Below are 461373 nucleotides of genomic sequence, written 5' to 3'. Positions count from 1 at the left end.
GCTACAGCGGCTAGTTCAGCGAGAGGATATAAGCCACCGGCAATACAAACGAAGTCTGCTTCATATATTTGTTCCGATCCGGTTACGATATTTCCTTTCGTATCAATATTAGCAATGCGTACACCTTCAACTTGATTTGTTCCGATAATTTCAAGAGCTGCTTTTCGAAGGTGAAGAGGTGTACCGTTTATTTTCATTCCGCTGTTTGGATAGAAGGTTAATCCGGCTTTTCGAATCCAGTCATATTTCATAAAATGGCTACCTATACGTAGAAAAGCAGAAGGAGCGAGATGAGCCGCATTTAAAAGAGAGTTAAAAACTTCTTCTGGTTCTCCAGCCTGTTGACTTAATTCACTTTTTTCAGGAAGTACGATATGTTCAACTTTGATGCCTGCTAATTGTAATTCATTCAAAATAGCGAATGACAAAATGTTAGCACCAATAATGATTCCTTTTTCCCCAACTTGAACGCGATGAACATTTGTCATTACTTGGGCTGCTCCGATTGACATGACTCCTGGAAGTGTCCAACCGGGAAGGGGAATGGAGTACTCAGCAGCGCCAGTAGCAAGTAAAACGAACGGTGCTTCTAACGTACCGATATTCGTATGTACGTACCAAGAACTTTCATCTTTATCTAAATTATAGACGGAAATGCCACATTGAATATTAACTGAAAGAGATTGTGCTTCTTCGTGAAGGCGTTTTGATTCTTTTATCCCGTTCCACCATTCTCCAGTAGGTTCTTGATGTAATTGTCCTAACAATCTTCCGCCAGGCTTCATAAATTCATCAATAACAAGTACATTCAGTCCAAATCGAGCGCAAGAGATAGAGGCTGATAAACCCGCTGGGCCAGCTCCGATAATTATGACATCATTCATCGCTTTTTCACCATCTCTCTCACGATATTTGGATGCTGTTTACCACTAGCAACAACCATATCTTTTTCAACGACAGTTAAGCATGCTCGTACGTTTGCTTGATTGTTTACTGTGACGCGGCATTCAGAACAATGTCCGATATTACAGTAAATACCTCGCGGCGTTCCGTTATCTTCGTGCACTCTTAATGTTCTTATTCCGTTTGCAAGTAAAGCGGCCGCAATCGTTTCATGTTCATATGCTTCATATTGTTGACCGTTAAATTGAAAAGTAATGCGATTACTATTATGTAAACTTCCTAAAATAGGGTGATGTGTAATTCTACTCATTTACTTTCACCTACCGATCCAAAAGTAACTGCTCGTACCGGTGGTTGATATTTCAATGGAATATCATTTGTAGTTACGCCTGGATTTGCATGTTCAATCATTCGATCTATCATCATTCTACATGTGCGGCCACCGCAAAATCCCATGCCAGCACGTGTTCTTAGTTTTAATTCTCTTGCCGAGCATTTATATTCAGCAATTGTCGATTGAAGTTGACCGTATGTAACTTCTTCACATCGACAAACAATTAAGTGGTCTTTATTCGTCATATGTATTCCTCCTCTAGTTCGGTTTGCACAAATTATATAATGCAAAAACTATGCCAATATAGAGGAGGTAAGGTTTATTGTAACCCGAGCTTTTTTAAACGGTTATATAAAGTGGCTCTCGTAACACCAAGTTGTTTCGCACATTCTAATTTATTTCCATTCAAAATGCGTAAAGCCCTCTCAATGACCTTTTTCTCATGTTCCTCCATCTCTTCTTGTAAAGAGAGGATTGTATTATTGTTGCTGAGTAATAAGGAATGAGCCGCATGATTATCTAAAGTTTCGGTTGTATGAAATGGTAAATATTCTTGCTTTATAATACCGTCAGTCGCAAATACGACAAGTCTTTCAATAACGTTACGGAGCTCGCGAATATTACCTGGCCAATTGTAATGAAGCAGTTCATGCATAATGCTTGAAGGTAAGTCGCGAATGGGTCTGTTATAGTTTATTGAAAAATCGTTTAGGAAAGAATAGGTTAATTCAATAATATCTTCGCGTCTTTCGCGCAGCGGTGGAATATGCAAACTAACTACATTTAGGCGATAGTATAAATCTTCTCGGAACGTGCCTTTTCTCATTTCTTCTTGTAAATCACGATTGGTAGCAGCGATAATACGGAAATCAATATGAATCTCTTTTTCTCCACCAACTCGGTAATATTTTCTTTCTTGTAGTACACGTAAAAGTTTTACTTGCATATCGAGCGGCATTTCGCCTATTTCATCAAGGAATAATGTGCCGCCTTGCGCGAGCTCTATTTTACCCTTTTTCCCTTTGCTATTTGCACCAGAAAACGCCCCGCGCTCATAGCCGAATAATTCACTTTCAAATAATGCTTCTGGAATTGCGCCGCAGTTAATTGAAATGAACGGAGCTTTAGCTGCTTCACTTGCATCATGAATTGCTTTCGCAAATACTTCTTTTCCAACACCACTTTCGCCGAGTATTAAAACAGTTGATTTCACCGAACAAACTTTTCTAGCTAATTGTATTGTTCTTTGTATAACGGGGCTCTTTCCATTCATCGCAAGAAAAGGGTCTGATTCATCTTTATACTTTGCTACTTCTTGTTCTAAACGGTGCATTTCATGTGACATATTGAATAGTTTTTCATTTAATGCGACTTGATTTGTAACGTCAGTTTCTGAAACGACTGCTCCTATAATTTCATCGTTACAATAAACTGGATTTGAGTTAATTAATACGAACAAATCTGGACGAGGTTGATGGAACTGAGCGATTATACTTTTTCCGTCATGTAATGATTGCAAAATTTCCAAATCTTTATAGTCAAAAAAACGAGTGATAGGTTGCCCAATAATCTCATTATGCTTGACTGAAAAGATCTTCTCGGCGCCATCTGTCCAGGTGCAAACGCGTTCTTTATCATCGATGACTGTAACGGAAGAATCCGTTGTTTGTATTACGGTGTTATAAAAAGAATGGAGTTCATTGTATGACTTAACAAGAAACGGGATGATTTGCTGAGCTGTTATACAGCATATAGGCTCTTTATTTTCGTTCATTATGATAACGACTATTTCATTGGAAAACGCGTCAATTAAAGCGGTGAATGATTCATCTTCATATATTACTGCGCAGTTATATTTTTCTGTAGTAGAAGGGCGGTAATAATACTTTCCGTTAATTTGCTCAATATGTTGCAAGCAGTATGTATGATTAATGGATAAAATTTTTAGAAATTCTTTTATTGTGGGAAATGAGAATGCCATATTGTCCTCCTATTATGTATAAAAATTTTGACAGTGATAAAAAAATAATACACTTATTTGCGATAAATTTAAAATATTTTTACAAATAAAAATATTATTTATAAAAATTGTATATATGTACAGTTGGCACGTCAATTGCATAAAAGAAAGTGAGAGCTTTAGGGGAAGGAGGAGTATTTTGTGAGGCACTGCGACGTTTTAATAATTGGCGGCGGTATTATTGGCTGCTCGATCGCTTATTACACTTCAAAATACGGAAGAGACGTAACAATCATTGAAAAAGGAGAATTTGTCAGCGGGACGTCTTCACGGTGTGACGGAAATATTTTGGCTATTGATAAAGACCCAGGATTTGATAGTCAAATGTCGTTAGTAAGTCAAAAATTAGTAACGGATTTAAGTGAAGAGTTAGAGCACTCATTTGAATATAGGGCACCAGGAAGTATTCTTGTATGTGAGTCGGATGAAGAGATGGAAGCAGCGCAGCAATGGGTGAATCGTCAAAAAGAAGCGGGTTTACCGTTTCGAATGCTTGATAGGCAAGATATAAGAGCAGAATCGCCATTTTTTGCAGATGATTTATTAGGCGGGTTAGAATGCGCAACAGATTCGACTGTAAATCCATATCTTCTTGCTTTTTCACTTCTTGCAGAATCGAAGAAATATGGTACGAAGGCTTTTAATCATACGGAAGTAAAAGAAATGAAAAGAGATAAAGAAGGTTCCTTTATTGTAGAAACGACAAATGGGACGTTTACTGCGAAGCAAGTGGTGAACGCAGCGGGTGTGTGGGCTCCGAAAATCGGACAAATGTTGGATATAAATATCCCAATTGAACCGAGAAAAGGGCATATTATTGTAGCTTCAAGGCAACAACACGTTGGTTGCCGTAAAGTAATGGAATTTGGTTATTTAATTTCTAAATTTGGCGGACAACGAAAAGTGGATGCTTTAACTGAAAAATATGGGGTAGCTCTTGTGTTTGAGCCGACAGAAAGCCAAAATTTTTTAATTGGTAGTAGTAGAGAGTTTGTAGGGTTTCATACGAGGATAAATAACGAGGTTATTAAATGTATTGCGAACAGAGCAATACGTTTTTATCCGAAAATGGCGGATATGATGGTGATTCGTTCCTATGCTGGATTACGCCCGTGGACAGAAGATCATTTGCCGATTATTTCACGTGTGGAACATATCCCAAATTACTTTATAGCAGCAGGGCATGAGGGGGATGGCATTAGTCTTGCCGCAGTTACAGGAAAAGTGATTGAAGAGTTATTAAATGAAAAAGAAACAATCATTCCTATTGAACCACTTCGTTTGAGTCGTTTTACAGAAAGGGTGTTAAACGGATGAGGTCACAAAGAGTCTTTACGACGATTGATACACATACGGGCGGGAATCCAACGAGAACATTGATTAGCGGCCTGCCTAAGTTAATAGGCGAGACGATGGCAGAGAAGATGTTACATATGAAAAAGGAGTATGACTGGATTCGCAAATTGTTAATGAATGAACCGCGTGGTCATGATGTAATGTCAGGAGCACTATTAACAGATCCGTGTCATCCTGAAGCAGATATTGGTGTTATTTACATAGAGACAGGTGGATATTTACCGATGTGTGGTCACGATACAATTGGTGTATGTACAGCTTTAATTGAATCAGGTTTAATTCCGGTAGTTGAACCGATTACCTCGTTAAAGTTAGACACGCCAGCCGGCTTAGTTGAAGTGGATATCTTTGTTCAAGATGGAAAAGCGAAAGAAGTCTCCTTTTGTAACATACCAGCTTTTTTACTGAAACACATTACTGTAGACGTCGAAGACATTGGAACTGTAGAGGCGGATATTACGTATGGAGGGAATTTTTATGCCATTATCGATGCGAAATCAGTAGGGTTAGAGTTAGTACCAGAAAACGCATCTACAATCATAGATAAGGCAATTCATATAAGAAATATCATTAATGAGAAATTTGAAATCATTCATCCAGAGCATTCGTTTATTAGAGGATTAACCCATGTGGAGTTTTATACAGATCCTACACATGAAAGTGCGCATGTGAAAAATACAGTTGTCGTTCCGCCTGGAGGAATTGATCGTTCTCCATGTGGTACAGGAACATCAGCAAAGTTAGCGGTATTATATGCGAACCAAAAAATTGAGATTGATGAAGAGTTTGTTCACGAGAGTATCGTTGGTTCTTTATTTAAAGGGTGCGTTATAAATACGACAAATGTTGAAAATATTGAAGCTGTCGTAACGAAAATTACAGGTTCAGCTTGGCTTATGGGGATGCATAGATTTTTTTACAATGAAAAGGATCCACTGAAAGAAGGTTTTTTGCTAATTCCGCCGATGGAACATGAAACGGAGGATGTAAAATGAACATTCAAAAAATGTATACAGCAGTAGACGTACACGTAAATGGCGAGGCATTCCGTGTAATAAAAGATGTACCATGCAAGTACTACTACAATTTAGAGCAATTAAACGAACAATTTTCAAGTGAATTAGCAGAAGAAATGCAGCTTTTATTAAATGAACCGCGTGGTTTTATCGGTTTAAATGGATGTATCGTCGTTCCTTCTATTCATCCTGAAATCGATGCAGCTGTATTATTTTTTAATCACGAAGGGTCAATACCTCTTCATTACGGAGGTATTGTCGCAGTCATAACGATGTTACTAGAAAGCGGATATTTAAAAAAGAGAGAGACGAATCAATACAAAATCGAAACGTTATCTGGCATATTTTTAGTCCATGCGTATGTAGAGAATGATGAAGTTGTATCTGTTTCGCTTGAAAGTAAACTATGTTATATGATTGAGAAAAATTTACAAGTTGGTAATATAAGTTACTCTCTCATACAGGCAGATAAAGTATACGCAGTTGTAGAAAAAGGTGCGTATTCGCCAGAAATTCGTATTGAAAACATTTCAGAATTGAAAAAATGGGGAGAAGCCACACTTCAAGCTATACAAAAACAGTCACTTATAAAAAGACTTATTTTAGTAGATTCCACGCAAAAAGAAAAGAACCATATAAAGTCAATTACATTTCATGAAGATAACTTTATCGTACGTTCGCCGGGGTTTGTCTCTACTATTGTGTCTTATGTTCACGCGTTATTTAAAAACGATAATATAGCGGATAAACTTTTTATAAATGAAAGTATATGTAATAGTTTTATAACAGTTGAAAAAGTGAAGAAGGAGGAAACGGGTTACATTTTCCGTTTTGAAAGTAGAGGTTTTATTACAGGGATGCAGACGTTTCTATTAGATTCTACAGATCCGTTTCCGACAGGATTTTTATTAAAATAACATGGTAAAGGGAGAGGTAAATATGAAAAAAATTAAAGGTGCATTTCCAGTATTAATCACACCTATGGATGAGTTTCAAGAGATTAATTGGAACGGTGTAAAACAAAACGTAAACTACTTTATTGAGCAAAAAGTGGCTGGCATTATTATTAATGGAAGCACAGGAGAGTTTGTTAGTTTATCAAAAGAAGAACGATTTAAAATGGTAGAAACAGTATTAAAAGAAGTTGATGGTCGTATACCAGTTATTGTTGGAACTGCTGCGGAGACGACGAAAGAGACGATTGAATATACGAAACATGCAGAAGCGCATGGAGCGGATTGTGCATTAATTATAAATTCGTATTATTGTAAACCGAAAGAAGAGGAAATATATTTTCATTTTAAAGAAATCTCAAACGCTGTAAATATTCCAATTATGTTATACAATAACCCGTTTACATCTGGTGTTGATATGAGTACAGAACTCATGTTACGTATTGGAAAAGAATGTGAAAATGTTACACATATTAAAGAATCTAGCGGAGATATTCGAAAAGCGAGAGATTTAGTAAGACAAGGCGAAGGTGCTTTTCAAGTGTTCTGTGGATCTGAAGATTTAGTTATGGAATCTTATTTAGTTGGTGCGACGGGCTGGGTTTCAGTAGCAGGTAATATCGTACCGGGACTTGTTACAAAAATGTATGAGCATTTCCAAAATGGTGAATTAGAAAAAGCTTGGGAAATAAACGACGCTATTTTACCTCTTTGTGAGTTTCTTGAAGGGTCAGGAAAATATGTACAAATCGTGAAACGATCAATGGAATTATACGGGCAAGCTGGAGGACCTTCACGTTATCCGAGACTCGGATTAACTGAAGAAGAAGAGCAAAAACTTCAAACGATTATTTCAAAAATTGCAGCTCATGCAGCTGTTTAAATAAGGGGGAGAGCATATATGTTAACGAAAAACATTGAACTAAAACCAAAAGTGAAAGCGTTTTTAAATGAAGAAATTAAAATGTTTATTAATGGTGAATTTGTTCCTTCAATTAGCGGGAAGACGTTTGAAACATACAATCCAGCAACAGAAGATGTTTTAGCGGTCGTATACGAAGCACAAGAAGAGGATATCGATGTCGCAGTAAAAGCGGCACGATCTGCATTTGAATCAGGACCTTGGGCAGAAATGACTACTGCTGAAAGAGCACATCTTATTTATAAATTAGCAGACTTAATAGAAGAGCATGGAGAAGAATTAGCACAGTTAGAAGCTTTAGATAATGGGAAGCCATATCAAGTAGCACTGGATGATGATATTGCAGCGACTGTAGAAAATTATCGCTATTATGCGGGATGGGCTACGAAAATTATCGGGCAAACCATTCCGATTTCAAAAGATTATTTAAATTACACACGCCATGAACCTGTTGGCGTTGTAGGTCAAATTATTCCTTGGAATTTTCCGCTCGTTATGTCTTCTTGGAAAATGGGAGCTGCACTAGCAACAGGTTGTACGATCGTATTAAAACCAGCAGAGCAAACTCCTTTATCGTTATTATATACAGCGAAACTTTTTAAAGAAGCAGGTTTTCCAGATGGTGTTGTAAACTTTGTGCCAGGTTTCGGCCCTGAAGCGGGAGCTGCAATTGTAAACCATCATGATATTGATAAAGTAGCCTTCACAGGTTCAACAGTTACAGGAAAATATATTATGCGTCAATCTGCAGAAACAATTAAACATGTAACGTTAGAACTTGGTGGGAAATCACCAAATATCATTTTAGAAGATGCTGATTTAGAAGAAGCGATTAACGGTGCATTCCAAGGTATTATGTATAATCACGGCCAAAATTGTAGTGCTGGATCTCGCGTGTTCGTTCACCGAAAACATTACGAAACAGTCGTAAATGAACTAGTAAAAATGGCGAATAACGTGAAACTTGGAGCAGGTATGGAGAAGGAAACGGAAATGGGTCCTCTCGTATCTAAAAAGCAACAAGAGCGTGTACTACATTACATTGAACAAGGAAAAGCTGAAGGCGCGACTGTTGCTGCTGGTGGTGAACGTGCATTTGAAAAAGGTTATTTTGTACAGCCAACAGTATTCATAGATGTTACTGACGATATGACGATAGTTAAGGAAGAAATCTTCGGTCCAGTTGTCGTTGTACTTCCATTTGATTCAACGGAAGAAGTAATCGAAAGAGCAAATCGCTCTTCTTACGGACTCGCTGCAGGCGTATGGACACAAAATATTAAAACAGGACATCAAGTTGCCAATAAATTAAAGGCAGGAACGGTATGGATTAATGATTATAACTTAGAAAATGCAGCGGCACCATTTGGTGGGTTTAAACAATCTGGTATCGGCCGTGAGTTAGGTTCATATGCGCTTGATAATTACACAGAAGTGAAAAGTGTTTGGGTAAATATAAAGTAATAGAGAGATGAAATAATGAGATAGACGGACAACTGGAAGTTTTAATAATAGTTGTCCGTTTTCTTATATATAAAATAGTGTTCTAAAGAATGATAAGGGGGATTTGGATGGAGCAATTAGTAGAGTGGTTAGTAGGGCAAGTGTGGAGTATTGGTTTAGTTGTTTTCGCGTTAGGAGCAGGTGTGTATTTTACAATTGCAACTCGTTTTCTTCAAATTCGTTATTTTAAAGAGATGATTAAACTATTATTTGAAGGGAAGAGCTCAGAAACGGGAATATCATCCTTTCAAGCATTTTGTTTAGCTTTATCAGGTAGGGTCGGAATAGGTAATATTGCAGGGGTCGCGACAGCTATCGCTTTTGGCGGGCCGGGAGCTGTATTTTGGATGTGGGTAATGGCTCTATTAGGAGCAGCTAGTGCATTTGTTGAATCAACATTATCTCAAGTATATAAAAGTAAAGTTGGAAATGAATATCGCGGTGGTACACCGTATTTCATTGAAAAAGGCTTAAACATGAAATGGTTTGCAATCATTGTAGCAGTCGTTGTAACACTTTCATATGGTGTGTTATTACCAGGTATTCAATCTAGTAGTATCGCAGTTGGATTCGAAAACTCTAATGGGATTAGCAAATATATAACTGGTATATTGTTAGTCATATTATTAGCGGCAATCATTTTTGGTGGCGTAAAGAGAATTGCAGGCGTTTCACAAATGCTCGTTCCATTTATGGCAATTGGATATGTAATTGTTACATGTATCGTATTAATTGCGAATATAACGGAAATTCCAAGTATGTTCGCTTTAATTTTCTCTAGTGCTTTCGGTATAAATGAAATGTTTGGTGGAATCGTCGGTGCAGCAATTGCATGGGGCGTAAAGCGCGCTGTATTTTCAAATGTAGCTGGCGTTGGAGAAGCGACGTATAGCTCTGCTGCGGCTGAAGTATCTCACCCAGCAAAACAAGGGTTAGTTCAAGCCTTTTCTGTATACATTGATACAATTATCGTATGTACAGCGACAGCTCTTATGATTTTAATAACAGGTATGTATAATGTTATACCGGAAGGGAAAAGCGCTATTGTAAAAAATATAGGGAATGTTGATGCTGGTCCAATCTATACACAACAAGCAGTTGAAACTGTTATGACTGGGTTTGGTCCATTATTCATTTCAATCGCAATCTTCTTCTTCGCATTTACAACTTTACTCGCATACTACTATATCGCTGAAACGACACTTACTTATTTAGATCGTGAGCTTAAATATAGCTGGTTAAAACCAGTTTTGAAAATTGGATTTTTAATTATGGTTTACATCGGTAGCATAGAATCAGCGTCGCTTTTATGGAATCTTGGGGATTTAGGAATTGGTAGTATGGCATGGTTAAACTTAATTGCGATTCTACTATTAAGTAAAATCGCATTAAAAGTGTTAAAAGATTATGAAGCGCAGAAAAAAGAAGGGAAAGATCCAGTATTTGATCCTAAAAATGTAGGAATTGAAGGTTTAACATTTTGGGAAGAAAGAAGTAAAGAGGTTCAAAGAAAAAATGTTAAAGAACAAGAGGTAGTGGATGATAGTCTGAAACTGTAGTTTAAATAAACTGAACATTCACTCTATTGAACGAGGTATATTGCCTTCTTTTCATCACATACTACAGTAGGTACAGATAATTTGAATGGGGGTAATAATAAGATGGAACACGAACAACATCATAGTTCAGTAAATGACGTTCTACATCATTATAAAGAAGGAATCGGTAGTTTTACAAACCAAATTCCTGAAATTGCTGAAACATATAATGCATTCACGCAAGCTTGTTTTCAAGAGGGTTCTTTAACAAAAAGAGAAAAACAACTTATTGCATTAGGAATTAGTCTAGCAACGCAAGATGAATATTGTACCGTTTATCATACAAAAGGGTGTCTTGATCAAGGGTGTTCAGATAAAGAAATTCTGGAAGCGTGTGGTGTATCAGCAGCATTTGCTGGTGGAGCTGCAATGAGTCAAGCGGTAACTTTAGTGCAAGAGTGTTTAACAGAACTGAAAAATCATAAGCATTGAATAGAAAAAAACGTTTTAAACTTTATGTTTAAAACGTTTTTTATGTGAAATTACATTTGTATTCACTTTAATATTTTATATCTTCATAAATCGAATTCTCTACATCAGGAAGAACTGTGTATATGCTTTTACCGATTAAAGCTTCTAATTCTTTCTTAATTGCATAAAACCCTTTCCAATGTAATGATGTATGAGACGTTGTACCGTGACGTAAACCAACGGAAATCAATCTTCTTTCCAGCGTAGTAAAACCATCCGCGTCAGCAAGAGCATCACAAAGAGTAATTACTTTATTGTATAAATCGTAGTTACAATGTTCATTCAATATTTCAACTAACTGGATTCTCATATGATCAGGAAGGAGACTCCACTCCGCTGCGATATCTATATGTTCATTTTTGCATGGGAATGAGTGTGTAACACAAATAACAGCGTTTCCTGTATACCCTAAATCATTCATATACATATAACCATCGTAGGAATGAATGACCGATTTGGTAAAACCTTTGTATCTTCCGATATCATGCAAAAGGGCAGCATTATATGCTATATCAGCATCTAGGTTATACCCATTTTTAATAAGTTCTATAATTATGTTTTCAGTTGCCTGAGCAACATTTATTGAATGTTCAAACCAAGGACCGGGGTTTTGTTCATATGCCCATTCGAGTAATTCTTTTGCATATGTTCTATCTACTATATATTTCATATCGTTATCCTTTCCCTAAAAAATCATGTTTTAAAGAATTTCATCTTAGTATATCATTATTCCTCCTTTAAAAATTGGTACAATGAAACAAAAGGGGGATTAGTAATGCAAAATTTAGTAATTGAAGAGATTAAGAAAATAAATGATGATATGGAAGAGCTTTCTGAACTTTTGAAAACGGTTGTAAATGATGGGGCGTCAATTGGTTTTTTACCTCCACTGGATCAAAAAGAATCAGCGAAGTATTGGGAAACTGTTTTAGCACCAGAAGTGATTTTATATGTTGCTAAAATAAATAATGAAGTGGCAGGGAGTATTCAATTACATTTCGTTACAAAGCCTAATGGGATTCATAGAGCTGAAATTTGTAAGTTAATGACTCATCCAAACTTTAGACGTAATGGCATTGGACGTTCACTTATGCGCAAAGCAGAGGAACGAGCGAAGCAAGAAAACAGGACTCTTTTAGTGCTAGATACTAGAGAAGGAGATCCTTCGAATAAATTGTATAAATCATTAGATTATCAAGAAGCTGGAAAAATACCAGAATACGCAATTTCTCCAAATGGTAATTTAGATGCAACAGTTATTTATTATAAATTTTTATAAGTGATGATTAAAATGCTGTCATGCTTAAAATAATAAAGTTTGATTTTTAACACCGTCTATATTTCTCTAGCGGTGTTATTTGAATTTAATTAATGTGCTAATTGAATTTGAGAAAGTTTTTAGAGGGTTCTTTTCGTAATGTTCCTCGACTTATAATGGATGTAGAGAAGATGACTAGGCAACTATAGTTATTTTCGCTTTATTATGGGAAAGGGGATGACGAGATGAAAACGAAAGGTTTACAGAAGGTGAAGAAAGTTATATTAAGTGGTGGGATATTACTTACAGGATTGTTAACTTTCGGTTTTTCAGAAAAAGCTTCAGCTCATGGATACGTAGAATCACCAGCGAGCCGTTCTTATTTATGTAAGCAAGGGGTAAATGTAAACTGCGGTCCGATTCAATATGAGCCGCAAAGTGTAGAAGGAATAGGTGGATTCCCGCAATTAGGACCTTCGGATGGTCAAATCGCAGGAGCTGGCCATTTCCCTGCTTTAGATGTACAGACTGTAGATAGGTGGAAGAAAGTTACGTTAAACGGTGGGACGAATACATTCAAGTGGAAACTAACGGCTCCTCATAGTACGAAAGAGTGGAAATATTATATTACGAAGAAAGATTGGAATCCGAATAAGCCTTTAACGAGGTCTGATTTAGATTTAGTGCCTTTCTATGTAAAAAATGATGGAGGAGCTAGACCTGGAACTTCCGTAACACATGAAGCAAATGTGCCAACTGATAGAAATGGATATCACCTTATTTTAGCTGTGTGGGAAATCGCAGATACTGGAAATGCATTTTATCAAGTTATAGATGTTAACCTTGTAAATAACGGTTTAGCATCAAATAACGTGCTAAATCATGTAGTGCAAGTTCCTACTTTATTTTAAATAAAGTATACATTTCGATCATCTAATTCATTTTAGATGATCTTTTTTACGAAAAACGATGAAAAATATAGAAGAAAGTGCAATTATTTATAAAAAATTATGCTTTAAATATTGTCATATTTGCTTCTTTAAGATATCCTTTTCATGAAGAGGTGGAAAACATGGAAAAAGTACTAGTTTTCGGGCATAAAAACCCAGATACAGATGCAATTTGTTCTGCAATTGCTTATGCAGAATTGAAAAAAGAATTAGGAATGAATGCTGAGCCTGTACGTTTAGGCGAAATCAGCGGTGAAACTCAATTTGCGTTAGACTATTTTAAAGTAGAAGGACCGCGTTTTGTTGAGACAGTAGCAAACGAAGTGGACAACGTTATTTTAGTTGACCATAACGAGCGTCAACAAAGTGCTAACGATATCGAATCTGTTCGTGTGTTAGAAGTTATTGACCATCACCGTATTGCTAACTTTGAAACAAGCGATCCTATTTACTACCGTTGTGAGCCAGTTGGTTGTACAGCTACAATTTTAAACAAGATGTACAAAGAAAACGGCATTACAATTCGTAAAGAAGTTGCAGGTTTAATGTTATCTGCAATCATTTCAGATTCTTTACTATTCAAATCTCCAACTTGCACAGAGCAAGACGTAGCAGCAGCTCGTGAATTAGCGGAAATCGCTGGTGTAGATGCTGACAAATACGGCTTAGAAATGTTAAAAGCTGGTGCTGACTTAAGCGGAAAAACAATGGAGCAATTAATCTCTCTTGACGCTAAAGAATTCCAAATGGGTAATGCGAAAGTTGAAATCGCACAAGTAAACGCTGTTGATACAAATGACGTTCTTGTACACCAAGCTGAACTTGAAAAAGTTATCTCTGCAGTAGTAGAAGAAAAAGGTTTAGACCTATTCTTATTCGTTGTAACTGATATCTTAACTAACGATTCTGTCGGTCTTGCGATCGGTAAAGCAGCAAACGTTGTTGAGAAAGCATACAACGTATCCCTAGAAAACAATACTGCTACATTAAAAGGTGTAGTATCTCGTAAAAAACAAATCGTACCAGTATTAACAGAAGCATTCCAAGCGTAATATTATTGAGTATGATTTAACAAAAAGACAAGTAGTCAGATTGGCTACTTGTCTTTTTCTTTCTCTAAAAAACAGAAAATTAGATTTTTAAAAGGAGAGTTGTGTATGTTTAATGATTTGGAGAGTAAATTACAGTCACTTTTAGAGCGAAATATTACTTCTGTTTTAGAATTAGAAAATTGGCTTTTCGATGAATTGCGTGTAAACGCTGAAATAGAAGAGAAGATAACAAGTAGTTTAATCGCCACGTATAGAGATACAGGTAACAGAAATATGCATGATTTACATATGTATAATCAAAATACAATTCAACCACTTTTAAAAAGATACAATGCAAAGTTTGACCAAAAATTTATAGAGTGTCCGTTTTCTAACTTATTAGACGAGCGAAAATATGCATTTATGAAAAAAGCAAGATTTGTAAAGAGTAAAATGTTTAATGAAAAAAACATTGCTCTTTCTATTAAAGAGCAAGAGTGCATTACGAAGTATAGAGAAATAATGTCTAACATAACAATTAATTGGGAAGGCGAGCAAAAGACGTATGCACACGTTAAAGCAAAGCTAGATAACCCAAATAGAGCTATTCGCGAAAAAGCTTGGTACGCTTTATGTGAAGCAAGGAGTGCAGTGAAACCAGAAGTGGATCGTATTATGAATGCACTTATACAATTGCGGAATGAGATAGCTTTAAATGCAGGGTTTAATAATTATAGTGAATATGCTTTTAAACAAAAAAACAGAGATTACAGTATTGATGATTGCTATAAGCTCCATGAATCTATAGAAAAGTATGTTGTACCAATTTGGAAACAGTTGGGAAGTATTTCTAAAAAGAATCTCGGTGTAAAAACGTATCGCCCTTGGGATCTTTCTCCATGTAATTTACCAAAAGTCCCATTCCAAAATGTGATTGATTTATTAAATGGTGTGGAAGAAATATTTCGAAAGACAGATTTATATTTTTATGAGAAATTTATTCATATAAGGAAAGCTGGATGCATTGACGTAGAAGAACGTGAAAATAAAGCACCAGGAGCTATTTGTTTTACCTTGCCTCATAGTAAAGAGGTTTTTGTGTATTCTAATTTTAGTCCTTCATTTTATGCAATTAATGCACTTATACATGAAGTGGGGCATGCATTTCATTTTTATAAACAATTTAAAAACGATAGTAGTATGCAGGAAAGATATCTGCGCGAAGAGGTGGCTGAACTTTATTCCCTCAGTCTTGAGTTATTAGTAATGGATAAGCTGAATGTTTTTTATAAGCAAGAGGATGAATATAAAGAAGTGCAACGCCTACAAATATATCGTGCTTTGTCTTTATTAATGTCGTCAATTGCAGGAGATGTATTCCAGCACTGGATCTATGCGAATCCAAACCATACACCAGAAGAACGTGATAAGAAACACGCCGAACTATGCAAAAGATATCAATATTCAACAGTCGACCTTGCAGGATTAGAGGATGAAATCGGTGCAAACTGGATAGAGTCATTTCACTATGTTCAGTTTCCTTTTTATAAAATTGAATATGCAATTGCACAAATAGGAGCAATGCAATTGTTTCAAATTTACTGGGAAGACCCAGAAAAAGCGATTGCTTTCTTTAAAGAAGGTGCGAGTGCAGATTGGAATTTATCTATACAAGAAATATATGAAAAAACAGGTGTCACGTTTGATTTTTCGGAAGAAAGGATAGAAAGTACTGCAAGTGTTATTTTGGATGTGATCAATGAATTAAAATAAGAATAGCATTCGCTATCCTTATAACTGTTTATTCGTAGATTTTTTCTTGTTTATATAAAATGTAATAATAGCTGTAATGAGAAAAATAGGTATAGCATACGCTTGCCCAACAAACAACTTCCAGCCCGCATGATTATAACTTTGAGATGCTGGAGCAATCATAGCGATTACGCAAACAATAATATAGAGTACTAGTGCAGGGAGTATATTTTTCATTTGTTCACCTCCTTCTAAAGATATCCTATTTGGTTATTTATATACTTTAATTATTATTAAGGGCTTTGAAAAGTAAATATACTATTGTTTATAGTATTATAATATTTACAAGGGGTACTATGTTTAAATAGGGTAATGGGGGTTCAAATCTTAAAAAAGTGAATTATTAGTAAAAAAGATGGCTATATGGTAAAAGATGTAATTTTTATATTTAATATCATTATATAGCATGTTGAGGGCAAAATGTATAAAATAATTAACTTTACTTATGCAGGAGAAGAGGTAAGAAATATATGAGAAGGTTATGCATAATTCCATGCGGAAAGAAGAAAATTTGGGATAAGTATCCTGATTACGGACCGATGGAGGCAAAAGATGTATATATTAGCCCGTTCGGAAAAGCATGTCAATCGTATGCAACTATGTTTTTCGAGAATTGGGTTATATTATCAGCGAAGCATGGATTTTTAAGGCCAAATGATATTGTACTAGAAAACTATGATCTTGCGTTTGATTCAAAGAGCGATAAGGTAATAAGTATAGAGCAATTACAAAAACAGATGGTAGATAAAAGTTTACTACAGTTTGACGAAATCGTCTTACTTGCAGGGAAAAAGCATAAAAAAGTAGTAACAAAGCTATATCCAGAAGAAATGATTACATATCCGTTAGAAGGATGTAAAGGAATTGGATATATGTTGCAGAAGTTGAAAGAGGCAGTGAAGGAAGAGGAGGAAATATAAGTATAGTTTCGGTCACTATGAGCTTAAACTGTTTTTAGGGAATTAAAACGTAAAATAGAGTTTTTAAGCATCGCCAAAAAGGTGATGCTTTTTGTTCGTGTCACCACTTTTTATAACGAAAACGAATTGCCTTCACTTTTAGAAAATGTAGGATGTATGGGTACAGTTAAGATTGTAAGTGGGAATAGCAATAAGACAAGTTTTGAATATGATATTAAGAAAGGAGATGTTGATAAATAATGGCCAGATATAGTTTGCACGGAGGACACAATAGTATTGTTCAAGGTGCTAATTTCGGGAATCGGAAAGAACATGTTCTAGATAGGCAAGTTAAAGATGCTGTGGCGACTAAGTTAAGGTCCCTAGGACACACGGTTTATGACGATACGGACGAGGTAGGGACAACTCAATCACAAAATTTAAATAATATCATTCGGAATAGCAATTCCCATGCTGTGGATTTAGTTATTTCTTTTCATCTTAATGCAAGTGATGGAAATGGACAGGGTGTTGAGGTTTTGTATTATGATCAGAAAGATTTGGCGGCTAAAATCTCAGCTCAACTAGCAAAAGATATTGGATGGCGTGATCGAGGTGCGAAACAACGTACAGATTTAGCAGTATTAAATGGAACGAAAGCACCGGCTATTCTTATTGAATTAGGATTTATTGATAATGAATCCGACATGGCAAAATGGAATGTTGATAAAATCGCTAATTCTATTGTATTTGCTCTTACAGGACAAACTGGAGGAGGTGCAACGGACTTGCTCAAAGTAAAAACTGGCGGTGTAGCATTTAGTAATTTACAAGATTTGGCTCAAGCTATGGTAGATGCGGGTATTGATGGACAAATTGTCGTTCAGAAAGATGGCATTGGTTATGCTATAACGAATGGCTATCCGTCCGGAAATATCGATAAATTTACAGCTTGGTTAGATGCACGTAAATGGTACTATGAGTACGTGAGATAAAACGAAAAATTGTCTTATTTTTAGTTAACAAGTATATTAAGTAACTAATAATTATGTAACTATAAAAATATGAACAATGTATATGTAAATTAGTACACAAAACCACCTGTTAGAAAGGTGGTTTTGTGTATCACGCTTTAATGGCAGTAAAATTCATACCTCAAAATTCGGATGAAGCTAAGAAATTAGCTGGGAATTGCACTGCTTGTGGCCTCCTACTGATTATAGTTTAGAGCTTTGTAAGTCTTTACTTATTAAACCTGTAATAATATTTTATTTTCTCAATACATAAGCCGAATTTTAAAATATTACGCAATAATACACTACCTTTCATACTATTTATTAGTTGATAATAGCAAAAAAACAAGCTTTGAATATAATAATGAAAAAGGAGATGTGAAATAATGGGTTATATTGTAGATATTTCGAAATGGAATGGCGACATTAACTGGGATATCGCAGCACCACAATTAGATTTTGTAATTGCACGTGTGCAAGATGGTTCAAATTATGTAGATCCTTTATATAAAAATTATGTGCAAGCAATGAAAGCAAGAAATATTCCGTTTGGTAATTATGCGTTCTGTCGTTTCGTTTCAGTAGAGGATGCACGGATAGAGGCGAGAGACTTTTGGAACCGTGGTGATAAAAATGCAACAGTTTGGGTAGCTGACGTAGAAGTAAAAACAATGAACGATATGAGAGCGGGTGCACAAGCTTTTATTGATGAATTACGCAGATTAGGAGCTAAGAAGGTTGGTTTATATATTGCTCATCATATGTATGATCCATTTGGAATGGCAAATGTCAATTGTGATTTTGTATGGATTCCTCGTTATGGTGGTAACAAACCAGCCTACCCATGTGATATTTGGCAATACACAGAAACAGGGAATGTAGCTGGCATAGGAAAATGTGATTTAAATAAGTTAATGGGAAATAAGCCGTTAGTTTGGTTTACTAATCAAACTGTTGAACAATCGACAAAACAAGAAGGAGTTGGAATTATAGTGAATAAATTTAGTAAAGTTGTTACGTATGAATTTGGTACAGCGTTAGTAGTAGAAATGTTAGGAATGATGGATGCTCTGGGGTATGAATCTCGTATTATCTCATATGGAGATAAACAAGGATTAGTTAGATTTGAAACAGCATATCGCCAAGGGAATGAATTAGATCGAGCGACAGCGTGGTTAGATGCTAAAGGACTTAAATATTTTTATACAAAAGAGTAGTTTGCTAAATAAAAAGCCGTCATGTGACGGTTTTTTATTTTTATGTAATCTTTTAACTCTATGTAAAACAAAAGCGAAATGCCATTGTAGGCATGAAGAGGAAAGGTATTAATAATAAAAAGGAGTACGATACGTACTCTTTTTTGGGGTGATTATATTCCATCTTGAACAGATTTCTTTACAATTAACCATGTGTCTTTCTTTTTAATCGTTATAGCTACATTAGTTCCATTAGATTCCTTATAAAAGATATATCCATTGTTTGAGTTTACATATGTGACTGGTTCGCCTATGCAATCTCGCGAGCAGGATTTGTTGACTAGTTCAATTAGGGATAGTTCGCTTGGATCTGTTTTACTGGCTTCTATAACAGCATCAAGGCTTGTTTTTCGATAACCTTGCAAGTTTATATGAAAAAGCTGCTCTATTTCTCCTGTAATGCTAGTATTCATTACTTCTATTGAATTCTTTTTTTCTTGAAGAAATCCGTTTTCATAAAGTAATTTTGTATATCCAATCCATGCGATTAAAACTAGCATGATAAACATACTACATATTTTAAGTGTTCGAAGGCGTTTACTAACTATCGTTTCTGAGTATTTCATTCACTTTAATCCTCCAATGTTTTTAATTTAAAGTATGCCTCAATACATATTTTTAGAAGAAGGATAGAATTTAAAGAGTTCTAGATAAAAAAGAAAGCATCTGAAGTGGGATGCTTTCTTTTTAGTATTTTCACTATCTGTTCGTTACTTGTTTCATAAGTGGTCTAATTTCTTTAACGGGTGGTTTTTTATCATAGGCATCAACGTAAGAAAAGTAATAATTTAAGTTTCTGAGAAGCCCTTTTCCTATTTTAGCACTTAAAAAGGGAAAGACTTGTCCAGTATAATCATCAAGAGATTTACAGTAGTATTTTTCATCTAAATATATACTGTATTTACATGTTAGTTCTACTAGTGAGTTCCCTTCATCATCAATTACTTCCTTAGAATCAATAATGTCTATTAATGCGAATTTTTCATTTAGATAAACTTTCTTCTTTTTCTCATGTTTATTTGTAAGTATAAATACGAGACCAATGGCGTTAATCAAACTGTTTCCTCCTATAAAAAACGGATATTAATAAAATATATCGATATAAGCTAAATGTAAAGAGCGGGGACGAAATATCATTGATAGAAAGCTCAATAAGCCGATTTGTTTTTTCAAATCGGCTTATTGTTATTGAAATACTTGCGGGAATTGCTTTACGATTGCATTTGTTATCATGTCGGACATTTCTAAAGCTTCTTTTTCAACTTTATCGTACAATTTTACTCCTGCTTCATAATCTTTATTTAGAAATGCCAGTGCTTCTGCTTTTGTTAATGCTAGATGTTCATAAAACATTTGTGTAAATTCTTCTTTTTGTATATATGGGTTGATGCTAGTAAGAAACGCTACAATTTCATCACCGTTAGCGTACCATTTTTTCTCTATAGCGACAGCTGCGTTTTGGTCACCAGCTTTTGCAGCTTTAACAAGATCTGCTGCAATTACTAAGTGGTCTTTAATTAATGCACTATATTTTTTTACTGCATCTTCACCATAGAATGGTTCAAGAGATAGTCCCATATGTGTTGCATTTTGAAGAAGCCGTTTAACTGTAACGTTTACGTCTGGTAAATGAAAGACAATACTTATAATAGCTAATCTCGTCCAAGCGACATGTTGTTCCCAAAAGGAACGCATATAACCTTTTAAAAAGTTCTCATTTTTACTAATTCTGTAATTACGTACAGATGTATCAAAGTGTAGATAATGGTTATGATAGGGGGAGTAATACGATTGCCAATAAGAATACATAAACGGTAACACTCCTTTGAACATGTATAACTCAAAGTATGATGGGAATTTATAATTAGTTACGTGTCCTCGTTTATTTTCAGAAATTGCTATGGAAAAAGATGAGTAATTTTATTGTGTTATATATAAATAAATTGAATATAAAGTAAAAGAGGCTCTGCAAGGGAAGTTGCAGAGCCTCAAAAGGGTATTGCCGAGATGTCGGACTCGACTACGTAATATTATCATAAAATTCTATTAAAAAAACATGGTAAATGTGTCCAATTGAAAGTGAGTCTTTAATAAAGTGAAAGGGACCTGCTTCCCGCGGCAGATCCCTTTCACTAGATAATGTCGATGAGCAAAAACTCATCTGGAGTACCTTTATAGTAACAAGTGAATTTCGTTTTGTGTATTGAGAAAAAAGAATTAGATATTTAAATGTTAAGCATTTATATTTTACCTTTTGTGATTATCACCATTTGTAGTGAGTGGATTAAGATTATAAAATGGCGATAAGATTTATAATTACATCTAATATTATGAAATATATAATAATAATAAAAGAACCACTTATATAAGCAGGTCAACTTAGGGGGTTATCAAACAGAATATTTCATATGTTAACAACTGTATTGTATTAAGTCTATAAGGTTCATATTGAGAAAATGATTATGAACGATTTATTTCGCACGTGTATTAACGTTTAAAAAGTTGAGAAAGAAAATGAAAAAGCTTTCTATAAGAAAATAATGGTAGATACTTATAGTATGATTCATATTTCCACGCTTCATTATTTGAGAATTGGGGTTGGTTCGATACGCTTTTCTGTTTGATGAAACTAATATTATGGTGCTTCATATAGTAACCTCCTGAATTCATATGTATAAGATTAGTAGTATTCAAGGAGAATTAATAAAATGTGTATTTATTTTGAAATTCGTTATAATTGTTAATCATTCTCAAAAACGTAAAGAAGCATAAAATAATGAAAAAGCAGGCTGATAGTCATGTATTCATCACTTTCATGATGCATAAGAGATGATATAATAGGAGTAGATGAAAGATAAAGAAAAGCAGGTGACTCTTTTTTGTTTACAAAAGCACAAGAACTTTTAGCGTCTTATTTCGGTTATTCGTCATTCCGAAGAGGACAAGATGAAACAATTAAAAATGTATTAGATGGGAAAGATACTGTCTGTATTATGCCTACAGGTGGTGGTAAGTCAATTTGTTATCAAATTCCCGCATTAGTATTTGAAGGAACAACGTTAGTTATATCGCCTTTAATATCACTTATGAAAGACCAAGTAGATACATTAGTACAAAATGGTATTTCAGCTACATATATTAATAGTTCTATTTCGATTACAGAAGCGAATCAACGGATTCAATTAGCGAAACAGGGCCATTATAAGTTACTTTATGTAGCGCCAGAGCGACTTGATTCAATGGAGTTTGTTGACCAACTGATCGATATGAAAATCCCGATGATTGCCATTGATGAGGCGCACTGTATTTCGCAGTGGGGACATGATTTCCGTCCGAGCTATTTACATATACACCGTATATTAGATTATCTTCCAGAAAAACCGCTCGTATTAGCATTAACTGCTACGGCAACACCACAAGTTCGTGATGATATTTGCAACACGCTTGGAATTAATCAAGAAAACACGATTATGACAACGTTTGAGCGCGAGAACTTATCATTTTCTGTTATTAAAGGACAAGATCGTAATGCATATTTAGCGGATTATATTCGTCAAAATCAAAAGGAATCTGGGATTATATATGCAGCTACTAGAAAAGTAGTTGATCAGTTGTATGAGGATTTAATGAAAGCGGGAGTTTCTGTATCAAAATATCATGCCGGTATGAGTGATAACGATCGAAATGAGCAACAAGAACTCTTTTTACGTGATGAAGTGAGTGTAATGGTAGCCACATCTGCGTTTGGGATGGGTATTGATAAATCGAATATTCGTTACGTTATCCATTATCAACTTCCAAAAAATATGGAAAGTTATTACCAAGAAGCAGGACGTGCTGGCCGTGACGGATTAGATAGTGCATGTATATTGCTTTATTCTTCTCAAGATGTACAAGTACAACGCTTTTTAATTGATCAATCGACAGGAGAGTCTCGTTTTTCAAACGAACTTGAAAAACTGCAAAATATGACTGACTACTGTCATACAGAACAATGTTTACAATCATTTATTTTGCAATACTTTGGAGAAGAACCAAAAGAAGATTGTGGCCGCTGCGGTAATTGTACAGACGACCGAGAAAGTATCGATGTGACGAGAGAATCGCAAATGGTTTTATCTTGTATGATTAGGACGAACCAACGATTTGGTAAACAAATGATTGCACAAGTACTAACTGGATCTAAAAATAAGAAAGTCATTGAATTTAATTTTCATACTTTGCCAACTTACGGACTTTTATCAAATCGTAGTGTAAAAGAAGTGAGTGAATTTATTGAGTTTTTAATTTCAGACGAGCTAATTGCAGTTGAACATGGTACTTACCCGACACTAAAAGTAACGGAAAAAGGGAAAGAAGTGTTACTTGGTAAAGAGAATGTTTTACGTAAAGAACGAGTAGAGACAAGACAAATCGTTCAAGATCATCCTTTATTTGAAGTACTTCGCGAAGTACGTAAAGAAATTGCGCAAGGAGAAGGGGTACCTCCATTCGTTATTTTCTCTGACCAAACGTTGAAAGATATGTGCGCAAAAATGCCGCAAAGCAATTCTGAACTTTTAACTGTGAAAGGGATTGGTGAACACAAACTTGTGAAGTATGGTTCGCACTTCTTACAAGCAGTTCAGCACTTTATTGAGGAAAACCCAAACTATGCTGAAACTATTAAAACAGAAGTGGTGACAGAACGGAAGAAATCAGGGAAAGCTTCAGCAAATTCTCATTTGGAAACGTATGAAATGTATAAACAAGGTATTAATCTAGATGAAATTGCGAAAGAACGTGGATTATCAAGACAAACGATTGAAAATCATTTAATTCGTTGTTTTGAAGATGGAATGGAAGTAGACTGGAACAGTTTTGTTCCTGCAGAATACGAACAACTGATTGAAACGGCTGTGCAAAATGCTGATGGTGGTCTGAAATCGATTAAGGAACAACTTCCGAATGAAGTGAGTTACTTTATGATTCGTGCTTATTTACAAATTAGAAAGTAGTGACATGTAAAGGGGATAGGGATTAATGCATCACGTTTTTGTGTATGGCACGTTAAGAAAAAAGCAAACGAATGCTCATTATATGCAAGGTGCAATATGCATTGCAGACGAAGCATGGACGTATGGGGAATTATTTGATACAAACGAAGGGTATCCGGCGATGACTTATTCGCATGAAGAAAAGGTGTATGGAGAAGTTTATGAAGTAAATGATGACATATTGCATAAGTTAGACGAACTAGAAGAATATACAGGTAATGCAGAGACGGATTTATATGAACGAATCACACAAATAGTATTTGATGGTGATAGGGAAATAGAGGCATATGTGTATCTCGCTCAAGATAAAAATATGCTAAAGAAAGTTATCATTTCTGGTGATTGGTTGAAGTATCAACAAGGGAAATAATAGCAACCAAAGAGCAGATATTGGAATTTTCCATTATCTGCTCTTTTATTTTTGGTACTTTAAAAATTCTTATTATTTAGATAAAATGTAAATGTAGGGAAATCAAAAGGAGGATTTTTCATGGGTATCAGAAATTTAGTTTCTCACCTGTAGTAGAAAAATAACGTACAGGAGGAGAATAATAATGAACGAATTAAATGTAAAAGAATTTTATAAAAAACAATTTGAATTACTAAGCTATAATATAAAAAATGAAAATTGGTTGCAGGAAGTTGCGAAAAAAGTACAAGAACAAATTGGATATTCATTTCAAACGATGTTAGAACTAGGAGCTGGAAATGGTGGTTTTGCAAGAGCGATGTCTAATTTGGATGTAAAAATGACTACTGTTGAGCTTGTACCAGAGTTAGTTATGTTTGCTAAAGAACATTCTACTAGTGATATTGAGATTCATTGCGCTGATTTTTATAAAATTAACTTTGAAGAAAAGTTTGATGTTGTTAGTTATTTAGATGGATTTGGTGTAGGGACAGATGAAGAACAATTGGTTTTATTAAAACGAATCCATAATTGGTTGAAAGATGATGGGTGTGCACTTATTGATATTTATCAACCATTATATTGGGAAAAAGCAAATGGACAAGAAATGCCGATTTATTCTGCAATGCGAAAATATGAATATGATAGTGAGAATGCTAGGATGCTGGACCACTGGTGGGAAAAGGATTCTTCAAATGATATCGTGACACAATCTTTACGTTGCTATACGATAGGTGAGATTAGTAATTTATGTGCAGAGGCTGGTTTCAGTATAGTTGGGATTTTCCCAGGAGGAGCGTATGACTTTGAAGAGAGGAAATATAAAGAGCAAGCGTCTTTAAATGAATGTTTATCATATCGAATAAAAATAAAAAAAGAGTAGGGATTAATTCCTTACTCTTTTGTGCCTTTATAGTGTGAAGCATTGACTGTTTTTCGTATTTAATTGTCGTTCTTTTTTAATTCTTATAGATCTTAGTACAATCCCAATTCCAAGAAATACAATAGTAGCAACGACTCCGCTAATAGGGTTTAACCAAAAATCACTGCCTTTGGTAAGTGTAATAATCCCTGTTATTGTAACTAAAACGGTAGGAACAGCATCTTCAATTGCATGCATGATAACGCATGGCCATACTGACTTTGTAAGTCTATATATTTCAACATACATAATAGACCAAGAAACCATAAGTATGCAACCGGATAAAAGCATATTTAACCTTGAAATAGATTCGAAATATTCATTTGGTAAAAAAACTAAATAATAAGCGGCATGCCAAAGAGACCAAACTAAACCAGAAATAATATAAATAAACCAATCGTTTAACTTTAGTTCAATGAGCTTAGGGGTTAAATAACCGCGCCATGAAAACTCTTCAAAAATATTTTTAATAAAGTTACCAATAGTAGACATGAATATGAGTGACAATAACGAATATATTTCAAAACTAGTTATGTTTGCTACTCCAAAAATAAGTGCTAAACTTATCGTTATTACTGTAACGAACGGGTAAATTAGTATCGTAACGAAGTACCATTTAAAGTTTGCCTTCAAATTTAGTTTTATACCAAAATCATTCCAATCTCGGCTAATAACTCTAAGGAAAATACATGAGAGGAAAGGTAATATTAACCACAGTCCCATGCTTAAAGAGTTTTCTTCAGGCTGATCTGTTAGAAAAGAATCTAGAATTACGCCAATCCAGCCACTTGCCAATACAATGAACACAAAAATAAGTAAATGTAACTTAAGGGTTTTTCTTTTGGTAGCAGTCATTTTCAATAGACTCCTTTACTCTTATTTTTGACTTTTGTGACCTTGGGTATTTTATCAATGAAATAATAGATAACTAGAAAAGAAGCTGGAGAGTATGTAAGGGAAACTTAGTTAGATAGTATAAAGTCCTTTTAATCAATAGAAAATAGCGGCTTTTGTATAAATCACTTTATTATATGTGTAGTTGTATGATTTAGATGTTATATATTCTTATCATGTAAAAATCTCATTGGAATTTCAATATTAGAAAGGTGAAAAGTAAGTTTTTTCAGAAAAAACAAATTAAGTCCTTGACTTTATAATTGGATTTTTAATACAATTATATTTCGACTGAAAAATTAGAACGGACAGGAGGGAATCATCAAATGAACAACATTTTTGAAGAAGAGTTACAAAAAATGAAAGATACATTACGTACGATGGATGATCAATTAGAACAGCTTGAAAAAATTCCAGTTTATTACGGCGATGATTTTAAAGAGCAAATTCTTGAAAGTATGAGGGAGTCTAATAGACAAAACTTACGTATTGGGGTACAAGAACCGTACTTTGGTAGATTAGATTTTCAAGAGGATGGCAAGGAAGAAGTTATGCCGATTTACATCGGTAAAGTTGGTGTTTCAGATAAAGATACGATGAAGCCAATTGTAATTGATTGGCGGGCACCTGTCGCAAGTATGTTTTATTCATTTACCGGCGGTGATGAACTAGCATTTTATCAATCGCCAGATGGATTAGTAGAAGGTGATGTTTATTTAAAGCGAAATATCTCTATTCGAAAAAGAGAATTAGAACGTGTTGTTGATACATATGTAAAAGGAAATGAAGATGTCTCGCATGCCGATGATTTTCTTCTATATCGATTAGGTGAGAATAAAGATAATAAACTAAAGGATATTGTTTCGACGATACAATCGGAGCAAAATGATATTATTCGTGCGGAAAGAAACTTGCCATTATTAATTCAAGGGGTTGCAGGGAGCGGTAAAACAACGATCGCTTTACATCGCCTTGCTTTTTTAATTTATGAATATCGTGAGCAACTAGAAGCTGAAAGAATGATTGTATTCGCTCCGAATAGTCTGTTTTTAGACTATATTTCGAGTGTGCTTCCTGAATTAGGTGTTGGGAATATTAGTCAAACAACATTTCCGGACTGGGCATTACGTACGTTAGATGATTCGGTGAAACTGAAGCAGACAGAAGAAAAGTTGAAAGAAGCATTTTCTATTAATCGTGATGAAAAAAAGGTTATGCTTGGTAAATTGAAAGGTACGCTAGAATTTAAGTCCTTTATTGAAGAGCAAATGGTTCAATTTGAAAAAGAACTAGTGCCAACAAGTAATTTTGAGGCATGGGATAAAGCTGTTATTCCAGTGGAAGATATAAAAAAATGGATGCAAGTTGAGTATAAACATTATCCATTAAAGAAAAGAAGAGAACGTTTAGTTGGCCGAATGAAGCGCTGGATTGAAATTGAACTAAAAAAGTATGGCGAAACAAACGAGAAGAAATTATTAAAAAAAGAAGCGACAAAGAGATTGAACAGTTATATGAAGTTTTGGCCGAAAATGAGCTCGCTTTCAATATATAGTTCAATATTGAAAAGCAAAGAAATACTCGAAGTATTACCCGAGGAACTTGTGAAAGAAACTGAGAAGAGTTGTCGTAAAAAAGAAGTGTATGTAGAAGATTTACCCGCTTTAATTTACATACATCATCGCATAACAGGTATTGAAATCGGGCAGAAATTTCATCACGTCGTTATTGATGAAGCGCAAGATTTCTCACCATTCCAAGTTTATGTATTAAAAGAAATTACATTAGGTAATTCTTTCACTATATTAGGTGATTTATCTCAAGCGATTTATGATTACCAAGGGATTGAAGATTGGAGTGCGTTTAAGGAAGTATTCCAAGAAACAGGCTATTATGAACTGACGAGGAGCTATCGTTCTACAAAAGAAATTATTGAATTTGCGAACGAAATAATTAAAAACGCCGAGATTCCAGTAGGGCTTGCGACACCAGTTTTTCGTAGTGGTGAAGAGGTCAAAGTAATTCAAGCAGAAGATCAATTTAATGAGATTATGAAGACGTTAAAACATTTACAAAATGATGATGTGAAAACAATTGCGGTAATAGGAAGAACAGACGATGAATGTCGCGATATATATGAGAAATTAACAAAGGCAGGAGTAGCTGTAAACGCCATTGAAGCAGATCAAAGTAAATATGAAGGTGGTATTTCAGTAGTACCTGTATACTTGGCAAAAGGGCTAGAATTTGACGCTGTGCTACTCATTGATGTTGATGAAGAACATTACAAAAATACAAAACACGATGCGAAGTTACTATATGTCGGATGTACGAGATCACTTCATGATTTATGGATTTTCCATAGTGGGGAAGCATCACCTTTAATTAACGGATTAAAATAAAAATGAAACGCAAGAGGCTTTTCTAGTAACAAAAAGAAGGACCTCTTGTTTTTCCATATAAAGGTTCGGGGAGAGAATAACAATGATTACAAAAGTAATAACGAAAAGAAATTGGGAAATCGCAAAGATAAAGGGAGAAATTAATGAAGCCTCATTAAAAGAAGAGGGATTTATTCATTGTTCGTTTTTTGAACAAGCTTTAAAAGTCGCAGAAAAACATTTTAGTCATGAAGAAGAAGTTTTATTACTAACAATTGATCTAACTCTGTTAAAAGCAGAAATAAAATATGAACTTGCTTCTAACGGCCAAGAATATCCGCATGTTTACGGAGCAATTAATATAGATGCAATTATAGATGTTGTTCCATTGCTTAAGGAAAACGGGGAATTTATATTACCAGAGTTACAAAGGTAAGCGTGTTACAAGTAAATAATTTAGTTAGAAAAGCACAAATCATATAGTTTGTGCTTTTCATTATCCGTTTTTTGGTAAAATATTGTTGTTTTTGTCACACTAATACTGTACGATACATAGTATAAAACATATACTGTATGACATATAGTAATGAAAATGAGGTGAACACATGGATGCTTTATTAAATTCATTAATTACTGAACTAAGAAGAGGTACATTAACATTAGCGGTTTTAAGCCAATTAAGAACGCCGCAGTATGGATATTCACTTGTCCAATTATTAGAGAAATCAGGAATCGTAATCGATCAAAGTACTTTATATCCACTACTTCGCCGGTTAGAAAAGCAAGAGCTAGTGACGAGTAGTTGGGATAAAACAGAGAGTAGACCTCGTAAATATTATGTTTTAACTGAATACGGATTAGAAATATTCCAGCAGTTGAGAAAGGAATGGATAAAGGATTCAAAAAAACTTTATAACTTATTAAAGGAGGAGGACAAGAATGAATTTGATTGATATTTATGTCGAGGAAGTAGCGAAGAGATTACCTGAAAAAAATCGTGAAGATATTATTCTTGAGCTACGGTCAACAATTGAGGATATGTTGCCTGATGATTATAATGAAGATGATGAAAAAAGGGTTCTTGAAAAATTGGGGAGTCCGGTTTCATTAGCTAATGGATATTTGGATAGACCGATGCATTTAATTGGACCGCGTTATTTTGATGTATATACGACATTATTAAAAATGATCATTCCAATTGCAGTTGTTATTGCACTCATTGCAATGGTTGCAGAAAATTTTTTAAGTTATACTGGTGATCAAGCAGTATTAAATGTTATTTTACAAGTAATAGGTAAAGGCATTGGAGAAATTTTTGAAGTAGCCCTCCATGTATTTTTCTGGTTAACACTCGTATTTGCTATTTTAGAAAGAACGGATAAAAACAAAGATACCGAGCCGTTGACGACAAGTTTAAAAAAGTGGACGCCAGATGATTTGAAAAACATTTCGTACATTCCGAAGAAAAAAGCAATCTCCAAGTTTGAAGTTTTTGGAGGGTTAATGTGGACGGCAATATGGGGTACACTTTATTTTTATGCGAATCATCTCGTTGGCGTATACAGTGGTACGGGAAGTGGATTGAAGTTTGTCGCGCCAACGTTTAATCAAGATGTGTTACTTCAGTATTGGCCAATCGTTGTGATGATAATTGTTTTTGAAATAGCGATATCTCTTTATAAATTAGTACAGGGACAATGGACAAAAAGATTGGCAATCGGGAATGCTATTCTCCAAATAGCTGGAACGATAGTATTCATTATAATTGTAGTAAATCCGCACATATTTACCGATGGATTTATTACGTTTGTGGCAAATGTGTTCACTATTTCTCCGGAAGAACTTAAAAAGTGGCTAATTAGTGGGGGTATTCTCATTTACGTTTTATCTGCTGCATTAAACATTTATGATGGCTTTCGAAAAGCTAGTGTTCGTGTAACAAATAGGTAGTTAAAAAGAGAACGTATATGAAAGGAAGAAAACGATGATAAGGGAAGCAACGGAAAAAGATGTAATATACATTTTAGATATTTATAATGATGCGATACTGAATACAACTGCTGTATATACGTATAAACCCGTAACCCTTGAAAATAGAATAGATTGGTATGAACAAAAAAAGGCTGATGGTTATCCGATTTTTGTATACGAACTAGATAATAAAGTAGTAGGATTTGCGACATTCGGTCCGTTTAGAGCTTGGCCTGCCTACAAATATTCAATTGAGCATTCTGTGTATGTTGATAAGGAATATAGAAAATGTGGGATTGGAACTTCTTTGATGAGAGCATTGATCACAATTGCAAAAGAAAGAGAATATATGACTTTAATTGCTGGAATTGATGCGGAAAACGAGAAAAGTATTGCCTTACATGAAAACTATGGATTTGTTCATGCAGGGACGATTAAAAAGGCTGGGTATAAGTTTAATAAATGGCTAGATTTAGCTTTTTATCAATTGGAGCTTAATGGTCCTAAAAATCCTTTAGAAGAATAGAAAATTAGTATCTTAGGTAGCATGGAGTTATTCATGCTACCTTTTTCTTATTGTAATCATAAGAATGCTTATCTAAAAAAGGGATTTCATATTATATATTGAATTATTAAAAAATAATATAACGTTTGGAAAAGAGGCTGGGAAATGGAAACTGTCATTCAAAAAATGAAAGAGATACAATCTGATCATGTTGGAATAGCTATTTATTCTACAAAAAATAATCGCATAGTTGCTTCATATAATAGTGAATTAAATATTCCGTTAGCATCGGCAGCAAAAGTAACAATAGGATTTGTAGTAGCGCAGATGGTGAAGGAAAATAAATGTAATTGGCATGATATACTTCATCATGTTAAATTTAATCCAAATGAAGATAGTGCGCAGTTGTATCCACATTTACAAGGAAGAAGGACTTTAACACTTGGTAAAGCAGTAGAAGTGATGATAGCATGTCATGATAGTTACGTTGCACAGTCAGTTGTAATGTACTGTGGTGGATGGGATGCTGTGAAAATGTATGCCCAAACGTACTTTTCAAAAATTTATATACAAGAGGACGCTAGAGATGAGAAAAATGTTGGAGAATTAAATGAAGTTCTTTCACTTTTAGTACATATTTTTCAGGGTTATAAGTCAGAAGCAGAATTATGGGAACCAATTATTAGCGGCATGGTAAGACAGCAAGGTGAATATGAAGGAATACATTCATATCACTTAGCTCATATGACAGGTGGGCTATCTTCAGCTGCAATAAATATTGGTATAATAGGAATATTTAACGAATTCCCGTTTCTTTATGTTATTGGGGGAAAAGATTTACCTAATCGACTTGAAAATAAAGAGGTAGATGAAGCTTTTGTGGTAGCTTTGAAGTACATATACAAAGAATATAGTCAAAGTATGCTAGGAGTGAGTAATTGAAAAGAAACTTAAAGACATCAACAATCATTATGTTAATTGTAACGATTATTGCTCTTGAAGTGGGTATCGCACTATACGATCACAATTTGTCATTAGATACTATTTATTTTGCAGCGATCCTCATTTGTATTGTATTACTTTTTGGTACACGTGTTTCTGAGAAGAAAGAGAGACGAAAAAAAACAGCTCTTTTATTTTGGCCATCTATTTTACTATCTATTGCTTCTTTTGCAGTTATAAGTTATATAAGAATAGGCTATGTCTCTGTACCAGGGATAATTGGTTTTTCATGCTTTGTTACATATGGTGGATTCTTATTTATTAGTATTTTAAAGAGGAAAAGTAAAAATTAAAGATAACTTACTAAGTTGAAAGGAAGGAATATATGAAACACATAGAGAATGGTACTCGCGCTGAAGGAGAATACATAAAAAATAAAGTCATTCAATATAACATGTCTATTTTAACTGATGAAGCAAAACAGCCGATGGAACAAGTAAGTTTTGTTGTGAAAGATGAGGCTGGGAAAATCTTTGGCGGCGTAACAGGTACGATGTATTTTTATCATCTTCATATAGATTTTTTATGGGTTGATGATTCAGTTCGTCATGATGGTTATGGTAGTCAACTATTACATAAAATTGAAGATATTGCGAAGGAAAAAGGTTGTAGATTAATATTATTAGATTCATTTAGTTTTCAAGCACCAGAATTTTATAAAAAGCATGGCTACCGAGAATATGGTGTTGTTGAAGATCATCCGAAAGGGCATAGTCAACACTTTTTAGAGAAGAGGTTATAGTATTCGTGTTTTGCGAGAAAAGTGTTTTTTAAAAGCATCGCCAATAAGGCGATGCTTTTTTTAGTTTATAGAAACTAATCCATCTGATGCAATTATGCGAAGAAATAGTTCGATTCGTATTACAAGGATTTTCTTTTTTTACTATTCAAATAGCTTATTCATTAAATCTTGTATTTCACGTCTTCTTTTATCTGTTTCATCCTTATCAATTGTATACGTATCATCCTCTATTATAAGAACATCACCCTCTTTTGCAGTGGAAGGGAGTTTGGATTTAGGTACATCAATTGTTACGTTATTCACTTCAATAACTGCTAGTTCGCCTTCAAAACGGTCAATAATACCTCTCTTCATAATTATCTCTCCGTTCTTACAGAAATGTTAGAACCATCACTAGTAATAATTACAGTTCCATTTAAATCAGTTCTATATACTTTAACAGACATTGCATTTAACTTTGCTAAAGTTTCCTGAGTAGGATGGCCATATCGGTTACCTGCACCTGCACTGATTACAGCGATACTTGGTTTCACTGCATCTAAAAATGGCTGAGAAGAAGATGTCTTACTTCCGTGATGGCCAGGTTTTAATACATCGGATTTTAGGCCGGAACCATACGTTGCAACCATATCTTTTTCACCTTTAGATTCAGCATCACCAGTAAATAAGAAAGATTTGCTGCCATGTGTTACTTTTAATACAGCACTCCACTCATTTAGATCGTTACCGTATTCTTTAACAGGAGCTAAAAATTGTGAGTTTAAACCATTGATTGGTAAAGTTACTCCAGACTTCGCTTCTTTAATAGTTAACCTTTTGTTAGCTACTGCAGTTAAAAAGTCTTGAAACGTTTGTGTCGTATGGCTTACTTTAGGTGCGTAAACGTTTTTTACATTCATAGCATAAAGTACTTCATCCAATCCACCTACATGATCGGCATCAGGATGAGTAGCAATCATATAATCGATAGTTTGGAATCCTAATCCTTTTAAATAATTTGCTACTACTTTACCTTTTCCGTTGTTACCACCGTCAATAAGGATTGTTTCGCCACTTGGAGATTTAATAAAAGTAGCATCACCTTGTCCTACATCAATATAATGAACTTCTAACTCTCCTTTAGGCTTAGGAAGAGCCGGACGGAAACTAGGCTCTAATACACGAGCTAAAAATGCGGCGAACTGTTCACGAGTTACTTTTACGTCTGGACCAAATGTACCATCAGGAAACCCAGCTGTAATATTATTTTGAGCTAAAATTTTGACAAAATTGTAACCCCAATGAGTAGATGGAACATCAGGGAAATTGACGTCTGCACCTGTAGGTTGCAAATTAAAAGTTTTAACTAAAACTACTGCCATTTCTGCACGAGTTAATGAACGGTCAGGGAAATAGTTTGTTTCACGTTGTACAATGTTATTATGTGCTAACTTATGTACAGAATCATAGTAATAGATACTTTTGGCTACATCGGAAAAAATATGATTATAGCTAGATGGTTTTTCTAATTTTAATGATAAATCTAGCATTAAGGCCATTTGTCCACGAGTTACATCATCACCCGGTTTAAAAGTTCCTTCTGGCGTACCATTAATGATACCTTTATCTGATAAATAGTTAATTTCCTTAATTGCCCAATGATTAGATTGGACATCTGGGAAAGCTTTAGCACTTGTAAGATTTGGAATGAACAATGTTAAAATCATGACAAATGCTGTTAATAATAAACTAAACTTTTTCAAAAAATCGCCTCACTTAATGTATTTTTTACCTTATTAACTTTACCATTTATTACAAGTAATTCAAAGTTTAATAAGTAAATATTTTATTAGTTGTTTTGTATTTCCATAAATTCGTTAATTTGAAATAATCTAACTTAATAGAGGGGATAGGAAAGGTATTAGAGAATTGTTTATATTGCAATTGTAAAATCCATATTATAAATTTATAAAATCATTTATAATAATTTATATCATGTTAAATGGGAGAAAGAAAATGTATACATATAAATTACAAGATGAGAAACCAATCTGTTCAGAAAAATTAAAGAGGCTTTACGATTCTGTCGGTTGGTGGCCAGAAAGAAAAGAAATCGATATTCAAAAAATGTTAAAAAATAGTATAGCAATTGGGGTATGGAAAGAAAATGAGTTAATTGGTTTTGCTAGAGTTGTTTCAGATGGTGTTTTTCGAGCGTGCTTAGAAGATGTTGTTGTGCATGAGAGTGTAAGGAATAAAGGTATTGGAGAGAAGATGCTTACAATGTTACTTGAAGAAATATCTCATATCGATATTGTGAGCTTATTTTGTGGAGAGAAGCTTATAAAGTTTTATGGTCAAAAACAATTTCAAGCGACGAAACAAATTGTGATGCATCGTAATCAAATAGTGAAAGAATAAGGGGAGAATTAGAATGAATGCAACAAGGGAATATTGTTTATCGAAAAGAAAAGCGACAGAAGATTCACCAGATGGTTGGAATGCAACGTGTATGAGGCTTAATAATAAAATATTTGCGATATTGAACCATGAAGAAGGCGAAAAAGCGGCAATAACATTAAAATGTGATCCAGAACTTGCGCTAAGATTAAGAGAAGAGTATCCAGAAACAATCATTCCGGGTTATCATATGAATAAAAAACATTGGAATACGGTGTATATACATAAAGATGTGGAACAGGTGCAAATTAATAAGATGATTGATTGGTCGTATGATTTAGTTCTACAATCATTTTCAAAGAGAAAGCAGCAAGAGTTATTAGATTAATATGTATAAGGGGTGGATGTATTGAAAGACACGATCAAAGATACATATGATAAATTAGCGAGTACATATAAAGAAAATCTAGATGTGGCAAATCCATATAACAGCTATTATGAAAGACCAGCGATGATGGAGATGGTTCCAAAGAAATTAGAAGGGAAGAGTATACTAGATGCTGGATGTGCAGCTGGATGGTATACTTCTCAACTTGTAGAAAGAGGAGCAAATGTTACTGCAATTGACGTAAGTTATGAAATGGTAAAAGCTGCAAAGGAAAGTATGGGGGATAAAGCAACGTTTCTTTGTCATGACTTGCAAGATATATTGCCATTTGAAGACAATACTTTTGATGTAATTGTAAGTTCGTTAACTCTTCATTACTTACAAAATTGGAATCAAGTATTTCAGGAGTTTCGTCGAGTACTGAAGCCAGGTGGAGAATTTATATACTCCATTCATCATCCTTTTATGGACTTTACAAAGTTTACTTGTAAAAATTATTTCGAAAAACAATTATTAGTAGATACTTGGGTTAAACCAAACATTACAATTGAAGTTGAATTTTTTAGAAGGTCACTTCAAGATATTATTAATGAAACAACAAATTATTTTATGTTAGAAAAAATGGTTGAACCGAGGCCAGTTGAAAAGATGAAAGAAGTAAATGAAAACTCTTATTACTATTTAAATACAAATCCACATTTTCTTATTGTTAAAGCAGTTAATAAATAGCTAGTAAAATGATTATATTTTACTAGCTATTTTGCAGTTATAAATGATGAATTAGGGGTTTTGAAATGAATACGAAACGAAATAGATTACTATACGCAATGTTTACAATCCTTGTTATTATTTTAGGGCTTAGTTCAAGAAAATTTGCTTTTGCGCTGCCGGCTCTATTAAATGATTATTTAGGTGATGCTTTATGGGCGTTAATGATTTTCATTGGATTTGGATTTTTATTTCCTAAAATAGAAATGAAGAAATTGGCTTTTATTAGTTTAATGTTTTGCTACGGGATTGAAGTGAGCCAATTGTATCATGCTGAATGGATAGATAGTATTCGTGCAACGACTTTAGGTGGACTCGTATTAGGTTATGGATTTTTGTGGAGTGATTTAGTTGCTTATACAATTGGTGTTGGGGTAGGATTTCTTTTTGAGTTTATATTAAGGACGAATAAGCGATTTTAAATGGAGGTATTTATTATGGAGGATATATTAGAAATTGTGAATTTTTGGTTTGAAGATAAAGATGTCACAGCTACTGAAATAAAAGCAAACGTAACAAAGATTCATTGTAATAATAAATCCTATATTTTGAAGGAAAAGGGATCGATAAATGAAAAAAGTTATATTAATAGGTTCTGGTGGTTCAGGGAAGTCTACATTAGCAAGGCAGTTAGGCAATAAATTAAATATTAAAGTACATCATCTTGATGCACTATTTTGGAAACCGAATTGGGAAGGAGTACCGAAAGAAGAGCAAAGAACGGTTCAGAATGAATTAGTGAAAGAAGATGAGTGGATTATTGATGGGAATTATGGCGGGACAATGGACATAAGAATGAACGCAGCTGATACAATTATTTTTCTTGATATTCATAGAACAATATGTGTTTATCGTGCTTTTAAAAGAGTTATACAATATCGGAATAAAACAAGACCAGATATGGGCGCGGGATGTAAGGAAAGATTTGATTTACAATTTTTTAAATGGATATGGGAATATCCTAAGACGAAGCGACCTACAATTTTAAAGAAGTTAAATCAATTGAGTAAGGATAAAGATGTTATTATTTTAAAATCTACAAATGAAGTAAGACTATTTTTAGAGAAGTACAGTGCTATAAATGGTTAGATTATAAAAAGAAATAACCTGGGGGTATAGAATTGGATAGATTTATTAGGCTAGTTGATTCTAATATGGTGAAAATTCCAGCAGGAAAAGTAGAATTAAGAGATGATCGAATAAAGAAAGAATGGAAAGCCCAAGTTAATTCGTTTCTTCTTGCAAAGTATGTTGTAACGATGGAATTATATGATGCGATTACGAATCATACATCAAATTTATCCAAAGATAAAAACAAACCAGTTGTAATTTACATAGATGACCTTGGATTTAGGCTCGCTAAGTCCATTTAGAAAAATTATAAGAGCAAAATAATATAGATAAGATTTAAAGTAAGGAGTGTTTTAAGTGGCACGTGTTTTATTCATTAATGCTGGATCAGAAGGACATATAAATCCAACGTTGCAAGTTGTAGAAGAATTAGTTTCGCGTGGGGAAGAGGTAGTTTATTTTTCGATAGAAGCTTTCAGAGAACGTATTGAAAAAACAGGGGCTATTGTAAGAACAATTGACGACCAAAGGTTTATAAAAGCATTTCTTTCCGGTGGCCGAAATTATTTGCAGGAAAGAATAAATGGCCTTCTACATACAGCAGATGTTATTATACCAAGTGTTCTTGAACAAATTGAAGGAGAACATTTTGATTATATGATTCATGATTCGATGTTTGGCTGTGGCCGTATAATTGCTCAAATTTTAAAGCTTCCGGCAATAAATTCCTGTACATCTTTTGCACAAGATGAAAAATCATTTCAACAAATGTTAGATCACTTGTCTAAAAGTATCCCAGTGAAAGTTCAGGAGAGGATACATAATGATTTTGAAAGATTAACTAAGGAGGTTGCGGAAAAGTATAGTGTTGAAATAAACTCACCATATGAAGTTTTCTGTAATCCAGCGTCACTTACTATTGTATATACAATAAAAGAGTTCCAGCCTTTTGGAGATATGTTTAATGAAACATTTAAATTTGTAGGTCCATCCGTCCCTGCACAAGTAAAAAATGAAGACTTTGATTTTACTTCAATTGAAGAAAAAAGCCCGATTTACATTTCGCTAGGCACTGTTTTTAATGAAGCGCTTGATTTTTATAAACTTTGTATGAAGGCGTTCGAGAATAGCGAGCATACTATTGTAATGTCTATTGGTAATAAAACGAACATAAGTGATTTAGGTGAAATTCCTAAAAACTTCATTGTGAAAAACTATGTACCACAAACGAAACTACTTGCATATACAAAGTTGTTTATTACACATGGTGGAATGAACAGTACACATGAAGGGCTATATAACGGGATTCCACTCATTGTAATTCCGCAAAGTGCAGATCAGCCAGTAATCGCAAAGCAAGTGGAGAATCTAGGAGCTGGGATTAAGTTATCTATGAAAGAATTAACTGTAGAACAACTACGTGAAAGTGTAGAACTTGTATTAAATAATCCATCATATAAAGAAGTTGCATGGAATTTGAAGGAATCTTTCCTGAAATCTGGTGGCTATCAGGAAGCTGCTGATGAGATTTTTACATTTATAGGTCAATAATAAATAGAAAATTATACATGAGAAGAGTGTCTATATGAAATGATATAGACACTCTTTTTTTATATGAAGCGGAGAATTCGTTGTTTTGAAATGTTAAATATTCTGTTTTGCAAATTCGGACCATAGTTTTACGTGTTACTAATGCTTTCATCATTTCTGCACAACTTCTGCACATACTTTGATGATTTCTATGTCATGATATATTCATCAAGTGAAATATTTCACAAGAAATGAAATATATTTTCACTGCGGTGTATGCATAACACACACATACATCGTTACAAGATTGTCTCTTGTTATTCTTTTACATCGAAGCCCACATTACACTACGAATTATAACAAGAAGGGGACAGGAACATGAAGAATCAATTTTTAAAACAACTACAAAACATGAAAATGAACAAAAAAAGTCTAGGAGCTGTTGCATTAACAGCTGGAATTATTGGCACGACACTTATTCCTCAAAACGCATACGCGCACGGTTTTGTTGAAAAGCCGAGCAGCCGATCTGCTTTATGTAGTCCAACTTATGGTGCACTAAATGTAAACTGCGGAAGTGTTATGTATGAACCACAAAGTTTGGAAGCTCCAAAAGGGTTCCCGCAAACTGGCCCAGTTGATGGTCAAATCGCTTCTGCAGGTGGTAAGTTTGGTGGTATTTTAGATCAACAAACTGCCGATCGTTGGTTTAAAAATACAATTACAGGCGGGGAAAATACATTTACGTGGAAATATACAGCGCCTCACTTAACGAGCAAATGGCATTACTATATTACAAAAAAAGGATGGAATCCAAATAAAGCGCTCACAAGAGCAGATTTTGAACCAATTGGAACTGTGCAACATGATGGTTCTGCAGCCTCAAATCATTTAACTCACAAAATCAATGTACCTACTGATAGAAGTGGGTATCATGTAATTTTAGCAGTATGGGATGTAGCTGATACAGCAAATGCATTTTATAATGTAATTGATGTTAATCTCATCAATGACGTAAAACCAGACACAGAAGCTCCAAGCATTCCAAATAGAATTCAGGCACAAAAAGTAACAGCGAATAGTATAGAACTAGCATGGACCGCTTCTACGGATAATGTAGGGGTAAAAGGGTATCAAATCTTCCGTAACGGAGAGATGATTGATACAGTACCAGGAACTCATTTTATTGATAAAAAATTACAACCAAGTACAGAATACTCTTATACTATAAAAGCAATTGACGCAGCTGGAAATGTATCGAAAGAAAGTGCAACGCTTACAGTGAAAACAACAGTTGAGGCTCCTGATACAGAAGCACCAACACAACCAAAAGGATTACATAGTATGGGAACGACAGCGTCAAGTGTGGATCTAATGTGGAGTCCTTCTGACGATAATATTGGTGTAGACCATTACGATATTTATAGAGAAACAAAAGGATCAATGGAAAAAATTGCAACATCCAATACGACTTCTTATATGGATAAATATTTACTCTCTAATACTACTTATAAATATGTAGTGAAAGCTGTTGATGTAGCTGGAAATGAATCTGTACAGAGTGATATATTCATAATTACTACAAAAACTGAAAGCGTTTCATATGAAGAATGGGATGCAAAGAAAGCATATGAAAAGGGAGATAAAGTTCTACACGAGGGAAAAGTATATGAAGCAGTCCAAAGTTATAAAGGAAATGGGGATCCAAACTGGATTTATGCCTTATCATTATGGAAAACAGTGTAAGCTTTACCTTGGTATGAACTAAGAGATAATGGGCTTTGATGCAAAAGGACATTTTGAGAATTCATTTTTCTATAAATAAAAAAGGGCAGTATATGAATACGTAAAGTAGTTTCATATACTGCCTTTTTTATTATGATAACATTTTCGTCATAAGTATATGCGGAATGCCATCTTCCATAAATACATCAGAAGAGGTTTGATAACCTAGTTTTTTATAAAATCCTTCAGCCTGTGTTTGACCGTGTAGTTTTACTTTTGTAGATTCTTTTTCACGAGCAATTTCTTCTAACGTTTGAATAATTACTTTTCCTAAACCGTATTTACGATAGTCTTTTAAAATACAAATACGTTCTAATTTTCCAGTTCCATCAACAAATCGTATGCGACCTGTACCAACAGGAAGCTCGTTATAATAAACTAAAATATGTTTACATTTCTCTCCGATTTCATCGAATGTATCGAATTCATCTTCAAGAGGGACATTTTGTTCTTTTACAAATACTTCTCTTCTAATATGAAAGGCAGTTTCTAAATCTGTAAGTTCTGTTATGAGTTTGGAGTGCAAATTGTTCAATCCTTTCTAGTGTGATGTGCTTTTGTTTTCATAGTATATCATAATGTTACGTAATAACGAGAAAATATAAAAAAGCTGACTGTAAGAGTCAGCGTTCATTATAATTCCTGTATCCCGTTTTTTGTTCCAATAATCGCCTTACTAGTCATATTAACAAACAATCCGGTTTCAACTACACCAGTAATCATTTTTAATCTTTTGTGTAAATCGGAAGGAGTAGGTATATGATTAGGGAATATACAATCGATAATCATGTTATTATTATCGGTTATAAACGTTTCATTATTTTTTAAGCGTAACGTTGTTTGACATCCTAAAGATTGAATTTTACTTTCGGTTTGTTTCCATGCAAAAGGTATGATTTCAATAGGTAATGGAAAAGTCCCTAAACGTGTCACAACTTTTGATTCATCAACGATAATGATAAGTTCTTTCGAGGAGGAGGCTACAATTTTCTCGCGAAGTAATGCACCACCGCCTCCTTTAATAAGCTGTAAATTAGAATCAATTTCATCAGCACCATCAATTGTAAGATCAAGACTTTGTACGTCGTTTAACGAAATCAACGGAATATTTAGCTGCTGTGCCAATGCTTCCGTTTCCTTTGATGTCGGGACAGATTGAATTGATAATCCCTCTTTTACACGTTGACCTAATTTTTGTATCGTCCAGTATGCGGTTGATCCTGTACCAAGACCAATCTTCATACCATCTTTTACGAAGGTTGCAGCATATTCACCAGCTATCTGTTTTAAATCCATCGCTTTACTCCGCCGGACGTGGTCCAGCATCAAGACCTGAACTTTCAACTGTAAGTACTGGACGAACGACTATATCCTTATGTACACGCATTTGACAAGATAATCGTAAATGATCTTCAATTCCTTTTTCTGTCATCGCATTTTTTTCATTCGCACTCGCTTCACAAAAATCACCGGCTATAATTTCTACTCTACAAGTTGTGCAACGTGCTTTTCCGCCGCAACGATGGAGTATGTTTACACCGTTATCTTCAATTGCTAATACTAATTTTGTTCCTTCTTTTACATCAAAAGTTCCCGCACCTTCAATTGTTAATTTTGGCAAATTTGTTCCTCCTCACGTAAAATTGTACATAACATATTTATGACCGCGAATTATTGAACATAAACATAATTTTTTTATATGCCCCGTAACTTTTTTATTTGTTGAATCGTTAATTAAGTAAGCGCTGAAAAGGAGTGGTTATTTTGTGCACAAAAGTAACTCATATTTTGAAAAATCATATCGATATGAATCATTCAAATATAACTTTTTTAATTGAGCAATACGGAGAGTTGAAAAGATACTGTACATTTTTAACGAAAAATAAATGGGATGGCGAAGATCTTGCCCAAGAAACAGTTTGTAAAGTACTTCAAAAATATAGTAATAAAGATATTTGTATGACGCTCGTATATAAAATAGCTAGAAATCGTTGGTTAGATCAAATAAAGTCAAAATCAGTTCATGAAAAAATAAGAGACCAAATTACTTTTGAAGAACCACATGAAAAAATTGCAGATTTGCATGAAATGGTAGGGAAAGTGTTATCTTCATTAACTGTACAGCAATCCGCAATTTTATTATTAAAAGATGTTTTTCAATATAGTATCGCTGATATTGCTAAAGTATGTTCCGTATCGGAAGGGGCAGTAAAAGCTTCTTTGTTTCGGAGTAGAAATAGGTTGAAAACTGTAAGTGAAGAAGGGATAGAGATAGTTGAATTCACAGACGATATGGAAGTTGTAGTAACGTCTATTCGAGAAGAGAGACCGGAATTATTAACGAAACTGCTTCCGACAATAGATTTTACTAAGTTACCATCTAAACAGCCAGTCTTATTATTTAATGTGAAACAACCTTCTTCCTACAGTTGTATGCTTTTAGCAGCATAACAATTATTGGAGGGATTTAAAATGAATGCAATTCCATATGTTGTAGAACAAACGAAATTAGGAGAACGTTCCTATGATATATACTCAAGGTTATTAAAAGACCGTATTGTTATTATCGGTTCAGAAATAAATGATCAAGTAGCGAGTAGTGTCGTAGCTCAATTATTATTTTTAGAAGCAGAAGATGCAGAGAAAGATATATTTTTATACATTAATAGCCCAGGCGGATCAACGACAGCAGGTTTTGCCATATTGGATACGATGAATTTAATCAAACCAGACGTGCAAACGCTATGCATGGGCTTTGCAGCATCATTTGGTGCATTGCTATTATTATCAGGTGCAAAAGGAAAACGGTTTGCACTCCCAAATAGTGAAATTATGATTCATCAGCCGCTTGGTGGTGCAAAAGGGCAAGCAACGGAAATTGAAATCACAGCAAAAAGAATTTTAAAGTTAAAACATGATATTAATAAAATGATTGCAGAAAAAACAGGGCAACCGATTGAAAGAGTAGCACATGATACAGAAAGAGATTATTTTATGACTGCAGAAGAAGCGAAGGCATATGGGATTGTAGATGATGTTGTTACGAAAAAATAGCAGAAAGCAGGCTAGAGAGTAAAGTATATTCTCTAGCCTGTTTTATTAATCTTTTATCCATTCATCGACTAACGCTTGATTCTTTTTAATCCATTTTCGCGCCGCTTCTTCGGAATCTTTCGTTTTATTTAACTCAACCATTAATGTACCAAGCTGTTCATCGTTCATTTTCCATTTATCAAAGTATTTTATGATATCCGGATGATCTTTTTCGAAACCTTTACGAACGGAGTAATAAATGTCATCTTTTTCACCATATACTTTCTTAGGGTCTTTTAAATATTTTAAGTCAAATTCTGAAAAACCCCAATGTGGATTCCAAAGCGTAACAGCGATTGGTTTCTTTTTCGTATATGCTTTTTTTAGTTCACTCATCAAAGCAGCTTCAGAAGACTGGACAAGTTTTAGCTTTATATCATATTCCTTCATCGCTTTATTCGTTAAATTCATAAGACTGCTGCCAGGTTCAATTCCGACAATTTTATTATCTAGTTCATCTTTATGTGCATTTAGATCTTCAATGCTGTTTATGTTTTTCACATAAGAAGGGACAACTAAACCTAGTCCGGTTCCTTCATACCATTTTGATTTTAAGACAATATCATCTTTATAACGATCATTTAGTGGTTTATCCGTAACGGGTAGCCATACTTCTAAATTAGCATCAACATCACCGCGAGCAACACCAGTCCAAATTGCCGCTTTTTCTAAATACATGAGTTCAACTTTGTAGCCTTTTTGTTCTAGTAGTACCTTCCACATATTTGCAGTTGCAATGTTTTCTTTCCAACTTGTTACACCTAGTTTAATTTTTCCTTTCGAATTTGCATTTGTTGCATTACATGAAGAGAAAATCATAGTAATAAATAATGCAAGGCATATGAGCCATATTTTCTTTCTCATTAAAAACCTCCTAAGAAACGTTTGCTTTTTAAATAAATGTATAAGTAAGCATTCTTATTATGAACGGAAAAAAGAATTTTAAAGAAATCTTATAAATGTTATTTTTATGTAATATTTCTTTGCAAAATCGCAACACTATGTGAATAGATGGGTAGAAAAGGAGTAGTGACATGGATAATACAAAGGTACGTGTTGAAAACGTAACAAAAGTATTTGGGAAACACCCGCAAAGAGCGCTTACCTTATTAAAAGAGGGAAAAAGTAAATCGGAAATTTTGAAAGAGACAGGAATGAACGTTGGCGTAAAAAAGGCGACGTTCGAAGTATATACGGGAGAAATTTTCGTTATTATGGGATTGTCTGGTAGCGGGAAATCGACATTAGTTCGTATGTTAAACCAACTGATTAGACCAACAGCGGGGCATATATACATAGATGGAGAGGATATCGCAACGATGGGAAAAGAAGAGTTGCGAAGAGTGAGAAGAACGAAGATGAGCATGGTGTTTCAGAAATTCGCTCTATTCCCTCATCGTACCGTTTTGCAAAATGTTGCATATGGGTTGGAAATACAAGGAGTTCCAGTAGAGGAACGAGAGAGAAAAGCGTTAGAGTCCTTGAAGTTAGTTGGACTTGATCATCATAAAGATAATTATCCAAGTCAACTGAGTGGTGGTATGCAACAGCGTGTCGGCATTGCGAGAGCGCTTACGAATAATCCGGATGTTTTACTTATGGATGAGTCATTTAGTGCATTAGATCCACTGATTCGAAAAGAAATGCAAGATGAACTGTTAGAATTACAAGATAAAATGGAAAAAACAATTATTTTTATTACGCATGATTTAGATGAAGCCCTTCGAATTGGTGATCGAATTGCGTTAATGAAAGATGGAGAAGTTGTCCAAATTGGAACGCCAGAAGAAATTATGATGAGTCCTGCGAATGAATTTGTAGAGAAATTCGTGGCGGATGTGAATTTAGGAAAAGTAATAACGGCGGAATCTATATTAAAACGACCAGAGACGTTATTAATTGACCGTGGACCACGTGTAGCACTTCAAATTATGAGAAATGCCGGCGTTTCTACAGTGTATGTTGTTAACAAAAAATATGAGTTTTTAGGAATATTAACGGCAGATGATGCGAGTAAAGCAGTACAAAAGCAATGGCCGATTGCTGATTTATTACTTACCGATATTCCGCACGTGTATTTAGATACTTTACTGGAAGAAACTTATGCGAAAATGGCGGAGATGAAATATCCGTTACCAGTAATTGATGAGAAGAAAAGGCTAAGAGGAATTATTAAACGTGAAAGTGTCATTCAAGCTCTTGCAGGTAATATTGAAGAAGAGGTGAAAGACGATGAATAGTATACCACGTATTCCTTTAGGGGAATGGGTCGACTCATTTGTTGCAAGTTTATATGAGCACTTTGAAGGCTTATTCCGAGGATTCTCTTATATTATCGGCGGATTCGTTGATTTACTCACTAATTTTTTAACAATAATACCGGCTATATTGATGATTATTATTTTGTGTTTCCTCATTTGGTACACAACGAGAAAAGTATCTTTAGTTATTTTTACACTCATCGGATTATTATTTATTTTGAATATTAACTACTGGGCACAAACGATGCAAACATTATCACTCGTACTTACTTCCGTTATTATTTCAATTATTGTCGGAATTCCAATTGGGATATTAGCATCTCAAAATGAGCGTTTCTCAAAATTTTTAAAACCAACGTTAGATTTTATGCAAACAATGCCGGCTTTCGTATATCTTATTCCCGCGATTACATTTTTCGGAGTAGGTGTAGTACCCGGGATTATTGCATCAGTAATCTTTGCAATGCCACCGACAATTCGTTTTACTGATTTAGGAATTAGACAAGTTCCAGAAGATTTAATTGAAGCAGCGAATGCATTTGGCTCAACCGCATCACAAAAATTATTTAAAGTACAATTACCACTCGCAACTGGAACGATCATGGCTGGTGTGAACCAAAGTATTATGCTCTCTTTATCAATGGTAGTAACAGCATCGCTTGTAGGAGCTCCAGGTCTTGGAGTTGATGTATACCGCTCTGTGACACAAGTTAATATCGGGATGGGATTTGAAGCGGGACTAGCCATTGTTGTCATTGCGATTATATTAGATCGTATTACACAAGGATTTCACCAAAAAAGAAGATAACAAGAAAACACACTTTATTATACAAAGTGTGTTTTTTGTTTGAATAGATTATATTCGAACGATAACAGAACCGTCAGCTGACGCAAAAACTTGTTTTTTTATTTCATTGATTTAATTCTTCGATGAATAACGATATGTTTGTTTAACAGCGACTTGAAAATCTCTTCTTAAGAAGAGGATTATGTGGTGGAAAAGTATAAGTAATAAAGTACATTTTTTGGAAATTATTAAGTGGAATAGCGAATATATTAGGAGACAGTGACTTCATGTAAATAGATAGTATTTTGGAAGAAATTATGAGAGGAGATGCTATTTTGTCTAAAAAGAAAAAAAGCAATGATGCCTTGGCGATAGGCGTCGGTATAGGGGTTGTAATCGGTGTAGTCCAAGGTTATTTTACAAATAATTTAGTAATCGGAATTGTGATTGGGATTGTAATTGGAGTTGTGGTTTTGAAGAAAAAATGAGGTGTAAATTCAATTCAAAATTGTCGTGTTAAAAGAATGAATTTTCGGAATATAAATCCTATTTTTCCTTTTTTTATGATATTATATATAAAAAGGATGGTAATGGATATGCCAACAAATAATCAAGAAGAACAAAACTGCTTCATTTGTGAAAACCATAAAGGAAATATTGCAGTTCCAGGTGGAGCTATTTACGAAGATGAACTCGTTTACGTTGGACATGTCCACTGGGATAGCGAAGAAACGTATCTTGGTTATGTAATGATAGATATAAAAAGATATGTACCTGGTCTTGCTGAGCTAACAGATGAAGGAGCGAAAGCGTTCGGACTTATAACAAGTAGAGTAAGTAAAGCGCTAAAAGCAAGTGAAGGTGCGGAACATATTTACACTTTTGTTTCAGGAAATGGTGTACCACATATGCATATGCACATCATACCGCGTTATGAAAATACACCAAAAGAGTTTTGGTCACCGACTGAAGTAGCGAAATGGAACGGTGCGCCTTATGGTGACGCAGGAAAAATCAAAAAACTATGCGAAAGATTACGAAAGTATATGGTGAGTGAATATGCATACAACAAATAATAGACAACATTCATGGGTTGGAAGTAGTGAAATGTGTTTAGACGAAGTTTCAGTAAAACAATATGGTGACATCGTGCTCGGTACATATGGTGGGAATATAAGTGCTGGAGCAAAAAAGAACGAAGATGGTGCGTTAGTTTGGTCAAATGGTGATTGGGAATTTGCAGCTATATTAGATGGACATAATAGTGCAGAAAGTGTTGATTTAGTAGTAAATACAATTCAAAAAGAATATGAAAATATAAAAGAAATGATGAATGAATCGATTGATACAGTATTTCGATCTATTGAAAATCATATTCTTACAATCTTACAATCTTCTTCATTTAAGGAAAAGTGCAAAAGAATTAAAGGTGAAACAGCTTGCTTACTATGTGTAAGAAAAGAAAACTATATATGGTGGTTATCTATCGGAGACTGTTTAGTGTATGTATTTCATGATGAATTACACAAATTAGGACAATACGCACTAAATCAACGTCATTTTTACGAATGGATTGGTAACGTAAATACTTTTGATTTACCTGTTCCTTGTTATTCAACAGGCATTCGTGAATTACGTAATGGAAAGAATCGAATTGTAATGGTGACAGATGGAGTATTAGAATGCGGGGAACGTCGGTATGAAACTCCTGTAAATCTGTATAGTGATATGAATAGAAATAATATAAAACTTGAAGAAAGTGTTCATCATGTATTAGAGCACGTTCATCATCAATTCGGACGCGATAGTGCGACAATTATTAGTTGGGACATTGATAATAAAGGAAAAGCTACTTATCCGAGTGATCAGCCAGAGAAAATAAAAGTAAGAAAATAAAAGGAGAGGGTTTTCTGTCAATTACCAAAATAACGCTATTAATTTTATGGGTACTATGTATATTCGTTTTTGAAAAAATAGCAAGAAGAAGATTAAACATCCCGAAACAAAAGGGATGGGATAATCAATATGTGAATAAAACACATAAATGGGGGAATAGAATTATTATTTTCTCTTATATAGTTGTTATTGCGATAAGTGCTTTGTTTCCAAACCGTATATTTATGGGGTATGTACCTCTTTTGTTTTTTATCACGTTATATGGATTTCAATCATATATGGAGTGGAAATATGATAAGGAATCGCGCGAGTTCTTGATTTCATTATTTGCAGTTACAGCGCTAATAATAACTGGATTAATTATATACTTCTTTCTTTAATAAATTTTCAATTAAAGAATTAAAGGAGGAAAATAATGAATAGATCTGTATTACGTGTAGAAGTTATTATTTATAATGGAGATAACTCAAAAGTGCTCGTTCAATGCGATGAAAATGAATCATTTTATCGTTTTCCAGGAGGCTCTATTGAATTTGGTGAACCAGCAAAAGAAGCGATAATACGAGAATTAATGGAAGAATACGATTTGAAAATTGATGTCCAAGAGCTAGCTGTTGTAAATGAGCATATTTTCGAGTGGAACAACGAAAAAGGACATCATTGTACATTGATATATTGGGGAACTGTTCAAGAGATGGTTACAAATGAAATAAGGCATAAAGAACATGAGAATATTATATTAATATGGAAGAGCATAGAGGAATTAAAGGAGAAGCCAACATATCCTGAAGGAATTGTAAGTTATTTAGAAGAGAATAACCATAATATAGTCCACTTTGTTTCTAAAAATATATAAAGTAATTGGAGGGATAACAATGGATACCTCTACAATTTTAATTATTATTATTGGACTGGGTATAGGTGGTTACTTTTTAGAACAGTTTTTAAGAAGAAAATTAAATATGGAGAAAAGAGGCTTCTTTGGATATAAGCATGTGAATAGTTTACATGTAAAATTAGAAATAGGTCTTATTATTATTTATGTAATAAGTAGTTGTTATTATATGTTTAAATTTGAAAACGCTAAAATGGCTTATGTCATGTTCACTTATTTAGGGATATCATGGACTTTAAGAGCATGGATGGAATGGAAATATGATAGAAAATCAAAAGAATATATACTTTCGATAACGGGAAGGGTTTCTTTTATATTGATGCTCTCGATACTATTTTATTTCGTTCCACCTGCTGTATAATTAAAAATTTGATTATAAATAATGAGATAACTAATAAATAAGAAACCATTTACTGCTAAATGGTTTCTTATTCAATTTAACCATTTAATTTCGCTAATACGGATTTAATGAAATTTGTTTTATCCTCTGCATATTGATGTTTATCATTAGGATTAGCTTGTGAAAGTTGAATCTTCAACTGTTCATACTGTATACGAGCAGTCTTATTGTCTATTAAGTAATCTCGAAATTGTAATTGTTCTATTAAATGTTTATTCCTTTGTTCATACATATGAATTTGATGAGTTCTTGGTTCACCTTTATTAAAATAATATCTTTCGGGTAATACATCCTTTCTATATTTATAATTTAATAGTTCTAACTTTTGAATACATTTTAAAGCGTCTTTATAATCTTCTAGTTCGATTGCAATATCAATAATTGGCTTTGCACTTAAATGCGTAATAGCAGTACTGCCAATATGGTGTATCGCTAAAATATGTTCGCCAATTTGTTCCTCAATGAATTGTTTCTCCTTTATAAATTCAATTGCCCACTCTTCAGTCCACGGAACTAAAAACACTTTACCACAGGGTAAACCTAACATTTAATTAGCACCTCTTTCAAAATGTTTTTCAATAAAGGTAATTACATTTTCTTAAAGCTTCTCAAAACAAGATATTCCCACAATCTCCAAGGAAGAATTTTCTTTGCAAAGATCATAAATTTTACACCTTTACCGATTGGATAACGTAAATTCGTACGCTTAGACTCAGCAATTTCTACAATTTTATTAGCAACATCTATCGGATTACCAAATGTATCACTGCCGCTATTAATATGTTTTTGTATTTTATCCATATATTCTTTGTAAGGAGAAGTAGTATCAGATTGGTTTGTAGCTAGTTGTTTACCAACTTCCCATATATTCGTGTTATAAGAACCAGGTTCCACTAAAACAACATCTATTCCAAAAGGTTTTACTTCTAAACGAAGGGATTCACTCCATCCTTCTAATGCATGTTTTGAAGAAACGTAAGGAGATAGACCAGGGAATCCAACTTGACCACTAATGCTACTTATATTAATAATTTTCCCACTTTGTTGTTCTCTCATATATGGTAAAACAAGCTGAGTAATCGATATAGCACCAAAAAGATTCGTTTCAAATTGTTTGCGATATTCCTCTACTGGAATTTCTTCTACAAAGCCACCATTAGCATATCCTGCATTATTAATAAGGAGGTCTACTCTGTTTATTTCTTTTAAAAATAATTGAAAGGTATGTATAGAGTTTTGATCGGTTATATCTAATTGTTGGACTGTTATGTTGTGCAGCAAGTTTAGTTGAGTAGCTTGAGATAGTAAGTTCGCTTGTTTTTCAAGGTTTCTCATTGTAGCGATAACTAAATAATCTTTTTTTGCGAGTTCGAGTGTAGTTAATAGTCCAAATCCACTTGAGGATCCTGTAATAATTGCGACTTTTTTGTTCATTTTCTGCCAGCTTTCTTTTTCTTTTATCATAACGAGTTATGATAAGAAAATCTATTATTCTTACATTCGTTTTGAGAGCATTACCCGTTAATTCTATATTCTATGAGATTTTTAAAAGAGGAAATTATACGGACTCAGCGTATATAGAGAAGTGAGTATGAATACGTTTATGAAATGAGGGAAGAATAATGGCCCATGTGAAGGATGTATTAGCAGATCAGTTATTAGCGAATGCGAACGATCCTAGTTGGTATATTCCGTTTTCAGATGCAGTTAAGGGTTTATCTGAGAGGGAAGCTTTCTGGAAACCGAATGAAGAGAGTAACAGTATAGCTGAAATTGTACAACATTTATTGTATTGGAATTCTACGTGGCAAACTAGATATAAAGAATCGAATGTGAATGCTGTGCCCGCTATTGGAGATAATAACAAAAGTTTTATGCTTTCAAATAATCAAACTTTCGATGAATTACGAGAAAAACTACTAGAGAAACTGTTACTATGGCAAAATCTCATAAATGAAGAAAGGGTTGAAAGCGATGTAGTAGGATTTCCTGTTTCTGCAAAGTGGTGGGAAGTGCTAGCCAATGTAACTACTCATAATGCATATCATATCGGTCAAATTATTTACATCCGAAAATTACAGAAGAGTTTTGATGGTGAATAAGATAATAATTTTCAAATTAGGTGAACAAAAGTAGACAAAACGAGACTAATGTCTCATTTTGTCCACTTTTTTATTTTCAACATAGAGAGAAAACCTATTAAATCAAGGATTTGAAATTGGCACGGTACTTGCAATATAAAAGATGAACAAGAAAATAGGAGGGCTGAACATGTTAAAAACAACTGAAAGTAAAGGGAATGGAATTACGAAAGAACAAGCTCGCTGGATGTACGAAAAAATGTTAGAGATTCGTAAGTTTGAAGATAAGGTGCATGAATTATTCGCGCAAGGCGTTCTGCCAGGTTTCGTCCATTTATACGCTGGGGAAGAAGCGGTAGCAGTTGGTGTATGTGCCCACTTAACGGATAGTGACAGTATTACAAGTACGCATAGAGGACATGGACACTGTATCGCAAAAGGTTGTGATTTAAACGGTATGATGGCTGAACTTTTCGGGAAAGCGACAGGATTATGTAAAGGTAAAGGCGGATCCATGCATATTGCTGATTTAGATAAAGGAATGCTTGGTGCAAATGGCATTGTAGGTGGTGGTTTCCCGCTTGCTTGCGGTTCGGCATTAACAGCTAAATATAAAGGAACGAAAGATGTAAGTGTTTGTTTCTTCGGTGATGGAGCAAATAATGAAGGTACGTTTCATGAAGGGGTTAACTTAGCGGCGATTTGGAAGTTACCAGTTATTTTTATCGCTGAAAATAACGGTTACGGTGAAGCAACGACATTTGAATATGCTTCAAGTTGTGATTCTATTGCGGATCGTGCAAAAGCTTACAATATTCCAGGTGTTCAAGTAGATGGAAAAGATCTGCTAGCTGTATATAAAGCTGCTGAGGAAGCAGTAGAACGTGCGCGTAATGGCGGTGGTCCAACAATAATTGAATGTATGACATATCGTAATTACGGTCATTTCGAAGGTGAAGCACAAACGTATAAAACTTCAGAAGAAAAAGAAGAACATTTAAATGAAAAAGATGCGATTGTGAATTTCCGTAAGCATTTAATTCATGAAGCTTTATTAACTGAATCTGAGCTTGTAGATATGGAAAAGGCAGTAGATGAAGCGGTTCAAAAATCAATTGAATTTAGTGAAAATAGTCCATATCCAGAGGATGAAGAGTTATTAAAAGATGTATACGTTTCTTACAAATAAGAGGAGGGTGAAAAATAATGACTAGAACAGTAAGTATGTCAACCGCAATTAATGAAGCGATGAAAATATCGATGCGCCGTGATGAAAATGTAATTTTAATAGGAGAAGACGTTGCAGGTGGTGCACAAGTTGATCACTTGCAAGATGATGAAGCATGGGGCGGTGTTCTTGGTGTTACGAAAGGCCTTGTACAAGAATTTGGCCGAAATCGTATTTTAGATACACCAATTTCAGAAGCGGGTTACATGGGAGCAGCAATGGCAGCTGCGGCAACAGGACTACGTCCGATTGCTGAATTAATGTTTAATGATTTTATCGGTAGTTGTCTTGATCAAGTATTAAACCAAGGTGCAAAGTTCCGCTATATGTTCGGGGGTAAAGCGAAAGTGCCAGTTACAGTACGTACGATGCATGGTGCAGGTTTTAGCGCAGCTGCACAACATTCACAAAGTTTGTATGCGTTATTTACGAGCATTCCAGGTATAAAAGTTGTCGTTCCTTCTACTCCATATGACGCAAAAGGCTTACTATTAGCGGCAATTGAAGATGATGATCCGGTAATCTTCTTTGAAGATAAAACACTCTACAATATGAAGGGTGAAGTGCCAGAAGGTTATTACACAATTCCATTAGGAAAAGCGGATATTAAACGGGAAGGTTCTGACGTAACAATCGTCGCAATTGGAAAACAAGTTCATACAGCACTTGCGGCTGCTGAGCAATTATCGAAAAAAGGACTTGAAGTAGAAGTAATTGATCCACGTTCTTTATCACCACTGGATGAAGATACGATTTTAGCATCAGTTGAAAAAACAAATCGCCTTATTGTTATTGATGAAGCAAATCCAAGATGTAGTATCGCAACGGATATTGCGGCAATTGTAGCAGATAAAGGATTCGATTTGTTAGATGCGCCTATTAAACGAATTACAGCACCACATACACCAGTTCCGTTCTCGCCACCACTTGAAAAGTTATATTTACCAACGCCGGAAAAAGTAATTGAAACTGTATCAGAAATGATCGGAGACCAAACTTTATTACATGTGTAATAAAATGATGAGAAGGGAGAGAGAAGCATGGCTGTAGAAGTTGTAATGCCGAAGTTAGGTATGGCGATGAAAGAAGGTATTATTACAAGCTGGAATATTAAAGCAGGCGATCATGTCTCAAAAGGTGAACTAATTGCTAGTATTAATTCGGAAAAAATCGAAACTGAAATAGAAGCACCAGCTGATGGAACTGTTCTTGATATAGCTGTAAGTGAAGATGAGGGAGTTCCACCTGGCACTGTCATTTGCTATATCGGTAAGCTGAACGAAAAAGTAGAAATCAATGAAAGTATAAATGTTGTAGAAGAAAAAGCACCTAATCTAGAGCCTAAAAAGGTCCAACATCCAGAACCATATGCGAAAGAAGTGGCGAAGAAAAGAATCAAAATTTCACCTGTAGCGAAGAAAATTGCAAAGTCTGAAAATCTAGATATCAAAGCATTAGTTGGTACAGGCCCTGGCGGAAGGATTACAAAAGTAGACGTATTAAAAGCGATTGAAGAAAGAGTAACAATTCCAGAAGTACTTGAACAAGAAGAAAGTAAAGTAATTCCTGTTACTGGTATGCGGAAAGCAATCGCAAACCGTATGCATGCAAGTTTACAAAATAGTGCACAATTAACATTAACGATGAAAGTAGATGTTACAGATTTAGTTGCTTTACATAAAGAAATAGCTTCAGTTGTACAAAAACGATACGATAACAAACTAACTATTACGGATTTCGTTTCTCGTGCTGTTGTATTAGCGCTTGGAGAGCATAAAGAAATGAACAGCGCTTATATGGATGATACAATTCATCAATTCGAACATGTTCATTTAGGCATGGCAGTCGCATTAGAAAAAGGATTAGTCGTTCCAGCTATTCGCTTTGCTAATAATCTATCTTTAGTAGAGTTATCTAAACAAATTAAAAACGTTGCACAAAAAGCAAGAGAAGGTAGTTTAAGTAGTGATGATATGCAAGGGACAACCTTTACAATTAGTAATTTAGGTAGCTTCGGTATTGAATATTTTACGCCAGTATTAAATACACCTGAAACTGGTATTTTAGGTGTAGGTGCAATTGAACATGTTCCAGTATATAAAGGGAAGAAAATAAAAAAAGGCAGTATGTTACCTTTAAGTTTAACATTCGATCATCGTGTATTAGATGGTGTACCAGCAGCTGCATTTTTACGCACAATTAAACGTTATTTAGAAGAACCTGTAACAATTCTTTTATAAAGAGAAGGTGAGAGAATGAGTAAACTAGTCGTTATTGGTGGCGGACCTGCTGGCTATGTAGCGGCAATTACCGCAGCTCAAAATGGAAAAGATGTCACTCTTATTGATGAAGCTGATCTTGGCGGGACTTGTTTAAATGTTGGGTGCATGCCTACAAAATCATTGTTAGAAAGTGCAGAAGTGCATGACATTGTAAGAAAAGCGAATCATTATGGAGTTACACTCAATAATGGAAGTATATCAATTGATTGGAAGCAAATGCAGGCGAGGAAATCACAAATTGTAACGCAGCTCGTTCAAGGAATTCAATATTTAATGAAGAAAAATAAAATAAAAGTTATACAAGGTAAAGCGAACTTTGAAACGGATCATCGTGTGCGGGTTATATACGGTGATAAAGAAGATGTAGTAGATGGAGAACAGTTCATTATAGCGGCAGGTTCAGAACCGACTGCATTACCCTTTGCTCCATTTGACGGAAAGTGGATTTTAAATAGTAGCCATGTAATGTCCATAGATTATATACCAAAATCATTATTAATCGTTGGCGGTGGGGTAATAGGATGCGAGTTTGCAAGTATTTATAGTCGTCTTGGAACAAAAGTTACGATTGTTGAAATGGCACCGCAATTATTACCAGGTGAAGATGAAGATATCGCACACATTTTAAGAGGGAAACTAGAAAATGATGGTGTAGAAATATTTACAGGAGCAGCTTTAAAAGGATTAAATAATTATAAGAAGAAGGCTTCATTTGAATATGAAGGAAGTATCCAAGAAGTTAATCCAGAATTTGTTCTCGTTTCTGTCGGCCGAAAACCACGTGTACAACAATTAGATTTAGAAAAAGCAGGCATTCAATATTCAAATAAAGGAATTTCTGTGAATGAACATATGCAAACCAATGTATCACATATTTATGCAGCAGGAGATGTGATTGGTGGAATCCAGCTTGCTCACGTTGCATTCCATGAAGGAACGACGGCAGCATTACACGCGAGTGGAGAAGATGTAAAAGTAAACTACCATGCTGTACCTCGCTGTATTTATACCGCTCCAGAAATTGCTAGTGTCGGTTTAACAGAAAAAGATGCAAGAGAGCAGTACGGTGACATACAAATTGGAGAATTTCCTTTTACAGCAAATGGAAAAGCGCTTATTATTGGAGAACAAACGGGGAAAGTAAAAGTTATTGTGGAACCTAAATATCAAGAAATTGTTGGAATTTCTATTATTGGTCCTCGTGCAACAGAACTAATTGGTCAAGGAACTGTAATGATTCATACGGAAGTTACTGCCGATATTATGAGAGATTATATTGCAGCGCATCCAACTTTATCTGAAGCGATTCATGAAGCTTTATTGCAAGCGGTAGGACATGCTGTACACGCTTAAATGGAATTATAATAAACCACTATTCTCTAAATGAATAAGAGAATAGTGGTTTGAATTTTTACGGGAGAAATTGAATATCCTATTATTTTTTTACGTCAATCGCTGAAGTAATATCGTTCCAATCAGCAGCTAAATTAGCAGTTTTACCGTACCAATCCGCATGTTTGAATACAACACCTTTTCCATAGCCTTGTGTTGAAGTATGCTCCCAAAGTGTCGTTGAATAACTTGCTGAAGGTGATGCTGTACTTACAGAGGAAATTCTGTCGTTCCAGCTAGATGGTAAGTTTTTAAAGCCGCTGCTCCAGTAAATATATTGGCCACCTTTATCTTTATGTTCATAAAAATCAGTACTACCAGCACCGCTACCTAAAGGATTAATTTTATTTTTAAGTACTTTTTTATCCTTTTCAATATAAGCATCTAATGTTTCACGGCTAGTAAAACCATAAGCTAGCCAATCTCCATTTTCATTTTGCTCTGGTAATACCATAGTAATTTGGATGTCTTTCTTATCTTGATCACTTAATTTTGTAAGAGAATTAACATTCTGTTCATCCACTTTTAAATAATCAAAAGACTTAATTGTGTTACCTTTTTCTTCAGCACTTGCTACTCCTAGTCCTCCAGTTAATGCAAATCCCGCTACTAATGTACCTGCTACTAATTTCTTCAACATATAACCATCCCTTTTAGTTTAGATTTTTGTACAGGTGAATCTTTGTACTAGTAAAATGTATTCTAATTATCAACTATTGTAAATATTCTGAAGTTTTAGAAATAAAAGATGGAATATTTACAGTTTTGCATTTTTTCTTTAGAAAAAATAGTTATTAGAATGATATAATAAATAGATATATCACTTTTGTTGGATGTTAAAATGTTTTAGGAGGGAAGCTGAAGAAGTAACGATTTGTGCAAAAGATGTATTGCTGGAGATAGATTACTAGTAAACTTGATTACTTTACAAACAAAAAAACAGTCGTATTTGACTGTTTTTTATTTAATTGCTAAATTTTCAAGTTTCCAATATGTATCTGTTAATGGCGCAGCTTTGCTATCTATGTATAAATACATATTATTTAAATCTTTTGGAGAATCTTTCATATTAAATACAATGTCGGTAGTTAAAGAAAACTCAGATGGAACCTTTTTAGCATTTTCATTTTGTATAACTTCACCTTTGTATTTTTTACCCGTTTTTTCATCTTTTATGAAATATTTTATTTCTGAAAGATCTATCGTTTGTCCGTCAACACGAGCATTATTTATAGTAACGCGAGCTGTGAGACGCCACTCTTTGTCTATTTTTTCAAATTTAGCATTTTCAACAGTTGCTCTATAGTATTCGTTTTTAAAGATTTCCCCATAGTGCATTGCATTTTTTGCTAGAGCGCTTTTTTCTTGTTTTGGTGTAGCATTTCCACTACATCCTGCCATTATCCCTGTAAATAATAATGCTGTACAAGTTACTTTCATTATAGATTTCATAATAATTCCTTTCTGTGTTAAAAAGTAAAACATAGGCATAATTTTACATGAATAGGAAAGGAAATGGAAGTATATTTGCGGAATATGCAAATGTACATTTATTTTGTTGTCAAGTTAATGGAATAGAAAGAGGGAAAAAGCTGAATAAAACGGAGTGAATAAGAAGTGAAAATATTGTAAAGCGGAAGAGACATGCATATAATTAAAATAAGGATAAGATTTCAGAATCTTCAATAACAGAGGTGGACACATGTTTACTGAAGAGCGTAGAGAGAAAATTTTAGAGTTACTTAAGAAAAATGGAAGGGTAATTGCAAAGGATCTTGCGGAAAGTTTCGATATGTCTATCGATTCTATAAGAAGAGATTTGTCTATTATGGAGAAGGATGGCTTGTTAAAAAGAACACATGGAGGAGCAATTGAACTTGCTAGAGTACGGAATTTAGCTACCAAGCCATTGAAACGTTATAGTAATGGTTCTGTATATGAAGACGCAATTGCAAAAATCGCAGCTTCTTATATACAAGAAGGAGATTCCGTTTTTATTGGTGGAGCTTCTATTCATTATGCCATGTTAAAATATTTACCTGAAACATCATTTACAGTTGTTACGAATGCTTTAGAAATTGCTAGTACGTTACGGGAATATAAGAACATTGATACGTACTTAATTGGTGGAAAGGTGAAACCATCAGGAAATATGACAGATACACTTGCCTCAGAATTGATAAGTAGACTCTCTATTGATCTGTATTTCTCTACAGGTGGTGGCATTTCATTGAATGGTATAAGTACTGCAACGCCTGAAGTTGCTTTTTTTAGTAAAACAGTAAGTAAGATTGCTAGAAGAAATATTTGTTTAGCTCCTCACAATAAACTTGGAATAGACTACTTTATAAAAGGAGAGTCACTGATTGAAATTGACATTATAATAACAGATTCGGAGGCTAGTAAAGAAACAATTCAAGAATTTGAGAAACAAGGTAAAGAAATTGTAATAGCATCAATAGACTGCATTTAAAAGGAGTTTGAAATGATTATAAAAGGGCAAGAGTTTCACATAAATGGATTAGTTTATACAGTTCGTTCTGCAGCTGAAACAGATGCGGAACAGTTGTCGGAAATTAGAGTTCAGATCGATAGAGAAACTGAAAATATGGATAGAGAAGCTGGAGAGGGATTTATAGATAAGATAGGGTTTCAAAACATAATAAAAACAGATAGTGAAGAGAGTAAGAATCTGTTTTTAGTTGCAGAAGTGCACAACCGAATCGTTGGATTTTCAAGGTGCGAAGGTTCAAATCTGAAGAGGTTATCTCATAAAGTAGAATTTGGCGTTTGTATTTTAAAAGAGTTTTGGGGATATGGAATGGGTAAGAGTCTATTGCAACAATCTATTCATTGGGCTGATGAAAATGAGATTAAAAAGATATTATTACAAGTATTAGAAACAAATGAAAAAGCCATTCAGCTATATAAAAAATTAGGTTTTGAAGTAGAAGGTATTTTAAAAAATGATAAAAGGCTGTCGGATGGGAAGTATTATAATACGGTTGTAATGGGAAGGTGTATTTGAGTCTGTTCATTAAAGAGGTGAAAATGTATGTTTTATAGAAGAAAGTACTATATAGTAAAAAATGAATTTATTAAAATTTTTAATGATCATTTCAATCATACGAACTTACCTAATCAGTTAAAGCATGGCTCTAGGCTAATAGGACGCTGGATGAAAGATAATAAGAATGGTACGACCGAAGTGTTTGCCATATGGGAATATGATAGTTATGAACAGTATAAAGAAATAGAATCAAAGATTAGAAATGACGAGAAACATGCTAGAAGAATACATGAATGGTATGAAAAACATGGCGGAAGAGAATATGTTTTACAGGAGTACATAGTAGAGATGAAAAATGAAGAGTTAGTGTGTACTGTAAAGTGATAGAGAGGTGAGGGATAATGGGAATGAAAACAAAATTATATTTTAGTGTAGCATCCACAATTTTATTTGCAATAGCCGTGAGTGTTTTCTTTATAAATGGAAATCCACAAAAGTGGTTTTGGTTATGTATTTTCTTTGCTTCCATTATACAAAATATAGTGCTACTAAAAAAGAATAAAGAAGTGCATTAAGATATTCAAATTATTAACATATTTGTGTCGTCTTTCTAGTTTTGTTGAAAACGCTTTTATTCAGTTTTATAATAAAAGTATGTTTTTACAAATCTCCAAAATAATGAATAGGGAGATGATACAATGCTAGCTTCACCGTTTTACTTACATACATGGAAAAAGTTTGTTGATGAAGGTGTCCTTGATTCGAACCGTATAAACGAAAGAATTTCAGAGTCATGGTATCGATGTAAACAAGCAAATGTGAATCCTCATATGAATAAAGGTCAGAAAATTTTGTCTTCTAATATTTTTCAAGACCAAAAGAAAAAGAGTGAAATCTTCCTAGATATCGCAATACCTCAAATACAAAATATGAGAAAAACCATTGATGAACTGCAAATGATGGCATTATTAATCGATCCAGACGGTTACGTTCTATCGTTAAGTGGAAATAAACAAACGTTGCAACGAGCGAAACAGATTAATTTCATTGAAGGTGTGAAATGGACGGAAGCGGCTGTTGGTACAAATGCGATAGGAACAGCGCTTGAGATTGAAGAGGCTATTATGATAAGTGGTACAGAGCATTATTCTGTCGCATCTCATAGCTGGAGCTGTGCGGCCGCTCCTATTCATAATGATGATGGGAAATTAATAGGCGTTCTAGATTTCTCTTGTCCGATTGAGTTTTCGCATCCATATATGCTCGGTATGGTAACTTCGATTGCACATGCGATTGAACGTGAATGTAGTATTCGAGTACATCAAAATGAACTGCAGTTAATCCATCGTTTTTTAGATGTAATTGATAGTGATGAACAAGTTGTAATTTGTAATCATCGTGATGTTATCGTTTCTGCAAGCAAGAGGGTTCGGGAACGAGTATGTAATTGGTCACGGATGAAACTTGAAGATTTAATGCACTATGGATTGAAAACTAAATTAGAAGTTCCAGTATACAGTAATAATAGAATGATTGGGAAATGTATTTATGTAAAGGGAAATAAACAAGTAAAATCATTTTCAACGTCCCCATTTATAAATGGCATCACTTTTCCTGGAGTAATTGGGACAAGCAGTGCATTTCAACATACTTTAGAAGAAATTAAGCTTGTATCACCAACTGACGCAAGTGTATATGTTTGTGGTGAAACAGGTGTAGGAAAAGAATATGTAGCGAGAGCGATTCATGAAAATAGTCCAAGAAAAAATGGTCCTTTTATAGCTGTTAACTGCGGTTCATTACCGAAAGAATTAATGGAAAGTGAATTGTTCGGTTATGCTGAAGGAGCGTTTACAGGTGCACGGCGCCAAGGATATAAAGGGAAATTCGAACAAGCAGACGGAGGAACAATATTTTTAGATGAAATTGGTGAAGTGCCACCAGAGATGCAAGTAGCATTATTGCGTGTTTTACAAGAACGAACAGTAAACCCAATTGGCAGTTCAAAAGAGATACCAGTAAATATTCGTATTATTACTGCGACACATAAAGATCTATTGCGATTAGTAGAAGAAGGGAAATTCCGTCAAGATTTATATTATCGCTTACATGTTTATCCACTATATGTCCCATCGTTAATAGAAAGAAAAGAGGATATTCCATACTTCATAAAACATTTTTGCAAACGAAAGAATTGGAATGTTGTATTTCCAAAAAGTATTTGTAATCAATTTTATCAGCATACATGGCCCGGAAATATTCGAGAATTATTAAATGTATTAGAACGCATCTACATTTTGTCGCAAGGACGAGAAATATGTGAAAAACAAATCTCTTTTTTATTACAAACAATGATGGGAAATCAACATCAACTTGCATTGCAAGAAGAAAATAAAACAGAGAACACATTAAATTTCCGTGAAAAAATACAGCGTGATAGCATGATTGAAGCGTTAGAAAAGACAAATGGAAATGTTTCATTAGCTGCAAAACTTTTAGATGTACCTCGAAGTACATTTTATAAACGAATGCAAAAATATAAGTTATAAAGTAGATTTTTGTAATCTACTTTTTCTTTGTGGGCTCATGTTCTGTCGGAATGTGCGCTTACCGGGGAAATAATAGAATAGTTAGAAATTAATTTCCGGAAGGAGGACTTAGGTGAAATATATTGAAATTGGTATTGGGAATACGTGGTTCGTTCGAACAGAAACTGAAAATAAAGATGGAACTGAATTTGAAGAACGAGGAATTATAAAACCTATTTATTTTGAGTCTTTATATGTACGAGTGTGGTTTCGAAAAACGTGTTTAATTTTTGATACGAAAGAAGGGTTTAAAAAGGTAAAGAAGAGGAGGATTGAATATAAATTTATTTTTGGAATTGTGAGTAGACTGGATAAAGAAAAAGTGGGCTAACGTGCGAAGTTATATTGATCAGGAAATTCTTTTCACTTATATCAAATTCATAAAAAGCACTTTTTATAAATATAAATTGTTAATAAAACCGCTAAGGAAACTTAGCGGTTTCTTTTTTAATAGGAGGGATTTTCGTATGAATAGGATCGTAACGGTTTTACTTGCAATTATTATAATGGGGTATTCCATTTATAGTTGGAATAATATTTCGGAACTGAGTATGCTAATTTTACAAACGCTTTTAGGTTTTATGTTAGTTAGCTTAGGGGTGCAAAATTTAAAAAATAACGAAAAAGAAAATAGAAGTATAGGGATAGCTTTATTACTTGTGGCTTTGTTTTTAATTGTTGTATCTTTAATAAAATATTTTGTATGAATAAGTTTTTAAATTAATAAAAAATGATTATTTATTGAACCCCCCTCACAATAAAAAGTTAAAATTCTACTTGTATTTCACTATATAAAATATGGCATAATGATTGAGTTAAAATAGAAATGGATAGGGTATTTGAGAGGGGCAGTATAATGAGTTTTGCAATAGAAATAGTAATAAAAGCACCAATGGATGTTGTATGTGACTACATAATAGAAGATGAAAAAATAAAAGAATGGAATACGTTTATAATAGAAAATCGCTATCCTTCAAATATGGATAAAGAAAATCCACGTGTAGGAGATAAATATATTACTGTTCAAAAAGTCGGTAAGAAAATATTGGAGGCAGAAGTAGAAATTCTTGAATACGATGCACCCTATATTATTTCACTTGGCAGTGAAATGAAGCAAGGTTATTCGGCAATGACTTATATGTTAGAAGAAGATGAGGAGGGTACAGCACTAACATTAATTTCAGAATATGAACCTAGTAATTTTTACCATAAAATTATGTATAAGTTAACAGGCTGGATTTCACGAGGTTTAACTATGGAACAAATGGAACGTCTAGCAGAATGTGTAGAAGCTGCTTATCAGAAAGAAGATTAAGATTAAGATTAAAAATATATTAAGGTAAAAGCGTTACTCAATCTCGTGAGTAACGCTTTTACTGTTTGAAGATTTTTTATTGAAAATCTCAATAGCTCTTTCATATATTTCTTTATCAACACAAAATCTTTCTGTTATCCAATAATTAAGTTCAGAAGATGTAATGATTTGTTCTCTTTTCTTACCTTGGAAATATCGTTTTAAAACATTATCATTAATAGAAGTTGGAATACCATCGATATAACCGAAAATCTGAATTTTCTTTAATACAGGGGATGTATACCAATCGTTAGACTTTGTAATGAGTTCTTTCATACTTGATAAATGTATTGGATCTGTATGTAAGATTTTTGTTGGACCTGGATCTCTAGTAATTTTAATCCTATTATTTGAGACTTCATAAGTGAAAGTTTCTCTTACATTACTTACTTGAAATGATTCATAAAGTGGGTAAGCTTGGAATAAAGGTGCACAATAACCAACATCAACATAATAAGGTTGGTCTAAGTTAACCCGTAAGCATAAATGTCCGGGATCCATATACATATAATGAACATTAAAACCAAGATTTGATAATAACCAATGGAATCCAATTGAGTGCGTCCAACAAGTACCCCCGAGACCTTTTGTTGTAATACGGTTTATGTATGTCTCAATGGAAGGGAAATAATTACCTGTTTCATTACCCTTTTCCCAGTCAATTATTTTAGTGAGGGTTTCCCATTTTATTTTTTTTGATGAGCTTTAATAAGCTCATTTAAAAATTTTAAGCTAGTAGGCTGTTTTGTCGTATCTAAAAATGATAGAAAGCTATTTACTAGTTGTACTTGGTTCATTTTCTTATCCTTTCTATATAGAAATTGTTATTGGTATTATTATACAATAGGTGTCAGAAAATACAGTTATTTATTAATAGAGTGGGAGAGAATTATATGTCGATGTCGCTATATTATAAACAAATCCGTGAGCAATTAGGTCATGAACTAATTTTTATACCGAGTGTAGCTGCTGTTATTAAAAATGAGCAAGGGGAAATCTTATTTCAATATCCTGGCGGAGAATACTGGAGCTTGCCAGCTGGAGCAATTGAGCCTGGAGAAACTCCAGAAGAAGCGGTAGTTCGTGAAGTGTGGGAAGAAACAGGATTGAAAGTGCAAGTAAAAAAACAAAAAGGGGTGTTTGGAGGAAAAGAGTATCGCCATACATATCCGAATGGCGATCAAGTAGAATATATTGTTGTTGTGTTTGAATGTGAAATTACTAGTGGAAAACTAAAATCAATAGATGGTGAATCTTTAAAACTACAATATTTCTCATTATCTGAAAAGCCTTCTTTAGCGCTACCATACCCAAATAATATATTTTTATAGATGTAAAATAGCACACCTTATGTATTGAAGGTGTGCTATTTATATAAACCAGTCGTATACATTTTCGTCAATGTATGCACAATTTCTTCTAGGTCGATCTTTTTATCATTTTGCACAATCGTCCAAAGAAACATCTCATTCATCGCAAACCAAGCACGTGCTACAATTTCTTTATTCAATTCAGAATGTGCTAACCCACCTTCTTGAGAGTATGTAATATCTTGCGTAATACTGTTTATAAAGCGTTCCCGTATCTCGTCCCATTTTTGACGTATCTCTTTTGATAACCCAATTGCTTCTTCTACAACTTGTAAAATTGCTCGTTCTTTCTCTGCTAATTGTAGAAATGCTTTAACTTGATTTTGAATCATTATACGTGCTTCTTCTGTCGTTTGAGGCGAAAAAGAGCGCTCAGCAATATCATAAAATTGATTCATAACATCTTCCATTAAAACGATGAGGAGATCATCTTTGTTTTTAAAGTATACATATGCCGTGCCATAACCAGTTTCTGCATGTTTAATAATTTGTGTAATTGTCGTTTTTTGAAATCCGTTACGAATAAAAATAGTGTAACCAGAGTGTAATAGTTTCTTCTTTGTTTCTAAGGAGCGGTGTTTTCTTGATGAAAGAGTAGTGTTTTTCAAAGAATCACCTCTTTATACTGAAATATCTGAAAATATAACTGTATTGTAAAAGAAATTCATATATAAAGTCAACTGACATAATATCGTTGACGTTATATCAACTAAGGTGATATATTTCAATTAGTTAGAATAAAAAGAAAATTAAGAGAAGGTGACACCATGTATAAAGAACCATTTCAACCAACTTATGAGTATGCGCTTGAATGTGATAAACATGATGAACTGAAAGATTTTCAAACTGAATTTTATAAAAAAGAAGGAACAATATATTTAGATGGAAACTCATTAGGGCTACTTTCAAAAAGAGCAGAGAAATCATTACTTACTTTGCTAGATTCATGGAAAGAGTATGGCATTGACGGCTGGACCGAGGGTGAGCATCCGTGGTTTTTCCTTTCGGAGAAATTAGGTGAATTGACTGCACCTCTTATTGGAGCTTTACCAGAAGAAACTATTGTAACCGGTTCCACGACAACGAATATTCATCAAGTAATCGCAACTTTCTATGAGCCGAAAGGAATTCGCACAAAAATTCTTGCGGATGAGTTAACCTTCCCATCCGATATATATGCACTTCAAAGTCAAATTCGTTTAAAAGGATTAGATCCAGATGAGCATTTAGTACGAGTAAAGAGCCGAGATGGTAGAACACTTTCTGAAGATGATATTATTCATGCAATGACAGATGATATCGCGTTAATTTTATTACCTTCTGTACTGTATAGAAGCGGCCAAATTCTTGATATGAAACGTTTAACAGCGGAAGCGCATAAGCGTGGTATTCATATCGGGTTCGATTTATGTCACTCAATCGGTTCTATTCCGCATCATTTCAAAGAGTGGGATGTTGATTTCGCGATTTGGTGTAATTATAAATACTTAAATGCGGGACCTGGTGGCGTTGCAGGGCTTTATGTGAATAAAAAGCATTTTAATAGACTTCCTGGATTATCAGGTTGGTTTAGTTCTAGAAAAGATAAGCAGTTTGATATGGAACATACATTAACAGCTGCTGATCATGCAGGTGCTTATCAAATTGGTACACCACACGTATTAAGTACTGCACCTTTAATCGGTTCTCTTGAAATATTTAAAGATGCTGGTATAGAACGTTTACGCGAAAAATCATTACATATTACAAGATACATGCTTAATTTGATTGATCATGAATTAAAAAATTTCGGATTTACAATTGGAAATCCATTTGAGGATGAAAAACGAGGCGGGCATATTTATTTAGAGCATGCAGAAGCAGCACGTATATGTAAAGCGTTAAAAGCAAATGGAGTAATTCCAGATTTTAGAGCGCCAAATGGAGTGAGACTTGCGCCAGTTGCTTTATATAATACGTACGAAGAAGTATGGCAGTCTGTTATGATTTTAAAGAAAATCATGAAAGATGAAGAGTATAAGCAATTTGAAAATAAGCGAGAGGTAGTGGCATAAGTATGAAAACATCAGAGTGGATTGATATTTCACAACCGCTAAATAATGATATTGCTACTTGGCCAGGGGATACACCGTTCTCGTATGAAGTATCATGGTCAAAAGAAGAGAGTGGCTCAGTAAATGTCGGAAAGTTAACGATGAGTATTCATACAGGTACTCATATTGATGCACCGTTTCATTTTGATAATGATGGAAAGAAAGTGTTAGATTTAGATATCCAAGTTTATGTCGGACCTACGCGAATCATTGACGTTTCTAATCTTGAAAGCATTGGGAAAAAGGAATTAGAGAAATTTCATTTAGAAGGCGTAGAACGCTTGTTGTTACGCACATCTTCACATGGTAAAGCGAATGAATTCCCAGATATAATCCCGCATTTACGTGCGGATATAGCACCGTTTCTTTCAGAAAAAGGTATACGTTTAATCGGGGTGGATGTACCATCAGTTGATCCGTTAGATGATAAAGAATTAGCAGCGCATCATCAATTGTTTAAACATGGTATACACATTTTAGAAAATGTCGTACTAGATCATGTAGCAGATGGCGATTACGAACTAATCGCATTACCACTTGCCTTATCAGATGCAGATGGAAGTCCAGTTCGAGCAGTTATTAGACCAATATAAGTAGAAATATATATAAAGGGGCGTTTTGCTAATATGAAAGAAAATGAAAAGGTAATTATGGAAAAAGGGATTCATACGGACTTTAAAGAGAATATGACGTACGGGGAATATTTACAATTAGATAGTTTACTATCTTCTCAAAAGAGATTATCAGACCACCATGATGAAATGTTGTTCATCGTTATTCACCAAGCAAGCGAACTTTGGATGAAGCTTATTTTACATGAGTTAAACGCAGCAATTGAATCTATTAAACAAGACAAATTACAACCAGCTTTTAAAATGTTAGCACGTGTATCAAAAATTCAATCACAAATCATTCAATCTTGGGATATTCTTGCGACATTAACGCCGTCAGAGTACATTGAGTTTCGTGACTCGCTCGGTCAAGCTTCAGGTTTTCAATCGTATCAATATCGTATGATTGAGTATGCGCTTGGTTATAAAACGCCGCATGCCTTAAAAATTTATGAAAAAGATCCAGAATTACACGCTCGACTTCATACGGCGCTACATGCACCAAGTTTATATGATGTCGCAATTCAAGCACTTGTAAAAGAAGGATTTCCTATTCATAAAGATGTGTTGAATCGTGATATTACGCAGCCTTATGAAGAAGACGCAACAGTAGAAGCGGCATGGCTTGAAGTGTATGCGGATGTAAAAAAATATTGGGATTTATACCAACTTGCTGAAAAATTAATTGATATTGAAGATTGGCTACAACAATGGCGTTTCCGTCATATGAAAACAGTAGAACGCATTATCGGACATAAAATGGGAACAGGTGGCTCTTCAGGTGTATCTTATTTAAAACGAGTACTTGATCAACGATTCTTCCCAGAGCTTTGGAATGTTCGCACAAAATTATAAAAAACAAACCTGTCAGTTCATTACTGGCAGGTTTGTTTTTTATTTGAACACAAGTATGTTTTAATTAAAGCTACAAGATATAATAAATTAGGTAATGATTTAATTGGAGGTAAAGTATTGGATTTCAGGCAGCTAGAAAATAAATTTGAAAAGAAAAAAGTAAATACATTTATTGTTTATCAAAAAGGGGAATTAACAACTGAGTATTATAAAACACCTGAATGTGCAAGTAATTTATATAAAATAAATTCGATTACAAAAAGCATTGTATCTATATTAATAGGTATTGCAATTGATAAAGGCTATATAAATGATATACATACACCCATTACAGAGTGGATTGAAAATGTATCTGCGGAAAAGCAGGATTTGACTCTGTATCATTTATTAACGATGACTACAGGAGAAGATTGGAAGGAGTTTGGGAATGGGGTCGTTTTCCCAAATGATTTTGTAGAATCGGATAACTGGGTGCAGTACATATTAGAAAAACCAATAATTGAAGAACCGGCTACAAAAATGAATTATAACTCAGGGTCTTCACATTTACTTAGTTACATTATCCAAAAAGCTACTGGAATGCCGACAGAACAGTTTGCGAAAAAATATGTATTTGATCCATTAGATATTACCGAATATGAGTGGCAGCAAGATCCGCAAGGAATACATGTCGGCGGCTTCGGAATGAAAATGAAGTCTAAAGATTTATTAAAATTAGGAATATTATGTTTACAGAATGGGTATTGGCAGGGGAATGAAATTGTATCATCGAAATGGTTAGAAGAATCAAGTACGGCTCTATTTGAAACGTATGAACATGTCGGGGCATATGGATATCACTGGTGGGTATTGAATAACGAAAGATTTCACATACCGTATTGTTTATACTTCGCTATGGGATATGGCGGGCAATACATCGTCATCATTCCGCAGTTAGAGGTCATTGCTGTAATAAGTAGTCATATGCCTAAACGTGGGCTCGTTCCATTAAAGTTATTTATCGAGCATGTACAGGAGAATTATAAGTTTGTATGAGAAGAGGAGGGATTGTATGGGGGATGTAAAAACATTATCTCTATTTAGACTATGTTTAAGCCTTCTAGCATTTAGTGCAATCATTACGCAATTTATAATACGGGCACAAGTGAAACCGTTCAATCCAGTTAACTTTTTTAGTTTCTTCACTATCGAAAGTAATATTTTAGTTGCATGTATTCTCCTTTTAAGTAGTATCGGAACAGCTACATTTGGTCGATCAGAACAGTTTGGTATACTTCGTGGTGCAGCAACTGTATACATACTTACGACTGGACTCATTTATTTTTTATTATTAAGAGGGTTAGAAGAATCACTTCAAACCGCAATACCATGGGTAAATACGGTGTTACATTATATCATGCCCATCGCAATGCTTTTAGATTGGATTTTAAATCCGCCTAGTAAGAAAATCACTTGGAAACAAGCCGCAAGTTGGCTCTTATTCCCGTTTTTTTACGTTTTATATAGCTTAATACGTGGTCCAATCGTGAATTGGTATCCTTATCCGTTTTTAGATCCGAGAATAGGTGGATATGGTAGAGTACTTTTATACAGTATAGGGATAGCAGTTGTAATTGGCGTTATTTGTATATTGGTAAGATTTTTAGGGAATCGAAATTTTAGAAACGAAAGAAACCCGGCTGTTTAAATTCATAACAGCCGGGTTTCTTTCATTTTATCTACTCGTTTTCTGAAACGACATTTTAATAAATTTCTCCGTCTTCGTTTCAAATTCTACATCAACAAAAACGCCATATTCTTTTCCGTCCTCACGTAGCCATAATTTAAATTTTTCAACTGTTATTTGAACGGTTTTTGGTTTTCTACCTATATGAAGGTAATCAATAATCTCTGCTTTGGGGTATTGTTCTTTCGTTTTTTCTACAGCAAGCTTACCCCATTTCGCATACGGCGGCTGTGCATGAACAATTGCTGAGCCTGTATATACATTTGAACATATTGTTAGGAACAGAATAACGAGTGCGATACGTTTTAACAATTTTTTCATGATGAACTCCTTTTACCTTTTTTATATTGTTTACATATTTTTTCAACGATATGAGTTTGGATTTTTTTGTCTTCTTTACATAAAAGCGAGGCTTTTACAAAACATAACCAAGAAATCATTTACATAATTAAGGAGGGAAAATTATGCGCCAAAAAGCTATTTTTAAAATAGCGGTTTTACTTGCGTTCATAGGACTATCTTTCATGGTCAGTAGTATACAACTAAAGAATGTAGAAGCCTTTTCTAATCAAGTCATTCAAAGGGGAGCATCTGGTGAAGATGTCATTGAACTGCAATCTCGTTTGAAATATAACGGATTTTATACGGGAAAAGTAGATGGTGTTTTCGGCTGGGGTACATACTGGGCACTTCGAAATTTTCAAGAGAAATTCGGTTTACCTGTTGATGGTTTAGCCGGAGCTAAAACGAAGCAAATGCTCGTGAAGGCAACGAAGTATGATAAGTCAACTGCTAATAAAGGAACGACAACGAATAAAGGAAATAGTGGAGGTACTGCACAAGAAAATAAACCACCTCAAAATAAAGGGACAAATGTTCCAAATGGTTATTCTCAAAATGATATACAGCTCATGGCAAACGCAGTATATGGAGAGTCTCGTGGGGAGCCGTACTTAGGACAAGTTGCAGTCGCTGCAGTTATTTTAAATCGTGTTACAAGTGCATCATTTCCAAATACTGTTTCGGGTGTGATTTTTGAGCCAAGAGCATTTACAGCGGTAGCAGACGGACAAATATATTTAACACCAAATGAAACAGCGAAAAAAGCTGTATTAGATGCAATTAATGGATGGGATCCAACAGGAAACGCATTGTATTATTTCAATCCAGATACTGCAACAAGTAAATGGATTTGGACTCGTCCACAAATTAAAAAGATCGGGAAACATATTTTCTGTAAATAGAGCGGAGGTGGAACTATGTTACGAGGTATTATAATCGTATTATTAACAGTTGGTGTAGTTGGGACAGGATACTGGGGCTATAAAGAGCATCAAGAGAAAAATGCAGTATTAATTCGGGCAGAAAACAGTTATCAACGTGCGTTTCATGATTTAGCATATGAGGTTGATTTATTGCACGACAAAATTGGAACAACGCTTGCGATGAATTCACGCGCATCTTTATCGCCTGCTTTAGCAGATGTATGGAGATTAACATCGGAAGCTCGTTCGGATGTAGGACAACTTCCTTTAACATTAATGCCTTTTAATAAAACGGAAGAATTTTTAGCGAATATCGGTGATTTTAGTTACCGTGCAGCGATTCGTGATTTAGAAAAAGAGCCATTAAATGATCAAGAATACAAAACGTTGCAAACTTTATACTCAAATGCAGGAAATATACAAGATGAACTAAGAAAAGTGCAACATCTTGTTTTGAAAAATAATTTACGCTGGATGGATGTTGAGATGGCACTCGCATCAAATCGTGATCCTGCAGACAATACAATTATTGACGGGTTAAAAACAGTAGAAAAAAATGTAACATCGTATTCATCTACAAACTTCGGACCTACCTTTACAAGTGCACAAAAAAATAAAAAAGGTGGATTTGAAGCAGAAGGAAAAGCAATTTCAAAAGATGAAGCGGCGAAAATCGCAAAATCGTTTTTGAATTTAAAAGGAAATGAAAAAGTAGAAGTTGAGAAAAGTGGAAAAGGTGCGAAAGAATCTTTCTATAGTGTGAAAATTAAAGATGAAGCAACCAATAATGAGTTTTATATGGATATTACCGGAAAAGGCGGATATCCAATTTGGGTTATGAATAATCGAGAAATTAAAGAACAGAAAATTAGTTTAAACGATGCAGGAAGTAAAGGTTTGACATTTTTAAAGGATCATAAGTTTAATAATATGGAGCTTTATGATAGCTCACAATATGATAATGTTGGAGTATTTACGTATGTAGTAAATGAGAATGGCGTACGAATTTATCCAGAAGCAATCCAAATGAAAATCGCCTTAGATGACGGTTCTATCGTTGGATTCTCCGCAAAAGAATATTTAGCGTCACATCAAAAACGAACAGTTCCATCAGCAAAACTAACTACAGCAGAAGCAAGAAAGAAAATAAACCCTGATGTAAAGGTAATGGAAGAGCGAAAAGCAATGGTAGTAAACGATTTGCATAACGAAGTACTTTGCTATGAATTTGTAGGTACTTTAGGGAAAGATACGTACCAAATTTTCATCAATGCAAATAGCGGAGCAGAAGAAAAAGTGAAGAAAATGCAAGCTGTTGAAAAAATTTATGATTAAACTTTAATGGTAAAGTGGTGAGAATAATGAAGATTTTAATATATATGTTGATGGTTTGTTTTTTAATAACTGGATGCAGTATTGGAAAAAAGGATAATCCAAACGAAAAGCCCGAGCAAAAAAATGTTTCAATGAAAAATGTTAATTATACAAATAAGTCAAATAAGCCAAATGAAAAAGCAGCGGACCATTTAGCGTCTTTAGCGGCAAGTGTGCCAGGTGTGAATGATGCGACAGCGGTAGTAGTTGGGAAATATGCTATCGTAGGAATTGATGTAAAAGCGAAACTAGATCGAACACGTGTTGAATCCATTAAATACTCTGTTGCAGAAAGTTTGAAAAACGATCCTGATGGTGCTAATGCAGTTGTTGTAGCAGATGTTGATACGTATGAACGACTGAAACAAATTGGAAAGCAAATTAAAAAAGGAAAAACAGGCGAAGGTATACTGGATGAGTTAGCAGCAATTGTTGGCCGAGTAATGCCACAAGTTCCAAATGATATGATTGAAAATAAAGAAACGAATCCAATTAAAGATAATGATAAACAAATACCAAAAGATGAAGAACAAGAACTGAGAAAAGAACAGGATGACCAATCTAATAATCATTTGAATAAATAAAGTTAATCTTAACCCTGTACAAAATTGTGCAGGGTTTTTCAGTATAATATTAAATATTCAGTTTATTTTTAAGGGAATATATGGTTTAATTATTATGGGAGGGACAACTGTTATGATGAAAAAAAGCACAATAATATTATGTAGTTTATGCTTAGGTTTCAGTATGACAGCGTGTGAACAGAAGAAAGAAGTAAAAAAGCAAACAGCGACTTCTTCTACTGTGATGGAAAATCAGAAGAAAGAATCTATCAATATAAATCATTTTTCAAATATAAATGAAGGAATGACTTATAAAGAAGTGAAAGATTTAATTGGTTTTGAAGGGGATTTACTTATAGAAGAAGGCGTAGAACATTCTACACAAATTAAACAAATTTTTGCTTGGAAGGGAAGCAATCCAACTGCATTAGTTGAAATTACCTTTTTAGATGGAAAAGTACATTCTAAAGTGCAGCAAGGTTTAAGTTAATAAGTTGAAAATGGGAGAGTTTAGCATGGACATACATACAGGGGAGATTCAATTAGTTCCGTATAAAGAGGAATATAAAGAAGTTATACAAACATTTACTTTACCAAGTGAACAAGTTCAATTTACATCGGACCCAACCGAATTATTGAAAAAAGCAAAAAATGATTGTACAAAAAATGTGATTGTTATTTTAGATTACAATGGGGTACCTGTTGGTCTTTTTGCATTGCAAACAGGAGATAGAGTGCAGGAATTCACAGAAAATGAGAGCGCTTTACTTTTAACTTCATTTTCTATAAATCACGATAGACAAGGAAAAGGATATGCTAAAAAGTCACTGACACTATTACAAGCGTTTGTACAACGTTATTTTCCGATGAAAAATGAAGTTGTACTTGCTGTGAATGAAAAAAATATTCCAGCACAAAATTTATACGAAAAAGTTGGCTTCCAAGATAAAGGTTTTAGAAGAATGGGACCAATTGGTCAACAAATCGTAATGCATTTACCTATCATACAATAATGAGAAGAAAAACTTACTCTTGCATAACAAAGTAGTAAGTTTTTTTATTTAATACGATATATGATGTAGAATATATAAATAAACGAAATAGAAATGAAGGAAATACAAAATGAATCAAGTTAAAAAGTGGAATATTATTGGTGGAAGGGTGATAAAAACAGGAATTGCAGTTTTTCTTACAGTTCTAGTTTGTGAATTTTTCAATATCCCAACTATTTTTGCTGTTATTACAGCAATTGTAACAATTGAGCCAACCGCAACGGATTCTATAAAAAAAGGACTAGTTCGTTTTCCAGCTTCAACAATTGGATCGGCGTATGCAATGACTTTCACATTTTTCCTAGGTCATCAGGCGCTTTCTTATGCGTTAGCGGCAATGTTTACAATCGTTACATGTCAAAAACTAAGGCTACACGCAGGAACGTTAGTCGCAACTTTAACTGCTGTTGCAATGATTCCCATTACGGCAGATCATTATTTTACTGCATTTTTAATTCGATTAGCTACTACATCTACTGGTATTATAGTGTCTACTGTAGTGAATTTTTTTATTTTGCCACCACACTATGTTAAAACAATTTCGGGATGTACAGAAGAGCTATTTGTTAAAACGGCAAATGTTATGGAGGAATGGCTTACTGCGTTAATGGATGGGAAAGTTATAAAAAAGGAGACAACCTATACTCTTTCTAAATTAACTATATTATTACATAAAGCAGTACAATTTGTTCAATATGAGCAAAAAGATTGGAAATACCATCGACATACAAAAAAAGAAATGAGAAGCTTTTTACTTGTACAAAAGCAACTTCATTTATTACAGCAAATTATTTATCATATAGATAATTTAGCTCGAGCACCAATTGAAACATGTGATTGGTCACAAAATGAAAAAGAAATTTTACGACGAACAATTCATTCTATAATTTCTATATTAAGAAATCATTGTGAAAAAATAGATGAGGAACATTTTAAACTGATTGATGAATTAGATAAGCAATTTTGGACTAATAAAAATGATTTAGCACATTGTAAACCGAATCAATATCATCATCATTTTTCAAGTGAATCTATCATTTTATTTGAGATATTATCTATACATGATATGTTAGAGGAATTAAAACAAATATTCGAGAAATATGAGAGTGAAAATCAACTTAATTGCTCAGTTCATTAAAATGCGGAGGATTGATATGACAATTTATATTGCATTACTAAGAGGAATCAATGTAGGCGGGCATAAGATAATCAAAATGGCTGATTTAAAACAAGCGTTTGAATCAATAGGGTTGAAACAAGTGAAAACATATATTCAAAGTGGGAATATCGTATTCAAATCTGAGGAAGATATAACATTTCTAAAGGAACGAATACAGTCTGAAATTAAAAATGTTTTTGGTTTTGATGTTCCGGTTATGTTAAGAACACATGAGGAATTTATAAACATTACAAAAAGATGCCCCTATGAAGTCAATTCATTGCGAGAAGGCGAAAGTATACATATTGCCTTCTTAGCACATGAACTTTCTAAAACAGAAAAAGATCAGCTACTTATGCAAAAAAATGAGACTGAAGATTGTTATATACATGAAAAAGTTGTGTATTTATTTTTCAAAAATAGCATTCGAAACTCTAAATTAATGAACCAGTTTCAGAAGTTGCATACACCAGCTACAGTAAGAAATTGGCGGACTGTGAATAAATTAAAAGTGATAGTTGAGGGGATGTAAATATAAAAAGATGAGATTTTCTGTATAAAGAAAATCTCATCTTTTTATTTATATTGTTTTGCGACTATAAGCTCGACAATAGGGTGAATAAAGAATGAAGAGCACAGTGCAATAAAAAGAGGGAAGTTTTTAACCCCATTTAAATTAGCTCCCATAGAAAACCCTTCAGAGAAGAGTAATATAAGGAACATTACAACTACGAGCGTAAAATATGCAATTTTAGAGCTTTTATATGTAATTTGTTGTCCCATTTCATCTTGACTTTCTTCTGATACACCGTGAGGATCTCCCCATGTAATATGATTGATAAGGTAGCTAAGTATTAAAGCGCTTGTGAAAATTGTTCCACCTAAAATCGCACCTTCAGCGATGTATTTATAAGCCCCGTGTATAAGCACTCCAAGTAATGATAAAACGATTGTTATTAAAATGAATTTTTTGCGATTCATATGAAAAATGGCACCTCCACTGTTGTAAAAAACTCTTTACAATTATAGTATAAAATTGGAAAAGTTTCATGTCAAATACTTTTTACATATAGAGCCGAGAATATGATATTTTGTTTTTATGATTAATAAAAAATTACATTACATTTGAATGTAAAAGAATGGGCTCGCATATATTTGGAAGGGATGTCAGATTAATTTAGGGGGTAGTTATGTCTATTCTTTTAAAAGCTGGTGCTGATGCAGGAAATAACGGTTTGAAGTTAATGGTGAAAGGGCAAGATCCTATTTTTATTCCGAGTATATATGCTTTATATATAGGAGAGCCTACAGGATTGTTAGATGAGGGAGATGTTTCATTATCTGAATTAGAAAATCACATTGACGTGACCATTAGTTCTCCATCGTTAATGTTAAATAATGTGCGGTATATCGTTGGAGAAAAAGTCATTCAAGATCAATTAAAAGGTACTGAGGTTGAGAAGAAATCGAATAAGTCAACTGATGAGTTAATGGTTATTACGATTCTATCTGGTTTAGCGGTAAGTGCTATGCGTCAAAGTCCAACTTCTAGCCACATTAACATTCGATATGATTTATCTGTTGCTCTCCCTATGCAGCTTATTACACAAGAAATAGCGGCGGAAAATGCGAAACGTTATATGGGGAATCATAAGGTTGTGTTCCATTATCCAAACGGACGTGATGTTACAATTAATATTTCCATCGAATATTGCAAATGCCTACCTGAGGGTGCTTCTGGGACGTGGGGCATTGTATATGATGAAGAAGGAAATGTTGTAAAACATAAAATAGAATGTGAACAAAATAAAGTGTCAGAAATTGATTTTGTTGATAAAACATTATTATCTTTTGATATTGGTGCAGGAACGACAGAAGAAGTCGTTTCACTAGGTGTAAACTTTAGACCACAACTAAGTAAGGGTTTATCGTACGGTGTGAAAGAAACGTTACTACAAATTATTACGAGATGGAACCGGAAGTATCCAACAAAGACAATTGATAGTATTACAGAATTCAATCAAATTTATTTAAATGATAAACACCCTAGAAATGCATTATTAGTTGAGGAATCACAACCAGCACTATTAGGTTTAGCAGCGCGCGTTGCAACGGATATTATTAACAAAATTGATGATATGAAAGACGATCCATATGTTTTTATTTATGGCGGGGGCGCAGTTATCATAAAAAATAGCCTGAAAATGATTTTAAAACAAAAAGGGCGTTTAACAAATGTAATCTTTGTAGATAATCCATTATTTACAAATGCACGTGGATTATTAGTCTACACTTGTTCGCCAAAATATAGAGAGCATAAGCAAAAAGAGTTAGGATTTACAAACTTAACAATAAGTTAGTTGGTGGAAGTATGCGATCTAGGCGATATAAACGTGGTGACCGAGTAAAAATTAATATTCATAAGTCAGTATCACCTGAAATGCTTGCATGGCTGAATAAACAATCAAATCCAACCAACTTCTTTTTCTTTGCAGCGCAGCAACTTTTTAAACAAGTAGGAGATATTGATGTGTCAAAAGCTATACCAAGTAGCCATGTTTTCTCGTTATACGTTGAGCCATCATCTTTATTAAAAGTAGAAGTTAATCCTTTTAAAAGCTTACCACTAGAAGCAAATAAATCCACCGATAATATAAAAAAAAAAACATGGGAAGCTGTTGATCAATTAGATTGTCCGTTTTTTTAAACATAGAAAAATATAAATATTGCCCATCACTATACATACGGATACAGTGATGGGCGTTTTTACATGTAAAGATAGGGGGGACACAAATTGCGGCGTGCCCCTCCTATTCATTATTTTTCTATTATTTTGGCTGTATGTTCAGTAACAGTATGAATGATGTCTTCCCAGTCATCAGGATGAATCTCATGTCCAGCGCCTTCAAGAGTTAATAGAGCTGAGTTAGGAATCTCATCGATAAGTGCTAGACCATGTTCAAAAGGGAGTGCGGTATCGTCTGTTCCGTGAATGACTAATGTAGGTGCTTGTATGGAGTGAAGCACCCCTTCATATGCATCATCGCCTTGAAGTAAAGCGTGATTAAACATGCTTAATAAATTGTTAGCTCGTTCAATTTCTTGTTTTACTTGATTATAGACTCTTTTTTCATCAAATGTGCGTTTGGACCCGCATAATAGACGGGACCCTGAAACTAAATATTCTGCTACAATATTTTCATTTGTCCAATCTAAATGCGTGCCATTTGCGTGATGTGTTAAAATTCTTTCATCCATCGGGGGTAAGTCACGTGTGTTATTGTCAGAGCCTATCACACTTGTAGCTAGTAATGTTAATGTTAATATTCTTTCGGGATGTTTTACAGCAGCAATTTGAGCGATCATACCGCCTAAAGACATACCAAATAGATGCGCTTTGTCAATATGATAAGCATCTAGTACCCCAATTGCATCTTCAGCCATATCCGTAACGGAATAATTAGAAGTTCCAGGTTCATATGCGACAGAGCGTCCCACATCACGGTTATCAAAACGAATAACAAATTTCCCCGTGTTAGCCAACTGTTCACAAAATTCTTCATCCCAATAAACCATTGAACACGTAGCACCCATAATTAATAAAATAGCTGGATTTTTAGGGTTTCCAAAGCTTTCTGTACATATATCAATCTCGTTTATTTTAAATATCTTTTCAGTCATAGAGTTCTCTCCATTTCTTTTGAATGTAATTAAACATAAAATTTTGAATGACTCTAAGTTGTGTGTTAGATTTGCTTTGTTTTTTGCGTAATTACCCCCAAAAATAAGTTTATGATAATTTAAGGGGAAAAATTTTGAGAAATAATTGTATGTTATTAAAATAAACAGCAAGGGAGAGGACATGAAAGCAATTGTTATAGATCAATATAGTAGTGTTGAAGAATGAAAAGACAGACCAGTTTTAAAACCAGTTGTTAAGAATAACGAGGTATTAAAATGAAGAAGGCGTTAGAGAAGCTTATATTTTGAGTGAATATAAACATGTTTCATTTTATTCATGATACGGATTGACTTTATTTATTGGAAAGGCGTAATATTATTAAGCTATATGAAAGAGATCTGTAAGAAGAGGGGAGTTATTATGAAAATAAATTGGACTGAAGTAAAGGAAAAAATTCGACCGCAAATTTCAAAACCATCATATGAAACTTGGTTTACGAATACTACTGTTTATTTAGAGGATGATATATTAACAATTTATTGTCCAAATGAATTTGCACGTGACTGGTTAGAATCTCATTATAAAGAATTAGTATTTAATACATTAAGAGAAATGTTTAATACGACTTTTGAAATTCAGTTTGATCTATGTAATGGCGAACCATCTAACTTGAAAGATGTCCAAAAAGAAAAGCTTAGTAGCTGGGATGAAGTAAAGAAAGCATTAAGACCTAAAATAGCAGAGAAAACATTTATGACATGGATTAGAAATACAAACGCTACGATAAAAGATAATAAAGTAATAATCTTTTGTGAAGATGCGTTTCATCGTGATTTGCTTGAAGGTGAGTATAAAAATATAATTTCAAGTACCGTACAGAAACTTTCTAATGAAGAATATCAAATTTGGTTTGAAATAAAATCAAATGCTACTTCAATAGCTCAGATTCATCATGTGCAAAAGAATCAACTTACTTCGGAACAAGAGGAATCCAGTACAATTTGGAATAAAATAAAAGAAAAAATGCAATTAACAATTTCGAGACCATCATATGAAACATGGGTCAAAGAAACGACAGCTAGAATAAATGAAGATTCATTAATCATTTATTTTGAAAACGAATTCCAACAAGAGTGGGTTAAAAAGTCTTATAAAGATTTAATTTCGCAAATAGCAAAAGAGTTAACTGGAAATACATATAAGCTTCAATTTGAATTAAAATCAAATACAAATGCACTAGGTAATGCTGAAAAATCAACTATTAAAGATATCACTTCCGAATTAGGGGAGCAGTTCAAAGTATCCAATAACAGTTTAAAATATAACGATGTAGACGAGAGCAATAAACGCATTCGAGCCCTAGAAGAAAAAATAATGAACTTGGAAAAGATCATTGGTACATTAGTAGAAAAATTAGATGCAGTAGAATTAAAAACACAGTTGGAAAAATAACCAACTGTGTTTTTTTTACTTAATTCGCTTTTTTTATAAACCCTTTATAATGACGTTTTACAAGCTGACTTTCTAACGTTTTCATTGTTTCAAGTGCCACACCGACAATGATCAGTAAGCTTGTACCACCAATTTGTGCAGAAGGTGGTAATGTAGCAATCTTTGTGAATACAAGCGGTAAAATTGAAATTGCACCTAAGAAAATTGCACCGATAAATGTTAAACGGTATAAAATTTTCGTTACATATTGTTCTGTTGATTTACCAGGACGAATACCAGGTACATATCCATTTTGTTTTTTCAAATTCTCTGCCATTTGTTCAGGATTTACTTGAATAAATGCATAGAAGTATGTGAAAGCAACGATAAGACCTACATATAGGGTCATTCCAATTGGATGTGCGAAATCAAGGTTTGCAACTAACCATTTTGATACGCTTGAATCAGGGAAGAGCTGCGCAATTGTACGCGGCGTCATTAAAAATGCGGAAGCAAAGATTACTGGAATTACACCAGCACTATTTACTTTAAGAGGTAAATGAGTGTTTTTTGCTCCTTGATATTGATTGTTTCCTGAAACAGCTTTTGCATATTGAATCGGTATTTTACGCACAGCTTGTTGAATGTAAATAACCCCAACAACTATCGCTAAAATTATAAGACCAATTAAGACCATTTTTATGATGTGCATGAATAATTGATCGCCTGCATTTTGAAATTGTTGTAAATAAATTTGATTCGCAACATTTGGAATCGCTGCTACAAGTCCTGCGAAGATAATCATCGAAATACCATTACCTACTCCGTTAGCGGTAATTTGTTCACCTAACCAAAGTAAAAATGCAGTACCTGCAGTTAAAACTGTTGCAATAAATAAGTATGTAGTCCAGCTTTGATCTGTTATTAATTGTCCACCTGCTATATTATTAAAGCCATAAGACATCCCAATGGCTTGTATGAATGCGAGAATGATTGTAAAGTATCGAGTAAATTGAGCTGATTTCTTACGGCCCATTTCTCCTTGCTTTGCCCATTCCGAAAATTTTGGTATGACGTCCATTTGTAGTAATTGTACTATAATGGAAGCTGTAATATATGGTGTAATACCTACAGCAAAGATTGAGAAGTGTTGCAATGCTCCTCCGCCAAATACGTTTAGCATACCTAAAACGTTAGCTTGATCTTGTACTTTTAATACCTCTGCGTTAGTATGAGGAACTGGAATAAACGTGCCAATTCGAAAAACGATTAACATCGCTAATGTAAAAAGGATTTTCCTTCTTATCTCAGCTACTCTCATGAAATTTGAAATCGTACGAAACATTATATCGCCTCCTATATTTTTATCAGTTTAAAACTGATTATTATATCCCGATGAAGTAACCACAAACCTCCTTCCGCATTAAATTCATTTGACAAATGGAATTTTATACATTTTGTAGTTTTCACGGATATAAAAATATAAGGTATTTTTAGCGAGCTATAAGTTTTTCGTAATCATTCAATACACATAATATATCGAATAAATTAACAAATGTACATACATACGCATGAAAAATGAATGAATAGGGACATTTTTTACATTTATTTAATGATAATCGAAAGAAGGATGCTTTTAATTATTGTATTTCAAGAAATTTGCTAGGACGATGAAAGGAATTCTATTATGTTATTTAGTATAAAAGTGGCAGGGTATTTTTTATTTATGAAGGAATATATGAAAATAAAGGCTAAATAATTTGAGTAGAGATTTGTTAAGGGGAGTGATGTATATGAAAGTGATTATAAAAAATTTACCATCATTAGAAGTGGCATTCATAAGAAGAACTGGTAGTTACTTTGAACCACAAGATCATTGGGGGAAGTTATTGAACTGGTCTATTGAAAATAAGCTTTATCCACCTGAGCAATCATTTATCGGAATTTCATTAGATAACCCTGAACTTGTTGCAAGTCATATGTGCCGACATGATGCTTGCGTTACCATACCTAAAAACTTTGAAAAAGAACAACATGAGGATGTGCAATTTAAAAGTGTAGATGGAGGTCTATACGCTCTATACGAATTCTATGATAAACCTCATAAATTAAGTGAAGTGTATCGATATATGTACGCAGTGTGGTTACCAAATAGTGAATATAGTGCAGATTATGATAGGGATAATTTAGAGTTTTGTATGAACAATGTTGCAGAAGACCTAGAAGGAAAATTAAAGGTTGATTTATTTGTGTCAATAAAAAAGAACAAATAATAAGTAGTATAAATTATAAGCGGTATTAAAAAATTGTTTTTTAATAGTATAAAACCCACTCTTAAAAATAGTTGAGAGTGGGTTTTATGTTGTTATTGAGAAAAAAGTTTACTTTAATTAATATGAATATTTGTTTATATGATGAATGTACGTAATAGTACATAATAAAAATATTATTTTTTTGTCACAAAAATGAGCATTCTGGTTTCTCTATAATGCAGGCATCAAAAGAGAGAGAGGTTTTATTCACATGCAAACAATAAAAAGTGAAGAGAGGAATGTTTCACATATAACATTTGAAGCGTTGTTTAAACAAAACTATGCGTATGTTGTTAAACAAATAATATGGATCATTAAAGAACAGACGGTTGCTGAGGAATTAGCGCAAGAGGTGTTTTTGCAACTGTATCATTCAGATTGGAAAGCAATAGAAAATTTACGTGCTTGGCTTATAAAGTCTTCTACTTATGTCGCCTATAACTACATTCGCTCTGAAAAGAGACATCGGGCAAGAATCGATAAAGAAACCCAGTATCAAGAAGTTCAAATTGATTCGTCACTAGATGATGAATGGATCAGAAAAGAAGAAATTACAAAAGTACAAAGGGTTTTGCGAAAAATGAAAGAACAAGATCGAACAATATTATTAATGAAATTTTCAGGGTTTCGATATAAAGAAATCGCGCAAGTACTTCAGATTGAAGATTCGTCTGTTGGAACATTGTTGGCACGAGCTAAACTTAAGTTCCGAAAAACTTTTGAACAAATGGAGGGGAAATAAATGACTTGTTATGAAATGGGATCCATTCAATCATATATTGATGGCGAACTTTCGCGTGAGGAAAGAAAACAATTTATAAAGCATTTAGACAAATGTAAGAAGTGTCAAAATTTATTAATTGAGCTAACAGAATTAAATCAATGGGAACATTCAACACTAGCCGAGGAGAAGCTTCATGAGGCTCCAGAAATAAATATTGATGTCGAAAAAGCATGGCAAACATTTAATGGTTATAACCAGACTAATAATGTACTTAGTACAAATCAAACGATAGAAAGAAAGCAGGGAGTATTTTCAAATATGAATAAAAAATCAAAACGGTTCATGTATACGTCGGTTGCTGCGGTAGGCATTTTTACTATAGCTATGATCCCGCAAGTTCAAGTTGCAGCAACTAATATTGCTTCTTACTTTGCTAATGAAGTATTAAATGATACGGTTGTGAATGAAGGAAGTAAAGATGAAAACGGTGTACAACAAGAAGGTATGTTGAACGGGCAGTTTATACCTATTGATGAAAAGATAACAGATCAAGGGATAACTGTACATTTTAAAGAATTATATGTGGCAGATGCACGTATATCTGTTCATTATAGAGTGGAGAAAGCCGATGGAACTCTAATGCCATTTGAATTTGATACAAATGGATTAGATATAAAAAGCGATGGAAAAGTAAATGGACAACAAGAAGAAAATCCTGAATATAACACAGGAAATGGTATGTTTTCACAATTATCATTTATTCAAGGTGAAGACAATTCACCATTTGAATTATTGTCAGAAGGAAAACAGTTAGAGCATGTAGGCATTCGTGATAAAGACAGACCAGAAGGCGTCATTACATTTGTTGAAGGTCTTGAAGGAAAAGGTTCCTTTAAACAGCCTTTAACATTAGATGTAAACATAAATAAAATAGGAAAAATAGCTGGATCTTGGAAAGGTCAATTTCAAATTAATCCTGAAAAAGTAAATAAGTAAAACAAATTTATATGAAAAAAAGAATAACACAATACATGTCGAGTGATATCTTTATCTATTGGTTTGCTTTTATAATGCTTATTTCTTACATTATTTTAACTATCTCTTTTATCTACTAATCAAATAGTAACGAAGAATTTCAATGTATGAGATAACTAATTTTTATAAGTTATTGTGCAGCGAAATCACCAAATAAACAATTGAATGAGACGAGCATATACTAATAAATGACACAATGCATAATTTATAATCGTATTTGAAGAGCACCTTAAAGTGCTCTTTTTTTTTGAAATTCATGCACATATATAAGTTGTTCTTTATTCGTATTATCGCCCTTACATTATGTAATTTTGCATAATGTTACATAAATTGTGTATTTTCCCTTTTTTTCGACAGGAACAGCAAGTATACTTTGTACAAGCTTTCTATTTCAAAATTATACGAGGTGAAAAAATGAAAAACAAAAAGACGTTAACTAAGGTAGCATTAACAACAGGTTTAGCTTTAACAGCAGTAGCACCATACGGAGTAGGTCATGCAGAGGAAACAGATCAACTACAAGTTCAAATTCAGGAGGAATCATTCCGTTCAGGTGAACTTACACAACCGTCACAAAAGGCACCAGAGAATGTAGTAAAAGATGCTCTGAAGGAGAAAACAGAACAAGCTCTTTCTCCAAAGCAAGTCAATGGAGAAACTGGAGTAGATTATAAAGTTCTTCAAAAACGTGGTTCATATGATGGGACTACACTTGTACGTATACAGCAAACATATGAAGGAAAAGAAGTATATGGCCATCAATTAACTGCACACGTAGATCATAACGGTGTTATTAAAAGTGTTTCAGGCGATAGCGCGCAAAATTTAAAACAAGAAGAATTGAAAAAGCCTATCAATCTATCAAAAGATGAAGCGAAACAATATATTTATACGAAGTACGGGAACGATATCAATTTTATTTCGGAGCCAGAAGTTAAGGAAGTTATTTTTGTTGATGAAAATAATGGACAGGCTAGCAATGCATACCAGGTTACATTTGAAGCGGCAACACCAAAATATGTTTCCGGAACATATTTAGTAAATGCACAAAATGGTGATATGTTAAAAAATATGGTACAAGAGTCTAACTTGAAAGCAAGTGAAAAACTAGTTGGAGCCTTAAAGAAAAGTAAAAAAAGCAGTCTTACATCATTAACGGGCACTGGAAAAGATGATTTAGGGATCTCTCGTTCATTTGGTATTTCTAAACAAAGTAATGGCAAATATGCTCTGGCTGATTATACAAGAGGGCAAGGAATTGAAACATATGATGTGAATTACAGAGATATTACGAAAGAAGAGAGCTATTATCCTGGTACATTAGCAACTAGTACTTCGACAACATTTAACGATCCAAAAGCAGTAAGTGCTCATTACTTAGCAACAAAAGTTTTTGATTTTTATAAAGATAAATACAACCGTAATAGCTTTGATAATAAGGGACAAAAGGTAGTTTCAGTTGTACACGCTTGGGATTCTGAAGAGACGAATGATCCGAAAAATTGGCAGAATGCATTGAGTGCTAATAATGGAAGTATGCTTGTATATGGTGATCCTATCGTCAAAGCATATGACGTAGCTGGCCATGAATTTACACATGCTGTTACTTCTAGTGAATCTAATCTTGAATATTACGGTGAATCTGGTGCGATTAATGAGGCACTATCTGATATTATGGGAACATCTATTGAGAAATACGTAAATAATGGAAGCTTTAACTGGACGATGGGAGAACAAACTGGATCTGTCTTCCGTGATATGGAAAACCCAGCTTCTGTTCCATCTTCACTTGGAGTACCTTATCCAGATGATTACAGCGAATTTAATGATTTTAATGGATGGGATCAAGGTGGCGTTCATTTTAATTCAAGCATTATTAATAAAGTTGCGTATCTCATCGCAAAAGGCGGAACTCATAACGGTGTAACTGTTAAAGGAATTGGTGAAGATAAAATGTTTGATATTTTCTATTACGCAAATACAGATGAGTTAAACATGACTTCTAATTTCAAAGAATTAAGATCAGCATGTATTCGAGTGGCAACTAACAAATATGGTGCAAATTCAGCTGAAGTTCAAGCAGTACAAAAGGCATTTGATGCAGCAAAAATTAAGTAAGTTAGAAATATAGTTCTTATTCATATATTATTACATTATGAAAAACAGCTAATGTCGTTTTAAGGATATTAGCTGTTTTTTTCATACCAATGTATTTGAAAAATAAACTTACTAAGCAATAATTAAGTACTCTACCTTTAAGAAGTTGCGACAAAGATTTTAGGTTTATAGTATATAAAAACAGAAAATTAATAATATATTGACCCCTTAATGGGAAGTGCTATAAAATGAAAGCGATAACAAACGATTGCTTTAAAATAATTTCCCTGATCTTTTCGTATTTACAGATATATGAAGACATAAATAAACTATTTTTTTAACAATAAATGCAAACGTTTTCGTATTGGAAAGATCATTGAAATACATATGTGAAAATAACCAATACGGGGGGAAGCAAAAGAGATTTCTAGATTAATTTAAATTGTGTAATGCAGTACGGGCATAATAAATCGTCCGTACTATTTAAAGAAAGGGTGTATGTAGTGCAAATGACAAAAAGATTAATTAACAAATCAGTTTTATTGCTTACTATAATCGTTATGTTATCATCTGTTTTCTCGTTTCAAAGTGTAAAGGCAGTTTCAAATTCGAAAATAACTGAAGTTATCGTTCATTACAAAGAGCAGCTTGGAAATACAAAAGACTGGAATCTTTGGTTATGGGGAGAAAATGCAAATGGTACATCTTATGAATTTACTGGTGAAGATGAATTTGGAAAGTACGCTAAGATTAATATAGATGGTGACTATAATCGTGTAGGATTCATCATTCGTACAAATGAGTGGGAAAAAGATGGTGGGGATCGTTGGATTGAAAATATAAAGGACGGTCGTGCTGAAGTATGGATTCTTTCTGGTGATGAAAAGGTATATAATGCTAAGCCTTCTTCGGATCTATCAATTCAAAAAGCAACTATTGATAGTTTCAATGAAATCACTGTAACGACGAATGTTCCATTTCATATTAAGGAACAGAAAATCGAAATTGAAGGTATTAAAATTAAGAATATTACTCCTTATGATATAAACAGTGGAGATATTACGAATAAGGTGAAAATAATTACGGAACAGAAAATTGATTTAAAACAAACATACAAAGTTAAAATAGAAAACTTAGCTGATACGAATACTGAAATTGGTAAAGTCATTCGTAGTGAGGAATTTGATCATTTATTTTATTATGGTGGTAACGATTTAGGAAATACATATACCGTGCAACATACAAAGTTCCGTGTATGGGCTCCTACTGCGAGTGAAGCGAAGTTAGTTACATATGAAAAATGGAACGATAAAATAGGTACTGAAATAAATATGCAACAAGGTGAAAAGGGCACCTGGAAAGCAGAACTTAAAGGGAATCAAAAAGGTCTCTATTATACGTATAAGGTAAAAATTGGTGATAAGTGGACAGAAGCAGTTGATCCGTATGCACGTGCTGCTTCTGTAAATGGAGATAAAGGTGCGGTTATTGATTTAGAAGAAACAAATCCGAAAAAATGGAACACTAACAAAAAGCCTAAATTAAAAAATCCGGAAGATGCTATTATTTATGAATTGCATGTACGTGATCTTTCCATTCAGCCCGAAAGTGGCATTAAACAGAAAGGAAAATATTTAGGTGTAACAGAAAAAGGAACAAGAGGGCCTGAAGATGTGAAAACAGGACTTGATCATATAAAAGATCTTGGTGTTACACACGTTCAGCTTTTGCCGATATTTGATTATGCTTCAGTAAATGAAGAGAATGTAAACGAACCACAATATAACTGGGGATATGATCCAAAAAACTTTAACGTACCAGAGGGGTCCTATTCTACAAATCCATACGAGCCAACTGTTCGAATAACTGAATTAAAACAAATGATTCAAACACTACATGATAATAATCTTCGTGTTGTTATGGATGTAGTTTATAACCATATGTATAATGCTACTGAATCTAATTTTCATAAGTTAGTTCCCGGTTATTATTATCGTTACAATGAAGATGGAACATTTGCAAATGGAACCGGTGTAGGAAATGATACGGCTTCAGAAAGAAAAATGATGAGGAAATTTATGATAGATTCCGTCACATATTGGGCAAAAGAATACAATTTAGACGGATTCCGTTTTGATTTAATGGGTATTCATGATTATGAAACGATGAATGAAATACGTAAAGCTGTTAATCAAATTGACCCTTCTATTATACTGCATGGAGAAGGTTGGGATTTAAATACACCTCTTGCAGCAGAGTTGAAAGCAAATCAAAAAAATGCAGAGAAAATGAAAGGAATTGCCCATTTTAACGATAATATACGTGATGGATTGAAAGGTAGTGTGTTTGAGGAGAAAGAAAATGGCTTTGTAAATGGAAAGGAAAACATGGAAGACCGTATTAAAAAAGGCATTACGGCAGGCATTGACTATGATAGAAATACGTCGACTTATCAAGATCCAGAGCAGGTACTAACGTATGTGGAAGCGCATGATAATCATACATTATGGGATAAACTTGAGTTGACTAATCCAGGTGACAGTGAAGAAGTGCGAAAACAAATGCATAAATTATCTTCTTCGATTTTATTAACATCACAAGGTATTCCGTTTTTACATGCAGGGCAAGAGTTTATGCGGACGAAATACGGTGATCATAATAGTTACAAATCTCCAGATTCGATTAACCAGATGGATTGGCTGCGCCGTGCAACGTTTAATAATGAAGTAGATTATATGAAGGGTTTAATAGAATTACGCAAAAAGTACCCAGCTTTTCGAATGACATCTGCAGAGCAAATAAAAACACATGTATCATTTATTGATGCTCCGAAAAATACTGTAGCTTATACAATAGAGGGGAATAAAAATGAATACTTTATGGTGGCTCACAATGCAAATAGAGAAGCTGTTGAAATAACACTTCCATCGAAAGGTCCTTGGAAAGTACTAGTAGACGGTAAACAGGCAGGTAGTAAAACACTTTACGTTGTCCATGAAAATAAAATTAAAGTTCCTGCATTAAGTTCATTTGTTTTAAAAACAGAGAAAACGATTAAATAAATGCCAAAAGCGGACGGAAGATTGTTTTCACTTTGCTTTTAAAGTTAAAATAGTATAATTTCACATACTGTAATTATATTACAATTTAATAAATAAAAAGAGAAGAACTTACCAAGGTTCTTCTCTTTTTTATATGTAATTATCTTTTCCGTGGTTGTGAATATAGCAAAAGGCAAGACGATGAATCTATTTTCAAAGTGACGAGAAAATGACAAAACTGTAAGAATGCATGAATGATTGTAAGAAAGTTCGATGTTTTCCTTTTTCTTTTTTTATTAAAGTGAAAAAGAAGAAAGCGGTGTCATAAGAGGTTGGTATTTTTAGGTGGGTACAATAACCAACACTATCCATGTAATAAAAGTATATGGCAATCAGTAAGACACCTTACTAATAAGGAGGGATTTGAAATGTCTTTTTCTCAATTCAATATCCATATTTTTCGAGCCATTAATGATTTAGGTAAACAATATTCATTCCTAAACCCGGCCATAGTATTTTTGGCAGAATATATGGTATATATTTTAGCTTTAATTATTTTAACTTATTGGTTTATTGGATCTAGAAAAAGTAGGATGATGGTTATTCAAGCGATGGTTGCTTTTGTAATTGCTGAGGTGATTGGAAAAATAGCAGGGAAATTTCATTTGAATTATCAACCGTTTGCAGTATTGCCTCATGTTAATAAACTTGTCGACCATGCTGTAGATAATTCATTTCCTAGTGACCATACGATTCTCTTTTTTTCAATTTGTTTTTCATTTTCGCTTGTGCGTAAAAAAGCTGGATGGCTATGGCTTATACTTGCATTTTGTGTAGCGATTTCTCGTATTTGGGTAGGGGTTCATTATCCTTTTGATATTGCAGTAGGGGCTTTAATAGGGTGTATTTCAGCGATAATTTCGTATTGGTTAGTACCGAAATTATCTTTTATTAGGCAATTACTTACTCAATATGAAAGAGTAGAGAAACATGTTTTACCATCCAAAAACAAATCAAAAGGATTGTGAGTATAGACCTTTATCACCCTCATTACTATTCTTCACAAGTTGAATGTTCAATGCACTTATTTACATTCATGAAGATGAAAAGGAATGGGTAGTACATCTAGGTAATAAAATAGCTTGTTACCTAGATGTATAATCTAAATGCTGTTCCGTTAACATTTTGAATGTATCGTTATTGCAGAATTAAACCTACAATCATAATGAAACTAAATAGTATCATCCAACCAAACGCACAATAGCCGAAGATTCTAATCCATTTTGGCAATTGATTCATGTTAACTCTATTTGTGGGAACTCCTTGCATAAAAAACATCATTTTTTGATCTCTATCCCTATTATTTTGTTGTTCACACATAATATTATCACCTTTCTAGAACTATTGTGTTTATAGTATATCAGTCTGAAGAAAATTATGTATAAGGGCTCGTTTGCATCTTGAGTGGTGAATTTTATAAATAGCGAAAAAGAGTCCTATATAAATGGGACTCTTTTTCTTCAAGTATTAACTTACTGGATATGCATTAGAACCAAGATAACGTTCTTTTATAATTTGTAGATGATGAAGCTCATGTCCAGCTATGATGTATGCTAATGCACGAACTGTAACTTCAGATTTGTTCGCATATCCTTTTTGTAACCAAGTGTCTTGATCTAAGCTTTTCAGTAAATGCAAGGTAGATTGGCGAACAACTATTAAATTCTCAAGAAGATCTTGCATAGATTGCTTATCAAAAGCAGCTTTAAGAACATACATATCATCGTTATAGCCTGGAAGTTCTGCTGTCTCGCCTCGAGCGATAGATAACAAGCGATACGCCATAACACGTTCTGTATCCGCAATATGGCCGATTACTTCTTTTATACTCCATTTAGTAGGAGCATATCGAAAAAGTCCCTCACTATCAGAAATCTCTTTTAATAAAAGATTTGTTTCCTCTATTTGTTGCGCTAAAATTTGTATGATATTTCCTTCTGATACTAAGTTAACATACGTTGCATAATAGGAGTTATATTCACTTGCCTTTGGTTTAATTTGCATACGAATCATCCTTTATATTTAATCTTTACGTACAGCTTATCACAAAATAATTTCAAATTAATCTGAAAGTTCGAAATTACGATTAAAAAATTCACCTACTACCTTAGTTGAAATTGTTTATTTTCACATCAATTAACAAATAGAAAAAGGATTTTTGATTTAACTCTTAGAATATCGTTCTATTACGAGCTCTTTCATATGAATTGTTTTTTTGATTACTTTTGATGATATCTAGGAAATATAGAAAGGTTGTGAAGTTATTTGATGGGTTATAAAGCTATGCTGTTTGATTTAGATGATACGTTACTTAATAGGGATAAGGCAGTAGATACATTGTTTTTATTTGTTTTAGAAAAATGTTATGAAGATGTTAGTGATACAGTTAAAAACAATATGCTACGGAAATTTAAAGAATATGATAAAAGGGAATACGGCATGAGTGATAAAGCAATAGTTTTAGAATCGTTGTTTGATGAATTCCCGCCGAAGTATAGGTTGCCACGCAATTATATCCAAGATTTTTGGAATAATAATTTCCCTAAATGTTTTTCAATAGACAAAAATACTATTCATTTCTTACATCATATAAAGAAGCACTTTGAAGTTGGAATTATAACAAATGGCTCAACTCAAAGGCAAAGGGCTAAAATAATTAACACGAATTTAAACAATTACTTTGATACGATCATTATTTCTGAAGAAGTAGGATTGAGTAAACCGGATAAACGTATATTTGAACTAGCATTAAATAAACTTGATGTGCAACCAGAAGATGTATTATTTGTTGGAGATGACTTAGAAAAGGATATTGCTGGTCCTCAAAATGCAAATATAAAAGGGATATGGTTTAATCCTCATAGAATCACAAATAAGACTGAAATAAAACCGTATTCTGAGATTGACACTTTTGATAGTTTATTAACTTATATTACTCCGCAATGTTTTTATAATAAGTAAAAGTATTGCGGAGTAATGAATTTTTATATTCTAAACAAATAATTAAGAGAGATTTCATTTACCGTATTGTAAGTAAAAACAAAGAAACACTTAAATCTCTACTTAAGGGAAGTAACTTTATAGAAACGTTCATTACTGGTAACTGTTTCAGAAATAAACAAACTAAAAATACAAGTAAGGAATGTATTCTTAATCTCGCATTGCCCCAGCCTCTCGGGAAGTCATTGCTCCTTGTCCTGCTCTTACATCATTTTGAATTTCTTGTTTTACTTTTTGCGCATCAGTTGTAGCAAAATCCGATTTCATATTAGAATCAGATTTTATAGCTTTTTTAAGATGTTGCATACAAACCCTCCTTAATTTAATATTTAACAAACTTATTACTTACAAAAATACATTCTTCATCCCACGAATAGTTGAACGCATTTTACTTAAATTAAAGTGGAAATTATAAAAAGAAGAGTAAGGACGAGTGACAAGGATTTTGAATATAATTACACAAAGCAGAAGAACCTATTCAATATAGACGCTTTGTACAGAAGATTGTCCCAAAGTCATTTATATGAGGCAAGAGGCAAGAAATAAGAATTAGAAACACTAATGATGTATTGGTGGCTACATGATATGGATGGAGACACTGGTCATAGGAAAGAGTATTTAGCGACAACATATCCTGAAGTGTTCGCATAAAAAAAGCCTCCAAACGGAGGCTTTTTTTATGCAGATAAATGACTCGATGAAGACATCGCTTTTACATTCATTATTATCTCGCGTTCTAAGATATCATTTTTCTTACCAATACGGCTTCCGATAAAGAATACATCGATTAAAGCCCAAAAACCAAGTCCACCTAGAGTAAGTGTCATAGCGATAGCCATACCAAAGTCACGTGCGTAGTAACGATGCCCACCAAGTCCACCTAGGAAAAACCATATTAAGTAAGCAATCCCTTTTGACTTTTTCTTTTTTTCAAACTCCGAAGTAACAAGAACCATTTGGTCCGCTGTTAAATCTTTTTTCAATAGTAGATTATCCATTGGAATTCTCCCTTTAAATGTAAGATATAATAATTTCGAATATAAATATATCATAATTCGATTGTGAAAAGTAATATTTTTAAAATATATAGTGCACACCAACAAATAAAAGTATATTCGAATTATTACGGTTTTTACCTTCCACTTTTTTGTTTAAGTAAAAAGTAAATTAAAGTAATAATTATATCCTGTTATATGCCTTTTCACGTCACTCATGATTATATACATTCTATACAATGTAGAAGAACTGATGTTTGTGGTAAACTAAGAAATGAATAAAGGGGGAGTTTTCTTGAATAATTTTAATGATACGATCCGACATTTAAACAATATAGTTTACAAACCTAACAATTTAATAATTACGAATCTAAAAGAAGAAAAGCAAAACGCAGAATATGCAGGATGTATATTTCACTTAAATAACAAAACCATCCGTTTTAGAAAATCCAAAATTACTCCTAATAAAATTGGTCAATTTGTTTCTTTTTGGGAGAAAGATGACGATATGCAAAATCAAGCATTCTCTTATGACGCTGCTCCTGACTTATTAATTATTACTTGTATAGATGATAATAAACTAGGACAATTTATCTTCCCTAAAGAAATTCTTCTTAAGGAAAAAATCTTGAGAACACAAAATCAAAAAGGCAAGATGGCTATGCGGATTTATCCTATATGGGATAATCCTGTCAGTAATCAAGCTAAAAAGAGCCAAATGTGGCAGCTTCAGTATTTTGTTGATTTAAGCGATCATAATAATTTACCTATAGACAAACTATTACATTTGTATTCGTAGCTTCTTATCTTAAGTAATCTTGTTGGTTAGACTTTTTGTACCGGTACAGTTAAACGAAATGTACATTGTTTCAGTACCCCATCAAAATTACAATCAGCATATACTAGTTTAACTTATACATTTTAAGGGGTGCTGACTATGACAAGTCTACAACATAAGCTTTTTACAAGATTGAATCTTGCAAAGCGTACTAAAGTGAAGTTTGAAGAATTAAATACAATTCTTTTTGCATTTGCACACACTATACCATTTGAGAATTTAGATGTTATAGCAAGTAACACGAATACAATTACTATGGAAAATTTACAGAATAAAATTTTAAGTACATCCCGCGGTGGACTTTGTTATGAATTAAATACGCTTTTTTATTACTTTTTAAAAGATTGTGGTTATGATGTACAACTCGCATTAGGTACCGTATATAAAAATGATATAAACGCATGGGCACTTGAGAATGGACATATAACGATTATTCTAAATTATGATAACGTACGATACGTAATTGATGTAGGTATTGCTTCATTAGTACCTCTAGTCCCTGTACCTTTTACTGGTGAGGCTGTTTCTTCTAAAAATGGTACGTATCGAGTGAGACGAAAAGATACGAGTAAAGGGAATTACGTTCTAGAAAGAAAAGATACAAACGGTGAGTGGAAAGTATGTCATGCTTTTTATAATCGTATCATTGATGAAATAGTAGTGAATGATGTTCAAAAAAGAGTAATAGAAGATGAGAAATCTATTTTCAATAAGGGCCCAATTGCAGTCAAATTGACGGACTCTGGCCATGTCTCTTTAACAAATACTAGTTTAACTGAAATAGTTCATGGTGAAAAAGCGAAACGTGAAATTACAGAAGATCAATATAAAGAGCTTTTATATACTTTATTTGCTATTGAGTTATGATAAAACAAATAGCTAGCCGGTTCTTATGAAGAATCGGTTATTTTAATTTAAAACAATTATTAAAGTTTGATTTTCTTAATAGATATAATACACTAGAACAGTATAAAAAAGGATAAACAATGAATTTTAAATGTAAAGGAAGATTTTTATGTCAATAATCGATAAATTAAAGCTTAATAAGTATACAAATATGGTCGTAATTAATGAACCAAGTGATTATGATATTTTTACCGGGAAAGAAACTACATTTTCAAAAGAACACGATGCTATTTTTATTTTTGTAGAAACACTGGATGAAATGGTGAAACAAACAAATTTTATTATTATTAATGAAGAATTACTAATTGAAAAAGGATACATATTCATTGCATATCCGAAAAAGGGTAATTCTCGCTACAGTACGTTTATTCACCGTGATGAGATGTTTCCAGCATTAAACGTTGGAGAAGATGGATATGTGGGAGAAAGCGATATTAAATTTGCACGAATGGTAAGTATGGATGACATCTTTACTGTTGTAGGTTTAAAGCGTGAGAAGAAAAAAGCGACAAAAACGCCTGCAATGAGCCAATGTGTAGCTGATTATGCAGATCGAATTCAAGATGTTGAAGCTTTATTAGCTAATCACCCAAATGAACTTAAGTTTTATCAAAGTTTAACACCTGGATATCAAAAAGATTGGGCACGTAATTTATTTTCTGTAAAACAAGAAAAAACACGTGAAAAACGTCTTGAGAAAATGATCGAAATTCTTTCCCAAGGATATAAAACAATTGAATTATTTCGTAAAAAGAAAAAGTAAAACTAGGTAATTCACAATGATGCAACAATTAATTGAGCTTAGCACATTGTAAAAAGGATTCCTTTCAGTATACTAAAGTATGTTCTTATATTTAAATAATTAGCAAAAGAGAAAAGGTGTTTGAAATGAAATCGTATATTGTAGTTGGAGCTGGTATTTTAGGAGCGTCTACTGCTTACCATCTTGCTAAGGCTGGCGCGAACGTTACTATCGTGGATCGTCAACAAGTAGGTCAAGCAACAGATGCAGCAGCAGGTATTGTCTGTCCATGGCTTTCACAACGTCGTAATAAAGCATGGTATAAAATCGTTAAAGGCGGTGCACGTTACTATTCTTCGTTAATTCAGCAATTAGAAGAAGACGGTGAAACGGATACAGGTTATAACCGTGTAGGTGCAATTAGTTTACATACTGATGAGAAAAAACTAGATCAAATGGAAGAGCGAGCTTATAAGCGCCGTGAAGATGCACCAGAGATTGGTGAAATTACGCGTTTATCAGCTGAAGAAACGAAAAAATTATTCCCAGCATTATCAGAAGAATATAGTTCTGTTCATATTAGTGGTGCTGCACGAGTAAATGGAAGATTATTACGCAACGCATTAATAAGCGCTGCGAAAAAACATGGTGCAACTTTTATAAAAGGCAATGCAGTATTAGTCTGTGAAGGTAGTCAGATTACGGGTGTTAAAGTAAACGATAAAACAATTCTAGCAGAAAAGGTTATTGTAACTGCAGGTGCATGGGCGAATGAAATCTTAAACCCATTAGGAATTAATTTCTTAGTTACGTTTCAAAAAGGACAAATTGTTCACCTGCAAATGGAAAATATAGCAACAGAAAATATGCCAGTTGTTATGCCGCCAAATGATCAATACATTTTAACATTTGACAATGGCCATGTCGTAATTGGTGCAACACATGAGAATGATACTGGTTTCGATCACCGTGTAACGGCTGGTGGTTTAAATGAAGTATTCCATAAAGCATTAACAGTTGCACCTGGCTTAGAAAATGCTACTATGCTTGAAACGAGAGTTGGATTTAGACCATTCACACCAGGGTTCTTACCTGTAATTGGCCCGCTTCCTAACTTTGAAGGTATTCTCGTTGCAAACGGATTAGGTGCCTCAGGTTTAACTGCAGGTCCATATTTAGGATCAGAACTTGCTAAGTTAGCGCTGGGACAACCAATTGAGTTAGATTTAAATGATTATGACGTTGCGGGCGCAATTGAATAACATCGGGTATGAAAAAATACACTAAGCAAATTCGATAGGAAATAAGTAGTTTTTTCTCCGTTCAGAGTAAGACTGTTTACGAAAAATGAAATTCTTTAAAAATAAAGAGCCGACACCATAAACTTGCATTATTAATGTAGAATTGTGATGTTTGCTCTTTATTTCTATTTATTTAAAGCTTTTTTTGAGAGGAGGTTAAGTAATGAGAGCACCATATCAAGTATTAATATTTCCTTATATAAAAACTGACGATTCTATTCAATATGCGATTTTCAACCGAAGTGATTATGGTTATTGGCAAGGAATAGCTGGTGGTGGAGAAGACGGTGAGATTCCTATTGAATCAGCAAAACGTGAAGCGTTTGAAGAGGCTGGTATTACAAGAGAATGTTCATATATACAATTAGATTCTGTGTCTTCACTACCAGTAGAGGATGTAGTTGGAGAATTCCTTTGGGGAGATGACGTTTATGTAATAAAAGAATTTTCGTTTGGAGTTAAAGTACCTACAAAAAACATCTCATTATCTAAAGAACACTTACATTATAAATGGTTATGCTTTGAGGAAGCCATAACGTATTTGAAGTGGGATAGCAACAAAACAGCATTGTGGGAATTAAACAAAAGACTATTAAAATAGTAAAAGTATTAGCAAAGACGTTAGTGGAACAAGAATTGAACAATTAAAAAACTTACTATTCTTCATATGTAGCAAGTTTTTTCTATACAGTTACCCCTGAAAAAATAAAAATAGTTAGAAATATTTTTTTATTGTATGGTTTTTGACTCTGAATAGCGGAATACATATTAAGTATTCAACAGTTCAAATAAAACGAGTCATCTTTTTATTTGAAGAAGAAAGATGACTCGTTTTATGCTAAAATTCGCTTAGTGTATATTTTCGTTAAAATGTGGGTAAGTCCCCTTTTAGCAAAACCGGAGTGGAAATGATGAGTATAAATTGTTTTGTGGGATTGATAAAGAATGAATTATTAAAAGAGATAAGCATAAGAAGCGAGGATGAATCCGAGCCTGTAGTAGTTAAAGATATTCCTAGACTTTGGAAGTGTTTAGGAAAAGGTAATTATGCCGCAGTATTCATGCACAAAGAATACAAAGATTGGGTAGTGAAAGTTTACGCACGAGAAGGAGAAGGCATTGAAAAAGAATCAGAAGTATACCGCAAAATCGGAAATCATCCTTCTTATTCAAAGCTTATTTATAAAGGAGAAAATTTCATAGTATTGAAACGGTTAAAAGAAATTACCTTATACGATGCTGTTCATAAAGGGATTAAAATCCCTAAGCAGGTGATCCTTGATATCAATAAAGCTTTAGAGTATGCAAGAGAACAAGGATTAACCCCCTGCGATGTTCACGGGAAAAATGTGATGATGGAAAAAGGAAGGGGATATGTAGTCGATGTATCTGATTTCTTAAAAACAAATGAAGATAGTAAGTGGAGAGATCTAGAAAAGGCATATTTTACATTTTATTTGCCTTTCATTTATAAATTGCCTTTCCCTGTTAAAATTCCGTATTTTATGTTAAACATTGTTAGACGTTCGTATAGAAAATATAAGAAGCTTAAAAAGAAATTCAAGTTGTAATACTTATAAGTGAACCGCTAGTAAACAAAAGGACCGTACATATTAGAGATGTACGGTCCTAATCTTTTTTATGCATACATATTTTTGCTAGTTATATCACTATCAATCCCAAAACGAGATATTTTGAATAAATGAAATCGTCAAAATAAGTGTTGATGCGGAACCAGCAGTTAATAACATTACTATTTTTCGTCCATTCTGTTCTTTTGAAGGTTTTATAAGTTCTGTAATCAACACAATCCATATTATTATAGAAACTATAGAAATAATATTTATAGACATATGTAACACATCCCTTCGTGTTTTTACATAAACATTTCTTTTTTATAAATTAAAAGCAGTTTAACAATAAAATATGTACAGCATTATAAATCAATATTTTCCTGTTAAACCATCTTTTTTAAATAGAAATACGACTGATAAAATAATAACAACAGCCTTCAAACTGCCCCAATATGGATAAATAGCATGATCTGTTAGATTAGCATGCTGAAAAATGTTCTCTAATCCAAAAATCCCAATAATGACCGCTAAAAGAAAAGCAGATTTTTCAATAGTTGTATTACGATAGAGGGTAAATAAATATAGTGCAAATATAAGCGGTAAGATGATTTGGAGTAAAAGTGTCATAAGTAGCCCTCCTAGTTTATTTATAATTATATTATATACAAAATTGTAATAAAAAGGAATTGCTCTTTTTGATACTAATAAGATCCCTCTAATCATACTCTTCTATTAAAAAGAATATAAAGGGGTGTAAAGTTAATTGACAAAAGTTAAAGTTCGTTTACGACCCATTGTTCATAACATAAATTTACCCACTGTAATAAAAACAGCAATTCTTCCCGGTGAATCGGCTGAAAGGCTATTTATCGCAACGCAATTAGGAGAGGTTTTTTACATAGGAGATGACGTCATAAAAACATTTTTAAATATTCGTCAACGAATTATAAAATTAGGCACATCTGAAGAAGGTGTCTCTAGTAGTGGTTATGATGAACGAGGATTGCTAGGACTAGCATTTCATCCACAATTTTATCAAAACGGTTTATTTTATCTTCATTATTCTGTCGCTGGCACTCAAGGACCTAGTGCACTTTCTGAACAATTTAAACCGAATCCTTGTGACCCGAAAACTTTAAATTTAAAATGGCTAAATAGAGATACGCAATATGATCATATCGATACAATTGAAGAATGGATTTTACAATCAAACGGTCACCCTCAAAAACGTAGAACATTACTTAATATAAAACGCCCATTTTTTAATCATAATGGAGTAAATACTTTAAACTTTTCTCCAGAGACGGGGAAACTTGTTTTTACAAATGGAGATGGCGGCTCGGGTTATGATCCGTTCAATTTAAGCCAAGATGATTTAGAAATAGCAGGTAAAATTATTGAAATCGATGTAAGTAAAAATACATTCATAAATAATCCTCCAGTCGTTACACGCTTTAATGAACTTCCTCTATCTATACAAGAAACACTTACAGTAATTGCGAAAGGTGTTCGTAATATAACCGGTATTTCATTCCAAAGGTTTTATAATCAGTATATTAAATATGCAGGTAATGTCGGACAGGATATTGTAGAGTCTATTTTTTCATTTGTTCAATATAAACCAATCCGGGTTACCGAACTTGTTCAAATGCATGTAATGAGACTCACCCCCAATCAAGATGGATTTATTAATTTTGGTTGGAGAGGATGGGAAGGAGAATTGCCTACTTCTTTTATAAAACACTGTTCTGAAAATCCTACTTTTGATGAGAGAACAATGGCTTATTATAATGAAACAATAGAAACATCAGTGAAGCGAATTCAGCCACTCATTAGTTATTTTCATAAAGATCCAAGACTGGATAAGTTTGGAGGAACTTCACTAACAGGCGTTCAACCATATATAGGAACTGCAATCCCGAATTTACATGGTAGTGTTGTGTTTACTGACCTTGCTAGAAAAGAAGAGTCTCGGCCGCCAGTTAAAGGTGTATTAGCATATACTAGAGCAGGTACAGATGGTAAACATACTGATTTTCATGTTATTGAAACTGATTATGATTTTGGTACGCAATCAGCTTATTATATGAGTTTAGGAACAAATTTGGATCAAACTAGGTTATATTTAGGAGTTTACGGTTCTATGAAAGTAACTGATTTTAACAAAGGTACCATTTTTGAAATTATCCCTTAATACGATATACACTCGTAGTTTAATCGTACAAGGAATTCCCTTTGTTTTAAAACGTACAAGTTCTCCCCCTAAAAGCCTTTTATTGTATAGTAACTCATTACAAGTAGAACACAGCTCATAAACCACTAGTGTATGAATAAGATAGAAAGTGATGGATGAGATATCTTTAGGGGGTATTTTAATGAATCGATTTGTACGTTATTGGTGTCAACTTATGATAAAGAATAATGGGGACTTTGTTCATAAAAGAAAATTATCCCTAGCAAATAAAGTAGTCATTACAGCTTTAATGAGTGCTTTGGCCACCATGTTTCAAGCAGCAGGTAACTTAATTCCTGGTATAGGGTTATTTATTAGCCCTTTTGCGACGTTACCAATTTTTTTGGCGATTTGCTACTCTATTCGTGAGGGAGTACTTTCTTATTTCCTTACTATTCTCCTATTATTTATTATTGAGCCAAGTGAACTAATTGTTTTTCCTTTTACTACAGGTTTATTAGGTATAGCCTTAGGGCTTTCCTTTATACAATTCAAGAGGAGAATTTGGGTTGTTTCCTTTTCTGCAATTTGTCTACTTATAGGAATTATGATAGTTCTCGATATTTTCCGTTTTCCAGTACTTGGTCCTACTATTCATACAACTATGGATATAAAAATTATTTTATCAATATTTATACTGAGCTTTCTATACTGCTGGATCTATGCAGGGCTTTGTAGAATATTGTTGAATAGAGTATATAGAGTATGGTTTTAACACTTGTATGGAATGGAGACTTAAAACATGTATAACGTTGCAATTAGGAGACCAAATTCGGATGATTTAGAGGAACTACACTTATTTTTCCGTATAGTTATTACGAATACATATAAAGACGAAGGATTATCACAACTATTGGATGACATAGAAAATGAAATTGACATGAAAAAGCAATATTTGAAAACAGATTTTGATAGTAATGGAGAAAAACGTTACTTTTTATTAGCAATAGATACAAATAACGATAAAATCATTGGTACAATTGAAGTTGGTCCAGCAAGTACATTGATTAATAGTTGTACAGGCGGTGTACTTAAGGATTTGTATGAAATAGGAACTGTTTTTATACTGCCGGAGTATCAAAAAAAGGGTATCGGGAGTTTACTACTAAATGCAATATTTCTTACGTTACTTAGCAAAGGTATAACAGAGTACTGTTTAGATAGTGGATACAAAAAAGCGCAAAGTATATGGACAAAGAAGTTTGGAAAGCCTAATTATGTACTGAAAGATTATTGGGGAGAATCAAGTGATCATATGATTTGGAAGAAGAGTTTACATGATACACCTATAATATTTGAATTATAAAATGAAATATGGCTATGAACGTAGCTTTTCTTACATATGTATGCTATTATTTATCTTTATAATAAAAGAGGACGTGAATGAACTTGATTAAAATTAGTATCCCTGAAGTTGATGTTACAATTACTGAACGTAAACAAGTTATTAGAGGAGACGAGCCAAGAATTACGCCAATCAATGGTTTTATCGATTTCCACTTGTTCCCTAGAGATAAAGGCGGCATTTTTATGTTTTACAATATTAATGACGAACTACTTTTCGTAGGTAAAGCTCGTAAAATTAGACAACGTATTAAGAAGCATTTTGAAGATAATGTTTCTCCAATCAAAAACCACCGTGATGAAGTATACCGCATTGATGCATGTATCGTAGAAGATCCAACAGAAAGAGAAATTTACGAAACATATATCATTAATGAATACAAAGCAAAATATAACGTTGATAAAGTATTCTATAAATAAGCAATAAAAAAACAATCCTAGCACATATACTGGGATTGTTTTTTTAGTTAGATTTATCCCTCATATTTTTCTCCTTTTTTTAAATGATTAGCAACAATAAAACAAACTACACCTATACATATAAGTACAATTCCAATTGTTTTATGTTTTCCAAAAAAGAAAGGAATATCAGAAATAACATTTGTCATACATAACCCTACAAATACAAGGATAGGTCCTATCCACAGTAATACATTGCCGAATTTTGTATGTTTCCGCATAGTAAGCCTCCTCATCCCTTTTTACATATATATCCATGAATTGAAAGTAAATTCATAGGGAAATATAGTTTTTTTCATATCGAAAATTTAACCTTCATATATTGGTACAAGCAAACAAGAAAGGGGCCCATCATGAATTGGTTAGAAGCTTTTATATTAGGGATCATACAAGGTTTAACAGAGTTTTTACCGATAAGTAGTACAGGTCATCTTTATTTAGGAAGGCATTTGTTTCAATTAGATGAAGCAGGATTGTTTTTAGATACGATGCTGCACATTGGGACTTTACTTGCGGTGTTTATTTATTACAAAAAAGAATTTATATATTTAATCAAAAATCCGTTTTCAAAGCTGATGCTACTACTTATTGTTGGGACGATACCTGCGGTTGTAATAGGGTTGTTATTTAAAGACTTTTTTGAGGATATTTCAAAAACAGGTATTACGATTGGTTGGGAGTTTTTAGTGACCGGATTCTTCCTCTACATGGCGGATAAACAAAAGAATGGTCGTAAAAAAATGGATGACATTACATATAAAGATGCATTTATCATCGGTTCATTTCAAGCAGCGGCTATTTTTCCGGCTATTTCTCGTTCTGGTATGACAATCGTCGCTGCATTATGGAGGAAGTTAGACCGCGAAACCGCTGCTTACTTTTCCTTTTTATTATCAACGCCAGCTATTGTCGGAGCTATCATTTTGCAATTTGCAGATGTTTTTCAAGGGAAAGCAGAATCTATTTCTAGTACATCTTTAATTGTCGGAACGTTATCAGCAGCGTTTTTTGGATACATAGCCGTTTCATGGATGATTCAATATTTAAAACGTCACTCTTTAAAAGTATTCGCGTATTACGTATGGGGATTAGGTATTTTAATTTTAACGTTGCAATTTACTGATGTATTTTAAGTATAATGATAAAGAAGTTAATTTGTTTAAGATCCTGTTTCATTCATACAAGGCAGGATCTCTTTTTATTAAGGGGGAAAACATGTTTAATAAGGCTATCGTTATTGGTGGAAGTATGGCAGGAAAGTTCGCAGCAAAAGCATTATCAACTTCTTTTAAAGAAATAATCATTATAGAAGCTGGTGAAAGATGGGATGGAAAGTCTTCGAGAAAAAGAGTTCCACAAAGTAATCATCCTCATGTGTTATTAAAAGGCGGAGAAAACGCCATTGAGGAATTGTTTCCAAATATTACGAACGAATTAATAGAAGCAGGTAGTATCGTAAATAACTTTACTCGCGATTTAAAATGGCATCAATTTGGTTTATGGAAACAGCCATTCACAGGAGAAGTACATATGATTCAACAAAGTAGGTTTTTGCTTGAATGGCATATTCAAAAACGAATACATCAAATTTCAAATATCACCAGTAAATTTAAAACACTAGTGGAAGGGTTAATAGTAGACAGAAAGGCTAACAAAGTATGTGGAGTAAAAGTTAAATGTTTAGAGACAGGCATACAAGAAGAAATACATGCAGATATTGTTGTTGATGCAAGTGGATTTAGTTCAAAAAGTATAGAGTGGCTACGAGAATACGAAATTGAAGTACAAGAAGAGAAAGTTCGTATTAATTTATTTTACGCAACGAAAATGTTTAAACTTAAAGAAAATGAGGAGTTAGACTGCTGTAATATGCTAATGTCTCCAAGTTTCCCTGACAATCCGCATGGTGTTCTTATTCAAACGATTGAGGATAATCGTTATTTTGTTACTTTCAGCGGGTATGCAAGTGAGAAAGCACCACAAACAGATGATGAGTTTTATGATTTTGCTGAAAACCTATCAATTTCTAATGTTACAGATTTTCTTAACAAAGCTGTGGCAATTTCAGATATCAAAACGTATAAAATTCCTTATCAAGTACGTCGGAGATTTGATCTCACTACAAATATGCCAGAAGGATTATTAGTCGTTGGAGATGCACACTGTCGTTTTGATCCTGTTTTCGGTCAAGGTGTTTCCGTTGCAGCTATGGAAGCTCACCAGTTGCAATTACTTCTGCAAGGTAGAAAACAACTTGATAAAACATTTACAAAACAATTTTATAAAAAGGCAGCTACTATAATAGAAACCCCTTGGGATATGACAACAACGGAAATATCACGTCACCCGCAGCTACAGAGAGAATTAACTACAAAACAAAAATTTCAGCTATGGTATACGAAACAAATATATCGACTATCCGCAAGTAATTCTGATGTTTATATTCGGTTAGTACGAGTGATGAATTTAATTCGTAGTCCATTTCACCTATTTCATCCAAAAGTGCTACTTGCTGTGTTATTAAAACGAAAGAAATAGCAGGAAAATAGTTGATTAAAAAAGAATATATAACAGTTAGTAGATATAGAAGGGGTAATCGAAATGAAAATATACATAGAACAATTAAAGAAACACGATGCTAAGGATTTATTTACGTTTGAACTTACGAATAAGTCTTTTTTTGAAACAATGGTACCTAATCGTGGCTCGCAATATTTTGATTTTGAATATTTTCAAAAACTACTAGATGATTTATTAATAGAACAGGCGGATGGAGAATCTTATTTTTATTTAATTCGTAACGAAGAAAATGAAATTGTAGGAAGAATAAATTTAATAGATATAGATTCGGAGACTCGAATCAGTTCGTTAGGTTATCGGGTCGGAGAAAAATTTACTAAAAAAGGAGTTGCAACTGCAGCCGTAAAATTAATTTTAGACGTAGCAAAAAATAATGAAATTAATGAGGTTCATGCTAAAACAACTTCTAATAATCTTGCATCACAAATTGTACTAGAAAAAAGCGGGTTTTCTTCTTATCAAAACGAAGCAGATACAACATCTGTACAATTGAATGGGGAACAGGTGAATTTTGTACATTATATTTGGAGAAATACTTCGCGCTTATAAGAAGGGGGACTTATTCATGAATGATTTACGATATCCAATTGGGCAATTTACATACAAACGTCCTATAACGGAAGACATGATAGATACATGGATTCAAGAAATTGAAGATTTACCTAATGAACTAACGAAAGCTATTAAAGATTTAGATCAGAAGCAGTTAGACACACCGTACCGCGTTGGTGGATGGACAGTTCGTCAAGTAGTCCATCACGTTGTTGACAGCCACATGAATAGCTACATACGCTTTAAATTAGCACTAACAGAAAAGAATCCAACGATTAAACCATATAAAGAAGAAAAGTGGGCAGAATTACCTGATTCTAAATTACCAGTAGATGTTTCATTAGTAATGTTAGAGTCATTACATAAAAGATGGGTTAACCTTTTATATTCTTTAGAACTTGAAGATTTAGAAAAGACATTTAACCATCCAGATACTGGTGAAACAAAACTTGCTGCTGCAATTGGACTATATGCATGGCATGGTCGTCATCATACAGCTCATATAACTTCATTAAGAAAACGACTAAATTGGTAACATGGAGATTACATTAGAGAAGGCAACAGAAAGTGATGCAGCAGTTTTATTTCAAATGCAAATAGACTCATTTAACCCTTTATTAAATAAATATAAAGACTATGAAACAAACCCAGCAAATGAATCTATTGAAAAAACTATATTTAGAATAAATAATCCCAGCAGTAATTTTTATAAGATGATAATAGATTCGAAACTTGTTGGAGCGATATGTATATCCCAAAAAGAACTACCTTATAAATTTTGGATCAGTCCAATGTTTATTCATCCAATCTATCAAGGGAAAGGAATTGCTCAGAAGGTACTTATTTTAATTGAAGAGATGTTTCCAGAAGCACGAAGTTTTGAACTTGCTACGATTTTAGAAGAAGAAAGAAATTGTTTTCTATACGAAAAGATGGGATATAAAAGAACAGAAGTAACTAAGAAATTAAATGATAAAACTACACTTATTTATTACAAAAAAGAAAGGTAAAGCGTTTAAAATACGCTTTACCTTTTTATGTTATTTTAGATTAAATATACAATTTTAATGTATATTCTTCCAAAATAATCGGATTAGTAATTTTTAAAATGAATAAACATGCAAAAATACACTATTTCGTCGTATATGTTACCAACGCTTTTTGAATGCTTAAAACACTATCGTCACCTTTAAATTCTTTCGTAATTGGCGTGCTCAAACTAGATACCCAAATTTTAAGTTCAGCGTCTAAATCAAAATGCCCAGCTGTTTCAATGCTAAATTGTGTAATGCTTTTATAAGGGATTGAATGATACTCAGTTTTTTTACCTGATATTCCTTGTTTATCTACTAAAATAAGACGACGATTTGTGAATACAATTAAATCACGAATTAATTTATAAGCATGTTCAACTTTCTCATCGTCTAACATAATCTTCTCTAAATCACGTTCTACACTTTCTGTACTCGTATTTGATGCATTTCCTAAAATACCGCTAAATAAACCCATAGGAAATTCCTCCTCCATTATTTGTGGAATGTGTTACTTATATTGTACCATGCAACTCGGTGTGAAGTTATGATATTACATTAGTAGTTTCTGGCTATTGTTGTAATCCTTTTATACAACCTCATCTTAATATCTTATGCTAATATGTAAGTAAGAAAAAAGAAGCAGAGGGATATAGCATGAAAAATATCGGTTTAGTATTAGAAGGCGGAGGAATGAAAGGTTTATATACTGCAGGCGTACTCGAATATTTTATGGAAAAGAACTTATTTTTCCCTTATGTAGTGGGCGTATCCGCCGGAGCTTGTATGGGAGCAACTTATTTATCACGTCAAAAAGGGAGAAATAAAAAAGTAAATACAGAGTTAGTAGCAGATCATCGCTATATATCTTATCGAAATTTAATTCGAAAACGTGAATTATTTGGAATGGATTTTTTATTTGATGAAGTACCGAATAAAATTGTACCGTTTGATTTTCAAACTTTCTTAAACTCAAATGAACAGTTTGTTATAGGAACGACTGACTGCAAATCAGGACAAGCTATTTATTATAATAAAGCAGAACACGGAAATGATATTTTAAAAATCATTCGTGCATCTAGCTCAGTACCGTTTATAGCGCCTGCTGTAGAATATGATAATCGAAAATTACTAGATGGAGGAATTATAGATCCTATTCCGGTTTTAAAAGCGCAAACTGATGGTTATGAAAAGAATGTTGTAATTATGACAAAACCAGAAGGATATGAGAAGCAACGAAATAAATTTTCTAGCCTAGCTAAAATTTTATATAGGAAATATCCAAATATCGCACAATCTTTAGTAGAACATTATCGTTTTTATAATGAGACGATATCTTATATGAATCAAATAGAACAAAAAGACAACTTTTATATTATTCAGCCTAGCGTACAGCTTCCAATAAGCGGAATAGAAAGAAGTAAAGAAAAGCTCGTTAATTTATATAATCTTGGCTATACAGATGCTCAATATCATTATGAAAACTTATTAAATTGGATAGAAAACTAAAGGAGTGGAAAGTTGAAGTTAGGAAAAAGGGTTATTTTTAATGAATTGCAGAAAATGCATAGTCCACTGCATAAACCGTTTCCGAATTGTGACATTCGAAAAATACGAAAAGATTTTAATAATATGTTTACAGAAGATGATTGTATAAGCGCTGATTTAAATTATTATTGGATGCATACAGCAGGTACTTTAAGTTACGTGCTTAATAATAATGAACAGGAGATTGTGTTCAATCAAATAAAGTGGCTAAGGAAATCTTTTTTTGAATGGTTTCCACAATATCGTTTTTTAGAAACAGAGATTATGAAGTATCCCATTTTGTATAGAGATTTCATGAATTATGAAAAGACTCGAAAGTTATTACTTTATTACCTTACTGATTAAAAACGTACAAGCGGTGCTACTTGTACGTTTTTTGTTCATAAAATATTCAATATTAACAACTTGTCCATGTAGGTATTTTAACGAGAAAAAAGAAGTACATATAGAGAATGTGTGAGGGAGGAGATAGAAGTTTGTTAGCTGTTTTCCTTTCAATTCATGTCCAACTCAAATATTTCGAGTAAAATTCGCTTCTAAATGGTATTATCAAATATCAAGAAAACTAATTTAGAAACGAAGAAGGGACAGGTTTAATATGGAAAACGTATCAAATGTAGATAAAGTAGAATCAATTAAATCTTTACAGTCAACAATCCGTAAACTTGAAAATGCGCTATCTCAAATGACTCAAAAAGGCTCAAACACTACTTTAGTGAAAAAAAGACTCAAAGCAGCTAGTATCGGCTTAGCTATGTTAGAAAGTATTTGGAATCAAGAAACCCATCATTACACGCAAGAGGATTTAGCAGACGCTCGAAATGTTCTAATTGGTTTGCTTCCATCAATTGAAAAGATTTATGTTAAGTCAAAGCTCGGGAGTCCTCAAAGAACTCTTTTAGAAAGAAGAATAAAATCATTGGAACTTTCTATTCAAGCAATTGATCATTTTTCTAATCAATAACTTCTCTAAACACATAACTTACGACTACTTTTATATAGGGATTCTAATGAAAAACTACATATAGAATACTACAAAGGAGGAAGAGAGGTGACTACAATAATCAGTCCTAAGTTAGAGAAGCTTAAAAATCAATTAAAGAATGGAAACGAAAAAGCTCTTTATACTTTTTTGGATGAAATCAAGTCAAATCATACACCACTAGTAGAACAATGTCCTATAGATAATCAGTATAAACTTATAACGTATATATGGTTAGGTGATCAAAATACTGAAAATGTTTATGTAGTCGGTAGTTTTCCTGGTTGGGATCTGTCTGTAAATCAATTACAACGATTGTTACAGACAGATATTTGGTATGTTACGTTTAGGACGAATAAAAGGTTCATTTCAACTTATTATTTTACAGTAAATGATTTTTTCAAAAATGATTGGAGAAAGCGTAGTGAACAGTACCGACTAGACCCATTCAATGAAAATGTATTTGGAGAAGGTGCCAATAAAGCGTCTGTGTTAAAAATAGATATGGAAGTGCAGTATAGCAGTCGTTTTCCTTCAAATGATTATCCATCCGGAAAGATTGAAACATATTCTTTTTATAGTTCGATTTTAAATAACACACGTAAAATTCATATTTATACGCCTCATGATTATTCTCACACTTCACATCTTCAAGAACTTCTCATTGTATTTGATGGGAATTCATTCATTAATGACCTTTCAATCACAAAAACACTTAATTATTTAATTTACGAAAAAGAAATCCCATCGTGTATTGCTGTTGCCATAGATCCTGTTGATAGATTAGAAGAGCTAACTTATAACGATAAAATGAATACATTTTTAAGGAAGGAATTACTTCTGTGGATTCAGGCTAAGTATCGTGTGCATAAAGAAGCGAAACATACAACAATTGCAGGTTTCAGTCTTGGTGGCCTAGCAGCTTTTTATGCAGCACTTCAAAATCCATATATTTTCGGAAATGTGTTGTCAATGTCTGGATCCGTACATTGGGAAAAGGATAATTACGAAAATACAATTCCTTGGATTGAAAATCAAATTTCATCAATAGATTTTAATACGACTCATCTCAATTCTTACATAGCAGTAGGTGAACTTGAAAACGAACCTCTTTTAACGGCTAATAAACGGCTATATAGAGCTTTAGAAGAAAAGAAATACCAAACCACTTATGAAGAGTTTCAAGGCGGACATGATAGCGTGTGGTGGCGAGAAAAGCTATTCGATGGATTAAGGGCATTAGAACTTACAAAAACGACACTAAAAAATAAAAAGGAGAGAGAATCTATGAATCAAGAAGAACTAGATAAAAAACTAAAAAAGCAAGAGATTTTAGTAAAAGATGAGAAAGTTTGGTCCTATACGTATGAGGATCATATTAGTTCTATCGTTAAAGAAGCAGAAAAGAAAGGGTCTTTTGATAATTTACCTGGTAAAGGGAAACCACTGAATCTTGATAAAGATCTTTCGTACAATCCTGAAAAACAACTGTATAGAACTTTGAAAAATAATCATGTTTTACCTAGGTGGATTGAGATTTCAAAGGAAATTGATGACTTAAAAGAAAAACTAAAAGAAAATACAAATACTGCAGAAGCAGCGAATTTAATTCGGACTATTAATAAAAAGGTTTTAGAACATAATTTACTTTGTCCAGCAAGTGCGCAAAAAACGAGGGTGAAAACGGACTTTTAACAATTTTTCATGAAGCTATCTCTTGCTATATAATTAAGTAAGGCATTTTCAATTCATTATGAAAGGGAGGCAAATGTGATGAAGAATACGTATCAACTTCAAATTCCGAAAGAACTAGAGCAGTATCGTAGTATTTTAGAAGAAAGTGTAAAACCGTATATTAAAGTGTCTGGAACATTAGCAGAGACAACCCTTTTTGAAAGTAAGTTTGGTGGTTATCCGTATTTACCTATAGATCAAGAGCATCCTAAAGATTCAAATGGACAACCTATGATGTTACTTGCACAGTTAAACTTTGAAGAAATTCCGCATGTTGAATATATGCCCCAAAAAGGAATATTGCAGTTTTTCGTAAGTACTGATGATGAGCTTTATGGAGCAGATTTTGATCACCCAACAATCCAAAAAGACTTTCGAATTATTTATCATTCTAAAATTACTGAAGATTTAAATAAGGTAATTACTGATTTTAGTTATTTAAACATTTTAGAAATAGAAGACTTTATCATACCTGAAGCAGCAAAATTACAATTTGAATTAGATTATCAACCCATAACATCTAGAGATTATCGATTTGAAAAGATGTTTAGTGAGGATATTGATTGGGAAGAAATTGTTGATGAAGAAAATAATACAGAATTAGGCGAACTGTATGATGATTTATGTAAAGATTTCGGACATAAAATTGGTGGTTATCCATTTTTTACACAGACAGATCCAAGGGAATGGGAAGAAAAATACCAACAACATGATATATTATTACTACAAATCGATACAGACGACTCATTAAATATTATGTGGGGAGATTCTGGTGTTGCTAATTTCTTTATTAAAAAAGAAGATTTGTTAAATCTAGATTTTTCCAATGTTATTTACAACTGGGATTGCTACTAAAAAGATATAAATGAAATACTAGCAAGCTAAAAAATCTTCCTGAAGGTGAGGGAGATTTTTTTATGTTAAAAATAAACGTTATGTTAACTAGAGTGTAAGATAATACGAATAATAAAAGTCAAGCGTAAATAACAGAAATAACAAGAAATAATGTAAAGTTGTAAAACGTGTGTAAATAGCAATAAATTTATAAAGTACAACATAAAATAAAATTATTAATTTATATTTTGTAAAAAGATTTTTCTGCATAAAAAAATTGTTACTGATCAAAAAATGTTTTTGATTCGTTAAATCTTAATCAATAATCGATTAAGATTTGCTGTGATGAATTTATAACTAAAAAACGACAAAAACTGTATAAATTCGTTTAAAGAAGATTTTATGTGAATCTCACTAAAAATCTCTGTTTCGTCTCATTAAGTATAGTTTACTTGGGTTTTGATACCTGGTATTACTTCGTTTCTATAACTGCCTATAATATATATTATGTTAACTGGATAAAAGTAATAAACTTATTATATGTTAGTTTGTATTGTTACGCTTCCCTTTTCATCAGATTCATTCTGTGTAATCAATTGTGTGCTTATTTGTTGTTGTTTTATGAGTTGTTGATGATAATGTCTCCAGATATAAATTATATTTAAGACAATAAAAAATGCAATTCGTTTTAAATGAACACATTAAACGAATTGCATGGATATGATTCATAATAAGTTTTTAAAATTAGTTTGCTACAGCAATTGCTTCGACTTCAATTAATAAGTTATCGTTAATTAACTTTCTAACTTCGACAGCTGAACTTGCTGGCGGATTATTAGTGTCAATGTATTGATCTCGAATATCTCTAACAACGGCCATTTGAGAAATGTCTGTTAAGAAAAATGTTAATTTTACTACATCATTGAAATTTAAGTCTGACGCTTCTAATGCGATTTTAATATTTTCAAATACTTGTCGTGTTTGTGTAGCTAAATCATTAATTCCAACAATTTGACCGTCTATATTAATTGCTACTTGTCCAGATATGTAAATCGTTCGTTTAGCGTTACTAACTTCCACTACATGTGAGTATCCAAAAGTTGGTGGCATCGTTTCTGGATTGATAAATTTCTTTTGCATGGCTCTTCTCCTCTTTGAATATCTTATTTTCTTTATATTAGATTTTAAATTCAAATTTCGCTACTGCAAAGACTGTTTGTTTAAACGCATCAATCAATTGTTTTGTTTCTATTTGTATTTCTGCATGATCGTCTATTTGTGGTACGTTAGGAAATTCATTCGCTGGAAAGCCATTTAAGTTTAATGTGATTTCTTCTGATTGTATGGTAATTGTTTGCTCATTCTTACTTTTTATTACTATATCGCTTGGCATTTTCTTTATAATTTCAATGAAGTATTTTGCAGGTACAACAATTGTTCCTGCTTTTAAGGTAGTCGTAATTTGTTCGTCATCCATGGAACTAGGGATGAATTTTTCGATGAAAATATTTGAATTACTTGCGATTAAAGTAATTCCAGATTGATCTGCAGTTATTTTTATACCGGATAGTATAGGAATTATAGCTTTCGTAGATATTGCTTTACTTACTTCTGAAAGTGCTTGAGTGAAATGTTTATGATTAACGATAAACTCCATTTTTTCCCCGCCTTACATGAAATGATAGTTTTATGAAGATTGATGAATGATTGTTCCGTTAAAAAAGTAAGGTACTGTTTCTTTCCTTTGTAATATATTTAATAAGTGTTCTGGTATACGTAAATGCGGTTCTGCTCTATGTAATTCCATCCAAGTAATCTCTTCAATTTCTTTTGGCCTTGTTATATTTGTTTTCCCGCCGATTATTTCACCTAAAAAATTAAAGAATATTGCATGGTGTCCTCTCTCCTCGAAAAAAGCTTCGCTAATGTAACAAATACCATTTACAGTTATATGTAGACCGGTTTCTTCTTTCACTTCTCGAATGACTGCCTCCTCTAACGTTTCTCCTAATTTAACTGCACCACCTGGTAGTGTGTAATAAGAACCATTCTTCCCTTTGTTTTTTACCATTAAGATCTTTTCATTTGTTTTATCGTATAAAAGCGCATATGTAACATTTACTTTTTTCATCTAAGTCCACCTTCAATAACGAGAATTTTCTGTCTTTGTTACATTCTACCATTTAATCGTTTTAAAATATAAAAAAATTAATAGAGTATTTCATTCATCTACCCTTAGTAAAGGTAATAATTGATCCCCCTTCATTTCTAAATAAAAAGAACGTATTTTGAAAGTAATTATTCAACGTACGCTCTTTATGATTTGATTGATTCATTTTGGGATTCTATATATTTTCTAACCTTTTTTCCAAATAGTATCGATTATGCCCTTTAGGGTGATCTTCACTTACTCCAATTACTTTATATCCATGTTTTTTATAAAAAGCAGGTGCCTGAAAGCTAAAAGTATCTAAATTGATTAGGCTACACTCTTTTTCAAGTGCAAATTCTTCAATAAGTTTTATTAACTTGGTTCCATAACCTTCGTGTCTATACTCTTCAGAAACCCATAAGAAATCAACATGTACGTGGTGCCAAAATGTAATTCCAGTTATTCCGCCTACTATTTCTTCATTTTCATTTTTCACTATAAAACTAATTTTTTCTGAAGGCTTTTTCTCTTCATCTGAAATATGTTTTTGATTATATTCAATTACTTTTTCTCTTATGTAATCACTATCTTCTTGGACCCATTGTTTTACTATTTTCATTTTAATTATCACGCTCCTTTTAAAGTATCTATTCAATTTAATAATCGTAATATCCTGTCTAACTTAATTGTCGTAGTGCACTGTTTCATTTCACTAAAATTTAAAAAAGCCGTACTACATTTTATTTGTAGTACGGCTTCTTACCGCGTTTGATTCTTTTTAATTAAAACTTCCGTTAGTTTGAACGTATTAGTAAAATAATTCTATTGTATTACTGCGAAAAAGAATGAACATTCCTAAACCAATTAGAACGATTGGAACGATAATATGACAATTTCTCTCAAGTACTTTAGCAAAAATAGGAGCCCTTAACAATGTGTAGCCAATCAAACACCATATTGCTATCATGCAAAAAAAGATAATTAATGTAACGAAATTTGCTTCCAAGGATTGACTAGTGAACATTGGTATATAAATTGAGATATTATCAGCTCCATTAGCTAATGTAATCGCAGCTACTTTAAATAATGAGCCAGAAGTGTTATCAATGACTTCATTACTTTTGTTAGAACGAAGCGAGAATAGTCCTTTAATCCCCATATAAATTGGCACGAATCCTAATAATCCGATCCACGATATAGGAATGAAAAAAGAGCTTAAGAAACCAATAATACTTAGAAAAATAATTACACTAAACCCCAAATATTGTCCAATAACAATATAAAGTTCTTTTATCTTAGTTTTCCCCTGGAAAGTTCTATCTTCTTCCTTACATACTCCTGTCTTTACTTGTGAAAATAAAACAAGGAGTATAAAAATATCATCAATATTTGTTGAAGTAAATGCAATAAAAGAAGAAATTATAGTTGTAACCAAAATAAGCCAACTACCTTTATAATGAAATGTATGCCTACTAGCGAAGCGGATTAACTGTAGTTTTTTATCAATATTTTGATTCTTTTATAAAACAATATGAATATTTTACTTATCTGCTACTTGATTCGTTAATAAATAAACCACTTTATTGCTTCTAAAATCATTTCATTTTAAATTAAGTAAGTGTATTCTTCCTACACAATGGCTAAAAAGGGAAAATCAAATGTTGTGTAATATAAAAAGAGCCCTTTATGAGGACTCTTTTTAAAATTAAGCTACTTTTCGATATAAATGTTGTGTTTCTTTTTTCTTTTCTGCTTTTGGTGGACGAATTAAAATAGATATAACGAAAGAGATAACAGAAAGTACGCCGATTATAATAAAGGTTGGTTCAAATCCTCCAAGAAGCGCCCCGATGAATGATCCTGCAAGTGCACCAAATCCGAAACCTTGGTATACAATCCCATAATTTGTACTATGGTTTTTTAATCCGAAGAAATCTCCAACAATGGCTGGGAATATAGTGATATTACCGCCAAAGCAAAAGGCAACACTTGCTACACATGCGAAATATATGCCGTAATTTAGCGGAATGAAACTTAATGTAAAGACTGACAATCCAATGATAATAAACGTTGCAGAAACGATTTTCATTCGACCTATTTTATCTGATAACGTTCCAAGAACAATACGACCTACTGTATTAAAAATTGCAATCATTGCAACGGCGTTAGCGGCAGTTGCTGCGCTAAGTCCAACGAGCTGCACTCCGATATCTTTGACCATACCGATTAAATATAGACCGCCCATACACGATGTGAATAGCATAAAAAACAAAAGATATACTTGTTTCGTTCGCATCATTTCACGAGGTGTATAATCATTGTGTAAAGTCTCAGCTACAGTGTTACTTACTATTGCTTCACGTAAGAAGAACGATCCGATTAATACTAAAAGTAAGACGATAATCCCCCAATATAAAAAGGCTTGTGATACACCAAGGCTGTCGATCAGATTTCCGTTTATATATCTAAAGATTAAGCTGCCCATTCCATATGCTGATACAGATATACCTGAAATAAGCCCTTTCCGATTCGGAAACCATTTAATTAAATTAGATAATGATGTGATATAAGCAGTTCCATCGGCATAACCAACTACTACACCCGCTAATAAATATAGTAATGGTAAGGAGGAAACTTGTGAACTTAGTATTAAACCGAGTCCCAGCACAATCCCTGCAGTAGCGATGAGTTTTCGAAGCCCTAATTTTTGCTGTAACTTTCCTGCAAATAATGTTGAAAATGATAAAGAGAAACTTGTAATGGAGAAAGTTATAGCAACTGAATTAAGGTTCCATCCAAACTTACTTACAAGGGGCTGATTAAATAAACTCCATGTATAAATTGTTCCAAGGCCAATTTGAACAATGATTGTACCTAGAACAATTAGTAACGGATTTATAGAAGTTTGTTTCATACTAACTGTCCCCTTCTTTTATCGTGACATGAATTTTCACAGTTAGTATAACCATCATAAAAAGCAAGATACTGCATGAAAAATGGAAATTGAATTCATGTACACAAAAAGACACTCCATTATGAAGTGTCTTTCTGCAGGTTATATTAGATTTACTTAAAGAAAGCTTTGTTAAGATAAGACATTTTCAAATGCTTATGTATATAGAATACCAAAAGATTTCTGTCATGAGATGGGACTTAAGATGTATTTTTCATTCATCATATAGTCGGATAAACGAAAAATTAATATTCAATTTCATCAAAATCTTTCGGCTGCGGTACCGTTTGCATATTAGCTGCATCTTTTGGATCGCTATAGATCGCATTTTGCTCTGTATTTACATCTTTTATATTTTGCTTTTTATTTTTGTTCACTTTATCTTTCACTTTCAATCACTCCTTTTTGTTATAGGAGTAATTATGCCCTATTACTGTTACGAAATGTATCAACGACTAAATTACTAAATTCACGTAAATAATATAAATAATTATCACCGCCGTAGTTGTATCTTTTATTATACATTTTCGCAACAACTACATTATATTCAGGTATTACTAATATAGTTGGTCCCGTAATTCCTAATATTTGATACGCTCCTTTTGGTACGCGTTCACCAAGTTCATTTAATTGTGCAGGTTCATTTTGAACGAACCAAAACAAGCCATTTTGTGGTAGCTCTTTATTTGCATATATTGGACTCTGCAAACTCGTAGCGATTTTTATAACTTCTTTTGGAACAATTTGTTTATCATCTATCATACCTTGATTTAAATGAAGGTTGCCCCACTGTGCAAATTCTCTAGCGGAGACAAACAGATTTTTTTCAGTACCGTCATCTACTGTACCAATTTCACTAATTGCGTCTTTATTTGGATCATCAACAACTGCAACTAAATTATCATCTTGCTGTATTCTCCATCCTGTTTCTTGGAAATTAGCAGGTTTAAACACACGCTCTTTTAACAATTCAGGAAAACTTTTGTTATATAGCTGATAAATAAGACGTGTCATCATTCTTACATTAATATCTCTATACGCCCATCCTTGCCCCGGTTCAAATTCACGAAAAATTATCCCGCCATTCGTTTCTTCTAATCCGTGCGAATGTGTTACTAAATGTCTTATCGTCGTTTTACTAAGCAATACAGGATCAAAGTCTTTAAAATATTTGATCGCTTCATCATCAATAGAGTTTATTTTCCCCTCGTAAAGCGCATACGCTATCATTAATCCTAAATAACTTTTTCTAGCAGAAGCAACGTTAAATTGTGAAGATGCTGTTACTTTCTTGCTTGTAGATGTATTTGAGTGATAGCCACTATAATGCTCCAGTACAATTTTGTTATCTTTCATTATGCAAAGCGCTGCTGCAGAGCTATGGTTTTGTTCTTTTATATTTTCTACCCAAGAAATCAACTTATCATATGTATACAAATAAATCCCCCTTAATACACATAAAAATTACAGCTTGAAAGAAAAGTGCAAAATAGTTTTCACACCTTTCCTTCAAGCAAAATATCTTTGATGTTCTATACTTAAATGATCCACCAGTTCCAGCAATTAAAGCAACCGAAACATCCAGCGCATCCTATGCATCCGCCGCAACGACCTGCACAACCACCACATCTGCCGCCACATCCGCCACAGCGTCCACCACAACCTCCGCATCCGCCGCAACGACGTGCATCGTCTTGAATGTAGTAGTATGGATATTGACTTTGTTGTTGATCCCAATACACAACATTACCAGTTTGATAATCATTAAGGTTTAATGATTGTAGTTCTTGTTGAAACTGATTCATTATGAAACCCCTCCATTTATAAATATAAATTCCGTCCACATATTGAAGTTAATAAATGTTAATAAACAAAGTAGAAACAAATGGCTATATACTTGAATACGTACATCAACAAAATATGAACTTACACTAGGTGATGTACCTTGTTTTTCAGCCTATTTTCTTAATCACTTTTTGCTGGACGAATTTATTATTAATAGAGGTTTTTAAAAATTACTAATCCAACAGTTTAGTAGTTCATCACTTAATTTTCTTTCTAGTAACTCTTTAACTAAAGGTTCTGGCATGATTTTATAAGTATGTAAAGCTTCTTGATTATAATCTATCCAGTGAAACGCCAAATGAGATTCTTTAGATTTTGGTATGAAATCAATATGTAGCTCTTGTGAATCTATCTCAAAAATATGATTGATTTCATGGTGAAGAACTTCTCGATCTTGCCATCGGTTTTCTATGACTCCTAAAAATTGTTTTATACTACAATTTACTCCGAGCTCTTCCCTTAGTTCTCTTATTAATGCATTCTCAGCTGATTCGCCAACTTCAACATGACCACCTGGTAAAAAATAATGATGGCCAATATATTCAGCCACTAACAATTTTTTATCCTTAATCATAACAGCTCGTACAATATGATGAAATTTATTTTTCAATTGTTATTCCTCCCATTCATTGTTAAACGAATAAACGATAAACTTCCTCACCATCATAATCATGTCCCAATGGTTGAAAACCGTAACTTTCATATAATTTCTTTGCAGAGATATTATCTTTATGTACTGTTAATCTAATTTCTTTACACGCCTTAAACGTATTTTTTATTAAATATATACTTTCTTGTAATGCTGCTTTTCCATAACCGTTACCTTGCTGCTTTTGATCGATAATAAATCCGTTTATCCAATACATATCAGTTGTTTCTTTTACAACAGCATGCATAACAAAACCAACCATTAGATCGCCGTTGTATATCGCAAATGGTTGGTATTCTACAGCGTCCCCATCTGGTTTTATATATACTTTAGCAAGTGAAACTGCTACAGATGGAACGAATTTCGTCTGATTATCTTTAACTTGCAGCTTTAAAGCATCTTCCCAATTCTCTCTCGTAACAACCTTTAACTGGATATTCAATATTTTAAACCCCTTTATTAAGAATATATTTACATATTCAACGTAGTGAAATAATTCCCTGTTTCTTATTTATAAAAAACAGGGAATTATCATTTCTAAATAGAATTTATCCAGTTATATCGTTGTACTTTTCACTTCGAATATCTTTCTTTAATGATACATGCGCTATTAAAACTCCAAGTATAGTAATTACTCCACCAACTACCGAAATAAAAGTAGGTACTTCACCTAACCATACCCAAGCTATAAAACAAGCAATTACTGGCGTTAAATATAGAGAGCTTGTTGCCTCGGAAGCACCAGTATGAGATATAATATAGGCCAATGCAATATACGGGAGTACTGTTGGAAATAAACCTAAATATATAACGCTCAAATTCACTTCAAGAGGAGCCACCAGTATTTCTTGATACATTCCCGGTAAGAAAATAAGCATACATACAGTACTAGATAAAATTGTATATATGGTAAATGGCAAGAAGCCGTACTTTTTTAAGTACGATGTTTGAAAAACGAAAAATAGACTTTCTGAAACGGCTGCTAATAATATAAATAATCCCCCGCTATTAAATTGAATAGACCCCCCTTGACTAAATGATATGAAAGCAATTCCTATAAAGCTAATTACACCACCGATCCATCCATTTGCTTTCATTTTTTCATTTAAAAAAACAAAAGCAAGAATTGCCGTTACTATAGGAGTAACTGAAACGATTAAACTTGCCGATCCAGCATTTACTGTTTTTTCACCATAGTTTAATGCGATGTGATAAAAAGTAAATCCTAAAGCACCAAATAAAAAAATCGCTGGAATATCTTTTAGATCAGGTAATCGTAGTTTGTATATAAACGAAAACAAAAGAAGTATGAATGAAGCGATTAACAAACGAAGTAAAGTAAGATGTTCAGGTGTGTAAGATTCAAGACCCATACGAATTGTCGGAAAGGCCGTTCCCCAAATTAAAATTGTAAAAGAATGAGCACATATAATTCGATAATCCCATTTTTTATAATTCATGTTTTCTCTCCCCCTTCAAACCAACCACTTTATAATTACCAATTATTTCTTCCCATCATATTTAATAGTTGATACAATGTCTTCAACCAGTTTTTTATCGTAAAAACCAACCACTTGGCATTTTTCAAGTGAGCGAAGGAGTTTTTTGATGACCACTAGTAAAAAACTACCTAAGTATCAGCAAATAGTAGATTATATGAAAGAAAAAATTGAAAATGGAGAATGGCCAATTGGAAGTAAGATCCCTAGTCAAAGGCAGTTAGCGAAATTATTTCAAGTAAATCGCAGCACTGTAATAACTGCACTAGATGAACTTATGGCTGATGGATTGATTCAAGGGAAAATTGGAGCAGGAACAATTGTAACAAATAATACATGGTCATTATTAGCAACGAATCCACCACCTGATTGGAGTGAATATGTAAAGGCTGGTATTCATAAACCAAGCAAGTTAATGGTACGAGAAATAAATGAAGCAGAAGCAAATAACAAACTTATCCATCTTAGTAAAGGCGAACTTTCTCCTCATCTTTTTCCGTTAGAAACGATGCAGTCCATTATAAAAAAAAGTAAGTGAGGAATTAGATTATTTTGGATATGAGGAACAAAAAGGGTTTTATCCGTTACGTGAAGCAATAAGTAAATACGTAAAATCATTTGGAATACATGCATCACCAAGTTCCATATTAATCGTCTCGGGTGCATTACAAGCATTACAATTAATATCAATTGGTCTTTTACATAGAGAGTCAACCGTTTTACTTGAACAACCTTCTTACTTATATTCACTTCATGTATTTCAATCAGCAAATATAAATCTATCTGGTATATCAATGGATCCTCACGGTATATTACCTAACGAGTTATTAAAACGAATTAAATACAGTCAGAAGAAAAATATTTTATATTCAATCCCTTGTTTTCAAAATCCAACAGGGGTATTAATGTCTGAGGAGCGAAGAAAAGAAATATTAAAAATATGCGAAAAGGAACAGTTACCTATTATTGAAGATGATATTTATCGAGAGTTATGGATTGAGGAACCACCACCAGTTCCTTTAAAGTCAATAGATAAACATGGACATGTATTATATATTGGTAGCCTATCTAAAACACTTAGTCCTGGGCTTAGAATTGGATGGATCATAGGTCCTGAACCTGTTATTGATAGATTGTCAGATATAAAAATGCAAACAGATTATGGATCAAGCTCCTTATCCCAAAGAGTTGCTGCTGAATGGATAAATAAAGGTTTTTATGAGGAACATGTTGCAAACATAAGAATTAAACTAAAAGAACGAAGACAAATAATGATACGAGCTTTACATAAGTATTGTGCAGATATTGCCACCTGGGATATTCCTAGTGGTGGATTTTTTATATGGCTAAAGGTAGTACCTAGCATTCCGATGAAGAAATTATTTTCAGAGGCACTATCAAAAGGGATTCTATTAAACCCGGGACGTATCTATGAAGAAGAATCAGATCGATACATTCGTTTATCATATGGATATGCTTCTCCAGAGCAAATGACTAACGGTATTAAATTGTTAAGCGAATTAATTCGTAAGTTAATGACATAATAAAAACTCCTCTTTTTCCATAGAGGAGTTTTTGTGTATTTTATTTACCACAACCGCATTTCCTGCCCCAACACAATAAGTCCTTCATAAGGATCCCCGTCAATGTTTAATACTTGAGCAAAAGCAGGTTCTGTTTTTAAACCGTTCTCTTTTAAGCGAATAATTTCTTCTCTTATATGTGGATGTTGCATTAATAACATGTGCTCTACTATCATATGTCTATATGCATTTTGGTTGCGCACTGGCTTAGGCTGAGCAAATAATTCAAATTTAAAACCTTCAAATTCAAAATTTACTTTTATCGATTCAGTATTTTTAATTTTTTTCTTTTTTATTTTGAATCCTTCATAAGAGCCATATAAAGATCTCATTTCTTGTTCAAAAACATCAAAGTTATGTACTTCCATTACTATATCTAAGTCAGATTGAAGTGTGTCAATTCTTATAGGTATTGTCCCGCAAAGAATGGGACTATACAAAGCTAAATCCTCCATTATGTTTAGTTTATTCAAAACATCATATACCTTTTGTTGCTTGTCATTCCCTGATTGTAAATATGTAATAGATGTAAACATGGAAGTCTCTCCTTCATTTCACGTAATACGTGTTTCACTAAATTCAAGAAAATTTGTCCGTTTAAATTTGTTCTAAGAGTACCTTTATTTCAATATATTAAGACGAACAAACGATGTTTTTCAACTTTTCTCCTATACTGCAATACTATAAAAATAAAAAAGGAGGAATTATTATGAGCATTTTTAACATTCTTTTAACCATCCACATATTATTTGGGACAATATGCTTAATCACCGGTATTGTAGCGATGGTTGCTCAAAAGAAGAAAGGAAAACATACGGAATGGGGCGAAATATATCATGCATCCTATGTTGTCATTACCCTCACTGCAATTATATTATCCATTATAAACTGGGATAAAATCGCATATTTATTTTATGTAGCAATTTTCTCTTATTCATTTGCGATTTATGGCTACCTTGCACGAAAAAAGCGTTGGAAAAATTGGCTTCACCACCATATTAGAGGTATGTTAGGCTCTTATATTGGTGCCGTTACCGCACTATTAGTAAACGTAGGTATTCATATCCCCATAATTAATTTATTGCCGCCTATATGGTTTTGGTTTTTACCTACATTAATCGGTATTCCTCTCGTAGCCAGTGTATCAAAAAAATATAAAAAGCGTAGTTAAAATCCATTACATTTTCGTTACTTTCTGATGATTATTATAAAAAATTATACTCAATGTAATATTTTATTTATAAATTCAAAATCGTATTGCTTTAAGTTAGTCATTTAGAGCTAAATAAAAAGAATCCAATAGTCTTGGATTCTTTTTCGGATTTCATTTCAATGTCGGCTCTATGTATTCAATGATATTACCATCTGGATGACGAACTATCATTTTTATACCTGTGGGTACTTGTATTGGTTCAGTAATCATTACGCCGTTATAGTTTAAGATTAGTTTTCTTACTTCATTGAGATCATCAATTACGATCGTTGCAGCAACATGATTCTTAATTGTTTCATTTAATTCTTCAATTAAAAGTAAATTTGTAAATCTAATCACATGCGTTCCATTCATTTGAAATTCATGTGGTGTTTCTTGTTCCAATAGTATTTTGTAAAATTCTAGATGAGTTTGTAAGTCTGAAACATAGAGGCGTGGAACAACAGCTAATATATTCATCCTACTTACACTCCTTTTTAGTTTAAATAGATTAATTTAATTATATATTACTCGAAAACCTCTATAAACTATTACGTTAAAAATAATATCTTTTAATTAAGACTTTAATAATGAATGTAAACGATCCGGATAATTCGTAAATATCCCGTCAACGCCCCATAAAAGTAACCTTTTCATATCTTGTTCATTATCTACAGTAAATGGATGGACTTCTAATCCATGCTTCTTTATTTTCTTTACATAAGCTGAATCAATATATTTATAGTTCATCCCAAGACCAATGCAATATGTTTTATACTTTTTTATCTCTAATTCAGTTAATTGAACTGCCTTCTTATAGGATAATAATTGCACCAGGGGGATATTAATATTTAAATTATGAATTTTTTGCAGACTTTCTTCACTAAATGATTGAATAATAACTTTATCCTGTATTTCATAGTGATTGATAATTTCTAATAACTTTTCTTCCATTCCTGGATATTCATCAGGTGATTTTGTTTCAATATAATAGTTCGCGTCATGCCCAAACACTTCAATTACTTCTTCGAGTGTTGGAACTTTAGCATTTTCATATTCTTTCTTTGCTAAATTTGGATGTTTTTCATTAAAAGAAGAATCTGCCTTTAATTGTTTTAATTCTTCTAATGTATGTTCCTTAACTAGCCCTGTACCGTTTGTAGTACGATTTAATGTTTCATCATGCATAGCTACTAAATATCCGTCTTTTGTCATTTGAAGATCTATTTCTATATAATCGCCTTTTAATTGTTGTCCCAATTTATACGCAGCAATTGTATGTTCCGGTGCATACGCCGAAGCCCCTCTATGTGCAATGTTTTTTATATAATTCGATTGATTAATAGCTTTTGTGTACTTAAGTTCATTTACTTTATGAAAAACAAAAGTACCTATTACTATAAATGTACAAATGATTGTAACGATATATATCTTTTTCATAATAATGTATTAACCCCTACATGAAAGCAATTTGGCTTGGATAATTTATTCAAATAAATGTCGATTTTCAAATACCGTCATTTGTCCAACAGATTGAAAACCAGCCTTTTTATAAATAGTAATCCCATCAGGTGAAGCTTGTAATACACATTGAGCAACGTTTAATTCCTTTGCTTCTTGCAGCAAGTAATGAAACATAGTAGAACCAAATCCTTTTCCTCTCATTTCTTCTTTCGTTGCTATATCATAAATACCAATACTATCTTGTGTACACACTAATGAACCAACCGATACGACTTCATCTTTATAAAACCCTAAGTATAGTTTCATATTTTCACTATTCCATAAATGGAAAGAAGCAGTTTGATTGTAGAATGCTTGTACATGTATACCTTCCTCGGATGTACCAAATAGACTAGCTAACGCTTCTCCAAACTTTTTAATTTGTCCTGACGAAGATGCTTTTTGTATCGTAAAACCTTCTGGCAAGTTTGTTGTTGGATGTATTGTATGTAAGTTTGCTACCATCGCGATATTTTGTTCTGCTTCTTTTAAGTCCAGTTTTATTAATTCGCTTTTTATAGTCTGCTCGTACCTATCATCCCAAAACCAAACACTCATTGGATATTTCTTTTGATTATAGTACGCTACCTCCTTATATAATTTCTCGATATTTTCCGTTACATTATTGTTTAGTAAAGTAATGATATTAAATGTATCTGCAGGTAAACCACAGTCGACAGCGATGTAATCCTTCGTTTCTTTTACATTCATTCCCTGTGCCTGTCGCGCAATATATGAAGTTTTATATGTAAAATTATCAATTAGTAACTGTTTAAAATTCATTCATTTTGCTCCTTTCATAAAATTTGTATTCGAATACTTCAGTATTAAATATAACATATAAGAAATGTACCTATTTCTATAAAAATATCTCTTTACATTACTCTTTGCGCCCTAAAAGAATAAAAAACGATATAACGTTGTCGGAATGAAAAAAGTGGTATATAATAAATATTAACATTACTAGTAATTATTTTAGGTATTCCTAGAATAAAGGAGCGATACATATGAAAATTACTATTTATTTCGGAAGTCATGAAGATCAAGATGTTCGTACAATGGACTGTCATTTAGATGTAGAAGATACAGAAGAAATTGTTTCTGTATCATAATATAAATTGTATGGATGAACCCTCTTCCCTACAGCGTTTAAGACACCTTTTACAGGTGTCTTTTTTGTTGTTTTTTTCGTCAAAAACCCTTTACTTTATAGCGTTTTAATAGTAAAATATAAATATACGAACAAGCGTTCTTTTTATTTTACTTGTACATGAAGGGATGATTTTTACAATGGCTCAAGCAAAGCGCAGAGGAAGAAAAAAGCAAACACCTATTATTTCAAATACAGGCTTTATCGGCTCTGTCTTTATTGATACATTGGAGTTACAAAAGAAATCCTATTATTTCGCCCGTAAAAAACTTCAAATTGTTCATCACGTATTAGATGGTCTATCTGGGGCAACAAGCTCTCTATTTAAAGAGCATAACATTTCAGCATACATGTCATGTGTATATTTACATAAACAAAAGAAAATCGGATTTGTTCTTTCAACGAAGCCTTTTGAACAAAGTGACGGTGTTGCTTACTTTATAAATTATTTAATCGAAAAGAATTTTTACGGTAACGAGGAAGTAGAATATCAAGAAGTATATAATACAGGTTTTATTGGTGTAGTATTCGCCGATTTATGTAGTATAGATCGTTTTAATTTCGAGTTTGAAATGGGTATGTTAACGAAATTAATGAAAGATATGATTATTCCGGTTAAAGAACTCTTTTTACGCCACAATGTACCGGCATACATTTCCACTTCTCATCTAGAGGAACAAAACAAATTAGGTTTCGTTCTATCTGTAAAACCATATGATGAACGTGCAGAAGCAGATTTATATTTTGAGGCGTATTTAAAAGAACGCGGGTTATTTATTGGTGATGAAGAAGACGATATTGATAAGATTGTTATTAGAAAAACAGCTGAATTACGATAGATAAGCGCAGGATGATGATCCTGCGCTATTTCGATATTATTTAATTACGTTCAACACTATACCCTTTTGAATGAATTTCTAAATTCAATTTATTTGAGTAAGCCTGATTTAAAATAAAAAATACGATTCCTCCTCCAATTGGAAGCGTGTAGGATGGAATATGATTTAATAATAGACCTGATAATGCCAGTGCTATCGGCTGCATCATTTTACCTAAACTTAATCCAATACTAAGCACTCTGCCCCTATATTCATCTGGAATCTCTCTTTGCATAAAATAAATTAAAGGGATATCGATTAATGCTATCATTAACCCTAAAAAGAACATAATGGCGCAGTACATGGTCACAAATACAATTTTATTCACTTCAATACTTTTGAATAGAACAGGTGCACCTGAAACTATCATAAAAATTGCCATCATAAAACTTGTTTTTTTCAATAGATAGGAATAAGAAAAACGATTCGTTATCTTTTTTACTATGATTGCACCAACTATCATACCTATTGGAAAAGTCCCTTGGATCAAACCAAATTGTTTAGAACTAATGTTGAGAACTGTATTCATAATGTATGGCAATGGAACAGTTACAGAAAATCCTAGAAAAAAATTAAGTGAAATTAAAATACGAAACGTATTTTTTAAGCTCTCCCGCTCCATTAAGTAAGAGTATCCCTCCTTTATATCTTTCATAAAATTAATTTCCCTTATTAAACATTCCTTATTTATGTATTGCTCGCACAATTTAAAGTTGATAAACAATATGGATATAGCCGAAAGGATAAATGAAATACCGTTAATGATTATAAAAGTGTTCATCTCAAAGACTGCAAAAACAATGCCCCCTAACATAGGCCCTAGAATTAAAGATATAGAATCGATAATTTTACTTATAGAGTTAAGACTCATTAGTCTCTCTTTAGAGACGATATTTGGTTTTGCAGCCTCTAAACCTATTACAAAAAATGTTGTAAATACTGTCATCAGAAAGGTAGTAGTATAAATGATGAATAAGTTTAACCCATAATAGTTGCTTACTATATAAACAGTTATTAATAAGCATCCGCTTAGTACATCCATACAAACGACGAGTTTCTTTTTATCAACCTTATCAGCAATTACACCGGCAAATGGATTCATAACAATCATTGGAATCGTTCCTAAAATAAGCGTAATCGCGAAATTTAAAGCAGATCCGGTTATTTGTAATACATACAATCCTAATGCAAAACTATAAATAGAGCTACCGAATATTGATACTGTTTTTGCAATTGAATATAAACAAATATTCCTTAGTTCTTGGTTTCTTTTTTTATTTTCTATATGTAACCGTAAACTTGTCATAACTTTTCCCCCTGCCTAATTTTGTGTTACGTACATTGTAAGTTCTTGGGTCAACCCAATCGCAATATGTACGATTTGAATAATTTTAAGGGGAAATAAATAAAAGATGGGGTTACCCCCATCTTTTTCCGAAAAATGAATATGTATAAATTTCTTCACCTTGAACAAAGAAATCCTCGTACTTTCCGCCTCGTTTCAAATAATTTGAAGTACTTTCATCAATGGATTGAAACTGTAGATTTTGGATTTCTTTCTTTATTTTTGAAAGTGAAAAATTTGCTCGAAAGTTATTTGTAATTTGGCTATTTAAGCTGAAATTTTCAAATAAAATAAATAAACTTAATAAATAACAATTGGATTTAAAAAGTGGGTTTAATTCGTGAAGTAAAAAATCCGCATGTTCAAAACTATAATTGCTCGTACCAGAGTGATCAATTACAATATCTACTGACCGATTTTGAATAGGGATGTTCAAAAAATCCGCACAGATAAAGAGAATATTTCTTCTCGGATTTTTTCTCGCTAATACGTCTTTTAAAAATAAAAGTTTATTGAAATCTCTATCTACTGCGATGTATAGGCAATCTTCGGGTAGTTCTTCATAAATGCTCCTCAAAAAGAACCCAAGTCCTGATCCTATATCTAGTATTAATTTGTTATTTAAATCTAAATGTATTAGTTTCTTTTTCGCCCATTCCCCTTCTTTAAGCATATTTTCCAAATATGCATTATCAGTTTCATGAATATAATCCGAAATAGTATCTTCAAGTGACGTTCGCTCATTTGCTTTAAATGATTTACCAGCAGTTATTATTCCTGAAGTAATTATATATTCTTCACCACAATTACAAATTAACTTTCCCTCGGTAATTTGATTGTTATTAATAATTCCATCTTGAAGAATTAGTTTTTGTCTACACTTAGAACATGTAAGTAAATGTAGTATACTTAAATCTATCCCTATAATTGTATTGGAAGTTTCATTTGTTAATAATAAATCATGTAACACTCCCTTTAATTTATCCCGTTTCTTCTCCAAAAGTTCTATTTCCTGTTCCATTTTGTCATATTTTAGTTTAAATAAAGATTGGTAAAAGATATCTTTTTCGTAATTCATAGATTTTGCTAAATTTTTATAAAAAAATAGTTCTTTGATTTCATTCAAGCTAAATCCTAGATCTTTGTAATGTATTATAAGTTCTAAATCTGTTTGACAATACTCATCAAAAAAATAGTGGCCTCCCTTTTTTTCAGGAATAATAAGACTGAGATCCATATAATGTCTAATTGTATCAATACTTAAGTTATTTACTTCTCCAAACTTACCGATTTTCATAATATCCCTACCATTTAAATATTTTTTTATATAGATTTCTATTTTTACCTTTAAAAATCCTTTCACCTTTTTTATCAACAATATTTACGGAATAAACAAATGGTATCATTTATATTGTTGTGCCTAGTAATATAACATGCAACTTTTGGTTTAATGTATGTCAAATTATCAGTATTAGAATTATTAAACCTCAATAAATTTATTAATTTCTACTTAATGAAATGTACCTATAAACGGTGAACTATTGGAGTAGGATTACTGTAGAAGATTACATAGGGGTAAAGTGAAAAGTGATATGTTCTGTATTTTAGGTTGTATAATGCTCACATAACGTCTCATTATCGGTAGCAAGGAAAAGGCGAAATCTTCAATTAGGATGATGATATAATTAAGTGGGAATTTACTTTATTTTATAATTTATGAGGTGGGAAATGGACTCTTTAGAATTAAATAAATCTAAATATATTATCTCGAACATCAAAGATATTCTGTATAAAAAGCTTATTCTTAATAAACCACTAACCAAAGGATACTTACTGGTTCGTTATACAAAACCAACATCTCTAGCAAGATCCCGTAAGGCATTTGGAGATAAAAAACTTTGAATCTCCTGTGCAAATAATTGTAATTCATCAGATACAGGAATAAACATACAAAAACGCCATCCTTTCCTATGATTCTAAAAATAGAATAGCGTAATTTTTAATTTAAGGAAATTTTGTTCTGCTATCTTAATAGCAATGGGGAGCTACTCCTATAAGAGTTGAATAGTAAACATTTCTTTACCTTTTGGTAAAGAAATAATCGATTTCAAATGGCTCTCATTTAATTGCGTACTTAAATAAGAGTTCTCCATTATTTAGGTCTCTTTCATTCATAAACTCGAATCCTATACTTTCGTATAAGTTATAAGCTGTTCTGTTTTCCTCAGTGACACTTAAATATATAACGTTTACCCCATATTCTTTTGAAACTATATTAATAAGTTTCATCATAGCAATTTTCCCATAGCCTTTGCCTTGATATTTTTCATCTATCATTATTCTATCAATCCAAGTATCCTTATTAGGACCAAAAGAACCGTACATAGCAAATCCGATAATTTCTTCATCATAATATATAGCTACCGGATGCCATTCATGATAGGTATTAGCTTCATTTAAACATTCATCTATGGTTTCAATAAATTTTTCTTGTCCAGACCTTAATTTTATATTTCTAACTTTGAATTCATTAGTATCATCTATATCTCTAAAATGTACATTACTCATGTATTAACTATACCCCCATCACTTAAATCTTATTTAATTATCATCCTGCTTGTTTTAAACAATAAATTTTCTGAATATTTAACTTTATTTTACCATAAGATGATACAAATCCGTGTGTTTTCTCATAACAGATTAAAATTGACATACTAGGGGTACAAATACATACCTATCAAGCTAAGATTTTATCGTATCCTCTAAACGGGAATTTTGTTTTTTATAACACCGAAGTTCATTTTTATCGTTATCGATAAGGGAATTCCAAATTAAAAAGCCTAACTTCTCTGCAAATCAAAATAGAGAAATTGAGCTTTTTAGTTATTTCATTTTTTTATTGAATTCATTAACTGGAAGAAGTATTTAGGTTTATGAGTCTTATTTAGGTTATACCATGAATGTAATGTATCTGGTGTAAATACATCTATTTTTTTCAGTACCTCCCTTGCAAATTCCAGAGGAGCTATTCCTGAGGCAGTAACTAAATTCGCATCAGATACCGCTGGTCCCAACTCATAGAACTTTTCTCCTTTATAGTTAGGACATACCATTTTAGTATATTCTAAGTTATTACTTGTATGCTTTCTAGTATCCAAGTATCCCATATTCGCAAGGGCATCAGTTGCACCACAAATTGCAGCAACAATAGTGCCACGCTTTAAAGCTTGGTCAATTTTTTCCAAGATAGGTTGATGAATTTCTTCACTCCAAGTAGTCCCTCCTGGTAAAATTAAAAGATCTTTACTCTCAAGAGTACATTCATCAAGGGAAATATCTGGTTTTATCCTCAGTCCTCCCATAGTAGTTATCATTTCTTTATTAGCTCCTACTGTAATTACTTTTAAAGGTGCTAAATCTTTTTTGAAATATCTTCCTGAGTTTAGTTCAGCAATTAAATATCCATATTCCCAGTCCGACATTGTATTAAATACATATAAAAAAGCTTTTTTTGTTTGCATCTAATAACACTCCAATCACAATTTATATAGCTATTATAATATAACTTCCCTGACAGTTAACGTCAGGGAAGTTATCATACTTGATGAAATTTTATTAATTCAGACAGAACTTCAATAATTCTATTCTTAAGACTTATTGGCTCAATAACTTTAATAGATTTATTGTACGGTAAAAGTAAATAAGGTACATATTTATGTATCATATCTTTTTCAAGAAGAAAAACTGCTTGATTTGAAGTCCGTTCTTGTAAATAATGTCCTAAAAACCAATGTTGGCAAATATCAGCCAATACATTTTTATCCCCATTAATAACCAAAGAAATAATACTTTCCTTATCTTCTATAGTTGGAAGAAGACTTTTTATAAAAAAATCACTTGCTGAAAAATTGTCTGGCCGGTTAAACTTATTTTCGGTTTGTATTAAACTTTCAATTCGATCTACTTTAAAACTACGGATATCATTCCTAAGATGACAAAATCCAATTACATACCATTTATTATTCCAATAGATAATTCTGTATGGATCGACCGATCTATAATTTAATTGCTTTTCGCCACTTTTATGGTAAAGAATTTTTACTGAATACCCGTTAGCTACGGCCTGCTCCAACTCCTTCAAAAAAGTTTTTATAGAAAGTGAACTTAATCGACTTATTACTTCAAGACTAGTTAAATGTTGGTTTATCTTTGTTTCTTGATCTTGATTTGAGTATTTACTTAGTTTTGAAATGGCCCTATTTAATGCTTCACCTCCATAATATCCGGCTTCTTCTGCAAAAACAGCAGCGTGAAATAGTGAAGTTTGCTCCTCAAAATCAAAAAAAAGAGGAGCCTCTACAAAATTGTTCAATAAAGTGTATCCACCGTTATGTCCTGGTTCTGAAATTATAGGTACGCCACTAGTTGAAATTGTATCAATATAACGATACACAGTCCTTATATTTATCTCTAACTTTTCTGAAATTTGTTTTGCAGTGATTTTTTCACCTGAACGAAGCATCCATAGAATTGCTAGCATATTGTCAATTTTAGGCATATAATTTCACCTCTATATGAAACTTATTTTCTATTATATATTTCCGATCTTTGGTATAACTCATCAACTGTTCCTTTCCGATAGCTTTCTATATAATAAGCCCTAGACACATTTGTAATTTCATAAGTTTTTTATTTACAGTCATATCTCCCTCTTTATAAAGCTTTACTGCATAATTCATTCCTGCATGATTTTTATGGTACTTCTTTGACCGACCTTTAAACTTTCTTTCGTTCAATTCCTTCGCGCTATCGCATACGGATAAGATCACGTTCTAATCGGTTTACACCCGCCATAACAGTAATTAAGAATTAGCTGTAGGGATTATCTTCTGATAAATCTAGCCATGTATCTTTTAAGGATATTAAATTTGCCTTTTTACTCCGTATGTTATCGATTAATTCAAATAAATCTTTTGTACTACGAGTAATTCGAGTTAAGTCCGTAACATAAATGATGTCACCTTCTTGTATACCATGTAACATTTTTGGGGGTTTCTTACAATCTTTCGTTTCTCTGGGGACTTTTCCTTCAAATTAATATCCATTCCGATTTCGTTCAGTTGCTGAAATGGCCTTGAAGAATTTCGGTTAATTGAACTGACACGTATAATAGTGTAAATGGTACTACAAGCGTAACTAGTTTCTTTACTTTCATATTAACCTTTCCCCTTAAAACTAAAGAGATTTATACCTATGCATATAAAAAGATACATCTTTTATATGGTATTGGTTAAATTTGGATGAATATTATTTTATATTGAAAAAATAAATACGTCAAAATTATTTTAGGGAAATTATAAAAATCATATTATATATAGATTAACAAGCTAATGAAAAAATGCCCTCCTAAAACCGAAAAACGTGTTTCTATCTGAGAATTTATAAAAAATGATGACGTTTTTATTTCTATTTGTATGTGTAATAAATTACACCTATTTCCTTGAGAATTTTAAAGATTCTCATCCCCAATACCTTACGAGTTATTGCTACAGATCTTGGTTTTGTACAAAAAACCGATAGAAACCAAGAAAAAGATTTTATATCTTTTTATGTTTAGAGGCGTTAAAAAATTACTACACCTCCTTCATATACGTGTAATATACAGGGATTTATAACTGGATATAGAACATAAAAAAGAGATGTTTATATTATTAATAAAATGATATACATAAGTGGAGGGTTAGAAAATGAAAATTGCAATAGTCTGTTTCGATAACTTTACCGATATAGATGTTTTTCTACCATGGGATTTATTAAATCGTGTACGTTTAGTCGGTGGTATTTCCGATTGGGATGTCCAGCTTTTAGGGACGGAACAATCTCATATATCTATGTCTGGCTTGCGTATTCCCATGACAGGAAGCATATCTGATATCCCTTTTGCCGACGCTGTAATTTTTGCGAGTGGTAAAGGTGTAAAGGATTTATATAAAAATCAACAATATATTAATAGCATTCATGTAGATCCTCAAAGACAATTAATAGGATCTATGTGTTCTGGTTCACTACTATTAGGAGCTAAAAAATTACTAACTGGTAAAAAAGCTACTACATATCCCTCAGCAGTAGAACAGCTAAAAGAATTTGGTGTAGACGTTATTGAGAAAAGTTTCGTAAACGAAGGAAATATATCGACTGCTGCGAGTTGTTTTGCTGCTCAAGAACTATCGGCTTGGATTATAAGGACCCTACTTAATGAAGAAATGGTTGATATTGTACTAGAAACTGTTCAGCCAGTAGGAAAAGGTTTATATTTTTAATCTCAAATCAAGTCAAGAAATTGTGGTTGCTCTCCAAAAATGATAAAATAAAATTTTTGTTTCGAGTTAACACAAATTTCGTTCTAGAGTGCTATAAAACTTCAACTTGATGGTGGCGTGGTATGCACCATTTATAAATAAAAAAACCCGCGTATCATTCACGGGTTTTCTTCTTAATAACTAATTGCTATTGTACCTTCACCTGCATGTACCGCAAATGAAATTGGTAATGGATATAATTTGAAATCCATTTCAGGGAATGCTTGTCTAATATCTGAAATCCATTCTTCAGCTCCATCTTTATCGTTAGCATGGAACATGTGAAGTACTTTTGGTAATTCTTTTTCAAGTTCATTTTTAATGTATTCTCGACATTTTTGGATTTTACGTACTTTCTTTTCAAGTAAAAGCTCTCCACCTTTTACTTCTAATATTAAGTTGACACTTAATAAACTTCCAAGTAAAAATTGAACTCCCTTTACACGTCCACTTGCATAAAGGCCTTTTAAACTTTTCGGGAATACGTGGAAAGGTCTTCTTTTTTCATCTACTAATGTTTTGTGTATATCTTGTAAAGTCATACCATCATTGTATAACGATTTTGCTTTTCTAATTAGTTCGTCCATTGGATAACTTGTTGTTTCACTATCTAATACCGTTAATGGGAAACCTGCCATTTCTGCAGCTAACTTCATGTTTTGATAGGTTCCACTTACTTTTCCGCTAATAGCAACTGCAAATCCTTCTTCATATTCTTCTTTGCATTTCGAAAATAACTCTACCATTTCCCCTATGTTAGGTTGTGATGTAGTGACAGTTTTACCTTCGTTTAAAGCATTATAAACGCGCTCACGCACACCTTCTTCACAATCTTTGTACGACACACCATCAATAATAACTTCAATTGGGATAACAAAGTTATCTCCTTCTGTTGTAAAACTCGCAGTTGTACTATCAGTAATCCAAGCAACACGCTTCATGTTGTTCCTCCCTTAATTCAATTCCTCTTTTCTAATTTTTCTATATATTTATGTTATGAAAAGAGAATATCCCTGTAATAGTAACAGGACTTTATTGTTTTGGCTATAGTAGATAGATGATAAATGTGAATATTTCTTGTCTTTTTCACAAATTAAAAAGAAAATCAAGAAATTTGCTTGATTTTCCTTTTATCCTACATTATTTAAAAGTTTCATTATCTAAAATCACAACATAATCATTTGTTAATCGTCCGGCTTCTTTCGTATAACTAACAAGTCTTTGTACATTATCACAGCTAAGTTTTGCACCCCATACGAGTAATGGTACACCGATAAAGTCGATGTGAAACCTTCTAGAAAACAGACCGCCAAAAGTCATTGGTAAAGGTACTGTTGGTGATGTATTAGAAAAAACAATCTTTTCATGACTTTGATAATGTTTTTGCAGAATCTCTCCTAAATGCTTCATCGCAGGTACAACGATTTTTGATGCGCCGCATCCAATCGTATAAACCGGGTTACCATTTTCATCTACTCCATGAAAAATAATTTTCCCCATATCTTCAGTTTTCAATTTATTAAAGTAATCCACATTTAATATTTCTTCTTTTGTTAGCTTACGATCCGTTGGTAATTTATTTAAATGATAAGCTGCTGCAAGTGCAGTTGAATGCGTTCCGCCGAAATCCGTGTAAATGAATATCATATGATCATCCCTTGTTATAAAAGTTCAATGTTATTTAGTATTACCGTTCACAGCATTGATAAACAAGGGATGAATGTATTTATACTTTTTTATTAATGTATTATTCATTTCCGATTATACTATTGTCTATTTATTATGTTACACCATGTAATAGCCATAAGCTTGTTTATAAAAGTAAAAAGACGTACTTTTGACTCGTACGTCTTTTATCATCTTTATTCAAAATAAATGTATACTTTAACACGTATGAATTGTTAGTTATCAATAGTTTCTATTCTTTTAGAATCCGTCTCATTAAATACTTGAATGTTAAATTTAACAGCTAGCATAATAGTGATTTTATAAATAAAGTATCCAAGAATACAACCTATAACGTTACATATTACATCATCAATATCAGTAACTCGTCCCACTCCACTAAATAAAGACTGAATTAATTGTAGCAATTCAATACTAGTTGATATAGAAAATCCTAATAAAATTGTATTTTTGAATTTTTTATATTTATCCCATAGGATTGGTGCTAAAAATCCTAAAGGCATTAATAATAAAATATTTCCGCCTACATTTCTTATAATTAGACCAATCATAAATAGGGCATCTCCATCATAAGCACTACCAATTTGATTGATGTCTTTAATAATTGATGCAAATGGTATTATATTGACCGAGCGATTCAGATTTTCAATATTAGAAGGAAAACCGATTGGTAAAGGGAATAAAGTTACTGCAACAACCATACAAATGTAGACCAAGAATAAAAAACTTATTATTTCTTTCCACCAAATCACATGTTTTTTATTTTTGATACCAATTAATATTCCACGTACAATTAAATAACAAATAACCCCTAAAATAATAAACAAGCTACCGTTGATCATATACAAATTGTTAACACATCCTTTCATATGAATTAATAATTAAAATTTATAACTATATAGTAATGTTTTTTAATTTAAAAATCCATATATCCATATGTAATCGTGCAGAATTAGAAAACCCTTTATTTAGTAAATAAAGGGTTTCTCGTTAACTAAAATACTTTTCAAAACAAAAACAATCATGCACTCGTTTAAATTGTTTTCTTATGTCTTCTTTATTTTCACCTGTATAATGAGCAAATGTTTGAACTGGATATAACTGATCTATATTACTTTTCATTACACCTTTTATCTCGTCTGTATGATCGCTATATACGTGTAAATAGGAATCTACTTTTACAAATCCGTTCTTTTCATACCATCCATGTACCCATAGATTGTCCCTAGTCCATGCTTCTAGGCGATTTAGGTTACGTTCATTCGCTAACTTCTCCGCTTCCTTTAATAGCTGATTACCAATTTTCATTCTACGGAAATCCGGATGAACTGCAATATGCCAAATCATACCACCAAGACCAGTTCCTCTTGAACAAACTGTACGTTCTTCTAATTCATATTCGATATCTATTAAACCTACAATTTGATTTTCATATACAGCTACTAGTTCAATAGCCGGATGTTCATATCTTTCCTTTTCTCTAAATACATTATCGTAATAAGCTGTATCTAAAAAAGATAACACACGGCAACGTACCCAACCGGTTTCATCCTCTTTTCTATACGCTCTAATTTCTATATCCATATAATTAAAAGCCTCCTTCTATTTCTATCATTAATTTTTCGGGTCCTGCTTCTTTATTTGATGGAATAACTAATGTAATTCCTAAGTCTGGATATATGGCCGAACGAAAACTGACGCCTGGGTCATATCCCATTACATGATATTTGAATATCTTGTTTTCTCTTGTTTCAATCCATATTCCATAGCCATAAGATTGATTATTATTTACTTGGATGTGAGGAGTTAAAAGTATTTTTGTATATTCTTGGCTTATAATTTCATAGTTAAATAACGCTTCCCAAAACTTCAGCATGTCTGACGCAGTAATAAAAGCTCCACCATCCGAACCACCTTTTATCGGAATAGAGTAAGCATTTGTTCTCCATGTCTGGCTAATTTCATCTTTTATATATCCGAGAGCTGTCTGCCTTGGTAATCTATCTAAAGAAAAATAGCCCGAATGATTCATACCAATTGGATTAAATATGTTTTTTTCTATATACTCCGTAAATTTAAGTCCTGTCTGTTCTTCGATTATTAATCCCAGTATGATAAAACCTGCATTGTTGTAGTGAAACTTACTTCCTGGTGCATACATCATATCTCTGTTTTGAAATAATGGTAAAAAGTCTTTTAAACTTTTTAATAAATACATAGGTGTTTGTTTCCAAAGATCTTCGAAGTTATCCATAATACTTTCATCAAAATAATCTGGAATACCCGAACTATGCGTCAAAAGGTGATGTATTGTAATATCTTCATTAAAGTTTGGAAAGTTAACACTTAAACACTCTTTTAACTTTGTTTGAAAAGTAATTACCCCATTTTCAACAAGTTGACAGACACCGATAGCTGTGAATATTTTACACCCAGAGGCAATTCCAAACCTAGTTTGTAGCGTATTGTTTATACACTCATTTCGATTTGCATAACCAAACGCTTCTTCATAAACTATGCCCTTTTTTTCTTTCACTAAAATTACCCCAGAGAAATCTATATGACGATATGTTTCTTTTACAATGTTATCTATTTGATCTTTTGTTTTCATTACAAAAATCACCCTCGTTTATCAATATTGTTCTCCTTTCTTATATTTCCATATATAGGAGGGATAACCCTCCTATTGAACATCGTAAGATTTAAATCAAAACTAAGAGAATTATTTCGAATGTATTGATTCAGAAGAATGCACTTTAGAATGTGATGGCAATAAAGTAAACACACACAAGATGATAGTAATAAATAACATTACTAAAGAACCTATAATAACCACAAGTTGTATAGAAATAAATTGAGTGGCAACTCCGAACAAAATCGTAATTAAAATGGTGATACCTGCAATAAATAATCCATATATGCTCCCAATCCGTCCCATTATATGGACAGGGACATTATTTTGATAAAAGGTATTAAACCCTGTATTTGCATATGCCATAGAGAAAGATAAAATAAAAAATCCGATAGCAGCTATTAAAAACCCATTTGAAAAAGCATAAATTATATAACCGATTGCGATGAAAAATGATCCTATTCCAATTAAAAATGAAGGTGTTAATTTTTTTGATAAAATTGTATTTGTTATTGCTCCTAAAATAAATCCGGCTCCAGCAATACTAACTAAAAAACCATATTCACTATCTGTTAACAATAAAACTTCTTTCGCAAATGACAATTCAAGTGAATCATTTGCGGCAGTTAACACTATCATCCCTTGAAATAAGAAGTACACGAAAACGATATACAAAGATTTTTTACTGAAATTTAAAACGATGGTCCAATCTTTTTTTAGTACAGCTAGAGACAACCTGTCATTTGATGTATGAATATCAGGTTTTTTATCAAGATTAGGTAGTAGCAAGGTAATTACTCCTGATAAGAGAAATGCTATGGCATTCATATATATAGCAAACTCTGGTGTACTTGCTATTAACAATGCTCCCGCTATCGATGGACCAATTACAGAGGCACCAGACCCTATTAAACTACGCAATGAGTTGAAACGTTGTCTTTGTTCAACTGGTATTAATTTCGTCATATACGTCATCGCAGTTGGCTCATAAATTGCATTGGGCATACTAATAAAGAATACGAATACATAAACGATCCAAAGTGATGGAAGTAATGGTAAAATAGCGATAAATACCGCGCGATATATATCGAGGTGAATCATTAATTTTCGTTTATTTAAACGATCAATCATACTTCCTGACCAAGCGTTTGTAAATAGAGTAGCTAATGGTTTAATTACATATAAAGTAGCAACAGCTAAGGCTGAGCCACCCATATGATAGACAAGTACATTCAGTGCTATTAAGTAAATCCATGCCCCTAAATTTGCAATACCAACTCCGGACAGTAGTAATAAAGGATATTTCCAATCTTTAAGTAAGTTTTTCATTTTTGGCCCCCGCTTTCCAAATTGTTTTAAACCAATAAAAAAATCCCACCCCCAAGACTTTTAATCTTAGGGACGAGATTTATTATCGCGGTGCCACCCTAGTTTGTTAATATGTCACCATATTAACCTTATCTGGTACTGCATTTTCATTCATGCTTATACCATAGCTCTATAACGGGAGCTCCCGTCACACCACCCTCTATTAATAGATTCCGATGCGCTGCTCAGAGGCTTGGTTCAATAAAGAATTTTTACTCCTTTTCAGCTAAATGGAGCTCTCTGTGAAAAATTCATCTTATTTACTCTTCTCTTCACTGCATTTGATTTTTTCCATATTATCACAATTTACTTTAACTGTAAATACAAAATAATCAGATATTTATAGTTGCCTCATTTTTGCTTTTCGACCAATTCGGCATATGAAACGCATTAGCTTTTTATGAAGATAAGGAAATAAGGTAAAGAATACGTCCATTGTTTTTTTAAACGGCATTGGACATATAACTAATTTATTTTTATGAATAGCTTTCAGTACAATTTCAGCAAACTTGTCTGCTGAAATCGGCTTATTTGTTTTTAATTGTTTTATAATTTGACCCTTATTCATATTAATTGCAATTGATTTTTCAAATATGGGTGTATCTACAAAAGTTGGACAAAGTACACTTACATTTACACCGTATTCTTCTGCCTCATAATGTAATGACGTTGTTAAACCGACGATAGCATGTTTTGTTGTTGCGTACGCGGTACAAAGTGGAGCAGGTCCTAAACCTGTTGCAGACGCAGTATTAATGATATGACCAAATCCTTGTTTTTTCATGAATTGGTAAGCCAATTGTGTCCCGTAAATTACTCCTAATAAATTTATTTCAATAATATGTTTCCAATTATCTAAAGACATATCGAATACTTCTCCATACATAGCAATCCCAGCATTATTAAACATATAATCAATTCTACCAAACTCATTAACTATTTTTATAATAAGTTCCTCTACGGATTCAGCGTTAGTAACATCTAAATATTCGAACCTAGCTAGTTGATTATTATTTTTTATATTATTCACAAGCTCTTGACCACTTGTTTCATTAATATCTGCGATAATTACAAATATATCTTTATTTGCTAATTGAATAGCTAAAGCTTTACCGATACCAGAAGCTCCGCCAGTTATAATTGCGACTCTTTGTTCACCCATATAAAAAACCTCCTGTTGTTAATACATATAATGAAAACGGACGAGTGTAAAGATTTGAACAATCGTTCTAATTCGCTTGTAATGCTACGCATGTTTGTTTGAAATAGAAAGTAAAAAAATCGTAATGGCTTCATTAAATAAAACTTCTAATTTCTCTGTTTCAAATGAATGAATGAATTGACATAATCCACCTAGCCATGAACCTAATAAAAGACTTGAATCCTCAACATTTTCTATATAAAATTCACCACTTTGTATACCTTCATCCAAAATTTTTTGATATGTTTTTAAAGGGATAACAGCTAAACCATAGAGTTGTTGAATTGTAGAAGGGTTCGCGCTCGGATCAGAGGCAAGTTCTTGTCCTGCTCTTAATAATGGCGTTGTGTAATTATAAAGTACAAATTTAGCTATCCCATATAATTTCCCAGTAGCGTTTGTATACTGTTTTTCTGCTAATTCCCATTTATCGTGCCAATTTCTCATACTGTCTTTAGCTAAATAAACAAATAATTCTTCTTTATTTTTATAATGGTAATATATATGTCCTTTACTATAACCAGAGGCTTTTGCAATGTTATCAATTGAAGTTCTTGTATATCCTTTTAAGGAAAATAATTCTGTCGCCTTCTCTGCTATTATTTCTTTGGCTAAATCGCTATCGTATCGTCTTTTATTCAATGTAGACTCCTTCCGTCGTTTCATACAAAAATTTGAACAGTCGTTCTAATTTCAATATATGTAGGTTTTTCTGTTTTAGTAACTGTTAAGTTTAATATTTCCCCTAAAAATTACGGTGCGTGAAATTACTTGAATCATAAAAAAAGAGTCTATTATATAGACCCTTCATATTTCCTGAATTAATTTGTATTTGCCTCTGCTAACGGTTGTAACGGTGGTTCTAATTCTAGTTCTAATATATCGCCTTCTTGTATAGCTTGTCCTTTTTCAATACTTTGATTTGTTACATAACCCGTACCTGAAGTTTTTAAATCTAATTTTAATAGTTTAGAAAAATACATAACATCACGCATGGACCAACCTTGTAAATTGGGCATTGTTGCGTTGTTTCCTAATAAAAATATACGATCACCTTCGCTCATTACTTCACCAGACTGCGGATATTGTTTTTTAATTTTTCCTTCTCCTAAAATTATCGGTTGGAGTTTCTCTTTTTTTACATTATTCTCTACCGTATCTATTGATTGATTCACATAGTTTTGCACTTTTAATTGGGATTTTTTCGTTGCATCGGTCATTTGTTGTTCTGTATATGGTTTCACCTTTAAATATTCAAGGCTATTTTTCACAACTGGTTTAAATATTTCAGCGAGTGGCTGAGCTCCATATTCATCTCCCTTTAACTTTGGCTGCTTAATAGCTAAGTATACAATTAACTCTGGGTCATCAATTGGAGCCATACCTAAAAATGAAAAAATATAATTTTCTTTTCCTTCCATATATCGTCCATTTTCAGGATTCGGAATTTGCGCTGTTCCTGTCTTGCCTCCTATTGGGTAACCATCGACTTTATACATTGTACCTGTACCTTTTGAAGACGTAATAACACGCTCCATTAAGTCTCTTACCTTGTCCGCAGTCTCTTTTTTTATCGGATTGCCAACTTCTTTCGGTTGATTTTCCATAATAACTTGCTTGTTTGTTGGATTTACAACTTTGTCAACGATATATGGTTGCATCATTTTCCCGTCATTTGCTATAGCGGTTGCAGCTTGGATTAATTGAATTGGAGTTACTGTAGAACCTTGTCCGAAAGAAGTTGTTACTTGTTGAATTTGTGTATTTAATAATAAAGTATTTTTACTTTCACCAGGTAAATCTATTCCCGTTTTTTGGTTAAAACCAAATTTGTTCATATATTGCTTAAATTTATTTGGTTTTAATAACTGATCTTCTAAAATAGAAAAAGCTACGTTTGATGATCTTTCAAAACCTTCATCAAATGTAATAGATCCCCATCCAAATCCACCATTATGATCTTTTATATCAGATGAACCTACTGAATACTTGCCGGATTGAAAATATTCTTTCCCGTTATATACACCTTCATTAATTGCTGCAGCTAACGTAAATACTTTCATCGTTGAACCTGGTTCATATGCATTTGCGATTGGATCATTTAAAAAGTATTCAATATCCCCTTTATTAGGATTAAAACTAGGTTTACTAGACATAGCTAAAACTTTCCCCGTCTTTGGATCCGCTATAATACCTACTAACATAGAAGGATCATAGTGCTCTTGCGCCTTATTCATCGCTTCTTCTAAAAAACTATTAATTTGTTTATCAAGCGTAAGATATACGTTATTTCCATGTTTAGCAGGTTCTATTTTTCCTATATCATTTGTAAGCGGGATACCTCCTCGCGCTCCCACATATTCTATATTCCCATTTGTCGAGCGCAAATATTTATCTAAACTTTTTTCAAGCCCAAACTTCCCTTCTGTATTTCCTTTATCGTCTGGTCTAGCAAAACCAAGTATATAAGATGCAAAATCTTCATTTGGATACACTCTTGCTTTCTCAGGCATAAAAGAAACACCTGGGATTTTCAATTTTTTAATTTGTTCTTTCTTTTCCCTAGACAAATTCCGGCCAACTTTTCCGATTTCAACTTGCGTACGCCCTTCATGGAAATTCTTTAACACATCTTCTTTATTAATTTCAAGCGCATCAGCTAATTGCGCTGCGGTTTCATCTTTATTTTTCAATTTGCCATTACCTTTCAAATTCACAACAACACGATACGTTGTTGAATCTTGAACGAGCACTTTTCCAGTTTGATCATAAATCGTGCCACGATTCGCTTCCAAAACACCATTTTTATTATGTTGTTCAGTTGCAAGATCCTTTACATTCACATTATGCACGACCCCTACTGCTTGAATATAGAAAAAACGCAAAAGCATAATAAGAAACAAAACAATAAAAGCAATCATAAAATACCGCGCGCCTTTATTCGTTTGAAGTTTATGCATATTTCGCTCCTTTCTTTCACCATTAATTACTACAAAGATGTGCTACAAAATATGTAGTTTTTACTTTCAATACTATATGTTTCGAAGTTTTCGTATGAATTCCTTTAAAACAGTGTGAAACTAGTTATAGTTATTGTTAGTTATTTAAATACTTAAAATACAGTACGTGAAATTTAAGAATATTCATTCTTTTTTTACATAACACTCAAATTGTTATTGCAAGTAATCTATTCACTTGTATACAACAAAAAATCCTCCTCTGAATTTCCAAAGGGGGATTTTTTCCTAAACTATAAAAGGCTAGTTATGAAATTTAAGCTACATGGTTATATTTCTCTAAAAAACGAATTCGTTTCGCTACGAATGCATACATTTTGAAAACAAGTTTTGCTATTGGTTCAAAAATACGTTTTTTCTGCAATAATAAACAGCTTGTTAAAATCGTTATGACAGCCGCACCCATTACATCTAAAGGAAAATGAACACCTACATACAAACGTGATATACAAACTAATACTGCCCACAAAAGTGCGATATATCTTAACTTTTCTCCTCTAAGAATAAACATGAATGCAATCGATAATACAAGTACAGAATGATCACTAACAAAGGATGAGTTTTCTGCGTGGGGTACTAATTGATTCACATCATATGATACAAAAGGACGTGGATGATAGTATACTAAATGAATAAAAACATTTACTAGCAATGCAATTATTACTGAAAGTGTCGTATACAACACTGTATATTGTTTTCTTATCGCATTCTCTTTCTTTCCGTTATGAAACCATAAGATAAGCATGAATAGAATAGCCACATATGCAGCACTATTTGTAATAGCAATCATTACCTTATCTAAGAGTACAGATGTACCTGCTAAATTGTTTATCCATTGAAATACTGCGTAATTCACATTACTCTCTCCTTATAATTTCTTATTTCACTTGAAATTAAGATACAAGTTTACTTGATTTACACAGTATACAACATTTACACACATTTAGATTTTCACTTTATTCATGTTACTATTTTTCATTTGACAATTATGTAACTATTTACACGCATTAAAAATATATATGATGGAAAAACCTTTAAAATCATATAACCCACTAACTAAAAGTGTATATATTACATAACATATACATATAAAAACATAGGTTATTAAATCATATTTTTATTCCATACGTAGAGCGATATTACCAAACTGTTCTCCCTGCTCCATACGTCTTAACGCTTGAATCGCTTCTTCCAACGAATAAACTTTATCCATAATTGGTTTAATCTTATATTTCTCTATAAACTTAATCATTTCATTAAATTCTTCACTGCTACCCATAGATGTCCCCATAATATCGATTTGATTATAAAATAACGCTCGTAAAGGTAATTCAATTTTATCTCCGGAGCTTGCACCAAAATTAACAATTCTCCCATTCGGTTTTAATACATCAAAGTATTTTAAGAATGTTGCTGGACCTATACTATCAATTATTAAATCTACTTTCCCTCCGCATAAACTCTCTTCCCAATTTCCAGAACTATTAAAAGAAAAATCTGTGCCATATGCTTCGGCAAATTTTCTTTTGTTCTCTACCCTTGAAGTAACACTTACTTTTGCGCCAATTGCTTTTGCAAATAACATAGCAAATGTCGCTACACCGCCGCCTATCCCAGGAATTAAAACATGTTCCCCACGCTTTAATCTACCCTTTGTAAAAAGCGCTCTATATGCAGTTAGTGCCGATAAAGATAGAACGCCAGACTCTTCCCAAGTAAGATATGACGGTTTTCCTACTACATTTTCAGCGGGCACTATTACATATTCAGCAAACGTTCCATCTTTTGGTCCCCCTAACACCTCTGGTAACTCTGGTACTTCGGCAATATTATCCCATCCAATACTAGGATTAATAATGACCTCGGTTTGTAATAAATCAGCTGAAACACCTTCTCCTATTTCTGTAACAATACCTGCACCATCTGACCCTATTACTAACGGTAGATCCATTTCTTTTCTATTGTTTATAATAAATAAATCCCTATGATTTAATCCTGCTGCTTTTAACTTTACTTTTACTTCCCCGGCATTAGGATTTATTTCAGATGAAAGTTTATATACTAATCCCTCTACCCCTTTTTTATATTGATGTACAATAGCTTTCATTGCTTCATTCCCCCTTAATATTTTCAATGTACTAGAAATATCGAAATAAATAAACTAATCTGTCTCCAATAATTAGATGTATATCGTTATGACAAAAGAAAAAATCCCTCCCTATAAATAACGCAGGAAGGGATTTTTTAAATTTTTTCAGATAAAAATCTGTAATGTTAATTCTTTTGAGTTTTAGCTAATTCTAATATCTTTTGAATAAATGGTGCTTTTGCATTTGTATAAGAAACACGATCAAAAGGATATGTAGCTGCAAGTCTCTCTTTTAGTTCTCTATATTCTTTACGTGCCCATTCATGCTTTATTAGAAAGTCTCGAAATAAAAGATTGTTTTTCCATTCGTCACTATTATAAATATAAACATGTAAATGATGAGTACCTGCTCTCCATTTTCCCTTTCTAAAAAAACGCCAATTAGGTGTTTCTTTTGGAACATACTCATATCCGATTTTTAATAGATCATCAATCCACTTTTCGATAATTTGCAAATCTGTTACGCCAATCATCATATCAATTAAAGGTTTCGCTCCTAACCCTTGTACAGATGTGCTCCCTATATGTTCAATAGCAATACAATCTTCCCCGAATAAAGAAATAAATTTCTCTTTTTCTATTAAATACTCTTCGTGCCACTCTTTTTCATATGGTTTAATAACGATTTGTTGTTCCATTTTATCCACCTTTTTATAATTATTTATTATTATATTTATATAAATTTCATGTGATTCACATAGGATTTTTACAAAACGTGTCGAATACTGAAATATATAACTTAATTATAATAAATGCGAGGTATAATATGAAAGATATTCCAGTTGAAATTCAGTTAAATCAAGTTACATTCCAGTTAAAAGAACATCATAATTTTGATTGGCTATTGAAATTAGGAACCGTATTTGCAGTTTTTGACCAGCAAGATTCAGGTAATATAAGTTTTGGTGTTGAAAAAAATGGCCATAAAAAATTCATTAAATACGCAGGGGCACAAACAATTGCATACGAAGGAACAATAAACGACGCTATTGAACGTTTGAAAAATTCAGTTTTCCTATACGAGGAATTAAAACACAACTCGCTTATAAAACTAATTGAACACTTTCCAGTTCAATCTGGATATGTATTAATTTTCGATTGGTTTGATGGTGAATGTCTTCATTCGCACTGGAGTTTCCCGCCTCCTGAAAAATATAAAAATCCAAACTCTCCATTTTATAAATTTAAGCATTTACCTGTTAGAAAACGAGTTCAATCCTTAAATTCCATTTTTTCTTTCCATACATATGTCGAAAAGAAAAAATATGTAGCGATAGATTTTTATGATGGTAGTATTATGTATAATTTTAATACAAATGAAACGAAAATTTGTGATATTGATTTATATTCTAAAAAACCATACGTAAATAAAATGGGAAGATTATGGGGTTCCTCACGTTTTATGTCTCCTGAAGAATTTGAGCTAAACGCTATAATTGATTCGAGAACAAATGTATTTAATATGGGGGCAATGGCTTTCGCGATTTTAGGTGGTGGAAAAGATCGCTCCTTTACAAAATGGGAAGCAAGTAGGGATTTATATGAAATAGCGTATCGCGCAGTAAATGAAAATCGAACCGAACGATATGCATCAGTTAAAGAATTTTATGAAGAGTGGGTAAACGTGTCGAATACTAAAAAGATATAAATCTATATTATTCAAACAAATATATAGTTTATACTATTATCATGATAATATATATGAAAAGGAAATTAAAAATAACGAGGCAAATATTATGAACTTTGTGTATATCAATCAACACGTGTTAAATAACCTTCTATACATTTTAAGTAGCATATTTATTTTTTATTTTATATATGATAGCGGGCGCAATTTGAAGAAATATAAAAAACTACTTATTATACTTTGTACGAGTATCCCTCTTATTTTATGTATGCGCTATCCTATCTATATGGATGAAAATTGTATTCATGATTTAAGACAAATACCGGTTATAGTAGGTACGCTTTATGGTGGCTTCCCTGTCGGTATAACATTGTTTGCTATTTTATTAATTACAAGATTTTCATTTTATGGATTTAGTATGTTAACAATAGTAGTGTATGGAACAATGTTTATCATTACAGCATTCGCATCCGCAAAATTTAATACGTATAATAGAAAAATTAAAGTAGCTTATGCAATGTTTTTAACATTTTTCTTAGCAATATTTACAACTGTAATTGTATTAACTTTATCAGATTTTGAAGTGAATAATTTGTACATCATTTATTTCATAATATTACCAACCGTTTTAATGTTGTTTGTAGTTTATTTTAATGAAGTTTTAAAAGATGCAGTATGCATGCGATCAAAGTTAATTAAAATGGAAAAAATGGAGATTGTTAGCCAACTCGCTGCTAGTATATCGCACGAAGTAAGAAATCCCTTAACTGTTGTAAAAGGATTTACACAACTTTTAAAAACACCAAATTTAACTCCAGAATCAAGAGACGAGTATATTAAGCATATACTGGAAGAATTACATCACGCCCAAGGAATTATTGATGATTATTTAACGTTTGCCAAACCTGCTTCAGAAAAATTAGATGAGATTTCAGTAGAACAAGAATTAAATCGAGTTATTAATATGATCTTACCTTTATGTAATATGAATACAATACATATTACAAAAGATTTCTCTACGGCAACAATAGTTGGTAATAAACAGCACTTTCAGCAATGTTTTTTAAACTTATTAAAAAATGGTATTGAAGCAATGCCTAATGGCGGTACTTTAAATATCTCCTCTTCTATTAGTAATAATAAAGTTATCATACGAATTGAAGATAGCGGAATTGGTATGTCACAAGAGCAAATAAATCGATTTGGCGAACCGTATTTTAGTACAAAAACGAAAGGTACAGGTTTAGGTACAATGGTTGCTGTTAAGATCATTGAAACGATGCAAGGTAATTTAAAAATCCGAAGCGTTATGAATAAAGGTACTACTTTGACAATTACATTTCCGAAATGTAATACAAACGCATCTAACAATAAATAAAAAAGGAGCAATTATGCTCCTTTTTTATCTGTTTCGATACATAAGTATCTTCTATGTTTTTTAGTTTTACATTTGTGGAGACTAACTAAAAATTAGTACCCTCCGCCCCAGCAGCTGCATCCAACGATAATTAATAAAATAAATAACACAACTAATAAAGCGAAACCTCCACCAAAACCACAAGAACCACCGTAACTCATATTTTCTCCTCCTTTTGGTTTGAAAACTAATAGGTAGTTGATCATTTTAACTGGTTCGTATTATACATTATGTAAATATCCCTTTTTTGAGCATGTCTATATAAAAATAAGTAAAAGCACTCATTTGAGAGTGCTTTAAAATGGATACCAAAAATTTTGAAATACATGTAACTTTACATATACTGCAGCAATTAAAATAAAAATACCTACAAATAAAGCAATGAAATCCTGGCTTTTCGCTTTATTTGTATAGAACCACGTACGTGTATCCTTCTTTCCGAACCCTCTTAAATCCATTGCGTTTGAAACTGTATCGATTCTCTCTAAAGAATGAATAATTAAAGGCCAAAAAATTAAGACACGGTTTTGCATGCGGATCCATAAACTTGCTTCTCCTTTTTCGAAAGCTACTCCTCTCGCCTCTTGGGCATGTTTAATAACTTTATATTCGGACTGAATATCAGGTATATAACGTAATGCAATATTTATCGCATAAGTAATTTTATAATGAATTCGAAATTTACTTAAGCTACTCACAAATTTGCTTGGATCAGTCGTATAAATAAAAATAAGTGTAAATGGTAATAACGTAAAATACTTTAACGAAAGTGTAGCTGCATAAAATAATGTTTCGTATGTAATTGTTGCATATCCAATATACATAAATGAAGTATACGATCCAGTTAATTCAGATCCATGGGTTGGTGTAATAAATAAGATCATGACAGAATTTAATAAACTAAATGTAAATATAACAGTAAAAACAATAAAAATTTTACGAAATGGAATTTTAGCAACTAAAAGTCCGATACATCCAATTATAAATACGAATAGCAATACGCGAAAATCAAAAAATAAAAAGGTAAGCGTCATACCAAAAATAAATAACAACAATTTCACTGCTCCGTCCATGCGATGGAAATATGTATTATACACCTTCCTCCCTCCTAATATCATTAAAATAAAGTTCCATAAATTTTTCAGGATTTGCAATACCACTAAATTTAACGAGTTTGAATAAAGAGCTCTCCTTTAAGTTCGCTCTTTTTAATGTTTCTGGATGCCCTAATACAGTAGACGCGGTATTATTCGCAATAATTTCCCCTTCATGTAGAACTATTGCTCTGTCCGCATATTCTGATGCGAGATTCATATCGTGTGTGATAAAAATAAATGATATTCCCTTTTTAGCTAATTTTCTAATAAACGACATAAACTGTTTATAATGATAATAATCTTGTCCCGCTGTCGGTTCATCTAATATGATAAGTTTTGGATTTGCTGTTAGTACAGATGCAATCGTTAATCTCTTTTTTTGTCCATAACTTAACGCCTGAATTGGCCAATTTCGAAATGGATACAAACCACAAATTTTTAACGCTTCCTCCGCTCTAAACTTAATTTCTTTCTTTGAAACCTTTTTTAATTTTAATGTGAATGAAACCTCTTCTATAAGAGTAGGTTGTGTAATCATGTGATTTGGATTTTGCATGACATAAGATATAATCTCACCGCGTTTACGTATAGACCAAGAATTGATATTTACTCCATCAATTAAAATCCTGCCATTTTTTGTTTTGTTTATTCCTATAAGACTATGAGCTAATGTTGATTTTCCAGCTCCGTTATGGCCCAAAAGTGCTACAATTTCTCCTTCATATATGGATAAATTTACATTCTCTAATACTTTTTGTTTATTAGGATATGAAAATGATAAATTCTCTACTTTCAATAATTCTTTTTTTGTAGGAGTATCTTTACAAAAAGCTTTTTTCTCCATCCACTCTTTTATTACACCACTAATACTTTCCTTATGAAGATTTTCAAGTGGATATATTACGTCATTATTACTATCAAAATGTAATCTTTTTAATCCTTCTATGTACATAGGTTCTCTTAATCCGATTGAGGGTAATATATTTGACGCTAAAATCTCATCTGGTGTCCCTATCGCAACAATTTCCCCTTCATCAATTAAAATAATTTTATCTAAATCCAGATTTAACATTTCTTCTATTCGATGTTCAATAATTACAATTGTTTTATTATATTGCTTATGTATATTTTTAATAAGTTCAATTGTATGTAAGCTGCTAGCTGGATCTAAATTTGCTAACGGTTCATCGAACAATAATATAGGAGCATTTGTTGTTAACAAACCCGCTAAAGAAACAGTTTGTTTTTGCCCTCCAGATAATTCATGCGGACTTTGTTTATGAAAAGTATGCATCCCTACCTTTTTTAATGACTCCGAGACAATCTTTTTCATTTCATCCTGATTTACACATTCATTTTCTAAATAAAAGGCTACATCTTCTTCTACTGTAAGACCAATAAATTGTGCATCTTGATCTTGCAAAATTGTGCCTACATGTTTACTTAGTTCAAAAACACTCTTTTTCCTCGGATCTTTTCCAGCAATTAAAATATTACCAGTACTAGTCCCTTCATAAGAAAATGGGATTAGCCCATTCATACAATGAGCTAACGTTGATTTCCCTGAACCACTTCGTCCAGCAATTAGCACTTTTTCCCCAGAATATATATGAAATGTAATGTCTTTCACAGTAGGCTGCGCTGCATGCTTATATTGAAAGTTGAATTGTTCAAAAGAAATAATTGGTTGCATTTTAATATCCCTACTTTTCAATTTTTAAATGTGTATGTTTCTTATTTGATTTAGCTAGGCCTATTGTAATTGGCAATCCAAGAACTAAAAATACAATAACGTCAGCAATTGTTGCACCTAACACTTGTATAACAATTTTGTCAAACGGTTCTCCCATTACAATAATATCGAATGCCCCAGCAAATATAATAGCAATGACAATTCCAATTAAGCCAGTAATGGCTAAATAAGAAATATCTCCCTTATTATATGTCCCGTTTTTCACACTAAAGCCAACTCTTTTTTGAATGAACCCCATTGCAAAGCCAATAATGCCTGAACTAATAACCCATCCCCACCAAATCCCCCAGCCAGCGATTGTGTCTGTTACGGTATGACCGATAAGTCCTATTAACAGTCCTGCCACTGGACCAAATAACGCTCCAAAAACGGTTAAAATAGCTAATGCAGGTTTAATAAATGTATTTGGTGCAATAGAAAATCCCCAAAGTCCTAATATCCCGTATAATGCTGCTCCAATTCCGATTGCCACTACTAATTTTGTTGATAATTTGTTCATAACAATTCCCCCCTCTTAATAGTCAACTTTTATTACTCTATATTTATTTTGAAAATGAATTATGCATCGACACTCCCTTTCTATACAACAAAAAATGACCTCTTACATAAGAGGTCATTTTCTTTCACATTTAAGAATCCTCTTATCTTCCAAAAAACACATCGTGTTCTCCGCGGACTTAGCACCTTCCTATACATTTACATAGGGGTTGCTGAGGTTTCATAGGGCCGTTCCCTCCACCTCTCTGGATAAGTATTAATTTGTAATTCGTATTATGGCATTAAAAAGTATAAATTTCAACACTTTTCTAATTATTTTTATTTTTTTGTTTAATAGTACATTTAAATCATTGTATTCTTATCGGAATTATGTAATAATGAATTCAAAATAGTTACGGGAGGAATGTACGATGAAAGTAATTGGTTTAATTGGTGGACTAAGTTGGGAATCTACATCATTATACTATAAACATATTAATACACTTACACTCTCTCAATACGACCAAAATGCAAAGCTTGTTTTATATAGCATGGACTTTGGTGAAGTAACGACTTTATTACAAAATCATCAATATGAAGAAGTGAAAAACGAATTAGTTACTGTTGCAAAGAAGGTTGAAAAATCCGGAGCTGAATGTTTATTAATGTGTTCCAATACGGTCCATCTATTTGCTGAAGAAGTAGAAAGTGCAATATCCATTCCACTTCTTCACATAGGTGATGTAAGTGCTAAAGAAATGGTAGAACAGAATATAAAGCGTATCGGATTATTGGGTACGAAACAAACGATGGAACAAGACTTCTATAAATCACGTCTAGCAAACTATAACATTGAGACAATCATCCCAAATGAAGAGGAAAGAAATTTTATTCATCATGTTATTTTAAATGAATTAAGTAAAGGAATTATTTCAGAAACATCAAAAGAAAAGCTATTACAAATTACAAAATCATTAATTCAAAATGGCGCAGAAGGTATACTACTAGGTTGCACCGAAATACCGTTGCTCATTTCCCAAAACGACCTTACTGTTCCTGTTTTTGATACTGCTTTTTTACATGCAAATACTGCTGTGCAGTTTGCGGGATAATCATATAAAAGCATAAAGGTTGAGCCTCTATGCTTTTATATTACCCACACTATTTATTTAAAAGAGATGTAATCACTGTGATTGCTTCATTTGAACCACCACAATCTAAAAAACTATCCTTCAGTTTTCGTATACCATGCTTATACTTTTCATTTAAAAGTACGTCTGTTACCGCTTCTTTTAAACTTTGTACATTAACATGCTCTTTCAATAACCTATGTGCAGCTTCCAGCTCAGTTAGTCTTTGTGCTATCATCGGTTGATCTTTATCATGTGGAATGATGACAAATGGGACATTAAAATAAATAGCGTCGTGTACACTGTTCATGCCGCCATGTGTAATAAAAACATCTGCTTCATTTAATATTTCTGATTGGGGTACGTATGAAGCAATTATAAAATTGTCTGGCGCTTTCTTAATTTTAGAACGATCATTTCTATCACCAATTGCCATTACAACTACCCCTTTAAAATCTGAGAAAGTATCAATACAAGTATTAAAGAATGGTTCAAGTCCTTCAAGCAGTGTCCCCATTGAAATATAAATAACTTTCTTACCTTTAAGCAATTCAAGTGGAAACTCTACATTTGTTTTACGCTTTGAAATACTTGGTCCAATAAAAATGTTATTTTCTCCAAACAAATCGCTATTAGGTTGGAAGTAACGACTTGTGTACACAAGAGTAATATCTCCCTTGTTATGCATAAATTGAAGATTGTTTTTAGGCTTTACTCCAAATTCATGTTCCATTCGATATAGTAACTGTTCAGAAATTTCATCAGGTTGGAATGGTATTTCTGCATTAGGATGAAAAGGTAAAGTCTCCAAAAATTCAGTAGGAATTAAAAATATAGGAGAAGAAACTATGCCTGGAATTTGTAAATACTCCTTTACTAACTCTCCAGCACCAAATATATCATAAATTACGAAATCAAAATTAATGCTTTCACATAATTGTTTCGTAATTTCTAATATATATAAAGAAGTTTGAACATGTACATGAAAGAAAGAGTTCAATCCATATGAAGTTTCAGTATCAATAGAAATATCCTTTAATAAATCTGGATGGGTATATACAGTAGCTCCCAAATCTTCAATTCTGCCTTTAAAGTGTTCTGTAGTAATATAGTGTACGTGATTCCCCCGTTCAGTAAAGGCTTTGACTAAACTTAATGTCGGGTTTACATGTCCCTCTGCTGGAAAATTAATCATTAAAATATTTAGCACTTCTTTCTCACTCCTTACATTTCAACACTCTTATTAATCATACTGTAATGATTACCGTCAATCTTCCCCTAATAGTCCTAATATACTTGCTACTTTAGATTGATAAATAATTGTCAGTTATTTAATTAAAAAAGGCATCTACATAAGTAGATGCCTAACCGTGATAAGGAGTGTTCTGTGAGGTTAGAATAAGCTTTTCAGCTTGTCCTATGCTATCAATATATGATTTATTTTATAAAACGTGAACAATTGATAGAATGATTTTACCTTTCTATCACCCATTTTGAATCTATCCCTAAATTAAATGACTCTAGTTTCTATATTATTTCATATGTTTTAACCTTCTTGAGAGCTATCTATTTGTAAATTTTCTCCAGTCAATCTCTTATTTTTCAATTCAAAATAAGCATCTAAAACTTCTTTTCCAATATCAGAGTTAATGCCAGATTTATCATTCATAACCCACGGCACAACTACAGAGAATGCTACTTCTGGATTATCATATGGCGCATACCCTGCTAACGTTAAGTTATAACATTCTCTTCTCTCGCCCTTTTCATTTCTTCCAATATCGCTTTCTCCACCGTAAACTGTCTGTGCTGTTCCTGTTTTACCTGCTGGTTTATAAGATGCTTTTTGGAACGCCCTTACTCCTGTTCCATCACCCTCTTGGAATACCTTTCTAAATCCTTCTTTTACTTGATTTATATATTCCTCTTTCATATCAATTTTATTTAAAACAATTGGTTCTACTGCATGCACCACTTTACCAATCTCATCTTTTTGCGACGTTTGCTCTCTTACCTCTTGTACAATTTGTGGCTTCATTCGATATCCACCGTTTGCAATTGTTGAAATATACTGTACGAGCTGAAGTGGTGTATACGTGTCATACTGACCAATTGAGTAATCTAATAAGAAACCCGGCTGATTATCTTTTTTACCAATTTGTCCAGCTGTTTCATTCGGTAAATCAATACCCGTTGGAACACCTAATCCGAATTGTCTGAAATAGTACCTCATTTTATCAAAGTATTCCTGTTTAATATTTAATGAACTATTTTTCACATAATCCACACCTGCAATTTTTAATGCTGTATGAAACATATAAACGTTTGAAGAGACTTGTAACGCTCTTAAATCATCAATGTTTCCAAACTCTTTCCAAGACTTCTTCTCCCTAGTACCTTTAAACTTCATAGGTGCATCATAAAAATAAGTACCTGGTGTTATAGCTTTCGTTTCAAATCCAGTTAAAACTGTCGCACCTTTAACTGTTGATCCTAGCTCATATGAACTAGTCATTGTGCCTAATGCATAGTCTTCAACTTCTGTTTTCCCGTCTTTTTCTACAAGTCTTTTCCCAGCCATTGATAATACTTGTCCGTTTTTCGGATTCATCATTACAACGAAAGCACGGTCCAACATAGATTCAGATCCTTTATATGCCTTTAATATTTTTTCTATACTTTCTTCTACTTTTTTCTGTAATTCCATATCTATCGTTAAAGTTAAGTTCTTACCGCTCTTTCCCTCAGAAATTGTTTCCGTTCTAATTGTAGTACCTTGTTTATCTGCAACGCTTCTTACTTCTTTTTTTGTACCATGAAGTACATCTTCATATTGCTGCTCGATATAACTTTTTCCAACCCTATCATTTCGGCTATAATCACGTACTAAGTAATAATCTAATCGTTCACTTGGTAATCCTTCATCAGAATTAGAAACATTTCCAAGAACGGATCGGAATAATCCATCATTCACATACACTCTCTCCCAATCAACCGACACGTCTACACCTGGGAGATTTGCTAAACCTTCACTAATTATAGTAAATTCCTTTTCACTAACGTCTTTTTTTATAATTTGTGGAGCCATTTGATAACCAGAAGTCATCTTACTTTTAATAGCTAACACTTTTATATCTTTATCTGTTAAATCTTGAAGATTTTTATCCGTAACTCGTTTTCTTTTTAACTCTTCAATTTTTTTATCTAAATTTTTCCCGGTAATATCTTTATCTCTGAACCTATTTATTTCTTTTTTAGATACTAATTTTTCGGTTAGTGTCGGATTTAATTGCATCCAAAAATCTTTCTTATCCGTCTCAGTTAGTTTATCTATATCTTCTTGTGGTATTTCAATTATGTCTGCAAGTTGTCTTGCTGTTTTTAATATTTCTTCTGATTTTACACCTTTCATCTTTGTATATGTAATTGTACGTAAAGACTTATTATCAACTACTGGATTCCCTTCTCGGTCAAATATTTTTCCCCGCGGCACAGAAAGGCTTACGGTTGCATTTTCTCTCTTCTCCACTTCATTTTTATACGTCTCACCATCAATAATTTGTACTTTACCTAATTGTATAATCATGGCAGAAAACAATATAAATACACATAAGAATAAAATGTTTAACCGCATCGGTACTGCTCTACCGCTTTTTTTCTCTTGTTTTTTCACCTTGTCATAATCTCCTCCTTACTGTATTTCTATTAATAATTGAATCTATATATTAAAAGTAATGCACATTTTCTATACATTACTTTGCACAAATACTAATATATTGATAAAAACTTAATAGAAATTAAAGTAAATCTAAAGAAAAGGTAAAGTTTTCTAAATTAAATACAAAAATACCCAATAACGAAAAGCTTAGCTTTTCGTTATTGGGTATTTAAGAATTAATAATTGAACGTATTGATTCTAATCTATCATCATAATTTGATAAAGGCTTTTTACTCTGAATTTTTGGCAAGTAAATCGTTACTGTTGTTCCGACGCCAACCTCACTCATAATACTTATATTCCCTTGATGACTTTCAATAATTTTATAACTTAACATCAATCCAATACCGGTACCTTTTTCTTTCGTACTATAAAAAGGTTCGCCTAATCTTTTAATTCGTTCTTCAGGTATTCCTATTCCTTTATCAATTACACTAATAATGATACCATCTTTGCCTATTTCTTTTATGTGAATTGAAATTCTCCCACCATCTGGCATAGCTTCGATTGAATTTTGCAAAATGTTAATAAATACTTGTTTCAGTTGATTTTCTGAGCATTCAATGATTATATCTTTAGAATCTGTATATAATTCAACTTGAATATTTGTCATAATTGCTTTTGTATTTATTAACGAAACGACATTTTTAAATATTTGATAAAGATTTTTCTTTTCCGTGCTTAGTTCATCTGTTTTAGCAATCGACAAAAATTCTTGAAGAATCGCTTCTATTCTTTCAATTTCAGAAAGCATTAGATCAAAATATTTTTCTTGATCTTCTTTATTAATTTGAAATAGCTGTATAAAGCCTTTAATGACTGTTAATGGATTCCTAACTTCATGAGCAACACCAGCTGCTAATTGACCAATTGCTGCAAGTGTATCTGATTTATTTAGCAATTCTTCTGTCTTTTTCCGCTCTGTAATATCACGTACAATAATCATAATTTTATCATGTAATAACGGTAAACATCTAGCTTCAAAGAAATCGATACTTTCATTAATTGTAAGCGGATATTCAACAATTGCATTTGTTCCTTTTTCTTTCACTTGAAAAATTGCTTCTTGAAATTTTTGTGCTACTGAAGTTGGTAATACTTCGTAAAACTTTTTTCCCATAAAAGCTTCTGCGGGTACGTAAAATTTTGTAGGGGATCCTGCTTTATAATCAATAATTGTGCCGTCATCTTCTGTTAAGAAACATAAGTCTGGTAAAGCTTGAAAAATTAATTCCAATTCAGACGTTTGTTGTATTAATTTCTCTTCTATTGCTTTTAAATGTGTAATATCTACACCAACAGCCCAATAACTAAATCCACTTACAGGAAACTGTTCTGATATATTGGACCACATTATCGTTTTAATTTCACCATTTTTACAAGTTAAACGCATTTCCCAGTCTCTAAAGTTCTTTCCACGAGTCAAAAATTTCTTTTGTATCTCGTGACGATAATCATGATCCGGATACAGTAATCGAAGTGCGTTTGGATTTCCAATTACCTCTTCCGCAGTATAGCCTGTCACAATTTCACATTCGCGATTCCACAAAACAAAATCTCCATTATAATCAAGTGCATCAACCATAACAGGCATGTTTTGTAAGATTGTATGTAGTTCCTCCTCTTTTCGAGTAAGTAACGTTGTATTTTTACTTTGAAATCCTTTCATTACTCCACCTATAATTAGATTTGAAAGCATTTCAAAGTATTTTTGGGAATTGAAAATTTCGCTTTTCTGAGACCATACAACAAAAGATCCTAAATATTGATTGTATAAAAAAATGGGGATTTCAATTTTGGGAAGTTTACATATTTTCTTTTCATTTATTCCAAATGAAAATATACATTCTTTTTCAGCATCAAGAAGTTGATGTGATATGTTGGTTAATTGATAAAATTGTTCTGCCATGGTTTCTATTGTACTCACATCAATAAGTTCCATTAGCCGCGCATTCATTCCTTTTTCACCTCAATATGTAAAATTCATACAAACTTTAAATTCATACTTCTCCATTATACGAAGAATGTGCCTGTAGGTATATAGCTGAAGAATAATTATTCGAACAAATTTTATTTTTCAATTAAAAACAAAAAATATATGCATGCAAATTGAAACTCTAATTAGTAAGTTTTATTCATCTCCGACTGATTATTAGCTGAGCCAATCATGACCTTTTATGTTGCATGAACTCTCCTTAACATCCTTACATTCGTTAAGTTTTGACATAGTTTTATACACACTAGTAGCAATATAAAAATACATTACATATAAAGTTCATAAAATTTTCACAATTATCATGAAAAATATAAACATTTATTCCAATATATTCTATATAATAAAATGTAATAAGGCTTCTATGAATCTCATAGAATACCTTACCCCTAATAAAAAGAAAAAAAGAATCCAATTGGATTCTTTTTTTCTTTTTATGTTACATTACATATTTATATAAAGCATGTGCAACACCATGTTCTTCATTAGATAATGTTTCATATTTACACATCGCTTTTATTTCTTCAACAGCATTTCCCATTGCAATTGAAATGTTCGCTTTTTCCATCATAGAAACATCGTTTAGCCCATCACCTATCGCAACAGTATTTTCAACTGAAATATTAAGATATTCAGCTAAAGTGTATAATCCATTCCCTTTTTGAGCATCTCGATGATTAATCTCTAAATTGTGCCAATATGAAGATGTAATTGCTAAATCTGAATTATGAAGAAATGTTTCTTTTAGTTTTTTTAATTTCTCTATATCATAAGAAAATGGCAACAATTTATGCACGTGTATTTCTGTTTCTACAATTGACTTGCAACTTTCCGTACTATGAAATGCTGTATGCTCAAGGTATAATGCTGCAATTGTTTCTAATTCTTGTATATCCACATTTGTTTTTGAATTTTTCAAATCCTCAATTTCCCTGCGTACACTTTCCACTCCATATTCTGGAACATATACGCCTTTATCTGTATAAAGTTGATAATATAAACCATTCTCTTCAAGATATTCTACTATTTTAAGTGCCTGCATATTTTGAATTGGATATCTTTTCATCATTTTTTTATCTTTATATATAAGTGCACCATTTTCTGCAATGATCGGACACTCTAAATCAGCTTCTAACAATAATCGTTCAATATCGACAATAGAACGTCCTGTACAAATCGCTACAACATGGCCCGCTTCTTGACATGCTCGAATTGCTTTTGCATTCTCTGTACTAATCATTTTATTCCCTGAAAGAAGGGTTCCATCTAAATCAATTGCTATTAATTTCATTATTTCTTCACCACTTTCTAAAATACACGAGTTCTACCTATATTCAAGGTATCGTTTTCACACTGGTCTCGTGAGGTTCTCTTTAGTTATAATTTATGAAAAGCGTTTCAGGTCAAGAAATAATTAAAAATAAAATCAGAAGCTTTTCTTTTTAAAGAAAAGCTTCTGATTTTAAACTATGAACTATAACTAATATATTTCGTCTCACACATGTACACATTCTTTTCTTCAGTTGGGACATATATTTTAAACTTTTCTAAACGTTTTCCGTAAACATGAATAGTGACAACGTTTTCATTTTCTGCTATTTCAAGAATATGACAATCAGCTGGTGGAATGACTTTATCTGTTTCTCCTTCTCCCAAATAAAGATTTCCTGTATGAGTTAAATAAACAAGTGAATTTTCAAACTGCTTCGTTTGTATAAAGTTCTGCACCATTATTCTTCCTGTAAATACGCCTTCTACTCCCCATGTGCCATCATGATCATGCAAAGGAGTCGATTGTCCATCTTTCCATACAAGAGCTAATACTTCAAAACGATTTAAAGGATCTTCATAAAGCAAGTGTCGTGCATATTGAGCCGAATTCGCCTTCTGTTTTTCTAACGGAAGCCATGTTTTCTTTTCTAAAAGTTCTTCTAATAATTTTTCAATCCCACAAACAATTTGATCTTCTAACAAATTACTATTTATTAAATCCGTTACAGCTTTAATAAATGTTTGGAACGTCTTACTTCCATTACACGTTAACATAAGCATCCTCCTCTACTCTTATTCACACACTTCCATACTAAATAACCAACTAAAATTTTACAATTGAGAAATAAAAAAACAAGGTACAGTAAATTTGTACCTTGCTGAACAGTTTATTGAGTTTTAAGCGAATAGGTAAGAATTTTGAATTAAATCATAATATGCTTTATCCTTCTCTTCGACGTTTTGAGAGTATGAGGGCTATAACGAAAAAAGTACATACACAAGTCGGTAAGCCAAATCGAAATATGTACGACATAACTGAAACAGGAGAAGAAATCTTTTCTGAAATGTTGCGCGAGTTTCCCGAAAAACTCGCGACAAACAATATAGAATTTCTTGTTCGTATCGCGCTTTTTGAAAAGCTTGATTATGAAGCTAGAAAAGAAGTTTTAACAATACGCCAAGACATACTACATAAACAACTTACTGCTATTCAATCTTTAGATGCTAGTTCACCTTTTATTACAGAAGTCATTGAATTTAGTAAATCACGTATCGAACATGAATTGCTCTGGATTACATCACTTATGAAGAAAATATGAAAAAATAAAAGAAAAGTTAAAAACAATGAATGAAAATGAGATTTATTATCAATACTATAATTAATAAAAGGGCAACCACGATTTGGCTACCCTTCAAAAATTTATACTTCCGGATCGAAAGTTTTGCAATCTGTTTCTTCTGTAGTCGATGCTTGTTTTCCTTTATGACTTACTACATAAATTGCGTCTGCGCTACATTTATTGCCGTTAGCCCAAAATCTACAGTTGTTTACTTCACATAAAACGTCTTGTGCCATAGTATCACACCTCCTCGTTCTATTATCATTAACAAAATTCGGAGGTATGATACTTTTTGTTATGCATTTTTTATTCCCTTTTTAGCTTTCTTAATGGCTCTATATCTCCTTGTACAATAGCACCTATATTTTCAGTTATTTTTTCAATATGAAAATGCCACCATTGTATTTGCAATAATTCTTCTATTATTGCATTTGAAAATCTCTCCCTTATTTTATATGCAGGGTTTCCACCAACAATTGTATATGGTGCAACGTCTCTAGTCACAACCGATTTAGCTGCTATTATTGCACCATCCCCTATTTTTATTCCAGGCATAATTGTTGTATCCATACCGATCCAAACGTCATTTCCTATAACTGTATCACCTTTGTAAGGTAAATCAGACAAATTAGGTGTATACTTCTCCCATCCATTTCCAAATATATTAAATGGATATGCCGAGAATCCATCCATCCGATGATTCGCTCCATTCATAATAAAGGTAACTCCATTTGCAATACAACAAAACTTTCCAATGATAAGGCGATCTCCAAGAAATTCATAATGATGTAATACTCGATCTTCAAATGTTTCTCCATCTTTCGCATCATAATATGAATAATCTCCGGCGAGTATATTAGCTTTCGTTATTGTATTTTTTATAAAGTGAACATTTTTATTTCCTTCGATAGGGTATTTAACATTTGGATTAGGATTCATGTTGCACAGCACTTCCTTTCCTATTCATTTCACTCTCTATTGCTATAACTGGCTTTAAATTGTATATAGGTAAAATAAATAATAATCCAATTATAAATAGTAAAGCTGTGCCTTCGTACATCGTACTTAATGAAAACATTTCTTTTAATGAACCAGCAATACTCATCGTTACTACCATTGAACCGGTGAATAGCGGACTTAAAATGCCATTTACACGACCAATAAAATCAGTATCACTATTTTGAATAATGAGCGTATTAATACCTATTTGAATACAAGGAAGAGCTAAACCGCTAAAAAGTTGTGCTGTGAGTGTTACCCATAAATTGGTGGAATAACCTATAATACCGATGCCGATTGCCTGACCAAGCATACCGATAATTAACATCTTTTGCGGCGCAACATTTTTTGCAAACACCATCGCTAAAGCACCGCCAACAATCATTCCTGCACCATTTACTGTTAGTAACCATTGTAAACTCTCTTTTGATAATCCTAACTGCTCAGTCACAATAAAAATACCTAACGGCTGAATTAAACCAATTCCTAGTCCTGCTGCCATAAAACAAAGCCCTAGCAAAGTTAATGCTTTTTTCTTTTTCACATATTTAATACCATCAAGCATTTCCTGTAATATAGTGATTTCTTTCTTCTCATTATCATTCTCAAGATCTTTCGGAAGAAATAACAACACAGCTGCTGCAAGTAAAAAAGCGATACCTGTAATAATGATTGAAATATAAATTCCAAAACTATGAAAAATAAATGTTCCAAGAATCGGTCCTAACACCATAAATATCGCAAATATTGTTTGATAAATAGACATTGCTAATTGAATTTGTTCTGCCGATAAATGCTGTTTAAACAATTTCATGCCAGATGGCTGAGAAAATTGCGAAAGGATTGCAGAAATAAGTGTGACAAAAAACACGATTTTCCACGTTCCAAACATTAGAGTAATTAATACTGCAAATACTGATAAAGAACTTAAAGTCTCACACCATATCATAGTCCTCTTCGGCTTCCACCTATCAGCAAACGTTCCACCAATAAAGGAAAAGATGAAAATTGGAGCAAACTCCGCCACTGAAATCATCGAAATAGCAAAAGCATCACCTTTTGTCATTTCCATTACATATAGTAATACCGCAAAGTTCCGAACCCATATTCCAATTTGTAAAAATAATGCTGATGCTAGAATCCCCTGTACAAACCGGTTTTTTAATACTTGTGATACCCCATTATTTTGTTTCGTTTCTACATTTGTCGACATAAAAAAGCCCCCTATTTCATGTTCTGAACAGGAGGCAGCACAAATCATATGAAAAGACTATATTTTCGCAGAGCGAAATACATCCCTTTTCTATAAATGTACAGACTAATCCTATTCAGAAGAATATTTCGTTTTTTAACGAAGATCTCTTACAAATAGAATTAGTTGATCATTGGGATGTTTTCACCCTTCCGTTTCGAATTTAAATAACACATACATACTCTATGTAAAACATTTTCAATGTATGCATGTCTTATAATAAATATTCTAGAATGTTAATGGTAATTCCTCTAAAGAACGCATTAAATAATTACCTTGCCATTTGATTTCTTCTCGATTCCCTTTTATTTGTAGTTTAGGCATCCGATTGAATAACGTAGTAATAGCAATTTTTGCTTCCAACCTAGCAAGTGGAGCGCCTAGGCAAAAATGGCTACCATGTCCAAAGGCAATATGGCGATTGTTCTCGCGAGTAATATCGTATACTTCTGGATTCTCAAATACTGTTTCATCACGGTTTGCAGAAGCTAAGGCAATGACAACCATATCTCCTTTTTCAATTATTTGGTCATGAATTTGAAAAGGTTCATCTGCCCATCTTGAAGTTGTAACCTCAACCGGGGAATAATATCGTAATCCTTCCTCAATTGCTGCATCAATTAACTTTGGATTTTCTTTTAATAACTGTAATTGATCCGGATTTTCAAGAAGTGCTAATACCGTATTTGTTATTAAATTTACCGTTGTCTCATGCCCTGCAACAATTAGTAACATTATCATTGAATATAGTTCCCGAGCGTTAAGTTTATGTCCTTCACTTTCTGCAAGTATTAAAGCACTAACCAAGTCCTCTTTCGGTTCTTTTCGTTTCATATCAACTAAATATTGAAGGTATGTAATAAACTCAGATAGTTGCTTTTCAGTTTCTTTTATTTCTTCTGGTGTTTCTGGATAAGCAATGACAGCATGCGACCAAATTCTAAATTTCGCTTGATCTTCTTTTGGAATGCCGAGCATTTCACTTATCACAATGATCGGTAAAGGAAATGAATAATCATCCACAAGGTTTAATGAACCTTTTCGCTCAACTTCGTTCAATAAATCATCTGCGATATACTGAATTCTTCCTTCCAATTGCGCGATCATCTTCGGTGTAAAAGCTTTTTGTACGAGTGATCGTAAACGATTGTGATTAGGTGGATCTGAATTTAACATGTGCGTCGTTAAATAATCACTATTGTCAACAGTAAGAAACACATTCAATGTATCTTGAGAAAACACATTGGCCGGATCTTTTTTTAAGCGATTATCTTTTAATAGTGGTAAAGCATCTTCATATCTTGTAATAAGCCACTCTGCACCTAATTCAGTTTTATTCACAAATAAGATAGGTTGCATTTTACGAGATTCTTTATAAATTTCATATGCATCTTCTTTAAACTGAGCTGAAGCTAAATTGATGCCATCCTCTATTCTTAGCCCAACTTTATTTTTCATTGACATTGTATTCCCTCACTCTCATTTGTTTAAAAAAACAACCAACATATGCATTATACGCTAATAAAAACGTGAAAATTGCAACTTTTTAATCAAAACCTTACTTCGTATATTGAAAAATAAAAAAGTGAGGGAGTAAAATCTTTCTACTCTCTCACTTTTCTTTATGCGAAGCACATGAAATTACTAATTTGTTGATAGTGATAACTTATTTTACGACGACGACCACCTTGCCACGTGTAACCTGATACTCCATTTCTTCTCACTTCGGTCGGGAAGAACCATAAATCCCTTCCGAAAGGACCAGAACGATATAAGCGTAAATAGCCCCATCTTCCTAGACAGTTACACATCCAAGATTTCATATTACCTGGTTGTGCAGGAGAAGCAAATGTAGACGGTAACGCCGGCGCTTGTGACGGAGGTGGTGACGTTGGAGCATCTTCTGCATCATCTGGTCTGTAATCTTCTTGTTCAATATCTCTCACTTCATTTGTAGGTTCATACCCGTAGTTTTGTGGATTATAATACATCGCTTGATCATATGGATAATTTTGTTGGTTATACATATTAATAAATCACCTTCTTTTCATTACCTTTACCATTCATATGTGATATGCCCTCTCTGGGAAGCTTATGTATAGCCTAAATTCAACAAAAAATAAAGCTCGTATTTTAAAAATACGAGCTTCTTCATAAACGGAATAGATGTATTATTTTCTTAATTTCACACTATAGAAACGCATTTCATCTAATGAACCTTCAAATTCAAATACTTCTTGTTTAATTAATTCCTTTAAGCGATATTCTAAAAACGTATCGCCAACTGATTGCTCTACAAGACCAAGTGCTTCACCAATTACTCTAGGAGCTTTTAGGAATTCTTGATCAGCACCTATACTTTTCGCACATTCAATAATAAATTGATCAAAATAATTTTCTTGTACAGAACGCACTTCATTGTCTGTCCAAACTCTTAAAAATCCCGTACTTTTCGAGAGACTATCCCACTCATGTTCAAACTGCAGACGATTCTCTACAGTTAAATACGGCAATTTTACAAAACTTTTTTGAATTAGAGCTAAACTTTCAGGTGGTAACTCTCCTGTTCCACGAATCACATACTCTAGTTTTAATATTTCTTTACTTGCTTCAGATGTATTCATAACGCGAATATTTTTCTTATCTTTTAATTGCGCCATTACAAAACATAGACCTACATGTTCATGTGCGTTATCGGCTTTCCAAATTGTAATAGGCGTTTCACTAGGAATAGCGTATAGTTCTTCCATAGTTTCTAAAAACCTTGGTAAATACTCTTCTTCAAAATAATTTTCATAAGCATTTAAGTTGTTTACTAACCATTCCTGTCTTGCTAGTTGCCCTTCATTCATATGTAACTTATTTATCGGCCCAATTGAAAAGAATTCAGAAAAAGCAACAACCATCTCTTCCAATCGTTCTTCTTGACCAAGCATATGCTTTAAACATCCAGCTGTTGAATCATCAAATGCAATATGTACGTGTGAGACTTCTTTTACATTTCTTTTATAAGATGTATTACTCGTTAGTTGCTTAGGAATATCCATCAAATTTTTAATAGTATCTTCACTATAGTTTTCTTTTAATAAATTTAATTGGATTAGAATACTTTGAAGTAAATGTTTTGCTTCATCTTCGTGCATATCCTCTACAGCATTTTTAATTTTATCTATCATGTAAACCCCTCTATTCATTTCAAAAATAACGTAGATTATAGTGTATCATTTAAGTGTTAATCTTTAAAAGTTTTTTAGTCAAATCATGTATTAGAAAGATTGCTAAATAACCTTTTGTAAATCCTTTTATTTAAATGTATAATTATATAGAAAATAAAAAATGTAGGAGCTATGTTTATGGAGAAAGTATTTCCTAATTATAAACATTATCTAAAAAATTGGAGATTTATATTTATTTGTATATTACCTACTATCGCCTTTTTATTTGCTTTTGATGTCATCTTTGAATTAATATTTCATCAAGATTTCTATTTATCTAACTTAATTTTTGCTATTATTTTATTTTTAATATTTATGAGCATCAAAGATATGTTTAAAATTAAAAGTTAAAGATCCGGATAAAGTGGGATAAAAAAAAGAGCACCCTGCAATCAGATGCTCTCATGTGATAGAGGTTTTTCTGAGTATTAAGTAGGACACGAAGGTCTTGTCCCACTATCTAATATATGCTTGTACTTATTTTTTGTGCATGTACGAAGTATCACTATAAATTCTCCTCATAAATCCCTTGTACAATTAACATATTTATACATAAAAAAAACATCCCCCGTGGATGTTTTTTTTATGTACCGATTTTTAAGCTTCCATAAACTTAGCCGGTACACCAATTTTTTCAACTACAGAAGATATATTAGTAGGATTAATCATTACATTTTCAATACTAACTAATTTATTTTCTAGTAGCCCATTCTCTGTAGTAATAAGTTCTTCAAACCGAGCTAAAGTCATCGAGAATTTGTGTTCACTTCCACCATTCATACTGACTTTTACGTACTTCATAGTGTCACCCGCCTTTCATAATAATCTATAATTCGGTAAAAAGGCACTTACATCCTTTTATTTACTCCTAGATTTTTCACTTTTACATTTGCCAATTCACGTTTATATTATTTTGAAGAAAACAACCACTATTTTATGTTCACGCTATAATTGCTAATAAGAATGATAAAGATAAAAATACACAAAGTGGTATATATAAAGCAGTATCCATTCTAGCAAATTGGGTATCTTTTTTTCGCTTAAAAATACCAAAATAATGAAACTCACCAATTACTCTTATGAAAAATACAATCATACACACCCAGGATCCCACTCGAACAATAATATTAGGAAATGCAAAATGAACAATATTTGTTTGTTGTAATAAAATCATCGCTGCCATACTTAATAATAACGCAATGAGCAATGTCATTCCTGCACCTGGTGTAAACGCCTTTTTTCCCATTTTTGTTGGAATAACACTATTTGTCGCCCACTTACCTCCAAAAGCCCAGTAAACATGTAAAAAGCTAACTAAAAATAATATACAGACAGAAATATATGTAATAATAAGCATTTTGTCCTCCCATTATTTTATTTAACTCCTTAACTTTAAGGTATGCTATAAAGTGAAACTTTAATCAGTGGGGGTCTTACTGCCCATTAAAGCGGGATACATTTCTCATTAGCAATCAATATGTAATTACAAAAAAGCCTTCAATGATAACTCATTAAAGGCTTACTAAAGTTTCTTATGCATTATACCTATTTCTACGACGTTCCATCCTTGTTTGTCCTTGAACAGTACCTTCTTTATATTGATGTATTTGCTCTTTCAGTTCATATGTTGCAGCTGGAGCCGGTTCTTCGTAATTATGCTCACGTATTTTTTCTGGCGTTTTTCGTTTTGATACTTTTCCACCAAACTTAAATAATTGCATCCTAAATTTCGGTAATCTTGGAAGTGGAATCTTAAAGGATAATTTTTTCTGTTTCTTTTTTTGTTTAAATAGATTTATATTTTCTTTATTATCATTTTTCTCTCTGCGGTGAATTAACATCGCAAGTAATCCACCTAATATCAGTCCACCAACTAAAAGCATGATATATTTGAAATTGCTTGTCATTAAACTAGACATACGTTCAAGTATGACTAACGACTGTACTTCTTTCATATCCCATATTAAAGCGGCCCATAATGCGAATAAACCGAAAGTAAGTCCATATGTACGAAAACGAAATAAACATGGAATTAAAGCGATACAAGCGGCAATTTTCGCATTCGCTATTATTGAACTAGTTGAAATATCTTGATGCCAAATGACTAACAATAGTGTAATAAATGGTGCATACGCTATCCAACTACATATACGTGAATATATTTTTTTCGCAAAATAACTACCGAAACTAGTAAAAAATAAAAGGCCTCCAATATATAAAGATTGTTCTAGCGGGATTTGCTTTAAAATTCCTGCAACTGGAAAGAGGCCGCTCAATAGCATTAATAGCACATCTAATTTCTTCACAATTCCTCATTCCTTTCAAATTTCTTTTGAGTTAATACATATTGCTTTTCCATATGATGTAGTTTTTTATTTCTAAAAAACATCTTAATCCTGTATGGAAATAAAGTAAATATGTAAAAGAGAAGATACATGACAAAAGATATCCTTATTTACATGAAAAAATGACAAATCCTGACCTATATAATGAACAGGATTTGTCTATTATTATTTAAATTAGAATAATTGAATCTTTCTTTTCTATTTTTATAATATCTACATCCAATTCATCATCAAACTCTTTAAACTCTCTTGCATCTATATCCGTCATATCACGAATGATTTTATAAGCATTTCGCATAAGTGTGATTTCATTAACTAAAGCTATTTTCAAAGACGACATATCAGCGATAATTTATGTCTATTCCGAATAGGTGTTAGCAAGTTCGTTTGCAAACTTGTTAGCACTTTTTTATATTTCTTCTATTACATACACCTTCGCAAGAACATCATATTTAGCAGCTAACTCTTCCAATTTCTTTTCTCTATATTTCGTCACTGTAAAAAAATGAATCACTGGCATTTTCCCGTTATGCTTCTGTTTATAAATTTGGGTAAACTCTTCATATTTTTTTATCTTCTCTTCATTCACTTTCATTTTCTGCGAGCGATCTACCTCAACTGCATGAAGTATATTTTCTTCATCCCGAAACTTCACATCCGGAACTATTTTCTTTTTCTCTTTATTCTTTATATAACGTATATCCGTTTCAATCTGCCAGTTATCTGGACAAAATAAATGTAACCACGCTTTATTCCGTAATAACGCATGCGCAAGCTTCCCTCTCGAAACAACCTTACCATCATCACCAAACATCGCGTGCCCTTCGTTATTGAGATAATACACATATTCTTTCCCTTGCATGGTTTTACTCACGTATGGTTTTAAATCCCCCAAAATACGGTTTGCATTACGTATACCACCCATATTATGCACACTCATTAAATGTCTTCTCGTTGCAAACTGAAGCTTCCTAATCGTCGCAAGTATCGCCATCTGACGGTTGATTTTCATATGGCTCTGGATGTTCATGTTTTTCCACCTCATATTCTTTTAGATGTTTCCACATAACTATGTCATCGATATACGGCACTTGCAGTACGGTGAAGCTTTCCTTCATATATATAGCTCTTCCTGGAATAGATGGTAGTTGTTCTAATCCGGACTGATCGATTACAACCTCTGATGCGGTACGAGTCGGTAAACGGAAGCCGAGTTTCGCGTTCGCCATCTGTTTTACTACCCTTGGCAATGTATCTCCTGTAGGATATTGCGTACAGAAGACAATACGAAACCCAAGTGCCCCTCCAACACGCGCAATATGACTAATCATGTATTGGCACTCTTCCAGCATTTTATTATGAGCTCTCGGTAGCCCTTTTGCAGGTGCAAGTACTGCTCCTTCATCCACTACAATGAAATACCGGTCCTTTTCTTTCGTGTGAACAATATTCTTGATACCACGTTCTTTCATGTACTTCCCACGTTCATGCATTTTTTCCATCACTTTCAGCAGCATGCCGTGTGCTTGCTCTGAAGTTTCTACGATTTGTTCGACTTGTTTCAGTTTTTTATATTCACTAAATTCAAGTCCTTCTTCTTTTAAATCAATCAAATAAAAATGAGCATGATCAGGATTTGCTAATGATAAGGAAGCGAACATATTTTTAAGGAAGACTGTTTTCCCCATACGAATTAATCCCCCTACAGCCATATGCAGTGTTTCATCGAAATCATGATAAACAATTGTTTCTAAACTCTGGCCAACTGGAATACGCCATTTCCCTTTCGTTACTAAATCCATTGACCATGACCAGTTCTTCGGTATTTCTCTACGGAACACACGGATGTTCAATTTATAATTATCGTACTGGATACGTACTGGTTTATTTAGCCCTTCTGAAACTACATCCTCAACCTTCTGTATGATTTTACTCGGCATACCAAGCGGTAAAGTATATACATAAGTCGTACTACGATCATCATCAATTTGTTTTTGGAACTTTGGATATTGCAATTTGTCTTCATTATTTCTTTTAATCGCAATTCCAGCCACCTCAAAAAACACCTGTATTTTTCTCTTATCATCATTTTTACTTTTGAACTTTTCACCGAATAATGCCACTGTCAAACCTGCAGCTGGAACGAGTAATAATTCAATCAATTACCACCGTTTGATCTCCCAAGCTCTATGATTACAAGTGAATTTCATTACGACAGTAGTAGCTGGATAAACAGTTCACCGTTGCTACTAAAATCTGTATCTAAAGAAGCTCAAAATCTAATTACTAAAATAAACAAGAATTATAATGAAGATTTCAAATACGAAAGCGTATATATCAGCGGCGGCCAGATGGGCGATGGTGAAAGGGTAGAATTACTTTCCTCTAATCCTAATTTAGGAAAGATTTATGATTATGGACAAGGGCAACTCTATTTAGTAGGTGAGAATGAAAATGATTTCATGATTACATTTATAATTGATAAAGCTACTGTAGAGTTAGCAAAAAATTGGATTACTTTAATAAATCCAGATTTAAATCTAGATAAAGAAATTAACGATATTGTTGCATTGCCTTTCAAAAATTCAGGGGAGCGAGATTATCACGCATATTTAGATAAGGGTAACTACAAAATGGAGTTAGGCACAATGCCTGCATCAAATGGTTATGAAAGAATAGACATAAGTGTTAAAAGAAAATAATTGATAGAAATAAAAAAGAGCCGCCCAACAGGACGGCTCTTTTTTATTTCACATACACATACGCTTTATTTACAATTAAGCAGATTTTAGTTCACATAAATATTATTATACTAATCTAAAATTTCCGTATTTACATTTTTTTCTTTTTATCTCATAATTTTAATTGGGAAAGGGAGGAAAAAAATGGTTCAAATCAAAGTAACACCTGAAATGCTAGAAGAAGTGGCTAATCGTGCAAATAATACCAGAATCGCATTAGAATCTATACATAATAATTTATGTAACGAAATAGATCAATTGTGTTTTCAGTGGATTGGTGCCTCTAATCAACAGTTCATTCAAATGTTCAATGATGCGAGACCAAAAGCTTTTACATCTATCAATTCACTTGTAAAAGTAGAAGAAGACTTGAAACGGATTGCTGAAAAATTCCGCAATGCAGATAATCAAGATGTTACAATGGAAGAAGGTGCAATGTGTGGTAAACCTTCCTCTGAAGAAAAAGGTTTTGATGGCGGTAAACTAGCTCGAGATATAGCCGGTGAAATAAGTGGTGAGTATGATATTAAAAGAGCGTGGGATGGTGTTGATCCATCTACTGGTGAAAAACTATCAACCTGGGATAGAATCTTTGCGGGTGGGATGGCAGTAGCTGGTCTTACACCAGTCGGGAAACTTGCTAAAGTGGGAAAAGGCGTTAAGATGACGCATGCTGCAATAGAAAGTAAAAACCTTTTACGAGGAGAAGATTACTTAAAAGCAGCAACAAGACCAAATGGTATCGGTAAACCACATATTGGTGAGAACGGAAACCTAATCCCAGCAAATAAAGAAGGGATGTATAAAGGCCGACAAGTAACTGTAACTGAACATATCTTAGGTGGATATCGCAGAGGAGCAAAACATAATAGTCCTTATACTAGTTTCTCGATAAAACCTGAGGTTGCAAGTAATTATGGTAAAAATATTATTGATATTGATTTACCTGCTCTAAGAAAGGGGATTAGGGACGGTGAAGTAAAAGATGTTGCTATTTTAAGCCCTAAGCAAATAGAGCGTTTAATAAAGCAAGATTCCGCCACTACAGATCACTGGAAAAATCTCGCTTTAAATTGGACTAAAAGAGATACTGAATACCTTATTAGAGGAGAAATTCCTAGTAAATATTTTAACATTAAGAAATGAGAGGGATATTCGCTATGAAACTATACTTTAAAGATATACATTTAGGAGACATTTCAAATGTAAATGGTGATGGTTTTTGGATGTATGGAAATATTAATTTCACTAATAACATTTCTGATTTCAAAGAGTTTCTTAACAAAATGGTAGATGAAAATAATCCGCCTTTAGATGATGTAAATCCAATCCTATTGGATGAAAATAATTGGTTTGTATCTAAAAATAATCAATTAGAGGGAATTGGAATACCTGCCGTCTACTTTGATTCAAATGAAATAGAATGGCGTTGGAGATAAATAAAAAGGTTCTCAGTTAAGAGAACCTTTTTCACTTCACATATACATAGGTTTCATTTGCTATTACATAGTAAATCTCACTTAACTTCATACCACCCAAGAGTATGAAAGGATTGATCATTAATGAATATTCTAGAAAAATTAAACGATTCCTTCACTTTAGAAGCTCAGGAATCACCAGCGAGTAAAGAGGCCATTCAAGAATTACAAAAGTTCTCATCAATAGATGTACCATTAGATTATTTAGAAGTAATCCAAAATTGTACAAACGCAGAGATTAATGTACAAAATGAACTTTACATACGTATTTGGGGCCCTACTGATTGCATAGAGATGAATAAAGCACATGATATTCAAAAATATATACCAAATTCACTGGCAATCGGTGATGATGAAGGCGGAAAAGCATTATTATATGGAGATGGAAAAGAAGGATTCGGATTATATACAGTGGATTTTGGAGATTTAGATATTGAAGAAGCAATTAAAATAGCTCCTTCATTAAAAGCATTGTTAATAGATGGTGTCGGAGTAGAGGAATTGTTGTCATAGTTAATAAAATAACAGCCGAATCATTTATATCGAGTCGGCTGTTATTTTTGATTAAGCTATCCTTTTGTTTTACTTCAAATACTCATACCACCAATCTCTACGATCAAGGTACTCCTTCATCGCATTTAATTGAGCATCTGAAGTTGGATCAGAAATAAAATATGCTAATCCATCAGGTTGTAAAATGAACTTAGCTGTCATTTTTAACGATGTCAATGCTCCCATAACATCTTCAATATACTCTCTTGAAAATGCTCCTGATTGGATGATATTTAGTTTAGTTGTTTGAACTTGCTCTTGCACTGCTCCAGTAAACCAAGAAAGCAGCTTTCCTCCTATCAATTGATTTAAATCACAATTACCGATACCAGGTACATTTCCTGTTTCCATGTACGCCAAAAATCGCAAGGATATGCTGGCTTATTACCAACATATTACCAACTTTCTTAGCACCTCAACAGTATAACTCATCGATAAAGGCTTATATGCCGGCTCTCATATCCTCCATGGATTTGTCTATTATTATTTAAAGTAGAATAATTGAATCTTTCTTTTCTATTTTTATAATATCTACATCCAATTCATCATCAAACTCTTTAAACTCTCTTGCATCTATATCCGTCATATAGCTCTTTATTACTTTCGCCATATGCATGGAATATGGCATGTGTATATTCTTTTCCAAAAGCATACTTGAATTACAGCACATGTAATGTACCATTTTGGCAATATAGTTCCTTTCAACAGCTTTTACACCTAGAGGTAATATTTCAAGTATATATCGATGCAATGTTTCACTATCATTACACAGATACTCACCAGTGCTATAATACATTCCCTTTTGATCTATATATAAACTCGTACTATCTAATACGTCATCACATTCTATCACACCGTATTTGGGTACATCAAAAGATGTATTTATTCTTACAGCATTTAAGTTTGGAACCTTTAGCACATCTGGAACAATGTCAGGGAAAGTATCTATATCAATTTTTTCATTTTGTAACTCTTTTATCCAATGTTTTCTTACATTCGCATCTATAATGAAGTATACTTGCTCATTTTGCTCTTTTGCAGGTTGTAAAATTTCCGCTAATGTTTCAGAAACAAATTGTTTAAATTGAATGCCCATATCATTTCTTTTTGAAGGCTGCGGTAAAAAGGTGTTATGTTTATCTACATTTAATAATAAACGATCAATCGTTTGCCACTCTATATTCCCATATAATTTATATGAAATTTCTTTTCCTTTTATTTTTGAAAAAATGGGTAAGAAATCAAATTTCGAGATTCGTTCAATTGATAAATTAACATATGTACAAGGTAAATTTATCTTATTCCAACTACGTTTTAAAAATCCTTTTTGTTCTAATAAACTCAAAATACCATTTATAATCGTTTTACGAGACACACTTTGGCCTATAAATAAATTAATAAATGCTGAAATACGGTTTGTTCGTGCAAATCCTTCTCTAACAATTTGCTTTGGATCAATTTTTTCACGTCCATCACAATTTTTCATTGCAATTAACGCCAATGTCGCATCATTACGCTTACCTGCAGTAGCATAAACCGCTTTCATAACATCCTCTACTAAATTCGTTTTATACTTCTGGCAATATTGCATCTTATATGGATTTTGCAATACTTTTTCAATATTACATCTTACTATTTTTAACAACACTGGAGAATCTGCATTTAATATATATGATGACTCACTGATTTGAGCTAACACCATTTCACTTTCAAATAATGCTTGTTCTACTTCCAGCGATATTTTTTCAGACCATATTTCTAGCGTTATAGTCTCTAATCCTTTTGGTGCAATTAAAGGGAATACTTCTTTCCTATTGCCTGTTTCAATCTTTTTACATTCTGGTAGTAATGTGAAATAAGAAAATTTTTGCTGAAACCCTTTAAATAGATACTCTCTTTCTTTTGCTTTTATACCAGATCTTATTTTAGTACCTTGAACTTTATATATTCTCTCATTGTATGGAAGAAGTACCCTAAGATTTGCTCCTAGCATATAATCTTTCGGATATTGAAGAATATGATCTAATTCAACTTCTCCACCTATACGAAAATCATCTTTTAAATTTCTAAATATCTTAATCCATTTGATGCCGTTTGTAGCCTGCTGAACTTTTAGTTTTACAAATCGTAATTTCTTATTATTCAATGCAAATTCTGGAGTAGAAATTAATATCATGCCCCGTTTTCGTCTTAATAGCAAAGGGATGTCTGGATGGTTATATTCTTGATAAAATCTCCGAATTCCTATTGAAACATTTAATAATGGAATGTTCTCTCCTCCGCGCGTTATATATTCGAACCGAAATACATAGGCGAAATAGTCTTGTGTTTTTTCATCTTTAATAGGCTCTGACATCGCCTCACAAATATTTTGTGATCTAAGAGGAGAAAAATATATATCTTCTTCATTTATATTTTCTAATTGTACAGGACGTTCACAAAAAATATGTGAAATTAAAGCGGGCACCCATTTAGAATATACTTCCTTATCATGTAGTACTGTTAAATTAGAAATTAAATCGTAATGCCATTCATATTTTGGCGATCCTATTAATTTATTAGGTTTCCAATCATGAATAATCTCATACCAACTTTGAAAAATATAATCAAGTTGTTCTTTTCTAATAGGTTCTTTACATACAATCCATGGTGTATTTTCATTTAGTACATATGGATTATGCTGAATAAATAATATATCAGAAAACATATCATATAATCTTTCATTTAATCGTTTCAACTTACTCGTTAATAAAAATGTCTTATAATGTATCTCTACAATATCGAGCCATTCAATAGGAAAATATATAAATGATACGCTTTCGTTTAAAAGGGGTTCTATTATATTTTCAAATGTTAACAACTTTAATTTTTCCATAAAATGATTACTTCCTTTCTTCATTTTTCTTGATCTCAAAAAACTAAAGTATCATCACATAATTTAATTATTTAAAAGAGAAGCAAATACTGCTTATCCGACTTATATATTAATGACATGACTCTGATAAAAGTTAAAAGAAATTTTCATACATATCCCTCCTTTTATATAATAAATATAATATATTGAGATTATATAATATCAGTCACGTATTGTATTTGTGATTTACAATAATTTTACAAAAGATTATAAAAGAGGTATTGACCATACATATGTATATCAAATCCTCTTTTCACTATCCTATTACCTTTTTCGCTTCTTTATTCACTGACCACTGCTCTAATGTATAAGTCATTTCCCAAAATGAATATTCATATTGACTGCTAATAATACAATGCTGTTTCACTGCGGTACGTACCATCTTTCTGTACGTTTCTTTTTAATTCTCGTGCAATAGAGGAGTAATGTCGCTTCAGAATGGCACCAATTTCTCTCGTTGAATAACCTAATTTATGAAGTGCTTCTAGTTGTCCACATTCAAACGTAGTAACATGGGAATAGCTCATACTCGTCCTCCGTGTAAGTAAGTGGTGTGGTAACTTCTACTTTACACGAAGCGAGGTGAGTTTTTTTGTTTTTTTAGGTGTCGCACTTAATAATACAATTCGTCAAATTAAAAAAAGACGCATTTAGATTGATGCGCCTTTTTGCGATACTTCTTTTGTTAAATCATATACATAAGTATGATTCATACCTGTAAATAGCAATACCTCTTCTCTTTATCCTATTACGTTTTTCTCTTTTGTACTTATCGGCCACTTTTCTAATGTATAAGCCATTTCCCAAAATGAATATTCATATTGACTGCTAATAATAAAATGCTGCTTCATACGCTTACGGTCTGCCTCTGTTACTTGTTCAGCGATAGTATCTAACCTTGTAATTTGCTCTTCAACTAATGTTCGGAACCAATCAGATCCATAAGCAGAAATCCATTCGTTATAAATCGGCTCTTCTGGCTGGCACTCTTTTAAACGCTCACCAATTTCATAATACAACCAATAGCAAGGTAAAATTGCTGCAATAATATCGCCTAAATGTCCTTCATACGCAGCACGATACATATGTGAAGTGTACGCATATGCAGTTGGAGCAGGGATAAAATTATCTTTTTCTTCTTGTGTTATCCCTAATTTCTTCGCAAAATTCTCATGTAAAGATAATTCCGCTTCATATGTATTTTGAGCATGGTGTGCCATACGAGCTGTCGTTTCTAATTCTAGTGCTTTTGCAGCTCCTAAAGTTTGTACTCTAGCAAAGTGACTTAAATAATACGAATCTTGAAGCACATAATAGCGAAAACTAGCTAAATTTAACGTTCCTTCACCAAGTTTTTTTACAAAAGGATGATGAAAACTAGCTTCCCAAATTGAGTCTACTTCTTTACGTAATGATTGTGAAAAAGTCATGTAAATCCCTCCAATTATGTATGAAATTTAAGTATTTACCCACCATTATTAAATCTGTAAAACAAAAAAACTTTCTTTACAGACGTAAAGAAAGTGAAATTGACAGTATTTATACATGAAACAGCAATGTCTTTCCCACTTCCCTACGCTGGCATTAACCAGATCAGGTACTAAGAGTCTCAAATTCCAATTTGATCTCAGCCTATAATAGGCCCCCCTAGTGGATAAAATATTTAATTTTCGTATTGTATTCATCATAACATACTTCATGTAACTGTCAAAAGTTATTCATGATACCACTACTTAAAATCCTTCGTCTTTTCTTACTCTTAATGAAGTTTCAATAATCATATCTAATAGTTTACTATATTCAATTCCCGCTGCAGCTGCACTTTTTGGTAGTAAACTCGCTTGCGTCATCCCTGGTAATGTATTAATCTCCATTACATATGGAATACCATCCTTCACCATCATATCCACCCTTGCATAAACGCTGCATTTTAATGCTTTATAGCAAGCCAGTGACGCTTTGTTTACACGTTCCTTAAGTTCAGCTGGAAGTTCAATAACTTCTTCAATTGTACTAGTATCATCATATTTCGCATTGTAATCAAAGAACTCAGCCGCATGTCGAATTGAAATGATAGGTAACTGTTTTCCATCAAAAATGGAACATGTAATCTCATCACCTTTAATGTACTTTTCTATTACTACTTCAGAATCCCATTCGAACACAGTTTCCAGCATTGAAATTAATTCGTCTTTATCATAGACAATCTTTACCCCCACACTCGAACCACCAGAGTTTGGTTTTACCACTAATGGAAATCCTAACTTATCTAATTCATCAACATTTAGATCCTCCATTTTTGTAAGTTCAATCCAATCAGGTGTTTCTATTCCTTCATAACGTAGAATCTTTTTCGAAACATTTTTGTCCATACATATACCGCTAGATAACATATTGCTCCCGCTATAAGGAATACCTAAACTTTCAAGCGTTCCTTGAACTGTCCCATCTTCTCCATATTTCCCGTGTAATGCGAGCAGCGCAAAATCAATGTCTTTCGCTTTTTCGATTAAATCCATTTTTTCATTTAACGTAATTGGTACTATTTCATATTTATTTTTATCTAAATGTGCAATCATTTCATTTCCAGTCATAATTGATACTTGTTTTTCAGAGGATACTCCTCCCATAATAACGCCAACTCTCATTTCCTCAACTCCAAATTTCATTTTTTATTGTATCACCAATTATTTTAATTCCCCGAACTATTTCTTCTTCTTTCAAACGTGAAAATCCTAATCGAAACGTGTTCGCTCCTCCTCCATCAGAATAAAACACATCTCCAGGAGAAAAAGTAACCCCTTGCTCATAACACTTTTGCAAAAGTGTGCGGGCATGAATTTTTTCTTCTAACTCTATAAATAAATGAAGTCCACCATCACCGGTCATTCTTTGAAACGGAATGTACTCGTTACACGCCCCAACAGCTAACTCATATTTTTTCTTATAAACAGATCTTGCCTTTTTTAAATATTTTTCAAAATATCCTTCATGTAAATATTGAAAAAGAACAGCTTGATCTAAAGTAGATGTGTGAATAGTTCTTGCTCTTTTCACACTTTCTAAATAATGAATTAGTTCTTTATCTGCAATGATCCAGCCTACACGTAAGCCAGGGAAAAGTACCTTTGAAAAGCTACTAATATAAATCACATTATTACCAGCACCAGCAAAAGTTAATAATGGTGCTAAATGTGAACCTGAATAACGTAACTCTTCATTAAATCCATCTTCTATAATAGGAATCTTATATTTTGAAAATAATCTCATCAGTTCCGTTCTTTTCTCTGAACTCGTCACAATGCCGGTTGGATTATGATAGGAAGGAATTAAATACGCAAAATCAAACTCTTTTTCACGCAAGCTTTTTTCAACTTGATTCGTATCAATACCATCTTCATTCATATCAATACCATGAACTTCAAGGCCATGTAAGCGGAATAGCTTCAGCGCAGCATGGTGAGTTGGATTCTCACAAATAACTCGACCTGATTTCTTTGATAACGAGGATAGAACAATATCTAACCCTTCAGTAAATCCATTTGTAATTAAAATATCTTTGTTCGAAATATCTACACCTTTCATTTCCATATAATGAAGTAGATATTTCATTAACGGTCTATAGCCTTTTGCGTATCCGTAATTTAATACGACATCACCTTCAATGGACATACGAGTAAGAAAAGCTCTTTTGAAATTTTCCACATCAAATAGCTTTTCGTCCGGAGCAATACTGTTAAAAACAATCATTCCTTTTTCCCAACGAACACCATGTTTCATTAAATCTAATTCATCCGCTAATAAAGTAACTGTATTAAGTTTATTTTTCCAATCTATTTCAACAGACGAAGTGTTCGATATATCAACCTTCGCAACAAAATTCCCTTTTCCTTTAACTGCATAAATGAGCCCTTCTTGCTCTAAATCTGCATAAGCAGCGAGTACAGTGTTTCTGCTTACACTAAGTAATTCACTTAGTTCCCTTGTTGAAGGAATTTTTTGATCCCCGAGCAAATGCCCTTTCATAATCATCTTCTTTAAATAATCTTTTAATTGAATATAAACGGGACGATCTTTCACAACTTTAAAATCTTTAAACAATTCCTTACCCCCTGCAATCATTTTTGCATAATTATTTCATTCTTAAAAGGTCCACTACATATGTATTTTTTATAAAGGGCGGTACGGTTTTATAAAGTGAAACTTTAATCAATTAGTAACTTTACTCCCCGTTAATACGTGACAAATCTTTACGATATAAATTAATTATATCTTTTAAAGCTGCTGCTGCGGCTCCGCGTGGATTTGATGCACCACCAATTGTAGTAACTTGGCCCATCGTATCTGTAAAGAACGTAATCCCTTTTTCTGTCCCATTTACATTTGCTAGCGGATGATCTTTATCTATTTTGCACGGTTCAACATTTAAATTTACATTGCCATCCTCATCTTTATATGCTGATGCAATTAATTTAATAAATTTATTTTGTTCCTTAGCATTTCGAATTTGTTGTTTTGTAACATGTTCAATTCCTTTTATATGTATATCTGTAAGCATATGCTCTGTTCCCATTAAACTGTTTGTCAAAAGTAACAATTTACACGCACTATCAGAACCACTTACATCTAATATTGGGTTCGTTTCAGCAATTCCTTTACGTTGCGCTTCTTTCAGTGCTTCTTCAAACGTAATATTTTCCTCATTCATTTTCGTCAGAATATAATTTGTTGTCCCGTTTAATATTCCTTCTATTTTTTCAATATGGCAACCAGCTAAACTAAATTGACCAATATCAAGTGTAGGTAATGCGGCCGCAGTTGCACCACTATATCGAATTCGTACATTCGCAATTTTTGCTGCTTCATTTATTTCTCTCCAGTTTGTAACAAGCGCACCTTTTGAAATTGCTACTATGTCCATTTGTTTTTCAATCGCTTGTTTTATATATTGTTTTCCTGGATTTCCATCTTTAAGGTTTGTAACTGTTGATTCTACCAGCACTGTACCACTTATGTTATCTGTTGCACGTTCCTCCGGATGATATTCTATATACTTCTCAATTGCTGCGCTACTGCTACCATACGTTAATAAGTCCTGAATAGATAACCCATCCTCATTATGTATTGCAACATTTCTACCTAATAAGCCACTTACAACTAACTCTATACCATATGTTTCATATATATATGAACATTTTTCATGTAGTAATTTTATAAACTCTCTTCCTACTGTTCCATATCCTGATAATACAACTTTAATTTTCATAATATCCCCCCATATTTTTCTACCAAAGCCCTCTTTCAATATAATATAAAGCGCCCTCGAATTCCATCGAGAGCGCTTTATTACTATCTATTTCGGTAAACGTGATAACTTTTCAGCAATTGCTCTATAAAACTCTTGAATGCTAGAAAAACCTAACGTGTCCGAAACACTTAATCCTACCATGTCGAAATGGTCCCAATTTGCTTTCGTTTCGATATGATTCCATTTCCCAATCTGTAATGACTCGCTATTATTTACAGTAGCATGAGATGATGGTGCAATCATAGAATTTGTATTTACTACACCATCATTTTGCCACCAAGAAGTATTAATTAATGGACGATTTTCTTCATACCTTGCATAGGAACCTAAGAAAAATGCATTCCCCATTAACACCTTATTCATTGTTATATGAGGCAAATGTAAACCTGTTATAGGTGCTGCTTGTGATGCATGTCCACTATAGGATAAGTAATACACATTTGGTTGCGTCTTTACCCAATTATTTAACTCCTTTGCACCATCTGTACTTAAATCCCATTGACTTATATCTTTTGTATTTTTCCAAATTGAACTATTTAGAATACGATCAGTATATTGTAAAGAGGACTCTCCAGCAGTCTTCTTTAACCCCCATTGATCCAATTTAAAATCATATAGTGATAAATTATCGTTTCCTCCAAAACTTGCAGCTGTAATGAGTAAATCTTTAACGAACGGTAGTAGAAGACTACCATCCGCAAGTGTTGTACCGTTGTGAGGAGTTGCTAATGTTGTAACACTATGAACATATGATTTCTCGCCCTCAAATAGTGGTGATATTTTGGTGTTTGGGTGATTTTTTACATAATTTTTTTCTTCATAACTGCCTTCTTTTAATATCTGTACCAATGTTCTAATTGTTTGTCCACCCATGCTATGTCCAACTAAATGTACTTTATTTGTTTCACTCCAACTCTGCGTGAAACCACTATAAGTTCTTCCAAAACGATTATGTCCATGTTTCTCAGCATGTGCGGCACCGTAGTCTACTGTTCCACCGTTAATTTGGGCATATAATTCACATGCACGATCCCAGTTACTAGAAACTGGCCCAACGGCTGCAGTATGAACTGTATAACCATTGCGTTTCAAATCTTCCTGTATATCATGAACACCACCCCAATATTTAACCCCTAGCATTTCCTCTCTACCCCATCCGGCAAACCCGTTTACTAAAATGATCGGATAATTATTTTGTTGACTCTCTTCAGCGTATATTACTTTCGTGGCGAATGAACATACAGTCATCAATGCAAAAAAACATATTTTTAAAAATAACTTCCCCATACTTCCTCCCCCTAATAAAACGTTTACATTTTTAAATTTACAGCATGCTTTAATAACTTAAACATAATGTAAAGTATTTTATATACGTTGTATATATAGAAAACATATACAAATGTTGATAAATATTTACTTTTTACAATACATCTTGTAAATCTGTTTATTTGAATTTATAATTAAATATAGTTTCCTCATGTTAAAAAGATTTAAAAACCATAAGAAAACTAATCTCATTGCTTCAAAAGGAGGAAAAATCATGCAAATCGGATCAAATATTCATACATTGTCTCAACCTACTAAAATAACTCCATCTAATCTTGAGCATAATACTATCTCTTCTACTAAACTTGAAAGTAAGAAAGTAAATGATCCCATCAAGTTCGATATTCGTTCATCCGAAAAAGAAATGAAACAGCCAGAGCATAAATTTAATGAATTAGATTTATGGAAGATGCTAAAAGATAAAGGTGTTCCTTTATGGATCATCCTTGAAATGCTACAAAAAGTTCGTAAAGAAAAAGAAGCTCAAAATAATTCGACTCAAAATACTAATGCGATTGAGGAAACAAACGAGACTCGATTAAATGAAGTAATGTAATCTTTTTTATATAAATAGTCTATAAACTAAAAAGAGTTCAAGCTTGATAAAGTTTCTATCAAGCTCGAACTCTTTTTTAAGATTTTTCTCCAATCGTTACAAACTGAAAAGATACTTCTCCTTCCAAACCTTTAATTAGCTTTTTTACTTTGACATTTTCATTAATCATTGTATTATCTGTCGACATTTTAGGTTTTTCGTCACCTATAGATTTTTTAAATTGAAGAAGATGCATTTTTGTTTCATTTGCTTTTATTTCCTTATATACGCTATTTTTTGCTACAATCACATACCATTGTGTTGGATAAATACGCTTGTTACCTATCCAAGCGTCACTATTGTATATGACAGGAATCTCTTTCCCTTCTAGTTTAATACTTTTCAAAGTCTTTTCGTCGTCTTGCGCAAACAGTAGCGAACCCTCTTTTGGGAATTTCGGTAACGTATTTACAGGTATATAATTAGAGCCATTGTCTCGTTCACGAAAAACTTTAGCTTTAATCAATGCTTGTGCTGTAGACTCATTTAAAATTAATACCTGTCCGTTTCCAACTTTACCTTTTTTTACAGAAAATACTTCATTTTCTTTCGTAATTTCCTGATAACGATTAATAATTGGTGAAATTTTATTTTCATCTCCAATGATTAATATACCGTTTGCAGGAAATAGATTCTCCTTTTTAGAACATGCACTAAAACTTATTAATAGTAGTATCGTTAACATAAAAATAGTTAGAGTTCTTTTCATCGCGTTTCCTTTCATCATACAGTTGATTTTTCACATACTTTCATATAGTCTTACAAGCTAATAAACTCTATTGTTCCATAACCTTATAAAGCTTTTGCAGGTAACGCCAACGGGTTATAAAGAAATATAAAACTTGTATACAAATAAATGAAATTAAAATTACGATAGAACTATTCATAATAGAAAAATCGAGTAATTGTTGTAATGCCATATAAGCGACTACGGTATGTATCACTGCAATGATAATCGGTAAGAAGAACATTAATAATAACTGTCTCGTTACAACTTTCTTTAGCTCGCGTTTACCTAATCCCATTTTCGAAATCATTTTATATTGCTGTTGATCACGATCCAAATCCGTATATAATCGGAAATAGATAAAACTAGCAGCGAATGTAAAGAAGACGATTCCGACTAAAACACTTGCCATAAGTAATAGTCCATTCGTTTGCTTCGCACTTAACAAATCTAGAGTTAAAGCTCGAAATTGAAAACTACCTTCTTCTTTCGCGAATGTACTAATTAATTCGTTTGAAATTCTCTTCGTTTTTATCCAATCGTCTACAACAAATCCGTAAGTACGATATGGAATATGAATATTATTTGGATCACTAGTAATAGGTATTTCATCATATACTTGATCCTGAACAGCGATATATATTTTTCTAGTATCATGTGGTAAAACTAAATTTTCTACAGCTTTTTCCACTTGAAATGTCTTTGTCCATTCACCTTGAATGACTTCTATACTTTTTTTATAGTCGCCATTTTTAAATTCGTGTTTTTGTGATACGACTCCAGGAATTAATAAAGTTTCACCTTCATTTTCAATTGTTTCTTGTTGATATCCAAGTGCTTTAGCAAGATCGTTATATTCGCTTAACTTCATTACAATTACATTACTTTCTGTGTATATATATGAAGCTGAAGCCATTCGATATGGAATATTAGCATCAGCAAGATGTTTTTTTATAATAGAAAGATTTTTATTTAATGCTTTATTGTTTTCAAAATCCTCATATAAAAATGTATACGGATTTGTCATCCTTACTAAATCTTTACTTCCAATTGCAGCTGTTGTACCAATCGCTGTAAATGCAACTGCTGAAACAATAGAAACTATAAAAAACATTGTTGCATTATCTTTCATACGGTAAATTAATTCAGAAATCGTTAATATATTTGTTCTCTTTAAAAAGAAAGATTCTCTCCTTTTAGCAAGATGTAATATATACACGCTACACTGTGTATATAAAAAGTACGTTCCTATAATTACTAGTAGGACACCCATTCCGAGCGTAGTAAAACTGGAACTTGAAATGAAACGAAATACTAAGAAATATCCATATCCTATACTAATTAAAGAAAGTAGTGATAATAAAATTGAAGATTTCGGTTCAGGTTTTGGTTTTTCCTCTGCTCGAATAAGTTCCACAAGTTCCGTTATTTTTACCATTTTAAATGTAAATAGTGAAACAATGAAAAATAAGAAAAGAAAAGTGATAATTGTTAATAATACAGCCTTCACTGGTGTATAAAAAGGCAAACCATTATTAATCATTAATACACTTGCGCTTATCAATAAGACTAGTTTAGAAAATATGAGTCCAATGAAAATCCCTATACAAATTGAACCAAATCCAATCAACATATTTTCAATTAATAATAATTTCTTAAATTGTCTCATTGACATACCTTGCATCATTAATATGCCAAATTCTTTCTTACGAGTTTTTAAAAATGAACTAACTGAATATAGGATAAAGAAAAATGAAAATACAAAAATCAAACCTTGCGAAATTGTAAATCCCATCGTACCATATGCACTTATTGTTGCACTTGTTGATTTTAATTCCCCTTGTAAATCAGGATGAAATAATAAAAGGGCATATGTAAAGAAAATCATAATAGAAAATGCACTACTTAAAAAATGAGCAGCATATGTACGCTTATTCCGAAAAATATTATTAAATGCGAACTGACGAAAAGTCATGCCTTTTCCCTCCTAACAAAGAAAGGACATCCATAATCTTTTGATAAAAAGTTTGCCGACTTTCACCACGATAAATTTCGTTATACAGTTGACCATCTTTTATGAAGATTACTCGGCTGCAAAAACTAGCTGCATACGGATCATGTGTAACTAACATCATCGTTGCCTTTTCTTCCTTATTAAGCGTATCCAGCATCTCCATTACATCATTTGAAGATTTAGAATCTAAATTCCCGGTCGGTTCATCAGCAAGTAATAATTGCGGCTTATGAACAATTGCACGAGCAATTGCTGTTCTTTGAGCTTGTCCCCCTGAAATTTCAAACGTTCTTTTATTCAAGATATCTGTAATATTTAATTTCTCTGCAATTTCTTCTACTCGTTTGTTCATTTCTTGCACAGAAACACCATCTAATGTCATCGGCAATACGATATTTTCCTTCACTGTAAGCGTACTAAGTAAATTAAATGATTGGAATACAAATCCTAATTGTTTTCTACGGAATAAAGCCAAATCTTCAGATGATAACTGGAAAGGATTCGTACCATTTATTACTATTTCTCCCGATGTTGGAGAGTCAATAGTAGATACCATATTTAATAACGTTGTTTTCCCGCTACCAGATGGCCCCATGATCCCTATAAATTCACCTTCTTGAATTGATAAATCAATATCTACTAATGCTTTAAAAGGTATTTTCCCTTTATATACTTTACTAATATTTTTCGCATGTAAAATTCCCATTTCTATTCTCCCTTCATTTGCACTTCTCATAACAGAGTGTAAATGAATTGTCTTACAGTTCATATTGATTCTTCTTTCATTTATCTTACACGCTTGTAAGATTTCTAAAAAAACTGATAATAACATTATTTACAAATTAAAATTAACGCATAACTATCTTATAATAATTGTATAGTGGTAGGAAATACAATCTCCTATCTTTATTATACGAAAAAGAAAAGACCGATAATGGTCTTTTCCTTCCCGAAGTTATATTTTTAACTTACGCCTTTAATTGAAATGTATTTGATAAATACTCTCTGCATCACTGATCGTAAACTCTTGTAGGTATAGATCTCCACAATCTATTTTAAATAACTTAGTGAATCTATCTTCTTCCATGTTAATCCCCCTTACTTATATTAAAGCTCCTTAATCTGCTTCGTAAGTTCCATAAATCGTTCATCCAGAGCTTTATATTCTTTATCTTTAGAAGTTAAAAAGCTTAATTTCCCTAATACTTCTTGTCTTTCTGTTTCTAATGTTAAACGTAGCTCTTCGATTTCGTCTCTTGTTTTCGTAGGTTCTTCGAGCTGCTTTTGTATTGTATTGTTTACAAACACAAGCTTTGTATTAGTTGTTTTCTCCAGAAAATATCGATCGTGAGAAACGATAACGAGCGTTCCGTTATACTCAGCTAATGTATTTTCAAGCTGTTCACGTGAAGGAAGATCAAGGTGATTCGTAGGTTCATCTAAAATAAGTACATCTTTTTCATCTAAAATATAAGCCATTAGCTTACATTTTACTCGTTCACCCATACTCATATATCGAATCGGCTCTTTCCATTGGGAAGATTCAAACCCTAAATGTTTCATTAAATTTTGGACTTTTCCTCTTTCTTCAAATGTCTCTTTATAAAATAAATCTTCTGGTGTTTTATTAAGTGGTAAATCAAATACTTCTTGTGTTAAATAACCGATGTTTGCTGATGGTGAAATCCATACTTCTCCTTCAGCAGTTTCGTTTCCCATGATCATCTTCAATAAAGTTGTTTTCCCGCTACCATTAGGCCCAATAATCGCAACCTTCTCACCGTGCTGAATGGTAAAATTAACGTTTTCAAATAATGTCCGATTATTAAATTCTTTCCGCAATTGTTTTACTTCTAAGAAACGTTTCCCTACTTTTTTACTCGCTTGAATAGAGAATTCAACTGAATACTCCTCTTTCACACGTTCTACCTTCGTTTTCTCTAGCTCTTTTTCGAGACGTTTTCGTTTCGACTTCACTTGTGCATCCATGCGCTTCGCTTTTACACGATAAAATTCTTTAACTCCTTCTTGTTTTGTAGACTGCGCATGTGCCTTTTGTGACCATGAACTTAGTTCTTTTATATGAGTTTCTACTTGTTCTATCTTTTTTTGTTGTTTTTCATATTCACGTTGCTGCGTCATTCTTTTATGCTCACGTGCTTTCATATAACTTGTATAATTACCGCTATGGTCAATTAATTTCTTATCCTCAATTGACCATATTCTAGTCGCGACAACATCTAAAAAATATCGATCATGTGATACGACGATAACTGTACCTTTCATATGTTTAATTTGCTTAATGAGAAATTCTGTACTCATCTCATCTAAATGATTTGTCGGTTCGTCTAATATTAAGACATTAGGATTTTCAGCAAATCCTTTTGCTAATCGTACTTTCAGCTTTTCACCACCACTTAAAGTATGAAAGTCGTTCGTTGGCACGCCCCATTTCGCAAGCAGTTCTGCTTCTTTTGCAATTATATCCTTACTAACAAAAGATTCTTTTTCTTGTTCAACATATGCTGTTGTCATGTTCATTTGCAGCCATTCAACAGTACCTTTTGAAGGTTCAATCTTCCCATTTATTAATTGAAGTAACGTTGATTTACCGGCACCATTTTTACCAATTAATCCGATAACATCCCCTTGTTTTACTGTCACATTCATTTTCTCTAACAACATATTTTCCTTTATTTCAACATAAACATCATTTAATTTTAATAGTTCTTTCATAATACCGATCCCTTTCATTAAGGGAGAATAAAAAAATCCTCCCAAATAAATTTGGCAGGATTAGTCGTTAAAATATTTATACCCAAATAAGCTATTACGCAAATCAAATAGCAAAACCGTTGTTTGGAATTGGGCAGACTAATCCTATTTTTTATAAATTGAAATTTATTTCATTTCAACATTTAAAAATAAGATTAGTTAATCATCGTCCACCCATCATTCCTTTCCGTCATTAGTAACCATATTGTACCATACTAGTACTGTATGAGTAAATGTAATTATATGTGCTGTTAAAAAGATTGCTTTCTTTTAGATTTATTTATCATTCCTTAACTTCATGTTGAATAAGCACAAATTACATTGATTGTAATACGTCCTTTAGGTTTCCACAGTAATAAATTTTATATAAAAACAAAATCTTATTCGTTATCCAATAACCACTTATTGTTTTTCGATAAATTTTTATTGATTATTCTCTTGTAATAAGCTATTATATCTTTACAGAAAATATTAATGTAAGGATTGAATTTATGGACAGGACATTAGAAATCACAAAGTTAAATATGTTTGTAAGGATTTTTATCCTCCCGATTATAGTAGGGATACTTGTTGGTATACTAACGAAATTGGGGCAAGGTATACTTCCAGGAAATTGGCATTCATTAGCTAACTTAGGAAGCGTTTGGTTAGTTCCATCCTTTTTCGTGGCTAGCTTTAGTTATTCTAAGCGTACAGCTATGCTTTCTGGTATCCTTGCACTACTCGGTATGGTATTAGGCTATTATGGTTATGCAATAGTTATTAAAAATGTAGCTCACTCTATTTATTTTATATCTGTATGGATTGTATGTGCATGTATAGGAGGAACGATCTTTGGAATTGCAGGTTTTCTATGGAAAGATACTACAAATCCACTTCATAAATTCGGAAGCGCACTTTTAAGTGGAGTTTTTGTAACGGACGGACTTCACATTCTATTAAACTTTGAAGATTACAGTCACATGTTACCTGTTGGATATACGGAAGTGATAGTCGGAATTATCTTGATTCTTGTATTAGAACGCTCTAATGCTTATCGTGTGTCTTCTTTCTTAATGATGATTCCTATCACTATTTTAGGATTAATTGGGTATAAATTATTAAGTTTGTTTACTTAATTACAATACTGTATCATGAAAAAACAAAAGACTAATTGTATTATAGTCCACAAAACATATCACGTATTCGAACATTACACTTATACATAGGATAGATCCATGAAGCTATCTCTTTCAAAGGGGTGGCTTTTTTCTTACAAAAATATTTATCAGCTTTTTATTAAATCCTTCAAATTTAACAATCGTATTTATTAGTGTGTCATTATACATACTAATATAACGTTTTATCATTTCATATAACCGCTATAAAAAAAGGCTAAAAAACTTATTTCCAAAGCTCTTTAGCCTAGATCACTTATTTATACATTATAAAATTTAATTCGTACAACCGTACCTTTACCAACTTCTGAATGGATTTCTACACTATGTCCTAATTGCTTCGTAATTTCATATACGAGATATAGCCCCATTCCAGTTGATTCTTTAAAATCTCTACCATTTTCTCCTGTAAAGAAAGGTTTAAACACTCTTGGCAAATCATGCTTCGGTATGCCTACACCATTATCAGCAATTTCAAGTATAACATTATTACCTTCCTTACAAGCTTTCACTTTAATCTTCTCTCGACTACCAGATGAATATTTAATCGCATTTGATAGTATTTGTCCAATTAAAAATTGTAACCATTTCGCATCACTTTCTACTGTAATGTCCTTATCAATTTTAAGCTCTGGATATACAAAATTCCGGATAAAGAAGCGTTTATGTTCATGCACAGAATCATTCACTATTTTATGTAATTGTACTCTTTCCACATAAAAATCTTGTGTAAATGCTTCTAAACGTGCGACATACAGTGCCATCTCTAGCCCCTTTTTCAACCTATCTGTTTCCTCATTTATACTTTCAAAACGCGAATCGACTTCATCCTGTGTAATTAATTCTATTACAGATAAAGGTGTTTTCATTTGATGAATCCACTGATTCATAAAAGTTAAATGATCATTATTTTTTCTTTCTTGTATGTGGAGCTGATTTTGATAATGGCGATATTGTACCTCAAGTAAGTCTTGAAGCGCAGCAGATATAGCTGCAAAATCAGATTTTTGAACCGATTCATCTAAAGATTGCATCGGGTTTGCTAATCGTTCATAGAAAGTACGATGAGTAAAGTAACGAAATACTAAATAGCCTACCATAAAAAAGGCACCTAAAAACATTGCATACAATGCCGTCGCGATATGCTTATGCCCATCAAACCAATATACGAGAAATATGGATAATAGTTGGATGACTGTAAAACAAATAAGAGGTATATGATCACGAATAAACAATCTTATCATTTTTCCATACCAGTATCCCAAGTAATATGCAATCTATATCCAACACTACGAATCGTTTCAATCGCACCCTCAATCTGTAACGTTTTTAACTTTTTTCTCACACGTGTTGTATTTACACTTAATGTATTATCATCAACATAGGATTCGCTATCCCATAATTTATTTAATAGCACTTCTCTACTCACAACACGCGGATAATTTTTCATTAACATTTCTAATAAAATAGCTTCATTTCTCGTTACATCAATTTCTTGATTCTTAAGCTTCAATACAAGCCTTTCAGGATATAAACAAAGACCATGTTGTTCAACCATCCGTTCTTCTATTTTCGGTGCATAATCTCCGTAAGCACGCCTTAAATGACTTCGAATTTTAGCCATTACAACTTCGTAATGGAATGGCTTTGAAATGAAATCATCGCCACCGTTTTCTAGCGCCATAACTTGATCCATCGTACCTTCACGAGCTGAAATAAATAATATCGGACATGTAGAAACTCCGCGAATTTGACGACACCAATAGTAACCATCAAAACTCGGTAAATTAATATCTAATAAAACTAACTCTGGTTGTTCTTCTAAAAAAATATTTAATACATTATGAAAATCCGATACAATAATCCCTTCATACCCATATTTCGCAACATGTGTTGATAATAGTTCTGCAATTTTCATATCGTCTTCTACAATCATAATTTTAACCATGTGTTTACTCCTTTTTCGATCCACAATCTTATATTCAATTATATAAAATAAATACTACCTTTTTTTATATAATCCGTAAATCAAAAAAGATACTTTTATACAAAATCATCCTTCTTCTATCATTTCTTATTTAATATGGAATTCACTCATAGTAAACCCCAATTTCTCCACATAATTCATCCCTAATTCCATTCGAGCAGTCTTCAGCGGGTCCACAACTTGACAAACTTTTAAATCGCCGGCTGCTGATAATAAAAGCGTGGCATCAGCTTTAGACATTTCTAATTCTTCATGTAAAAATGTCACCATATTACGTACAGCTCGATTCGCTGCATCATCTAGCAATTTTTCTGAAGCTATCGTCATTACTTTTTCTTTTTGAATAGCCATTGGCAATGGCCATTTCTTTCCTTTTATAATCTGAACTGTTACCGTCACCTCACCAGCAACCTCTACTCCACTAACCCCAATTTCACCATCGCCCATCGCTGCGTGTAAATCACCTAATGCTAATAGAGCACCAGGAACATTTACAGGTAATAATAATGTTGTCCCTTCTTTTATCTCTTTACAGTCCATATTCCCGCCGTGATCATGTGGTGTGCCACATGAAATGCTCGCTTCTTTCGGCGCTGTTCCAATTACACCGATCATTGGATTAATCGGGATTTGTAGTTCATTTGAAAACAAAACATGTTCATTATGTACTGAGACAATTTTCACTGTATTTTCATGTAGCTCTTCACCCATTACACCAAGATTTGCACCTGTAGTTAAAACGCCTTTCTCTGCAATTTTTATCTTTTCAATGGTAACAACTAATATATCACCAGGTTCTGCACCATTAATATATACCGGACCAGTCGCTGGATTAATCCGGTTCCAATCTAACTCTTGAAACACAACATCTTCAGAATCAATTTGATTTTCAAAGCAATCATATGTTTCGAATATAAGGCGACTCCCAATTTCCACTTCCATACATGGTTTATTTTCTGGTGACATTGCGTAAATGATATGTTCTTTCTGAATTCGATACATATTATCTCTCCTCTTTATATTTGTCTACAATTACTAATTAGCTTTTTTCATAAAAGCTCCTTTTAATAATTAATAAATTTACATATAGAAAAGCACTTAGCTTATTTTCATACATACACTCTTTACTATAACAGGTAAAGAAAGGTGGTATCACTATGCCCCTTATTCCATATAACGAAAGCGATGTTGATTTACTAGCTCGTTTAATGCGTGCTGAAGCTGAAGGCGAAGGTCGACAAGGTGAACAACTTGTTGGCTGCGTAGTAGTAAATCGTGTATTTTGTGATTGCTTAGATTTTAAACAACTCCGTACCGTACGTGATGCTGTATATCAAAGCCCTGGTGGATTCGAAGCAGTGCAATACGGATATTTTTATCAACGCGCTCGTGAATCAGAAAAAGAAATCGCACGAAAAGTTTTACAAGGTGAGTGGCGCTGGCCTGCACGATGGGCTCTTTGGTATTTCCGTCCAGTTGGAGCTTGTCCGCCCGAATGGTATAATCAGCCATTTGTAGGACAGTTTAAAAGTCATTGTTTTTATGAACCTAGTGGTGATGAATGTCCGAAATTGTATTCACGGTAGTAAAATTTGGAACGCAAGTACTTAGAATTTTGGGTACTTGCGTTACTTTTAACTTTGTTTTAGAAATCTAATAATGCAATGGTTTTTTCTATACCTACCACATGTATTAATAATGGTATACGAGGACCATTTGATTGATTCATAATGAGTTTATATATAATATTGAATAATTGTTTTTGATTTTCTTTCATTATTTTTTTATTTTCATGATGACAAATCGAATAAAATTGCTCCATTATGTTCGAATAATCTTTATTTGAACGCAGTATTTTACAAACTTCTACCAGCCATTTTTTTTGCCTTTCCTCTAATGTGTTATAAAACTCTGTATTTTTCTCCTGATTTACCGCCATTAATTTTTCAGATTGAAAGTTTCTTATCCAATGCTCTGCACGATTACTTATCGCTCTCATTTCATCTAACGCATAGCTCCTATCTATTTTCTCTAATATCTCCTGTAAAATAAATGAGTCAAAATTTAATAACGGCAACGTTCCTGCTACTTGATTAAATTTCGGATATTCTTTAAATCCGCTATCAACTCTAGAAAGTTTAATTGCATCAAATAAATCTTCATTTTTGAGCGTTTTATTTTTATAACTATCTTTTAATCGTTCATACTCTGTATAATTGCGAATCACATCTTCATCAAGACTGATATGAAAAGATGCGCTTGGTCTATATTTTACAAACATAAATAGAATCACTTCTGGTAAATACACTTTTAACAACTCGCTAGGTGTAATACTATTCCCTGAGGAACTAGACATTTTTTCATGATGCCCTTTAATTCCAATAAAATCGTAAGCAATGTAATGAGGCGCTTCACGATTGAATATTTTTCTCGCAATTTCTTTTGATACATTATAACTACCCGTTTCTGATGAATGATCTCTTCCGCCCGGCTCAAAAACAATATCCTCTATCATCCATCTCATCGGCCAATCGATTTTCCAATTCAGTTTCATTTCATTTGTATTTAATACCGATAATTCAGTTTGATTTCCGCATTCACATTCATACCGAACTGTTTTTAATACTTCATCAAAATGTGTAATCGTTGTCGCATCTTTCCCGCATTTCTCACAATATAATGTAACCGGATAAAAGCCCTCTCGCTCTTCTTCACTACACTCTCCCGTTTTAAAACTCATTAAAATATCATATATTTCTTTTCTTTTATATAAAGCCTCCAATATGTTTTTGTTATATCTTCCACTTCTATATTCAGCATGTTGATATATGAATTCCACTTCAATCCCAAATACTTGAAGCGATTCCTCAAACTCTTTTTCAAAATGCTCGGCATATGAATTATGACATCCATACGGATCTGGTATATCACAGTATGGCATTCCGATATACTTTACAAAAGATGACTCAACATTTTTAGGGACTTTTCTAAATCTGTCGTAATCATCCCATGAAAATATAAAACGAGTCTTTTTCCCTAAATCTTGAAGCGCCCTTACAACAAAATAAGTCGTTACGATTTCACGAAAGTTCCCAATATGAACAGAACCAGATGGACTAATTCCAGATGCGCAAACAAAAGTTTCTTTGTTTGGATGTTTTCTAATTAATTCGTGTGCTACTTCATACGCCCAATGCATATGTTACTCACCTCAATTGTTTTTTGTTTTCAGATTTTCAGTTTTATACAATAAAAAAACTCCCACCCCCAAGATTATTCATCTTGAGGACGAGAGTTATTAGCTTCGCGGTACCACCTCAGTTTGTCAATATGTCGCCATATTAACCTCTTCAGGTACGGCAAAATATGCTTATACCCTATCTCTATAACGGGAGATCCCGTCGCACCATCCCTAAATAAATTAGTTCCTTGCGCAGCTCCAAGTCTTTTTTCATTAAGATGTATACTGCTCTTTCTCAGCTACCAGAGCTCTCTGTACGTATTCTTTCTTAACTACTCTTCTCTTCCATGCCATTTTACATATTAGTTTTTTCATATGATAATTTAAAATAGTTTCATTGTCAAACTTTTCCGAAATAAAACAGTATAATTATCTAAAAAAATTCTTTATCGCTTCTAATTGAATTTTGTGGCTACACTCATCACAACAATATACCCCTTTTGGTTTCTCTTTAAATCGCTTATATTTTTCACTGCCTTCATAAACACGAAATATATTTTTACAAGAAAAACAAACAATTTCATAAAACATCATATGCATTTTCCTCTCAATATTTATACATTGTTTTAATCACTCGAGAAAATCAGTTTTTCCATGGTACAAATCTTAATATTTTCTGATTAAAAGGTTTGTCCCTATTCTTATCGAATTATATAAATATCTTATAAAGCGAGGTGAACATCTTGGACAGTAATATAGAATTAGTTTTAGATGCGAAAGCAAGTTTAGCTGAAGGACCATCTTGGAATGAAAAAAACAACTTTTATACTGGGTTGATATTGTGGAGAAACAATTATGCATATTTAGTCCTACCGCTAATACAAACCGAGTAATTGCTCTCAATCAACAAATTGGCTGTGTTGTTCCATATTTAGATGACATACTACTCCTAGCTATGGAAAATGGCTTTTATTCTATTAATGTAGAAATAGAAAAACTGACACATATTTTTGACCCTGAACCACATTTATTTAAAAATCGTTTTAATGATGGAAAATGCGATCCGGCAGGACGTTTTTGGGCAGGTACTACAGATACATACGGTATTAATGCTGCTGGCTCCTTGTATTGTTTAAATAATAATTTAAAGGTAGAGAAAAAAGTTTCACATGTAAATACATCAAATGGCATAGCTTGGTCACCTGACCATACATACCTTTACTATATCGATACACCTACTAAAAAAGTAGTTCGTTTTCATTATGATATATGCTCTGGAGTAATTCGTAATCCAAGTGATGTAATTATTTTCCCCGAAAATGACGGTCTACCTGATGGTATGACAATTGACGAGGAAGGTTGCTTATGGATTGCTCATTGGGGAGGTTCAAAGATTACTAGATGGAACCCTTCAACTGGTGAACAAATATTAAGTATCCCGATTCCAGTGCCATATGTAACATCTTGTACATTTGGAGGGCCTAATTTAACCGACCTATATGTTACAACAGCCAGAACAAGAATGACGGATGACGAATTAAAGCAATATCCACATGCTGGTGGTATTTTTCGAATTCAAACAAATGTAAAAGGTTGTCCTACCCATTCATTTTACAATAATAATATTGGAGCTGAAACACTATGAATCGCATTAATTTTATAAGACAAGAAGAAAAGAAATATCACGACCTTTGTTATGAACAATACAAACTATTTGAAACTGGTTCTTGGCTGTACAAACCGGTTAAAACGGTTATGGATTTGATGGATTATTTTGAAGGAAAAAACAACTTGCAAGTACTTGATCTCGGCTCTGGCGTTGGAAGAAATAGTATTCCCATTGCCCAAAAGATTCAAAATGCGAGTGGTACTGTTACATGTGTGGATTTACTTGATTCTGCTTTAACAAAATTACAAACTTATAGTAAAGAATATGGTGTAATTAATAATATTAAAATAGAACAAGTAGCAATTGAAAACTACTACATTCAACCTAATACTTATGATTATATCGTTGCAGTATCCAGTTTAGAGCATGTTCAATCAGAAGAAGATTTAAAAAACGTGCTCCATTCTATGAAAGAAGGTACAAAAAGCGGCGGTATGAATTGTTTAATTATTAATTCGAACATACAAGAAATTGACTTACATACAAATGAAGAGTTAGATGCTTTAATTGAAATTAACCTTCCTACTGAAGATATGATATATCTATTAAAAAGTATTTATAAGGAATGGAAAGAAATTAAAGTTGAAATAAAAGAATTAGTCTATGATATTGTTCGCGATGAAAGGCATATTCAATTAAAAACAAATGCTATTACGTTTGTAGTTCAGAAATAATCGTATAATAAAGATATGATTATTTCTCTCAGATTTATTTTTATTGCACGAAATTTGCAACTTTAAATATTTATGAAACAAAAAATAAAAGAGCACTTGTTTCCGCAAGTGCTCTTTTGGGGATTTTGAGATACCCTATTAACGAAAGTTAAGGTTACTTAAAGTTAAAAGGTATTTCTATTATATGCTTGTCCTCTTTATTTGTGCATAATTAATATATAAACATATTCAATCATTCTTAATAACTTTTAGTTATAGTTCTTTCTTACATTTTATCGTTAAAAAGTTGATTGAAGGTTTATTTGCCATGTTCTTATTTGGTTCATCAATTTCCGAAACTTGTACTAGTCCATATTTTTTAAAATCCTGTTTTATAGATTCAGAATCATAGAAGAACATTTTTACACCTTCCATTATCTCATAATAATCTTTATCCAACTGTTTTCCTTTGCCATACATTGGAGCTTTTTTAGAAACAGTTGTAAAAACCATATATCCACCAGGTTTTAACTGATTATAACAATCTTTAATAAATTTCTCTCTTTCCTGTTCATTCAACAAATGAAGAAGTGCATGACTAAATATACCATCATACAGTTTATTATCAAAAGGCATTTCATTTACTGAACCGTGATAGATACTAACATCTTCTAGTCCGTTTTCTCTTGCTAAATCGATCGCTGTTTTCGAAATTTCAATACCTGTTACATTTATACTATTTTCGATAAATACCTTTGCGTTTCTTCCATAGCCAATACCCGGAACTAATATGTCTTTAACATTGTTTTCCACAAAAAAATCTTTTGTCAAAATTGCAGATTCTGTAGGTTCAAACCCCCACATCGTTTGTTTCTCAATAAAACTTGATTCCCAAAATTCCATTATATTTCTATCTCCTTATTTTTATCTCATGTTTAATATCACATGAAAGACCTATTCCATTTTAACGCTGCTTTTTTCACCACAGTCACTATAGGTCCATTGAATATAGCATATTAATAAGCCTATATCTAATTTAAAGATTGGCTGAATATCTATTCTAAATATTAGCTTTTACAATTAGAAAAAATAAAAAATGCCAATACTTCAATTGTATATTGGCATTTCACATAAGAAATTATCTTTTTATATTGTACTGATCTATTACTTTTTCTAACACTTCTAAAGTGATTGGCTGAGCTTTCTCTATTAATTGGTAACCAATCCGCCCATTTGGTTCAGCTGTAACTTGCTGTAAACTTTTTAAATCATGAATCCCTTTTTCTCTTAATTGCATATATAGTTGTTGTTCCGACATTTTCGCCTTCATCAAATTCTCTTTTACAATCTCTCCATTTTCTACTATTATAATGCTACTGCCATTTAGGAATTGTTCCATCTTCTTTGATTTCAATTCAAAGAAATGAATGATAAGAAGTACGCACGCAAATATTGCAGCTGCAAATATAGATGGGACTACTTTCCTACTTAATACCGGTTCTACAATAATACGTGCAATTGATACTACTATAATGATTTCAGCTCTTGTCATTTGGCTAACAGATTTACTACCTGTCATTTTTAATGCAATAATCCCAGTCAGAATTAAAATAATGCTTTCAAAAATCATATTCATAATAGCCCAATCCTTTAATGGTGAATGTTACTAGCATTCCCATTTCATATAGCATTCTAAATGTATTTTAATTAAACTTTTTTGTAAAAATTAAACTTACATATACTGAAAAAGAATCTATTTTGACCAACCTTTTTTCAATATGGATTTGATAATCCATCTTCCATTATCAAAAAAATAAAAAGCACCCGAATGGATGCATATAGATTAAACTTATTCATTATTACTTTCTTCACTTTCATCATCAACTGATTTGGAGTCTAACATGCTGCCTATATCAGGCGGTAAAGTTAACTCTATTCCAGCTATTGGTTGATTATCTTCATTAAACCATTGTTTCTTAAATTTAATCAATTCTTCATTTTTCTTATTTTCATTCATATTATCCCCCCTTTTATGTTTGATATTAAACTCTTTACTTAATATGTACACTGAGAAAGATAATATACTATTTGTACATAATGAAAGAACAAAAACCATTCTCTGTTTTCACAACCCGTTGTACCTATTAAAGAATCCCCGTACATGTTACTCCGCGCTCTGCTATCATATTAGTGTCTAAACATATGTGGGCTATGTGACAAGTACCTGGTCATTTTGTTCATTATTCATATGAGACAAATACTTTTAAAGGGGTAATTATTCCTTGACTTAATTCCTCAAAACATTGAATGAGTCCTGTATGTTGTATTTCATGTTGAAAAATCTCTTCTATCCATGGTGTTTTTTCTATTTGACTAAAAAACCAATCTGCATGTTGTTGATAATTATATCCGTCACTTGAACCAATGATCCGCAGTTCTTTCTCATAAAAATCAGCGGTTAATGTTAGTTCTTCAATATTACCATCAGAAAGTATACATATTTGTCCATTAGTTTTAAGTGCTTTTTGTAATGTATGAAATCCGCTATTTGTAGCAGAACATTCGAAACCGTAATTATATGTTTCTATTATTTGTTCTTCTGAAGCATATATGTTTTTCGCACCAAACTTCTTTGCAAAATCTCTTCTATTTTTATTAGGTTCAACAACATCTACATGCTTAACACCTACATAGTATTTTAAGAAATAAAAAGCAAGTAAACCGATAACTCCCATTCCAGTTATAAGTACCTTTTCATCTTGTCGCGGATTTAGTTTCAATATACCTTTAGCAGCATCACACGAAAGAATAGATAATAAAGCTACTTTAGGTTTTATATAACTAGGTACTCGAATTACTTTATACCCCTTAACTACTCCTATCGTTTCATGTCCATAAAAAGAAACTACTTTATCGCCTATGTTTAAATTCTTTACTTTATTACCAACTTGAATCACTTCACCGTAACTTTCATATCCAGTTTTTCTTGGATAAATAGGATGTGTATCTGTAACATCGGATCCATTATACTGAGGTAACTCTGCTCCAATGCTTATTGCACCTGCAATTGTTTTAACGATAATTTCATCATCCTGTATAGACTTTATTTTACACGTTTTCCACTTAAGGTATTTTGGTCCTTCTAAAACTATTTTATTTTGTTCCATTTATAACCCTCTCATTTTATAAAATTTATTCTCACTAAATTTCAAATAATGTATAATAGATTCATCAAAAATTCAAGCTATAACGTTGGCTAGCACCCAACAGTGATAACATGATAATTGAATTTGATGGATATGGTATAAATGAGTATGTAGCTGGACAATGCGTTTCAATTACGAAATTAAAAAGGATGTATTTGAATGTAAAACATGAGGGGATTTCTAACGGTGGTGTCATCGATTTGTTTTGTGTTCGACATAATTATGACCGTATTCCCTGCTCTTTTTGTAAAGACTTTATAAGTGAGATTGTAATCAATCTAGATACCGACTATATTTATTTACCTAATTCTATAAGCCTATCTTTGTCCTTTGCCTTTGTTTACCGTACATTTCTGCCCAGCACCTAATAAACAATTAGCCCTACATTAACTATTCTGACAACATTTTAAGAAAAGTTGTTGCCGCCCAAATGAAATACGCAAGTTGCGTCATGATATACATCGTAATTTCAAAACCTGTAAGCTTTCTTTCCCTTTTGATTTTCTTTAAATATCTATAAAAACAAAATGAACATAGAAGTAATAAAACAATAGACATTTGAAATAGATTTTCCACTAAAAGAACTGCCATTTATTTCATCACCTTTCCAATAAAAAAGTATATAGTTCAAGCATATCATGTTAATGGAAGTAATTACCTTAATTTTCAAATTAAATAATCTTCCTAAGTAAAAGAAGTCACTTTTTTTTAATGTTTCAATACAATATTATGTAATTCACTACGCTCTATATAATATTAGATTACTTTTTCTTTTAATGTACATGCTTAGGAGGAAGTTTTACATGCAATTGATTCATAACATAAAAAAAGCGTTTCATAACTTATGTGACTACGATACGGCAAATCTAATATCCGCTATTCAATCATTAAATATTACACTTCATAAAATATCTCCTTTTATTACTTCACCACTTAACCTTGAATACGGAAGAAATGTTATCTATAAGTCTGAATTTGTGGAGATTTTAGTATTAAATTTCCCTAGCAAAGCAAAGACTCTTATTCATGATCACGGAATATCTATAGGATGTATATTAATAGTCAATGGTACGCTATAAAATATTACGTACGAAAAAAATAGAGAATGGATTGAAGAGTTTACAGAGGGAAATATTTTCACCGTAAAAAAAGATACTGTGCATAAAATGTATAATGCTACAGATTCAACAGCAATAACATTCCATGTATATTCACCACCATTAAAAGATGTACAAATATATGAGTAGTCTTTAAAAGGAGGAAATATGCAAAATTTAAAGGATCACTATATAAAGAGCTTACAAGATGGTCGAAATGTTTGGCTCTATGGAAAAAAAGTAGATGTAACTACAGACAACAATTTTTCGGGGACACTATGTACCATTTCTAATTTATTTTCGTTATTTGATGATCCCAAACAGAGAGATTCTATTGGATATGTCAGCCCAAAAACGAAAGACTTTGTTCATAAATCATTTTTAGTTCCGAATTCCTATAATGAATTATTAATGAGAAGAACTGCATTTGAAACATGGGGTTATGCTACAGACGGTGTAATGAGTAGACTATCTGATTACGCAAGATCGAGACTTACTGGCTGGTACGTATCAAGAGATTTTTATAAAAAGTTCGATGCACAGTTTCCAGATAAAATCGCATCTTATTACGAAAAAGCTAGGGATAATCACTTGTTTTTAAGTGTAGTCCAACGTGATCCGCAAATAAATCGCTCAACAGAATCAATGTTAAATGCAAATGACTTAGGGTTGCTAAGAGTTACAAAGGAAACTTCTGATGGAATTTATTTAAGTGGTGCGAAAATGATAGGAACTGCTTCTCCTTATTCAAATGATTTATTAATTTACCCATTAACAAAACTGACTGACGCTCAAAAAGATTTAGCTCACTTTCTTATCGTGGCAGCCAATTCTCCAGGATTACATATGGTTTGTAGAGAACCATATGCAAATACAACTTCAAGCACAGTTGATTCCCCTATTAGCTCACAGTATGATGAAATGGATGCACTATTAATCTTCGATAATGTATTTGTCCCTTGGGAACGTGTTTTACTTTATAACAATCCAGAAGCAATTTGGGCTATAAAATCAGATACAGCTTCTAGTAGTTTAGCTTATCATCAAGCTATAGTACGATTACTAATAAAGCTAGAATTTATAACTGCGATTGCTTTTGAAATTGCTGAAGCAATTGGAGCTCACACTTATTTGCATGTTCAAGAAAAACTTGGAGAATTAATTATGCAAATCGAAACAATTCGCGCACTTTTAATTGCTGCGGAAGTTGAAGGTACTACAAATGAAACAAAAACTTATTTACCAAACTTTAAATATATCGAAACTGCAAGGAATCTTGGTTCTAAATATTATCCCCGCGCAATAGAAATTTTACAATTAATTGGAGCAGGTGGCTTCATTCAACTTCCTTCAAGCTCGATTGATTTCCAGAGTCCAATAGCTGATTTATTAAAAAAGCACTTTAAAGGAACAAATATAGATGCCGAACAACGCACAAAATTATTTAAGTTAGCCTGGGATATTATTGGAAGCCCATTAGGATCAAGACACGAATTATACGAAAGATTTTACGCGGGAGATCCAATACGAAATACAGCTACACAATATGTAAATTATGATAAAAATCACTTTAAAAAGATGCTAAGTAAATATTTATGATGAAAAAGAGCACCCTTTGCTAAGAGTGCTCTTAAAAAATATATAATTATCCAGTTACATATATAGTTGCTCCGACCACAACTGCTACTTTTTCCGTAATGGTTTCATCTTATTCACCTTTATGTTTCTAATTAAGCTTTATAACTTTTGGTATATGCTTCCTATCATATTTCCTCATATAGATTTCTCCATCTGGAGTAACGAATTGTAAAACAATCTCACCACATACCCCATCTAGTATTTCAAATTCACCTTCTGCATTTGAAATTCTGCGTTCCTTACCTTTAATAGAATCTTCATAAATTTTCACATTAAATATAGGTTCGTTATTTTGACCTATGATAATACCTCTTGAATACTTACCAACGACAATGCATTTCTTTTTTATAATAATTAGTCACAACTATAGCTCAAATTATTACAACGGTACACACAAACAAGAGAATTATTTTACGCCTCACAACAAACCTCCTTATTCATTTTATTCTTTTTTTAAATTGAAAATTTAGACGTTCCACTTGTTTGATTTCTTCCACTACTTTACGAATTCCTTCCTCAATCCTATCTTCCTTTACATTCGATACGTTTAACTTTAATAGTCTTTGTTTCGAAAAACTTTTCACATAATTTTTATCAATCGCATCGATACTGATTTGCATTTCACTTAGTCTTTGTATCAACATGTCCGAAATACTTGTTTTATGTACTTCTAAACAAGTATGGATTCCAATTGTATTTTGCTTTTTATATGTGAATAGAAGCGGGTTTTCACTATGCATCCTTTCTAATGCTTCTGCTAGTTTTTTAGATCTATTATTATAGGAAGATTTAATTTTATTTTTATGGCGTTCGAACATGCCACTCTTTATATAAATTTCTAAAGCAGCTTGGGATATCATTGGGCTATCGATATCTAAAATCTTTTTATATGTATGGAAAGCACTCGAAATAATCGGTGGAATAACTGCTACACCAACTCGTAAACCTGGAAAAATAATTTTCGAATAACTCTTTAAATATATGACATGATTACCATGATCCAGGCTATATAATGGATCGGCTTTTGAATCTGTTTCTAAATCTGCTAAATAATCATCTTCTACTATAAATACATTGTATTTCTTAGCCAATAACACGATCTTTTCTTTCTCGTCTTTAGAATAAGAAGTTCCAAGCGGATGATGATATCTTGGTATTGTATAAAAGAATTTTATTTTACCTGTTCGAAAAATACGTTCCAATTCATTTAAGTCAATACCTTCATTCGTACGCTTAATACCAATTACTGGAACTTTATTCATTTCTAGATATTCTATATATAAATGATACGTTGGCTGTTCAACTAATATTGTTTCATTTTCATTTGGAAATGAGATAGAAGTTAATATTGCAAGTGCCTGTTGCACGCCTGACGTTATAAAAATATTGTCTTCTTTCGTGAACACTTGATAATTTGCCAACTGTTTTTGAATGACTGGAATTAAAGATGGTAAGCCTTTCGGTGTTCCGTATACGAACAAATCATTTTTATAAGTATCAATAGCCTTATTAATGCAATGCTGAAAATCTAAATATGGGAAAACATCTGGATCTGGTGCTGAAGAAGCGAAATCAATTATCTCTTTATTTTCTATAGTACTCCCAGATTTCTTAACAACGTAGTATCCACTTTGAGGGACAGAATATATAATGTGACGCTTTTCTAATTCATGAAGCGCACGTATAACTGTTGCCTTATTACATTCATATTGCGCAACGAGTGACCGTATTGACGGTAATTTCTGTCCTTCTTTTATCTCTCCATGTTGAATCATTTTTTCTATATCATTTAAAATATGTAAATACTTATACATTCTTTCACTCCCTTATAGAAGTATTTAAAAGGTCCCTCATTCTCACAGTCATTATAAAGTAAAAAGAAATACATCCTTTCTATCATTTTTAATTTTAACATTATTTCACATTTCCTCCTCTTAACAAGGAAATTACAATTAATAAATAGAATATCTCTATGAATAAATAAAAAGTGAGGGATATGTAATGCAACGTGTAAATACAATTGATATTAGTAATGTACTACAATTAGAAAAAACTCTTTCGTCTTTATTAAATAAAATGATTTCTTCAAAATTAGACCTAGAAAACTGGTTAAAAGAGCAGTCAAAAGTGATTTGGGAAATCGAAGAACAATTAAGAACACATTATATCGCCTTTCAATGTAATACGGATGATGAAAAAATAAAGGATACTTTTGAACATGATCAACAATTTGTAAAGCCACTTTTAAAACGGTACCAAAATTTATTGGATAATAAATATTTAGAGTCACCTTTTCGAATGGAATTAGATTCTAACGTATATGGTTTGTTGGATGCAAAAATAAAAAATGCTCAAAAGTTATTTTGTGAGGAAAATATTGAATTAGAAGTAAAGGAAGACAAATTAGTCACAGAGTACTTTGAAATCACTGGAGGATTAATTGGAATTTGGGACGGAGAAGAAAAAACGATAACAGAATTACAATCCTATTTACAAGATTCGAATCGTGACATCCGTAAAAAGGCCAAAACCATTATTTCTGAACAATTTTTATCTGTTGAAAAAGAACTCCAAAACATATTAAATCAATTAATTGAAATTCGCCATCAAAAAGCAAAAAATATTCAACTAGAGAATTATCGCGATTATATGTTCAAAAAATACGAGCGTTTTGATTATTCAGCGAAAGATTGCTATGAACTAGCTGAATCCATACGTAAGTATGTTGTGCCTCTTAAAGATAAAATATTACTAGAGAAAAAAGAGAAACTGCAAGTGGATACGCTTCGCCCGTGGGATGTATCAGCTGTAACTCCAGATCAAAAAGTACTTAAACCAATTGCAAATGAAAATGATTTAATTGAAAAGAGCACTCATATCTTTAACAAACTAGATCTTGAATTTTCAACACTATTAAACCGAATGTATAAACACGATTGTCTTGATTTAACAAGCCGCAAAGGAAAAGCATCTGGAGGCTTTTGTGAGTACTTACCAGCTTCACAATTATCATTTATTTTTATGAACTTAAATTATACACAAGATGATATTATCACTTTTATACATGAAATGGGTCATAGTATTCATAACGAACTTATAAAACCATTAAAATTACGACAGTATATAGAAATTCCAGCTGAAACAGCTGAACTAGCTAGTATGACAATGGAGTTATTCTCGCTTAATTATTGGGATACCTTCTATACAGACAAAAAAGATTTAAAACAAGCAAAAATTAACTTCTTTAAAGATGTTATTTCATACTTACCTATTATGCTTATTGTCGATCAATTTCAACACTGGCTGTATGAAAATCCAAGTCATACTTCTGAAGAAAGAAATGAAAAATACTTACAACTTCAAAAACATTATCAGTCTAGCGTCATACATATTGATGGCTACGAAAACTGGATAGCAACGAGTTGGTTACCTGTACTCCATATCTTTGAAGTACCATTTTATTATATTGAATATGCGATCGCCCAACTTGGTGCATTACAAATGTATAAACAATATAAAGAGGATCCCAAGCAAGCACTAGAAAATTATAAAAAGGCATTATCACTAGGAAGCTCGCAATCTATAAAAGAAGTGTATGAAGCAGCTGGAATTCGTTTTGATTTTTCTAGCGAAACAATTAAGGAACTAATGGCATTTGTAGAAAAAGAATTAGAATTACTTGAGCAATTATAAGAAGAAAGCTGCACCTATATTTTTGGTGTAGCTTTCTTCTTTATTTTATTAATCAGCTCTATATACTGAGAATCACCATATCCGATTGTTGGAAATAGTTGAAACAACTTTGTTAATAATTGTTGAGTTGATAAATCTTTATTTTTAGAGATAAATTTCATTACAGCATTATCTTCTTTTAGCATTTTTAAATATAGATCTATAGCCTGATACATTACAGGTGGTACCTTATAGAAAGTCTTTTTATGATTTACTAATACTTCATTGTATACCGAAGAATAATTTCCTAATTCAAGTTCAATTTGATTTACTTTAAATTCATCTTCTCTGAAGCTATTTAAGTATACCTTCCCCTCATAACGAGACTGTTCAAGGTATGAAAGTATTGTAAGTAAGTTCATTTGACAAAACATATCTTCACCAAACCATAAAACAATACATTTATACTCTTTCGTAAAAAGTTTCTTTAATGGATCTATAACCTTTTTTGTGTAACTTTCTACTGAACTGTTATGTCCTGCTGCCCTTGTCTTAATAAATTCTTTATCAAAAACTAGTGTAGTAACTTGGTTTACACACATCGCTTCATTAAATGGTGCGTAATCAGAATCACCCATTAGCTTTTCATTTTTAAATTCTTCATACATCATTTGACCATTCAATATGTTTAATACATCTTTATCAAACAGCTCGCTCTTCGCATTTCGTAATTGCTCAACCTCTATTTTTCTAGAAATATTCATATTAAACTCTCCTTCCTTATTTATATTGAGTTTAACAAATGATTGAATAGGCAATTGGTTAAGTTGAAATTCTCTTGGATTCATTCCAAAAACATTCTTGAAAGCTCTACTATAGGCCTCTTGCGAAGAATAATTATAATCCAATGCGATATCTATTATCTTCCTACCATTCTTTAAATCTTCTATAGATAAGTATAACCTTCTAAGAAGAATATAGCGTCTAATACTGAAACCCGTTACTTGGTGAAATTTAAAAGAACAATAATAAGGAGAATACCCCATATAACGGGACAATTCATCTAATGAAAATCCCTTTTTCAAATTGCGCTCAAACCAATCAATCATCTGCTGTATATGTTCATTCATTTCCTTCACTCCTTATATAAAAGTATAAGAGAAGTGCGTTTCATTCTTTTGATATTTCTTGTGTTTTAAAACATGAGCCATTCTATAAAATCTATATATGAGTATTAGTTTTATATTTTTTACCTATCTTATTTTGACATACCTTCTATTCATTTTTCAATTTAATGTTAATTCGTATGCTTGCAAGACCTAACTAATTATTAAAGGTCAATTTACATCATATTTCATTTTAAAGGATTTCAAAAATGAAACTAGAATTTTGTAAAATAAGATTCTTTTAATTCTCTAATTAAAAAATAAAAGTTTAGAAAGGACGTTACAATGAACAAACTAGAAAAAAAAATACTTCAATTCATAAATGAACTATATCCGTTGAATTTTATTAACATTACACCAATAACAAATGAGATGTATGAATGTCTCACAGATCAAGGAACATACTTCATTAGAATTACAAACTACAAAACATATGAAGAACAATTAGAAGAAGTTACATATACGAATTTTCTATACGAAAACGGTTTAGATGTTCCACCAATACTCCCTTCTTTACAAGGGAATCTTGTAGAAAAATTAACATTAGACAAGGAGCTTTTTACAGTATTATATAAAGCTGCTCCTGGTATACATTTACCAAGATGCAAATGGAATTCTACTATATTTAAAAAGCTTGGTCAACAAATCGGAAAATTGCATCGTATATCTAAAACCTTTGAAAAAGCTAAACCGGTTAAATATATTAACGACTGGTATGAGAATGAGGAATATAATTTCCTTAAGTATATTCCTAAAGAAGAAACTACTATTAGGGAAATTGCATCTGAAGTTTTAAATTCTATAAAAGAGCTACAAAAATCCACTTCAAATTACGGCTTAATTCACGGAGATTTATGGTTAGAAAATATTTTAGTTGAAAATAATTCAAACTTAACAATGATTGATTTTCAAGACTGTGAAAAACATTTTTATATATTCGATTTAGCAGTTCCTATTTATAGTGCTTTAGAATATTCATTTGCTGGAAATGCAAATATCGTTGAGTATGAGCATTCCATTACAAAAGCACTATTTGAAGGGTACCAAGAAGAAAATGAACTACCTAAAGAAATGATAGACAAGTTTCCATTATTTATTAAATTAAAGGAGATTTTTGAATATAGCTTAATGCATATGTATTGGGATAAAGAAGAATTAACTGAGGAACAAGTACGGATAATGAACCTTTATAGGATGAAAATTGAAAATAAGTATACCTATATCAATGTTTAAAAATGCTGTTGTTTAACTACAAGGAAACTTTAGTTAAACAACAGCGTTTATTAATTAGCTGACAACCTTTTTTATGACTTATAAATACTGATTCAATAATCTTTTCAAATACACTTCATTTTGCGGTGATACTTTTTCAGAAAATCTAGCTGCAATAACAATAGGAGCCCATTGAAAAATCTCATCTCTTAACAAACTAGTATTTTTGCAATATAAGTGTAAATACATTTCAGCTAATTCTAAAGAAGTCTGAGCATACAATAAATATGTTCGAAATACATCTGCCCGAATATCACCAGAACTAGCATCTACCCAGTCTATAACTTTCACTTTCTCTTCCTTACTCAAAATCAAATTAAATGGATGAAAATCTCCATGACATAATCTAGGTTCAAATTTAATTGAATGTAACATATTCAATATATTTTCCTTTTGCTTTTCATCTAATTTATGTCCAGATTTAATTTGACATTCTAACCTTTGCCTGATGAACTCCATTCCATCTGTATTCACACGTATAGCATGGATCTTTTTTTGCTCATTTACACAAAGGCCGATATAACGCTCTGCCTCATTCAAATTATTAAGCAGGAGATCACCAATGTTCTCCCCTTTTACATATTCCATAATAATTGCTTGTCTATTTTGTATCTTTGCCACTTCAAATACGTTTGGAACTGGCAGCCCGCATGAATAAGCATATTTTTGTTTTTTTGCTTCATTCATAGACTCTGTATCTGGAAGATATTCTTTAAATAATTTCACAATCTTATTATCATATAGATAAATTTCCGCTGTATTCCCTTTTGCAATTGGATTACCTAAAACCACTTCATTTCTCCCCTTAACATAAATTAGAATAACATCTTATACTTCTCTTTACATTCACTATAACCCTAGCTAAAACCTTCTTCACGACTATACAAAAAAACTTACCACTTTCCATCCTTAAATAGAAAGCGGTAAGTTTAATTTACTTGGAATATCAGCATGGAGATTTGGTGTATGCAAGATCGTAAATGAATATCCTTGCTGAATAAATGATACTTCATTATGTTTACATTCATATGGAACACTATTTTTCTTCAAGTTATTTTGTATGCGTTGTAAAAATGCTTGATCTGGTGTTCCAAAAGAAACATGTACTTTCGGTGGTAAAGCTTTCATCGCAATCGGAATCCATGGTCGCTGCCACCAAGTTGCGACAATGTATGCAGTGCCACCTATAACAAAGTTAAAAATATCCCCATCTTCCATCGTTTTCATATCTAGATTTGATTTTAACCATTTCGTAAATACAGGTACACTTTTAACGGGAAGACCGATTTCCCTTACATATAAAACGTTTAATGGTGAATGCGGTATTAATACATCTTCTTTAACATAACTATGTGCAATAATTTCGAGAAGATTTCCATCTCCGTCTTTAAAGTATAAATTGAATAGATTATTCTCCTCACCAATTATATTTCCATCTTTCCATTTCACAATGAGTAACCCAGACTTTTCAAGCCATTTTGCTGTTTCATGAAATTTTGAATATGAAATTTCAAAGGCGAAGTGCGCAGGTGCAATTGGCTCATACACTTCTTGAAAACTAATTGTTGTATATGGTGTTACTTCAAATTGAATGTAGGATGCTGTTTCTTTTTTTATTGGAAAAGATAATACGTCCCTATAAACTTGTTTTACCCCTTCTATGGAAACAGTTTGTAGTTTTATATCAGAAATATGTGTAATCATTTTACGTCCCCCTATTTCATACTATCTATTCGTATTGTATTACAATTATAAATAGATAAAATCAAACGGAAGGATGGATTTTTCATATAAAAACTACAACTTTAGTATGAATATGTTAGCTTCTTTCATTGCTAGTACAGTAACATTTCAACACCATTATCCTCCATATTTCATTTTTTTGATTAACACTTTACTTATTTTTATTTTTTCAAGTTTCCCCTGCATTGTTCCTATATAAAAAAGCTGCCTTTCCTTAAACGAAAAGCTGCTTTTACAATAAAATACATTAAGATTTTACAGCAATAATCATAAATCTTTTTGAATTCGTACGAATCCCTTTTTCAGAACTATTAACATCAATGAAACTTTGTAAAATAGTAAAATCTTCTGCCTCTTCTCCAAAATTAGGAATAATAGGCGTATGTTTTAATAAGAAAATAAGATCTTCAGGCGTTCTGTAATAATCAGTCACATCATATTCACGTACTTGCACGAGTTCAAATCCTGCACTAATAAGTTCACTCATATACTTTTCTTTTAATATGCCATCTCTTTCACCTAAGCATTGTCCTCGCCCAAATGCTTCCTTAAGATTTAATTTATCATGTTCGCTTACTTGTTGTGTTAAGAAAAAAGCACCTTGTTTCATTACTTTTGCTAACTCAGATGCTATAAACGGTGCGTGACAACTAGAAGCGATATCAAAATGGGCAGGCGGAAACGTTAACGCTTCAGAATTCATTTGAAAAAACTCAACATTTTGTACACCTGATTTTTTAAAATTGGAATGTGCCGTTTCAATCATGCCGTTAGAATTATCAATTCCAATTAACAGTTTAGCTGAAGATGCTATATTAAGTACATTTTCTCCTCCACCTGTACCAACATCAAGTAGGGTGTCTGAAAGTTTACATCTTTCTTTCACTTCCCCGTAAAAGTCCCATGAATCTCCTACAGTTTCACATTTTATTTTACTAAAATCCCAACCATTTACTCTTCCTACTTTATCATAAAAGTTTTTGTACTCTAATTCGTTCATTTTGTATTTTCCCCTCTATTAACGCTTATGCTATTGATTCTTTGTGAAAAAGATCCATCAATTTCCCCTATATATGCCAGCCAATCTTCATAAAACGCTTGAACAGTGCGATATCTTTTATTTTTTTCTTTATGTAGAGCTTTTTTACATATATTATATAATTCTAGTGTGCTCTCCCATTTCTCATAGCTTTTATCATTTTTCCCGCCAATAAAAGCAAAAGCAATTCCGGCTAACACATACACATTCGTTTCGCTTGTAATTTGTGCATGCAGTTCATATTCTTCAGGTGCTTTGAAACGACCTGCTCCCCAAAAATCCTCCCCAACTTTATTGAATACAGGTTTTTTTTGAAAGAAATCAATATCACAGATCGTAAGTTTTGATTGCTCAAAATTATATAAAATACTACCGTCATAAAAATCAACCATGACATATCCTAATGACTCCACATAGGCTGCAAACTCAAAAATTTGTGTCAATATGTTAAGTCTCTCCGTCACTGATAATTGTCTTAACTTAACAAAAGGCGAATTTGGTGCATGGTGCTTTTCAAACGGTGTAAAGTCCCAATGATTGTGCATGCATTCCCCATCAATCCAATGAAACCTTAAACAAAATCCGTTTTGCATTTGAATAGGATTAATATATGGAACTAGTAAAGGATGTTGAATTTGTTCATACACTTCTTTTGCCTTCATTAATCGTTGGATCGCGTCCTCTATCTTGCCTTTGTATTCTAAATTGCGTGCACCTGCATACTTCAAAAAATAACGTTTTCCATTTTCAATAATACCAAAGCTAATATTTCCTGAATCTTGCTGATCAAACACAGTAAACACTTCTACATCCTTTAACCAATCAAAATTATGCTCCTCAGCCAATGTTAATGGGTATTGATTTTTTCCAATTTTAATATTTATCATGTGCTGCTCCTAGCTTTGAGCGAACGTAGTTGATAGAGGTATGATACGCATACTCAATTTATTTTTACCTCATGCTTGATTTTCTTCTGTTTGTTCATAAAACATCACTCCTTTCAAATAACCGCCCTTAATTACTTTCTATTATATAGTATAAAATACAAATTATAAGGAAAATATATTCCATATGCACAAATAGTTTACATAACATTTTTATGGTTTATTTATGTATGTAATCTACATCTCTCCCCAACCACACATACTATTTAAAACAGTACAGACTGCTTTTACATTCTTCATTTTTATTTCCTCCTTAAAATACATGTAAAAAGTAGGATTCACCAAAAAATTAAAGAATTCTATATATGACAAGTATTGGACGAATTATTTTCAAATTTCTCTATAATAAAGGTGGTATAAACAGTGTGAAACTTATGCAAGAACGTAGCCTTACCGTAAAGACAACTTTTACTAAAGAATACAAGATTTTTATTTTGGGTTTACTCATTTCACGAATTGGGGATTCACTATATACTTTTGCGTTACCTTGGATTGCCTATCAATTAACCGGTTCAGCTGTAATTATGAGTTCTTTATTTGCTATTAACGTATTGCCAATCGTTTTATTTGGCCCTTTAGTTGGTGTAATAATTGATCGTTATGATCGAAAAAAGTTACTTTTGGTAGCGGATATTACTAATATTATTTTAGTAAGTCTTGTTCCAATACTACATTCATTACATCTATTACAAATCTGGCATTTATACATAATTACTTTTATGTTAGCAGTTATGTCCATGCTTTTTGATGTAACAACTGTTACAGTCATTCCGCAAATTGCTGGAGCATCCTTAACGAAAGCCAATTCTTTCTATCAAATGGTCAATCAATTAGCCAGTTTATTTGGTCCAATGATAGCTGGAGTTTTCGTTTCTTTTATTGGTAGCTTTCAGATGCTTTGGATTAATGTTCTTTCATTTATTGCAACATTAATTGCTGTGATATTATTACCGTCTATGAAAACCGTAAACAAGAAATGCCAAGATAAAAATACACTTCAAAATGTACTAGCTGATTTGGTTAATGGATGTAAATGGCTCAAAAATGACCGTTTAAATTTAGCTTTATCTTTTCAAGCTATGATTGGAAACTTTGGAGCAAGTGCGGTTTTAGGTGTGTTCATGTATTATTTACTATCCACATTGCAACTTACGCCGGAACAAAGTGGCTTTAATTATTTACTAATTGGAATAGGCGGGCTCTTAGGAAGCTTGATTGCAGTTCCTTTAGAAAAGAGATTGCAACGCGGTCTTCTAATTCCATTACTCCTATTTGTTGGAGCAATTGGCTTAACTTTTGCGCTTTGGAGTACATATTGGCTTGCTCCCGGAATTGCTTTCGGTATTGCAATGACTTGCAATATTGCATGGAATACAATTGTAGCCACCGTTCGCCAGGAAACCGTTCCATCAAATATGCAAGGGAGAGTTTTAGGATTTTCACGTGTACTTACACGATTAGCTATGCCACTCGGAGCATTAGCGGGAGGCATTATTTCAGCTTATAATCCAGTGTTTATATTTGCTTTAGCTGCTTTTACTAAATTAATTGAAGTCTTTATTGCTTTATATAGTCCAATACGAAAACTATAATAGAAGGAAAGATAACTATGATTGGTTAATTGCAATTACGGATAAGTTTATAAAGAAAAAAGGCATTATAATATGCCTTTTTTCTTTATAATCATTTAACTGGATAACAAACTTCTGTAACCCATTTATTAGAATTCGATTCCATCGCTGGGCTCACATGATAAATATTAAACATTGGACCTGCTAATTCGTAACCCTCTGTCTCAATCCATTTTGCCGCAGCTTCATTTACAGCTGTCATCTGTTCATAACTTCCATTAACTGTTATAGAAGCTACATTAGCTGATTCCACATTTTTAAATGTAACGTCTTTTGTATTTTCGTGCTTCCCTAGAATACTTAGCTGTATTTCTATATCTACATCATTTTCTTTGTATTCACGATCATGGAAAACCGCAATACTATAACTCGGATGGTCAATACTAATATTCTTTATTTGTATTTCTTGCATTAATATACTCCATAAATCACCTTCGCAATTATACGATGGAATAATCTTTCTAACACTAGCTACAGTTCTTTCTGGAATTTCTTTTATTGAAACATGATAATTCATCTCAACAACATCCTCTCTCATCGTTTTCATTGAGTCTTCGAGGAGACGTAATTGTTTTTGGAGGTTATACATGTCTTCTTTAATTTGAACACTACGATTTAAAAATTGCTCTTTTATGCTATCTATATTATCGCATTCTATTATTTCTTTAATGGTATTAATATTAAACCCCATAGCTTTTAATATTTGAATTTGATTTACTTTTTTTAATTGGTCTGCTGAATAAAATCGATATCCACTCAGCTCATTGACTTTTACTGGTTGTAATAATTCCACTTTGTCGTAGTGCCTCAACATACGAATACTAATGGAAGATAGTTTTGAAAAATCCCCTATTTTAAACATATTTTCCTCCTATAAATTACATCTACTTCGAAGCTCAACTTTATCTTAAACAATGACATTATGTGAGAGTCAACTGTTTATAACACTTGAATTATATTTCTTCAATTATTTACTCGTATACCCTCTTTCGTCTTAAACCTATGAAGATTGATAATAATCCGTTCACAACTAATAAAATTACTATAATACTTGTAAGTAAACCTATATCTGCCGCAAATATTTTTATCGTACGCCATGGTGAACTTGTACTATAAGTAAGAAGTGGGATGAAAATAATAGATAATAGTAGGGATAGACTCCCTATGAATAACCAAATTAGCTTTTTTACGCTTTTCATATGTTTATACTTTTTAATTAACATAATTGATATTATGAAAAGTATAAGTGTAACTAGCAACAAAACAATTTGTATTAATGGGATGTTTTTAGGGATATCAACCGGTTCTTCTCCATTCAAAATACTAATAATCCCCTTTTTCAATTCTGATAGTGCGGTTTCTTCTAATACATGATTTTTATTTGTTAAAATCACACCACTCCAGCCACTTTTATTTAAAGTAAATATTTCTGCACGAGCATCGGGCGTTGATCCTGAATGCCAAATCATCGTTTCGCTTTCATTTATATTTGTTGTTCTTAATCCAAAACCATAACTTTTTTCTGAATTTATTTTATAAAGTGGTGAAAGATAAAGATCCATGTTTTCTTGCTTTAAAAATTGAAGATTTTCTTGGCGATTCAAAAACATAATGAATTGAATCATATCTTCCAAATTCGCGGTAATATAACCATATGGTGCCCCGGCATTATCATAGGACACTACACTTTTTCTTGGTATGCCAAACCACGACTGATAACCCGTTAAATAACCTTTTTCATATGCAGTTTCTTTACTTGCTGCCACACCATTCATATTTAACGGCTGAAAAATATACTTTTCCATATATGATGAATATGTTTCATTTGTAACTTCTTCAATAAGTGCGCCTAAAACAATATAATTTGCATTACTATATTGATATTTTTCACCTGGTGAAGCAGTTACTTTTACATTTGAAAGTTTCATTACATTTTCTTTTAATGCTGTAGAACTTTTAGATTGCTTATCTGATAATGCTAAGCCTTCATATGTGTTGATTCCGCTTGTATGAGTTAGTAGATGTTGGATTGTTATAGTTGAGGATATTTGAGCATCTTTTAGTTTAAACCAGGGGAGATATCGTTGAACTGGATCCTCTAATTTTATTTTTTTATCTTCTATTAATTTCACTATAGCTAAAGCTGTTAAAGATTTACTTATTGAGCCGATTGCAAATGGCGTTTTACTAGTTACCCTTTTTTCAGATTCTCCAGTAACCCCCATCGTTTTTGTGAAGAATACTTCTTTATTATGTACAATTGCAACAGCAACTCCTGGAATATTCTGTTCATTTATAAATTCTTCAATATACTTATCTAAAGTAGCTTTAATATTTTGCTGGGCATACACTTTTGGATGAACGATACATAATACTAATACATTACAAAGAATACATATTTGGAATAATTTATAGATAGTTTTCTTCATTATACTTTAGATAGCTTTCTTTTTTTATAATTTACTAAACTAATGAATACTACTACAGAGATTGTAAAACTACTCATTATTAATAATGAGTTCCACCATTGATTCTCTGATATGCGATATAAAATATTATAATTAAATGTATTTTTACTATTAATTGAATTAAATGATTCAGTTAAAAATATTGAAAATGTAGTTTGCGAGATGAGGTAAGTAATAACTGCGATGAATATGCTGCGGAACATAAATGTGTTAAATTTCCCTTTTTCATTTTGAAGTTGTGTCATTTTGACTTTTAAATCAATTTCATTTATTTCTAAAAAATCTTGAACAAATAATTGAGGTGTACCTAAATCATCTATACTATCTTCACCATGTTCACGACATTCTTGAATGTGTTCTAATATTTGTCGCTTTATATTTTCCCTTTCTTCTAAACTAATATCGTATTGCTTTAATTCTTTTAGTACGTCTGTTAAAAATTGCTTTTCTTTACCTATCAATCTATTCCTCATTTCAGAAGGTCTCCTTTCAAACCGCTTTTTAATAATGTTTGAATATCCGATTGCAATTCTAACCACTCATTAATTTTCTTCTCAAGACGTATTTTACCGTTTTCATTAATTTCATAATAAATTCTAACTTTACCACTGTCTGTTACTTCTTGATAAGTATTAACCCAATCTTGATTTTTTAACTTAGTTAAAATTGGATAAATACTTCCTACTCCTTTCAATTTTAAATTGTGTACTTCTAGCTCTTTCATAATCTCATAACCATAACTTTTCTTTTTTGACAAAATAGATAATACACACATTTCTAAATGCCCTTTAATTAAACTCGTTCTATCCATAGGATAAATTTAACAGAAATATATACTTCATTCAAGTATATATTTCTGTTAAATGCAAAAAAACAGACAATAAAACAAAAAGATTAACAAACAACAATACCACTCATCAACCATTTTTAATCTTAACAATTATTTTTACAATATAATAATTACATAATTAATATAACTTTTAACGTTATTACCCTCTTACTTCAAGAACCTTATCTTTATATATTTCAAACCATTGTTGCCATTTATCTTTAGAAAATTCTTTTTCTTCTCCTTCTAGAACGGCAGAAAAAAGATCTAAACAAATATGCCAACCAGCTATATCTTTCGGTGTATGATCAGTTAATTCGTGAATATATTCTTGGAGAAGTAAAAGGGTTCCATTATCCTCTTTATGTATTTCAAATCGGACCCGATCTTTATCCCAAGTAAATTCAAGCACTGAGTTTTGTTGACACTCTATAATATCAATATTTATAAATGAACCATCCATCATGTCGAACTTTATTACACCATTTGTTTTAAGGCTTTCAATCTGCAAATTGGACATCCATTTTTTTAACTTACTATTTTCTGTTAAAACTGACCAAACTTCTTCTATCGAATATGAAAAATGACGTTCAAATTTTACAATATATCCATTAGTTAGTTTCCCGATTTCAGCTATCATATTGATTGCCCCCCTATATAGAATGTATGTTCTTAATTTATTTTACACGAATATAAATATAAAATAAATCTTTATATAAACGAAGTAGTAATTAAAAGTTAAACGTGATGAGAAAAACTTTAATCTTTTCTAAATCAATTTAAATAATCTTGAAAAATAAATATCATTTATGCACGTTTCTTCCCAAAATATAGACTTACGCTCAAATAAAAAGAGCCGCATTTGCGACTCATAAATTTATAGAATTACTCCTGTTTTTGTTGAATGATTTACCGCTTAATCGCATCAACAATTAACGATGGAAAACCAAGTTTATCACCTTTATTTCTAGAATCATACCTTTTCGAACGGAAAATAACACCGTCGTTTGCATCCCATTCATTATAATAAAACTGACCATTTTCATCACAATATTCAAGTAAAACTACCTCAAATCCAGCAGTTTCAAACATTTTCGTTAGTGTTTTATAGGTATGGACAATTTTATGACTTGCTGCTGGGTGATCTTTTGGGCCAGGTCCACCTATTTGAACTATCTTTTGGTACGCCTCATCTCGGAAAAATGCATCAGGAACACCGCACCGAATATGCCCCTCTTGCTTTAAAAATTCATAGCAAATTTCAGCAGCTCTTACACCTTCTTCAAACGAATAAGCTGTACTATCTACTTTTATATTTTTCTAAATTTGCGAACTAAAGTGAACACTATACCTGCAAAAACCATCCATAAGCCCATTGTTGTACTATTAGTTGTACTGCCCCCCGTGTTTGGAAGCTCTTTATATGTAGATTCTTTTTTATCAGAATTACTGTTGTTTTGGATATTACCGCTATTACTGTTATTAGTACTACCTTTAGCTTTGCTAGCGTCTGTATCCTTCACTAATACTTTTTGTATGGCATGTACCTTATTACCTACAGAATCTGTGACACTATATATTATTTCAAAAGTACCAACTTTAGTGGTATCTCCAATATCTTTATATACTACTTTAGAAGTAAGATCACCATCTTCTTTATCCGTAGCTGATACACCTACCATTGGATTGAATTCATCTCCCTTAGTAATTGTAGTTGTAGAAGGTACTTTTAGTATTGGTATGTCATTCTTAACTTCTTCTCTACCTGTGACTGTTACAGTTTGTTTCGCAATTTCTTCATGGCCTTTAGAATTTGTAACTGTATACGTTACTATGTAAGTACCGACTTTAGAGGTATCTACTTCCCCCTCAACTTTTACTTTAGAAGTAAGATCGCCGTCTTCTTTATCAATAGCTTTTACTTTTTCCATCGGATCGAATGATTCTCCTACAGTAATTGTCGTTGCAATAGGAACTGTTAATGTAGGTTTTAGATCTGATGTTTCTCCATCCCTCTCTACAATTACGGTCTGTGTTACCGTTGCTTTCCCACCTTGAGAATCAACGACAGAGTAATCCACAATGTATTTGCCTGGTTTAGAAGTGTCTACATCACCTTTATGTTCTACTCGATTTGTTAAATCACCATCTTCTTTATCAATAGCTTTTATATTGCTCATTGGGTCAAACTTATCACCGACACGTAGTGTAATTGTTGGCGGTACTGTTAGCTCTGGGACTTGGTTTGCCTCAGTTTTTTCGTTTTCTTTCACTGTTCCTTTAATTTTTGCTGCATCAAAAGCTTTTTGGACCGTTTCAACCTCAATGGAATTTGCCCCATATTTATTTGTTGCAACTTTAAGACACGCTAATCTTAATTCAGAGAAATTAGAAGTCATGTTCAATTCATCAGTATTTGCATAATAGAAAATATCAAACATTTTATCTTCACCAATACCATTTACAGTTACACCGTTATGAGTGCCACCTTGTGCAATTAAATACGCGACTTTATTAATAATACTTGAGTTGAAATGAACGCCCTCATTATCCTCTCCGTTTAAATCACTGTATTTGCTATAATCATCTGGATACGGTACTCCATTAAAAAATTTGACTGAAGATGGATTTTTCATATTACGGAGAACTGATCCACTTTGTTCTCCTATTGTCCAATTAAATTCCCCATTATTTATATATTTCTCAATAGCCGTTCCCATAATATCAGATAACGCCTCGTTAATTGCTCCAGATTCTCCAAAAAATTCAAGATTAGATTCACTAGATGTAACCGCATGTGTAAATTCGTGACCCGCTATGTCAAACGATCTAACCATTGGATCACCATATATAAGCATACTAACATTGTTAATATTAGCGCTAAATGCATTCCCCCAATTTTTAGGATCACTTGTTTCTCCAGAATCCCATGCATGTACAACTGAAACTACTTTTTTCCCTTTATTATCAAAACTATTACGCTTATATTTGTCTTTATAAAAATCATATACGTTTGTCGCTAAGAAATGAGCACTTACCGCTTTTGGGTCATTAAATGTTGTTGATGTGCTAGTTGTTAATATACCAGGATAATATTTTTCTTCAAAAGTAATATCTCTATAATTTACATCATACGTCTCAATTCCTTGCCCTCTTGTATAATCAGCAAGCGCATATTTCCCGTTACTTTGTTCAGAAATACCGAATGTACGAGTTATTCCTAAATCATCTTTTCCAGTCCCGGTTAATGATTTAAAATTACTTTTTTTACTCTCCTGAATAGCTTCAACACGCTCTTCATTTACTTTTAAATCTGACTCTTGCACCATATTTTTCAACATATCACCACTATGAGCATCCACTAAATAAGTTCCAGATACATAGTTTGGTGTGGCAGCTGCAAATGTAACTTGATATGCATTTGTAGCTTGCCCACGATTTTCATCAACAAAAATAACTTCCTTAACTTCTGCCTCAGAAATAAATTGAATATCATTTCCGTACTTCGTATAAATATATTGTTTTGCTTCTTCTTTTGATAAATTAATAGGATTCTTTAAATCTTCTTTTTCTAAGTTTTGTGCACTTTCCCCTGAAACACTTTTAATAATACCCTTTTTATCTACATGAGCAGTCAATTGGTGTCCGTATACTTCTTTACCTTCATATATTTGTTGCATACGAACAAGTGTAGTCCCATCATATGAACCACGTTTTTGAAGAACCTTGTAATCTACCCCTTTGTCTCCACTAACTTGTTTTGGAGACAAAGCATGTTCCGTCTTTTCCTTAAGTGCATCTTTCACTACGTTCTCTGGCGTTTTTTGTGATGGTTTTGTAAGTTCACCTGTACGGAACGAATCCTCTTGAATATCAACTTGCATTTGATCCGTTTCCTCCGCATAACCTTTCTCGTATGGTACTATGCTTGTCAAAGCTAATCCTGTTGTTAATGCAACTATAGCTATTTCTTTTTTATTTTTCATGTTATTTCCCTCTTATGATTTCCTAAAATATGAAATTACTAAAATTTATACAATCTATTTCTAATGTAAAAAGATGACTTCTGTAATCAACAAAAGTCACCTCTTCAATATGTAATACCCCTAATATATTTTTAATGCATAATTTCTATATAAAACAGAAAAAGCATTCATTAACGAGCATTTTGCATTACTTTTATTAGGTCATTTATATTTTCAACTTTCTGCTGAAACTGATCAAATCTACTATGTAACAATGAAGGATTCTTATCTTCAGTTGAAATAACTTTTTTTAACTCCTGTTCTAATATATCATATGTATCAAAGAAATTATCAAATTCTACACTTACAAGCTCTTCATTTTCACGATAAAATCTTTTTGTTTCTATATAAGTCATGTATGATTTATTTAAAAAACCTAATGAAATTAAATATTTAGAAGTGTTTTCTTGATAAATAGCAATATCGCATGCTATTTTCATATCAGAATAAGTTCTTTGAACGAAAGAATGCAATTCAAAAATCTTAAACTTTAATCCATTATTCATTTCATCCCCTCCCATCCTATCTATTCTACATAAAAAAAGAATATTATACAAAATATAATATCATCATAAAAGTAATAATTTAAAAATCAACTTAAGAATAAACAAATTCAAAGCTCTTTCATTAATAGAAAGTTCAATATGTCCACGAGAGGAAAACATATCAAACAAAACGACAGTCTAGATGCATATACACTCCTTTCAAATTTGATAGGTATTTTACTTTTTATACATAAAAAAGAACGAATCTACATTCGCTCTTCTCCACATATTTATGGTGCAAAGTTTATCATCCGACTTAACATAAATCTTAATATAGTAAACAGTAGTATAAAAACAAATAAACTACATGCCTACGACTAAGCAGAATACTTCAGCCTCAACTATTTATAAAAAACTTCCGCCATAGTTAAAATATTTAAGATATACAATAATAGTAAATTATTTATTTTTTCCTTTTAGTTTTCATTCGATGCTGGAACGACAGAGTCGCCATAAATACAGTTATCCCCCACAAGAATAATCCGCCATATGTCACCACATATACCCAAATAGCCAATCCTTCGGTGTATCCTTTAGGAAGTATTCCTAAAAATTGAAACACTGTTAAGAAACTAACTATAACTGTGAATACTCCAACTGCCCATCCTGATATGATTAATAACCATCTCGGTAGCTTCTCTCCCCATGAAGTAACGAGCGCTATAGCAAATAAAGATGCAAGTACTGCTAAGAGAGCTGTGAAGTCTATTCCAATGGTATATAGCGTATATAAAAAGGAGGATCCTTCCTGTAATGTTTCACCAAATCCTGTCACACTTTGAACAGCTTGCTTTGTTGTAAGTCCTACCGTTGATCCCCATGCCCAAAGAGATTTTAAAATTGCATATGGTAACAGGGAAACAGCTGCAACATAACCCCATCCTTTACTCAAATAAACTTTATCATTTATTTCTGAGCCCATACCCTTCTCATATTTTAAGTTCAAAATCCCCTCTCCCTTCTCATATAAGAAATGAATCTCCTTTTAAAAACTATACAACGATTGTACATTTCAGAAGTTATTTATTTGCTTCTTTATTCAAGAATATGGTCCTTTCTTTCAATAAAGCAAGTTGCATTTTTTACAATTTTATTTTACTTTAAAAATTTTATTATCTTTGCACACATTTTTAATGTGATTCTTATATTATTTAAAATAAAAAAATAATAAGCGAAAAGAATATCTCCTTTCGCTTATTATAATAAAAAGTACATTTCATATTGTTCTAATGAACTCTTTTCGAAATCCATTTTTTTCAAATATCCTTCTAGCAAACTATTATTAGGAAAGCCAATAGTTAACGTGGACAACTTCAATTCTTCAATTGCTACTTGTAATAAATTCGTCCCAACACCAATATTTCTATAATCTTTGTCTACAAAAATAAAACTGATTTTACCTTGTTCATTCATACATATAGAACCTTTTAAATCATTATCGACATATGCACCATAAAATGTATGATTTGTTTTTTCGATATAATCCATATCATTTTGCCAGTTTATATGGAAGTGTAACCATTTCTGAATTTCAACTTTAAAAGCTGCAAATTCTAATTGTTTTACTTCAATTCCTTTACATTCTTTAAGCATTATTTTAGTCATATCTTTTAAATTATAATAAGATAGATCGTACACTTTTTCATAGCCTAATTTATTATAAAAACGAATCGCCCGGTCATTACCTACAATGACTTCAAGAAAAAGTTGCTTACACCCGTTTTGAATCGCTTCATCTTTATGCAGTTCAAATAACTTTTGACTCACACCAATACCGCGATACTTAGGGTGAATAGCTAATGTTCCACAACGCATTGTTTTTATACTTTCATAAATCTTAATACCACCAAGTATTACACCAACTGGTTTGTCACCGTCTAAAGAAAGAAACGAGTGTTCTAACGAATTCCCTTCAGCTCCAAAAAACCTTTTTATAAAATCTTCTTTTGAAACTTCCATCTTAATAATATAATCTGAAAACCCATCCCTAAAAGCTTCATACACTAAATCTATATTTATTTCACTGCATCTTTTATATTGAATCATATAAAATTATCCCCCACTTACTCGTGTTAAACTTAACGTTCAAATACATAAGATCTACTAGTCACATCATACTTTAATTTTGAATTCTACTGCTTAATTTGAAATGAACGGACACTTCCCTACATATCTATCACTATTAATTTGTTTTATAACAAACGGTGCAATATCGCCATTTTGTATTTTAATTCCTGGCATATCAACTAAACTCTCTTTTATACTTCCAATACCATTTCCCTCTATAACAAATGGTAATCTAACAATTGTCCAATCTACCTCACTATTTTGGATAATTTGTAATTCTTTATATTTATCTTGCATCATTTTTGGTAAAAACAATTTAAACAAAGTAGCTCCTATTTTATTTACAATTCCCTTCTGATCTCCCGTAACATTTAAAGAACCTCCGGAAATTAGAATATATCTTTTTATTTTAGACTCCTTCATCGCTTCTAAAATATGCTTCGTTACTGTACTAAAAATGTAAGATTCATTTTTCGGTTGACCTACTGCATTAATTACAGCACTACAACCTTGAAGTAAGTCTTGTATCGTTGAAAAGTTACGTGCATCCCCAATAATAGTCTCTATATTTTCATTTATTTTCTCTGTATTTGTAGAGTTTCTCGTTAATATTTTTACTTGATATCCCTTTTCTAACGCTTCATTTACAAGAATTTTTCCAGCTTTTCCGTTTGCACCCAAAATAGCTATTTTATTTGTACTTTCCAATATTAACCCCTCTTACTATCTATGATTTACTACATTAATCTCATATACACGTAAAAAAGCAATTAAATGCTCACACGCTCGTTCACATGCTAACATTTTAAAGATTTTTTGTTCCTCTTTCGTTTTATCATTTGCTTGATCTGAAGCAGCTTTTAAACATAAAAAAGGTTTTTTATTGATTTGACATACATAAGCAAAAGCTGCCACCTCTTGATCAACTGCCAATGCCCCATATACAGTATGGAGTAAATATCTCATTTCCGAACTACGGATACGTTGATCTCCAGATAAAAATGTCCCGAAATGAATCGGATCATACGATCGTATTTTTTTTATTCTTCTTACAAGTGATTTTGTTGTTTCAATAGGTGCTGTTCTACCATTATATAAGTTAAAAACATCTTCACCCGAACCAGCAGCAGTGACATCGTGTTGTATTGCGTTCAGTGCCACTACAATATGACCATTTTTCACCTTATTTGATAAACTCCCGCATATCCCTGTCATAAACAACTCATCCGGCTGAAACTCACTAATTAATAATTGTACACAACTAGCACAACTTACCTTCCCAACACCAGTTATAACTGAAATAATTTCCAGATCATTTATAGTATGAAAATGAAATTCCCAAGCGGCTTTTTTTTCAATGCGTTCACTTGGATAAGATTGATGCAAATACGTAAGTTCAGGTTCCCAAGCGGCTACGATTGCAATACGTTTCATTACAAACTTCACTTCCCTCACTGTCATTTAAATAATTTATCTATGCTTTCTCTTTTATAATCTGGAATCCACTCTTTATATTTCTCATATAAATTTCGTATTGTTTCTTTATTCTTCGAAATTACTTCACTTCCTCTATCATCATGCATAAACATGATAATATCTTTTGTTGCATTTATGAGAAATACATCTGGATAAGAAATTTCTTTTTTTGCGTCCTAAACGAGGATAAAGACCTGGTAAATCTTCATGATTCGCCGCTTGAATAAGTCGTTTATACTTTATATCACCAGCGAAATATTTTAATGAAAATTGATATGTACAATACAAGTCAGTTTCTTCATCTTCAAATAAAAAAGAATTGTTTCTTGTCTTGTATGATATTTTAAATCTCTTTTTGAATAAATAGACTATATATTTATTTTCTGTGGATTTTTTACATTTCCCTTTTTAAGTCAATAAACATTTGCTATTAAAAACACTTTATCTTCTTTTGAAAATATATCTTCAAATAAGTGTTTATTATATGTATGGTACTAATGTAACCCCAGTAAATATTTCATTCATATATTCTTTTAACTGTATTTTATATTCTTTCTACTCTACAATTTCTTTTAACTGCCAATATGCATCTTCTAGCCAAGGGTGTAAAACTTTCAACGTGTCTTTTCTATCCCACAAATATGAAATATATGCAAAAGCTGCATGTTCTAAAGATTTTTCTAACCCCTTTTTTACTTCTACTAAGTATGGTGGTGTCCCATTTTGATCCCATTCTATTTTATCAGCAACAAATAACACTAAATCCATCTTCGTTGCATGTTTACGCAGTGTCGTATGGCAACAAATTGCATTTAAAGTCTCTTCATCATGCACTTTAAATATCTCTTTTGCGAGTACTCTAGAAAGTTTTTGATGAATAATCATTGGAAATTTTCGTTCTTCTTCTAATATCTCTATTCCGAATTCTTCAGCAACTACAATCCGTACTTCATTTGGAAAAATTGCACTAATATCATGTAAATATCCCGCAATTGTTGCCTCTTCTTCATTTACATGATACATAACCGCAATTTTACGAGACTCATTTGCCACTCGAATTGAATGTTTATATGTAACTTCTTTATTGTATTTTAATAGAAAAGCTTTTATATCAGTTTCAATCTTTCCAGTTGGAGTAAATGAATATATATCCTTATATAACATCGTAGTATGTCCCCTTCTTCCTAACTTTCAATATAACGTTGTATTTAAATATCCTTTTTATTTGTATTCGTTATAAATGTTTTAATCCCTTTTTTAATACGTTACATGAAATTTTATACATAATCATCGCTACAAGTACATAAATGTTTGATATTATAGTAATGTTAATGATTTGTAAGGAAAGGAACTACATAATGAATAAAAATATATTAATTATTGATGACGATAAAGAAATTGTTGAATTACTTGCTGTTTATTTGCGAAATGAAGGCTATAACATTTATAAAGCATATGATGGCGATGAAGCATTACAAATGATTTCTACATATGAAGTTGACCTTATGATTTTGGATATTATGATGCCAAAACGAAATGGATTAGAAGTTTGCCAAGAAGTTCGGGAAAATAATACTGTACCTATTCTTATGCTGAGTGCAAAAGCAGAAGATATGGATAAAATATTAGGACTTATGACAGGCGCCGATGATTATATGATTAAACCATTTAATCCATTAGAATTAGTAGCTAGAGTGAAAGCTTTGCTACGACGATCATCCTTCCAAAATGCCACTTCCCAAAAGAATGAAGATGGTATGATTCGCATTCGTTCTGCTGAAATACACAAACATAATCATACTGTGAAAGTAAATGGCGAATATATTAAGCTTACATCTATTGAATTTGATATTTTATATTTACTTGCGAGTAATACAGGAAGAGTATTTAGTTCTGAAGAAATATTTGAACGTGTTTGGAATGAAGATGGTTATGGTTCAAATAAAACTGTAATGGTCCACATTAGTAATTTACGAGATAAGCTTGAAACAGGAATGAATGGAGAAAAATTTATTCATACTGTTTGGGGAGTAGGCTATAAAATTGAGAAATGAAGCATTTGATATATTAAAAGATATCCCGAAATGGAAACTTATTTTTTGGCTCTTATTAGCTATCACACTCACTCCTATTACTGAATTAATTATATATCGCCTCGTTACGAGTGTAATTGAGAGTTCGCTTACGTTAAGCGAACTTGGCAAAGAATTCATTAGAATTTTTGGTTATGAAAAATATAAAGGAATAAAAGAATCTCTATGGATGATGATTGTCTCTTATTTATTTTTATTTTCTATTTTCTCATCCTACCTATACATTTTTTATCGTCATGAAAGAAAGCTTTACTATGAAACTTGTATTAAAAAAATGATAGAAGAGATTCGCTATATTGCAAATGGAAACTTCAATCATAAAGTTTCTATCGTAAACCATAATTATCTAGAAGAGTTAGCAAGCGGGGTTAATCAAATTGTTGAACAATTGAAAGTCTCGATTGATGAAGAAAGACAGGCAGAACAAGCAAAAAGCGAACTGATTACAAATGTATCGCATGATTTACGTACTCCTCTTACCTCTATAGTTGGATACGTGAACTTAATCCACCATGATAATTATAGAGATGAAGTGGAATTACGTCATTATATACAAGTCATTTACGATAAAGTAACTCGTCTTAATGCATTAATGAATGATCTGTTTGAATATACACGTGTTCAAAATAAAGAATTAAGTTTATATTCTGTCCCTATTGATATTGTAGAACTTCTTGGACAATTAACAGTTCAATTTCGAATACAGCTTCAAGAGGCTAATATTGATTGTCGCCCCTTTTTCCCATCAAAGAAGTTAATGGTATTAGCTGATGGAGACAAATTAGTACGCGTATTTGAAAATCTAATTATTAATGCTATCGCTTACGGTAACGATGGTGATTATATTGATATTACTGCTTATGAAAGTAATAATATGATTGCAATCGATATAACCAATTACGGCCAACCTATTCCAAGTACCGATTTACCTCATATTTTCGAACGTTTTTATCGTGTTGAGAAATCGCGCTCTACAAACACTGGTGGATCTGGACTCGGATTGGCAATTGCAAAGAGTATTGTCGAATTGCATAAAGGAACAATTGAAGTGTATAGTGATGACAAAAAAACAACATTCACTGTAAAACTACAACCATATAAATGTTAATACAGCTTAATTTTAGGTCCAATTTCTTACGATATAAGAAATTGGACCTTTTATTTTCCAGTAACATCCAAAATTTAATAATCCTTTATAATTCTTTAGAAATTCTTTACCTTTTCTTTCTTCCTAATTAAGCATTCCTTTTTACAATATTATTATCGATGTCATAATAGGAGGATCGCTTATGCAATTCTTAAAAAAATTCACAATTTTATTATTATCTTTTGTTATTACTGCACTTATCGTTTTATATTTTTATCTTTATGTAAATGGCCCAATTATTCAAGCTAAATCAGCTATTTTAATAGATGCTCATTCAGGTGAAGTTGTTTATACAAAAAATGAAGAAACTCCTATACAATCGGCTACTTTATCTAAATTAATGACTGAATATATCACACTGGAACAACTAAATGAAGGAACTATACAGTTAGATGAAGTAGTAAAAATAAGTAACGAAGTTTTCCGAGCAGAAACGAGTCCTATACAAGTAACTTCGAAAGATAAAACGACGGTTCGTGATTTACTTCATACACTGTTATTGACAGGAAATAATCGTTCCGCACTTGCCCTTGCAGAACATATCGCTGGAAACGAAGATAAATTCACACAGTTAATGAATGAAAAAGCAAAACACCTAAAGTTATCACAATCATCTCCGTTTCTAAACGCTACTGGAATGAATAACGATACAAATAAACTTTCAACTACAACAGCAATTGAAGTTGCTAAACTAGCAACACAATTAGTAACAGACTTTCCAGATGTACTGAACGTTACAAAACTAACCTCTTACCAGTTCACCTTCAAAGATACGAAAGTTTTCAACACCAATAAAATGATATATTCCCTTAATAAAAACATTAAACACCAAGGTGTTGATGGCTTACAAACTAGTTTTTCAACTAATGGTAATTATAGTTTTGTCAGTACAGCAAAACGAGGAGATACTAGACTTATTTCAGTAATATTAGACGCCGAAAATGAAAACAGCACTTTTATTGAAACAAAAAAGTTACTTCAGTACGGCTTTGATCCTTCTTCATACTCTGCACTCCAAGCTTTTAAAGATGCTGTTACATCTTGGGCAGTTTTGCTTCAGTTTAAAAATTTGATTATACAAACATTGTTGATTTTCTTCATTATAACAATTTTAATGTTCTTACATATACGTCAGAAAAAATCCGAGGATTTTAATTAAGAAATCTTCTTATATATATAAAACGGCTTGCATTTACAGTGCAAGCCGTTTTTTAAATTTATAGTCCTCTCCCAATTAAATTTGCTGAAACAGGCCGAAGATTTAACTCCCTTGCCCATATAGATAGCTGACCGATATGGTGAATTTCATGTACAATTACGTGCCTTAAGATCTCACCATATGTATATGTTTTATCTGTCCACGAAGCTTTTAATATTTTACATTCTAAGTTAGCTGACCATACTTGTAAAAAATCTTCTAATTCTCTTTTATATAAATCAGATAACGCTTTCACTTTTTGGATAGATTGATACTCTTTAAACTGCGGTGCACCATCTTCTTTTTCTTGAAGGGCATTAATCCAACTATACTCAACATCTACAATATGAAATAATGTTTCTAAAATACTTCCAACACCACCAATACGCTTACGGAGTAATTCTTCCTTTGAAAGTTGCTCACACCACTTAAACCAATCATCTCTTACTTGCCAATTGTATTGAAATAAATTATACACATTTATCTCTCCTCTACCTCAATTATCCATTTAACAGCATCTATAATATAATGAGGCTCATCTTTTTGAATATAGTGACCACTTTGTTCTGCAATTACAAATGTATGATTGTTTGATAAGCGTAATAATTCTTCTTGCAATTGTAACCACTTCATTTGTGCTTCTTGCGAATAATAGGCTTTTTTTACCAGCAACTAATACGGCAAGTGGAATATTTCTCATTGACTGACAATGTTTATTTGCTTCACTTAGACTAAACATAAACTCTTCATAAGAACTTTCATATACAAACTGTTTATAGTAAGCTTCCTGAAATTCCAGTGACATGATTGGCAAAAAATCTTCTTTATAATTTTCCGGTGTCGAATCAACCAAAACGATTCCAGACATATCTTCGGGATAAAAATTCGCAAATAAACGTGCATTTATACCACCAAAAGAATGTCCTACAAAAATATAAGGTGGTTTCAATTGTAATTGCTCTAAACAACTTCTCAAATCTTTTACCATTTCAGAACTAATACGTCGCTTGGAACTCTTGCCACTTTTCCCTACTCCCGCTCGATCATAAGTGAGTACCGTCCCATATTCCGTCAATTCTTCAGCAATAAGGTCCCATGCCTTTGAATAATCGCCATAACCTGCTTCCATTATAATAACTGGCTGCAACTTCTTTCCTTGAAATACTTTTGAATACATTTTAAAATCATCAACTTGTACATATTCCTCTATACATTTAACCATGGACGATCACTTCTCTCCGATAAAGTTCTTCTTCAATTTGATTAATTATTTCATCTACAGATAAAGATCCATCCAAAACAATATCTGAATTTGCCTTTACAGTATGAAGCGCCTCCAAATAGCCTTTTCTAGCATATGTTATATAATGCTTTAAATCATTATGTATTTCACTCATTGTTTCTTCCTTAAAATCTCGCAAAATTCTTCTAGCCATCGCAATATCTAAAGGCGTATCGATAAATATAGTTACATCAATGAACTGTCGCATTTCACTATTTAAGTATGCAAAAGGATAATCTACAATAATATAATCTACATTACTATCTCGTATAAGATGCTGAATATCCTTAATTAATGGTGTGAGTACCCATTCATTATAATTTGCTCCATCATCAATCCATTTACAAATATCTGCAGGACAGTTATCAAAGTGATAACTATCAAAATATAGCGCTTTTGAATTTATTAACTTATGAGTTAATCTTTCTGTAACAGTAGTTTTACCTCCTCCTGAAACAGCTGCAATTGTAATAATTTTCGTTTTTTTATTCATAAATTCCCACCATACCCCTTTTAATCGACATAACATAATTATAAACAACTATTGTTTTTTATCGCCCCATTCATATTCTAACATACTCATTTCCCATAAATTCCAATATGTCTCCCCTACTTTTTTCGACTCTCTTAATAAGCCTTCTTTTACAAATCCTATTTTTTCGTAACATGAAATAGCCGATGTATTAAAATCATAAACACCAAGCGTTACTCTATGTAGTTTTAATTCATCAAATGCAATATGAAGTACTGCTTTCATCATATTCTTCCCTATGGAACGTCCTCTCATTCTCGTATCACCAACTAGTACTTTACCAATCCTTGCAGATTTATTTATATTATCTATTTGCCCAAGTGAAATATGACCAATTACTTCTTTAGTCTCTTCATCTATTACTTTGAATGCAAGCGTATTTTCACTTTCTATATATTTTTCTAATTGTTGTTCATGTAGGGGATATGTAAATGCATTTCCTGACCATTGTATTAAAAAACCTTCGGAATCAATCCAATTTATTAATTGTTTGAAATCGGATCGTTTAAAGGGTTCTAGTTTAATCAACTTCATTCTCCTTTCATACACCATTCTATATTTACTCAAACTTATTTCTATATATAGAATATATTCTCCTTTTATACGAAATGAAAATAAAGCCATTCATAAGAATGGCTTTACAAAAAACATAGCCCAATTATGCCATGTTTCTTATGTTAACAGTGGTTCAATCGCTTCAATTTTACAAACTGAAATAATTACTGTAACTACCCCAGCACTATTAGCAAGCTTTACAACATCACAAGTAACTGAAGAAACAGTTCCTGCATAATTATTACTTCCTGTTGTAATACGCACTGATCTGTTTACTAACTTTCTCAGCTCATCTCTAATTCCTTGTACACAGCAACAGTCACATGCCTTATTTTGCTCTTCATGTTCTTTTTTACACTCTTCAAAAACATCCCAACAATCATCCTGTTTGCCTGAACACTGTTTACATGAACACTTTTTTCTAGAATTACTATAACGAGATCCCAAAATCTCACCCCCTAGTCATTTCTATTAATATAGTATGTCCACTAGCTTCAAAGTGTATGAGGCAAAAACATAGAAAAGAAAAAACAAACTTTTGTACTAAATCTTTTTATTTTAATTAAAAACTAATCCATTACCGTTTCTACCTTTAATTTAAACCCTTCATTTATGTACAATTCCCAAAAAAATCTCTTTAGTAATTGTATTTAAAAATTTTAAACTGGCCTCCAATAATTTGACGCCAGTATGTATCTATAGAAAATATGAGTTAAAGCTATTTTTTAGAAAGATCTATCAAATTACTATTTAAATCTACTTCAAAACTTTCTTTCTATTACCAAAAAATATTCTATCTATTTGTTGTAATTTTTCCGCATTTACCGTTTCAAAAGTTATCCTATTTACATTTACTATTATTAATAAGTAGCATAGGAGGTGTAAATAGAATGTCTTGTATTGTTACAGGTTTAACACAGCCTCTTTGTTTAACGCTTGTTTATAATGTTTCATCGGGTATACTAATATCTTCTACTGTTGATTGTGGAAGTTGTACTCTAGAAACGGAATTCGATTATACTAGTAAGAATCTAGTTATTAGAGTGCCATTTACTGGTGAAGGTACTCTTATATTCAATGACAAATTCCAGGCAAGTTGCGTTACAACGAATTTAACTCAACCTTAGTCCAAGTAATTTTTCAGAGGAAATAGAAGTATAACTTCTACTTCCTCTCTCACCCTCCTAAATTAATAAACAAAACCTAAACTTTTTTCCCATATTAAATTTACAATTTAAAACATGTTGTACAATATTTTTTATTTCTACACTTTAACCTAATTTATTAACTCTTCCCCAAAATCGAACCCCCCTACATTTCATTTCCTATTAATAGAAAAGGAGGTTAAAATACAATGCCTTGTGTTTTACCAGGATTAACTCAGCCAGTTTGCTTAACCATTGTTTACAATATTTTATCTGGCACACTAATATCTTCTTCGATCAATTGCGGCGAATGTGAACAGGAAATTGGATTTGATTATATGAGTAAGAACCTAACAATTAAAATGCCATTCACCGTTGAAGGCTCAATTACATTTAATGATAAGTTTTTAGCTAGTTGCATTACAACGAACATAACTCAACCTTAATTAGATTTATAAATTTTTAAGAGAAGTGGAATTCCCTTTATATTAGTCATTTTAGACATACAAAATACTTAAAAAGTTAGATATATAAACCGTCTCATTGTTTAACTTCCATCTTCCGTTTCCTCACTTTTCTACCTTAATATTTCCACTCTTCTTTTTATCTTCTACTCTTCACTTATATTAGTAAATACAAAAATGAGCTCTAATTAAATAGAGCTCATTCCGAGTTTTATAATTTACTAGACTGCAACCCCTGAATAAACGGAACTACCTCAGGATTCACAAGTGACGATAAATCGCCTAATTCTTTTCCTAAATAAGCGGCTTTAATGACGCGTCGCATTACTTTAGAATTACGTGTTTTCGGTAAATCTTCTACAACGTGAATATCTTTTGGACATAATGCTTTTCCAATATGAGAGTTTACTAAACTCATTAATTCTTTCTTTAATTCTCCTGAGAATGTTACATTGTCTCTTAATACTACAAAACAATGACAAACTTCACCTTTTACATCATCTGGTACACCAATCGCAGCAGCTTCTATGACATCATTATGCTTCACAAGAATAGATTCATATTCAGCAGGTCCAATGCGTTTTCCAGCAATGTTTAGCGTATCATCTGAGCGTCCTGTAATAATATATTGTTCACCATCATAAACCACCCAGTCACCATGAACCCATTTATTTTCAAAACGTGACCAATATGTGTTCACATAACGCTCATCATCTTCCCAGAAACTTTTCGTCATACCAACCCAAGGTTTCTCTAAACATAATTCTCCAACTTCATCACGAATCGGATTGCCCTGATCATCGAGCACAACCGCTGCCATTCCTGGTAAAGAAGCGTTAAAGCTAATCGGTGCAATTGGTTTAATAAGGACGTTTCCGAAAATTCCACCAGAAATTTCAGTCCCGCCCGAATAGTTACAAATTGGTACATTACTTTTTCCAACCGTTTCAAATAGCCACATCCAAGGATCTGGATTCCAAGGCTCGCCTGTTGAGGCGAATACTTCTAAACTCTTAAGCGAATGTTTATTTACATACTCATCACCTTTTGCCATTAACGCACGAATTAATGTTGGTGATATACCGAGATGTGTAATTTCATATTTATCAACTGTCTCCCATAAACGATCTGCTTCTGGGAAATCCGGAACGCCTTCGTACATAACCATTGTTGCCCCATTAATAAGAGAACCGAATAGTAAAAATGGTCCCATCATCCATCCCATATCAGTTACCCATAATACGCGGTCACCTTGTTTAATATTCATTCCGAACCCCGCATCAAAAGCTGCTTTTAAGGGAAATCCAGCATGAGTATGTACTGTCCCTTTCGGTTTTCCAGTTGTACCTGATGTATAAATGAGCATTAATGGATCATCACTATGCATTTCTTCAGCATGTACAAATGGCTTTTCTTTTTCTAACGTACTCCATGAGAAATCATAATTATGCGGTGTAAAATCATTTCCTGCATGACGCACGATAACAACTTTTTCAACAGTTGGGCAATGCTCACAAGCCTTATCTACTTCGTCTTTTAATGAAACAACTTTACCTCGGCGTGAAAAACCATCTGCAGTAATAATCATTTTAGATCCTGCCGCTTGCACACGTGTCATGACTGCATCAGACGCAAATCCTGAGAATATTGGTGAAATAATTGCTCCGATCTTCATAACCGCTAGCATCGCAACAACTGTTTCTGGAATCATCGGCATATAAATTGTGACACGGTCACCTTTTTCAATACCTGCATGTTTCAAACCATTTGCGACGCGACTTACCCAGCTATCAAGCTCTTCATATGTAAATGATTTTGAAGTTCCATTCTCCCCTTCATACTGAAGTGCTGGTTGTGTTCTCGTTTCATCGTCTGCAAGCCAGCGTGATAAAACCGATTCTACAACATTACATGTTCCGCCATTATACCACTGTGCAAACGGCGTACCATTTTCTAAATCTAGCACTTCTGTATAAGGTTTCATCCATTGATAGCCAACTGCTTTCTCAGCTTCTCCCCAAAACCAAGCTGTTTCTTCGATTGACTTTTTATAAAACGTTTCATAATCTTCATAGCCCAATGATTTCATCCAACCATATAAACGCGTTTTTTCTTTATACTCTTCTGTTGGAAACCAAACTGCTTGTTTCAATGTTTTCCCCTCCTTGACTTTTTGAGCAAGAAAGCCCTAAATAGGGCTTTTAAACTGGATAAACCGGATGTTTACGATCCGTAAATACTTGATATTTACTCATATACATTTCGAATCGTCCTTTTAACTCTTCTCTTAAATTGTTTGGATGAACAATACCATCAATGACCATCTCTGATGCTAAATGGTAAATATCAATATCCTTCTTATACTCTTCGCGTTTTTCAGCAATGAAGCTATCACGCTCTTCTTCTGGTAAAGCTGCAATCTTATTTGCATATACAGCATTGACCGCGGCTTCTGGACCCATTACCGCAATAGAAGCTGTCGGTAATGCTAGGCAGCAATCTGGTTCAAAGGCTGGACCTGCCATCGCATATAAACCAGCACCATATGCTTTACGGACAACGATAGAGATTTTTGGTACAGTTGCTTCACTCATTGCGGAAATCATTTTTGCACCGTGACGAATAATACCAGCACGTTCTACTTTTGTGCCAATCATAAATCCAGGTACATCTGCAAGGAATAATAACGGAATATGATATGCATCACATAAATTAATAAACTTCGCTGCTTTATCAGCTGAATCGTGGAATAATACGCCGCCTTTCATTCGCGGTTGATTTGCAATAATACCAACTGGCTTACCATCAATACGTGCTAAACCTGTAATGAGTTCTTGAGCAAATAATTTTTTCACTTCATAGAAAGAACCTTCATCAATAACTCTATTAATGAGATCTTTCATATTGAAAGGAGCATTTTGATTTTCTGGAATGATTTCTTCTAACGTTTTATCGAATTGTTTCGGTTCTTGAGGTGTAACCAATGGAGTCTTTTCTAAGTAGTTATTTGGAAAATATGAAATGTATTGTCTTGCTTGTGTAATCGCATCTTCTTCTGTCTTACATAAAACATCTCCGCATCCTGATACAGAGCAATGCATACGAGCTCCGCCCATTTCTTCTAAAGTTACCTTTTCACCGATAACCATCTCAGCCATACGAGGAGATCCTAAATACATAGAAGCATTTCCTTCTACCATCATAACAACGTCACAAAAGGCTGGAATATATGCGCCACCAGCTGCAGAAGGTCCAAATAATAAGCATACTTGCGGGACTTTACCTGATAATTTCACTTGATTATAGAAGATTCTTCCTGCCCCGCGGCGCCCTGGGAACATTTCAACTTGATCAGTAATACGCGCCCCAGCAGAGTCAACTAAATAAAATAACGGAACACGTAATTTTTCTGCCGTTTCTTGAATACGTAAAATCTTTTCAACTGTACGTGCGCCCCATGAACCAGCCTTTACCGTAGAATCATTTGCCATTACGCATGCAGTACGACCATGTATTTTACCCGTTGCAGTTATAACACCATCAGCAGGTAATCCTGTTTGTTCACAATTTGCAAATAATGCATCTTCTACATATTCACCATTATCAAATAAAAGAGCTAAGCGATTTCGAACGAATAGTTTACCTTTCGCTTTGTTTTGTTCATGATATTTTGGTGCGCCGCCTTGTTTAATCGTTTCAACTCGTTCTTCAAATGTATTCGATTGTTGTTTTTGGTCTAACATATTTACTCCCCCTTATACATTGGTGTGCGTTTTTCCTTGAATGCCTGTAATCCTTCTAATCTATCTTTCGTATGGATTACACCTTCATACGCTTGTTTTTCCATTTGTAATCCGGTATGTAAATCAACTTGAATACCGTTTGAAATTGCTTCTTTCGCTAATCGAACAGCAATAGGACCATTACTAGCAATTTTCTCTGCTATTTCAATCGCTTTCTCTTCAAGTAAATGAGGTGGTACAACAAATTCTACTAGACCATATTCTTTTGCTTCTTGTGCTGAAATACGTCTACCTGTATAAATTAATTCTTTCGCTCTACCAACACCAATTAATCTTGGCAAACGCTGCGTACCACCTGCTCCTGGTATAATTGCAAGTGTAGTTTCAGTAAGACCAAGACTTGCAGATTCAGCCGCAATTCTAAAATCACAAGCTAAACTTAATTCCGTACCACCACCAAGTGCGATTCCATTTATAGCAGCAATAACTGGCTGTGGTAATTGTTCAACCATTTCCATAGTAGTGCGAATCATACTAACAGCATGGCGAACTTGTTCTTCATTCATGCCAGCACGTTCTTTTAAATCAGCACCAGCACAAAACGCTTTTTCACCAGCACCTGTTAGAATAACTACACGAGTATTTGACTCTTCATTTATTTGAGTTAAAATGTTTTGTAACTCTTCTAATAAAGCTAAAGATAATGAGTTGGCTTGTCCTTCACGATCTAAGGAAATCTTTACAACGTGCGGTGTTACATAATCAACTGAAATGTTTTGTAATTGTAGCATCTTCTCACCTACTTATCGTTTTATGTTGAAGCGCTCTATACACATGACTCGGTAATTGGATATTTAATTTACTCTGAATAAATTGACTCGCTCTCAATAACTTCTCTTCATCAATATTCGTTTGGACACCTAACTTATGGAGCATATGAACTAAGTCATCAGTGGCAACATTACCTGATGCTCCTGGTGCATATGGACATCCCCCAAGGCCACCACAAGAACTATCAAATGTTGTAATACCATATTCTAAAGACTTTACTACATTCGCAAGTGCCATTCCGTACGTATTATGGAAGTGCATTGCAAACTGCGAAGCATCATATTTCTTTAATAAATGCTCTAAAACTTGCTCTACTTGTAGTGGATTTGCTACTCCGATTGTGTCGCCAAGAGATACTTCATAAATGCCGTATGAAAATAGTTGATTACATAATTCGTCAACTGCTACGAGACTTATATCCCCTTCATAAGGACATCCAAATACAGTAGAAACATAGCCTCTTACTTTTTTCCCTTCGAATAATGCCTGTTTTGTTATATCTTCAATTACAACTAATGCTTCTTTAATTGATTTATTAATATTACTTTTATTATGAGATTCACTTGCTGATAAAAAAACATTCACCTCATCTACATTTTGCAAAAAAGCTCGTTCCAAACCATTTTGATTTGGAACAAGCGCTGCATATGTAACATTGGGATCCCTTTTCAGCTCAGAAAACACATCATTTGCATCTGCTAATGCAGGGACCCATTTAGGGTGAACGAATGAGGAAACTTCAACGTACGATAATCCAGCCTCTGTAAGTAGTTGAATCCATTTTACTTTATCTTTTGTGCCAACAATCTTTTTTTCATTTTGTAAGCCATCACGTGGCCCGACTTCTTTAATGACAGCAAAATTAGGTAGTTTCAATTCGCTTCCCCCTATATCTCCCTATTCAATTTCTAGTAATACATCTCCTTCATTTACAAAATCGCCTTCTTGCACATTAATTTTCATAACTGTGCCAGCTTCTTCTGAAACGATTGGAATTTCCATTTTCATAGATTCCAAAATGACGACATCTTGCTCTTCCTCTACTGTATCTCCTACTCCTACAACAATCTTCCATACATTTCCTGCCATCGATGCATATACTTTCGTCATCATTTTTTCCCCCTTAGTATTTTTAAATCTTATTTTTTAACAAGTTGTTTCGTTACAAAACCCGTTGTATAAATACCACTTTTGAACACATCATCTTCCAATACTTGAAGCAGCATTGGCGTGTTCGTTTTAATACCTTCTACTTTTAATTCTTCTAGAGCATCATGTAATTTCGAAATTGCTTCTTCACGCGTTTCACCATGAGCAATGACTTTCGCAATCATTGGATCATAGAAAGGTGTAATCGTTACTTGATTCTCCAAAAAGTGATCGATACGTACATTTGTTGGAAGCGTTAAATTTGTAATTTTCCCAGGTGATGGGAAGAAAGTTTTCGGATCTTCTGCATAAATACGTGCCTCAATGGCATGACCACTACGTTTTACATCATCTTGTGTAAACGATAATTTTTCACCACATGCAATTAGAAGTTGTTGTTCTACAAGATCTAAACCTGTAATTTCTTCTGTAACTGGATGCTCTACTTGTAATCTCGTATTCATCTCTAAGAAATAGAAGTTCTTCTGATCATCTACTAGAAACTCAACTGTACCAGCATTTGTATACCCTAGAGCTTTGGCAGCTTGTACAGCAACTTCTCCCATCGCCTTTCGTGTACCTTCATCTAAAAATGGTGAAGGTGCTTCTTCGATTACTTTTTGATTTCGGCGCTGTACCGAACATTCACGCTCCCATAAATACACTGTGTTACCATGTGTATCTGCTAAAAGCTGAATTTCAATATGATGCGCATCTGCTATATATCGCTCTAAATACATTTCTCCGTTACCGAAGAAGTTTTGCGCTCTTGTTTTATTACTTTCAAACGCTTTGGTGAGCGTTTGCTCAGTTTCCATCAACTGCATACCAATGCCTCCGCCGCCTGCGGATGCCTTAAGCATTAATGGATAACCAATTTGTTTTGCAATTTCAATTGCTTCTTCAGCAGTTTCAATATTTGTAGTAATACCTGGGACTACTGGGACATCTGCAGCTTGCATCGCAATACGTGATTCGATTTTACTTCCCATCTTCGTAATGATTTCTTCTGATGGCCCGATAAATACGATTCCTTCTTCTTTACAACGAACCGGAAAAGATGGATTCTCAGATAATAATCCATACCCCGGGTGGATTGCTTCAGCATTTGTCTTCTTAGCTATTTCAATAATTTTTTCAAGGTTTAAATAGCTTTCTTGGACACGTGGCCCACCTACTAAGTAAGCTTCATTTGCCATTTTTACATGCAAGGCATTTTCATCTGCCTCAGAATAAATAGCAACAGTGCGAATGCCAAGTTTTTGACAAGTTTTCATAATACGAACTGCGATTTCCCCACGATTCGCAATTAATATTTTTTGAAACATAGTGATTCCTCCTTTTTATCTACATCCTAAATGTCTAGCAATTACGAGACGTTGAATTTCAGAAGTTCCTTCACCAATTTCTAATAGTTTTGCATCACGAATATGTCGTTCTACTTCATATTCACGCATATAGCCATATCCACCATGAATTTGTACTGCTTGATTTGCAATACGGCTTGCTGCTTCAGATGCGAAAAGTTTTGCCATAGCCGCTTCTTTACCGAAAGGTTTATCGTTATCTTTTAACCAAGCTGCTTTATGTACTAAATTACGCGCTAGCTCTACTTCAGTTGCCATATCAGCTAATTTAAATTGAATCGCTTGGAAATTAGAAATTGATTTTCCAAATTGTTGACGTTCTTTCGCATATTTCAATGCACGTTCAAATGCAGATTGTGCAATACCAACAGCTAATGCTGCGATTGAAATACGTCCTCCATCAAGTGTATATAAGAATTGTTTAAACCCTTTATTTACATCACCAAGTATATTTTCTTTCGGCACACGTACACCATCAAGTACGATTTCACATGTATTAGAAGCACGTACGCCCATCTTATCGTAAGGGCTTGAAATCGTTAACCCTTCACTAGTAGTCGGTACGATAAATGCAGAAATACGTTTTCTACCATTCTCTTCAACACCGTTGACAGCGGTTACAATAATTGTATTTGCATACTCTGCATTTGTAATCCAACACTTCTCACCACTAATAACATACTCGTCTCCGTCTAATATAGCTTTCGTTTGTGTGCCACCTGCATCAGATCCAGCATTCGGCTCAGTTAATCCGAAAGCACCTAAAGTTTTGCCTGATGCCATTGGAACTAAATATTTCTGTTTTTGTTCTTCTGTACCGAAATAATAAATTGGAGAAGCACCTAATGAAATTGTTGCAGCGTAACTTAATCCTGTCCCACCACAAGCACGACCAATTTCTTCAACTGCTAACGCGTACGATACTGTATCGCCACCTGAACCTCCATACTCTTCTGGGAATGGGATGCCTAATAATCCTAGTTCGCCCATTTTTTGAAATGTTTCATATGGAAACTCTGCAGTTTTGTCATAATACACAGCTTTCGGTGCGATTTCCTTTTCAGCAAAGTCACGTACCATTTCTTTAATCATTTGTTTTTCGCGAGTTAGAGTAAATTCCATTCCGCTACACACCCCTTATCGAATATTGAGTTTCGACAGCGTGCGAGTTTCTACTACAAACATTACGAATGAAAAGACAAGAACATTAGTTAGATAATTGTTATAATTCTGTCATAATTTAATTTTAAAACAGATTCTGTACTAATGCACAAAAAAATTCCTACATTGTTCTACAACAACATAGGAGCTTTTGTGTCGAATTATGTAATTTATTGTTTAATAATCTCTACCTTTTCCCGAATCAGAAATTTCTACTAATGCTTCAGGGTATGGTTCGAAATACGTTTGTCTTAATAAATACTTTTCATCAAATCGAATGGCCCATGATTTTAAAATTGTAAGTAAACTACTAAGTGGTATTTTCTTTTCTATATACTTTTGTATTAAATTTAAAAAATGATCTTTTTCTTGTTTTTTCAGCTTTGTTTTAAAGTATCCAAAAATATGCTCACATACATTTACATTCGATGTATAGCGGGGTGTGCGCATAAATAATTCATATAAAGTCTTCTCATAGTTTTCAAATACAACTTCAATCTTTTCATTTTTATGATTTGCAATAATACGCCCTAATTCCTTTTGTTTTACCTGATTATATGCCATAAATAAATATTTATTATCCGACTGAAACGATACGAGGTCTTTCATATTTTTATTACGTTTAATCATCTTGTAATATGCGATTGTAAATAATCTTGTAAAGAAGTGTTCTCTAATAATAAAATTCGACAATCTACCTTCTTCTTCAATTGGAAGATGCGAAAATTTTTTTAATACTGCACCACCAAATAAGCCTGGTCCTTTTCCTTTTGCTGGTGCTTTTTCAAAACCAGAATAAATTTTCACATCACGCGTACCACAACTTGGTGAGCGATTCTTTAAAATAAAACCATCTACATCAGATATCGTTTGTAAAAATTCATTTGAAAATTGATTCATTTTTTCAGTGACGTCTTCTCTTGTAGACGGTTGCACAAGCCTATTCACACCACTTTCTTCTACAATGCGTATCGTTTCACGAGGAGTCCCCAATCCAATCTCGACTTCTGGACAGACAGGTATAAATGTAACAAATGGCTGCAAATTTCGTATTGTTACATCTGGAATCATCTCTCCATTATAACGACAAGCATCAAATTCTAAACATTTACTTACGACGATTGTTGGTTTTGCAAATTGTCGCATCTCATTACCTCCTTAGTGCTAGTCCGTATAATATAAATTGTACTAAGATTAACATTTTAAGCAAAGTTTGATTCATTTAATTTTATGACAAATATATATCAAATAATATATTAGCAATCGTTCAACTCTATTTTCTATAAATATGCGCTCTATAATGATGGTTTAGATACTGTGAAACGAATAATACACACATGCTTTGGAGAAATTAATACACAAGAAAGGAGGAGAGCGTTATGAAGAAGAAATTATCATCTATTTTAAGTGTTTTAGCACTATCTATTATGTTTTTAGGTACATCTGCACAAGCTGAATACGATGGAACTAATATGAATAGAGTTAATAACACTGACATTTCAACTCGAGTTAATGACAATAACTTAGACAGAGTTAATAATGATGTAAGAACTCGAAATGTAAATACAACAAATGATTTAAATGATAATCGTGATAAAAATAATAATTGGGCTTGGCTCGGTTTATTAGGACTAGCAGGATTATTAGGTCTTAGAAGAAGAGACAAAGAAACACGCTGATTTAGAATGTTTTTAGTAAACAAGTACTTATTTATCAAAAATATATCATGAAAATAAATCGCCTTTTTAAAGGCGATTTATTATTTTACTTAAATATAAGATATGTAATTCACACTTCATCGATTAAATTCGTGGCGTTAATCCGTACAATATAAACTGAATCGTATTTTCAATTTCCACTTCATCATCCCATTTTTCTTCTGGCAATAATAAAAATCGTGTTAAAAGTAATCCTAACACAGCTGATAAAGTAAGTCGTAATACAGAAGCTGGAGGCATTTCAATAATTGCTCCTTCTTCTTGAAACTTTGCAATCAACTTTTTAAAATGTGTAAGTAACTCTGTTTCTACTAATTGTTGTATTTCATTTTTCAGTTCTGGCTGAAATGGCACTTCTTGAATTAATATTTTTATCATTGGAAAATGCTTTTTTGCAAATTCAAATCTATTATGAATAACAACTCTTAGAAGCCCTTCATATGATTCATACTCCGATTTAAATATTTCCTTTGCGAATGTTTGTACGAAAAATGGTGCAGCAAACTTCGTTAATGTCGGCATGACTACTGCTAACAATAAATCTTTTTTTGTTTTATAGTAGCGGAAGATTGTTCCTTCCGCTACACCAGCACGCTTTGCAATTTCACTTGTTGAAGTTGAAGCGTATCCTTTTTCTCCAAACATATCAACAGCCGCCTCTAATATACGCATTTGACGTTCATTTCGTTTATCCGTGTTAGTTGCGGCAATTAATTCTTCCAGCCAATCTTTCTTCATCTATAATGCCCCTTTGTATCATCATTATATTTTTCGATGTTTCTTTAATGCAAATACATTCCCTATTGCAAATAATATTGAAAAAAGTAATAATACGGTAAGATCTAATACAATCTCTGTAAATCCTTGATTTCGAATCATCACCTGTCTCATTGCGTCAGCGCCATATGTGAGTGGAAATAATTTCCCTAACATTTGAAGCCACTTATTCATAGATTCAATTGGAAACAAACCAGAAAAGAAAATTTGTGGCACAATGACAAGCGGTATAAACTGGATCATTTGAAATTCATTATTTGCGTATGCCGATAAAAACGTCCCTAAAGTTAATGCCGTTAAAGAAAGCATACATGTAATAAGTAGCGTTAGCCATATGGAGCCAGCTACATACAAGTCTAAAATGTAAACTGAAAAACTTACGATAATAATGGATTGTATAAATGCAAAGATCCCAAAACCAATAATATATCCTACAACTATTTCCCATCTTTTAATTGGAGTCGATAATAACCTTTCTAAAGTACCACTTAAACGTTCTCTTACGAAAGACACCCCTGATAAAATGAATACAAAGAAAAATGTAAAAAAACCGATTAATACAGGACCAAGCCCATCAAACATTGTAAAGTCTTTAGAGCCATGTAAATAATTCACTTCAGGTTTCATAATCGATACATCGTTCTTCTCTGTACTTTTTTGTAATATTTGAAGTACAGCACGATTTTTTGACGAATCGCTACCTTCTAATACAATATTCATTTTTCCATTTTCTAAACGAATGACTGCATCTACCTTTTGATTTTCCAGCTCAGACATTGCCTTTTCTGTATTATATTCATAAATTGACGCTTCCTGATTTTTCATCACTTTTACTAACTGAGCGGGCATATCAACAACAGCAATATGCGGTACATAGTCCTTTTGTGTAAACACTAGCGACAATAACCAAAGTAATAACATAGGTGCCCCAAACATCATCGCTAACGAACGTTTATCTCGAAAAAATTGGCGAATAATACGAATGATTACACCGGTAACTCTCATGATTCAGCCACCTCTTCCAACAAAAAGACATCTTCAATCCTTCCTGATGATACCCGCTTTTTCAATTCTTCAGTTGTACCAGTCGCAACTAGCTTTCCTTCTCTAATTAACCCTAGGCGTTCACAAAATTCAGCTTCGTCCATAATGTGTGTCGTTACAATTATCGTTGTGCCTTTCTTTTTCAAATCATAAAATTTTGCCCAGATTGTTTTTCTAAGAAGCGGATCTATCCCCACTGTTGGCTCATCTAAAATTAATATTTCTGGTTCATGAAGGAGTGCTATTGCTAATGATAAACGCTTCTTCATCCCGCCTGAAAAATGCTGCACTTGCTTTTTCATATGTTGTGATAATTGTACAAGGTCAAAAACTTCTTCAATTCTTTCTTTTTTATGCTTTCCCTTTAATCCGTACATCGTTGCCATAAAATCTGCATTTTCATATGCTGATAGTTCTTCGTATAATGCATCAGCTTGAGCCATATAACCAATTCTTTTCATTTCATTTAAATTAGGCATGTTCGTGTTGTAAACAAGCACTTCACCTTCCGTTGCTTCGTTAATACCTGCAATCAATTTAATAAGAGTCGTTTTCCCAGAACCTGAAGGCCCAACTAAACCAAATATCTCTGCTTTTTCAACTTGTAATGAAAGATTGTGTAAAACTTCTTTTTTCCCAAAACTTTTTGATACAGTCCGTAAAATAATGGCAGGCTGCTTCACGTATTCTTCCCCCTTCTCTAAAATGAGTGAGTACTCACTTTTATTTTACTCTTGCGTAATTATATGTCAAACTTCATTGATTAGTATGGTTTTCCGTCAATAATATTAAACAATGAAACAGAGTCGACATTAGAATATCCTTTCTTAAAGTCGACTCTGTTTCATTTAAATTATATAATTTGCTTTACGTTTTTAAATTCATATATTTCCTAATTCTAGCAACATCTAAAGAATATTCGATAACTAATTGCTGTAACGGTAATATAACTGTGTCGGGATATAAATGTGCATATTGTAATGTTTCTGCATATTTTTCTAATCTTTTTTCTAAATACTTTATAATTTGATCAGGATGAGTTACTAATAAACATTTACAATAATAATGTATTTGTTCCTCAATCGCCGTATACTCTTCAATTTCGTATTCTTTATGCATGTGTACACCCCTTTAAGTTTTTTACATGAATTACTTATCACACTTTTCACTCGACAAATTTTAAGTTTTTTGATTATTTACACTATAACAAACACTGAGGGTCAAATTTTGTTACTTTATGTAACGTAGAAAATTTTTAACAAAATTGTAATGTTTACTCCTGCAAAATACAGAAAGCCCCTTTACTCATTTTTGTATAAAAAAAATCGTACAGCTTAATTTAGCTGCACGACTACAATTTCTGGCCTATTCAAAATCCTTTGCGGAATGATACTATTTCCTAATCCTCTACTCACTACCATTGATGTATTTTGTTCTACATATAAACCCGCTGTATATTTAGGTAAAACACCTTGATTTGGCGCAACTAATCCTCCGATAAATGGCAATCTAACTTGCCCTCCATGAGCATGACCCGATAATACTAAATCTAGTTGCTCATCAGCGTATTCTGTCAAAAATTCAGGCCTATGGGATAATAATACATCAAATGTATTTGGAGGCATTTCAAATTTCGCTTTTAAAATTGCATCTTTTACAATATTTCCTTCATCACGGTTTCCAGTTACAAACTCCGGATCATCAATACCTAGCAAATTTATTTCTTGCTCCCCCTTTCGAATGCCTACATGTTCATTCCTTAAAACATTGACATCATATTTCTTCAACTCTTTTTCTAAACGGTTATACTTTCCAGACCATTGTTCATGGTTTCCTGTCACAAAATATACAGGATACTCCTTTACAATTTCTCGTATTAATTGCATACTAACTTCTGCATCGTATGATTTACTGTCAATTAAATCACCCGTAATCGCAATAATATCTGGGTCTATGCTTTCAATTTTTTGAATTAATACACCTTGCTTATTGCCAAATTGTTTATTGTGTAAGTCTGAAATTTGTAGAATTTTATACCCTTTAAAAGAGGAGGGTATTTTACTAGAGGTTATTTTAACCTCAGTTATACCTATTAAATTGTTCTGTAAATATAAAAAAGTAATAAAAGCTACTAATATGCCAATAAACAATATGATTCTATTAATATTTCTCTTCATATTCTCTCCTTTTATTTTTATAAAACACTTATTTTATGTTAACAGAATTATATGATACATTTTTGATTTTTTATTGAATATAGTACAGTACATGAAATTTCATATCGGATACGTCATATATATTTATTTTACCGTCATCCTCTTAATAATAAAAATACAAAAACGATTCTTTTCATACGAAAAAGAATCGTTTTCTAATTTTATATACCCAACAACATATGGTAAAAAACTGAAATAACTAAGAGATTATTATTTAATAGCATCGATTACAACTTCAGCCGCCTCTTTAATTAGTTGATTATCATAGGTAGCCTCTTTCTCATCTTTACTAGATAAAATTGCGATGATAATAGGTGATCTATTTGGTGGCCAAACGATAGCAATATCATTTCTTGTCCCGTAACTTCCTGCACCTGATTTATCTCCAACTACCCAGTCAGTTGGTACACCTGCACGAATAAGTTTGTCTCCTGTCGCATTTCCTTTCATCCACTCTGTAAGTATCTTACGTTTTTCAGCAGGAAGTGCATTTCCGACCGTAAAAGCTTTAAGATTCGTAGCAATTGCTTTTGCTGTACTAGTATCACGAATGTCTCCTGGAATAGCCTCGTTTAACTCTGTTTCAAAGCGATCAGACATAGTAACCCGATCCCCCATCTTTCTAAGCGCTTTTTCATATCCTTTCGGTCCGCCTATTTTATGAAATAAAATGTTCCCTGCAGTATTATCACTATAACGAACAGCAGCCTCCGCAATTTCTCCTAGTGTCATTCCAGTATCTACATGTTTCTCTGTAACAGGTGAATAATCCACTAAATCTTCTTTCGTATAAGTAATAACTTCATCTAATTTCTTAGTAGAGTTCTGTTGCAGTAATACCCCTGCCGCTAAAGCCTTGTAAGTTGATGCAAAGGCAAACCTTTCGTTAGGTCGATAAGCGATTGTTTGATTTGTACCAGTATCAATCGCATATACACCTAATCGAGCATCAAATTTTTTCTCAAGTTGAGAGAACTCTTTATGCGTCGCCTGATTTTTATGTTTCACTTGTCCAGTCTTTTCTTTCGCTTCAACTTGCAATGGTCCTCCTGTAAAAGCTTCTAGGCATGTAAGACTTAAACCTAATATACCAACGCATATTCCTATTTTTAGCAGCCTCTTGTTTTTCAAAATCATCATTCCTTTCAAATTCTTAACACTTTTTTTACTTACATATAATAGACAATCACTAAAATAAATTTGTTCCATAATCTAAAAAAATTTTATAACTAATATCGGTGTTATTAACAAAATAAAGAGTAGCAACTATGATCGACGCTACCCCTTATTTCACAACTCATCTTTTTACTTATAAATGCTTTATATAAAATAGGGTCTCTTCCCCTGAGAAAAGTACACAAATTTTACTAATTTTGATTAGGACTATCTGTACTAGCACCCTCACCATGTATACGTTGCTGTTTTAAATCAAAATATGCATCTAAAACTTCCTTTCCAATTATAGAATTAATTCCACTTTTATCATTATGAAGCCACGGAACTACTACTGAGAATGCTACTTCTGGATTATCATATGGAGCATATCCAACTAACGTTAAGTTGTAACATTCCATACGTTCTCCTTTTGCATTTCTACCAATTGGATCATCTCCACCATACACAGTTTGGGCTGTCCCTGTCTTTCCTGCTGGTTTATATGGAGCATTTTTGAAATGCTTTACGCCAGTTCCATCCCCTTCTTGGAATACCCATCTAAACCCTTCTTTTATTCGATCAATATATTCTGTCTTCATATCAATCCGATTTAATACGACAGGCTCTATAGAACGAATAACTTTACCAACCTCTTCTTTAATTGATTGTTCTCGTATTTCTTGTACAATTTGAGGTTGCATTCTATAACCACCATTCGCAATCGTTGAAATATATTGAGCTAATTGCAATGGCGTATACGTATCATACTGACCGATAGAAAAATCTAGTAAAAAACCAGGTTGACTATCTACTTTTCTCGTTTGTCCAATTATTTCATTCGGTAAATCAATACCTGTTGGGACACCTAAACCAAATTGCTTGAAATAATAACGCATCGTATCAAATGCTCCTTGTTTAATATCCAATGAGCCATTTGGTACGTAATTAACTCCCGCAATTTTTAAAGCTGTCTGGAACATGTATACATTCGAAGATACTTGCAAAGCACGTAAATCATTAATATTACCAAATCCAGATACATTCCATGATTTCTTGGCTTGTGTACCTTTAAATTTCATCGGTGCATCATAAAATTGATCTCCTGGATGTATTGCCCCCGTCTCATATCCAGTTAATAAAGTTGCACCTTTTACAGCTGATCCTAGTTCATACGAAGTTGTCATGTTACCTAATGCCAAATCCTCAATCTCTAGTACTCCTTCTTTTTCTACAATCTTTTTGCCTGCCATAGATAAAACCTGTCCGTTTTTTGGATTCGTCATGACGACAAAAGCTCGATCGAGCAGCGGCTCTGAACTCTTAAAAGCTCTCAAATTTTTCTCTATACTTTCTTCCACTTTCTTTTGTAATTCCATATCAATCGTTAATGTTAAACTTTTACCACTTTTTCCTTTAGCGATTACTTCTGTATTTATAATGTTTCCTGATTTATCAGTTATGTTTTTCACTTCTTCTTTTGTACCATGTAATACATCTTCATATCGTTGTTCAATATAACTTTTTCCGACACGATCATTACGGTTATATCCACGTACCAAATAAGAATCTAAGTTTTCTTTCGGCAGACCTTCTTCACTACTCGTAATATTACCTAATACGGAACGAAACAAATTACCATTTACATAATTACGTTCCCAATCAACCGTTGCATCTACTCCTGGAAAATCCGCAAGATTTTCACTTATCCGCGCATACTCCTCATCTGTTACATCTTTTTTAATAATTTGTGGTGTTAGTTGATAACCTGAACTCATTTTACTTTTAATAGCTAACACCTTTAAATCTTGTTCTGTTAACTCACCCAATTCTACTTCTGTAACGCGACTTCGTCTTAAATCTTCTATTTTTTTATCTAACTCTTTTCCCTCTATTCCCTCTTCTTTAAACGTTTCTATATCTTTCTTAGTAATCTTTGTCTCCGCACGTTTCGTATTCAACTGCATCCAAAAATCTTTTTTATCGATATCAGTTAATTTATTAATATCTTGTTCAGACATTTCAAGTACTTTCGCCAAGTCTTTTGCTGTTTTTAAAATATCGTCACTCGTAATCCCCTTCACCCTGGTATACGTAATTGTACGAAGAGACTTATTATTAACGACCGTTTTCCCTTCTCGATCTAAAATCTGTCCACGCGGAACTGGAATGCTAGTTGTTGCATTTTGACTGTTTTCCACTTGATTCTTATAAGCCTCTCCCTCAACGATTTGTACTTTTCCTAGCTGCATAATAATAGCTGAGAATAGTAAAAATATGCAAAGGAACATGATATTTAATCGAATAGATATATATGTCTTCTGCTTCTTTCCTTTTTGTTCTTTCATAAATCCTCCATATAATTCTTCTGGAACTTCTCACTAATACTTAAACGTTCCCTATATATTACAAACCATTATTCGGTTATAAATAATGTCTTATCTTTTTTTCTAAATCCTTGTAAGTATCAATTTCTTTTGGTATAGCCGCGTAATTGATAAACCTCCCTTCCTTTTTTCTCTCTAGTTTTTTGTCGCTTGCAATGTGACTCATACTATATTTACACATAGGCTGGCTAGTAACTTTTCATACTGATTATTCCTTTCTTCATGCTGTAATACTTAATAGACAATCTAAATAATAAAGTTGTTCCACATTTACAAAAAAAATAATTAACTATAAGATGAAATAGGCTACAAAAGGGAGGATTTTATGTTACATAGAAAAATAAAAAAATGGAGATTTTTTGCGGTTCTTTCTATTGTAGGTTTGATTTTACTAATTTTATTTAAAATCAACTTCATTTCAATTACTATCGCAACTTCTTCAGCTGAAAGAGGAAAAATCTTTGATCAAAATGGTGTAATACTAGCTACAAATAAGAAAGTTAAGTCTCTATATTGCACTTCTAATGATGAAAAGTTATCGAAACAAGATACATCAAACACATTAGCTTTTTTCGATCAATTTTCAAGTAAGTTTCAACATGATATTTCTTCAGAGAGCATAAAATCTCAATTACAACAATCTTGTAAAAAACAGACTATGCATGATATACCGTTATACTCTGATATAGCTGAGAATGAACTTGCATTCATAGACAAAAACAAACCGAATAATGTAATAATTAAAGATGAATGGATTCGATATTATCCTAAACATGAAATTGGTTCACAGGTAATTGGGTATGTAGAAAATAACCTTAATTCAAAGCATATGCCGGTTGGAAAAAGTGGGATTGAGCTGCAATATGAAGATGATTTAAAAGGAAAACCGGGTAAAACTCTTATTTTTAAAATGAATAACAAAGAGTTCTTATGGAACATTCAAAAAGTACAAAAAGGTAAGGATATCAGGCTAGCTTTAGATTCTAAATTGCAACAAAAATCAGAGGAAGCATTACGATCACAAATTAAGAAATTACCTGATGCTAAAGCTGGTTATGCTGTAGTGAGCGATACAAAAACTGGCGCGATTTTAACTATGGCCAACTCAGCAGTTTTTGATCCAAATATATTACATACACATGTAACAACTAAAATAAATAACATAAAATCACTTTCGCAAAATAAAGCAATTCAAAAATTAAAATATGGTGAATCTTATGTAAATATGGCTTCTACTATAAAGCCACTTACTATTTTAATTGGATTAAACGAAAAGCTTTTTCAACCTGAAGATACGTATTTAGATAACGGTACTTTTGAGTATGATAATCAAAATAACATTACAAATGCACCCGGAACACCAACAGGTGAGATTACACCGAGGCAGGCTATCATTAATTCATCTAACACATTTATGACAGCAAAAGTAGCTCTTCCATTATTTAACCAACATAATGGCAATATAGAAAAAGTGGCACATATATGGACAGATTATTTAATGCAATTCGGCCTACGTTCTAAAACCGGGATTGATTTACCCTTTGAAGAAGACGGTCAGTATGAATTCCATCCTTCTAATAAGTTTGAAAATGGAATCTCCGCTTTATTAAATGCCTCGTGGGGCGGAAATGAAGTGCATACTCCTCTTCAACTCGCTCAATATGCAGCAACTTTAGCAAGTAAAGGTGATAAATATAAACCACAAATGGCAAGTGCTATTATTGGTCAAGATGGTAAAGAAACAAAAAAGTTTAAACCAATTTTAGAAAGTTCAAATCGTTACCCAATGAACTTTTGGAGTGTCGTACAAGGTGGAATGAGTCAAAATATAGAGGAGATTAAAAAGTTGCCCTTCGACGTCGCTGGTAAAACAGGTATTACAGGTTTTCCGAATGAGCAAGCAAGAATGATCAATCATTCTCTATTCATTGCATATGCTCCTACCGAAGATCCACAGATTGCCGTTTCTGTCGTTATTCCTGGAAGTAATTCAGAAAAAAACATTGCTGCTCTCGTTACATCAGAAATTTTAGAGTCCTGGAATACTCTTCAAAAAGAGAATAAAAACAAAAAGGAAGGTTCATTAAAGTGAACCTTCCTTTTTTACCAAATAGAATCTATATTTATTATTTTCCATTCACCTTCATTATTCTTTTCAAACATAAATGAGTATTTAATGTCAGTTAAAACATACTCTTTTTGTACATATCCAGTATTACCGTTAATTGTCGATATTTTTATATATTCATCCTTCTGCGCTTTTTCTGGAATCCAAGCTTTTACCATTTCATTAGATACTTCATATAAAACTTGTGATTCTCGCTTTGGTTCAGCTAAAATTTTCGTTTTATTTCCAGTAACAGTTGCATATATAAAATGAGGTTGCTTTGGTTGGTTACTTTCTGTCAATCCACTTGGTACTTTATATACATGTTTTGTATCATTTGCAAATTCTCCCCCCATTGTAAGTGCGACTTGCAACTCATGAAAAATATCTTCATCAAACTTTAATTCATCCTTCTTATAACTCTTCCCTTTAAATTGAACTTCATCTTTTAACGCTTTATACAATTCATTTTTATTTTTTACATTTGTACTTTGATATAACTCATTCATGAATTGTTTTAATGTTGGATCTTGAGCAGACTCATCTTTTGTTTTAGGCTTAATTTGTGTACTACTTTGTACCGGTGATTTATTATTATCAAGCCAAGGTTGTTGAACAATAAAAAATAAAAATGTACAAGCTAAAACCACAACAATTGGCAATGCTTTTTTACGAAATCTTCTTGTTTGTTTTAGAGAGCCTCCCTCATTACTTTCATATATAGATTGCTTTATTTTATAAATATATTCTTCTTCGTTTTTACGGTGTTCCATTGGGCCTTTTTTTAATTTTCTATACCAGTCAGGATTTTGTTTATTGTTCATCACTACTACCCTCCCCTATTAATTTTGAAACCTTACTTCTCGCTCTACTTAATCTCGATTTTACAGTTCCAATGGATACTCCTAATGTTTCGGCCATTTCTTCATATGATAATTCATATTTTGCGTCCAATATAATTATTTCACGGTGCTTTTTAGGTAGTTTTAATACAACCTTCCACACCTCATTCATCTCTTCTTGGTTAAAAAATTCTTGTTCTGCTGACAGGGATTGCTTATCGTCACTAAAAAATCCTATTAAAGATATCCTTTTAAAATAGGAGGATTTCAAATAGTTTATTGCCGTATTTCTTGTGATTTTTAAAATCCACGTTTTAATAGATGACTCCTTTCGAAATGAATTCCAATTTTTAAACACCTTTATAAATACATCTTGCGTGATATCATCTGATAAGTGTGGATCTTTCGTAATAATAAATGAATAATTCCATACATCTTGCCAATAGTCTTTTATAACATAGTCCAGCTCATCATGATTACACTTTTCAATAAACGTCTGTTCCATTTCCACACCTCAAACTTATTTGAATAAACATAAAAACTGCCCTCACTTTTATTATGGTTTCAATATATAGACAAGATACAAGTTTCATTTGTTCCATTTAGTTCGAGTTCTCCAATTGTATCTTTTTTAGATTTTTGATACAAAAAAGAACCCTTATACTAAGGGTTCTGCAACAGAAAATATGAAAAGCCCCCTGCGCAAGGGATTAGTTCATTCAAAAGCTTATTTAGAAGCATCATGTACAGGCAAACTACTAAAGATCAGTTCAGCAACTTTTACATATCCTTTTGAGTTTGGATGAATGAAATCCTTAGACCAAAGCGTATTGTCATTAACTAACTGATGATTCCAAAAGTCAATATGATGAAGCTGATGCTCTCTACTCAATGAAAGTATAACTTCATTTGCCTCTAATAATTGTTCTTTTAACACTTGTTTTTTTTCTGTAGAAAATGGAAGTCTGACTGTAAAATCTGGAAGGTTTGCTATCATAATATCAGCACCTGTTTTACTTAATGTATCTATCATACATTTCATATCTTCCTTATATGCATAATGATTCCAACGTCCTTTTAATACATCGTTTGCACCCGCAATTAGACTAACCAAATCTGGTTTAAAAGCTAATGCTTTTTCCAATTGCTGCGAGCGAATTTCTTTCGTTACTAACCCACGCTTTGCAAAATTGGCATATTCTATATCGTTTACACTCAGTTGAACAAAATGATCTACCCAGCTTTTTAATGCAATTCCCTCAACTTCATCCCCTATCCCCTCTGTAAAACTATCACCAATCGCTACAAATCGCTTCCACATATGTATTCCCCCTTTATTATGAACCATATTTATACTATACAATAGCTCACAACGTAATTGTTATTTCTAAGTGGTTTTTGATTTCAATTACATTCCATAGGAGATTTTTAAAATAGAGAGGGGTAAATAAACAAATAAAAATATTTCACATGAACAAAACTTGAAAACCTACTTGCTATACTCATACCAAATATAAGTGAAACTTTAATCAGTGGAGGTTGCATCCCTTCCCAACTGATTATTAGCCCTTACTTATCAGGATATCCATTAACCGGGATAAACTTTTCATAATCTAAACTATTAATTTTTTACTACAAAAAACTACGTCCTATATCGGACGTAGTTTTTCTCACAGATCTATATATTTTTTACTTCCTCGTTATAAAAATCATATAATAATTCAATAGATGAACTAGATAAAAAAGGAATTGCCTTCTTAACTAATTCTCTATCCCAATCAAACCAACACATTTCCATTAGCATATTTATTTCTGTATCAGTGAATCGTTTCTTTATTTCCTTAGCAGGATTTCCACCAACTATTGTATATGGCGGAACATTTTTACTTACAACAGATCCTGCTGCAACGATTGCACCTTCACCGATTGTAACGCCAGGCATAATAATAGCATTCATTCCAATCCAAGCATCACTTTTAATGACTGTATCGCCCTTCGGTTCATATGAATGTTCAATTTGCTCAGCGAATGGATATACTGTAATCCATTCTGAATGATGATTGTGATTACCACCCATTAAAATGACTACTCCACTGGCAATACAAACATAGTTCCCAATAATGAGTTTATCAAGATGCCATCCCATCTGTTCAATTGGATTGAAAAGCGCTCGGGACTTAGCATCCCCCCACAAATACCTTACACAGCCATCTTCAAAATTTGGATGACCATAATAACCTGAATAATAGGAGTACGCTCCTACTTCAATGAGTGGATTTGTTACTATATCTTTTATATACTTTGTTTCCGACCAATGATTAAATAACGGATGCTTCATAACTTTATTCCTCGCTTCTAAGTAGTGTAGATTTTTGCAATTTACTTAGAAGCTTACTACGACTGCTACATTTTTTAGCTTTCTCAAACGACGAATCATTGTCTTCAAGCCTTTCTTTTATAATAAAAAAATCATAACGTGATAAATTACATAAGTCAAATTGTAGAATTATGTACTAAAACTTAAAGTGTGAATTGAAATTTCAACATTAAAACAATCGAGTTTTCAAATAAAAAATCCCAATTATATATAATAAAGATATCTTAGCTATACAACTAACTTATTTCTTATATTAGCCTTAACTCCCTCGATATAGTTTTATTATTTATTAATTTGTCTGATAAATCAATAAATGTTAATATAATTATAGAAGATATTATCATCCATTAGATTTCACAGCTAGTTTTTCACAAAAACGATTTCTGAATCCTTAAGTAAATAGGAGGTCTAGAAGATGAAACTTTTAAGGCAATCAACAATTATTGGTGCATTGACTGTTGGAGGATTTTTATTTGCAAATACAATTAGTACACTCCCACCTGTGTCTGCTGAATCGCAACTTACACAACAAGAATCAAGATTTTTAGATACTTGGCGTTGGCAAAGCTATTTTTTATTACATCATAATGCAGATTTTATAGAAGAGTTAGCAGTTGGTGACTTAAAACATGGAGATACATTCGATGTTACTATATATACTGGTGGTAAGGATACTGGTATTGTAAAAATATATCAATTGAGTGGAAATGAAAATGATGAAATAAACTTGCATAGATATAAAACCATTTATGACTCGGGTTTGAAACATAATTATGGTAGATTTGTAACGCCTATTACTAAGGCTTATAATCCGGGAACATATGTAGCCGTTATGAAACTTGGAGAAAATTATTATTATGGGGGCAGCTTTAAAATCTCAAACTAATTAGATCTCTTCAAAAAATATTGAAAAAAAACCATTTTAAAAGCTCCCCTTATTTAAGGGGAGCTTTTTTGATTATTTTCCTTTTTTAAGGTTAGAAAAAATACATATCTTTTTAATACAGCATTTTTATTCAATAACTGTTTCCACTTCTTTAAGTTCTACCATTCAATATGCAACATTACATATTCCACATGTTCGATTTTTAAATATGTGATAATTATTTTATATAAATATTGAAGGGAGAATTTTTCATGTCTTTCTTTTCTTGGTCTCCTCTTATTTTCTTAGCAGTTGTTGCAATCATCATTTCTATTAAAAGGAATAAGAAACAATAATTTATTATTTGGAGGTGTAATAATGTCATTTGCAGCATGGAGTGCAATTTTTACGACTTTAATCGGAGCGATATCCGGAGCAATCTTTGGTACAATCTCTTTTAGAAATAAAAGCAAAAATTAAATACTTACATAAAAACGAATTTCTAATAAAACTCTATACAAAAAAATAGCCTATAAAGTTTTATAGGCTATTTTTCATTTCATCAATATTACTTAGCTAATTCTTTCGTACCTTTCATTACATCAACGAAGAATCCCCAGTTATTCACAACAGAAGAAATACTAATATGTTCATCTGGAGTATGGACGTTGAATATATCTGGACCGAATGAAATTGCATCTAATTCAGGCATCTTTTGAACGAATACACTACATTCAATCCCAGCGTGTACAGCGAAGATTTCAACATCTTTATTGTATTTTTCTTGATGCACTTTTTCAAATAAATTACGAATTTGTGAATTCGGATTGTATGGCCATTCTGGATACTCTGACTCTATTTCAAATGTTGCGCCAACTAATTCCGCAATACATTTAATCTCATCTGCAATATGTTGTTTTAAACTACTTACAGAACTTCTCACTTCGTTACGTAATTTAATTTCATCTTGCAACGTTTCAATAACACCTAAATTTGTTGAGCTTTCTACTAGACCTTTAATATCCATGCTCATACTTTGAATGCCATTTGGAATTAAGAATAATGATGAAATTAGTTGCTTTTTTGTTTCTTTAGCAAATACTTTTTCTACTTTCTCATCCAATTTTGTAAGTGTAACATGAACATCTGGATCAACAGCACGCATTTCTTCTTGTAATACTCGTGTCCATGATTCTAGTTTTTCTTCTACTTTCTCTACATCTTCTGTACGTAATACGATTGTAGCTACACTTTCACGCGGAATTGCATTCGTTTTTAATCCACCGTGAACTTCACTTAAATCAAATTGAATATTTACTGATAAATCATGTAATACTCGCCCTAATACTTTGTTCGCATTACCACGTTGTTTATCAATTTCCATACCAGAATGTCCGCCTTTTAGACCGCCAACATATAGACGGTATGCATCCATATTCGCGGGTGCTTCATCCCAAATTACTGGAATCGTTTCAACAGCTTTCGCACCACCTGCGCTACTTACTAATAATTTATGATCTTCTTCAGAATCAATGTTAATAAAAATCTTTCCTTCAAAATGATTTGAATCAACAGCGAAAGCTCCGCCCATTGTCGTTTCTTCTTCAGTAGTAATAACTACTTCTAGTGCTGGATGCGGAATGTCTTTTGAATCTAATAAAGCTAATGCATAAGCAACTGCAATACCATTATCAGCACCTAAAGTCGTTTGATTTGCATATAACATGTCCCCAATAATTCGTAATTCGATTGGATCTTTTTCAAAATCATGTACGGTTGCTTGGTTTTTTTCGCAAACCATATCCATATGACCTTGAATGATAATAGCTGGTACATTTTCATAACCAGCAGTTGCTTCTTTTTTAATAATGACATTTAATGCTTCATCTTGAATCACTTCTAAATTACGCTCTTTCGCAAAGCCAACTAAAAAATCACTAATTTCCTTTTCATTACCTGATCCTCTAGGAATCTTTGAAATTTCTGCAAAATGATAAAATACAGGGTGCTTTGTTAATTGTTCTAAAGTAGAATACATTTTTAAGCTCCTCTCAAAATAACAAAATAATATGTAAGTCTTTTATCATTATACCATGATTCATTATTTTCACTTTCTATTTCATACTTTAATATCCGCTCGTTAAACATTTAAATTGCATATAAAAAGAGAAAGAAAATGCACTATGCATTTTCTTTCTCTTTTTTTGCTCTCATATATTTTGAAGTACTATTATTCATTAATTTCTCTAACCGATTTATATTTTCCGTTAACGCACCTTTCACAAGAGAGAAATCTGTATTTGGTTCTTCTTTTTTTTCTTTAAAAAATGAAGACTTTTGTATATTTACTTCAGCCATCTCTTCTCCCCCTTTTCAAAAAGATACAACCTTCTATTTATATTATATCGTAAATATAAACAGCATGTACAAGTATCATTTTCTTTTTAATTCTTCTTCTAATTCTTCTACTTGCTGTAATGTATCTCCTTTTATTAACGAGAAATCTGTTGTATCTTCAACTCCTACCTGGCATTATCTCTTTTTTATTTTTGTTAATTATCATAAAATTACCAATATTAATCTACTATTTAATAATAATATTTGATATTATAAAAAAGTAGATTTTATTGGAATTATAATCTAACATATTTTTGATTAAAATAATTTTTCACACAAGGAGGTTAACCATATTGAATATTATCGTGACTCCAGAATTATTAGAAGCTTCTGCTAACAATTTTAAAAGTGCTCAAGAGCAAGCACAAGTACAATTTACTAACCTTCGACAAGATATCTTATATCTTGAATCAATTTGGTATGGTTCTACCAAAGAAAAGTTTTATTATGATTTTCAACAATCTAGCCAAGTAATGAATAAATATATTCATTGCCTTCAACAGATTGAAATTCAACTAAAAAGAGCGGCCGAAAAATTCAGAAAAGTAGATAGTGAAACAGGAGCTGAGTTATCTACAAATGAGGGAAGTTTGCTTGAATCTCTCAAAAAGGGATTGATGACCTCATTATCTCCCACCGTTAAATTAGGTATAATGGCAGGTGTATTAAATGTTATTCCTAACAAAAAAAGAAATGATTTAGTAGATATCGTCACTCGTAAATGGGTTAATGGTAAGGCAGGAGAAATATGGAATAAATTAATTCCCTTAAAAAACTTTTCAACATTAGAAAAAACCGCTGCATCATTAGGGAAATTGGATAAATCTCTTCCTAAAAATAGTATTAAAGAATCTAATATTTCTAAGCATATTATAAAAAATATGAAACCCTTTGGTATAGCTTCCATTTCCCTTACTGCATTAGGAGAAGTAAATTCATTAACATCCGCCATAAAAGGTGATTTTAAAAAATATGATGGCTCTCAAGCTGGTGTTAATATTGCTATGGATACAGTTTATTCTACAGGAAAAGTAGTTGGAAATTTAGCTTCAACTTATGCAGGTGGAGTAGCGGGTGCTGAAGCCGGTGCATTAGCTGGCTCATTAATTTTCCCTCCAGTTGGTACAGCTGTTGGTGCAATTGCAGGTGGCATTATTGGTTCTACTGTAGGTGGAACCGCATTCAATGAATTAGCAGATAAATTTGTACCCCGTCAAAAGTTTAAAGAGAGTATTTCAAGTTTTACAGATAGCTTCACTAATTTTTTAAAATAAATTAAAAATCAATTGAAGAAATGAGGTAAAAAAAGTCCCTAATTAGACTTTTTAAAAGCTATGAATAAAAAACAAATTGTTTCTATAGAGGAATTAGCATTTCTAATGAATTCCAAAGAAAATCAAACTTATGCAAAAGAATTACTAAGTCTTATTTATGATGAACTAGAGAAAGCAGATGTCGAAAAAATATTATTGACTGCAGCGCATTCCCTATATGCTAGAGGATTATTAAACTTTAATCAACAAACTAAAGAAATGCAATTACAACCGAGTATAGAGAAATTATTCAACACTATGTGTAACCCGCAACTTTCATTATTACTTCAAAAAGTCGATTTTATAAACGAAACAACGATTACTGCTAACATTTATATTGATAACACTTCAAACGTTACATATCAGAGTTTAGATGGGATTGCACATAAAATCGAAGAAATTTCAGACGATAGATTATTTTTAGAATCTAAAAATTTATTACAGCTAGTATTTCAGCAAGAGGAAAAAGGAAGTAACATTGTAGGGACTCTTCCAAATCATATCGTACAAAATATCGAAAAGTTATTCCCTCTGTCCATTCAAGAAGGGAAAACAACGTTAATAGAGAATGGATTTAATTCCTTATATGCTGAAAATTTTATAATGGATTTAAAAACAACACAGTCTATTTACACTATTATACGTCTAGATACAACAGAAAAGAATGAGGTTATTTCTAACAATGGATTCTTTGTTATTGAATCAACAAACACCCAATGGCTATTAACTCGAAATATAATAAATGATTCCTTTGATATAACCTATTTAACCAAAAATCTTTTCGAAAATGAAATAGCAAAACTAATAAAACATTAATCCTTTAAGACGGGAGTATATTTATATTGAATAAACAACAGCATTCTAGCAAAAAAAAGGAAGGTTTTTTCGAAAATAGGATATTACCTATCATCACTGTTCTTTCAGGTGTCATTCTACTAGTGTACAAAGGGTTAGAATTTATTTCAAAGTATGTATTAATTTTAATCTTATTTACACTAATTATTGCTTCGTTATACTTATTGTTTATGAAAGAAATAGTTGGTGCTGTTATTGGATTCATTTTTGCAGCCCTTGGGTATTATATGTATAAAGTCATTTTTAAACAAAAAAAGAAATAACGCATAAACAAATCATAAAGAGGTAATGTAAAAGAGAATGTTTTTACGCATTCTCTTTTACATTACCCTCTTTTATATACTTATATGGAATTGCCTCTACAAATTTTTCTAATCGATCTACATTTTGAGTCAATGCACCTTTCACAAGAGAGAAATCTGTATTCGGTTCTTCTTTTTTTTCTTTAAAAAACGAAGACTTTTGTACATTTACTTCAGCCATCTCTTCTCCCCCTCTTCAAAAATATACATTCTTCTATTTATATTATATCGTAAATGTAAACAGCATGTACAAGTATCATTTTCTTTTTAATTCATCTTCTAAATCTTCTACTTGCTGCATCGTATCCCCTTTAATTAACGAGAAATCCGTTGTATCTTCATTATCTTCTTTAAAAAAATCATTGTCATTATTTTTTATCACTACAATCACCTCTACGTGCTAGTGTAGGAATGATTGTCCGATTTTATACAAGTTTGTCTAAATTCGCTTTACCTTTATGTATAAGTGAAAAGGACAGAAAAAATTTCTGTCCTTATTTACTAAAATAACTATGATGTATTGTTAAATTATATACATTTTCAAAATCTCGATCTTGCAGGTTATTTTTCTTCCCGTCAATAACAATGAAAACATCACTCACTATTTTTGCTGGTATAATTCCGACATTTTCTACTTGTACTGCTCTCTGCTCATTCAATTGCTCAATGTACTCTAACGGAATCATAGTACTAAATTGAGAACGGATACCACGAAAGTTTGTATTTAATTCCTTTGCCGCTTCAAATACAACAATTTTTGCTCCAATCTTTTCCCCATACGAATCTAAAAATGCGTTTAAGCTTTTTGTGTATTCTTCCTCCGTATGCCATTCCATCGTACCGAACACTGCTGGATTGACATTTTGAATGATTGTTGTGTATATTTCTCCCCTTGCTTTAGAAGCAATTAATGACCGTTTTATCGATTGAACCGTCTTGCCGATATCGCTAAATTTCGCTCCCCATATTTCTGAAATATTAGGTGTTAAAATAAATGCAATATCAACGAAAATAACCATTGCAGTGAACATTAAAAGATTTTTCCAGAGGGTTAAATCAATTCCTTTTATCATGAAATACACGGTGACTGATATTATAAACAACCCATACCAAGTCTTTCTAATACGTTGCTTCTTCTCCTCGTACAACTCTTCGTTTTTCCAATAAAAGAAAACAAGTACTAGAAAAACGATTGCTAAAATAAATAAGCCGATTCGAATGTTAGAGATCACCAATGACATCACCCTCCATTCAAAAACTACTCACGATATCATTACATGCACAAGCAACTCTCTTTATGACAAAAGACGTGGACAAGCTTCTAAATTTAGTTACATCGCATATACATTAGAAGGTACCACGTCTTTTATCTTGAATCTACATTGTATATGTAGACAAGCATGTGTTTCAAATTTTCATGTTAAAAAGAAATATGTTTCGGAATTTCCCCTTCAGGTACTTCTCCATCCATACTTAAGTAATAATGACGAATTGGACGTAAATCATCGTCTAATTCATACACGAGTGGTATGCTCGTTGGAATATTTAATGAAACGACACCATCGCTTGAAAGATTATCTAAATATTTTACTAGCGAGCGAATTGTGTTACCATGTGATGAAATGATTACTTTGTTACCATTCTTTAATTTCGGCGCAATTTCTGAATGCCAATAAGCAAGTACTCTTTTCTCCGTATCCACTAAACATTCTGTCAATGGAAACTCACCTTTTTTTAGTGCTTTATATCTTAGATCTTTTATTTCATACCTGGGATCATCTTCAGTAAGAGCAGGTGGTCTTACATCAATACTTCTTCTCCAAATATGAACTTGCTCCTCACCATATTTTTGCGCGGTTTCATCTTTATTCAAACCTTGCAATGCACCATAATGTCTTTCATTTAGCTTCCAACATTTATGTACTGGCACCCAGGTAAGATCCATCTCATGAAGTACAATCCATAACGTCCGAATTGCTCGTTTTAATACAGATGTATAAGCTACATCAAAAGTATATCCGTTTTTCTTTAATATCGCTCCTGCTTCTCTCGCTTCACTTAATCCTTTCTCTGATAAATCTACATCTGTCCATCCAGTAAAGCGATTTTCAAGATTCCATAAACTCTGTCCGTGACGAATAAGTACAAGTTTTATCATAATAATTCCCCTTTCGGAAATGTGAATTTTATTGTTCCATTGCGTACACGTATAAAGTATCTAGTAATGTATCTTTTTATCCATTCACTCTATGACCAAATCATAGTTGCCAAATGTATGGATAAAATTTGTTCTTTTTCAAACTATAAAAACAGATATATTTCTTTTTATTTTTGATCGATTGCAACTTCCCTTTTCGATATCCAAGCATCAAAACCTGATCGGCTATGTGCCATTTCATTCATAACTTGATGCCAATTTTCTTCACACGATTCACCAAATTTTGAAAAAATAGCACCCATTTGTTGTCTTTGTACATCGCTCAGTTTTTTCTCTAAATCGGCACCTTGTTCTGTTAAAGATAACTGTTTCACACGGCGATCATGTATAGCTTCATTACTCTCAATTAAGCCCTTTTCCACAAGTTGTCGTAATGGTCCGTGTAGAGCCTGTTTACTTATTTCTAACAGTGATAATAACTCATTTACGCTTATACCTGGAAAGCGTGCGATAAAAAATAAAATTCGGTGATGTACTCGTTGTATGCCATACTCTTTTATAATTTCATCTGGCTTTTCAGTAAATGTTTTATATGCAAAGTAAAATAAGGCTAATGCTTCATTCATCTGTTCTTCTTTATGTTGTGTCATCTACTTTCCCCCTGTATGTAAATTATACCACATTCTCGTAATGAATTTTTAAATCCATACTCTACGTTTATTACAAGACAGCAAAACAATGAGGAGATGATTCACTTGAAAACGCAATATACTGTTAGTACTTATTTATTAGACCGACTAAGCGAATTAGGAATTGAACATATTTTTGGTGTCCCTGGTGATTATAATTTGGCTTTTTTAGATGATGTAATAGCACATGAAAATGTAGAGTGGATTGGCAATTGTAATGAATTAAATGCGGCATATGCAGCAGATGGGTACGCTCGCATAAAAGGAATCGGAGCTCTTATTACCACCTTTGGCGTTGGAGAATTAAGCGCCATAAACGGCATTGCCGGCTCATATGCCGAAAACGTACCAGTTATAAAAATCACGGGCACACCAACAACAAAAGTAATGGAAAATGGAGCACTCGTTCATCATACGTTAGGTGATGGAAAGTTCGATCATTTTTCCAAAATGTATCGAGAAATCACTGTTGCACAAACAAATTTGCCCCCTGAACATGCTGCTGAGGAAATTGACCGTGTGTTACGTGCATGTTGGAATGAAAAACGCCCTGTTCATATTAATTTGCCGATTGATGTGTATAATAAACCAATTAATAAACCTACAGAACCAATTTTACATAAACCGATTTTAAGTAATAAAGAAACACTGGATAAAATGCTTCTACATACCATTTCAAAAATAAATAGCGCAAAGAAACCTATTATTTTAGCTGATTTTGAAGTGGATCGTTTTCATGCTAAAGAATATTTATATCAATTTGTAGAAAAAACAGGGTTTCCTATTGCAACGTTAAGTATGGGAAAAGGAATATTTCCAGAAAAACACCCTCAATTTATAGGGATTTATACTGGTGATGTAAGTTCTCCATACTTGCGTAAACGAATTGATGAATCTGATTGTATTATTAGTATTGGTGTGAAGTTAACTGATACTATTACAGGTGGCTTCACACAAGGTTTTACGAAAGAACAAGTTATTGAAATTCATCCCTACACTGTGAAAATTACAGATAAAAAATATGGGCCAGTTGTAATGAAAGATGTTTTACAACAGTTAAGTGATGTAATTGAACATCGAAATGAAGAAACGCTTGATATTAAGCCATTTATTTCAGAATCAATATTAATTACTGAAAAGTTTAATCCAAAGCTACAAATGGTTACACAAAAACGCTTTTGGCAGCAAATGTACCATTTCTTACAAGAAAACGACGTCTTACTTGCAGAGCAAGGAACACCTTTCTTTGGTAGTGCCGCTATCCCTTTACCAAACGACACTACATATGTAGCGCAACCATTATGGGGATCGATCGGCTATACGTTACCTGCTCTACTTGGTACACAGCTCGCTAATTTATCGCGGCGCAACATTTTAATTATTGGTGATGGTTCTTTTCAATTAACTGTCCAAGAATTATCAACTATACTACGTCAAAATTTAAACCCAATTATATTTTTAATTAACAACAATGGTTATACTGTTGAACGTGCAATTCATGGTCAAAACGAACCGTATAATGACATACAAATGTGGGATTACACAAAACTAGCGAACGTATTCGGAACAGAAGAAAAAAGCCTAACATGTAAAGTGGAAAATGAAATAGAGTTACAAGAAGTCTTAACTAAAATAAGTAATGATAAGGATCAACTTACCTTTGTTGAAGTTGTAATGAGCCAAGGGGATCAGCCTGAACTGCTAGCTAAACTTGGGAAAAGATTCGGCCAACAAAATTCTTAATATAAAAAGCATAACCTAATTATATAAAAGGAAAAGGATGGAAAGTTCCACCCTTTTCCTTTTATATATACTATTTTAAGAACCTTCTTCGACTAACGTCTCGTGTGACAAGTCAAAATTCTTAATCAACCTTTAACTTTATAGCTTTTGTAGCAATAAATGTTTTAATATGCTTATCTAATATCCTTGTTCCACCAAAATCATCCTCATAAAAAGGCATTACAAACCTGTTGACAGTTGGAATACCTTTATTAATGTTATTTAATTTCTCAAGCTCTTAACCGAACCCATTAAACAAATAAGCTACAATTTTTCTTTTTTATTCAGCAAGTGTTAACTGCCAAGACACACCATACTTATCATTTAACCAACCAAATCTTTTGCTAAACGGATAGGCACCTAAAGGCATAAGTACTGCTCCATCCTCCGCTAGTTTATTAAAAGCTGTTTCAATTTCTTCTTCCGTATCACAAGTTACATAAAGAGACATAGCTGGCGTAAATGTAAAATTATGATTTACATAACTATCTATGCACATGAACTCTTGCCCGTGTAATGTAAACGTTGCATGAATGACAGTACCCTCTTTACCAGGTCCGTTTTCATCGTAACGAGAGATACTTACAATTTCTGATTGATCAAATAGCGACGTGTAAAAATTCATCGCTTCCTCAGCTTTTCCTTCAAACATTAAAAACGTAGTAATTTTTTGATTTGTGTTACTCATTTAGAGACAACCCCTTGTTATGTATTTATGCAAAATATACATCGGTTAATAAAAACGAACATACATTCTCATTATTATATTGTCTATAAAAACGATGAGTTTGTCAATTATCTACATTCTTATTTCTTCTTAAATAATGCTGTCCAAAGAAATGATTCTCCAAACATAGTATTTGGTTGTTCAATCTGTTCCATCTTTCTAATTTCAATCACTTCAAATCCTTTAAATATCTCTCTTAGTTTTTCTTCCGAATAAGCAAGACCTCCTTGTAAACTCCATCCTCTATATACGTCCCAATCTGTTATTTCTGATCCATTTCGCTCATCTAAATCACCTGCCGCGAAACACGTTAATCCGAAATAACCACCTGATTTCAATGCGTTTTTAATTAAATCCACATAATTGACTCTTCTATGTGGTGGAATATGATGCAAACAGCCCGAATCGTATACAAAATCAAATTCATTTTGAACCTCTAAATTGAAAATTGAATCACAAATAAATTCAATTTCTACTCCTTTTGCTAACGCCCTCTCTTTCGCCCAGCTAATGCCTTCTATAGATAAATCTACTGCTGTTACATCAAACCCTTCATTTGCTAGATAAATTGCGTTTCTACCCGGACCACATCCAAGTTCCAGTACTTTTCCTTTTGAAACCCGCTTTTTTTGTATATACGAAACTAGATTCTCATCTGGAACATTTTCAAAAAACGGAACATCTTTTTCTCTATTCGCATAAAATTCATTCCAAAATGGTTCTGCTGGTCTTAATAATGAATCCAGCATTTTAATAATATCTTCTTGCGTGTGCAACGTTTCATTTTTCATTTGCACCCCTCCAATTTTAATATTCAGAAAATTATTATATATCTTTTAGAACTTTAAGACAAAGAAAAACTCCTACATTCAATAGGAGTTTTTCTCTTTAAAATCCAAGTACAGCTAACCAGTTTAACAACTTCTCTTCTCGCGCTTTTAAATCATCGTTCCTAAGCTTACCTAACTGTATTTCACTAACAATTTCTCCGTCCGCCATAAAAAGAATTCTTTCTGTTTTTGCTGCTACTTTCACATCATGAGTGACTAACATAATGGTCGTTCCACCACGATTAATATTTAATAATATTTGCATTACTTCTTCTGTTGATTTTAAATTTAAAGCACCAGTCGGCTCATCTGCAAAAATAATATTTGGATTATTAATGAGCGCTCTACAAATAGAGACTCTTTGTAATTGCCCCCCAGATGCTTCGGTTATATAATGAGACGCTATATCACTTATCCCCATATTCTCCATTAGCTCTAGAGCACGTTTATTTACTATTTTCTTACTCTCACATTTCGCTAAATATGCTGACAAGATGATATTATCAAATAGGTTCAAGTTTCTAAGAAGGTTGCTCTGCTGAAAAATAAATCCTATTTCAGTAAGACGTAATTTCGCTAACGCTTCTTCTTTCATACATGATAATTCTTTACTATCAATTTTTACACTTCCTGATGACATTTGATCCATTCCACTAATATTATATAGTAATGTCGATTTCCCAGAACCAGAAGGCCCCATGACCGATACAAATTCTCCCTCATAAATCTCTAAATCTATATTTTTTAACACGTGATAATTTGTATTTCCATCCATTGAATATGTTTTGTTTACTTGCTTTACTTCTAAAATTTTTTTCAAGTGATACACCCCTACTCCCCATTTGGCTTTACATCGTTTGTTTGTTTCATAGTAAAACTACTGAAAAGCGTTGTTGCAGTCACACATATACATAATATAGCTGGACATATTACATAAGAAACGATAGGATTCACGACAAACTTTATATGAGCAGCTCCCATAAAAGACCCTAACCAACTTACTAACATTTCACCAAACGTAGCAGCTATACATGTCCCTATCACAATGCCTAATAATACAATGAAGATAGAACGTGTTATATACTGTATACGAATATCTTTACTAGAAAAACCGATATTTTTCATAATTAAAATTTGCGAAGAATCTTTTGCTAATAACATTTTAAAAAACATTGCAGTAATTAAAACTGATATCAATATCGCAATCAAAATAGCCACTTGTGTCACGAGTCTTAATTGTTTAATTGTTTCTCCTAAAGTTTGCGTTACATAATCATTTGTATCTGTTATTTTTACAGAACTAAATTTTTGTTTATACTCCTTCACTTTTTCTTGCAAATCCACTTTAGGCTTCATATCTACATTTACTACATACCATAATATATTTTCATTATTATTAGAAAAACTAGCTTTAGCTGTTTTCCCACCATTCGTTACATCTTGATACATACCACTAATCGTTAGTGTTTTCTCTTTCCCATCAACAAATAAAACGATATGATCCCCTACATTCTTTTTTAATTCATTTGCGTTCATATAAGAAAGAGAAATTTCATTTTCATTTTTTGGTGCCCTACCTTGGATATAGTCTAATGGAAATTTAGTGAAGTCTCCCATTTCTACATTTAAGTTTTCATGTGTACCATCAGCGTTTACCATTTTAAATGTACTCGTAACAAATGTTGCATATTTTTCTACTTCTTTATCATTTTTTACATATGAAATAACACCCTTAAAACGTTTCTCTATATTTTCAGTTTGCTGTAAATCTATTCGAATATCACTTTTTCCTGTTCCCATATAATTTACAAAATCCGGTGACTGAATCGTATACAAAAAGTTAACAGGTACAACAATCATGAACACAGCTATTATTAATACGATACTTAATACGCGATATAACTTAAATCTTTTTATAACATCTTGTATACCAATAAATATATTTACATTTTTAAATTTAGATTGATTGAGTGAAAAAAAGTTTCTAATTTTTCTTTTCCCTAGTTTATCTCTTGATCGTAAAGCATCTATTGCTGTAATTCCCCTAAATTCCCATAAAATGATACGACAGAACAAGATAACGACTAAAAATAATAGTGTTGTAATTATGAATGGCACAACATTGTGTAAAATACTTTTATCTGCCGCTCCCATATAAAGAGTGATATTCGAAGTGAATATCTTTGTAACAAATAGTGAAAGTATATATCCACATATACACCCACCAGCTGAAATAACAACATATTTTGTTACATATAGTTTTTGAATATCTTTACTTGTAATGCCGATAGCTTTCATAACACCAATTTCCCGATAATCTTCTTCCATCGAAGTAATAATCGTAAATCTAATACATAACATTGCAATTAACATTAATAATGCACTTATTATGATAAGTACTGCAGCTATTATTCCATCTGTTAATGAATTGAGTGTTTTAAATAGTGAATACGTAATAGAGGGACCTTTTTGTGGTAAGTTCGATGACTTATATAGATTTTCAAATTCATTTATTTTATTTTCGTCTGTTAGCTGGAATTCAATAAGATATTCGCTTTCTCCAAAATTTCTTTTTATTCTTTCAAAATCTTTATTGCTTATTACAAATCGTTTTGAACTAACGATTGATGGGTTCATTTGAACATCACGAACAAATGCTGAAATCGTAAATTCTAGTTCATTATTATCTTTAATAACCCATATTTTATCTCCCATACGCAAATTATATTTTTGCATATAATAAATGGGTACACCTATTTCCCCTTTCGTAACATCGACCACTTCATTATTTAAATTTAATAAAAAATCAAACTTACTATTTTGTTTCACGAAACTAATGTCCATTACACTATTATGTTCTGCTTGATTTTTCTTTTTAATAAAAATGTTAGATCCATTTATTTGAACCATCTCAGCCGTTTGCTGTTTTTTTACAAACGGATTTTTTTCTACAAAGGAATCAATTGACTTTTGATTTACTTCTCCTGCATGCATTTGTACGAAGTGCGGTGCGTTTGATACTTTAACCAATTGATCCATTGAGTTCAATAGATTTATAACATTACTTGAAGCACTAGCCATTAAAAGACTTGATAACATGATAAACAAAAATAAAATAGTAATTATCATTTTATTTTGAGAGAAATCTCTTTTTAACATTCTCCTAATCATATAAAGCTAGTTCCCTTCATTGGATAGTATTTTCTTCGTCACAACTGCTATTAATAACATTATGAAACTAATAACTAATATAGGTAAATAAATTTTCATACTGAATTCTTCAAACATAAAACCGTAAATGACTTGCCCAATCGGTGCCATACATTGGGATACCGCTGTTATAATTGCCATTACTTTTCCTAAGTTCTCATTTGGTGTTTTCTTTTGAACTACAGTAATCACATAGATGGATACAATTGTCATGATCATTGCAATTAAAATAGAAGAAAGTATAAAGAGGATAAATGGTGGATAGTGTCCTAAATTAAGAATAAATGGTGTAACTGATAGTACCATTGGTATTACTAATAAAGCTATTAAAATCATCCAATAATACAATGTTTGCATCTGTAGCTTTTTCGCAAAAAAACCTATTGATAATGCACCTATAATAGTAGCAAAATCGATTAATCCCATTCCAATTCCATATAACGTGTGGCTACTTTCCATTGTTACTCGTATAATAATTGGAGCACCAACAACAAATAGCGGCGTCAGTATTAAATTTAGTAATGCGGCTAAAAACATAGATTTCAAAATAAATGGTTGTTTTAAAACATAGATAAATCCCCTTTTCATATCCTTTACAATTGTCGGTATGATATGGCTTTCTTGCACTCTCTTTATAAAAGGTATTGTGATAAACATTTCTAAAATCGCAGATAAAAAGAAAGCAAAGCAACTTATTATTACGAGCATTTTCAAGCCAATTATGCCGTACAATATCCCTCCTAATACAGGAGCAACTATATTAGATAATGCTTGCACACCATTTACGATACCGTTCGCTTGTTCTAACTTTTTCTCTGGAACTAATTGCGGAATACTTGCCATTACAACTGGTGCGTACATTGCACTAACGATTGCTAGTAAAAACATAATTGTTCCAATCAATAGAATAGATACAGATTCAGTAAATAACAAAACTATAAAGCTTAATACAATCGCAGCATTTATAAAATCAAAAATAACCATTAAATTACGACGATTGAAACGATCTGCTATCGCTCCGCCAAGAGGAGCTAGCAAAAACGGAATACTCGTTATCGCATATAATCCTGCGAATATATCAGCACGCCCTGTTAAATCTAGCACATATAATGACAGAGCAAAACGTAAAAGTGTTGAACCCAAAATAGTAATAATTTGCCCACTCACCATTAAATAAAAATCTTTCATCGAAGGTTTTATACTAATAGATATCATAATCACACCCTTCCTTTAATTTAGACCGACTGTCGGTCTATAATAAACAAACAAAAAAATATCATTTCTGTTTCATTAAAACCTCCAGCATATAATTAAAGGATCCTTCTTTCGCTCCAACAGATACTTCCATCATTTTAATATAAGCTTTCACCCTCCTCATCATTTCTTCTGGCTTCCATTGGAATAACCCATCATCAAATATGACTTGCGCTGAAGATAGTAATAGTTCAATCGTTTCTTGTGGATATGAAGTCGAAAATATCCCTTCTTCAATTCCTTGTTCTAAAATTTCTGTTAATACAGGAGATAAATGAATAATGGATTGTACTAAACTTTTTTGATGCATTTCTGCATTATTTGGTTGATGAAATTGCTCAATCATTTTATCTTTTATATCACCTGATTTTGGAGATTGCTCCATTAAAACTCGAAATAACTTTTCTAATACTGGTATATTTGGATTAGAGACGATTACTTTCGCTTTAGCAACATCTTCTTTAATAATCCTCATAATAATCTCATCCATTACTTCTTCTTTCGATTTAAAATAGTGATAAAACGTCCCCTTTGCTATCCCTATCTCTTTTAAAATGTCATTTACTGTTGTTTTCGTATAACCTTTCGTAATAAATAAACGTTCAGCCGTTTCTAAAATTTCTTTTCTACGCTTCTCATATTCCTTTACTATTCGCATTCAAGTTCCCCTTCCCATCAGACCGACTGTCGGTCTATTTAAATTATATGCTTAGTTAGTAAAAAGTTTCCTATTATCGTATATATACAACTCCCTACTTTCTATTTCCTTTATAAATTTTTATTTTTTAACTTCCGTTTAATTTGTTTAAAATGTATCTCATGTTTCTTACCGTCACCTTTCATTTGAGGAAAAGAACGATGCCCCCGCTTGATCCTATTTTTGTTGATTCTTCATTCAAACGCACAATACTTTGTAGTTTTTCAGCTCCTTTACCACAAATCTACGCATCTCCTTTTCATCGATGACTTCAAAAAATGACAATTGATTCATACGAAACGGTTTCCCTCTGTTCGATCTATTTACTTATGAATGGATTTTTTGTTAAGTTCCAATATGTAATTTTGCATATTTCATACTTTTAATTTTTGCACATGCGATAATTTATTTATAAAAATATAAATTATTAATAAGGGTGATTTATATGAGCAAGTTCCGAAATAAGATGATTAAATATTTGCAAACATTTTGGGGATGCTTAGCATTTGGTGTATTAATGTTTGCTATCTTCTTAATTATGGATTTAACAGATGCATCTTTAAATACATTAAGCTGGAGAGACTGGCTAGGTTCTGTAGCAAGCGCAGCCATTTTATCTGTTGGGATGTTTACTTTAAATAAATTGGATTTAAAATAAATATTCGGTCAATACTGAATGTAGGCTGTATGCCAACATTCATGTAAAGTAGTCTTCTCTGTATCTCCTTGTATTGAGCAGTTAGCTTTTGCTAGCTGCTCTTTTATTTCGTTCCAGTTCTTACCTCTTAAAGAACTCTTTAACTACGTTTTCCCAATAAATACACATATCTATTCCCCTTTACTATAAAATGAAATCTTTATTTTGTTATACGCTTCCATTCGTTCCATATGCATTCTCCCTTTCTCAACTATTAACCGGACAAGCATATATTATTGTATGGAGGAATCCACTCATAAAAATCTACCTTTCTTGTCAAAGAGCATGCTTATATGTATGTTCCTTTTTATTATGTTTCCTTTCATTTCTAAATAGCATTTTCAACTCTATTCATACTATTTTTTCAACTTTAGGTTACAAACTATTTCTGTAAGCGTAGTATCTCCTTTGTACAATAGGCAATTAGTGTTACCCATAACAGTACACTTCTGCACTATTCACTATAAATTTTCATATATTGTATTGTGCTTGTCCAAAACGTGAGGTTGTTACTCACGCAATCTAAATGAAAGAAAGGAGTGAAAATATGCGATCATCTAGTCGTAAGCTCACGAACTTTAATTGTAGAGCACAAGCCCCCAGTACACTACCAGCTCTCGGTTTTGCTTTTAATGCTACTTCACCTCAATTTGCCACACTATTCACGCCACTACTACTACCTAGTACGGGCCCAAATCCAAACATTACTGTCCCTGTAATCAATGATACAATTAGTACAGGAACTGGTATTAGAATTCAAGTAGCTGGTATTTATCAAATCAGTTATACATTAACAATCAGCCTCGATAATGTTCCAGTAGCCCCGGAAGCAGCGCGCTTTTTCTTAACACTAAACTCATCAACTAATATTATTGCAGGATCAGGAACCGCAGTCCGTTCTAATATCATTGGCACTGGTGAAGTAGATGTATCCAGCGGTGTCATTCTAATAAACTTAAACCCTGGTGATTTAATTCAAATTGTACCCGTTGAAGTAATTGGTACAGTAGATATTCGTTCTGCCGCTTTAACAGTTGCACAAATTCGTTAATAAAAACAATATGCTTGGCTAATTAACATTTAATATTCCTTATACACCCCAAAATATATGTTATAGATTTGACACACATTTATATCAAACAAGCATATTTTATTGTATGGTGACTATGTAGTCACACAAATCTAAAGCGTTCATAAGAGCACACTTATATGTGTGCTTTATTTTTTATGAAAATCAAGCTTTAATATAGCTATTTTGTTTTACTTTATACTCATCACTCTTTTGAACATTTACCTTTTTATTGTTATATTTGCTCATTCTTTTTCTACTTTGTTTTACTAATTAGTTGATTAATTTCGCAAACACCATTTATTAAACATTCCATGTTTCTTCACCCCCTGAATATTTTCCAAATAAAAATACATACTATTTTCAAGCCGCCGTGTCCACGGCTAATACTTCTTTCTTTTGTTACAGCAGAAGCAGATAGATTTTTCACTTATCTGCTTTCTCTGTATATTTTTTAGGGAATCGAAAATAATACGAACAAGCTGTTTGAACTAGCAGCTTCACTCTTCTCGCAATGGGGATGCAAATTATCACAATTAGCTAACTCATTGAGCGCACTGGCAGACAACCAAAATCGTTGTCTGCTTTTTGTATGAGATTTTTTGTTTTACATATACTACTTTTGAACCTGCAGACCAATACGAGCCATTTTGGTGCTTGGGATTTCCCTTCCGGGGATAAGTATTTTTTACTTATCCCTTTTTTTGTATAGACACTTATATTTAGGGTAAAACTAATCACAAGCAGATTTTCTGTTTATGCGTAGTTCTAAACAAGATTACTTTTTCTCCTATTAAAGGACAGCAGGTACGACTGCTAGTCCTTTTTCTTATTTCGCATACTATCCCTTCTGTTAACTTCACACTACATTACCTTCATCGCCGTAGTAAGTAACTTCCCAATAAGGATGGTAGTTGTGCATCTCGAGTTCCCATCGAACAAAACTAACAAAGTTACAAATTTCTTTCACCAAATCGGCCAATTCTTTGTTTGCAAAAGATGTTTTTATATCGTTATACCAATTGATTTTTTCATAATTCGTATCATCATCAGAGGAGCTAGTACGAATTGCTTTCTCTCGATTTTTTTCGATTAAATATTGTCCATACGTAAGTTGCACTTGTTCTTGAATTACGACATGGTTGTAATACCCTTGTTCTACTGGTTTTGGACTATAAACTTTCCTTTGTAAGTTTTAAATACGGTGAATGAAATTTCCGTTTTTTTTCTTGCTATCATCCTTGTTCTATACAAACAAAAAAAGAGCCACAATATTTTGCGACTCTTTACAATTATAATTATTTAACGGCCACGTCTTTGCTGACCTTGCTTTGTACTACCTTTTTTATTACTTGGCTTATTAAATGATCGGTTGTTTTCATTTCTTGAACTATTTCTTGAATCACTTCTTGAGCCATTTCTCGAACCACGTCTTGAATCACTTCTTGAACCTTCACGGCTATCTCTTTGACGATACTCGCCTGATTTCTTCGGAGCCGGCCTTGGTACCGGTTTTCCATTTTCATCTACACGTTTTATCTTCGGTTGTTCGATTATTTCTCTTTGTATTGGTGCACCAAGCGTTTTTTCAATTTCTTCTAAATGTTTTTCATCTTTCGCTGCAACGAACGTAATTGCAATACCTGATCCACCTGCACGTCCTGTCCGGCCAATGCGGTGAATATAACTTTCTACATCTTCAGGGATATCATAGTTAAATACGTGCGTTACACCATCTACATCAAGTCCACGAGCTGCTACATCCGTTGCGATTAAGTACTGAATTTTTGCTTCGCGGAAACTCTTCATAACTCTTTCACGTTTCGCTTGAGGTATATCACCATGAAGTTCAGCACAATTATAACCTAGTCCTTTTAAATTATCATAAAGCTTACTCGCTCTAACCTTTGTACGACAGAAAATAACTGCTAAAAATGGCTGATCACGGTCCATAACAAAACGAAGTGCATCTGGCTTTGCACGATCTGTCGTCTCAATGACACGTTGCTCTATTGTATTTACCGTTACTTCTTCACTTTGTACTTGAACCATTTGCGGTTCATCCATATAACGCTTCGCCAATTTTTTAATATCTTTTGGCATCGTTGCTGAGAATAACATCGTTTGTTTACTACCAGGTGTCTCATCTAAAATATCTTCAATATCATATAAGAAACCGAAATAAAGCATTTGATCCGCTTCATCTAATACAATCGTTGTAAGATTACTCAAATCAATTGTTTCACGTCGTATATGATCTAATAATCGTCCTGGTGTCGCAACAACAATATGTGTATTACCTTTTAACTTTCTCAATTGTTGTGCTACATCTTGACCGCCATAAATCGCTAATACATTAATATCTTCTCTTTGCACAAGCATTTTTTTAATTTCAGTTGTAATTTGCAGTGCTAGTTCCCTTGTTGGTGCAACAATTAAAGCCTGAACATCGCTACATTCTGGATCGATTTTTTCTAAAATTGGTAACACAAATGCTAACGTTTTACCCGTTCCTGTTTTCGCCTGCCCAATAATATCTTTACCTGACAGTATAACAGGAATTGCTTCCTCCTGAATTGGTGTTGCTTCTGTTATTCCATTTTCACGTAATGTATGATTAAAAGTTTCACTAATTCCTAATTCTAAAAAGTTTTTCAAATTGACCACTTCTTTTCCTTATTTTTCACATTAGCTTTCATTGTACCATTTGTTTCGCCAAATATGAAAAATAAAAAAATTCTTATCTTCTTTTTTTATATTCATTATGTACTAGTTGGACAAATTCTTTTTGTTTTATCTCAGAATTTATTAATGCTTTCATATTTGCAGAATTCAAAATGAACTTCTTAATTTTTCTATTACTCCAAATTAATTTTGTATACTTTGTATCTTCGTGTAGCTTTCGAAACCACTCAAATTCGCTTAATTTGGCAATATGATGTTTTAATTTCATGTCATTTTGAGGGAAAAATAAAATGATATCTGCTATTACATCAAATAATAAACTCATCTTCTCCCCTCCTGTACATATATATTTCAATGTTACGGAAATATAGTTATAGGGTGATAAAATTGACAACTACATTCATAAGGATCTTTTGCATATTTTACTTACTATATTTTCAATCCACCACAATTATAACGGCAAAATCTCAAACAGATGTAATCAGTGAATTCAAACATGCTTTGCTCAAAAATGATAAAGAATTAATGCAGTCATATGTAACAGAAGGAGTTAAACTACCTACTTTCCAAAAGGAAAAACCTATTCATGAAATTAAAACCGTACTATCTCCAAAAGAAGATACTACAATTCTTATTTCTTATTTCAAAGGCACTAATGATGAATTTACTATCGGTTTCATTTTGGAAATAGTAACAAAGAATAATAAAATATCTCGAATTAATCAAATTTATGATGGAACGAATCCATTTATGAAAGAAGCTACTATCGTAAAAGAATATGAAATGAAGTGTAAGAAACATATACTTACTCCTACAAAATTCCCGTTCGAAATTCACGAATTTCAAGGATACATCTATAACGATTACTTAAACCTCCAATACTACAATGAAGATATTAATGGGATTTTTAAAATCACTGTTTCACCAGTTCAAAACAAATTAAATTTCTATGTACATAGGGGCGCTAAGTTCTATAGCTTAAAAAATAATATAAAAGCATTATACAATCCTCATTTCGATTCAGCATATGAGCTCCTTTTTCAGAAAAATGGTTTTCAATACACAATTGCAATTGGTAACAAACGCTATATACAAGGAAAATATAACATCAAGGATTTAATTCAAATTGCAGAATCTATGAATTAAAAAACGATCTTTTCTATATAAGAAAGATCGGTTTTTTATTATTTTATATATTGAATTCCCCTCCATGATAGCAATAATACTTTACAGCTTTAAGGTCTTTAATCCTCTTTAAAGACTCTTCCGCTTTTTCTATATCTAAACAAAAATTCGGATTAGCTATTACTAATTCACCATTATCTTGAACGGCTGCATCTCCTGTAATTACACTGTGTAAGTCCGGAAAATATAATGAAATATGTCCCGAAGTATGTCCTGGGGTCGCTACTATTTGACATTCACCATTCAAAATTATTTGTCCATCATGTACTTTTTCATCGACGAAAATATGTCTTATATTTTTTAACTGTTGTATAAACCATTTACCAAATTCTTTTTCTTCATTTGGCATACGTTCTAACATTTCTTCTGCTTGAACTAATCTCTCTGATTTTATATCACCATTAATGTAGTTAGATTCAATTTCACTAGCAATAATATTAACTTGAGGATATTTCACTTTAAAATCATATAAAGATCCTATATGATCGTCATCATAATGAGTAATAATTATATTTTTTAAGTTTTTCATCTTGTATCCATGTTTTAAAATTGCCTCTTCAATTAAAGGTAAAAAATTCATATACCCTGTATCTACTAAAGTTAATTCATCGTTTACTATTATTAAACTTGGATAAATACATTGTTTTTGCTCGTTAAATTCGAATTCAATTGGTAGTTCTATTATCTTCATTTTTCTTCCCCCATACCACTTAATAAATGTTTAATAAAAACTAAATCATCTACATACATTTCGTTCAAATTTACGTTTAATGTGTACTTTCTATATAGCAAAGAAAAAAGCATCCGTTATGAATGCTTTCCTTATCTTACCTGTTCAACTACATAAATCAACTTTGGCCTATCCGAAACCTGATATGTATAGTCTTCATTTTTATGCATATATGTTTCTATCCTATTTATCACTTTAAACATTCTGTCTGAATTCGCACTGAACCGAGATACTGAATCACATAAAACTATTGACCCTTTCTTGTAAAAATTTACAATTTCATAAATATCTCGTTCTAAACAAACTTCTCCTACTTGCAAATCCTCTTTCGCTTCATAGTTATAAATTCCCATTCTCATTCCCCCAAAAAATTGTATTTTTTCTTACAACATCCCCTCGTTACATAAATAATACCACGATAAAATTCTAAAACTCAAACTCATCGGCTTCATCTGAGAAAATAAAAAAACATCACCGAAGTGACTACTTTCAAGAAGATGGGAGAAAAGAGAGGAAAAAATAATTCAAAACAAAGTAACACCTGAAATGCTAGATGAAGCAGCTAATCGATTAATAACAGAATCACATTAGAAGCCTATGAATCACCAGCGAGGAAAGGGGCTATTCAAGAATTACTAAATTTCTCATCAATAGATTATTTAGAAGTAATTCAACATTGTACGAATGCAGAGATTAATGTGAAAAATTAACTTTAATACGCATTACCACAAAACGTTATCTACGTAGTACCTTTACTTGGAACGAACATATACACTGTGAGTCGTTACATAACCAACATTCTATTATTTTGAACAGGTAATTCCCTATTTTTATTGAAATATACATTAAGAAAAACTATAAAATTGATTAGTCTCTCACTTCTTTGTCTATCCTTTTAAAAAATCTATTTTTTTGTAAAAGGAGTGTTTATATGGAGAAACAGAAACTTTGGAAAAAATTCAAGAAAAGCTCAGCAGATCTCGGTAAATCTAGCGTATATGAAAGTATTATTTTATATTACACAATGAGAAAAAAAGGGTTACCTACTAAAGCGAAATTCATCATATTAGCCGCTTTATCTTATTACGTATTAACAATCGACTTTATTCCAGATATAGCTGCTATTATTGGGATTGGCTTATTAGATGATGTTTTGGCGATCGCTGTAGCTCATAAATACGTGATGCGCCATGCAGACGCCGAAATTCGAGAAAAGAGCAAAGTAAAAATGGAGTCATTATTTACTCCCGCACAAACATAATGAAAAAGGAGCTAATATAATGTTACTTAGCTCCTCTTTTATTACACAATGTTTAAATGTACTATTTCATTTCACTTCATTCGCCACAAAAAATTGTTCACAAACACTCGATATGCGCTGTAAGTCTACGTTCCCACCAGATATAACCGCTACTACTTTTTTTCCCTTAATATATGTATCCACTTTCCCTGCAAGTAGAGCAGCAGTAGCTAATGCGCCTGCACCTTCTACAACAGCTTTCCCGCGTTGTAATAAGTCTTTCATCGCTAATTCCAGCTCTTTTTCTGATACTGTTACAATATCATCTACTAATTCTTTTACAACTTCAAAAGTTAAATTGCCTGGTATTTTTACCGCGCAACCATCTGCTATCGTAGGTGCCTCATAATGTTCTATAATTGTACCTTTGTCATAAGATGCCTTCATCCCATGAACATTTTCTGCTTGGACACCAATTATATGAATCGACGGATTAAAAGATTTTAATGCAACAGCAATTCCAGAAATAATTCCTCCTCCACCAATTGGTACAATGACCGTATCAACATCCCACATATCATCAAGAATATCTAATCCTATTGTACCTTGACCAGCCATTACTTCTACATCGTCATATGGATGTAAGTATGTTTCACCTGTTTCTCTAATAATCTCCTCACATTTTGCCTTCGCATCATCAAAGGTTTCACCATGTAAAACCACTTTAGATCCATATCCTTTCGTTGCATCAACTTTCGCTTGAGGGGCAGAAATCGGCATTACAATTTTACTTTTAATACCGAGTAAATGAGCAGATAAAGCAATTCCTTGCGCATGATTACCAGCAGAACAAGCAATTACTCCTCTCTCTTTTTCTTGATCTGTCAGCTGTGACATTTTATTAAACGCACCACGGAATTTAAACGAACCTGTTAATTGCATATTTTCTAATTTCAAGTGAATTTCTCCACCTGTTTTACTAGTCAAATAAAATGATTTTACTAATGGAGTTTTACGAGCATTTCTGTCCAAAATAGTTTGAGCTTTTTTAATATCGTCTATATGCAATGGTAGTTTTTTAGTTATCATACTAACACCTCTTCCAATGTTCTATTCCTAAGTTTTCGTAAGTCGCAACTCCTTTATACGAAATGAAAAAGTCTTTATATATGTACCCCACTCTGTAATACATACATCTGCAAACAATTCAACATCCTCTTCATATCACGTTCTTTATAATGATTTAAGCATGCAATTTGGATCCAATTATTCTTTCGTAAATACGCTGATTCATAATGAACAATATATCCTTGTAACGCTAACGCATCACCGACCGCTTTAGAAGAAAGACCTCCATTTAATTGAATCGTAAGTATAATTGGCGCGGCATATTCTTTAGGTGAAACAAGTTTTAACCCTATACTAGTAATAGCTTCTTCCATATAATCATATGTCTCTTTAATTTTTACAAATGCTTTTTCATCTTCAAATCTCTTCAACGCTTCTTGCAAAGCATTAATTAAATTCCATGAATGGGAATATGGAATACTTTCATTTTCTTCGTACATACCAATATCCATATAGGCTGGTAATGTCTCGTTTACTTTCACATTATGATTATGAAAAATGAAAGATAATCCAGTCAACGATTTAATTGCCTTTCCGCTCACGCCACTCGCAAAATATACATCCTTTAAATCTATCGGTATCGCTCCAATTGAGCTAATACAATCTACACATAGTTTCACTTTATACTTTTCACATAAAACATTTAGCTCGTCTAAATCATTTAACATTCCAGTTGATGTTTCGTGGTGAACAAACCAAAGCCATTCATAATGTCCAGCTCCCATTATTTTTTCCAATTCTGTATAAATAAACGGTTCTCCCATTTCTTTTTTATACGTATCAAAATGTAACTCTGCACGTGTTGCATGCCCGACTAATCTATTACCAAATTCCCCATTTGTTAATACGAGCCCCTTTCCTTTTAAAGAACGTAACTGTAAAGCAATGGCATCATTCGCTAATGTCCCTGTTCCTAACATGATTTGCACACGTTTTGCTTTTGTCATTTGAAGTAATCGTTTCTTTACATTATCCATAGTCACTTGAAATGACTTAGAACGGTGTGAAATAGGCTTAGTAGAAAATGCCTTTCGAACATTCTCTTCAATATCTACTGGGCCGGGTAAAAACGTATACTCTTTCGTCATAATTCCCCCAACACTCGATGCTTCAAACATAGCAGGGGTAACATACATAGGCTGGAATGCTGCTGCTTCTGTACCAACTAACGAATGGAAAGATTTGAATCCCATTTGCTCATATAAAGGTAGTTCACGTGTTGTTGCAGAAATGAGTGCCAATTCATATCCATTTAGAAGTAAATAACGATGTAAAAAGCGAATTAAACCTAATAACGCTCTTCCATTTCGATATTCACTTTCTACTGAAAGTAAACGAATTTCATATACGTTTTCTCCATGTTCTTGCAAATAAAAATCTAGATTTGAAATTTTATAATCTAACGAGAATGGTCGTTTTCCTCGCAACGCAACCATACCTACTAACTTATCGTCATCTAAACAAATTAAATATGTATTTTCTTCATGAAAACAATCTATACGAACACGATCTTTCGTTTCTTCATGTTGCGGAATTTCTTCTACAAATGTTTTATAATTCAATTTATGTATACTTTCAAATTCCCAAACTTGATCAGCAACTTTATAAATTAACCTCATGCCCTATCTCCTTTATCTATTTAATAAAAAATGATAAGTGGAGATTAACCCCACTTATTAAATGTTTATTTCATTCGCGATTTACATATAAAATAAGTACAATGATGAGTGCACTTAAAATAGTCGTAACAATTGAGTAAGAATACAAAATCATGCAAAGTGGTAAACAAGCAATTGTAATTAGTCCTGGCTTCGTAAATCCTTTAAAGATTAAATAAAATATAATGAAAACTGCAACGAGGGTAAGCGCTATCAAATAATCAAATGCGATTAGTCCTCCGATAAATGTTGAAATACCTTTACCGCCCTTACCTTTAAATAAAACTGGATAAATATGTCCAATTATTACAGCCAATAATGTTAGCATTACAAATGTAGAATCTTCAAAAAGGTATTTTGCAATAGAAACTACGATTGCCCCTTTGATCGCATCGCCTAAAAATGTAGCGACGAAATACCCTTTTCCATACACACGGCCCATGTTTCTTGCACCAGGATTACCACTTCCTTCATCCCGAATATCAACGTTATGTCTCCATTTCGTTACTATATAAGCAGTCAATATGTTTCCAAATAAATAAGAAGCCACCAAATACAAAAATTGCATACTATTAATCATATAATCATTCACTTTCTACGTAGGAGTACTTATACAATATTCAAGAACAATGTATATTGTACGTTTCTATCCGCATCCCTTTATACATTTTAACATCATATATTTACAAATCATACAAAAATTCTCATACAGCTATTTTTTAAAATATATATTTTTCATTAAATAATATGTTCCTTTCACTGCTGATTGTGATTGTGATATAAATGTAACTTTTCCTATGCTTTTCTCACAGCATTTCTTAAATTCATCATATATTTCAGGAACGAAACGCAATATACTGCCACTTACTGCAATAGAAGCTGATAAATCAAACTGCATCTTGTTATAAACATCTATTGTAATCCTTGCTAATTCCTTTCCAGCTTGCATCATAATTTCATGTGCAGCATCATTCCCATTTCTAGCTTCCCGAATAACTAATGGTGTGATTGCTGCAACTTTATCTTTTGCAGATCTATAAACTAGACTTTTTATATGAGACGATGTCAAAAGTTGAAACTCATCTTGAATTCTTAAGCTTAATGGACAAAGTGTAACTCCTTGATCCAATTGATTTACCATTCTCTTTAAAGCTTGTAATGCAATCCAATATCCGCTTCCTTCATCTCCTAAAATATGTCCCCATCCACCGCTATACTCATGTACTTCTCCTTTTCTCCCTAGACAAATCGCACCTGTGCCACCAATCGTTAAAATTCCATCCTTTCCTTCTAAAGCGGCTGCGTGTGCTATCATTGCGTCATTAAAAACTTCAATTTGTATTCCATACTTCTTTTTTAGACGTAATGTTAATTCATTTATATTTGCTCCGCTTATACCTGCTAATCCTAAACAAATACACACACAATGCTCTTTCACTACACTTATCTGGCAATGATCAATCGCTTCCATAATATGCACAAGAGCTTCTTCAAAATCTATTAATATGTTTCCAAATCCACTAGTAGCTCTTACAAGTTCATTTCCGTCTTTATCAAATGCAATTGCTTCTGTCTTCGTTCCCCCGCCATCTATTCCAATCATATACTTCATATACGTTCTCCTCATTTTCTTCATATTGAAGGGTACGTTACATTCCCTAAAACTACAGATTTCTTTGCACCTGTTGCACTCGGCACATTACTCGGATTACGATGATACGTTTCGTTTGCTAAAATGGCAAAGGCGATAGCTTCTTTCGCCTCTGAAGAATAGCCTATATCTTCCTGAATGAATATTGCGCAGTTTTCATCCTTCAATCCATTTCGCAACATTTCAACAAGTGTGCTATTATAGCTGCCACCACCGCCTAATATCACCTCATCGATTTCATAATACGGCAAGATAAACTTCTTATAATGATGAACAATTGAATTTGCAGTAAACATCGTGACAGTCGTCAATATATTTTCTTTACTATGCTTTTCAAACCGCTTCAATAATTCACTTGCAAATTTTTCTCCAAACTGTTCTCTACCTGTTGATTTCGGCGGATTCATTTTCAAAAATGGATGACTGATACAATATGTCAAAATTTCATCTATAACTCTACCCTGTTTTGCAATTTCACCATTTTGATCATATGGCAACTGAAATAACCTTTGACATACTTCATCAATTATCATATTCCCTGGACCAGTATCAAAAGCTATAACGTTCTGATCACTTTTTTGACTTGGTATTACGGTAACATTACCAATCCCGCCGATATTTTGTAGTAGTCTATTTTTAGTTGGATGACGATATAAAATAATCTCTGAATATGGTACAAGTGGTGCACCTTGTCCTCCTGCTGCCATGTCCATCGTTCGGAAATTTGAGATAACCGTCGTGTTCGTGTCATATGCTATTACTGCAGGTTCCCCAATTTGCAATGTGGAAGGTATCCTATTACCATCTTGCTCCGGCTGATGATAAATCGTTTGTCCGTGAGAACCTATCAAATCTAATTGTTCCAAAGAAAAATTGGCCTCTTTACAAACTTCCTTTACAGCATTGGCAAAACATAAACCGAGCTTAAAATTCAAACTACATATGAGTTGGACATTTGAATTTTCTATTGATAATGCTTGTTGTATTTCACTTTTTATATCATTACGAAATGGAACTGTAGTAAAATGGATGAGTTTAACCTTAGAATCTACACCACTCCCTTCTATACGAACGAGCGCTACATCTATTCCATCTAATGAAGTACCGGACATTACCCCTGCAATATACATAACATGCATGACCTCCTATTTACTAAAAAACAATCATGTAAGTTACAAATGTACAACCGATCGAAAACAATATAAATCTAAAAAACAACTGAGCTTTCGATGCAAACGATCCATCAATGAAAGAAACAACTACTGTAAGCAAAATGCTTGCCGCAATGCTTGTAACAAGCCATATACTATGCATTTGTGATAGATGTAGCATTCTTAATAAAGGCACAAAAAGTAAATTCGCACATATCACTCCAAATAATAATAAAAATACACCTTTATAACTAAATTTTATATTCATTCCATTTCATCCTCTCTGGACTTCATGTGAAAGAAGTGATAGGCAAAATACCTATCACTCATAAATTAAAGCATAAAGATTATGGATTAACAGATTCGCCTTCACCACTCTTCTCAATTTCAAGCATATTTTTGTCGTACATTTTAAAGAATGGTAAATATATAAGGAACGATATTGCTATATTTATAAAAACTAATACAATCGCACGCCAATCCCCACCTGTTGCTAAATAAGCACCAATTGGAGCAGGTAATGTCCATGGCGGCATAATATGCGTTGGTGTTACAAATCCCATTGCAGTTGCAGAATATGCAACAGTTGCCGTTACAAGTGGTGTAATGATAAATGGGATAATTAAAATTGGATTTAGTACAATCGGCAAGCCGAATATGACTGGCTCATTTATATTAAAAATACCCGGAACAATACAAGTTCTTGATAATGCTTTCGAATATTTTGATCGACCAAATACAATCATAGCTAATACAAGCCCTAATGTCGCACCAGAACCGCCAATCCATATAAACCATTGATATAACGGCTCTGGTGAAATAAATGGCAACTGATCTGCTCCACTAGCAACTGCTTCTCCATTTTTCCCTAGATATACTTCCCATAATGGCCGAGCAACAGTTCCAACAACCGACACACCATGGATTCCGAATGACCAAAAAAACGTAATTAAAAACACTGGAATCATTACACCGAAGTAACTATCGCCAGCTTTTACTAATGGTGCTGCTAGTTTATCAACAACATGGTGTAAATCAATGCTAAAAACGACAGTTACTAGACTCATAATAATAATAACGAATGCAGCAGGTATAAGTGCTTCAAACGAACGCGACACAGATGGCGGTACTTGTTCTGGCATTTTAATCATTACATTTTTCTTCTTACAAAACCTTAAAATCTCTACGGATAAAATAGAAACAATCATCGTCACGAATAATCCATGACCTCCAAGATTTGTCATCGGAAGCATAAATCCTTTTTTATCAATTAATTCAGGAGTTAATGTTAATAGCAGTGAACATACTGCAAGCTGTGCTCCTGATAAAGCATCTAGTTTATAACTTTTCGCCAAATTATATCCTATTCCAAATGCTATATATAAAGACATAATAAACATCGTTAGGCGATATGGTATTAATATACTTGTTTGATTTTTTAATGCCCAAACAGATATGAAACTATCTTTCGGTAATGGTGGAAATGCTACGATTAAAAAGAAACTTCCTACGATGATAAATGGTAATGCTGAAATCACTCCATCACGGATTGCTTGTAAATGTCTCTGTTCAGAAAGTCTTGCCATCGGTCCAGATAAGTTTTTATCAAGAAACGTGACAAACTTATTCATAACGGTTCCCCCTAACGAATTAAATCATTTACAGTCTTTAATAAAGTCGGTCCACCAAGAGGTGTATATGCTTGCGGCGGTATAATACCGCACGGGATAGATTCCTCTTCTGCGAATTTTTTAACAGAATCAAATCGATGTCTAACTTGAGGTGCAACCATTACAACATCCCAGCCATTCTTCACTTCTTCTTCCACCTCATTTGTTCCAATCGCATGCACTTCCATGTTCATACCCTTTTTCTCCGCCTCCTTTTTTAAAGCGTTTACAACAATTGCACTGGACATCCCTCCAGAACAAACGAACAAAACCTTCATTTATGAATCCTCCTATACTTATAATTTATTCCCCTTCAAATGAAAGGAAGTTTCACTTTACTAACAAGCATATGAAGTAGTAAATGAATTTAGTTATACTGAAAGTAAATTTCAGTAAAAATATTTTTCCTATTAAATTAATGTTTCAATATTTATTTTTCTCAATTGTAAGAACAACCTCATCTCGGATATCATAATAGTTAACCACATAATAGGGAGGCGTATAAATGATTGTTAAACGTTTATTAATGATATGTTGTATCGTCATCTTTTTTATTCCTTTCACTTTCATTTCCCCTCACTCTACTTATGCTGAAGCTAATACTACGTATAAAAAACATGAATTACGTGCTGTATGGATCGCATCTGTTCTTAATATTGATTGGCCCTCAAAAACTGGCTTACCAATTGAAAATCAAAAACAAGAATTTATTAAATTATTAGACGATGTAAAAAACACTGGTATGAATGCAGTCATTGTACAAATAAAACCAACTGCTGATGCTTTCTATCCTTCAAATTACGGTCCTTGGTCTGAATACATTACGGGCACACAAGGAAAAGATCCTGGTTATGACCCACTCGCATTTATGGTCGATGAAGCACATAAAAGAAATATAGAATTTCACGCATGGATTAACCCATACCGAATAACGATGAATCACACTGATATAAATCGATTATCAAATAATCACCCTGCAAAACAACACCCCGATTGGATTGTACCTTATGGCGGGAAGTTATATTACAATCCCGGTATTCCAGAAGTGAAAAAATTTATAACTGAAGGTGCTTTAGAAATCGTGCAAAATTATGACATTGATGCGCTGCATATGGATGATTATTTTTATCCATATAAAGTAGCAGGTGAACAATTCCCCGATCAAAAAACGTACGAAACGTATAATAACGGTAGATTTACAAATATAGAGGATTGGCGACGTGACAATGTAAATGAACTTGTAAGAGATTTAAATACTGCTATTAAACAAGAAAAGTCATATGTAAAATTTGGCATTAGCCCATTTGGCGTATGGCGAAATATAGCTGATGATCCGACTGGCTCTAACACAACTGCCGGCCAAAGAAACTTTGATGATCTTTATGCTGATACACGTGAGTGGATACAAAAAGGTTACATTGACTACATCACACCGCAAATATATTGGAATATAGGTTTCACTCCTGCTGCGTATGACATATTAGTAGATTGGTGGGTAAAAGAAACAAATAATAAACCGATCCACCTATACATCGGTCAGGCGGCCTATAAAATTAATAATAATTCTGTCCCAGCTTGGTCTGATCCAGAAGAATACCCAAGACAAATTGAATTAAATCGGTTATATCCTGAAATAAAAGGTAGTATGCATTTTAGCTTGAAAGATATTAATAACAATCCACTAGGAATTAAAGATAGACTCTCAAAAGACATATATAAATATCCTGCATTAATCCCCTCTATGCCTTGGCTTGATCATGATCCACCAAAACAACCGACTTTAAAAGGTGCTATTCCAAGAGATGAAGGTATTGCTGTAGGTATCATTGATAATAGAGAGAATGATTCTGCTTATTACGCTATTTACCGCGTGAATGGAAAAAGTGAAGTGAATATAGAAAATCCGAAAAATTTACTTACTACTGTAAGAAAGACAAAGCCTGGAGAAATTTATTTAGATAAAACCGTTATTTCTGGAGAAACATATACGTATGTAGTAACTGCAGTTGATCGATTGCATAATGAAAGTGTTGCTTCTAGTCATACTACCGTTAAAGCAAAATAACAACTAATAAAAAAAACGCCTTAAAGCTAAGTATTATAGCTTTAAGGCGTCTTTTTTATTTATTCTTAAACTTCTCAGTCGCTGCTCTCATCTTCACATTCAAATCGTGATCAATCGAGTCACGAATATCCCGCTCTACTACTTCCATTTCTTTTTGGAAATTTTGTAAGTAGATTTTCAATTCTTCTTCTTTTTCGGGACGTTGTGATGGTGGTAGTTGCACCACTAAAGATAACATTGCTATTAAATCTTTCATTAAGAACGTTTCAAGTTTATGTTGTTGTTCAAACATACGTTGCTCTTGATAGTATGGCAGTGCATTTAATACTGAAATTGTAATATCATCAACTGTTTTTTGTAATGAAGGATTTATTGAACGTTTATACGCTTGAATTGTATTTAATGCATCTGGATATCGATCATAAAAATACAATTTATAAAACGATAAATCTGTCGGTTTTACTGTTTGCTGCGTTTCTTGTCTTAAAAAATCTTTTACTTTCATCGCTGCTACATCAATATCTTCATTAGTAAGCTTTTTCGTCGTTTTTGCCATTACATGTACTTTTTTCTGTTTTTCTTTCGGTAACATTGAGAATACTTGCTCTCTCGTACGTTGACCCGATGCACAGAAAAGCGTGTTTAATATATGTTGTTCTTTCTTTCCTTCCGTACGAATCCAACGATAAAAGAGTGGATGTTGTGTAAATTCTTGTAGAAACGGTAATGATTTATTCGATAACTTATCTAAAGAATCGTGTGCTCTTTTATATGGCTTCGTCCACGAAAAATACAGTTTACGTCCGAAATATACAACTAAAACAACGACAGTAAATGCGATTAAAAACAATGTACCGAGTAGTAATAATACAGTTTGAATAAAACTCATTTTTTCACCTCCTCTAAAAGTCTGCTATTTTCTTGGGCGCTGAATGAGTTTTTGTTTCATTTCATCATTAAATGTGTCTAGTTCAATAACAAACTTCTTACTTGACTCGATAATACGTTCTGACGATTTTTCAGAAGCTTCAATTGCAGCAAATACATTTTGGAATGATTCGCGTAATTTATCCATGCTAATTGCAGGATTTTCAAGAAGTTTTGTTGTTTCTTCTGTATTTTGTTTTAATGCCTGAGAATTACTTAATACCATAGACTCAATTGCTTCATTTGTTGCATTCACTGCATCAATTGTTTTACGCTGATTTGTTAATGCTAACTGGATAGCAGCAGAAACTGTTACAACGTTTTGCGTCATCGTAATTGCATTACGAATTGCCTCTGTTAACTTTTCATTATTTTTCTTAATAATGTCTACTGATGCGATAGATTGTAATAACACACTTTTCGCTTGTTGCATATTGCGCGTACGTACGAGTATCTTTTCTAATGCATCATTAATTAATGGAATATCCCTTTGACGTTCTGGATTTTGTTTCTCAGCTTCCAGCATGCCAGCAAGTTTTTTCCCTAAGTATACTTGCTTATCAAGCGCGTGAATTTTATCGTGTGATTGTTCCTTAAGCATCTCTAGGCCAACAGTATCTTCTTGTAAGTTGTCACGGCCAATTAGAAGCGATCTTATAATCTCCTCAATTTGCTTATCTATAGATTGGTATTTATGCACGTATGTTTCAAGTGGATTTTTCTTGAATACTTTAAACATAATTTTCTTCATGCCACTTGCTTTTAATGAGTTCGGATCAAGCTCTGATACTACTTTACGTAATTCTAACAATGTATTCGGGATTTCTTCATTTTTCCCGTTCATCATCGCTGTGACAGGACGTTTTAATGCTGATAACGTTTGTCCTGCTGCTTGTTGTTCTTTATCCCCTAAATCTCCTAGCTGAGACAATACTTTCGATAAATCTGTATTTTGCTCGCTATTTAATTTTTGTACATAAAGATCGGCTTCTTTATTTAATTCATCAAGTTCTTCATCTTTTATAACTGTATCAACTACTACTTCTACATTATTATCTTTCACAATTGATACGGGTTCTTTTTTCTCGAGTTCAGTCAACAAAATCGCTCCTTTATTTATATGTGCGAATTTATGTGCACTATATTTCATCTAATATATTGTATTTCATGTGCAAACAGCCTATATGAAATCAATTTTCAAGAAATACCTGCTTATGCAGTCATTCCCTGTTTCTTACTATAAGTATACCTGTAAACAACATAATTTTCCTCAGACTTAAGACCTAGAGACCGACATGCTGAAGGCGGATTCTTCGTATGTTACGTATATAAATTACGACCTTCCCATCCTACTGTACTCAATCTTTTGACATACACCCTTTTTCAATGTGATAATTATATTGCGTTCAATCCTATTGCTTCTTACGCGCTACAAATGCACCATTTTGAAATGCCAATAACACTGTTTCAAACATTTTATCTTCTTCAATCATTTTTATAAACTCAGCTAATTCACTCGCATGAGAAGTAGCATTATCGACAACAAGAAGACCTTGTGGTTGTAAAATGCGTTTTATATGTTCAAGCCACCACATGTATTGCGTACGCTCTGAATCTAGGAAAATAAAATCAAATGAATGATCTAGTTGTGAATCTAAAAATGCCCCTGCTTCTTGATTGTGAACATCAATCCTTTGCAACAAGTTTGCCTTTTCAAAATTGACAAGTGCCTCTCCAACTCGTTCTGAAGAAAGCTCCACAGTTGTTACATTTCCATTTGTTTCTTCTACCGCATTAGCTAACCACAATGTAGAATAACCATTAGAAGTTCCAATTTCTAAAATGTTTATTGCGCTACACCCTTTTACTAAAATTGATAAAAATTGCCCCATCTCACGAGAAATATTCCGTAATTTTTCTTCCCGTGTTTTTTTATTTCGATCATGCTCTTCTCCATATTGTTCAAGTTGAAATAATAATGAATTTAATGTATCCATTTTTTTCATCGCCTTTCTAAAGCAATATGATGAAAAAGCTCTTGTTGCTCGTCTACTTTCATTATATGCGAAACAAAAACCTTTTTCTCGTTATATGACAAAGATTTATAATTTTTTATAGCATATTGTTTCGTTTTTTGGTAAAGTTAATTTCTACGTGCAATTATTCCATTCATACTATTTTTAATTCAATTGCAGTTGTTAAATCATATAAACCCCATTTAAATGAATCGGTATTTCAAATTCAATTAAGCGCCCTTTCCGGACGCATTTTCTTTGTTTATATATTTCTAGAAGAAAGGATGCTTACAAATGAACGTGATTAGCTTAGATGCTGCTCGAAAACGAAAGCAGCACAAAAAATTAATGATTACTATACCGATTATTACACGTATTTATGAAGAAGACGGGGAAATTAAATTTGAGGTAGCTGGCGAAAAAGATGTACCTCTTGAAATGTTAGAAAAATAATAAAAAAACGCATTTCTGAAGAAATGCGTTTTTTATATTTTTACATTTAAATGCATAAGTTTTTCAGGATTAACCATCATATAAATGTTTGAAATCTTCTCATCCTCAAACGCAAACGAAAGAACATACGTTATTTTATTATTTATTGTAACTATTACCCCAGGCATACCATTTACCATTTTGAAATCAACAGTGTACTCTTCTGTCAATCGTTGTGCAATCCCAAAGAACAAACGTATAATTCGATCCGCAGAGTAAATCGGATGAATCGCAGTTGTAACTTTACCACCACCATCTGCTTTCAATATCGCATCTGTTTTTAATACTTCTAACATACCTTGCGCATCACCACATTGTAGTGATGATACAAACTTTTCAACATAATCAGCCATTTTCTTCGTACTTAATGTTGATTGCTTCGGCTTATCCAATATACTATTTCGTGCCCGTTGAAAGATCTTTCTACAGTTCACACTACTCTTATCAACAATTGAAGCTATTTCTTCGTATTCATAACTGAAAACCTCTCTTAATATGAAAACAATCCTTTCTACCTCAGACAGTTGTTGTAAAAGTAATAAATATGCTGTGGAAAGGGATTCTTTCATAACAAATGACTCTGATGGCTCATTACTTTCTTCTACAAGTGGCTCTGGTAACCACATCCCTACGTACACGTTACGTTTATGCGCTGCCGAACGTAATTTATCAATTGAACGATTTGTCGCCATCTTACACAAATATGCTTTCATATTTTCTATAGACTGAAGATCCTCTATATTATTTAACGAGATAAATACATCCTGAACGATATCCTCAGCATCCATAACACTCCCAAGGATTCTATATGCTAACGAAAATAATAATGGTTGATACGCTTCATATAATTGCTCCGTTTCCATGATGAACTCCCTCACTTTCTAATTGCTTTAAAATGTGTAACGCTGCACGTTTTCCACTTGCTACTGCAGCATCAGCTAATATTTCATCATGCCCAGTCCAATCACCTGCAACGTAAACACCTGGCATTTCAGGGATATTAGGACCTGATTTTTCAACTCGGTTTATATGAGGAAAATCATATACTACTGTTATTTTCGGTAAATATTGTTGCGCAACAACTTCTCTTTTCCAATTTGGATGTAGCAAATCCATTGTACTTTCTAACTGTTCTTTATCTTCATGAGTATGTTTCATCTCTAGTACAGGATTATGGTACTTAATTAAACTCACTGCAATTGATCCATCATCACTTAATTTAGCTGCTCTTGATTGATTCGTGAAAAATATAGGCTGATCTAACCCTAACGCAAATTGATGTGTCGGATTAGGTAATCGTCTCAAACCAATATCTAATGCAGCAACAGTAACCGGTACCGATTGTTCACTCCATCTATACAAACTTGTTCCTTCCACACCTTTAATTATGTTACAAGCTTCTTTCGGTGGAGTCGTCACAATGACTGTACCTACTTCAAATACCTCATCATCAAAACAATATATTCTTTGTTTATCTTCGTAATGCTCTATTTCCAAAACATGCTTTTTATCCAAAAATTGCACCCCGGCATGATTCGCAATGTCTCTTAATTTTGTTATTATCGTCTCCCAGCCACCATCTACATAAAATACCCCATCTTTTATCGAAAGCTGTATTTGCTTTAGTACAGATGATGCTAATTGTATTGTAGGAGCAAACGTATATGTTGTTGTTCGGCATAGCGCATAAAATATATTGCGAACCATTGGATCTTTTATTTCATTTTCTGCCCATGTAGTTAGGCTCACTTTTTGAACTTTTCTTACATCTAAATTCCCTAAACGAATCATAAGACGTGAGAATTGTACTTTTGCAGACCACGAAAGTAGTGGTGTTGATAAAATTGAACGGAAATCTGTTGGTATGGTGAAAATATCCCCTTTCCATATTCCATGTGCTTTTGTAGATGGAATTCCACCCGGTAGATTCATACCGAGCTCATTAAAAGTTAAAAATGCGGCTCCTCCTCTATATAAGGCGTGTGCACCAAGATTCATACAGATCCCATTTTTATTAATAGTCATCCCTCGACCACCAAAGCGATTGGACTTTTCTAAAACAATCACTTTTCTTCCAGCTTTCGCTAAATATATAGACGCTGTTAATCCAGCAAGGCCACCACCAACAATTGCTACATCAAATTTCTTCATAATAAAATCCCTCCTTATCGTTCTACATACAAGACGAACGATTAAGGAGGGATGTGACATGAAAATATATTTTTACTCATCTATTTTATTACATTATTTTTTTATTCGGTCATATTGCATACGAAATAACTCAATTGCAAATGGTATATCCTCTTCACTCTTTATATAATAACTGATCCATCCTGATTCAGGTAATACGTGATGTGGTTTGACCAATCCTTGGTTTACTAATTCATCCCGCTTTAACTTTGGAAATGGTAAATCGACTAACTTATCTCCATGCAGATGACCAAGTTCTTTCTTACCGTAATTTACTTCAATGCCGCCAAATCGATGCGGTTTTTCAGAAACACCCGCCCAGCTGAGCACTTCATTTCTAATCATTTCACTAAATGACATGAACCTTCACCCCTTATTAATGATTGATGTAATATTAAATTAACACGTTCTTTACTTTTTTCCATCAATCCAAAGTATGAATGGATATACGAATATAGTTTCATCTCAACACCTTTATTTTTTACATAATTAAAATAATTTCAAAGGGGATTTATTCTATTATATAGAATTACTATTAAAAATAATTTTAAGGGACGGATTTATATGAGCGAGGTATTATTACAAAAGGCAAATTATCTACAATCTAATGAATTAAAACTCTTGAAAAAAGCTATATATTTTGCAGAGCAAGCACATGATGGACAATACCGTCAAACTGGAGAACCATATATTATTCATCCTTTCGCAATTACAGAAATACTGCTAAATTATAAAGCTGACATTACAACATTGATTGCTGCCTTATTACACGATGTTGTAGAAGATACCGAATATTCTCTAGAAGAAATCGAATCACATTTTGGTGCGACTATTCGATATATTGTAAATGGATTAACAAAAGGAAAAAAACAACAAGATCAAAACAAAGTATTATACGAAGCAATTAACTTTAAAAAATTACTATTATCCTCTCAACATGATATACGTGTTGGCATTATTAAAGTTATAGATCGCCTTCATAATATAAAAACTTTGAATGTTAAAAAACCCGCGAAACAAGTAGCATATGCGAATGAAACATTAACACTTTTTGCGCCACTTGCAAAGCGACTTGGATTATATACAATCCAGTATGAATTAGAAAATCTTGCTTTTCAATATTTACATAAAGAAAGATATAGCAAGGTACTTAAATTCTTAACGGGATATGTTCCACATCTTCAAAAAAATATAACTGATTTAAGAAGAGCAATTCATTCTTTTTATGATACTAACCTTTCATTTGAAATAAACTATGAGTTCCCTCCGATTTATACTACTTACTCACAATTACAAGAAATACAAAACGTATCAGAGGTTTCACAAATTTGTATTACAACTACAAGTGTACTAGATTGCTATAAAATTCTTGGAATGATACATCAATTATACAATCCAACTATAAACTATTTCGAAGACAATATGGCACTTGAAAACAGCCATTTTAATAGCAATTTAAAAACTAAAATCAATATGAATGATACTGAACAAACAATTATCATTCAAACAAAACTTGCAAAAAGATAAAAAAATAATGGTATTTTTTCTTTATTGAATAATGAAACTATGGATATTCAATCCATATCTTATAAAATAATGAATGATACAATTGTGCATAACAATTTATTAACTACAGATCCAATTGCGTTCCACAATCTAGTATCGTACGAACTATTTGAAAATACCATAACGGCTTATACTTCAGATTTACAACCTATTTATTTACCAGATGGTGCTACAATTATTGATTTTACTTTCTCTGCATTTCCGAAAATTGCACATAACATGAAAAATGCAAAAGTAAACGGTATACCTGTTCCACTTAAAGCAAAGGTATCCCATTTTGACGTCATAGAAATCTACTTTGATTTAAAACAAAACTTGGTATTAGATTGGCTCAATTATGCCAATACCGCTAAAGCACAATTAATTATTCAGCAAAAACTATCATAAAAAATAGACCAATGCTTCTTATAAAAAGTATTGGTCTGTTTTTTATGATACGAAATACACCCCATATTCTTTATGGAATAAGCAAATTTAATAAGATACCAACAACTGCACACAACCAACAATAGACACATATCCTAATTTTGTAACCTTACTTACTAATAGAAAGGCAGGTAATACAATTGAGTTCCAATATCGACTACACTTCCCCCTCAATTAATTTCACTTATGATTTAAATAAAAGTAATTTTTTTCAGAAAGATGCTCAAAACTATATAAACGTACTTGGCGAGAAACAATTAAATACGTTAGAAAACACTTCTTTATTAGATATCTATTTAAGTACAGGAAATGTTGTAGAGCCGCACATACATCAAAATGCAGCTGAACTTGTTTACTGCATTTCAGGCTCTGCAGTTGTTTCTTTACTTAATCCTTTTACAAATCAAATATTAAACTTACCAATAAAACCGGGGCAAGTTGCCAACATTCCACAAGCGTGGTGGCATTATGAAATTGCTACAGCAGATAACACTCATTTATTAGCAATCTTCGACGCACCAACACCAGAAGTTATTTTTGGTTCTGACATGTTAAGATTAACTCCCACTAATATAATGGCCCATACTTACTGTCTCGATGAGCAACAATGGAAACAAGCGGTATCCCCTATTCAATCCACTACAGTAATCGGTCCTCCAGCAAATTGTAATCAGAACCGCGGAACGATACCCCCTGCAACTCATCCTCCTAATCCACAACAAAATTTATATTACCAAGATTCATATTATTTTCCTCTTTACTGGGGATATTAATTTATATTATGAAAGGACAATTATTTATCTCCTCGGAAAATACGTAGGAGATTTTTTTATTATATACCCATTCCTATTTATTATCGTAACAATTAATAGAATAGCTACATATAATAGTTATATATTTAATTGGAGGTGATAGTACTATGAGTAATTATAACTATCGAAAAAACTACTCTCATAATAAAAATAGTAGTTCATCAACATCCTCTCAGTCTTCGAATTCTCAATCTTCCAATTCCCAATCACAAAGAGACTTAGCCAATCAAGGCTATGTAAAGAAAAAAGGATGTAACTGTAATAAAAACAAATAGTTGATTACTAATTTGTACAATAACATTTTAACACTCACGATAAATAAATTACTTCCCTTTTATTTAAAAGATGAATTCTGTTTTTAATAGAATTCATCTTTTTTATTTATAGATAATTTTTCAAATCATATAACTTATTCCATAAACAATAGATTATAAATCATTAATTTTGATTTTTTTAACAAAGAGTACTTTCTCAATTGATTTATCACCTATCTTTCCATAAAATATAGCCCACCCTAATAAAATTAGGATGGGCTATATACAAACGCCAATTCAAATTTCAAACAGGCGTTGTAACAAACTAGACGATATTTATACCTGCACTTACAAATCCAGCTACTGCAGCTATTGGACTTGCTGCTGTTAAGGAAACATATAATAATACTTTATCCCCAGCTGCTACTGGAATAGCTTCAGGTATGATCCCTGATGCTGTAGAACCAATTGCTATTGCAGCAAATGCTGGTGTTAATAATAGAGGTGCGCCTTGTACTGTAAACGTATTACTTGCAGCTGGTGCAGTTAATATTTGTATCTGCACTTGAACAGGTGATAATGGAGATAATGCAGCTGTTGCACTAAAGAAACCTGCTAATGACGTAATAACACCTGCGCGTGGTGCTACAAATGCATAATCACCTACACCTAACGCTAACGTGATACTTGTTCCACCCGTTAAAGCTATACCAGGCTGACTAAAACCAAACCCAAGGAGAGTTCCTGTATTAGCTATTAACGCGTTAACTAACGCAGCTGGTGTTGTACCCGAAGCGAATGGAATAATAGCTCCGCCACCAGTTGCTCCAGTTGCTCCCGTTAGGCCTGTTGCTCCTGTCGGGCCTGTTGCTCCTGCTAGACCTGTTGCTCCTGTCGGGCCTGTTGCTCCTGTTAGACCTGTTGCTCCTGTCGGGCCTGTTGCTCCTGCTAGACCTGTTGCTCCCGTTGGGCCTGTTGCTCCTGTTAAACCTGTTGCACCACCAGTACCTGCTGGACCCGTCGCTCCTGTTGGACCTGTTGGACCTGTCGCTCCTGTTGGACCTGTTGCTCCTCCTCCTGGACCTGTTGGACCTGTTGGACCTGTTGCTCCTCCTCCTGGAGTAGCACCAATTAGTTGAACTAATAAGTTTAATAGAAGTTGTAAGCTTGCAGGATCAAGAATTAAAGAGAAGAAGAATGGTGCAAGAGCACTGAAGAATTGTTGTAATAAAGAAAGTAATTGACTTAGATTTGGATTAGGGGATTGAAGTAAGTTAATAATACTTTGAATTAATTGTTTTAAGAAATTTCCTTCTGGAGAAGGTGCTAATTCATTTAGCAAGTTCAATAGCTGAGTAAACAAATTGAGTAAAGCTAATCTGTTTGCATCACTTGGATTTGCAAAAAACGCTGCAATAGCCGCAATTAAAGAGTTTAGTAAAGTTATTAATCTTCCTAATTGTTCGCTAGTAATTGGAACTGTTTGTGGATTGTTACAACAATCTGGTGTGAAAACAATCGGATTATTGCAGTTGTTATGACCAAAACAATCATTATGTTTCATTTATTTCCTCCTTACCTTTCTTTTATTTGAGTATTTTCCTATTATAAGAACTATAAAATTGTGCATAGATTTAATTCACTTAAAATAGGAAACATGAATAATAATTAAACTTTAAAACGTTATTTAATTATGTTCATGACTCACATATTAATTATATGTTTTTAATAATTGACTGCTTAGATTAAACACCTAAACTTAAAAGTTTATTTTATTTTTCCACGTTTATCTCTTAGGTTTAAAAGCACATTTTAATTTAAATATTAAAACTAAGCATTAGCATATAACCAATAACTTACAAATAATAAGTAATAACACCACCTTTTCAAATAAATAACAATAATATCTTTACTTAAATTGTGTTCCCTCTATTATCATAAAGCCGTTTCTATTATCAAAAACTCTCATACAATATAGTGGACAAGTTATTGTATACTTCGTTCCAAAAAACAATATAGGGAGTGAGAATTAATTGCCAATTATTCAACCATTTATGGCATCTAGAAGATTTACATCTACATTAGGAGCTGGTACAGGAACAGGTGCAGCTTTTGCAATTGCTGCTACAGCTTGTTTAAACGATGCTGGCACTACTGCAACTGCTTTTCCGACTTTTACGTATTACAACTTATATGTAAACGGCATTCTTCAACCTAGTGTGAACTCCAGTGTTACTACTGGACCTACTGGTGCTATTACAATTCCTGGCGGAGATGCATTAGACGGTGGAATTCCAATTACAATCGAATTTATCGTCACTTAGTTTTAACTATTTTAATGTAGAGCAAAAAGACAGATCCTTCTTATTTAAGAATCTGTCTTTTTTAATTAATAATGATAAATTGTAAAATAATTGAAGAACCTTGTGATGGTGGTTGATTATCTAATAAAGTTAGCTGGCCAGTACTAACCTGATATAATGGCTGTGGTTGAAGTATTCCATTAATAAACAAATTAATGTACGAAACCTCATCAGGAGATAATATGTGAGTTGTACCATATTGAGCTAGCCCATCTGAATCTGTATATGTAAGTTTTTCTCCATCTGAAAAAGTGTAAAATAATAAATTAGTTGTTGTTATGGGGCCAATAACGCCAGTTGGACCTGTTGTTCCTGTTACTCCTGTTGCCCCTGTTACTCCTGTTGCCCCTGTTGCTCCCGTTGATCCTGTTGTCCCTGTTACTCCTGTTGCTCCTGTTGTCCCTGTTACTCCTGTTGCTCCCGTTGTTCCTGTTGATCCTGTTGTTCCCGTTGTTCCCGTTGCTCCCGTTGACCCTGTTGCTCCCGTTGTTCCCGTTGTTCCTGTTGTTCCTGTTGCTCCCGTTGTTCCCATTGCTCCTGTTGCTCCCGTTGACCCTGTTGTTCCTGTTGTTCCCGTTGTTCCTGTTGCTCCTGTTGCTCCTGTTGTTCCTGTTGCTCCTGTTGCTCCTGTTGCTCCTGTTGTTCCTGTTGTTCCTGTTGCTCCCGTTGCTCCTGTTGACCCTGTTGCTCCCGTTACTCCTGTTGCTCCCGTTGCTCCCGTTGACCCTGTTGATCCTGTTGCTCCCGTTGATCCCGTTGCTCCTGTTGCTCCCGTTACTCCTGTTGCTCCCGTTGCTCCCGTTGACCCTGTTGCTCCCGTTGACCCTGTTGCTCCTGTTGCTCCCGTTGATCCCGTTGGAATATAAATTGGCGGAAGAACCGGAAAAGTAGGTCCAATATTTTCTGGTCTTACCATACCTTTATTCAAAGATAATTTTTCATCGCTGTTCAATTTACTACCTCATTTCACATTTTGTTTACTAATTAACAAAATAAACCCTCTATCATTTTAGAAAAATTCCATAACTACTTTTTCATACTCAAATGATTTTACATAAAGTAAACTTTTTACCGTTACTATAACTAGTAGTATTAATATAATAAAATGATAGTTCCATTCCAAAATACTAAATCGGTTACATTTCAATTTAAAAATGAGGTGATTTATATTCAAGATAAGAATGAAAAAATGAAAAAAGGACTATTATCAATAGCTCTTGAAATTATACTTCCATACAGGCTTACAGGTCCTACTGGGCCTACAGGCATTACTGGGCCTACAGGCATCACCGGGCCTACAGGCATCACCGGGCCTACAGGCATCACCGGGCCTAATATTACAACAAACTCCATGTTCGCTAATAATACGTCAGGTGGTCCCATTTCAGTTATATTAGGCGGAACTAATATCCCACTTTCTAATAACCAAAGTCTCGGTAATTTTACAGTGAATGCTTCAAATGATATATTTACAATTCCTGTTACTGGGAGATATTATTTAACCTATCAAGTTAATACAACAACTGCACTACTTGCTGGTACAAGGCTACTATTAAACTCTTCGACTCCACTTTCCGGATCTATTTTTTCTCCCGCATTATCAACTTCAAATTATAATAATAATTTAATAATTAATTTAACTGCTGGTAATACAATTTCACTTCAACTATTCGGCGTATTATCCATAGTTAATTTAGTTGGAGGTGGTTCAACAGGCGCCTCTTTAACAATTATACGAATCGATTAAAAAATGATTCATTCTTTTTATAATAATCATTCTTAAATGCTAAAATAGTAACTACTAGGTCATTCCTTTAGTTTATATTTTAATAACTTCACGTAAGTGATTATGCAATAAGAGATACTTTGTACTATATTCATAGTACAAAGTATCTATACTAAATTTTCCGTATATACATTATCAATTTACACTCCTCACTGCTAATGTTACATTGAACATGAAGATAGTTTCTCAAATGCGAACCATCTCAAAACATATTTGAGAAACATACTCCAATCCTATACGCGAGAGCAACACTATGTTGACACTCAAATGAGTGTCTTTTTTTGTGGATTATAAAAAATAAAAACCATCTCTTATAGATGGTTTTATCATTACGCCTTTCTTTGTTTTTCAAGGTAGCTGTAAATTTATGAAGTTGAATAATAAATAGTCATATTTAACCGGGTTTGCGTTCTTCCAAAATTACGATAGGAATGCGGTCTATCCGCCTTAAAGCGAATTGAATCCCCGCTATTTAATTTATACTGACAATCATTTACTTCAATTGTCAATTCCCCTTCAAACACCGTTATAAATTCTTCAGTCCCTTCTTTATGACCTTCCGAATTTAACTTTCCTTCTGTTTCAATTTCAACCGTATAGATTTCAAAGTTCCTATCATCTTGGAAAGGAAAAGAAGGATACACTTTATATCTTCCATTGTCTTCTGATAATACTTGAACATCATTTCGTAAAACAACTTTCGTATCCGGTTGCGGATTATTGATTAAAGAAGTAAAAGACACTTTCAAACCATTCGCAATTTTCCATATCGTTGTTAATGTTGGACTTGACTCTCCACGTTCAATTTGTCCAATCATCGTTTTACTCACACCTGTTAATTGGGAAACCTTTTCTAAACTTAATTTTTCTTTTTCTCGAATTGTTTTTAAATTTTTCGCCAGAATAAGTTGAATTTCTTCCATAAGAAACACCCCTACACTATATACAATATAACGACCGTTATGTATAATAAAAAGCACACGTTATATAGTTCTTTTCAGTCATTATAACATACAAAATACTTAGGGGGTTTTGAAATGCCTATATTTTCTTTTTTGTTATTTGTTTTTATAAGTAGCTTCACACCCGGACCCAACAATTTTTTAGCTATGACATACGCTAATCAACATGGTTTAAAAAGGAGTATGCAATTTTGCTTCGGAGTAGCTTTCGGTTTTTTCATCCTCACTTCCTTATGTAGTTTCTTTAATATTGTATTAATTAAAATCCTACCTATAATCGAATTCCCTTTAAAAATCTTAGGTGTAGCATATATGCTATATTTAGCTCTTAAAATACTCACAAGTAAAACTAGCATAAATCCCAATGAAAAATATAATAAAAATTTATTTACAGTTGGGATTTTCCTTCAGTTTATTAACCCTAAAGGAATACTATTCGGACTAACTGTAGTATCAACTTTTATTCTTCCTTACTACAATTCATATTCAAATTATCTACTTTTTTCATTATTTCTAGGTGTAGTTGGATTAATGAGCACATTTAGTTGGACATTATTCGGTTCCATGTTTCAAAAACTTTTGTTGAAGCATACTAAATCATTTAACATCATTATGGCCGTTTTATTAGTTTTCAGTGCGCTTTCCATTATAACCAATTAAATTTCCTTTATTAAAAAAGAGGATTACTCAATAAAAGTATCCTCTTTTTGAGGCCGAGTGATTTTTCTGTTTCACTAAAATAAAATCTTTACTTAACTTCATACCACCAGCCTCTACGCTCAAGGTAATCCGTCATTCTTTTAAGTTGCGGCCTCTACTTTTTATCATTCATTTTAAAATCTCTTTATAATAATACAGAAAAATACGCTATAATATAAGTTATTGTTCTTTAGGAGGGGTTTAATGGCTGATAAGTATAAATTTTTAATTCTTGTTGTTACAGCATTTTTTTCTTTCTTTTCCTTAATAAAAGATTTCCGTAACACTTCAAAAAGTTTCTTTTGGGGAAGCTTTGCAATTCTAACAAGCTTTATATTATTATTAACACACGCTTTAGAGTTAACTCCAATACTTCTCCATTCAGCCCAGATGGCTCTTGAGATTATTACAATACCTCGTAAATTATTGTTCCCGTCTGGCACTGAAGTTGCTAGTATTTGCTAACAATTCGTGTATCTAAAAAAATTCAAGTCTATATTTCTAATTATCTTTATAAATATAAAAATGCGGTTTCTCCTTTCTAGAGAAACCGCACCATATCAAAATTCTTATTAAATTTTAAACTGACTCGTATACAGATCAAAGTAAAACCCTCTATCTTCCATGAGAGATTCATGATTCCCTTTTTCTATAATACTTCCATCTTTTATAACAAGGATTTGATCTGCTTTTTCAATCGTTTTCAGTCGATGAGCGATTACGAAACTTGTTCGACCTCTCATTAAATTGTTTAGTCCTTCTTGTATTTGTAATTCTGTTCTCGTATCAATATTAGATGTTGCTTCGTCGAGAATTAATATATCTGCATCTGCTAAAATTGCCCGTGCAATCGCAAGAAGTTGTTTTTGTCCTTGACTTAAATTCGATCCTTCTGAAGCAATTTTCGTTTCATATTGATTCGGTAAATGTTTTATAAAAGAATGTGCAGATGCTGCCTTAGCTGCATTGATTACCTCTTCATCACTAGCATCTAATCGACCATAACGTATGTTATCCATAATCGTCCCAGCAAATAAATACGTATCTTGTAAAACTACTCCTATTTTACTTCGCAACGAATTCATATCATATTCTTTTATGTTTTTTCCATCAATATGAATTTGTCCTTGCTGTATATCGTAAAAGCGCGTTAGCAAATTAATGATTGTTGTTTTGCCCGATCCAGTTGGACCTACTAAAGCAATTGTCTCCCCTGGCCGCGCTTTAAGACTCACTTCTTTTAAAATCGTTTTATTTTCCTCATACCCAAATGAAACATTCTCGAGTGCAACATGTCCTTGTAAATTTTGTACAACGAATGCATCTTTTTTATTTTTGATTTCCGGTACTTCATCCATAATTTCAAAGACACGTTCCCCACCAGCCACTGCCGCTTGAATCGTATTCATTAAAGTTGCGAATTGACTGAGTGGTCTTGAGAATTGACGAGAATAATTAATAAAAGCTGCAATGACACCTACTGTTGTCATTCCATTTAAAGCCATTACTGACCCAGTCCCAATTACAAGTCCCATACCTAAGTTGTTAATAAAGTTCATACTCGGAAAAATAAAAGCTGAAAATGTATCCGCCTTCGTTGCAGAAACTCTTAGCTGTTCATTAATTTTATTGAAATTTTGTACGGTTTCTTTTTCTTTCCCATATAACGTTGTAACATCCGCACCTGTTATAGCTTCCTCAATAAATCCATTTAATTCTCCTAAATCTTTTTGACGCTTTGCAAAGTTTTTACCACTATAAGCAACTAGTTTTTTTGTAACGAAAAACATAATAGGTACTGTAATTAAAGTAACAATCGCTAAAATCCAATCTAATGCGAACATCGCAATCGTCACACCTATAAAAGTTAGCGCTGATGAAATAATTTGTACAACACTTTGTGTCAACGCTTGATTCAAATTATCTATATCATTTGTTACACGACTCATTAAATCCCCTTGAGAACGTACATCAAAGAACCGTAAAGAAAGCGTTTGGATTTTCTCAAAAATATCTTGTCTTATTTTTTGTATCGTTTTTAATGCAACGTTAACCATGACAAATGTTTGTAACCAAGTTAAAAACACTGTAATACCATAAATTGCGATAAGTAACATGCACATTCTTGCTGTGCCATTTAAATCTTTCGGTACAATATATTGATCTATAATTACTCCCATTAAATAAGGACCTAATAATCCAAGTAACGTTGTAGCAAATACTAAAAATATAACGAACGTAAGAGCAGCCTTTTGATAGCCCATATAGTTCCATACTCTCATCACAGTTCCTTTCGTATTTTTAGCCTTCCCCATCTTTGTTGCGTTACGCCCACCTTTATTAGCAAATTGCCCTTGAAAATTACGCATGTTCTTTCCCACCTTCCTTATACAAATTGCCACCTTGGGAAAGATAGATTTCTTGATAAACCTCGCATTGTTCTAACAGTTCTTTATGTGTACCATCACCAACTAATTCACCATTATCTAACACGAGAATTTTATCAGCATCTATTATTGATGAGATTTTAGAAGCAATTAATAATGTTGTTGTTCCTTTATATTCTCTCCTTAATGCTGATTGAATGTTAGATTCTGATTTAGCATCAACTGCTGATGTAGAATCATCTAATACAAGAATAGATGGCTTTCTCACAAGCGCCCTTGCAATGGATACACGTTGTTTTTGTCCACCTGATAAATTCGTCGCACCTTGTGTTACATGATATTGATAAGAATCTTCCAGTTTGTTAATAAACTCAGTCGCACAAGCTGATGAAGCCGCCACTTCCAGCTCTTCCTTCGTTGCATCTTCTTTTCCATAACGTAAGTTCTCTTCTATACTACCTGAAAACAACAATGCCTTTTGAGGTACAAACCCGATTGAACCACGAAGTTTTTGTAAATCGTATGCCTTAACATTTATTCCATCAATACATATTTCACCTTGATCAACATCGTATAAGCGTGGTAACAATTTTGCTAAAGTAGATTTACCACTTCCTGTAGAACCGATAACCCCTACTTTTTCACCTTTACATATGCGAAATGAAATATCTTTTAAAACATATTCATTATTTTTCGTATAACTATAACTAACATTTTTAAAATCAATATTCCCCTCAATTTCCTTAGGTACAAGCGCATTTGTTTCGCTCGTAATATCAACCTCAGTATTTAAAACTTGCTGTACTCGATCCGCAGACGGAAATGCTCGCGCGATTTGCATAAATACCATACTGATAGACATAAGTGACATTAAAATGATATTCAAATAATTTATAAACGCTAATATAGCTCCTACTTGAAGAGTCCCGTTAAATACTTTTTCTCCACCAATCCATAATGTTGCGACAATCCCTCCGCTTACAACTAACATTATGATTGGCATCATTAAGGAAATAAGCTGCACCGCTCGAATATTTATCTTCGTTAAATTTGTATTAACATTTCCAAACTGATTAATTTCATATTTTTGTCTTACATACGCTTTAATAACACGTACTCCAGATAAATTTTCTTGTAACTTTGTATTCACTTTATCTAATGCTTCTTGCACCTTTTTGAACGTCCCGCTCGCTTTACTCGCAATGAATATAATGGCAAGTAATAAAATTGGAACGACTACGAGTAATATAGGAAATAACTCGCGTGCTGTCACAAAAACAATTATGATACTTCCGATAAATAACAAAGGACCACGAACGAGAACACGTAATGTCATCGTCATCGCCGATTGAATAGATGTAATATCATTTGTCACTATCGTTAATAACTTTCCAGTTCCAAACGAATCACGATTTTCACTAGAAAATGTTTCTATTTTCGTAAACACATTTTTTCGTATGTCAGTAGCGAAATTAACAGCTGCTTTTGTAGAATACATCATACACCCAAGCCCTCCAACTAAACCGAGTGCTGCAGCTCCTATCATAAGAAGTCCCATTTTTATTACATAATTCATATCCCGATTTGCTATCCCAACATCAATAATATGTTGCATAATAGTCGGTTGAATTAAGTCCATCGCAACCTCAAGTACCATAAATAGTGGTCCAATAATAGCGAAGAACATGTATGGTTTTAAATACTGTAATAATTTACGAAATGATTTCATACATAATCTCCTTTTCCCATGAAATTACCCCCGAATAACTCATATCCCTCCTTATTTAAGCGCTGTAGTTTGTAATTTCTTTCTTATTCCTAATTATATTATGTAAATTAATATTTAACATTATTAAATGATAAGCATTAATGACTTTACGGTCAATAAATGTGCTTTTTATTATATACATATAAAAACCGCATTCCTAATGAAAAGAATACGGTTTTTCATCTATATTTTTTCAGTTGTAAACTCTAAAAACTCAGTCTCAAATCCATTATTTTTAGACGGACTACACGTGTAAAAACCTATTTTAATAGGCTTATTTCCTATATCCTCCATCAAATGAGCGATTCTTATTTGTTCCCATTGGTGGATCTTCTTCACATATATTGTATAATCACCACGTTTACGAACAATTCGAAAACGCAGTTGCTCGTTAGCTAATTCTGTCGGAAAGTCTTGCGTGGACCAATCGGAATATCCATTATTCGTTACGACAGCTCCTAAATGAGATGGACCATCTGGAATATATTCTAATGAAGTTTTCAGCCAACACTTTTCCGAAACCATAACAAAAAGACCAGCTTGATCGAATTTTGAATTTGGATTCATACGCAATTGAACTTCAGCTTGAAAGTCTGTCATCGTCTCTGTATAAAATACATGACCATTCATTACTTCGAATCCATAATGTGTTTTAAGCCAAAAATCTGTTTCGGCTTTCGAGCGGACAATAAGCGCATGATTGTTATTAAGCTTATAATATTCAGGTACATTCATTATAGTAAGTTGCTCAATATGTTCTGGTATATGTGATATTTTCATAGTTCCTCCTTAATAAAGCATCTATATACACATTTAAAATTCTACTAATACTGGGAATTTATAACCTTTCAAATCCAACTCTCTATTACTTCGAACCATTAAATACTTACTTGATTGTAATTCTGTAAACTGTACATCCTCAACCCCTAATTGATCTGGAGAGAAGTAAAATTCGATTTCTGTAAATCTTTCAGCGATCTCCCCACATATTTCATCTAAAACTGGAATTACTGGTGCAAACACTCCATATAATTTCAACTTTTCATTATCTACTTCATACACAATTAGAGCATCTAGTTTCTCTGAATAATACAATTTCTCATTCCATTCCGAATTGTACATATTCAAATAAAACGAAGGATGGAAGTTTAATGTTGAAAAATTATTTGAAAGTCTTTGGCTACTATCTATAGTTTCATGTATTAATTTTCTATCCTCTTCCATATAATAATCTAGCTCTCTAAGTAAGGAATCATTATTATTCTTTTTATCATATGGAATAGTCATCAAATACTCCTGCACAACTTTAAAACCATATGATGTATATAGTTCAGGTTTTTCCGTAAACAATAATGTGCATTCACATTTCTTATCGATTTCTTCTATCATTTTACTCATTAATTGCGTCATGAGTCCTTGTCTTCGAAAATTAGGGTGTGTCATTACCGATTGAATGCCTGCTGCATTTATTCTTTCACCATTCACTAGCAATGGTAACGAGAATACCGCAACGTTTGCAATCGCTTTATCTTCTTGTAAAAATGATAAAGCTTTATATGTATCATCCCAATAACCTCTCTCTGAAAAATCATGCAATGTTTGACTTGGAATCCCAAACACTTCTTCAAATAAAGGAAATAACTGCTCTCTTTTCGGTTCTTCTAAAAGAAGTTTTTCAAAACTTTCAACATTCCCCATGTTGTCCCTCCATATGTTAATTCCATCAAATTAGATATAGTTGTAGAACCTGCTCTTAAAGTAATAGGTCTTACCAATCAATATACTATCATAAAATATAAAAAAAAAGTCTAATTAATTTTATGTTTCGACTATTCGAAAACAAGTCGAATAAAACAATATTAGGATTTTTGGATATTAATGAGTTTATTATATAAAAATAGCGCTTTCTAATTCGTTTTTACTAATAGAAATACACTATTTATAATAAAAGATTTTTATTCTTTTATCCCTTCAAGTCTTTCCTTCGTATTAATTTCTTCTCCACTTATACGCTTTTCAAAAGACTTTCTCCAACTACTTGAAAGTGCATTTACTTCTAATATCCTTTTTATCCCTTCAATATTTTGCTTTTCCTTGTGCATGATACGGTTAGCAAACGCTACTGAAACACCCTTTGGATCAGACTGTAGTCTTTTTAAAGTATCGACTGATGATACCCATCCTTCTTTTAATACGCGAAAATAAAACCCTGTATATCCTGTTTCTTGAAAATATAGTGGTAACTTCGGGATATTGTATTTCTTAGCTAATTTAAAACAAGGTTGCCTTGGCTGCGTTACTTGTACAACTGCTTCTCCAATTTGAAATGTATCACCAATACAAACATCCTCTTCGCGCATATCACTAACTGTTATATTTTCTCCGAAAGCCCCATATACAAGATCTTGATTCAACTCTTTTTCCCAGTATGGATAGTGATCACCAGTATAAACACAAACTGCTTTATCTACTCCTCCATGATGAACTAAGTCAGCTTGTCCATCCCCATTAAATTTTACAAAAGATAAATATACCGGTTCCTTTACTTGTTTCTTATTTATGCCTGTATGAATTACTTTTCCGCCGTATGTAACCTCTTTTGGTAATCCTATATTTAAAGATAATAATTGATATTCATTAGCCATTCTATTTCCTCCTTTAAAGGTGTTACATGTATTTTCTCTCGGTTAATTTTTATAACCCTCTCTGTTATATAAAGATGATTATAAAACCTCTAAAATCATTGTTCAATTCAATTATTTATATAATAATGATAGGTATATCCTATTATTATACTTGAGGTGATTCCAATCGAATTACGACAACTTGAATACTTTTTAGCTGTTTCAAAAGAATTACATTTCACAAAAGCAGCTGAGAAATTAAATATTTCACAGCCTTCACTAAGTCAACAAATACGTGCATTAGAGCATGAAGTTGGAATGCCCCTTTTCGATCGAATTGGTAAAAAAATATCTTTAACCGAAGCTGGGAGGATTTTATTATTACATAGTAAAACAATTTTTCATGAAGTTGAACAAGCCCGTTCTGCTATTCAAGATTTAAACGGATTACAACAAGGTTCCTTAACAATTGGATCATTATTAACCGTCGTAAATTACTTACTACCACCAGCTATTTTAAATTTTAATAATTTATATCCCAATATAGAACTTTCTGTATTAGGACTTCGCACAGGAGATATTCGTGAAAAATTATTACAAAACGAACTAAATATTGGCATTACATTTCTACCGGTGCAAGATAAAGAAATTATTTCTATCCCTCTCTACAAAAGTGAACTTATAATAGTCGTACCAACTGGTCATCAATTAGCTGAACATAATCATGTATCTATTGCTGAATTGCAGAATTACCCTTTAATTCTTTTACCTAAAAATTTCTTTTTAACCGAATTAATTACATCCCATTGTCAAAAATTCAACTTTAAACCAAAACCAATTTTAGAAATTAGTACAATGGAATCTTTAATCCAAATGGTTTCAAAAGGCATGGGGATTACAGTTTTACCAAAACCGTATATAGACTTTTTACAAAATAAAAACATTCAAGCTATTAAAATAGAAAATCCTACTCCAATAATAGAAATAGGGCTTATTTATAGAAAAGATAAATATATGTGTGCTGCAACTCGAGAATTTATTAAACAATTGAAACTAACCGTACATTCTTTACAAAATTAAACGAACAAAAGAGATTATCCTATGAAGTCATTTCATAACGACCTAGTAGAATAATCTCTTTTCATAATGAAATAAAGTATTAACTATAAATTTTAGTGTACCTTTTTGGAAATTGGAATATATTTTGTAAAATAAGCCCCAACTAACAATAATACGATTGAAAATAGCACTGTCAACATACCGCCGAACTGAAACCAATATGCGAACAAATTAAAAATTGCAAGTGAAAAGAAACAAATTGAAGTTAATGCACTCTTCAATCCTTTTATTTCTGCTTTTTTTCTTTTTTGATACGCAATATACATGGAAACGGCTAAAAAAATGATAAAAACAATCATTAATAAAATGTTTAGCATCGGTAATCCCTCCAGTATAAATAACCTCCTTCGGTGCTACCATATTACCCCATTTACCCTTTTGGAATCAATTTATTATTCTCTTCTCTCCAAAAATCAGTATAAGTTTTATTTTCAAAGTTCACATTCACCTCAGAAAAAGGAAGACTCCCTCCAACCTCCAACGAGTACCAGTCATTTAAAAGTGGAGACCCGAAACAAATATTCATTGTGCATTCATGCAAATCAAATAATACGGAATGTAAAGTTCCAAACCATTCTTCATAATTATGCACCGTCAGCCCGGCAGGATATTCTTTTTGTACTAATCCTTTTAAAGACTCTATACTCACTTGTTCATTTCGATTTAAATGTTCATACAATGTGTGATATCGGTTTGTAGATTGTTCTAATCTTCTACTATTCAGTTTTTGAATAGGTAAACTAATTGCGTGGTTTGTTGATACGATAAAATCTTGGCTTTCCTCAACAATTGTGATTATTGATTTATATCCATCAAATATTTCAATACATACTGCATCTACAGGGTCGGCTACTATTAGATTCATATTACTAGCAATTGGTATTTCTTCTATTAGTGACTTAGCCTCCTGCACATTTTTGCATTTCTCCAATAATACTCTAATGACCGCAAAACATTGTAAACCACTTACCGCTGGCTTTCTTAAACCCGCAATATTTCCAACCGGTTGACCACATGCTGAAAATGTAACAGATAATCCATGCTCGTTAACTCCTTCCGTTCGGCCAAAATATTGAGTAGAAAAGCCACTATGTGCATATGCACCTTCAACATGAGTCGAACAAAAACGCATATCATCTATTACTGGTGACAAATCATAGTTTCTTAATACATAAGTATGCTTTAAATCTGTCTTTTTAGGTAAAACAGCACAATGGCTACAACCTGCTTTTAATAGTGTTTGATAATAATACATCATATTTTCAGATGAAATTTTTAATACTTCACAAAACCCTTCAATCTCTTCATTAATTCCTGGACAATAATTATGTAATATGTTCCTAGATTCTGTCCAATGCTGATGCGATATTACATTTTCTTTCTGTATAAATTGCGGAATAAGGTAAGGATGTTGTTTTACAAATTCCCCTTGTTGCTTACCGATTTCATAATGACTTCCTTTTAGCGATGAAAAATACCCCTTTACTTGATACATCTAATTCCCCCTTATTGAATTTATCCATATCGTACCAAATAAATTGTATTCATTCTTGATGTTTTTTACTGTCTTTCAAATCAAATACGGCTGGAATAAAGCGAACAGTTATAAAATAAAAACTAGGAAACTGTAATCTTTAACAGTTCCCTAGTTTCCTTCATACTAAATGATTCCCTCTTCCACCATCGTTTCTGCAATTTGCACCGAGTTCCACGCCGCACCTTTTAATAAATTATCGGAAACGATCCAAAGATGGAATCCGTTTGGTGTATCAGGATCTTTTCTAATTCTACCGACAAATGTATCTATTTTCCCTTCTGCGTATAATGGCATTGGATACAGCTGTTCACTAGGGTTATCCTGCAAAATAACACCTGGTGCATCAAACAATACTTCTTTAATTTCTGCAACAGTTGCTTCTTTTTCAAGCTCTATATAAACCGATTCTGAGTGACCTGATATAACTGGAACACGCACACAAGTAGCTGCCATTTTCAAGTTTGGGTCTTCTAAAATTTTCTTCGTTTCTTGTATCATCTTTACTTCTTCAAAGGTGAAATCATTATCCGTGAATATATCTACTTGAGGAAGTACATTAAATGCAATTGGATAATGTTTTTTATCTTTTTTCGCTGGTAATATAGTACTCTCCACTTCTTCACCTGCAAGTATTGACTTAGCCTGTTCTTTTAATTCTTGAATTGCATGAATACCAGAACCCGATACAGCCTGATAAGTGGAAACGATAATTCGTTCTAATCCGAATACTTTTCGTATTGGCTGAAGAGCTGTTACCATCTGTAATGCTGAACAATTCGGAACTGCTATTATCCCTTTATGTTCCTTTAAAGTGTGCGCATTTACTTCCGGAACAACAAGAGGTACATCACGTGCCATTCGATATTCACTTGTGTTGTCAATTACGATGGCACCGCTAGAGACAGCTTGATTTACAAATTGTCTAGAAACTTCTCCTCCAGCGCTAAAAAAGGCAATATCTACCCCTTCAAAGCTATTTATTTTTGCTTCTTGTATAATGATCTCTCGCCCTTTAAATTGTACTGTCTTACCAGCCGATCTTTTTGACGAAAGTAACGTAACTTCAGTTATATTAAACTTTGTTTCTTTTTCTAACAGTTCAATAATTTTCTGACCTACTGCACCCGTAGCTCCAACAACAGCTACATGATAGCCCTTTTCACTCATCTTTTCTCCTCCAATGGTAAATGAATAAATATTTCTACAATTTTATTTTATAAGGAATTTAATCATTTGGAAAATTGAAATACGTGATATAATCATTCACAAATCATGATAATAAAAGAGGGATTGTTTATGGAAATGAGACACGTTAAAACATTTTGTGCGATTGTTAAGTATGGTGGTTTTTCTAAAGCTGCTCATGCATTAGGTTATGCGCAATCTACAGTTACAGCGCATATGAAAGCATTAGAGAACGATTTACATATTCCTCTTTTCGATCGGTTAGGAAAAAAAGTACTTCTTACAAAAGCAGGTCATCAATTTCATCCTTATGCTTTAGAATTACTTGCAATTTATGAAAAAGCGCAAGAAATCCCTCAAAATACCGATCAATTAGAAGGTACATTGAGTATTACATCAAACGAATCATTAGCCGTGTACCGTTTACCACAATTATTACGCGCTTATAAACAGAAAAATCCGAAAGTAAATATCGTACTTGAAACAAACACAAACGAACAAGCATTACAAAAATTACGTGAAGGAGAAACAGACGTTGTCTTCATAATTGGAGAAAGTATAGAACATAATGATTTTATTACACGTACTTTTAGTAATGAAACATTTGGATGGATTTTACCTCCCCATTACTGTATACACTCTAACCCATTTTATTTATTAAAGGATACTCAGTTTATTTTTACCGAACAAAGCTGCGGTTATAGACCAATGGTAGATCGTTTTTTACGTCAAAGCGGGAATATTCCAGCTAAAACATTTGAAACGTCCAACGTTGAAGTTATTAAACAATCTGTTATGTGTGAGTTAGGAATTTCAATTCTTCCTTACATCGTTGTACAAGAAAGTTGTCAAAAAGAGCAACTCTGTTTTCAGCCTATTGAAACTCCAACAGTTATTCAAAGCCATGTAATCTATCATAAATCTAGATGGATTTCTCCTGTAGTACAGTCGTTTCTTTCACTATTAAAGGTTATGAAAGTATAAAATAATATGAAAGAAAACATGAGTTGAAATCCTTTAAAGAATATCAACCCACGTTTTCTTTACTACCACTTATATAGTCATCTTCTTTTTATTAGGTGATGTTTTTTCTTTAACTAGAACAAATATGATTGGAAGGACAAGTAAACTAGCAATTGCACAGATTGTTCCTAAAGAAAAAAACGGAAATCCATTACTTATGGCAAGTGACGCTACGCCAGAAGCAATAGTCATCCCAATATACATGGCAGAGCTATTTAATGCCATTACAGTCCCTCGCACAGCTGGTTTTAATTCTGAAATTAGTGCCGTTAATGATGCTTGTCCAAATCCAATAAATAAACTCCAAATAATATGTACAATAATTGCAATTACTAGATTTTCTGTGGAAAGCGAGAATAACATTACACTAATTGAGGATACAATGCTCGCAATGACTATAACACTCTTCTTTCCTATTTTATCAGCTAATTTTCCACCTAAAATATTACCAGCTACACTACCAACTCCTGCCAAAAAAATTACTATACCTATTTTACCAACAGAAATTCCAAAATTATTCTCATAATAAACACCTATGTATGAAAACATGCCATGTAATCCAATTGTCCATAGAAACGTTGCTAATAATGCAAATAAAACTGATATATTTACTACAGTCATTTTCAATGGTGCATCCACCATTTCCGTTAAAGAAACATGCACATCCTCTCTCTCTTTTTCATTTCTTAATATGTGATTAATTAGTAATGTCAGAAATAAAGTTAAAAGTCCTATACTATAAAATGTCCATTGCCAATTTCCTATTTCAGATAAAAATGCGCCTATAGGTACTCCAATGACTGTTGAACCTATCATTGCTCCCATAATTGTTCCCATCGCTTTTCCTCTTGACTCATATGTAACTTTATCTCCTACTAATGCAAAAATACTTGGCATAATCATTGCACCAGATAAACCTGTTAGACCGCGAAATAATAAAAGAATTTCAAAATTCTTCGCTAATCCCGTACAAAATGTAGAAATAGAAAAAATAATAAACCCTATTATAATCATACGTTTCCTTCCAACTCTATCAGACATCATTCCAAATACGGGTGCAGTTATTCCATAACAAAGTGCATAAATAGTAATTAATAACCCTCCACTCCCATCAGGGATACTAATTGTTTCTGTAATTACTGGTAATAAAGGTGCCACTAATAATGAATCTAATCCAACAAAAAAAGCTACAATTGCCAAAATACGTATCATTGACTTTAACTCCATATATAACTCCCCTTTATTTCACATATGAAATAATTATTTATTATTATCCCTTCTTTAATTTTCACTGTACTAGTTTTTATTTCACATATGAAGTATTTATATAAATAAAAATGTAACAGAATGTTACATTTTTACTATATTTAATTCAAGTGTTTCTTCCACTTTAATAATAAAGCCTCTAAAAGTCCTTCTTCTTCTTTCGTAAAACAACCACAATTCTCTTTTAAAAAATCACTATATTGCACATCTACTTGCTTTTTCGTCTCTTCACCTTTTTTAGTTAAATAAACGAGCGTTTCACGTTGGTCATTCGGGTTCTTCTCTGTCATTACGTAACCATCTCGCTTCATCCGTTGAATCATTGTTGTCATATTACTTGGAACACATCCCATGTTTTCAATTAACTTTGACATAGATACTTTCCCAGATTTTGCGAGTACTTGAATCACTCCAAATTGTACATAACTTATATCATATTGTTCAATTGCCTTATCTAGATTTTTTTGGAGTAAATGATAAACATCACGAATATTACCGTAAAGCTCTCTGTTATTCATATGTAAGCCCCTCTATTTTATTTCATATATGAATCATATTCCCATTTATTTCTTGTGTCAACAAAAACACCTTTGTAATTATGATGACAAAGGTGTTTCAACATATCTCTTATTTATTAGTCTGTCCCCCACCTGCAATTAATTTACTACCTGAATATGTACCTTTTTGCATAAACACCTGATTAATCAACTCTTTTTGTTCCGCTTCTGACATTACTCCTGTTCCTTCGCCTAAATTCCCGCTTTGTAATTTCCAAATCTGATTGTGATCCGCATCCATTTTTTCATATTTTCCTTGTTTCCATCTCTCTAAAATATCTGCATATATTTTTCCTTGTACTAGATCATTGTTCTTTACAATATCAAGTAAACTTTCAATACGTTCTTGTGTAATAAAAATATAGCCCCACTTTTGATCAGCTTTCGTTTTTTGATGTGCCATTTCATGTAACGCTGTCTGTATTTTCTCATCTGTCCATTTAAAATTTTTATTAAAGCCGCTATTTGGTAATGAATGATTGCCATTTTCTAAAACCTTTGCATCTTCAGCTTTTACATTACTATCAGCCAGCACTTCTGCTGCCGGAGCAGCGGGTGATGCCTTTTTCGCAGCTGGTTTACTATTATTCAAATAATACAGCATACCATATGTTAAACCTACTCCGATTACCGCCATGCCAGCTATAATTCCAATTATTTTAAAGAATGTTTTCATCTTGCTCGTTTCCTCCCGCATATCTCATTCATAATATCTATTTATCAAAAACAGATGCAGCATCTCTTTTTTCGCTGCTTACTACAATTTTTTCATACTAGTCAACATAAACATAACTTTTACTTTCTAGAAATGTAGCAACTTCATCCTCATCGTTACTTTTAGCAATAACTTTAGCGACTGCCTTTAATTCCTCAATAGCGTTGCTCATCGCTACACCAATCCCACACTTCTCTATCATTTCCATATCATTGTAGTCATCTCCAAAAGCAATAACTTCAGATACGTCTCGATTTAAGTGCTGTAGAACATATTAAATACTATTCCATTTTGAAACTTCTGCATGCATAATTTGACACAATGTCCCATCATCTGTAATGACTCCCCTGCATTCATCAGGCAATTCTTTAATGAATTCCTTGTTTATTGAACCTTTAGTACAAATAATTGCTTTAGAAGCTTTTTCAAAGTTCAAATCTCTTACATCCATAATTTCACATGGTACATTACCAAAATAATCAGTTACATCAAAATTGGAATACCACTTATCACCTATTTCAAGACAAATCTGATGAAGATTATACTTTGTTGCTATTTCCATTTGTTATATATTTTTTATTTCCTGAAGTACATACATATTTCCTTATATTGTATTTCTTTTCTTTAAAAATTGAAAGATTATTCTGTCAAAAACACTATCTTTTCTAAATACTAATTCCACTCAAAGCATTTCATTTTAATTTTATAAAAATAAATGATAGCCTTATATTTAAAGGAGATGAATAAATATGAGTTTATTGCATAACGGTTTAACTTTTTTAAACTTTGATGATACGTATTTATTACAAAATAAACTACATTCTTATTCACATGAAGATATTGATTTTACTCATTTAGAACACGCAAATCTATATTGCGAAAACACTTCTTTAATGCATATAAAAAGAGCATTAAATCGCAGAAAGAATAAAGGAATTACTTTTATAGGTTCTGGAAATTATCATTATGTATCTCATTTATTATTAGAAGAAATAAACAAGCCTTTTACCCTTATACTATTTGATCATCATACTGATATGAACTTACAGGGAGCGAATGAACAGACTCTTATTTCCTGTGGATCTTGGGTATCATTTTCTCTTCGAAATAATGATAATTTAAAGAAGGTAATCATTATTGGGCCTTCTTCTCTTACAATTCATTCTAATGATTGTCCATACGTAGAAATTTTTCCAATTGATATATCACATGAAGTATCCATACATACAATACTTTCACATATTCATACAGAAACAATATATGTAAGCATTGATAAAGATGTTTTAGATCCAAAAGTTACTATTACCAATTGGGATCAAGGGCACATGAAATTATCTAGACTTTTACAATTTATTCATTCTCTAATTATGAATAAATCTATTTATGGTATTGATATTTGTGGTGAACTCCCAGTTTATCCTTCTCAACTTTTCTTACCTAAATATAAAAATGCTATTCATAAAAATGAACAAGCAAACTTACAAATTTTAAAAACAATTTATGAAACGAACTTACATATTCAATATGCATAAAAAGAACGAGTACCTTATAAGGTACTCGTTCTTTTTATGCGCGATTTTCTTTTAACCACTTCGTAATCGCATCTAATCTCGAAACATCAAAACGACTCTCTTCACACACATGTAAACTGTTTAAGTTATTTACAATTTCTAGTTCATTCGTTTTTACACTTTTCGCTTCAATTATTTTGCAGTACCCGTCTGTAATGGCATTTAAATTTTCATAATAACGTTGAAACGATTTTGATATATGTAAATGTTTTTCAAAGTTTCTTCTTCTTTTTGTCTCGTCAAATTCTTTCCGTTTTCTAAGTTCTTCATCATTCGTATATAAATAAAAATATTGATCAGGAAAACCAATTTCCCTATGTATCAGCTTTTCTTTATAAAAGTTTTCTATTAAAGATAATGGCTGATCAAATATTTCAAAATGGAAACACCAATTATAACTAAGCGGCTGATAAATGTCTCCATCAAGTATTACTAATTTATATTGCTCTGACTTCTGCATTGCTATTTTCCAGCGCTCTACTTGTTTTTCAAAATACCATGTTCTATGTTCATTTTTTGGTCTTTCAAATAATAAATTCACTTCAGGTATAATATAAGCACCATAATTCTTTTCTAACTCACGACACGTTGTGCTCTTACCAACCGCACTTGCTCCCTCAAACGCTATAATCCCCATAGTTTCTCCCTCTTTCATTAACTAAAATCTCTTTGTTTCGCTTTTCTCCCCCATAACTGTTTCCATAAAACAATTGAAGCGATGGAGAGCATTATTGTTGTAATGATACTGCCTTCAATACCAAATGTGCCTCCATGCAATATTTCTGGTCCATTTGTTATAGACTTAAAAATCGGAGTGGAATACACATTTGTACCACTAACGGCGAAACCATATACATTATATTGCGCCCAATTCCAAATTGAGTGCCATGCACATATTCCCCATAGACCATCTTCTTTCAATACGTATAAAGCTGCGTATACTCCAACTAATATTATATTCGATATAGATAATATTGTAATTCCCGGATTAAGGAGATGAAGAAATCCAAATAAAAAAGAAGTAACAATTATTCCAACCCATATACGACCTCTAGTAGAAAGAACCGGGAATAACCAACCTCGTACAATAATTTCTTCAGTTGCCCCTTGTATTAAAAATGCAACTAAGGATCCTAATATACCTACTATTACTGTTGAGGTAATATGTTGTACTTGTAATTTTACACTTCCCATTAGTAACAGCAAAATAACTGGTATTGAAATAAATACAAATCCTATTAATGCACCTTTTAAATACTTTCTCATCCATTTCTCTTTCCAAAAACCAATGGATGAAAATGGCCTTTTTTCTACAAAACGAATCCATATAAATAAAATGAGTATAGCTCCTCCAAATGTTAACAGCATTCTAATATTATCATAAATCCCTTTCATGAATGTTGTTTCAACTTTCGGTAAAAATAACATAAACAACATAAATAGTTCACCTAAAGTCAAAAATATAATGGCTAATATTACAGCAAAGATTGGATGGACTTTTTTTCTCCCTGTTTTTGCTGCTTCAATTATTTTAAATGAATTATTTTTCACTCTCTTTCCTCCTTTTCCTTTATTAATATTTAATTCCCATCAGTTAACAACCATATTTTACCACAAGTGACCTATTAATAATATTTCACTCCATTTTTTACATGATTTTGCATAAACCAAAATTAGGAATAATATATAAATAAAAGAGATGTTTTTGTGTCTTTTACCATCCGATTTCACACTGGTATTACCAGCACTTGCTATTTCCCACCATTTGTTGTAAGATAGTAATTAAGGTCAATTTAACAGTATATTTTCTTTGCATATTATCAAGTATCAATCAGGAACATTTTATATTCCTTATGGGTTTTTGATAATATGTGAAATTTTATTTTTCATTCAAATAAGGCCGAACATATTGTAATCTTTTTAATTTTTAGGAGGCATTACCATGACATTAACAGGTAAAGTAAAATGGTTTAACAGCGAAAAAGGTTTCGGTTTCATCGAAGTTGAAGGTGGCAACGACGTATTCGTTCACTTCTCAGCTATCACTGGCGACGGCTTCAAATCTCTTGACGAAGGTCAAGAAGTTAGCTTCGAAGTTGAAGACGGTAACCGTGGACCTCAAGCTAAAAACGTTGTAAAGCTATAATTCAAACAATAAAAAGGTTGTTACCAGCACGGTTAACAACCTTTTTAATATATAACTAAAATTTTTTACATAAAAGGAGTGGTTACATGTATCGCAATCGAAAGAACGATGTAGCAGAAGTACCACCAGAACAAACCCCTGTCTGGGAATGTGAAGCAGAGGATTGTTTAGGATGGATGAGAAAGAACTTTTCATTTGAAGAAGAGCCTAAATGCCCTTTATGTAAAAGTAGCATGAAAAGCGGAGAACGTTTATTACCTAAGTTAGGTTAATTTTTACTTAACCCCTCTTATTTAAGAGGGGTTTTTTATTATAAATTTAGATCTTCAACATCCGTTCGAACTATAGAATACAATAATGCATCATGTTGCTTATTTCCTTGATGAATATATCCACGTAATAATCCTTCTTTATGAAAACCTATTTTACATAACATTTTACAAGAAGTAACATTTTCAGGGTATGTAATAGCACCAATTCTAAATAAGCCTAAATCTTGAAATCCATAACGAATAATTTCCCTGGCTGCTTCTGACGCATAACCATTCCCCCAATAACGAGGATGTAAGTCATATCCAATTTCAGATCGTTTACTCCATAATTGTAAATTATTTAATCCAATTGTACCTATTAAAGTATTTGTTTCTTTTAATACAATCCCCCATCGTATTGCCTTTTTCTCAAAGTAATTTTTTGAAAAAGATTCAATCATACGTGAAGCTTGTCCAAATTCTGTAAAAGAATTCATACCGTAATAACACGTTACCTCATCCAATGAAAAGATTTCATATATTTTTTGACAATAAGATTGTTCTATTTCAACTAAACGCAAACGTTCTGTTTCTAATATAGGAAATGCCATAGGATCACTCCTTTCTTTCTACTTATTCATTATAGCAGAAAACATATTTATAATTAGGAAAGTCCTCAATGTCCCATTAATCAAATATTTCAAGAGTAGCCTACCCTCTTAATTCAATACGAACTAAGAGTAACCCTTCTTGCATTTACATGATGCGAAAAATAAAGAGATGATCATAGTACATTGATCATCTCTTTATTCCATACTCACTTTTCCCTTCTAAAACAACACCCTACCCCATACATTTATGGTAAAATATAGTCAATACATTATTTTATTGTGGAGGTGTAAATTTCCTTTGTATATATTCATCAGCTTATCCCTCTTACTCATATTACTCATATTTTTATTCGCAAAAAAGTTCACTCCAAACTCATTCATGATGACTAGTTTTAAAGGCAATAGCTTTAAGACATTTTCAATCAGCATTTTAATCGCCGCTACTCTTTCTCTTTCATATGGAATCTATCACGCAGCAACATATCAACCTAAACATTTAGATATCACATTACAAAATCAAAACTTTACTGTTTTCGGTAACGTTGGAGAGCTTGGATATTTCTCAGAAGAATTATTAAAAAAAGATACAGAAGTTAAGCTACATTTTGCCTCTTGGAAACCAATGCAATTAAATAATCCAGAAATAATAGTAAACTATCCTTCAGGTAAACAGGAAACATGGAAACCGAACATAACATTACTTCCTGCCAATAAATTAAAAGAGAAACATGGTATAAAAGAGCTTTATCAACTCTCATCATATTCATTTAAAGAATCCGGTAATATAACATTAACGATTACTGAGAATCATACAACGAATAAAAAGATCTCAATTCAAGTAAAATAAATAAAATGTCCCTCCGTTATATTGGAGGGACATTTTATTTATATATGTATGCTATATTAATTTGGCGGTTCATTTAATGTTGCAATTATCTTATTTGCAGTGTTCTTTCCATTTCCAATACACGCACCAATACCGACACCGTAATATGAGGCACCTGCTAAGTATACATTAGGATATAGATCCGTCATTTTTTCTTGTAATGTTTGAACTGCTTGATTATGTTCTAAATGATATTTCGGCATTAAATCTTTCCATTTTGTCACTTCAACTACTTCTGGTTCACCTTTAATTCCGAGACTCTTTTCAATATCATATAAAGCGACTCGTACTAGTTCTTCTTCATTATAATTTTTAATCGTTTCATATACCGGATTCGTACTCTTATAAAACATTCTCACTAATAGCTTTTGGTTTCCAGATGTATGTTTCCACTTCCGGCTTGTCCATGTACAAGCATCACAATGTAAATCACTGTTTTCTGTTACGATAAATCCTGTGCCGTCCGCTGGTAATTGTTCATCTAGTATGTCAAATCCTAAGTAAATACTTATAAGTGATGAATTTTTAAATGTATGAAACTGCTCGTTTAACTCATTAGACTGTAATAAACTTTCTGCGATATCATGCGGAGTTGCTAAAACAACATAATCAGCTTGGATTGATTCGTGATTTGCAAAGGAGACTTCATAGCGATTACCTTGTTTACTTACAGCTGTCGTTACAACACCCTTCTTAACAACCGTCTCAGTCCGCACTTCTTCTAAACGATCAATAATCGTAGATAATCCACCTTTAAATGATACGAACTTTTTGTTTCCTGCTGATTGAAACTGCTTTTTATTCTCTTCAAAACCTTTAATAATACTTCCATATTTATTTTTATAATCCAGTAAATACGGTAGTGTAGACGCCATAGTAAGCTCATTCAATTTACCAGAATATACACCTGAAAGCACCGGAGCAATTTGTCTTTCTACTAACTCTTTTCCTAAAAAGCTTTCTAAAAATACAGCAAGAGAAGTATCTTTTGTAAACTCTTTATTTTTCGTTATGAAATCTTTTAAAGCAACAATTTTCCCCTTCGTTGATACTAGCGTACTGCTAAACAACGATCGGGCACTCATCGGTATCCCAAATATAGTGTCAGAAGGAATTGGATGTAAAATATTATCAGAATATATGTAAGAAATACCCGTTTCATTATATACCATTTCTTCTTCTAAATTTAAATCTTTTATAAGCGGCATGACATGTTCATTACGAGCAACGATAGAATCTGCTCCGGATTCCATAATAAAATCCTTTTCTTCTACACTATGGATTTTCCCACCTAAGTACTCTTCTTTTTCTACAAGGATTAAATTTAAATCTATATTATAATCCTTTTTTAATTTTTCTAAATAAAACATAGTAGAAAGTCCCGTTATACCTCCACCGATGACAACAACTGTTTTCATATGTATTGCGCTCCTAACCGATACAATTAATAATTCCTTTATTATTATACCCAAAAGTCCTTATATTCGACTAGCAACTTGCGCATTCTGTAAGAAATTAGACAATATATCCGAATAAATTTTTGGTTGATCATTATGTACTAAATGACCGGCAAACGGAATAACGGCAATATGAATATTTCCGTTTAATTGTTTGAACGTTGTAACAGCTGTAACTTCATCTTCTGAATCTCCCCCAGCAATACAGAGTGTAGGTATTTGAAGATTCGCTACATCACCAGTTTCATCGAAAGGATACCAATCTTTAACTTGCCACGATTCAAGCAATGCTTTCCGATCACTTTTTTCATGAATTTGATTCATATACGTTATAACTTCTTCATTTTTCATCAATTGCTCGTGACACTTCGCTTCATACTCCAGAGACTCTTCCCAATTATCCCTCTTAACCGGAAAGATTCCTGAAAAAGTTAATGTTCTCACTTTCTCTGGATACTTTTTTGCAAATAATAAAGCGATTAATCCCCCTAGTGAAACACCCGCTATATGACATCTATCAATTTGTAGATGCTCTAACGTATCATATAAATCCTTTGCAGAACGTAGGAAATAATTCTCCAATGTCCCCCCTGATTTTCCATGCCCTCTTAAATCAGGGCGAATGACTTGATAATTTTGTTCTCGAAAAAATGCTACCTGCTCTTCATATTCTACTAAACCTGTCATACCACCAGAATGTAAAAGTACGATTGGTTCCCCTTCTCCTGAAATGTACGTATGTAATATCATGTATCCGCCTCCTCTAAAACAGAATATTCCATCTATTATTAGTATATAGAATATACATCTGAATTTCCAAATAAAAAAGAACTATAACATTTTCACATCATGTCATAGTTCTTCCTATTTTAAAAACATAAAGTAATTAATCAGTTTGTCTATTTCTTGACTTAATGCCAATACTTTTTCATGTTGAATTCCGTAATCTGATACTAAATATAAAAGTTCTTCTTTCTTTATTTCAATTACTTTTTCCAATTTCACTAATTCCATGTCGTTTTACTTCTCTCTCCAATACTAAAATGTATGTATTTTAGTATAGCCTATTTACATAATTAGTAAAAGTAAAATACTCATGTAAAATCTTACATATTTTAAAATAATATACTAACAACAAATAAATTTATATTTTTGTACCTTAATACAGACCATTAGGCTTCATTACGTATTCATAACAAATCGGAATTTCTCTAAAGTTATATCTTTATATTTTGGAGCCCTCCTAATATGATCAAAGTAACTATATGAGAATTTAAAAACATGTCCAAAATCCCAATCAATTGACAAGCCACCTTTTAAAACAGTTTTATTTTCCATCTTTCTATCCCCCGTAAAAAAATCACTTTATACTCATCCTAAAGATGGCGTCAATACAAATAAAATATGATTGGATTCATCACTCTTATTCAAAAAACGATGTTTCACATTTGGCGGGATACGTACAACATCTCCTTCTTCTAAGAAGTACTCTTTGCCTTCTAACTCCACATAAACTTCTCCTTTCATAACAACAGCAATTTCTTCTTTATCTTCATGTGAATAGTGATTTTCCGTTGTATTTGCTTGTTTATTTAGGTCCATCATTAACATTTCAATACGCGCTTTCATAAAATCTGGTGTTAATACATCGTAAACTATGTGATCGCTATTTTCTCGATATACTTTCTTTCTATCTTTCTTCTTAGAAATGAGTGAATCTGTATCAATCTCATTAATAAATAGTGTAAATAGCGGTACATTTAACGCTTTCGCTATTAATTCCAATACACTTAACGAGGGATTCGCATGTCCTCGTTCAATTTGACTAATTAATGAAGTACTAATTCCTGCATAATCCGCAAATTCGCGAATTGTCATCTTATTTTTCTTACGATAACTTAATACAGTTTGTCCAAGCCTATCATGTATCATAGTAAATCCTTCCTTCGTCCATCATAATATATATTTCATCGCTTTTGTGTTGACTTACTAAACAAAGGCAAATAATCCTTTTCTATCGTCTCCGAGACTTATATACTTACCTTTGTACATTTTATCGTATTTAGTTTATTATAATAGACAATCTATCGGAGGGACAAACTTTGAAATCACCTATTCTTTCATATTGCATCTTATTTTTCGGTGTATTCGCCTTATCAACTTCAGCGATTTTTGTAAAATTGGCAGATGCTCCTGCAACTATCATTGCTTTTTATCGATTATTTTTCGCTGCATTAATTCTGTTGCCATTATTACTTTTTAATCGAAACAATCGAAACGAACTAAAAACAATAACAAGAAGACAATGGGGATTCGGATTCATTTCTGGGCTATTTTTAGCTGCACATTATGTACTATGGTTTGAATCGTTACAATATACTTCTGTAGCAAGCTCTACTGTTATCGTAACGTTACAACCTTTATTCTCAATGATTGGTGGTTATTTTTTATTCAAGGAAAGGTTTACGAGAGGCGCGATTATCGGTTGTCTCATTGCTATTTCAGGAAGTATCATCATTGGCTGGCAAGATTTCCAAATTAGCGGGGAAGCCTTATACGGAGATATTTTAGCATTTATTGCGGCAGGAATTATTACCGCATACTTTTTCATTAGCCAATATGTTCGTAAAGATTTGTCACTTATACCGTATTCGCTCATTAGTTATGGAAGTAGCGCCTGTTTTCTTGGTATATTTGCTTATATGAAACACGAATCTCTTATCCATTACTCTACACAAACTTGGCTATGCTTTATTGGTTTGACGTTTATTGCTACGATTTTAGGGCAAACGATTTTTAATTGGTTATTAAAATGGATGAGTGCTACTGTAATCTCCATGAGCATTTTAGGAGAAACAATTGGGACTTGTATACTAGCGTACTTTATATTAAATGAGACTATTTCTTTACAACAAGGACTAGGCATTACAGTTATTTTTATTGGTCTTGCATTATTTTTATTACAACCAAATTCTAATAAAAAAGCATGACATTATACTGTCATGCTTTCACTATCCATTATGTACAATTAAACCATCAGGTCTAAAACGACTCATCATAATTTCATTAATAAACTTTCCGTAAGCTTTCAAATTTCCTATCTTTACTCCCTCTTCTACAAATCCGAATTTTTCATATAGAGTTTTCGCTTTAGGATTCGTTTCTAAAACACCTAGTTCTACTCTCTCTAACATTAACCAATTATCAGCCAAATCAAGCATTTTTGTAAGAAGAGCTTTTCCAATGCCTTTATTATGATATTCACTATCTACCCCGATAAACAAATCACCCGAATGAGATCTACGTCCAGGACTTTGGGTTAACCCAACAAATCCTACAACTTCCCCATCATACTCTGCGACAAATTCAAATTGATTTGGTGCTAAATTTCGAATTCTATTTTCCATCGCATCTACACGCATGCTAGGTAAGAAAATCATATAAGGTAAAACGTCATCTTGTATGCATATACGGTGAATCGCTCTGGCATCTTGTATTTCTACTGCTCTTACTTTGATCGTCATATTTTCTTCCCTCCATATTCTTAACAATACATATATTCATTCTAGCCTCCCGCATGAAACCCCTTCTCTCCTTTATTTCTTTATGTTATTTTTATATAATTATTTCGGCATAATATTAGCTTTACGAACAAACTTATCTACATTAACCGGTTAACTTTTTACTTTATTATATAACGCAAGCAGCTTTTCCATTGGAATACCATTTACTTTCATACCGGCTATATCACAATTTTCTATTTCCATATTTTTTAGATTACTACTACTTATCGTACTCCCTTCTAAATCACATCTATTAAATGAAATAGGATATTTATTTTCTCCAAGACTTGTATCTTTAAATTGAACTCCACCTAAAATCACCAAACTAAATTTACTGCCAGAAAGATTTAAATCTGCATATGAAGAACTTCTAAAATTAATATTTCTAAACTTGGATTGACTTACATTACAATTGCTCATATTCATATTCCTTATATTGCTGCCAACAAATGAACTATTTTTTAAATTTACTTGATAATACTCTGTATTTTCCAAGTTGCAGTTTTCGTATTGGCTATTTTTCATGTCTTCATTTTTAAATACACTTTCTTTGTTTGAGCTCGTCCCTATTCTTTTCACGTAACAATACTCATCTTCTGATTCAAAAATTGTTTGGTAACCCATCTTTTTATAAAAATGGTGATTATTAATTTGTCTACTCGATGTTTCGAGATCCCAAATCCTTATGCTTGGATATTCCGCTTCTATTAATTTAATAACATTTGATCCAATTCCTTTCCCTTGATAAACAGGCTCTACAAAAATACGATCAATCCGGCCATATGACTTACCTGAGATCGTAACTATAATTCCCCCGATTATTTTTTCATCCATTATTACTTTATAAGAATCCAATTCTTCGATTGAATATCTCATCATTTCTACTGAAGAATACCCTGGTGGTTGGATGTTATAGTCAATAACATCACCTTGACCACATAACCATCGTTCTGCTTCTTCATCAAATGTTCTTGTCATTATTTCTGTTAATTTTTCAGCATCTAAAATTGTAGCTTTTTCTATAGATATTATTTCCATTTTTGTTTTCCCCTTTATTATTACAAGATAATATTTTTGTAAACAATACAGTTATAAAATAAAGAAAATTAAAATTAATCACTCTACTTATTATTAAACTACAAATCAACCTATATTTTCCACTGTTCTTTAGATGAATAAAAAAGAGACCATGCAATATAAACATGATCTCTTCTATTATTTATTTTCACTTGTATATAATTTAAAATTAGTTTTTATTTCAGCCACTCGTTACAACTATTACTTAACTCCTGTAAATCCTCTATAAATCGACTTGCATGATATCCATCACAAACCGAATGATGTACTTGCAATGAAACTGGTAGCATAACCTTATTTTTTTCATTAAAATATTTCCCACAAGTTATAATAGGTAATAGATAATCAGCATCATTACTAATATTAAGATTAAATCCAGTAAAACTAGTCCAAGGTATGCTAGAAATCGGAAATACATTAGGCGGAGTATTTTCTTTCGTGAAAAGACCATGGACACTAGCATAGTATCTCATATCGTCTTCATAATTTTTATAGAAAGTTCGGAAATCACTTGAATAATCCGTCCATATACTTGAATAAGACTTATCATCTTTATGAAAGATTGTATAACTCGGGATCATTTCCTCCCAATAGCCTAAAGCTCCTTCATCATTAAAAGATGTTCGAAATTCTTTATGATTATTTACTACTTTAGAAATTAAATATATAAAAACGGGATAAAATTTTACTCCCTTTTGATATACTTCCTCTAATAACATCGTGATATCAACATTAACAGTCATACTAAATGTACATTTCAACTTTAAATAATGCTCAAAATACTGCTCTCTATTCCAATTTTCTCTATCAATTACATGAAACTTCATTTTAATAGCCTCCTAAAATTTTCTTTTTATTTTAGGAGGCTAATTTCCTTGCTTTCACCATAATTGTTCACTCCTAACAGTTTACATTTCACCCTAATTGTTTATTTAATTATATTACATCTATAAGAATCAATTCACATATTTCTGGAAATCCATCCACATACTATAAATAAATCAAATAAAATTTGGAGGATTCATACATGAATAACAAAAATATAAATAAAAAAGAAAATGTTATCGAAAACGCTACACCTATTCAAAATAATAATACTGCCAATCTTACTATCGAAGAACAAGCAATGAACGGCTTATATGGAATGCCAGAAACCGATATTGAAGATGCTGATCATGCTGCATCTGATGATTTGACTTCAAAAAATTAATTACATTGAAAAAAGCCAAGGAAAATATCCTTGGCTTTTTCAACTACGCATCCACTTTTTGTATCTCTTCACTCTTCCTTGAAAGTTTTCCTGGCCAAAAAGCAAAGCGACCTAAAACGACTGTGATTGCCGGTACAAGTAGTGGTCTTACAATAAACGTATCTAGTAATACACCAATTGCTGTTACAATACCAAATTGAACGAGCACTTGAATTGGAAGTGTTCCTAATACAGCAAAAGTTCCAGCTAAAATTAAACCTGCAGATGTAATGACACTACCGGTTTGTATAACGCCATTTTTTACTGCATCCAAATGATTTTGTGTCTTTCTGTTTTTCCATATTTCTGAAACCATAAAGATATTATAATCTTCACCTAAAGCAACTAAAAATACGAATGCATATAACGGTATTGCGCCTTGAATGGCTGGTGCTCCCATACCGAAGTGAAGTAATATCCATCCTGCTCCTAATGCAGAGAAAAATGATAAAACAACAGTTACAATTAAATAAATCATCGCGACAATTGATCGTAAGTAAACAAGTAATAATAAAGCTATAATACTAATCATTACTGGAATAATAACCGCTTCATCACGTTCTGTAATTTGCTTTGTATCATATAATGAAGCCGTTTCTCCGCCAATCCATAGTCGATCTTCTGCATTACTAACCCCAGCATCTTTTAATACTTTTTCTACACGAGTTTTCAATTTAGGGATTTGATCTAATGCTTCAATTGAGTATGGATTTTCAGCTAAAGAAACCTCATACATTTTAATTTGCTTATTTTCTTTCCCCTCTTTTGGTTCTTTCACTGTTTTTACGAAAGAGAATTTTTCTAGTTCTTGTTTAATAGGAAGCTCTTTTCCTTTCGTATCAACAACAACTTTTGCTGGCGCTAGTTCACCAGCTGAAAAATGATCACTAATTAACGTAAACCCTTCGCGTGAAGGCATATCCTTTGGAAATGATTCTAATAGGTCATATGTGTATTGAATACGTGGTACAAATGAAGCCAATCCACCTAGTACAAATACAGTAAGCATAATGATTGTCCACGGTCTTCGTACTACTACATCTCCAAGTTTTTTACTAAAGGCCCCTTTTGATTTTTTAACTTTTACGACTTTCTTTTTCTTTCTTGTAAACCCCTCATTCATTGAAGTTGTTCTCGGTATAAACGGGAAGAATGCAGCTCTACCGAAAATTAATAATAACGCTGGTAAAATTGTTAAAGCAGCGATTCCCATAATAAATACAGCAACACTAAATGGTACTGCAAATCGATGGAAGGCATCATAATGAGCAAGCAATAATGTTCCTAATCCAAGTACAACAGTTAACGCACTCATTATTATTGCACCACCAGAAGCTTTAATTGCAAGTTGCAGCGCCTTATATTTGCTTTCTTCTTCTAACAAGTACTCCCGATATCTCGAAATTAAAAATAAGCAATAGTCCGTTCCAGCACCAAACAATAGCACTGTCATGATTGATATCGCTTGGGCATCGACTTTAATCCATCCGTAATCAGCTAAAAAACCAAGTGTAGGACTAATAATACCGTATGCAAAGCCAACAACAAGTAAAGGTAAAATCGCTAATATTGGTGAGCGGTACAATAAGATTAATAAAACCAATACAAGTAATACAGTAGCAACTAACAATTTCACATCTGCTTGACTAAATAAGCTAACTGCATCCGTTTGAATGCCTACAGGTCCAGATAATCGAACATGTAAACCAGCGTCACTAATTTTTCGTTTGAATGGATCTTCATCGACTTTACTATTCACTATGTTTCTTAAATCTTCAAGATTTCCTTTTAATATATCTGTTCCAGCCGACTTGTTAAAAAATACCGGTGTAACAAATGATGTACCGTCTTTTGAAGCGCTTTTTGATAATACTTGTTCCGGGATTGTATCAAATGGTGGTAACGTTGATTGTTCCTTTAAAGGACTAGCTTTTAACTCTTTATAAACGTCTTGTATGAGTTTATAATCTTGTGACTGTAATCCACCATCTCTATACCATACTACTAACAACGGATTCCCCGCATTATTCGGAAACTCTTTTTTCATAAGTGCTTCCGCTTGCTGCGACATAGCTGTTTCGGGTAAATTTTTCGGGTTCGGTTCTTTCGTACTATTTACTTGTGGTAACGTAAATGAAAGTAATAATGTAATAAGAATCCATACCGATAAAGTGATCCATTGCGTATTTTTACCTGCTACAAGCCTCCCTAACATATGTAACGGGTGCTTTTTCATAAAAAACCCACCTTCCTTTTTTCCTCCACTATTAATTATATATACTGGTCGGTTAATTAATCAAGAATGAATAAAAATTATGTTATAATTATCTAAACAATACATGTCAGGAGCGAATGGATTTGGAACAAAAACAACGCCCTCTTGGAAGGCCTCGTCAAAATAAAAATACAAAATCTACAAAAGAAACCATTTTAGAAGTTGCAACTCGGTTATTTCTTACTCAAAATTATCAAGTCGTTTCTATGGAGGAAGTAGCAAAAGTTTGTGGTGTTACGAAAGCAACCGTCTACTATTACTATTCAACAAAAGCAGATTTATTTACCGCTACTATGATTCAAATGATGGTACGTATACGTGAGAATATGTCGCAAATACTCTCTACAAACAATACTTTAGAAGAGAGATTATTAAACTTTGCTAAAGTTTACTTACATGCCACAATGGATATCGATATGAAAAATTTTATGAAAGATGCAAAACTGTCGTTATCTGAAGAACAATTGAAAGAATTAAAAAAAGCTGAAGATAGCATGTATGAAGTGTTAGAAAAAGCACTCGCTAAAGCGATGCAATTTGGAGAAATCCAAAAAGGAAACCCTAAATTTGCCGCTCATGCATTCGTATCTTTATTATCAATTGGGAATTTTAAAGATGAAAATGACAATCCTATTCTTACAAATATAGATGAATTAGCACAAGAAATCGTTTCTTTTTATTGGAACGGATTAGGACGTTAAAATTACATGGGTTTCCTTTAATAAAAAAGCATGTTTGTATTTCTTCAAACATGCTTTTTTATCATTTTTTACAAATTTTGAAGTTGAATCTTTATATTCCCCTTACTTAATCCCCCGTGGTAACAAACTACAGATTCAATATCTAGATTTAAATACTTCTTCAAAGACTGCCGTGCTTCCATAATATTTAAAGTTGTTGGAGCATGAACTCCTCCTAACTTTCCATTCACACTATACATCGAGTCTCCAGCGACAAGAATTTTGCTTCGTTTCAAATATAAACTAATATGCCCCGGAGTATGCCCTGGAGTATGAAGAATTAGTATCCCACCGCAATACGGAAGTTCTTGCCCGTCAATCACTGTGTCACTCACTTTTCCTTTTGGTGGATTCTCTACATGTACATCTTTCAATAAAGGTAAATCTCCCTCAATATATGACTTATCTAACTCGTGCGCATATACTTTAATATCGCTTACACCATTCTCCAATACATTAGGAAGGCTACCTATATGATCTATATCCTGGTGTGTCAAAATCACAACTTTTAGCTTATCAACAGATACCCCAACTCTCTCCATCTCTACTTGTATATCTTCAAATTGTCCAGGGAAACCAGTATCTATTAAAACTGCCATTTCATCATCCCATAAAAGAATTGGGTGAATGATAAATTCTTGAAACTCAAGTTGTAACATTTCTACTCCTTTAGCAATCTCCATACAGCAATTCTCCTTTACAACTGAAGTTTGAAAATATGTACGAGTAAACTGAAAATATAAAGCACCGCTATCTCATAATATGTTTTGTCATCCCAATAGAGAATGCTTCAAACCCTATAGATTCATAATAAGATTGCAATTTTTCCACACACATAAGTTGCGGAATAACCTTGTTTTGTTCGCAGTGATGGATTAATCGTTTCACTATGTCTTTTCCAATACCAATATACTGATACTCCGGCATTACACATACACCACAAATAACGCCTGTTATTACTCCATCGGATATAACACGCCCCATCCCAATTAATTGTTCCTCTTTAAATGCATATATTGCATACCAACTTTGTTTACACATTTGTTCTAATTCATTCACTGTTAATTTAAGAGAATTCCATCCTAAAGATTCATATAAAGCTAATAATTCATTAAATTTTGTAGGATGTTCACTTGTGTAGTGTATACTATTTTTCATGTAAATACTCCTTATTCTATAGTTTGTTAATGTTCCATAAAATGCCCCTTATGAAAATTGCGATTGACGTGAAAATAACTAGAACAAACTTCAATAAGAAAAATAGAATTCCTTCTCAACATAAAATAAAAAGAAGTTATCTCACTTGAGATAACTTCTTTTATATAAGACTCTCATTATATTATTAACCAAAAATTATACAACTACATACGATAAGCACAAACAAAACTAATAAACCATTTGAGAAATAACCCATTGAATACTACCCCTTTATTAAATTATGTAAAAGATTTTATCATAAAATGATTTACAACTTAATAACTGAAAAAGACATTGTATTCATTAGTTACGTATATTTAGTAATATTTTAATTTCTATTCATATTCTCCTTACTTTATTGTACTAGAAACTAAAAAGAATTCTCTTTCCCTTTTCATCCCTCAACTAAAATTCAATAATACAAATTTCAAAATGTTAATATATGATAAAATAAATTTAACAACACTTTACTTACAATAATAAGGGGGCCTGCTCATGAAGGCGAATCTAGGAACAATAAAAGAACACTTAAACAGTGAAGAAGATATTCTTTCTACACTCTACTGCGTAATAAATTTTGGTTATATCAGTAGATCTGGCATTTTAGCTGCTACAAATAAAAGATTATTGTTCTGTTCTGATGCTATGTTTGGAAAAGGACTAAAATGGGAATTCAAATATACTGAAATAGAAGATTTCAGTCATACGGATGGGGTTGTATTAGAGATGTCTGCAATTCCCTTTATCAAAAAAATAACCATGAACCATGGAGACGATTTTATTGTCTTTGATAATTTTTCAAGCCCACAAAACGTACAATCCTTTTTTAAGTTGGTTCAATCCAAGCAATAAACCTATCAAGACTCTTACATATACCATATTCTTTGACACGGTAAAGCTTATAGAATGTAAAAAGAGGGTTGCATTTGCACCCCTCTTTTTATATGTCACTGTTTTACTTTAAAATCTCTTTTTCACACATAGCTCTACTTATATTTTTTTGACTCATAATACCTTCTTAATTTTCATAATGTTTTCACCTAACTAAACGTATGATTTAGATTATCTTCATTATGCATGCTACAATCTTTCAATAGACCACATTTAATATTATATAATTTTTATAATTAGATAATACAAATTTATTTACGCTACTTTTACAGCTTTATTCTTCAAAATAAACTTTGCAAATAAGAAACGCACAAGTGGCCCCATAATAATTAATTGTAATGGATAAGCCATAATGAAATTTTTAATAAAAATTGTAAAATATATTGAAACAAATGAATCCCCTTGTAGCCCACCATGTAAATGCATCATAGTCATTCCGAAAAATGACATAAAGAACACCATTCCGATTACCATTGCTGTCGCCATCGCAACTATAATATTTATTTTCTTCGATTTATCAAACGGTAGCATGAATACAATTTTTTTCGCACAAGGTCCAACGATACATATTTCAATTAATAGCGCAATAATAAATCCAATTAGTAGTTCTAATGCAATCTCCTTAATATGAATTGGCCCTCCTGATCCATTCGTTAGTAAATTGTAAAACGTCATTACGATAACCATCCCAAGGCACATCATCATACCAAATTGGAGGTTTTCCTTTCTTGTTGTTGGCAAAATTCATCATCCTTTCTCTTTGAGTCTTTGTCATTATATCGATATTGGAAACCTCTTCGTAAGTGAACATTTTGTGAACAAATTTAAAACGTTTTCATATATTTTCTTTGCTTTCAACTCAAATTCTCACTTTTACTTATAAAGGTTTTATATATTTCAATGTTGAATTACTAAATTGAAACATTACTACTAGGAGGAGAACCATGAATGAACAAGGATTTTTCGTATATCATATCGTAACAAGGAAAAAAATGAAGATCGGACAAAGCATTCAATTTAATAAAAATCAAACGAATACGCTATTCCACTTCTTTTTTGAAAGAAAACATTTAAATTCTAATGGTAAAGATTCTATACAAATTTTAAAAGAACATTATACAAATGAAGAATTACATATAAAGAATGAAAATGCTACAGTCGTTATGAATTACATGGATCAAACAATTAGAGCCATTAGAGAAACGATTGTGGAAATGGTTAGGCTGCAAGAATATCCTGATTATCCATCAAGATTGTCTTGTTTATATGCTGCTAAAAGCTATGAAGATGCTTTAAAATGGAAAGCATTATTTGATTCTTACAATCGAGAAGTTTTGCAGATTGTTAAACTACGAGTAATCGGAAGTTCTTTTGAAGGTGACGGGAATCTTTTACCGAAAGAAGATGCTATTCCTTTTTCTCAAAAAATGGAACAATCTAGAGAATATTGGAAAGGAAATGTGAATAACGAACTCCCTGAGCTACTCATTAATGGCGAAATTGAAGTAGTCGAAATTATTGATGACTTTTCCTCAATGCATGTTTAATTTCTAACTAAATCAAATAGGATGGAGATTACAATGATGAAAAAAGTGTACTTCAATCATGATGGTGGTGTAGATGATTTAATTTCACTATTTTTATTACTTCAGATGGATAATGTCAAACTTACAGGTGTTTCAGTTATCCCTGCTGATTGCTATTTGGAACCAGCAATATCTGCAAGTCGCAAAATTATTGATCGCTTCAGCAAAGAATATATTGAAGTAGCCGCATCAAATTCCCGTGCGAAAAATCCATTTCCAAAAGACTGGCGGATGCATGCATTTTATGTAGATGCTTTACCAATTTTAAATGAGGCTGGAAAAGTTATAACACCTGTAGCAGCAAAGTCTGCACATCATCACTTAATAGAAACGCTTCTACAAACGGAAGGAAAAACAACTTTATTATTTACGGGACCCCTAACTGACCTTGCTCGTGCATTATATGAAGCTCCCATAGTCGAAGATAAAATTGAACGTCTCGTTTGGATGGGTGGTACATTTCTTACCGCAGGCAATGTACATGAACCAGAGCATGACGGAACAGCTGAGTGGAATTCATTTTGGGACCCTGAAGCAGTGGCTCGTGTATGGGAATCAAAAATTGAAATCGACTTAGTGACACTAGAAAGTACAAACCAAGTTCCATTAACTATAGACATACGTGAACGTTGGGCAAAAGAACGAAATTATATTGGTGTAGACTTCCTTGGCCAATGCTATGCGATGGTTCCTCCCCTCGTTCACTTTTCAACGAACTCTACTTACTACTTGTGGGATGTACTAACAACTGCGCTTGTCGGAAACACTAACCTCGCAAAAACTCAAACGATTAATAGTATCGTTCATACATACGGACCAAGCCAGGGGCGTACAGTGGAATTTGATGGTGGGCGACCTGTAAATGTAGTATATGATGTAAACCACAATGGATTTTTCAACTATATAACTGAATTAGCAAGGAAGGCTTCTACTTGAACCACTATCTATACGAAAAACACATAGAATGACACCCCTCCAGACAATGATTCCCCATTTAGAATTTGGTTGAAACTACATATTTAAGTATTGAAAAGAGTATTGAATTAAATTTCAATACTCTTTTTGTGCAATTTAATTATATTGGATTCATGTCGTGTCTTATTGATTATTCATTTCATAACCATTTACAAAAAACGTTATTGTTTCTAATTCATCTTCATTTAATTCTCTATCTATGTCTCGTTTATACGCTTCCTTTATCTTCCCTTCATCGCCTTTATGTATTTCAGTATAAGTTCCTACTGTTTTTAACATACGAATCTCTTGTAAAAACTCCTCTCGATTTATCGCTTCCCCATGAGAGAGAATATATGTCTCAGCATCAAATTTTTCTAATTCATCTATTAATGCAAACGTTCTTTTCGTCGTATAGTTCCACTTCGAAGAAAAAATATCTGCATATATACAGTCTCCTAAAAACAATATCTTTTCTTCTTTTATGTACATAACAACTGAATCATGTGCATGATCTCCGCCCACATGTTTTAACACGCAGGTCACCTCACCAAGGTCTAATTCAATTTGATCCTGGAACGTTAAGGTTGGAAGAATAATTTTAATATTTCTCGCTTTTTCTTCAAACTCTTTTTTGATGCAATCCGCACAAAATGCAATTTCCGTACCCTCTTTTACGCGTGCGTCCAACGCTTCATCTGTCCATTCATAAGATACTATTGCCTGCATTTCTTTTTTCGTTTCAGCGTGTGAAATAGTTAATGCATTCTGTAATACAGATAATCCAAAAATATGATCCCAATGCCAATGCGTTAGTGCTACAAAATCAGGATTCGATACATTTTTTTCTTTTAACATTTCTAAAAATAATTGTGCATGTTCCTCTGAATTCCCTGCATCGATCATTAACGTTTTTTCTTTTCCAATGACCATTCCTAATATAGGTCTATCTGTTTCAGAAACTGGTGTCATATACCAAAATGAGTTTCCTATTTTTTTAATTTGTTGCATCATTTGTTCCTCCATTTACTATTACTCTCTTGAATTATTATCTGTAGAACCTTTATCAAGCACATAGGGTGAAATTATATTGCTTTCTTTAAAACGTAATAACTTTTTCTATCCATTTAAATATGCATCCCAATCGTAGTCTTCAATTTTATAGAATCTACCTTCATCATTTCTTTCATATGCACATAAAGGTGGTTCCTCAAGAAATTTTAAAATAGAATCATCTATATTCAAAATGACTCCAATTGAAATAATTTGAAAGTTTTTAGGATTATTGACATAGTCATCACTTTCATAACCACTCAGTATTGACCAACCAGAGTCACCTTTTTCTCTTGAATCCTCTTTAAGCATAAAGTTAAATTCTCTTTTTTCAAGTACATCATTACTAACAATTACCTTCGTATCAAAATAAAAATCCCAATCTTTTGAAGATGGATCGTCATATTCCGTATCACATATATTTTCAATCCCAAATGAAATTTTATCACCTATTTTTAAATCTAAGCGATATGGTTCATTGCTCAGTTCCCCTACAAACTTCTTCTCATTTCTTTCAATGATTTCAACCCACATTCTTTCACCATTAAATCCATCTTCTTCCTCATTTTTAGATACAAAAATTAGCTTTACCAAATCCCCAACCTTTAATTTCTCCAAAACTTCTGAGCTAGGAAGGTAGAATGTATAGGGCGCTTCTTTATTTAATTCATAAACATTATCTAAGTACCAAGTCATTTTTTCCTCTCCTTAAAGGCTTTTCACATTCATATTTTTAAAATAATACTATTTTTTCTTCCGGCAGACTACTACCATAGAATAGCAATCTTCTCCCAACTCATTGCCTTCCCAATCATTATATATATGTAATAATTCAAAACCATTCGCTACTAATAATCTTTCTAACTCCTGCGGGTACGTATAACGAAGATCTATCGTTGTTTTTATTTCCTCTACTAGAGTATCCCCCTCATAAAACCTTCTTGTTGTTATGTAGTGCTGTATTTGTTGAATTGAATCGTATGTCATTTCAGTATATAAATCACATTTTCTTCCCTTTTCATCATTAACAGTTGTCCAATATTCTTCTATAGATGGTTGTATTAATTCTTCTTTTGAAGGGAAACGTGTATCGAATATGAATATACCATTCTCAGCTAACACATGATGAATAGATGTTAATAATTGATTTTGATGAATATTTGTAAGGAAATGCTGGAATCCATGCCCCACCATAAATGCTAGCGAAATGGTATCTTCAATGTTCAATTGTAAGCAGTCTTGTTGTAACCATTTTACCTTCTTACAATCCGTAGTTTTTGTCTTTGCTTCAGCAAGCATGCCTTCATGTATATCTACACCAATCATTTGATATCCATTTTCTATAAATGGAATTGTAACCCTTCCTGTACCACAGGCAAGATCTAGAATCCATTCATTTTGTATATGTAGTTTTTGTGCCCATGATAGTAAAAACGGAAAATCTGATAAACTTTTATTTTCTATATCATATCGTTTTGGATTTTCGTATTCAGATAAACTCCATTTTGTTTGCAAAATTATTCCTCATTTCATATTTACACTTAAATTTAATATATAAATTATAACGAATTATTAGTTTTTTCTCTATAATCAAACACAATTACTTGGACTAATCTAACTTTCCTTTTCGTAAGCTAAAAATAAGGTGGAAGAATCGGAGTGTGATACGATGGAACGATTATGGATTCCTATGATAGTTACATTTTTTTCATTTGGTGGCTTATTATTAGGCGGTGCTGTTGGCATTGCTACGCGCCAGCTAATTGAAGAAAAAATGCATCGTTTATATGCATTATGTGGCGGAATTTTACTTGGACTCTTACTACTTGAAATTATTCCTGAAACATTTTCAAGTTATGAAATGATTGGACCTATACTTGGTATGGCTATCGGTATTTTAATTATGAGCTTATTAGATAACTATTGTCACCATCCAATGATACATACAAAAGATCAACAAGCATGGCAAACTTTCCTTTTTCTCTCTTTCGCTATATTTATTCATAATTTGCCGAGTGGATTTGCTTTAGGTACTGCTTTTATTAATCATGCTGACTCTGCCATACCTTTTTTAATAGCAATCGTCGTTCACCATATTCCTGAAGGCTTAGCATTAATTATCCCCTTTCTATTTACAAAACATAAATATATTTCCTTTTTATTAACAACTTTATTACTATCTCTTATTCTCGGTACCGGTACAGTTTTTGGCATTTTAATGGAAGGAAAAGCGCTTCATTTACAAGGACTCATTATGGGAAGTGCTATCGGTTCACTTGGCTATGTCACAATTCATGAAATGCTTTGGAAAGCAAAGAAGCAGCTCTCTTTCCTTTCATTTTTAACATGGGCATCTAGTGGATTTTTACTAATAACAGTATTTACACTATTCGCTGGTCATCATTAAAGATAATAATATTATCATTTGTATATTTTTCCTTTTTCTCCAAAACATAATAGTATCTACCTAATTATAAGGAGGAACAATTATGTTTGGAAAAACAGCCGGTGAAGCATTAGTTGATTTATTAATTGACTGGGGCGTAGAACACATATACGGTATGCCTGGAGATTCCATCAATTCTATCATTGAAGCTTTAAGAAAAAAACAAGATAAAATTAAATTCATTCAAGTTCGCCACGAAGAAGCTGGTGCATTAGCAGCGGCTGCCTATGCGAAATTAACAGGAAAACTTGGCGTTTGTATGGCAATTGCAGGACCTGGTGCTATTCATTTATTAAATGGTTTATATGATGCGAAACTCGATAAAGCCCCTGTTCTAGCAATTTCAGGTCAAGTAGAAACCGATTTACTCGGAACGGATTTTTTCCAAGAAGTAAATTTAGAAAGAATGTTTGATGATGTCGCGGTTTATAACCAGCGTATTATGTCAGCAGAGCAACTACCTGCCGTAGTGAATCAAGCAATTCGAATGGCTTATACGAAAAAAGGTGTATCCGTTCTTACAATTCCAGATGATGTCCCGAAATTCGAAGTAAAAAATGGTGCTCGTATTACAAATACTTCTTTTACTTTGCCTGAGTTGTTTCCACAAAAAGAAGATTTAGATGCAGCAAAACTCGCAATAAATGCAGCGACAAAACCTGTTATTTTAGCTGGTAAAGGAGCAAAACATGCGAGAGAATCTTTACTTGCATTTGCAGAACATATTGGTGCTCCAATCGTACTTACATTACCAGCTAAAGGCGTTATTCCGGATGAACACCCTCTTTGTATTGGTGGATTAGGATTAATCGGAACGAAACCTTCTTATGAAGCAATGAAGCATGCAGATACTTTAATTATGGTTGGTACTTCTTATCCGTTCACTGGTTTCTTACCTGAAAAAGCTAAGACAATTCATATCGATACAGATCCTGCCCAAATTGGGAAACGTTATGCGACAGATATTGGTTTAGCTGGTGATGCTGAAAAAACTTTACGATGGTTAATTGAAAATGTTGAAGAACACACAGACCATTCCTTCTTAGAACATTACCAAGACATGATGAAAAAGTGGGAAGAAAAATTACACGATCAAGAAGAAGACTCTTCCATTCCAATTAAACCACAACGCGTTATGCATGCTCTGCAGCAAGTAGCACATGATGACGCAATTCTATCAGTCGATGTCGGAAATGTAACAGTATGGACAGCAAGGCACTTCCGTATGACAAATCAACAATTTATCATTTCTAGCTGGCTCGCAACTCTTGGCTGCGGTTTACCTGGTGCTCTTGCTGGAAAAATTGCATTCCCGGATAAACAAGTATTTGCAGTTTGTGGTGACGGTGGTTTTGGAATGACAATGAACGACTTCGTAACAGCTGTTAAATATAAACTACCAATTGTTGTCGTCGTATTAAACAATAATAAAATTGCGATGATTAAATTCGAGCAAGAAGTCATGGGTAATATCGAATTCGAAACAGACTTAACGAACCCTGATTTTGCAAAATATGCAGAGGCGTGTGGAGGTATCGGATACCGCGTTGAACATATAGATGAATTACTCCCAGCTTTTGAAAACGCAGTAAAACAAAACAAACCATGTATTATCGATGTAGTTGTAGATGCTAACGAAGCACCAATGCCAGCAAAAATCACATTTGGTCAAGCTGCTGGTTATACGAAGCATATGATAAAAGAATTATTTGAAGAAGGTAAGATTGATTTACCACCACTATAAACAGAAAAAGATAGCTGAAAACAAGTTGCTTTCAGCTATCTTTTTATTTTTGTATCTCTCTATAAAAAGAAAAGTCATTCGTAGTTGGTTGTACTTGTTTCTCTGCTTGCACTTCTCTACCTTTCCGCTCTGGCCTTCTCGTATTTCCTAACTTAATCGCATCTTGCATACTATTACTAACTAGATTTCCTGCGAGAATTGTCATACTATAAAAAGCAATCGGTATAAGTACAATCCATGTATGTGTAGTTAAATGGCGGAAGTTTTGACCAATTAGGCCAGTCCATTCTTTTGTTACACTATCTGGATCCATTCCACTGAAGGTTATTGTTCCGCCAAAAAATAATTGTAACAAACCAAGATGTAAAAGAAGTAATAACGTACTTACAAATTGTTGAGCTACTAATAAAAGAAATGGCGGTAACATATGAGGCCATATATGGCGCTTCAACCTATGCCACTTACTACCGCCGAGCACAGTGGCTGCCAACATAAATTCTTCCTTCTTAATACGTTTTACTTCTTGCGCTACATACAACATTACTGTTGGTACAGCAAGACATACAAGAACTATAATTTGAAATGACACCCGCAAATATAACGGCACAACTTCTGCTCCACTATCAAACGTTAATACTTCATTTAACATAAAATAAGAAATCATAACCATCGGTACAATACTAAAAGGATCAAAAAAGGATGAAATAACTGGAAAAGAACGTTTACCATACATACCAAGAAGTAAACCAATTCCCCCTCCAACTATAACTCGTAAAATCGCTATAATTATACTCGCTCCAACTGTCCATTTTGCACCTTCTATTATTAATTGAACAAGGTCACGACCTTTCACATCACTTCCAAACCAAAATTTACTTGATGGCGAAAATGGTGCTGCCTCTAGTTCCCCTTTTTCGTTATACATCATCGTAAGTTCACGAATAGTCCCATCAAAAAACAACGTATATCCAATACTAACAATCATTAGTACACTCAAAAAAGTAATACCTATCCAAAATCTCACATCTCTTTTTACAACTTGCCACATGTTACACACGCTCCTTTATAACATTTTGTAAGAACGTATGTAATAAACGAAACAGTATAAAAAGCGGTACGTATAATATTACTAGACTCACTGTAAATATTTCTAATTTCGAATTTTCTTTTACAAAAACAAACATACCGTACGTATTAAATATCCATTCAATAATATATAAATTTGATAACATAAATAAAATATTTGTTTTTGCATAATAGATCGTTGTTAACAAAACATTTCTTGAAATATGATGTGTTAAAATATGTCTTAAACTAAGCCCTTTACTTTTAGCAAATAAACTATAATCTTTCTCTAATTCTTCTTTAAACCGTAATAACAACAGTTTAATAAACAATAATGTTGTTGGTATTGTAAGACATATAATTGGTAACAAACGTATCCTTTCTTCCCCTAATCCAGCCAGTTTGATCGGCATAAATCCTGTTTTTTGAAACATAATTACGACAAGAAGTTGCGATAATAAAATAAGTAATATATCTGGTATACTCTCAAGCGTAAGAAAAATCCCGTTCCACATTTTCTGTTTCATATGAGAACGCTGTAATACCCAAATGACAAGTATATACGCTATAAGCAAAGAGAGTAAAAAAGCTGAAAGAAATACAATCATCGTTTCAATATAATGAATCCATATTTGCGGAAATAATTTTCTTGAGTCTCGAAAACCATATGTTATTTCACCTGGTTGTAGTAACTTCCCTCCAAGAAATACAATCGTATTCCAAAAACCGATTAAATCAATTTGTAATCCCTTAAATAAACGTGGTAGCGCTCCTAGGCAGATTATACATAAAATTGCAGCTACTAGTTGTAAACAAGTAATCCCACACCACTTAACCATTCGCATCAACATAACAATTTCCCCTTACCATACGATAGAATATTCAGAAATAAAAAACTAAATATATCACATCTCTTTAGCTACTGTATGTACTTGCTTTTGCCCACTTGGTAAAATAGCTTGATATAAACATGTAACAAACAATAATAAACCAAATAAAATAATATACAATGTATCTGCAAGAATCCATTTTGGGAATAACATCGCTATCGCACCCAGAGATAAAAGCTGGAATCCTGTCGTTAATGGACTAAGCAAGCTTTGTACACGCCCCATGAATGACTCTTCTACAATTTCATACATCCAGCCCGATATTGCAACATTAATAAACGGTAAAAAGAAAGTCGCAAAAGCGATACATACATAAAAAGACCATACGTGATTTACAAAGTAACACATACCGAAGAAGATCCCTGAACCTGCCATACCAAATACAATAATAGGTTTAGGAGCATATTTCTTACCTATACTCGTTGCTACTATACTTCCAATTAATAATGAAATCCCTCCAACTACACCGCCCACCATTGCTAAACTTTCATACGTTTCTGGTGCCAATTTGTATTTTAATATGTAAGTAGTAGATACGCTTAAAATACCATTTAATAAACCAAACACGATAAATCCTAAAAGTAATTTTTTTAAAGTTTCATTTTGGTATATATACTTGATCCCTTCTTTAAACTCTGTTATTAACATCTTCAAATTAACTTCTTTCCATTTTGTTCTCCCATTTGGTAAACGAACTTTTTCTGGAATGGAGATCGTTTGAATCAAAATACCACTCATAATAAAAGTGAGCGTATTTACTAAAATGCTCCCGTAAATTTCAAAAGTCCAGTACACCATCGTTGCAATTCCTACACCAAACAAAGCATACAAACTATTTACCATTTGATTCATACCCGCTGCTGCACCGTATTGGTCTGATTCAACCACTCCCTGTATCATCGACTGTTCTGATGGAGAGAAAAATTGTATACATGCATTTTCCAAAAACAAAAATATAAAGACAAGTATAATCATCCCGTAATAAAGCGAAATTAGGATTCCAATATTACAGAGCGAACAACATATATTACTTATCGTACAAATACGTTGTCTATCAAAACGATCCACTACTGTCCCTACTAATAGAAAAAAGATTAATGCAGGTAACGCAATCATAATTTGCGTCATTGTTGCGTAAACTGGTTGTTTTCCGTATTGATCTAACAAGTAAAACATTAAAGAAATTCCAGCAATCATAGAACCGAGTCGTTCTAAAATATTCGCTAGAAAAAATCGTGCATACACTTTGTTGCGAAATAACTGTAGCATTTCTTTCATATTTCGTATCCTTTCTCTCGACAAAATAGTATTATTTTAGTCATTTCTCGGAAGTTATATTATATTTTTCGACCATTATCCAATCTTTTCCTTCTGTATAGAGAACATTATGAAAAAAGCCCTTGTTTTCAAACAAGGACTCTTTTCATAAACTATTTAGCTACTTCTTCTTTCGGCATTACCATACCTTTATAAAGTTGAACAGTTATCCAGTAATAGATGAAATAAATGACTAAGAAAATCCCAATTGGCACCCACACTTTTACAAACGGGTCAACTAATATGAAGCTAAATAAGTTAAGCCCTACTAACACGTGAGAAATACCAATGATTGCTGGGAAGATAAATAAATATGAAATTTCTTTATATATACTTTTCGTTAACATACTACGTCTCACACCGATTTTTCGTAACATTTCATAACGGCGTACATCACGAGAAGCACCTGTTAATATTTTGAACATAAGGGAACTTGCCATCATTGCTAAAAAGGCAATTCCGAGGAAAAATCCCATAAACATTGTTCCGCTCATGAAACTGTTCATAAATTGATAAATTGTCATTTTCGTAAATAAGTCTACTTTTGCACCTGTTGTTTTTTCAATTTGTTCTTTTTGTCTCTTATCTATTTCGATCAACAACGGTTTATACTTTTTCATATCATCTACTTTTGCTAATGTTACAGTGTGTTCTGTTCCTTGAATTCCTTTATAATGTGCTTCATCTGCAATTCTTACAGGTTTTCCGTTAAATTGATTATGTGTAATTTGTATTTCTCTTACAATTGCATCTTCCCAATCTCTTGGCATACGAGGGAATTTTGCTAATTCAGGAGCCTCTAAAGCAGAATATACAGGTTCAGTTAAAGGTTCAGTCACACGTTTACGAACAGGCTCTTTTAAAGTTTTTGTATCAAAGTGGTCTGAAACAAGTGGCGGTTTCGCAGTTAAATCGTTACGTAAATAATAAACCGCTTCTCCATCTACTTTATACTTGTACTTGCTTTCTTCCACAATTTCCATTTCTTTTAATGCAGCTGTATCTTGTTCATTCGGATCATGAATTACGACATCATACACACGTGAGAAGTCTGTCATAATACCTACATTTTTTTGGAACGCCATACCTGCTGTCATCGCACCTGCTCCTAATGCAATTAACATTGCTACAGTACCTAATACTCTCGATAAACTATTTACTCGAAAGCGTAGCTGTGCATATGTAAAACTATTTAAGCCCGTTTCATTTCGCTTTTTATTCCCTTTAATTTTCATCACAAAAAATGGGAGCAATGAACTAAAGATAAAATATGTTCCAAGCGTTGTAACGATTGTCGCTATTATAAAACCAAATTCAGCATATATTTTTACGTTAATCATAAAATAGTACCCTGTACTTACTAGTAATACACCAAGTACAGTCATTATAATAATGCGAGTTTTACTTTTCTTCACTTCATCTAGTGTTTCATCTTCACGTATTAATTCTAATTCTGTTTTACGTAATAAACGGATGCTATTCATTAAACCAGTAATAAAAAATAATATTAAGAAGAATATAGCTGTAACTATGATTGCTGGTGTATATACAGATGAATAACTACCCTTTGCTGAAATTTCCATACCATTCATTAAAAAATTTCCTGCTACACTTGCAAGTAACATCCCTACTAAAATCCCGATAATAATACTAACAATACCCATACCGAATGTTTCAATAAATAATAATTGTGCTACTTTTTTCTTTTTCGCTCCGAGCATCATGTACATACCGAGTTCTTTTCTTCTTAATGTGAGTAAGAAAGAATTGGCATATATAATATAAAATACTGTAATGAAAGATAATAGTATTGCACCTACCCAGAATACGAGTCTTATACTACTAATAAGACTATTATCTTTCGTAAATTCACTATTCATCGCCATCGTTTGGAACATGTAAAAAATACTAATACTAATAACGAGACCGATAAGTAAAACCATATAATCTTTTAACATTTTTTTCATACTATGACGTGATAATTTGAATAACATAGTCTCTCCCCCCTACTTAGACTCAGCAGCTGAGCCCATATGAGCGAGCACACCTAAAATGTCTTGATAGAAACTTTCTCGCGTTCCTTGACGCTTTAATTCTTTATATAAAAGACCATCTTGAATAAATAAAATACGTTCACAATAACTGGCACTAAATGCATCGTGTGTCACCATCAAAATACTTACATTGTGATTTTCATGTAAATCTTGCATCGCTTCTAATAAGCTTTTTGCATTTTTACTATCAAGCGCTCCTGTCGGTTCATCTGCTAATACGATTGCTGGATTATGTACTAAAGCTCGTGCTGCCGCTGTTCTTTGCTTTTGTCCACCAGAAACAGCAGTTGGATATTTTGTTAAAATTTCAGTAATTCCTAATTTCTTCGCCACCTCATTTACCTTTCCAGTAATCTCACTTGAAGGTACACCTTGCAGAGAAAGTGGTAAAGCAATATTTTCATAAATTGATAAGTTTTCTAGTAAGTTAAAATCTTGAAAGATGAACCCTAATTTTTGAGATCGAAAATCTGATAATGCATTCCCCTTCATAGAAGTAATATTTGTACCAGCTATTGTCACACTGCCACCTGTCGCTTGATCCAATGTACTAATCACATTCAGTAAAGTCGTCTTTCCAGATCCAGAAGGACCCATAATCCCTACAAATTCCCCTTCTTTAATACTTAATGACACACCCCTTAATGCTTTTGACTGATTCTCATTTCTTTTCCCATACGTTTTTTCTACACTTTCTACAGTAACTACATTTGTTGACATCTCTTTCACTCCATCCCTTTTGTATAAATTTAATTTCTCACACATTTCTTATCTTTTTCTCATGTAAATTCTTAAGAATTTTTTAATTCTTCAAACTAAAAAGGTTATACAGATAACATGAACCTATTTCCTACTTCATATTCTCATCTTTCTACAACTCGTTCCTTCGATTTCGCTTACATTTACCTTACATTTTTGTAAGGTAAAAAAGAAAACACACCATTATGAATTGGTGTGTTTTCTCTTTAAACTCTATTTCCGATTATTTATTTCCTCTTTCATACTTTCCACAAATCCATTTAGTTCAACAACTTCTGATTTTTCTTCCCCATATTTACGTACATTTACAGCTCCGTTTTCCATTTCCTTATCCCCAATAACAAGTACATAAGGAATTTTTTGCATTTGTGCTTCTCTAATTTTATATCCTAATTTTTCATCTCGTACATCTTGTTCGACACGAACACCAGCTTGTGCTAATTTATCCGCAACCTCATCTGCGTATTGTACATGGACTGCATTCGAAACTGGAATGACCTTCACTTGAACTGGCGCTACCCATGCCGGGAATGCGCCTCCAAAGTGCTCAATTAATATCGCTAAGAAACGATCTAAAGATCCTAATACTGCCCTGTGAATGACAACTGGTCTTTTCTTTTCATTCTTCTCATCTATATAATTTAAGTCAAACTTTTCGGGCATTTGGAAATCTAGCTGGATTGTTCCGCACTGATGACTTCTATTTAAAGCATCTTTAATATGGAAGTCAATTTTCGGTCCGTAAAATGCACCGTCACCTTCATTTAGTCTATATTTACAATTCAATGAATGTAATACATTTGCTAACGCCGCTTCTGCTTGTTCCCACAACTTATCATCACCCATTGAATCTTCTGGACGAGTAGAAAGTTCTACTTCATATTCAAATCCAAAAGTTTTATATACATAATCGATTTGCGCCATTACAGATTTGATTTCATCTTCAATTTGTTCTGGAGTTACAAATAAATGTGCATCATCTTGGCAGAAAGTACGTACTCTTAATAATCCGTTTAACGCCCCACTAAATTCATGGCGATGTACTTGACCAAACTCACACATACGAATCGGTAATTCGCGATAAGAATGCAATTTATTTTTGAACATTAACATATGACCTGGGCAGTTCATTGGTTTTAATGCAAAACTTTTATTATCCACTTCTGAGAAATACATATTATCTTTATAATGTCCCCAGTGCCCTGATCTTTCCCATACTTCTTGGTTCATCATGAATGGAGTGCGTACTTCTTGATAATTATATTCTTTTTGAATTTCTCTTAAAAAAGCTTCTAATTCATTACGAATAATTTGACCTTTCGGTAAATAAAACGGCATTCCCGGAGCCTCTTCAGAAAACATAAATAACTCAAGCTCACTCCCTAATTTACGATGATTTCTTTTTGCTGCTTCTTCAACGAAATGTAAATACTCTTCTAATTCTTTCTGGGAAGAGAATGCAACACCATATATGCGCTGAAGCACTTGATTGTTACTATCTCCTCGCCAATATGCACCGGAAACGTGAGTTAATTGAAAGGCTTTCAAATAACCTGTAGATGGTAAATGTGGTCCTCTACATAAATCTACAAATTCACCTTGCTTATATAGTGTTACACTTTCCTCACTAGGAATTGCTTCTAAAAGTTCTAATTTCAAGCGATCGTTCATTTCTTGAAACAGTTTAGCTGCTTCTTCTCGAGAAACCTCAACTCGTTCTATCTTTATATTTTCATTTATGATCTTTTTCATTTCTTTTTCAATTTCCCGTAAATCTTCTACGTTTACACTACTTGGAAGGTCCATATCATAATAAAATCCATTTTCAATAACCGGTCCTACACCAAGGTTTACATTACCATAAATTCTTTTTATAGCTTGTGCTAAAATATGTGCCGCAGAGTGCCTTGCAATTTCTACACCTTCATTTGAATCTAAAGTAATGATTTCTACTTCCGCATTTCCCTCAATATTACGGCGCAAATCATATAACCCATCATTTACTTTCCCCGCGACTGCTTTCTTTTTTAAACTATTGCTAATGGATCCCGCAATTTCTTCTAAAGTAATTCCTTTTACAAATTCTTTCACACTACCATCTGGAAATTTAATTTCAATCATTTGTTCTTTCATTTTTCATCTCTCCATTTCATAATAAAAAGCACACTCATCCCTAAAATAGGGACGAGCGTGCTTATACCCGTGGTTCCACCCAGATTCCCATCATAAAAAACATAATGGCTTCATTTACGGTAACGTCGTTTACACGGCACTAGATACTTCATTTCCCCAGTGCAGCTCTAAGGTGGTAAGTTATTTTTCTGCGTTAGGAAGTTCTCAGCTTTCCTTCCTTCTCTGTATAACCGGGGAAAATAACTCGTGTCCTTTTCTTCGCTTATTATGAAATTGAATGCAAAAAAGCATATTCATCCCTAAAATAGGGACGAATATGCTTATATCCGTGGTTCCACCCAGATTCCCATCACAAAAAACATAATGGCTTCTTTTGCGATAACGTCGCTTACACGGCACTAGATACTTCGTTTCCCTAGTGCAGCTCTAAGGTGGTAAGTTATTTTTCTGCGTTAGGAAGTTCTCAGCTTTCCTTCCTTCTCTGTATAACCGGGGAAAATAACTCGTGTCCTTTTCTTTGCTTTTATAATTACATCCATTAATTGTTATTTACTATATCTTATTCATTTTATTTTTGCAAGTGTTAAAAATAAATTTTTATTTAATAAAAAAAGAAACCAAAAATAAATTTTTGGTTTCTCCTTCTCAATTTTACCACTCTTGTGGTTCGTAATTTAAGTCTGCAAATAGACGGCGTTTCTCTTTCTTCGTTAAATCTCTCCACTGTCCAACTGGTAAATTATTTAATTCAATATTCATAATTCTCGTACGTTTTAACGTATATACTTGATACCCTAAAGCTTCACACATACGACGAATTTGGCGATTTAGTCCTTGTGTTAAAATAATTTTGAACTCATATTTTGATAACTGTGTGATCTCACAAGGAAGTGTTTTCGTTCCTAAAATTTTCACACCAGCTGCCATTTTTTCTAAGAAATCAGGTGTAATTGGCTTATCTACTGAAACGATATATTCTTTCTCATGTTTGTTTTCAGCACGTAAAATTTCATTAACGATATCACCATCATTCGTTAACAAAATTAAACCGTCTGAGTCTTTATCAAGACGTCCAATGTGACTAATTCGTAATGGATGATTCACTAGATCGATAATATTACCTTTTACTGATTTTTCACTTGTACATGTAATACCTACTGGTTTATTTAAAGCGATATATACGTGATCTCGAGCAATGCGAAGTTGCTCTCCATTTACGCGTACATCATCACCTGGATTCACTTGGTCACCAATTTTTGCAACCTTACCGTTAATAATTACTCTTCTCTCATTAATTAATTTATCTGCTCCGCGTCGAGACGCTTTTCCAGCTTCACTAATAAATTTATTGATACGCAAATTAGGCACATCCTTTTCTAAAAAAATTTCAAGCTCACACTGCTTCTACCGTACAATACAAAAGGGTAAGCCTCCTATTATAACTTAAATATATTAACATGAAAGGGTATATAACGTCTTCTATTAATTTCTTGTTTATAAGAAATTATCTTTATTATACATTCATTTATGCACTTTTTCTGTGCTTAATATACAAGCCATTCTTCCTTACATATAGCTTGTTTACCTCTTATATCTTCTATATCTTCATGAATATTAGCTAGTTTATACAACTCAGGGAAAATCTCTTCTACATAATTTTGATGCGCCATTCCATCTTTCCAATAAGTTAACACGATGTAACGATTTTCATTTTTTAAAGACTTCCCAACTACCCCACCTAGCATCCCTTTTATATTTTTCATTCCTTTATTCCAAATTGTTTCTTGTTTATGTAAAAATTGCTTTTCTTTTTCTTCCTTTACATCACATACAGCTACCCTTACGAAGGATCCTTCTGTAACAACGTCTTTCAAAGGCACTTCTGCTATATCATACAACGTTTGAAATAGTTCAATTTCACATGAAAGAAACGTATCTTCTTGATTACTATTTATATAAATTGTATCGTGAGCACCATTCATAAACGTTTGATATGCACTTCTATCTTCCCATAAAGTAAATACGCATGCCTCATCTTCATGCCATCCACCAAATTGTCCATGAAAACCATCTAGATGCTGTATATCACGCCATTGTTCTTGTGCTTTTGAAAACAATTCCTTTTTCTCTTCTTCCACCTTACAGTAGATTGTTTTTAGTAGCATTTTTAATTCCCCCTTATCTTATATTCCATTTCCCATTTGCAATATTTTCTACATTTCCACCTACACTAACATTCATTTCACTTTCTCCCCCTTTTTTGTTTACATAATATTTTTATGTTATTCTAGTTATCTATATTATTCAAAAAATCAGCCGCTCTTTCTATTAGCCATTCACCAAATGTACTTAAAAATAATAAAATTTCATTTATATCATTTATCGGCTCAATTACATATTGTAATGCCTTTCTCATATTTTTTTCTTGTTCAGGAAAATGCTTACTAAATAATTCATATGCAGGATATAAGTCTCTGGAATAAAGCCCTTCTCTCTCAATTGTCAATGCCAGACCTGACCTGATTATTATCTTCATAATCCAACGACAACAATCTTCTATATCTTCCACGCCTTTATTATGTATTAACTCTTTGCGTGCTTGTCCAATTTGTTTCCCCAGTTGAATAAGGTGTTCATGGGCTAACTCCTGACTTACTTTATATTTAGGTAAAGACGATGTTACATCTTCACCAAATATACATACTCCATGTGTCTGTATCATAAAGCTTATAAAAGAAAAACTCTTTGAATTTATCACTTCTTTTTCACTGTAAAAACTCAATTCCACTCCTGTTATACAATTAAACTTTTGCAAACTTTGAACTTCTAGTTTCTTTCGCCAACTTAAGTCTATTAATTTGGGATCCTTTCGTACTACTATAATTACATCTATATCTGCAATTCCTTCAATTCCAATCCCCCTTGGAATTGAGCCTCTGATATAAACACTGTGTAAATCATCCTGTAACAATTCACAACAAGTATTTTTTATTTCTTGTATTACCTCCATAAATATAGGTTGAACTTTTTCAGTATGTGCATCATTTATAATATATCCCTCATCATCAGTAAAACAAAAGCGCCCTATTTTCTTTATAGTTGGCAAATAATCAACTCACTTCCATACAAAAAATTATTTTATTCCATACGTATATTATAATTCTAATAATTCAGAATTAAAAACAAAAAAATAGGATGTAAACACTCTTATAAGGGCGTTTACATCCTTTCACTTTTATCATCATTTATTTTTCAAATTATAACGCATATCTTTCCATATGCTGTCTATATAACTTCCACCCAGCCACTTCTTTCTTAAAAACTTCCATCGCTAAAACTGATGCTACTTTTTTATCTTGCAAATAAAAATCTACAATTGCAGATAAAATCAGTTCATTCTCTGTTCTTAAAATATGTGTTAGATCTTTATATTTCCAATAAGGTTTTTGTCCTTCATAACTTTTTAATGTTTCAATATTATCTTCTTTATATGTAGCGCCTCGGTATACTTCATAGTCTCTATCACTGTAATACCCAAAGTAACCTATAAAATCATCTGATACCCAACTATTTATTTTCTCAATGTTACCAGCATTTAAATCTTTACGATATTCCTCAACCGCACGTATTGCTTCTTTCTCCATTGAATATATCTCCTTTTATTTTCCTATACGATTTTTATTCTCTTTTATAAAACAAAACACCTTCTTATTTATAGATTGAACCTCTTTTTAAAAATACAAATAACCATAAACAACTTAGGGAAACCTCATTGTTTATGGGGCATTCCATTTACTTTTCAAATAAATAATACGTAAGTTCTCCCGGATAATGTAATACTGTTACTTTCCGCTCACCTTTTTTAAAACTAACAGTATGCCCGTTTTCTCCTAAGTTCTCCCATCCATTTGCCTTTGTAATAGGCATTACACTTATATATTGATAGTCCTCTTCATTATCATCGTTAATATGAATTGCTGACATTGGTACTGGAAAACCTTTAATTTTAGATTCTTTATTCATAAATATGAATGCAATTAAACCAACTAATAACATAGCCATTGAAATACTTGAAACTAGTTTTCTTCTATTCATTTTCACTAAAAACCCTCTTTTCTCGTATATAACTTTCATTATTTTACCAACTTTAATTATTTATGTATATAAAATAAATAATTTATATACTTTCCAACTTAATTTTCTCTACTTTAAACAACATCATTGTTATATATTATAATTATAAGTTTTTAAATTTTGGAGGCGTTACATATTGCAGAAATTACTTTTTACTAAATTGTCAGTTATTATTTCTATTTTCATCATTTTCGGTACGATTTTCTACGTTACTAATGTGAAAAATAACAATGAAAAAGCAACTGTAGAAACAGTGGATACAAAAATTTTCAAAACTAAATTACAACCTAAAATCGATGAATTGACTACTAATTATAATGACATCATCGAAAAAGATTGGTTGCCTGCCTGGGAAGAGATTAATACGACTGGAGATTCAGTAGATCGAAATAAACTATTAGTTACAATGAATGCTGTTTCCAAACAATATGAAAACATTATGAATGAAATAGACACTTTGAAAATTAAAGAAAATATATCGGAAGTACAAATACAAGAACAACTAGTTTATTTCACAACTGAGTTTAAAGCTGCTTCTAAATTTATGAAAAACGCGGCAGATTTAATTATAGACGGAGCCACTAACTCTACTCCAAACAGTGCAACAATTGAAAATACGAAACATGCTTTAGGGCTTGCAGATCAACATATTGTCATCGCTTTATCTACTTTAACTGAAGTTGAAGAGAAATTAGGACTTTCGAAAAAATAGAATTCTTTACTATTTTAAAATAAAAAATGATTGCATTTCATTAATTGTATATCTATAATGTTTTTATTGATTCTATACACATTCAATTCGTATAGGTTATTAATTTTATAATTCGGATGAACCATTCAGGAGAAGGTCTATTGATCTACCGACGGGGCAAAAAGTTGTTAACCGACTTTGAAACTCTCAGGTCTTGTTTACAAGTAGAACTGCATGGGGACGAATCTCTGGAGAGACTCCCTCCCGCTTTAAATAGCGCGGAGGAAAACGAGCACCGAAGGAGCAAATCCGCTACTATAGCGGATAATCTCTCAGGTAAAAGGACAGAGACAAGCGAAAGAAAATGCCGATTTGTATCGGTTTATTTTTCTATCCCTTGTTTCTCCAGAGACCATTTCATTTACTTGAAGTGGTTTTTATTTTTTCTAAAAAAGGAGAATAAAGATGGAGACAGTAAGTAAAGTATTAGAACAAATCAATCACTATGTGTGGGGATTACCAACGTTGTTGTTACTCGTTGGTACTGGTATTATTCTCACAGTGCGTTTAAAAGGTTTACAGTTTAGTAAACTATTATACGCTCACAAACTAGCTTTTAAAAAATCAGAAGATACATCTTCCTCTGGAGATATTAGCCACTTCCAAGCACTTATGACAGCTATGGCGGCAACGATTGGTATGGGAAATATAGCTGGTGTTGCAACTGCTGTGACGATTGGTGGACCTGGTGCCATCTTTTGGATGTGGATTACTGCTTTGTTTGGTATGGCAACAAAATATGCCGAAGCAATTCTTGCGGTGAAATACCGTGTTAGTAATGAAAATGGTGAATATTCAGGTGGACCAATGTACTATTTAGAACGTGGTTTAGGTAAGAAGTGGCTTGCAGTTTTATTTGCTATATTCGGTACAACTGCTTCTTTCGGTATCGGGAATATGGTGCAATCTAATTCAGTTGCAGAGGCAATGCGAATTAATTTCTCTTTCCCTCCTGCTTTAACTGGTATAGTAATGTCATTTTTAATCGCTATCGTTATTTTAGGCGGTGTAAAAAAAATTGGGAAAGTAACAGGATATGTTGTTCCTATTAAAGCTTTCTTTTATATCATTGCTGGTCTTATCATTATTTTCTATCACTACGATCAAATTCCTGAAGCATTTTCACTTATTTTTTCTGGTGCGTTTAATGGTACTGCAGCTGCTGGTGGTTTTATCGGTGCAACAGTTGCATCAGCTATTCAAATTGGAATGGCGCGCGGCGTATTTGCGAACGAAGCTGGTTTAGGGAGTGCCCCTATTGCCGCGGCGGCTGCAAAAACTGATTCCCCTGCAAAGCAAGCTTTAGTTTCAATGACTGGTACTTTTCTAGATACGTTTATTGTATGTACAATTACAGGGCTAGTATTAATTACTACAGGTGCATGGAAGTCTGGTAAAACTGGGGTTGAAGCTACAACACTTGCGTTTCAATCTGTATTCGGTACTGCTGGTAGTATGATTCTTGGTATCGCAATTATTTTATTCGCCTACTCTACTATTTTAGGCTGGTCGTATTACGGTGAGAAATGCGTGGCTTATTTATTTGGAGAAAGTGCTGTTAAATATTATAAAGCAATCTTTATTGTCATGATTGCTATTGGTGCGAATTTAAAATTAGGCATCGTATGGACATTTGCGGATATTGCAAATGGACTTATGGCGATTCCAAACTTAATTGGTCTTATTGGGTTAAGTGGTATTGTTGTTGCTGAAACGAATCGCTTTTTACAAGCAGAGAAATTGAAAAAAAGTCATAAAAGACAGGCAAGTTAATCACTAAAAAAGAATGGCTTATTATAGATAAGCCATTCTTTTTTCAACTATTTCAATTCCTTCTGCACCATATGTAAATACAGTACAAAATCCATCATTGTCGACGAATGACCAAGTTGACGAATCATCGCTGTTATATTTCCTCTATGATATGTACCATGATTTACGACATGTTGTACTAACTCTAAAATTGAAGTTTCTAATTTTCCTACATATGGATTCTCGATAACAAATACAGCATTCACATCTTGTATTGTACTTAAAAAGTCTTTATATTGATCTGCCATGTTTTCAAACATTTTTTCTAATTCATGTAACGATTTGTTTTCCACTTGTTTTCGTAAATCTTCTCGGCCTTGTATTGTTTCATTCATACTTTTACCATGCAATATGTGTAACCACACTTGATCTGTAATATAAATATGGGCAAACGTATCCTTGATTGATGGAAATACACTCTGCATCTGTTCAGTAAAAATCGTCTCATAGTTTGGTAATTCTTTTAGTCGATTGAATAATCGTAGATTAGCCCAAGCATGGTAATCCACTTGTTTTAACATGTACTCTTTCAATCGAAATCGCCTCCTTATTGTATGAAACGAATAGTTTGTTTCTTTATTTCTGATTCTCTATCAGCTTTTGCAATTCCTTTTTCTTCAATTTCTTGTTTATTTATAGTTTTATATTTTACATACGTATGAAATTCCGTTTGAAATGGAAACGGTGTAATCCGAATTGTTTCCTTGTCCACCCATTCAGCTTGTATAGGTTTCTCCTCCTTACTATTAAACATTTCTGTTCCTTCAAAACCATCTTTAAACAAATCAATTTCCTCTTCCTTTTCTACACCCGGTTTATTCATACAGACATATAAAGAAAGTTCATCGCAAAACTTTAATAATCTATAATGTTTATCGAACATCGCAAATTGTTCTTTTGTTAGGGTCGTCAATATTCTTTTTTGTCGTTCCAATTCCCCTGTATAAAATGACATCATCTCTTCATCTTCCTCATTTAATGGAAATGATAAAAAATGCTTACTACAAAGTAATGCTCCGTATGGATTGGAATCTTCAATTTCATTCAAACCAATCGTATAAAAGACAAAACGTAATGAACTTGGACAATCCATAAATGTATATGGAATATTTTTAGCATCATTTAAAATTGGTACTTTATCAAGTTCTATCCATCCTCTATCATGCTCATATATTGCATCAATTGTCTCTTTTAAATATGTGTCATCTTCAAAAAAATCTTCTTTTATATGCTTTGCAATCTCTCCAGCTAAAAAACCATGATCATGTTGACGAATTAATGTACTTTCTTTCTCATCCTTTTCACGAAAAATCATCCGTATACTCCCCCTCATCCTCATATTATAGCGTTTTCTATGCATCATTTCTTAATTAATCCCTAATTATTAGCAGGGATTCAGTTTCCTGCAACGAAATTAACATAACTATATAGCATTCTTTCTAACAATATAAATAGCTTTATCTTTACTATCTATTATACTAAATCATTCATTCCAAAAAATTTTTTTATGAGGTGAAAACATGAACAAAACAGAATTAATTAAAAATGTCGCACAATCAGCTGATATTTCTCAAAAGGATGCTTCTGCAGCTGTACAATCTGTATTTGACACAATTGCTACTGCATTACAGTCTGGCGATAAAGTTCAATTAATCGGCTTTGGAACTTTTGAAGTGCGTGAAAGATCTGCTCGTACAGGACGTAATCCACAAACCGGCGAAGAAATTCAAATCGCTGCTGGTAAAGTTCCTGCATTTAAAGCAGGTAAAGAGTTAAAAGAAGCTGTGAAATAAACAAGAAACCAGCCATTTTATAGGCTGGTTTCTTGTTTTAATTTAGTAATTGCTTTATATTTTCTGCATGATACACCTCGCAAATATAAAATATGCATCTGCAGTTACTTACAATTTGATATTTTCTTGTTGGATACACATGCGCCGAAACAGAGCATCCATCAAATAATTCAATAATATTCCCAGAAGGCTGATATCCTTCATATAATACGTTCCTTCTTACTTCCATCTTTTCTATAAGTTTTTCAACTGGAATGTTTCCACTCTCTAGCTCCCTCTTTATTGTATTTGGTAAAAACGAGGTATCCGCAAAAATGAGATTTTCAGATAATACTTTCCCTTTATAACTAATATTGGATACACGGTAAAGAAATGTTCCGTTTTTATCAAAGAAACTCTTTGCTTCTTTCGGGATATACTGTCTATCCAGCACCTCTTGTTCTAGAACATCAAACTGAACTGTATCATTCAATAACTTTTCTAAAGCATGAATAGATGATGTATCTCCAGAAAATAAAATATTTTTAATTGCTTGTACATTATAAGTGGATTCATTTGTTCTATTTTCCGCTACTAGCATGAGGAACACCTCTTCTATAAAATATTTTATTAAACTTATTTATAATTTAAAAGCGCTACTGCATCCAGCTGTATGATTTCGGTGACTTCTTTACTACATATTGCAATTGAAGCTATATAATCTATACTTGGCCTTAAATCTCTCATCACTGTATTTTCTACTAACTCTTGTCTATCCTGAAAAACTAACAAGTTTGGAGGATCATTTGGAGCTGATATAGTAATATCCACTGGTGGAATCATTAGACCTTCACCTGTCGCTTTGAGCACAGCTTCCTTTCTAGTCCAATATGTTAAAAAACCTTCTATTTTTTGTTCATTTGGCAACTTCATAACTTGCGCTATTTCAATGTCGGTTAATACGCCTTCTACCATTTTCATAACATCAACATCTGGATTCATTTGTTCAACATCAACGCCTACAGGTGCAGACTTTGTAAATGCAACTACAACCCACTCACCCGAATGTGAAACCGATAACTGCGGCATCCCCTCTGGTAATTGTGGTCTACCATGTTGTAACTTACATACTGGGCACAGCCTATCAATTGGCACTTGAACTGGTGACATAGAAAGTATTTTACCTAGAACTAATCTACTAATTACACAACCGATTATAAAACGAGCACGATCTGCCGAATGATGATATGAATTTGCTTTCTTTCGTTCAACATCATTTAGTAAATTGTAATGCCATGATTGTAAATCCGAAATTCTTCCCCACCATATTTGACAATCATTCTCATTCAAAATCGGTATAGAATCTACAACTTTACTTTCTATCATGTAAACTCTCTCCTTCTAAATACCAATATCATTTTATTTCAAAAGACCATTTTCAAACTTATTCATTTACAACTTCTTTCTCTTTTTGTAATACAGGTAACGGTTTTTTCTTCTTTTTTGACATTACCTCTTTATCAGAAATACGTAAAGAAAATAGTAATGCTACGAGTAAAAATATTGCTGATCCAATTAATGCTGCTTGATATGGCAATAAATCTGAATGAGTATTATGTTGTACACTGCTATTTCCAAAACCGGCTAGTATACTAGCTAAAACAGCAACTCCTATCGCTGAACCTAATCGATTTTGCACATTAAATATAGTAGTTGCTCTCCCCATAGAAGGCGGCGTTATATTGTTAAATGCAGAAAATTGAACTGCTCCAACTGATTGGCCTAAGAAAATACCTATGCCAAACAATAATACCCGTACTTGCCAAGGGTTCGTATCGTGATTTACAAAACTTAATAAAATAAAGATAATCGCCGTACAAATTACCCCTATAGAAATTACCTTACGAGCTCCTAATTTCTTATATGACCATGGCACAATCTGTGACGATATCATTAATCCAATGGCCTCTGGGAATGTAGTAAGACCTGATTCCAGTGCGGATGCTCCTATTACATTTTGATACATAAGCGGAAAAACAAATAACATTCCTAGTAAACCAGCTGATGAAAATAATGAAATAAGGCTCATCTTTCTAAAGACTGGTTCTTTTAATAAGCGTAAATCTAACATCGGTTGCTTTACTTTCAGTTCGACGATTATAAACAATGTAATGAATACAACCCCAGCTATCCCAGTACTCATAATTTCTGGAGAAATCCACCCTTTTGACGGTCCCTGGCTGAGTGCATATATGAGCATCGCAAATCCTGGTGCTGATAAAATAAAGCCGAGAGAATCAAAGCGACCAGCTGATTTTTCAACATGCTCTGCTAAAAATAGAAGTCCAAATAGCAATGCAACAATTCCAAATGGTAGATTAATATAAAATGCCCAGCGCCAAGACATTTGATCTACAAAAAAGCCACCAATAATTGGTCCTACTGCCGGTGCGACAGCAATTGGCAACACAATAAACCGAGAAATTTTCGGCCTTTCCTCTGGTGAAAATGTTCGGAATAACATCGCCATCCCAACTGGTGTTAAAAGCCCCCCACCAGCACCTTGAATAATACGAAAAATATTCAAGGATGTAATATCGTTCGCTATCCCACATAACGCAGATGCGGTTGTAAATACGAAAAGAGCAGCTAGAAATACTCTTTTCGTACCGAATCGATCTCCTAACCAACCAGAAATCGGAAGGAAAACAGCTAAGCTAACTAAATATCCAACATTAACTGTCCCCATAGCAGATGGTGGCACTTGCAGTTCCTTACTTATCGTTTGCAGTGCTACATTTACAATCGTTGCGTCCATGGCAGCCATAAACATCGCTGTTATATATACGATGCTTACAACTACTTTTGGATTTATTTTTGCTTTCATTATCGTTTTCCTACTACTATTTTTTCACCAGCTTGATTACTTTTTGGATTCAAATCTGTCCAGGTATTTTCAACATATTGTAAGCAATCGTGCCTGCTAGCTTCTTCATGTACGACATTCCACCCAATAGGTACATCAAGAAAGACAGGCCAGAGAGAATACTGGCCCTCCTCATTTATTAATACTTTATATGTGTAATTATCATTTTCAAATGGATTCGTCATACTCTCCTTACCCCTTTCTTATTCTGCAAATATTTCGCTAATACTTGTCCAATTTCCGTAAGTGGACCTGGCTGACATAGATCTTTATGTCTACAGTCAATATCATGCTGCATAATTTTCCCATCTAAATAATTTAGCCATGTATTTGGAGAAATAGGATCAAACCAGTCTGGTATAACAGTAGATCTAAAGAATAAAATATCTCCATTATAAACTTTCGGTACGTATCTCCCTAATAATCCTACCGAATTTACATATGTTTCTTTCAAGTTCAATATAGTCTCTTCTTCAAGACTTGCTAATGCACTTCCATCTGTACGAAGGATTTCAACTGCACTTTCCATCGTAAGTGGTTTACCATCCATGTTATCTGGGTCATATCCGCCTAAAGCAAGTAATGCGATTAACGCTTCCTCTTCAGTAGGCGCTTCCGTATTCGGTAGGAAGTGACCAGGATAAGAATCTAGCATAACGAGTAATTCTACTTCTTCCCCTTCATTTTGTAGTTGCGCTGCCATTGCATGCACAACATTTCCTCCGAGCGACCAACCGAGTAAACGATATGGTCCGTGAGGCTGTACTTCACGAACGTGTTTTAAATAATCCGCTGCCATTTCCTCTAAACTTCTTGGAAGTTCTTCATTTTTAGCGATACCACGTGCTTGCACGCCGTAGATTGGATAATCTGTTCCTAAAGATTTCATAAGTCCTGCATAGCACCAACTTAATCCACCTGCTGGGTGTACACAAAATAGTGGCAATTGGTTTCCGCTTGCTCGTAACGGAAGCAACACATCGAGTGCACTTTGTCCATTTCCCACTTCAAGTCTTTCAGCAAGGCCTGCAACAGTAGGTGCTGCAAATAAAGTTCCGATATTTAATTCGATCCCAAGTGCTTCTTTAATACGGCTCATAAGCTGCACTGCAAGGAGTGAATGACCACCTAAATCAAAGAATCCGTCATCAATTCCAATTTGAGGTACACTTAGCACTTCTGTAAACAAGTCACATAACATTTCTTCTTGCGGTGTTCTTGGTCCACGACTAGAAGATGATATGATAAATTCTGGAGCTGGCAATGCCTTTCTATCTAACTTACCGTTCGGAGTTAAAGGGAACTCATTTACTACTACAAAAGCGTATGGAACCATATAATCTGGTAAACTACCACTAGCAAACTGACGCATTTCATTCATATCAATCGCTTCATTATTTGATGCGACGATATAAGAAACTAATCGTTTATCCCCTGGTTGATCTTCCCGTACAATAACTGCTACTTGCTCAACTGTAGGGTGTTTCATTATGACCGCTTCTATTTCTCCTAATTCAATTCGGAATCCACGAATTTTTATTTGATGATCTGCACGTCCTATATAATCTAGCGTCCCATCTTGACGCCAGCGTGCTAAGTCTCCAGTACGATACATTCTTGTACCTGGCTTGCCAAATGGATCTGCAATAAAACGTTCTGCAGTTAAACCTGCCCTTCCTAAATATCCACGAGCAAGCCCTGCACCTGCAACATACATTTCTCCAACTACTCCAGGTGGCACTGGTTGTAAATAATGATCTAATACGTATACTTTAAGATCAGGTATACTGCACCCAATTAAACTATTTGCTCGTAAAGAAACGGTACTCTCATCTAGCTCAATATAACTAACATGTACTGTCGTCTCAGTAATACCGTACATATTAATAAGCTTCGGTGCGTTATGAGGATGTCGACTATACCAATCTTCTAATCGACTTAGCTCAAGTGCTTCACCTCCAAAAACAACATATCGTAAAGATAATTGTTGGCCAATCTCTTTATTTTCACGATCTGCTTGCATCAATTGATAGAACGCTGATGGAGTTTGGTTTAAAACAGTTACCTTTTCTTTAACAAGAAGCTGTAAAAATTCTTTCGGCGAGCGACTTACAGTATGTGGAACTACAACTAAGCGCCCTCCGTATAATAAAGGTCCCCAAATTTCCCAAACCGAGAAATCAAAAGCATATGAATGGAACATCGTCCACACATCGTTTCCATCAAACTGGAACCAATGATCAGTTGCTCCTAAAAGTCTTACTACATTTTGATGAGGTATCATAACGCCTTTCGGTCTACCTGTTGAACCTGATGTATAAATAACGTAAGCAATATGTGATGGAGTTAATGGCTTCACGCGCTCCATTTCATCAATATTGTCTTCACTATGTTTCTCAATTTCTTCTATTACTTTTACATTATCAACTAAAACTTTTAGTGCCTCATTACATTCAATTTCCACTTCTGAATTCGTTAAAACACATGATGGTTTCGCATCGTGTAGCATAAAAGAAATACGGTCTGCTGGGTAATCTGGATCTAACGGAAGGTATCCAGCACCAGCTTTAAGAACAGCTAATAAGCTTACAACCATGTTTAATGATCTTGGCATCGCTAAAGCAACGAGTTGATCAGGACCAATTCCTTTTGCTATTAGGAATCGAGCTATTTTATTTGCTTTTCTATTTAACTCTTCATAAGTTAATTTCTTATTTTCAAAGACGACAGCAATAGCATTTGGATTAATATGAACCTGCTTTTCAAATAATTGTGGCAATGTCATTTCTGGTGCAATTTGAAAACCACCATTCCACTTTTCTAACACTGTATTTTTCTCTGCTAAAGTTAATATTTCTAATCTGCCAATGGATTGATCTGGATTTGTCGCCGCATCATCTAATAACAAAATGAATCGTTCTATTAGTTTTTGAACCGTTTCATGTTTATATAAATCGGTACTAAACTCTAGTAAACCATGTAAACCGTTCGGAGTACCATCAACCCCGTGACTCTCACTAATTTCAAATGTTAAATCAAACTTCGCAGAGCCAACACTTTGAATTTCAAGGCTCGTTTCTATATCCGGGACATCAAAGATTGCTTCTGGCGTATTTTGGAAAGCTAACATAACTTGAAATAGCGGATGACTATTTCGAGTACGCACCGGGTTTAACACTTCAACGAGTCGTTCAAATGGAACATCTTGATTTTCATAAGCTGCAAGATTTGCCTGCTTCACTCTATTTAATAATTCTTTAAAACTTGGATCTCCTGAAGTATTTGTACGTAACACTAATGTATTTACAAATAAACCAACAATATCTGAAAGTACATCATCATTTCTTCCAGCAATCGGACTTCCAATTGGTATATCAGTGCCTGCACCTAATCTTGTAAATAGCGCACTTAGTCCTGCTTGCAATACCATAAACAAACTAACTCCGTTTTTCCGTGCGAGCTCTACTAACCTACTATGCATACCTGCATCTATATGAAAATGAATTGTTTCTCCTCTGTAACTCGTTTCCATTGGACGCTGATAATCTGTAGGTAACTCCAATTGATCTGGTAATCCCTTTAACTCTTTCTTCCAAAAATCTAATTGTGTTGAAATGAGACTTTCTTGTGTAGTTTCATCCCCTAACAATTGCTGTTGCCAAAGTGCATAATCTGCGTATTGAACTGGAAGTGTCTCCAGCTGTACTTTGTTCCCTTGACATCGCGCTTTATACGCCGCTGTAAAATCTCTCGTCAACGGTTGTAACGACCAGCCATCCCCTACAATATGATGCAATAGAATTAGTAATACATGTTCGTTTTCATTCACTGTAAATAGTTGCAAACGAACTGCTGGTTCAACATCGAGGTTAAAGCTATATCTTACAGCCTCCGCAAGTACACTTTCTAATTCATTTTTACATGTATTTGTTATAATCATTTCAAGATTTAAGTTTTCCATATGTAAAATTTCCTGGTAGGAACTACCTAATACGTTAGGGAAAATTGTTCTAAGTGTTTCATGTTTCTCGACTACATCATAAAAGGCACCTTGTAATGCTCCCTCGTTCAACTTTCCAGACAAACGAATGACTAACGGAATATTATAAGTAGGACTTGGACCTTCTAAACAATGTAAGAACCATAATCTACGCTGTGCAAATGAAAGTGGAACTTCATTTGGCCTACTTACTTTCTTAATCGCTGGTCTTGCAGTTTTTGCTCGATCCAATTGTTTCACTAATTCAGCAACAGTTGGCGATTCAAATAGTTTTCCAATTCCTAATTCGACACTTAACGTTTCACGAATTCTTGCCATTAAACGCGATGCAAGAAGCGAATGTCCACCCATTTCAAAGAAATTATCATCAATGCTAATGCGAGAAACACCAAGTACTTCTGCAAATAAATCACATAATATTTCTTCTTTCGGATTTCTAGCAACTCTCTCATTGTTCATGCCATTAAAATCAGGAGCAGGTAATTTCTTTCTATCAACCTTTCCATTTGGCGTTAATGGTAATTCTTCTAGCCATACAAATGCTGATGGCACCATATAATTCGCTAAACTTTCTGAAACATAAGAACGAATTTCTGAAAGATGAATCGTTTCCTTCTCTTCGGCAACAATATACGCAATGATTCGTTTATCATTTGGACGATCTTCTCGTACCATAACCACTGCTTGCTTAATATTTTCATGGCGTTGTAATACCATTTCAATTTCAGCTAATTCAATTCGGAAACCACGAATTTTAATTTGATGATCTGCGCGGTTCATGTACTCTAAAACACCATCACTGCGCCATTTTACTAGATCACCTGTACGGTACATGCGCTGCCCTGGTTTTCCATAAGGATTTGCAACAAACCGTTCAGCTGTTAACTCCGGTTTTCCTAAATATCCGCTTGCAAGCCCTTCCCCTGCAATATACAATTCACCAATTACTCCAGGTGGTACTGGTTGTAAACCTGCATCTAATACATACACGTCTGTATTCCAAATTGGCTTTCCAATAGGAGGTATACCACTTTCCCTTTCATCGATGTTCATGACAGTAGACCAAATAGTCGTTTCAGTTGGTCCATATAAATTAGTTAATGAACAACCTAATTCTTTTAATTTATTTGCTAAATGCGCTGGAAGAGCTTCACCACCAACTAGTATGTTTAGCCCTTGTAGCTTCTCTGGATAATCAGTTACTAACGCCTGCCAAAGCGTCGGTGTAGCCTGCATAATGGTCACTCTTTCTTCCTGTAAAAGTGTCGTTAATGCAGAAGGCTCTTGAATGTCTTCCTTTTGCGCAATTGTTAAACTTGCACCACTAATAAGAGGTAAATAAATTTCTAGAGCAGAAATATCAAACGCAAATGTTGTCACTGCTAATAAATGATCATGTTCATGTAACGAAAACTTTTGTTGCATAGCCATTAAAAAGTTACTTAAACCTCTCATAGGAACAATTACACCTTTTGGGTTACCCGTTGAGCCTGAAGTATATATTGTATAGGCTGGGTTTAAAATTGATACATCATTCTTACATTCTATATTCATACGAGAATATGTATGTAATGCTAGTTTCGTTTCTTCGTCATCTAATATAATTTTTTTCATATCATTTTCTATAACTAACTTAGATGAAACAGATGAATGTGTTATGATACAAACTGGTTTTGCATCATTTACTATATAATTTATTCGCTCAGCTGGGTATTCTGGATCTATTGGTAAATACGCTGCACCAGCCTTTAAAACTGCTAGCATACTAGTTACCATTTCTATTGATCTTGGAAATACTAAAGCTACAAACTGATTTGGTCTTATTCCTTCTTCTACTAAATAATGTGCTAGTTCATTCGCTCGTTCATTTAGCTCTTTATACGTAAAGTTTACACCGTCACAAGTAATCGCTAGTTTATTTGGAGTTTTTTGCACTTGTTTTTCAAATGATATAGGTAGACTGATTAACTCATCGTCTTCCTTCGTTTCATTCCATTCCAATAAAACTTTATGATTTTCTTCAGGAAGAGTAATATTTATTTTTCCAATCGACTCGTCTTTTTGATAAGCATTTATCATTAATTCTAATAATTGCATAAATCTTTCTTTATGCAATGCTAGCTCCACACCATTATATACTTCCGGATTCGCATCAAAATGAATCATTAGCTCATTTTGATCAAAACGTTTATATACATTTATTGATAAATCATCGACAGGTCCTGCTGATAAATTATGTGTAATACCACGATTCCCACCAAAGTTAAGCCCGTAATCAAAAGGCATAACATTCACTAACGGTCCAAATAACCTTTGATTTTCACCTAATAACTTTAAGTCTCTTCTTAATTCCTCATGACGGTATTTATGATGGCGACGTACGTCTCGGATTTCTTTAGAAACTTGCTGTAATAATTCTACGAGAGTTATATTTGGGGTTACAGTAAGACGAAGTGGTACTAAATTCATTACCATACTCGGTGTATGAATAGATGCAGAACCTAGACGCCCCATCATCGGTAAACCTAAAACAATATCATTTTCACCTGTTAATTTATGCATATAAATACTTGTTACAGCGACAATGAATTCCGGCCAACTTGTTAACGAAATATTGATATTTTCTAGTAAAGCTTTCGTACTAGAACTACATAAATAAGCTGTTTCACGTAAAAATCCATTGGATGTTCTCGGTGCTCGTTCTGCCAAACTTACAACGTCTGGTTCATCCGCAAATTTTTCTAACCAAAAAGCACGATCTTCCTGAAATTGTTTAGACTCACGATACTCCATATCTTCTTGCACAACTTTTGCAAGAGAACCAAATGTCTTTTCATTCTTGTTTGTTTCTTCTATAAGTGATGTATACTCATTCGCTACCTTTTGGCTAAGAAGTGAAAATCCATAGCCATCCATCACAATGTGATGGATGCGCTGATACCAAAAGAAACGATTATTTTCAACTTGAATAAGTGCTTCAATAAATAAAGTATCTTTTTTCAAATCGACTGGCATAGATAAATCATTTTTCATCCATGCTTTAGCAGCCTCTTCAGGATTTTCTTCTTTACGAACGTCAATAAAATGCATATGAAACTGTGATTCTTCAATAACTTGCCATGGGCCAATTTCATCCTCTTCGAAGCGAACATGAAGTGCTTCTGCTTCCATTACAACTTTACGTACAGCTAATTCAAAAATGTCTTGATGAATATTTCCGTTTATTTCTACATATTCCCCAGTATTATAAATTGGATTAAGCGGATCTAATTGTTGCGCAAACCACATACCAGACTGCGCAGATGATAACGAATGACGAATCTTTTGACTATTAGGCATTCTTCACTACCCCTTTATTATGTAGTCTATATTAAAGTACACGTTCTGTTTGCAGAGATAATAAGCGATGCCAATCAACAACTGTTGGGTTCTCTGCTAAATCCGCAAAAGTAATCTCCTTTCCTTCGCGACGCCACTTCTCTACTAAACTCATAATTCTGACCGAATCAAGTCCTCTATTTAATAAATCTTCATCAGTCCCAACACTCTCTACTGGTTCACGAAGTAATTGTGCAACTAGTTCATGTACTTTTTGTAAAGTGATTTCATCATCATCTTTTAAACCTTGTAACTCTGTTAACAAACTATTAGTTGATGTCGTTACTGCACATCTATTTGACGCATACTCCAACGCTTGTTTATGATGTTCTAGTGAAAAATCAGCAACTGCATCCGCTACAAAGAACGGCTGAATTCCATCCATAAATGCTTCACAAGCTGTTAAAAGGCAGCCAATATGCGCATAAATACCGCAAATAATGAGTTGATCTCTTCCTTGTTCATTTAAAATTTCTAATAGATTTGTCTTTTTAAATGCACTATATCTCCATTTTGTTAAGAATATATCATCCTCATCAGGAGTAAGTTCATCGACAATTTTCTTTTTATCTGGTCCAGCAGGAATACCGTCCCCCCAAAAATCTTGTAATAACCCTCGTTGTTCTAGTGTTTGTCCACCCGGTTGCGCTGTATAAACAACTGGTATACCAAGTTCCTTACATTTTTCTCTTATCACCTTAATATTTGAAATGAGTTCTACTTTCGGTGACTCTTTATCGCTATATGCATCAAGAAAATATTCTTGCATGTCATGGATTAGAAGAACCGCACGTTTCGGATCTGGTTTCCAATCCACTTTATTTTTTGGTAGTTCTGATTCAATTGGCATTTTATATACTGAAATAGATGGGATAGCCATCTAATCACTTCCTTCCGGTTTTTATTATTGTTTTACTGTAATAAGTTTTTCAGCAATGACTTTACGTAGTTCTTTTTTGCTTACCTTTCCAACGCCTGTTTGCGGGAATGATTCAATAAATTCAATTCGATCTGGAATCTTATAAGCTGCTATACCACGCTCTCTTAAAAATTTTTTTAATTCACTTACTGCCGGAGCTTGTCCGCGAGCTATAACAAATGCACAAGTACGTTCTCCTAAATAATCGTCAGGCATAGATACAATCGCTACATCATGTACTGCAACATGTGCTAATAGATGATTTTCAACTTCTTCCGCGGCAACTTTCTCACCACCACGATTAATTTGATCTTTATCTCTTCCTTCTACAATGATGTAACCTTGTTCATTTACTTTCACAAGATCTCCTGTGCGATAAAATCCATCCTTTGTAAACGATTGTGCATTATGCTCTTCTGCTTTATAATAACCACGAATTGTATATGGCCCTCTTGTTAATAAACTACCTACTTCGCCAGGTTTTACATCGTTGTCATTTTCATCAACAACTCGTACTTCATCGAGTGCAGACATTGGTCTACCTTGTGTATAAATAATAATTTCTTCCGGATCATCTAATCTTGTATAGTTCACTAATCCTTCCGCCATACCGAATACTTGCTGTAATGTACATCCAAATGTAGGGCGTATACGTTTTGCAACTTCAGCACTAAATTTCGCGCCACCTACTTGAATCACTTCTAGACTCGATAAATCGTTATTACGTGAAGATGCAGCATCAAGCCATATCATTGCTAATGGTGGTACGAGAGCAGTAATCGTAACTTTTTCTTTTTCAATAAGTGCAAATGCCTCATCTGGACTACCTCCAGTTGCCAGCACTACTTTTCCACCCGCATAGAAAGTTCCAAATGTTCCAGGAGAGCTCATCGGGTAATTATGTGCTACTGGAAGAACGGCCATATAGACACTCTTTGCACTTAAATTACAAATTTCAGCGCTAACACGTAAACTATAAATATAATCATCATGCGTTCGAGGAATTAATTTAGAAAGTCCTGTTGTCCCTCCTGATAATTGGAGAAACGCAACATCACTTGGCTGAACTTCTGGTAATGGAACGGGATCTATATATAAATCACTTATGTTCACAAATTCTTCTTCTTCTCCCACTACAATTACATGTTGTAAAGTTGGCACTTTCTCTTTCACTTCTCTTGCTAGTTTTCGATAATCAAAACCGAGAGCTTTATCTGAAATAACGTAAGCACTCGCCTCACCAAACTCACAAAAATAACTAATTTCACTGCTTCGATGTGAAGGTAATGCAAAAACAGGAAGTGCCCCAATTCGAAATAGTGCAAAACATACTTCGAAAAACTCAATAACGTTAGGTAGCTGGATTACAACTCGATCCTCTTGCTTTATTCCTAAATTCAGTAGCCCTGAAGCTAATCGATCTACTTTTTTATCAAACTCACTATACGTAATATGCGTATTACCACTTACAACTGCAATTTGATCGCCATATTTTTCAGCTCGCTCTCTTAACATCCCGCCAAATGTTTCCCCAAGCCAACACCCTTCCTCTCGATAACGATCAGCAAATTCTTTTGGCCATTTTGTATAACCTGTTAGCATTCTTTCTGCCCCCTACTTTTCATTAAGTGAACTATCATTTAATCCTAATGCTTTCAACATTGTTTGGAACTTAGCTGATGTTTCTGCTAATTCATCTTCTGGTTTTGACTCAGCAACAACGCCCGCTCCTGCATATAAACGGAGTGTATTTTCTTGTACTTCAGCACAACGAATTGTAACAATCCATTCACCGTCTCCATTTAAATCACTCCACCCTAGCATTCCTGTAAAGAATTCACGGTCAAATGGCTCAATTTTTTGAATCGCCTCTCTCGCTTCTTCCATCGGTGTGCCGCAAACTGCTGGCGTCGGATGAAGAGCAATTGCTAATTCCAAAGAAGTAGTATTCGGATCCTTTAGTTCACCTTTCACTTCAGTAGATAAATGCCACATCGCTTCACTATGAATAACGGATGGCTTTTCCGGAACATGTAATGTATGACAGTACGGACGAAGCGCTGCAGCAACTGCTTCTACTACTACCGCATGTTCATGTAAATCTTTTGGAGAAGAAAGTAATTCCTCTGCTCTTCTCTTATCTTCAGCTGAATCCTCACTACGTGGCCTTGAACCAGCTAACGGATTAGAAATAACTTGCATACCATTACGTGAGACGAGTAATTCAGGGCTCGCTCCAATTAACGTCTTACTACTCTCATTTTCATCTTTCGATACATTCACAGCAAATGTATATCCATGCTTATTATGCGCTGCTAATTCTCGAAGAAGTTTTTGCTTATCAATCTTTTCGGAAGAATTAACATCTAACGATCTGGATAGAACGATTTTTTTTAAATCCCCGCCCTTTATTTTTGCAATTCCTTGCTTCACACCATTCATATACACTTCAGGCGCTGGCATTGACGTCATTTCGAATGTTACGTTCTCATTTGTTTCAAACTGATTTGTTGTATTCAATTGTAAACGCTCAGAAATTCTGCTATATTCTGGTACGATAAGTTGAACTTCTTTTCTACGATCAAATGGCAAGGCACCGACGACGATAGGATTCGGATTTCCTGCTTGTTTTGCATTACGTAACACTGCTTGTACAAGCTCTGGAAAACTTTCAATTTCATGATGCTTTACTGTAGTAAACTCTCCTTCTGCTAATATCGTTCGAGTTGGTGAAGCGAAAAAGAATGAAGATTCAGTCTTATAATCTTCTAGTAATTTTTCTGACAGTTCCTTTACAGCCGTAAATTCCTTCATTGTATAGTAACCCCCTGAATTTTTTATTAAACGCCTAATGTAGCTCCGCCATCAACACATAAATTATGCATTGTAATATGACTAGCTTTATCTGAAGCTAAAAACAATACTGCTTCAGCAATTTCTGAAGGCTGTGCAATTTTTTGTAACGGTATACCGAGTCTATATGTACTTTGAGAACCAGCAATTATATTTTTTTCTCCATTCTCATCAGCCCATAGTAACCTTTGCATTTCAGTTTCAGTAGAACCTGGAGAAACTACGTTACAGCGAATGTTATACGCTGCAAGTTCTAATCCTAAACATTTCATAAACATCGTCGTAGCAGCTTTTGATGCAGCATATGCAGCCATCTCCATTCTCGGCGTATTTGCTGCATTTGAACCAACTGTAACAATTGCCCCTGACTTTCTTTGCATCATATGTTTACTTACTGCTCGGGACATATAGAAAACTCCTGTAGAATTTACAGAAAACGTTTTATTCCAATCTTCATCACTTAACGAGTGAATCGCTCCCATACGTAAAACCCCTGCAACATTTACTAATATATCTATTGGCGCTATTTCATTTTCAATATCATTTACCATCTGTTCAACTGCGGTACTATCACTCACATCTAAGCAAAACGTTTTCAAATGTATTTCATTTAAGAGTTCGTTTAATCCCTCTTCATTTTGATCAACCGCAATAACTGTAGCTCCTCTTTCTAAAAACATTTTAGCAACAACACTACCTATACCTTGAGCTGCACCTGTTACTAAAACAGTTTTCCCATCAAATTCCCCTAAGTTCATTTCCTCTATCCTTTCATTTAAAAATCAATCTAATTAAACAAATAATGATAATGATTATCATTATCGATGTAAAAAATAATACACTTACTAAACTAATTGGTCAAGTGTACTTTTCATTAAAATATTATTCATTGATAATGTTTTTCATTTAATGTTCTTACACCGAAATGATAATCTTTCTCAATAAACTTGTCAACCTATTTTTATTTTTCAGATAAAAACTTTAGTGCTTTTCAATACAATTACATCTAAAAGTATTAATAAACACTTACATTAATACTTTAATTCTTACTCCTCTTTGTAAAAATTGAAGATGATAAACTGAAGGTCTCTTCAGTTACAAAGCCTTAACAAAAAGTCGAACATTTATTTTCTCAATATTTGTCTGAAAATATATCTTGCAAACATCAATTCATATTTTCTTTATTATTTAAGATTTAATACATATTTCGAATACGATGTATCGATTTATTATATTCCAATATAATCCAAACGGATATTTCACTCACTTTTATATCAAAAAAAATAAAAAGTAATTTAACCTTGTTAAAATAACTCAAAAAAGCACCCTATTTAACAGGATGCTTTTTCGTAACTATAGTGTTATAGAAGATTTATATACTTATGCTACGCTGCGATACGCTTCTTCTTGTTCTTTTTTCTGTTTAGGTGCTCGAATTAAAATTGCGATAATGAATGACACGACACATAGTACGCCAATCACCATAAAGGTTGGTTTGAATCCACCTAGAAGTGCACCGATAAAGGAACCTGCAAGCGCTCCAAATCCAAATCCTTGATACACAATTCCGTAATTCTTACTATGGTTTTTCATACCGAAGAAATCACCAACAATAGCTGGGAAAATAGTAATATTTCCACCAAAACAAAACGCTACACTTGCTACACATACGAAGTAGATACCGTAATTCAAATCTACGAAACTTAGAACTAATACCGAACTCGCCATAACCACAAAAGTACCCGTAACGATTTTTAAACGACCAATTTTATCTGATAACGGTCCTAGAATAATACGACCTAATGTGTTAAATATTGCAACCATAGCCACCGCATTAGCTGCTGTCGCTGCACTAAGCCCTACAAGTTGAACACCAATGTCTTTTACCATACCAATTAAGTATAAGCCACTCATACATGATGTAAATAACATGATGAATAATAAGTATACTTGTTTTGTGCCTAACATTTCTTTCATTGTATATTCATGAGTGTTTGTTTCCTGAACTGCACCTTGATCAGCAGCTTGATGGATTAAACAAGCTCCAAGGACAATCATAGCTGTAACAATTAAACCCCAATATATAAACGCTTGCGATACACCAACGGAATCGATTAACTTTGCATTTATATATTTGAAAATTAAGCTACCTGTACCATATGCAGCTACAGATATACCAGAGATTAAACCTTTACGTTCAGGGAACCACTTAATTAAATTAGATAGTGAAGTAATATAAGCTGTACCATCTGCGTAACCTACAACAACTCCTGCTAGTATATAAAGCAATATTAACGAAGAAGCTTGTGAACTAAGTACTAATCCTAGTCCTAATGCTAGTCCAGCTATCATAATAAGTTTACGAAGTCCCCATTTTTCTTGCAATTTACTTGCAAATAAAGTTGAAAATGCTAAGGAAAGACTAGTAATTGAGAAAGTTATCGCAACCGCGTTAAGACTCCAACCGTATTTACTAACTAAAGGCTGATTGAATAAACTCCATGTATATATCGTTCCAAGTCCCATTTGAACTATTACTGTACCAAGGACAACAAGCCATGGATTAACCTTTGATTTTTTCATACCTTTCCGCCTCCTCTTTCTATTTCAATGCTTTTCGCTAAGTCTTGTTTTTTTATGTTCATTTTGGTCATCTCTTTTGATTTAACACCCTCATTGTATAAGATGTTTTCAGTTATGTAAGCACTTACAAGACAAGGCGTCAAAAACATGGAATCAGTTACAGAAAACGAAGGATGAAATACAAAAAAATGTTTTTTAAATACGTAATAGTTGTTCATATTGTTTTGTATAAGTTAAATTTACATATGTTTTTGAATCCTTTTTTCAATAGTAAAACAATAAAACCGTCTCTTTAATAAACATTAAAGAGACGGTTTTATTAAATTAATTCATAAGCCTGACTTTCTTTATACATTTATAATTGTTTCTTCAAATGTAATAATTGGCTCTACAAATTCCATCATAATGAAAGCATTTTTAATACGTCTTGTTAAAACTTCTTTTAATTCTGCACACATTTCTTCTGTAAGTGATTTTACAAATACAAAGTTGTGATAATACATCACACTCTTCTCTTTACTTAAAGGATTTAAAAACATCCCCTCTTTTGTAACGAGAGCGTTAGAATGCCCCGCTAAAGTTGAAAGAAATGTCTCTAAAATTTTTATTTCTCTTTTTGAAAATGCTTCTTCACAAACTACTTTAATATTCATTTCTGTTATCATTTATATATTCCCCCAACCATTTTTTCACAAGGGGATACTATTAAATCTTTACACAACTCCCCTTGTCGTTCAAAAAATTCACCAGAAAACTAAGTTGACTAACTTGTTTTTTCCCTTTATTCATATAAATCTCTCCTTTCGTATATATTACTTCTCCATTTGTAATTGATTACCTTTTTATATTGAAGTTTTTCTATGTTTTTAATTGGAATTTCACCAAAAGGGATCTTATTCCTAAACATATATTTTTTTGTACTCCTAAAAAACCCTTACTTATTTACTTTACGTTTTGGGCTACATAGTATTTGTCTTTTAAATAATTTGTTTAGCTGCAGTATATATTACATAGAAATATTGTTTCACTGATGCTGAAAACAATTTACTTTGCTTATAATAAAATATAACTTTTAGCATAGGAGTACTTTATACTCTTCTATTAGACTACAAATATTTTTTTGATAAATAAAACTAAATATTCACTAATATACTTATACGTGGTTTAATATATATAATAAAAAATATTTCTGTCTTTAATGAGGAGGTACTATGAAAGCAAACGTAGGGGATACTATACTTTTTCAACGAAACAATTTAAAGATTACAGGATCTGTATTAAAACTTTATACTGAATCGGTCTTAGTTGAAATTACAAATGTAAGCGGTGGTACTTTTGAATTTGATCGAACAATTGTAAATCATAAAAACTATAAAGTTTTAAATGCAAATACATAAAACAACACAAAATAGCTCCTGCTAAACAGCAGGGGCTATTTTATATAAAAATATTTCACTAGTTTATATACCCTAAAACATTAACAATCTTACTCGCTTTTAAATTGTTAATATGATAATAAATTTCTAAACCTCTTCTCTCTGCTCGTAACACTTTACCCTTCATTTTTGATAAATGTTGTGAAACAGTAGATTGCGGGATGTTCAGTAACTCTGTTAATTGTGTTACATTACAAGTTTTTCTTGTACTTAATTCATTTACAATTTGCAGTCGGATTGGATGCGCCATAATTTTTAAAATATCTACATCTTCTTCTGAAACTAAAGTTTTTTTCATTTCACTCGTATATGTTGTCATAAGACATTCCCCTTTTATATGAATTCCATTTTTATAAGATCTATTTCCAAAATTTTTAAAACCCTCGATTAAAACTTTCATATAGAAATAAAAGGATTTTAAATTTTTGAAAACAGAACTTACATTCACTTTATTTATTTGGTACATATACATAATACAATGTTAATATGTGCTCTATGTGAAGTTCGCATAAATTTGTAATGAAGATTTTTCAAATAATTCACATCTAACTACATATTTCCTCCTAACACTATCCAGTGATTTTAACATATTTTAGGCGTTTGTATATACTATCTACAAAATAAATGTTATTTAGGGGGAATTCAAATGCCTACAATGTTACAAGAAGAAGTTGAAGAAGCGCGCGAAACATATGTCAGTCGTATCATTTTGGTCGGTGGATCGGCTTTATTTTTAGTAGGTGGTGTTATCTCGGCAATTTCGGCTTTTAAAGCTTATAATCGTTTGGAAAATACGCCGTCTTCTACAGATAACTCATAGGTGAATTATCTAATTTTGAATAACAAATAAAGAGGCTGTCCCAAAAGATGCTTTTTAGCCAAAATCGTATAAAAAGTGAAAGGCAGAAATGTTGATTTTATAACATTTCTGCCTTTTCGATTTCATGTGATCTTACTTCGAAAGAGACTTATGAGACAGCCCCTTTATTTTATCAAAAGTTCTATACTAAAGAATCGCAAATAATATGAATTACAATTGAACTTACTTCACCACAAACCGTGTCTGACTACACCCATCCTTCTGCTTCGTTACTTCTAATACAGCTGGCATTGCGTTTTTCAGCTCTTGAACGTGTGAAATGACACCGATAAATCGGCCTGATTTTTGTAAGTCAATTAATGCGTCTACAGCTTTTGTTAATGACTCCTCATCTAATGAACCGAATCCTTCGTCGATAAACATCGTTTCGATGGATATACCACCTTCATATGCTTGAATGACGTCTGCCATTCCGAGCGCTAAGCAAAGCGATGCATTAAATTTCTCGCCGCCAGATAGAGTTTTTACATCGCGTGTTTGGCCTGTGTACGCGTCGTATACATCTAGACCTAATCCACTTTGACGATTTCTCTTTTCAACTCGTTCACTTCGTTTTAAATAAAATTGTCCATTTGATAATTTACGTAATCGTTCGTTTGCAATTTGAACAATTTGTTCTAAATACTCAATTAAGATGTAACGTTCAAATGATATACGGCTTTCGTTATCACCTTTCATTACTTCATATAAGTCAACAAGTTCTTGGAAAGCTTTTTCTTCCTCATGAATTTGCTCATCAATACGTCTAATATTTTCATGTAAATCAGAAATATATGTTACCGCATTTTGCGCACGTTGACGTTTTTCTTTAATGATATCAAGGTTAATTTCTAGATCTTTTATATGTTCACCTAACGCTGTAATATCCATATACTCTTTATCTTTTAATTCACCCTGTAACTCTTCAATTTGTTTTGCAAGTACTTCAAGAGATGAATAATAGCTTTGAATTTCTTTTTGTAACATATCCATCTCGGCATCACTTAATTTCGCTTCTTTATACGTAATTTGATCTGTAAATCCACTCTGTTCAAGCTCTTTCATAAAGCGCGTGAAAGTCTCTTCTTTCTTCGATTTTGCACTTTCAAATTGATTAGAAGCACCTTCCTGTTCTGCTTGAATACGTATATTTTCATTTTGCCAATGTTGATACGCCTCCTGCACTTTCTTCCATTCGTCCTCCATTAATTTGAGCTCATGCATAGCTTGGTCAAACTGGACTTTCCAAGCTTGGACTGTTTGTAAGTTTTCAGGAATGTTTTTCTTATCATGTTCATATGACGTACGAAGCTGCATACAATCCATTTCTATACGGTGCTGTTCTGTTTCTACCTCATGTTTTTGTTTCTGAAGTGCATCTACTTTTTCTTCTATGCTTTTTATTTTCACAGCTGTTTGCTTACGCGTTTCTTCACTTGCTTTTAACGTATTCACTTCAGTTGCTAATTGTTTTCCTTTTTGAACAAGCGCACTATATGTTTCAGCTAATTCTTCTGAGCGATAACCTCGCTTCTTAACCTCTTCTATTACTTGTTCATATTGAAGATGATAGAAATTCCATTTCTCCTCTACTTGCACATGTAATTTTTCAGCAATGTTCTTCTTGTCTCTTAAATCATTTAACTCTTTTTCATTGATGGCATCACTTTGCTCTGAAGCTTTTTTCGGATGGTTCGTGCTGCCACATACTGGACAAGATTCACCATCATGTAGATGAAGAGCTAATATACCAGCTTGTTCACTTAACCAGCGACGTTCCACATTCTCATATGCACGAACTTTCTCTTGCATCTTAATAAATGCAGTTTCTTTTTCTTGCTCGAATTTTTGTTTTTCTTGCCATACGTCATATGCTTGCTTTAAAACTTTTGCATCTTCTCGCATATTCGTTAGTTCTTCTACTTTATCTACATATCGTTCAAGCGCTCGCTCTAATTGCTGTAATTCACCAGACATTAGCTGTTTTTGATTTGTATGCTCTTCTAATTGTCGATCTAAGTTTTGCATACTTTCTTTTAATTTTCCTAGTTGAATTTCTGCATTTTGTAAATTCAACTGTTTCTCAGCTAATGATGCAATAATCGGTTGTAACTCTTCTAATCTTTGAACAAGTTTTTTTGCATTTTCTCTCTCAGGTTCTTTATTCTTTACTGCTTCATATTTCTCCTGAGCAAGTTCAAAATTATTCATTATATTTTCTTTTTTAGCGATAATTTGTTTTAACAAACTTTCAGCTTTCTGCTCATTTTGCATTGCTTCTTCGTACCACTGTTCAAATGGTAATAAGCGCTTCGCTTGTTCCGCACGCTTAAAAGATATTTCTTTCATTTCAATTACTGAACGTTTTTCTTGTAAAGTATTATATTTCTCATTCTTTTGTTGTAAATCTATAAATTTCTCATTTACAGACTTCGCTGCATGAAAACGTGTTTCAGCATCCTTTAATTGCTTCGTTTGAATATCTTGTTCTACTTGTAATTGCTCCACCTCTGCCTTATACGCAGCTGTCTCTTGTTCTAATGCCTCTACTACTTGATGCGTATTTACATGGTCTTGTTCCACTAATGTCTCTAATAATGCTCCATCACGAATTGGTAATTTAAAAACATTACGGAAATATAACTCTCGCTCTTTCTGTTTTTCTTGTAAGACGTCTTTCCATTGTTTTCGTTTTTGGTCAAGTAACTCACGCATTAACTTATAACGATCTGTTTTAAAAATACGACGCAAAATCTCTTCTTTGTTTTCTGTCTCAGATGTTAATAGTTTTCGGAATTCCCCTTGCGGTAACATAACAATTTGGCTAAATTGATGTTTACTTAAACCAATTAAATCTTCTACTTTTTTATTTACATCCGTTACATGGAAACGATCAACAGCCGGAATCTTCTCTTCATCAATTACTTCATATAATTCTACTGCATGTCCCGTAATCGTCTTGTTCCCTTGTTTTTTATGTCCCAGTTGTCGTTTTATTTCATAACGTTTCCCTTTTAACTGAAAGGTTAATTCTACGCTTGTATACACATTATCATCAGCAAATTGACTGCGGAGCATGCTCGTATCACTTCGTTCTTCTCCGCTTGCCTCACCATATAAAACATAACAAATCGCATCAAAAATCGTTGTCTTTCCGGCGCCCGTGTTTCCAGAAATGGCGAAAATACGATGCTCTCCCAAATCGTCAAAATCAATTACTTCTTTCTGTTTATATGGGCCAAATGCCGTCATAATAAGCTGAATCGGTCTCATCCTCGTTCACCTTCCCGTTCTTGCACTGTTTGTAATACTTCTACAAATAGACGTTCTTTCTCTTCTGATAAATCTAAGCCTTTCATTTCTTTATAAAAAGCCTTTAATAATGATAAATCATCCATTTTATGTCTTGAAACAGTTACTTCATTTGACTCAGTGAACTCTCGTCTTTGAATGGCTCTTTCAACATGCATTGCATTTGGATAAACAGAGCGTATTTTTTCCATTGGCTGCAAGACAGGATTTTCATCTAATAATTTTACAAACACGTAATCTTCACTTACTGGATGTTGTAACAATTCATCTATTTTCGCTTCTACTGTTCGCATTTTACGGCGTGGTGTAAGTAACCTTTTTTCAATTGTTACTTCACCTTGCTCGTCCAATTCCACAATATAATATCCTTTTTTATGTTTTTCTTCAGAAATAGAATATGCAAGTGGAGAACCTGAATATCGAATTGTCTCATTACGTACAAAATGCGCTTGATGTAAATGTCCAAGCGCTGTGTAATGAAACTTATCAAAATAATGACTATTCACGTATTCAGCACCACCAATTGAAAGCGGTCGTTCAGCATCACTTGTATTCTCTTCCGCTTCGCCCGCAGAAGTTACAAATGCATGACCAACAAATACATGTCTAGCTTCTTTATCCATCGTTTCAGAAAGCTCATTCATAAAAATACGCATCGCATCATCATGAGAACGTACGTCTTCGTTTTTCAATACATGTCTCACTATGCTTGGATCCGCATAAGGAATGAGATGGAAGTGAACCTCCCCATATTCATCATTTAATATAATTGGCTCATATGGAAATTGAAATTGCCCCACAATAAATAATCCTTGTTTCTTCATTAAACTACTTCCAAAATGAATACGATCTGGACTATCATGGTTTCCTGCGACTGCAATAACTGGTGTTTGTAAATCAATCACTATTTTTTGCAGCACATCATTTAATAAGTCTACTGCTTCCGTAGGTGGAATTGCTCGGTCATATAAATCCCCTGCAATAATTACGGCATCTGGTTTTTCTTCTTCAACAGCTTGTACAAACTGATCTAATACAATCTTTTGATCTTCAGTCATATACACGCCATGAACAAGCTTTCCTAAATGCCAATCGGCTGTATGAAATAACTTCATGGTTTCCTGCTCCTTTTAATTTACTGAATTTAGTGATACAAGTTGATAGTTTATTGTAGTTTTTCCGTTCTCCCATTCTAACTTTTGTATCATTGCACTACCGATTCTTTCTTCATTTGATTTATATAAAGGTAATATTTCTTGAACTGTAAATAAGTGATAACCATCCAATTTTAATTGAAATATGTTTTCTTCTATATGTAATCTTACTTCTTTTTCATTTGAAATAATTTTTGTGTGCATCTCAAATTTCATGATAGATACAACCCCTTTTTCTAATCTCTACACTATTAATAGTATATTGGCTATGCAAGATTGACAAGTAAATACACGGTAAAGTACATACTTTTCTATTGCGATATGTTTTTTTAATTTCACATATAATACGGTATGTGAAATTTTATTCTTTCCAAAAATAAAAATGTCTCATATGACATCTTTATTTTTGGATAAATTCTTTCATTACATAATATAAAACTGTAATGAAAACAATCGCTACAAAAAATGAAAATACTGCAACAATGTACCCATCTTTATTTAATAAAATGCAAAAAGAAATAGATATGATAAAAATCGGAAATACAAGTCGTACTTTATCCTTCACTTCCTCTGTCGTATCTGTATGATGAAAATATTGCGTTATCCCTATCATTAAAGAAGACAAAATAATCACCGACAATAGTAAAGGTACTGGCATTCCGATTTCTCCTTTCTCTATTTCTAATGAAAAGCAATTTTTCTTTCATTATAATCACTTCAAATACTCTTTTCGAAGTGATTATGTACAATTTACACATATATAATAGCGTGTTTATCATGGTAACTTCAAATAATTACAATTACAGTAATGTTGTAATATTCATTTTCAACCTCCAAAATCCTGCAAATATAACTCGTCAAAATATGCAGTGGATAAATTAACATATACCGCCAACTTTAGACAAAATTTATAAAGGACATTTCAGTACGTATAAAGAATTAAGAATAAGAAGATATGTAAGGGAGGATGAATTATGACTGAACACGTTTTATTTTCTGTTAGCGAAAACGGCGTTGCATCAATTACTTTAAACCGCCCAAAAGCACTTAATTCTTTATCTTATGACATGTTGCAACCAATTGGGGCAAAACTGAAAGAGTGGGAACATGATGAGCGAATTGCGCTTATCGTATTAAAAGGAGCTGGCACAAAAGGTTTTTGTGCAGGTGGCGACATTAAAACTCTTTATGAAGCACGTTCAAATGAAGCTGCATTGCAGCATGCGGAACGTTTCTTTGAAGAAGAGTATGAAATTGATACATATATTTATCAATATAAAAAACCGATTATCGCTTGTTTAGATGGAATTGTAATGGGTGGTGGTGTCGGTCTTACAAATGGTGCGAAATACAGAATTGTAACTGAGCGTACGAAATGGGCAATGCCAGAGATGAATATTGGCTTCTTCCCAGACGTCGGTGCTGCTTATTTCTTAAATAAAGCTCCAGGGTATGCCGGCCGCTATGTCGCTTTAACAGCATCTATTTTAAAAGCTTCTGACGTATTATTTATAAACGCTGCTGATTATTTTATTGCATCTGATTCATTACCAAATTTCCTTACTGAACTGGAAAGTGTAAATTGGTCTAAAGAAGATGATGTACATACTCATTTAAAAGAAGTCATTCGTACATTTGCAACTGCTCCAACATTAGAAAGCGAGCTTGCTCCTTCATTAGAAGAAATTAATTCACATTTTGCATTCGATACAATTGAAGAAATTATTCATTCATTAGAGAAAGATCAAAGTTCCTTTTCTTTAAAAGCGAAAGAAACGTTATTATCAAAATCTCCTATTTCACTAAAAGTAACATTAAAACAGTTTATTGATGGACAAAATAAGTCCGTTGAAGAATGTTTCGCTACTGACCTTGTACTTGCTAAAAACTTCATGAGACATGAAGATTTCTTTGAAGGAGTACGATCTGTTGTCGTTGATAAAGACCAAAATCCAAATTATAAATATAAGCAGTTAAGTGATGTTTCAGAAGAAGATGTAAACCGGTTCTTTAACTTACTTAATGCGTAAAGTGAGAATTTAATAAGTAGGGTTTATCTCCCTCTTATTATTAGTAGAAGCAATCGCCCTTTCATACGGGATTAAATTGAGGCTATATAGTCGTATAATTACACGCCTATATAGCCTTTTTCCTATTTAATAAATTTTAATAAAATTTAATTTTATTAAATCGAATTATGTGCTACACTATTTTTAATTAAATATTCTAAAAATAAAAGAAGGAGGAGCGACTATGATTGAAAATTATTTTCTTTTCATCATTATGTCTATTTGTCTTATTATTTTACCTGGTCCTGATACTGCAATGGCTACGAAAAACACATTAGTTGCTGGTAAGGTAGGCGGGGTGAAAACAGTGTTCGGTACATGTGTTGCACTATTAATTCATACTTTAGCAGCAGTAATCGGACTTTCCGCACTTATTGTAAAGTCAGCTCTTTTATTTTCTATTTTCAAGTACGTTGGAGCTCTATATTTAATTTATATTGGTATTAAAGCCCTTTTAGCAGTAAGAAATAAAGAAGGCGTCAATACGAACGATATATCTTTGAATAACGCAAACGAGAATACTTCTTGCTTTCGCCAAGGGTTTCTTACAAATTTATTAAACCCTAAAATCGCAGTCTTCTTTTTAACATTTTTACCGCAATTTTTAAATCCAAATCATAATACGTTTATCCAACTTCTTATAATGGGCCTTACTTACTTAGTTTTAACAGTTATTTGGTTCGCTTTTTATATATTTTTAATTGATAAAATTAGTGCTTTTATGAAAAAACCGAAGACACAACGTTATATTCAAGGGTTAACGGGAATTGTCTTAATTGGTTTTGGTATTAAACTCGCTTTTGAAAAAAGCAATTAACAAGAAGAAAACCACCACTATTCATAGTGGTGGTTTTCTTTTAACAACTGATTTGGCTGTCTACTTTATATTAAAACCAGCGCTCAGTTACAACTTTTTTACGTGTATAGAATTGAACGCCATCTGTACCATTTGTACCTAAATCACCAAAGAATGAAGCTTTATTTCCTGCGAATGCGAAGAATGCCATTGGTGCTGGAACGTTTACGTTTACACCGATCATGCCCGCATCGATGTTATCACGGAACGTTTGTGCATGTTTACCGCTTGATGTATAAATAACCGCACCATTTGCAAATTTAGATTGATTTGTTAGATTAATACCTTCTTCTAAATCTTTAACACGTACAATGCTTAATACTGGAGCAAAAATCTCATCTTGCCAAATTTTCATTTCTTGATTTACACCGTCAAAGATTGTCGCACCTACAAAGTAACCTTCTCCAACTTCTTCCTTAATTTTACGGCCATCTACTAATAAAGTAGCTCCATCTGCTACACCGCTGTTAATATAGCCCAATACGCGTTCTTTATGAGACTCACGAATTAATGGTCCAACATAATTATCTTCGTGGAAACCGTCACCTACTTTTAACTTCTTCGTCTCTGCTACTAGTACGTCGATGAACTCATCTGCAATTTCATCAACTACTGCTACTACTGAACATGCCATGCAGCGCTCTCCACTACTTGCAAATGCAGATCCAATTACACCTTGTACCGTTTTCTCAAGATTGCAATCTGGCATAACAATCGCATGGTTTTTCGCACCAGCTAACGCTTGTACACGTTTCCCATGTTTCGTACCTGTTTCATATACGTAACGAGCTACCGGCTCAGATCCAACGAACGAAACAGCTTGAATATCTTTATTTTCTAAAATGCTATTTACAACATCTTTTCCGCCTTGCACTAAATTTAATACGCCTTTTGGAAAACCAGCTTCATAGAATAACTCTACAAGTCGCTCTGCTAAAAGTGGCGTTCTTTCAGATGTTTTTAATACGAATGTATTACCACAAGCAATTGCAAGCGGGAACATCCATAATGGAATCATCATCGGGAAGTTAAACGGCGTAATTCCAGCAACAACTCCAATTGGGTAGCGCCAAATTGATCCATCAATGCCGCTTGCAATATTCGGAAGTGCTTGTCCCATCATTAAATTTGGAGTAGATGTTGCAAGTTCTACTGCTTCAATACCACGTTGTACTTCACCAGTTGCATCCGTTAATGTTTTACCATTTTCTAGCGTAATGATTTTTGCAAGTTCTTCTTTGTTTTCTTGTAAAAGCTGTAAATATTTATACAATTGTCTTGAACGATTCGGAACTGGTACTTTAGACCATGTTTCGTATGCTGCTTTTGCCGCTTCAACAGCTTTTTCAACATCTTCTTTCGGAGATAGCGGAACGTAAGCGATAATTTTTCCAGTCGCCGGATTTGGAACTGCTTCTACTTCTGTACCAGTAGATTCTACCCACTCACCATTAATATGATTTTTTACTCGTTTAATTTCAGTTGTAATCATTATATTCTCTCCTTTTTTATGATGTTTATAAGTCTATTATTTTTGATTAGAAATTAATTGTTCACTAACTTTCTTATATAAAGCAGCCATATCGTTTTCACCATACCCAGCTTCACTTGCTTCTTCATATACGTTTAATAGCATTTCGCTTACTGGTAAGTGAAGCTCACTTTCTTTCGCTAAATCTACTGCAAACCCTAAATCTTTCTTTAATAAATTTACAGTAAAACCTGGCTCGTAGTTTTCTGATGCAATAAAACTTTTATAATTGCGCTCATAAATTCTACTTTGACCATAGCTTACATTTAAAATATCAAACATTTTATCTAAATCCATATTGTTCTTTTTCGCTAATGTTAAAGCTTCACTCACACCAGCTGTATAAAAACCAATTAATAGGTTATTAATTAATTTAACTGTTGTCCCACTATCAATTTGCTCACTAACATGGAAAATGTTCGCACCTAATACACCCATGATAGATTCCGTCTTTTCATATACCTTTTTTGATCCACCAACCATAAATGTTAATGTACGGTTTTCAGCTCCAATTACCCCACCACTAACAGGTGCTGCTAAAAAGTCTACTTTCTTTTCCTTTGCAGCTTCCTCTAACTGTTTGTTTAACTGTGGAGATACAGTACTTGTATCAATTAAAACTACATTCGAGTGACTATTTTCAAATAATCCTTCTTCGCCAAAATATACCGCTTCAACAGCGCGAGGTGAAGGTAAACTTGTAAAAATTACATCGCATGTTTCTGCTAGTTTTGAAATTGATAAGCCGATAATTCCGCCTTCTTTTTCAAAAGAAGCTTCAGCATTTTTATTTAAATCCACACCATATACTGTGTAACTTGATTTAACTAAATTTTTAGACATCGGAAGGCCCATGTTACCTAAACCGATAAAACCAATCTTTTTCATATCGCTTTCCTCCTATTTACACAATATACTTTCCGCGATTTATAATAGCTTTCGCAATTTCTCTCTTTTTTGTAAATACGTTCGTGTATAAAGGCACTAATAATTGACGAATTTCAGTTAAAATCACGTGTCTATCTTGTTCTTCTGTAATAGCCGCGGAAAGTATAGAAATCGCTGATTCTTCTACTTTGCGATAGCCTTCTTCACAAATAACGTCAGTTATCATTTGTTTCGTACGCTCTTTTTCTGCACCATTTTTACTAATTGCTTTACTCGTACGTAAAAATGCTGATTCCATGACGTACACGTCCGTTAACATATTTGATAATACACGTGAATATTCTTGCTCTTGATCAATTTTTAAACCTGGAGTTTTAGAGAGCGTTTTCAAAGATTGTTTCAACAATTTTTTCGCTAATAAAATATAACGATGGTTTCTTTCGACATTTTCTACATCAATCTCTATTTCAGTATCTTCAATTTGTTCCATTTGCTTCATTAACATTTTGGCAACTGTTAATCTATTAATTTCGTTCGTCCCTTCAAAAATACGACTAATTCTAGCATCACGGTATAATCGTTCTACTTCATACTCTTGCATATAACCGTAACCACCATGAATTTGTACAGCTTCATCTACGATATGACCAAGTGTTTCAGAAGCATTTACTTTATTCAGTGCACATTCAATTGCAAATTGAGACATTTTCTTCATAAGATCTTCATCGCTCTCATGAATTGCTTCATCAATTACACCTGCTGTACGATACGCTGCACTTTCTGCTCCATATGTAGCAATGATCATATTTGCAATTTTCTCTTGAATCATCGTAAAGTCTACTAATTCCGTTTGAAACTGTTTACGTTCTTTTCCGTATTGAACGGACAATCCAATTGCTTGCTTTGCTGTTCCAATATTTCCAAAGGCAAGTTTTAATCTAGCAAAGTTAAGAATATTAAGAGCTACGTGATGCCCTTTCCCAACTTCCCCTAAAACATTTTCAGCAGGTATGACAACATCTTCTAAAATAAGGGTAGCCGTTGAAGAACCTTTAATCCCCATTTTCTTTTCTTCTAGCCCAATAGATACCCCTTCACATGTTCTTTCGACAATAAACGCTGTCATTCCTTTATTTGTCTTCGCAAAAACAACGTATACATCTGCCATATGAGCATTTGTAATCCATTGCTTCTCACCATTTAACTTCCAAGCAGTACCATCTTCATTTAATACTGCACTCGTTTTTGCACTTAAAGCATCAGAACCAGCATTTGGTTCAGTTAAAGCATAAGCCCCAATCCATTCTCCAGACGCAATTTTCGGCAAATATTTTTCTTTTTGTTCTTTCGTTCCGTAATATATGTAAGGCAATGTACCTACACCTGCGTGTATATTAAATGAAACGCTAAATGCACCAGCGTATCCCATTTTTTCTGCTACAAGCCCTGAAACTGCCTTTCCTAATTCAAATCCGCCATATTCTTCTGGAACCTCGATACTTAATAATCCAAGTTCTCCAGCTTTCTCAAACAATTGACGAGAAACTTTATAGTTATGTTGTTCAATATTCTCCATTTGTGGAACAATTTCTTGTTTAACGAATTGTTCAGTCGTTTTTGCGATTAAATCTTCGTCTCCTGAAAAATCTTCTGGCGTAAAGAAAGCATGAATCACATCTTTATTAAGTGAAAAAAATTCATCCCACGGTAACTTCGTTTTCTCCATCTGAATCCCCCTATCATTTCGGCCTTACTTGCTACTACATATGCTCGTCTACGATGAGTGGAATATCTTATTTTTGAAAACAGAAGGCGATGAATTTTCACATCAAGCAGTTTGTCTTGCCAAAGATGTATTCTCATCGCCTTAGTTGTTTTATCTATTGATCCTCTGATAATACTGTTTTTGCAATTCCAGTATCTAGTTCTTCAAAGTCATGATATGAAATTGTTTCATATAACTCACTTCTCGTTTGCATATTAGAAAGTGCATCTTTTTGAGAACCAGTTTCCTTAATTAAAGTAAACACATTCTCATACGCTTTCGCTGCTACGCGAAGTGAAGTTACAGGATAAATAACCATTTGGAAGCCCATATTCGCAAATTCCTCTGCACTATAATACGGCGTTTTCCCGAACTCAGTCATATTGGCAAGTAAAGGTGCATTTACTTTACTATTAAATAGACGGAATTCCTCTTCTGATTGTAGCGCTTCTGGGAAAATTGCGTCTGCACCTGCTTTTACATATGCATTCGCTCTTTCAATTGCTTCATCTAATCCTTCTACACCACGAGCATCTGTGCGCGCTACAATATATAAGCTCGGTGCAACTTCTTTAATCGCTTTAATTTTTTGAACTAATTCTTCTGTCGTAACGAGTTTCTTACCATTTAAATGGCCACATTTCTTTGGTAATTGCTGATCTTCAATTTGGACAGCTGCTACTTTCGCTTCCACCATTTCTACAGCAGTTCTCGCTACATTTAATACACCACCAAACCCTGTATCAATGTCAACAAGAACAGGTAAATTTGTAGCTCTTACTAAATCTCTTGCTCTCTCTGCTACTTCAGTAGACGTTACGATTCCTAAATCCGGTAGCCCTTTACTTGCAGTATAAGCAGCTCCCGATAAATAAAGAGCTGAAAAACCTGTATTTTTCGCAACAAGAGCTGCCATTGCATCATGAGCACCTGGAATCTGTAAAATTTCATTTGCTTCTACTAAAGCTCGGAAGCGATTCGCAAGCTCTTCTTGTGTTGACTGTTTATCCACAACCCAAGCCATTCTAGATTCCCCCTATTATTAAATTAAGAATAGATCTACAAATTCATTTACATTCATATTTTCTAGTTTCTCTTCATTTAAACAAGCTTCATGAATTTGTTCTTGTTGCTTACTAGAATAATGACCTGCCATATTTGCAGTGAATTTTTGAACAACTTTTGGAATTGCTTCGTCTCTACGGAAACGGTGACCAAGTGGATATTCACATTCCACATTTTCTGTTACAGTTCCATCTTTGAAATGAACTTGAACAGCGTTGGCGATTGAGCGCTTGTTCGGGTCAAGGTAATCTAAACTGTACTGTTTATTTTCAACAACAACCATCTTATTACGTAATTCATCTACACGTGGATCATTTGCTACTGCATCCTCATAATCATCCGCAACGATATCCCCTTTTAATAAACCAATTGCCGTAATGTATTGTAAGCAATGATCACGATCCGCTGGGTTATTTAATGGACCTTCTTTATCAATAATACGAATTGCTGATTCGTGCGTTGTAATTGTAATACGGTCAATCTCATCTAATTTCCCTTTAATTTCTGGATGTAATTTCACAGCACATTCTGCAGCTGTTTGTGCATGGAATTCTGCTGGATATGAAACTTTAAATAATACATTTTCCATTACATAAGAATCTAATGGTCTTGCTAATTTTAATTCTTGTTTATTGAATAATACATCTTGGAATCCCCATCCTGGTGCAGATAATGCTGTAGGGTAACCCATTTCACCTTTTAGAGCAGTCATTGCAAGATGAACACCGCGGCTCGTCGCGTCACCTGCTGCCCATGATTTACGTGATCCAGTATTTGGAGCATGACGATATGTACGAAGACTAGAATTATCAATCCACGCATGTGATAATGCATTAAAGATTTCTTCACGTGTTCCACCAAGCATTTTCGCAACTACAGCAGTTGTTGCTACTTTTACATATAATACGTGGTCAAGACCAACTCTGTTTAAGCTGTTTTCTAAAGCAAGTACACCTTGAATTTCATGTGCTTTAATCATCATTTCTAATACTTCACGTACTTTTAACGGTTCTTTTCCTTCTGAAATACGAACACGGCTAATATAATCTGCCACAGCTAAAATTCCGCCTAAGTTATCAGATGGATGTCCCCACTCTGCTGCAAGCCAAGTATCGTTATAGTCTAACCAACGGATCATACAGCCGATATTAAATGCACCTTTCACTGGATCAAGTACATATGACGTACCTGGTACACGTGTACCATTTGGCACGATTGTTCCTGGTACAACTGGTCCTAATAATTTCGTACATTCTGGATATTGTAATGCTAAAATTCCGCATCCAAGTGTATCAAGTAATACGTAACGAGCAGTACTGAATGCTTCTGCACTTGTTACCTCTTTATTTAATACATAATCCGTAATCTCTTCTAATAATGCATCTTTTTGTTTAATTTCATTTGTTTTAATCATGCTATCCTTCCCTTTCTGTCGAAAATTCGTTATTATTAATGATGGGTGTCGGTCAAACACCCATCTGGCGGGCGGTGCTAACAACTCCCCAGTTGTTCTTATTTACTAAGCACATGTCGCTCGCCAATATAATTTACACGTGGACGGAACAAACGATTGTTCGCATGTTGCTCAATAACGTGCGCACATAGTCCTACTGTTCTAGAGCTAAAGAAGATTGGCGTGTACAGTTGAATTGGAATACCAAGCATCCAATATACTGGAGCTGCGTAATAATCAAGGTTCGGATAAATTCCTTTTTCCTTCTCCATAATCTTTTCTCCAGCTTCACACATTTCATATAGTGTATAATCACCTTTCACATCACATAACTGCTTTAAAGCTTCCTTCATCATTAAAGCTCTTGGATCCATCTTCTTCATATATACACGGTGTCCAAAGCCCATAATTTTTTCTTTGTTATATAGTTTCTTCTGTAATAACTCTTCAAACTTTTCAACATTACCAGCTTCTAAAAGCATGTACATAACCGCTTCGTTTGCACCGCCATGTAAGCTACCTTTTAAAGATGCAACCGCACCTGTTAAAGCACCATATAAGTCGGATTGCGTAGATGCAATAACGCGCGCTGTAAATGTAGAGTTTGGCATTTCATGTTCACTATATAAAACAAGGGAACGATCAAAGATCTTCTCCTCAAGTTCAGTTGGTTTTTTACCTGTTAACATATAGAAGAAATTCGCGCTATATGATAATTCCTTAAGTGGTTCGATTGGCTCTTCATTATTTAAAATATGATAGCTATTCGCTACAATGTTTGGTACTTTACTCAATAATTTGTATCCGCGACTTTTGTTTACTTCTAACGAGCGATTTTCAATATCATTATCGTAACCAGCTAATGCGGACACACCTGTACGCAATCCATCCATAGGGTGTGTTTCTTTCGGTAATGCCTTCAGTACGTTGAATACACCTTCTGGTACCGCGTATTCTTCTTTTAATTTCTTTTCAAGTGTTGCTTTTTCATCTGCATTCGGTAGATGTTCTTCCAATAAAAGGTGCACAATGTCTAAGTACTCTTTTGTTTTTGAGAGTTCGATTAAATCATACCCTTGAATTACAATTTCACCTTTCACTGTGTCAAGAAACGAAATCTTCGTCTCCGCTGCCACTACACCATCTAATCCCGGGGAAAATTTTTCTTCAGCTTTCATCATTATTTCCTCCAATCCTAATAGATCTTCGTGCACATAACTGTAAGCCTTTACAATATTGTGAAACTACATTTCTATTTCAATGTATCAGAGTTTTTAGAAGATTTCAATTTATTTTATAATGATAAGTTTCCTACACTTTTACCGATGTAACAATACAATTTTTTAAAAATAATTTTCATATTTTATAAAGAAAAGACAGACTTCTCCTTATTTATCTTTAAAACAAAATATAAAGTTAATTCATATAATCCAGTTAAATATATACCTACTTTACAATTTCTTTTACTAAATAAAAAAACGAGCTGTATTCATATACAGCCCGTTTTTTGCATTATATTTATTTCACTATTCTCTAAATATAATTTCCATATAAAATTTATTTATTTTTAATAAAGTTATTATTTTACGTAATTAAATTGAATTTCTTCCATTTCCTCATGATAACTTACAAATAAATCATAGTTTTGAAAATACCAAAGATCATCAACATCTACAAAAAATATAATACCTTCCTTCTCAACTGACACGATTTCCCCATCTGGTTTCTCTGCAACAATCCCTAAAGAATATCCAGGCTGAATTGAACTATTCCCTCCGTACCTTACAGTAAAACGTACAGATTCACCGTGCTTTATACGTAATTCTTCCTGGAACCATTGTAGAGCTTTACGATCAATTGAAATTCTCATCTTTATTCCCCCCAGTTTATGCAAACTCTTTTTTTCCTAATCGTTGTTTTACAAAGAAGACGAAAATAATTAAGGCTATTAATGCTGAAATTGCACTCCCTGAAAATAAAATACGATAACCAAACATTTGTGAAACAACTCCAAGTAAAATAGCACCTAACCCGATTCCTAAATCAAACGCTGTAAAAAATGAAGCGTTCGCAACTCCTCTTTTACTCGGATCGACAATTGTAAGCATTGCCGCTTGCAATGCTGGCTGTGCTGAACCGAATCCAACACCATATAATGTAGCTGCGATAACTACACCTATTAAATCATTTGAAATCGTTAATACAACTATTGCAATAATAGTAATGCATAGTGCCGGAAGTATGATAAATACTTCTCCATACTTATCTAATAGTTTTCCTGAAATTGGCCTTACAATCGTTAAAGCAATTGCATATACAAGAAAGAATGTCCCAGGATTCACATCAATTGACGATGCAAATAGCGGTAAAAACGTCGTAATGCCTCCATATGCAAATGATAAAAAGAATACAACTATCGTAATGGATAGAACCGATTTTTCAAACAGTTGTATTTTCCCTTTTTCTTTTTGTGGTGTGAATGGCATTTTCGTCATTAACGATAGTAAGACTGCCATAAAGGATAAAAGAGTTGCTAATAAGAAAAGGCCGTGAAATGAATAATTTTGTACAACCGATAATCCAATCATTGGGCCGATTGCCATTGCAATCGTCATAGCCATTCCATACCAACCCATACCTTCACCACGGCGTGAATCTGGAATAATATCAGTTATCGCTGTTCCAACAGCTGTTGTAGAAACAGCCCATGTTACTCCGTGAATAACACGTAAAACAGCTAAAAGGACAATAGTCGTCGCTAAATGATAAGAGTACATCGTTAACCCAAAAAAGATGAGTCCCAAAATAATAAAGGATCTTCTACCATATTGATCCAACATCCCTCCAATAATCGGTCGTATTACAACTGCCGCTATTGTAAACATTCCCATCATAAGTCCGACTTGTGATTCATTGCCACCTATCTCTTTAATAAAAAGTGGGAGCGTTGGAACAAGTAAATAAAATGCTGTAAATAAGAATAACATTGCGAAAGTCATTTGAATAAATGATTTCGTCCATAATCGTTCCATAAATATTCCTCCATAAAAACGTAAAATCTTACAATTAACACCTCTATTTTACTGTTTCCTTGTTCCTTTTCCCTCCGTAAATAGACGTATCTTTTTATAATAAATAGTCTACCTTCAATTTAAATTGGTCTTACAACTTTATACGTATGTTTTAGCCTAAAGTCCTATCTAACTGTACCTTTATATGTGTGAAAAGAATATACTACTTTATTATCGCAACTTAGGAGTGAATATTTTTATGTGGGTATCATCAAGAGTAACAGCCGTAGTTCCTTCGGCTCCTGGGATACACGTTCCCGCCGTTCATACAGCTAGTTCTGATGTCGGTATTGAACTTCCCGCAACTTGGCAACACTATCAAATTCCCGGTCAAATTACCCCCTCATTTTGGCATCATGGTGCACATCCAAGTAGTACCCCCTTTCAAAGCCACGCTTATCCTCCGTTACCTCAATCTCAAATTTTTTATCATTTTCCTTCAATTTATTTTCAAAACTTCTATGGTACTTTTAATATTTAAAATACATTGTCTCATAGCTACTGCATTTAAAAGAAAAAAGCACTTAAGATTATAATTTTTACAAATCTTAAGTGCTTTTTAATATTTTTTATAAAATTTTCTTATTGTCCATTATTAGCAGGGGCCTCTCCTGCATTACCGCCAGTTTCTGGTTGTGTGGTCGCTGGTGGAGTTGTATTTCCTTGGCCTCCTCCATTATTTGCTGGAGGTGTCGTATTCCCTTGACCTCCACCGTTATTTGCTGGAGGTGTCGTATCTCCTTGGCCTCCTCCATTATTTGCTGGAGGTGTCGTATTCCCTTGGCCTCCACCGTTATTTGCTGGAGGTGTTGTATTCCCTTGGCCTCCTCCGTTATTTGCTGGAGGTGTCGTATCTCCTTGGCCCCCTCCATTATTTTGTTCATTTTGTTTCTTTTCTTCTTCTTGTTTCTTTTGCTCTTCTAGTTTCTTTTGTTCTTCTTGCTTCTTAAGTTCCTCTTGTTTCTTTTCCTCTTCTTGTTTTTTCAGTTCTTCCTGTTTCTTTAATTCTTCTTGCTTTTTCTCTTCTTCAGTTTTTTGCTGCTGATCTTGTTTTGGTTTTTCTGTCGTATCCGGTACGCTCGTATTTGGAGAAGAATCACGTTTTTCACCTTTTATACGCAGCTCACTACCTTCTTGAATTACACTACTTGGCATTTTAAATCTTGATTTGTCAGTAGCAAACTGACTCATCATTGCTTTAAAGATCAACTGTGCAATTTTCGTATTTTTACTACTAATATACTCGTCTTTACCATCTTTCATATATCCAGTCCATACTGCCATCGTATACTGCGGTGTATAACCTGCAAACCAACTATCACGAGTTGCACTTTCCGGAATATTAAATTTCGCTAATTGTTTTGAATCATAGTTTGTTGTACCTGTTTTTCCAGCTACATCTAAAGAACTTATATTTGCTGCTGTACCAGTACCTGATGTCACTACTGAACGAAGCATATCAGTAATCATATATGCTGTAGAGTCAGCTATAACTTGTTTTGGTTTTTGTCCAAAACTTTGTGACTTTCCGTCTGGATAAACTACTTTCTTAACAAAATGCGGTTTTGCATACTTACCACCATTACCAAATGTCGCATAAGCACCCGCTATTTCAGTTGGTGATACTTCGTTTGTACCAATAGCTGTAGATTCTTTCGGTGTTGAGCTAAGTGTAATACCTAATTTCTCAGAGAACTCCTTCGACTTACTAAACCCTACTTCTTTTGCAGTTTTAACTGCTGGGACGTTACGCGACATTTTTAACGCTTCACGCATCGTAATTGATCCTAAATGACTTCTGTCCGCATTTCGAACTTCTTGTCCAGTTGAATATTTAAATGGAGAGTCATCAATTTGATGATACGTAGCCCATTTTAAGTATTCAATTGCAGGGCCATAATCATAGATTGGCTTCATAGTTGAACCAGCTGCACGATCTAATTCAATGGCCATATTATGCCCTTTAAATACGGCTTTATTTTCACCGCGACCACTACCTATAGCACGAATCTCACCTGTTTTCGTATCCATAAATGTGAAAGCACCTTGGAATTTATCATTTGGATAATTAATAATATTTTCATTTAAAATCTTATCAGCAAATTCCTGTGCTTTCGGGTCTAATGTTGTATAAATTTCTAAGCCATCAGATCCAATATTAACATCTGGTATTTCTTTTTCTACTTCTTTCACTACGGCATCCATAAATGCAGTATGCGGCATTGTTTGAAGTTCCGTTGCTGTCTTAAGTCCCTTTGTCACTTCAACTTTCGAAGCTTCTTCCATTTCTGCCTTCGTAATATAACCATGTCGATTCATCAATTTTAGGACAACATTTCTTCTTTCTGTTGCTCTTTCAATATTTTCTGTTTTCGTCGGATCATAGTTATTCGGTGCTTTTGGTAAACCTGCAAGCATCGCAACTTCTGGTAATGTTAAATCTTTCAATTCTTTACCATAGTAGTTTTGTGCTGCTGTTGCGATACCATACGAACGGTTTCCTAAGTTAATTTTATTTAAATACATTTCTAAAATTTCATGTTTTGAATATTGTTGTTCTAGTTTATACGCTAAATATATTTCCTGAACTTTACGTTTTGATGTTTTTTCCATCGATAAGAAGTAATTTTTAATAACCTGTTGCGTTATTGTACTTCCACCTTGTGAACCGTAATCTCCTTTAAGACTTACCAAAACAGCACGGGCAGTACCTTTAAAGTCTACTCCGCTATGCTCGTAAAAACGTGCATCCTCTGTTGCTAAAAATGCATTTTCTACTAATTTAGGAATTTGATTATACGTAACATTCGTCCGCTTTTCTTTCCCGTATTCATATACCAAATCGCCATTTTTATCATAAATTTTTGAGGATAACGGATTAACAAGTTTTGCTTTCTCAAGTTTTGGTGCATCCTTAATCATTACGAAGAAGGTAGCAACTCCCCCCACTAAACCAACAATACCAAGTAATAAACAAGTAATTAAAAACTTGCGAAAAAATGATGTTTTACCTTTTGGTTTTTGTGTTTTAGAAGCTGGCTGTTTTTTCTTTTTAACTTGTCGTCGCTCCTCTCGAGAACGATAATTTTCTGACATGTTACTTTCTCCTGCCTTTCAATTCTCCCGTTGATTTACTTAAAAATATTGAGGTCACTTTCTAAAATAAATTTAATTAAGAAAGTATATTGACCTGGAGCATTCAATATTTTCCTAATTCACAGATTATAAATTTTAGAATGCTTGTTACACAAAGTATTTTCACTTCTATTTTTCTAATAATGCTGCCCCTTTAAGCATAGAATGTAAAAAGTGAATTTTTAATACCTCGTATAAATAATATACCTTTTTTTCAAATGGTCAATATTTTCTTATTTATAAATCAAAGGTGAAATAAAAATAGCACAACGATATGTACTTCGTGTGAACTTCCTTATAATTACGTATAACGAACATTTAATATATTGCATATAAGTATAATACCTCTTTAATTATAAAAATTTCAACACCACAACCTCAACATCTATAAGATATTATTAAAAATGAAAAGTGAGGAGTTGCGTAATGATGGAGTTATCTCCCGTGATTTCCAAAACTATAGTTGCTGTTGGCTATAATCCTTTTTCTATGATTTTACGCATTCAATTAAAGCATGGACTGTATGATTTCTTTAACGTTCCTGAAAACATTTACACCGGTTTATTAAACGCACACTCTAAAACGAATTATCACAATACTTATATTAAAAATTCTTACCGCTACACTAAAATTTAAACTTAACTAGAATGAAAAAAGAAAGGAGGTAGTCCCCCCTTTCTTTTTTAAATCATTTCACAACTCAGCTATCTTCTGTTCTTTTTATTTATTTCATCATATGCTTGAATTTGTTTTTTTAAACGCCGATCTGCTTTTTTATCATGTACAACTAATATCGCATGAATAACACCTGGAACCCAAAATATTAATGTTAATATGAAATTAATTACTGCTTGAAATGGTTTTCCGCAAAATAATACGGCTACAGGTGGAAGAAAAATTGCCAACAAATACATCATCTCTTGAAAACTCCTTGTTTTGTATTTTTCTCTCTCCATACACTATAAAAACCAGTAACTTTTACATTTCCGATATTTTTATTACCCACTAATAACTGTTCTACCATATCCTACATCTTAATAAAACTATATTTATGTTTACAGTGAGATTCGTCTAAAAAATTTTCAAACCATTTTTTCAACATAGAACTGTTCACCTCTATGAAAGAATCTTCATCTTGCCTTATTACATACTTTTACTTAAATACTCAATCTCATGTTGTAACTTTTTAAATTGTTCAAAATGCATAGTGATAGATTGACTGTTTCCATACTCAGCACTATGCTTCACCAATAAAACACCCGTGTCATGAAAAAACGCGTCAAGCTCTTTTCTAATGGATACTTTCATTATATGCGCTGTTTTAATAGCCGATAAAATTGCAATTTCATTAAACTTTAATTTTATTTCCTTTGGACAAAATGCTTCTTCCACCAATATAACTTCATTGCTATAAATAAGTGCAACAAGATTACTTGACTTTGCATCTGTTAAATCTACTTTTTTTATAACATTATTCATTACATTTTGCCTCCTTTGTTTTCATATATGATAATTATACAATTTCCATTTTTAATTACGTAACCTTACATTCAGTTTAACACACTTTTATTATGGGATTAAGCTACACTTCAAACGTTTTATTATTCCGCAATTTTCGTTAGATGAACCCTTTGGACTATAAGACCATATAGTAGTGTTAACAAATGATTGTAAAGTGGGTGAGAACTATGCCCTCAGTTGTAGGGAATTTAGTTGTACAAAATAGTAACGGTTCATTTAATTTAGGTGATTTCTATAACGTTTCTCCAAAAGAAAACACGAAGGCTTATAATGGATCTGGTGCTTCCAACGTTGGTTTTGTTGTTAATACTTTTAATGGTGTGAGTGCGACTAATACGTTTGATTCTGACCTTGCGGATCAAAACCAAGTCGGTACAGCTTAACCCTATTTTTTCATCGTTCTGTTTAAGAATTTTTAATCTGTCCATACTATAATCAGGCTGTTATACAGCTATTGTTGATTTTTGGAGTACCCTATCTTTTTCTCCCTTTCCCTGGGGCTTAGCAGCTAGTATGAAGCTAGCTGCTTTTCCGTTTCATTTTTTCTGTTTCACATCTAACATAGCTTACTTTACGCTATTTCAATAATATCCGTGGTATTAAATACGTAAGTTTTATAAAACGCGTCAGTACACATTACAATGCGCTTTAGCGGATTTATATGTACAACTGTCATGTAGCTTGTAAGTATGTATCCATCTTCAAAATATGTCACCAATATTTCTTTCTCAGACAATAATGACATTAATAATTTATCAGAAATTCCCTCTTTTGCTTCTTTTGTTAAAAATGGTTTTTGTACTTTAAATTTCTCCTCAATAACCTTTCGCATACTTAATAACTGTTCCGACATTACTGTAAATGGAACCCATTCTCTTTTTGCTCTTTGCATCTTTACATCATTCATTTCTCTATCTCCTCGATTATTTATCCATTCTATTTCAAACATATTGCGCTTCGATTATTCTTTAATAATTGCTCGGCTCATATTTCCCCTGCATGAACAGGTAAGAAATCTCCCACCTCAAAACTCAAGACATACAAGGAAAGTAAGTCGAAGATCAACTTCCCGTAAACAGCCGATTGGTGAAAATGTAATTAGTGGATGATGAACACCCACTAATTACATTTTCACTTTATTCTAAATCGTATACTATCTACACATACAAGAACGTTCGTTCTAATTATACACGAACCTACGTTCTTTTGAGAAGGGATTTATTTTTTCTTCATCAAATGAGACTTTTTCCCATTTAATAGGAAGTTCACGTATCAACTAAAAAACGACTTCACTTAAAGAGAAGTCGTTTTTTCTAATCACCTATATTTCTATATTTATTTTTCTATCCTGACAAGTGTTCTTTCTGGAATACGAATCTCATCTATATGAAAATGATTTATTTTTAATTTTAATTCTCCCAATCGTTCCTTATCTTCATTACCAACCCAACAACTGAATAATTCAAAATAGTCCCCATCATTTAAATAACCTTCCATAATCGTGCATAAAGCTATTAGCTTTTTTCTTCTCCCTTTCAGTTTGCCACTCAACAAGTTCAATGCCCCAACTCGTTGAAACTTCATATGTATAACTTGTTTGAAATTGAAACTCTTGTACAATTTCAAGCATACTTTCATCTGAAAAACATGGCGCAAAAACAATTACATCATTAGAATCTGGATCCGTTAATGGAATTTCTACATTACACCCTATATAACTTGCTAAACTCATTTTTACTCCTCCAATATTCACATAAAAATAACTTATATGAACATTTATCTACCCAAATATAAAATCCCTGCCTAAATTCAAAAAATCTATGAGATTTATAAAGAATCAAAACTCGTTCCTTATAAATTTCTATGAAAAGAGAGCAATTTAAACACTCTCTGTTCGTACATACTGCGTCAAACTATTTATTTATTTATAATTCACTCTAATTATTAAATATATTTCGGTTGTACTATTATATGTAACTCCCTCTCCGTTACTGCTTTTTTAGGATTCCGAAAATACTCTAATTCATATTTTAATACTTTATAGTCAACCATCCCAATCTTAATCCCTTTCGTTTCTTTTAAAATAGCTAATAGGTTATTTATATCTTCATCATACGATTCAAAAATTTTCCCTCCGTCTTCTCTTTGAAAAATTACTTTCACATTTTCTCCCCCTACATCATTTATTTATCTATCCAATAATTCATTCTTCACCTTAAAATTTCATACGAAAAAGAACATCCATCTTAATAGAATGCTCTGCTTTTCACTTCATTTAACGTCAATATATTTCAATCTTATTGTATGTTTCATTCTGCAAATTATGTTTATCCACTTCTATAAAGTGAAACTTTAATCCACTCAAGCTTTGTTCATTCCTGACTAATAATTAGCCTACGCAAATCTTACTGCCTACAAATAATGGGCTAAAATTAATTAATTCGTTTTATATTTAATGAGATGAAACAAAACATTATAATATCAACATTCTATGAAGTAATGATTAACCTACTTCAAAATAATTACATAAATTTCCATTGTAATTCTTAATATTTATATGTAATATTGTATTGTCTTACTATCTATTTATAACTCACACACTAACTAGAAAAGGGAACCTTTAAAGGTTCCCTTTTCTAATTACAGTCATTATTTCTTTTCTAGAAATTCAAATGTATTTTTAAACTCTTTATCATTCACCTTAATATCAGCATCTTTCAATAATTCATTGACTACTTGTTGTTTCCATTTACCTGTCGTGTCTTGTAGTCTTTGCTGTTCTATATCTTTACGAATTGAATCTTTTACTTCATCAAATGGCTTTAATTCTTTTTTATCTGTCACTTTAATAATATGGTAACCGTAAGTTGTTTTTACTGGTTCACTTACTTGTCCTGCATCTAATTTATATGCAGCTTCCTCAAATTCTTTTACCGTTTGCCCTGGAGCAAAACCAGTGATTTCCCCGCCCTGTTCTTTTGAACCAGTATCCTCTGAGTATTGCTTCGCTAAAGCCGCAAAATCTTCTCCGTTATTTACTTTCTCTTTCACTTCTTTAGCAGTCTTTTCATCTTTTACTAAAATGTGACTTACCTTCATTTCTGGTTTATAGTTATCTTTTACATCTTTTTCTGTAACAGTCGCTTTAATCGCTTTCTCAAATGCAATTTCTGGCTTCATTTTTTCTTTTAATTCATCTTCATTTTTCAATCCAAGTTGTTCTAAAGTCGCTTTAAAGTTCTCACCCATTTTATCTTTTGCTTCTTCTACTTTCTTTTTTGCTTCCTCATCTGAAACTTTATATTTATCGAGCAACGCCTTACTTAACACCATTTGGTATAAAGTACTTTCCCCATATTTTTGTCTTAATTCTTTACTTAACTCTTTCTCTGTAACATTTCCTACTTTTGATGTTACTACGTTGTCTGAGGAGCCACATGCGGATAATGCCAGTACTACGCATGAAATAATTGTTCCTAAAAATAGCTTTTTCTTTTTCAATTCAAAATACCTCACTTTTATTATTATATAAGAATAACTATACAGTGTTGTTGTGTATACAATGTGTTTTCTACATGTAATTCATTTCATGTAAAAAAACTATGTATCAGTAGATAACATTAGTTAATCAATCTATCTTTTGCGCTAATATTAGAACCATTTTCTCTATTACTAATCTTCGTTTTTTGTAATTAATCTTCTTTATACTATGAAACATATGTATGAAAGTTAATTTACTGTATTTTTTGTGATTATTCTATATTAACGAAAACAATTTATCTCTCATTTCTTTTATATTTCAATTCAAAAATACTATCTTTACACTCTATATAAGATTCAGTAACAATTTTATCAGTGGAAGCCTCGTTTATCGTCCGCAATAACTCTACAAAATAACGTTAATGCATACGAAAAAGACATTTTCTATTAATGAAAATGTCTTCTCACAATTTAATAAAACAGTTTTGGTGTTAAATCTGTATTTTGTAATTGTGCACTTTCACTGCTCGGAACACAGCTTGTGGAGAATAATATTGGGATACCACAAACATCATCGTTCATTACATCATGAAATACATCTGCAGCAACACCAGTAAATGTTTGACATAAATTTGAAATATCATCATTAAAAAATTGAATTACTTGTGCAGCAAAAACAGGAAAGACAACATTTGCCCCACCAGGGAGTTGAGGCTGTACAACAACTTGTTCGAAATAAGGATTATTTTCTAGCGCCACTTGAAATAAATGGGCAATTTCAAATGCATCTAGTGGACATGGCAGTGGATTTACAATGTCATTTTCATTATTAGTTACAATAACTGTTACACTTACATTCCCAAATTCTACAAAAGATTTTAGGAGCGTTGCTAACGCTCTCGCTTTTTCATCACTTAACGCGTGCACTAAAATAATATAATTTCCTCCAACTGGAATTAGCGGACCAACTGTAACTGTTGGATCAGCACCAATTGAATTTTTTAACTCATTGAAATATGTGATCCATGGTGGTGAAAGCTGAGGTTGAGCTTGTACATTTTCTTGCAATCTTTCATTACCTCCTAATACAATTCTTACTACTATAATATGTAGCAAGAAAAAAAGCGTATTAGATAAATTACTTATTTTTTAATTTTACCTATTATATTGATTATACATTGTATAGAACATTCTCAGTTTTTACTGTATTTTCCACATTTTCACCATGCCATAGAACTCCATATCATTATCAACTCAACTAAAATTTCATATTATATTAGTACGTCTTTATAATATGAACGAAAAAACGCAGTATACAATTCTGCATCATAGGAGCTGATTTCATGGAGAAAAAACCTATTGTTTTCAAAGTCCCACCAAATTCAAAATTAAAAGTTACATTTTTCGGTCCTTGTAACGAAGTAATTACAAATGTTTCTATAATTAATCAACTTTCCACACCTAAATGTCAAACTATTACACAATATCCAAACTATACGAAATATGAAACTGAAGTACGATTATTATCGAGTTGTTAATCCATTCTATACAAAATCCTTACAATTTGGTTAACTACAAAACCTTATTAATAGACTAAGATTACTCATTTCATGATATTTCATTGATAATTTATTGATTTTTCACACATTTACATCAACCGAACATATATTATCGTATGGAGATTATCCACTCATAAAACCTATCTTTCTTTAGAGCGTACTTTTTATGTATGCTCTTTTTTTATTTATCCCTTATTCTGTACATATAAATCTGATCACTTTTATATTTCACGTCGGGTAAATCGACCTGCCCTTTATAAATAATCTAGTCAAGGTGTCCCCCATAATACTTCTTTATTTATTAGACATTCACTACTCTATTAAATTCGTGTATCCATTCAAGCACCATTTATCTAATATATTTTCCTTCTAAATTCACAAAAGATGTATTAAAATTCTTTATATACTCAAGGAGGTCAAATATGTTCAAGTTGCATCCCATACTACTCATCTTAGGTTTTATTTTATTTTTATATAGTGTACTTGCCTTCATGTTATTCCTTTCCATACAATAGTAATACCTGCACAAACCGATGTTAAATATGTAATTTCTATATAGTAATGAAAAAGCCTTTAATTATACGGACATAAATTAAGATGTCTTTTTATACCGTTAGGCAACTAGCAAATGTAACGCCAAAGAACTTTTACACCCTTGTTACTTACTCTTTTTATTACCTGCAGAAAATCTAATACTTAAAATAAGATAGCCCTTTCAACATCAAAACTGTAAAAAATAATTTTAAAACTTTACCTTTCATCATTACATCTTTAGCATGTGAAATTCTCATGAAACAAACTATATTTAACCGATTTACTTATATATTAAAAAAACAATAATAATCCCCCACCATTCGGTACAGGGGATTAACTAAACCTACTGAAAAGTATTTTATTCTCTTCGTTATTTAATTGGAGAAGGAAATCTTGCAGCTTCAAAATGAACCGTATTCACGCCATTAACATTTTGAACAATTACTCCAGCGACACTACTCTCAGCAAAAACTTCAACTGAATCCCCTGCTTCTAATTGAAGAATAGAAGTTACTGAAACATCATTGTTAAAAAATACTCCAGTCCCAAAGAAATCATTATCTATTGCTATCGCTGGATTTCCATTCACACGAATTTCAACTCTAGCTCTGTAGTTCACATTAAAATCATTTGGAGAGAATGTTATATTCCCTAATATACTATATACCCCTTTAGTCTTCGGAATAAAAATAGATGTTGCTGGGTTATATTCATTCGCTAAATCAAACTGTTCATCTTGGAACAATACTTTAACAGAAGTATTTTCCGGGACAGGTTGATTCATTGTATTAACAGCTCTAAAGGCAGATGCCCTTACAAGTTTTTCCTTCTTATCCTCACAACAATTTTCTTTTACATACTTTTTATCACATTTACTATTTTCTCTAAAGCAATTATGACTTTTCTTTTTATAATCTTTACAATACTTACAGTAATAATAAGACGTAGTAAATCCCCCTTAAATTTATTATTACATACTATGCAATATAGATTAGAATCGTTTGGACAAACTGATACTCCTTTTAATAGAAAAAACCCCACCATTTCGGTGAGGATTACCCTTTATCTGCTGTATACTCAACTTTATTTAATTGGTGAAGGGAATCTAGCAGCTTCAAAATGTGAGCCGTCTTCCGAAGGACTTAAAACTCCGTCTATGCTACTTTGTGCATAAACCTCAACTTGATCTCCTGCATGCAATTGAATAATCGTCGAAACACTTACTACATTTCCAAAACCGATTGGACCAAAAAAGTCATTATCTATAGCTATTGCCGCGTTTCCATTCACACGAATTTCTACACGAGCTCTATAATTTAAGCTAGGATCGTTTGGAAAAAAACCAATCGTTCCAATAACAGAGTATACTCCTTTAGTCTTCGGAATAAAAATAGACGTTGCTGGATTATACTCATTTGCTAAATCAAATTGTTCATTTTGGAACAATACTTTTACAAAAGTATTAGCAGGAACAGGTTAATTCACCGTATTTCTAGCTCTAAATGCTGATGCCCTAACAAGACTATCCTTGTTGTCATTACACTTACTATCGTTCTTACAACAGTTATGCTGTTTCTTTTTATATTCTTTACAATACTTACAGTAGTAATAGCAAGACATACTCGTTCCCCTTTTATGCTTATTACTCTATATTATGTAAAAGAGATTCACAATGTTTGGACGAACTATTGTTTTCCCCCTATACTTGTCGCCTATTTATATACACGTAGGCGGAAGACATTTCAATAACACAACAACCTAGTAGTATAGTAATCTCTATTCAAATTTGATAAATCCCTTTACTTTTTATGCATAAAAAAGAACGAACTTACATTCGTCCTTTCACACATTTTTATGGTCCAAAGCTTATCATCCAACCTAACATAAATCCAAATATAGAAAACAGTAGCATAAAAAGATATAAACTACATGCCCACAATGCATATTTCCGACTTTTTCTTTTTGTGATCATTCCTATGACTGAGCATACCAATCCAATACCAACTATTTGCAGAAAACCTTTACCTATAAATGTTTCTTGTATAAGCAATATAATGTTCAAATACAATAACGCCAGAAAGGCAATAATTAATGAAATAGTCCCCATCCACGTTTCCTGTTTATAAATATGATTCTTTCTTTTTTTTAAGAATGCCAATTCCATAATCTCGCTTCACCTACTTTCAATTTTCTAACTTTTTCGTGGCTCATTAATTTTTCAACTTCTCCTTTAGGTCCTGTTACAACTGCCCCATATGTTTTTACCCCATTTTTTTCAAGGAAAGAAATACGCTGTGACAACTCTAATACTTTCGCTCTAGATAGCTTCACTGCTAAATTTTCGTGCTTCTGTAATGACTTTAACACATCAATAAATTGTTCCTCATGAGGTGAATCACTCACAAAAGCACCACTTGGTCTTGAAATCATATCTGCTGGAAAGCCAATCGGAGCAACATACATACCCTCGTCATTCGTTTGCTTCTCCTCTAACCCTGTATTAACGGCATACCAGACGATATCAATAGTGGGAAACATATTCGTTACCTCTTGTACACTCAACAATTCTCTAAAAGATATAAATGCTTCTACAACAGATTCTTGCGGAAGACCCTTTAATACTTGCGCTTCTTCACTACTATTATAGGATGAATTATAATTATTAGGATGAGACAATACCTCGTTATCTATATATGGGACTTCCGGAATTTTTTCATCTGTTGTATATTCACGGCTAACTTTCGTTGCTCTACTAAATATATAATCTGTTTTCTCTTCCCCTATTCGAATATCTTTCTTTCCTACCCTTTTATACAAATCAAAATGCAATTGTAAACTAAGCGGTAACAATGTTTGCTCCATGTCCCTATCTTTCAAAAATACATTTGGTTCTGTTACACTTAATGTTTGATTTACTACATTCCGTATCTCCATTGCGTTTGTAGGTGCAAATACATAGTATGCGAGAGTAGATATATATAATATAGGTTGAATAAGTAATAAAAAAGTAAATACAATTAAAACATTCGTAATACGCGCTCTTTTTTTCCCTATTTTCATCACTTGCTCCTGTTTTCCATTAGAAAGTGCATCCGGCCTTTGATGAAGAGCTTCTTGTAACAATTCTTTATAATCATCTTGTTCAGAATGAGGTTTATCATTTGTCATTTTGACTCTTTTCCTCCTTTAACAATTCTTTTAATCTCTTTCTCCCGCGAAATATGTGACTTTTATACGTGTTTAACTTTAAATCTAATACAGAAGCACCCTCTTCGTACGTTAATTGATGTACGTCACATAATAAAATAGCTTGCGCCTCTACCACCGGTAAAGTATGAATAATCTGAATTAATTTTTCATAACTATTTTTTGCGACTACATACTCTTCTGTAGATTCACCTGCTTGAATTGTTTCTAATTCCTCCGTTCCTACAAAAGCTACTTTTTTCTCTTTCCTAACAAAATCAATAAAGGTATGATATGCCACTTTAAAAAGCCATGATTTCACCTTTTGGTTTTCATAGTCTTCTAGATAAAGAAACGCCCGATAAAAAGTCTCCTGCATCAAGTCCTCCGCTACATGATGGCTACGAGAAAGGGAAAATAAATACCGGTACACATCGTTTATATAAACTTTATATATTTCTTCAATCTCCATCCCCCTCCTCCTTTCATATATAACACGAATAAACAAATTAAAAAGTTGCATTATTTTTCCTTTTTATTCATAAAAAACATTTATACATTTCAATAACTATTTACAATTATAAACAAAACATAAGATGTTATGGCTATAAATATACTTCAAAATGGGGAAAAACGGTCCGGATGTTCTCCTGCTCTTGTAAATTGATAGTCATAGGACAATCTTCCTGTACGATATAACCACAGATAGGATTTCATTGCTACCTCTCGTCCTGGTTCGCGTTAGTAAATGTTCATGTATCTTTTCATATAGTGCCACTATCCATCAGTTGTCATGATAAGATAATTCTCATTCTTTCTTCGATCGACGATATTTTCTTACCAAAAAACAACTTGTAGAGTATGTACAAAGATTATCTCATCAGCTATTTACAAATTGTAGATGGAACTATTTGACGCTTACATATACACTCACCCCCCTCAATTATTTCCGCTATTTGCAGATACCTCAAAATTCGGCATCTGTGATAAAGGTAGGTGGGAGCTGGGTTTCCCGTATATATCCAATTGGTAATGGTTAGGTTAATAATCGGTTTGGGATACCTGCTCCTATTCATAAAATTTTCAGCTTATAGATTGAAGACAGTTCCATATGGAATCGTAAGAAAAGAACTTCCATACGGTGTGATTTGATGCACTGGATAAAAATACTCCATAGATGAATAATACGGCTGGATACCTTGTTGTTGCATTTGCATTTGTTGTTGCATTTGTAACGCTTGTTGAACAGCTTGAACTGTACTTTGTGCTCCGCTAAACGTTATTGATGTACCATATGCTGGTCGCATACCCGCTTGAGAATAAAAATACGAATAAAACATTTTTTTCAGCTCACTTTCATATAAGTTATTACAAATTATGTTATGATTCTTTATTTCAGTGGGTGCTGAAAGTTAGTCTATTAGCTTTGATTAGGTTTAAAAATTTCTATTCTCTCTTACACTTTCATATTTCATTTACAAAGTTTATCTCCTAATACTAATTTAATTTTCGGAGGGGCATTTCATTTATAAGTTTTCGATAATTATTTTACAAACTAAAAAGGTAAAAAATTCACTATTTCTAATTCCATTCGATTACCTTCAAAACTATACAAATGAATTTTTAAGATTATTAAAGGTAAATTATCTATCTATACATCCTCCACAAAATAAAAGCACCCTAAACGGATGCTTTATTTTTCACTACTATAATTTCTTAGCAATAATTCAATTGTCCACGAATTTCACCATTAGGATGTTGTACTGTATGAACATTAATATAAATGTTTCCAGATATGATTTCATTTACAAGAGTAGCTAATGTTTGACCCGCTAACGGCCCAACCAAATCTTCTTGAGTAATTATTCCCGTAAGCGTTGCACACTCTATTGAAACCGGATTTGTTATAGGTCCAAATAAAAAAGCTACAACAGGACCATTAGTTCCTTTTGCTCCAATATGCAGATGGGCAACTACTACATCCTCTATATCAAATAAATCCAACTTAAATTTTAGGCTAAGCTCGTCCTGGCTTAATTTAAAGAAAGCCTCCCCTCGAGCGTCTGTTTCTACTGGTGGAACTTCATTTCTACCACGTAGCTTTGCAAAAAACATATCTATCACTCCTATGCTTTTATATACTACTAATATATTCATACCCTTTATATAAGGTGATAAAGAAGCAGTTGTTAGACCAATAAAAATTCATTTTATATGATAGATTAATTTATCAATTTTATAAAATTCATTAATTTAACTATAACGTTATTTAAATTTAATTCATATATTGTAGTAGATTACTAGAAGGGAGGTGTAAATATGGAAAGTTGTGTTTTGTTCGTTAATGGACAACCTCTTTTAGTGGTATCAGTTGCTGGAATCGAAATTGCTAGATTAGAACTTTCTCTTCAAGTAGCATTGACTTTAATAGCATTAGGAATTCCAATCTGTGCATAAAAGTTAGGCATTTATAAAAAGAGGGCTTAAGCCCTCTTTTTTATTTATTCCTTAACAAAAAAAAGATACCACTTAAATTGTGGTATCCACCTCAATAATTATCTTAAGTTTCATCACTACTAAACTAGTAGTCCTAATTTGCGTACAATTCCTGAAAATGAATAACTATATGCAAAACCTACAATACGAATTCTTGGATTCCATTTATCTTCTAAATCTTCATTGTACGTTTTCTTGTAATACGCTAGTTTAGAATCTATGTTATATTTGTCGTTAACAATTACTTCATCGCTAGAAAGTCCATCTATTTTAATCTGAACAGCTACATACTCTGCTCCTTCATTTAAGGCTTCATTATAACACCTTTCTAATTCTTCTAATGTCTTCCTCACCATTAACCTCCTATTCAAATGGGCGTTTTGTTCAATAAAAAAGCATTTAAATCAGTAGTTGCAAGCAACGATCTCATAGATTACTCTTTTTATGTTTTAAGCTAAAAAAAATATACTTCCATTTTGATTTGTAGTCTTACTTACACTTCCTGTTAATAACCAAGTATTGATTATACATCCCATAAGAACGTCTCGATTTTCTAAACATATACTTAGAAGAAAAATATTCCTGAACATTTTACATTACACATACACTTACCAATAATTAACATTCAGTAGAGGATACAAATTTTCAAGACATACTTAACATGTAAATTTTTTTAAAGGAGGTAATTATGAAGCATAATCAAAACTCAAACGATCCGTGCGAAAAGTTTCAATTCCCCTGTTTTATTTCTATATCCTCTTGTGATCAAAGTAATTGTTGTACACCTGTTTTTTTCTCATTTTCTCAACAACAAGAATTATTGTCCCTAATTAACCAATTAAACCAAGCTATCCTTTCTTTCTTTACTACGCCAAATCCGACAACTATACAAATACTCCAATCTGCATTACAGGCATTACATGATTTAATAATTACAGTGCAACCAAATACTCCAAATAGAAATTTAGTTATACGAACTATAAATCAATTAATCAATTCCTTACCTACTGCATCTCTTACTCAAATTTCTGCGTTATTCCAATTTCTATTCCAAAATTTATCTTCGCTCATTAGTTGTTCCAATATATCAGACCCATTGTTGCAACAAACATTCAACTTAATTTTGCAAGGAATATTGAATAGTTCTCTATTAAATATTATCGGAATACCCGGTCCTACTGGGCCTAGAGGATTTCCAGGACCTAAAGGAGCTACTGGACCTCAAGGTGTGCAAGGGCTTCAAGGACCAGAAGGACCAGAAGGAGCTACTGGACCTCAAGGTGTACAAGGGCTTCAAGGACTTGAAGGACTTGCAGGAGCTACTGGACCTCAAGGCGTGGAAGGACTTCAAGGGCCAGAAGGACCACCTGGACCGACTGGGCCTCAAGGTGTACAAGGGCTTCAAGGACCGCCTGGACCACCTGGGCCCACTGGTTCTGGCACTGGAATGGGAGTTCCTGGACCACCTGGACCGACGGGACCCCAGGGTGTCCAAGGAATTCAAGGGCCAGAGGGACCCGAAGGGCCGACGGGACCTCAAGGTGTGCAAGGGCTTCAAGGGCCAGAAGGACTCGAAGGACCAACGGGACCTCAAGGCGTACAAGGAATTCAAGGACCGGAAGGACTCGAAGGACCGACAGGACCTCAAGGTGTGCAAGGAATTCAGGGGCCGGAAGGACCGCCTGGGCCCACTGGAGATTGTGAGTGTCCACCAGGGCCCACTGGACCTACTGGGCCAACCGGACCCACTGGACCTACTGGACCTGCATGTAATTTCCTTGTTTATGTTACAAACGCAGGAGTCATAGATGATCCTACCGATGATACAGTATCTGTAATCAACACCGGAACAAATACAGTTGTAGCTACAATTACTGTAGATAATGCACCTCTCGAAGTAACAGTTTCACCAAATGGAACTCGCGCTTATGTTACTAATATTTTTTCTGATACCGTCTCTGTTATTGATACTTCTACAAATTCCGTTAGCGCTACCATTCCTGTTGGAAGCGACCCGATTGGTGTAGCTGTTTCTCCAAATAACACAACTGTTTATGTTGGAAATCACGGTAATAATACGGTTTCTGTTATTAATGCTGCTACTAACACTGTCATTGATACAATTCCTGTTGGCAACGCTCCGCAAGGAATCACTGTTTCTCCAAATGGAGCCTTTGCATATGTTGCAAATGAATTAAGCAACAATATTTCTGTTATTAATACTGCTACGAATACCGTTAGCGCTACCATTCCTGTTGGTATTCGTCCTAGAATAATCGTCTTCACACTAGATGGTACTCGTGCTTATGTAACAAATCAAAACAGCAATACTGTTTCTGTTATTAACACCGCTACCAATGCAGTTATTAATACAATTAACGTAGGTACAGAACCTGTTGGTATAGATATTACACCGGGTGGAAATCTTATTTACGTTGTAAATAAAGTGAGCAATAATGTATCAGTTATAAATGTAGCAACAAATACTGTGATTGATACAATTTCTGTTGGTTTATCCCCTGATCAAGTAACCATCATACCTGATGGCACTCTTGCATATGTTACAAATCAAGCTAGTAATACTGTTTCCGTTATTGATATTGCTACGAATACTGTTATCACTAATGTCCCAGTAGGTGTCGCTCCAACTGGTATAGCAACTGGAACTATTTGTGAATAAAACAAAAAAACAGAGAGACAAAAAATATGTCTCTCTGTTTTTTATTTTCTTGTGCTCCTTAAAAACTTCATATTTATATCAATCCCCTACGTGCTTCGTGTTAATCGTAATATACATAGAGAAATATTATTCGACTTATTTCATTTTTTCTTATGTATACTTCTATACATTTGTTTGTAAAAGCCATTGTATTAAAAGAAGTAACCGAGTATCTTTATGAGCTTAAAAACAGTCACAAATTATCTATATCACGCTCTAATCTTATTTTCTTAACCTCATTAAATTCCTTTACAAATTAAAAAAGCAGCTGTTACGCTACTTTACATTCATTTTATCCCCAAGAGAAATGATAAATATATTCTCCCGTTACATTTTGATTAATCCCAGTAATTCTAGCAAACCTCATTAAGTCTGCCCCTTGAAGAAAATACATCGCAAGCATTACTGGTACTTGCGACCACATAAATTGATAAAAATCCTCGACTCTTTCGTTTGTTGAAACAATTAAATCATTTACAGGCCCTTGATTCCATACAGAAGTACTAACTAAACGAAACGGAAGATCTTTCCCATTAACTACTATTCTTGCCATGCTTTGAGTTATGTCCACATCAATTCCCTCCATCATTACAAAAATCGGACCTGTGTATTTACTCCTATGGTTATAAATATTCTTGACTTTCATAAATGACTAAGGCAAATCTCTATTTTTCACTTCTATTCAAATGAATTTATTACAGTAAAAAATAAATGAAATTTTAGTATTACTCTCCCTCAACTTCCGTATTATTTAGATTATTTATACCCTTGTTCGCTTTTACAATCCGGTATGCAAAATTACATATCTTATTATCTCAATATCACTTTATTAACTACAATTTGATAGAAATTCATTTGTATCACCTGATAAATCAGCGTTTGTAATTTAATTCCTTATTTGAAATTCCACTCTTTTATTTTTAAACACTATATTCAAATAATTATATTGGAATTTCTTGTTGTATACACATCTATCTTTTTCATGTATTATATACGAGAAGAGTAAGGTAAGAGTTACTCTTTGCCATTTTAGGAAAGGTCCTGTTGGAAACAACAGGACCTTTTTCGTATTAGTAAAAGCAATCTTGATTTACTCATTTAACCCACTCATTACTTCCCCAAATATAGTTTCAACCATTTTTGCTTTAAGCTCTCTGACCTGAAATGCTATATGTTCTCTTCTAAGTAATCGACTACTCGTACTATGCGTGCTTCTCTTTACATACCTAACTTTCCGTACAGCTTGTTTCCCTTTAAAGTATTTCACATAATACAAACAAAAGAGCCGTTCTTGTTCCGTCAACTCTTCATCATCTAGCATCTCGTTCACCTCCTTAAAAATGCAGGATTTCCCTTTCCACTATCGAATTAGTAATGTTCGGAAAGGGGGTATAACATGGCGGAAATTAAAGTAGGACTTACACAATTTTTAGACTTTACACTGAAAAGTAGTGCAGCTAAAACAAATTTTGTAAAAAATCTTAAATCTCAACCTGAATATCACCCAGTTTTTGATTACTGGAAACAATTACGAGAAACTGTTATTAAATTTCATAAAAACGAACTAGCTTTTGACTGTTTTGAAACATTAGTACAAACTGTTGACCAGAAGAAAAAGCAAAACTACATTGATGTTATAAAGCAGTATAAAAAATTTATTAAAAACAAAGACGTCTCTTGGTTTGATCCAGGTAAATCACATTGGTTATCACATAATTTAATCGTCCGCTCATCACCTGAACTTGGTTTGCTCATTAATGATGAGCCACATCTTATTAAACTGTTTTTCAAAGGAAAAAAAGAGCGAATTGATAAATATAACATCAACTCAACATTAACATTATTAAACGAATCAACATTTTCGAATGAACATAACAATGTGAATTATACGGTCCTTAATATCCAAAAGAACAAAATGTATACGAATAACTCTATTAATAATGATCATGTAATAGCTCTTGAATCAGAAGCTCACCAGCTTTGTTATTTATGGAATAAGATATAAAGGGTGTAGGAATCTCTTTATATGTCTTGTTCATGCGTAATTTAGGAACATTTTTCACAAACTACATTCATTTCGTTTAATTGAAGCTCACCTTCTTGTTTCTCACAAACAATGCAGGGTGGGCATTTTAAAAAAATAGTTTCTTTACCCATTTCACCATCCTAGTTACCCCTTTGAAAGAATAATGTAATACTGTCTTTCTATCACATCTACATTCCCCCTGACTTCTACCGCTAAATACTTCCTAACATGTTCTTACGATTCCTTTCTCGCTCCATATCATGTTTTTCTTTCACTCTATACAGTGCCGCAATTTTCCCTTCTAGTTAGCCTTGCTTCTTTTACCTGCATTACTTTATTTAGCTGTAATTGTTGCTGGAACTCCGCTAACGCCACTTAATCTCTTCTCTCACAACACCTCATAAAAATATATGGGGAAAAGAACTTTATAGCAATGGCTATCATGAATACAATTTACCTTACTAATAAATAGTAGCCTTACAATTTCAGAAGTTTGACACAGCTCACGAAAAAGCTTATAAAGAAAAGTGAGGTTCCTAATATTCATTTCTAAATTTAAGATGCATATAAGACTAGGACATAAAAAGTAGAATCACACTGGATATCTACTCATATGTACCAGGACTTCAAGAAACTGCGGTGGATCAATTTGCTAACGAATTTTCCGAAAAGAAAGGTTCTCGTTATAAGTTTTCCTTTCACAGCAAATACACCAACTAAATAACCAAAAATATTGATAGTGAAAAAGGAGAAACTAACATGAAAGAAATCAAATCTGAACAGGAATTTAAAGACATCATCGCAAGCGAGGAGCCAGTAGTTGTTAAGTTCTTTACTACATGGTGCCCTGATTGCGTGCGTATGGACAACTTTATCGGAGATGTAATGGAAGAGTTCAATAAGTTTGAATGGTATTCTATTAATAAAGATGAGTTCCCAAATATCGCTGAAGAGTATCAAGTAATGGGTATTCCAAGTTTACTTGTATATCAAAATGGTGAGAAGCTAGGCCACTTACATAGTGCTAACGCAAAAACTGAAGAGCAAGTTACTGAGTTTTTAGAAGCATACTAAGATAAAAACCCTCTGAAAAATATTTTCTAGAGGGTTTTTTATTTTTTCCAAATCAGCTGTCAGAAGTGTACATATTTGTACTCCCTTCTCCTTCCCGGGTTATACATAGATCTAAATCGCTTGCATACCCTAACTTTGCACTTTACAACATATTTTTCCTTCACGAAACTTTGTTATCCACTTCTTAAAAAGCTATAAAACGTCAACAATGTTTGTATAGACCCACACGACTTTCGTTTGATACTCTATTTATAGAAAGAAATTCCTTGTAGAAAGGTGAGTGATTAAAATGGATACTCTTTCTCATAAAGAAGCTGATAAAGGTGCTATTGTCAGCATTTTGGCCTACATATTTTTATCCTCTATGAAAATCATCATCAGTTATATTACCCTCTCTAGCGCATTACGTGCTGACGGTTTAAATAACTTAACCGATATCGGTGCTTCTTTAGCGATATTAATTGGTCTAAAAATCTCTCGGAAACCTCGTGATCCAGATCATCCATATGGGCATTCGCGTGCAGAACAAATTGCATCACTTGTTGCTTCTTTTATTATGGCAACGGTCGGATTAGAAGTTGTTATTAGTGCCATTCAATCTTTTTTAAATCCGAAACAAGCAGCACCTAATGTACTTGCTGCATGGGTAGCTTTATTTTCTGCTGTCGTTATGTACTGTGTGTATTTGTATACGAAAAAGATTGCAGCACGAACAAGAAGTAAATCATTAGAAGCAGCTGCAAAGGATAATTTATCAGATGCTCTCGTAAGTATTGGTACAGTAGTAGGTATTGTCGGTTCGCAGTTCCAAATGCCTATTTTAGATCCTATTGCCGCTTTAATTGTCGGTCTTATTATTTGTAAAACTGCATGGGAGATTTTCGTAGAAGCTTCTCATATGTTAACGGATGGAATCGATCCAGATAAGATGGAAGAGTACGCTGATGCGATTGAACATATTGGTGGCGTGGAAAACATCGTAGATATTCGCGCTCGTATGTACGGGAATCAAACGTACGTCGATATTACAATTGAGGTAGATGCTCGTATGGATGTTGGAGAAAGTCACTGTATTACTGACAACATCGAGGCAATGCTTCGCAAAAAGTTTGGCATTTATCATGCGCACATTCATGTTGAACCAATGGAAAAAGAACCTATTATGACATAGGTTCTTTTTTAATGAACGTTTTATGAAATATTACGCATAAAACGAGCCAGCTACCGCCAGCTGCCCATCCTGCTAATATGTCAGATGGATAGTGAACGCCAAGATATATTCGGCTAACTGAAATAGATAATACAACAAAGCTCGCTATAAAAATAATCAACAATTTTTTATGCAATGTAATACGTTCTTCTGTAATCGTGACGTATGCAATAAATCCTAAAAAAGCAGTAGCATTCATCGTATGACCGCTCGGAAAACTATATCCAGTTGCAGTAACAAGCTGCGACACATCAGGTCTTGCTCGCTCGTACCATAGTTTAAGCATACTGTTTAAATAACGAGATCCATAATAATTAATTGTTAGAAGTAATGCACTAAGCAACTTTTTTCTAACGAGAAAATACATTACAAGAATAATGAGTAACGGAAAATATATTCTTTTGGAACCGATAAACGACACCCAAGTAAAGTAGGCTGTCAAATAATCGTTTCGAAAACTTCGAATAAAATGCGCGACTATATTGTCAAATTTCTCAATACAAGCGGTATGATACGAAAGTGATAATACGACAAAACAAATGAGTAGCGTTGAACTTAACAAGTATAAATGTCGATATCGTTTCACATACATAACCTCACTATGCAAAAAAATGGAGCGGTTGTTTTAGTTTTCCTCTCCATTCCTTTTTTATGCATAGTTTATTTAAAAATATAATTGTTAATTGTTTCTTTCATCATTGGAATATCTTCATTCGTTACTGTAAAGCGCATCACTTTCTCATCAAGATCAAGTGCTTCTGCAAATAAACCTGCTAATCCACGAGATTTTCTGTCTACTTCCATAATAATCTCTAGGCGATCGTAAGCACTTGGTAAAATTAATAATTCTAGTTCATCTAATTTCCCATAATACTGTCCGGAAACAGGAACAAACTCAAATTCTTGTGCAAATGGAACTTGCTTACGTAATCGATACGGTAATTCTTCACATTCTATATGACGCGCTTTAAAACCTAATTGATTCACACTTTCTAACACACTATTTAATAGTGCATTTGGCAACACTTGAATGTAATCACGATCACTTGGATCTATACTACGTTTAATATCAAGGCCTGTGTGAACCCAAACTGTTTTCATTCCAAGAGTAAGCGGTGTTTCAAGCGGCATTTTAAATGAAAATGGAATTTCTCTTTTTTCATTCGGCTCAACAGAAAAAGGTTCTGTTAAACGAACTCGCTCTAAATCATATGTTGTTGTTACTTTTTTATCATCTACTTCTCGTACATACGATGTTGATAGCGTTAAGTAAATGCTTTCAATTTGTTGGCTAACGGAACCTCCAGTTATATGAACCTTTCCGTATATCTCTTCACCAACAATATACTCATCTTTTTCAAGAACTGTATCTACTTTTGCATTACCGATACCAACGCTTGCTAAAAACTTTTGAAACATGGATCCTCCATCCTTTCTAAAGCAAAAGCTACATCTTTTTTTAAATCTCGTACATTCTCATAGTACGGCGTTTTTATTTGTAACATACGCATCAGCATTTCACGGTTGTAATTTTCCAAAGTTAATTCGTCATACCATGGTTTTTCATATTTTTCATTAGATTCATAGCCTGCATATAATAAAAATAATGAGAAATGACCAAGCGCATAAAAATCGCTACGAAAGTGAACTTCTCGCATCAAAGCTTGTTCACCTTCATACGTTGTAGCTCGTTCATCACCCTCACCTTTCAATTTCGCCAACCCAAAATCAATAATACTAATTTGGTTTTCTTTCATTAATATGTTTGGAATGCGTAAATCTCGGTGAATAATACCTTTACTATGAAACACTGATACAATTTCTAATATTTTATATAAAATTTTTAAAACTTCACGTTCTGTATATACATGTCCATCTAAGAAAATATAATCTTCAAAATTTTTACCAGGCATATATTCCATCACAAAAAAGCTTTTTTTCTCCCATACGAAATGATCATATAAACTAGGAATTGCATGATGATTTAATGTTTGTAAAATCATTTTCTCTTGTTCAAATGATTTTCTACCAGACTCATATCTTTGTTTACTTTGTCTTAATTGTTTTAAGACTTTATATCTATTTATTTGTAAATCATTAACGACATATGTAACCCCATAACTACCCATTCCAATTACTGATTCAATTTTATAACGTTCTACAACAATTGTATTTTTTCGCAGTGGTCTATCAAATAAAGCTAGTATACGACGCCATTTCATCAACTACTTGAAAAGAAGCTACGGCTTTTACGTTTTCTTTTATAATGATGATGCCCATAACCAGATGAACGTCGTTTATAATCGCTACTTGAATAAGAGCGACCTCTATGGCGATAATCACTACTAGAATACGAACGATATTTTTTCTTTCCTAATAAAGAATCAATAATTTTTTTGAACATCCCTTCACCTCTTGAGTAAAATTTTCTTTTAATTATACCAAGTATTGCTGGCTACATTTGTGACAAGTTTGTAAAGAGTAAAAAACGACGAGTTAAGCCCGTCGTTACTTTCACTCATCCTCTTCATCAAACACTTCATCAATCATACATTTCTCTAATAAATACTCGAATGTAATATCTGCGAGATCTTCAATTTCTTCTCGTTTTGGGACGTATCCTCTTTCAATTAGTTGCTCATAAAAAAACTCCGCAATCTCTTCCGTATCAATTACGACTTCAATTTCCTTCATGAGCATCACTCCTTTATTTCTGTTTTATGAAAAAATCTCAAAAATATGTATATGAGATTAGAAAAATAGTTTTTCTTTTTTATAGGTCATATCCTTTGGACAAGGTGCATACGATGGTAGTACAAGCTATCAAAAAGGGGGATATAATTATGGAATATCAATACGAGGTAAAGCAAGAAGTAGGACAAACAAAAGAAGAGTTCATGCATGAAGATCAATGGGCAGACTCTCTTATTAAATGGCTTTTTATTTTTTTAATAATTGTAGGCATACCTTATACTGCATATGTTGTTGTTCAATTCATTCTCTCTTTCTAGTTAACTATTTTTTCTCTGTCAATTTAACTAAATAATTATGAACAACATCCATAACAATTTTGTATTCTTCATCTTTAAATGTATCAAATAACAATTGGTAATCGTTATAAATATCAAGTAATCCATCAATGATTTCTTGACGATTTGTCTTAACACTCACTTTTTTTGAGTTGTTAATTGACTTTAATTTTCCTAAATCTAATTTATTCATACCTGCTTTATCTTGTTTCATTTTCTTCAAAATTGCATTTGCCGTTTGAGCATTGGCAAGTAACGTTAAATCTGACTCATCCGCTTCTAACCATTCACCATCCGTAATTCGTGACAGTTCATATATTGTATCTTCCCATGCATCATTTTTATATCTCCATACTTCTGTACGAAAACCAACAATACGGAAAACATCTTTATCATATCCTGTTACTTGCACGAGATCACCAAATGTGAAATTATAGTTTAATTCAATCCACTCAGTTTCACCTTTTTTCATATCTTGCTCTGTAACGTGCTGCAATGTTTGCTCTACGTAAAATCCATCGTGATTATTGACTTCGTATACGTAAACTCCATCTAAAACCTTCATATTTGTGATTTTACCAACGGTTCCATATAGCGTAATCACGACTATGTCCCCTACGTTATATTTAGGTTGCTTTTTCCTTGCCATCTATATCTCTCCTTTTTTTGACGTCGTGATTTTGATAACAGTATATGCAACCTACATAAAAACGCTTATCACAGAAGCTTATATTCATAAATTTTTTCAATAAAAAATATAATCTTATAAAATTTACATTACACTCAAAAAAAGCTAGTAACTAGACTAGCTTCAAATCAACAAATTTCATAATAAAAAAACATACAGAATACTTCACTTTAAATAAAGTAATGTATTCTGTATGTTTTCAAATAGTTTTTATCTATCTTGTATGTATAAATCCCACGCTTCATCAAATATAGACATACTTTCTAGCATTCCACTTAGCTCTAAGTATGAACTAATTTCATCGTAATCTTCAGATTGCTTCGGAAAACTTAAATCATCATACATTGCCTCTGCTAAATTCGATATTTCATTACTAAATAAAGCTGCACGATGCTTCATCATATAGTGGTAAAATGTCTTTTTCAAAAATATTCCCTACCTTTCTAGCTTGGGTACATTATACAAGGCAAAAAAGAAAAAAACCAGCATAAAAGCTGGTTAAAAGTCGAAATAATTTCTTTTTAATAGACGTGGTCTTCCCATTAATTCTTCATATGTTAGTTGTTTTGGTAAGTCTTTCGTATAAATTAGAAACAATTGATCTTCTATTTCTTTCACTGTTTGATCTGATTGATAGTCCATACCACATGAGGAACAAGAAATGCATGGTGTCTCTTGGATTTCAATGGCTTTCGTACCATCTGGTAATTCCCAATATACAGTATTTAAGCTTTCTTTTGCTTCTGTACTGTCACACCACATACAATTCATACTGCATCACCCTCAGTTTTTTTGTCGTTTTCTTCTAATTTAGCCATTTGTGCTTGATATTTTTTATCTTTCAATTGGTCGCGCTTATCACGTTTATCTTTTAATGTTGCATGCGTTTCATTATCCTCATAGTCTTTACGACGGTTCATACGCTGTAAATCGTCTGGAACAAGATTAAATTTCTTATCACTCATAAGGCCTGCGATACCAACATCTGAACGTTTTTCTTCGTAGTTTGGATAAATTTCTTTAAAGTACCCTTCTGCTCTTCCTGGAATGTAGCTTTCTGGCTCTGGATACGTTGTAATAACACCTTCAAAGTTACGAAGTACAACTTTATCTGCACTTTGCGAAATTAAATAGTTTGGTTGAAGCGCAATTTTACCGCCTCCTCCTGGTGCATCAACAACGAATGTTGGTACTGCATAACCAGACGTATGTCCGCGTAAACCTTCAATAATTTCAAGACCTTTAGAAACTGGTGCACGGAAATGACCAATACCTTCCGATAAGTCACATTGATAAATATAATATGGACGTACACGGATTTTTACTAAGTCATGCATTAGTTTTTTCATAATTGGAACACTGTCATTAATACCAGCTAAAATTACTGCTTGGTTTCCGACTGGAACACCAGCATTCGCTAACATTTCACATGCTTTTTTCGATTCTTCAGTAATTTCAATAGATGTATTGAAATGTGTATTTAACCATACTGGATGATATTTTTTAATAATGTTACATAAGTTTTCTGTAATACGCTGCGGGAATACTACCGGCGCTCTCGTTCCGATACGAATAATCTCAACGTGCGGAATCTCTCGTAAATTTTTTAATACATATTCTAAAATTTTATCGTTAATAAGAAGACCATCACCACCAGAGATTAATACATCTCGTACTTGTGGTGTTTCACGAATGTAAGCAATTGCATCATCTAATTGTTTCTTCGGCACACCCATTCCAATTTGTCCACTAAAACGACGGCGTGTACAGTAACGACAATACATAGAACATTGATTCGTTACTAAGAATAGTACGCGGTCAGGATAACGATGTGTTAACCCTGGAACTGGTGAATCTTCATCTTCATGAAGCGGATCTTCTAAATCATATTTTGTTTTATATAACTCTTCCGAGATCGGTACAGATTGCATCCGAATCGGACAGCGTGGGTCATCAGGATTCATTAACCAAGCATAGTACGGTGTAATATTTAACGGGATCGTTTTCGTTGAAATTTTAACGCCCTCTTCTTCATCAGGTGTTAAGTTAATCACTTTCTTTAAGTCATCTAACGTTTTGATCGTATTCGTTAATTGCCAAACCCAATCATTCCATTGCTCTTCAGTAACATCTTTCCATAATTCGATATCCTTCCAGTGACGATTTGGTTTGTATACATCATGTAACATTGCTATTCCCCCTTTTTATACGCTCATCCTTTATATAAGCAATAGTTATGCCAACTTTACTTTATTGATAAGTAAACGTACGGATAAACCTATTATATAAGCGAAAAAAATATTTTTAAGCACTGTATGAAATCCATACATACTATCATATTCATTACTTTTTATATATGTAAACGCTCTTTTATTGGTGCAAACACACAAAAACCGCCAATTATTCGGCGGTTTTGTCGTACTTACTCAGTTTATATTGAAGCGTCTGACGAGGGATACCTAACATTTTTGCAGCCTGTAATATATTCCCTTCTGTTTCAATTAACGCTTGATCTATTAATTTTTTTTCCGTTTGATGAAGTGCTTCTCTAAGAGGCAATATGCCCTTCTTCTTTGGAAAACTCTCTTTCCGAAATGTACGCGGTAAACAATTGGCTGTTAATGTATTCCCTTCTGCAATAATGACAGCATGTTCAATCGTATGTTTTAACTCTCGAACATTTCCAGGCCATTGGTAAGCTTGTAGTCTTTCTTTCGCTTCCTTATCCATTTGAAGTACACCTTTTTTATAACTTTTATTATATTCTTTCAAAAAATAAGACGCTAACAATAATACATCCTCCGTTCTTTCACGGAGCGGCGGAATATATAATGAAAAGACATTTAATCGATAGTATAAATCAGTGCGAATTTTATTCTCTTTTAAACATATTTCTGGTGGCTGATTCATTGCGGTAATAACGCGAACATCTACTTTTCTCGTCTTATTATCACCAATACGACGAATAACACCATCTTCTAATACACGTAGCATTTTCGCTTGTAAATCGAGTGGCATTGAATTCAGTTCATCTAAAAACAATGTCCCTCCATCTACAAGTTCAAATAATCCCGCTCGTTCAATTGCCCCCGTATAACTACCTTTCGTCGTTCCAAACAATAAACTTTCTAATAGAGACTCTGGTAAAGCTGCACAGTTTTGTGCAATAAACGGCTTGTTCTTCCGCTTAGAGGCTTCATGAATCGCTTGTACAAATAATTCTTTCCCTGTTCCTGTTTCCCCATATATTAAAACATTCGCATCAGTTGGGGCTACTTTTTGTGCTAATTCTTTCGTCTGTTTAAACCGAGCATCATTCGTCACGATCGTCTCAAATGCAACATCCTTTTTGACCGCTTTTTTTCTAGATGACCGCTTTATTTTCGACTGCAAATCGACTATTGTATCGGTAAGTTTTTGTACTGTGGAATAATCTTTTGCAATTTCAACAGCTCCAGCAATATTTCCATCTATGAAAATAGGTAACGTCGTATTTACTGTACAAATGTCTTCCCCATTTAAGTTTTGATAATGCTGCACTTGATGAACGATTGGCTTTTTTGTATCTAATACTTTCATCAACGTACTTGTTTCCCTAGATAAAGAAGGAAACGCTTCTAACAAATGTTTACCTAACACTTTTTCAATTTTTGATCCATCGTGTTTTGCAGCTACAGTATTATAGAAAATTGTAATACCATTTTCATCTACTGCGTGTATAGCCTCATCAATACTGCCCAAAATCGCCTCAATGACTTCTTGTGTCGAAACTGCTAGCAATGTCATCCCCCCTCTTGCCGAAAATCCAGCAAATACTATGCCGAATTTCCGGCATACCTATGTGCGATTATAAGCATGACGATTCCGTTCTATTTTTATAACGTACTATTTAGACAAATCTTTTACCCATATATTCATATCTTCTAGCTTATCAAAAATGTAGCAATTGTTCGCCAATCTTCCTGTATACGTATAGCCTAACTGATGAAAGGCTGCATTCATTCCGAAAGAAAGCGATCGAGCAATTGTATAAGAACAGAAAATCGATTTTTCTTGAAGTTCTTCTTCTAACTTAATTAATAAACTTTTCATAAACCCGTGTTTACGATATTCGGGTAAGGTAGCACAATTCGTTAATTCTGCATTTCCTTCTTTTATATTCATTTCTGCAGACGCTGTACTAATTATTTTCCCCTCGAATTCATACACATAGTAAATTGTATCGTCTTCTTTCATCGTTTGTTTTACATAACTCGCTTCGTTTAAAGGAGTCGGATACACTTCAAATACTTCTCCAAAGACAGCTGCTAATTCTTCTGCGTCCTCTTCTGTCGCTTTTCTTAATAGAAATTTCTCTGGGACTATTTTTTCCTTTACTTCTTTTGCTTTTACACCGCTTAAAATGGTATCTTCCTCAACCCAATGTATACTATTTCGTCTTTCATCATTATTAAATTTCACGAAGAAGTATGCATCGTGACCTTGAAAATAATGTGGTAATGTTGCTTCTAATAAAAAACCGAAAGAGAGCCATGTTGAAACATGCTCTCCCTTTCCTTTAACAATACATTTAGTGAAAGAATGTTTCTCTGCTAATTCGTCAATTGTTTGGATGATTCTCTCAACATTTCCTGTGTAGTGGTCTACTCGAATACGTTTATTAAAATAGTCCAAAACGCCTTCTACTGTATAGCCATTCGTCTGTTCTCTAAAAGATTCATAGTATTTCATTTTTTCACCTCACACCAATCTAGTAATGTACATGCAATAATTTTTGCGGCAGCTATCATTCTATCAACTTCTATATATTCGTTTGGATAATGCGCTACTTTCGTCTCTCCTGGGCCAAATACTATCGTTGGTACACCTGCGATTTGTGTAAATAAACCTCCATCTGTCCCCCACGGAGATGCTTCAATAATCGGTTTGTTCCCTTCGATTTCAACAAAGTTATGTTCAAGTGTTGTAATTAACTCATGATTTTCTTCTAGTTCACCAGGAACCCATCTTGCTCCAAACCATTCCACTTCTACAGGATTTTCAACAAACCAATTGTCCACATCATTTAATTCAGCGATCCAATTCTCGAACTCTTCTTTTGCTGCCTCTATAGTCTCATTCGGCGCAATACCGCATCTTCCTTCTAAAATTAACGAATCAGGAACAGAACTTGGCCAGCTACCGCCTTCAATTTTCCCAATATTAATTGGAATTGGGATCGGGATTCCTTTAAATAATGGATCTGTAATTCGGTCATTTCTCTTCTCTTCCAACTTTCTCAAATGATCTATAACAAACATACTTTTTTCAATTGCACTTACTCCTTCATAACGCGTCCCACCGTGTGCTGCTTTCCCTTTCACATGTAGACGAAACCACATGGATCCTTGTTGTTTCGGGAAAAACTTCATATTTGTTGGCTCCGGAATAATAACACCATCTGCTTTATATCCTCGTAATATAGTTGCTAATGTTCCTGCTCCGCCGCTTTCTTCTTCTATTACACTTTGAAAATAAATATCTCCTTTTAATTCAATACGAGATTCAATAATTGCTTCCATCGCAAGCATTAATGCGACATTGCCGCCCTTCATATCTGTCGTTCCACGACCATATATACGATTTCCTATTTTCTCACCACTATAAGGATGATAGTCCCACTGATTCACATCTCCTTCTGGTACGACATCAATATGCCCATTTAATATCATAGATTTCCCGTCGCCGCTTCCTTTAAGGGTTGCCACAATGTTCGGGCTATCTGAAAAACTTGTACGCGGTGATACAAAATAAGGATGATCTTTCATTTTAGAAAATGATGGCTCCCATATATCAAGATCTAAACCTAGCTCACGTAATTTTTCAATCACAATTGCCTGCGCACCACTTTCATCACCAGATACGCTCTTTTCTTGAATTAATCGTTTTAAAAATTTTACGCTTTCTTCTTCATGACTCTCAATATAATCACAAACTTGTTTTTTTAATTGCTCCATATATTATATCTCCCCTCATTCAATTACTAGTAAGTTAGAGCCAATTTTAAAATCCGCTTCTGTATGTTGTTTTATATCTTCCACTGTGTATGGGCTCATCAATTCTTGTAAAATAAGTCCATCCTGCGTTACTTCCATTACTGCCATATCCGTAATAATTAAATCTACGCATTTTTTTGAAGTTAATGGTAATGTACACTCCGAAACAATTTTTGCATTTCCGTATTTATCGACATGATTCATCACAACAACGACCCGCTTCGCTTTTTGAGCTAAATCCATTGCTCCTCCAATACCTGGAACACGTTTTCCTGGAACAATCCAGTTTGCTAAATCACCATTCTCGCTTACTTGTAATGAACCAAGAATCGTTATATCTAGTAAACCTTTTCGAATCATCCCAAACGCTGTGCAACTATCAAAATAACTTGCTCCTGTAATAAGAGAAGTTGGCAAACCTGCTGCGTTACATAAATTTTCGTCTTCATTTCCTTTGCTTGGCGTAGGTCCCATACCTACAATTCCATTTTCCGCATGAAACATAACGTTTATATCGTCAGGCAAATGATTCGGTACAAGCGATGGTATACCAATACCTAAATTTACAATCATACCATTTTGTATTTCTTTCGCCGCACGTCTAGCAATCTTATCTCTCACTTCTACGCCCATACCCATTTCCAATTCACTCCTTCCGACGGTACGATATAATTTACAAATACTCCTGGGACAACAATTTCTTCTGGATCTAAACTTCCAAGTGGAACAATTTCTTCTGCTTCTACAATCGTTATATCCCCGGCCATAGCAACGTGAGGATTCATGTTACGAGCGCTCTTATCAAACACAAGGTTGCCGAACGGATCTGCCTTTTTCGCATATACAATCGCAACCTCAGCAGTTAATGCTGTTTCAACTAAATATGTTTTACCATTCATTTCAACAGTACGTTTTCCCTCTTCTACAATCGTATCAACACCTACATCAACTAATACGCCACCAAGTCCTACACCACCAGCGCGAATACGCTCTGCTAATGTTCCTTGAGGAGAAAACTCAATTTGTAACCTTCCTTCGTTTAGCTGTCTTCCTGCATTTGGATTTGATCCAATATGAGAAGTAATTAATGATTTTACCCTTTCATTCGTAACGAGACGACCGATTCCTACATCAGGAAATCCTGTATCATTTCCAATTAAATTTAAATTTGTAACTCCTTTTTCTAAAATGGCCTGTATTAAAGATGGAGGGGAGCCAACCCCCCCAAATCCCCCAAACATTAATGTCATATCATCGTGGAATAAAGAAATTACCTCCTCTATCTCTTTTAATTTACTGAATGTATTCGTAATAGTTGTCATGCGATACTATGCCCTCCTTTTTGCATCATTTCTTCAACACTTTTTGCAAAAATTGAAAGTAATTCATCTAACTCGGAATATGTAGTTGTCATTGGCGGTGCTACAAGCAGTGCGCTATCTTCTTTTCCTGCTTGCCCTGAAACAGCTTGGTATAAAAGAAGACCATTTTTAGCTGCAACCGAAATAAGTTCCGACGCTTTTGTAAACGGTTGCAATTCTACTCCAATCAGCAATCCTTTTCCACGCACATCAGCAATGATTGTCGATTGTTGCTGAACTTTCTGTAATCCTTTTATTAAATACTCTCCCTTTTCCGCTGTTTTTTCAGGTAGATTATGTTTCTCCATATATTCAATAACAGCTAGAGCTGTTGCTGCAGATAATGGATTTGCACTTAACGTATGTCCACTCATAACAGAACGCGATCCTCGTAAAATTGGCTCCATAACACGGTCACTTACAACCGTCGCTGCCATCGGTGTGTATCCAGCTCCTAAACCTTTACCAAGGGTCATAATATCCGGTTCTACACCCCAATGCTCCATCGCAAACCATGCACCAGTACGCCCAAGCCCAGTCATTACTTCATCAGCAATAAATAAAATATCGTAATGACTACAAATGTCTTTAATAACTTTATAATATTCTTTCGGCGGAACGACTGCACCTCCAGCTGCTCCAATAATCGGTTCAGCAATAAAAGCCGCAATATGTTCTGCTCCAATCCTTTCAATTGATCTTTCTAGTTCAGTCGCACAAGCAAGCTGACAAGTTGGATATACCTTTTGTACCGGACATCTAAAACAATATGGAGCTGGAATAGTTGGATAATCTTCTAAAATTGACACGAAACGTTGTCTACGCAGTGGATGCCCAGACATTGATAAGGCTCCCATCGTAATACCGTGATAACTCATCCATCGTGACAAAATTTTATGTTTCCCTTGAATACCTCGCTCTTGAAAATGTTGAATTGCAATTTTCATAGCTGTTTCATTTGCTTCCGTACCACTATTCACAAAAAAGCTCCAGTTCAAATCTCCTACACTTAAATCGCTTAATTTCTTCGCTAATTTTTCAGCTGGTTCACTCGTAAACTGTGATCTATAAACGAAAGCAATCTCCTCTGCTTGCTTTTTGATAACGTCCGCAATCTCCTTTACGCCATGCCCAATACCTGCCGTAATTGCCCCTGACGAGCCATCAAAATATTTATTTCCGTTTTGATCATACAAATACACACCTTTTCCATGTGAAATCATTGGATACGGCTGACCAACAAGTGGTTTAATTAAGTAATCGCGCATAGCGCTCCCCCATTTCTCCAATTTGTATATATATATGAAGAAAATTGACGTTTCTTTCATAAAAAAGAACCCTCTGCGAAAGCAGTGAATTTATCAAAAAACTATTATAAAATATACAAATGAGTGCTAAATATCATTTTAAAAACAGAAAATTCAGAACTTAAATTAAAGACCAACCCTTATCTATACGCTCAAATAACCCTCCCTTATATAAAATTAACGCTTCACTAAATGTTTTTCTAACATAATGTCAGCTTCCCTCAAATGCCGACATTGTGTAAACTTCGACGAAACTCCCTTTAAACTCCTTCCTGTTCTCCTACTTTATATTGCATATTTTTAAACAAATCTCGACAATTAATCCTACTAAATGCATAGCAATTATTTTAAAGAAATCAATATTTCACATACAACTCCATCCGTTTTATACAATAAAAAAAGAACCGATTAACCACATTAATCAGTTCGGCACGACGCTCTTTTATCAGTTAATACCGTCACTTGCTAACATAAATAGAAACAATAGTATTACAAAATCACAATTCATCCTACAGTATAAAGCACAAAACCGTCCATAACTCCATTTACAATTCCTTGCGGGATATCCCCATCCCAAGGTTTCATTCCTTTCCTTAATTTCAAACTACCTTTCCTTTATAATTTATGTAGGACAATTATTACTTTGTATGTGTATTTGCCCATAATTAAAAAAATCCCTAGTTTCCTAAGGGTTTCAGGACATGGTTTCGACATGTCACGTGTTATGCTCTCAAATTTTTCATTTCGAAATACACACTTCCTCTGCCAATATGGATAATATATTTTTGTATCCTCTAGAAAATTATAACTCTCGTTCACCTAAACTTATCTTATCCTTAAAAAATACTTATTATTAATTTTCAACCTTTCTCCTTTAAAAAACAATTTTTTCGCATAACCTCATTCTTGCTAAGCATATAGTTTTAATGATGACAAAGGAGGAATGTTTATGTCTCAACCTGAAATCGAAAAATATGGACAAGAAGCTGCACGTTACGAACAGCTCGCTCGTTACTATCAATTTCATAATCCAAAAAAATATGTAGAACTATATATGAAATATTATGATGCGCTTACGAATCTTGTACAGGCATACGAAAAAAGAAATTCACAAGAAGCTGCTTTACCATCGCACATAAGATTTTTTCACTCTGCTTCAAATACACCTGCCGTTGACATTTTAGTAAACGGGCAAAAGGTAATTAAAAATATTTCATTTAAACAATTTAGTCCTTATTTAACATTAGTACAAGGTAAGTACCGAATAGATATCGTTCCTGTTGGAAATGAAACGCCCATCTTTTCAGCTTTAGTACCAATAATGGGAAATCACACTTATACTTTTGCCGCAATAAATAGTGATAATCATCTACAATTACAACCTATGCTTGATAATACTCATTTACCAGCAGGCCAGGCAAAAATACGCTTTGCACACTTTTCTCCTGATACCCCTGTTGTAAATGTAAGTTTAAAAGCTGGCGATCATTTATTTGAAAATGTACTCTTTAAACAAATAACAGATTTTTTAGAAGTTAGCCCTGGTACAGCGGATATAGAAGTTTCACTCGCAGATCATCAAAGTGTCTTACTAACTATACCGGATTTCAAAGTCGAACCGAACATTATTTATACAATTTCAATTTTAGGTTATTCAACGAAAGATCCTAAATTAGAAGCCGTTATACTTACGAATTAAAACAGTCTACACCATTCATTTGGTGTAGACTGTTTATTTTTGAAATGCAATTTGAAATTCTGTCCAATCATTATCTGAACGACACATGATGGACCCATTATGCTTTTCTACAATTTGTTTACATACAAATAACCCAATACCAGTTCCTAACTTTTTAGTAGTTACAAATGGTTCAAAAATCGTTTCTACATTTTCAGCTGGAATCATTGGCCCGTTATTTTTTATTACAATCCGAATCGATTGATCTTCTTCAAATACATCAATGATAATTTTCCGTTCTTCTTTCATTGATTCAAGAGCGTCAATTGAGTTCATTAATATATTTAAAAATACTTGTCTCACTTCACTCCGATAACCAGTAAGCGGAATTGGGTATGGCAAATTCTTTTCAATAGAAACATTTGCATTGACCAAACTTGGATATAAGAACTGTATAATGTCTTGAAACAAATCATTTAGCCAAAACCGTTCAGATTCAGTCCACATTTCTTTTTTCGATACGAGTAAAAATTGCGAAATGCGAAAATTTAATTGGTCTAATTCATGAGAAATAATATCTAAATACGATAAACTAGGATGGTCTGCCTTTAATAATTTGACAAACCCCATAATGGAAGTAAGCGGATTACGAAATTCATGTACAAAACTAGCTGACATTTGCCCTAAAATTGTCAGCCTTTCTTTATGTGTTTCGTTAATATATTGCTGTTTTTCCTCTAAATTTCTTGATATAATTTCCGAGTATTTTAAAACAGTGTAATAAATTAATTTGTCAAAACAAGTATGTATTTGGGCCATAATTGGTTTCAATTCACGTGCACTAACATCTAATTCACACATCGCTTCGAAAAGCTCATTTCTTCCTACATTTGCATTATAAACAAAATCACCTATATTCGCATCTGCTCCTGCACGTTCAATAGCAATTTTCTCGCATAATGGCTGAAGATAATTTATATCTTTTTCTTCCATAGTAAGTTCAATAATAAACTCTAATAAATCCTCTCCATTTTGAACTGCTTCTAGTCTAAATGGATCTTTATCGGAAATTATCATTTTGTTTTTCCAGTTCTCAACGAATTGGTGCCTGTTGTTTTTCAAGTGCGAACAAAATACTTCTTTAATATCCTTATCGATTGGAAAAACCTCCATTCCTCCATTTCCATGCGACGAACACCCTTTATATTTTGAATATTAACACAAAAAACATGATTCGTTAATAGATTATTGTCACATTTTGTTAATATGTGTTGATAAAATTTTTATAACTTTATTAATTGTTTAGATTGTTACATTCCATTTTCCTTCCTTTCATTCAAATTTTTTATATTCGATGCGACTTTTTTTGCATCCTGCTTCATTCTTTCGTACAATAGAAAAGGAAAGGTGTGAAAAATATGGTAAATAAAAATGTGGAAGATTATCTCCAAGAAGGCATTTACGGCCAAAAGCAAAACAAACCAGAAGAACGTAATATGTATTTAACTACATTACGTGAGCGTGTAGAAATCGCTTTAACTATCGGTCAAGTAATGCAAAGTAATGTATATTCTGAAGTAGCTAGTAGCATGCGCTCTTCTCAATCATTACAAATATTCCTAAATGGTGGCATTGCTTACCCACATTTATCAAAATACATTAAATTAGCGAACGAAAAAAACGTTCCTTTTACAATTGTTCAAAATAAAGGTACAGAAACACCAATCGGTTTAGTATTATCTCATAGCACTGCTGTCGACAAAGAACAAATTTATGTAGAAGATGCTATTTTCAAACAAGAAATGAAGTAAAAGGTACACTTGATTAAATGAAATCATTCTAAGAAACGTCAAATAAACAAAAAAAAACGAGTATGGAATCGTAAACATTTCCTACTCGTTTTTTTCGATGTTTAAGTTCTAGTTCCTTTATTTTTTAATACACACTAATTTCATTTCTGTCATTTCTTCGATTGCATATTTAATTCCTTCACGCCCCGTACCACTTTCTTTCACACCCCCGTAAGGCATATGGTCTACTCTGAACGTTGGAATATCATTTATCATGACACCACCAACTTCAAGCTCATCAATTGCACGCATAGCTTTAAACAAATTATTTGTAAATACACCTGCCTGTAGACCGTAACGTGAATGATTTACTTGCTCTATAGCCTCATCAAATTCTTTAAATGTATTTACTGTCATAAGTGGACCGAACACTTCTTGGCACTGTACAGATACATGCTCTGGAACATTCGTTAATACAGTTGGTTCAAAAATCCTTTCATCACGTTTGTTACCACCATACAAAACGTTCGCTCCTTCTTTAACTGCTTCTTGCACCCAGTTATCGATACGCTCGACATCTTTTTTCGAAATTAAAGCTGATACATCCGTTTCCTCAAGCAACGGATCACCAACAACAACTGTTTCCATCGCTTTCTGTAACTTAGATAAAAATTCATCCAGTCTCTCTTCATGTACAAAAACGCGTTGTACCGAAATACAAACTTGTCCATTATTAACAAATGCTCCCCATTTTACTCGTTCAATTAATTCATCTGTTAATTCAACATCTTCATCAATAATAACAGCGGCATTCGATCCTAGTTCTAACGTAACTCGCTTTAACCCAGCCTTTGCCTTAATTCCAAGTCCAACTTTCGGACTTCCCGTAAAAGTAATGGAAGCAACATCATCATTTGTAACTATTGCTTCGCCTACAGTTGAACCAGGACCAGAAACAATATTTAAAGCCCCTTTTGGCAATCCTGCTTCTTCAAATAGTTCAACTAATGCATAAGATGATAGAGGCGTTTGATCAGCTGGTTTTAATACAACTGTATTTCCAGCAGCAATTGCGGGGCCCACTTTATGTGCCACTAAATTTAATGGAAAATTAAATGGTGTAATCGCCCCTATAACCCCAATCGGTTTACGTATTGTGTATGCAATGCGCCCATCTGCACCAGGTGCTGCATCAAGCGGTAGTGTTTCACCGTATATACGCTTCGCTTCTTCAGCTGCAAATTTGTATGTCTGAACAGTACGATCTACTTCTCCCCTTGCAGCACGTATTGGTTTTGCAGCCTCTTTTGCAATAATTTCTGCAAATTCTTCTCTTCTTTCATCCATTTTTTGTGCGACTTTCTCTAAAATAGTCGCTCGATCATATGCAGATAATGTATTCATTTCTTTCATTGCATTTTTTGCGGCAGTAACAGCCTCTTTTACATCTTCTTCCGTTCCTTGCGCAATTTCCGCTAATGTTTCTTCAGAGTATGGTGCGTATAATGGTTTATACGTGTTTACAGACTTCCAATCTCCATTTATATATAAATGCTTTTTCATAATTCTTCCCCTTTCAAATATATGTATACAACAATACTTCACCTAGTGAAAGGTCTGACTTATTTCATTGTAACATAGCCCTTATTCTGCCAAAAACATTATGCTCAAAAAAAACTCTGCCATCTAGCAGAGTCTACGAACTAATTTGTTCTTGTAATGAAATTTGTTTTTCATCTTCTAAAATAACAATTGATTCTACAGTTTTTGTAACTTCTAGTCTCTTTATATAGTGTCCATCTAATTCTTTTACGCAAAACTTATAATTTTCGATTTCAATGAAATCCTCTTCGGCAATTTCTATATTCTTCGTTAAAATCCATCCACCTATTGTGTCAACACCATTATCATCAATCGTTAAACCTAATAACGTATTTACTTCACTAACAAGTACTTTTCCCTCTAGTATTGTTTTCGTTTCACTAACTTGTTGAATTTCTGGCTGTTCATCTGTATCAAACTCATCTTGAATATCTCCAACTATTTCTTCTAAAATGTCTTCAACAGTAACAAGTCCAGACGTACCACCATATTCATCTATCAATATAGCAATATGTGTTCTTTCTTTTTGCATTTTTAAAAATAAGTCGTGTATTGGGATAGAGTCGATAACTAAAATAATCGGCCTAATATATTGCTCTACTTTCTTATTACTAACCGCATTATGCTGCACAAAATCTGTGAAAATATCTTTAAAATTCACAAAGCCTATTACGTGATCTTTGTCGCCATCAACAACTGGATATCTCGTATATTTTTCCCGAGACATTTTTTGCAACGCTTCTTCAGCAGGCATTTCTTTACTTATAATATGCATCTCAGTTCGGGGTACCATTATCTCTTTTGCTATACGATCATCAAATTCAAAGATTTTATTTACATATTTATATTCAGACTGATTAATCTCTCCATTTTTGTAACTTTCTGAAACTAATAACCGTAATTCTTCTTCTGAATGAACATCATCGTGCCCTTTCGGTGGTTTCAGCCCTAGCAACTTCGTAATTATTCGGGCTGATCCATTTAATAGCCAAATAAATGGAAACGCCATACGATAAAAGAAAGTTAACGGTTTAGCAACAAATAAACTCACCTGTTCAGCTTTTTGAATCGCAAATGTTTTTGGAGCCAATTCCCCTATTACAACATGCAAAAATGTAATAAACAAAAACACTAAAATTACAGCAAAAATATCTGCTAGTTGAGTAGAAATGTTCAAATTCACAAAAAATGTGTCAAACATTTGCTTTAACGCAGGTTTACCGAACCACCCAATTCCCAGTGCTGTAACTGTTATTCCTAGCTGACAAGCAGATAAATATTCGTCTAAGTTTGTAATGACTGTTTTGACAGATGTTGCGCGATTATTTCCTTCTGCAATTAAATAGTCAATTCTTGAACTTCGCACTTTAACAATTGCAAATTCTGCTGCAACGAAAAATGCCGTTAAGGCAATTAAAACAATCACTATACTTATACTATATATGTCCAAATACTTTTCCTTACTTACATTGTAAGCAAGGAAGCCACCTCCTACTTAATTTTATTCAAGTGAAGTAAGCATTCTAATACTCTAACAAAATTCTACATTAGCAACCACCTTTTTATATATTATATGCATACATAAAAAAGATATTTATCATTATGATAATCTAATTCATTTCCCTCAGTCAAATGATTCTAAATTTCAAGATAAAAACTTTTATATTCACGATATATTCTTCCTAGCTTCATTTCGTGAAAAAACACTTTCTTTGCCGATTCCACACTTCTTTTGTCACACTGGAAGGGAACTTACTTCATAGATCGAAATCATTCAACAGGATATATATAGGAGGGATTATTTTGGAATATAAAACACCATTTATCGCAAAAAAATTAGGTGTTAGCCCAAAGGCTGTTGTCCGGATTGCACAACAATTAAATCTTACTATAGAAAAAAATAAATATGGTCACTTTATTTTTACACAAGATGATTTAGACCAAATGTTAGAATACCATCTTTCACAAATAGAGAAGTCCCAAAACACTCACCCTACTCAAAAAACATCATCAAATGATGTTGAAGAATTGAAAACTCAAGTAAATACAATTGTTCAAAACATATCATCACATGATTTTGAGCAATTAACCGCTCAATTAAACACAATTACGAGAAGACTAGATCGAATGGAAGAACAAATGCAAGATAAGGCAAATGATGTTGTTACGTACCAACTTTTACAACATCGCCGTGAAATGGAGGAAATGTTAGAGCGAATTCAAAAACTAGAAGCTACCCTCAAGAAAGAAGAACCAATCTATATTACTCCCGATACAAAGCCAATATATGAACGTGAAAAGAAACCGAAGCGCCGTAAAATGATTTTTAGTATATTTGGATTATAATTTTTAGACCCTTATTAAAATAATAAGGGTCTTTTTCATGAAGAATAATTTCATTTTAAAATCGCATTCTCTTTATTATATATATTCATTTCGTTTTATTTGGTTAACATAATATTCTTACTGTATTCTGCGATTAATGCCTGTGCATGGGCATTTCCTTGAATTACATCTCGAAATTCTTTTAAAGAATACAAATGCGTAGCCCCTTTTCGGGCATGAATTCGTACTGGTACACCTTGTAAAGTATCATGAAATTGAAATGGCTTATCTATCGGTTCAATTGGGAAACCGAGTGTTAATAAATACATATACATTCTTTTTGTAACCGCTGCGATATACCATTCTGCTTTTGTTTCTAATGCATGCATAAATAAAATAGCTGTTAGTCTTTTGAAGTGTCCTCTCCCACGAGACGTTTTCGCAATACTTAACTTGCCTATTTCATATACATTTTGCAAATCTTTCACTAAATCATTTTTAGAAAACGGATAGAAAAACTCAGAATTTGATTGTTCTGGTACCGTATACTTCATACATTCTACTGTACCGATATGATGTTCATCTTCTATTAATAAAAATCGTGATGGATTTAAATTACGTTCTACGAACATTAAGTTTCTTTCTTCACAAAAATCTCCCCATAGTTGCTCGAACCAAAAATGTTCTTCCTTTGTTTGAACACGCTGGAACATATTTCCCCGCCTTTCCCATCGCCGCTCTGTTTTTGATAACGCTTTCACTATCTATCATATAAGAACAAATCTTCGTATGCAACTAAAAATATTTATGACTTATTATATTCTGCAAAACGAATTAAATTCCATCATAATCATCTCTTATCCCTCATGTACCATCCTTCTCACAATATATTTATATTACTTGCAAATTCATATCGTATGAAGCCGTCTCCCCTACTGCATATAATTCTTCTTAATCTAAAGAAATCCTTTATAAAAAAGGATTTCTTTTACTTCTTCATGCTTTTTAACCACTTCTCAAAAATTTGTACCATTCCATGTTTTCCAGCTAATTTCTCTTCCCCTTGCTTTGTTTTATATGGATATAATTGTAAGAAAATACCACAACCAGACTCAATTTTTTTACTATGCATATGACTTCCTGGATATACACAAATGACTTCATAAATGGCCCTTCGATGATAGACTCGCTTTCCATCCTGTTCTTCTACAAATTTTATAGACCAGTACTTATACATTTGCTCAGTTGCTTTCGTATTCCCAACGTGCTGAAAAATATTGTACATTGGGCTATACTTCACTTCAATAATAATAGAAGATTGATAGACGTATTTCTCTTCCCCCTTTACATAACAGTCTAAGCGAATATCTGGCTTCTTCGTATCTTCTCCATTATAAAAATTACTCCCTTTACTTAATGCAATAAGAGGATGTGTTTCAATTAAATCATTAAATGCGACATGGACTTTCATATCATCTCGATGTAAAACTACTGTCGTTCCATCTTGTAATCCATCTACATAAAAATGTTCTTGTATTTGTTCACGAATGGAATTTCTAGCTTCAAAACCAATTTGCTCTAACATGGAAATAACGATAAAAAAAGCGTAATATTCATACACTAAAAAAGTTGGTTTATAAACAAATAATAAAGATGGAGATTGATCTGTATATTGTGGGAGTAAATCTAAATGCTGTAGTAATTGTTGATGTGGTATCGGTAAATTATGTGCGTTCATTCTACCCGTTTCAGAAACTTCTCTCCAAAATGGAGAATGCATTAAAGTTTGAAAGTATTGTACACTATCATGTACGAAATGCGCTAAAATTTTATATTCTTGTATCTTCATAGAACTTTTTCGTAAATCCGCCTCTTTTAGTAAATGTATATTTTTATATTTTTGTTTCTCTCTATCGGTCACTGATCCATTACGCTCAATTGTTTGTATAATCGTTTTTACAGCTTGAAATTCTTCTGATTTCTTCTTTTTTTCTCTTTCTAATATTTCAATTGTTTGACGCAAAAAACTTTCGGCTTCAAGTAAATAAAGATAAAATTGCATCGCTTTAAATTTAAGAAATGCATTTTCTATACTATTTTTTTGTTCGATAAACTTACGATTATAATATTTTGCGTACGGTTTTCTTTCCGCCACTACCGCTCCTTTCCTCGTTACTTTCCGCTCCTTTTCTTCCCATTTATATTCATGTATAAATTTTGAACTCGATTCTATTTTCTTAAAAATTTGCTTTATCTTTTTCATTTTTTGCGGCAACTTTCTAAGTAACACTAGATAAGAAGAATCTTCAATATCGCTAAGTGCAGAGAAAGTCTTTTTATAATAACCTCTATCTAAAATCAACTCATTTAAAATTGACTTCACATAGTTTTGAATCATTTCAAATTGATCATCAAAAAAATTTTTTGGAACGACTTGAAAAGCGCCATAATACGTTCGATTTTCTATATTCACCTCAAAATGATATAAACCACAACGCCATGGATAAAAGAATTCCGTTTTTCCATGTTCATATATTAATACCTTTTGTTTTTTTTCATTTATTTCATATTTTGTCTCTTTTATATTTTTCTGTCCCTCATAGACTTTATTCCATATAAAAGTAATATTCATTGGATTTTCATAATGGTATTGCAATCTAATTGGTTTTAATTCTTGCACTTTATAAATACATTGAACTAATGCTGTTGCAGAGGTACAAAGACGATTTAATAAAATATATTCTCCTTTTGACTCCGTTCCAATAATTAACTTTAATACAAAAGGAAGCGTTTCTTTCGTATCAACGATTTCTGTTTCGTATCGCCCATCATTTTGCATAACCATACAACTCCAGTTCTCTACGCTTTTCTCTTATATATGCTAAAGAGTGTTCAAATGTAGATACTCTGTTTGCAAGTGGAGATTGCAAAAGAGGTACTAATGTTGCCCCCCTTTTTACTTCCTCTGAAAGTAAAGACCCAACCATCATTTCAGTCCCTCTTATTTTCGTCAATACACGTTGCTTTATTTGTAAATCAAATCCTTCCTCTCTACTAATCATATAAGAATGATTATTTTGGAACGGTATATTTTGCAAATAAGTAGCAATTGCATTTGCACATCGAAAAGAAATTCCCTTTGACGTATCGTGTGATGACAATACACCATGTAACTTATCTAATAGCTCTAACTCTTCTTCAGAAAACACCTCAATCATCGTTTTATTCCTGACCCAATTTATGCGAAATTCTCCTGCAGTTACTTTCAGAGGTGGTTGTAATACAACTTTCTCTTGCTCCATACACATCTCACAAAACGGAATCTTTCGTAAAGTTATTACATTCGTCCGATCTAATAATCGATCTGAGAGCTCCTTCGTTGTTTCATCAAAATTCACAGTACCAACAAATATAATATTTTCTCCAATTTCAATTGTTGGCGGAATTGAATTTTCTTTTTCTTGCACACCTTCATATAAATTTAAAATACGATTTTGTTTTTCAAGTTGAAGAACAGATAGAAATGGAGTAAACCAATGCTCAATATGTGACATATTCATTTCATCAAAAACGATTATATACAGCTGATTTTGATTTTCTTTTGCCTTCATTAACGCCCTAACTAATTTTGTTTCACTTTCAATAAAAGTACCATTTGGATGAAGGTAACCAAGTAAATCATGTGGTTCTTGATATGATGGTGAAATCGGGATCCAAACCAATTCTTCCCCGTATTGTAATCCAAGTGCTTCTGCATAAGCTTGCACAAAACGGGATTTTCCAGCACCTGGTATCCCCCCCAGAATCGTCAACATATTTGTTTTTGTACTTATATGAAAGTTATAAATATCTGTTTCATCCAAATATAGCCCTTTATTACGTATAAAACTTTTCACATACTGTAAAAAGACGGATTCACGCTCATCCCATTCCCATTCATCCTTTTGCACTTTTATTTCCTCTACCTCTACAAGCTTACCTTCTTCAGTTATTCGTTTTTTTAATTGCTCATACACATGATTGCTTACAAAATATAATTGATCTTCTACCGCTATTTCTACATACTTCATCCAGTCATTAAGTTCTATATACTTACATTCCCGCTGCTGTTCAAAATATGCGATTGAACTAATTGACGATGACTTTAAAGATATATTTCCATATAACCTTCCCTCATGCCACAATAACTCAGGGGGCTCAAAGTCTTTCGGATATTTTGGCATTAGAAATGACAAATAACCATTACTAAGTTTTCTTTCTAAAGACTCTCCCTTTTTATAATCGGAAACTTTAGGTACTGGAATCATTTTATAACCGTTTGCTATTTCTCGCGCTTCTTCTGTACAAATTAACTCCACGTATATATGTCCTCTTTCATAATAGAGACGAAACATAATCAATTGCTTTTCTAGTTTTCTTTTCTTTAATTCCGAAAAGACTTTTTCATTCTTTTTATTGCTACATAAACCTTCAAATACATATGGTTCATTTTTCAATTGCTCTTGCAATGTGAATGGTATTGGCGATAGGCATTGTACAAAGAAATTCTCTCCACTCTTCTCACTCTCTGCTTTTGTAAACTTCCCAATAAACCTCATATAGTACATTCGTTTTATAAAACTTGGCTGAAGAGCTTTATGTAATTTCACCTTCGTCACCTTCTTTTTTTCATACTATTCTTAGTGTATGAAAGAAACGCAAAACTAGAAACAAAAAACCTGACGTTATCCGCCAGGTTCAAAATGAAATCGTATATTAATGAGATGGAAATGCGTTTTTCTCTTGTAAGATGGCATTATGAGCAATTTTCATTTTAGCAAGTACATATCGTAAACGATCTTCAGCGTTTTCATCTTTATGTTGCTGTAATTCCGCCAAATTCTCTACCGCACTCGCTAAATTTTCAATCACTCCTCGCAGTTCAGGATGATGATTAAAAAAAGATTCTTGCACTAACACTTTCCTTACTTCACTCGCTAAATCAACAATTCTGTTCAACTGTTCTTTTCCTTCCATTTTCATCCCTCCTGAATATCTTATGTATTAAATATTCTATAGACAAAGAAAAAAGCCCTTTAAATGAAAAGGACTTTTACATTTTTATATTTCCAGTCAATAACATATAAAGAGATGTAACAGCTGCTACGACAATTGCCCACATTACATATCTCTCTATACGAGTAAAACAACGATTTCCTTTTTCTTTTCTTGCGTACACATAAACAATGATCCCAATTCCGTATACGATTGAAACGAGCAATAAATTCTTCAAACCAGCTGCATAAATAAGCCATATAGAGTAAAGTGAAGCAATTAAAGCTAGCGAACCATTTTTCACTTTTGCATCTTTTAGTTCATTTGTAATCACTAATTTGAATTGGAATAACGCTGATAATAAATATGGTACTAAAATTGATGTTGACGCTATGAAATACATAATTTGATATGTTGACTCTGAAAACAGAACGATTATAAATATAACTTGGGCAACGCCATTTGAGATCCATAATGCCATATGCGGTGTTTGTTTTTTATTTGTTTTCGTAAAGACTTTCGGAAACACGCCATCTTTTCCTGCTACATGGGAAATTTCAGAAACAAGTAAAAACCAACCTATTAATGTACCTACAAGTGAAGCAACTAACCCGATGTTAATCGCTACTGCGCCCCACGTCCCAACAACATGTTCTAATACATGTCCCATTGACGGCGTTTCTAAAACAGAAAGTTCTCCTCTTGTCATCGCTCCCATTGACAAGACAGAAATTAAAATATAAATAGACATTACTAAAATAAGTCCTAATACTGTCGCTTTACCGACGTCTCGACTATTTTTCGCTCTTCCAGATAATACTACCGCTCCTTCAACCCCGATGAAAACCCAAAGAGTTACAAGCATTGTATTCTTCACTTGACCAAGTATAGAGGAAACTGAAATAGTTCCTTCTCCCCAAAAATCATGTGTAAATGTATCCCAGCGAAACGCTGTTACCATTACAACAATAAATAATACGATTGGTACCAATTTCCCTATTGTTGCAATCACATTCATAATAGATGCTTCACGAATGCCAAATAAAATTAGAAAATGAAGTGTCCATAATAAAAGTGATGCTCCTACGATAGACGCAACACTATTTCCACCTTTAAAAATGGGGAAGAAATAACCTAATGTACTAAACAGTAACATGATTGTTGCAACGTTTCCTAAAATTCCTGCTAACCAGTATCCCCAAGCACTGTTAAATCCGATATATTCACCGAAACCAGCACGTGCATAACTATAAATCCCGCCCTCAAGCTCTGGTTTCTTTCTTGCTAACGTTTGATATACGAGCGCGAGTGGAATCATTCCCATCGCTGTAATACACCAGCCAATTATGATAGAGCCGCTATTTGCTCCTACTGCTAAATCATGCGGTAAACTAAAAACACCGCCACCAACCATTGTTCCGACTACTAATGCAATTAATGGAAAAAATCCTAACTTCTTTTCTATTTGTACCACCCCATCTGTCATTCTAGGTGTTATGTTCGTTCAACTATTAAAGTCACCTTTTTCTCTAATAGACGCTTCTCTTATATTTTTTCAGGAAAACATTACTTATTCTAAAAGAAAATGAAGAAAAATGGAATACTTTTTTGAAAAAATGTATAAGTATGCACAAAAAAACCGTTCATTTTATAATGAACGGTCATTTCATACATATGAATTTGTATATTTTTTGTAAATTTAACGAAGTAAATTCTCTTTTTGTAAAAATTGTTTTGCGACTTCTTCACTACTTTTACCATTCACATTTACTTCATAATTCATTTTTCGCATTTCTTCATCTGTAATTTTTCCAGATAATTCATTTAATACTTTTTCAAGTTCAGGATATTTTTGTAATGTCTCTTTTCTTAATAACGGTGCACCTTGATATGGTGGGAATAACCCTTTATCATCTTTTAACACTTTAAGTCCGTACTGTTCCAATTCACTATCTGTTGAATATGCATCGATTACGTTAACATCTCCAGATTCAATTGCGCTATAACGCAGCTTCGGCTCCATCGTTTTAACATTCGAGAACTTATAGTTATATAATTTTTGCATTCCTTTATAACCATCTTCACGATCAGCAAATTCTAATGTGAACCCTACTTTAGCATCCTGTGCAATATTTCCTAAATCAGAAATTGTACTTATATTCTTTTGATCTGCTATTTTTTTCGGCATAGCTAGTGCATATGTATTGTTATACTCCATTGGTTTCAACATAACCATACTATATTTCTTTTCCATTCCAACGCGAGCCTGCTCATATACTTCATCCCGATTTGTACTTTTTGGCTCTTCTTTCACGAATGTAGATAAAGCTGTTCCCGAAAACTCAGGGTATATATCTACTTCCCCTGATTTCAACGCTTCGAATACAAATGATGTTTTTCCAAGACCTGGTTTTAATTGTACATGTAAATCGGTATCTTGTTCAATAAGCTGCTTATACATTTGAATTAAAATTTCAGGTTCTGATCCAAGTTTGCCCGCAATAACAATATCTTTCTTTTCGGTATTCCAAAGAAATGGAGAAGCAACCATTATACAAACAATACATATCGTCAATATAACACGCTTAGACGAACGTTTTGGACTCTCAAGCACCCGAAGTACTACATCAAAGAATAAAGCAAGTAACGCGGCTGGTACGGCCCCTAAAATGATAAGCGCATGATCATTCCGATCGATACCAAGCAATATGAGTTTACCAAGCCCACCAGCACCTATAAGAGCTGCTAATGTAGCCGTTCCAACAATTAATACCATTGCCGTACGAATACCGGCCATAATAATTGGTAACGCAAGAGGAAGCTCTACCTTCCACAGTCTTCTCCAGCTATTCATCCCCATAGCTTTCGCTGCTTCAATTAAAGATTCATCTAACTCCCGTATTCCTGTATATGTATTGCGTAAAATAGGTAATAGTGCATACACAACTAATGCGATAATCGCTGGAAGTTTTCCGATTCCTACTAACGGAATTAATAGTCCGAGCAATGCAAGTGATGGCACTGTCTGCATTACTGCAGAAGTTCCTATTATAAATTCAGCCATTCGCTCTTTTCTCGTTAATAAAATGCCAAGCGGTACCGCAATAATTACTGCAAAAAATAATGAAATAAGCGATATTTGTAAATGCTCACTTAATGCAGTTAGTAATTCTATTTTTCGTTCTTGGAACGTCTGTATAAAATCAGTCACTGTTTAGCCTCTTTCCTTCATTTGTTCAACGATATAATTGACAATATGACGACTTGTTAAAGCTCCAACATATCGACCATTTTCTTCAACTGGAACGACTTCATCAGCTCGCAGGCGAACTAATGCTTCTTGTAAAGAAGAATGTAATGATAGTGCCTCCCCTTCTATCCGCATACTTTCATCATGTGGCAATACATCTTCAATACTTTTCCCCTCATACCAAGGTCTTCCACGATTTCCAATGAATTCTTCTACAAATTCATTTTTCGGGTTATGTATAATTCCTTCTGGCGTATCTAATTGAACAACTTTTCCTTCTTTCATAACACAAATGCGATCTCCAAGTGATAATGCTTCTTGCATATCATGTGTTACGAATACAATTGTTTTTTGAATCTTCTTTTGCAATTGTACGATATCCTTCTGAAGCTGTTCTCTACTTAATGGATCTAGCGCACTAAATGGTTCATCCATAAGAACGATTTTCGGGTTTGCGGCTAATGCCCGCACGACACCTACACGTTGTTTTTGTCCTCCTGATAATTCATCAGGCATGCGATCGCGATATACGTCTGGATCTAGCCCGACCATCTGGAGCAACTCATCGACACGAGCTTTTATTTTTTCTTTGCTCCACTTTCTCATTTCAGGAACAACTGCAACATTTTCAGCAATTGTCATATGAGGGAACAAAGCGATTTGCTGCAACACGTACCCTATATCCCATCGTAATTCATTAATATTGTATTCTTGAATATCTTTTCCATCGATTAAAATTGAGCCTTCTGTCGTTTCAATTAAACGATTAATCATTTTCATTGTCGTTGTTTTCCCGCAACCACTCGGACCAATGAGAACAAAAAATTCTCCCTTTTTAATTTCTAAATGCAATGAATCCACTGCTTTTGTGCCATCTTCATATGATTTTGACACTTGATTAAACTGAATCACAAATACAACTCCTTTATCGTTGTTTCCTTTATTTTGATGGAATATGGAATTCATTTCAAATGATACGCATTATTCAACAAAAAAAGAGCTCACATTTGAGCTCTAACGGTCTAACAATATTGTTTTCATTATAGCGGCGTATTCACGCACATACATTTTTCTCTTAGAGCGCATTGGCGTTTCAGCAGCTAGTGCCTCCATCCTCATGCCTAAACGCTTTGCAATTATTTTCGTTCTATATAAATGATACGTATTGCTTACAACTACCGCATGTTTCACATCATATAAATCTATACTAAACTTTAAATTCTCATACGTATTTGTAGATTGATCTTCTATTAAAATACGACTCTCATCTATACCATGTACCATTAAATAGTTCCTCATACTATGAGCTTCCGGTATATCTTCATCTTCTCCTTGACCACCTGAAACAATTACTTTCGCTTCAGGATGAGAAACTAAATATTCCAATGCTACATCCAAACGGTTTTGAAGAGATAAAGACGGTCTATCTCCAAATAACTTTGCACCTAATATAAGAACGTACGGAGAGTGATGGCTCAGCTTTTCACGAGCAACTTTCTTCATTCGAAAGGTCATATAAAGAATGTATAGTGGTGGTAATAATAAGATTATAAGTAATATCCATTTGTTCATATATATGTTTGCACTCCCTTTCTTTTTATTATATAAAAAAAGATTGGAAGGCAGAAGTGTTTTTTAAACGATTGATTTATTAAAAACTTTCGTCCCTACTTTACGTTGTGAATATACATAATAAAGAGCAATTCCTAATGATAGAATCAATATACAGCTAAGTACGTAAAACGGGAGCATTACCCCAGCTTTAGATACACCAGCTGTAAACAGCATTAATAATACAATTCTTATTCCTGTACCAATTAATCGAAATAAGCTGTCAACACGTCCCATTACTTCGTTTGGGATTTCCTCCATCATCAATACATTTCTCGCCACTCTTGTCCCCGCATTTCCAATCGCATGAAAAATCGCTAGTCCATATAACAACATTACGGAAGGTTCAATAATCATTGCGGTAATTGAAATTACATAAATGCACATCGTCATAACGATTGAAACTTCTGTTTTGACATATTTCATTATGAGTGGAATACAGATTCCTGCAACAACAGCTCCAACACCGTACATCATTCCCTCTATCGCGTATACAGAGGCATTAGCTTTAAGTATATCCGAAATATAAACTGGTATTAAATAATTTGCCATCATGACACCTATAAACGGCATATAAGTAGCAAGTAAGAACCAAAAGAGCTTAGGACGTTTTTTCATAAAGTGAATTCCTTCGAACAATTGCTTCTTAAATGTTATTTTCTTTTTAATCTCTTTTTTCTTGACATACGGTATACATAAAAACAGCAAAAATGCTCCTACAAAAGTTAACATATCTACTAACAATATCCACTTCAAAGACACAACTTCAATTAGAAAGCTCGCGGCTGCTCCTGAAATAACTTGTGTTAACTGTCCTTGTATTTCCATCGTTCCACTTAAACTTTTATAATGTTCTGCTTGAAAAATTTCTTGGTTGAACGCAAAAATTGTAGGATAAAATAATAGATAGTAAAAAGAGCCCGCTATATAAATAAGAATATAATGAATAGAATGATAGGATTGCCCAGCAAATCCCCATATAACCATTATTCCGATTACGGCTATCCCAATACCTTCATTACATAATAATAAAGATTTTCTTGAAAAACGATCAATACTTTGCCCGATAAACGGAGTTAACAAAAACATAATCAGTGTTGAGATGATGGAAACATAACCAAACGTTGTCTCTCCTCCACTCTCTTTAATTAACAACCATGGAATCGTTATCATTACAATACCGGAACCAATAGCTGATAGACTATTGGCCCCTAGAATGAAATACAAGCGTGAATCTTTATAAAGAGATGACATATCACTCAACTCCTAGTTGCTTTTTCACCTCTTTATATACGCTCATATATGCTTTCAATTCTTTAACTACATCATGAATTAATGGTTTTGCATCTTCCCCAAGTTCACCATCTTGCACATGTAATCCATCAAGAACAACTTGTTTTGGAATTGCATTTGCATAAACACCTCTAGCGACCGTTCGCATGCTGTTTAATGCATTTATTCCACCTTTACCGCCACCAGCAACCGCTAACAACGCAACTGGTTTATGAATAAATTCATTACTACTTAAGTAATCTAAAGAGTTTTTCAGCGCACCGCTCATCGCATTATGATATTCTGGTGTACATAATACAACCCCATCCGCAGCTTTCACTAACGTTTTTAATTTTTTCACTGCCTCTAAATCACGTTGTGACTCTTCTCCATTGTATAAAGGTAACTCCTCAATTGCTAAATCATATAATTCCCCTTCAAATTGATCCGCAATATATTTTGCCACCACGCGAGTTCTACCAAATTTTCTTGGTGTACCGTTAATAACAACTAGTTTCATGATTATTTCTCCCCTTTGTTTTCAATTTCTACTTATATATTATCAGAAATTTCTACACAAAACACAATATAAAGAGTTAACTTGTTTCATAAAATAGTATGATAAACAAAAAAGAACTCATACTTTCGTATGAGTTTCGTACAATTACTTTGTTTCATCTCTCATGCTCAATGTACCTAAACTTTCATTTGCTTTAAAATGGTTATATGCTTTTTCCGCTAATCTTTTCCGTTCTTCTGATAATTCTATATATTTCATTACGTTTTCAATTATTTTTTCATACGGAGTAAATACAATACCCGGCCAATCTATTTCGTCCTCTGGGTTGCTATTTTCCGAAATAATAAATTTCTTATTTGCCACTGCATAAGAAACTCGAGGAGTTTCAAGAATACCAGATAAGTAAAAGTGGATATTTAATATAATTTTAGACCTGGCAATTAACTCATTTCTAACAATTCCCCATGCATTATTTTTAAAAACAATATTTAAATTCGGGGCAACGACTTTTAATTGATCCAATATAGCTTGCCGCCTTGGGTTAAGAGCACCTATAAACAGTATATCAATGTCTTCAATTAATTCTTCATCAAATGCATCTTTTTTTATTTCTAAAGTTGGTGCATAGTTCATGCCTACATGTTTTATTTCTTTTCCTACTCCTCTTTGTTTTAACCATTCTATATTTTGTTTACTATAATCCCAAATTTCCTTATCTTTTAATAACATTAAATAAAGAGGATGCGCATAAGGGCTTCCTTCATATAGCTGTTCTAAATTATAAATAATTGCATTTTTCGGAAGGAGATGTGGGCTATGTGCATATGTATGCGCTCCAAAAACAATTGTATTCCCCACATTTTCGAGTATTGTTTCTGATATGATTGCTGTATTTCCCTCTTGCTCCAATCGCCATTTCAAAGCTCGCGCAACATCTATAAAACTACCATACGTCTTTGGGCATATAAACAAACAATAATCATATTCTTTATTCAAATAAGCTTCCATTAGCCTTAAATTATTCTTATATAAATCTACATCCGGATATTTCAGTAAAAGATCCTTTGCATGTTTTTTTGCTACTTTATATAGTCCAGCATAATAAGCAGCAATGCACCTTCTTAATTCAATTCTTTGCTGATGTTCATCTGATACGTCCATGTTTAACAGAAGATTTGCGATACAATACGCTTTTAAATGATCACGATCATAATAATAATCTAGTAGTGGCAACAATTCTTCATACGTATTTCCATGCACAGATTCTCCTAGTTCTAGCGCCCATCGTATTAATTCCATTATTACTCCACTACTCCTTTAACCGAAATTGTATTTAATAAAATTTCGCATTACTTTCTACCATATTTGCTATATGCAACGGTAACTCATCTTTTTTCGATTCCAAAAATTTTTGTGACACTGCACCTAAATGCTTTTTATGTGGTATATAAAAAGCATTTATAGAAATCTCATAGTCAAATAAGTAATCATACACATGATAATCTACAAATAGAAGATCATTTTTCGGAAAAGGAATTTCCTTCCCTTGCAGGGCATACATCAAAGCAATATTATTTTGAGATTTTAATCGATACATTCTTGCAAGTTGATATAATGGCTCAGCCCTAGTTGGTCTATATTCCCACGCTTTTTGAAAATAAAGAACAGCTAATGCTGTATATTGCTCTTCTTGTTTCTTAGCATTTTCTTTTTCATCCACTTCTGTTACTTCAAGTTGTTTATTTGCTGAACGAGTTGCTAATTGTTCATAACAAAATCCTATTCGCAATAACGAATAAAATACCTCTTCAACCCATCCCCCTGCTTCCACTCGTTTTTTATACCATTTAATCGAATCTTCAAATTGACTTAAATGAAAATACGTTTGGGCTAAATAAAATAAATATCTTATATGCAAATCTGGCGTAGTTTCTGGATCACTCAGCCCTTGTAACAACAGCCTCTCATCTCTTTCAAATTTATCCGCTTTACTCCCACCATCACCAGGGTCATTAACGACAAGCGTCTCCAGTCTAGCTACTCTCGTATTGTAATCCTCTCCAACTTTGGAACGATCTATATCCCAATACTCATGAGTAACACCGACTGATTTCCATGGTAAAGACGCTTTTAAAAGCCGTGTAAGCCAATACTTAATATGAATATCATATTGTAATGTAAGATAATGGTCTTCCGTTAAGCTCGTTTTATCGAAATTCGGATCAACCTCTAAAATCATATCCGCATCTAATATTAATAAATAATCTGCTTCTGGGTATGTTTTTTGCGCTAACGAAACAGCTAAGCTTCTGTTATAACCAAAGTTTTTAAACGGCTCATGATGAACCGTCCCAGGTATCTCATTTTCCTTACACCAATTTTCAATAATTTCAGGCGTATGATCAGTTGATCCAGTATCACAAATAGAAACAAAATCTACAATTGATTTCGTAGCATTTAAACATCTTTCCATAATTCTAGATTCGTTTTTAACAATCATACAAAGACATAACTTTTTTTCTTCCCCTACATTCTTCACTTGCTCATTTCCCATTTAACCACCTCATATTTTTTTAACACGCTCTCTCCATATGTAACATCATTTCTTAGCTACACTGATGACATAATCATTCTTTTACTATTTATGAAAACTTCATTTTATTTATTCTTATTTTTATGTTGGGACATATTTCATGCAGCGCTTTATACTTAATACAACCAATACAAAAAACATAATGCGGGAATCCGTACATTTCAAAGTCTAAGAGGAGGTTATATTTTGTTGGATTACATTTGGCTAGATGACAAATCACCAATTTTAGAACAACTACCAAGCACCTTTAAATCTGCAGCTATATTGCTACACCCTTTTGTCCAAATGCCTTTAGAATGGGAAAAGTCTGTGAGAAAAAAACTATATGAGCACATCTATCCTAGCGCTGAAGAAATCATTCATAATGGGAAATCCGTTTCTTGGAAGGAAATGATGTCTTATAGTGGATTACATTCATACGCAGAATTAGCAATGGCCATGTTGACTTCCATTGGTGCTTTTACAGAAGAATATAAAAGAGAGGATTTAGCTGAAAAACTACATTCAAACTTAAAAGAAGATCTTTATTATCCAACAGAAGATTATACGTCTATATTTTTATTACATAAATTACTTAAACTCCTCGGTTCTAAAGGTGCAAAAAATTTATATTTCTCTGAACCAATTCTTGATACAAACGGATTATTAGAAGTAGATAATACTACTCCATTAGATATTTGGGACATTAGCAATAATGAGTTAATTATTACTAGCGAAGACAATGAGTATGCGTTTATGAGTATATTCGATTCCTTTACAACCTTATTATTAGCTAAAGAAGAAAATATAGAATATATTATTCAATCAATGAACGTTGAAGCTGTCATTTGTGACAAAAAAACGATGATTGATTGGTATTTTTAAATTAGTAATTTCTTAAACTATAAAAAAGAAACTTGCGCTTATGCACAAGTTTCTTTTCAAAAATCATTCTCTATTTTTTCACAACTTCATGCCCACCGAACTGATTACGTAATGCTGAAACTACTTTTCCATGGAATGTATCATCTTCCTGAGAACGATAGCGCATAAATAATGACATAGCGATAACTGGTGCTGCAGCTTGCAGTTCAAGTTCCGTTTCAACAGTCCATTTTCCTTCTCCTGAAGAGTTCATTACACCTTTAATGCCATCTAGTTTCGGACCTTCTGCAAATGATTTTTCAGTTAAGTCCATTAACCAACCACGGATAACGGATCCGTTCGTCTATAAATATCATGCCCATTCATATGTTGTAATAAATCTTCCGCTTGTTTCGTACTGCGATTATCTGCCCAAATAATAGAGCGCGTTAACGGCGCACCGTTTTCATCTACTACAATTAATGCGTGCATAGCTGTACTAATACCGATTGAAGAAATATCTTCTGGTAATACATTACCTTTTCTACGGAAACGCTTACACTTTTATATACAGCGGCACATATTACATCAGGATCTTGCTCAGCCCATCCTACATTCGGTTGAATAATTGGGTAATCGATTGCATGTGATGCAATGACTTTTCCTTTTTCTGTGAACACAACCATTTTTGCACTTGTGGTACCGATATCAATCCCGATTACTCTCCCCCTTGTTTCCATGCGAATCTTCCCTTCATTTCTAGCAAAATACGATTTAGTAAACCGTTTACATGAATTAGTATATAAAATTTTTTCATAACAAAAAAATAAATCCCCTCATTCCGTTTCATTTACATACTCTATGTAGCTTTTCCGTCCGGTAAAAT

The 461373-nt window shown here is 33.1% G+C and carries 467 protein-coding genes, 28 pseudogenes, 3 riboswitches and 4 other annotated features (1 of these 502 running past the window's edge); of the genes and pseudogenes, 183 read left to right on the top strand and 312 right to left on the bottom strand.

Going from position 1 to position 461373, the window contains the following annotated elements:
- The 4 genes from ACTFR9_RS06530 to ACTFR9_RS06515 all read right to left on the bottom strand — a co-directional run.
- Nucleotides 1–884, bottom strand: partial view of an NAD(P)/FAD-dependent oxidoreductase gene (locus ACTFR9_RS06530; RefSeq protein WP_074532466.1) — the 5' portion only. The gene continues 352 nt to the left of window position 1, outside the view; only the first 884 of its 1236 coding nucleotides appear in the window; the start codon lies at nt 882–884; its stop codon lies off the left edge, out of view.
- Nucleotides 881–1213: a (2Fe-2S)-binding protein gene (locus ACTFR9_RS06525; protein ID WP_000087049.1), complete on the bottom strand. Its 333-nt coding sequence runs from the start codon at nt 1211–1213 to the stop codon at nt 881–883. Before ACTFR9_RS06525 ends, ACTFR9_RS06530 begins: the two co-directional genes overlap by 4 nt.
- Nucleotides 1210–1482 carry a (2Fe-2S)-binding protein gene (locus ACTFR9_RS06520; protein ID WP_000182238.1) on the bottom strand — a complete coding sequence of 91 codons (273 nt, stop codon included), beginning with the start codon at nt 1480–1482 and terminating at the stop codon, nt 1210–1212. The genes ACTFR9_RS06525 and ACTFR9_RS06520 overlap by 4 nt, the downstream gene beginning before the upstream one ends.
- Before the next feature lie 74 nt (nt 1483–1556).
- The gene (locus tag ACTFR9_RS06515) at nt 1557–3218 is read right to left on the bottom strand and encodes a sigma-54 interaction domain-containing protein (protein WP_061184661.1); all 1662 of its coding nucleotides are present in this window, start codon (nt 3216–3218) and stop codon (nt 1557–1559) included.
- A 180-nt stretch (nt 3219–3398) separates the two neighbouring features.
- On the opposite strand from ACTFR9_RS06515, the gene ACTFR9_RS06510 reads away from it, so the two are divergent.
- The 7 genes from ACTFR9_RS06510 to ACTFR9_RS06480 all read left to right on the top strand — a co-directional run bounded on the left by ACTFR9_RS06510 (nt 3399) and on the right by ACTFR9_RS06480 (nt 11037).
- The gene (locus ACTFR9_RS06510) at nt 3399–4574 is read left to right on the top strand and encodes an NAD(P)/FAD-dependent oxidoreductase (protein ID WP_001215251.1); all 1176 of its coding nucleotides are present in this window, start codon (nt 3399–3401) and stop codon (nt 4572–4574) included.
- Nucleotides 4571–5608: a proline racemase family protein gene (locus ACTFR9_RS06505; RefSeq protein ID WP_061184662.1), complete on the top strand. Its 1038-nt coding sequence runs from the start codon at nt 4571–4573 to the stop codon at nt 5606–5608. Before ACTFR9_RS06510 ends, ACTFR9_RS06505 begins: the two co-directional genes overlap by 4 nt.
- Entirely contained in the window at nt 5605–6546 is a 942-nt protein-coding gene (locus ACTFR9_RS06500) for a proline racemase family protein (RefSeq protein WP_061536577.1), read from the top strand. Before ACTFR9_RS06505 ends, ACTFR9_RS06500 begins: the two co-directional genes overlap by 4 nt.
- 1 nt (nt 6547) lies before the next feature.
- The gene (gene dapA / locus ACTFR9_RS06495; protein ID WP_229136305.1) at nt 6548–7465 is read left to right on the top strand and encodes a 4-hydroxy-tetrahydrodipicolinate synthase; all 918 of its coding nucleotides are present in this window, start codon (nt 6548–6550) and stop codon (nt 7463–7465) included.
- An 18-nt stretch (nt 7466–7483) separates the two neighbouring features.
- Nucleotides 7484–8968 (top strand): aldehyde dehydrogenase family protein, encoded by a 1485-nt coding sequence (locus ACTFR9_RS06490; RefSeq protein ID WP_000956381.1) that lies wholly within the window; start codon nt 7484–7486, stop codon nt 8966–8968.
- A gap of 107 nt (nt 8969–9075) precedes the next feature.
- On the top strand, nt 9076–10566 hold the full coding sequence (locus tag ACTFR9_RS06485; RefSeq protein ID WP_073541738.1) for an alanine/glycine:cation symporter family protein: 1491 nt from the start codon (nt 9076–9078) through the stop codon (nt 10564–10566).
- A 102-nt stretch (nt 10567–10668) separates the two neighbouring features.
- Nucleotides 10669–11037, top strand: a complete 369-nt coding sequence (locus ACTFR9_RS06480) for a carboxymuconolactone decarboxylase family protein (protein ID WP_000399705.1) — start codon at nt 10669–10671, stop codon at nt 11035–11037.
- Between the two features lie 67 nt (nt 11038–11104).
- On the opposite strand, the gene ACTFR9_RS06475 is transcribed toward ACTFR9_RS06480, so the two are convergent.
- A complete protein-coding gene (locus ACTFR9_RS06475) occupies nt 11105–11746 on the bottom strand; it encodes an HD domain-containing protein (RefSeq protein ID WP_000875265.1) in 642 nt (213 codons plus the stop codon).
- 105 nt (nt 11747–11851) lie between these two features.
- Here ACTFR9_RS06475 and ACTFR9_RS06470 point away from each other — a divergent pair, with 105 nt between their 5' ends.
- From ACTFR9_RS06470 to ACTFR9_RS06455, 4 genes are all read left to right on the top strand, one after another.
- Nucleotides 11852–12355 carry a GNAT family N-acetyltransferase gene (locus ACTFR9_RS06470; RefSeq protein ID WP_001180575.1) on the top strand — a complete coding sequence of 168 codons (504 nt, stop codon included), beginning with the start codon at nt 11852–11854 and terminating at the stop codon, nt 12353–12355.
- Nucleotides 12356–12579: 224 nt separating this feature from the next.
- On the top strand, nt 12580–13245 hold the full coding sequence (locus ACTFR9_RS06465; RefSeq protein WP_000850064.1) for a lytic polysaccharide monooxygenase: 666 nt from the start codon (nt 12580–12582) through the stop codon (nt 13243–13245).
- A 161-nt stretch (nt 13246–13406) separates the two neighbouring features.
- Nucleotides 13407–14336, top strand: a complete 930-nt coding sequence (gene ppaC, locus ACTFR9_RS06460; protein WP_000416844.1) for a manganese-dependent inorganic pyrophosphatase — start codon at nt 13407–13409, stop codon at nt 14334–14336.
- A 105-nt stretch (nt 14337–14441) separates the two neighbouring features.
- A complete protein-coding gene (locus ACTFR9_RS06455) occupies nt 14442–16088 on the top strand; it encodes a M3 family oligoendopeptidase (protein WP_000481352.1) in 1647 nt (548 codons plus the stop codon).
- A gap of 18 nt (nt 16089–16106) precedes the next feature.
- On the opposite strand, the gene ACTFR9_RS06450 is transcribed toward ACTFR9_RS06455, so the two are convergent.
- Complete coding sequence (locus ACTFR9_RS06450; RefSeq protein WP_000789869.1) at nt 16107–16304, bottom strand: DUF4017 family protein; 198 nt, start codon at nt 16302–16304, stop codon at nt 16107–16109.
- Between the two features lie 293 nt (nt 16305–16597).
- On the opposite strand from ACTFR9_RS06450, the gene ACTFR9_RS06445 reads away from it, so the two are divergent.
- The 3 genes from ACTFR9_RS06445 to ACTFR9_RS06435 all read left to right on the top strand — a co-directional run bounded on the left by ACTFR9_RS06445 (nt 16598) and on the right by ACTFR9_RS06435 (nt 19256).
- Nucleotides 16598–17047: a DUF6884 domain-containing protein gene (locus ACTFR9_RS06445; RefSeq protein ID WP_001253255.1), complete on the top strand. Its 450-nt coding sequence runs from the start codon at nt 16598–16600 to the stop codon at nt 17045–17047.
- A 239-nt stretch (nt 17048–17286) separates the two neighbouring features.
- Complete coding sequence (locus tag ACTFR9_RS06440) at nt 17287–18021, top strand: N-acetylmuramoyl-L-alanine amidase (RefSeq protein WP_000135297.1); 735 nt, start codon at nt 17287–17289, stop codon at nt 18019–18021.
- A 404-nt stretch (nt 18022–18425) separates the two neighbouring features.
- Complete coding sequence (locus ACTFR9_RS06435) at nt 18426–19256, top strand: GH25 family lysozyme (protein ID WP_000540610.1); 831 nt, start codon at nt 18426–18428, stop codon at nt 19254–19256.
- Nucleotides 19257–19408: 152 nt separating this feature from the next.
- Here ACTFR9_RS06435 and ACTFR9_RS06430 read toward each other — a convergent pair whose 3' ends face one another.
- From ACTFR9_RS06430 to ACTFR9_RS06420, 3 genes are all read right to left on the bottom strand, one after another.
- Entirely contained in the window at nt 19409–19861 is a 453-nt protein-coding gene (locus ACTFR9_RS06430) for a hypothetical protein (protein WP_000877581.1), read from the bottom strand.
- A gap of 133 nt (nt 19862–19994) precedes the next feature.
- Nucleotides 19995–20351, bottom strand: coding sequence for a hypothetical protein (locus tag ACTFR9_RS06425; protein WP_000606238.1), 357 nt, complete (start codon nt 20349–20351; stop codon nt 19995–19997).
- Nucleotides 20352–20480: 129 nt separating this feature from the next.
- Nucleotides 20481–21104, bottom strand: a complete 624-nt coding sequence (locus ACTFR9_RS06420; protein ID WP_000287702.1) for a hypothetical protein — start codon at nt 21102–21104, stop codon at nt 20481–20483.
- 1070 nt (nt 21105–22174) lie between these two features.
- On the opposite strand from ACTFR9_RS06420, the gene recQ reads away from it, so the two are divergent.
- From recQ to ACTFR9_RS06405, 3 genes are all read left to right on the top strand, one after another.
- On the top strand, nt 22175–24292 hold the full coding sequence (gene recQ, locus ACTFR9_RS06415; RefSeq protein ID WP_000494290.1) for a DNA helicase RecQ: 2118 nt from the start codon (nt 22175–22177) through the stop codon (nt 24290–24292).
- A 25-nt stretch (nt 24293–24317) separates the two neighbouring features.
- Nucleotides 24318–24701, top strand: coding sequence for a gamma-glutamylcyclotransferase family protein (locus ACTFR9_RS06410; RefSeq protein WP_048557930.1), 384 nt, complete (start codon nt 24318–24320; stop codon nt 24699–24701).
- Nucleotides 24702–24885: 184 nt separating this feature from the next.
- A complete protein-coding gene (locus ACTFR9_RS06405) occupies nt 24886–25623 on the top strand; it encodes an SAM-dependent methyltransferase (RefSeq protein ID WP_229136306.1) in 738 nt (245 codons plus the stop codon).
- A 27-nt stretch (nt 25624–25650) separates the two neighbouring features.
- Here the strand turns inward: ACTFR9_RS06405 and ACTFR9_RS06400 are convergent, their stop codons facing one another.
- Complete coding sequence (locus ACTFR9_RS06400) at nt 25651–26517, bottom strand: CPBP family glutamic-type intramembrane protease (protein WP_229136307.1); 867 nt, start codon at nt 26515–26517, stop codon at nt 25651–25653.
- A gap of 365 nt (nt 26518–26882) precedes the next feature.
- Between ACTFR9_RS06400 and ACTFR9_RS06395 the strand changes: the two genes are divergently transcribed.
- The 8 genes from ACTFR9_RS06395 (at nt 26883) to ACTFR9_RS06360 (ending at nt 33157) form a co-directional block, all read left to right on the top strand.
- Nucleotides 26883–28958 carry a HelD family protein gene (locus ACTFR9_RS06395; RefSeq protein WP_229136308.1) on the top strand — a complete coding sequence of 692 codons (2076 nt, stop codon included), beginning with the start codon at nt 26883–26885 and terminating at the stop codon, nt 28956–28958.
- Between the two features lie 82 nt (nt 28959–29040).
- Nucleotides 29041–29373 carry a DUF952 domain-containing protein gene (locus tag ACTFR9_RS06390; RefSeq protein WP_000629057.1) on the top strand — a complete coding sequence of 111 codons (333 nt, stop codon included), beginning with the start codon at nt 29041–29043 and terminating at the stop codon, nt 29371–29373.
- 169 nt (nt 29374–29542) lie between these two features.
- Nucleotides 29543–29890, top strand: a complete 348-nt coding sequence (locus tag ACTFR9_RS06385; RefSeq protein ID WP_000339350.1) for a PadR family transcriptional regulator — start codon at nt 29543–29545, stop codon at nt 29888–29890.
- Nucleotides 29877–30887, top strand: a complete 1011-nt coding sequence (locus ACTFR9_RS06380; RefSeq protein ID WP_001048850.1) for an HAAS signaling domain-containing protein — start codon at nt 29877–29879, stop codon at nt 30885–30887. Before ACTFR9_RS06385 ends, ACTFR9_RS06380 begins: the two co-directional genes overlap by 14 nt.
- 34 nt (nt 30888–30921) lie before the next feature.
- Nucleotides 30922–31434, top strand: a complete 513-nt coding sequence (locus tag ACTFR9_RS06375) for a GNAT family N-acetyltransferase (protein WP_000617502.1) — start codon at nt 30922–30924, stop codon at nt 31432–31434.
- Between the two features lie 144 nt (nt 31435–31578).
- Complete coding sequence (locus ACTFR9_RS06370; protein WP_000450765.1) at nt 31579–32355, top strand: serine hydrolase; 777 nt, start codon at nt 31579–31581, stop codon at nt 32353–32355.
- Nucleotides 32352–32708 (top strand): hypothetical protein, encoded by a 357-nt coding sequence (locus ACTFR9_RS06365; RefSeq protein ID WP_000828020.1) that lies wholly within the window; start codon nt 32352–32354, stop codon nt 32706–32708. The genes ACTFR9_RS06370 and ACTFR9_RS06365 overlap by 4 nt, the downstream gene beginning before the upstream one ends.
- Nucleotides 32709–32740: 32 nt before the next feature.
- Nucleotides 32741–33157, top strand: a complete 417-nt coding sequence (locus ACTFR9_RS06360) for a GNAT family N-acetyltransferase (protein WP_000680403.1) — start codon at nt 32741–32743, stop codon at nt 33155–33157.
- 141 nt (nt 33158–33298) lie between these two features.
- Here the strand turns inward: ACTFR9_RS06360 and ACTFR9_RS06355 are convergent, their stop codons facing one another.
- Together ACTFR9_RS06355 and ACTFR9_RS06350 are read right to left on the bottom strand one after the other, a co-directional pair.
- On the bottom strand, nt 33299–33511 hold the full coding sequence (locus ACTFR9_RS06355; RefSeq protein WP_000820164.1) for a DUF3006 domain-containing protein: 213 nt from the start codon (nt 33509–33511) through the stop codon (nt 33299–33301).
- Between the two features lie 2 nt (nt 33512–33513).
- Nucleotides 33514–34899 carry an S-layer homology domain-containing protein gene (locus ACTFR9_RS06350; protein ID WP_229136309.1) on the bottom strand — a complete coding sequence of 462 codons (1386 nt, stop codon included), beginning with the start codon at nt 34897–34899 and terminating at the stop codon, nt 33514–33516.
- 253 nt (nt 34900–35152) lie between these two features.
- On the opposite strand from ACTFR9_RS06350, the gene ACTFR9_RS06345 reads away from it, so the two are divergent.
- From ACTFR9_RS06345 to ACTFR9_RS06305, 9 genes and pseudogenes are all read left to right on the top strand, one after another.
- Complete coding sequence (locus ACTFR9_RS06345; protein WP_229136310.1) at nt 35153–35557, top strand: GNAT family N-acetyltransferase; 405 nt, start codon at nt 35153–35155, stop codon at nt 35555–35557.
- Nucleotides 35558–35570: 13 nt separating this feature from the next.
- On the top strand, nt 35571–35924 hold the full coding sequence (locus tag ACTFR9_RS06340; RefSeq protein ID WP_000994635.1) for an MmcQ/YjbR family DNA-binding protein: 354 nt from the start codon (nt 35571–35573) through the stop codon (nt 35922–35924).
- Nucleotides 35925–35945: 21 nt separating this feature from the next.
- Nucleotides 35946–36653 carry a class I SAM-dependent methyltransferase gene (locus ACTFR9_RS06335; RefSeq protein ID WP_440048959.1) on the top strand — a complete coding sequence of 236 codons (708 nt, stop codon included), beginning with the start codon at nt 35946–35948 and terminating at the stop codon, nt 36651–36653.
- A 65-nt stretch (nt 36654–36718) separates the two neighbouring features.
- Nucleotides 36719–37114: a DUF2809 domain-containing protein gene (locus ACTFR9_RS06330; protein ID WP_074533289.1), complete on the top strand. Its 396-nt coding sequence runs from the start codon at nt 36719–36721 to the stop codon at nt 37112–37114.
- A gap of 15 nt (nt 37115–37129) precedes the next feature.
- Nucleotides 37130–37267: pseudogene (locus tag ACTFR9_RS06325) on the top strand (aminoglycoside phosphotransferase); the annotation flags it as partial.
- Nucleotides 37263–37781, top strand: a complete 519-nt coding sequence (locus ACTFR9_RS06320) for a DNA topology modulation protein (RefSeq protein ID WP_000755804.1) — start codon at nt 37263–37265, stop codon at nt 37779–37781. The pseudogene ACTFR9_RS06325 and the gene ACTFR9_RS06320, both read left to right, overlap by 5 nt.
- Nucleotides 37782–37813: 32 nt before the next feature.
- Nucleotides 37814–38020, top strand: a pseudogene (locus ACTFR9_RS06315) (hypothetical protein); the annotation flags it as partial.
- A gap of 100 nt (nt 38021–38120) precedes the next feature.
- Nucleotides 38121–39314 (top strand): macrolide family glycosyltransferase, encoded by a 1194-nt coding sequence (locus tag ACTFR9_RS06310; RefSeq protein WP_000124899.1) that lies wholly within the window; start codon nt 38121–38123, stop codon nt 39312–39314.
- Between the two features lie 357 nt (nt 39315–39671).
- On the top strand, nt 39672–41039 hold the full coding sequence (locus tag ACTFR9_RS06305; protein WP_000795733.1) for a lytic polysaccharide monooxygenase: 1368 nt from the start codon (nt 39672–39674) through the stop codon (nt 41037–41039).
- 130 nt (nt 41040–41169) lie between these two features.
- Here the strand turns inward: ACTFR9_RS06305 and ACTFR9_RS06300 are convergent, their stop codons facing one another.
- The 3 genes from ACTFR9_RS06300 to ACTFR9_RS06290 all read right to left on the bottom strand — a co-directional run bounded on the left by ACTFR9_RS06300 (nt 41170) and on the right by ACTFR9_RS06290 (nt 42699).
- Entirely contained in the window at nt 41170–41604 is a 435-nt protein-coding gene (locus ACTFR9_RS06300) for a GNAT family N-acetyltransferase (RefSeq protein ID WP_000555724.1), read from the bottom strand.
- A gap of 107 nt (nt 41605–41711) precedes the next feature.
- Entirely contained in the window at nt 41712–42374 is a 663-nt protein-coding gene (gene rpiA, locus ACTFR9_RS06295; RefSeq protein ID WP_229136311.1) for a ribose 5-phosphate isomerase A, read from the bottom strand.
- 4 nt (nt 42375–42378) lie between these two features.
- On the bottom strand, nt 42379–42699 hold the full coding sequence (locus ACTFR9_RS06290) for a 2Fe-2S iron-sulfur cluster-binding protein (protein WP_001125380.1): 321 nt from the start codon (nt 42697–42699) through the stop codon (nt 42379–42381).
- 143 nt (nt 42700–42842) lie between these two features.
- On the opposite strand from ACTFR9_RS06290, the gene ACTFR9_RS06285 reads away from it, so the two are divergent.
- Together ACTFR9_RS06285 and clpP are read left to right on the top strand one after the other, a co-directional pair.
- On the top strand, nt 42843–43529 hold the full coding sequence (locus ACTFR9_RS06285) for an RNA polymerase subunit sigma-70 (RefSeq protein ID WP_000337498.1): 687 nt from the start codon (nt 42843–42845) through the stop codon (nt 43527–43529).
- Between the two features lie 21 nt (nt 43530–43550).
- On the top strand, nt 43551–44132 hold the full coding sequence (gene clpP / locus ACTFR9_RS06280) for an ATP-dependent Clp endopeptidase proteolytic subunit ClpP (protein WP_061184506.1): 582 nt from the start codon (nt 43551–43553) through the stop codon (nt 44130–44132).
- Between the two features lie 45 nt (nt 44133–44177).
- On the opposite strand, the gene ACTFR9_RS06275 is transcribed toward clpP, so the two are convergent.
- The gene (locus ACTFR9_RS06275) at nt 44178–45035 is read right to left on the bottom strand and encodes a glycine betaine ABC transporter substrate-binding protein (RefSeq protein ID WP_001227647.1); all 858 of its coding nucleotides are present in this window, start codon (nt 45033–45035) and stop codon (nt 44178–44180) included.
- A gap of 170 nt (nt 45036–45205) precedes the next feature.
- On the opposite strand from ACTFR9_RS06275, the gene ACTFR9_RS06270 reads away from it, so the two are divergent.
- The 8 genes from ACTFR9_RS06270 (at nt 45206) to ACTFR9_RS06235 (ending at nt 50371) form a co-directional block, all read left to right on the top strand.
- Entirely contained in the window at nt 45206–46411 is a 1206-nt protein-coding gene (locus tag ACTFR9_RS06270) for a quaternary amine ABC transporter ATP-binding protein (protein WP_000370624.1), read from the top strand.
- Nucleotides 46404–47240, top strand: a complete 837-nt coding sequence (locus ACTFR9_RS06265) for an ABC transporter permease (protein ID WP_001084764.1) — start codon at nt 46404–46406, stop codon at nt 47238–47240. The genes ACTFR9_RS06270 and ACTFR9_RS06265 overlap by 8 nt, the downstream gene beginning before the upstream one ends.
- 296 nt (nt 47241–47536) lie before the next feature.
- Entirely contained in the window at nt 47537–47707 is a 171-nt protein-coding gene (locus ACTFR9_RS06260) for a hypothetical protein (protein WP_001992228.1), read from the top strand.
- 102 nt (nt 47708–47809) lie between these two features.
- Nucleotides 47810–48295, top strand: coding sequence for an HIT family protein (locus tag ACTFR9_RS06255; protein WP_229136312.1), 486 nt, complete (start codon nt 47810–47812; stop codon nt 48293–48295).
- Nucleotides 48279–49115 (top strand): PP2C family serine/threonine-protein phosphatase, encoded by an 837-nt coding sequence (locus ACTFR9_RS06250; protein WP_229136313.1) that lies wholly within the window; start codon nt 48279–48281, stop codon nt 49113–49115. The genes ACTFR9_RS06255 and ACTFR9_RS06250 overlap by 17 nt, the downstream gene beginning before the upstream one ends.
- A 41-nt stretch (nt 49116–49156) precedes the next feature.
- Entirely contained in the window at nt 49157–49495 is a 339-nt protein-coding gene (locus ACTFR9_RS06245) for a DUF4181 domain-containing protein (RefSeq protein WP_163258297.1), read from the top strand.
- A gap of 35 nt (nt 49496–49530) precedes the next feature.
- Nucleotides 49531–49971 carry an NUDIX domain-containing protein gene (locus tag ACTFR9_RS06240; protein WP_001082139.1) on the top strand — a complete coding sequence of 147 codons (441 nt, stop codon included), beginning with the start codon at nt 49531–49533 and terminating at the stop codon, nt 49969–49971.
- A 19-nt stretch (nt 49972–49990) separates the two neighbouring features.
- Entirely contained in the window at nt 49991–50371 is a 381-nt protein-coding gene (locus ACTFR9_RS06235; RefSeq protein ID WP_229136314.1) for a DUF4181 domain-containing protein, read from the top strand.
- A gap of 76 nt (nt 50372–50447) precedes the next feature.
- Here the strand turns inward: ACTFR9_RS06235 and ACTFR9_RS06230 are convergent, their stop codons facing one another.
- Both ACTFR9_RS06230 and ACTFR9_RS06225 read right to left on the bottom strand, forming a co-directional pair.
- Entirely contained in the window at nt 50448–50957 is a 510-nt protein-coding gene (locus ACTFR9_RS06230) for a GrpB family protein (protein WP_073535898.1), read from the bottom strand.
- Nucleotides 50958–50998: 41 nt separating this feature from the next.
- Nucleotides 50999–51844 carry an oxidoreductase gene (locus tag ACTFR9_RS06225; RefSeq protein WP_212566750.1) on the bottom strand — a complete coding sequence of 282 codons (846 nt, stop codon included), beginning with the start codon at nt 51842–51844 and terminating at the stop codon, nt 50999–51001.
- Between the two features lie 188 nt (nt 51845–52032).
- Between ACTFR9_RS06225 and ACTFR9_RS06220 the strand changes: the two genes are divergently transcribed.
- From ACTFR9_RS06220 to lpdA, 5 genes are all read left to right on the top strand, one after another.
- A complete protein-coding gene (locus ACTFR9_RS06220; protein ID WP_000951610.1) occupies nt 52033–52512 on the top strand; it encodes a DinB family protein in 480 nt (159 codons plus the stop codon).
- Between the two features lie 169 nt (nt 52513–52681).
- Nucleotides 52682–53680: an acetoin:2,6-dichlorophenolindophenol oxidoreductase subunit alpha gene (acoA, locus tag ACTFR9_RS06215; protein WP_000921306.1), complete on the top strand. Its 999-nt coding sequence runs from the start codon at nt 52682–52684 to the stop codon at nt 53678–53680.
- A 17-nt stretch (nt 53681–53697) separates the two neighbouring features.
- On the top strand, nt 53698–54732 hold the full coding sequence (gene acoB / locus ACTFR9_RS06210) for an acetoin:2,6-dichlorophenolindophenol oxidoreductase subunit beta (RefSeq protein ID WP_000198894.1): 1035 nt from the start codon (nt 53698–53700) through the stop codon (nt 54730–54732).
- Nucleotides 54733–54759: 27 nt separating this feature from the next.
- On the top strand, nt 54760–55959 hold the full coding sequence (locus ACTFR9_RS06205; protein ID WP_000257750.1) for a dihydrolipoamide acetyltransferase family protein: 1200 nt from the start codon (nt 54760–54762) through the stop codon (nt 55957–55959).
- Nucleotides 55960–55974: 15 nt separating this feature from the next.
- Nucleotides 55975–57354, top strand: a complete 1380-nt coding sequence (gene lpdA, locus ACTFR9_RS06200) for a dihydrolipoyl dehydrogenase (protein WP_000041196.1) — start codon at nt 55975–55977, stop codon at nt 57352–57354.
- Nucleotides 57355–57436: 82 nt separating this feature from the next.
- Here lpdA and ACTFR9_RS06195 read toward each other — a convergent pair whose 3' ends face one another.
- Entirely contained in the window at nt 57437–58033 is a 597-nt protein-coding gene (locus ACTFR9_RS06195) for a hypothetical protein (protein WP_000914447.1), read from the bottom strand.
- 320 nt (nt 58034–58353) lie between these two features.
- Complete coding sequence (locus ACTFR9_RS06190; protein WP_000836188.1) at nt 58354–58845, bottom strand: hypothetical protein; 492 nt, start codon at nt 58843–58845, stop codon at nt 58354–58356.
- 250 nt (nt 58846–59095) lie between these two features.
- On the opposite strand from ACTFR9_RS06190, the gene ACTFR9_RS06185 reads away from it, so the two are divergent.
- The 7 genes from ACTFR9_RS06185 to ACTFR9_RS06155 all read left to right on the top strand — a co-directional run bounded on the left by ACTFR9_RS06185 (nt 59096) and on the right by ACTFR9_RS06155 (nt 64306).
- A complete protein-coding gene (locus tag ACTFR9_RS06185; protein ID WP_073541725.1) occupies nt 59096–59866 on the top strand; it encodes a DeoR/GlpR family DNA-binding transcription regulator in 771 nt (256 codons plus the stop codon).
- Between the two features lie 12 nt (nt 59867–59878).
- Nucleotides 59879–60421: a GNAT family N-acetyltransferase gene (locus ACTFR9_RS06180; RefSeq protein ID WP_229136315.1), complete on the top strand. Its 543-nt coding sequence runs from the start codon at nt 59879–59881 to the stop codon at nt 60419–60421.
- Nucleotides 60422–60448: 27 nt separating this feature from the next.
- Complete coding sequence (locus ACTFR9_RS06175) at nt 60449–60787, top strand: NIPSNAP family protein (RefSeq protein WP_000499967.1); 339 nt, start codon at nt 60449–60451, stop codon at nt 60785–60787.
- Between the two features lie 314 nt (nt 60788–61101).
- Nucleotides 61102–62952 (top strand): sigma-54-dependent Fis family transcriptional regulator, encoded by a 1851-nt coding sequence (locus ACTFR9_RS06170; RefSeq protein WP_076855507.1) that lies wholly within the window; start codon nt 61102–61104, stop codon nt 62950–62952.
- A 112-nt stretch (nt 62953–63064) separates the two neighbouring features.
- On the top strand, nt 63065–63322 hold the full coding sequence (locus ACTFR9_RS06165) for a DUF3977 family protein (RefSeq protein ID WP_000873857.1): 258 nt from the start codon (nt 63065–63067) through the stop codon (nt 63320–63322).
- Between the two features lie 136 nt (nt 63323–63458).
- Nucleotides 63459–63698: a DUF3953 domain-containing protein gene (locus ACTFR9_RS06160; protein WP_142242790.1), complete on the top strand. Its 240-nt coding sequence runs from the start codon at nt 63459–63461 to the stop codon at nt 63696–63698.
- Between the two features lie 149 nt (nt 63699–63847).
- Entirely contained in the window at nt 63848–64306 is a 459-nt protein-coding gene (locus ACTFR9_RS06155; protein ID WP_076855509.1) for an SRPBCC family protein, read from the top strand.
- Nucleotides 64307–64339: 33 nt separating this feature from the next.
- Here the strand turns inward: ACTFR9_RS06155 and ACTFR9_RS06150 are convergent.
- Nucleotides 64340–65142 (bottom strand): annotated as a pseudogene (locus tag ACTFR9_RS06150) (arylamine N-acetyltransferase).
- 96 nt (nt 65143–65238) lie between these two features.
- Here ACTFR9_RS06150 and ACTFR9_RS06145 point away from each other — a divergent pair.
- Nucleotides 65239–65676 (top strand): NUDIX hydrolase, encoded by a 438-nt coding sequence (locus ACTFR9_RS06145; protein WP_000062940.1) that lies wholly within the window; start codon nt 65239–65241, stop codon nt 65674–65676.
- 35 nt (nt 65677–65711) lie between these two features.
- Here ACTFR9_RS06145 and ACTFR9_RS06140 read toward each other — a convergent pair whose 3' ends face one another.
- The gene (locus ACTFR9_RS06140) at nt 65712–66323 is read right to left on the bottom strand and encodes a TetR/AcrR family transcriptional regulator (RefSeq protein WP_000799603.1); all 612 of its coding nucleotides are present in this window, start codon (nt 66321–66323) and stop codon (nt 65712–65714) included.
- A 159-nt stretch (nt 66324–66482) separates the two neighbouring features.
- Here ACTFR9_RS06140 and kynU point away from each other — a divergent pair, with 159 nt between their 5' ends.
- From kynU to ACTFR9_RS06115, 5 genes are all read left to right on the top strand, one after another.
- The gene (gene kynU / locus ACTFR9_RS06135) at nt 66483–67769 is read left to right on the top strand and encodes a kynureninase (RefSeq protein WP_000276283.1); all 1287 of its coding nucleotides are present in this window, start codon (nt 66483–66485) and stop codon (nt 67767–67769) included.
- Nucleotides 67770–67771: 2 nt separating this feature from the next.
- A complete protein-coding gene (kynB, locus tag ACTFR9_RS06130; RefSeq protein ID WP_000858056.1) occupies nt 67772–68401 on the top strand; it encodes an arylformamidase in 630 nt (209 codons plus the stop codon).
- Between the two features lie 33 nt (nt 68402–68434).
- Nucleotides 68435–69274, top strand: coding sequence for a tryptophan 2,3-dioxygenase (kynA, locus tag ACTFR9_RS06125; RefSeq protein ID WP_000661965.1), 840 nt, complete (start codon nt 68435–68437; stop codon nt 69272–69274).
- Between the two features lie 117 nt (nt 69275–69391).
- A complete protein-coding gene (locus tag ACTFR9_RS06120) occupies nt 69392–70309 on the top strand; it encodes a serine hydrolase domain-containing protein (protein WP_229136316.1) in 918 nt (305 codons plus the stop codon).
- 16 nt (nt 70310–70325) lie between these two features.
- Entirely contained in the window at nt 70326–70961 is a 636-nt protein-coding gene (locus ACTFR9_RS06115) for a Pr6Pr family membrane protein (RefSeq protein ID WP_061686501.1), read from the top strand.
- 27 nt (nt 70962–70988) lie between these two features.
- On the opposite strand, the gene ACTFR9_RS06110 is transcribed toward ACTFR9_RS06115, so the two are convergent.
- Nucleotides 70989–71321, bottom strand: coding sequence for a DUF3889 domain-containing protein (locus tag ACTFR9_RS06110; protein ID WP_074543374.1), 333 nt, complete (start codon nt 71319–71321; stop codon nt 70989–70991).
- A gap of 143 nt (nt 71322–71464) precedes the next feature.
- Between ACTFR9_RS06110 and sleB the strand changes: the two genes are divergently transcribed.
- The 7 genes from sleB (at nt 71465) to ACTFR9_RS06075 (ending at nt 76945) form a co-directional block, all read left to right on the top strand.
- Nucleotides 71465–72244, top strand: coding sequence for a spore cortex-lytic enzyme (gene sleB / locus ACTFR9_RS06105; RefSeq protein ID WP_001249040.1), 780 nt, complete (start codon nt 71465–71467; stop codon nt 72242–72244).
- A 15-nt stretch (nt 72245–72259) separates the two neighbouring features.
- On the top strand, nt 72260–73600 hold the full coding sequence (gene ypeB / locus ACTFR9_RS06100; protein WP_229136317.1) for a germination protein YpeB: 1341 nt from the start codon (nt 72260–72262) through the stop codon (nt 73598–73600).
- A 26-nt stretch (nt 73601–73626) separates the two neighbouring features.
- Nucleotides 73627–74223 carry a YhcN/YlaJ family sporulation lipoprotein gene (locus ACTFR9_RS06095; RefSeq protein WP_000698000.1) on the top strand — a complete coding sequence of 199 codons (597 nt, stop codon included), beginning with the start codon at nt 73627–73629 and terminating at the stop codon, nt 74221–74223.
- 112 nt (nt 74224–74335) lie between these two features.
- On the top strand, nt 74336–74692 hold the full coding sequence (locus ACTFR9_RS06090) for a hypothetical protein (protein ID WP_000976533.1): 357 nt from the start codon (nt 74336–74338) through the stop codon (nt 74690–74692).
- A 25-nt stretch (nt 74693–74717) separates the two neighbouring features.
- On the top strand, nt 74718–75215 hold the full coding sequence (locus ACTFR9_RS06085; RefSeq protein WP_000351205.1) for a GNAT family N-acetyltransferase: 498 nt from the start codon (nt 74718–74720) through the stop codon (nt 75213–75215).
- A 109-nt stretch (nt 75216–75324) separates the two neighbouring features.
- On the top strand, nt 75325–76392 hold the full coding sequence (locus ACTFR9_RS06080; protein ID WP_001077571.1) for an aromatic acid exporter family protein: 1068 nt from the start codon (nt 75325–75327) through the stop codon (nt 76390–76392).
- A 16-nt stretch (nt 76393–76408) separates the two neighbouring features.
- On the top strand, nt 76409–76945 hold the full coding sequence (locus tag ACTFR9_RS06075; protein ID WP_000158237.1) for a DUF1697 domain-containing protein: 537 nt from the start codon (nt 76409–76411) through the stop codon (nt 76943–76945).
- Between the two features lie 44 nt (nt 76946–76989).
- On the opposite strand, the gene ACTFR9_RS06070 is transcribed toward ACTFR9_RS06075, so the two are convergent.
- Nucleotides 76990–77394 carry a hypothetical protein gene (locus tag ACTFR9_RS06070; RefSeq protein ID WP_001080322.1) on the bottom strand — a complete coding sequence of 135 codons (405 nt, stop codon included), beginning with the start codon at nt 77392–77394 and terminating at the stop codon, nt 76990–76992.
- Between the two features lie 209 nt (nt 77395–77603).
- On the opposite strand from ACTFR9_RS06070, the gene ACTFR9_RS06065 reads away from it, so the two are divergent.
- Nucleotides 77604–78773: a ParM/StbA family protein gene (locus ACTFR9_RS06065; RefSeq protein ID WP_000025611.1), complete on the top strand. Its 1170-nt coding sequence runs from the start codon at nt 77604–77606 to the stop codon at nt 78771–78773.
- 11 nt (nt 78774–78784) lie between these two features.
- The gene (locus ACTFR9_RS06060; protein WP_001257755.1) at nt 78785–79120 is read left to right on the top strand and encodes a hypothetical protein; all 336 of its coding nucleotides are present in this window, start codon (nt 78785–78787) and stop codon (nt 79118–79120) included.
- Between the two features lie 110 nt (nt 79121–79230).
- Here ACTFR9_RS06060 and ACTFR9_RS06055 read toward each other — a convergent pair whose 3' ends face one another.
- The gene (locus ACTFR9_RS06055) at nt 79231–80094 is read right to left on the bottom strand and encodes an alpha/beta fold hydrolase (RefSeq protein WP_000136574.1); all 864 of its coding nucleotides are present in this window, start codon (nt 80092–80094) and stop codon (nt 79231–79233) included.
- A 421-nt stretch (nt 80095–80515) separates the two neighbouring features.
- Between ACTFR9_RS06055 and ACTFR9_RS06050 the strand changes: the two genes are divergently transcribed.
- On the top strand, nt 80516–81547 hold the full coding sequence (locus ACTFR9_RS06050; RefSeq protein ID WP_000700988.1) for a DnaA N-terminal domain-containing protein: 1032 nt from the start codon (nt 80516–80518) through the stop codon (nt 81545–81547).
- 19 nt (nt 81548–81566) lie between these two features.
- Here the strand turns inward: ACTFR9_RS06050 and secY are convergent, their stop codons facing one another.
- Nucleotides 81567–82871: a preprotein translocase subunit SecY gene (secY, locus tag ACTFR9_RS06045; protein ID WP_000490140.1), complete on the bottom strand. Its 1305-nt coding sequence runs from the start codon at nt 82869–82871 to the stop codon at nt 81567–81569.
- 448 nt (nt 82872–83319) lie between these two features.
- Here secY and ACTFR9_RS06040 point away from each other — a divergent pair, with 448 nt between their 5' ends.
- The 6 genes from ACTFR9_RS06040 to ACTFR9_RS06015 all read left to right on the top strand — a co-directional run bounded on the left by ACTFR9_RS06040 (nt 83320) and on the right by ACTFR9_RS06015 (nt 91763).
- On the top strand, nt 83320–83799 hold the full coding sequence (locus tag ACTFR9_RS06040; protein WP_000864416.1) for an AraC family transcriptional regulator: 480 nt from the start codon (nt 83320–83322) through the stop codon (nt 83797–83799).
- 250 nt (nt 83800–84049) lie between these two features.
- Nucleotides 84050–84580: an RNA polymerase sigma factor SigX gene (locus ACTFR9_RS06035; RefSeq protein ID WP_001193470.1), complete on the top strand. Its 531-nt coding sequence runs from the start codon at nt 84050–84052 to the stop codon at nt 84578–84580.
- The gene (locus ACTFR9_RS06030; protein WP_000128540.1) at nt 84581–85558 is read left to right on the top strand and encodes a DUF4179 domain-containing protein; all 978 of its coding nucleotides are present in this window, start codon (nt 84581–84583) and stop codon (nt 85556–85558) included. It begins immediately after the preceding gene.
- Between the two features lie 453 nt (nt 85559–86011).
- Nucleotides 86012–87715 (top strand): M4 family metallopeptidase, encoded by a 1704-nt coding sequence (locus ACTFR9_RS06025; protein ID WP_002193837.1) that lies wholly within the window; start codon nt 86012–86014, stop codon nt 87713–87715.
- A gap of 482 nt (nt 87716–88197) precedes the next feature.
- Entirely contained in the window at nt 88198–90756 is a 2559-nt protein-coding gene (gene pulA, locus ACTFR9_RS06020; RefSeq protein ID WP_229136318.1) for a type I pullulanase, read from the top strand.
- 407 nt (nt 90757–91163) lie between these two features.
- Nucleotides 91164–91763: an undecaprenyl-diphosphatase gene (locus ACTFR9_RS06015; RefSeq protein WP_098947407.1), complete on the top strand. Its 600-nt coding sequence runs from the start codon at nt 91164–91166 to the stop codon at nt 91761–91763.
- Between the two features lie 169 nt (nt 91764–91932).
- Here ACTFR9_RS06015 and ACTFR9_RS06010 read toward each other — a convergent pair whose 3' ends face one another.
- Together ACTFR9_RS06010 and ACTFR9_RS06005 are read right to left on the bottom strand one after the other, a co-directional pair.
- Nucleotides 91933–92115 carry a hypothetical protein gene (locus tag ACTFR9_RS06010; RefSeq protein ID WP_000333407.1) on the bottom strand — a complete coding sequence of 61 codons (183 nt, stop codon included), beginning with the start codon at nt 92113–92115 and terminating at the stop codon, nt 91933–91935.
- 147 nt (nt 92116–92262) lie between these two features.
- Nucleotides 92263–92799: a DinB family protein gene (locus tag ACTFR9_RS06005; protein ID WP_001166030.1), complete on the bottom strand. Its 537-nt coding sequence runs from the start codon at nt 92797–92799 to the stop codon at nt 92263–92265.
- A gap of 264 nt (nt 92800–93063) precedes the next feature.
- Between ACTFR9_RS06005 and ACTFR9_RS06000 the strand changes: the two genes are divergently transcribed.
- A complete protein-coding gene (locus tag ACTFR9_RS06000; RefSeq protein WP_000540739.1) occupies nt 93064–93756 on the top strand; it encodes an HAD family hydrolase in 693 nt (230 codons plus the stop codon).
- A gap of 189 nt (nt 93757–93945) precedes the next feature.
- On the opposite strand, the gene ACTFR9_RS05995 is transcribed toward ACTFR9_RS06000, so the two are convergent.
- Both ACTFR9_RS05995 and ACTFR9_RS05990 read right to left on the bottom strand, forming a co-directional pair.
- The gene (locus ACTFR9_RS05995) at nt 93946–94101 is read right to left on the bottom strand and encodes a hypothetical protein (RefSeq protein WP_001164105.1); all 156 of its coding nucleotides are present in this window, start codon (nt 94099–94101) and stop codon (nt 93946–93948) included.
- 371 nt (nt 94102–94472) lie between these two features.
- The gene (locus ACTFR9_RS05990; protein WP_000369370.1) at nt 94473–94793 is read right to left on the bottom strand and encodes a TM2 domain-containing protein; all 321 of its coding nucleotides are present in this window, start codon (nt 94791–94793) and stop codon (nt 94473–94475) included.
- Nucleotides 94794–95085: 292 nt separating this feature from the next.
- Between ACTFR9_RS05990 and ACTFR9_RS05985 the strand changes: the two genes are divergently transcribed.
- The 6 genes from ACTFR9_RS05985 to ACTFR9_RS05960 all read left to right on the top strand — a co-directional run bounded on the left by ACTFR9_RS05985 (nt 95086) and on the right by ACTFR9_RS05960 (nt 100148).
- Nucleotides 95086–95589, top strand: a complete 504-nt coding sequence (locus ACTFR9_RS05985) for a MepB family protein (protein WP_001058770.1) — start codon at nt 95086–95088, stop codon at nt 95587–95589.
- A 138-nt stretch (nt 95590–95727) separates the two neighbouring features.
- Entirely contained in the window at nt 95728–96495 is a 768-nt protein-coding gene (locus ACTFR9_RS05980) for an arylamine N-acetyltransferase family protein (RefSeq protein ID WP_000202773.1), read from the top strand.
- Nucleotides 96496–96643: 148 nt separating this feature from the next.
- The gene (locus ACTFR9_RS05975) at nt 96644–97297 is read left to right on the top strand and encodes a YdeI/OmpD-associated family protein (protein WP_229136320.1); all 654 of its coding nucleotides are present in this window, start codon (nt 96644–96646) and stop codon (nt 97295–97297) included.
- A gap of 125 nt (nt 97298–97422) precedes the next feature.
- Complete coding sequence (locus ACTFR9_RS05970) at nt 97423–98538, top strand: NAD(P)/FAD-dependent oxidoreductase (protein ID WP_002170227.1); 1116 nt, start codon at nt 97423–97425, stop codon at nt 98536–98538.
- A gap of 202 nt (nt 98539–98740) precedes the next feature.
- Nucleotides 98741–99178 carry an NUDIX hydrolase gene (locus ACTFR9_RS05965; protein WP_001202607.1) on the top strand — a complete coding sequence of 146 codons (438 nt, stop codon included), beginning with the start codon at nt 98741–98743 and terminating at the stop codon, nt 99176–99178.
- Between the two features lie 307 nt (nt 99179–99485).
- Nucleotides 99486–100148, top strand: coding sequence for a serine/threonine protein kinase (locus tag ACTFR9_RS05960; RefSeq protein WP_025991654.1), 663 nt, complete (start codon nt 99486–99488; stop codon nt 100146–100148).
- 102 nt (nt 100149–100250) lie between these two features.
- Here the strand turns inward: ACTFR9_RS05960 and ACTFR9_RS05955 are convergent, their stop codons facing one another.
- Together ACTFR9_RS05955 and ACTFR9_RS05950 are read right to left on the bottom strand one after the other, a co-directional pair.
- Nucleotides 100251–100430: a hypothetical protein gene (locus tag ACTFR9_RS05955; RefSeq protein WP_000026321.1), complete on the bottom strand. Its 180-nt coding sequence runs from the start codon at nt 100428–100430 to the stop codon at nt 100251–100253.
- Between the two features lie 90 nt (nt 100431–100520).
- Nucleotides 100521–100778, bottom strand: a complete 258-nt coding sequence (locus ACTFR9_RS05950; protein WP_000173554.1) for a hypothetical protein — start codon at nt 100776–100778, stop codon at nt 100521–100523.
- A 136-nt stretch (nt 100779–100914) separates the two neighbouring features.
- Here ACTFR9_RS05950 and ACTFR9_RS05945 point away from each other — a divergent pair, with 136 nt between their 5' ends.
- The 4 genes from ACTFR9_RS05945 (at nt 100915) to ACTFR9_RS05930 (ending at nt 104148) form a co-directional block, all read left to right on the top strand.
- Complete coding sequence (locus tag ACTFR9_RS05945; protein WP_000169969.1) at nt 100915–102345, top strand: PQQ-dependent sugar dehydrogenase; 1431 nt, start codon at nt 100915–100917, stop codon at nt 102343–102345.
- A gap of 181 nt (nt 102346–102526) precedes the next feature.
- Entirely contained in the window at nt 102527–103099 is a 573-nt protein-coding gene (locus tag ACTFR9_RS05940; RefSeq protein ID WP_001079219.1) for a hypothetical protein, read from the top strand.
- 27 nt (nt 103100–103126) lie between these two features.
- Nucleotides 103127–103690, top strand: coding sequence for a GNAT family N-acetyltransferase (locus ACTFR9_RS05935; protein ID WP_000282917.1), 564 nt, complete (start codon nt 103127–103129; stop codon nt 103688–103690).
- 77 nt (nt 103691–103767) lie between these two features.
- Nucleotides 103768–104148 carry a nucleotide excision repair endonuclease gene (locus tag ACTFR9_RS05930; protein ID WP_001048949.1) on the top strand — a complete coding sequence of 127 codons (381 nt, stop codon included), beginning with the start codon at nt 103768–103770 and terminating at the stop codon, nt 104146–104148.
- A 53-nt stretch (nt 104149–104201) separates the two neighbouring features.
- Here ACTFR9_RS05930 and ACTFR9_RS05925 read toward each other — a convergent pair whose 3' ends face one another.
- Nucleotides 104202–104408: a hypothetical protein gene (locus ACTFR9_RS05925; RefSeq protein ID WP_001225592.1), complete on the bottom strand. Its 207-nt coding sequence runs from the start codon at nt 104406–104408 to the stop codon at nt 104202–104204.
- 132 nt (nt 104409–104540) lie between these two features.
- On the opposite strand from ACTFR9_RS05925, the gene ACTFR9_RS05920 reads away from it, so the two are divergent.
- From ACTFR9_RS05920 to ACTFR9_RS05900, 5 genes and pseudogenes are all read left to right on the top strand, one after another.
- Entirely contained in the window at nt 104541–105320 is a 780-nt protein-coding gene (locus ACTFR9_RS05920) for an undecaprenyl-diphosphate phosphatase (RefSeq protein WP_001104267.1), read from the top strand.
- An 82-nt stretch (nt 105321–105402) separates the two neighbouring features.
- Entirely contained in the window at nt 105403–106725 is a 1323-nt protein-coding gene (locus ACTFR9_RS05915; protein WP_000482040.1) for an FAD-dependent monooxygenase, read from the top strand.
- 63 nt (nt 106726–106788) lie between these two features.
- On the top strand, nt 106789–107316 hold the full coding sequence (locus tag ACTFR9_RS05910; RefSeq protein WP_000708331.1) for a GNAT family N-acetyltransferase: 528 nt from the start codon (nt 106789–106791) through the stop codon (nt 107314–107316).
- A 16-nt stretch (nt 107317–107332) separates the two neighbouring features.
- Nucleotides 107333–107854 (top strand): YfiT family bacillithiol transferase, encoded by a 522-nt coding sequence (locus tag ACTFR9_RS05905; protein ID WP_000999059.1) that lies wholly within the window; start codon nt 107333–107335, stop codon nt 107852–107854.
- 1 nt (nt 107855) lies between these two features.
- Nucleotides 107856–108329: pseudogene (locus tag ACTFR9_RS05900) on the top strand (GNAT family N-acetyltransferase); the annotation flags it as partial.
- Nucleotides 108330–108450: 121 nt separating this feature from the next.
- Here the strand turns inward: ACTFR9_RS05900 and ACTFR9_RS05895 are convergent.
- Nucleotides 108451–108828 carry a PH domain-containing protein gene (locus tag ACTFR9_RS05895; RefSeq protein WP_000522480.1) on the bottom strand — a complete coding sequence of 126 codons (378 nt, stop codon included), beginning with the start codon at nt 108826–108828 and terminating at the stop codon, nt 108451–108453.
- Between the two features lie 179 nt (nt 108829–109007).
- Here ACTFR9_RS05895 and ACTFR9_RS05890 point away from each other — a divergent pair, with 179 nt between their 5' ends.
- From ACTFR9_RS05890 to ACTFR9_RS05870, 5 genes are all read left to right on the top strand, one after another.
- Complete coding sequence (locus tag ACTFR9_RS05890; RefSeq protein WP_000789271.1) at nt 109008–109859, top strand: patatin-like phospholipase family protein; 852 nt, start codon at nt 109008–109010, stop codon at nt 109857–109859.
- A 12-nt stretch (nt 109860–109871) separates the two neighbouring features.
- The gene (locus tag ACTFR9_RS05885) at nt 109872–110243 is read left to right on the top strand and encodes a YxiJ-like family protein (protein ID WP_000765966.1); all 372 of its coding nucleotides are present in this window, start codon (nt 109872–109874) and stop codon (nt 110241–110243) included.
- Nucleotides 110244–110496: 253 nt separating this feature from the next.
- Nucleotides 110497–110862: a hypothetical protein gene (locus ACTFR9_RS05880; protein ID WP_000432681.1), complete on the top strand. Its 366-nt coding sequence runs from the start codon at nt 110497–110499 to the stop codon at nt 110860–110862.
- Between the two features lie 87 nt (nt 110863–110949).
- Nucleotides 110950–112575, top strand: a complete 1626-nt coding sequence (locus tag ACTFR9_RS05875; RefSeq protein ID WP_229136321.1) for a DnaJ family domain-containing protein — start codon at nt 110950–110952, stop codon at nt 112573–112575.
- 78 nt (nt 112576–112653) lie between these two features.
- Nucleotides 112654–113469, top strand: a complete 816-nt coding sequence (locus ACTFR9_RS05870; RefSeq protein WP_061130446.1) for a YwqG family protein — start codon at nt 112654–112656, stop codon at nt 113467–113469.
- Nucleotides 113470–114192: 723 nt separating this feature from the next.
- Here ACTFR9_RS05870 and ACTFR9_RS05865 read toward each other — a convergent pair.
- The 12 genes and pseudogenes from ACTFR9_RS05865 to ACTFR9_RS05810 all read right to left on the bottom strand — a co-directional run bounded on the left by ACTFR9_RS05865 (nt 114193) and on the right by ACTFR9_RS05810 (nt 122507).
- Nucleotides 114193–114588: a RidA family protein gene (locus tag ACTFR9_RS05865; protein ID WP_061184299.1), complete on the bottom strand. Its 396-nt coding sequence runs from the start codon at nt 114586–114588 to the stop codon at nt 114193–114195.
- Between the two features lie 49 nt (nt 114589–114637).
- Nucleotides 114638–115105 (bottom strand): annotated as a pseudogene (locus ACTFR9_RS05860) (DNA polymerase III subunit beta); the annotation flags it as partial.
- Between the two features lie 30 nt (nt 115106–115135).
- Complete coding sequence (locus tag ACTFR9_RS05855) at nt 115136–115579, bottom strand: NUDIX hydrolase (protein WP_000757642.1); 444 nt, start codon at nt 115577–115579, stop codon at nt 115136–115138.
- Between the two features lie 214 nt (nt 115580–115793).
- Nucleotides 115794–116219 (bottom strand): GNAT family N-acetyltransferase, encoded by a 426-nt coding sequence (locus ACTFR9_RS05850; protein ID WP_000706719.1) that lies wholly within the window; start codon nt 116217–116219, stop codon nt 115794–115796.
- A 189-nt stretch (nt 116220–116408) separates the two neighbouring features.
- Nucleotides 116409–117035, bottom strand: a complete 627-nt coding sequence (locus tag ACTFR9_RS05845; protein ID WP_073536480.1) for a cadmium resistance transporter — start codon at nt 117033–117035, stop codon at nt 116409–116411.
- Nucleotides 117036–117305: 270 nt separating this feature from the next.
- Entirely contained in the window at nt 117306–118514 is a 1209-nt protein-coding gene (locus ACTFR9_RS05840) for an L-lactate MFS transporter (protein WP_073536481.1), read from the bottom strand.
- A gap of 284 nt (nt 118515–118798) precedes the next feature.
- A complete protein-coding gene (locus ACTFR9_RS05835) occupies nt 118799–118942 on the bottom strand; it encodes a hypothetical protein (protein WP_000653680.1) in 144 nt (47 codons plus the stop codon).
- 31 nt (nt 118943–118973) lie between these two features.
- On the bottom strand, nt 118974–119990 hold the full coding sequence (locus ACTFR9_RS05830; RefSeq protein WP_071741658.1) for a serine hydrolase domain-containing protein: 1017 nt from the start codon (nt 119988–119990) through the stop codon (nt 118974–118976).
- Between the two features lie 101 nt (nt 119991–120091).
- Nucleotides 120092–120358 carry a heterocycloanthracin/sonorensin family bacteriocin gene (locus ACTFR9_RS05825; protein WP_001071388.1) on the bottom strand — a complete coding sequence of 89 codons (267 nt, stop codon included), beginning with the start codon at nt 120356–120358 and terminating at the stop codon, nt 120092–120094.
- 203 nt (nt 120359–120561) lie between these two features.
- A complete protein-coding gene (locus tag ACTFR9_RS05820; protein WP_000790756.1) occupies nt 120562–121008 on the bottom strand; it encodes an NUDIX domain-containing protein in 447 nt (148 codons plus the stop codon).
- 22 nt (nt 121009–121030) lie between these two features.
- The gene (locus ACTFR9_RS05815) at nt 121031–121489 is read right to left on the bottom strand and encodes a GNAT family N-acetyltransferase (RefSeq protein ID WP_001025603.1); all 459 of its coding nucleotides are present in this window, start codon (nt 121487–121489) and stop codon (nt 121031–121033) included.
- A gap of 106 nt (nt 121490–121595) precedes the next feature.
- The gene (locus ACTFR9_RS05810; RefSeq protein ID WP_061536633.1) at nt 121596–122507 is read right to left on the bottom strand and encodes a DMT family transporter; all 912 of its coding nucleotides are present in this window, start codon (nt 122505–122507) and stop codon (nt 121596–121598) included.
- Between the two features lie 145 nt (nt 122508–122652).
- On the opposite strand from ACTFR9_RS05810, the pseudogene norG reads away from it, so the two are divergent.
- Nucleotides 122653–124090: pseudogene (gene norG, locus ACTFR9_RS05805) on the top strand (efflux pump transcription regulator NorG).
- 44 nt (nt 124091–124134) lie between these two features.
- Here the strand turns inward: norG and ACTFR9_RS05800 are convergent.
- A complete protein-coding gene (locus ACTFR9_RS05800) occupies nt 124135–124665 on the bottom strand; it encodes a DUF4269 domain-containing protein (protein ID WP_000495178.1) in 531 nt (176 codons plus the stop codon).
- 173 nt (nt 124666–124838) lie between these two features.
- Here ACTFR9_RS05800 and ACTFR9_RS05795 point away from each other — a divergent pair, with 173 nt between their 5' ends.
- Nucleotides 124839–125300 (top strand): DUF2306 domain-containing protein, encoded by a 462-nt coding sequence (locus ACTFR9_RS05795; RefSeq protein WP_000021744.1) that lies wholly within the window; start codon nt 124839–124841, stop codon nt 125298–125300.
- 153 nt (nt 125301–125453) lie between these two features.
- On the opposite strand, the gene ACTFR9_RS05790 is transcribed toward ACTFR9_RS05795, so the two are convergent.
- The 3 genes from ACTFR9_RS05790 to ACTFR9_RS05780 all read right to left on the bottom strand — a co-directional run bounded on the left by ACTFR9_RS05790 (nt 125454) and on the right by ACTFR9_RS05780 (nt 127607).
- Nucleotides 125454–125801 carry a VOC family protein gene (locus ACTFR9_RS05790; protein ID WP_001022862.1) on the bottom strand — a complete coding sequence of 116 codons (348 nt, stop codon included), beginning with the start codon at nt 125799–125801 and terminating at the stop codon, nt 125454–125456.
- A 96-nt stretch (nt 125802–125897) separates the two neighbouring features.
- Nucleotides 125898–126761, bottom strand: a complete 864-nt coding sequence (locus ACTFR9_RS05785; protein ID WP_000725537.1) for a glycerophosphodiester phosphodiesterase — start codon at nt 126759–126761, stop codon at nt 125898–125900.
- A gap of 45 nt (nt 126762–126806) precedes the next feature.
- Nucleotides 126807–127607 carry a GNAT family N-acetyltransferase gene (locus tag ACTFR9_RS05780; protein ID WP_001009764.1) on the bottom strand — a complete coding sequence of 267 codons (801 nt, stop codon included), beginning with the start codon at nt 127605–127607 and terminating at the stop codon, nt 126807–126809.
- A 507-nt stretch (nt 127608–128114) separates the two neighbouring features.
- On the opposite strand from ACTFR9_RS05780, the gene ACTFR9_RS05775 reads away from it, so the two are divergent.
- Nucleotides 128115–128813 carry a hypothetical protein gene (locus ACTFR9_RS05775; RefSeq protein WP_000035797.1) on the top strand — a complete coding sequence of 233 codons (699 nt, stop codon included), beginning with the start codon at nt 128115–128117 and terminating at the stop codon, nt 128811–128813.
- A gap of 40 nt (nt 128814–128853) precedes the next feature.
- Here the strand turns inward: ACTFR9_RS05775 and ACTFR9_RS05770 are convergent, their stop codons facing one another.
- From ACTFR9_RS05770 to ACTFR9_RS05745, 6 genes and pseudogenes are all read right to left on the bottom strand, one after another.
- Nucleotides 128854–130158, bottom strand: a complete 1305-nt coding sequence (locus tag ACTFR9_RS05770) for an MFS transporter (RefSeq protein WP_073536482.1) — start codon at nt 130156–130158, stop codon at nt 128854–128856.
- Nucleotides 130159–130270: 112 nt separating this feature from the next.
- Nucleotides 130271–131494: a MerR family transcriptional regulator gene (locus ACTFR9_RS05765; RefSeq protein ID WP_073536483.1), complete on the bottom strand. Its 1224-nt coding sequence runs from the start codon at nt 131492–131494 to the stop codon at nt 130271–130273.
- 821 nt (nt 131495–132315) lie between these two features.
- On the bottom strand, nt 132316–132765 hold the full coding sequence (locus ACTFR9_RS05760; protein WP_000072998.1) for a GNAT family N-acetyltransferase: 450 nt from the start codon (nt 132763–132765) through the stop codon (nt 132316–132318).
- Nucleotides 132766–133085: 320 nt separating this feature from the next.
- A complete protein-coding gene (locus ACTFR9_RS05755; protein ID WP_001193573.1) occupies nt 133086–133718 on the bottom strand; it encodes a type 1 glutamine amidotransferase family protein in 633 nt (210 codons plus the stop codon).
- 74 nt (nt 133719–133792) lie between these two features.
- Nucleotides 133793–134755: a helix-turn-helix transcriptional regulator gene (locus ACTFR9_RS05750; RefSeq protein WP_001124121.1), complete on the bottom strand. Its 963-nt coding sequence runs from the start codon at nt 134753–134755 to the stop codon at nt 133793–133795.
- 63 nt (nt 134756–134818) lie between these two features.
- Nucleotides 134819–135350 (bottom strand): annotated as a pseudogene (locus ACTFR9_RS05745) (recombinase family protein).
- A 594-nt stretch (nt 135351–135944) separates the two neighbouring features.
- Here ACTFR9_RS05745 and ACTFR9_RS05740 point away from each other — a divergent pair.
- Nucleotides 135945–136517 (top strand): DJ-1/PfpI family protein, encoded by a 573-nt coding sequence (locus ACTFR9_RS05740; protein ID WP_000684440.1) that lies wholly within the window; start codon nt 135945–135947, stop codon nt 136515–136517.
- Nucleotides 136518–136690: 173 nt separating this feature from the next.
- On the opposite strand, the gene ACTFR9_RS05735 is transcribed toward ACTFR9_RS05740, so the two are convergent.
- The 12 genes from ACTFR9_RS05735 to ACTFR9_RS05680 form a co-directional block, all read right to left on the bottom strand.
- A complete protein-coding gene (locus tag ACTFR9_RS05735; protein WP_000831948.1) occupies nt 136691–137497 on the bottom strand; it encodes a DegV family protein in 807 nt (268 codons plus the stop codon).
- Nucleotides 137498–137696: 199 nt separating this feature from the next.
- Nucleotides 137697–138203: a DUF3189 family protein gene (locus ACTFR9_RS05730; RefSeq protein WP_000576331.1), complete on the bottom strand. Its 507-nt coding sequence runs from the start codon at nt 138201–138203 to the stop codon at nt 137697–137699.
- Between the two features lie 254 nt (nt 138204–138457).
- Nucleotides 138458–139090 carry a VanZ family protein gene (locus ACTFR9_RS05725; protein ID WP_139264496.1) on the bottom strand — a complete coding sequence of 211 codons (633 nt, stop codon included), beginning with the start codon at nt 139088–139090 and terminating at the stop codon, nt 138458–138460.
- 142 nt (nt 139091–139232) lie between these two features.
- Nucleotides 139233–139826 carry a GNAT family N-acetyltransferase gene (locus ACTFR9_RS05720; protein WP_000350625.1) on the bottom strand — a complete coding sequence of 198 codons (594 nt, stop codon included), beginning with the start codon at nt 139824–139826 and terminating at the stop codon, nt 139233–139235.
- A 4-nt stretch (nt 139827–139830) separates the two neighbouring features.
- Nucleotides 139831–140853, bottom strand: a complete 1023-nt coding sequence (locus ACTFR9_RS05715) for a serine hydrolase domain-containing protein (protein ID WP_073536484.1) — start codon at nt 140851–140853, stop codon at nt 139831–139833.
- A gap of 111 nt (nt 140854–140964) precedes the next feature.
- Entirely contained in the window at nt 140965–142203 is a 1239-nt protein-coding gene (locus tag ACTFR9_RS05710) for an MFS transporter (RefSeq protein WP_000793330.1), read from the bottom strand.
- Nucleotides 142204–142268: 65 nt separating this feature from the next.
- Nucleotides 142269–142527: a binding site (T-box leader), on the bottom strand.
- Nucleotides 142528–142582: 55 nt separating this feature from the next.
- Nucleotides 142583–143404, bottom strand: coding sequence for an SDR family NAD(P)-dependent oxidoreductase (locus ACTFR9_RS05705; RefSeq protein WP_000504476.1), 822 nt, complete (start codon nt 143402–143404; stop codon nt 142583–142585).
- A gap of 84 nt (nt 143405–143488) precedes the next feature.
- Complete coding sequence (locus ACTFR9_RS05700; RefSeq protein WP_001042680.1) at nt 143489–144085, bottom strand: TetR family transcriptional regulator C-terminal domain-containing protein; 597 nt, start codon at nt 144083–144085, stop codon at nt 143489–143491.
- Between the two features lie 179 nt (nt 144086–144264).
- Nucleotides 144265–146403, bottom strand: a complete 2139-nt coding sequence (locus ACTFR9_RS05695; RefSeq protein ID WP_000549357.1) for a penicillin-binding protein — start codon at nt 146401–146403, stop codon at nt 144265–144267.
- Between the two features lie 313 nt (nt 146404–146716).
- The gene (locus ACTFR9_RS05690; RefSeq protein WP_001104979.1) at nt 146717–147316 is read right to left on the bottom strand and encodes an undecaprenyl-diphosphatase; all 600 of its coding nucleotides are present in this window, start codon (nt 147314–147316) and stop codon (nt 146717–146719) included.
- A 261-nt stretch (nt 147317–147577) separates the two neighbouring features.
- A complete protein-coding gene (locus ACTFR9_RS05685; protein WP_073536485.1) occupies nt 147578–148567 on the bottom strand; it encodes a zinc-binding dehydrogenase in 990 nt (329 codons plus the stop codon).
- A 167-nt stretch (nt 148568–148734) separates the two neighbouring features.
- Nucleotides 148735–149247 carry a GrpB family protein gene (locus ACTFR9_RS05680; RefSeq protein ID WP_000437685.1) on the bottom strand — a complete coding sequence of 171 codons (513 nt, stop codon included), beginning with the start codon at nt 149245–149247 and terminating at the stop codon, nt 148735–148737.
- A gap of 128 nt (nt 149248–149375) precedes the next feature.
- On the opposite strand from ACTFR9_RS05680, the gene ACTFR9_RS05675 reads away from it, so the two are divergent.
- Together ACTFR9_RS05675 and ACTFR9_RS05670 are read left to right on the top strand one after the other, a co-directional pair.
- The gene (locus tag ACTFR9_RS05675) at nt 149376–150257 is read left to right on the top strand and encodes a serine/threonine protein kinase (protein WP_048557873.1); all 882 of its coding nucleotides are present in this window, start codon (nt 149376–149378) and stop codon (nt 150255–150257) included.
- An 88-nt stretch (nt 150258–150345) separates the two neighbouring features.
- On the top strand, nt 150346–151614 hold the full coding sequence (locus ACTFR9_RS05670) for a sensor histidine kinase (protein ID WP_001012258.1): 1269 nt from the start codon (nt 150346–150348) through the stop codon (nt 151612–151614).
- A 92-nt stretch (nt 151615–151706) separates the two neighbouring features.
- Here the strand turns inward: ACTFR9_RS05670 and ACTFR9_RS05665 are convergent, their stop codons facing one another.
- From ACTFR9_RS05665 to ACTFR9_RS05650, 4 genes are all read right to left on the bottom strand, one after another.
- Nucleotides 151707–151814 (bottom strand): YjcZ family sporulation protein, encoded by a 108-nt coding sequence (locus ACTFR9_RS05665; RefSeq protein ID WP_000120182.1) that lies wholly within the window; start codon nt 151812–151814, stop codon nt 151707–151709.
- 135 nt (nt 151815–151949) lie between these two features.
- Entirely contained in the window at nt 151950–152750 is an 801-nt protein-coding gene (locus tag ACTFR9_RS05660; protein WP_000282909.1) for an energy-coupling factor transporter transmembrane component T family protein, read from the bottom strand.
- A complete protein-coding gene (locus tag ACTFR9_RS05655) occupies nt 152743–154443 on the bottom strand; it encodes an ABC transporter ATP-binding protein (protein WP_001182486.1) in 1701 nt (566 codons plus the stop codon). Before ACTFR9_RS05655 ends, ACTFR9_RS05660 begins: the two co-directional genes overlap by 8 nt.
- Before the next feature lie 10 nt (nt 154444–154453).
- Nucleotides 154454–155002 carry an ECF-type riboflavin transporter substrate-binding protein gene (locus ACTFR9_RS05650; protein WP_001038200.1) on the bottom strand — a complete coding sequence of 183 codons (549 nt, stop codon included), beginning with the start codon at nt 155000–155002 and terminating at the stop codon, nt 154454–154456.
- Between the two features lie 139 nt (nt 155003–155141).
- A riboswitch (SAM riboswitch) is annotated at nt 155142–155257 on the bottom strand.
- 154 nt (nt 155258–155411) lie between these two features.
- Here ACTFR9_RS05650 and ACTFR9_RS05645 point away from each other — a divergent pair.
- The gene (locus ACTFR9_RS05645) at nt 155412–156092 is read left to right on the top strand and encodes an aspartate/glutamate racemase family protein (protein WP_000864406.1); all 681 of its coding nucleotides are present in this window, start codon (nt 155412–155414) and stop codon (nt 156090–156092) included.
- A 49-nt stretch (nt 156093–156141) separates the two neighbouring features.
- On the opposite strand, the gene ACTFR9_RS05640 is transcribed toward ACTFR9_RS05645, so the two are convergent.
- The 5 genes from ACTFR9_RS05640 to ACTFR9_RS05620 all read right to left on the bottom strand — a co-directional run bounded on the left by ACTFR9_RS05640 (nt 156142) and on the right by ACTFR9_RS05620 (nt 163867).
- Complete coding sequence (locus ACTFR9_RS05640) at nt 156142–157320, bottom strand: macrolide family glycosyltransferase (protein ID WP_000932133.1); 1179 nt, start codon at nt 157318–157320, stop codon at nt 156142–156144.
- 336 nt (nt 157321–157656) lie between these two features.
- Nucleotides 157657–159783, bottom strand: coding sequence for a peptidoglycan D,D-transpeptidase FtsI family protein (locus tag ACTFR9_RS05635; protein ID WP_000743754.1), 2127 nt, complete (start codon nt 159781–159783; stop codon nt 157657–157659).
- Between the two features lie 214 nt (nt 159784–159997).
- A complete protein-coding gene (locus tag ACTFR9_RS05630; protein ID WP_000994084.1) occupies nt 159998–161785 on the bottom strand; it encodes an ATP-binding protein in 1788 nt (595 codons plus the stop codon).
- A 475-nt stretch (nt 161786–162260) separates the two neighbouring features.
- On the bottom strand, nt 162261–163112 hold the full coding sequence (locus ACTFR9_RS05625; protein WP_000766401.1) for a Cof-type HAD-IIB family hydrolase: 852 nt from the start codon (nt 163110–163112) through the stop codon (nt 162261–162263).
- Between the two features lie 176 nt (nt 163113–163288).
- Nucleotides 163289–163867, bottom strand: a complete 579-nt coding sequence (locus ACTFR9_RS05620; RefSeq protein ID WP_000954452.1) for a cysteine dioxygenase family protein — start codon at nt 163865–163867, stop codon at nt 163289–163291.
- Nucleotides 163868–163959: 92 nt separating this feature from the next.
- On the opposite strand from ACTFR9_RS05620, the gene ACTFR9_RS05615 reads away from it, so the two are divergent.
- Nucleotides 163960–164412 carry a PadR family transcriptional regulator gene (locus tag ACTFR9_RS05615; protein WP_050541417.1) on the top strand — a complete coding sequence of 151 codons (453 nt, stop codon included), beginning with the start codon at nt 163960–163962 and terminating at the stop codon, nt 164410–164412.
- Between the two features lie 101 nt (nt 164413–164513).
- On the opposite strand, the gene ACTFR9_RS05610 is transcribed toward ACTFR9_RS05615, so the two are convergent.
- The 6 genes from ACTFR9_RS05610 to ACTFR9_RS05585 all read right to left on the bottom strand — a co-directional run bounded on the left by ACTFR9_RS05610 (nt 164514) and on the right by ACTFR9_RS05585 (nt 169860).
- Nucleotides 164514–164669 carry a DUF1540 domain-containing protein gene (locus ACTFR9_RS05610; protein ID WP_440048958.1) on the bottom strand — a complete coding sequence of 52 codons (156 nt, stop codon included), beginning with the start codon at nt 164667–164669 and terminating at the stop codon, nt 164514–164516.
- A gap of 70 nt (nt 164670–164739) precedes the next feature.
- Nucleotides 164740–165372: a Vat family streptogramin A O-acetyltransferase gene (locus ACTFR9_RS05605; protein ID WP_001069220.1), complete on the bottom strand. Its 633-nt coding sequence runs from the start codon at nt 165370–165372 to the stop codon at nt 164740–164742.
- Complete coding sequence (locus ACTFR9_RS05600; protein WP_000106380.1) at nt 165362–166645, bottom strand: MFS transporter; 1284 nt, start codon at nt 166643–166645, stop codon at nt 165362–165364. The genes ACTFR9_RS05605 and ACTFR9_RS05600 overlap by 11 nt, the downstream gene beginning before the upstream one ends.
- Nucleotides 166646–166912: 267 nt before the next feature.
- Nucleotides 166913–168148, bottom strand: a complete 1236-nt coding sequence (gene cypA / locus ACTFR9_RS05595) for a cytochrome P450 (protein ID WP_229136323.1) — start codon at nt 168146–168148, stop codon at nt 166913–166915.
- 158 nt (nt 168149–168306) lie between these two features.
- Entirely contained in the window at nt 168307–168711 is a 405-nt protein-coding gene (locus ACTFR9_RS05590) for a hypothetical protein (protein WP_000282685.1), read from the bottom strand.
- Between the two features lie 144 nt (nt 168712–168855).
- Nucleotides 168856–169860 (bottom strand): DUF1835 domain-containing protein, encoded by a 1005-nt coding sequence (locus tag ACTFR9_RS05585; RefSeq protein WP_229136324.1) that lies wholly within the window; start codon nt 169858–169860, stop codon nt 168856–168858.
- Between the two features lie 177 nt (nt 169861–170037).
- Between ACTFR9_RS05585 and ACTFR9_RS05580 the strand changes: the two genes are divergently transcribed.
- Nucleotides 170038–170250 (top strand): hypothetical protein, encoded by a 213-nt coding sequence (locus ACTFR9_RS05580; protein WP_000416564.1) that lies wholly within the window; start codon nt 170038–170040, stop codon nt 170248–170250.
- A 246-nt stretch (nt 170251–170496) separates the two neighbouring features.
- Here ACTFR9_RS05580 and ACTFR9_RS05575 read toward each other — a convergent pair whose 3' ends face one another.
- The 6 genes from ACTFR9_RS05575 to ACTFR9_RS05550 form a co-directional block, all read right to left on the bottom strand.
- Complete coding sequence (locus tag ACTFR9_RS05575) at nt 170497–170700, bottom strand: hypothetical protein (RefSeq protein ID WP_000878365.1); 204 nt, start codon at nt 170698–170700, stop codon at nt 170497–170499.
- 139 nt (nt 170701–170839) lie between these two features.
- On the bottom strand, nt 170840–171256 hold the full coding sequence (locus ACTFR9_RS05570; protein WP_000905588.1) for a DUF3995 domain-containing protein: 417 nt from the start codon (nt 171254–171256) through the stop codon (nt 170840–170842).
- Between the two features lie 175 nt (nt 171257–171431).
- Complete coding sequence (locus ACTFR9_RS05565; RefSeq protein WP_000732208.1) at nt 171432–172205, bottom strand: DUF3959 family protein; 774 nt, start codon at nt 172203–172205, stop codon at nt 171432–171434.
- 208 nt (nt 172206–172413) lie between these two features.
- On the bottom strand, nt 172414–172542 hold the full coding sequence (locus tag ACTFR9_RS05560) for a hypothetical protein (protein WP_255256521.1): 129 nt from the start codon (nt 172540–172542) through the stop codon (nt 172414–172416).
- A gap of 111 nt (nt 172543–172653) precedes the next feature.
- Nucleotides 172654–173184, bottom strand: a complete 531-nt coding sequence (locus ACTFR9_RS05555) for a replication-relaxation family protein (RefSeq protein ID WP_229136429.1) — start codon at nt 173182–173184, stop codon at nt 172654–172656.
- Nucleotides 173185–173215: 31 nt separating this feature from the next.
- Nucleotides 173216–174406, bottom strand: coding sequence for an FtsK/SpoIIIE domain-containing protein (locus ACTFR9_RS05550; protein ID WP_229136325.1), 1191 nt, complete (start codon nt 174404–174406; stop codon nt 173216–173218).
- Nucleotides 174407–174595: 189 nt separating this feature from the next.
- Between ACTFR9_RS05550 and ACTFR9_RS05545 the strand changes: the two genes are divergently transcribed.
- From ACTFR9_RS05545 to ACTFR9_RS05530, 4 genes are all read left to right on the top strand, one after another.
- On the top strand, nt 174596–174946 hold the full coding sequence (locus ACTFR9_RS05545; protein WP_001997558.1) for a hypothetical protein: 351 nt from the start codon (nt 174596–174598) through the stop codon (nt 174944–174946).
- A gap of 183 nt (nt 174947–175129) precedes the next feature.
- Entirely contained in the window at nt 175130–176131 is a 1002-nt protein-coding gene (locus tag ACTFR9_RS05540; RefSeq protein WP_000249924.1) for a WXG100 family type VII secretion target, read from the top strand.
- 14 nt (nt 176132–176145) lie between these two features.
- Nucleotides 176146–176424: a hypothetical protein gene (locus tag ACTFR9_RS05535; protein WP_001997557.1), complete on the top strand. Its 279-nt coding sequence runs from the start codon at nt 176146–176148 to the stop codon at nt 176422–176424.
- 123 nt (nt 176425–176547) lie between these two features.
- Nucleotides 176548–176976: an SMI1/KNR4 family protein gene (locus tag ACTFR9_RS05530; protein ID WP_001022908.1), complete on the top strand. Its 429-nt coding sequence runs from the start codon at nt 176548–176550 to the stop codon at nt 176974–176976.
- Between the two features lie 69 nt (nt 176977–177045).
- On the opposite strand, the pseudogene ACTFR9_RS05525 reads toward ACTFR9_RS05530, so the two are convergent.
- The 9 genes and pseudogenes from ACTFR9_RS05525 to ACTFR9_RS05485 all read right to left on the bottom strand — a co-directional run.
- Nucleotides 177046–177410: pseudogene (locus ACTFR9_RS05525) on the bottom strand (N-acetylmuramoyl-L-alanine amidase C-terminal domain-containing protein); the annotation flags it as partial.
- Nucleotides 177411–177502: 92 nt separating this feature from the next.
- Nucleotides 177503–179890 (bottom strand): RNaseH domain-containing protein, encoded by a 2388-nt coding sequence (locus ACTFR9_RS05520; protein WP_000413141.1) that lies wholly within the window; start codon nt 179888–179890, stop codon nt 177503–177505.
- Nucleotides 179891–180185: 295 nt separating this feature from the next.
- A pseudogene (locus ACTFR9_RS05515) lies at nt 180186–180305 on the bottom strand (TenA family transcriptional regulator); the annotation flags it as partial.
- Nucleotides 180286–180456 (bottom strand): annotated as a pseudogene (locus ACTFR9_RS05510) (helix-turn-helix domain-containing protein); the annotation flags it as partial. The pseudogenes ACTFR9_RS05515 and ACTFR9_RS05510, both read right to left, overlap by 20 nt.
- Before the next feature lie 213 nt (nt 180457–180669).
- The gene (tenA, locus tag ACTFR9_RS05505; protein ID WP_073541699.1) at nt 180670–181359 is read right to left on the bottom strand and encodes a thiaminase II; all 690 of its coding nucleotides are present in this window, start codon (nt 181357–181359) and stop codon (nt 180670–180672) included.
- Between the two features lie 123 nt (nt 181360–181482).
- Nucleotides 181483–181588, bottom strand: a riboswitch (TPP riboswitch).
- Between the two features lie 74 nt (nt 181589–181662).
- Complete coding sequence (ddlB, locus tag ACTFR9_RS05500; RefSeq protein ID WP_001997545.1) at nt 181663–182577, bottom strand: D-alanine--D-alanine ligase; 915 nt, start codon at nt 182575–182577, stop codon at nt 181663–181665.
- A gap of 4 nt (nt 182578–182581) precedes the next feature.
- Nucleotides 182582–184030 (bottom strand): MocR-like pyridoxine biosynthesis transcription factor PdxR, encoded by a 1449-nt coding sequence (gene pdxR / locus ACTFR9_RS05495; RefSeq protein ID WP_000471622.1) that lies wholly within the window; start codon nt 184028–184030, stop codon nt 182582–182584.
- Nucleotides 184031–184151: 121 nt separating this feature from the next.
- A complete protein-coding gene (locus ACTFR9_RS05490) occupies nt 184152–185195 on the bottom strand; it encodes a homoserine dehydrogenase (RefSeq protein ID WP_229136327.1) in 1044 nt (347 codons plus the stop codon).
- 87 nt (nt 185196–185282) lie between these two features.
- Nucleotides 185283–186524 carry an esterase/lipase family protein gene (locus tag ACTFR9_RS05485; protein ID WP_000517046.1) on the bottom strand — a complete coding sequence of 414 codons (1242 nt, stop codon included), beginning with the start codon at nt 186522–186524 and terminating at the stop codon, nt 185283–185285.
- Between the two features lie 253 nt (nt 186525–186777).
- On the opposite strand from ACTFR9_RS05485, the gene ACTFR9_RS05480 reads away from it, so the two are divergent.
- Entirely contained in the window at nt 186778–187119 is a 342-nt protein-coding gene (locus ACTFR9_RS05480) for a DUF3914 domain-containing protein (protein ID WP_001165503.1), read from the top strand.
- Between the two features lie 76 nt (nt 187120–187195).
- On the opposite strand, the gene ACTFR9_RS05475 is transcribed toward ACTFR9_RS05480, so the two are convergent.
- From ACTFR9_RS05475 to abc-f, 5 genes and pseudogenes are all read right to left on the bottom strand, one after another.
- Nucleotides 187196–187867, bottom strand: a complete 672-nt coding sequence (locus tag ACTFR9_RS05475) for a lipoprotein BA_5634 family protein (RefSeq protein ID WP_002163634.1) — start codon at nt 187865–187867, stop codon at nt 187196–187198.
- A 67-nt stretch (nt 187868–187934) separates the two neighbouring features.
- On the bottom strand, nt 187935–189860 hold the full coding sequence (locus ACTFR9_RS05470) for an ABC transporter permease (RefSeq protein ID WP_000144167.1): 1926 nt from the start codon (nt 189858–189860) through the stop codon (nt 187935–187937).
- Nucleotides 189835–190605, bottom strand: a complete 771-nt coding sequence (locus tag ACTFR9_RS05465; protein ID WP_000511813.1) for an ABC transporter ATP-binding protein — start codon at nt 190603–190605, stop codon at nt 189835–189837. The genes ACTFR9_RS05470 and ACTFR9_RS05465 overlap by 26 nt, the downstream gene beginning before the upstream one ends.
- Before the next feature lie 282 nt (nt 190606–190887).
- Nucleotides 190888–190986 (bottom strand): annotated as a pseudogene (locus ACTFR9_RS05460) (acetyltransferase); the annotation flags it as partial.
- 20 nt (nt 190987–191006) lie between these two features.
- Complete coding sequence (gene abc-f, locus ACTFR9_RS05455) at nt 191007–192635, bottom strand: ribosomal protection-like ABC-F family protein (RefSeq protein ID WP_073536003.1); 1629 nt, start codon at nt 192633–192635, stop codon at nt 191007–191009.
- A 530-nt stretch (nt 192636–193165) separates the two neighbouring features.
- Here abc-f and ACTFR9_RS05450 point away from each other — a divergent pair.
- Nucleotides 193166–193792, top strand: coding sequence for a DUF6518 family protein (locus ACTFR9_RS05450; protein WP_000376248.1), 627 nt, complete (start codon nt 193166–193168; stop codon nt 193790–193792).
- Between the two features lie 299 nt (nt 193793–194091).
- On the opposite strand, the gene ACTFR9_RS05445 is transcribed toward ACTFR9_RS05450, so the two are convergent.
- The 3 genes from ACTFR9_RS05445 to ACTFR9_RS05435 form a co-directional block, all read right to left on the bottom strand.
- Nucleotides 194092–195075, bottom strand: coding sequence for a sensor histidine kinase (locus ACTFR9_RS05445; RefSeq protein ID WP_103141534.1), 984 nt, complete (start codon nt 195073–195075; stop codon nt 194092–194094).
- A complete protein-coding gene (locus ACTFR9_RS05440; RefSeq protein WP_000238970.1) occupies nt 195072–195779 on the bottom strand; it encodes a response regulator transcription factor in 708 nt (235 codons plus the stop codon). Before ACTFR9_RS05440 ends, ACTFR9_RS05445 begins: the two co-directional genes overlap by 4 nt.
- A 126-nt stretch (nt 195780–195905) precedes the next feature.
- Nucleotides 195906–196820 (bottom strand): acetamidase/formamidase family protein, encoded by a 915-nt coding sequence (locus tag ACTFR9_RS05435; protein WP_000285747.1) that lies wholly within the window; start codon nt 196818–196820, stop codon nt 195906–195908.
- A 155-nt stretch (nt 196821–196975) separates the two neighbouring features.
- On the opposite strand from ACTFR9_RS05435, the gene ACTFR9_RS05430 reads away from it, so the two are divergent.
- Complete coding sequence (locus ACTFR9_RS05430) at nt 196976–197404, top strand: cell wall hydrolase (RefSeq protein WP_001128419.1); 429 nt, start codon at nt 196976–196978, stop codon at nt 197402–197404.
- Between the two features lie 59 nt (nt 197405–197463).
- On the opposite strand, the gene lysS is transcribed toward ACTFR9_RS05430, so the two are convergent.
- Complete coding sequence (gene lysS / locus ACTFR9_RS05425) at nt 197464–199017, bottom strand: lysine--tRNA ligase (RefSeq protein ID WP_103141535.1); 1554 nt, start codon at nt 199015–199017, stop codon at nt 197464–197466.
- 82 nt (nt 199018–199099) lie between these two features.
- Nucleotides 199100–199356, bottom strand: a binding site (T-box leader).
- Nucleotides 199357–199428: 72 nt separating this feature from the next.
- A complete protein-coding gene (locus ACTFR9_RS05420) occupies nt 199429–199599 on the bottom strand; it encodes a DUF2197 domain-containing protein (RefSeq protein WP_000551046.1) in 171 nt (56 codons plus the stop codon).
- 143 nt (nt 199600–199742) lie between these two features.
- Here ACTFR9_RS05420 and ACTFR9_RS05415 point away from each other — a divergent pair.
- Both ACTFR9_RS05415 and ACTFR9_RS05410 read left to right on the top strand, forming a co-directional pair.
- Nucleotides 199743–200644 (top strand): annotated as a pseudogene (locus ACTFR9_RS05415) (SMP-30/gluconolactonase/LRE family protein).
- Nucleotides 200641–201342, top strand: a complete 702-nt coding sequence (locus ACTFR9_RS05410; protein ID WP_001079922.1) for a class I SAM-dependent methyltransferase — start codon at nt 200641–200643, stop codon at nt 201340–201342. The pseudogene ACTFR9_RS05415 and the gene ACTFR9_RS05410 overlap by 4 nt, the downstream one beginning before the upstream one ends.
- Nucleotides 201343–201594: 252 nt before the next feature.
- On the opposite strand, the gene ACTFR9_RS05405 is transcribed toward ACTFR9_RS05410, so the two are convergent.
- The 4 genes from ACTFR9_RS05405 to ACTFR9_RS05390 form a co-directional block, all read right to left on the bottom strand.
- The gene (locus ACTFR9_RS05405; protein WP_000397616.1) at nt 201595–202224 is read right to left on the bottom strand and encodes a class I SAM-dependent methyltransferase; all 630 of its coding nucleotides are present in this window, start codon (nt 202222–202224) and stop codon (nt 201595–201597) included.
- Between the two features lie 235 nt (nt 202225–202459).
- A complete protein-coding gene (locus ACTFR9_RS05400; RefSeq protein WP_001055961.1) occupies nt 202460–202957 on the bottom strand; it encodes a DUF421 domain-containing protein in 498 nt (165 codons plus the stop codon).
- 213 nt (nt 202958–203170) lie between these two features.
- Nucleotides 203171–203338 carry a hypothetical protein gene (locus ACTFR9_RS05395; RefSeq protein WP_046197366.1) on the bottom strand — a complete coding sequence of 56 codons (168 nt, stop codon included), beginning with the start codon at nt 203336–203338 and terminating at the stop codon, nt 203171–203173.
- Between the two features lie 223 nt (nt 203339–203561).
- The gene (locus ACTFR9_RS05390) at nt 203562–204488 is read right to left on the bottom strand and encodes a zinc-binding dehydrogenase (protein WP_076873921.1); all 927 of its coding nucleotides are present in this window, start codon (nt 204486–204488) and stop codon (nt 203562–203564) included.
- Between the two features lie 110 nt (nt 204489–204598).
- Here ACTFR9_RS05390 and ACTFR9_RS05385 point away from each other — a divergent pair, with 110 nt between their 5' ends.
- A complete protein-coding gene (locus ACTFR9_RS05385) occupies nt 204599–204895 on the top strand; it encodes a hypothetical protein (RefSeq protein ID WP_050552160.1) in 297 nt (98 codons plus the stop codon).
- A 22-nt stretch (nt 204896–204917) separates the two neighbouring features.
- Here ACTFR9_RS05385 and ACTFR9_RS05380 read toward each other — a convergent pair whose 3' ends face one another.
- Nucleotides 204918–205118, bottom strand: coding sequence for a hypothetical protein (locus tag ACTFR9_RS05380; RefSeq protein ID WP_000279690.1), 201 nt, complete (start codon nt 205116–205118; stop codon nt 204918–204920).
- A 212-nt stretch (nt 205119–205330) separates the two neighbouring features.
- On the opposite strand from ACTFR9_RS05380, the pseudogene ACTFR9_RS05375 reads away from it, so the two are divergent.
- Nucleotides 205331–205774: pseudogene (locus tag ACTFR9_RS05375) on the top strand (cysteine dioxygenase).
- Nucleotides 205775–205792: 18 nt separating this feature from the next.
- Complete coding sequence (locus ACTFR9_RS05370; protein WP_001180373.1) at nt 205793–207223, top strand: 4-hydroxyphenylacetate 3-hydroxylase family protein; 1431 nt, start codon at nt 205793–205795, stop codon at nt 207221–207223.
- 127 nt (nt 207224–207350) lie between these two features.
- Here ACTFR9_RS05370 and ACTFR9_RS05365 read toward each other — a convergent pair.
- Nucleotides 207351–207630 (bottom strand): annotated as a pseudogene (locus ACTFR9_RS05365) (carboxypeptidase regulatory-like domain-containing protein).
- Nucleotides 207631–207699: 69 nt separating this feature from the next.
- Nucleotides 207700–209076, bottom strand: coding sequence for an aminotransferase-like domain-containing protein (locus ACTFR9_RS05360; protein ID WP_000280089.1), 1377 nt, complete (start codon nt 209074–209076; stop codon nt 207700–207702).
- Between the two features lie 187 nt (nt 209077–209263).
- Between ACTFR9_RS05360 and ACTFR9_RS05355 the strand changes: the two genes are divergently transcribed.
- Nucleotides 209264–210955: a M3 family oligoendopeptidase gene (locus ACTFR9_RS05355; protein ID WP_001190018.1), complete on the top strand. Its 1692-nt coding sequence runs from the start codon at nt 209264–209266 to the stop codon at nt 210953–210955.
- 14 nt (nt 210956–210969) lie between these two features.
- Here the strand turns inward: ACTFR9_RS05355 and ACTFR9_RS05350 are convergent, their stop codons facing one another.
- Complete coding sequence (locus ACTFR9_RS05350; protein WP_001002087.1) at nt 210970–212064, bottom strand: helix-turn-helix domain-containing protein; 1095 nt, start codon at nt 212062–212064, stop codon at nt 210970–210972.
- Between the two features lie 321 nt (nt 212065–212385).
- Here ACTFR9_RS05350 and ACTFR9_RS05345 point away from each other — a divergent pair, with 321 nt between their 5' ends.
- A complete protein-coding gene (locus tag ACTFR9_RS05345; RefSeq protein ID WP_229136328.1) occupies nt 212386–213333 on the top strand; it encodes a phosphotransferase enzyme family protein in 948 nt (315 codons plus the stop codon).
- A 78-nt stretch (nt 213334–213411) separates the two neighbouring features.
- Here ACTFR9_RS05345 and ACTFR9_RS05340 read toward each other — a convergent pair whose 3' ends face one another.
- From ACTFR9_RS05340 to ACTFR9_RS05325, 4 genes are all read right to left on the bottom strand, one after another.
- Entirely contained in the window at nt 213412–214164 is a 753-nt protein-coding gene (locus ACTFR9_RS05340; protein WP_061536725.1) for an aminoglycoside phosphotransferase family protein, read from the bottom strand.
- Nucleotides 214165–214281: 117 nt separating this feature from the next.
- Nucleotides 214282–215076 carry a VOC family protein gene (locus tag ACTFR9_RS05335; protein ID WP_000627958.1) on the bottom strand — a complete coding sequence of 265 codons (795 nt, stop codon included), beginning with the start codon at nt 215074–215076 and terminating at the stop codon, nt 214282–214284.
- Nucleotides 215077–215362: 286 nt separating this feature from the next.
- Complete coding sequence (locus ACTFR9_RS05330; RefSeq protein ID WP_071741692.1) at nt 215363–216115, bottom strand: class I SAM-dependent methyltransferase; 753 nt, start codon at nt 216113–216115, stop codon at nt 215363–215365.
- Nucleotides 216112–217041 (bottom strand): serine/threonine protein kinase, encoded by a 930-nt coding sequence (locus ACTFR9_RS05325; protein WP_061536723.1) that lies wholly within the window; start codon nt 217039–217041, stop codon nt 216112–216114. The genes ACTFR9_RS05330 and ACTFR9_RS05325 overlap by 4 nt, the downstream gene beginning before the upstream one ends.
- A gap of 422 nt (nt 217042–217463) precedes the next feature.
- Here ACTFR9_RS05325 and ACTFR9_RS05320 point away from each other — a divergent pair, with 422 nt between their 5' ends.
- Nucleotides 217464–218690: an MFS transporter gene (locus tag ACTFR9_RS05320; protein WP_229136330.1), complete on the top strand. Its 1227-nt coding sequence runs from the start codon at nt 217464–217466 to the stop codon at nt 218688–218690.
- 91 nt (nt 218691–218781) lie between these two features.
- Here ACTFR9_RS05320 and ACTFR9_RS05315 read toward each other — a convergent pair whose 3' ends face one another.
- From ACTFR9_RS05315 to yqeK, 14 genes and pseudogenes are all read right to left on the bottom strand, one after another.
- Entirely contained in the window at nt 218782–219591 is an 810-nt protein-coding gene (locus ACTFR9_RS05315) for a MerR family transcriptional regulator (protein ID WP_095842914.1), read from the bottom strand.
- A 109-nt stretch (nt 219592–219700) separates the two neighbouring features.
- The gene (locus ACTFR9_RS05310; protein WP_061536720.1) at nt 219701–221158 is read right to left on the bottom strand and encodes a serine hydrolase domain-containing protein; all 1458 of its coding nucleotides are present in this window, start codon (nt 221156–221158) and stop codon (nt 219701–219703) included.
- Nucleotides 221158–221670, bottom strand: a complete 513-nt coding sequence (locus ACTFR9_RS05305) for a hypothetical protein (RefSeq protein ID WP_229136331.1) — start codon at nt 221668–221670, stop codon at nt 221158–221160. The genes ACTFR9_RS05310 and ACTFR9_RS05305 overlap by 1 nt, the downstream gene beginning before the upstream one ends.
- Nucleotides 221667–222008, bottom strand: coding sequence for a PadR family transcriptional regulator (locus tag ACTFR9_RS05300; protein WP_001997521.1), 342 nt, complete (start codon nt 222006–222008; stop codon nt 221667–221669). Before ACTFR9_RS05300 ends, ACTFR9_RS05305 begins: the two co-directional genes overlap by 4 nt.
- 178 nt (nt 222009–222186) lie before the next feature.
- The gene (locus ACTFR9_RS05295; RefSeq protein ID WP_000559856.1) at nt 222187–222666 is read right to left on the bottom strand and encodes an SRPBCC family protein; all 480 of its coding nucleotides are present in this window, start codon (nt 222664–222666) and stop codon (nt 222187–222189) included.
- 269 nt (nt 222667–222935) lie between these two features.
- Nucleotides 222936–223316: pseudogene (locus ACTFR9_RS05290) on the bottom strand (class I SAM-dependent methyltransferase); the annotation flags it as partial.
- Between the two features lie 20 nt (nt 223317–223336).
- Entirely contained in the window at nt 223337–226012 is a 2676-nt protein-coding gene (locus ACTFR9_RS05285; RefSeq protein WP_000791137.1) for a M4 family metallopeptidase, read from the bottom strand.
- A gap of 170 nt (nt 226013–226182) precedes the next feature.
- Nucleotides 226183–226557, bottom strand: a complete 375-nt coding sequence (locus tag ACTFR9_RS05280) for a hypothetical protein (RefSeq protein ID WP_001059029.1) — start codon at nt 226555–226557, stop codon at nt 226183–226185.
- A 442-nt stretch (nt 226558–226999) separates the two neighbouring features.
- Entirely contained in the window at nt 227000–227542 is a 543-nt protein-coding gene (locus ACTFR9_RS05275; RefSeq protein ID WP_002163643.1) for a hypothetical protein, read from the bottom strand.
- Nucleotides 227543–227793: 251 nt separating this feature from the next.
- Nucleotides 227794–228642 (bottom strand): GNAT family N-acetyltransferase, encoded by an 849-nt coding sequence (locus ACTFR9_RS05270; RefSeq protein WP_000617044.1) that lies wholly within the window; start codon nt 228640–228642, stop codon nt 227794–227796.
- Nucleotides 228643–228735: 93 nt separating this feature from the next.
- Nucleotides 228736–229371 (bottom strand): SDR family oxidoreductase, encoded by a 636-nt coding sequence (locus ACTFR9_RS05265; RefSeq protein ID WP_000446321.1) that lies wholly within the window; start codon nt 229369–229371, stop codon nt 228736–228738.
- A gap of 15 nt (nt 229372–229386) precedes the next feature.
- The gene (locus ACTFR9_RS05260; protein WP_000218296.1) at nt 229387–230124 is read right to left on the bottom strand and encodes a phosphorylase family protein; all 738 of its coding nucleotides are present in this window, start codon (nt 230122–230124) and stop codon (nt 229387–229389) included.
- A pseudogene (locus tag ACTFR9_RS05255) lies at nt 230121–230682 on the bottom strand (DUF3885 domain-containing protein). Before ACTFR9_RS05255 ends, ACTFR9_RS05260 begins: the two are co-directional and overlap by 4 nt.
- Before the next feature lie 12 nt (nt 230683–230694).
- The gene (gene yqeK / locus ACTFR9_RS05250) at nt 230695–231303 is read right to left on the bottom strand and encodes a bis(5'-nucleosyl)-tetraphosphatase (symmetrical) YqeK (RefSeq protein WP_229136333.1); all 609 of its coding nucleotides are present in this window, start codon (nt 231301–231303) and stop codon (nt 230695–230697) included.
- A 194-nt stretch (nt 231304–231497) separates the two neighbouring features.
- Between yqeK and ACTFR9_RS05245 the strand changes: the two genes are divergently transcribed.
- The 3 genes from ACTFR9_RS05245 to ACTFR9_RS05235 all read left to right on the top strand — a co-directional run bounded on the left by ACTFR9_RS05245 (nt 231498) and on the right by ACTFR9_RS05235 (nt 234538).
- Nucleotides 231498–232193: a response regulator transcription factor gene (locus ACTFR9_RS05245; RefSeq protein WP_001038815.1), complete on the top strand. Its 696-nt coding sequence runs from the start codon at nt 231498–231500 to the stop codon at nt 232191–232193.
- Nucleotides 232183–233340 (top strand): sensor histidine kinase, encoded by a 1158-nt coding sequence (locus ACTFR9_RS05240; RefSeq protein ID WP_001243301.1) that lies wholly within the window; start codon nt 232183–232185, stop codon nt 233338–233340. Before ACTFR9_RS05245 ends, ACTFR9_RS05240 begins: the two co-directional genes overlap by 11 nt.
- Nucleotides 233341–233521: 181 nt before the next feature.
- Nucleotides 233522–234538: a D-alanyl-D-alanine carboxypeptidase family protein gene (locus tag ACTFR9_RS05235; RefSeq protein WP_074543429.1), complete on the top strand. Its 1017-nt coding sequence runs from the start codon at nt 233522–233524 to the stop codon at nt 234536–234538.
- A gap of 58 nt (nt 234539–234596) precedes the next feature.
- Here the strand turns inward: ACTFR9_RS05235 and ACTFR9_RS05230 are convergent, their stop codons facing one another.
- The 5 genes and pseudogenes from ACTFR9_RS05230 to exsK form a co-directional block, all read right to left on the bottom strand.
- Nucleotides 234597–235055 (bottom strand): DinB family protein, encoded by a 459-nt coding sequence (locus ACTFR9_RS05230; protein WP_000282499.1) that lies wholly within the window; start codon nt 235053–235055, stop codon nt 234597–234599.
- Nucleotides 235056–235057: 2 nt separating this feature from the next.
- Nucleotides 235058–235799: pseudogene (locus tag ACTFR9_RS05225) on the bottom strand (alpha/beta fold hydrolase).
- Nucleotides 235792–236352 carry a hypothetical protein gene (locus ACTFR9_RS05220; protein WP_001036631.1) on the bottom strand — a complete coding sequence of 187 codons (561 nt, stop codon included), beginning with the start codon at nt 236350–236352 and terminating at the stop codon, nt 235792–235794. The pseudogene ACTFR9_RS05225 and the gene ACTFR9_RS05220 overlap by 8 nt, the downstream one beginning before the upstream one ends.
- A gap of 48 nt (nt 236353–236400) precedes the next feature.
- Nucleotides 236401–236943, bottom strand: coding sequence for a GNAT family N-acetyltransferase (locus ACTFR9_RS05215; protein WP_033674197.1), 543 nt, complete (start codon nt 236941–236943; stop codon nt 236401–236403).
- A gap of 120 nt (nt 236944–237063) precedes the next feature.
- Nucleotides 237064–237393: an exosporium protein ExsK gene (gene exsK, locus ACTFR9_RS05210; RefSeq protein WP_000535710.1), complete on the bottom strand. Its 330-nt coding sequence runs from the start codon at nt 237391–237393 to the stop codon at nt 237064–237066.
- A gap of 907 nt (nt 237394–238300) precedes the next feature.
- On the opposite strand from exsK, the gene ACTFR9_RS05205 reads away from it, so the two are divergent.
- Complete coding sequence (locus tag ACTFR9_RS05205) at nt 238301–238537, top strand: hypothetical protein (RefSeq protein WP_001112247.1); 237 nt, start codon at nt 238301–238303, stop codon at nt 238535–238537.
- A 229-nt stretch (nt 238538–238766) separates the two neighbouring features.
- Here the strand turns inward: ACTFR9_RS05205 and ACTFR9_RS05200 are convergent, their stop codons facing one another.
- From ACTFR9_RS05200 to ACTFR9_RS05165, 8 genes are all read right to left on the bottom strand, one after another.
- Nucleotides 238767–240707, bottom strand: coding sequence for an AMP-binding protein (locus tag ACTFR9_RS05200; protein ID WP_000806464.1), 1941 nt, complete (start codon nt 240705–240707; stop codon nt 238767–238769).
- Between the two features lie 49 nt (nt 240708–240756).
- Nucleotides 240757–242298, bottom strand: a complete 1542-nt coding sequence (locus ACTFR9_RS05195; RefSeq protein ID WP_000886756.1) for an acyl-CoA carboxylase subunit beta — start codon at nt 242296–242298, stop codon at nt 240757–240759.
- A 2-nt stretch (nt 242299–242300) separates the two neighbouring features.
- Nucleotides 242301–243089: an enoyl-CoA hydratase gene (locus ACTFR9_RS05190; protein ID WP_048554477.1), complete on the bottom strand. Its 789-nt coding sequence runs from the start codon at nt 243087–243089 to the stop codon at nt 242301–242303.
- 4 nt (nt 243090–243093) lie between these two features.
- Nucleotides 243094–244005 carry a hydroxymethylglutaryl-CoA lyase gene (mvaB, locus tag ACTFR9_RS05185; RefSeq protein WP_000775431.1) on the bottom strand — a complete coding sequence of 304 codons (912 nt, stop codon included), beginning with the start codon at nt 244003–244005 and terminating at the stop codon, nt 243094–243096.
- 21 nt (nt 244006–244026) lie between these two features.
- Nucleotides 244027–244242: an acetyl-CoA carboxylase biotin carboxyl carrier protein subunit gene (locus tag ACTFR9_RS05180; RefSeq protein ID WP_001985297.1), complete on the bottom strand. Its 216-nt coding sequence runs from the start codon at nt 244240–244242 to the stop codon at nt 244027–244029.
- Nucleotides 244243–244268: 26 nt separating this feature from the next.
- Complete coding sequence (locus ACTFR9_RS05175; RefSeq protein ID WP_000486740.1) at nt 244269–245606, bottom strand: acetyl-CoA carboxylase biotin carboxylase subunit; 1338 nt, start codon at nt 245604–245606, stop codon at nt 244269–244271.
- Nucleotides 245607–245621: 15 nt separating this feature from the next.
- Nucleotides 245622–246767 (bottom strand): acyl-CoA dehydrogenase, encoded by a 1146-nt coding sequence (locus ACTFR9_RS05170; protein ID WP_229136334.1) that lies wholly within the window; start codon nt 246765–246767, stop codon nt 245622–245624.
- A gap of 216 nt (nt 246768–246983) precedes the next feature.
- The gene (locus ACTFR9_RS05165; protein ID WP_074603050.1) at nt 246984–247952 is read right to left on the bottom strand and encodes a YbgA family protein; all 969 of its coding nucleotides are present in this window, start codon (nt 247950–247952) and stop codon (nt 246984–246986) included.
- Between the two features lie 233 nt (nt 247953–248185).
- Here ACTFR9_RS05165 and ACTFR9_RS05160 point away from each other — a divergent pair, with 233 nt between their 5' ends.
- A complete protein-coding gene (locus tag ACTFR9_RS05160; RefSeq protein ID WP_229136335.1) occupies nt 248186–248485 on the top strand; it encodes a WGxxGxxG family protein in 300 nt (99 codons plus the stop codon).
- Between the two features lie 123 nt (nt 248486–248608).
- Here ACTFR9_RS05160 and ACTFR9_RS05155 read toward each other — a convergent pair whose 3' ends face one another.
- From ACTFR9_RS05155 to ACTFR9_RS05125, 7 genes are all read right to left on the bottom strand, one after another.
- Nucleotides 248609–249262: a TetR/AcrR family transcriptional regulator gene (locus tag ACTFR9_RS05155; RefSeq protein ID WP_000711177.1), complete on the bottom strand. Its 654-nt coding sequence runs from the start codon at nt 249260–249262 to the stop codon at nt 248609–248611.
- A gap of 24 nt (nt 249263–249286) precedes the next feature.
- Nucleotides 249287–250306 carry an ABC transporter permease gene (locus ACTFR9_RS05150; protein WP_048554466.1) on the bottom strand — a complete coding sequence of 340 codons (1020 nt, stop codon included), beginning with the start codon at nt 250304–250306 and terminating at the stop codon, nt 249287–249289.
- A complete protein-coding gene (locus ACTFR9_RS05145; RefSeq protein ID WP_000812700.1) occupies nt 250303–251028 on the bottom strand; it encodes an ABC transporter ATP-binding protein in 726 nt (241 codons plus the stop codon). Before ACTFR9_RS05145 ends, ACTFR9_RS05150 begins: the two co-directional genes overlap by 4 nt.
- 184 nt (nt 251029–251212) lie before the next feature.
- The gene (locus ACTFR9_RS05140) at nt 251213–251464 is read right to left on the bottom strand and encodes a hypothetical protein (RefSeq protein ID WP_000548624.1); all 252 of its coding nucleotides are present in this window, start codon (nt 251462–251464) and stop codon (nt 251213–251215) included.
- Between the two features lie 215 nt (nt 251465–251679).
- A complete protein-coding gene (locus ACTFR9_RS05135; protein ID WP_000827830.1) occupies nt 251680–252522 on the bottom strand; it encodes a metallophosphoesterase in 843 nt (280 codons plus the stop codon).
- 249 nt (nt 252523–252771) lie between these two features.
- Nucleotides 252772–253701, bottom strand: a complete 930-nt coding sequence (gene bla / locus ACTFR9_RS05130; RefSeq protein WP_073536118.1) for a class A beta-lactamase Bla1 — start codon at nt 253699–253701, stop codon at nt 252772–252774.
- 227 nt (nt 253702–253928) lie between these two features.
- Complete coding sequence (locus ACTFR9_RS05125; RefSeq protein ID WP_000662972.1) at nt 253929–256061, bottom strand: peptidoglycan D,D-transpeptidase FtsI family protein; 2133 nt, start codon at nt 256059–256061, stop codon at nt 253929–253931.
- A 364-nt stretch (nt 256062–256425) separates the two neighbouring features.
- Between ACTFR9_RS05125 and ACTFR9_RS05120 the strand changes: the two genes are divergently transcribed.
- Entirely contained in the window at nt 256426–258192 is a 1767-nt protein-coding gene (locus ACTFR9_RS05120) for a peptidoglycan D,D-transpeptidase FtsI family protein (protein WP_214328865.1), read from the top strand.
- 11 nt (nt 258193–258203) lie between these two features.
- Here ACTFR9_RS05120 and ACTFR9_RS05115 read toward each other — a convergent pair whose 3' ends face one another.
- The 4 genes from ACTFR9_RS05115 to ACTFR9_RS05100 form a co-directional block, all read right to left on the bottom strand.
- Nucleotides 258204–259031 (bottom strand): hypothetical protein, encoded by an 828-nt coding sequence (locus ACTFR9_RS05115; protein ID WP_001060776.1) that lies wholly within the window; start codon nt 259029–259031, stop codon nt 258204–258206.
- Complete coding sequence (locus tag ACTFR9_RS05110; RefSeq protein WP_000438330.1) at nt 259021–259554, bottom strand: RNA polymerase sigma factor; 534 nt, start codon at nt 259552–259554, stop codon at nt 259021–259023. The genes ACTFR9_RS05115 and ACTFR9_RS05110 overlap by 11 nt, the downstream gene beginning before the upstream one ends.
- A 222-nt stretch (nt 259555–259776) precedes the next feature.
- Nucleotides 259777–260370 (bottom strand): SGNH/GDSL hydrolase family protein, encoded by a 594-nt coding sequence (locus tag ACTFR9_RS05105; protein ID WP_000265898.1) that lies wholly within the window; start codon nt 260368–260370, stop codon nt 259777–259779.
- Between the two features lie 357 nt (nt 260371–260727).
- Nucleotides 260728–261387: a CatB-related O-acetyltransferase gene (locus tag ACTFR9_RS05100; protein ID WP_076855780.1), complete on the bottom strand. Its 660-nt coding sequence runs from the start codon at nt 261385–261387 to the stop codon at nt 260728–260730.
- Between the two features lie 454 nt (nt 261388–261841).
- Here ACTFR9_RS05100 and ACTFR9_RS05095 point away from each other — a divergent pair, with 454 nt between their 5' ends.
- On the top strand, nt 261842–262312 hold the full coding sequence (locus tag ACTFR9_RS05095; protein WP_074539940.1) for a DUF5065 family protein: 471 nt from the start codon (nt 261842–261844) through the stop codon (nt 262310–262312).
- A gap of 547 nt (nt 262313–262859) precedes the next feature.
- Here the strand turns inward: ACTFR9_RS05095 and pepD are convergent.
- The 3 genes and pseudogenes from pepD to ACTFR9_RS05080 all read right to left on the bottom strand — a co-directional run.
- Nucleotides 262860–264329, bottom strand: coding sequence for a beta-Ala-His dipeptidase (gene pepD, locus ACTFR9_RS05090; RefSeq protein WP_076855778.1), 1470 nt, complete (start codon nt 264327–264329; stop codon nt 262860–262862).
- Nucleotides 264330–264472: 143 nt separating this feature from the next.
- A complete protein-coding gene (gene spoIISB, locus ACTFR9_RS05085) occupies nt 264473–264649 on the bottom strand; it encodes a stage II sporulation protein SB (protein ID WP_076855777.1) in 177 nt (58 codons plus the stop codon).
- A gap of 75 nt (nt 264650–264724) precedes the next feature.
- Nucleotides 264725–264808 (bottom strand): annotated as a pseudogene (locus tag ACTFR9_RS05080) (D-alanyl-D-alanine carboxypeptidase); the annotation flags it as partial.
- A gap of 173 nt (nt 264809–264981) precedes the next feature.
- On the opposite strand from ACTFR9_RS05080, the gene ACTFR9_RS05075 reads away from it, so the two are divergent.
- The 3 genes from ACTFR9_RS05075 to ACTFR9_RS05065 are packed head-to-tail and all read left to right on the top strand — an operon-like array spanning nt 264982 to nt 267119.
- On the top strand, nt 264982–265962 hold the full coding sequence (locus ACTFR9_RS05075) for a WXG100 family type VII secretion target (RefSeq protein ID WP_071725439.1): 981 nt from the start codon (nt 264982–264984) through the stop codon (nt 265960–265962).
- 60 nt (nt 265963–266022) lie between these two features.
- The gene (locus tag ACTFR9_RS05070; RefSeq protein WP_165611452.1) at nt 266023–266817 is read left to right on the top strand and encodes a hypothetical protein; all 795 of its coding nucleotides are present in this window, start codon (nt 266023–266025) and stop codon (nt 266815–266817) included.
- A 26-nt stretch (nt 266818–266843) separates the two neighbouring features.
- Nucleotides 266844–267119 (top strand): hypothetical protein, encoded by a 276-nt coding sequence (locus tag ACTFR9_RS05065; protein WP_001041552.1) that lies wholly within the window; start codon nt 266844–266846, stop codon nt 267117–267119.
- 43 nt (nt 267120–267162) lie between these two features.
- Here ACTFR9_RS05065 and spoIISB (ACTFR9_RS05060) read toward each other — a convergent pair whose 3' ends face one another.
- The 5 genes from spoIISB (ACTFR9_RS05060) to ACTFR9_RS05040 form a co-directional block, all read right to left on the bottom strand.
- A complete protein-coding gene (gene spoIISB, locus ACTFR9_RS05060) occupies nt 267163–267339 on the bottom strand; it encodes a stage II sporulation protein SB (protein WP_000852625.1) in 177 nt (58 codons plus the stop codon).
- A 75-nt stretch (nt 267340–267414) separates the two neighbouring features.
- Nucleotides 267415–267540, bottom strand: a complete 126-nt coding sequence (locus tag ACTFR9_RS05055; protein ID WP_000594608.1) for a hypothetical protein — start codon at nt 267538–267540, stop codon at nt 267415–267417.
- A 112-nt stretch (nt 267541–267652) separates the two neighbouring features.
- Nucleotides 267653–268390 (bottom strand): type II toxin-antitoxin system SpoIISA family toxin, encoded by a 738-nt coding sequence (locus ACTFR9_RS05050; protein ID WP_001997496.1) that lies wholly within the window; start codon nt 268388–268390, stop codon nt 267653–267655.
- Nucleotides 268391–268578: 188 nt separating this feature from the next.
- Nucleotides 268579–269316 carry a 2,3-diphosphoglycerate-dependent phosphoglycerate mutase gene (gene gpmA / locus ACTFR9_RS05045; RefSeq protein ID WP_229136336.1) on the bottom strand — a complete coding sequence of 246 codons (738 nt, stop codon included), beginning with the start codon at nt 269314–269316 and terminating at the stop codon, nt 268579–268581.
- A 167-nt stretch (nt 269317–269483) separates the two neighbouring features.
- Nucleotides 269484–269966 carry a MarR family winged helix-turn-helix transcriptional regulator gene (locus ACTFR9_RS05040; protein ID WP_000191884.1) on the bottom strand — a complete coding sequence of 161 codons (483 nt, stop codon included), beginning with the start codon at nt 269964–269966 and terminating at the stop codon, nt 269484–269486.
- 96 nt (nt 269967–270062) lie between these two features.
- On the opposite strand from ACTFR9_RS05040, the gene ACTFR9_RS05035 reads away from it, so the two are divergent.
- Nucleotides 270063–271748: an alpha-keto acid decarboxylase family protein gene (locus ACTFR9_RS05035; protein ID WP_440048957.1), complete on the top strand. Its 1686-nt coding sequence runs from the start codon at nt 270063–270065 to the stop codon at nt 271746–271748.
- 319 nt (nt 271749–272067) lie between these two features.
- On the opposite strand, the gene ACTFR9_RS05030 is transcribed toward ACTFR9_RS05035, so the two are convergent.
- The 6 genes from ACTFR9_RS05030 to ACTFR9_RS05005 form a co-directional block, all read right to left on the bottom strand.
- Nucleotides 272068–272475 (bottom strand): VOC family protein, encoded by a 408-nt coding sequence (locus ACTFR9_RS05030; protein ID WP_000072485.1) that lies wholly within the window; start codon nt 272473–272475, stop codon nt 272068–272070.
- Between the two features lie 119 nt (nt 272476–272594).
- Nucleotides 272595–273305, bottom strand: coding sequence for a class I SAM-dependent methyltransferase (locus tag ACTFR9_RS05025; protein WP_000787480.1), 711 nt, complete (start codon nt 273303–273305; stop codon nt 272595–272597).
- 97 nt (nt 273306–273402) lie between these two features.
- On the bottom strand, nt 273403–274164 hold the full coding sequence (locus ACTFR9_RS05020; protein ID WP_000721687.1) for an ABC transporter ATP-binding protein: 762 nt from the start codon (nt 274162–274164) through the stop codon (nt 273403–273405).
- An 11-nt stretch (nt 274165–274175) separates the two neighbouring features.
- Nucleotides 274176–276515, bottom strand: a complete 2340-nt coding sequence (locus ACTFR9_RS05015) for an ABC transporter permease (protein WP_229136338.1) — start codon at nt 276513–276515, stop codon at nt 274176–274178.
- A 6-nt stretch (nt 276516–276521) separates the two neighbouring features.
- The gene (locus tag ACTFR9_RS05010; RefSeq protein WP_229136339.1) at nt 276522–277769 is read right to left on the bottom strand and encodes an MFS transporter; all 1248 of its coding nucleotides are present in this window, start codon (nt 277767–277769) and stop codon (nt 276522–276524) included.
- Nucleotides 277770–277830: 61 nt separating this feature from the next.
- The gene (locus ACTFR9_RS05005) at nt 277831–278466 is read right to left on the bottom strand and encodes a TetR/AcrR family transcriptional regulator (RefSeq protein ID WP_229136340.1); all 636 of its coding nucleotides are present in this window, start codon (nt 278464–278466) and stop codon (nt 277831–277833) included.
- A 484-nt stretch (nt 278467–278950) separates the two neighbouring features.
- Here ACTFR9_RS05005 and ACTFR9_RS05000 point away from each other — a divergent pair, with 484 nt between their 5' ends.
- Both ACTFR9_RS05000 and exsF read left to right on the top strand, forming a co-directional pair.
- Nucleotides 278951–279163 carry a hypothetical protein gene (locus ACTFR9_RS05000; protein ID WP_000033168.1) on the top strand — a complete coding sequence of 71 codons (213 nt, stop codon included), beginning with the start codon at nt 278951–278953 and terminating at the stop codon, nt 279161–279163.
- Between the two features lie 586 nt (nt 279164–279749).
- Nucleotides 279750–280253, top strand: a complete 504-nt coding sequence (exsF, locus tag ACTFR9_RS04995; protein WP_001257912.1) for an exosporium protein ExsF — start codon at nt 279750–279752, stop codon at nt 280251–280253.
- 877 nt (nt 280254–281130) lie between these two features.
- Here the strand turns inward: exsF and ACTFR9_RS04990 are convergent.
- The 3 genes from ACTFR9_RS04990 to ACTFR9_RS04980 form a co-directional block, all read right to left on the bottom strand.
- Nucleotides 281131–281391 carry a hypothetical protein gene (locus ACTFR9_RS04990; protein WP_001177683.1) on the bottom strand — a complete coding sequence of 87 codons (261 nt, stop codon included), beginning with the start codon at nt 281389–281391 and terminating at the stop codon, nt 281131–281133.
- Between the two features lie 182 nt (nt 281392–281573).
- Nucleotides 281574–282938, bottom strand: coding sequence for a DEAD/DEAH box helicase (locus tag ACTFR9_RS04985; RefSeq protein WP_071741717.1), 1365 nt, complete (start codon nt 282936–282938; stop codon nt 281574–281576).
- A 73-nt stretch (nt 282939–283011) separates the two neighbouring features.
- Nucleotides 283012–283281, bottom strand: coding sequence for a hypothetical protein (locus ACTFR9_RS04980; RefSeq protein ID WP_061536410.1), 270 nt, complete (start codon nt 283279–283281; stop codon nt 283012–283014).
- A 29-nt stretch (nt 283282–283310) separates the two neighbouring features.
- Between ACTFR9_RS04980 and ACTFR9_RS04975 the strand changes: the two genes are divergently transcribed.
- On the top strand, nt 283311–284102 hold the full coding sequence (locus ACTFR9_RS04975; RefSeq protein WP_025991664.1) for a hypothetical protein: 792 nt from the start codon (nt 283311–283313) through the stop codon (nt 284100–284102).
- Nucleotides 284103–284145: 43 nt separating this feature from the next.
- Here the strand turns inward: ACTFR9_RS04975 and ACTFR9_RS04970 are convergent, their stop codons facing one another.
- Together ACTFR9_RS04970 and ACTFR9_RS04965 are read right to left on the bottom strand one after the other, a co-directional pair.
- On the bottom strand, nt 284146–284832 hold the full coding sequence (locus ACTFR9_RS04970; RefSeq protein WP_000691135.1) for an MBL fold metallo-hydrolase: 687 nt from the start codon (nt 284830–284832) through the stop codon (nt 284146–284148).
- Nucleotides 284833–284963: 131 nt separating this feature from the next.
- The gene (locus tag ACTFR9_RS04965) at nt 284964–285224 is read right to left on the bottom strand and encodes a hypothetical protein (RefSeq protein ID WP_000513520.1); all 261 of its coding nucleotides are present in this window, start codon (nt 285222–285224) and stop codon (nt 284964–284966) included.
- Nucleotides 285225–285440: 216 nt separating this feature from the next.
- Between ACTFR9_RS04965 and ACTFR9_RS04960 the strand changes: the two are divergent.
- Together ACTFR9_RS04960 and ACTFR9_RS04955 are read left to right on the top strand one after the other, a co-directional pair.
- Nucleotides 285441–285578 (top strand): annotated as a pseudogene (locus tag ACTFR9_RS04960) (SMI1/KNR4 family protein); the annotation flags it as partial.
- 224 nt (nt 285579–285802) lie between these two features.
- Nucleotides 285803–286132: a YkvA family protein gene (locus ACTFR9_RS04955; protein WP_000414828.1), complete on the top strand. Its 330-nt coding sequence runs from the start codon at nt 285803–285805 to the stop codon at nt 286130–286132.
- 66 nt (nt 286133–286198) lie between these two features.
- On the opposite strand, the gene tdcB is transcribed toward ACTFR9_RS04955, so the two are convergent.
- The 8 genes from tdcB to ACTFR9_RS04915 all read right to left on the bottom strand — a co-directional run bounded on the left by tdcB (nt 286199) and on the right by ACTFR9_RS04915 (nt 293647).
- Nucleotides 286199–287200, bottom strand: coding sequence for a bifunctional threonine ammonia-lyase/L-serine ammonia-lyase TdcB (gene tdcB / locus ACTFR9_RS04950; RefSeq protein ID WP_000628911.1), 1002 nt, complete (start codon nt 287198–287200; stop codon nt 286199–286201).
- A 74-nt stretch (nt 287201–287274) separates the two neighbouring features.
- Complete coding sequence (locus ACTFR9_RS04945; protein WP_229136341.1) at nt 287275–288858, bottom strand: aminotransferase class V-fold PLP-dependent enzyme; 1584 nt, start codon at nt 288856–288858, stop codon at nt 287275–287277.
- Nucleotides 288859–288928: 70 nt separating this feature from the next.
- A complete protein-coding gene (gene plsY / locus ACTFR9_RS04940) occupies nt 288929–289477 on the bottom strand; it encodes a glycerol-3-phosphate 1-O-acyltransferase PlsY (protein WP_000610858.1) in 549 nt (182 codons plus the stop codon).
- A 132-nt stretch (nt 289478–289609) separates the two neighbouring features.
- A complete protein-coding gene (locus ACTFR9_RS04935; protein ID WP_071741720.1) occupies nt 289610–290509 on the bottom strand; it encodes a BadF/BadG/BcrA/BcrD ATPase family protein in 900 nt (299 codons plus the stop codon).
- Between the two features lie 20 nt (nt 290510–290529).
- Nucleotides 290530–291678: an anhydro-N-acetylmuramic acid kinase AnmK gene (anmK, locus tag ACTFR9_RS04930; RefSeq protein WP_229136342.1), complete on the bottom strand. Its 1149-nt coding sequence runs from the start codon at nt 291676–291678 to the stop codon at nt 290530–290532.
- A gap of 22 nt (nt 291679–291700) precedes the next feature.
- Nucleotides 291701–291967: a hypothetical protein gene (locus tag ACTFR9_RS04925; protein WP_001021973.1), complete on the bottom strand. Its 267-nt coding sequence runs from the start codon at nt 291965–291967 to the stop codon at nt 291701–291703.
- Between the two features lie 79 nt (nt 291968–292046).
- Nucleotides 292047–293330: a PTS sugar transporter subunit IIC gene (locus ACTFR9_RS04920; RefSeq protein ID WP_001032282.1), complete on the bottom strand. Its 1284-nt coding sequence runs from the start codon at nt 293328–293330 to the stop codon at nt 292047–292049.
- An 11-nt stretch (nt 293331–293341) separates the two neighbouring features.
- On the bottom strand, nt 293342–293647 hold the full coding sequence (locus tag ACTFR9_RS04915) for a PTS sugar transporter subunit IIB (RefSeq protein ID WP_000865887.1): 306 nt from the start codon (nt 293645–293647) through the stop codon (nt 293342–293344).
- A gap of 227 nt (nt 293648–293874) precedes the next feature.
- On the opposite strand from ACTFR9_RS04915, the gene ACTFR9_RS04910 reads away from it, so the two are divergent.
- Nucleotides 293875–295434: a glycoside hydrolase family 10 protein gene (locus ACTFR9_RS04910; protein ID WP_103141557.1), complete on the top strand. Its 1560-nt coding sequence runs from the start codon at nt 293875–293877 to the stop codon at nt 295432–295434.
- Nucleotides 295435–295489: 55 nt separating this feature from the next.
- Here ACTFR9_RS04910 and ACTFR9_RS04905 read toward each other — a convergent pair whose 3' ends face one another.
- The 3 genes from ACTFR9_RS04905 to ACTFR9_RS04895 form a co-directional block, all read right to left on the bottom strand.
- Complete coding sequence (locus ACTFR9_RS04905) at nt 295490–296323, bottom strand: DUF3974 domain-containing protein (RefSeq protein WP_000008358.1); 834 nt, start codon at nt 296321–296323, stop codon at nt 295490–295492.
- A gap of 24 nt (nt 296324–296347) precedes the next feature.
- Nucleotides 296348–297460, bottom strand: coding sequence for a toxic anion resistance protein (locus tag ACTFR9_RS04900; protein WP_000137402.1), 1113 nt, complete (start codon nt 297458–297460; stop codon nt 296348–296350).
- Between the two features lie 313 nt (nt 297461–297773).
- Nucleotides 297774–298367, bottom strand: a complete 594-nt coding sequence (locus ACTFR9_RS04895) for an O-methyltransferase (RefSeq protein WP_001997477.1) — start codon at nt 298365–298367, stop codon at nt 297774–297776.
- Nucleotides 298368–298670: 303 nt separating this feature from the next.
- Between ACTFR9_RS04895 and ACTFR9_RS04890 the strand changes: the two genes are divergently transcribed.
- Nucleotides 298671–298829, top strand: a complete 159-nt coding sequence (locus tag ACTFR9_RS04890; protein ID WP_001100984.1) for a hypothetical protein — start codon at nt 298671–298673, stop codon at nt 298827–298829.
- A 32-nt stretch (nt 298830–298861) separates the two neighbouring features.
- On the opposite strand, the gene ACTFR9_RS04885 is transcribed toward ACTFR9_RS04890, so the two are convergent.
- The 3 genes from ACTFR9_RS04885 to ACTFR9_RS04875 all read right to left on the bottom strand — a co-directional run bounded on the left by ACTFR9_RS04885 (nt 298862) and on the right by ACTFR9_RS04875 (nt 301418).
- Complete coding sequence (locus tag ACTFR9_RS04885; RefSeq protein ID WP_000447134.1) at nt 298862–299731, bottom strand: RNA polymerase sigma-70 factor; 870 nt, start codon at nt 299729–299731, stop codon at nt 298862–298864.
- Nucleotides 299709–301019, bottom strand: a complete 1311-nt coding sequence (locus ACTFR9_RS04880) for a phytoene desaturase family protein (protein ID WP_000712990.1) — start codon at nt 301017–301019, stop codon at nt 299709–299711. Before ACTFR9_RS04880 ends, ACTFR9_RS04885 begins: the two co-directional genes overlap by 23 nt.
- Nucleotides 301020–301112: 93 nt before the next feature.
- Nucleotides 301113–301418 (bottom strand): luciferase domain-containing protein, encoded by a 306-nt coding sequence (locus ACTFR9_RS04875; RefSeq protein WP_229136343.1) that lies wholly within the window; start codon nt 301416–301418, stop codon nt 301113–301115.
- A 204-nt stretch (nt 301419–301622) separates the two neighbouring features.
- On the opposite strand from ACTFR9_RS04875, the pseudogene ACTFR9_RS04870 reads away from it, so the two are divergent.
- Nucleotides 301623–303011, top strand: a pseudogene (locus tag ACTFR9_RS04870) (HD domain-containing protein).
- Nucleotides 303012–303190: 179 nt separating this feature from the next.
- Nucleotides 303191–303823: a cupin domain-containing protein gene (locus tag ACTFR9_RS04865; RefSeq protein WP_000097590.1), complete on the top strand. Its 633-nt coding sequence runs from the start codon at nt 303191–303193 to the stop codon at nt 303821–303823.
- Nucleotides 303824–304441: 618 nt separating this feature from the next.
- On the opposite strand, the gene ACTFR9_RS04860 is transcribed toward ACTFR9_RS04865, so the two are convergent.
- Nucleotides 304442–305680 (bottom strand): exosporium glycoprotein BclB-related protein, encoded by a 1239-nt coding sequence (locus tag ACTFR9_RS04860; protein WP_101219165.1) that lies wholly within the window; start codon nt 305678–305680, stop codon nt 304442–304444.
- Between the two features lie 469 nt (nt 305681–306149).
- Between ACTFR9_RS04860 and ACTFR9_RS04855 the strand changes: the two genes are divergently transcribed.
- Complete coding sequence (locus tag ACTFR9_RS04855; protein WP_001121647.1) at nt 306150–306440, top strand: DUF4183 domain-containing protein; 291 nt, start codon at nt 306150–306152, stop codon at nt 306438–306440.
- Between the two features lie 61 nt (nt 306441–306501).
- Here the strand turns inward: ACTFR9_RS04855 and ACTFR9_RS04850 are convergent, their stop codons facing one another.
- A complete protein-coding gene (locus tag ACTFR9_RS04850) occupies nt 306502–307431 on the bottom strand; it encodes a DUF4183 domain-containing protein (protein ID WP_229136344.1) in 930 nt (309 codons plus the stop codon).
- 207 nt (nt 307432–307638) lie between these two features.
- Between ACTFR9_RS04850 and ACTFR9_RS04845 the strand changes: the two genes are divergently transcribed.
- Nucleotides 307639–308226 (top strand): BclA C-terminal domain-containing protein, encoded by a 588-nt coding sequence (locus ACTFR9_RS04845; RefSeq protein WP_074563712.1) that lies wholly within the window; start codon nt 307639–307641, stop codon nt 308224–308226.
- A gap of 404 nt (nt 308227–308630) precedes the next feature.
- Here ACTFR9_RS04845 and ACTFR9_RS04840 read toward each other — a convergent pair whose 3' ends face one another.
- Complete coding sequence (locus ACTFR9_RS04840) at nt 308631–309245, bottom strand: helix-turn-helix domain-containing protein (RefSeq protein ID WP_142385779.1); 615 nt, start codon at nt 309243–309245, stop codon at nt 308631–308633.
- Nucleotides 309246–309302: 57 nt separating this feature from the next.
- Here ACTFR9_RS04840 and ACTFR9_RS04835 point away from each other — a divergent pair, with 57 nt between their 5' ends.
- A complete protein-coding gene (locus tag ACTFR9_RS04835; RefSeq protein ID WP_103141560.1) occupies nt 309303–309887 on the top strand; it encodes a LysE family translocator in 585 nt (194 codons plus the stop codon).
- Between the two features lie 88 nt (nt 309888–309975).
- On the opposite strand, the pseudogene ACTFR9_RS04830 reads toward ACTFR9_RS04835, so the two are convergent.
- Nucleotides 309976–310035, bottom strand: a pseudogene (locus ACTFR9_RS04830) (N-acetylmuramoyl-L-alanine amidase C-terminal domain-containing protein); the annotation flags it as partial.
- A 95-nt stretch (nt 310036–310130) separates the two neighbouring features.
- Here ACTFR9_RS04830 and ACTFR9_RS04825 point away from each other — a divergent pair.
- On the top strand, nt 310131–310391 hold the full coding sequence (locus tag ACTFR9_RS04825) for a hypothetical protein (RefSeq protein ID WP_000774128.1): 261 nt from the start codon (nt 310131–310133) through the stop codon (nt 310389–310391).
- Between the two features lie 107 nt (nt 310392–310498).
- Here ACTFR9_RS04825 and ACTFR9_RS04820 read toward each other — a convergent pair whose 3' ends face one another.
- From ACTFR9_RS04820 to ACTFR9_RS04800, 5 genes are all read right to left on the bottom strand, one after another.
- Nucleotides 310499–312295 (bottom strand): ABC transporter ATP-binding protein, encoded by a 1797-nt coding sequence (locus ACTFR9_RS04820; RefSeq protein ID WP_001243538.1) that lies wholly within the window; start codon nt 312293–312295, stop codon nt 310499–310501.
- Entirely contained in the window at nt 312288–314042 is a 1755-nt protein-coding gene (locus tag ACTFR9_RS04815) for an ABC transporter ATP-binding protein (protein ID WP_000834810.1), read from the bottom strand. The genes ACTFR9_RS04820 and ACTFR9_RS04815 overlap by 8 nt, the downstream gene beginning before the upstream one ends.
- A gap of 222 nt (nt 314043–314264) precedes the next feature.
- A complete protein-coding gene (locus tag ACTFR9_RS04810) occupies nt 314265–314861 on the bottom strand; it encodes a DUF1349 domain-containing protein (RefSeq protein ID WP_000703153.1) in 597 nt (198 codons plus the stop codon).
- A 33-nt stretch (nt 314862–314894) separates the two neighbouring features.
- Nucleotides 314895–315779, bottom strand: a complete 885-nt coding sequence (locus tag ACTFR9_RS04805; protein WP_000528697.1) for a GNAT family N-acetyltransferase — start codon at nt 315777–315779, stop codon at nt 314895–314897.
- A gap of 257 nt (nt 315780–316036) precedes the next feature.
- Complete coding sequence (locus tag ACTFR9_RS04800; RefSeq protein WP_001262994.1) at nt 316037–316726, bottom strand: MOSC domain-containing protein; 690 nt, start codon at nt 316724–316726, stop codon at nt 316037–316039.
- A gap of 156 nt (nt 316727–316882) precedes the next feature.
- On the opposite strand from ACTFR9_RS04800, the gene ACTFR9_RS04795 reads away from it, so the two are divergent.
- On the top strand, nt 316883–317785 hold the full coding sequence (locus tag ACTFR9_RS04795) for a LysR family transcriptional regulator (RefSeq protein WP_000612253.1): 903 nt from the start codon (nt 316883–316885) through the stop codon (nt 317783–317785).
- Nucleotides 317786–317877: 92 nt separating this feature from the next.
- Here ACTFR9_RS04795 and ACTFR9_RS04790 read toward each other — a convergent pair whose 3' ends face one another.
- The 3 genes from ACTFR9_RS04790 to ACTFR9_RS04780 all read right to left on the bottom strand — a co-directional run bounded on the left by ACTFR9_RS04790 (nt 317878) and on the right by ACTFR9_RS04780 (nt 320528).
- A complete protein-coding gene (locus ACTFR9_RS04790) occupies nt 317878–318141 on the bottom strand; it encodes a hypothetical protein (RefSeq protein WP_000932119.1) in 264 nt (87 codons plus the stop codon).
- Nucleotides 318142–318194: 53 nt separating this feature from the next.
- Entirely contained in the window at nt 318195–319319 is a 1125-nt protein-coding gene (locus tag ACTFR9_RS04785) for a C45 family autoproteolytic acyltransferase/hydolase (protein WP_000285218.1), read from the bottom strand.
- Nucleotides 319320–319484: 165 nt separating this feature from the next.
- A complete protein-coding gene (locus ACTFR9_RS04780; protein ID WP_001290626.1) occupies nt 319485–320528 on the bottom strand; it encodes an aspartate-semialdehyde dehydrogenase in 1044 nt (347 codons plus the stop codon).
- 129 nt (nt 320529–320657) lie between these two features.
- On the opposite strand from ACTFR9_RS04780, the gene ACTFR9_RS04775 reads away from it, so the two are divergent.
- Entirely contained in the window at nt 320658–321530 is an 873-nt protein-coding gene (locus ACTFR9_RS04775; protein WP_074610295.1) for a LysR family transcriptional regulator, read from the top strand.
- Between the two features lie 69 nt (nt 321531–321599).
- Here the strand turns inward: ACTFR9_RS04775 and ACTFR9_RS04770 are convergent, their stop codons facing one another.
- From ACTFR9_RS04770 to ACTFR9_RS04755, 4 genes and pseudogenes are all read right to left on the bottom strand, one after another.
- Complete coding sequence (locus tag ACTFR9_RS04770) at nt 321600–322796, bottom strand: MFS transporter (protein ID WP_000421208.1); 1197 nt, start codon at nt 322794–322796, stop codon at nt 321600–321602.
- A 140-nt stretch (nt 322797–322936) separates the two neighbouring features.
- Nucleotides 322937–323353 carry a MarR family winged helix-turn-helix transcriptional regulator gene (locus ACTFR9_RS04765; RefSeq protein WP_001065034.1) on the bottom strand — a complete coding sequence of 139 codons (417 nt, stop codon included), beginning with the start codon at nt 323351–323353 and terminating at the stop codon, nt 322937–322939.
- A gap of 109 nt (nt 323354–323462) precedes the next feature.
- Nucleotides 323463–324068: a PRK06770 family protein gene (locus tag ACTFR9_RS04760; RefSeq protein ID WP_000846580.1), complete on the bottom strand. Its 606-nt coding sequence runs from the start codon at nt 324066–324068 to the stop codon at nt 323463–323465.
- A gap of 97 nt (nt 324069–324165) precedes the next feature.
- A pseudogene (locus ACTFR9_RS04755) lies at nt 324166–324669 on the bottom strand (HAD hydrolase family protein); the annotation flags it as partial.
- Between the two features lie 187 nt (nt 324670–324856).
- Here ACTFR9_RS04755 and ACTFR9_RS04750 point away from each other — a divergent pair.
- Nucleotides 324857–325639 carry an arginase family protein gene (locus ACTFR9_RS04750; protein WP_000054634.1) on the top strand — a complete coding sequence of 261 codons (783 nt, stop codon included), beginning with the start codon at nt 324857–324859 and terminating at the stop codon, nt 325637–325639.
- Nucleotides 325640–325673: 34 nt separating this feature from the next.
- Here the strand turns inward: ACTFR9_RS04750 and ACTFR9_RS04745 are convergent, their stop codons facing one another.
- Both ACTFR9_RS04745 and ACTFR9_RS04740 read right to left on the bottom strand, forming a co-directional pair.
- Entirely contained in the window at nt 325674–326333 is a 660-nt protein-coding gene (locus ACTFR9_RS04745) for an AAA family ATPase (RefSeq protein WP_000657887.1), read from the bottom strand.
- Nucleotides 326333–327229: a CPBP family intramembrane glutamic endopeptidase gene (locus ACTFR9_RS04740; protein WP_000794828.1), complete on the bottom strand. Its 897-nt coding sequence runs from the start codon at nt 327227–327229 to the stop codon at nt 326333–326335. The genes ACTFR9_RS04745 and ACTFR9_RS04740 overlap by 1 nt, the downstream gene beginning before the upstream one ends.
- 391 nt (nt 327230–327620) lie before the next feature.
- On the opposite strand from ACTFR9_RS04740, the gene cspD reads away from it, so the two are divergent.
- The gene (cspD, locus tag ACTFR9_RS04735) at nt 327621–327824 is read left to right on the top strand and encodes a cold-shock protein CspD (RefSeq protein ID WP_000176368.1); all 204 of its coding nucleotides are present in this window, start codon (nt 327621–327623) and stop codon (nt 327822–327824) included.
- Between the two features lie 86 nt (nt 327825–327910).
- Nucleotides 327911–328096: a cold-shock protein gene (locus ACTFR9_RS04730; protein ID WP_000286198.1), complete on the top strand. Its 186-nt coding sequence runs from the start codon at nt 327911–327913 to the stop codon at nt 328094–328096.
- A 38-nt stretch (nt 328097–328134) separates the two neighbouring features.
- Here the strand turns inward: ACTFR9_RS04730 and ACTFR9_RS04725 are convergent, their stop codons facing one another.
- Nucleotides 328135–328686, bottom strand: a complete 552-nt coding sequence (locus ACTFR9_RS04725; RefSeq protein ID WP_000885380.1) for a GNAT family N-acetyltransferase — start codon at nt 328684–328686, stop codon at nt 328135–328137.
- Between the two features lie 298 nt (nt 328687–328984).
- Between ACTFR9_RS04725 and ACTFR9_RS04720 the strand changes: the two genes are divergently transcribed.
- Nucleotides 328985–329533, top strand: coding sequence for a hypothetical protein (locus ACTFR9_RS04720; protein WP_000275268.1), 549 nt, complete (start codon nt 328985–328987; stop codon nt 329531–329533).
- Nucleotides 329534–329589: 56 nt separating this feature from the next.
- Here ACTFR9_RS04720 and ACTFR9_RS04715 read toward each other — a convergent pair whose 3' ends face one another.
- The 5 genes from ACTFR9_RS04715 to ACTFR9_RS04695 all read right to left on the bottom strand — a co-directional run bounded on the left by ACTFR9_RS04715 (nt 329590) and on the right by ACTFR9_RS04695 (nt 332961).
- Nucleotides 329590–330990 (bottom strand): protoporphyrinogen oxidase, encoded by a 1401-nt coding sequence (locus tag ACTFR9_RS04715; RefSeq protein WP_229136345.1) that lies wholly within the window; start codon nt 330988–330990, stop codon nt 329590–329592.
- 60 nt (nt 330991–331050) lie between these two features.
- Nucleotides 331051–331779, bottom strand: coding sequence for an alpha/beta fold hydrolase (locus tag ACTFR9_RS04710; RefSeq protein ID WP_229136346.1), 729 nt, complete (start codon nt 331777–331779; stop codon nt 331051–331053).
- A 114-nt stretch (nt 331780–331893) separates the two neighbouring features.
- Nucleotides 331894–332043 carry an aspartyl-phosphate phosphatase Spo0E family protein gene (locus ACTFR9_RS04705; RefSeq protein WP_000424361.1) on the bottom strand — a complete coding sequence of 50 codons (150 nt, stop codon included), beginning with the start codon at nt 332041–332043 and terminating at the stop codon, nt 331894–331896.
- 168 nt (nt 332044–332211) lie between these two features.
- The gene (locus tag ACTFR9_RS04700) at nt 332212–332367 is read right to left on the bottom strand and encodes a hypothetical protein (protein ID WP_000428945.1); all 156 of its coding nucleotides are present in this window, start codon (nt 332365–332367) and stop codon (nt 332212–332214) included.
- A 33-nt stretch (nt 332368–332400) separates the two neighbouring features.
- Nucleotides 332401–332961: a helix-turn-helix domain-containing protein gene (locus ACTFR9_RS04695; RefSeq protein ID WP_000581024.1), complete on the bottom strand. Its 561-nt coding sequence runs from the start codon at nt 332959–332961 to the stop codon at nt 332401–332403.
- A gap of 170 nt (nt 332962–333131) precedes the next feature.
- Between ACTFR9_RS04695 and ACTFR9_RS04690 the strand changes: the two genes are divergently transcribed.
- Nucleotides 333132–334019 (top strand): DMT family transporter, encoded by an 888-nt coding sequence (locus ACTFR9_RS04690; RefSeq protein WP_229136347.1) that lies wholly within the window; start codon nt 333132–333134, stop codon nt 334017–334019.
- A gap of 21 nt (nt 334020–334040) precedes the next feature.
- Here the strand turns inward: ACTFR9_RS04690 and ACTFR9_RS04685 are convergent, their stop codons facing one another.
- The 3 genes from ACTFR9_RS04685 to catA form a co-directional block, all read right to left on the bottom strand.
- The gene (locus ACTFR9_RS04685) at nt 334041–334553 is read right to left on the bottom strand and encodes a GNAT family N-acetyltransferase (RefSeq protein WP_000153561.1); all 513 of its coding nucleotides are present in this window, start codon (nt 334551–334553) and stop codon (nt 334041–334043) included.
- Nucleotides 334554–334703: 150 nt separating this feature from the next.
- Nucleotides 334704–335630 (bottom strand): GNAT family N-acetyltransferase, encoded by a 927-nt coding sequence (locus ACTFR9_RS04680; RefSeq protein ID WP_000402866.1) that lies wholly within the window; start codon nt 335628–335630, stop codon nt 334704–334706.
- A 215-nt stretch (nt 335631–335845) separates the two neighbouring features.
- Nucleotides 335846–336496, bottom strand: a complete 651-nt coding sequence (gene catA / locus ACTFR9_RS04675) for a type A chloramphenicol O-acetyltransferase (protein ID WP_071742213.1) — start codon at nt 336494–336496, stop codon at nt 335846–335848.
- A 200-nt stretch (nt 336497–336696) separates the two neighbouring features.
- On the opposite strand from catA, the gene ACTFR9_RS04670 reads away from it, so the two are divergent.
- Nucleotides 336697–336879, top strand: a complete 183-nt coding sequence (locus ACTFR9_RS04670) for a DUF4021 family protein (protein ID WP_001060594.1) — start codon at nt 336697–336699, stop codon at nt 336877–336879.
- A gap of 43 nt (nt 336880–336922) precedes the next feature.
- On the opposite strand, the gene ACTFR9_RS04665 is transcribed toward ACTFR9_RS04670, so the two are convergent.
- Nucleotides 336923–339154, bottom strand: coding sequence for an MMPL family transporter (locus ACTFR9_RS04665; protein ID WP_440048956.1), 2232 nt, complete (start codon nt 339152–339154; stop codon nt 336923–336925).
- Nucleotides 339155–339276: 122 nt separating this feature from the next.
- Between ACTFR9_RS04665 and ACTFR9_RS04660 the strand changes: the two genes are divergently transcribed.
- Nucleotides 339277–339894, top strand: a complete 618-nt coding sequence (locus tag ACTFR9_RS04660; RefSeq protein WP_000436042.1) for a TetR/AcrR family transcriptional regulator — start codon at nt 339277–339279, stop codon at nt 339892–339894.
- 68 nt (nt 339895–339962) lie between these two features.
- Here the strand turns inward: ACTFR9_RS04660 and ACTFR9_RS04655 are convergent, their stop codons facing one another.
- Nucleotides 339963–340616: an MBL fold metallo-hydrolase gene (locus tag ACTFR9_RS04655; RefSeq protein ID WP_000401487.1), complete on the bottom strand. Its 654-nt coding sequence runs from the start codon at nt 340614–340616 to the stop codon at nt 339963–339965.
- 67 nt (nt 340617–340683) lie between these two features.
- On the bottom strand, nt 340684–341091 hold the full coding sequence (locus ACTFR9_RS04650; protein ID WP_000797949.1) for a GNAT family N-acetyltransferase: 408 nt from the start codon (nt 341089–341091) through the stop codon (nt 340684–340686).
- Nucleotides 341092–341625: 534 nt separating this feature from the next.
- On the opposite strand from ACTFR9_RS04650, the gene ACTFR9_RS04645 reads away from it, so the two are divergent.
- On the top strand, nt 341626–341982 hold the full coding sequence (locus ACTFR9_RS04645) for a PH domain-containing protein (RefSeq protein WP_000646618.1): 357 nt from the start codon (nt 341626–341628) through the stop codon (nt 341980–341982).
- Between the two features lie 294 nt (nt 341983–342276).
- Here ACTFR9_RS04645 and ACTFR9_RS04640 read toward each other — a convergent pair whose 3' ends face one another.
- Nucleotides 342277–342762, bottom strand: coding sequence for a hypothetical protein (locus tag ACTFR9_RS04640; protein ID WP_001143424.1), 486 nt, complete (start codon nt 342760–342762; stop codon nt 342277–342279).
- Nucleotides 342763–342965: 203 nt separating this feature from the next.
- On the opposite strand from ACTFR9_RS04640, the gene ACTFR9_RS04635 reads away from it, so the two are divergent.
- On the top strand, nt 342966–343568 hold the full coding sequence (locus tag ACTFR9_RS04635; RefSeq protein WP_229136349.1) for a DUF2441 domain-containing protein: 603 nt from the start codon (nt 342966–342968) through the stop codon (nt 343566–343568).
- 33 nt (nt 343569–343601) lie between these two features.
- Nucleotides 343602–344543, top strand: coding sequence for a nucleoside hydrolase (locus tag ACTFR9_RS04630; RefSeq protein WP_163072907.1), 942 nt, complete (start codon nt 343602–343604; stop codon nt 344541–344543).
- 162 nt (nt 344544–344705) lie between these two features.
- Here the strand turns inward: ACTFR9_RS04630 and ACTFR9_RS04625 are convergent, their stop codons facing one another.
- The 3 genes from ACTFR9_RS04625 to ACTFR9_RS04615 form a co-directional block, all read right to left on the bottom strand.
- Nucleotides 344706–345572: an MBL fold metallo-hydrolase gene (locus ACTFR9_RS04625; protein ID WP_001184077.1), complete on the bottom strand. Its 867-nt coding sequence runs from the start codon at nt 345570–345572 to the stop codon at nt 344706–344708.
- A 108-nt stretch (nt 345573–345680) separates the two neighbouring features.
- Nucleotides 345681–346310, bottom strand: a complete 630-nt coding sequence (locus ACTFR9_RS04620; RefSeq protein ID WP_000220342.1) for an immunity protein Imm33 domain-containing protein — start codon at nt 346308–346310, stop codon at nt 345681–345683.
- Between the two features lie 48 nt (nt 346311–346358).
- The gene (locus tag ACTFR9_RS04615) at nt 346359–347129 is read right to left on the bottom strand and encodes a class I SAM-dependent methyltransferase (protein ID WP_001193760.1); all 771 of its coding nucleotides are present in this window, start codon (nt 347127–347129) and stop codon (nt 346359–346361) included.
- Between the two features lie 154 nt (nt 347130–347283).
- Between ACTFR9_RS04615 and ACTFR9_RS04610 the strand changes: the two genes are divergently transcribed.
- Both ACTFR9_RS04610 and ACTFR9_RS04605 read left to right on the top strand, forming a co-directional pair.
- Nucleotides 347284–348021 carry a ZIP family metal transporter gene (locus ACTFR9_RS04610; RefSeq protein ID WP_000440593.1) on the top strand — a complete coding sequence of 246 codons (738 nt, stop codon included), beginning with the start codon at nt 347284–347286 and terminating at the stop codon, nt 348019–348021.
- A gap of 82 nt (nt 348022–348103) precedes the next feature.
- Nucleotides 348104–349804, top strand: a complete 1701-nt coding sequence (locus ACTFR9_RS04605) for a pyruvate oxidase (RefSeq protein WP_000467231.1) — start codon at nt 348104–348106, stop codon at nt 349802–349804.
- A 43-nt stretch (nt 349805–349847) separates the two neighbouring features.
- On the opposite strand, the gene ACTFR9_RS04600 is transcribed toward ACTFR9_RS04605, so the two are convergent.
- The 11 genes from ACTFR9_RS04600 to ACTFR9_RS04550 all read right to left on the bottom strand — a co-directional run bounded on the left by ACTFR9_RS04600 (nt 349848) and on the right by ACTFR9_RS04550 (nt 362159).
- On the bottom strand, nt 349848–350852 hold the full coding sequence (locus ACTFR9_RS04600) for an ABC transporter permease subunit (protein ID WP_098947345.1): 1005 nt from the start codon (nt 350850–350852) through the stop codon (nt 349848–349850).
- A 1-nt stretch (nt 350853) separates the two neighbouring features.
- Entirely contained in the window at nt 350854–351720 is an 867-nt protein-coding gene (locus tag ACTFR9_RS04595; RefSeq protein WP_000929037.1) for an ABC transporter permease subunit, read from the bottom strand.
- A 54-nt stretch (nt 351721–351774) separates the two neighbouring features.
- Nucleotides 351775–353046: an MFS transporter gene (locus ACTFR9_RS04590; RefSeq protein ID WP_411266970.1), complete on the bottom strand. Its 1272-nt coding sequence runs from the start codon at nt 353044–353046 to the stop codon at nt 351775–351777.
- A gap of 143 nt (nt 353047–353189) precedes the next feature.
- The gene (locus ACTFR9_RS04585; RefSeq protein WP_000897874.1) at nt 353190–355070 is read right to left on the bottom strand and encodes an FtsX-like permease family protein; all 1881 of its coding nucleotides are present in this window, start codon (nt 355068–355070) and stop codon (nt 353190–353192) included.
- Nucleotides 355071–355082: 12 nt separating this feature from the next.
- On the bottom strand, nt 355083–355850 hold the full coding sequence (locus tag ACTFR9_RS04580; RefSeq protein WP_000106430.1) for an ABC transporter ATP-binding protein: 768 nt from the start codon (nt 355848–355850) through the stop codon (nt 355083–355085).
- Between the two features lie 252 nt (nt 355851–356102).
- On the bottom strand, nt 356103–358022 hold the full coding sequence (gene thrS, locus ACTFR9_RS04575) for a threonine--tRNA ligase (protein ID WP_000663051.1): 1920 nt from the start codon (nt 358020–358022) through the stop codon (nt 356103–356105).
- Nucleotides 358023–358066: 44 nt separating this feature from the next.
- Nucleotides 358067–358290: a binding site (T-box leader), on the bottom strand.
- 35 nt (nt 358291–358325) lie between these two features.
- Nucleotides 358326–358549: a binding site (T-box leader), on the bottom strand.
- A gap of 124 nt (nt 358550–358673) precedes the next feature.
- A complete protein-coding gene (rluF, locus tag ACTFR9_RS04570; protein WP_001222168.1) occupies nt 358674–359381 on the bottom strand; it encodes a 23S rRNA pseudouridine(2604) synthase RluF in 708 nt (235 codons plus the stop codon).
- 185 nt (nt 359382–359566) lie between these two features.
- The gene (locus ACTFR9_RS04565) at nt 359567–360187 is read right to left on the bottom strand and encodes a YdbC family protein (RefSeq protein ID WP_229136352.1); all 621 of its coding nucleotides are present in this window, start codon (nt 360185–360187) and stop codon (nt 359567–359569) included.
- A gap of 122 nt (nt 360188–360309) precedes the next feature.
- Nucleotides 360310–361128, bottom strand: a complete 819-nt coding sequence (locus ACTFR9_RS04560) for a hypothetical protein (protein ID WP_061130753.1) — start codon at nt 361126–361128, stop codon at nt 360310–360312.
- Between the two features lie 151 nt (nt 361129–361279).
- Nucleotides 361280–361666: a DUF4440 domain-containing protein gene (locus ACTFR9_RS04555; RefSeq protein ID WP_076856786.1), complete on the bottom strand. Its 387-nt coding sequence runs from the start codon at nt 361664–361666 to the stop codon at nt 361280–361282.
- Nucleotides 361667–361814: 148 nt separating this feature from the next.
- Nucleotides 361815–362159, bottom strand: coding sequence for a hypothetical protein (locus ACTFR9_RS04550; protein WP_140158722.1), 345 nt, complete (start codon nt 362157–362159; stop codon nt 361815–361817).
- 133 nt (nt 362160–362292) lie between these two features.
- On the opposite strand from ACTFR9_RS04550, the gene ACTFR9_RS04545 reads away from it, so the two are divergent.
- Both ACTFR9_RS04545 and ACTFR9_RS04540 read left to right on the top strand, forming a co-directional pair.
- Complete coding sequence (locus ACTFR9_RS04545; RefSeq protein WP_001170861.1) at nt 362293–362868, top strand: hypothetical protein; 576 nt, start codon at nt 362293–362295, stop codon at nt 362866–362868.
- Nucleotides 362869–363085: 217 nt separating this feature from the next.
- Nucleotides 363086–363205, top strand: a riboswitch (glycine riboswitch).
- A 107-nt stretch (nt 363206–363312) separates the two neighbouring features.
- Nucleotides 363313–364680: an alanine/glycine:cation symporter family protein gene (locus tag ACTFR9_RS04540; protein WP_076856534.1), complete on the top strand. Its 1368-nt coding sequence runs from the start codon at nt 363313–363315 to the stop codon at nt 364678–364680.
- A gap of 47 nt (nt 364681–364727) precedes the next feature.
- Here ACTFR9_RS04540 and ACTFR9_RS04535 read toward each other — a convergent pair whose 3' ends face one another.
- On the bottom strand, nt 364728–365252 hold the full coding sequence (locus ACTFR9_RS04535) for a DinB family protein (RefSeq protein WP_229136353.1): 525 nt from the start codon (nt 365250–365252) through the stop codon (nt 364728–364730).
- Nucleotides 365253–365266: 14 nt separating this feature from the next.
- On the bottom strand, nt 365267–366034 hold the full coding sequence (locus tag ACTFR9_RS04530) for a DUF3891 family protein (protein WP_000577275.1): 768 nt from the start codon (nt 366032–366034) through the stop codon (nt 365267–365269).
- 205 nt (nt 366035–366239) lie between these two features.
- Here ACTFR9_RS04530 and ACTFR9_RS04525 point away from each other — a divergent pair, with 205 nt between their 5' ends.
- Nucleotides 366240–366512: an HU family DNA-binding protein gene (locus ACTFR9_RS04525; protein ID WP_001043907.1), complete on the top strand. Its 273-nt coding sequence runs from the start codon at nt 366240–366242 to the stop codon at nt 366510–366512.
- A 37-nt stretch (nt 366513–366549) separates the two neighbouring features.
- On the opposite strand, the gene ACTFR9_RS04520 is transcribed toward ACTFR9_RS04525, so the two are convergent.
- The 11 genes from ACTFR9_RS04520 to ACTFR9_RS04470 form a co-directional block, all read right to left on the bottom strand.
- The gene (locus tag ACTFR9_RS04520) at nt 366550–367092 is read right to left on the bottom strand and encodes a hypothetical protein (protein ID WP_000959145.1); all 543 of its coding nucleotides are present in this window, start codon (nt 367090–367092) and stop codon (nt 366550–366552) included.
- Nucleotides 367093–367127: 35 nt separating this feature from the next.
- Nucleotides 367128–367877 carry a 4'-phosphopantetheinyl transferase Sfp gene (gene sfp, locus ACTFR9_RS04515; RefSeq protein WP_229136354.1) on the bottom strand — a complete coding sequence of 250 codons (750 nt, stop codon included), beginning with the start codon at nt 367875–367877 and terminating at the stop codon, nt 367128–367130.
- Nucleotides 367878–367935: 58 nt separating this feature from the next.
- Nucleotides 367936–369378: an MDR family MFS transporter gene (locus ACTFR9_RS04510; protein WP_000644784.1), complete on the bottom strand. Its 1443-nt coding sequence runs from the start codon at nt 369376–369378 to the stop codon at nt 367936–367938.
- Complete coding sequence (locus ACTFR9_RS04505; RefSeq protein WP_000184064.1) at nt 369378–369602, bottom strand: MbtH family protein; 225 nt, start codon at nt 369600–369602, stop codon at nt 369378–369380. Before ACTFR9_RS04505 ends, ACTFR9_RS04510 begins: the two co-directional genes overlap by 1 nt.
- Nucleotides 369599–376756: an amino acid adenylation domain-containing protein gene (locus tag ACTFR9_RS04500; RefSeq protein WP_229136355.1), complete on the bottom strand. Its 7158-nt coding sequence runs from the start codon at nt 376754–376756 to the stop codon at nt 369599–369601. Before ACTFR9_RS04500 ends, ACTFR9_RS04505 begins: the two co-directional genes overlap by 4 nt.
- 31 nt (nt 376757–376787) lie before the next feature.
- Nucleotides 376788–377675, bottom strand: coding sequence for an isochorismatase (dhbB, locus tag ACTFR9_RS04495; protein WP_001007245.1), 888 nt, complete (start codon nt 377673–377675; stop codon nt 376788–376790).
- Between the two features lie 24 nt (nt 377676–377699).
- Nucleotides 377700–379316: a (2,3-dihydroxybenzoyl)adenylate synthase gene (locus ACTFR9_RS04490; RefSeq protein WP_000955343.1), complete on the bottom strand. Its 1617-nt coding sequence runs from the start codon at nt 379314–379316 to the stop codon at nt 377700–377702.
- Nucleotides 379317–379328: 12 nt separating this feature from the next.
- On the bottom strand, nt 379329–380528 hold the full coding sequence (dhbC, locus tag ACTFR9_RS04485; RefSeq protein WP_000657802.1) for an isochorismate synthase DhbC: 1200 nt from the start codon (nt 380526–380528) through the stop codon (nt 379329–379331).
- 26 nt (nt 380529–380554) lie between these two features.
- Nucleotides 380555–381325 (bottom strand): 2,3-dihydro-2,3-dihydroxybenzoate dehydrogenase, encoded by a 771-nt coding sequence (gene dhbA / locus ACTFR9_RS04480; protein WP_001048422.1) that lies wholly within the window; start codon nt 381323–381325, stop codon nt 380555–380557.
- A gap of 622 nt (nt 381326–381947) precedes the next feature.
- Nucleotides 381948–383150: an L-lactate MFS transporter gene (locus tag ACTFR9_RS04475; protein ID WP_000748916.1), complete on the bottom strand. Its 1203-nt coding sequence runs from the start codon at nt 383148–383150 to the stop codon at nt 381948–381950.
- Nucleotides 383151–383497: 347 nt separating this feature from the next.
- Nucleotides 383498–383815, bottom strand: coding sequence for a hypothetical protein (locus ACTFR9_RS04470; protein WP_000627294.1), 318 nt, complete (start codon nt 383813–383815; stop codon nt 383498–383500).
- Between the two features lie 546 nt (nt 383816–384361).
- Here ACTFR9_RS04470 and ACTFR9_RS04465 point away from each other — a divergent pair.
- Nucleotides 384362–384547: a YkvS family protein gene (locus ACTFR9_RS04465; protein WP_000646792.1), complete on the top strand. Its 186-nt coding sequence runs from the start codon at nt 384362–384364 to the stop codon at nt 384545–384547.
- Between the two features lie 58 nt (nt 384548–384605).
- Here ACTFR9_RS04465 and ACTFR9_RS04460 read toward each other — a convergent pair whose 3' ends face one another.
- On the bottom strand, nt 384606–384905 hold the full coding sequence (locus ACTFR9_RS04460; RefSeq protein ID WP_000214794.1) for an ArsR/SmtB family transcription factor: 300 nt from the start codon (nt 384903–384905) through the stop codon (nt 384606–384608).
- A 327-nt stretch (nt 384906–385232) separates the two neighbouring features.
- Between ACTFR9_RS04460 and ACTFR9_RS04455 the strand changes: the two genes are divergently transcribed.
- Nucleotides 385233–385406, top strand: coding sequence for a hypothetical protein (locus ACTFR9_RS04455; protein WP_001142747.1), 174 nt, complete (start codon nt 385233–385235; stop codon nt 385404–385406).
- Nucleotides 385407–385628: 222 nt separating this feature from the next.
- Here ACTFR9_RS04455 and ACTFR9_RS04450 read toward each other — a convergent pair whose 3' ends face one another.
- The 4 genes from ACTFR9_RS04450 to ACTFR9_RS04435 all read right to left on the bottom strand — a co-directional run bounded on the left by ACTFR9_RS04450 (nt 385629) and on the right by ACTFR9_RS04435 (nt 390569).
- Nucleotides 385629–388718, bottom strand: coding sequence for an AAA family ATPase (locus ACTFR9_RS04450; protein WP_001247429.1), 3090 nt, complete (start codon nt 388716–388718; stop codon nt 385629–385631).
- Nucleotides 388715–389872 carry an exonuclease SbcCD subunit D gene (locus tag ACTFR9_RS04445; protein ID WP_000765138.1) on the bottom strand — a complete coding sequence of 386 codons (1158 nt, stop codon included), beginning with the start codon at nt 389870–389872 and terminating at the stop codon, nt 388715–388717. Before ACTFR9_RS04445 ends, ACTFR9_RS04450 begins: the two co-directional genes overlap by 4 nt.
- A gap of 15 nt (nt 389873–389887) precedes the next feature.
- On the bottom strand, nt 389888–390127 hold the full coding sequence (locus ACTFR9_RS04440) for a DUF2584 domain-containing protein (protein WP_000667348.1): 240 nt from the start codon (nt 390125–390127) through the stop codon (nt 389888–389890).
- Between the two features lie 184 nt (nt 390128–390311).
- Nucleotides 390312–390569, bottom strand: coding sequence for a hypothetical protein (locus ACTFR9_RS04435; RefSeq protein WP_001145041.1), 258 nt, complete (start codon nt 390567–390569; stop codon nt 390312–390314).
- A gap of 316 nt (nt 390570–390885) precedes the next feature.
- On the opposite strand from ACTFR9_RS04435, the gene ACTFR9_RS04430 reads away from it, so the two are divergent.
- Complete coding sequence (locus ACTFR9_RS04430; protein WP_000134898.1) at nt 390886–391941, top strand: enoyl-CoA hydratase/isomerase family protein; 1056 nt, start codon at nt 390886–390888, stop codon at nt 391939–391941.
- A 223-nt stretch (nt 391942–392164) separates the two neighbouring features.
- Nucleotides 392165–392797, top strand: coding sequence for a LysE family translocator (locus ACTFR9_RS04425; protein ID WP_000572339.1), 633 nt, complete (start codon nt 392165–392167; stop codon nt 392795–392797).
- Between the two features lie 70 nt (nt 392798–392867).
- Here the strand turns inward: ACTFR9_RS04425 and ACTFR9_RS04420 are convergent, their stop codons facing one another.
- The 8 genes from ACTFR9_RS04420 to ACTFR9_RS04385 form a co-directional block, all read right to left on the bottom strand.
- Nucleotides 392868–394328 carry a CoA-acylating methylmalonate-semialdehyde dehydrogenase gene (locus ACTFR9_RS04420; RefSeq protein WP_000633359.1) on the bottom strand — a complete coding sequence of 487 codons (1461 nt, stop codon included), beginning with the start codon at nt 394326–394328 and terminating at the stop codon, nt 392868–392870.
- A gap of 36 nt (nt 394329–394364) precedes the next feature.
- The gene (locus tag ACTFR9_RS04415; RefSeq protein ID WP_000719437.1) at nt 394365–395255 is read right to left on the bottom strand and encodes an NAD(P)-dependent oxidoreductase; all 891 of its coding nucleotides are present in this window, start codon (nt 395253–395255) and stop codon (nt 394365–394367) included.
- A 16-nt stretch (nt 395256–395271) separates the two neighbouring features.
- Entirely contained in the window at nt 395272–396981 is a 1710-nt protein-coding gene (locus ACTFR9_RS04410) for an acyl-CoA dehydrogenase family protein (RefSeq protein ID WP_000416009.1), read from the bottom strand.
- A 154-nt stretch (nt 396982–397135) separates the two neighbouring features.
- Nucleotides 397136–398044, bottom strand: coding sequence for a methylisocitrate lyase (prpB, locus tag ACTFR9_RS04405; RefSeq protein ID WP_000312633.1), 909 nt, complete (start codon nt 398042–398044; stop codon nt 397136–397138).
- Nucleotides 398045–398062: 18 nt separating this feature from the next.
- On the bottom strand, nt 398063–399499 hold the full coding sequence (gene prpD, locus ACTFR9_RS04400; RefSeq protein WP_000598131.1) for a 2-methylcitrate dehydratase: 1437 nt from the start codon (nt 399497–399499) through the stop codon (nt 398063–398065).
- Between the two features lie 98 nt (nt 399500–399597).
- Complete coding sequence (gene mmgD, locus ACTFR9_RS04395; protein WP_001997427.1) at nt 399598–400719, bottom strand: citrate synthase; 1122 nt, start codon at nt 400717–400719, stop codon at nt 399598–399600.
- Between the two features lie 398 nt (nt 400720–401117).
- Nucleotides 401118–401408, bottom strand: a complete 291-nt coding sequence (locus ACTFR9_RS04390) for a HesB/YadR/YfhF family protein (protein WP_001222846.1) — start codon at nt 401406–401408, stop codon at nt 401118–401120.
- 16 nt (nt 401409–401424) lie between these two features.
- Entirely contained in the window at nt 401425–402570 is a 1146-nt protein-coding gene (locus tag ACTFR9_RS04385) for an MFS transporter (protein ID WP_000440647.1), read from the bottom strand.
- Between the two features lie 238 nt (nt 402571–402808).
- Here ACTFR9_RS04385 and ACTFR9_RS04380 point away from each other — a divergent pair, with 238 nt between their 5' ends.
- On the top strand, nt 402809–403090 hold the full coding sequence (locus tag ACTFR9_RS04380) for a hypothetical protein (RefSeq protein ID WP_000270175.1): 282 nt from the start codon (nt 402809–402811) through the stop codon (nt 403088–403090).
- A gap of 101 nt (nt 403091–403191) precedes the next feature.
- Here ACTFR9_RS04380 and ACTFR9_RS04375 read toward each other — a convergent pair whose 3' ends face one another.
- Nucleotides 403192–405705 carry a PBP1A family penicillin-binding protein gene (locus ACTFR9_RS04375; RefSeq protein WP_001293993.1) on the bottom strand — a complete coding sequence of 838 codons (2514 nt, stop codon included), beginning with the start codon at nt 405703–405705 and terminating at the stop codon, nt 403192–403194.
- Between the two features lie 465 nt (nt 405706–406170).
- Here ACTFR9_RS04375 and ACTFR9_RS04370 point away from each other — a divergent pair, with 465 nt between their 5' ends.
- Complete coding sequence (locus tag ACTFR9_RS04370) at nt 406171–406380, top strand: KTSC domain-containing protein (protein ID WP_002163658.1); 210 nt, start codon at nt 406171–406173, stop codon at nt 406378–406380.
- Between the two features lie 68 nt (nt 406381–406448).
- Here the strand turns inward: ACTFR9_RS04370 and ACTFR9_RS04365 are convergent, their stop codons facing one another.
- Both ACTFR9_RS04365 and ACTFR9_RS04360 read right to left on the bottom strand, forming a co-directional pair.
- Nucleotides 406449–406661, bottom strand: coding sequence for a YqaE/Pmp3 family membrane protein (locus ACTFR9_RS04365; protein WP_000990217.1), 213 nt, complete (start codon nt 406659–406661; stop codon nt 406449–406451).
- A 226-nt stretch (nt 406662–406887) separates the two neighbouring features.
- The gene (locus ACTFR9_RS04360; protein WP_001066866.1) at nt 406888–407223 is read right to left on the bottom strand and encodes a hypothetical protein; all 336 of its coding nucleotides are present in this window, start codon (nt 407221–407223) and stop codon (nt 406888–406890) included.
- A 209-nt stretch (nt 407224–407432) separates the two neighbouring features.
- On the opposite strand from ACTFR9_RS04360, the gene gerPF reads away from it, so the two are divergent.
- Entirely contained in the window at nt 407433–407648 is a 216-nt protein-coding gene (gerPF, locus tag ACTFR9_RS04355; protein ID WP_001141565.1) for a spore germination protein GerPF, read from the top strand.
- Between the two features lie 188 nt (nt 407649–407836).
- On the opposite strand, the gene ACTFR9_RS04350 is transcribed toward gerPF, so the two are convergent.
- From ACTFR9_RS04350 to ACTFR9_RS04330, 5 genes are all read right to left on the bottom strand, one after another.
- On the bottom strand, nt 407837–408172 hold the full coding sequence (locus ACTFR9_RS04350; RefSeq protein WP_074541357.1) for a YolD-like family protein: 336 nt from the start codon (nt 408170–408172) through the stop codon (nt 407837–407839).
- Nucleotides 408173–408742: 570 nt separating this feature from the next.
- The gene (locus tag ACTFR9_RS04345) at nt 408743–408997 is read right to left on the bottom strand and encodes a hypothetical protein (protein ID WP_046197489.1); all 255 of its coding nucleotides are present in this window, start codon (nt 408995–408997) and stop codon (nt 408743–408745) included.
- Nucleotides 408998–409209: 212 nt separating this feature from the next.
- A complete protein-coding gene (locus ACTFR9_RS04340) occupies nt 409210–409428 on the bottom strand; it encodes a hypothetical protein (RefSeq protein ID WP_000864284.1) in 219 nt (72 codons plus the stop codon).
- Between the two features lie 486 nt (nt 409429–409914).
- Entirely contained in the window at nt 409915–410766 is an 852-nt protein-coding gene (locus ACTFR9_RS04335) for a peptidylprolyl isomerase PrsA (RefSeq protein WP_000727481.1), read from the bottom strand.
- A gap of 450 nt (nt 410767–411216) precedes the next feature.
- Nucleotides 411217–411813, bottom strand: a complete 597-nt coding sequence (locus ACTFR9_RS04330; RefSeq protein ID WP_001157704.1) for a hypothetical protein — start codon at nt 411811–411813, stop codon at nt 411217–411219.
- Between the two features lie 275 nt (nt 411814–412088).
- Here ACTFR9_RS04330 and ACTFR9_RS04325 point away from each other — a divergent pair, with 275 nt between their 5' ends.
- Nucleotides 412089–412283 carry a hypothetical protein gene (locus tag ACTFR9_RS04325; RefSeq protein ID WP_000412567.1) on the top strand — a complete coding sequence of 65 codons (195 nt, stop codon included), beginning with the start codon at nt 412089–412091 and terminating at the stop codon, nt 412281–412283.
- A 925-nt stretch (nt 412284–413208) separates the two neighbouring features.
- On the opposite strand, the pseudogene ACTFR9_RS04320 reads toward ACTFR9_RS04325, so the two are convergent.
- The 7 genes and pseudogenes from ACTFR9_RS04320 to ACTFR9_RS04290 all read right to left on the bottom strand — a co-directional run.
- A pseudogene (locus tag ACTFR9_RS04320) lies at nt 413209–413781 on the bottom strand (C1q-like domain-containing protein); the annotation flags it as partial.
- 140 nt (nt 413782–413921) lie between these two features.
- Nucleotides 413922–414458: pseudogene (locus tag ACTFR9_RS04315) on the bottom strand (C1q-like domain-containing protein).
- A 232-nt stretch (nt 414459–414690) separates the two neighbouring features.
- Entirely contained in the window at nt 414691–415002 is a 312-nt protein-coding gene (locus tag ACTFR9_RS04310) for a hypothetical protein (protein ID WP_000417668.1), read from the bottom strand.
- A complete protein-coding gene (locus ACTFR9_RS04305; RefSeq protein ID WP_000180319.1) occupies nt 414984–416006 on the bottom strand; it encodes an anti-sigma factor in 1023 nt (340 codons plus the stop codon). Before ACTFR9_RS04305 ends, ACTFR9_RS04310 begins: the two co-directional genes overlap by 19 nt.
- Complete coding sequence (locus ACTFR9_RS04300) at nt 415996–416496, bottom strand: sigma-70 family RNA polymerase sigma factor (RefSeq protein ID WP_000401919.1); 501 nt, start codon at nt 416494–416496, stop codon at nt 415996–415998. The genes ACTFR9_RS04305 and ACTFR9_RS04300 overlap by 11 nt, the downstream gene beginning before the upstream one ends.
- Before the next feature lie 616 nt (nt 416497–417112).
- On the bottom strand, nt 417113–417364 hold the full coding sequence (locus ACTFR9_RS04295) for a DUF3947 family protein (RefSeq protein WP_000500111.1): 252 nt from the start codon (nt 417362–417364) through the stop codon (nt 417113–417115).
- 376 nt (nt 417365–417740) lie between these two features.
- Nucleotides 417741–418139 carry a CHRD domain-containing protein gene (locus tag ACTFR9_RS04290; protein ID WP_000464534.1) on the bottom strand — a complete coding sequence of 133 codons (399 nt, stop codon included), beginning with the start codon at nt 418137–418139 and terminating at the stop codon, nt 417741–417743.
- A gap of 204 nt (nt 418140–418343) precedes the next feature.
- Between ACTFR9_RS04290 and ACTFR9_RS04285 the strand changes: the two genes are divergently transcribed.
- Nucleotides 418344–418481 (top strand): DUF3956 family protein, encoded by a 138-nt coding sequence (locus ACTFR9_RS04285; RefSeq protein ID WP_000443219.1) that lies wholly within the window; start codon nt 418344–418346, stop codon nt 418479–418481.
- Nucleotides 418482–418600: 119 nt separating this feature from the next.
- On the opposite strand, the gene ACTFR9_RS04280 is transcribed toward ACTFR9_RS04285, so the two are convergent.
- Nucleotides 418601–418873, bottom strand: a complete 273-nt coding sequence (locus tag ACTFR9_RS04280) for a hypothetical protein (protein ID WP_001232708.1) — start codon at nt 418871–418873, stop codon at nt 418601–418603.
- A 335-nt stretch (nt 418874–419208) separates the two neighbouring features.
- Between ACTFR9_RS04280 and ACTFR9_RS04275 the strand changes: the two genes are divergently transcribed.
- Entirely contained in the window at nt 419209–421200 is a 1992-nt protein-coding gene (locus ACTFR9_RS04275) for a YVTN family beta-propeller repeat protein (protein WP_000682249.1), read from the top strand.
- A 331-nt stretch (nt 421201–421531) separates the two neighbouring features.
- Here the strand turns inward: ACTFR9_RS04275 and ACTFR9_RS04270 are convergent, their stop codons facing one another.
- Together ACTFR9_RS04270 and ACTFR9_RS04265 are read right to left on the bottom strand one after the other, a co-directional pair.
- Nucleotides 421532–421885: a hypothetical protein gene (locus ACTFR9_RS04270; RefSeq protein WP_033670822.1), complete on the bottom strand. Its 354-nt coding sequence runs from the start codon at nt 421883–421885 to the stop codon at nt 421532–421534.
- Nucleotides 421886–422329: 444 nt separating this feature from the next.
- The gene (locus tag ACTFR9_RS04265) at nt 422330–422560 is read right to left on the bottom strand and encodes a terminase small subunit (protein ID WP_000883188.1); all 231 of its coding nucleotides are present in this window, start codon (nt 422558–422560) and stop codon (nt 422330–422332) included.
- 75 nt (nt 422561–422635) lie between these two features.
- On the opposite strand from ACTFR9_RS04265, the gene ACTFR9_RS04260 reads away from it, so the two are divergent.
- The 4 genes and pseudogenes from ACTFR9_RS04260 (at nt 422636) to ACTFR9_RS04245 (ending at nt 425510) form a co-directional block, all read left to right on the top strand.
- Nucleotides 422636–423244, top strand: coding sequence for a hypothetical protein (locus ACTFR9_RS04260; RefSeq protein WP_000807968.1), 609 nt, complete (start codon nt 422636–422638; stop codon nt 423242–423244).
- A gap of 505 nt (nt 423245–423749) precedes the next feature.
- Nucleotides 423750–423985, top strand: a pseudogene (locus ACTFR9_RS04255) (hypothetical protein); the annotation flags it as partial.
- A gap of 12 nt (nt 423986–423997) precedes the next feature.
- Nucleotides 423998–424339 carry a thioredoxin family protein gene (locus ACTFR9_RS04250; RefSeq protein ID WP_255256062.1) on the top strand — a complete coding sequence of 114 codons (342 nt, stop codon included), beginning with the start codon at nt 423998–424000 and terminating at the stop codon, nt 424337–424339.
- Between the two features lie 289 nt (nt 424340–424628).
- A complete protein-coding gene (locus ACTFR9_RS04245; RefSeq protein ID WP_000380376.1) occupies nt 424629–425510 on the top strand; it encodes a cation diffusion facilitator family transporter in 882 nt (293 codons plus the stop codon).
- Here ACTFR9_RS04245 and ACTFR9_RS04240 read toward each other — a convergent pair.
- The 5 genes from ACTFR9_RS04240 to ACTFR9_RS04220 form a co-directional block, all read right to left on the bottom strand.
- Nucleotides 425500–426135, bottom strand: a complete 636-nt coding sequence (locus ACTFR9_RS04240) for a phosphatase PAP2 family protein (protein WP_002163663.1) — start codon at nt 426133–426135, stop codon at nt 425500–425502. The two genes, ACTFR9_RS04245 and ACTFR9_RS04240, sit on opposite strands and share 11 nt — an antisense overlap.
- A gap of 74 nt (nt 426136–426209) precedes the next feature.
- Nucleotides 426210–426968 carry a sporulation protein gene (locus tag ACTFR9_RS04235; RefSeq protein ID WP_000486606.1) on the bottom strand — a complete coding sequence of 253 codons (759 nt, stop codon included), beginning with the start codon at nt 426966–426968 and terminating at the stop codon, nt 426210–426212.
- Entirely contained in the window at nt 426950–427771 is an 822-nt protein-coding gene (locus ACTFR9_RS04230) for a serine/threonine protein kinase (RefSeq protein WP_000872046.1), read from the bottom strand. The genes ACTFR9_RS04235 and ACTFR9_RS04230 overlap by 19 nt, the downstream gene beginning before the upstream one ends.
- Complete coding sequence (locus tag ACTFR9_RS04225) at nt 427771–427953, bottom strand: hypothetical protein (protein WP_000473370.1); 183 nt, start codon at nt 427951–427953, stop codon at nt 427771–427773. The genes ACTFR9_RS04230 and ACTFR9_RS04225 overlap by 1 nt, the downstream gene beginning before the upstream one ends.
- A gap of 110 nt (nt 427954–428063) precedes the next feature.
- Nucleotides 428064–428243 (bottom strand): YozD family protein, encoded by a 180-nt coding sequence (locus ACTFR9_RS04220; RefSeq protein WP_000658451.1) that lies wholly within the window; start codon nt 428241–428243, stop codon nt 428064–428066.
- Nucleotides 428244–428392: 149 nt separating this feature from the next.
- Here ACTFR9_RS04220 and ACTFR9_RS04215 point away from each other — a divergent pair, with 149 nt between their 5' ends.
- On the top strand, nt 428393–428560 hold the full coding sequence (locus tag ACTFR9_RS04215; protein WP_000456537.1) for a DUF3930 family protein: 168 nt from the start codon (nt 428393–428395) through the stop codon (nt 428558–428560).
- A 4-nt stretch (nt 428561–428564) separates the two neighbouring features.
- Here the strand turns inward: ACTFR9_RS04215 and ACTFR9_RS04210 are convergent, their stop codons facing one another.
- From ACTFR9_RS04210 to ACTFR9_RS04165, 10 genes are all read right to left on the bottom strand, one after another.
- Nucleotides 428565–429227, bottom strand: a complete 663-nt coding sequence (locus tag ACTFR9_RS04210) for a hypothetical protein (protein ID WP_000101501.1) — start codon at nt 429225–429227, stop codon at nt 428565–428567.
- A 249-nt stretch (nt 429228–429476) separates the two neighbouring features.
- Nucleotides 429477–429692, bottom strand: a complete 216-nt coding sequence (locus tag ACTFR9_RS04205; protein WP_000750724.1) for a YozE family protein — start codon at nt 429690–429692, stop codon at nt 429477–429479.
- Nucleotides 429693–429764: 72 nt separating this feature from the next.
- A complete protein-coding gene (locus tag ACTFR9_RS04200) occupies nt 429765–430037 on the bottom strand; it encodes a YokU family protein (protein WP_000995764.1) in 273 nt (90 codons plus the stop codon).
- Nucleotides 430034–431455, bottom strand: coding sequence for a lysine 2,3-aminomutase (gene ablA / locus ACTFR9_RS04195; RefSeq protein ID WP_000902136.1), 1422 nt, complete (start codon nt 431453–431455; stop codon nt 430034–430036). The genes ACTFR9_RS04200 and ablA overlap by 4 nt, the downstream gene beginning before the upstream one ends.
- Nucleotides 431456–431666: 211 nt before the next feature.
- The gene (rocR, locus tag ACTFR9_RS04190; RefSeq protein ID WP_001997445.1) at nt 431667–433052 is read right to left on the bottom strand and encodes an arginine utilization transcriptional regulator RocR; all 1386 of its coding nucleotides are present in this window, start codon (nt 433050–433052) and stop codon (nt 431667–431669) included.
- 99 nt (nt 433053–433151) lie between these two features.
- Nucleotides 433152–433997, bottom strand: a complete 846-nt coding sequence (gene ablB, locus ACTFR9_RS04185; protein WP_000878623.1) for a putative beta-lysine N-acetyltransferase — start codon at nt 433995–433997, stop codon at nt 433152–433154.
- Nucleotides 433994–435262 carry a peptidase gene (locus ACTFR9_RS04180; protein WP_000436688.1) on the bottom strand — a complete coding sequence of 423 codons (1269 nt, stop codon included), beginning with the start codon at nt 435260–435262 and terminating at the stop codon, nt 433994–433996. Before ACTFR9_RS04180 ends, ablB begins: the two co-directional genes overlap by 4 nt.
- Before the next feature lie 15 nt (nt 435263–435277).
- The gene (locus tag ACTFR9_RS04175) at nt 435278–435940 is read right to left on the bottom strand and encodes a CoA transferase subunit B (protein WP_000525280.1); all 663 of its coding nucleotides are present in this window, start codon (nt 435938–435940) and stop codon (nt 435278–435280) included.
- Nucleotides 435925–436623: an acetate CoA-transferase subunit alpha gene (atoD, locus tag ACTFR9_RS04170; RefSeq protein WP_229136357.1), complete on the bottom strand. Its 699-nt coding sequence runs from the start codon at nt 436621–436623 to the stop codon at nt 435925–435927. Before atoD ends, ACTFR9_RS04175 begins: the two co-directional genes overlap by 16 nt.
- Complete coding sequence (locus ACTFR9_RS04165; protein WP_001205894.1) at nt 436620–437930, bottom strand: aspartate aminotransferase family protein; 1311 nt, start codon at nt 437928–437930, stop codon at nt 436620–436622. The genes atoD and ACTFR9_RS04165 overlap by 4 nt, the downstream gene beginning before the upstream one ends.
- A gap of 988 nt (nt 437931–438918) precedes the next feature.
- Here ACTFR9_RS04165 and ACTFR9_RS04160 point away from each other — a divergent pair.
- A complete protein-coding gene (locus ACTFR9_RS04160) occupies nt 438919–439668 on the top strand; it encodes a DUF4397 domain-containing protein (RefSeq protein WP_000081832.1) in 750 nt (249 codons plus the stop codon).
- Nucleotides 439669–439701: 33 nt separating this feature from the next.
- Here ACTFR9_RS04160 and ACTFR9_RS04155 read toward each other — a convergent pair whose 3' ends face one another.
- Nucleotides 439702–440820: a BA2291 family sporulation histidine kinase gene (locus tag ACTFR9_RS04155; RefSeq protein WP_000451748.1), complete on the bottom strand. Its 1119-nt coding sequence runs from the start codon at nt 440818–440820 to the stop codon at nt 439702–439704.
- 245 nt (nt 440821–441065) lie between these two features.
- Here ACTFR9_RS04155 and ACTFR9_RS04150 point away from each other — a divergent pair, with 245 nt between their 5' ends.
- Nucleotides 441066–441458, top strand: a complete 393-nt coding sequence (locus tag ACTFR9_RS04150; protein WP_000247572.1) for a YueI family protein — start codon at nt 441066–441068, stop codon at nt 441456–441458.
- A gap of 117 nt (nt 441459–441575) precedes the next feature.
- On the opposite strand, the gene ACTFR9_RS04145 is transcribed toward ACTFR9_RS04150, so the two are convergent.
- Together ACTFR9_RS04145 and ACTFR9_RS04140 are read right to left on the bottom strand one after the other, a co-directional pair.
- Nucleotides 441576–443000: an aldehyde dehydrogenase family protein gene (locus ACTFR9_RS04145; protein ID WP_000716452.1), complete on the bottom strand. Its 1425-nt coding sequence runs from the start codon at nt 442998–443000 to the stop codon at nt 441576–441578.
- Between the two features lie 133 nt (nt 443001–443133).
- Nucleotides 443134–444489 carry a hemolysin family protein gene (locus ACTFR9_RS04140; protein ID WP_033687881.1) on the bottom strand — a complete coding sequence of 452 codons (1356 nt, stop codon included), beginning with the start codon at nt 444487–444489 and terminating at the stop codon, nt 443134–443136.
- Between the two features lie 353 nt (nt 444490–444842).
- Between ACTFR9_RS04140 and racA the strand changes: the two genes are divergently transcribed.
- Nucleotides 444843–445385, top strand: coding sequence for a chromosome-anchoring protein RacA (racA, locus tag ACTFR9_RS04135; protein WP_000456007.1), 543 nt, complete (start codon nt 444843–444845; stop codon nt 445383–445385).
- A gap of 95 nt (nt 445386–445480) precedes the next feature.
- Here racA and ACTFR9_RS04130 read toward each other — a convergent pair whose 3' ends face one another.
- From ACTFR9_RS04130 to ACTFR9_RS04075, 12 genes are all read right to left on the bottom strand, one after another.
- Nucleotides 445481–446077 carry a hypothetical protein gene (locus tag ACTFR9_RS04130; RefSeq protein ID WP_000487805.1) on the bottom strand — a complete coding sequence of 199 codons (597 nt, stop codon included), beginning with the start codon at nt 446075–446077 and terminating at the stop codon, nt 445481–445483.
- Nucleotides 446078–446352: 275 nt separating this feature from the next.
- Nucleotides 446353–448203 carry a hypothetical protein gene (locus tag ACTFR9_RS04125; protein WP_001178636.1) on the bottom strand — a complete coding sequence of 617 codons (1851 nt, stop codon included), beginning with the start codon at nt 448201–448203 and terminating at the stop codon, nt 446353–446355.
- Nucleotides 448193–450013: an AAA family ATPase gene (locus ACTFR9_RS04120; protein ID WP_000766181.1), complete on the bottom strand. Its 1821-nt coding sequence runs from the start codon at nt 450011–450013 to the stop codon at nt 448193–448195. The genes ACTFR9_RS04125 and ACTFR9_RS04120 overlap by 11 nt, the downstream gene beginning before the upstream one ends.
- Before the next feature lie 106 nt (nt 450014–450119).
- Complete coding sequence (locus tag ACTFR9_RS04115) at nt 450120–450380, bottom strand: hypothetical protein (RefSeq protein WP_000398576.1); 261 nt, start codon at nt 450378–450380, stop codon at nt 450120–450122.
- A gap of 76 nt (nt 450381–450456) precedes the next feature.
- Nucleotides 450457–451884 carry an arginine-ornithine antiporter gene (gene arcD / locus ACTFR9_RS04110; RefSeq protein WP_000129462.1) on the bottom strand — a complete coding sequence of 476 codons (1428 nt, stop codon included), beginning with the start codon at nt 451882–451884 and terminating at the stop codon, nt 450457–450459.
- A 213-nt stretch (nt 451885–452097) separates the two neighbouring features.
- Nucleotides 452098–453609 carry an ABC transporter permease/substrate-binding protein gene (locus ACTFR9_RS04105; RefSeq protein WP_048556971.1) on the bottom strand — a complete coding sequence of 504 codons (1512 nt, stop codon included), beginning with the start codon at nt 453607–453609 and terminating at the stop codon, nt 452098–452100.
- Nucleotides 453610–453612: 3 nt separating this feature from the next.
- Nucleotides 453613–454560, bottom strand: coding sequence for an ABC transporter ATP-binding protein (locus ACTFR9_RS04100; protein WP_000614093.1), 948 nt, complete (start codon nt 454558–454560; stop codon nt 453613–453615).
- Nucleotides 454561–454662: 102 nt separating this feature from the next.
- Complete coding sequence (locus ACTFR9_RS04095; protein ID WP_001045793.1) at nt 454663–455220, bottom strand: YdcF family protein; 558 nt, start codon at nt 455218–455220, stop codon at nt 454663–454665.
- Between the two features lie 63 nt (nt 455221–455283).
- A complete protein-coding gene (locus ACTFR9_RS04090) occupies nt 455284–456513 on the bottom strand; it encodes an MFS transporter (protein WP_000097178.1) in 1230 nt (409 codons plus the stop codon).
- A 1-nt stretch (nt 456514) separates the two neighbouring features.
- Complete coding sequence (locus ACTFR9_RS04085; RefSeq protein ID WP_000780354.1) at nt 456515–457051, bottom strand: NADPH-dependent FMN reductase; 537 nt, start codon at nt 457049–457051, stop codon at nt 456515–456517.
- A gap of 144 nt (nt 457052–457195) precedes the next feature.
- Nucleotides 457196–458350: a hypothetical protein gene (locus tag ACTFR9_RS04080; protein ID WP_000420435.1), complete on the bottom strand. Its 1155-nt coding sequence runs from the start codon at nt 458348–458350 to the stop codon at nt 457196–457198.
- 34 nt (nt 458351–458384) lie between these two features.
- The gene (locus ACTFR9_RS04075) at nt 458385–459605 is read right to left on the bottom strand and encodes a tetratricopeptide repeat-containing glycosyltransferase (RefSeq protein ID WP_000526212.1); all 1221 of its coding nucleotides are present in this window, start codon (nt 459603–459605) and stop codon (nt 458385–458387) included.
- A gap of 139 nt (nt 459606–459744) precedes the next feature.
- Here ACTFR9_RS04075 and ACTFR9_RS04070 point away from each other — a divergent pair.
- Nucleotides 459745–460508: pseudogene (locus ACTFR9_RS04070) on the top strand (DUF2711 family protein).
- Between the two features lie 70 nt (nt 460509–460578).
- Here the strand turns inward: ACTFR9_RS04070 and ACTFR9_RS04065 are convergent.
- Together ACTFR9_RS04065 and ACTFR9_RS04060 are read right to left on the bottom strand one after the other, a co-directional pair.
- Nucleotides 460579–460848 (bottom strand): annotated as a pseudogene (locus tag ACTFR9_RS04065) (hypothetical protein); the annotation flags it as partial.
- Nucleotides 460845–461227, bottom strand: a pseudogene (locus ACTFR9_RS04060) (FGGY family carbohydrate kinase); the annotation flags it as partial. The pseudogenes ACTFR9_RS04060 and ACTFR9_RS04065, both read right to left, overlap by 4 nt.
- Nucleotides 461228–461373 lie beyond the last annotated feature (146 nt).

This window comes from Bacillus cereus group sp. MYBK222-1 (genome assembly GCF_051916425.1).
GTDB lineage: Bacteria > Bacillota > Bacilli > Bacillales > Bacillaceae_G > Bacillus_A > Bacillus_A paranthracis.
Note: the sequence above shows the minus strand (reverse complement) of the source record. Positions and strands in the feature narration are given on the sequence as shown.

Bases quoted from the DNA above. Each gene is read 5' to 3' on its own strand.
- ACTFR9_RS05980 (WP_000202773.1), top strand. From the start codon at position 95,728: ATGACAAGTCTACAACATAAGCTTTTTACAAGATTGAATCTTGCAAAG.
- ACTFR9_RS05560 (WP_255256521.1), bottom strand. From the start codon at position 172,542: ATGCGAAATGCTTATAAAATCATTCGTGATATGACGGATATAGATGCA.
- ACTFR9_RS05990 (WP_000369370.1), bottom strand. From the start codon at position 94,793: ATGGATAATCTACTATTGAAAAAAGATTTAACAGCGGACCAAATGGTT.
- ACTFR9_RS05115 (WP_001060776.1), bottom strand. From the start codon at position 259,031: ATGAACAATAAACAAAATCCTGACTGGTATAGAAAATTAAAAAAAGGC.
- ACTFR9_RS04420 (WP_000633359.1), bottom strand. From the start codon at position 394,328: ATGATTACAACTGAAATTAAACGAGTAAAAAATCATATTAATGGTGAG.
- dhbA (WP_001048422.1), bottom strand. From the start codon at position 381,325: ATGAACTTAGGGGAATTTGATGGGAAAACTGTTTTAGTAACAGGTGCA.
- ACTFR9_RS05475 (WP_002163634.1), bottom strand. From the start codon at position 187,867: ATGAAAAGAACTCTAACTATTTTTATGTTAACGATACTACTATTAATA.
- ACTFR9_RS04665 (WP_440048956.1), bottom strand. From the start codon at position 339,154: ATGAAAAAGCACCCGTTACATATGTTAGGGAGGCTTGTAGCAGGTAAA.
- ACTFR9_RS06340 (WP_000994635.1), top strand. From the start codon at position 35,571: ATGAATGCAACAAGGGAATATTGTTTATCGAAAAGAAAAGCGACAGAA.
- ACTFR9_RS06160 (WP_142242790.1), top strand. From the start codon at position 63,459: ATGAATAGGATCGTAACGGTTTTACTTGCAATTATTATAATGGGGTAT.
- ACTFR9_RS05385 (WP_050552160.1), top strand. From the start codon at position 204,599: ATGATAATTGAATTTGATGGATATGGTATAAATGAGTATGTAGCTGGA.
- ACTFR9_RS05840 (WP_073536481.1), bottom strand. From the start codon at position 118,514: ATGAAACAAACTTCTATAAATCCGTTACTAATTGTTCTAGGTACAATC.
- ACTFR9_RS05870 (WP_061130446.1), top strand. From the start codon at position 112,654: ATGAAGAATACGTATCAACTTCAAATTCCGAAAGAACTAGAGCAGTAT.
- ACTFR9_RS05440 (WP_000238970.1), bottom strand. From the start codon at position 195,779: ATGGTTAAAATTATGATTGTAGAAGACGATATGAAAATTGCAGAACTA.
- ACTFR9_RS04180 (WP_000436688.1), bottom strand. From the start codon at position 435,262: ATGGAGCAATTAAAAAAACAAGTTTGTGATTATATTGAGAGTCATGAA.
- ACTFR9_RS06250 (WP_229136313.1), top strand. From the start codon at position 48,279: ATGCATACAACAAATAATAGACAACATTCATGGGTTGGAAGTAGTGAA.
- tdcB (WP_000628911.1), bottom strand. From the start codon at position 287,200: ATGATAACTAAAAAACTACCATTGCATATAGACGATATTAAAAAAGCT.
- ACTFR9_RS04385 (WP_000440647.1), bottom strand. From the start codon at position 402,570: ATGGAACGATTATGGACGAAATCATTTATTCAAATGACTTTCGCAATG.
- ACTFR9_RS05030 (WP_000072485.1), bottom strand. From the start codon at position 272,475: ATGAGTAACACAAATCAAAAAATTACTACGTTTTTAATGTTTGAAGGA.
- ACTFR9_RS06410 (WP_048557930.1), top strand. From the start codon at position 24,318: ATGCATCACGTTTTTGTGTATGGCACGTTAAGAAAAAAGCAAACGAAT.
- cspD (WP_000176368.1), top strand. From the start codon at position 327,621: ATGACATTAACAGGTAAAGTAAAATGGTTTAACAGCGAAAAAGGTTTC.
- ACTFR9_RS04715 (WP_229136345.1), bottom strand. From the start codon at position 330,990: ATGAAAACAGTTGTTGTCATCGGTGGAGGTATAACGGGACTTTCTACT.
- ACTFR9_RS05720 (WP_000350625.1), bottom strand. From the start codon at position 139,826: ATGGATATAGAAATTAGAGCGTATAGAAAAGAGGATGAAACCGGTTGG.
- ACTFR9_RS05040 (WP_000191884.1), bottom strand. From the start codon at position 269,966: ATGACACAACATAAAGAAGAACAGATGAATGAAGCATTAGCCTTATTT.
- clpP (WP_061184506.1), top strand. From the start codon at position 43,551: ATGAATGCAATTCCATATGTTGTAGAACAAACGAAATTAGGAGAACGT.
- yqeK (WP_229136333.1), bottom strand. From the start codon at position 231,303: ATGTTATATAAGGATATATATTCATTTACTCCAACTGGAAAGATTGAA.
- ACTFR9_RS04790 (WP_000932119.1), bottom strand. From the start codon at position 318,141: ATGCTAAACATTTTATTAATGATTGTTTTTATCATTTTTTTAGCCGTT.
- ACTFR9_RS04620 (WP_000220342.1), bottom strand. From the start codon at position 346,310: ATGACTTGGTACTTAGATAATGTTTATGAATTAAATAAAGAAGCGCCC.
- ACTFR9_RS05135 (WP_000827830.1), bottom strand. From the start codon at position 252,522: ATGAAGAGAAATATTAATAGAATCATATTGTTTATTGGCATATTAGTA.
- ACTFR9_RS05490 (WP_229136327.1), bottom strand. From the start codon at position 185,195: ATGAAAATTAAAGTTGTATTATCAGGATATGGAACAGTAGGAAGAGAG.
- ACTFR9_RS05400 (WP_001055961.1), bottom strand. From the start codon at position 202,957: ATGAATATGATTTTTGAAAGCATTATTTTAATTCTGACTGGGATTATT.
- ACTFR9_RS06015 (WP_098947407.1), top strand. From the start codon at position 91,164: ATGTCTTTTTCTCAATTCAATATCCATATTTTTCGAGCCATTAATGAT.
- ACTFR9_RS06110 (WP_074543374.1), bottom strand. From the start codon at position 71,321: ATGAAAAAATTGTTAAAACGTATCGCACTCGTTATTCTGTTCCTAACA.
- ACTFR9_RS06520 (WP_000182238.1), bottom strand. From the start codon at position 1,482: ATGACGAATAAAGACCACTTAATTGTTTGTCGATGTGAAGAAGTTACA.
- ACTFR9_RS05195 (WP_000886756.1), bottom strand. From the start codon at position 242,298: ATGTTAGACCAAAAACAACAATCGAATACATTTGAAGAACGAGTTGAA.
- ACTFR9_RS05015 (WP_229136338.1), bottom strand. From the start codon at position 276,515: ATGATTAGGAGAATGTTAAAAAGAGATTTCTCTCAAAATAAAATGATA.
- ACTFR9_RS04375 (WP_001293993.1), bottom strand. From the start codon at position 405,705: ATGTCAGAAAATTATCGTTCTCGAGAGGAGCGACGACAAGTTAAAAAG.
- ACTFR9_RS06385 (WP_000339350.1), top strand. From the start codon at position 29,543: ATGGATGCTTTATTAAATTCATTAATTACTGAACTAAGAAGAGGTACA.
- ACTFR9_RS06320 (WP_000755804.1), top strand. From the start codon at position 37,263: ATGAAAAAAGTTATATTAATAGGTTCTGGTGGTTCAGGGAAGTCTACA.
- ablB (WP_000878623.1), bottom strand. From the start codon at position 433,997: ATGAAATACTATGAATCTTTTAGAGAACAGACGAATGGCTATACAGTA.
- ACTFR9_RS05445 (WP_103141534.1), bottom strand. From the start codon at position 195,075: ATGATAAGATTGTTTATTCGTGATCATATACCTCTTATTTGTTTTACA.
- ACTFR9_RS04370 (WP_002163658.1), top strand. From the start codon at position 406,171: ATGATGGAGTTATCTCCCGTGATTTCCAAAACTATAGTTGCTGTTGGC.
- ACTFR9_RS04710 (WP_229136346.1), bottom strand. From the start codon at position 331,779: ATGATATTACATACGTACATTTCAGGAGAAGGGGAACCAATCGTACTT.
- ACTFR9_RS04670 (WP_001060594.1), top strand. From the start codon at position 336,697: ATGAATAACAAAAATATAAATAAAAAAGAAAATGTTATCGAAAACGCT.
- rocR (WP_001997445.1), bottom strand. From the start codon at position 433,052: ATGACATTGCTAGCAGTTTCGACACAAGAAGTCATTGAGGCGATTTTG.
- ACTFR9_RS04270 (WP_033670822.1), bottom strand. From the start codon at position 421,885: ATGAAAGTCAAGAATATTTATAACCATAGGAGTAAATACACAGGTCCG.
- ACTFR9_RS05930 (WP_001048949.1), top strand. From the start codon at position 103,768: ATGAACTTGATTAAAATTAGTATCCCTGAAGTTGATGTTACAATTACT.
- ACTFR9_RS05480 (WP_001165503.1), top strand. From the start codon at position 186,778: ATGCAAATCGGATCAAATATTCATACATTGTCTCAACCTACTAAAATA.
- ACTFR9_RS04155 (WP_000451748.1), bottom strand. From the start codon at position 440,820: ATGGAGGTTTTTCCAATCGATAAGGATATTAAAGAAGTATTTTGTTCG.
- ACTFR9_RS04325 (WP_000412567.1), top strand. From the start codon at position 412,089: ATGGAGAAAAAACCTATTGTTTTCAAAGTCCCACCAAATTCAAAATTA.
- ACTFR9_RS05625 (WP_000766401.1), bottom strand. From the start codon at position 163,112: ATGAAATTAATAGCAATTGATTTAGATGGAACCCTTCTTTCAGGGAAT.
- ACTFR9_RS05245 (WP_001038815.1), top strand. From the start codon at position 231,498: ATGAATAAAAATATATTAATTATTGATGACGATAAAGAAATTGTTGAA.
- ACTFR9_RS04815 (WP_000834810.1), bottom strand. From the start codon at position 314,042: ATGAAATCATTTCGTAAATTATTACAGTATTTAAAACCATACATGTTC.
- ACTFR9_RS04580 (WP_000106430.1), bottom strand. From the start codon at position 355,850: ATGTCAACAAATGTAGTTACTGTAGAAAGTGTAGAAAAAACGTATGGG.
- ACTFR9_RS05420 (WP_000551046.1), bottom strand. From the start codon at position 199,599: ATGCATATGATGTTTTATGAAATTGTTTGTTTTTCTTGTAAAAATATA.
- ACTFR9_RS04215 (WP_000456537.1), top strand. From the start codon at position 428,393: ATGGAATATCAATACGAGGTAAAGCAAGAAGTAGGACAAACAAAAGAA.
- ACTFR9_RS05335 (WP_000627958.1), bottom strand. From the start codon at position 215,076: ATGATTACACATATTTCTGATATAAAACTACAAACTGTTTCCATAGAA.
- ACTFR9_RS04450 (WP_001247429.1), bottom strand. From the start codon at position 388,718: ATGAGACCGATTCAGCTTATTATGACGGCATTTGGCCCATATAAACAG.
- ACTFR9_RS04130 (WP_000487805.1), bottom strand. From the start codon at position 446,077: ATGTTCCAGCGTGTTCAAACAAAGGAAGAACATTTTTGGTTCGAGCAA.
- ACTFR9_RS04220 (WP_000658451.1), bottom strand. From the start codon at position 428,243: ATGAAGGAAATTGAAGTCGTAATTGATACGGAAGAGATTGCGGAGTTT.
- ACTFR9_RS05620 (WP_000954452.1), bottom strand. From the start codon at position 163,867: ATGTTAACGTGTAATGGAAGTAAGACGTTCCAAACATTTATTAAAGCT.
- ppaC (WP_000416844.1), top strand. From the start codon at position 13,407: ATGGAAAAAGTACTAGTTTTCGGGCATAAAAACCCAGATACAGATGCA.
- ACTFR9_RS05325 (WP_061536723.1), bottom strand. From the start codon at position 217,041: ATGATAAATATTAAAATTGGAAAAAATCAATACCCATTAACATTGGCT.
- ACTFR9_RS05785 (WP_000725537.1), bottom strand. From the start codon at position 126,761: ATGAAAAAGATATATATCGTTACAATCATTTGTACATTTATAGTAATA.
- ACTFR9_RS05795 (WP_000021744.1), top strand. From the start codon at position 124,839: ATGAGCATTTTTAACATTCTTTTAACCATCCACATATTATTTGGGACA.
- ACTFR9_RS05160 (WP_229136335.1), top strand. From the start codon at position 248,186: ATGAAGAAGAAATTATCATCTATTTTAAGTGTTTTAGCACTATCTATT.
- ACTFR9_RS05430 (WP_001128419.1), top strand. From the start codon at position 196,976: ATGCCCCTTATTCCATATAACGAAAGCGATGTTGATTTACTAGCTCGT.
- ACTFR9_RS06470 (WP_001180575.1), top strand. From the start codon at position 11,852: ATGCAAAATTTAGTAATTGAAGAGATTAAGAAAATAAATGATGATATG.
- ACTFR9_RS04595 (WP_000929037.1), bottom strand. From the start codon at position 351,720: ATGTTGATGCGAATGGTTAAGTGGTGTGGGATTACTTGTTTACAACTA.
- ACTFR9_RS05370 (WP_001180373.1), top strand. From the start codon at position 205,793: ATGCAAAATTTAAAGGATCACTATATAAAGAGCTTACAAGATGGTCGA.
- bla (WP_073536118.1), bottom strand. From the start codon at position 253,701: ATGATGATTTTGAAAAACAAGAGGCTGCTAAAAATAGGAATATGCGTT.
- ACTFR9_RS06465 (WP_000850064.1), top strand. From the start codon at position 12,580: ATGAAAACGAAAGGTTTACAGAAGGTGAAGAAAGTTATATTAAGTGGT.
- ACTFR9_RS04820 (WP_001243538.1), bottom strand. From the start codon at position 312,295: ATGCGTAATTTTCAAGGGCAATTTGCTAATAAAGGTGGGCGTAACGCA.
- ACTFR9_RS04860 (WP_101219165.1), bottom strand. From the start codon at position 305,680: ATGAAACATAATGATTGTTTTGGTCATAACAACTGCAATAATCCGATT.
- ACTFR9_RS06180 (WP_229136315.1), top strand. From the start codon at position 59,879: ATGATTATAAAAGGGCAAGAGTTTCACATAAATGGATTAGTTTATACA.
- ACTFR9_RS06065 (WP_000025611.1), top strand. From the start codon at position 77,604: ATGTCTATTCTTTTAAAAGCTGGTGCTGATGCAGGAAATAACGGTTTG.
- ACTFR9_RS04500 (WP_229136355.1), bottom strand. From the start codon at position 376,756: ATGCCTAATAGTCAAAAGATTCGTCATTCGTTATCATCTGCGCAGTCT.
- ACTFR9_RS05305 (WP_229136331.1), bottom strand. From the start codon at position 221,670: ATGAGGAATAGATTGATAGGTAAAGAAAAGCAATTTTTAACAGACGTA.
- ACTFR9_RS04800 (WP_001262994.1), bottom strand. From the start codon at position 316,726: ATGGCTAATGAATATCAATTATTATCTTTAAATATAGGATTACCAAAA.
- ACTFR9_RS06155 (WP_076855509.1), top strand. From the start codon at position 63,848: ATGAGTTTTGCAATAGAAATAGTAATAAAAGCACCAATGGATGTTGTA.
- ACTFR9_RS05380 (WP_000279690.1), bottom strand. From the start codon at position 205,118: ATGGCAGTTCTTTTAGTGGAAAATCTATTTCAAATGTCTATTGTTTTA.
- sfp (WP_229136354.1), bottom strand. From the start codon at position 367,877: ATGATAGAAAGTAAAGTTGTAGATTCTATACCGATTTTGAATGAGAAT.
- ACTFR9_RS04785 (WP_000285218.1), bottom strand. From the start codon at position 319,319: ATGTATCAAGTAAAGGGGTATTTTTCATCGCTAAAAGGAAGTCATTAT.
- ACTFR9_RS04685 (WP_000153561.1), bottom strand. From the start codon at position 334,553: ATGACGATCAAAGTAAGAGCAGTAGAAATACAAGATGCCAGAGCGATT.
- ACTFR9_RS06435 (WP_000540610.1), top strand. From the start codon at position 18,426: ATGGGTTATATTGTAGATATTTCGAAATGGAATGGCGACATTAACTGG.
- ACTFR9_RS04510 (WP_000644784.1), bottom strand. From the start codon at position 369,378: ATGAAAGCAAAAATAAATCCAAAAGTAGTTGTAAGCATCGTATATATA.
- ACTFR9_RS04490 (WP_000955343.1), bottom strand. From the start codon at position 379,316: ATGCTAACAGGTTATACAAAATGGCCAAAAGAATTTGCTGATCGTTAT.
- ACTFR9_RS04095 (WP_001045793.1), bottom strand. From the start codon at position 455,220: ATGAACAAATGGATATTACTTATAATCTTATTATTACCACCACTATAC.
- ACTFR9_RS04695 (WP_000581024.1), bottom strand. From the start codon at position 332,961: ATGATACATGATAGGCTTGGACAAACTGTATTAAGTTATCGTAAGAAA.
- ACTFR9_RS04635 (WP_229136349.1), top strand. From the start codon at position 342,966: ATGAATGAACAAGGATTTTTCGTATATCATATCGTAACAAGGAAAAAA.
- ACTFR9_RS05735 (WP_000831948.1), bottom strand. From the start codon at position 137,497: ATGAAGCGTGTTGCTTGGATTACTGATAGTACAACTGCGAGTTTTACA.
- ACTFR9_RS05750 (WP_001124121.1), bottom strand. From the start codon at position 134,755: ATGCCTAAAATTGACAATATGCTAGCAATTCTATGGATGCTTCGTTCA.
- ACTFR9_RS05155 (WP_000711177.1), bottom strand. From the start codon at position 249,262: ATGAAGAAAGATTGGCTGGAAGAATTAATTGCCGCAACTAACACGGAT.
- ACTFR9_RS06450 (WP_000789869.1), bottom strand. From the start codon at position 16,304: ATGAAAAATATACTCCCTGCACTAGTACTCTATATTATTGTTTGCGTA.
- ACTFR9_RS04680 (WP_000402866.1), bottom strand. From the start codon at position 335,630: ATGGAAATAATATCTATAGAAAAAGCTACAATTTTAGATGCTGAAAAA.
- ACTFR9_RS04920 (WP_001032282.1), bottom strand. From the start codon at position 293,330: ATGAATAAGTTTGTCACGTTTCTTGATAAAAACTTATCTGGACCGATG.
- ACTFR9_RS06420 (WP_000287702.1), bottom strand. From the start codon at position 21,104: ATGTATTCTTATTGGCAATCGTATTACTCCCCCTATCATAACCATTAT.
- ACTFR9_RS06255 (WP_229136312.1), top strand. From the start codon at position 47,810: ATGGATATGCCAACAAATAATCAAGAAGAACAAAACTGCTTCATTTGT.
- ACTFR9_RS05955 (WP_000026321.1), bottom strand. From the start codon at position 100,430: ATGTCTATAAATATTATTTCTATAGTTTCTATAATAATATGGATTGTG.
- ACTFR9_RS05285 (WP_000791137.1), bottom strand. From the start codon at position 226,012: ATGAAAAATAAAAAAGAAATAGCTATAGTTGCATTAACAACAGGATTA.
- kynA (WP_000661965.1), top strand. From the start codon at position 68,435: ATGAAAGAAAATGAAAAGGTAATTATGGAAAAAGGGATTCATACGGAC.
- ACTFR9_RS05405 (WP_000397616.1), bottom strand. From the start codon at position 202,224: ATGGAATTTTGGGAATCAAGTTTTATTGAGAAACAAACGATGTGGGGG.
- ACTFR9_RS06375 (WP_000617502.1), top strand. From the start codon at position 30,922: ATGATAAGGGAAGCAACGGAAAAAGATGTAATATACATTTTAGATATT.
- ACTFR9_RS05410 (WP_001079922.1), top strand. From the start codon at position 200,641: ATGAATCGCATTAATTTTATAAGACAAGAAGAAAAGAAATATCACGAC.
- kynU (WP_000276283.1), top strand. From the start codon at position 66,483: ATGTATAAAGAACCATTTCAACCAACTTATGAGTATGCGCTTGAATGT.
- ACTFR9_RS06240 (WP_001082139.1), top strand. From the start codon at position 49,531: ATGAATAGATCTGTATTACGTGTAGAAGTTATTATTTATAATGGAGAT.
- prpB (WP_000312633.1), bottom strand. From the start codon at position 398,044: ATGGCTTGGGTTGTGGATAAACAGTCAACACAAGAAGAGCTTGCGAAT.
- ddlB (WP_001997545.1), bottom strand. From the start codon at position 182,577: ATGAGAGTTGGCGTTATTATGGGAGGAGTATCCTCTGAAAAACAAGTA.
- ACTFR9_RS04910 (WP_103141557.1), top strand. From the start codon at position 293,875: ATGATTGTTAAACGTTTATTAATGATATGTTGTATCGTCATCTTTTTT.
- ACTFR9_RS04730 (WP_000286198.1), top strand. From the start codon at position 327,911: ATGTATCGCAATCGAAAGAACGATGTAGCAGAAGTACCACCAGAACAA.
- ACTFR9_RS04705 (WP_000424361.1), bottom strand. From the start codon at position 332,043: ATGGAATTAGTGAAATTGGAAAAAGTAATTGAAATAAAGAAAGAAGAA.
- ACTFR9_RS05710 (WP_000793330.1), bottom strand. From the start codon at position 142,203: ATGAAAAACTTACTTAAAGATTGGAAATATCCTTTATTACTACTGTCC.
- ACTFR9_RS04440 (WP_000667348.1), bottom strand. From the start codon at position 390,127: ATGAAATTTGAGATGCACACAAAAATTATTTCAAATGAAAAAGAAGTA.
- ACTFR9_RS05540 (WP_000249924.1), top strand. From the start codon at position 175,130: ATGGTTCAAATCAAAGTAACACCTGAAATGCTAGAAGAAGTGGCTAAT.
- ACTFR9_RS05600 (WP_000106380.1), bottom strand. From the start codon at position 166,645: ATGTCGACAAATGTAGAAACGAAACAAAATAATGGGGTATCACAAGTA.
- ACTFR9_RS06235 (WP_229136314.1), top strand. From the start codon at position 49,991: ATGGATACCTCTACAATTTTAATTATTATTATTGGACTGGGTATAGGT.
- abc-f (WP_073536003.1), bottom strand. From the start codon at position 192,635: ATGAAAGAACTATTAAAATTAAATGATGTTTATGTTGAAATAAAGGAA.
- ACTFR9_RS05095 (WP_074539940.1), top strand. From the start codon at position 261,842: ATGAAACTTTTAAGGCAATCAACAATTATTGGTGCATTGACTGTTGGA.
- ACTFR9_RS06190 (WP_000836188.1), bottom strand. From the start codon at position 58,845: ATGAAATCTATAATGAAAGTAACTTGTACAGCATTATTATTTACAGGG.
- ACTFR9_RS05925 (WP_001225592.1), bottom strand. From the start codon at position 104,408: ATGCGGAAACATACAAAATTCGGCAATGTATTACTGTGGATAGGACCT.
- ACTFR9_RS06055 (WP_000136574.1), bottom strand. From the start codon at position 80,094: ATGACTGAAAAGATATTTAAAATAAACGAGATTGATATATGTACAGAA.
- ACTFR9_RS05580 (WP_000416564.1), top strand. From the start codon at position 170,038: ATGGAGAAAGTATTTCCTAATTATAAACATTATCTAAAAAATTGGAGA.
- dhbB (WP_001007245.1), bottom strand. From the start codon at position 377,675: ATGGCTATCCCATCTATTTCAGTATATAAAATGCCAATTGAATCAGAA.
- ACTFR9_RS05035 (WP_440048957.1), top strand. From the start codon at position 270,063: ATGATTCACTTGAAAACGCAATATACTGTTAGTACTTATTTATTAGAC.
- ACTFR9_RS04750 (WP_000054634.1), top strand. From the start codon at position 324,857: ATGAGTTTATTGCATAACGGTTTAACTTTTTTAAACTTTGATGATACG.
- ACTFR9_RS04360 (WP_001066866.1), bottom strand. From the start codon at position 407,223: ATGAATAATGTTATAAAAAAAGTAGATTTAACAGATGCAAAGTCAAGT.
- ACTFR9_RS04115 (WP_000398576.1), bottom strand. From the start codon at position 450,380: ATGGAAGGAAAAGAACAGTTGAACAGAATTGTTGATTTAGCGAGTGAA.
- ACTFR9_RS04090 (WP_000097178.1), bottom strand. From the start codon at position 456,513: ATGTCATCTCTTTATAAAGATTCACGCTTGTATTTCATTCTAGGGGCC.
- ACTFR9_RS04600 (WP_098947345.1), bottom strand. From the start codon at position 350,852: ATGTGGCAAGTTGTAAAAAGAGATGTGAGATTTTGGATAGGTATTACT.
- ACTFR9_RS04835 (WP_103141560.1), top strand. From the start codon at position 309,303: ATGCCTATATTTTCTTTTTTGTTATTTGTTTTTATAAGTAGCTTCACA.
- ACTFR9_RS04925 (WP_001021973.1), bottom strand. From the start codon at position 291,967: ATGAATATAAAATTTAGTTATAAAGGTGTATTTTTATTATTATTTGGA.
- ACTFR9_RS04310 (WP_000417668.1), bottom strand. From the start codon at position 415,002: ATGGAATTGGCATTCTTAAAAAAAAGAAAGAATCATATTTATAAACAG.
- ACTFR9_RS04425 (WP_000572339.1), top strand. From the start codon at position 392,165: ATGATTGAAAATTATTTTCTTTTCATCATTATGTCTATTTGTCTTATT.
- ACTFR9_RS06060 (WP_001257755.1), top strand. From the start codon at position 78,785: ATGCGATCTAGGCGATATAAACGTGGTGACCGAGTAAAAATTAATATT.
- ACTFR9_RS05395 (WP_046197366.1), bottom strand. From the start codon at position 203,338: ATGAATGAAAATAAGAAAAATGAAGAATTGATTAAATTTAAGAAACAA.
- ACTFR9_RS04165 (WP_001205894.1), bottom strand. From the start codon at position 437,930: ATGCGCGATTACTTAATTAAACCACTTGTTGGTCAGCCGTATCCAATG.
- ACTFR9_RS04530 (WP_000577275.1), bottom strand. From the start codon at position 366,034: ATGATTTTTCGTGAAAAGGATGAGAAAGAAAGTACATTAATTCGTCAA.
- ACTFR9_RS04805 (WP_000528697.1), bottom strand. From the start codon at position 315,779: ATGGGGAATGTTGAAAGTTTTGAAAAACTTCTTTTAGAAGAACCGAAA.
- ACTFR9_RS05175 (WP_000486740.1), bottom strand. From the start codon at position 245,606: ATGTTTCAAAAAATATTAATTGCGAATCGTGGGGAAATCGCAGTTCGT.
- ACTFR9_RS05630 (WP_000994084.1), bottom strand. From the start codon at position 161,785: ATGAATGCGCGGCTAATGGAACTTATTGATGTGAGTACAATAGAAACC.
- pepD (WP_076855778.1), bottom strand. From the start codon at position 264,329: ATGTATTCTACTTTAGAACAATTAACAAAGCACCCTGTATTTTATCAT.
- ACTFR9_RS04760 (WP_000846580.1), bottom strand. From the start codon at position 324,068: ATGAAAACATTCTTTAAAATAATTGGAATTATAGCTGGCATGGCGGTA.
- ACTFR9_RS05940 (WP_001079219.1), top strand. From the start codon at position 102,527: ATGAATCGATTTGTACGTTATTGGTGTCAACTTATGATAAAGAATAAT.
- dhbC (WP_000657802.1), bottom strand. From the start codon at position 380,528: ATGAAGGAATTTACGGCTGTAAAGGAACTGTCAGAAAAATTACTAGAA.
- ACTFR9_RS05165 (WP_074603050.1), bottom strand. From the start codon at position 247,952: ATGCGACAATTTGCAAAACCAACAATCGTCGTAAGTAAATGTTTAGAA.
- ACTFR9_RS06430 (WP_000877581.1), bottom strand. From the start codon at position 19,861: ATGAAATACTCAGAAACGATAGTTAGTAAACGCCTTCGAACACTTAAA.
- ACTFR9_RS04435 (WP_001145041.1), bottom strand. From the start codon at position 390,569: ATGCCAGTACCTTTACTATTGTCGGTGATTATTTTGTCTTCTTTAATG.
- exsF (WP_001257912.1), top strand. From the start codon at position 279,750: ATGCGATCATCTAGTCGTAAGCTCACGAACTTTAATTGTAGAGCACAA.
- ACTFR9_RS06035 (WP_001193470.1), top strand. From the start codon at position 84,050: ATGCAAACAATAAAAAGTGAAGAGAGGAATGTTTCACATATAACATTT.
- ACTFR9_RS05825 (WP_001071388.1), bottom strand. From the start codon at position 120,358: ATGAATCAGTTTCAACAAGAACTACAATCATTAAACCTTAATGATTAT.
- prpD (WP_000598131.1), bottom strand. From the start codon at position 399,499: ATGATTAAAACAAATGAAATTAAACAAAAAGATGCATTATTAGAAGAG.
- ACTFR9_RS06080 (WP_001077571.1), top strand. From the start codon at position 75,325: ATGAATCAAGTTAAAAAGTGGAATATTATTGGTGGAAGGGTGATAAAA.
- ACTFR9_RS05675 (WP_048557873.1), top strand. From the start codon at position 149,376: ATGAAAGATATTCCAGTTGAAATTCAGTTAAATCAAGTTACATTCCAG.
- ACTFR9_RS04650 (WP_000797949.1), bottom strand. From the start codon at position 341,091: ATGAAAAATAGTATACACTACACAAGTGAACATCCTACAAAATTTAAT.
- ACTFR9_RS04505 (WP_000184064.1), bottom strand. From the start codon at position 369,602: ATGACGAATCCATTTGAAAATGATAATTACACATATAAAGTATTAATA.
- ACTFR9_RS05770 (WP_073536482.1), bottom strand. From the start codon at position 130,158: ATGACAAGTTTACGGTTACATATAGAAAATAAAAAAAGAAACCAAGAA.
- ACTFR9_RS04150 (WP_000247572.1), top strand. From the start codon at position 441,066: ATGGTAAATAAAAATGTGGAAGATTATCTCCAAGAAGGCATTTACGGC.
- ACTFR9_RS05765 (WP_073536483.1), bottom strand. From the start codon at position 131,494: ATGAAAATCGGTAAGTTTGGAGAAGTAAATAACTTAAGTATTGATACA.
- ACTFR9_RS05780 (WP_001009764.1), bottom strand. From the start codon at position 127,607: ATGAATTTTAAACAGTTACTAATTGATAATTTTACATATAAAACTTCA.
- ACTFR9_RS05800 (WP_000495178.1), bottom strand. From the start codon at position 124,665: ATGTTTACATCTATTACATATTTACAATCAGGGAATGACAAGCAACAA.
- ACTFR9_RS05355 (WP_001190018.1), top strand. From the start codon at position 209,264: ATGCAACGTGTAAATACAATTGATATTAGTAATGTACTACAATTAGAA.
- tenA (WP_073541699.1), bottom strand. From the start codon at position 181,359: ATGACTTTTTCACAATCATTACGTAAAGAAGTAGACTCAATTTGGGAA.
- ACTFR9_RS04625 (WP_001184077.1), bottom strand. From the start codon at position 345,572: ATGCAACAAATTAAAAAAATAGGAAACTCATTTTGGTATATGACACCA.
- ACTFR9_RS06445 (WP_001253255.1), top strand. From the start codon at position 16,598: ATGAGAAGGTTATGCATAATTCCATGCGGAAAGAAGAAAATTTGGGAT.
- ACTFR9_RS05025 (WP_000787480.1), bottom strand. From the start codon at position 273,305: ATGAAAAATGAAACGTTGCACACGCAAGAAGATATTATTAAAATGCTG.
- ACTFR9_RS06390 (WP_000629057.1), top strand. From the start codon at position 29,041: ATGATTACAAAAGTAATAACGAAAAGAAATTGGGAAATCGCAAAGATA.
- ACTFR9_RS04880 (WP_000712990.1), bottom strand. From the start codon at position 301,019: ATGAAGAAATTTGATGTAGCAATTGTTGGTGGTGGCCTTGCTGGATTA.
- ACTFR9_RS04345 (WP_046197489.1), bottom strand. From the start codon at position 408,997: ATGAGTTTAGCAAGTTATATAGGGTGTAATGTAGAAATTCCATTAACG.
- ACTFR9_RS06370 (WP_000450765.1), top strand. From the start codon at position 31,579: ATGGAAACTGTCATTCAAAAAATGAAAGAGATACAATCTGATCATGTT.
- ACTFR9_RS05520 (WP_000413141.1), bottom strand. From the start codon at position 179,890: ATGGAAAAATTAAAGTTGTTAACATTTGAAAATATAATAGAACCCCTT.
- ACTFR9_RS04555 (WP_076856786.1), bottom strand. From the start codon at position 361,666: ATGGAGAAAGAAGCAATACGTGCGGTTGAGGAATATCGTAAAGATTTA.
- ACTFR9_RS05935 (WP_000282917.1), top strand. From the start codon at position 103,127: ATGTATAACGTTGCAATTAGGAGACCAAATTCGGATGATTTAGAGGAA.
- ACTFR9_RS06085 (WP_000351205.1), top strand. From the start codon at position 74,718: ATGGACATACATACAGGGGAGATTCAATTAGTTCCGTATAAAGAGGAA.
- secY (WP_000490140.1), bottom strand. From the start codon at position 82,871: ATGTTTCGTACGATTTCAAATTTCATGAGAGTAGCTGAGATAAGAAGG.
- gpmA (WP_229136336.1), bottom strand. From the start codon at position 269,316: ATGATAAAACTTGTACTTATTCGTCACGGACAGAGTTTATGGAATCTT.
- ACTFR9_RS05975 (WP_229136320.1), top strand. From the start codon at position 96,644: ATGTCAATAATCGATAAATTAAAGCTTAATAAGTATACAAATATGGTC.
- ACTFR9_RS05665 (WP_000120182.1), bottom strand. From the start codon at position 151,814: ATGAGTTACGGTGGTTCTTGTGGTTTTGGTGGAGGTTTCGCTTTATTA.
- ACTFR9_RS04610 (WP_000440593.1), top strand. From the start codon at position 347,284: ATGGAACGATTATGGATTCCTATGATAGTTACATTTTTTTCATTTGGT.
- ACTFR9_RS05655 (WP_001182486.1), bottom strand. From the start codon at position 154,443: ATGCAACCAATTATTTCTTTTGAACAATTCAACTTTCAATATAAGCAT.
- ACTFR9_RS06005 (WP_001166030.1), bottom strand. From the start codon at position 92,799: ATGCAAATTAAACCAAAGGCAAGTGAATATAACTCCTATTATGCAACG.
- ACTFR9_RS05705 (WP_000504476.1), bottom strand. From the start codon at position 143,404: ATGGGTGAACAAAGAGTCGCAATTATAACTGGCGGAGCTTCTGGTATC.
- ACTFR9_RS05775 (WP_000035797.1), top strand. From the start codon at position 128,115: ATGGCTCAAGCAAAGCGCAGAGGAAGAAAAAAGCAAACACCTATTATT.
- ACTFR9_RS05310 (WP_061536720.1), bottom strand. From the start codon at position 221,158: ATGAAGAAAACTATCTATAAATTATTCCAAATATGTATTCTTTGTAAT.
- ACTFR9_RS04905 (WP_000008358.1), bottom strand. From the start codon at position 296,323: ATGAGTTTTATTCAAACTGTATTATTACTACTCGGTACATTGTTTTTA.
- ACTFR9_RS04390 (WP_001222846.1), bottom strand. From the start codon at position 401,408: ATGAGAATTTCAATTGATCGTAAAGCTCTACAATGGTTCCAGGAAGAA.
- ACTFR9_RS04455 (WP_001142747.1), top strand. From the start codon at position 385,233: ATGCCTACAATGTTACAAGAAGAAGTTGAAGAAGCGCGCGAAACATAT.
- ACTFR9_RS05715 (WP_073536484.1), bottom strand. From the start codon at position 140,853: ATGAAAACAAAAGATCAAATAGATAACATTGTAAAAGAAACATATCGT.
- ACTFR9_RS05970 (WP_002170227.1), top strand. From the start codon at position 97,423: ATGAAATCGTATATTGTAGTTGGAGCTGGTATTTTAGGAGCGTCTACT.
- ACTFR9_RS04765 (WP_001065034.1), bottom strand. From the start codon at position 323,353: ATGAATAACAGAGAGCTTTACGGTAATATTCGTGATGTTTATCATTTA.
- arcD (WP_000129462.1), bottom strand. From the start codon at position 451,884: ATGACAGATGGGGTGGTACAAATAGAAAAGAAGTTAGGATTTTTTCCA.
- ACTFR9_RS04825 (WP_000774128.1), top strand. From the start codon at position 310,131: ATGGCTGATAAGTATAAATTTTTAATTCTTGTTGTTACAGCATTTTTT.
- ACTFR9_RS06260 (WP_001992228.1), top strand. From the start codon at position 47,537: ATGAGAGGAGATGCTATTTTGTCTAAAAAGAAAAAAAGCAATGATGCC.
- ACTFR9_RS05270 (WP_000617044.1), bottom strand. From the start codon at position 228,642: ATGATTCAATATAAAAGATGCAGTGAAATAAATATAGATTTAGTGTAT.
- ACTFR9_RS05810 (WP_061536633.1), bottom strand. From the start codon at position 122,507: ATGAATTATAAAAAATGGGATTATCGAATTATATGTGCTCATTCTTTT.
- ACTFR9_RS05345 (WP_229136328.1), top strand. From the start codon at position 212,386: ATGAACAAACTAGAAAAAAAAATACTTCAATTCATAAATGAACTATAT.
- atoD (WP_229136357.1), bottom strand. From the start codon at position 436,623: ATGACAACTATTACGAATACATTCAGTAAATTAAAAGAGATAGAGGAG.
- ACTFR9_RS05360 (WP_000280089.1), bottom strand. From the start codon at position 209,076: ATGTATAAGTATTTACATATTTTAAATGATATAGAAAAAATGATTCAA.
- ACTFR9_RS06265 (WP_001084764.1), top strand. From the start codon at position 46,404: ATGAATAGTATACCACGTATTCCTTTAGGGGAATGGGTCGACTCATTT.
- ACTFR9_RS05685 (WP_073536485.1), bottom strand. From the start codon at position 148,567: ATGAAAGCTATTGTACATCAATATAAAAAAGGGGTAGAGGGATTAGTA.
- ACTFR9_RS05965 (WP_001202607.1), top strand. From the start codon at position 98,741: ATGAGAGCACCATATCAAGTATTAATATTTCCTTATATAAAAACTGAC.
- ACTFR9_RS04585 (WP_000897874.1), bottom strand. From the start codon at position 355,070: ATGTTATTCAAATTATCACGTCATAGTATGAAAAAAATGTTAAAAGAT.
- ACTFR9_RS04445 (WP_000765138.1), bottom strand. From the start codon at position 389,872: ATGAAGTTATTTCATACAGCCGATTGGCATTTAGGAAAGCTTGTTCAT.
- ACTFR9_RS04875 (WP_229136343.1), bottom strand. From the start codon at position 301,418: ATGTCATTTAGTGAAATGATTAGAAATGAAGTGCTCAGCTGGGCGGGT.
- ACTFR9_RS06175 (WP_000499967.1), top strand. From the start codon at position 60,449: ATGTTTTATAGAAGAAAGTACTATATAGTAAAAAATGAATTTATTAAA.
- ACTFR9_RS05850 (WP_000706719.1), bottom strand. From the start codon at position 116,219: ATGAAAATAGTAAAACAATGGGTCCAAGAAGATAGTGATTACATAAGA.
- ACTFR9_RS04980 (WP_061536410.1), bottom strand. From the start codon at position 283,281: ATGAGTTTATTATTTGATGTAATAGCAGATATCATTTTATTTTTCCCT.
- ACTFR9_RS05070 (WP_165611452.1), top strand. From the start codon at position 266,023: ATGAATAAAAAACAAATTGTTTCTATAGAGGAATTAGCATTTCTAATG.
- ACTFR9_RS05585 (WP_229136324.1), bottom strand. From the start codon at position 169,860: ATGATAGATAAAATTAAAAATGCTGTAGAGGATATGCACGAAGATGAA.
- ACTFR9_RS04955 (WP_000414828.1), top strand. From the start codon at position 285,803: ATGGAGAAACAGAAACTTTGGAAAAAATTCAAGAAAAGCTCAGCAGAT.
- ACTFR9_RS06195 (WP_000914447.1), bottom strand. From the start codon at position 58,033: ATGTTGAAGAAATTAGTAGCAGGTACATTAGTAGCGGGATTTGCATTA.
- ACTFR9_RS04915 (WP_000865887.1), bottom strand. From the start codon at position 293,647: ATGAAGGTTTTGTTCGTTTGTTCTGGAGGGATGTCCAGTGCAATTGTT.
- ACTFR9_RS06505 (WP_061184662.1), top strand. From the start codon at position 4,571: ATGAGGTCACAAAGAGTCTTTACGACGATTGATACACATACGGGCGGG.
- gerPF (WP_001141565.1), top strand. From the start codon at position 407,433: ATGCCCTCAGTTGTAGGGAATTTAGTTGTACAAAATAGTAACGGTTCA.
- ACTFR9_RS04565 (WP_229136352.1), bottom strand. From the start codon at position 360,187: ATGCTACTAAAAACAATCTACTGTAAGGTGGAAGAAGAGAAAAAGGAA.
- ACTFR9_RS05555 (WP_229136429.1), bottom strand. From the start codon at position 173,184: ATGAGTGTGCATAATATGGGTGGTATACGTAATGCAAACCGTATTTTG.
- ACTFR9_RS05300 (WP_001997521.1), bottom strand. From the start codon at position 222,008: ATGGATAGAACGAGTTTAATTAAAGGGCATTTAGAAATGTGTGTATTA.
- ACTFR9_RS05110 (WP_000438330.1), bottom strand. From the start codon at position 259,554: ATGGAACAGACGTTTATTGAAAAGTGTAATCATGATGAGCTGGACTAT.
- ACTFR9_RS04780 (WP_001290626.1), bottom strand. From the start codon at position 320,528: ATGAGTGAAAAGGGCTATCATGTAGCTGTTGTTGGAGCTACGGGTGCA.
- ACTFR9_RS04700 (WP_000428945.1), bottom strand. From the start codon at position 332,367: ATGGAAAATAAAACTGTTTTAAAAGGTGGCTTGTCAATTGATTGGGAT.
- ACTFR9_RS05120 (WP_214328865.1), top strand. From the start codon at position 256,426: ATGTTACATAGAAAAATAAAAAAATGGAGATTTTTTGCGGTTCTTTCT.
- rpiA (WP_229136311.1), bottom strand. From the start codon at position 42,374: ATGGATTTAAAACAGATAGCTGGTGAATATGCTGCAACCTTCGTAAAA.
- ACTFR9_RS04080 (WP_000420435.1), bottom strand. From the start codon at position 458,350: ATGGAATTAATACGATGGGCGCTAGAACTAGGAGAATCTGTGCATGGA.
- ACTFR9_RS06400 (WP_229136307.1), bottom strand. From the start codon at position 26,517: ATGACTGCTACCAAAAGAAAAACCCTTAAGTTACATTTACTTATTTTT.
- ACTFR9_RS05905 (WP_000999059.1), top strand. From the start codon at position 107,333: ATGAATGATTTACGATATCCAATTGGGCAATTTACATACAAACGTCCT.
- ACTFR9_RS04125 (WP_001178636.1), bottom strand. From the start codon at position 448,203: ATGCAAAATGATGGGCGATACGAAACAGAAATCGTTGATACGAAAGAA.
- ACTFR9_RS05485 (WP_000517046.1), bottom strand. From the start codon at position 186,524: ATGGGGAAGTTATTTTTAAAAATATGTTTTTTTGCATTGATGACTGTA.
- ACTFR9_RS04475 (WP_000748916.1), bottom strand. From the start codon at position 383,150: ATGAAAAAATCAAAGGTTAATCCATGGCTTGTTGTCCTTGGTACAGTA.
- ACTFR9_RS06030 (WP_000128540.1), top strand. From the start codon at position 84,581: ATGACTTGTTATGAAATGGGATCCATTCAATCATATATTGATGGCGAA.
- ACTFR9_RS06515 (WP_061184661.1), bottom strand. From the start codon at position 3,218: ATGGCATTCTCATTTCCCACAATAAAAGAATTTCTAAAAATTTTATCC.
- ACTFR9_RS04225 (WP_000473370.1), bottom strand. From the start codon at position 427,953: ATGTTCAAAAAAATTATTGATTCTTTATTAGGAAAGAAAAAATATCGT.
- ACTFR9_RS04290 (WP_000464534.1), bottom strand. From the start codon at position 418,139: ATGTTTTTTGCAAAGCTACGTGGTAGAAATGAAGTTCCACCAGTAGAA.
- ACTFR9_RS05280 (WP_001059029.1), bottom strand. From the start codon at position 226,557: ATGAATAATGGATTAAAGTTTAAGATTTTTGAATTGCATTCTTTCGTT.
- ACTFR9_RS05435 (WP_000285747.1), bottom strand. From the start codon at position 196,820: ATGTATCGAATTCAGAAAGAACATATCATTTACGCAATGTCACCAGAA.
- ACTFR9_RS05470 (WP_000144167.1), bottom strand. From the start codon at position 189,860: ATGACTTTTCGTCAGTTCGCATTTAATAATATTTTTCGGAATAAGCGT.
- ACTFR9_RS04200 (WP_000995764.1), bottom strand. From the start codon at position 430,037: ATGAATTGTATGTGGTGTGACAGTACAGAAGCAAAAGAAAGCTTAAAT.
- ACTFR9_RS04380 (WP_000270175.1), top strand. From the start codon at position 402,809: ATGTGGGTATCATCAAGAGTAACAGCCGTAGTTCCTTCGGCTCCTGGG.
- ACTFR9_RS04895 (WP_001997477.1), bottom strand. From the start codon at position 298,367: ATGAAAAAAATGGATACATTAAATTCATTATTATTTCAACTTGAACAA.
- ACTFR9_RS05390 (WP_076873921.1), bottom strand. From the start codon at position 204,488: ATGGAACAAAATAAAATAGTTTTAGAAGGACCAAAATACCTTAAGTGG.
- ACTFR9_RS04885 (WP_000447134.1), bottom strand. From the start codon at position 299,731: ATGGAAACGGAGCAATTATATGAAGCGTATCAACCATTATTATTTTCG.
- ACTFR9_RS05450 (WP_000376248.1), top strand. From the start codon at position 193,166: ATGGACAGGACATTAGAAATCACAAAGTTAAATATGTTTGTAAGGATT.
- ACTFR9_RS04520 (WP_000959145.1), bottom strand. From the start codon at position 367,092: ATGCTAGTAGCGGAAAATAGAACAAATGAATCCACTTATAATGTACAA.
- ACTFR9_RS06185 (WP_073541725.1), top strand. From the start codon at position 59,096: ATGTTTACTGAAGAGCGTAGAGAGAAAATTTTAGAGTTACTTAAGAAA.
- ACTFR9_RS06050 (WP_000700988.1), top strand. From the start codon at position 80,516: ATGAAAATAAATTGGACTGAAGTAAAGGAAAAAATTCGACCGCAAATT.
- ACTFR9_RS05125 (WP_000662972.1), bottom strand. From the start codon at position 256,061: ATGAAAGAACAAAAAGGAAAGAAGCAGAAGACATATATATCTATTCGA.
- ACTFR9_RS05010 (WP_229136339.1), bottom strand. From the start codon at position 277,769: ATGATATCTATTAGTATAAAACCTTCGATGAAAGATTTTTATTTAATG.
- ACTFR9_RS05530 (WP_001022908.1), top strand. From the start codon at position 176,548: ATGAATATTCTAGAAAAATTAAACGATTCCTTCACTTTAGAAGCTCAG.
- spoIISB (WP_076855777.1), bottom strand. From the start codon at position 264,649: ATGGCTGAAGTAAATATACAAAAGTCTTCATTTTTTAAAGAAAAAAAA.
- ACTFR9_RS06305 (WP_000795733.1), top strand. From the start codon at position 39,672: ATGAAGAATCAATTTTTAAAACAACTACAAAACATGAAAATGAACAAA.
- ACTFR9_RS05855 (WP_000757642.1), bottom strand. From the start codon at position 115,579: ATGAAAAAAGTAAATGTTACATATGCGCTTTTATACGATAAAACAAAT.
- ACTFR9_RS05670 (WP_001012258.1), top strand. From the start codon at position 150,346: ATGAACTTTGTGTATATCAATCAACACGTGTTAAATAACCTTCTATAC.
- ACTFR9_RS04810 (WP_000703153.1), bottom strand. From the start codon at position 314,861: ATGAAAATATCACATATACCAGAACATATTGAGCAACTTACTATAATG.
- ACTFR9_RS05205 (WP_001112247.1), top strand. From the start codon at position 238,301: ATGCCTTGTGTTTTACCAGGATTAACTCAGCCAGTTTGCTTAACCATT.
- ACTFR9_RS06095 (WP_000698000.1), top strand. From the start codon at position 73,627: ATGAAGATTTTAATATATATGTTGATGGTTTGTTTTTTAATAACTGGA.
- ACTFR9_RS04770 (WP_000421208.1), bottom strand. From the start codon at position 322,796: ATGGAGTTAAAGTCAATGATACGTATTTTGGCAATTGTAGCTTTTTTT.
- ACTFR9_RS06345 (WP_229136310.1), top strand. From the start codon at position 35,153: ATGTATACATATAAATTACAAGATGAGAAACCAATCTGTTCAGAAAAA.
- ACTFR9_RS05610 (WP_440048958.1), bottom strand. From the start codon at position 164,669: ATGGCACAAGACGTTTTATGTGAAGTAAACAACTGTAGATTTTGGGCT.
- ACTFR9_RS04415 (WP_000719437.1), bottom strand. From the start codon at position 395,255: ATGAAAAAGATTGGTTTTATCGGTTTAGGTAACATGGGCCTTCCGATG.
- ypeB (WP_229136317.1), top strand. From the start codon at position 72,260: ATGTTACGAGGTATTATAATCGTATTATTAACAGTTGGTGTAGTTGGG.
- acoA (WP_000921306.1), top strand. From the start codon at position 52,682: ATGTTAAAAACAACTGAAAGTAAAGGGAATGGAATTACGAAAGAACAA.
- acoB (WP_000198894.1), top strand. From the start codon at position 53,698: ATGACTAGAACAGTAAGTATGTCAACCGCAATTAATGAAGCGATGAAA.
- ACTFR9_RS05220 (WP_001036631.1), bottom strand. From the start codon at position 236,352: ATGAATAAAAAAACGAAAATTATTACAATTGCAGCTGTTTCAGGAGGA.
- ACTFR9_RS04145 (WP_000716452.1), bottom strand. From the start codon at position 443,000: ATGAAAAAGCATTTATATATAAATGGAGATTGGAAGTCTGTAAACACG.
- ACTFR9_RS04655 (WP_000401487.1), bottom strand. From the start codon at position 340,616: ATGGAGATTGCTAAAGGAGTAGAAATGTTACAACTTGAGTTTCAAGAA.
- ACTFR9_RS04300 (WP_000401919.1), bottom strand. From the start codon at position 416,496: ATGGAGATTGAAGAAATATATAAAGTTTATATAAACGATGTGTACCGG.
- ACTFR9_RS05680 (WP_000437685.1), bottom strand. From the start codon at position 149,247: ATGGAACAACAAATCGTTATTAAACCATATGAAAAAGAGTGGCACGAA.
- ACTFR9_RS04175 (WP_000525280.1), bottom strand. From the start codon at position 435,940: ATGGGTATGGGCGTAGAAGTGAGAGATAAGATTGCTAGACGTGCGGCG.
- ACTFR9_RS06220 (WP_000951610.1), top strand. From the start codon at position 52,033: ATGGCCCATGTGAAGGATGTATTAGCAGATCAGTTATTAGCGAATGCG.
- ACTFR9_RS05790 (WP_001022862.1), bottom strand. From the start codon at position 125,801: ATGAATATATTAGCTGTTGTTCCACGCCTCTATGTTTCAGACTTACAA.
- ACTFR9_RS04775 (WP_074610295.1), top strand. From the start codon at position 320,658: ATGGAAATGAGACACGTTAAAACATTTTGTGCGATTGTTAAGTATGGT.
- cypA (WP_229136323.1), bottom strand. From the start codon at position 168,148: ATGTCAATGAAAAATAAAGTTGGGCTAAGAATAGAGGATGGCATCAAT.
- ACTFR9_RS06225 (WP_212566750.1), bottom strand. From the start codon at position 51,844: ATGAACAAAAAAGTCGCAATTATTACAGGATCCTCAAGTGGATTTGGA.
- ACTFR9_RS06485 (WP_073541738.1), top strand. From the start codon at position 9,076: ATGGAGCAATTAGTAGAGTGGTTAGTAGGGCAAGTGTGGAGTATTGGT.
- ACTFR9_RS04725 (WP_000885380.1), bottom strand. From the start codon at position 328,686: ATGGCATTTCCTATATTAGAAACAGAACGTTTGCGTTTAGTTGAAATA.
- ACTFR9_RS06380 (WP_001048850.1), top strand. From the start codon at position 29,877: ATGAATTTGATTGATATTTATGTCGAGGAAGTAGCGAAGAGATTACCT.
- ACTFR9_RS06330 (WP_074533289.1), top strand. From the start codon at position 36,719: ATGAATACGAAACGAAATAGATTACTATACGCAATGTTTACAATCCTT.
- ACTFR9_RS05180 (WP_001985297.1), bottom strand. From the start codon at position 244,242: ATGATGACGAAAGTATATGCATCGATGGCAGGAAATGTATGGAAGATT.
- ACTFR9_RS06040 (WP_000864416.1), top strand. From the start codon at position 83,320: ATGAAAGTGATTATAAAAAATTTACCATCATTAGAAGTGGCATTCATA.
- ACTFR9_RS06025 (WP_002193837.1), top strand. From the start codon at position 86,012: ATGAAAAACAAAAAGACGTTAACTAAGGTAGCATTAACAACAGGTTTA.
- ACTFR9_RS04275 (WP_000682249.1), top strand. From the start codon at position 419,209: ATGAAGCATAATCAAAACTCAAACGATCCGTGCGAAAAGTTTCAATTC.
- ACTFR9_RS04935 (WP_071741720.1), bottom strand. From the start codon at position 290,509: ATGAAGTATATGATTGGAATAGATGGCGGGGGAACGAAGACAGAAGCA.
- ACTFR9_RS05730 (WP_000576331.1), bottom strand. From the start codon at position 138,203: ATGATATTCATTTACACGGATTTCGGCGGAACGCATTCAACTGCACTT.
- ACTFR9_RS05865 (WP_061184299.1), bottom strand. From the start codon at position 114,588: ATGCAAAAGAAATTTATCAATCCAGAAACGATGCCACCAACTTTTGGA.
- ACTFR9_RS05005 (WP_229136340.1), bottom strand. From the start codon at position 278,466: ATGCGAATAGTAAAGGAATATGAGAAGCGTAGAAAAGAAATTTTAGAA.
- ACTFR9_RS05920 (WP_001104267.1), top strand. From the start codon at position 104,541: ATGAATTGGTTAGAAGCTTTTATATTAGGGATCATACAAGGTTTAACA.
- ACTFR9_RS06010 (WP_000333407.1), bottom strand. From the start codon at position 92,115: ATGTGTGAACAACAAAATAATAGGGATAGAGATCAAAAAATGATGTTT.
- kynB (WP_000858056.1), top strand. From the start codon at position 67,772: ATGAAAACATCAGAGTGGATTGATATTTCACAACCGCTAAATAATGAT.
- ACTFR9_RS04430 (WP_000134898.1), top strand. From the start codon at position 390,886: ATGACTGAACACGTTTTATTTTCTGTTAGCGAAAACGGCGTTGCATCA.
- ACTFR9_RS05960 (WP_025991654.1), top strand. From the start codon at position 99,486: ATGATGAGTATAAATTGTTTTGTGGGATTGATAAAGAATGAATTATTA.
- ACTFR9_RS05915 (WP_000482040.1), top strand. From the start codon at position 105,403: ATGTTTAATAAGGCTATCGTTATTGGTGGAAGTATGGCAGGAAAGTTC.
- ACTFR9_RS06090 (WP_000976533.1), top strand. From the start codon at position 74,336: ATGATGAAAAAAAGCACAATAATATTATGTAGTTTATGCTTAGGTTTC.
- ACTFR9_RS04285 (WP_000443219.1), top strand. From the start codon at position 418,344: ATGGAAAGTTGTGTTTTGTTCGTTAATGGACAACCTCTTTTAGTGGTA.
- ACTFR9_RS04970 (WP_000691135.1), bottom strand. From the start codon at position 284,832: ATGAAGATAATAGAACTACCAATTGAATTCGAATTTAACGAGCAAAAA.
- lpdA (WP_000041196.1), top strand. From the start codon at position 55,975: ATGAGTAAACTAGTCGTTATTGGTGGCGGACCTGCTGGCTATGTAGCG.
- ACTFR9_RS06275 (WP_001227647.1), bottom strand. From the start codon at position 45,035: ATGAGAAAGAAAATATGGCTCATATGCCTTGCATTATTTATTACTATG.
- sleB (WP_001249040.1), top strand. From the start codon at position 71,465: ATGCGCCAAAAAGCTATTTTTAAAATAGCGGTTTTACTTGCGTTCATA.
- catA (WP_071742213.1), bottom strand. From the start codon at position 336,496: ATGAAGTTTCATGTAATTGATAGAGAAAATTGGAATAGAGAGCAGTAT.
- spoIISB (WP_000852625.1), bottom strand. From the start codon at position 267,339: ATGGCTGAAGTAAATGTACAAAAGTCTTCGTTTTTTAAAGAAAAAAAA.
- ACTFR9_RS04245 (WP_000380376.1), top strand. From the start codon at position 424,629: ATGGATACTCTTTCTCATAAAGAAGCTGATAAAGGTGCTATTGTCAGC.
- ACTFR9_RS05760 (WP_000072998.1), bottom strand. From the start codon at position 132,765: ATGAGTAATGTACATTTTAGAGATATAGATGATACTAATGAATTCAAA.
- ACTFR9_RS05890 (WP_000789271.1), top strand. From the start codon at position 109,008: ATGAAAAATATCGGTTTAGTATTAGAAGGCGGAGGAATGAAAGGTTTA.
- ablA (WP_000902136.1), bottom strand. From the start codon at position 431,455: ATGTTACATGATGTATACAAACCAAATCGTCACTGGAAGGATATCGAA.
- ACTFR9_RS05645 (WP_000864406.1), top strand. From the start codon at position 155,412: ATGAAAGTAATTGGTTTAATTGGTGGACTAAGTTGGGAATCTACATCA.
- ACTFR9_RS04160 (WP_000081832.1), top strand. From the start codon at position 438,919: ATGTCTCAACCTGAAATCGAAAAATATGGACAAGAAGCTGCACGTTAC.
- ACTFR9_RS05605 (WP_001069220.1), bottom strand. From the start codon at position 165,372: ATGAATCCTAATCCAAATGTTAAATACCCTATCGAAGGAAATAAAAAT.
- ACTFR9_RS04540 (WP_076856534.1), top strand. From the start codon at position 363,313: ATGGAGACAGTAAGTAAAGTATTAGAACAAATCAATCACTATGTGTGG.
- ACTFR9_RS06475 (WP_000875265.1), bottom strand. From the start codon at position 11,746: ATGAAATATATAGTAGATAGAACATATGCAAAAGAATTACTCGAATGG.
- ACTFR9_RS04085 (WP_000780354.1), bottom strand. From the start codon at position 457,051: ATGAAACTAGTTGTTATTAACGGTACACCAAGAAAATTTGGTAGAACT.
- ACTFR9_RS05465 (WP_000511813.1), bottom strand. From the start codon at position 190,605: ATGGGAATTTTACATGCGAAAAATATTAGTAAAGTATATAAAGGGAAA.
- ACTFR9_RS06000 (WP_000540739.1), top strand. From the start codon at position 93,064: ATGGGTTATAAAGCTATGCTGTTTGATTTAGATGATACGTTACTTAAT.
- ACTFR9_RS06230 (WP_073535898.1), bottom strand. From the start codon at position 50,957: ATGTTAGGTTTACCCTGTGGTAAAGTGTTTTTAGTTCCGTGGACTGAA.
- plsY (WP_000610858.1), bottom strand. From the start codon at position 289,477: ATGATTAATAGTATGCAATTTTTGTATTTGGTGGCTTCTTATTTATTT.
- ACTFR9_RS06490 (WP_000956381.1), top strand. From the start codon at position 7,484: ATGTTAACGAAAAACATTGAACTAAAACCAAAAGTGAAAGCGTTTTTA.
- ACTFR9_RS04890 (WP_001100984.1), top strand. From the start codon at position 298,671: ATGAACGTGATTAGCTTAGATGCTGCTCGAAAACGAAAGCAGCACAAA.
- ACTFR9_RS04645 (WP_000646618.1), top strand. From the start codon at position 341,626: ATGAAGGCGAATCTAGGAACAATAAAAGAACACTTAAACAGTGAAGAA.
- ACTFR9_RS06480 (WP_000399705.1), top strand. From the start codon at position 10,669: ATGGAACACGAACAACATCATAGTTCAGTAAATGACGTTCTACATCAT.
- ACTFR9_RS05895 (WP_000522480.1), bottom strand. From the start codon at position 108,828: ATGGGTTTATTTAGCGGTATTTTAGGAAATGCATCAAATACGAGTACA.
- ACTFR9_RS05000 (WP_000033168.1), top strand. From the start codon at position 278,951: ATGAGCAAGTTCCGAAATAAGATGATTAAATATTTGCAAACATTTTGG.
- ACTFR9_RS04460 (WP_000214794.1), bottom strand. From the start codon at position 384,905: ATGACAACATATACGAGTGAAATGAAAAAAACTTTAGTTTCAGAAGAA.
- ACTFR9_RS04630 (WP_163072907.1), top strand. From the start codon at position 343,602: ATGATGAAAAAAGTGTACTTCAATCATGATGGTGGTGTAGATGATTTA.
- ACTFR9_RS04350 (WP_074541357.1), bottom strand. From the start codon at position 408,172: ATGAATGATGTAAAGATGCAAAGAGCAAAAAGAGAATGGGTTCCATTT.
- ACTFR9_RS05545 (WP_001997558.1), top strand. From the start codon at position 174,596: ATGGGCGATGGTGAAAGGGTAGAATTACTTTCCTCTAATCCTAATTTA.
- ACTFR9_RS05315 (WP_095842914.1), bottom strand. From the start codon at position 219,591: ATGTTTAAAATAGGGGATTTTTCAAAACTATCTTCCATTAGTATTCGT.
- ACTFR9_RS05880 (WP_000432681.1), top strand. From the start codon at position 110,497: ATGGAAAACGTATCAAATGTAGATAAAGTAGAATCAATTAAATCTTTA.
- ACTFR9_RS05235 (WP_074543429.1), top strand. From the start codon at position 233,522: ATGCAATTCTTAAAAAAATTCACAATTTTATTATTATCTTTTGTTATT.
- ACTFR9_RS05590 (WP_000282685.1), bottom strand. From the start codon at position 168,711: ATGTATAACCAACAAAATTATCCATATGATCAAGCGATGTATTATAAT.
- ACTFR9_RS04295 (WP_000500111.1), bottom strand. From the start codon at position 417,364: ATGTTTTATTCGTATTTTTATTCTCAAGCGGGTATGCGACCAGCATAT.
- thrS (WP_000663051.1), bottom strand. From the start codon at position 358,022: ATGAAAGAACAAATGATTGAAATTAAATTTCCAGATGGTAGTGTGAAA.
- ACTFR9_RS04965 (WP_000513520.1), bottom strand. From the start codon at position 285,224: ATGGGAATTTATAACTATGAAGCGAAAGAGGATTTGCAAGTAGGAGAA.
- ACTFR9_RS04210 (WP_000101501.1), bottom strand. From the start codon at position 429,227: ATGGCAAGGAAAAAGCAACCTAAATATAACGTAGGGGACATAGTCGTG.
- ACTFR9_RS04265 (WP_000883188.1), bottom strand. From the start codon at position 422,560: ATGCTAGATGATGAAGAGTTGACGGAACAAGAACGGCTCTTTTGTTTG.
- ACTFR9_RS06500 (WP_061536577.1), top strand. From the start codon at position 5,605: ATGAACATTCAAAAAATGTATACAGCAGTAGACGTACACGTAAATGGC.
- ACTFR9_RS05295 (WP_000559856.1), bottom strand. From the start codon at position 222,666: ATGATAGCTGAAATCGGGAAACTAACTAATGGATATATTGTAAAATTT.
- ACTFR9_RS05650 (WP_001038200.1), bottom strand. From the start codon at position 155,002: ATGAACAAATTATCAACAAAATTAGTAGTGGCAATCGGAATTGGAGCA.
- ACTFR9_RS06075 (WP_000158237.1), top strand. From the start codon at position 76,409: ATGACAATTTATATTGCATTACTAAGAGGAATCAATGTAGGCGGGCAT.
- ACTFR9_RS05995 (WP_001164105.1), bottom strand. From the start codon at position 94,101: ATGCAACATCTTAAAAAAGCTATAAAATCTGATTCTAATATGAAATCG.
- ACTFR9_RS06405 (WP_229136306.1), top strand. From the start codon at position 24,886: ATGAACGAATTAAATGTAAAAGAATTTTATAAAAAACAATTTGAATTA.
- ACTFR9_RS04260 (WP_000807968.1), top strand. From the start codon at position 422,636: ATGGCGGAAATTAAAGTAGGACTTACACAATTTTTAGACTTTACACTG.
- ACTFR9_RS05215 (WP_033674197.1), bottom strand. From the start codon at position 236,943: ATGGTGTATGAAAGGAGAATGAAGTTGATTAAACTAGAACCCTTTAAA.
- ACTFR9_RS05755 (WP_001193573.1), bottom strand. From the start codon at position 133,718: ATGCAAACAAAAAAAGCTTTTTTATATGTATTTAATACAATGTCGGAC.
- ACTFR9_RS04410 (WP_000416009.1), bottom strand. From the start codon at position 396,981: ATGGAGAAAACGAAGTTACCGTGGGATGAATTTTTTTCACTTAATAAA.
- ACTFR9_RS05150 (WP_048554466.1), bottom strand. From the start codon at position 250,306: ATGAGAGTTACCGGTGTAATCATTCGTATTATTCGCCAATTTTTTCGA.
- ACTFR9_RS05190 (WP_048554477.1), bottom strand. From the start codon at position 243,089: ATGCTACAATTACAAAACATTTCAGTTGATTATGTAACACCGCACGTT.
- mmgD (WP_001997427.1), bottom strand. From the start codon at position 400,719: ATGATGAAAGCTGAAGAAAAATTTTCCCCGGGATTAGATGGTGTAGTG.
- ACTFR9_RS05910 (WP_000708331.1), top strand. From the start codon at position 106,789: ATGAAAATATACATAGAACAATTAAAGAAACACGATGCTAAGGATTTA.
- ACTFR9_RS06395 (WP_229136308.1), top strand. From the start codon at position 26,883: ATGAACAACATTTTTGAAGAAGAGTTACAAAAAATGAAAGATACATTA.
- dapA (WP_229136305.1), top strand. From the start codon at position 6,548: ATGGTAAAGGGAGAGGTAAATATGAAAAAAATTAAAGGTGCATTTCCA.
- ACTFR9_RS04365 (WP_000990217.1), bottom strand. From the start codon at position 406,661: ATGATGTATTTGTTGGCAATTTTTCTTCCACCTGTAGCCGTATTATTT.
- ACTFR9_RS05260 (WP_000218296.1), bottom strand. From the start codon at position 230,124: ATGACAGTGAGGGAAGTGAAGTTTGTAATGAAACGTATTGCAATCGTA.
- ACTFR9_RS04525 (WP_001043907.1), top strand. From the start codon at position 366,240: ATGAACAAAACAGAATTAATTAAAAATGTCGCACAATCAGCTGATATT.
- ACTFR9_RS06360 (WP_000680403.1), top strand. From the start codon at position 32,741: ATGAAACACATAGAGAATGGTACTCGCGCTGAAGGAGAATACATAAAA.
- ACTFR9_RS04945 (WP_229136341.1), bottom strand. From the start codon at position 288,858: ATGAGGTTAATTTATAAAGTTGCTGATCAAGTTTGGGAATTTGAAAGT.
- ACTFR9_RS04470 (WP_000627294.1), bottom strand. From the start codon at position 383,815: ATGATAACAGAAATGAATATTAAAGTAGTTTGTGAAGAAGCATTTTCA.
- ACTFR9_RS05350 (WP_001002087.1), bottom strand. From the start codon at position 212,064: ATGAATGAACATATACAGCAGATGATTGATTGGTTTGAGCGCAATTTG.
- ACTFR9_RS06205 (WP_000257750.1), top strand. From the start codon at position 54,760: ATGGCTGTAGAAGTTGTAATGCCGAAGTTAGGTATGGCGATGAAAGAA.
- ACTFR9_RS04605 (WP_000467231.1), top strand. From the start codon at position 348,104: ATGTTTGGAAAAACAGCCGGTGAAGCATTAGTTGATTTATTAATTGAC.
- lysS (WP_103141535.1), bottom strand. From the start codon at position 199,017: ATGCATTGGGCGTATGAAGTAGCACACGAATTAATTAGAAAACATCCA.
- ACTFR9_RS04235 (WP_000486606.1), bottom strand. From the start codon at position 426,968: ATGTTTCAAAAGTTTTTAGCAAGCGTTGGTATCGGTAATGCAAAAGTA.
- ACTFR9_RS05535 (WP_001997557.1), top strand. From the start codon at position 176,146: ATGAAACTATACTTTAAAGATATACATTTAGGAGACATTTCAAATGTA.
- ACTFR9_RS06145 (WP_000062940.1), top strand. From the start codon at position 65,239: ATGTCGATGTCGCTATATTATAAACAAATCCGTGAGCAATTAGGTCAT.
- ACTFR9_RS06355 (WP_000820164.1), bottom strand. From the start codon at position 33,511: ATGAAGAGAGGTATTATTGACCGTTTTGAAGGCGAACTAGCAGTTATT.
- ACTFR9_RS05170 (WP_229136334.1), bottom strand. From the start codon at position 246,767: ATGGAATTTACTCTAACTCGCGAAAAACAAATGATTAAAGAAATGGTA.
- ACTFR9_RS06170 (WP_076855507.1), top strand. From the start codon at position 61,102: ATGCTAGCTTCACCGTTTTACTTACATACATGGAAAAAGTTTGTTGAT.
- ACTFR9_RS05140 (WP_000548624.1), bottom strand. From the start codon at position 251,464: ATGCATAAAGAATACGAAATTGAAGAGTATACGGCGATTGAGGAACAA.
- ACTFR9_RS05950 (WP_000173554.1), bottom strand. From the start codon at position 100,778: ATGACACTTTTACTCCAAATCATCTTACCGCTTATATTTGCACTATAT.
- ACTFR9_RS05695 (WP_000549357.1), bottom strand. From the start codon at position 146,403: ATGCATAAACTTCAAACGAATAAAGGCGCGCGGTATTTTATGATTGCT.
- ACTFR9_RS05330 (WP_071741692.1), bottom strand. From the start codon at position 216,115: ATGAACGAATTAGAGTACAAAAACTTTTATGATAAAGTAGGAAGAGTA.
- ACTFR9_RS06440 (WP_000135297.1), top strand. From the start codon at position 17,287: ATGGCCAGATATAGTTTGCACGGAGGACACAATAGTATTGTTCAAGGT.
- ACTFR9_RS06270 (WP_000370624.1), top strand. From the start codon at position 45,206: ATGGATAATACAAAGGTACGTGTTGAAAACGTAACAAAAGTATTTGGG.
- ACTFR9_RS04075 (WP_000526212.1), bottom strand. From the start codon at position 459,605: ATGGGAAATGAGCAAGTGAAGAATGTAGGGGAAGAAAAAAAGTTATGT.
- ACTFR9_RS06070 (WP_001080322.1), bottom strand. From the start codon at position 77,394: ATGAATCGCAAAAAATTCATTTTAATAACAATCGTTTTATCATTACTT.
- ACTFR9_RS05740 (WP_000684440.1), top strand. From the start codon at position 135,945: ATGAAAATTGCAATAGTCTGTTTCGATAACTTTACCGATATAGATGTT.
- ACTFR9_RS04230 (WP_000872046.1), bottom strand. From the start codon at position 427,771: ATGAAATGGCGTCGTATACTAGCTTTATTTGATAGACCACTGCGAAAA.
- ACTFR9_RS05105 (WP_000265898.1), bottom strand. From the start codon at position 260,370: ATGTGGAAGCGATTTGTAGCGATTGGTGATAGTTTTACAGAGGGGATA.
- anmK (WP_229136342.1), bottom strand. From the start codon at position 291,678: ATGTATATTGCAGGGGTAATGTCCGGTACTTCATTAGATGGAATAGAT.
- ACTFR9_RS05575 (WP_000878365.1), bottom strand. From the start codon at position 170,700: ATGAAGTACGTAAAAGTCAGTATGAATGGTGGAAGTGAACACAAATTC.
- ACTFR9_RS04745 (WP_000657887.1), bottom strand. From the start codon at position 326,333: ATGAAAGAGGGAGAAACTATGGGGATTATAGCGTTTGAGGGAGCAAGT.
- ACTFR9_RS06115 (WP_061686501.1), top strand. From the start codon at position 70,326: ATGGGGGATGTAAAAACATTATCTCTATTTAGACTATGTTTAAGCCTT.
- ACTFR9_RS05100 (WP_076855780.1), bottom strand. From the start codon at position 261,387: ATGAAGCATCCGTTATTTAATCATTGGTCGGAAACAAAGTATATAAAA.
- ACTFR9_RS06525 (WP_000087049.1), bottom strand. From the start codon at position 1,213: ATGAGTAGAATTACACATCACCCTATTTTAGGAAGTTTACATAATAGT.
- ACTFR9_RS05570 (WP_000905588.1), bottom strand. From the start codon at position 171,256: ATGCTTATTATTACATATATTTCTGTCTGTATATTATTTTTAGTTAGC.
- ACTFR9_RS04975 (WP_025991664.1), top strand. From the start codon at position 283,311: ATGTTACGGAAATATAGTTATAGGGTGATAAAATTGACAACTACATTC.
- ACTFR9_RS04305 (WP_000180319.1), bottom strand. From the start codon at position 416,006: ATGACAAATGATAAACCTCATTCTGAACAAGATGATTATAAAGAATTG.
- ACTFR9_RS04465 (WP_000646792.1), top strand. From the start codon at position 384,362: ATGAAAGCAAACGTAGGGGATACTATACTTTTTCAACGAAACAATTTA.
- ACTFR9_RS06455 (WP_000481352.1), top strand. From the start codon at position 14,442: ATGTTTAATGATTTGGAGAGTAAATTACAGTCACTTTTAGAGCGAAAT.